The 362,961-nt window shown below is 70.4% G+C and carries 321 protein-coding genes, 1 tRNA gene and 13 pseudogenes; 137 read left to right on the top strand and 198 right to left on the bottom strand.

The annotated features are described in order from the left end of the window. Positions 1–136: 136 nt before the first annotated feature. The gene (locus tag ACIBK6_RS19515; protein ID WP_399052504.1) at positions 137–1,291 is read right to left on the bottom strand and encodes a glycerate kinase; all 1,155 of its coding nucleotides are present in this window, start codon (positions 1,289–1,291) and stop codon (positions 137–139) included. Between the two features lie 142 nt (positions 1,292–1,433). Between ACIBK6_RS19515 and ACIBK6_RS19510 the strand changes: the two genes are divergently transcribed. Together ACIBK6_RS19510 and ACIBK6_RS19505 are read left to right on the top strand one after the other, a co-directional pair. Next, a complete protein-coding gene (locus ACIBK6_RS19510; RefSeq protein ID WP_399052503.1) occupies positions 1,434–3,146 on the top strand; it encodes a BCCT family transporter in 1,713 nt (570 codons plus the stop codon). 64 nt (positions 3,147–3,210) lie between these two features. Then, on the top strand, positions 3,211–3,711 hold the full coding sequence (locus tag ACIBK6_RS19505) for an NUDIX domain-containing protein (RefSeq protein ID WP_399052502.1): 501 nt from the start codon (positions 3,211–3,213) through the stop codon (positions 3,709–3,711). A gap of 292 nt (positions 3,712–4,003) precedes the next feature. On the opposite strand, the gene ACIBK6_RS19500 is transcribed toward ACIBK6_RS19505, so the two are convergent. The 5 genes from ACIBK6_RS19500 to ACIBK6_RS19480 all read right to left on the bottom strand — a co-directional run bounded on the left by ACIBK6_RS19500 (position 4,004) and on the right by ACIBK6_RS19480 (position 8,141). Beyond that, positions 4,004–4,558 carry a hypothetical protein gene (locus tag ACIBK6_RS19500; protein ID WP_399052501.1) on the bottom strand — a complete coding sequence of 185 codons (555 nt, stop codon included), beginning with the start codon at positions 4,556–4,558 and terminating at the stop codon, positions 4,004–4,006. A gap of 127 nt (positions 4,559–4,685) precedes the next feature. After that, on the bottom strand, positions 4,686–5,183 hold the full coding sequence (locus ACIBK6_RS19495; RefSeq protein WP_399052500.1) for a methylated-DNA--[protein]-cysteine S-methyltransferase: 498 nt from the start codon (positions 5,181–5,183) through the stop codon (positions 4,686–4,688). 12 nt (positions 5,184–5,195) lie between these two features. Continuing rightward, a complete protein-coding gene (locus tag ACIBK6_RS19490) occupies positions 5,196–6,665 on the bottom strand; it encodes an AlkA N-terminal domain-containing protein (protein WP_399052515.1) in 1,470 nt (489 codons plus the stop codon). A 247-nt stretch (positions 6,666–6,912) separates the two neighbouring features. After that, positions 6,913–7,443 carry a chloramphenicol phosphotransferase CPT gene (gene cpt / locus ACIBK6_RS19485; protein ID WP_399052514.1) on the bottom strand — a complete coding sequence of 177 codons (531 nt, stop codon included), beginning with the start codon at positions 7,441–7,443 and terminating at the stop codon, positions 6,913–6,915. Between the two features lie 104 nt (positions 7,444–7,547). Next, on the bottom strand, positions 7,548–8,141 hold the full coding sequence (locus ACIBK6_RS19480; RefSeq protein WP_399052499.1) for a hypothetical protein: 594 nt from the start codon (positions 8,139–8,141) through the stop codon (positions 7,548–7,550). Between the two features lie 39 nt (positions 8,142–8,180). Between ACIBK6_RS19480 and ACIBK6_RS19475 the strand changes: the two genes are divergently transcribed. Continuing rightward, positions 8,181–9,224, top strand: coding sequence for an alcohol dehydrogenase catalytic domain-containing protein (locus tag ACIBK6_RS19475; RefSeq protein ID WP_399052498.1), 1,044 nt, complete (start codon positions 8,181–8,183; stop codon positions 9,222–9,224). 39 nt (positions 9,225–9,263) lie between these two features. Here ACIBK6_RS19475 and ACIBK6_RS19470 read toward each other — a convergent pair whose 3' ends face one another. Both ACIBK6_RS19470 and ACIBK6_RS19465 read right to left on the bottom strand, forming a co-directional pair. After that, positions 9,264–9,785 carry an O-acetyl-ADP-ribose deacetylase gene (locus ACIBK6_RS19470; RefSeq protein ID WP_399052497.1) on the bottom strand — a complete coding sequence of 174 codons (522 nt, stop codon included), beginning with the start codon at positions 9,783–9,785 and terminating at the stop codon, positions 9,264–9,266. Further along, on the bottom strand, positions 9,782–11,206 hold the full coding sequence (locus tag ACIBK6_RS19465) for a phytoene desaturase family protein (RefSeq protein ID WP_399052496.1): 1,425 nt from the start codon (positions 11,204–11,206) through the stop codon (positions 9,782–9,784). The genes ACIBK6_RS19470 and ACIBK6_RS19465 overlap by 4 nt, the downstream gene beginning before the upstream one ends. Before the next feature lie 119 nt (positions 11,207–11,325). Between ACIBK6_RS19465 and ACIBK6_RS19460 the strand changes: the two genes are divergently transcribed. Further along, positions 11,326–12,108 (top strand): nucleotidyltransferase domain-containing protein, encoded by a 783-nt coding sequence (locus ACIBK6_RS19460; RefSeq protein ID WP_399052513.1) that lies wholly within the window; start codon positions 11,326–11,328, stop codon positions 12,106–12,108. 105 nt (positions 12,109–12,213) lie between these two features. Here ACIBK6_RS19460 and ACIBK6_RS19455 read toward each other — a convergent pair whose 3' ends face one another. Beyond that, the gene (locus ACIBK6_RS19455; RefSeq protein WP_399052495.1) at positions 12,214–13,041 is read right to left on the bottom strand and encodes an inositol monophosphatase family protein; all 828 of its coding nucleotides are present in this window, start codon (positions 13,039–13,041) and stop codon (positions 12,214–12,216) included. Positions 13,042–13,231: 190 nt separating this feature from the next. Here ACIBK6_RS19455 and ACIBK6_RS19450 point away from each other — a divergent pair, with 190 nt between their 5' ends. Continuing rightward, positions 13,232–14,287, top strand: coding sequence for a biotin/lipoate A/B protein ligase family protein (locus tag ACIBK6_RS19450; protein WP_399052494.1), 1,056 nt, complete (start codon positions 13,232–13,234; stop codon positions 14,285–14,287). Between the two features lie 23 nt (positions 14,288–14,310). Here the strand turns inward: ACIBK6_RS19450 and ACIBK6_RS19445 are convergent, their stop codons facing one another. Both ACIBK6_RS19445 and ACIBK6_RS19440 read right to left on the bottom strand, forming a co-directional pair. Further along, the gene (locus ACIBK6_RS19445; protein WP_399052493.1) at positions 14,311–15,819 is read right to left on the bottom strand and encodes an NCS1 family nucleobase:cation symporter-1; all 1,509 of its coding nucleotides are present in this window, start codon (positions 15,817–15,819) and stop codon (positions 14,311–14,313) included. A 256-nt stretch (positions 15,820–16,075) separates the two neighbouring features. Further along, a complete protein-coding gene (locus ACIBK6_RS19440) occupies positions 16,076–17,047 on the bottom strand; it encodes a glycosyltransferase family 2 protein (RefSeq protein ID WP_399052492.1) in 972 nt (323 codons plus the stop codon). Positions 17,048–17,152: 105 nt separating this feature from the next. Between ACIBK6_RS19440 and ACIBK6_RS19435 the strand changes: the two genes are divergently transcribed. Continuing rightward, entirely contained in the window at positions 17,153–19,147 is a 1,995-nt protein-coding gene (locus ACIBK6_RS19435; protein ID WP_399052491.1) for a GtrA family protein, read from the top strand. A 295-nt stretch (positions 19,148–19,442) separates the two neighbouring features. Next, the gene (galU, locus tag ACIBK6_RS19430) at positions 19,443–20,375 is read left to right on the top strand and encodes a UTP--glucose-1-phosphate uridylyltransferase GalU (protein ID WP_399052490.1); all 933 of its coding nucleotides are present in this window, start codon (positions 19,443–19,445) and stop codon (positions 20,373–20,375) included. A gap of 35 nt (positions 20,376–20,410) precedes the next feature. Here the strand turns inward: galU and ACIBK6_RS19425 are convergent, their stop codons facing one another. The 8 genes from ACIBK6_RS19425 to ACIBK6_RS19390 form a co-directional block, all read right to left on the bottom strand. Further along, positions 20,411–21,433, bottom strand: a complete 1,023-nt coding sequence (locus ACIBK6_RS19425) for a TIGR03842 family LLM class F420-dependent oxidoreductase (RefSeq protein WP_399052489.1) — start codon at positions 21,431–21,433, stop codon at positions 20,411–20,413. A gap of 12 nt (positions 21,434–21,445) precedes the next feature. Continuing rightward, entirely contained in the window at positions 21,446–22,849 is a 1,404-nt protein-coding gene (hydA, locus tag ACIBK6_RS19420) for a dihydropyrimidinase (protein WP_399052488.1), read from the bottom strand. Between the two features lie 77 nt (positions 22,850–22,926). Continuing rightward, positions 22,927–24,210 (bottom strand): aspartate aminotransferase family protein, encoded by a 1,284-nt coding sequence (locus ACIBK6_RS19415; protein WP_399052487.1) that lies wholly within the window; start codon positions 24,208–24,210, stop codon positions 22,927–22,929. Beyond that, positions 24,207–25,049 carry a nitrilase-related carbon-nitrogen hydrolase gene (locus ACIBK6_RS19410; RefSeq protein ID WP_399052486.1) on the bottom strand — a complete coding sequence of 281 codons (843 nt, stop codon included), beginning with the start codon at positions 25,047–25,049 and terminating at the stop codon, positions 24,207–24,209. The genes ACIBK6_RS19415 and ACIBK6_RS19410 overlap by 4 nt, the downstream gene beginning before the upstream one ends. Before the next feature lie 204 nt (positions 25,050–25,253). Further along, complete coding sequence (locus ACIBK6_RS19405; protein WP_399052485.1) at positions 25,254–25,751, bottom strand: HAD family hydrolase; 498 nt, start codon at positions 25,749–25,751, stop codon at positions 25,254–25,256. Between the two features lie 122 nt (positions 25,752–25,873). Beyond that, complete coding sequence (locus ACIBK6_RS19400; RefSeq protein ID WP_399052516.1) at positions 25,874–26,065, bottom strand: hypothetical protein; 192 nt, start codon at positions 26,063–26,065, stop codon at positions 25,874–25,876. A gap of 111 nt (positions 26,066–26,176) precedes the next feature. Then, positions 26,177–26,437 (bottom strand): helix-turn-helix domain-containing protein, encoded by a 261-nt coding sequence (locus tag ACIBK6_RS19395; protein WP_399052484.1) that lies wholly within the window; start codon positions 26,435–26,437, stop codon positions 26,177–26,179. A 166-nt stretch (positions 26,438–26,603) separates the two neighbouring features. Next, complete coding sequence (locus tag ACIBK6_RS19390; RefSeq protein WP_399052512.1) at positions 26,604–27,029, bottom strand: winged helix-turn-helix transcriptional regulator; 426 nt, start codon at positions 27,027–27,029, stop codon at positions 26,604–26,606. Positions 27,030–27,315: 286 nt separating this feature from the next. On the opposite strand from ACIBK6_RS19390, the gene ACIBK6_RS19385 reads away from it, so the two are divergent. Further along, positions 27,316–28,485, top strand: a complete 1,170-nt coding sequence (locus ACIBK6_RS19385; protein WP_399052483.1) for a thiolase family protein — start codon at positions 27,316–27,318, stop codon at positions 28,483–28,485. Positions 28,486–28,567: 82 nt separating this feature from the next. Further along, positions 28,568–29,335, top strand: a complete 768-nt coding sequence (gene map / locus ACIBK6_RS19380) for a type I methionyl aminopeptidase (protein WP_399052482.1) — start codon at positions 28,568–28,570, stop codon at positions 29,333–29,335. Position 29,336: 1 nt separating this feature from the next. Here the strand turns inward: map and ACIBK6_RS19375 are convergent, their stop codons facing one another. The 3 genes from ACIBK6_RS19375 to ggt form a co-directional block, all read right to left on the bottom strand. Further along, positions 29,337–32,264 carry a BTAD domain-containing putative transcriptional regulator gene (locus ACIBK6_RS19375; RefSeq protein WP_399052481.1) on the bottom strand — a complete coding sequence of 976 codons (2,928 nt, stop codon included), beginning with the start codon at positions 32,262–32,264 and terminating at the stop codon, positions 29,337–29,339. Between the two features lie 161 nt (positions 32,265–32,425). Then, positions 32,426–33,130, bottom strand: a complete 705-nt coding sequence (locus ACIBK6_RS19370) for a glycoside hydrolase family 75 protein (RefSeq protein ID WP_399052480.1) — start codon at positions 33,128–33,130, stop codon at positions 32,426–32,428. Between the two features lie 164 nt (positions 33,131–33,294). Beyond that, on the bottom strand, positions 33,295–35,109 hold the full coding sequence (gene ggt, locus ACIBK6_RS19365; protein ID WP_399052479.1) for a gamma-glutamyltransferase: 1,815 nt from the start codon (positions 35,107–35,109) through the stop codon (positions 33,295–33,297). Positions 35,110–35,213: 104 nt separating this feature from the next. Between ggt and ACIBK6_RS19360 the strand changes: the two genes are divergently transcribed. After that, positions 35,214–35,957: a hypothetical protein gene (locus ACIBK6_RS19360; protein WP_399052478.1), complete on the top strand. Its 744-nt coding sequence runs from the start codon at positions 35,214–35,216 to the stop codon at positions 35,955–35,957. On the opposite strand, the gene ACIBK6_RS19355 is transcribed toward ACIBK6_RS19360, so the two are convergent. The 8 genes from ACIBK6_RS19355 to ACIBK6_RS19320 all read right to left on the bottom strand — a co-directional run bounded on the left by ACIBK6_RS19355 (position 35,954) and on the right by ACIBK6_RS19320 (position 44,296). Further along, complete coding sequence (locus tag ACIBK6_RS19355; protein ID WP_399052477.1) at positions 35,954–37,198, bottom strand: cytochrome P450; 1,245 nt, start codon at positions 37,196–37,198, stop codon at positions 35,954–35,956. The two genes, ACIBK6_RS19360 and ACIBK6_RS19355, sit on opposite strands and share 4 nt — an antisense overlap. After that, positions 37,191–37,964 (bottom strand): alpha/beta fold hydrolase, encoded by a 774-nt coding sequence (locus tag ACIBK6_RS19350; protein WP_399052476.1) that lies wholly within the window; start codon positions 37,962–37,964, stop codon positions 37,191–37,193. Before ACIBK6_RS19350 ends, ACIBK6_RS19355 begins: the two co-directional genes overlap by 8 nt. Before the next feature lie 123 nt (positions 37,965–38,087). After that, positions 38,088–38,690, bottom strand: a complete 603-nt coding sequence (locus ACIBK6_RS19345) for a hypothetical protein (protein WP_399052475.1) — start codon at positions 38,688–38,690, stop codon at positions 38,088–38,090. 109 nt (positions 38,691–38,799) lie between these two features. Beyond that, the gene (locus tag ACIBK6_RS19340) at positions 38,800–39,297 is read right to left on the bottom strand and encodes a hypothetical protein (RefSeq protein WP_399052474.1); all 498 of its coding nucleotides are present in this window, start codon (positions 39,295–39,297) and stop codon (positions 38,800–38,802) included. Then, positions 39,294–40,769: an ATP-binding protein gene (locus ACIBK6_RS19335; protein WP_399052473.1), complete on the bottom strand. Its 1,476-nt coding sequence runs from the start codon at positions 40,767–40,769 to the stop codon at positions 39,294–39,296. Before ACIBK6_RS19335 ends, ACIBK6_RS19340 begins: the two co-directional genes overlap by 4 nt. After that, the gene (locus ACIBK6_RS19330) at positions 40,766–41,455 is read right to left on the bottom strand and encodes a response regulator (protein ID WP_399052472.1); all 690 of its coding nucleotides are present in this window, start codon (positions 41,453–41,455) and stop codon (positions 40,766–40,768) included. Before ACIBK6_RS19330 ends, ACIBK6_RS19335 begins: the two co-directional genes overlap by 4 nt. Before the next feature lie 22 nt (positions 41,456–41,477). After that, on the bottom strand, positions 41,478–43,142 hold the full coding sequence (murJ, locus tag ACIBK6_RS19325; RefSeq protein WP_399052471.1) for a murein biosynthesis integral membrane protein MurJ: 1,665 nt from the start codon (positions 43,140–43,142) through the stop codon (positions 41,478–41,480). Further along, positions 43,139–44,296 carry a lipid II:glycine glycyltransferase FemX gene (locus tag ACIBK6_RS19320; protein WP_399052470.1) on the bottom strand — a complete coding sequence of 386 codons (1,158 nt, stop codon included), beginning with the start codon at positions 44,294–44,296 and terminating at the stop codon, positions 43,139–43,141. Before ACIBK6_RS19320 ends, murJ begins: the two co-directional genes overlap by 4 nt. Positions 44,297–44,521: 225 nt before the next feature. Between ACIBK6_RS19320 and ACIBK6_RS19315 the strand changes: the two genes are divergently transcribed. Next, on the top strand, positions 44,522–45,745 hold the full coding sequence (locus ACIBK6_RS19315; RefSeq protein ID WP_399052469.1) for an Ig-like domain-containing protein: 1,224 nt from the start codon (positions 44,522–44,524) through the stop codon (positions 45,743–45,745). 111 nt (positions 45,746–45,856) lie between these two features. After that, positions 45,857–47,497, top strand: a complete 1,641-nt coding sequence (locus tag ACIBK6_RS19310) for a CocE/NonD family hydrolase (RefSeq protein WP_399052468.1) — start codon at positions 45,857–45,859, stop codon at positions 47,495–47,497. Positions 47,498–47,554: 57 nt separating this feature from the next. Here the strand turns inward: ACIBK6_RS19310 and ACIBK6_RS19305 are convergent, their stop codons facing one another. The 12 genes from ACIBK6_RS19305 to ACIBK6_RS19250 form a co-directional block, all read right to left on the bottom strand. Further along, a complete protein-coding gene (locus ACIBK6_RS19305) occupies positions 47,555–48,439 on the bottom strand; it encodes an amino acid ABC transporter permease (RefSeq protein WP_399052467.1) in 885 nt (294 codons plus the stop codon). After that, positions 48,436–49,080 (bottom strand): amino acid ABC transporter permease, encoded by a 645-nt coding sequence (locus ACIBK6_RS19300; protein ID WP_399052466.1) that lies wholly within the window; start codon positions 49,078–49,080, stop codon positions 48,436–48,438. Before ACIBK6_RS19300 ends, ACIBK6_RS19305 begins: the two co-directional genes overlap by 4 nt. Positions 49,081–49,089: 9 nt before the next feature. Beyond that, positions 49,090–49,995 carry a glutamate ABC transporter substrate-binding protein gene (locus tag ACIBK6_RS19295; protein WP_399052465.1) on the bottom strand — a complete coding sequence of 302 codons (906 nt, stop codon included), beginning with the start codon at positions 49,993–49,995 and terminating at the stop codon, positions 49,090–49,092. Between the two features lie 19 nt (positions 49,996–50,014). Continuing rightward, positions 50,015–50,758, bottom strand: coding sequence for an amino acid ABC transporter ATP-binding protein (locus ACIBK6_RS19290; protein ID WP_399052464.1), 744 nt, complete (start codon positions 50,756–50,758; stop codon positions 50,015–50,017). 144 nt (positions 50,759–50,902) lie between these two features. Then, the gene (locus ACIBK6_RS19285; protein WP_399052463.1) at positions 50,903–51,337 is read right to left on the bottom strand and encodes a DUF6278 family protein; all 435 of its coding nucleotides are present in this window, start codon (positions 51,335–51,337) and stop codon (positions 50,903–50,905) included. An 82-nt stretch (positions 51,338–51,419) separates the two neighbouring features. Then, positions 51,420–52,199 (bottom strand): exodeoxyribonuclease III, encoded by a 780-nt coding sequence (locus tag ACIBK6_RS19280; RefSeq protein ID WP_399052462.1) that lies wholly within the window; start codon positions 52,197–52,199, stop codon positions 51,420–51,422. Between the two features lie 30 nt (positions 52,200–52,229). After that, positions 52,230–52,877 carry an MBL fold metallo-hydrolase gene (locus tag ACIBK6_RS19275; protein ID WP_399052461.1) on the bottom strand — a complete coding sequence of 216 codons (648 nt, stop codon included), beginning with the start codon at positions 52,875–52,877 and terminating at the stop codon, positions 52,230–52,232. Positions 52,878–52,913: 36 nt separating this feature from the next. Then, a complete protein-coding gene (locus tag ACIBK6_RS19270) occupies positions 52,914–54,206 on the bottom strand; it encodes an alpha/beta fold hydrolase (protein ID WP_399052460.1) in 1,293 nt (430 codons plus the stop codon). A gap of 20 nt (positions 54,207–54,226) precedes the next feature. Further along, on the bottom strand, positions 54,227–55,408 hold the full coding sequence (locus tag ACIBK6_RS19265; RefSeq protein ID WP_399052459.1) for a tyrosine-type recombinase/integrase: 1,182 nt from the start codon (positions 55,406–55,408) through the stop codon (positions 54,227–54,229). A gap of 792 nt (positions 55,409–56,200) precedes the next feature. Further along, positions 56,201–58,120, bottom strand: coding sequence for a hypothetical protein (locus ACIBK6_RS19260; RefSeq protein ID WP_399052458.1), 1,920 nt, complete (start codon positions 58,118–58,120; stop codon positions 56,201–56,203). Positions 58,121–58,453: 333 nt separating this feature from the next. Then, entirely contained in the window at positions 58,454–59,674 is a 1,221-nt protein-coding gene (locus tag ACIBK6_RS19255; RefSeq protein WP_399052457.1) for a hypothetical protein, read from the bottom strand. Between the two features lie 443 nt (positions 59,675–60,117). Next, complete coding sequence (locus tag ACIBK6_RS19250; protein WP_399052456.1) at positions 60,118–60,780, bottom strand: PQQ-binding-like beta-propeller repeat protein; 663 nt, start codon at positions 60,778–60,780, stop codon at positions 60,118–60,120. A 349-nt stretch (positions 60,781–61,129) separates the two neighbouring features. On the opposite strand from ACIBK6_RS19250, the gene ACIBK6_RS19245 reads away from it, so the two are divergent. After that, entirely contained in the window at positions 61,130–61,537 is a 408-nt protein-coding gene (locus ACIBK6_RS19245; protein WP_399052455.1) for a M48 family metalloprotease, read from the top strand. A 326-nt stretch (positions 61,538–61,863) separates the two neighbouring features. Here ACIBK6_RS19245 and ACIBK6_RS19240 read toward each other — a convergent pair whose 3' ends face one another. Beyond that, positions 61,864–63,003 carry a HoxN/HupN/NixA family nickel/cobalt transporter gene (locus tag ACIBK6_RS19240; protein ID WP_399052454.1) on the bottom strand — a complete coding sequence of 380 codons (1,140 nt, stop codon included), beginning with the start codon at positions 63,001–63,003 and terminating at the stop codon, positions 61,864–61,866. A 215-nt stretch (positions 63,004–63,218) separates the two neighbouring features. Between ACIBK6_RS19240 and ACIBK6_RS19235 the strand changes: the two genes are divergently transcribed. Together ACIBK6_RS19235 and ACIBK6_RS19230 are read left to right on the top strand one after the other, a co-directional pair. Then, on the top strand, positions 63,219–63,974 hold the full coding sequence (locus tag ACIBK6_RS19235; protein ID WP_399052453.1) for a hypothetical protein: 756 nt from the start codon (positions 63,219–63,221) through the stop codon (positions 63,972–63,974). 24 nt (positions 63,975–63,998) lie between these two features. Beyond that, entirely contained in the window at positions 63,999–64,121 is a 123-nt protein-coding gene (locus ACIBK6_RS19230; RefSeq protein ID WP_399052452.1) for a hypothetical protein, read from the top strand. A 61-nt stretch (positions 64,122–64,182) separates the two neighbouring features. On the opposite strand, the gene ACIBK6_RS19225 is transcribed toward ACIBK6_RS19230, so the two are convergent. Further along, positions 64,183–64,776, bottom strand: a complete 594-nt coding sequence (locus ACIBK6_RS19225; RefSeq protein WP_399052451.1) for a sigma-70 family RNA polymerase sigma factor — start codon at positions 64,774–64,776, stop codon at positions 64,183–64,185. Positions 64,777–64,934: 158 nt separating this feature from the next. After that, positions 64,935–65,804, bottom strand: a complete 870-nt coding sequence (locus ACIBK6_RS19220; RefSeq protein WP_399052450.1) for a hypothetical protein — start codon at positions 65,802–65,804, stop codon at positions 64,935–64,937. Between the two features lie 261 nt (positions 65,805–66,065). On the opposite strand from ACIBK6_RS19220, the gene ACIBK6_RS19215 reads away from it, so the two are divergent. Together ACIBK6_RS19215 and ACIBK6_RS19210 are read left to right on the top strand one after the other, a co-directional pair. Continuing rightward, positions 66,066–67,229: an MFS transporter gene (locus ACIBK6_RS19215; protein WP_399052449.1), complete on the top strand. Its 1,164-nt coding sequence runs from the start codon at positions 66,066–66,068 to the stop codon at positions 67,227–67,229. A gap of 40 nt (positions 67,230–67,269) precedes the next feature. Next, positions 67,270–68,280, top strand: coding sequence for a sugar ABC transporter permease (locus ACIBK6_RS19210; RefSeq protein ID WP_399052448.1), 1,011 nt, complete (start codon positions 67,270–67,272; stop codon positions 68,278–68,280). Here the strand turns inward: ACIBK6_RS19210 and ACIBK6_RS19205 are convergent. After that, complete coding sequence (locus ACIBK6_RS19205) at positions 68,277–69,479, bottom strand: acyl-CoA dehydrogenase family protein (RefSeq protein ID WP_399052447.1); 1,203 nt, start codon at positions 69,477–69,479, stop codon at positions 68,277–68,279. The two genes, ACIBK6_RS19210 and ACIBK6_RS19205, sit on opposite strands and share 4 nt — an antisense overlap. Before the next feature lie 122 nt (positions 69,480–69,601). Between ACIBK6_RS19205 and ACIBK6_RS19200 the strand changes: the two genes are divergently transcribed. After that, entirely contained in the window at positions 69,602–71,356 is a 1,755-nt protein-coding gene (locus ACIBK6_RS19200) for a CoA transferase (protein WP_399052446.1), read from the top strand. After that, positions 71,353–73,017: a class I adenylate-forming enzyme family protein gene (locus ACIBK6_RS19195; protein ID WP_399052445.1), complete on the top strand. Its 1,665-nt coding sequence runs from the start codon at positions 71,353–71,355 to the stop codon at positions 73,015–73,017. Before ACIBK6_RS19200 ends, ACIBK6_RS19195 begins: the two co-directional genes overlap by 4 nt. Before the next feature lie 61 nt (positions 73,018–73,078). Here the strand turns inward: ACIBK6_RS19195 and ACIBK6_RS19190 are convergent, their stop codons facing one another. From ACIBK6_RS19190 to ACIBK6_RS19150, 9 genes are all read right to left on the bottom strand, one after another. Continuing rightward, positions 73,079–73,900: a metal ABC transporter solute-binding protein, Zn/Mn family gene (locus ACIBK6_RS19190; protein WP_399052444.1), complete on the bottom strand. Its 822-nt coding sequence runs from the start codon at positions 73,898–73,900 to the stop codon at positions 73,079–73,081. Continuing rightward, the gene (locus ACIBK6_RS19185) at positions 73,858–74,724 is read right to left on the bottom strand and encodes a metal ABC transporter permease (RefSeq protein WP_399052443.1); all 867 of its coding nucleotides are present in this window, start codon (positions 74,722–74,724) and stop codon (positions 73,858–73,860) included. Before ACIBK6_RS19185 ends, ACIBK6_RS19190 begins: the two co-directional genes overlap by 43 nt. 85 nt (positions 74,725–74,809) lie before the next feature. Next, positions 74,810–75,484 (bottom strand): metal ABC transporter ATP-binding protein, encoded by a 675-nt coding sequence (locus ACIBK6_RS19180; RefSeq protein ID WP_399052442.1) that lies wholly within the window; start codon positions 75,482–75,484, stop codon positions 74,810–74,812. A gap of 70 nt (positions 75,485–75,554) precedes the next feature. Then, the gene (locus tag ACIBK6_RS19175; protein ID WP_399052441.1) at positions 75,555–76,196 is read right to left on the bottom strand and encodes a DJ-1/PfpI family protein; all 642 of its coding nucleotides are present in this window, start codon (positions 76,194–76,196) and stop codon (positions 75,555–75,557) included. A gap of 214 nt (positions 76,197–76,410) precedes the next feature. Next, on the bottom strand, positions 76,411–76,923 hold the full coding sequence (locus tag ACIBK6_RS19170; protein WP_399052440.1) for a copper chaperone PCu(A)C: 513 nt from the start codon (positions 76,921–76,923) through the stop codon (positions 76,411–76,413). Further along, the gene (locus ACIBK6_RS19165) at positions 76,920–79,118 is read right to left on the bottom strand and encodes a heavy metal translocating P-type ATPase (protein ID WP_399052511.1); all 2,199 of its coding nucleotides are present in this window, start codon (positions 79,116–79,118) and stop codon (positions 76,920–76,922) included. Before ACIBK6_RS19165 ends, ACIBK6_RS19170 begins: the two co-directional genes overlap by 4 nt. A gap of 86 nt (positions 79,119–79,204) precedes the next feature. Next, on the bottom strand, positions 79,205–79,459 hold the full coding sequence (locus tag ACIBK6_RS19160) for a hypothetical protein (RefSeq protein ID WP_399052439.1): 255 nt from the start codon (positions 79,457–79,459) through the stop codon (positions 79,205–79,207). A 171-nt stretch (positions 79,460–79,630) separates the two neighbouring features. Next, positions 79,631–80,374, bottom strand: a complete 744-nt coding sequence (locus tag ACIBK6_RS19155; protein WP_399052438.1) for a YcnI family protein — start codon at positions 80,372–80,374, stop codon at positions 79,631–79,633. A 35-nt stretch (positions 80,375–80,409) separates the two neighbouring features. Next, positions 80,410–80,991, bottom strand: a complete 582-nt coding sequence (locus tag ACIBK6_RS19150) for a hypothetical protein (protein WP_399052437.1) — start codon at positions 80,989–80,991, stop codon at positions 80,410–80,412. Between the two features lie 180 nt (positions 80,992–81,171). Between ACIBK6_RS19150 and ACIBK6_RS19145 the strand changes: the two genes are divergently transcribed. Then, entirely contained in the window at positions 81,172–81,498 is a 327-nt protein-coding gene (locus ACIBK6_RS19145) for a hypothetical protein (protein WP_399052436.1), read from the top strand. Between the two features lie 8 nt (positions 81,499–81,506). Here the strand turns inward: ACIBK6_RS19145 and ACIBK6_RS19140 are convergent, their stop codons facing one another. Then, on the bottom strand, positions 81,507–82,076 hold the full coding sequence (locus ACIBK6_RS19140) for a hypothetical protein (RefSeq protein ID WP_399052435.1): 570 nt from the start codon (positions 82,074–82,076) through the stop codon (positions 81,507–81,509). A 364-nt stretch (positions 82,077–82,440) separates the two neighbouring features. Here ACIBK6_RS19140 and ACIBK6_RS19135 point away from each other — a divergent pair, with 364 nt between their 5' ends. The 3 genes from ACIBK6_RS19135 to ACIBK6_RS19125 all read left to right on the top strand — a co-directional run bounded on the left by ACIBK6_RS19135 (position 82,441) and on the right by ACIBK6_RS19125 (position 90,030). Then, positions 82,441–84,813: a hypothetical protein gene (locus tag ACIBK6_RS19135; RefSeq protein ID WP_399052434.1), complete on the top strand. Its 2,373-nt coding sequence runs from the start codon at positions 82,441–82,443 to the stop codon at positions 84,811–84,813. Between the two features lie 85 nt (positions 84,814–84,898). Continuing rightward, the gene (locus tag ACIBK6_RS19130) at positions 84,899–87,118 is read left to right on the top strand and encodes an exo-alpha-sialidase (protein WP_399052433.1); all 2,220 of its coding nucleotides are present in this window, start codon (positions 84,899–84,901) and stop codon (positions 87,116–87,118) included. A 239-nt stretch (positions 87,119–87,357) separates the two neighbouring features. Next, positions 87,358–90,030 (top strand): glycosyl hydrolase, encoded by a 2,673-nt coding sequence (locus ACIBK6_RS19125; protein ID WP_399052432.1) that lies wholly within the window; start codon positions 87,358–87,360, stop codon positions 90,028–90,030. Positions 90,031–90,125: 95 nt separating this feature from the next. Here ACIBK6_RS19125 and ACIBK6_RS19120 read toward each other — a convergent pair whose 3' ends face one another. Then, a complete protein-coding gene (locus ACIBK6_RS19120) occupies positions 90,126–90,737 on the bottom strand; it encodes a hypothetical protein (RefSeq protein WP_399052431.1) in 612 nt (203 codons plus the stop codon). A gap of 128 nt (positions 90,738–90,865) precedes the next feature. Further along, the gene (locus tag ACIBK6_RS19115; RefSeq protein ID WP_399052430.1) at positions 90,866–91,003 is read right to left on the bottom strand and encodes a hypothetical protein; all 138 of its coding nucleotides are present in this window, start codon (positions 91,001–91,003) and stop codon (positions 90,866–90,868) included. Positions 91,004–91,441: 438 nt separating this feature from the next. On the opposite strand from ACIBK6_RS19115, the pseudogene ACIBK6_RS19110 reads away from it, so the two are divergent. Then, positions 91,442–91,648 (top strand): annotated as a pseudogene (locus ACIBK6_RS19110) (phosphopyruvate hydratase); the annotation flags it as partial. A 354-nt stretch (positions 91,649–92,002) separates the two neighbouring features. Here ACIBK6_RS19110 and ACIBK6_RS19105 read toward each other — a convergent pair. Then, positions 92,003–92,434 (bottom strand): MFS transporter, encoded by a 432-nt coding sequence (locus tag ACIBK6_RS19105; protein WP_399052429.1) that lies wholly within the window; start codon positions 92,432–92,434, stop codon positions 92,003–92,005. Positions 92,435–92,689: 255 nt separating this feature from the next. Next, a complete protein-coding gene (locus tag ACIBK6_RS19100; RefSeq protein WP_399052428.1) occupies positions 92,690–94,063 on the bottom strand; it encodes an NAD(P)-binding domain-containing protein in 1,374 nt (457 codons plus the stop codon). 107 nt (positions 94,064–94,170) lie between these two features. Between ACIBK6_RS19100 and ACIBK6_RS19095 the strand changes: the two genes are divergently transcribed. The 9 genes from ACIBK6_RS19095 (at position 94,171) to ACIBK6_RS19055 (ending at position 100,967) form a co-directional block, all read left to right on the top strand. Then, entirely contained in the window at positions 94,171–94,536 is a 366-nt protein-coding gene (locus ACIBK6_RS19095) for an ArsR/SmtB family transcription factor (RefSeq protein WP_399052427.1), read from the top strand. Positions 94,537–94,561: 25 nt separating this feature from the next. Further along, the gene (locus tag ACIBK6_RS19090) at positions 94,562–95,077 is read left to right on the top strand and encodes a GNAT family N-acetyltransferase (protein WP_399052426.1); all 516 of its coding nucleotides are present in this window, start codon (positions 94,562–94,564) and stop codon (positions 95,075–95,077) included. Between the two features lie 278 nt (positions 95,078–95,355). Further along, positions 95,356–96,615 carry an MFS transporter gene (locus ACIBK6_RS19085; RefSeq protein WP_399052425.1) on the top strand — a complete coding sequence of 420 codons (1,260 nt, stop codon included), beginning with the start codon at positions 95,356–95,358 and terminating at the stop codon, positions 96,613–96,615. A 264-nt stretch (positions 96,616–96,879) separates the two neighbouring features. Then, positions 96,880–97,260 (top strand): BlaI/MecI/CopY family transcriptional regulator, encoded by a 381-nt coding sequence (locus ACIBK6_RS19080; protein WP_399052424.1) that lies wholly within the window; start codon positions 96,880–96,882, stop codon positions 97,258–97,260. Continuing rightward, positions 97,257–98,237 carry a M56 family metallopeptidase gene (locus tag ACIBK6_RS19075; RefSeq protein WP_399052423.1) on the top strand — a complete coding sequence of 327 codons (981 nt, stop codon included), beginning with the start codon at positions 97,257–97,259 and terminating at the stop codon, positions 98,235–98,237. The genes ACIBK6_RS19080 and ACIBK6_RS19075 overlap by 4 nt, the downstream gene beginning before the upstream one ends. A gap of 64 nt (positions 98,238–98,301) precedes the next feature. After that, positions 98,302–98,742 (top strand): hypothetical protein, encoded by a 441-nt coding sequence (locus tag ACIBK6_RS19070; RefSeq protein ID WP_399052422.1) that lies wholly within the window; start codon positions 98,302–98,304, stop codon positions 98,740–98,742. Between the two features lie 133 nt (positions 98,743–98,875). Continuing rightward, complete coding sequence (locus ACIBK6_RS19065) at positions 98,876–99,523, top strand: DUF3105 domain-containing protein (RefSeq protein WP_399052421.1); 648 nt, start codon at positions 98,876–98,878, stop codon at positions 99,521–99,523. After that, positions 99,520–100,149 carry a DUF305 domain-containing protein gene (locus ACIBK6_RS19060; protein ID WP_399052420.1) on the top strand — a complete coding sequence of 210 codons (630 nt, stop codon included), beginning with the start codon at positions 99,520–99,522 and terminating at the stop codon, positions 100,147–100,149. Before ACIBK6_RS19065 ends, ACIBK6_RS19060 begins: the two co-directional genes overlap by 4 nt. Positions 100,150–100,280: 131 nt before the next feature. Then, complete coding sequence (locus ACIBK6_RS19055; RefSeq protein ID WP_399052419.1) at positions 100,281–100,967, top strand: SCO family protein; 687 nt, start codon at positions 100,281–100,283, stop codon at positions 100,965–100,967. A 58-nt stretch (positions 100,968–101,025) separates the two neighbouring features. Here the strand turns inward: ACIBK6_RS19055 and ACIBK6_RS19050 are convergent, their stop codons facing one another. The 4 genes from ACIBK6_RS19050 to ACIBK6_RS19035 all read right to left on the bottom strand — a co-directional run bounded on the left by ACIBK6_RS19050 (position 101,026) and on the right by ACIBK6_RS19035 (position 103,573). After that, entirely contained in the window at positions 101,026–101,706 is a 681-nt protein-coding gene (locus ACIBK6_RS19050; protein WP_399052418.1) for a class I SAM-dependent methyltransferase, read from the bottom strand. Positions 101,707–101,762: 56 nt separating this feature from the next. Then, on the bottom strand, positions 101,763–102,464 hold the full coding sequence (locus ACIBK6_RS19045) for a cation transporter (RefSeq protein WP_399052417.1): 702 nt from the start codon (positions 102,462–102,464) through the stop codon (positions 101,763–101,765). Beyond that, a complete protein-coding gene (locus ACIBK6_RS19040) occupies positions 102,464–102,799 on the bottom strand; it encodes an ArsR/SmtB family transcription factor (RefSeq protein WP_399052416.1) in 336 nt (111 codons plus the stop codon). Before ACIBK6_RS19040 ends, ACIBK6_RS19045 begins: the two co-directional genes overlap by 1 nt. Before the next feature lie 66 nt (positions 102,800–102,865). Beyond that, complete coding sequence (locus ACIBK6_RS19035) at positions 102,866–103,573, bottom strand: cytochrome c biogenesis CcdA family protein (protein WP_399052415.1); 708 nt, start codon at positions 103,571–103,573, stop codon at positions 102,866–102,868. A gap of 196 nt (positions 103,574–103,769) precedes the next feature. Here ACIBK6_RS19035 and ACIBK6_RS19030 point away from each other — a divergent pair, with 196 nt between their 5' ends. Beyond that, positions 103,770–104,540 (top strand): cytochrome c biogenesis CcdA family protein, encoded by a 771-nt coding sequence (locus ACIBK6_RS19030; protein ID WP_399052414.1) that lies wholly within the window; start codon positions 103,770–103,772, stop codon positions 104,538–104,540. 10 nt (positions 104,541–104,550) lie between these two features. Here ACIBK6_RS19030 and ACIBK6_RS19025 read toward each other — a convergent pair whose 3' ends face one another. Further along, positions 104,551–104,832 (bottom strand): SHOCT domain-containing protein, encoded by a 282-nt coding sequence (locus ACIBK6_RS19025; protein WP_399052413.1) that lies wholly within the window; start codon positions 104,830–104,832, stop codon positions 104,551–104,553. A 5-nt stretch (positions 104,833–104,837) separates the two neighbouring features. After that, positions 104,838–105,652: pseudogene (locus tag ACIBK6_RS19020) on the bottom strand (tRNA-dependent cyclodipeptide synthase). 82 nt (positions 105,653–105,734) lie between these two features. On the opposite strand from ACIBK6_RS19020, the gene ACIBK6_RS19015 reads away from it, so the two are divergent. The 3 genes from ACIBK6_RS19015 (at position 105,735) to ACIBK6_RS19005 (ending at position 107,022) form a co-directional block, all read left to right on the top strand. Continuing rightward, positions 105,735–106,211, top strand: coding sequence for a heavy metal-responsive transcriptional regulator (locus tag ACIBK6_RS19015; RefSeq protein WP_399052412.1), 477 nt, complete (start codon positions 105,735–105,737; stop codon positions 106,209–106,211). Positions 106,212–106,485: 274 nt separating this feature from the next. Then, positions 106,486–106,626 (top strand): hypothetical protein, encoded by a 141-nt coding sequence (locus tag ACIBK6_RS19010; RefSeq protein WP_399052411.1) that lies wholly within the window; start codon positions 106,486–106,488, stop codon positions 106,624–106,626. Positions 106,627–106,641: 15 nt separating this feature from the next. Then, positions 106,642–107,022, top strand: a complete 381-nt coding sequence (locus ACIBK6_RS19005) for a hypothetical protein (RefSeq protein ID WP_399052410.1) — start codon at positions 106,642–106,644, stop codon at positions 107,020–107,022. A gap of 119 nt (positions 107,023–107,141) precedes the next feature. Here the strand turns inward: ACIBK6_RS19005 and ACIBK6_RS19000 are convergent, their stop codons facing one another. Genes ACIBK6_RS19000 through ACIBK6_RS18990 form a run of 3 tightly spaced genes read right to left on the bottom strand, consistent with a single transcriptional unit; the run spans position 107,142 to position 109,611 of the window. Next, the gene (locus ACIBK6_RS19000; protein WP_399052409.1) at positions 107,142–108,206 is read right to left on the bottom strand and encodes an ArsO family NAD(P)H-dependent flavin-containing monooxygenase; all 1,065 of its coding nucleotides are present in this window, start codon (positions 108,204–108,206) and stop codon (positions 107,142–107,144) included. Further along, positions 108,203–109,300, bottom strand: a complete 1,098-nt coding sequence (arsB, locus tag ACIBK6_RS18995) for an ACR3 family arsenite efflux transporter (protein WP_399052408.1) — start codon at positions 109,298–109,300, stop codon at positions 108,203–108,205. Before arsB ends, ACIBK6_RS19000 begins: the two co-directional genes overlap by 4 nt. Continuing rightward, a complete protein-coding gene (locus ACIBK6_RS18990) occupies positions 109,300–109,611 on the bottom strand; it encodes an ArsR/SmtB family transcription factor (RefSeq protein WP_399052407.1) in 312 nt (103 codons plus the stop codon). Before ACIBK6_RS18990 ends, arsB begins: the two co-directional genes overlap by 1 nt. Positions 109,612–109,712: 101 nt before the next feature. Here ACIBK6_RS18990 and ACIBK6_RS18985 point away from each other — a divergent pair, with 101 nt between their 5' ends. From ACIBK6_RS18985 to ACIBK6_RS18970, 4 genes and pseudogenes are all read left to right on the top strand, one after another. Further along, positions 109,713–110,126 carry an arsenate reductase ArsC gene (locus ACIBK6_RS18985; protein ID WP_399052406.1) on the top strand — a complete coding sequence of 138 codons (414 nt, stop codon included), beginning with the start codon at positions 109,713–109,715 and terminating at the stop codon, positions 110,124–110,126. A 5-nt stretch (positions 110,127–110,131) separates the two neighbouring features. Next, positions 110,132–110,224, top strand: a pseudogene (locus tag ACIBK6_RS18980) (FAD-dependent oxidoreductase); the annotation flags it as partial. Positions 110,225–110,226: 2 nt separating this feature from the next. Beyond that, positions 110,227–110,400, top strand: a pseudogene (locus tag ACIBK6_RS18975) (DUF2000 family protein); the annotation flags it as partial. 374 nt (positions 110,401–110,774) lie between these two features. Then, entirely contained in the window at positions 110,775–110,984 is a 210-nt protein-coding gene (locus tag ACIBK6_RS18970) for a hypothetical protein (protein WP_399052405.1), read from the top strand. Positions 110,985–111,364: 380 nt separating this feature from the next. Here ACIBK6_RS18970 and ACIBK6_RS18965 read toward each other — a convergent pair whose 3' ends face one another. The 3 genes and pseudogenes from ACIBK6_RS18965 to ACIBK6_RS18955 all read right to left on the bottom strand — a co-directional run. Continuing rightward, positions 111,365–111,892 carry a GNAT family N-acetyltransferase gene (locus tag ACIBK6_RS18965; protein ID WP_399052404.1) on the bottom strand — a complete coding sequence of 176 codons (528 nt, stop codon included), beginning with the start codon at positions 111,890–111,892 and terminating at the stop codon, positions 111,365–111,367. A 187-nt stretch (positions 111,893–112,079) separates the two neighbouring features. Then, positions 112,080–112,280 carry a hypothetical protein gene (locus ACIBK6_RS18960; protein WP_399052403.1) on the bottom strand — a complete coding sequence of 67 codons (201 nt, stop codon included), beginning with the start codon at positions 112,278–112,280 and terminating at the stop codon, positions 112,080–112,082. A gap of 296 nt (positions 112,281–112,576) precedes the next feature. Next, positions 112,577–112,750 (bottom strand): annotated as a pseudogene (locus ACIBK6_RS18955) (transporter); the annotation flags it as partial. A gap of 164 nt (positions 112,751–112,914) precedes the next feature. On the opposite strand from ACIBK6_RS18955, the pseudogene ACIBK6_RS18950 reads away from it, so the two are divergent. From ACIBK6_RS18950 to ACIBK6_RS18935, 4 genes and pseudogenes are all read left to right on the top strand, one after another. Continuing rightward, a pseudogene (locus ACIBK6_RS18950) lies at positions 112,915–113,330 on the top strand (hypothetical protein); the annotation flags it as partial. Positions 113,331–113,562: 232 nt separating this feature from the next. Beyond that, positions 113,563–114,582 carry an endonuclease domain-containing protein gene (locus tag ACIBK6_RS18945; protein ID WP_399052402.1) on the top strand — a complete coding sequence of 340 codons (1,020 nt, stop codon included), beginning with the start codon at positions 113,563–113,565 and terminating at the stop codon, positions 114,580–114,582. Between the two features lie 65 nt (positions 114,583–114,647). Next, positions 114,648–114,902 carry a hypothetical protein gene (locus ACIBK6_RS18940; protein WP_399052401.1) on the top strand — a complete coding sequence of 85 codons (255 nt, stop codon included), beginning with the start codon at positions 114,648–114,650 and terminating at the stop codon, positions 114,900–114,902. Between the two features lie 594 nt (positions 114,903–115,496). Then, positions 115,497–115,934 carry a VOC family protein gene (locus ACIBK6_RS18935; protein ID WP_399052400.1) on the top strand — a complete coding sequence of 146 codons (438 nt, stop codon included), beginning with the start codon at positions 115,497–115,499 and terminating at the stop codon, positions 115,932–115,934. A 103-nt stretch (positions 115,935–116,037) separates the two neighbouring features. On the opposite strand, the gene ACIBK6_RS18930 is transcribed toward ACIBK6_RS18935, so the two are convergent. Beyond that, positions 116,038–116,442, bottom strand: a complete 405-nt coding sequence (locus ACIBK6_RS18930) for a MerR family transcriptional regulator (RefSeq protein WP_399052399.1) — start codon at positions 116,440–116,442, stop codon at positions 116,038–116,040. A gap of 77 nt (positions 116,443–116,519) precedes the next feature. Between ACIBK6_RS18930 and ACIBK6_RS18925 the strand changes: the two genes are divergently transcribed. Then, positions 116,520–117,482, top strand: a complete 963-nt coding sequence (locus ACIBK6_RS18925) for an LLM class flavin-dependent oxidoreductase (RefSeq protein ID WP_399052398.1) — start codon at positions 116,520–116,522, stop codon at positions 117,480–117,482. Between the two features lie 155 nt (positions 117,483–117,637). Here ACIBK6_RS18925 and ACIBK6_RS18920 read toward each other — a convergent pair whose 3' ends face one another. Then, on the bottom strand, positions 117,638–119,308 hold the full coding sequence (locus tag ACIBK6_RS18920; protein ID WP_399052397.1) for a serine/threonine-protein kinase: 1,671 nt from the start codon (positions 119,306–119,308) through the stop codon (positions 117,638–117,640). Positions 119,309–119,953: 645 nt separating this feature from the next. Between ACIBK6_RS18920 and ACIBK6_RS18915 the strand changes: the two genes are divergently transcribed. Beyond that, positions 119,954–120,229: a trypsin-like serine protease gene (locus tag ACIBK6_RS18915; protein WP_399052396.1), complete on the top strand. Its 276-nt coding sequence runs from the start codon at positions 119,954–119,956 to the stop codon at positions 120,227–120,229. A gap of 294 nt (positions 120,230–120,523) precedes the next feature. Here ACIBK6_RS18915 and ACIBK6_RS18910 read toward each other — a convergent pair whose 3' ends face one another. The 4 genes from ACIBK6_RS18910 to ACIBK6_RS18895 form a co-directional block, all read right to left on the bottom strand. Continuing rightward, positions 120,524–122,515 carry an alkaline phosphatase family protein gene (locus tag ACIBK6_RS18910; RefSeq protein ID WP_399052395.1) on the bottom strand — a complete coding sequence of 664 codons (1,992 nt, stop codon included), beginning with the start codon at positions 122,513–122,515 and terminating at the stop codon, positions 120,524–120,526. A gap of 27 nt (positions 122,516–122,542) precedes the next feature. Continuing rightward, positions 122,543–122,986 carry a hypothetical protein gene (locus ACIBK6_RS18905; protein WP_399052394.1) on the bottom strand — a complete coding sequence of 148 codons (444 nt, stop codon included), beginning with the start codon at positions 122,984–122,986 and terminating at the stop codon, positions 122,543–122,545. A 37-nt stretch (positions 122,987–123,023) separates the two neighbouring features. Continuing rightward, positions 123,024–123,446 (bottom strand): hypothetical protein, encoded by a 423-nt coding sequence (locus ACIBK6_RS18900; RefSeq protein ID WP_399052393.1) that lies wholly within the window; start codon positions 123,444–123,446, stop codon positions 123,024–123,026. Positions 123,447–123,529: 83 nt separating this feature from the next. Further along, complete coding sequence (locus ACIBK6_RS18895; RefSeq protein WP_399052392.1) at positions 123,530–123,988, bottom strand: hypothetical protein; 459 nt, start codon at positions 123,986–123,988, stop codon at positions 123,530–123,532. A 1,331-nt stretch (positions 123,989–125,319) separates the two neighbouring features. On the opposite strand from ACIBK6_RS18895, the gene ACIBK6_RS18890 reads away from it, so the two are divergent. After that, the gene (locus ACIBK6_RS18890; protein ID WP_399052391.1) at positions 125,320–125,874 is read left to right on the top strand and encodes a DUF4344 domain-containing metallopeptidase; all 555 of its coding nucleotides are present in this window, start codon (positions 125,320–125,322) and stop codon (positions 125,872–125,874) included. Between the two features lie 208 nt (positions 125,875–126,082). Here the strand turns inward: ACIBK6_RS18890 and ACIBK6_RS18885 are convergent, their stop codons facing one another. Together ACIBK6_RS18885 and ACIBK6_RS18880 are read right to left on the bottom strand one after the other, a co-directional pair. Beyond that, on the bottom strand, positions 126,083–126,517 hold the full coding sequence (locus ACIBK6_RS18885) for a transposase (protein ID WP_399052390.1): 435 nt from the start codon (positions 126,515–126,517) through the stop codon (positions 126,083–126,085). An 822-nt stretch (positions 126,518–127,339) separates the two neighbouring features. Further along, complete coding sequence (locus ACIBK6_RS18880) at positions 127,340–127,834, bottom strand: hypothetical protein (protein ID WP_399052389.1); 495 nt, start codon at positions 127,832–127,834, stop codon at positions 127,340–127,342. Positions 127,835–128,181: 347 nt separating this feature from the next. Between ACIBK6_RS18880 and ACIBK6_RS18875 the strand changes: the two genes are divergently transcribed. After that, positions 128,182–129,405 (top strand): IS30 family transposase, encoded by a 1,224-nt coding sequence (locus ACIBK6_RS18875; protein WP_399052388.1) that lies wholly within the window; start codon positions 128,182–128,184, stop codon positions 129,403–129,405. A 301-nt stretch (positions 129,406–129,706) separates the two neighbouring features. Here ACIBK6_RS18875 and ACIBK6_RS18870 read toward each other — a convergent pair whose 3' ends face one another. Continuing rightward, entirely contained in the window at positions 129,707–129,922 is a 216-nt protein-coding gene (locus ACIBK6_RS18870; RefSeq protein ID WP_399052387.1) for a DUF6243 family protein, read from the bottom strand. A gap of 97 nt (positions 129,923–130,019) precedes the next feature. After that, the gene (locus ACIBK6_RS18865) at positions 130,020–130,535 is read right to left on the bottom strand and encodes a transposase (RefSeq protein ID WP_399052386.1); all 516 of its coding nucleotides are present in this window, start codon (positions 130,533–130,535) and stop codon (positions 130,020–130,022) included. 9 nt (positions 130,536–130,544) lie between these two features. Here ACIBK6_RS18865 and ACIBK6_RS18860 point away from each other — a divergent pair. After that, positions 130,545–130,674: pseudogene (locus ACIBK6_RS18860) on the top strand (IS5/IS1182 family transposase); the annotation flags it as partial. Between the two features lie 641 nt (positions 130,675–131,315). Here the strand turns inward: ACIBK6_RS18860 and ACIBK6_RS18855 are convergent. The 6 genes and pseudogenes from ACIBK6_RS18855 to ACIBK6_RS18830 form a co-directional block, all read right to left on the bottom strand. Further along, a complete protein-coding gene (locus ACIBK6_RS18855) occupies positions 131,316–131,723 on the bottom strand; it encodes a hypothetical protein (RefSeq protein ID WP_399052385.1) in 408 nt (135 codons plus the stop codon). A 215-nt stretch (positions 131,724–131,938) separates the two neighbouring features. Beyond that, positions 131,939–132,223: a hypothetical protein gene (locus ACIBK6_RS18850; protein ID WP_399052384.1), complete on the bottom strand. Its 285-nt coding sequence runs from the start codon at positions 132,221–132,223 to the stop codon at positions 131,939–131,941. A gap of 471 nt (positions 132,224–132,694) precedes the next feature. Further along, complete coding sequence (locus tag ACIBK6_RS18845) at positions 132,695–133,279, bottom strand: hypothetical protein (RefSeq protein ID WP_399052383.1); 585 nt, start codon at positions 133,277–133,279, stop codon at positions 132,695–132,697. Positions 133,280–133,345: 66 nt separating this feature from the next. After that, positions 133,346–134,422: a NucA/NucB deoxyribonuclease domain-containing protein gene (locus ACIBK6_RS18840; RefSeq protein ID WP_399052382.1), complete on the bottom strand. Its 1,077-nt coding sequence runs from the start codon at positions 134,420–134,422 to the stop codon at positions 133,346–133,348. A 408-nt stretch (positions 134,423–134,830) separates the two neighbouring features. After that, positions 134,831–134,907, bottom strand: a tRNA-Pro gene (locus tag ACIBK6_RS18835). Positions 134,908–135,440: 533 nt separating this feature from the next. After that, positions 135,441–135,805: pseudogene (locus ACIBK6_RS18830) on the bottom strand (hypothetical protein); the annotation flags it as partial. Between ACIBK6_RS18830 and ACIBK6_RS18825 the strand changes: the two are divergent. Beyond that, positions 135,783–135,929, top strand: a pseudogene (locus ACIBK6_RS18825) (hypoxanthine oxidase); the annotation flags it as partial. The pseudogenes ACIBK6_RS18830 and ACIBK6_RS18825 sit on opposite strands and share 23 nt — an antisense overlap. 34 nt (positions 135,930–135,963) lie before the next feature. On the opposite strand, the gene ACIBK6_RS18820 reads toward ACIBK6_RS18825, so the two are convergent. From ACIBK6_RS18820 to ACIBK6_RS18775, 10 genes are all read right to left on the bottom strand, one after another. Next, positions 135,964–136,473 carry a hypothetical protein gene (locus tag ACIBK6_RS18820; protein WP_399052381.1) on the bottom strand — a complete coding sequence of 170 codons (510 nt, stop codon included), beginning with the start codon at positions 136,471–136,473 and terminating at the stop codon, positions 135,964–135,966. Between the two features lie 362 nt (positions 136,474–136,835). Beyond that, a complete protein-coding gene (locus ACIBK6_RS18815) occupies positions 136,836–137,816 on the bottom strand; it encodes a helix-turn-helix domain-containing protein (protein WP_399052380.1) in 981 nt (326 codons plus the stop codon). A 974-nt stretch (positions 137,817–138,790) separates the two neighbouring features. Beyond that, positions 138,791–139,759: a hypothetical protein gene (locus tag ACIBK6_RS18810; protein ID WP_399052379.1), complete on the bottom strand. Its 969-nt coding sequence runs from the start codon at positions 139,757–139,759 to the stop codon at positions 138,791–138,793. Between the two features lie 23 nt (positions 139,760–139,782). Continuing rightward, the gene (locus tag ACIBK6_RS18805; protein ID WP_399052378.1) at positions 139,783–140,298 is read right to left on the bottom strand and encodes a hypothetical protein; all 516 of its coding nucleotides are present in this window, start codon (positions 140,296–140,298) and stop codon (positions 139,783–139,785) included. 151 nt (positions 140,299–140,449) lie between these two features. Further along, the gene (locus tag ACIBK6_RS18800; RefSeq protein ID WP_399052377.1) at positions 140,450–140,956 is read right to left on the bottom strand and encodes a hypothetical protein; all 507 of its coding nucleotides are present in this window, start codon (positions 140,954–140,956) and stop codon (positions 140,450–140,452) included. Between the two features lie 232 nt (positions 140,957–141,188). After that, a complete protein-coding gene (locus ACIBK6_RS18795) occupies positions 141,189–141,710 on the bottom strand; it encodes a hypothetical protein (RefSeq protein WP_399052376.1) in 522 nt (173 codons plus the stop codon). A gap of 77 nt (positions 141,711–141,787) precedes the next feature. After that, entirely contained in the window at positions 141,788–146,140 is a 4,353-nt protein-coding gene (locus ACIBK6_RS18790; protein ID WP_399052375.1) for a hypothetical protein, read from the bottom strand. Between the two features lie 483 nt (positions 146,141–146,623). Then, positions 146,624–146,797 carry a hypothetical protein gene (locus tag ACIBK6_RS18785; protein ID WP_399052374.1) on the bottom strand — a complete coding sequence of 58 codons (174 nt, stop codon included), beginning with the start codon at positions 146,795–146,797 and terminating at the stop codon, positions 146,624–146,626. Positions 146,798–146,839: 42 nt separating this feature from the next. Next, on the bottom strand, positions 146,840–147,310 hold the full coding sequence (locus tag ACIBK6_RS18780) for a hypothetical protein (protein ID WP_399052373.1): 471 nt from the start codon (positions 147,308–147,310) through the stop codon (positions 146,840–146,842). Positions 147,311–147,595: 285 nt separating this feature from the next. After that, the gene (locus ACIBK6_RS18775) at positions 147,596–148,744 is read right to left on the bottom strand and encodes a NucA/NucB deoxyribonuclease domain-containing protein (protein WP_399052372.1); all 1,149 of its coding nucleotides are present in this window, start codon (positions 148,742–148,744) and stop codon (positions 147,596–147,598) included. A gap of 513 nt (positions 148,745–149,257) precedes the next feature. Between ACIBK6_RS18775 and ACIBK6_RS18770 the strand changes: the two genes are divergently transcribed. Next, positions 149,258–149,725, top strand: a complete 468-nt coding sequence (locus ACIBK6_RS18770) for a DnaB-like helicase N-terminal domain-containing protein (protein WP_399052371.1) — start codon at positions 149,258–149,260, stop codon at positions 149,723–149,725. Positions 149,726–149,941: 216 nt separating this feature from the next. Here the strand turns inward: ACIBK6_RS18770 and ACIBK6_RS18765 are convergent, their stop codons facing one another. From ACIBK6_RS18765 to ACIBK6_RS18755, 3 genes and pseudogenes are all read right to left on the bottom strand, one after another. After that, positions 149,942–152,092: a hypothetical protein gene (locus ACIBK6_RS18765; protein WP_399052370.1), complete on the bottom strand. Its 2,151-nt coding sequence runs from the start codon at positions 152,090–152,092 to the stop codon at positions 149,942–149,944. A 131-nt stretch (positions 152,093–152,223) separates the two neighbouring features. Continuing rightward, a pseudogene (locus ACIBK6_RS18760) lies at positions 152,224–152,442 on the bottom strand (transposase); the annotation flags it as partial. A gap of 132 nt (positions 152,443–152,574) precedes the next feature. Next, positions 152,575–152,997 carry a MarR family winged helix-turn-helix transcriptional regulator gene (locus ACIBK6_RS18755; RefSeq protein ID WP_046930253.1) on the bottom strand — a complete coding sequence of 141 codons (423 nt, stop codon included), beginning with the start codon at positions 152,995–152,997 and terminating at the stop codon, positions 152,575–152,577. 162 nt (positions 152,998–153,159) lie between these two features. Between ACIBK6_RS18755 and eno the strand changes: the two genes are divergently transcribed. Then, the gene (eno, locus tag ACIBK6_RS18750; protein ID WP_399052369.1) at positions 153,160–154,467 is read left to right on the top strand and encodes a phosphopyruvate hydratase; all 1,308 of its coding nucleotides are present in this window, start codon (positions 153,160–153,162) and stop codon (positions 154,465–154,467) included. A 195-nt stretch (positions 154,468–154,662) separates the two neighbouring features. Here eno and ACIBK6_RS18745 read toward each other — a convergent pair whose 3' ends face one another. Next, a complete protein-coding gene (locus ACIBK6_RS18745; protein ID WP_399052368.1) occupies positions 154,663–155,415 on the bottom strand; it encodes a response regulator in 753 nt (250 codons plus the stop codon). Then, a complete protein-coding gene (locus ACIBK6_RS18740; protein ID WP_399052367.1) occupies positions 155,412–156,707 on the bottom strand; it encodes a sensor histidine kinase in 1,296 nt (431 codons plus the stop codon). The genes ACIBK6_RS18745 and ACIBK6_RS18740 overlap by 4 nt, the downstream gene beginning before the upstream one ends. A gap of 234 nt (positions 156,708–156,941) precedes the next feature. Between ACIBK6_RS18740 and ACIBK6_RS18735 the strand changes: the two genes are divergently transcribed. Further along, entirely contained in the window at positions 156,942–157,274 is a 333-nt protein-coding gene (locus ACIBK6_RS18735; protein WP_399052366.1) for a DUF4190 domain-containing protein, read from the top strand. Between the two features lie 42 nt (positions 157,275–157,316). Next, entirely contained in the window at positions 157,317–158,846 is a 1,530-nt protein-coding gene (locus ACIBK6_RS18730) for an alpha/beta hydrolase (RefSeq protein WP_399052365.1), read from the top strand. A 20-nt stretch (positions 158,847–158,866) separates the two neighbouring features. Here the strand turns inward: ACIBK6_RS18730 and ACIBK6_RS18725 are convergent, their stop codons facing one another. The 7 genes from ACIBK6_RS18725 to ACIBK6_RS18695 form a co-directional block, all read right to left on the bottom strand. After that, positions 158,867–159,454, bottom strand: coding sequence for a hypothetical protein (locus ACIBK6_RS18725; protein WP_399052364.1), 588 nt, complete (start codon positions 159,452–159,454; stop codon positions 158,867–158,869). Continuing rightward, the gene (locus ACIBK6_RS18720) at positions 159,454–160,614 is read right to left on the bottom strand and encodes an ROK family glucokinase (RefSeq protein ID WP_399052363.1); all 1,161 of its coding nucleotides are present in this window, start codon (positions 160,612–160,614) and stop codon (positions 159,454–159,456) included. The genes ACIBK6_RS18725 and ACIBK6_RS18720 overlap by 1 nt, the downstream gene beginning before the upstream one ends. A gap of 76 nt (positions 160,615–160,690) precedes the next feature. Beyond that, on the bottom strand, positions 160,691–161,542 hold the full coding sequence (locus tag ACIBK6_RS18715) for an ATP-binding cassette domain-containing protein (RefSeq protein WP_399052362.1): 852 nt from the start codon (positions 161,540–161,542) through the stop codon (positions 160,691–160,693). Beyond that, on the bottom strand, positions 161,539–162,585 hold the full coding sequence (locus ACIBK6_RS18710) for an ABC transporter permease (protein WP_399052361.1): 1,047 nt from the start codon (positions 162,583–162,585) through the stop codon (positions 161,539–161,541). Before ACIBK6_RS18710 ends, ACIBK6_RS18715 begins: the two co-directional genes overlap by 4 nt. Beyond that, the gene (locus tag ACIBK6_RS18705; protein ID WP_399052360.1) at positions 162,582–163,565 is read right to left on the bottom strand and encodes a sugar ABC transporter substrate-binding protein; all 984 of its coding nucleotides are present in this window, start codon (positions 163,563–163,565) and stop codon (positions 162,582–162,584) included. The genes ACIBK6_RS18710 and ACIBK6_RS18705 overlap by 4 nt, the downstream gene beginning before the upstream one ends. Positions 163,566–163,693: 128 nt before the next feature. Next, positions 163,694–164,698, bottom strand: coding sequence for a substrate-binding domain-containing protein (locus ACIBK6_RS18700; protein WP_399052359.1), 1,005 nt, complete (start codon positions 164,696–164,698; stop codon positions 163,694–163,696). 134 nt (positions 164,699–164,832) lie between these two features. Then, a complete protein-coding gene (locus ACIBK6_RS18695) occupies positions 164,833–165,552 on the bottom strand; it encodes a GntR family transcriptional regulator (protein WP_399052510.1) in 720 nt (239 codons plus the stop codon). A gap of 155 nt (positions 165,553–165,707) precedes the next feature. On the opposite strand from ACIBK6_RS18695, the gene ACIBK6_RS18690 reads away from it, so the two are divergent. Next, entirely contained in the window at positions 165,708–166,709 is a 1,002-nt protein-coding gene (locus ACIBK6_RS18690) for a Gfo/Idh/MocA family oxidoreductase (protein WP_399052358.1), read from the top strand. A gap of 44 nt (positions 166,710–166,753) precedes the next feature. Here the strand turns inward: ACIBK6_RS18690 and ACIBK6_RS18685 are convergent, their stop codons facing one another. After that, complete coding sequence (locus ACIBK6_RS18685) at positions 166,754–167,956, bottom strand: cytochrome P450 (RefSeq protein WP_399052357.1); 1,203 nt, start codon at positions 167,954–167,956, stop codon at positions 166,754–166,756. A gap of 211 nt (positions 167,957–168,167) precedes the next feature. On the opposite strand from ACIBK6_RS18685, the gene ACIBK6_RS18680 reads away from it, so the two are divergent. Continuing rightward, a complete protein-coding gene (locus tag ACIBK6_RS18680; protein ID WP_399052356.1) occupies positions 168,168–168,938 on the top strand; it encodes a hypothetical protein in 771 nt (256 codons plus the stop codon). A gap of 16 nt (positions 168,939–168,954) precedes the next feature. Here the strand turns inward: ACIBK6_RS18680 and ACIBK6_RS18675 are convergent, their stop codons facing one another. From ACIBK6_RS18675 to ACIBK6_RS18665, 3 genes are all read right to left on the bottom strand, one after another. Then, positions 168,955–170,136, bottom strand: coding sequence for a cytochrome P450 (locus tag ACIBK6_RS18675; RefSeq protein ID WP_399052355.1), 1,182 nt, complete (start codon positions 170,134–170,136; stop codon positions 168,955–168,957). 138 nt (positions 170,137–170,274) lie between these two features. Continuing rightward, positions 170,275–171,192 (bottom strand): DMT family transporter, encoded by a 918-nt coding sequence (locus tag ACIBK6_RS18670; RefSeq protein ID WP_399052509.1) that lies wholly within the window; start codon positions 171,190–171,192, stop codon positions 170,275–170,277. Positions 171,193–171,313: 121 nt separating this feature from the next. Continuing rightward, positions 171,314–171,940: a dihydrofolate reductase family protein gene (locus ACIBK6_RS18665; RefSeq protein WP_399052354.1), complete on the bottom strand. Its 627-nt coding sequence runs from the start codon at positions 171,938–171,940 to the stop codon at positions 171,314–171,316. A gap of 207 nt (positions 171,941–172,147) precedes the next feature. Here ACIBK6_RS18665 and ACIBK6_RS18660 point away from each other — a divergent pair, with 207 nt between their 5' ends. After that, entirely contained in the window at positions 172,148–172,888 is a 741-nt protein-coding gene (locus tag ACIBK6_RS18660; protein ID WP_399052353.1) for an SDR family NAD(P)-dependent oxidoreductase, read from the top strand. A 116-nt stretch (positions 172,889–173,004) separates the two neighbouring features. Here ACIBK6_RS18660 and alc read toward each other — a convergent pair whose 3' ends face one another. Together alc and allB are read right to left on the bottom strand one after the other, a co-directional pair. After that, complete coding sequence (gene alc / locus ACIBK6_RS18655) at positions 173,005–174,117, bottom strand: allantoicase (RefSeq protein ID WP_399052352.1); 1,113 nt, start codon at positions 174,115–174,117, stop codon at positions 173,005–173,007. 4 nt (positions 174,118–174,121) lie between these two features. Next, positions 174,122–175,459: an allantoinase AllB gene (gene allB, locus ACIBK6_RS18650; RefSeq protein WP_399052351.1), complete on the bottom strand. Its 1,338-nt coding sequence runs from the start codon at positions 175,457–175,459 to the stop codon at positions 174,122–174,124. Positions 175,460–175,758: 299 nt separating this feature from the next. Between allB and ACIBK6_RS18645 the strand changes: the two genes are divergently transcribed. Next, positions 175,759–176,562, top strand: coding sequence for an IclR family transcriptional regulator (locus ACIBK6_RS18645; RefSeq protein WP_399052350.1), 804 nt, complete (start codon positions 175,759–175,761; stop codon positions 176,560–176,562). A 66-nt stretch (positions 176,563–176,628) separates the two neighbouring features. Here the strand turns inward: ACIBK6_RS18645 and ACIBK6_RS18640 are convergent, their stop codons facing one another. From ACIBK6_RS18640 to ACIBK6_RS18630, 3 genes are all read right to left on the bottom strand, one after another. Then, on the bottom strand, positions 176,629–178,278 hold the full coding sequence (locus tag ACIBK6_RS18640) for an alkaline phosphatase family protein (RefSeq protein ID WP_399052349.1): 1,650 nt from the start codon (positions 178,276–178,278) through the stop codon (positions 176,629–176,631). Positions 178,279–178,526: 248 nt separating this feature from the next. Then, positions 178,527–179,222, bottom strand: coding sequence for an ABC transporter ATP-binding protein (locus ACIBK6_RS18635; RefSeq protein ID WP_399052348.1), 696 nt, complete (start codon positions 179,220–179,222; stop codon positions 178,527–178,529). Beyond that, on the bottom strand, positions 179,219–180,262 hold the full coding sequence (locus ACIBK6_RS18630) for an ABC transporter permease (RefSeq protein WP_399052347.1): 1,044 nt from the start codon (positions 180,260–180,262) through the stop codon (positions 179,219–179,221). Before ACIBK6_RS18630 ends, ACIBK6_RS18635 begins: the two co-directional genes overlap by 4 nt. 134 nt (positions 180,263–180,396) lie before the next feature. Between ACIBK6_RS18630 and ACIBK6_RS18625 the strand changes: the two genes are divergently transcribed. Continuing rightward, positions 180,397–181,578: a sensor histidine kinase gene (locus ACIBK6_RS18625; protein WP_399052346.1), complete on the top strand. Its 1,182-nt coding sequence runs from the start codon at positions 180,397–180,399 to the stop codon at positions 181,576–181,578. Then, on the top strand, positions 181,575–182,216 hold the full coding sequence (locus ACIBK6_RS18620) for a response regulator (RefSeq protein ID WP_399052345.1): 642 nt from the start codon (positions 181,575–181,577) through the stop codon (positions 182,214–182,216). The genes ACIBK6_RS18625 and ACIBK6_RS18620 overlap by 4 nt, the downstream gene beginning before the upstream one ends. Before the next feature lie 62 nt (positions 182,217–182,278). Here the strand turns inward: ACIBK6_RS18620 and ACIBK6_RS18615 are convergent, their stop codons facing one another. After that, a complete protein-coding gene (locus ACIBK6_RS18615; protein WP_399052344.1) occupies positions 182,279–182,770 on the bottom strand; it encodes a universal stress protein in 492 nt (163 codons plus the stop codon). Beyond that, positions 182,767–182,895: a hypothetical protein gene (locus ACIBK6_RS18610; protein ID WP_399052343.1), complete on the bottom strand. Its 129-nt coding sequence runs from the start codon at positions 182,893–182,895 to the stop codon at positions 182,767–182,769. Before ACIBK6_RS18610 ends, ACIBK6_RS18615 begins: the two co-directional genes overlap by 4 nt. 105 nt (positions 182,896–183,000) lie before the next feature. Here ACIBK6_RS18610 and ACIBK6_RS18605 point away from each other — a divergent pair, with 105 nt between their 5' ends. Continuing rightward, positions 183,001–184,488: a PLP-dependent aminotransferase family protein gene (locus ACIBK6_RS18605; RefSeq protein ID WP_399052342.1), complete on the top strand. Its 1,488-nt coding sequence runs from the start codon at positions 183,001–183,003 to the stop codon at positions 184,486–184,488. 153 nt (positions 184,489–184,641) lie between these two features. On the opposite strand, the gene ACIBK6_RS18600 is transcribed toward ACIBK6_RS18605, so the two are convergent. After that, the gene (locus tag ACIBK6_RS18600) at positions 184,642–184,959 is read right to left on the bottom strand and encodes a DUF5955 family protein (protein WP_399052341.1); all 318 of its coding nucleotides are present in this window, start codon (positions 184,957–184,959) and stop codon (positions 184,642–184,644) included. Positions 184,960–185,123: 164 nt separating this feature from the next. On the opposite strand from ACIBK6_RS18600, the gene ACIBK6_RS18595 reads away from it, so the two are divergent. From ACIBK6_RS18595 to ACIBK6_RS18580, 4 genes are all read left to right on the top strand, one after another. Further along, entirely contained in the window at positions 185,124–185,738 is a 615-nt protein-coding gene (locus tag ACIBK6_RS18595; protein WP_399052340.1) for an NTP transferase domain-containing protein, read from the top strand. Positions 185,739–185,983: 245 nt separating this feature from the next. Beyond that, the gene (aceB, locus tag ACIBK6_RS18590) at positions 185,984–187,603 is read left to right on the top strand and encodes a malate synthase A (protein WP_399052339.1); all 1,620 of its coding nucleotides are present in this window, start codon (positions 185,984–185,986) and stop codon (positions 187,601–187,603) included. 325 nt (positions 187,604–187,928) lie between these two features. Beyond that, the gene (locus ACIBK6_RS18585; RefSeq protein ID WP_399052338.1) at positions 187,929–189,131 is read left to right on the top strand and encodes an FAD-dependent monooxygenase; all 1,203 of its coding nucleotides are present in this window, start codon (positions 187,929–187,931) and stop codon (positions 189,129–189,131) included. A 134-nt stretch (positions 189,132–189,265) separates the two neighbouring features. Then, a complete protein-coding gene (locus tag ACIBK6_RS18580; protein ID WP_399052337.1) occupies positions 189,266–189,874 on the top strand; it encodes a TIGR03086 family metal-binding protein in 609 nt (202 codons plus the stop codon). 70 nt (positions 189,875–189,944) lie between these two features. On the opposite strand, the gene ACIBK6_RS18575 is transcribed toward ACIBK6_RS18580, so the two are convergent. Then, on the bottom strand, positions 189,945–190,805 hold the full coding sequence (locus tag ACIBK6_RS18575) for a pentapeptide repeat-containing protein (RefSeq protein WP_399052336.1): 861 nt from the start codon (positions 190,803–190,805) through the stop codon (positions 189,945–189,947). 109 nt (positions 190,806–190,914) lie between these two features. Further along, a complete protein-coding gene (locus ACIBK6_RS18570) occupies positions 190,915–191,871 on the bottom strand; it encodes a TMEM175 family protein (RefSeq protein WP_399052335.1) in 957 nt (318 codons plus the stop codon). Positions 191,872–192,080: 209 nt separating this feature from the next. Between ACIBK6_RS18570 and ACIBK6_RS18565 the strand changes: the two genes are divergently transcribed. Continuing rightward, positions 192,081–192,947 (top strand): chitosanase, encoded by an 867-nt coding sequence (locus tag ACIBK6_RS18565; protein ID WP_399052334.1) that lies wholly within the window; start codon positions 192,081–192,083, stop codon positions 192,945–192,947. A gap of 86 nt (positions 192,948–193,033) precedes the next feature. Here ACIBK6_RS18565 and ACIBK6_RS18560 read toward each other — a convergent pair whose 3' ends face one another. The 8 genes from ACIBK6_RS18560 to ACIBK6_RS18525 form a co-directional block, all read right to left on the bottom strand. Beyond that, positions 193,034–194,443, bottom strand: coding sequence for a nucleobase:cation symporter-2 family protein (locus tag ACIBK6_RS18560; RefSeq protein ID WP_399052333.1), 1,410 nt, complete (start codon positions 194,441–194,443; stop codon positions 193,034–193,036). A gap of 394 nt (positions 194,444–194,837) precedes the next feature. Beyond that, positions 194,838–196,229 (bottom strand): 8-oxoguanine deaminase, encoded by a 1,392-nt coding sequence (locus ACIBK6_RS18555; RefSeq protein WP_399052332.1) that lies wholly within the window; start codon positions 196,227–196,229, stop codon positions 194,838–194,840. An 82-nt stretch (positions 196,230–196,311) separates the two neighbouring features. Beyond that, positions 196,312–197,712, bottom strand: coding sequence for a nucleobase:cation symporter-2 family protein (locus ACIBK6_RS18550; RefSeq protein ID WP_399052331.1), 1,401 nt, complete (start codon positions 197,710–197,712; stop codon positions 196,312–196,314). Positions 197,713–197,780: 68 nt separating this feature from the next. Next, the gene (gene pucL, locus ACIBK6_RS18545; RefSeq protein WP_399052330.1) at positions 197,781–198,704 is read right to left on the bottom strand and encodes a factor-independent urate hydroxylase; all 924 of its coding nucleotides are present in this window, start codon (positions 198,702–198,704) and stop codon (positions 197,781–197,783) included. Between the two features lie 5 nt (positions 198,705–198,709). Beyond that, complete coding sequence (gene uraH / locus ACIBK6_RS18540; RefSeq protein WP_399052329.1) at positions 198,710–199,117, bottom strand: hydroxyisourate hydrolase; 408 nt, start codon at positions 199,115–199,117, stop codon at positions 198,710–198,712. Beyond that, positions 199,117–199,629: a 2-oxo-4-hydroxy-4-carboxy-5-ureidoimidazoline decarboxylase gene (uraD, locus tag ACIBK6_RS18535; RefSeq protein WP_399052328.1), complete on the bottom strand. Its 513-nt coding sequence runs from the start codon at positions 199,627–199,629 to the stop codon at positions 199,117–199,119. The genes uraH and uraD overlap by 1 nt, the downstream gene beginning before the upstream one ends. Positions 199,630–199,796: 167 nt before the next feature. Next, positions 199,797–200,219, bottom strand: a complete 423-nt coding sequence (locus ACIBK6_RS18530; protein WP_399052327.1) for a helix-turn-helix domain-containing protein — start codon at positions 200,217–200,219, stop codon at positions 199,797–199,799. Next, positions 200,216–200,467, bottom strand: a complete 252-nt coding sequence (locus tag ACIBK6_RS18525; RefSeq protein WP_399052326.1) for a hypothetical protein — start codon at positions 200,465–200,467, stop codon at positions 200,216–200,218. The genes ACIBK6_RS18530 and ACIBK6_RS18525 overlap by 4 nt, the downstream gene beginning before the upstream one ends. A 124-nt stretch (positions 200,468–200,591) precedes the next feature. On the opposite strand from ACIBK6_RS18525, the gene ACIBK6_RS18520 reads away from it, so the two are divergent. The 3 genes from ACIBK6_RS18520 (at position 200,592) to ACIBK6_RS18510 (ending at position 204,028) form a co-directional block, all read left to right on the top strand. Then, the gene (locus ACIBK6_RS18520; RefSeq protein ID WP_399052325.1) at positions 200,592–201,425 is read left to right on the top strand and encodes a TIM barrel protein; all 834 of its coding nucleotides are present in this window, start codon (positions 200,592–200,594) and stop codon (positions 201,423–201,425) included. Positions 201,426–201,477: 52 nt separating this feature from the next. After that, a complete protein-coding gene (locus tag ACIBK6_RS18515) occupies positions 201,478–202,368 on the top strand; it encodes a 2-hydroxy-3-oxopropionate reductase (protein ID WP_399052324.1) in 891 nt (296 codons plus the stop codon). A gap of 202 nt (positions 202,369–202,570) precedes the next feature. Further along, the gene (locus ACIBK6_RS18510; protein WP_399052323.1) at positions 202,571–204,028 is read left to right on the top strand and encodes a catalase; all 1,458 of its coding nucleotides are present in this window, start codon (positions 202,571–202,573) and stop codon (positions 204,026–204,028) included. Between the two features lie 422 nt (positions 204,029–204,450). On the opposite strand, the gene ACIBK6_RS18505 is transcribed toward ACIBK6_RS18510, so the two are convergent. Together ACIBK6_RS18505 and ACIBK6_RS18500 are read right to left on the bottom strand one after the other, a co-directional pair. Then, positions 204,451–204,816 carry a hypothetical protein gene (locus ACIBK6_RS18505; RefSeq protein ID WP_399052322.1) on the bottom strand — a complete coding sequence of 122 codons (366 nt, stop codon included), beginning with the start codon at positions 204,814–204,816 and terminating at the stop codon, positions 204,451–204,453. Positions 204,817–205,253: 437 nt separating this feature from the next. Then, positions 205,254–205,475 carry a hypothetical protein gene (locus ACIBK6_RS18500; RefSeq protein ID WP_329462400.1) on the bottom strand — a complete coding sequence of 74 codons (222 nt, stop codon included), beginning with the start codon at positions 205,473–205,475 and terminating at the stop codon, positions 205,254–205,256. A 163-nt stretch (positions 205,476–205,638) separates the two neighbouring features. On the opposite strand from ACIBK6_RS18500, the gene ACIBK6_RS18495 reads away from it, so the two are divergent. Continuing rightward, the gene (locus ACIBK6_RS18495) at positions 205,639–206,442 is read left to right on the top strand and encodes an ArsR/SmtB family transcription factor (RefSeq protein WP_399052321.1); all 804 of its coding nucleotides are present in this window, start codon (positions 205,639–205,641) and stop codon (positions 206,440–206,442) included. A 67-nt stretch (positions 206,443–206,509) separates the two neighbouring features. On the opposite strand, the gene gcl is transcribed toward ACIBK6_RS18495, so the two are convergent. Further along, the gene (gcl, locus tag ACIBK6_RS18490; RefSeq protein WP_399052508.1) at positions 206,510–208,291 is read right to left on the bottom strand and encodes a glyoxylate carboligase; all 1,782 of its coding nucleotides are present in this window, start codon (positions 208,289–208,291) and stop codon (positions 206,510–206,512) included. A gap of 296 nt (positions 208,292–208,587) precedes the next feature. Between gcl and ACIBK6_RS18485 the strand changes: the two genes are divergently transcribed. After that, complete coding sequence (locus ACIBK6_RS18485; protein ID WP_399052320.1) at positions 208,588–209,283, top strand: hypothetical protein; 696 nt, start codon at positions 208,588–208,590, stop codon at positions 209,281–209,283. Positions 209,284–209,359: 76 nt separating this feature from the next. Here ACIBK6_RS18485 and ACIBK6_RS18480 read toward each other — a convergent pair whose 3' ends face one another. From ACIBK6_RS18480 to ACIBK6_RS18470, 3 genes and pseudogenes are all read right to left on the bottom strand, one after another. Then, positions 209,360–210,967: an AMP-binding protein gene (locus ACIBK6_RS18480; protein WP_399052319.1), complete on the bottom strand. Its 1,608-nt coding sequence runs from the start codon at positions 210,965–210,967 to the stop codon at positions 209,360–209,362. Continuing rightward, positions 210,964–211,311 (bottom strand): annotated as a pseudogene (locus ACIBK6_RS18475) (AMP-dependent synthetase); the annotation flags it as partial. The pseudogene ACIBK6_RS18475 and the gene ACIBK6_RS18480, both read right to left, overlap by 4 nt. Positions 211,312–211,467: 156 nt before the next feature. Next, on the bottom strand, positions 211,468–211,752 hold the full coding sequence (locus tag ACIBK6_RS18470; protein ID WP_399052318.1) for a transposase: 285 nt from the start codon (positions 211,750–211,752) through the stop codon (positions 211,468–211,470). Positions 211,753–211,761: 9 nt separating this feature from the next. Here ACIBK6_RS18470 and ACIBK6_RS18465 point away from each other — a divergent pair, with 9 nt between their 5' ends. The 3 genes from ACIBK6_RS18465 to ACIBK6_RS18455 all read left to right on the top strand — a co-directional run bounded on the left by ACIBK6_RS18465 (position 211,762) and on the right by ACIBK6_RS18455 (position 214,622). Then, positions 211,762–212,169 carry a hypothetical protein gene (locus ACIBK6_RS18465; RefSeq protein ID WP_399052317.1) on the top strand — a complete coding sequence of 136 codons (408 nt, stop codon included), beginning with the start codon at positions 211,762–211,764 and terminating at the stop codon, positions 212,167–212,169. Between the two features lie 366 nt (positions 212,170–212,535). Continuing rightward, positions 212,536–213,468 (top strand): aminoglycoside phosphotransferase family protein, encoded by a 933-nt coding sequence (locus tag ACIBK6_RS18460; RefSeq protein WP_399052316.1) that lies wholly within the window; start codon positions 212,536–212,538, stop codon positions 213,466–213,468. Between the two features lie 143 nt (positions 213,469–213,611). Next, entirely contained in the window at positions 213,612–214,622 is a 1,011-nt protein-coding gene (locus ACIBK6_RS18455; protein ID WP_399052507.1) for an IS701 family transposase, read from the top strand. Between the two features lie 353 nt (positions 214,623–214,975). Here the strand turns inward: ACIBK6_RS18455 and ACIBK6_RS18450 are convergent, their stop codons facing one another. The 12 genes from ACIBK6_RS18450 to ACIBK6_RS18395 form a co-directional block, all read right to left on the bottom strand. Further along, on the bottom strand, positions 214,976–216,277 hold the full coding sequence (locus ACIBK6_RS18450; RefSeq protein WP_399052315.1) for an MFS transporter: 1,302 nt from the start codon (positions 216,275–216,277) through the stop codon (positions 214,976–214,978). Between the two features lie 109 nt (positions 216,278–216,386). After that, positions 216,387–217,535, bottom strand: coding sequence for a hypothetical protein (locus ACIBK6_RS18445; RefSeq protein WP_399052314.1), 1,149 nt, complete (start codon positions 217,533–217,535; stop codon positions 216,387–216,389). 463 nt (positions 217,536–217,998) lie between these two features. Continuing rightward, a complete protein-coding gene (locus tag ACIBK6_RS18440; protein WP_399052313.1) occupies positions 217,999–218,583 on the bottom strand; it encodes a CGNR zinc finger domain-containing protein in 585 nt (194 codons plus the stop codon). Between the two features lie 75 nt (positions 218,584–218,658). Further along, positions 218,659–220,269 carry an AMP-binding protein gene (locus ACIBK6_RS18435; protein WP_399052312.1) on the bottom strand — a complete coding sequence of 537 codons (1,611 nt, stop codon included), beginning with the start codon at positions 220,267–220,269 and terminating at the stop codon, positions 218,659–218,661. Beyond that, a complete protein-coding gene (locus tag ACIBK6_RS18430; RefSeq protein WP_399052311.1) occupies positions 220,266–221,495 on the bottom strand; it encodes a multidrug effflux MFS transporter in 1,230 nt (409 codons plus the stop codon). The genes ACIBK6_RS18435 and ACIBK6_RS18430 overlap by 4 nt, the downstream gene beginning before the upstream one ends. 91 nt (positions 221,496–221,586) lie before the next feature. Continuing rightward, on the bottom strand, positions 221,587–222,228 hold the full coding sequence (locus ACIBK6_RS18425; protein WP_399052310.1) for an NAD(P)-dependent oxidoreductase: 642 nt from the start codon (positions 222,226–222,228) through the stop codon (positions 221,587–221,589). After that, positions 222,225–223,049 carry a class II aldolase/adducin family protein gene (locus tag ACIBK6_RS18420; RefSeq protein WP_399052309.1) on the bottom strand — a complete coding sequence of 275 codons (825 nt, stop codon included), beginning with the start codon at positions 223,047–223,049 and terminating at the stop codon, positions 222,225–222,227. The genes ACIBK6_RS18425 and ACIBK6_RS18420 overlap by 4 nt, the downstream gene beginning before the upstream one ends. A gap of 28 nt (positions 223,050–223,077) precedes the next feature. Further along, positions 223,078–224,604, bottom strand: a complete 1,527-nt coding sequence (locus ACIBK6_RS18415) for an FAD/NAD(P)-binding protein (protein ID WP_399052308.1) — start codon at positions 224,602–224,604, stop codon at positions 223,078–223,080. A 5-nt stretch (positions 224,605–224,609) separates the two neighbouring features. Next, complete coding sequence (locus ACIBK6_RS18410; protein WP_399052307.1) at positions 224,610–225,608, bottom strand: hypothetical protein; 999 nt, start codon at positions 225,606–225,608, stop codon at positions 224,610–224,612. Next, entirely contained in the window at positions 225,605–226,117 is a 513-nt protein-coding gene (locus tag ACIBK6_RS18405) for a flavin reductase family protein (RefSeq protein WP_399052306.1), read from the bottom strand. The genes ACIBK6_RS18410 and ACIBK6_RS18405 overlap by 4 nt, the downstream gene beginning before the upstream one ends. A 95-nt stretch (positions 226,118–226,212) precedes the next feature. Next, on the bottom strand, positions 226,213–227,733 hold the full coding sequence (locus tag ACIBK6_RS18400; protein ID WP_399052305.1) for a 4-hydroxyphenylacetate 3-hydroxylase family protein: 1,521 nt from the start codon (positions 227,731–227,733) through the stop codon (positions 226,213–226,215). A 327-nt stretch (positions 227,734–228,060) separates the two neighbouring features. Beyond that, positions 228,061–228,729, bottom strand: coding sequence for a TetR/AcrR family transcriptional regulator (locus ACIBK6_RS18395; RefSeq protein ID WP_399052304.1), 669 nt, complete (start codon positions 228,727–228,729; stop codon positions 228,061–228,063). Positions 228,730–228,909: 180 nt separating this feature from the next. Between ACIBK6_RS18395 and ACIBK6_RS18390 the strand changes: the two genes are divergently transcribed. Next, positions 228,910–229,494 (top strand): isochorismatase family protein, encoded by a 585-nt coding sequence (locus tag ACIBK6_RS18390; RefSeq protein WP_399052303.1) that lies wholly within the window; start codon positions 228,910–228,912, stop codon positions 229,492–229,494. Positions 229,495–229,607: 113 nt separating this feature from the next. After that, a complete protein-coding gene (locus ACIBK6_RS18385; protein ID WP_399052302.1) occupies positions 229,608–230,213 on the top strand; it encodes a hypothetical protein in 606 nt (201 codons plus the stop codon). On the opposite strand, the gene ACIBK6_RS18380 is transcribed toward ACIBK6_RS18385, so the two are convergent. Beyond that, positions 230,183–230,818, bottom strand: a complete 636-nt coding sequence (locus ACIBK6_RS18380; RefSeq protein ID WP_399052301.1) for a sigma-70 family RNA polymerase sigma factor — start codon at positions 230,816–230,818, stop codon at positions 230,183–230,185. The genes ACIBK6_RS18385 and ACIBK6_RS18380 overlap by 31 nt on opposite strands. A 571-nt stretch (positions 230,819–231,389) precedes the next feature. On the opposite strand from ACIBK6_RS18380, the gene ACIBK6_RS18375 reads away from it, so the two are divergent. Beyond that, complete coding sequence (locus ACIBK6_RS18375) at positions 231,390–232,121, top strand: hypothetical protein (protein ID WP_399052300.1); 732 nt, start codon at positions 231,390–231,392, stop codon at positions 232,119–232,121. Between the two features lie 23 nt (positions 232,122–232,144). Here ACIBK6_RS18375 and ACIBK6_RS18370 read toward each other — a convergent pair whose 3' ends face one another. Then, a complete protein-coding gene (locus ACIBK6_RS18370) occupies positions 232,145–233,032 on the bottom strand; it encodes a polysaccharide deacetylase family protein (protein WP_399052299.1) in 888 nt (295 codons plus the stop codon). Positions 233,033–233,334: 302 nt separating this feature from the next. Here ACIBK6_RS18370 and ACIBK6_RS18365 point away from each other — a divergent pair, with 302 nt between their 5' ends. Continuing rightward, positions 233,335–233,811: a diadenosine tetraphosphate hydrolase gene (locus tag ACIBK6_RS18365; RefSeq protein WP_399052298.1), complete on the top strand. Its 477-nt coding sequence runs from the start codon at positions 233,335–233,337 to the stop codon at positions 233,809–233,811. A gap of 105 nt (positions 233,812–233,916) precedes the next feature. Here the strand turns inward: ACIBK6_RS18365 and ACIBK6_RS18360 are convergent, their stop codons facing one another. Then, positions 233,917–234,054, bottom strand: coding sequence for a hypothetical protein (locus ACIBK6_RS18360; RefSeq protein ID WP_399052297.1), 138 nt, complete (start codon positions 234,052–234,054; stop codon positions 233,917–233,919). Between the two features lie 316 nt (positions 234,055–234,370). On the opposite strand from ACIBK6_RS18360, the gene ACIBK6_RS18355 reads away from it, so the two are divergent. The 3 genes from ACIBK6_RS18355 to ACIBK6_RS18345 all read left to right on the top strand — a co-directional run bounded on the left by ACIBK6_RS18355 (position 234,371) and on the right by ACIBK6_RS18345 (position 236,256). Further along, entirely contained in the window at positions 234,371–235,423 is a 1,053-nt protein-coding gene (locus ACIBK6_RS18355; RefSeq protein WP_399052296.1) for a DUF2599 domain-containing protein, read from the top strand. An 86-nt stretch (positions 235,424–235,509) separates the two neighbouring features. Then, positions 235,510–235,647, top strand: coding sequence for a hypothetical protein (locus tag ACIBK6_RS18350; protein WP_399052295.1), 138 nt, complete (start codon positions 235,510–235,512; stop codon positions 235,645–235,647). Between the two features lie 138 nt (positions 235,648–235,785). After that, entirely contained in the window at positions 235,786–236,256 is a 471-nt protein-coding gene (locus ACIBK6_RS18345) for a cupin domain-containing protein (RefSeq protein ID WP_399052294.1), read from the top strand. Between the two features lie 396 nt (positions 236,257–236,652). Here ACIBK6_RS18345 and ACIBK6_RS18340 read toward each other — a convergent pair whose 3' ends face one another. The 5 genes and pseudogenes from ACIBK6_RS18340 to dmpI all read right to left on the bottom strand — a co-directional run bounded on the left by ACIBK6_RS18340 (position 236,653) and on the right by dmpI (position 242,208). Then, positions 236,653–237,510, bottom strand: coding sequence for a hypothetical protein (locus ACIBK6_RS18340; RefSeq protein WP_399052293.1), 858 nt, complete (start codon positions 237,508–237,510; stop codon positions 236,653–236,655). 164 nt (positions 237,511–237,674) lie between these two features. Further along, on the bottom strand, positions 237,675–239,345 hold the full coding sequence (locus tag ACIBK6_RS18335; RefSeq protein WP_399052292.1) for an SWIM zinc finger domain-containing protein: 1,671 nt from the start codon (positions 239,343–239,345) through the stop codon (positions 237,675–237,677). A 520-nt stretch (positions 239,346–239,865) separates the two neighbouring features. Continuing rightward, positions 239,866–241,407 (bottom strand): AMP-binding protein, encoded by a 1,542-nt coding sequence (locus ACIBK6_RS18330; protein WP_399052291.1) that lies wholly within the window; start codon positions 241,405–241,407, stop codon positions 239,866–239,868. Positions 241,408–241,534: 127 nt separating this feature from the next. Next, positions 241,535–241,829, bottom strand: a pseudogene (locus ACIBK6_RS18325) (AMP-dependent synthetase); the annotation flags it as partial. A 196-nt stretch (positions 241,830–242,025) separates the two neighbouring features. After that, positions 242,026–242,208 carry a 4-oxalocrotonate tautomerase DmpI gene (gene dmpI, locus ACIBK6_RS18320; RefSeq protein ID WP_399052290.1) on the bottom strand — a complete coding sequence of 61 codons (183 nt, stop codon included), beginning with the start codon at positions 242,206–242,208 and terminating at the stop codon, positions 242,026–242,028. 68 nt (positions 242,209–242,276) lie between these two features. On the opposite strand from dmpI, the gene ACIBK6_RS18315 reads away from it, so the two are divergent. Then, a complete protein-coding gene (locus ACIBK6_RS18315) occupies positions 242,277–242,936 on the top strand; it encodes a LysE family translocator (RefSeq protein ID WP_399052289.1) in 660 nt (219 codons plus the stop codon). A gap of 253 nt (positions 242,937–243,189) precedes the next feature. Next, positions 243,190–243,540 carry an SAV_915 family protein gene (locus ACIBK6_RS18310; protein ID WP_399052288.1) on the top strand — a complete coding sequence of 117 codons (351 nt, stop codon included), beginning with the start codon at positions 243,190–243,192 and terminating at the stop codon, positions 243,538–243,540. A gap of 39 nt (positions 243,541–243,579) precedes the next feature. Here ACIBK6_RS18310 and ACIBK6_RS18305 read toward each other — a convergent pair whose 3' ends face one another. Next, complete coding sequence (locus tag ACIBK6_RS18305; RefSeq protein ID WP_399052287.1) at positions 243,580–244,728, bottom strand: winged helix DNA-binding domain-containing protein; 1,149 nt, start codon at positions 244,726–244,728, stop codon at positions 243,580–243,582. A 236-nt stretch (positions 244,729–244,964) separates the two neighbouring features. Here ACIBK6_RS18305 and ACIBK6_RS18300 point away from each other — a divergent pair, with 236 nt between their 5' ends. Both ACIBK6_RS18300 and ACIBK6_RS18295 read left to right on the top strand, forming a co-directional pair. After that, a complete protein-coding gene (locus ACIBK6_RS18300; RefSeq protein WP_399052286.1) occupies positions 244,965–246,137 on the top strand; it encodes a magnesium and cobalt transport protein CorA in 1,173 nt (390 codons plus the stop codon). Positions 246,138–246,516: 379 nt separating this feature from the next. Then, positions 246,517–249,588 (top strand): AfsR/SARP family transcriptional regulator, encoded by a 3,072-nt coding sequence (locus ACIBK6_RS18295; RefSeq protein ID WP_399052285.1) that lies wholly within the window; start codon positions 246,517–246,519, stop codon positions 249,586–249,588. On the opposite strand, the gene ACIBK6_RS18290 is transcribed toward ACIBK6_RS18295, so the two are convergent. The 3 genes from ACIBK6_RS18290 to ACIBK6_RS18280 are packed head-to-tail and all read right to left on the bottom strand — an operon-like array spanning position 249,540 to position 252,362. After that, positions 249,540–250,550: a hypothetical protein gene (locus tag ACIBK6_RS18290; RefSeq protein WP_399052284.1), complete on the bottom strand. Its 1,011-nt coding sequence runs from the start codon at positions 250,548–250,550 to the stop codon at positions 249,540–249,542. The two genes, ACIBK6_RS18295 and ACIBK6_RS18290, sit on opposite strands and share 49 nt — an antisense overlap. 5 nt (positions 250,551–250,555) lie before the next feature. Beyond that, on the bottom strand, positions 250,556–251,323 hold the full coding sequence (locus tag ACIBK6_RS18285) for a TSUP family transporter (RefSeq protein ID WP_399052283.1): 768 nt from the start codon (positions 251,321–251,323) through the stop codon (positions 250,556–250,558). A 49-nt stretch (positions 251,324–251,372) separates the two neighbouring features. Then, complete coding sequence (locus ACIBK6_RS18280; protein ID WP_399052282.1) at positions 251,373–252,362, bottom strand: TauD/TfdA family dioxygenase; 990 nt, start codon at positions 252,360–252,362, stop codon at positions 251,373–251,375. A 279-nt stretch (positions 252,363–252,641) separates the two neighbouring features. Here ACIBK6_RS18280 and ACIBK6_RS18275 point away from each other — a divergent pair, with 279 nt between their 5' ends. From ACIBK6_RS18275 to ACIBK6_RS18235, 9 genes are all read left to right on the top strand, one after another. Beyond that, entirely contained in the window at positions 252,642–253,688 is a 1,047-nt protein-coding gene (locus tag ACIBK6_RS18275) for a LuxR C-terminal-related transcriptional regulator (RefSeq protein ID WP_399052281.1), read from the top strand. 98 nt (positions 253,689–253,786) lie between these two features. Further along, positions 253,787–255,061 (top strand): aminotransferase class I/II-fold pyridoxal phosphate-dependent enzyme, encoded by a 1,275-nt coding sequence (locus tag ACIBK6_RS18270; RefSeq protein WP_399052280.1) that lies wholly within the window; start codon positions 253,787–253,789, stop codon positions 255,059–255,061. Between the two features lie 377 nt (positions 255,062–255,438). Further along, a complete protein-coding gene (locus ACIBK6_RS18265) occupies positions 255,439–256,779 on the top strand; it encodes a KamA family radical SAM protein (RefSeq protein WP_399052279.1) in 1,341 nt (446 codons plus the stop codon). Further along, complete coding sequence (locus ACIBK6_RS18260; protein ID WP_399052278.1) at positions 256,776–257,633, top strand: N-acyl homoserine lactonase family protein; 858 nt, start codon at positions 256,776–256,778, stop codon at positions 257,631–257,633. Before ACIBK6_RS18265 ends, ACIBK6_RS18260 begins: the two co-directional genes overlap by 4 nt. Further along, positions 257,630–259,492 carry an FAD/NAD(P)-binding protein gene (locus ACIBK6_RS18255; protein ID WP_399052277.1) on the top strand — a complete coding sequence of 621 codons (1,863 nt, stop codon included), beginning with the start codon at positions 257,630–257,632 and terminating at the stop codon, positions 259,490–259,492. Before ACIBK6_RS18260 ends, ACIBK6_RS18255 begins: the two co-directional genes overlap by 4 nt. Continuing rightward, entirely contained in the window at positions 259,455–259,931 is a 477-nt protein-coding gene (locus ACIBK6_RS18250) for a cupin domain-containing protein (protein WP_399052276.1), read from the top strand. Before ACIBK6_RS18255 ends, ACIBK6_RS18250 begins: the two co-directional genes overlap by 38 nt. Further along, positions 259,928–261,196: an MFS transporter gene (locus ACIBK6_RS18245; protein ID WP_399052275.1), complete on the top strand. Its 1,269-nt coding sequence runs from the start codon at positions 259,928–259,930 to the stop codon at positions 261,194–261,196. Before ACIBK6_RS18250 ends, ACIBK6_RS18245 begins: the two co-directional genes overlap by 4 nt. Beyond that, entirely contained in the window at positions 261,189–261,599 is a 411-nt protein-coding gene (locus ACIBK6_RS18240; protein ID WP_399052274.1) for a VOC family protein, read from the top strand. Before ACIBK6_RS18245 ends, ACIBK6_RS18240 begins: the two co-directional genes overlap by 8 nt. Before the next feature lie 26 nt (positions 261,600–261,625). After that, positions 261,626–262,348, top strand: coding sequence for a TauD/TfdA family dioxygenase (locus ACIBK6_RS18235; RefSeq protein WP_399052273.1), 723 nt, complete (start codon positions 261,626–261,628; stop codon positions 262,346–262,348). A 146-nt stretch (positions 262,349–262,494) separates the two neighbouring features. On the opposite strand, the gene ACIBK6_RS18230 is transcribed toward ACIBK6_RS18235, so the two are convergent. Beyond that, positions 262,495–263,778, bottom strand: a complete 1,284-nt coding sequence (locus ACIBK6_RS18230) for a methyltransferase domain-containing protein (RefSeq protein ID WP_399052272.1) — start codon at positions 263,776–263,778, stop codon at positions 262,495–262,497. A gap of 310 nt (positions 263,779–264,088) precedes the next feature. Between ACIBK6_RS18230 and ACIBK6_RS18225 the strand changes: the two genes are divergently transcribed. Next, entirely contained in the window at positions 264,089–268,117 is a 4,029-nt protein-coding gene (locus tag ACIBK6_RS18225; RefSeq protein ID WP_399052506.1) for a molybdopterin-dependent oxidoreductase, read from the top strand. Positions 268,118–268,236: 119 nt separating this feature from the next. Here ACIBK6_RS18225 and ACIBK6_RS18220 read toward each other — a convergent pair whose 3' ends face one another. The 11 genes from ACIBK6_RS18220 to ACIBK6_RS18170 form a co-directional block, all read right to left on the bottom strand. Further along, positions 268,237–270,357 (bottom strand): UvrD-helicase domain-containing protein, encoded by a 2,121-nt coding sequence (locus ACIBK6_RS18220; RefSeq protein ID WP_399052271.1) that lies wholly within the window; start codon positions 270,355–270,357, stop codon positions 268,237–268,239. Positions 270,358–270,426: 69 nt separating this feature from the next. Then, positions 270,427–273,579: a BTAD domain-containing putative transcriptional regulator gene (locus ACIBK6_RS18215; protein WP_399052270.1), complete on the bottom strand. Its 3,153-nt coding sequence runs from the start codon at positions 273,577–273,579 to the stop codon at positions 270,427–270,429. Positions 273,580–273,726: 147 nt separating this feature from the next. Beyond that, on the bottom strand, positions 273,727–275,241 hold the full coding sequence (locus tag ACIBK6_RS18210) for a DEAD/DEAH box helicase (protein WP_399052269.1): 1,515 nt from the start codon (positions 275,239–275,241) through the stop codon (positions 273,727–273,729). 387 nt (positions 275,242–275,628) lie between these two features. Next, complete coding sequence (locus ACIBK6_RS18205; protein WP_035796868.1) at positions 275,629–275,832, bottom strand: cold-shock protein; 204 nt, start codon at positions 275,830–275,832, stop codon at positions 275,629–275,631. Between the two features lie 410 nt (positions 275,833–276,242). After that, positions 276,243–277,127: a polysaccharide deacetylase family protein gene (locus ACIBK6_RS18200; protein ID WP_399052268.1), complete on the bottom strand. Its 885-nt coding sequence runs from the start codon at positions 277,125–277,127 to the stop codon at positions 276,243–276,245. Between the two features lie 372 nt (positions 277,128–277,499). Continuing rightward, a complete protein-coding gene (locus ACIBK6_RS18195) occupies positions 277,500–278,732 on the bottom strand; it encodes a GNAT family N-acetyltransferase (protein WP_399052267.1) in 1,233 nt (410 codons plus the stop codon). A 164-nt stretch (positions 278,733–278,896) separates the two neighbouring features. Continuing rightward, entirely contained in the window at positions 278,897–280,048 is a 1,152-nt protein-coding gene (locus ACIBK6_RS18190; protein WP_399052266.1) for an XdhC family protein, read from the bottom strand. A gap of 46 nt (positions 280,049–280,094) precedes the next feature. Next, on the bottom strand, positions 280,095–281,558 hold the full coding sequence (locus ACIBK6_RS18185; RefSeq protein ID WP_399052265.1) for an NCS2 family permease: 1,464 nt from the start codon (positions 281,556–281,558) through the stop codon (positions 280,095–280,097). Positions 281,559–281,886: 328 nt separating this feature from the next. After that, a complete protein-coding gene (locus ACIBK6_RS18180) occupies positions 281,887–284,277 on the bottom strand; it encodes a xanthine dehydrogenase family protein molybdopterin-binding subunit (protein WP_399052264.1) in 2,391 nt (796 codons plus the stop codon). Positions 284,278–284,282: 5 nt separating this feature from the next. Beyond that, positions 284,283–284,888, bottom strand: a complete 606-nt coding sequence (locus ACIBK6_RS18175) for a (2Fe-2S)-binding protein (protein WP_399052263.1) — start codon at positions 284,886–284,888, stop codon at positions 284,283–284,285. 2 nt (positions 284,889–284,890) lie between these two features. Beyond that, complete coding sequence (locus ACIBK6_RS18170; RefSeq protein ID WP_399052262.1) at positions 284,891–285,784, bottom strand: FAD binding domain-containing protein; 894 nt, start codon at positions 285,782–285,784, stop codon at positions 284,891–284,893. A 260-nt stretch (positions 285,785–286,044) separates the two neighbouring features. Between ACIBK6_RS18170 and ACIBK6_RS18165 the strand changes: the two genes are divergently transcribed. After that, complete coding sequence (locus tag ACIBK6_RS18165) at positions 286,045–287,715, top strand: PucR family transcriptional regulator (RefSeq protein WP_399052261.1); 1,671 nt, start codon at positions 286,045–286,047, stop codon at positions 287,713–287,715. A 142-nt stretch (positions 287,716–287,857) separates the two neighbouring features. Beyond that, a complete protein-coding gene (locus ACIBK6_RS18160; protein ID WP_399052260.1) occupies positions 287,858–288,628 on the top strand; it encodes a hypothetical protein in 771 nt (256 codons plus the stop codon). A 74-nt stretch (positions 288,629–288,702) separates the two neighbouring features. Here ACIBK6_RS18160 and ACIBK6_RS18155 read toward each other — a convergent pair whose 3' ends face one another. Further along, positions 288,703–289,461, bottom strand: a complete 759-nt coding sequence (locus tag ACIBK6_RS18155; protein WP_399052259.1) for a GntR family transcriptional regulator — start codon at positions 289,459–289,461, stop codon at positions 288,703–288,705. A 124-nt stretch (positions 289,462–289,585) separates the two neighbouring features. Here ACIBK6_RS18155 and ACIBK6_RS18150 point away from each other — a divergent pair, with 124 nt between their 5' ends. Continuing rightward, positions 289,586–290,434, top strand: a complete 849-nt coding sequence (locus ACIBK6_RS18150) for a (2Fe-2S)-binding protein (RefSeq protein WP_399052258.1) — start codon at positions 289,586–289,588, stop codon at positions 290,432–290,434. Positions 290,435–290,629: 195 nt separating this feature from the next. Further along, positions 290,630–291,691 (top strand): DUF2637 domain-containing protein, encoded by a 1,062-nt coding sequence (locus ACIBK6_RS18145; RefSeq protein ID WP_399052257.1) that lies wholly within the window; start codon positions 290,630–290,632, stop codon positions 291,689–291,691. 30 nt (positions 291,692–291,721) lie between these two features. Here the strand turns inward: ACIBK6_RS18145 and ACIBK6_RS18140 are convergent, their stop codons facing one another. The 4 genes from ACIBK6_RS18140 to ACIBK6_RS18125 form a co-directional block, all read right to left on the bottom strand. Then, on the bottom strand, positions 291,722–292,183 hold the full coding sequence (locus ACIBK6_RS18140) for an ATP-binding protein (RefSeq protein WP_399052256.1): 462 nt from the start codon (positions 292,181–292,183) through the stop codon (positions 291,722–291,724). Between the two features lie 297 nt (positions 292,184–292,480). Then, positions 292,481–294,223, bottom strand: a complete 1,743-nt coding sequence (locus ACIBK6_RS18135) for a pyruvate dehydrogenase (protein ID WP_399052255.1) — start codon at positions 294,221–294,223, stop codon at positions 292,481–292,483. Positions 294,224–294,250: 27 nt separating this feature from the next. Beyond that, positions 294,251–295,555, bottom strand: a complete 1,305-nt coding sequence (locus ACIBK6_RS18130; protein WP_399052254.1) for a protein phosphatase 2C domain-containing protein — start codon at positions 295,553–295,555, stop codon at positions 294,251–294,253. 139 nt (positions 295,556–295,694) lie between these two features. Then, positions 295,695–299,471: a S8 family peptidase gene (locus ACIBK6_RS18125; protein WP_399052253.1), complete on the bottom strand. Its 3,777-nt coding sequence runs from the start codon at positions 299,469–299,471 to the stop codon at positions 295,695–295,697. A 191-nt stretch (positions 299,472–299,662) separates the two neighbouring features. On the opposite strand from ACIBK6_RS18125, the gene ACIBK6_RS18120 reads away from it, so the two are divergent. From ACIBK6_RS18120 to ACIBK6_RS18110, 3 genes are all read left to right on the top strand, one after another. Further along, positions 299,663–300,643 carry a helix-turn-helix domain-containing protein gene (locus ACIBK6_RS18120; RefSeq protein ID WP_399052252.1) on the top strand — a complete coding sequence of 327 codons (981 nt, stop codon included), beginning with the start codon at positions 299,663–299,665 and terminating at the stop codon, positions 300,641–300,643. A 179-nt stretch (positions 300,644–300,822) separates the two neighbouring features. Beyond that, on the top strand, positions 300,823–301,305 hold the full coding sequence (locus ACIBK6_RS18115; RefSeq protein WP_399052251.1) for a DUF456 domain-containing protein: 483 nt from the start codon (positions 300,823–300,825) through the stop codon (positions 301,303–301,305). A gap of 65 nt (positions 301,306–301,370) precedes the next feature. Beyond that, the gene (locus tag ACIBK6_RS18110) at positions 301,371–301,736 is read left to right on the top strand and encodes a PPOX class F420-dependent oxidoreductase (RefSeq protein ID WP_399052250.1); all 366 of its coding nucleotides are present in this window, start codon (positions 301,371–301,373) and stop codon (positions 301,734–301,736) included. Between the two features lie 7 nt (positions 301,737–301,743). Here the strand turns inward: ACIBK6_RS18110 and asnB are convergent, their stop codons facing one another. The 4 genes from asnB to rsgA form a co-directional block, all read right to left on the bottom strand. Then, positions 301,744–303,585: an asparagine synthase (glutamine-hydrolyzing) gene (asnB, locus tag ACIBK6_RS18105; RefSeq protein ID WP_399052249.1), complete on the bottom strand. Its 1,842-nt coding sequence runs from the start codon at positions 303,583–303,585 to the stop codon at positions 301,744–301,746. Between the two features lie 179 nt (positions 303,586–303,764). Next, positions 303,765–304,865 (bottom strand): calcium:proton antiporter, encoded by a 1,101-nt coding sequence (locus ACIBK6_RS18100; RefSeq protein ID WP_399052248.1) that lies wholly within the window; start codon positions 304,863–304,865, stop codon positions 303,765–303,767. 42 nt (positions 304,866–304,907) lie between these two features. Next, entirely contained in the window at positions 304,908–306,284 is a 1,377-nt protein-coding gene (locus ACIBK6_RS18095) for an AlkA N-terminal domain-containing protein (protein ID WP_399052247.1), read from the bottom strand. Positions 306,285–306,444: 160 nt separating this feature from the next. After that, positions 306,445–307,560: a ribosome small subunit-dependent GTPase A gene (gene rsgA, locus ACIBK6_RS18090; RefSeq protein ID WP_399052246.1), complete on the bottom strand. Its 1,116-nt coding sequence runs from the start codon at positions 307,558–307,560 to the stop codon at positions 306,445–306,447. A 672-nt stretch (positions 307,561–308,232) separates the two neighbouring features. On the opposite strand from rsgA, the gene ACIBK6_RS18085 reads away from it, so the two are divergent. Together ACIBK6_RS18085 and ACIBK6_RS18080 are read left to right on the top strand one after the other, a co-directional pair. After that, a complete protein-coding gene (locus tag ACIBK6_RS18085; RefSeq protein WP_399052245.1) occupies positions 308,233–309,981 on the top strand; it encodes an ABC transporter permease in 1,749 nt (582 codons plus the stop codon). Between the two features lie 26 nt (positions 309,982–310,007). Beyond that, on the top strand, positions 310,008–311,381 hold the full coding sequence (locus ACIBK6_RS18080; protein WP_399052244.1) for a nitrate/sulfonate/bicarbonate ABC transporter ATP-binding protein: 1,374 nt from the start codon (positions 310,008–310,010) through the stop codon (positions 311,379–311,381). 24 nt (positions 311,382–311,405) lie between these two features. On the opposite strand, the gene ACIBK6_RS18075 is transcribed toward ACIBK6_RS18080, so the two are convergent. Beyond that, on the bottom strand, positions 311,406–311,804 hold the full coding sequence (locus ACIBK6_RS18075; protein ID WP_399052243.1) for an ArsR/SmtB family transcription factor: 399 nt from the start codon (positions 311,802–311,804) through the stop codon (positions 311,406–311,408). 148 nt (positions 311,805–311,952) lie between these two features. Here ACIBK6_RS18075 and ACIBK6_RS18070 point away from each other — a divergent pair, with 148 nt between their 5' ends. The 7 genes from ACIBK6_RS18070 (at position 311,953) to ACIBK6_RS18040 (ending at position 319,605) form a co-directional block, all read left to right on the top strand. Beyond that, complete coding sequence (locus ACIBK6_RS18070) at positions 311,953–312,426, top strand: NADH-quinone oxidoreductase subunit B family protein (RefSeq protein ID WP_399052242.1); 474 nt, start codon at positions 311,953–311,955, stop codon at positions 312,424–312,426. Then, the gene (locus ACIBK6_RS18065; RefSeq protein ID WP_399052241.1) at positions 312,423–314,336 is read left to right on the top strand and encodes a proton-conducting transporter membrane subunit; all 1,914 of its coding nucleotides are present in this window, start codon (positions 312,423–312,425) and stop codon (positions 314,334–314,336) included. The genes ACIBK6_RS18070 and ACIBK6_RS18065 overlap by 4 nt, the downstream gene beginning before the upstream one ends. Next, positions 314,333–315,286: a respiratory chain complex I subunit 1 family protein gene (locus tag ACIBK6_RS18060; RefSeq protein ID WP_399052240.1), complete on the top strand. Its 954-nt coding sequence runs from the start codon at positions 314,333–314,335 to the stop codon at positions 315,284–315,286. Before ACIBK6_RS18065 ends, ACIBK6_RS18060 begins: the two co-directional genes overlap by 4 nt. A 3-nt stretch (positions 315,287–315,289) precedes the next feature. Further along, a complete protein-coding gene (locus tag ACIBK6_RS18055; protein WP_399052239.1) occupies positions 315,290–315,955 on the top strand; it encodes a hypothetical protein in 666 nt (221 codons plus the stop codon). A 110-nt stretch (positions 315,956–316,065) separates the two neighbouring features. Then, a complete protein-coding gene (locus ACIBK6_RS18050) occupies positions 316,066–317,682 on the top strand; it encodes a proton-conducting transporter membrane subunit (protein ID WP_399052238.1) in 1,617 nt (538 codons plus the stop codon). Continuing rightward, on the top strand, positions 317,679–319,157 hold the full coding sequence (locus ACIBK6_RS18045) for an NADH-quinone oxidoreductase subunit C (protein ID WP_399052237.1): 1,479 nt from the start codon (positions 317,679–317,681) through the stop codon (positions 319,155–319,157). Before ACIBK6_RS18050 ends, ACIBK6_RS18045 begins: the two co-directional genes overlap by 4 nt. Positions 319,158–319,212: 55 nt before the next feature. After that, positions 319,213–319,605 carry a VOC family protein gene (locus tag ACIBK6_RS18040; RefSeq protein ID WP_399052236.1) on the top strand — a complete coding sequence of 131 codons (393 nt, stop codon included), beginning with the start codon at positions 319,213–319,215 and terminating at the stop codon, positions 319,603–319,605. On the opposite strand, the gene ACIBK6_RS18035 is transcribed toward ACIBK6_RS18040, so the two are convergent. Both ACIBK6_RS18035 and ACIBK6_RS18030 read right to left on the bottom strand, forming a co-directional pair. Then, complete coding sequence (locus tag ACIBK6_RS18035) at positions 319,545–320,270, bottom strand: helix-turn-helix domain-containing protein (protein ID WP_399052235.1); 726 nt, start codon at positions 320,268–320,270, stop codon at positions 319,545–319,547. The genes ACIBK6_RS18040 and ACIBK6_RS18035 overlap by 61 nt on opposite strands. A gap of 34 nt (positions 320,271–320,304) precedes the next feature. Next, entirely contained in the window at positions 320,305–321,480 is a 1,176-nt protein-coding gene (locus ACIBK6_RS18030; protein ID WP_399052234.1) for a YihY/virulence factor BrkB family protein, read from the bottom strand. Between the two features lie 17 nt (positions 321,481–321,497). Between ACIBK6_RS18030 and ACIBK6_RS18025 the strand changes: the two genes are divergently transcribed. The 14 genes from ACIBK6_RS18025 (at position 321,498) to ACIBK6_RS17960 (ending at position 334,887) form a co-directional block, all read left to right on the top strand. Then, positions 321,498–323,141: an acyl-CoA dehydrogenase family protein gene (locus ACIBK6_RS18025; protein ID WP_399052233.1), complete on the top strand. Its 1,644-nt coding sequence runs from the start codon at positions 321,498–321,500 to the stop codon at positions 323,139–323,141. Positions 323,142–323,411: 270 nt separating this feature from the next. Further along, positions 323,412–324,704 (top strand): GAF domain-containing protein, encoded by a 1,293-nt coding sequence (locus ACIBK6_RS18020; RefSeq protein ID WP_399052232.1) that lies wholly within the window; start codon positions 323,412–323,414, stop codon positions 324,702–324,704. 43 nt (positions 324,705–324,747) lie between these two features. Then, positions 324,748–325,326, top strand: coding sequence for a GNAT family N-acetyltransferase (locus ACIBK6_RS18015; RefSeq protein ID WP_399052231.1), 579 nt, complete (start codon positions 324,748–324,750; stop codon positions 325,324–325,326). A gap of 92 nt (positions 325,327–325,418) precedes the next feature. Then, a complete protein-coding gene (locus ACIBK6_RS18010; RefSeq protein ID WP_310591794.1) occupies positions 325,419–325,502 on the top strand; it encodes a putative leader peptide in 84 nt (27 codons plus the stop codon). Positions 325,503–325,616: 114 nt separating this feature from the next. Beyond that, complete coding sequence (locus ACIBK6_RS18005; RefSeq protein ID WP_399052230.1) at positions 325,617–327,314, top strand: nitrite/sulfite reductase; 1,698 nt, start codon at positions 325,617–325,619, stop codon at positions 327,312–327,314. Next, positions 327,311–327,490, top strand: a complete 180-nt coding sequence (locus tag ACIBK6_RS18000) for a hypothetical protein (protein WP_393468786.1) — start codon at positions 327,311–327,313, stop codon at positions 327,488–327,490. The genes ACIBK6_RS18005 and ACIBK6_RS18000 overlap by 4 nt, the downstream gene beginning before the upstream one ends. Then, on the top strand, positions 327,487–328,212 hold the full coding sequence (locus ACIBK6_RS17995) for a phosphoadenylyl-sulfate reductase (protein ID WP_399052229.1): 726 nt from the start codon (positions 327,487–327,489) through the stop codon (positions 328,210–328,212). The genes ACIBK6_RS18000 and ACIBK6_RS17995 overlap by 4 nt, the downstream gene beginning before the upstream one ends. Before the next feature lie 29 nt (positions 328,213–328,241). After that, on the top strand, positions 328,242–328,787 hold the full coding sequence (cysC, locus tag ACIBK6_RS17990; protein ID WP_399052505.1) for an adenylyl-sulfate kinase: 546 nt from the start codon (positions 328,242–328,244) through the stop codon (positions 328,785–328,787). Next, positions 328,784–329,719, top strand: coding sequence for a sulfate adenylyltransferase subunit CysD (gene cysD, locus ACIBK6_RS17985; RefSeq protein ID WP_399052228.1), 936 nt, complete (start codon positions 328,784–328,786; stop codon positions 329,717–329,719). Before cysC ends, cysD begins: the two co-directional genes overlap by 4 nt. A 1-nt stretch (position 329,720) precedes the next feature. Next, positions 329,721–331,070 (top strand): sulfate adenylyltransferase subunit 1, encoded by a 1,350-nt coding sequence (locus ACIBK6_RS17980; RefSeq protein WP_399052227.1) that lies wholly within the window; start codon positions 329,721–329,723, stop codon positions 331,068–331,070. Positions 331,071–331,303: 233 nt separating this feature from the next. Then, positions 331,304–332,419, top strand: coding sequence for an aliphatic sulfonate ABC transporter substrate-binding protein (locus ACIBK6_RS17975; RefSeq protein ID WP_399052226.1), 1,116 nt, complete (start codon positions 331,304–331,306; stop codon positions 332,417–332,419). A 46-nt stretch (positions 332,420–332,465) separates the two neighbouring features. Next, positions 332,466–333,260 (top strand): ABC transporter ATP-binding protein, encoded by a 795-nt coding sequence (locus ACIBK6_RS17970; RefSeq protein ID WP_399052225.1) that lies wholly within the window; start codon positions 332,466–332,468, stop codon positions 333,258–333,260. Next, a complete protein-coding gene (locus ACIBK6_RS17965; protein ID WP_399052224.1) occupies positions 333,247–334,137 on the top strand; it encodes an ABC transporter permease in 891 nt (296 codons plus the stop codon). The genes ACIBK6_RS17970 and ACIBK6_RS17965 overlap by 14 nt, the downstream gene beginning before the upstream one ends. Positions 334,138–334,143: 6 nt before the next feature. Then, a complete protein-coding gene (locus ACIBK6_RS17960; RefSeq protein ID WP_399052223.1) occupies positions 334,144–334,887 on the top strand; it encodes a sirohydrochlorin chelatase in 744 nt (247 codons plus the stop codon). A gap of 268 nt (positions 334,888–335,155) precedes the next feature. Here ACIBK6_RS17960 and ACIBK6_RS17955 read toward each other — a convergent pair whose 3' ends face one another. Together ACIBK6_RS17955 and ACIBK6_RS17950 are read right to left on the bottom strand one after the other, a co-directional pair. Continuing rightward, positions 335,156–335,734, bottom strand: coding sequence for a TIGR03086 family metal-binding protein (locus ACIBK6_RS17955; RefSeq protein WP_399052222.1), 579 nt, complete (start codon positions 335,732–335,734; stop codon positions 335,156–335,158). Between the two features lie 70 nt (positions 335,735–335,804). Further along, positions 335,805–336,437 (bottom strand): DsbA family protein, encoded by a 633-nt coding sequence (locus tag ACIBK6_RS17950; protein WP_399052221.1) that lies wholly within the window; start codon positions 336,435–336,437, stop codon positions 335,805–335,807. Positions 336,438–336,582: 145 nt separating this feature from the next. Here ACIBK6_RS17950 and ACIBK6_RS17945 point away from each other — a divergent pair, with 145 nt between their 5' ends. After that, positions 336,583–337,434, top strand: coding sequence for an aldo/keto reductase (locus ACIBK6_RS17945; RefSeq protein WP_399052220.1), 852 nt, complete (start codon positions 336,583–336,585; stop codon positions 337,432–337,434). Positions 337,435–337,585: 151 nt separating this feature from the next. On the opposite strand, the gene ACIBK6_RS17940 is transcribed toward ACIBK6_RS17945, so the two are convergent. Together ACIBK6_RS17940 and ACIBK6_RS17935 are read right to left on the bottom strand one after the other, a co-directional pair. Beyond that, positions 337,586–338,146 (bottom strand): DUF1697 domain-containing protein, encoded by a 561-nt coding sequence (locus ACIBK6_RS17940; protein WP_399052219.1) that lies wholly within the window; start codon positions 338,144–338,146, stop codon positions 337,586–337,588. 77 nt (positions 338,147–338,223) lie between these two features. After that, on the bottom strand, positions 338,224–339,429 hold the full coding sequence (locus ACIBK6_RS17935; protein WP_399052218.1) for a S8 family serine peptidase: 1,206 nt from the start codon (positions 339,427–339,429) through the stop codon (positions 338,224–338,226). A 449-nt stretch (positions 339,430–339,878) separates the two neighbouring features. On the opposite strand from ACIBK6_RS17935, the gene ACIBK6_RS17930 reads away from it, so the two are divergent. Further along, positions 339,879–340,790, top strand: a complete 912-nt coding sequence (locus ACIBK6_RS17930; RefSeq protein ID WP_399052217.1) for a phosphotransferase enzyme family protein — start codon at positions 339,879–339,881, stop codon at positions 340,788–340,790. Between the two features lie 149 nt (positions 340,791–340,939). Here ACIBK6_RS17930 and ACIBK6_RS17925 read toward each other — a convergent pair whose 3' ends face one another. Further along, complete coding sequence (locus ACIBK6_RS17925; protein ID WP_399052216.1) at positions 340,940–341,662, bottom strand: 3'-5' exonuclease; 723 nt, start codon at positions 341,660–341,662, stop codon at positions 340,940–340,942. 109 nt (positions 341,663–341,771) lie between these two features. Further along, positions 341,772–343,007, bottom strand: a complete 1,236-nt coding sequence (locus ACIBK6_RS17920) for an SAV2148 family HEPN domain-containing protein (protein WP_399052215.1) — start codon at positions 343,005–343,007, stop codon at positions 341,772–341,774. A gap of 324 nt (positions 343,008–343,331) precedes the next feature. Between ACIBK6_RS17920 and glgX the strand changes: the two genes are divergently transcribed. After that, complete coding sequence (gene glgX / locus ACIBK6_RS17915; RefSeq protein ID WP_399052214.1) at positions 343,332–345,452, top strand: glycogen debranching protein GlgX; 2,121 nt, start codon at positions 343,332–343,334, stop codon at positions 345,450–345,452. Positions 345,453–345,651: 199 nt separating this feature from the next. Beyond that, positions 345,652–348,003, top strand: coding sequence for a malto-oligosyltrehalose synthase (gene treY, locus ACIBK6_RS17910; RefSeq protein WP_399052213.1), 2,352 nt, complete (start codon positions 345,652–345,654; stop codon positions 348,001–348,003). Here the strand turns inward: treY and ACIBK6_RS17905 are convergent. Next, a complete protein-coding gene (locus ACIBK6_RS17905) occupies positions 347,963–348,997 on the bottom strand; it encodes a cytochrome P450 (protein ID WP_399052212.1) in 1,035 nt (344 codons plus the stop codon). The genes treY and ACIBK6_RS17905 overlap by 41 nt on opposite strands. A gap of 71 nt (positions 348,998–349,068) precedes the next feature. Continuing rightward, a pseudogene (locus ACIBK6_RS17900) lies at positions 349,069–349,773 on the bottom strand (LysR family transcriptional regulator substrate-binding protein); the annotation flags it as partial. Between ACIBK6_RS17900 and ACIBK6_RS17895 the strand changes: the two are divergent. From ACIBK6_RS17895 to ACIBK6_RS17875, 5 genes are all read left to right on the top strand, one after another. Further along, the gene (locus ACIBK6_RS17895) at positions 349,733–351,097 is read left to right on the top strand and encodes an FAD-dependent oxidoreductase (protein ID WP_399052211.1); all 1,365 of its coding nucleotides are present in this window, start codon (positions 349,733–349,735) and stop codon (positions 351,095–351,097) included. The pseudogene ACIBK6_RS17900 and the gene ACIBK6_RS17895 sit on opposite strands and share 41 nt — an antisense overlap. 389 nt (positions 351,098–351,486) lie before the next feature. Next, the gene (locus tag ACIBK6_RS17890; RefSeq protein ID WP_399052210.1) at positions 351,487–353,790 is read left to right on the top strand and encodes a hypothetical protein; all 2,304 of its coding nucleotides are present in this window, start codon (positions 351,487–351,489) and stop codon (positions 353,788–353,790) included. An 82-nt stretch (positions 353,791–353,872) separates the two neighbouring features. After that, positions 353,873–355,225, top strand: coding sequence for a hypothetical protein (locus tag ACIBK6_RS17885; RefSeq protein WP_399052209.1), 1,353 nt, complete (start codon positions 353,873–353,875; stop codon positions 355,223–355,225). Between the two features lie 103 nt (positions 355,226–355,328). Next, entirely contained in the window at positions 355,329–356,450 is a 1,122-nt protein-coding gene (locus ACIBK6_RS17880; protein WP_399052208.1) for a glycosyltransferase, read from the top strand. A gap of 69 nt (positions 356,451–356,519) precedes the next feature. Beyond that, complete coding sequence (locus ACIBK6_RS17875; RefSeq protein ID WP_399052207.1) at positions 356,520–356,780, top strand: hypothetical protein; 261 nt, start codon at positions 356,520–356,522, stop codon at positions 356,778–356,780. A gap of 33 nt (positions 356,781–356,813) precedes the next feature. Here the strand turns inward: ACIBK6_RS17875 and ACIBK6_RS17870 are convergent, their stop codons facing one another. Further along, positions 356,814–357,368 (bottom strand): FHA domain-containing protein, encoded by a 555-nt coding sequence (locus ACIBK6_RS17870; protein WP_399052206.1) that lies wholly within the window; start codon positions 357,366–357,368, stop codon positions 356,814–356,816. A gap of 285 nt (positions 357,369–357,653) precedes the next feature. Between ACIBK6_RS17870 and treZ the strand changes: the two genes are divergently transcribed. Continuing rightward, entirely contained in the window at positions 357,654–359,393 is a 1,740-nt protein-coding gene (gene treZ / locus ACIBK6_RS17865) for a malto-oligosyltrehalose trehalohydrolase (RefSeq protein WP_399052205.1), read from the top strand. 55 nt (positions 359,394–359,448) lie between these two features. On the opposite strand, the gene ACIBK6_RS17860 is transcribed toward treZ, so the two are convergent. From ACIBK6_RS17860 to ACIBK6_RS17850, 3 genes are all read right to left on the bottom strand, one after another. Continuing rightward, on the bottom strand, positions 359,449–360,579 hold the full coding sequence (locus ACIBK6_RS17860; RefSeq protein ID WP_399052204.1) for a M24 family metallopeptidase: 1,131 nt from the start codon (positions 360,577–360,579) through the stop codon (positions 359,449–359,451). Positions 360,580–360,704: 125 nt separating this feature from the next. Continuing rightward, entirely contained in the window at positions 360,705–361,658 is a 954-nt protein-coding gene (locus ACIBK6_RS17855; protein ID WP_399052203.1) for a hypothetical protein, read from the bottom strand. Positions 361,659–361,699: 41 nt separating this feature from the next. Further along, positions 361,700–362,332: a nucleoside/nucleotide kinase family protein gene (locus ACIBK6_RS17850; RefSeq protein ID WP_399052202.1), complete on the bottom strand. Its 633-nt coding sequence runs from the start codon at positions 362,330–362,332 to the stop codon at positions 361,700–361,702. Between the two features lie 124 nt (positions 362,333–362,456). On the opposite strand from ACIBK6_RS17850, the gene ACIBK6_RS17845 reads away from it, so the two are divergent. Further along, positions 362,457–362,849, top strand: a complete 393-nt coding sequence (locus tag ACIBK6_RS17845) for a VOC family protein (protein ID WP_399052200.1) — start codon at positions 362,457–362,459, stop codon at positions 362,847–362,849. The last annotated feature ends 112 nt before the right edge of the window (positions 362,850–362,961 follow it).

The raw sequence follows: 362,961 nt of genomic DNA, 5'->3' as shown, positions 1-362,961 counted from the left end.
ACCCACACCCCATACGACAACGTCGGCCTTCAAGACCACAACCAGGTCCTGAAGGCCGACGTCACGCGAACCCCCGGATTAACCAACAGCATCCGATCACTCACGCCGGGGGCCGTGCCGTTTGTCGTGCGAGGTGCTACCGCAGGAAGTCCTGCGCGATGTTCTGGGCGACGCGCTCCAGGAGCGGGCCCGCGTTGGCGATGCACCGGGCCGGGTCCGGTTCCAGATCGGTCAGCGGGTAGGCGCGGCGGATGCCCGCGTCGCCGAGCTGCTTCGGCTGGAGGGCGAGGCGGCCGCATACCGCGACGACCTCGATGCCGGCCGCGCGCGCCGCGGCGGCGACGCCCGCCGGCGCCTTGCCGTGCAGGGTCTGCTCGTCGAGCGAGCCTTCGCCGGTGATCACCAGGGTGGCCCGGGCCAGCGCGGGCGCGAAGCCGAGCACGTCGAGCATGACCTCGATGCCGGGCCGGAAGGCGGCGTCCAGCGCGACCAGCGCGCCGTAGCCGATGCCGCCTGCCGCGCCGGCGCCCGGGGCGAGCGCCGCCTCGGCGGCCTTCGCACCGAGCGCGCCTTCGAGGACCTTGGCGTAGTGGGCCAGGGCCGCGTCCAGGGTCGCCACGTCCTCGGGCGTGGCACCCTTCTGCGGGCCGTAGACCGCGGGGGCACCCTTCGGGCCGGTCAGCGGGTTGTCGACATCGCTGGCGAGCACGAGCTCCACGCCCTCGAAGCGCGGGTCGAGACCCGAGAAGTCGGCCGTCGCGAGGCCGGCGAGCGCACCGCCGCCGGGACCGACGGGCTCGCCCGAGGCGTCCAGGAAACGGGCACCCAGCGCGGCCAGCATGCCCGCGCCGCCGTCCGTCGTCGCGCTGCCGCCGACGCCGAACACGATGGTCGCCGCGCCCGCGTCGAGCGCGGCGAGCAGCAGCTCCCCGGAGCCGTACGTGGTGGCGGTGAGCGCCGCGAAGACGCCCTCGGGAAGGTGCTGGAGCCCGGAGGCCTCCGCCATCTCGACCACGGCGACACCGTCGCGTACCGCGTAGGCGGCGGTCACCGGGGTGCCGAGCGGCCCGGTGACCCGCGCCTCGCATCGCTCGAATCCGGCCGCCACCGCGGCCGCCACCGTGCCGTCGCCGCCGTCGGCGACCGGCAGGGTCTCCACCCGCAGATCCGGGACGACCCGCCGCAGCCCGGCCGTCACCCGCTCCGCGACCTGTACGGCCGTGAGTGAGCCCTTGAACTTGTCCGCCGCTACGAGTACGCGGGCGGTCTCCAAAACTGCGCCGTCCGTCACCTTGCTATCCCTTGCTTTCGAACAGGCAGTCGCGCCGCTTCAGACCCTATCCGCCCGGCGCACGCCTGCCCATAGCTGACAGGTCCCACGGACGGCGCGCCACCCCACAAAATGCATACATTCCACACCATAGTGGGGCGCCATGAGGAGCGATTCGATCGATCATTCCGCCTCGGGCCCACCGCCGGGCGGCCCCGCCCCGGCATCCGACCCCTCCCCCGACCGCGCCGTCATCGCCATCGGTGTGGTCGCCGTGGCGGCCGTGGTCGCCTGGGCGGCGCTGGGCAAGAGCTCCTTCGACAGCGCCTCATCGACGGCGCTCGCCTGGGTGCTCGACAACTTCGCCTGGCTCTTCGTGGTCGCCGCCGACACCTTCCTCGTGCTGTGCGTGGTCCTCGCGATCAGCCGGTACGGGCGGATCAGGCTGGGCGCCGACGATGCCGAGCCGGAGTTCACCAACCTGGCCTGGATCGCGATGATGTTCAGCGCCGGCATGGGCATCGGCCTGATGTTCTACGGAGTCGGCGAGCCGCTCACCCACTTTCTGACCCCTCCTCCGGGCGGCGCCAGGAGCGGCACGGGCGACGCGGCGCGCACCGCGCTGGAGTACTCGTTCTTCCACTGGACGCTCACCCCCTGGGCGATCTACGGCATCGCGGGGCTGGCGCTGGCCTACGCGGGGTTCCGCAAGGGACGCGGCAACCGGCTCTCCTCGGCGTTCGTGCCGCTCATGGGCGAGCCGCGGGCGGCCGGCTGGCCCGGCAGGTGCATCGACCTGCTCGCGGTCTTCGCGACCGTCTTCGGCACCGCGACCAGCCTGGGCCTGGGCGCCCTCCAGGTCGCCGAGGGCCTCGACATCACCTCGAACGTAACCAATTCGCAGACGACACAACTCGTCATCATCGCCTCGCTCTCGGCGGCCTTCGTGCTCTCCGCGTTCTCGGGTCTGCACAAGGGGGTGAAGTGGCTGTCCACCATCAACATCGTGCTCGCCGCGCTCCTGATGGCCTTCGTCTTCCTGCTCGGCCCCACCGTCTACATCCTCGACACCGTCCCGGCCTCCATCGGCGGCTATCTGCACGATCTGCTCCCCATGGCCAGCCGCACCGGCGCGTTCACCGACCGCGCGTGGCTGGGCGCCTGGACGATCTTCTACTGGGCGTGGTGGCTGTCCTGGGCGCCGTTCGTCGGCACCTTCATCGCCCGGATCTCGCGCGGCCGCACCATCCGCGAGTTCCTCATCGGGGTGCTGCTGGTGCCCAGCGGCGCGACCGTCATCTGGTTCTGCGTCATGGGCGGCACGGCGATCCGGCTCGAATCCACCGGCGCCGCCGACCTCGCGGGCGCGGTGAAGAACGGCGCCGAGGCCTCGCTCTTCGCGATGCTGGACGCGCTGCCCATCGGCACGGTCACCTCGTACATCGCGATGGCCCTGGTGATGACCTACTTCGTCACCAGCGCGGACTCGGCCTCGCTCGTGATGGGCTCGCTCACCAGTCGCGGCTCCCTGCACCCGCCGACGTGGCTGGTGGTGATGTGGGGCGTGCTGATGGCGGCGGTCGCGGCGGTGCTGCTCGTCGCGGGCGGCCTCAAGTCCCTCCAGACGGCGACGATCCTGGTCGCGCTGCCCTTCGTGCTCGTGATGCTGGGCCTGTGCTGGTCGCTGGTGAAGGAGCTGCGCGAGGACCCGGGCGCGGGGCCCTCCCGCCACGGCGCGCTGCACGGGCTCGGTGACGCGGTACGGGCGATGGTCGGCGACGCGATCACCGAGCAGGGTCCCGCCCTGCACCACCGGCTGCGCCGGGCCGCCAAGTCCCGTACGGGCGAGGACGGTTCGGGCACACCGGAGGCCTGACGGGGGCGGGCACAGGCGTTGGCCACGGCTCCGGCGGCCCCCGCGCGCCCCCTAACCTGGCCACGTGACCGACAACATCAGCAACGACTACGCCACCTACATCGCCGGCCTCCCCCGCGTCCTCGCCGGAGCCGCCGCCCTGTTCCGCGACGCCGAGGGCCGGGTACTGCTCGTCGAGCCCAACTACCGCGAAGGATGGGCGCTGCCCGGCGGCACCATCGAGTCCGACACCGAGGAGACCCCGCGCCAGGCGGCCCGCCGCGAGACCTTCGAGGAGATCGGCCTCGACGTGGAGCCGGGCCGACTGCTCGCGGTGGACTGGGCGCACGGCACGGCGCGCCCGCCGATCGTCGGCTACCTCTACGACGGCGGGGTGCTCGACGAGGAGCAGTTCAAGGCGATCCGGCTCCAGGAGGAGGAGCTGCTCTCGTGGCGCCTGGTACCGCGCGAAGAACTCACCGCCCACCTGTCCGGCGCACTGTACGGCCGCGTGCTCGCCGCGCTGGACGTCCTGTTGGAGGGCAGCGGGACGGTGGAGTTGGAGAATGGGCATCGGGTGGGGTGAGCGATCGGCGCACCCGGGGTGCGGGGCCCGGCTTCCATTGCCGGACGGGGCCCCGGCAGCGATTGTGGCTCGCGCCGTCGGTACGGCGGGCCCTGCCGTGGTGGTGGGTGTGCCCGGTTCTGGTCGGGACGGGTTCCGCTGGAAACGCACCCGAGACAGCATCCGGCACCAGGCTGACCCGGCCCTCCAGGCCGCCGCATGCGACAGAGGCGCTGCACACGGCCGTCGACCGAGCCCTCACCCGGCGAACCGCTGCGACGACGCCCACCACAGCCCGAATACTCCAAATCGCTCAGCTGCTGCGGTCGCGCAGGGTGTACCCGCCGTCGACCACCTTCGCGTCGGCGGCGGGTGCCATGCACTTGGTGAGCAGCGGGTCGCCCTTCTTGGTGGCTCCGGAGAGCCCGATCCGGGCCTGGCCCGTCTGCGGAACGTAGAAGCTCACGCCCATGCGGGTGTGCGGGTCCAGCATGGTGAGCCAGGGGTGGCCGGGGCTGGCGCGGACCAGGCGTCCGGTGACGGTGGCGGTGGGGCCGCCGGTGGTGAGGCAGTCGACCTGGAACTCGCCCCAGTAGAGCTTGCCGTCCTGGGCGTGCGAGATGCGGAAGGTGCCCCAGGAACGCTGCGGGATGCTGCCCACGGTGTACGTGGAGTGGGCGTCGACGGAGACCCGTACCTCCTGGTTCGCGACGGGGTAGTCCATGCGTGCGTCGCCCTTGAGCGAGGAGACGGTGGCGGTCTCCGGCCCGGGCGGTGAGGACGGGGCGGGCGCCGCGACGGCGACGGGCGCGGTGACGGCGGCCACGAGGGCGAGGAGGGCAGCGGCGCGCAGAGTTCTGTCCAGCATGTGGGGCTCCGTTCGGCGGGGCGTTGGAAGACCCCTCGATCATCGTCAACGCCCATGCGCCCAGGCATCGTTCGCAGGCAGGGTCCACCTCCGTCGCACGGCGGAGGCGGAGGCCCACCCGCTCCGCCTAGAAGAGCGCGTCCCCCGTCTCCCCCCGCTCGAACGCCAGCAGCCGCTGCTTGCGGTCGAGGCCGCCACCGTAGCCGGTGAGGCTGCCGTTGGCGCCGATGACGCGGTGGCAGGGCACGATGATGCCGACCGGGTTCTTGCCGTTGGCGAGGCCGACCGCGCGGGAGGCGTTCGGGTTGCCGAGGGCCTCGGCGAGCTCGCCGTAGGAGCGGGTCTCGCCGTACGGGATCTGCTGGAGCTGCGCCCAGACGCGCTGCTGGAACGGCGTGCCCTGAAGGTTCAAGTCCAGCTTGAATTCGGTGAGTTCACCGGCGAAGTACGCCTCCAGCTGGCGGACGGCCTCGGGGAAGGGGCCGTCCGGGTCGGGCTCGCCGAAGGTCTCCTCGGGCGGCCGGTGGCGCTGGCCCTCCATGTACAGGTGGCTCAGGACGCCGTCCGTGGCGACCAGGGTGAGCGGGCCGTAGGGGCTGCCGATGACCGTGTGGGTGATGTGCACGACTGAACTTCCTTATGCGGGAAGGTGGTTGATGGCATGGTCTTCCGTCGCCCAGAGGTACTGCACCGCGTAGGCCCGCCAGGGTCGCCAGGCGGTGGCGCGCGCGGTGAGCGCGGCGGGGGTGGACGGCAGTCCGAGGTTCTGGGCCGCCCGGCGCATGCCGAGGTCGGTGGGCAGGAAGGCGTCCGGGTCGCCGAGCGCCCGCATCGCGATCACCTCGACGGTCCAGGGGCCGAAGCCGGGCAGCGCCATGAGCTGGGTCCGCGCGAGGTCCCAGTCACTGTCGAGGCCGAGCTTCAGGGTTCCGTCGGCGAGCTCGGCGACCAGTGTGGTCAGGGTGGTGCGGCGGCTGCGCGGCAGGGCGAGCCGCTCCGGGTCGATCTCCGCGAGTTGGGCGGAGGTCGGGAAGAGGTGGGTGAGCCCGCCCGCCGGGTCGTCGATCGCCCGGCCGTGCGCGACGACGAGCCGGGCCGCGTGGGTGCGGGCGGCGGCCGTCGAGACCTGCTGGCCCAGCACCGCCCGTACGGCGAATTCGGCGGCGTCCACCGTGCGCGGCACACGGCGGCCCGGCGCCTTGTCGACCAGCGGAGCGAGCAGCGGATCGGTGCGCAGCCGGTCGTCCACGGCGACCGGGTCGGCGTCGAGGTCGAGCATCCAGCGGCAGCGGCTGATGGCGATGGTGAGATCGCGCAGATCGGTGAGGTGCAGTACGCACCCGATGTGTTCCGGCTGTGGGGTGAGCTCGGCGATGCCGTGACCGTACGGAAGCGACAGCGTGCGGCGGAAGGAGCCGTCGCGCCACTCCTCGACTCCGGGGACGCCGGTCGCGGCGAGGTGGCCGAAGAGGTTGTCGGGGTTGAGCGGGGCGCGGAAGGGCAGCCGGAGGGTGATCGCGCCGGGCGTCTGGTGGGCGATGCCCCGGGCGGCGCGGGCGCGCAGTTCGGTCGGGGCGAGCGCGAAGACTTCGCGGACGGTGTCGTTGAAGGTGCGGATCGACGAGAACCCGGCGGCGAAGGCGACCTCGGCCATGGGCAGCGGGGTCGTCTCGATGAGGAGCCGTGCGGTCTGGGCCCGCTGCGCCCTGGCCAGGGCGAGGGGGCCGGCGCCGAGTTCGGCGAGCAGTTGGCGTTCGATCTGGCGGGCGCTGTAGCCGAGGCGGGCCGCGAGGCCGGGGACGCCGTCGCGGTCGACCACTCCGTCCCTGATGAGGCGCATGGCCCGGGCGACGGTGTCGGCGCGGGCGTTCCACTCGGGCGAGCCGGGCGTGGTGTCGGGGCGGCACCGCTTGCAGGCCCGGAATCCGGCCTGCTGGCAGGCGGCCGCGCTCGGGTAGAAGGTCATGTTCTCGACCTTCGGCGGCACGACCGGGCAGCTGGGCCGGCAGTAGATGCGGGTGGTCAGGACGGCCGTGAAGAACCAGCCGTCAAAGCGCGCGTCCTTGGACTGGACGGCGCGTACGCAACGCTCGGTGTCGGTGTGCATCGGGGCGGGAGCGGCGGGGTGCATGGGTCAAGCATCGGGCACGGGCCCCCGCCCCGGCTGGCGAGAATCCGACATCGACCTTGCCGGGCCAGGGGCGAAGTGCGGCCCCGAGCAGCCCTGTGGGGCTCGTACGCGCCGAGGACGCGGGCAAACGCCTGGTAGGCCGTGCCATCGATGCCGTCGAACAGCACGAAGCGGATTCCCGTGAGCGGGGGCGCGCTGTGCGCGCGGGCGGCCGGGCCGTAGATCACCTGGCATGTACTGCGATGGCCCGTGCGCACTCCATCGATTCAGCACGCGCGGTGTCCACCTCCAGGTCATACGCCACGCCCTGGTGGACTACATCCGCCTGGGATGCGGCCATCCCGGTCATCCGATCGCCTCGTGCGACCTCACGACCTGCGGCAACCGCACCGTCACACCTGACGCCGACCCACAGCACCCGCAGTTCGCCCAAGGCCTTCTGCCATCGCTGCTGGCAGTCCGCTCCGCCGAGGAAGACCTCATCGAGGATGACCCGGGCGCCCGCACGGGCCATCGAGGCGACCCCCTCGATCCATGCCGCTTCCAGCGTGCGGAACTCCGGCCCGACGATCACCTCTCCGTCCGGAGCGAACTCGATCCCGCCATCCGACGCCCGCATGGACGCCGGCATCGCCTCAACCAGCGTGTCCGTCCCAAGGGCCAGCCACGGATCCGGCAGGACTGCCTGCAGACACCGGACGATCCCGGACTTCCCCGAACTGGAACCACCATTGAGAACGATCACCTGAGTCATCACCGCGCTACGGTAGAGGCACCGCGGCAACGCGCCAACCGGATTTCCGTGAACCTCGCACCGCCTGCCACGACCCGGTTGAACCTTCGTGGTCGGAGCACCGGCTAGGTGCGGGTCCGTCCGGTGGCGGGATGTGTGGTGGCTCGGGGGGGGGCGGTCATGTCGAGGAGGGTCATGGCGTCGTGGTCGGGGGTGCCGGGTTCGGCGACGTAGATGCCCAGGCGGTGGCCGGGGGTGCCTTCGAGTTGCATGCCCTGGAAGGCGAGGGTGATCTCGCCGACCTGGGAGTGGTGGAAGGTCTTCGATTTCTGCGCGTGGCCGGCTCGGGCGACGTCGTAACGGTCCCAGAGTCTGGCGAAGTCGGGGCTTTTCAGGAGGAGTTCGCCGATGAGTCCGGCCAGGTCCGGGGCGTCGGGGTCGGTTCCGGCCAGGGCGCGCAGGCGGGCGACGCAGCCGCGGATCTGGGCGGTCCAGTCGGCGTAGAGGTCGCGCGACTGGGGGTGGAGGAAGAGGTAGCGGGCGAGGTTGCGCTGCCGGACCGGCCAGTTCTCGATGCCGGTGTACAGCGCGAGCGCGCCGGGGTTGGCGGCGAGCAGGTCCAGGGTGCGGCTGGTGACGTAGGCCGGGCTCGGGCGCAGGTTCTCCAGCAGCAGTCTGACCTTGGGGCTCACCGTGCGGCTGGGGGCGGCCGGGGGCACCGGTGCGTGGTGGGCGGCGCGGATCGCGAGGTTGCGCAGGTGGTTCTGCTCGTCCTCGTCCAGCTTGAGGGCGCGGCCGAGGGCCTCGACGACGGCCAGGCTGGGGCGGGTCTCCAGCAGCCCAGCGACGCGGTCATCCGCATCGTGGTCGGCTGCGTGTGCGGCAGCGACCTGTGGCCCTACAAGTCCCAGCCGCTCACCGACAACCCCCGCCACATGGGGCACGAGTTCATCGGCGTGGTCGAGGAGACCGGCGCCGAGGTGAAGAACTTCAAGGCCGGCGACCTGGTCGTGGTCCCGTTCACCTATTCGGACGGTACGTGCGAGAACTGCCGCCGGGGCCTGACGACCTCCTGCCGCCACGGCGGGCCCTGGGGTGTCGGCGGCGTCGACGGCGGCCAGGGCGAGGCCGCCCGCATCCCGTGGGCGGACGGCACCCTGGTCAAGCTCCCGGTCGGCGAGCACTCCGAGCTGCTGCCCGATCTGCTCACCCTCTCCGATGTGCTGTGCACCGACTACCACGCCGCCCGCACCGCCGGGGTGAAGGCCGGAGACAGCGTCACCGTCATCGGCGACGGCGCGGTCGGCCTGTCCGCGGTCATCTCCGCGAAGCTGCTCGGCGCCGAAAGGATCGTCCTGATGGGCCGCCGCACGAAGCCCACCGACCTCGGGCGCGAGTTCGGCGCCACCGACGTGGTCGCCGGACGCGGGGAGGACGGCGTCGCCGCCGTGCGCGAACTGACCGGTGGCTTCGGCACCGACCGGGTGCTGGAGTGCGTCGGTCTCAAGGATGCCCTCGTCCAGGCCGCCGGTGTGGTCCGCGACGGCGGCGTCATCAGCCGCGTCGGCGCCCCGCAGTACCCAGAAGTGCCTTTCGGGTTCCCCGAGTTCCTGCGCAACATCACCCTCACCGGCGGGGTGGCGCCCTCCCGCGCCTACATGGACGAGCTCATGCCGCACATCCTGAATGGCGAGATCCACCCCGGCCGGGTTTTCGACCGCACCGTCTCCCTGGACGACGTCGCCGAGGGCTACCGCCTGATGAACGACCGCGAGGCCCTCAAGGTCCTCGTCCGCCCCTGACAAGGGCACCCCGAGCGCGGCGCCGCCCGCCCTGCACCGTCAGCTCAGTCGCTTGGCGAAGGCCTCGTAGGCCCGCTCGTCGAAGAGGACGAACCTGACCTCTTCAACCGCCGTCTCCGCGCCCCGCACCGTCTCCACCGCGATACGAGCAGCGTCCTCCATCGGCCACCCGTACGCACCGGTGGAGATCGCTGGGAACGCGATCGTCCGCGCACCCAACTCGTCAGCCAGACGGAGGGACTCCCGATAGCAGGAGGCGAGCAGCGACGGGTCGCCGCCGGAAGCCTGCCAGACCGGGCCGACGGTGTGGATCACATGCCGCGCGTGCAGCCGCCCGGCGGTGGTGGCGACCGCCTGGCCGGTCGCCAGGCCTTTGCCGTACTGGGAGGCGCGCAGCCTGCGGCAGTCCTCAAGGATGGCGGGCCCGCCGCGGCGGTGGATCGCGCCGTCCACGCCGCCGCCACCGAGCAGCGAGGAATTGGCCGCGTTGACGATCACGTCCACCGACTGCTCGGTGATGTCGCCGCGCACCAGCACGATGGCCGCCCGGGACGAGCTCATCGCCGATCGGCCTTGCGCAGGCTCCGCCACACGGCCTTCGCCGCGTTGTGGCCGGACATTCCGTGCACACCGGGGCCCGGCCAGGTGGCCGAGGAGCACAGGAACACCGAAGGGTGCCGTGTCGCGTACGGGAATAGGGAGATCTTCGGGCGGAGCAGCAGCTGGATGCCGCGGGCCGCGCCGCAGGCGATGTCGCCGCCGACGTAGTTGGCGTTGCGCGCGGCGAGCTGGGGCGGGCCCGCCGTCGCCCGGGCGAGGACACGGTCGCGGAAGCCGGGGGCGAAGCGCTCGATCTGCCGCTCCATGGCGTCCGTGAGATCGCCCTCCCACCCGTTGGGCACGTGTCCGTACGCCCAGAACACCTGCTTGCCTTCGGGTGCGCGGGACGGGTCGACCAGGCTGGGCTGGGCGGTGATCAGGAAGGGCGTCTCGGGGGCGGTGCCGCCGGAGGCCTGGTTCAGGGCGGTGCCGATGTCGCGGCTGGAGGGGCCGATCTGGACGGTCCCGGCGAGTCTGGCCTCCTTCGCCGTCCACGGAACGGGCCCGTCCAGGGCGTAATCGATCTTGAAGACGGCGGCGCCGTATTTGTAGTGCTCGTACGCCCTGCCCAGGCCCGCGATCCGGGCGAGCGCGGTGGGCGAAGTGTCGAAGACGTAGGCGCGGGCCGGCGGCAGGTCGTCGAGCCGCTTGACCTCGAAGCCGGTGTGGACCACGCCGCCCAGGTCGCGCAGGTATCCGGCGAGGGCGTCGGAGATCGACTGGGAGCCGCCGCGCGGCAGCGGCCAGCCCTTCTCGTGCGCGGCCAGCGCGAAGAGCATGCCGACGCCGCCGGTGGCGAGGCCGCCCAGCGGGGCGATGACATGCGCGACGAGCCCGGCCATCAGGGCGCGCGCCCGGTCGTCCCGGAAGCGGCGCATCAGCCAGGTGTACGGCGGCAGGCCCACGGTCCCGAACCGGGCGAGCCCGATGGGGTCGCGCGGCAGCGCGGTGAGCGGCAGCGACATGAAGTCCCGTGCGAGGACGTCCCACTTGCCGTGGTAGGGGGCGAGCAGACGGCGGTACGTACCGGCGTCGCGCGGCCCGAAGGAGGCCGCGGTCTCGGCGACCGAGCGGGACAGCACGGCGGCCGTCCCGTCGTCGAAGGGGTGCGCCATCGGCAGCTCGGGGTGCAGCCACTCCAGCCCGTACCGGTCGAGCGGCATGTTCCGGAAGGCGGGCGAGCCGATGCCCAGCGGGTGGACCGCGGAGCACGGGTCGTGGCGGAAGCCGGGCAGGGTGAGCTCCTCGGTCCTGGCTCCGCCGCCCACGGTGTCCTTGGCCTCGAAGACCTCAACGCGCAAGCCCCTCCTGGCCAGTTCGACCGCAGCGGTCAGTCCATTGGGCCCCGCCCCCACGACGACGGCATCGATCATCGACGGCACCTCGGACTCCTCACGCCACGTCGGCCAAGACCCCCAGGATATTCCGGTGCACTGACAATCCGGCCCGGGGTAGCGTCCGGCCGGTGAACCCGCCCGCGCACTCCGCCTTCAGCCACCGTATGGCCGCCCTCGCCGAGCGGCTCACCGAGGTGCCCGGGGTGCGGGCCGTCGCCCTGGGCGGCAGCCGCGCCCGAGGCACCCACCGCCCGGACTCCGACTGGGACCTGGGCCTCTATTACCGCGGTGACCTGGACGTTCCCGCGCTGTCCCGGCTGGCCGCCGAGGTCACCGGTGCTCCGGTCGAGGTGGCCGGACCGGGCGGCTGGGGCCCCTGGGTGAACGGCGGCGCCTGGCTGACCCTCGACGGCGTCGCGGTCGACTGGATTCTGCGCGACCTGGACCGCGTCGAACGCGTCTGGACCGATTGTCTGGCAGGCCGGTACGAGGTCGGTGTCCAGCCCGGCCATCCGCTGGGCTTCTGGTCGCCCGCCTATCCGGGGGAGGTCGCCCTCGGACTCGTACTGGCCGATCCACAGGGTGAGTTGACGGATCTTCAGGAACAGACTCGTGTCTACCCGGAGCCGTTGCGCGCGGCGCTGGTCGCGGCGGCCTGGGAGGCGGAGTTCTCGGTGGCGGCCGCCCGGAAGTCCGCCGGTTTCGGCGACGCGCTGCATGTGTCGCTCTGTCTGTCCCGCGCGTTCGGCATTCTTGCCCAGTCGCTGCACGCCCACCACCGGCGCTGGCTGCTCAACGAGAAGGGAGCGCTGGCCTCGGCGGCCGCTCTGGACGCCGCCCCGGCCGGTTTCGCGGAGGGGACGGCGGCAGCGCTGCGTGCGCTGGACGCCGGGGCGGTCGAGCTGGCGGACGACTTGGTGCGGAAGGTGCGGGCAGCGCTCTCCTGACCCGCTTACCCACCGGACACCCCCTGGCCCCGCTCCCGGCCCGGGGCGAGCCGTGGCCCCGCCCCGCTCCCCCATGAGTGAGCCTCGGCTGAGTGAGCCTCGGCCTCACTCCCCCGCGAGCAGCCTCCGTACCAGCTCCGCCGTCGCCGCGTCGCGGGCCGCGGTGAACGGGAGCGCGTTGCCCCCGGTGATCCGGAACGGCTCGCCGGCGATCGTGGTCTGGGCGCCGCCCGCCTCGGTCACCAGGAGCAGCCCCGCCGCGTGGTCCCAGGCGTACTCCCAGGAGAACGCGAGGGCGTCCAGCTCGCCGCGGGCTATCGCCAGGTATTCGAGACCGGCCGATCCGCACGGCCGGGGCAGCACTCCGTCGGCCCGCAGGCCGAGCAAGGCGCGCTTCTGCTCGGGTGTCGTGTAGTCCGGGTGGGACGTGGCGACCTCGATGACCGCGCCGGGTTCGGGTGAACCGGCGTGCAGCGGTTCGCCGTTGAGGGTGGCGCCGCGGCCCCGGACGGCCACGGCCATCTCGTCAAGGGCCGGCGCGTACGTCCAGGAGGCCAGCAGCTCGCCGCGGTGGGCGAGGGCGACCAGGGTGCAGAATCCCGCTTCGCCGTGCACGAACTGGCGGGTGCCGTCCACCGGGTCGACGATCCACACCGGCGCGTCGCCGAGCAGCGCCTCGTACACCGCCGGGTCGGCGTGCACGGCCTCCTCGCCGACGACCACCGAGCCGGGAAGTATCGCGGTGAGCGCGGCGGTCAGATGCTCTTCCGCCAGCCGGTCGGCGACTGTGACGAGGTCGTGCGGGCCGTTCTTCTCGACCACCTCGTGCGAAGCGAGCTGCCGGAAGCGGGGCATGATCTCGACGGCGGCCGCCTTGCGGACCGCCTCTTCGACCGCTGCCGTACCACCTGCGAGAAAGCCTTCGTCGATCATGCGTCCAGCAAAGCACGCGGCACTGACAATCGGCGAGCCTCCCCCGACGAACCGGCCAACACCACGGGACATCGAGGTGAACGGGCCGCACGGGCCGAGAAGCGCCTCCCGGCCCGCGCACCGGTGCCGGGCCGGAATACCGCGGGTCCGATTACCGTTGAGCCCGCTCGGAGCAGATGGAGGCAAAACGGTGCACGGCGAATACAAGGTTCCCGGCGGCAAGCTCGTCGTGGTCGATCTGGGCACCCGCGACGGAGTCCTGCGGGACGTGACGGTCGCGGGCGACTTCTTCCTGGAGCCCGACGAGGCGATCCTGGCGATCAACCGGGCCCTGGAGGGCGCCCCGGCCGACACCGACGCGGCGGGGCTCGCGGCCCGCATCGACGCGGCGCTGCCGCCCGGCACCACCATGTACGGCCTGACCTCGGAGGGCGTCGCGGTCGCCGTGCGCCGGGCGCTGGCCCACGCCACCGACTGGAACGACTACGACTGGCAGCTCATCCACGAGGCCCCGCAGTCCCCCGCGCTCCACATGGCCCTGGACGAGGTCATCACCGCCGAGGTCGCGGCGGGCCGCCGTCCGCCCACCCTGCGCGTATGGGAGTGGGGCGCCCCCGCCGTCGTCATCGGCAGCTTCCAGTCGCTGCGCAACGAGGTCGACCCGGCGGGCGCCGAGCGCCACGGCATCACGGTCGTGCGGCGGATCAGCGGGGGCGGCGCCATGTTCATCGAGCCGGGCAACACGATCACGTACTCGCTGTCCGTGCCCGACGCCCTCGTGCAAGGCCTGTCCTTCGCGGACAGCTACGCCTACCTGGACGACTGGGTGCTCGGCGCGCTCGGCGACATGGGCGTCAAGGCCTGGTACCAGCCGCTGAACGACATCGCGACCGAGGCCGGGAAGATCGCGGGCGCGGCGCAGAAGCGGATGGTGGCGGACGACGGCGCGGTGCTGCACCACGTGACGATGGCGTACGACATCGACGCGGACAAGATGCTCGACGTGCTGCGCATCGGCAAGGAGAAGCTGTCCGACAAGGGCACGAAGAGCGCGAAGAAGCGCGTCGACCCGCTGCGGCGCCAGACCGGTCTGCCGCGCGAGGCCGTCATCGAGCGGATGATCGCCTCCTTCCGTTCCCGGTACGGCCTGTCCGAAGGCAGGGTCACGGCCGAGGAGATGACCCGGGCGCGGGAACTCGCGGCGACGAAGTTCAGCACCGAGGAGTGGACGGCGCGCGTGCCGTAGGCGCGGGCACCGGCCGCCTTCCGCTACCGCTGGCCGGCGCCGCGCGACGCGGAAGTCGTCCGGGCCGACAGCAGGACGTACAGCACCAGCGCAGACCCGAGCCCCACCGCCCAGCCGTAGTCCGCCAGGGGTTTCAGGAACGGGATCAAGCCGTCCGCGGGGAACGGGCCGAGCTTGGCTCCCTTCGCGTCCAGCGTGGAGTACGAGCCGCCCACCGCCAGCACGCCGCCGGCCAGGAAGGCGGCCACCGCCCGCCAGTTCCAGCCGCCGGTGTACCAGTAGCGGCCGCCCGGCCGGTACAGGTCGGCGACATCGAGGACCGTGCGGCGCACCACCCAGTAGTCGGCGATGAGGATCCCGGCGACCGTGCCGAGGAGCCCGCCCACGACGCCGAGCCAGGTGAAGATGTACAGCTCGGGAGTGGAGGTCAGCTTCCACGGGAGGATCACGACACCGATCACGCCCGTAAGGAGCGCGCCCCTGCGGAAGTTGATGAATTTCGGGGCGAGGTTCGCGAGATCGTACGCGGGTGAGACGACGTTCGCCGCCACGTTGACGGAGATGGTGGCGACCAGGACGGTCAGCAGCGCGAAGAGCAGGCCGAAGACGTTGTCGGTCTTGGCCACCAGGTCGACGGGGTTCCAGATCGGCGTCCCGTACACCGCCTGGGAACCGGAGGTGACCAGGACCGAGAGGAGCGCGAACGCCGTCATGGTCGTCGGCAGGCCGAGCGTCTGGCCCCAGACCTGGGCCCGCTGGCCCCTGCCGAAGCGGGTGAAGTCCGGGATGTTCAGCGACAGCGTGGCCCAGAACCCGATCATGCCCATGAGAGAGGGGAAGAACACCGGCCAGAAGCCGGGGCCCCAGCCGTGCTTGGAGGGCTGGTCTAGGAGCGGGCCGAAGCCGCCCGACTTGTGGGCGATCCAGCCGAGCAGGACCAGCGCGCCGACCAGGACGAAGGGCGCCGCCCAGTTCTCGAAGCGGCGCAGGGTGTCCATCCCCCGGTAGATGAGGGCGAGTTCGAGCGCCCAGAAGACGAGGAAGCAGACCCAGAGCGTCCACGGCTCGCCGCCGATGTGCGACACCTCGCTCCAGCCGCCGAAGATCTTGCCGAGCAGGACGAAGATGCCCTGCCCGCCGATCCAGGTCTGGATCCCGAACCAGCAGCAGGCGACGGCGGCGCGGATCATCGCGGGCAGGTTGGCGCCGCGCAGTCCGAACGAGGCGCGGGCGAGCACGGGGAACGGGATGCCGTACTTGGGGCCCGCATGCCCGGTCAGGAGCATCGGGACCAGAACGATCAGATTGGCGAGCGCGATGGTGAAGACCGCCTGCTTCCAGTCCATGCCGAGGGCGACCAGACCGGAAGCGAGCGTCCAGGAGGGGATGTTGTGCGCCATGCCGACCCAGAGGGCGGCGAAGTTGTACGTCGTCCAGCGGCGCTCCCCGGGCGGTACCGGCCGCAGGTCCTCATTGGCGAACCGGCTGTCCGGGCCGTCGGCGGTGGCGGGTATGGCGGTGGGGTCGGTCATGGGCAGGCCATTCGTTCGGGGGCGACGTGGGAGTCGAACGGGCCGTGCGTATAGAGGAGTTGATCGGCTGCGGGTCAGCGTAGGGCGGAGATGATCTGCTGACCATAGGCGTCGCCGACCGCCCCACCGGCGTATGGGCGTCGCCGACCGCCTCGCGGGCGTCGTGCATGGCGCACACCGCGAACCGGCCGACGCCGGGGGCGCGCGCCCCAACCCCCCGCCGCTGTTGTTCCTCTGCGAGCCCCCGGGCCCCTGTTCAGGAACCGCCGGCCGTGTCCTTCAGCAGCTCCGGTACGAAGTCCGTGCCGCGGGACGGCGCCGAGTACGTGAGGTGGGCGAGGCGGGCCTGTTCCTGGCGCATGTGCATGAACGACTCCAGGATGTACCCGACCAGCAGCACCAGCACCGCGATGATCATGATCGCGGCGGCCAGCACGGCGGTGGGGAGGCGCGGCACGGTGCCGGTCTTGATGAACTCGCTGACCAGCGGCAGCCCCAGGGCGAGCGAGACGAGGGTCAGCAGGCCGGCGATGACGGAGTGGAACAGCGAGGGGCGCTGGCGGCGGGCGAGGCCCAGGATGAGCTTCAGGATGCGCCAGCCGTCGCGGTAGGTGCGCAGCTTGCTGACGCTGCCGGCCGGGCGGTCCTTGAAGTCGACCTCCATCTCGGCGGTCGGCAGGCGCAGGCTCAGGGCGTGCACCGTCATCTCGGTCTCGGTCTCGAACTCCCGCGACAGCGCGGGGAAGGACTTGATGTAGCGGCGCGAGAAGACGCGGTAGCCACTGAGCATGTCGCTGACGTCGTTGCCGAACAGCGAGCGCACGGTGCCGGTGAGCATCTTGTTGCCGACCGCGTGGCCGGCCCGGTAGGCGGTGTCGACGATCTCCCGGCGGGCACCGACCACCTGGTCGTAGGGGCCCTCGAAGAGCAGGTCGACCATCTCGCGGGCGCGCGACGCGTCGTAGGTGTCGTCTCCGTCGATGATGAGGAGCGCGTCCGCCTCGATGTCGGCGAAGGCGCGGCGGATCACGTTGCCCTTGCCCTTGCGCGGCTCCTGCCGCACGACCGCGCCAGCCTTCAGGGCCTCGGCGACGGTGTCGTCTGTTGAGGCGTTGTCATACACGTAGATGACGGCCTCGGGGAGTGACGCGCGCAGGTCGCGGACGACCTTGCCGATCGCCGCCTCCTCGTTGTAGCAGGGAACGACACACGCAATCGCCGGATTCATCGGAGGTACCTCATCATGTGCAGCACTGGAGCGGATCTTGGGGGCTTGATGCGCGGATAGTATCGCTATTTGTTCACAACGCCTCCATATGCTTACGTTCTCGCCATGCTGCAATCGACGGCCTGGAGCCGAGGCGTGCCCAAGTGGGTGCGCAAGATCTGGCGGGAGGTCGCGGCGTTCGGTGTCGTCGGCGCTCTCGCGTTCGTGGTGGAGACCGCGAGCTTCAATCTCCTGATCTTCGGCTCGTCCTCCTCCGGCAGCGGAGTGCTGGGCGCAGCGCCCGTACTGGCCTCCGCGGTGGCCACCCTGCTCGCGATGGTGGTGAGTTGGTTCGGCAACCGCTACTGGACCTACCGGGACCGGCGCGGCGCCGCCGACCGGCGTGAGGTCACCTGGTTCGTGGCCATCAACCTGGCGGGCATGGCCGTGACCGCCGTCCCGGTCTTCGTCTCCCACGAACTGCTCGGTCTCGGCTCGCCGCTGAGCGACAACGCGGCCCGGCTGGTCGGCTGGGCGGCGGCGACGGTGCTGCGCTTCGTCGCCTACCGCAACCTTGTGTTCACCCACCCTGGAAAGGACTCCGCTCAAGTGCCCGGAACCGTCGGCCGGTTGACCACGACACTGCGCGGCGCCTGGCGGCGCGGCACGCTCTGGCCTTGGTGCCTGGCGGCCATCGCCGCGTTCTGCGGCTTCGCGGTGGAGACCGTCTTCCACCCCGGATACCTGAGCGCGGACAGCGCCGACCAACTGCAGCAGGCGCTGAGGGACCGGCCGGTGACCGACTGGCACCCGCCGGTGCTGGCACTTCTGTGGCGGATCCTCATCGACACCACCGGCGCCATCTCGGCCATGGCCGCCCTGCAGACCGCCGTGCTGTGGGCGTCGCTGTGGGTCCTCGCCCGGCTGGTGTGGAAGAAGACCGGCAGCCGCGGTTTTTCCCTCGCGGTGCTCGCCGTCGGCCTCGCCCCTCAGATCCTGACCTTCACGGGAGTGGTGTGGAAGGACGTGCACATGGCGTACGCGCTGCTCGCGGCCTTCGCGGTGGCGCTCACCGCGCGTGAGCTGCCTGCCGACCGGACCAGGACCCGCTGGGCCCTGCTGGTGCTGGGGGTGCTGTTCCTCGCCTACGCCGTCCTGGTCCGCAAGAACGGTTTCCCCGCCGTGATCCCCGTCTTCGTCCTGCTGGTCCTCGCGGTCTGGCGCTCCCCGGGCCGCCGCCGCTGGCTCATCGCCACCGGTGTCCTCCTCGCGGTCACCGCCGTCGGCAGCGTCGGTGTGTCCGAGGCCACCAGCCCGGTGGCCACCCGCCAGTACGCGCAGATCCCACTGGACGACCTCACCCACGTGCTCACCCCGGACCAGGTGCGCGCCGCCGCCGAACAGGCCGGAGCGAGCGCGGACTTCCGGGACCGCCTGGTCACCACCACCGTCGAGTGCCAGAAGCGGAACATCCCGGCCGACGTGTACTTCAACTGCTACCCGAGGGACCTGTCGCTCGGCGTCACGGAGCTCGGCCGCAATGCCGACGTTCTCGTCCGGATGTGGACGCAGCAGATGCCCAAGCACTGGCAGGGCTACGTCGAGTACCGGGGCCGGGTCTTCGCCAAGCTGCTCTTCCAGGGCAACCTGGCGTTCTACGACGGCTCCGTGACCAAGCTCGACGCCCTGAAGGACGCGCCGGTCAACGAGCCGCTGAAGTTCACCCTGCAGAGCTATGTGACCGGTTTCGCCCGCGACCTGCCCATGCTCTTCGAGGGCTGGTTCTGGCTGGCGGTCTCCCTGGTGTTCGCACTGCGCCGCCGGTGGGCCGGCCCCTACTCCCGGGAGCTCCGACTGCTCGGGGCCAGTTCGGTCCTGTACATCCTCGCCTACCTGCCCACGGCGCCCCAGTCCAACTTCCGTTACGTGTACTGGCCCGCGCTCGCCGGGACCATCGGGCTGGTACTCGTCGTGGGCGGCTACGTGGCGCGCCGCCGCGCGGCAGCCGGCGGCACCGCCGAGGAGACGGACGCCCGTCCCGCGCTGCCGCCGACCGCATCGCCGGCGTCCCCGCAGGCCGCCCCGGCCGGACCTCATGAGGACGCCACCGTCTCCGGGTGACCGTCCGGCCGGAAGTTCCCCCGCGCTACGAGTGCATCGGCCGGGGATCCCTCCCGCCGGGGCCAGGGCCGCCCCGTCCGGTGGTCGTCACGGTGACCGGGTGGTCGCCAGGGTGACCGTCACGGTGACCGAGCCCGAGGAGGGGCCCCGCCGCCGCAGGTAAGGCCGTATCCCGCCATCCTTGCCGTCGGCGCGCCCCTGTTGATGCCGGTCCGGCTCGCATCTCCGGACCGGCCCACGGTTGCCGCTCGGCGAATGACCGGCCCCCTGTACACGGAAGGAAACGCGCACAGCTATGCCGTCACGCACCCCCCGCCTCCGCGCCGTAACCAAGGCCGTCATCCCGGCGGCCGGCCTCGGCACCCGCTTCCTGCCGGCGACGAAGGCCACGCCCAAGGAGATGCTGCCCATCGTTGACAAGCCGGCCATCCAGTACGTGGTCGAGGAGGCGCGGGCGGCGAACCTCACCGACGTCCTGATGATCACCGGCCGGAACAAGCGTGCTCTGGAAGACCACTTCGACCGCAATTACGAGCTCGAAGAGACCCTCATCCGCAAGGGCGACGACGCCCGCCTGGCCCGGGTGCGGGAGTCCAGCGAACTGGCCAGCCCGCACTACGTGCGCCAGCGGGACCCCAAGGGCCTGGGGCACGCGGTGCTCTGCGCCGAACCCCATGTCGGCGACCAGCCCTTCGCCGTCCTGCTCGGCGACGACCTCATCGACCCGCGCGACCCTCTGCTGTCCCGCATGATCGAGGTGCAGGAGCGGTTCGGCGGCAGCGTCATCGCCCTCATGGAGGTCGATCCGGCGCAGATCCACCTCTACGGCTGCGCCGCCATCGAGGCCACCGCCGACGAGGACGTCGTCCGCGTCACCGGCCTGGTCGAGAAGCCCGAGCCCGGCGAGGCCCCCTCCGCCTACGCGATCATCGGCCGGTACGTGCTCGACCCGGCAGTCTTCGAAGCCATCAAGAAGACCCCGCCCGGCCGCGGCGGCGAGATCCAGCTCACCGACGCCCTGCAGGAGCTGACCCACCGCGAAAACGACGGCGGCCCCGTCCACGGCGTGGTCTTCACCGGCCGCCGCTACGACACCGGCGACCGCGGCGACTACCTGCGCGCCATCGTCCGACTCGCCTGCGAACGCGACGACCTGGGCCCCGACTTCCGCGCCTGGCTACGCGACTTCACCACCGCCGAGCTCAACGGTTCACCGAGCGACATGTGAGGTTGCCCAGGTCGAGTCCCCCGGGACCACCGACGTCAGCCCCGCAGCGCCGGAATCACAGTGCCCCCATAGCCGTCGATGACCCGTTCGCGGGCGTCGTGCATCGCGTAAAGCGCGAACTGGTCGACGCCCAGCGCCTTCAGCCGTTTCAGTTTTTCGATGTGCTGGTCGGCAGTGCCGATGATGCAGAAGCGGTCGACGATGTCGTCGGGGACGAAGGCGGTGTCGGGGTTTCCGGAGCGGCCGTGGTGGGCGTAGTCGTAGCCCTCGCGGGACTTGATGTAGTCGGTCAGTTCAGCGGGGACCGCGCCGGAGGAGTCGCCGTACTTCCCCACCAGGTCGGCCACGTGGTTGCCGACCATGCCGCCGAACCAGCGGCACTGGTCACGTGCGTGGGCGATGGAGGCCGGTGAGTCGTCGTCGGTGAGGTAGGCGGGGGCGGCGACGCAGATCGTCACCTCCGCCGGGTCGCGGCCGGCTGCCGCGGCCGCGTCCCTGACCGCCTTGACCATCCACTCCGTCAGATACGGGTCCGCGAGTTGGAGGATGAAGCCGTCGGCCTCCTCCCCCGTCATCTTCAGGGCCTTGGGGCCGTACGCGGCCATCCAGACCGGGAGGTGCGCGTCGGGTTTGATCCACGGGAAGCGGACCTTCGTGCCACCGCCCAGGTCCGCCTCCTTTCCCGACGCCAGGTCCCGGATGACCTTCATCGCGCCGCTGATCCGGGCCAGCGTGTTGGGGTGGCGGCCCGCCACCCGCATCGCACTGTCGCCGCGCCCGATGCCGCAGACGGTCCGGTTGCCGTACATGTCGTTGAGGGTGGCGAAGGTGGAGGCGGTGACCTCCCAGGTGCGGGTGCTCGGATTGGTGACCATCGGGCCGACGATCAGCCGCTTGGTGTTCGCCAGGATCTGGCTGTAGATGACGAAGGGTTCCTGCCACAGCACGGCCGAGTCGAAGGTCCAGCCGTAGCGGAACCCGTTGCGCTCTGCGCGCTTCATGAGGCTGATGACCTGGGCGGCGGGCGGGTCGGTCTGCAGGACGAGTCCGAAGTCCATGGTGTGGTGCTCCTAGCCGAGGTACTGACTGGTGGCGCGCGGGACATAGCAGCCGTGTCCGGCCCGGCCGGTGAACTGGCGCTCGTGGACGACGAGTTCGCCCCGCGACAGCACCGTCTCCACCCGGCCGGTGACCCGCCTGCCCTCGTACGCCGAGTAGTCCACGTTCATGTGGTGCGTCTCGGCGGAGATGACCTGCTCGGCATGCGGGTCGTAGATGACGACGTCGGCGTCCGCGCCCGGGGCGATCGTGCCCTTCTTGCCGTACAGACCGAACATGCGGGCCGGGCTCGCGCAGGCGATCTCGATCCAGCGGCGGCGGGTGATGTGGCCGTCGATGACCGCCTGGTGGAGGAGGTCCATGCGGTTCTCGACCCCGGGAAGCCCGTTGGGGATCTTGGAGAAGTCGCCGCGGCCCAGCTCCTTCTGTCCGGTGAAGCAGAACGGGCAGTGGTCGGTGGACACCACCTGAAGGTCGTTCGTACGCAGCCCGCGCCAGAGCGCCGCCTGATGTTCCTTGGGGCGCAAGGGAGTTGAGCAGACGTACTTGGCGCCCTCGAAATCGGGCTCGGCGAGGTTGTCGGTGGACAGGAACAGGTACTGCGGGCAGGTCTCGCCGAAGACCGGGAGTCCCTTGTCCCGGGCGGACGCGAGTTCCGCCACGGCCTCCTCCGCCGATACGTGCACGACGTACAGCGGAGCCCCGGCGACCCGGGCCAGCTGGATCGCCCGGTGGGTGGCCTCGGCCTCAAGGAGGGCCTTGCGCACCTCGCCGTGATAGCGCGGGTCGGTCTCGCCGCGGGCCAGCGCCTGCTCGACCAGGACGTCGATGGCGATGCCGTTCTCGGCGTGCATCATGATCAGCCCGCCGTTGGCGGCGGAGCGCTGCATCGCGCGCAGGATCTGCCCGTCGTCGCTGTAGAACACGCCGGGGTACGCCATGAAGAGCTTGAAGGAGGTGATGCCCTCCTCGACCAGCAGGTCCATCTCCTTGAGGGAGGACTCGTTGACGTCGGAGAGGATCATGTGGAAGGCGTAGTCGATGGCGCACTGGCCGTCGGCCTTGGCGTACCAGGCGTCCAGCCCGGCCCGCAGGGACTGGCCCTGCGACTGGACGGCGAAGTCGACAATCGTGGTGGTGCCGCCCCAGGCGGCGGCCCGGGTGCCGGTTTCGAAGGTGTCGGAGGCGAACGTGCCGCCGAAGGGCAGTTCCATGTGGGTGTGGGCGTCGACGCCGCCCGGGATGACGTACTTGTCGGTGGCGTCGAGGGTGCGGTCCGCCGTCCAGCTCTCCGCGGCGGCCGAGCCGTGTGCCGCTATGGCAGCGATCCGGCCGTCCTCGATCAGTACATCGGCGTGCGTCTCGTCGGCGGCGGTGATGACCAGGCCGCCACGGATGAGGGTGCGGGTACTCATGGGTGGAGCTCCCTTTCGTACACGTACAAGTTCACGTACAAGTTCACGTACGAGCTCGCGTACAACGACTGCTTGAACTACACGGTGTGCAGGGCGCGTTCGAGGATGGACGCGCCTTCCTCCGCCTCCGCGACGGTGAGCGTGAGCGGTGGGGCGATGCGCAGCACGCTGGTGTCGTGGCCGCCGCCCTTGCCGATGAGGAGGCCGCCTTCGCGGGCCGCTTCGAGCACCGCGGCCGCGGCTTCGGGGTTGGCCTCGTCGGTGCCGGGCTTGACCAGTTCGATGCCGGCCATCAGGCCGCGGCCGCGCACCTCGCGGACGACGGGGAGCTGGGCGGCGATCGCGCGCAGCCGCTCGATGAGCAGTCCGCCGACGCGGCGGGCGTTGCCCTGGAGGTCGTGTTCGAGGAGGTAGGTGAGGTTGGCGAGGCCGGCGGCCATGGTGACCGGGGAACCGCCGAAGGTCGAAATGGAGTTGCTGTCCAGGCAGTTCATGACGTCGGCGCGGGCGACCACGCCGCCGATGGACATGCCGTTGCCGATGCCCTTGGCAAAGGTGAGGAGGTCCGGCGGTCCGCTCTGCGCGTGCGCCTGCCAGCCCCAGAAGTGGTCGCCGGTGCGGCCCCAGCCGGTCTGCACCTCGTCGGTGATCCACAGGATGCCGTGCCGGTCGAGGACCTCGCGGAACGCGGCGTACAGGCCGTCGGGCGGGGAGGTGAAACCGCCCACGCCCTGGATGGGTTCGGCGATCAGCGCGGCCACGCTGCGGGTGTGGCCGAGCAGGTCTTCGAGGTCGGCGACGCAGGCCTCGATGAACTGGCTGTCGCTGAGGTGGGCGTAGGGGCCGCGGGCGCGGACGCCGCCGTGCACGTACAGCGTCTGGAGCGGTGACAGGCTGGTCGGCGACCAGGCGTGGTTGCCGGTGATGCCCACCGTGCTGAAGGAGCGGCCGTGGTAGCTGTTGCGCATCGCGAGGACCTGGCTGGAGCCCCGGTACGCGGTGGCGAGCAGCAGGGCGGTGTCGTTGGCCTCGGTGCCGGAGGTGGTGAAGAAGACCCGGGCGTCGGGAATTCCCGACAACTGGGCGATGCGCTCGGCCAGTTCGACCATCTGCCGGTTGAGGTAGAGGGTCGAGGTGTGGATGATCCGGCCGGCCTGCTCGGCGACGGCCTTGGTGACCTCGGGCAGGGCGTGCGCGGTCATGGTGGTGAGGATGCCGCCGAAGAAGTCGAGGTACTTGTTGCCGTCGGCGTCCCAGACGTGGCGGCCCTCGCCGTGGGTGATCTCGATGGGCTGCCGGTAGTAGAGCGCGAGCCAGTCGGGCAGGACGGCCTGGTGGCGGTCGTGGAGGTGGCGGGTCACGGCTTCACCAGGCCTTCGTAGGCGTCGGGGCGGCGGTCGCGGTAGAACGCCCACTGCTGGCGCACTTCCTCGATGAGGCCGAAGTCGAGGTCCCTGACGAGGAGTTCCTCCTCCTTGTCGCTGGCGACCTCGCCGACGAACTGGCCGCGCGGGTCCACGAAGTAGCTGGTCCCGTAGAAGTCGTTGTCACCGTACTCCTCGCGGCCGACCCGGTTGATGGCGGCGATGAAGTACTCGTTGGCGACGGCGGAGGCGGGCTGCTCCAACTGCCAGAGGTAGCCGGAGAGTCCGCGCGAGGTGGCGGAGGGGTTGTAGACCAACTGGGCCCCGTTGAGGCCGAGTTGGCGCCAGCCCTCCGGGAAGTGGCGGTCGTAGCAGATGTATACGCCGACCTTGCCGACGGCGGTGTCGAAGACCGGCCAGCCGAGGTTGCCCGGTTTGAAGTAGAACTTCTCCCAGAAGCCCTTGACCTGGGGGATGTGGTGCTTGCGGTACTTGCCGAGGTAGGAGCCGTCGGCGTCGATGACGGCCGCGGTGTTGTAGTAGAAGCCCTCGCCCTCGATCTCGAAGACCGGGACCACGATGACCATGCCGGTCTCGCGGGCGAGTTCCTTCATCCGGGTGACGGTGGGGCCGTCCGGTACCGGTTCGGCCCACCGGTAGTGCTCGGCCTCCTGCACCTGGCAGAAGTAGGGGGCGTTGAAGACCTCCTGGAAACCGATGATCTTCGCACCCTGCCGGGCCGCCTCGCGGGCGTGTTCCTCGTGCTTGGCGATCATGGATTCGGTGTCGCCGGTCCAGGTCGCCTGAACCAGTGCGGCGCGCACGACATTGGCCATGAGCTGCTCCTTCGACGGGTCGTCAGCCAGCCAAATCCACACGCGTAGATCCGCGTGTGGATGAGACCGTAAGGCGCGTCACGCACCGTGGCAAGACCATCGCAGTTACGGCGAGGCTAATTACGGCGCCACAGGTCAGACCGGGACGTGGAGGTCGCGGCGCCGCGCCGTGGGCCCGGGCGGGGTGCGGGCCCAGCCTCCGCGTCAGTGGCGGCGCGGTTCGGGGGCCGGGAGGTGGGCCCAGTTGCCGCGGCGGGCGTGCCGGAGCAGGACCGGGTCGTCGCCGACCACCACCGGGTGTCCGACCTCGGCGAGCAGCGGCAGGTCCGCCGCCTCGTCCGCGTAGGCGTACGAGCGGGCGGCCGGGATGCCGTGCTCGCGCAGCAGGTCGCGGGCCGCATAGCCCTTGCCCTGGCCGCGCATGGGGGCCCGCGGCCGGGAGCAGAGCACGGCGTCGGGGCCGAGGTGCCGGACGACCGGTTCGAGCTCGGCGGCGCTCGCGCCGGAGACCAGCACGACGAGGTGCCCGCACGCAGCATGGCCGTGGAGCGCCGCGAGGACGGGCGGATGCCACAGCCGGCCGAGCGGCTCGGCGACGGCGGCGAGGTCGGACGCGGCGAGCAGCGTCCCCTCCACGTCGAAGAAGGCGGCGGCGGGCCGTCGCGCGCCGTTCTCGGGCCGGATGCGGGGGTTCATGTCCATTGATACGGACCATGCCCACCCGCCCACTCAGCTCAATCCAAAGTCTTCAACGTTCTGTTGAACGTCCGGAAACGCTCGGTCCGCGCGGGGGTTTCCGCCGAACCGTACGCGTCCGGCGGGGCTCAGGGGTTCTGCGCGTGGGTCAGCGTCTCCCAGGCGACGAAGAGGTTGTCGGTACCGGCCGGGCGCTGCTGCTCCGCGAGCTCCTCGGTCGCGGGCAGTTCCATGTGCAGCCGGTTGTGGAGGTGGTTGAGCGCGACCTCGACGTCCGGACCCACGGTCCGTACGATCTTGCCGGCGCGGGGCCGGCGCACCCATCTGGTGGTCCTCCACGAACACGGCGATGCCGATGGCCGCGTCCGTCATCGCCAGCTCCCAATTCCCGTTGCGGGGCTCGTGGGTTCAACCGGCGGTGTGCGGGCGGCTCACGCGGCGACTGCCGGCGGGGGCTCGCAGGCGGTCGCGATCTTGTCCATGGACAGGCCGAGGACCGCGGCCAGTGCCGCCACGGTGAAGAACGCCGGGGTCGGGGCGCGGCCCGTCTCGATTTTGCGGAGGGTCTCGGCGGACAGGCCCGCCGCCGCCGCGATCTGCGTCATGCTGCGGTCGCCCCGCGCCGAGCGGAGCAACCGGCCGAGTCGCTCGCCGCGTTCACGCTCTTCGGGGGTGAGAGGAGTGCGGACCATGTGGCGATTCTAGGGGGTGTCCGGTGCGTCAGGGTGGGACATGACCCACCGGGCACCCCCTTGGGGGTGCCGGGTGGCACGGCCTCGGCCATGAACGGTCGGGCACGCGGGTCCGGCCCGGCACCCGGCACCGCACCCCGCCCGCGCGGGGCCGCCCGGCGTCGCGTCACTCGGGTCCCTGCGCCGACCAGCCCGGCACCTGGAACCGTACGGTCGTGTCGGAGCGGTGCACCTCCTCGCCGCAGCAGCGGCACATCAGCGCCGGGTCGAGATCCGCCCCGCACTTGTGCCGCCACACCGTCGGCGGCACCTCGGCGAGGTGGCGGTCGCCCCAGTCCATCAGCATCAGCAGGACCGGGCGCAGCTCCTGTCCCGCGCGCGTCGCGCGGTACTCGTAGCGAGCCGGGCGTTCGCTGTAGAGGGTGCGCTCCAGGACGCCCGCGTCGACCAGGCCGCGCAGCCGAGTGGTCAGGATGTCGCGCGGGGCGCCGATGTTCCTGGCGATCGCGTCGAAGCGGTGGACGCCGAGGAAGACCTCGCGCAGGACGAGCAGGGAGTACTTCTCGCCGACCACCGCGAGGGTGTCGGCGATCGAGCACGGGCGCGGGTTCTTGCCCCGAGGGCCCCGTGAGGAACGGGAGGATCGGGAAGCCCCCGAGGGCTCCGAGGCCCCCGAGGTGCCGGACAGTTGCCCGGCGGCGCTTCGGGACGGCTTCGCCCCGGCACTCCGCGAGGAGGGGCGTTTCTGCGGCTGGTCGGACGCGGTCATGGCCCCACCGTAATCGAGCCGCACCCAGTCCGTTGGATTTTCCTACCCACAGGGTTACAGTGAGTCCAGTTTTCCAACCTACTCGCGGGTACAGCCGAGGGAGCACATCATGCGTGACGCCGTGATCGTGGCAGCCGTACGTACACCGATCGGCAGGGGGAAGCCGGGCGGGGCCCTCTCCGGGACCCATCCGGTCGAGCTGCTCGCCCACACCCTGCGCGCCCTCGTGGAGCGCAGCGGCATCGACCCGGCGCTCGTCGACGACGTCATCGGCGGCACCGTCGACCAGGTGGGCGAGCAGGCCATGAACACCACCCGGTACGCCTGGCTGTCGGCCGGGTTCCCGGACTCCGTGCCCGCGACGACGGTCGACCGGCAGTGCGGCTCCTCGCAGCAGGCCGTGCACTTCGCCGCGCAGGGCGTGATCTCTGGGGCGTACGACCTGGTCGTGGCGTGCGGCGTCGAGTCGATGAGCCGGGTGCCGATGTGGTCCAACGTGCCCGCCGGGAAGGACCCGTTCGGGCCGGGGGTCGCCGCGCGCTACCCGGAGGGTCTGGTCCCGCAGGGGATCAGTGCCGAACTCATCGCCGCCAAGTGGTCGATCGGGCGGGGCGCGATGGACGAGTTCGCCACGGCCTCGCACCAGAAGGCCGCCCGCGCCTGGGACAGTGGCCTCTTCGACGCCGAGACCGCACCGATCGCGGGCCTCACACGCGACGAGTCGGTACGCCCCGCCACCACCCCCGAGATCCTCGCCGGGCTCAAGCCGTCGTTCGTGGACCCCGGGTTCGGCGAACGCTTCCCGCAGATCGACTGGTCGGTGACGGCGGGCAACAGCAGCCCGACCAATGACGGCGCCTCCGCGGTCCTGATCACCTCCAGCGAGACGGCTGCCCGCCTGGGACTGCGCCCGCTCGCCCGGCTGCACAGCTTCGCGGTGACCGGCTCCGACCCGGTCCTGATGCTGACCGGGGTCATTCCGGCGACCGAGAAGGTGCTGCGCAAGGCGGGGCTCGGCCTCGGCGACATCGATCTCTTCGAGGTCAACGAGGCGTTCGCGAGCGTGGTCCTCGCCTGGCAGCAGGAGACCGGCGCCGACCCGGCGAAGGTGAACGTGCACGGCGGCGCGATCTCCCTCGGCCATCCGCTCGGCGCGAGCGGCACCCGGCTGATGACCACGCTGGTGCACGCCATGCGCGAACGCGGGGCGCGCTACGCACTCCAGACCATGTGCGAGGCGGGCGGCCTCGCCAACGCGACGATCCTGGAGGCCATCTGACGACTTATCAGCAATGATCCCTGCCCCGGGAGTACGAACCCCCCGGCACCGACCCCATTCAAATACCGGTATAGTAATGGGAATGGTAGAGATCAAGAGCGACGTACAGATGGATGCGATGCGCGAGGCCGGCCGTGTGGTCGCGAACGCCCTGGCCGCGGCGCGGGAGGCGGCGGACGTCGGCGTGTGCCTCACCGAACTCGACGCCGCCGCACGGGAGATCCTGGCGAAGGCGGGCGCCGCCTCGCCCTTCCTGGACTACCACCCCGAGTTCGCGCCCGTCCCCTTCCCGGCGACCGCCTGCGTATCCGTCAACGACGCGATCGTGCACGGCATCCCGGACGGCTACCGGCTGCGCGACGGCGACCTGGTCAGCGTCGACTTCGGCGCGGTGCTCGACGGCTGGGTCGGGGACTCGGCGATCAGCTTCACGGTCGGCCGGGCCGAGCCCGCGGACGTACGCCTCATCGAGACGGCGTTCCAGGCGCTGGACGCCGGGATCGCGGCGGCGGTCGTCGGCAACCGCATCGGCGACATCGCGCACGCGATCGGGCAGGTGTGCCGGGGCGCGGGTTACGGCATCCCGGACGGGTTCGGCGGGCACGGCGTGGGCCGGCACATGCACGAGGATCCGGCCGTGCCCAACGAGGGCCGGGCCGGGCGGGGCATGGTGCTGCGGCACGGGATGGTGCTGGCGATCGAGCCGATGCTGATCGCCGACGGGAGTGACGGCTACTACCCGGCATCCGACGGCTGGACCCTGCGCACGCTGAGCGGGGCACGGGCCGCGCATGCCGAGCACACGGTGGCCGTCACCGATGCCGGGCCCCGCATTCTCACCCTGCCCTAGGTCACGTGCCGGTGTTGTACGCGGTCAGCAGTTCCGGCAGGGGGATGCCGAGGCGTACGTGGAGGGTGTGGGCGGCGCGCAGGCAGGCCTCCGCGCGTTCGGTGTGGCCCGCCGCGGACAGCGTCGTGCCCAGGGCGAGCAGCGCACTCGCCCGCAGCGGGTCGTTGCCCAGTCGCCGTGCGCCGGCCAGGCTCCGCTCCAGATGCGCTGCCGCCGGTCCGTAGCGGCCGAGCGCGTGCATGGCCTCGCCCAGACCGTGCTCCACGATCAGCTCCATGTGCTCCGAGCCGATCTCCCGGCAACCATCCAGGGCCTCGGTATAGCTCACCACCGCCTCGGCGGCGCGGCCGAGCCGGACCAGGGTGCGGGCCTGGCCCGCCTGGATGTACACGCGAACCAGCGTCCAGCCGAGGGAGGAGGCGCGGGACAAGGCATCCGTGAGGCAGCCCAGAGCCTCCGGGATGCGGCCCAACTGGCGCAGCGGATGGGCCGCGTTGTAGCGCGCCTCCAGCTCGCCCCAGAGATTTCCGCGGCGGGCGTGGACGGCGGTGCTCTCGCGGAACAGGCCGAGACCGACCTCGTAACCCTCGGGGATCGACGGCCCTGTCGACTCCAATAGGCCGCTCACATTGAGGAGTTGGCCGAGCATCACCTCGTCGCCGGTGGCGCGGCTCAGCTCCAGCGCGCGGTCCACCTGCGCGCGCCCCTCGTCCGGGCGTCCGACCTGCCACAGTCCCCCGCCCAGCATGTAACGGGCGCGAATCTCGGCGTCCGGCTGACCGCGCACGCCAGCGGCGTCGGCGAGTGCGGCGGCGGGGCCGTTCAAGCGCGGCCACAGGAAGTCGAGTTCGCCGAACGGGTCGAGGGCCAGGAGCAGATCGGCCGCGGGTGCCAGCCGCACGCCCGGTCTGCGGGCGGCCTGCCGCAACACCCCGACCAGCGTGTCGAGTTCGTCGCGCACCCACGCCAGCCCGGCTGCGGAGTGGTCGAAGCGGACGGGGGTCGAGCGGGTGGCCGCCATGTCGTCGGCGGTGGTGCAGCCTGGGCGGGACAGGCGGTAGGCGCCGCGGACGGTGGCCAGGCAGAAGTCGACGAGACGATCGAGTGCGGCGTCGACTTCGGACCCCTTCGCCACTCCCGCCGCTCCCGTTTCGTCGGCGTCCGGACTCGCGTCGTCGGCCCGTGCCCGTGCGAACAGGCGCAGCAGGTCGTGGTAGCGGTAGCGTCCCCTGCCCGGTGACTCCAGCAGTCCTACGTCCACGAGCTGCTCAAGAAGGGAATCGGTCTCTCGCTCGTCCCGGTCCAGCAGGGCCGCGGCCATCGGAACCGAGACCACCGGGCCCTCGGCCTGCGAGACCAGGCGGAAGGCCCGGGCGAGCTCCGGTGGCAGCTGGTCGTAGCTGAGCCGGAACGTCGCGTCGACGGCCAGGTCGCCGATCTCCAGCTGGCCGAGCCTGCGCCGCTCGTCGGCGAGCCGGTCCACGAACCCGGCGATCGTCCAGGCGGGGCGGTGGGCCAGCCGGGCACCCACGATGCGTACGGCGAGCGGCAGTTGGCTGCAGGCGGCGACCAGCGCCGCGGCGGACTCCGGCTCGGCGGCGATACGCTCGGGACCGACGAGCCGGGACAGCAGCGCCATCGCGTCGTCGGTGGGCAGGACGTTCAGCTCGACGGCACTGGCCGACGGCAGATGGAGTCTGACCCGGCTCGTCACCAGGGCGGCGCAGCCGGGGGTGGCGGGCAGCAGCGGCGCGAGCTGCCGCACGTCCGCCGCGTTGTCGAGGAGGACCAGGACACGGCGCCCGGCGAGCGCGGAGCGGTAGAGCGCCACCCGTTCGTCGAGACCGTCCGGCACCGAGCAGATGCTCAGGGCGCGCAGGAACCCGGCCAGGACCTCGGCCGGTTCGACGGGGACGGCGGAGGCACCGCCGAGGTCGACGTGGAGCTGGCCGTCCGGGAAGCGGTCGCGCACGCGGTGGCCCGTATGGAGGGCGAGCGCGGTCTTGCCGACTCCGCCGAGACCGGACACCGCGCAGACCACGGTCTGCGGTGACTCGGCGTCGAGCGCGGCCACCAGGCGCTCGGCCACCGTCGTGCGCCCCGTGAAGTCGGCGGGAGCCGCCGGGAGCTGGGCGGGTATCGGATGCCGGTAGCCGGGCGAGGCGCCCGGAGCGGTGCCCGCCGGGAGCGGACCGCTCGCCGTGGCCGCCGGGGACGGGGTGGTGGCCAGAGACGGGTCGGCCCGCAGCACCCGCTGGTGCAGGTCGCGCAGCTCCGCCCCCGGGTCCACTCCGAGTTCGGTGGCGAGCAGGGAGCTGACGTCGGCGTACGAGGCGAGCGCCTCGGCCTGTCGCCCGCAGCGGTAGAGGGCCAGCATCAGCAGTGCCCGCAGGCCCTCGCGCAGCGGGTGCTCGGCAGCCAGCAGGGTCAGCTCCGGGACGCTCTCGGCGTGCGCGCCGAACTCCAGGTCCAGCCGGAGGCGGGCCTCCACGGCGGTGAGCCGCCGCTCGGCGAGCACGATCCGCAGGCTGTCGGCATGCGGCCCCGGAACGCCGGTGAGCGGTTCGCCGCGCCACAAGTCGAGTGCCGTGCCCAGGAGCCGGCGGGCATCCTCGCGGTGACCGTCCCGGGCGGCCCGGTCGGCCTCGGCGAGATACCTGTCGAACTGGTCCAGGTCGCAGGCGTCTTCGCCGGTCAGCAACTGGTAGCCGCCGGGCACGGAGAGCAGGACCGCGGCGGGCGTACGCGGCGGTCGGCCGGGCTCCAGCTTGCGGCGCAGCTGGGAGATCTGGGTCTGCAAGGTGGACTGGACCCGCGCGTGGACGGCGTGGCCCCACACGCCGTCCACGAGGTCGACGGCGGTGACGGCCCTGCCGCGCCGCGCGAGCAGCATCGCCAGGATCGCCTGCTGCTGCGGTGTGAGCGACATGGGTTCCCCCTCGTCGCTCACCACCCTGACCGGCCCAAGCAGCGCATAGCGAAGCTTGTCTCCCTGCATGTCCCCTGTGCTTTCCGTGTCCCCGGCCACGTGTCCCGCGATCCCGGGGCGGCTGAGTAGTCCCGGACATCATAGGGAGCACCGGCAACTCCTTAGTTGTCCGCCAGGAACCGCTGGGCCAGCCCGGCGCCGAGGCGCACCGCCGCGCTGTGGCTTTCGATCGGCTTGACCTGGGAGTTCTTGAACAGGATGTAGGTGACGCCGGAATCGGCGCCGCCCATCTTCGGGTCGGGGTCCATCCCGAGCGCCTTCGCGGTGGCGTACGACGCCTCGCCCACGGTCCCGCTCGGCCCGGTGTCGCCGACGACCGCGTACTCGACCTTGCCGTGGTAGATGACGGCGACCACACCGCCGCCCTTGATGCCGGCCGAGGCGTAGTTCCAGATGGAGCCGGCACTCGGCACCACCACGTACGGCAGCTTCTCCGCGATCAGCGGCTCGCCGTTCGACTGACGGAAGCGGGTGTCGGGCTGGAACCAGGGGTCCGTGTCCTTGTTGCAGGCCGCGGTGATCTGGCCGTCGCAGTCGACGCTGAGGTCGGCCTTCCAGAACACGGCCCCGTTCTTGCCGCACACCGGGACGGTCGCCGCGGTCTGGCTGGCCGTCGTGTACTTGCCCTTGGAAATCTGCGAACAACTCGTGACCTTGGCCAGGAGATCGGCCGCGCTGACCGAGCCCTCCGCGGCCAGGGATGACGCGCTGGAGATGTGCACGCCCCGCGCGGTGGCGGGGAGCGCCGCCATGGCGAGCAGGGCGGCACCGGAGGTGGCGGTGAGGGCGAGCGTTCTGGTACGCACATGGGCACCCTTCTGTCAGGAAAGTTTCCTTACCCGTTCCGCGACAATCTGGCGCCCCCTCATGACCGCGTCAACCAGCGTCAACCCCCGTGTACATCAAGAGGCCCATGGCTCCGGGCCGTTCAGGACGGGGCCATGGGCCTCACCGGCAACTTCAGCCGGGGCTACTGCTTTCCACTCGGATGGACCACCATCGCGGAGCCGCCGCCGCGCCGGACCTTCTCGGCCGCGGCCAGCCAGCGCCCGTCGGCCAGGCGCTGCACTCCGGTCGCCGCGCCGATCTCCGGGTTCGGCGTGAAGGAGTGCCCCAATGCCTCCAACTGGGCCCGCAGGGGGCTGTTGTAGAGGGCGGGTTCGAGCTCGGTCTTCGCCGCGTTGCGCTGGCTGGCGCGCGGCGCGGCGATCGCGTCGACCAGCGGCATACCCCGGTCCAGGTGGTTGATGAGCGTCTGGAGGACGGTGGTGATGATGGTCGCGCCGCCCGGCGAGCCGAGCGCGAGCACCGGCTTGCCGTGCTGGTCGAGGACGATCGTCGGCGAGATGGAAGAGCGCGGCCGCTTGCCCGGTCCCGGCAGGTTCGGGTCGGGGACGGCGGGGCTGGCCGGCGCGAAGGAGAAGTCGGTCAGCTCGTTGTTGAGCAGAAAGCCCCGGCCGGGCACGGTGATGCCGCTGCCGCCGGTCTGCTCGATGGTGAGCGTGTACGCGACGATGTTGCCCCACTTGTCGGCGACCGTCAGATGCGTGGTGTTCTCGCCCTCGTACGTGGTCGGGGCCGCGGCGCCGGACGTTCCGCACGCCGCCGGGTGGCGGGGGTCGCCGGGCGCGAGCGGGCTGGTCAGGACGGCGTTGTCCTTGATCAGGCAGGCCCGCGAGTCCGCGAACCGCTGGGAAAGCAGCCCCTTGGTGGGGACGTCCTCGAAGGCCGGGTCGCCGACCCAGCGGCCCCGGTCCGCGAACGCGATCCGGCTCGCCTCGATGTAGTGGTGGAGGTACTGCACGTCCGAGGCCTTGGAGAGGTCGGTGCGCTCCAGGATGTTGAGCGCCTCGCCGACCGAAGTGCCGCCGGAGGAGGACGGCGCCATGCCGTAGACGTCGAGGCCCCGGTAGTCGACCTCGGTGGGGGCCCGGAACTTCGCCGCGTAGCCGCGCAGGTCCTGCTCGGTCAGGTCGCCGCCGCGCACCTTGCGGGTCGACCTGGGGTCGACGGGCGGCTTGCGGACCGTCCGTACGATGTCCTCGCCGAGGTCGCCCCGGTATATCGCGCCGACGCCCTTGCGGCCCAACTCCTCGTAGGTGCGGGCCAGATCGGGGTTCTTGAGGGTGGAGCCGATCACTGGCAGCTGCCCGTTCGGCAGGAACAGCTTGGCGGTGTCGGGGAAGTCGGCGAACCGGGCCTGGTTGTCCGCGGTCTGCCGGCGGAAGGTGGCGTCGACGGTGAACCCGTCGCGTGCGATCCGCTCCGCGGGCTTCAGGAGCGTACGCAGCGACTTGCTGCCCCAGCTGTGCAGGGCCTTGTCCCAGGTGGCGGGGGTGCCCGGGGTACCGACGCTCAGCCCGCTGGTCACCGCGTCCGCGAAGGGCAGCGGCCGCCCGTTCTCCAGGAAGAGTGACGAGGTGGCCGAACCGGGGGCGGTCTCGCGGCCGTCGACGGTGTGCACGGAGCGGGTCGCCGCGTCGTAGTAGACGAAGTAGCCGCCACCGCCGATGCCCGAGGAGTACGGCTCGGTGACGCCGAGCGCCGCGGCGGTGGCGACAGCCGCGTCCACCGCGTTGCCGCCGTTCTTCAGCACCTCCAGACCGGCGGCCGACGCGTCCGCGTCGACGCTCGACACCACTCCCCCGTAGCCGACCGCCTCCGGCACCTTGACCGGGGTCCGCGCGGGCGGCGCCGCCGTCGTGGGCGGGGCCGCGGCGACCGAGGCCGCCACGGCGGCCGCGACGGCGAGGAGGGACAGACTCCGGGCAGCAGGACGACGCATGCATACCTCCCGTAGGCGAACGTCCGCGCAGCGTAACGCCGTCACAGGGGTCACGTCATGAGCACGTCGAACACGGGGGCGAACTCCCGCTAGCATGCCCGCCCATGAACGACGACGTACGCAACATCGTGCTGGGAGTGGTGGCCGCGGGCATCAGCGCCGCCCTCGGCTGGCTGACCCGGACCTACCTCTGGAAGCGGAAGCTCCACCGCAAACAGGCCTTCTTCGGGCTGCCCGACAACTCCGAGTGCCTGCTGGTCGTGAACCGCGACGCGGGGCACGATGGCGCCGTGCACCGCTTCGACGTGTTCGCGCTCCTGGAACTCTCCTCCCTCATCAAGGACTGCGGGGCGCACGCCCAGATCATTCAGAGCGACCTCGCGCAGCAGGGCTTCGGCGAGCGCACCGAGTTCTGCCTGGGCGGCCCCTATTCGAATCGCCGGACGGCAGCACACCTCGGCTCCCTGCTGCCCGGCGTGAAGATCAACGTGGATACCGACCCGAGCCCCGACCGCGGCTCGTTCCAGATAGGCCCCGAGCGCTACCGCATGGAGCGCGGCGTCGCCGAATACGTGATCCTGGCCCGGATCACGGCGGGTCAGGACGCCCGTCCGGTGTTCCTGTTCTGCGGCCAGCGCGCGATCAACAACCAGGCCGCCACCCGTTATCTCGCGCGCAACGCCGACAAGCTCTCCCGCAAGTACGGCAACCGGTCGTTCTGCCTGCTCCTGAAGGTCGTCAACTCGCAGGCGTACGGGCCCGACGTGGTGGAGCTCGTCGCCGATGTGACCCGGGCCGCCCAGGATCCGGCCCCGGTGATCCGCACCTCGCACCGGGCCACCAGTTAACTCACCTTCAGTGGCAGGGACTTGATGCCGTTGATGAAGTTGGAGACGAGGCGCCGGGGCGGCGCGGCGAGTTCGGTCCCGGGCAGCACGCGCAGCGCCTCCTCGTGCAGCACCCGCAGTTGCAGCCGGGCGAAGTGCGCGCCGAGGCAGACGTGCGGGCCGTCCCCGAAGGAGACGTGCGGGTTCGGGGTGCGGCCGAGGTCCAGGCGGTGCGGGTCGGCGAAGACCCGCTCGTCGCGGTTGGCCGAGGCGTGGAAGACGACGACCTTGTCCCCGGCGGCGATGGGCTGCCCGGCCAGGACGGTGTCCCGCACGGCGGTGCGCCGGAAGCTCAGCACGGGCGGGTGCCAGCGCAGGAGTTCCTCGACAGCGACGCCCGGCGCAACCTGACCGGTCAGCAACACGCGCTGCGCGTCGGGGTGTTCGGCCAGTGCGAGGAAGCCTCCGGGCGCCGCGCTGCGTACGGTGTCGTTGCCCGCCACCGTCAGCAGGAAGAAGAACATCTCCAGCTCGGCGTCGGCGAGCTCCGAGTGGGCGAGCGAGGTCATGATGTCGTCGGCGGGGCGCTCGCGCTTGTACGCCGCGAGTTGCCGGGCGTACCCGAACATCTCCGCCAGCATCGCGGGCGAGCGCGGGTTGACCGGCCGCCCGTCGGCGCCGAGCACCGGTGGCTCGTCCGGGTCCTGGTAGGCGATGACCCGCTCGGTCCACTCCAGGAGCAGTCCCCGGTCGCCCGGCGGCACCCCGAGCAGATCGGTGAGGTTGAGCAGCGCGTAGTCGTCGGTGACGTCGGCCACCAGGTCGAACACCCCGTCCTCGGCGCCGTCGCGGGCCCCGGTCAGCAGGGCGCGGGCCCGCTCCCGCACCACCGCCTCGAAGCGGTCGGTCCGGCCCGGGGTGAAGGCGCGGCTGACGAGGCGACGCAGCCTGCCGTGTTCCGGAGGATCCTGATTCAGCATCATGCGGCGGATGAACGGCAGGTCGGCCGGGTCGGGGTCGCGGATCTGGGTGGCACCGAGCGCCGAGGAGAAGGCGCCGCTCTCCTTCAGGACACGTACGACGTCCGCGTGCCGCGTGACCGCCCAGAAGCCGGGCCCGGCCGGCCAGCCCAGCACCTCGGGCTCGGCCTGCCAGGCGACCGGACGGTGGTCGCGCAGCTCGCGGTAGGCGGCATGCGGGGGCCCGGCCGCGTACAGCCGGGGGTCGAAGACGTCGGGCTCGGTGGGGGCGTCCTCAGACACTGTCCGCCCGCAGGAAGTCCTCGACGGTGCGGATCAGGTCGAGCGGGGCCTCGTCCATGGCGTTGTGCCCGACGAGGGGCAGTTCGGCCAGCTGTCCCGCCGGGTACCAGCGCAGCCAAGTGGCCGTCAGGAAACGGGCGTTGATCGCCGGGTCGAGCGCGCCGCACACCGCGAGCGCGGGCACCGGGGAGCCCTCGGTCTCCTCGTGGAAGTCCTCGCCGGACCAGGAGTCGAGCCAGGCACGGAACGCCTTGGGGTCGCTGCGCTCGACGGAGCGCCGGGTCATCCGGTCCAGCCAGGCGTCGGGCCGGTTGCCGCCGGTGGTGAGGTCGATGATGGCCCGGCGCTTGGCGGGGTCCTCGGCGGCCGCCGTGAACAGCTCGCGGGTCGCCTCGTCCATCGGCATGCCGCTCGCCGGGACCGGCGATATGCCGACCATGCGCCGCACCCGGTTCGGGGCGGCGGCCAGTACGCGCTGGACGACGGCGCCGCCCATCGAGTGCCCGATCAGCGAGAAGCGGTGCCAGTCGAGCCGGTCGGCGAGCGCGAGGAGGTCGGCCGCGCCCTCGCTCGTGGTGAACGCGCCGGGGGCGTCACGGGCCTCGCCGTAGCCGCGCAGGTCCACGAAGGCGTAGGTGAAGACGGCGGGGTCGAGGTCGGGCAGCACGGCCGCGTAGGCGCCGCGGTCGGCGAACCAGCCGTGCACGGCGACGACCCGGTGCGGGCCGTCGCCGTGGAGCGTGTGGGGCAGCGTGAATCCGGCCATGGGGCACTCCGATTCCGGGCAGCGGTCGTCGTACGGGCATACCGCCTCGCGAGGTGGTGCGGTCGGCGCGCGAGACGTACGCGTACACGGTGGCGGTCGCCCCGCCACGAGGCAAGAAGCCGGTCAGAACTCCCAGGGGCTGTCGGCCGGTTCGACCGTGCGATTCTCGACGGCGACGTTTTCAGGCGCGAACTGCCGTACCAGATCGAGCAGTTCGGCCGCGTCGAAGTCGAAGACCTGCTCCTCGAAGCACAGCCCGTGCGCGTCCTTCGCGCGGCCGAGCACCGGCGCGAGGCGGCGGTACATCGACCTCGGGCGGCTGATGTAGGGCAGCGACGGCGAGCGCAGGTCCACGACGAGGAAGCGGCGGACACTGCTGCCGGTGCGCACCGCGACCGCGGACACGGCGGTGACGTCGTCCCAGTCGATGCGTCCGGCGAGCCAGGTCGGCAGCCGCACGGTGAGCGCGTCGGTGTCCGCTTCGAGCCGCAGCGGACGTACCAGGTAGCCCGCGAAGGTGGCCGCGGCCACCAGGACGGCGGCCCCGGAGACGGCCATCACCGGGCCCGCGAAGCCGCCGTTCGGGCCGTCGAAGACGGCGGCGGCCGCGAGGCACCAGAGCACGGCCACCGCGACCGCGGCGAGCGGGATCCAGGTCAGGGTGCGCCGCAGCCGCAGCACGATCGGGGCGGCCACGGGCTCGGTTGCGCCGGCTGAATTCTCCACACGCAGAGCTTGGTCCGTCAGCGGGCCGGACGCCAGAGTGTTACCCCTGGGTTTACTGAATTGAAGTCAACGGGCAGCCTCGCCGAGTCCTCGGTCGGTTCACGCAGGCTCAGTCCGGGCAGGCGATGGGGCTGATCGAGCTCCGGGCGTCGGTGCCGATGATCGTCACCTGGACGCGCCCGCCCCGGGCCGTCGCCCGCAGAACGGTGCAGGCGATCTGCCGCTGGGCCAGCAGCGAGAGGCCGCCGACCTCCTGGCCGAGCACGACCGTCACCATGCCCTCAGCCACACTCATGCTCGCCGGGCCCCGCAACGGGGGCAGTTCGGTGCGCACCCCGGCCGCCGCCTCCGCCTTGCCGGGCCCCGCGAAGAGCAGCGGGAGGGCCGGCCCCACGCCCCGGCCGGACCGCACGACGGGCATCAGCCCGTCCGGGCCCGTGAAGTAGAGCACGGTCGATCCGCCCTCGCTCCCCTCCACGTGCGCGGTCGCGGGACCGCCCACCGCGATGACGTCGGTGGACTGGATGCCGCAGCCGGCCGCGAGGAGGGTCGCGGCCAGCAGTGCCGCCGCGGCCGGCGCACCCGCCGGTCCGGTCCTGGGCCTCACGGCGCCGCCTCCCCCGGCCGGACCGGACCGGCGGCGGCCACCAGGCCGGTCGGCAGCCCGACGGTGAACACGGCGCCGCCGTCCGGCCCGTTCGCCGCCCGCACGGTGCCGCCGTGCAGCCGTACGTTCTCCAGCGTGATCGCGAGACCGAGGCCGCTGCCCGCCGAGCGGGTGCGCGCCGCGTCCGCCTTGAAGAAGCGGTCGAAGATGTGCGGCAGCACGGCCGCCTCGATGCCGGGCCCGCTGTCGGCGACCTCCACGACCAGCGAACCGCCGCCGGACCCGGGGCGCAGCCGTACGGTCACCGGCTCCGAGCCGTGCCGCAGCGCGTTGCCGACGAGGTTCGCGACCACGATGTCGAAGCGCCGGGGATCGATCATCGCCCGTACGCCCTCGGGGAGTTCGGTGGCGACGCGGTCCTCCCAGTGCCGTCGCTGGAGGGTCTTGCGGATGGTCTCGGCGACGTCGACCTCGTCGGGGTTGAGCTCGGCGGCCTTGGCGTCGAAGCGGGAGATCTCCATCAGGTCCTCCACCAGCGTGGCGAGTTTGCCGGTCTCGGCGGAGATCAGACGGACGGCGCGCGCCGTGTCGGGGTCGAGGCCTGCGGCGTCCTCGTCGAGCACCTCGGTCACGGCGAGCATACCGGCCAGCGGGGTGCGCAGCTCGTGCGAGACGTCGGAGGCGAAGCGCCTGGCCCGCGCCTCGGCCTTCTGCAACTCCTCGACCGAGCGCTCCAGTTCCTCCGCCGACTCGTTGAACGTCCAGGCCAGATCGGCGAGTTCGTCGGAGCCCTTCACCTCGATGCGGGTGTCGAGCCGGCCCTTGCCCATGCTGCTGGCGGCCCGCCGCAGGTCGCGCACCGGGCGCAGCACGCTGCGCGCGGCGAGCAGGGCGGGCACCACGGCGACGGCGAGGGCGGGCAGCGCGCCGTTCTTGGCGGCCGACACCATGGCCTTGATGGTGACGCTCTCCGGGCTGAGGTCCATCACGGCGTACAGATAGACCCCGCTCGGCTGGCTGCCGCTGCTGCCGAACATCATCGGCATGCCCATGGTCAGATACGGCCTGCCGTCCTTGGCCACCCGCTGGAACGAGGCGTGCGTGCTGTCGTGGGTCTGCCGCCGCAGCTCGTCGCTGATCACCGTGGAGGTGGGCCGGTCGGTGGAGGAGGCGCGCAGGCTGCCGTACTCGGCGAACACGAACCAGGGGTGCGGCTTGCCCGCCCTGGCGAGCACGAGGCAGGTCTCCTGCAGCGCCTTGGTGGTGGTCGGCAGCACGAAGTACTGGTTGGCGATCTGGTCGCGGAACTGGTCGACGGCCTGGTCCTGGGCCTGTTTGAGGATGGCCGAGCGGGCCGACTGGTAGGTGAGGGCGGCGGTGGTGAGCGCGCTGATCGCGGCCACCAGGAGGAAGGCGGCGATCAGTCGGCTGCGCAGCCCCAGCCGCCGGGTGCGGCGCGCCGGGAACCTCACAGCGGCCCGAAGCGGTAGCCGAAGCCGCGCACGGTCTGGATGTAGCGGGGGCCGCCGTCGGGGCCGCCGGTGTCGCCGAGCTTCTGCCGCAGCCGCCGTACGCAGGCGTCGACCAGCCGGGCGTCACCGTGGTAGCTGTGCTCCCACACCGATTCGAGGAGCTGCTGGCGGCTGAAGACCTGCTCGGGCGAGGCGGCGAGGTGGAGCAGGAGCTTCAGTTCGGAGGGGGCCAGCGGCAGCCGCTCGCCGTTCCTGGCGGCGGTGAGCCCGGCGCGGTCCAGGGCGAGTTCGCCGTGGAACTCCGGTCCTGGGCGGGTGCCGGGGTCGGCGAGCCGGCGCAGTACGGCCCGGATCCGCGCCTCGATGACCTCGGTGCGGGCGGGCTTGACTATGTAGTCGTCGGCGCCCGCTTCGAGGCCGACCACCACGTCGAAGTCGTCGCCGCGCGCGGTGAGCATGATGATCGGCAGCTGGCTGGTCTCACGTATCCGGCGGCAGACCTGGACGCCGTTCATGCCGGGCAGCATCAGGTCGAGCAGCACCAGTTCGGGCTGGAAGGCCTTGAGCGAGGCGAGCCCGGCCTCGCCGGTCTCGGCCGCCCGCACCTCGTGACCGCGTCGGCGCAGCCCGAGCTCGACCCCTTCGCGTACGGAGGGGTCGTCTTCTATGAGGAGCACGCGTGGCATAGGTTTCAGTATCCCAAGGGTCTCAATTGTCCCGGTGCCGGCCTCGGCGCCGGGGGCCGCGCACCCTGTCGAGCACTGCGGTGATGTCGTGGAGTCCGAGCGGCCCGGCGAGCAGCGCGAGGGCGCCGACGAGGACGGCGGCGCCCGCTCCGGCGGCCGCGATGTTGCCGAGGCCGTCGGCCGCTCGGGCGGCGGCGTAGCCGAGCGCCGCCGCGGGCACGCAGCCGAGCAGCAGCCGCAGCTGCGTGAGCAGCGCCGGGGAGCGGAGCAGCGGGCCGCCGCCGAGCCTGCGGTTGAGGGTGTACGCGGTGGCCGCGAGCCCCGCGAACAGCGCCACCGAGTAGGCCCCGGCGATCCCGGTCACCGCCCAGCGCGCGGGCAGCACGAGGTAGGCGACGGCGGTGAGCGCGGCGTTCGCCCCGGCGATGACGAGGTTCAGCAGGAACGGGGTGCGGGTGTCGCCGAGCGCGTAGAAGCCGCGCGACAGGACGTACTGTCCGGACAGCGCGATCAGGCCGGGCGCGAACGCCATCAGCATGCCCGCCATCACCGTGATGTCGGCGGCGCCCGTCCTGCCGTACTCGAAGACCGAGCCGAGGATCCAGGGCGCGAGCGCGAAGAGCGCGCAGGCCGCGGGGACGATCACCGCGGCGCAGGTCCGCAAGGCGTACGAGAGGTCCCTGCGCACCCCCGCGCGGTCGCCGTCGGCCGAGGCCCGGCTCATCCGCGGCATCAGCGCGGTGACCAGGGACACCGTGACGATGCCGTGGGGAACCATCCAGAGCACGTACGCATTGGTGTACGCGGTGTATCCCGCGCCCCCGCCGACGCCCTCCCGCACGGCCTCGGCGCCCGCGGTGGTGGAGAGCCGGGTCACCACCCAGTACGCGAGCTGGTTGGAGACGACGAGCAGCACCGCCCAGCCCGCCGACTTCAGCGGCCGGCCGAGCCCGCTGCCGCGCCAGTCGAACCGGGGCCGCCAGCGGAACCCGGCCGAGCGCAGGGAGGGGATCAGGGCGAGGGCCTGGACGACGATGCCGGCGGTGGTGCCGTAGCCGAGCAGCCGGGTGTCGGCGGCGCCGAGCGTGCCGCCGCCGCCCGAGGCCAGCGCCAGGTAGAGCCCGAACACCCCGATGACGACGAGGTTGTTGAGCACCGGGGTCCACATCATGGCGCCGAACCTGCCGCGCGCGTTGAGGACTTGGCCGAAGAGGGTGAACAGCCCGTAGAAGAAGATCTGCGGCAGGCAGTAGCGCGCCAGCGCGATGGTCAAGTCGGCCTGCGCGCCGGTGTAGTCGGTGTATCCGGCGACGATCCAGGGCGCGGCGAGCACCGCGACGGCGGTGACCACGACCAGCGCGGTGGTGCAGGCGGTCATCAGCCGGTCGGTGTAGGCGGCGCCCCCGTCGGCGTGCTCCTTGGCGGCGCGCACCAGCTCGGGCACGAAGACCGCGTTGAGGGTGCCGCCGATGAGGAGCATGTAGAGGATGTTGGGGACGTTGTTGGCGACCGCGTAGCCGTCGCCGAGCAGCCCGACCCCCAGCGCGGCCGCGACCACCGCGGAGCGTATGAATCCGGTCGCGCGCGAGACGATCGAGCCCGCCGCCATCAGTGCGCTGCTGCGCAGCAGCCCGGCCCCCTTGCCGTCGCTGTGCTGCGCCTCGGCGGCGGTCGCCGTCGCCGTCATCGGCGGGCCAGGTACGCCTGGAAGGCGCGGTACAGCGCGTTGTTGGCGGTGCCGCCCATGGATGTCTCCCACTCCCCCAGCGTCTCGACGACCTGGCCGCCGGTGCCGAGCTTCCAGCGCAGCAGCCCGAAGGGCCGGTCCTGCGGATCAAGAGTGGAGGGTACCCCGCGCATGTCGTACACCTCGGCGCCCAGCGCGTGGGCGTCCTGGATCATCTGCCACTGCAGGGCGTTGCTGGGGCGGACCTCGCGGCGGTGGTCGGCGGAGGCGCCGGTCTGGTACCAGACCCGCTTCCCCACCGTGATCATGGTGTGCGCGGCGAGCAGCTCGCCCTGGTGGACGGCGAGGTAGAGGCGCATCCGGCCGGGTTGTTCGGCGTTGAGGGCCTCGTACTGGCGCTGGTAGTACGCCAGGGAGCGGCCGAGCCGGAAGCCGTCGCGCTCCTCGGTGATCCTGAGCAGCCGGTAGAACTCGGGGAGGTGCTCGGGTCCGCCGGCCAGCACCTGCACGCCGGCCTTGCGGGCGGTGCGCACATTGCGCCGCCACTCCTGGTTGAGCCCCCGCCACAGCTCGTCCGTGGTGCGGCCGGCCAGCGGCAGCCGGAAGACGTAGCGGGGCTGGGCGTCGGCGTCGCCGTCGTCCCCGCCGCAGCGCCGCCAGCCGCGGGCCCGCAGCCGTTCGGCGACCGCCGAGCCGAGCGGGTCCACCTCGGTGGCCAGCACGTCGCCGACCCTGCGGCCCGCTCCGGTGGCCGCTTTCAGGCGGGCGGCGTCCCAGCGCCGGTAGGCGGGCCCGGGGCCGATCCGTACCGCGAAGGCGCCCGCCCGCCGCAGATGGCGCAGCAACGGGCCGAGCCAGCGGTCGATTTCCGGATCCGCCCAGTCGGCCACCGGCCCTTCCGGCAGATAGGCGAAGTATCTCCGGGTGCCCGGGAATTGCCGGTAGAGCACCTGGGCCACACCGGTCAATTCCCCCCTGTCAAGGGACCATCCGACCCTTTCCGCGAACCATTGGTCCTTCACCTCGGCCCACGACGGACATTGCAGAAAGCTCGCGTCGCCGCGGCCCGCGAGAAAGGAGCGGTACTCGGCGGTGCCGAGGCCGCGGACCCCGGCTTCCTGGTCGCGGTCACCGGTCACCAGCAGTGCGGACACGTCTGTGGCCTCCCAACTGCGCCCCGTCGTCGGTTCTTCGGGGGATGCACAGGATGCTCACAGCGGTCCATGACGGGTCCGCTCGGCGCATGTGACGGGACGATGACCATTGCCCTGCGGTCCTCGTCACACAGGGAATTCCGAGTTTTCCGGCGTGTCCCGCAACCTAAAGTCCAGCTGGTGACTCTCACCTACGGAAAAGCATTTGCAACGGAGGTTTTCCAGTTGAGCCGCATACGCCGCACCACCTCGCCCCGCCGTCCGGTCCGCCTCGCCGCCATCGCGGGAACGGCGGTCCTCGCCGCCGCCCTTTCCGCCTGCGGGGGCGGCGGTTCTTCCTCCGGTGACTCGACGGCCGATCTCAAGGCCGCGAAGAAGACCGAGATATCGGTGAACCTGACGGGCAAGCAGGCGAAGGCCGGTGAGCCGGTGAAGGTGACGCTCGCCGACGGCAGGCTCCAGACGGTCACGGTCGCCGACGCCAAGGGCGGCAGGCTCGACGGGAAGATATCCGCCGACGGCAGGACCTGGACCTCGGACCGCACCGCCGCGCCCGGCACCTCGTACACGGTGGAGGCCAAGGACGACAAGGGCGGCAGCGCCAAGGCCGACTTCGCGACGGCGCCGCCCGAGAAGGTCAACAAGGTGAGCATGGTGCCAGGCAAGGACACGACGGTCGGCATCGGGCAGCCGGTCTCGATCGTGTTCGACCATCCGGTGAAGAACAGGGCCGAGGTCGAGAAGCACCTGAAGGTGACGACCTCCGACAACACCGAGGGCTCCTGGGGCTGGATGGAGGACTACTCGGGCAAGGACCGGGTGGACTGGCGGCCCAAGGACTACTGGAAGTCCGGGACCAAGGTGACCCTGGAGGCCGACCTCAACGGCGTGGACTCGGGCACCGCCGGCGGCTGGTTCGTGAAGGACTACAAGACCAACTTCTCCATCGGGAAGAGCCAGCTCGTCAAGGTCGATCTGGACAGCCACCGCCTCAAGCTGTACCGCGACGGCCAGTTGGTGAAGGACACCCCGGTGTCGGCCGGCACCCCCGGCGGCGACAAGGCGTCCTGGCGCGGCAAGACCGTCCTGATGGCGAAGGAGGGGACGATCAACATGAACTCGGAGACGGTCGGCCTCGGCAAGGCGTACGACAAGATGGTCGACTACTCGATGCGGCTCACCTGGTCGGGCATGTACGCGCACGCGGCGCCCTGGAACGACGGGTACTTCGGCTCCGCCAACAAGAGCTCCGGCTGCATCGGCATGAGCGACGCCGACGCCAAGTCCCTCTACGACTCGGTGCAGGTCGGCGACCCGTTCGAGATCACCGGGGCCGACGCCAAGGGCACCCAGGCGCTCAACAACGGCTACGGCGAATGGAACCTCAGCTACGACGCCTGGAAGGCCAAGAGCGCGCTGGCGGGCAACAGCGGCACCACGGGCAACTGACACCCCGTCCAACAATCGTTACCCTCGCGTAACTTACCGACCAGTTACCCCAGGTAAGCCGCCGCGGTTACCGTCGGGTCACTTTGCACCGGCGCACGCGAGGAGCGATTCATGGCCCCCCACCACCTGTCCGGCCGACCGCGCTGGGCCACGGCCGCGGCGGTCACCGCCGCGGCCCTGTTCGCGGGCGCCGCCCTCGGCCTCGCCCCCGCGGCCGCGGCGGCCCCGGCGAGCACGGCGGCCGCCACCGCGAGCGGCCTGACCTTCCACGACATCCCCGGCTCCGGCGGCATCACCCTCAAGGGCAATGTGTTCACGCCCGCCGGAGCCACGGCGGGCGACAGGTACCCCCTGATCGTCTTCCCGACGAGCTGGGGCATGCCGCAGATCGAGTACCTCGCGCAGGCCCAGAAGCTCGCCGACGCGGGCTACGCCGTGGTCAGTTACACCTCGCGGGGCTTCTGGCTCTCGGGCGGCAGCATCGAGGTCGCGGGACCGCCGGACGTCGCGGACGTCTCCTCGGTCATCGACTGGGCGCTGGCCAACACCCCGTCCGACCCGTCGAGGATCGGCATGGGCGGCGTCTCCTATGGCGCGGGCATCAGCCTGCTCGCGGCCGGACACGACAAGCGGATCAAGGCAGTTGTGGCGATGAGCGGCTGGGCGGACCTCATCCAGTCCATCTACAGCGGCCGCACCCAGCACCTCCAGGCCGCGGCGATGCTCGGCGCCGCGGGACAGCTCACCGGCCGCCCCAGCGCCGAACTGAACCAGATCCTCAAGGAGTTCCTCGGCTCCGACCTGGCCAGGGAACAGGACATGATCGACTGGGGCAGGAAGCGCTCTCCCGCGACCTATGTCGACCAGATCAACAAGAACGGCGCTGCCCTCATGCTCGGCAACGCCTGGGGCGACAGCCTCTTCCCGCCCAACCAGTACGCCGATTTCTTCACGAAGCTGACCGGCCCCAAGCGCCTCGAATTCCGCCCCGGCGACCACGCCACCGCCGAGGCGACCGGTCTGCTCGGGCTGCCCAACGACGTGTGGACCGACGCCCACCGCTGGTTCGACCACTACCTCAAGGGCGCCGCCAACGGCATCGACAAGGAGCAGCCGGTCCAGCTCAAGTCCCGTCCCCAAGCTCTCGGCTCCGCTCAAGCGGGGGAGACCCCATCGGACGGCGCCTACGAGGGCTACCCCAGCTGGCAGGCGGTCGGCCCGGCCAAGGAGAGCCTGGCGCTGTCCGGTACGCAGAAGATCTGGGCGAACGTCGACTCTGGCGCCGACGGCGGGATCATCTTCCTGTCCAGCATCCTGGACCAGTTCGCGCAGCTGCCCCCGATGGCGTCGATCCCGCTGCTTCCGCGCTCGTTCGCGGCGGTGTGGCAGTCCGGGACGTACGGCAAGGACCGCAGGATCCGGGGGACTTCGAAGCTGCACACCACGCTCACCTCCACCAAGGAGAGCGGCACCCTCGTCGCATACCTCTACGACGTGGGCCCGCTCGGCCTCGGCAAGCTGGTCAGCAACGCCCCCTTCACCTTCCACGGCAAGACGCCCGGCAAGCCGTTCCCCGTCGACCTGGAGCTGTTCTCCACGTCGTACGACGTTCCGGCCGGCCACCATCTGGCACTGGTGGTGGACACCGTCGACCCGCTCTACATCGAGCACAACCCGCTCGGCGCGCAGCTGACCTTCTCCTCGCCCGCGTCGGACCCGTCGTCTCTGACGGTCCCGCTCCGCGAGAAGTGATCACCGGCTGCTGCCGGGCGGGCCATTGCCCCTGAGCTACTGCACTCCACCAGGGCCTCAAGGGCCTTGGCGGGGCCCTCTCGGCAGCAGCGTCCCTGGTTCGGCCGGTGCGACGTCCACGGCCTCCGTCTTGGGATTGCGCTTCTGTCTCCTGGCCATCCAGGTGGCGAACCAGGAGAGCAGCATGCACATCCCGATGTAGATCGGCGAGATCACCATCACCACGGGGATGAACGGCAAATCGTAGTCGAGATTCGACGCGATGAGCTTCCCCGCATGCAGGAACTCCTCATAGGTGATCAGGTAGCCGAGCGAGGTGTCCTTCAGGGCGACCACCAGCTGACTGATGATGGTCGGCAGCATTGCCCGGATCCCCTGCGGGACCAGCACGTACGTCATGACCTGCGTCTTGCGCATGCCGAGTGAGAATGCCGCCTCCTTCTGGCCGCGTTCCACGGAGTTGACGCCGGTTCTGAAGACCTCGGCGAGCACCGAGCCGTTGTAGAGGGTCAGCCCGGCCACCAGCGCGGGCAGCGGCTGCACCTTCAGCGCCACGAAGATGAAGAAGATCATCACGAGGACGGGCATCGCGCGGAAGAACTCGACGAGCAGGGTCGCGGTCCAGCGCACCGGTCGGTGCTCGGAGAGCCGCCCGGTGGCGAGCACCGCGCCGAGCGCCAGCGAGAACACCGACGCGAACGCGAAGGCCCGCAGGGTGTTGCCGAGCCCGGTGAGCAGCAGGTCCTGGATGCCCTTGTACTCGAACGGAGTCCACTTGGTGGCGGTGAACTGGTTGGTGTCGAAGAGGAGGTAGACGATCCAGCCGAACAGGGCGAGGATCAGGGCGGTCGAGATGATCCCGTAGACGAGGTGGCGCTGCTGGGTCCTGGGCCCGGGGACGTCGTAGAGGGCGGTGGCTTCCGTGGCCAGTTGCTCGGTCATCGGGCGACTCCCCAGCGCAGCTCGAGGATGTTGAAGACGGCGCTGATGAAGAGGGTGATGATCAGGTAGCCGATGGCGATCCAGATGAAGGTCCAGATGATGCTGTAGCCGAGCTCGCTCAACGTCTTGTACGTGCCGAGGAGTTCGGTGACGCTGAACGCCCCGGCGATCGCGGAGTTCTTGGCGAGCGCGATCAGTGTGGAGCCGACCGGCGGGATCACCGACCGGAACGCCTGCGGCAGCACCACCGCGGAGAGGGTCTGGCCGAACGTCATCCCGAGGCTGCGGGCCGCCTCGCCCTGGCCCCTGGGCACGGTGTTGATGCCGGAGCGCAGCGCCTCGCAGATGAACGACGAGGTGTAGCAGCCCAGTGCGATCACCGCGAAGAGCTGGAAGGGCAGCACCAGGCCGAAGCGCGGCAGGCCGAGCAGCACGGCGAAGAACAGCAGGGTCAGCGGGGTGTTGCGCAGCACGGTCACCCACACCGTGCCGAGCACCCGGAACGAGCCGACCGGCGACACCCGGCAGGATGCCATGACGAAGCCGAGCACCAGCGCGAGGGCCGAGGCGTAGACGGTCAGTTCGACGGTGCCGAGGAAGCCCTTGCCGTACAGCGAGAAGTTCTTGGTCAGTACGTCCATGGTGCGGCCTCAGCTCGCCGGGTAGCGGTCGATGGGCGGGGCGGGCGCGGCGGGGCGCCCGGACAGACCGAGCGTCGCGGCGTACGCCTTCTGCCAGTCGCCGTTCTTCTCGTGGACCTCGATGGCGTCGTCGAGCGCGAACCGCAGCGTGTTGTCGCCCTTGGGTACGCCGACGCCGTACGGCTCCTTCGAGAACGGCTTGCCGACGACCTTGAGTTGGTCGGGCACCTTGGCCGCGTAGCCGCTCAGGATGGTGTCGTCGGTGGTGACGGCGGCGACCTGGAAGGTGAGCAGGTTGTCCACGCACACCGAGTAGGTGTCGTAGGCGACCATCTGGACCTTCGGGTAGTCCTTCTGCATCCGCTGGTACGGGGTCGACCCGGCGGCCGAGCAGACCCGCTTGCCGTTGAAGTCCTGGGGCGCGCTGACCTTCTTCTCGTCGGTGCGCACCAGCAGGCCCTGGCCGGCCTGGTAGTACGGGCCCGCGAAGCCGACCAGCTTCTTGCGGTTGGCGTTGATGGTGTAGGTGCCGACGTAGTAGTCGATCTGCCCGTTCTGCAGGGCGGTTTCGCGGTTCGCCGAGGCGATGGTCTTGAACTCGATGGTCGTGGGGTCGAAGCCGAGCGAGGCGGACATCATCTTGGCGATCTCGATGTCGAAGCCGGTGTAGACGCCGGTGGCCGGGTCCTTCTCGCCCAGGTAGGGCTGGTCCTCCTTGGCGCCGACGACCAGGTGGCCGCGGTTCTTCGCCCGCTGCCACACCGAGGAGCCGGGGAGGCCGAAGCCCTGGGCGACCGTGTAGTGCGGCAGCAGCTCGGCCTTCGGGCCCTTCACCAGCGGGCTGCCCGACTTGCCGCAGCCGGCCGCGGCCAGCGCGAGCAGCAGTGCGGCGAGCGCACGTCGTTTGGCCATCATCGTTGCGTACACCCCCCGTTCAGTGCTTGAGGATCTTGGAGAGGAAGTCCTTGGCCCGGTCGCTGTGCGGGTTGGTGAAGAAGTCGTCGGGGGTGCGGTCCTCGATGATCCGTCCGTCTGCCATGAACACGACGCGGTTGGCGGCGGAGCGGGCGAAGCCCATCTCGTGGGTGACGACCACCATGGTCATGCCGTCCCGGGCGAGCTGCTGCATGACTTCGAGCACCTCGTTGATCATTTCCGGGTCGAGCGCCGAGGTGGGCTCGTCGAAGAGCATGACCTTGGGGTCCATGGCCAGGGCGCGGGCGATCGCCACGCGCTGCTGCTGGCCGCCGGAGAGCTGGGCGGGGAGCTTCTCCGCCTGGGAGGCGAGGCCGACCCGGTCGAGGAGTTCGCGGGAGCGCCGGTCGGCGTCCTCCTTCTTGCGGCCCCGGACCTTGATCTGGGCCAGCGACACGTTCGCGAGGACGGTCCGGTGCGCGAAGAGGTTGAACGACTGGAAGACCATGCCCACTTCGGCCCGGAGCGCCGCGAGGCCCTTGCCCTCCTCCGGGAGGGGGCTGCCGTCGATGGCGATCGAGCCCGACTCGATCGTCTCAAGACGGTTCATCGTCCGGCAGAGCGTCGACTTGCCCGAGCCGGACGGGCCGATGACCACCACCACCTCCCCGCGGTCGACGGTGAGGTTGATGCCCTGGAGGACGTGCAACTTCCCGTAGTACTTGTTGACGTCACGCAGCTCGATCAACGGATCGACGGCCATACGCTGTCCTGCCCACTCATCGCTGTGTCGAGGTCAGCGCAAACTATCCAGCCCGGTAGGGCACTTCACTTCGACACGCACGAATAGGGCATAAACCGTATTTTGACCTCAGCGGTCTACGGAGGGATGTTCGAGTGCGGGGGCTCAGGCCTCCGAGGCCTCGGCGTACACCTGGAACAGTTCGGGCGCGCCGGTCGCCGCCCAGGTGAGGCCCGCGTCCACCACGTCGACCTCGCGGCCGGAGGCGAGCCGCACCACGGGCTGACCGCTGGGCCAGACGTCCCAGCTCGCCCCCGGGACGGTGCGCACGATGACGGTGCCCAGATACAGCCCGGCGTCGTTGCCGAGCCAGGGCAGCTCCTCCGGGTCCTCGCGCCAGCGCGGGGTCAGCTGGTCGAGGGCGCCCAACGAGGCCGGGGAGTCGTCGAGTTCGAGCTGGTTCTGCGCGGCCCTGGCGCGCAGCAGCTCGCACTCGGAGAGCAGCTCCGCGACGCCCTCCGGATCTTCCCTGACAGCCCCGTAGACCGCCACTCCGCGGGCCGATGTGTGCCGCTTGCGCCAGTTCTGGAGGAAGTTCATACGCTCCAGGCTGCCATTCGAACGCGAGGTTGCACCACAGCCACGCGGGATCCGGTGCCGCCCGGGACGGCCGGGCCCCGGGTCAGACCTCCAGGTCGACGACAACCGGAGCGTGGTCGGAGGCGCCCTTGCCCTTGCGCTCCTCGCGGTCGACGTAGCTGTCCTTAACGGCCTTGGCGAACGGCTCGTTGCCGTAGACCAGGTCGATGCGCATGCCCCGGTTCTTGGGGAACGCCAGCTGGCGGTAGTCCCAGTAGGTGTACGGACGGTCGTACTTGAGCGGGCGGGGCACCACGTCGGACAGGCCCGCCGCGCGCAGCGCGGCGAGCGCGGCGCGCTCCGCGGGGGTGACGTGCGTCAGCCCCTCGAAGACCTTCGGGTCGTAGACGTCCTCGTCGGTCGGGGCCACGTTGAAGTCGCCGAGCACCGCGAACGGGCGCTGCCCCGCCGCGTCGTCGGCGACGGCTGCCTTCAGGGCCTCGAACCAGCTCAGCTTGTACGCGTAGTGGTCGTGCTCGACCTCGCGCCCGTTCGGCACGTAGACCGACCAGAGGCGGACCCCGCCGCAGGTCGCCGAGATGGCGCGCGGCTCCTCGACGCCCTCGTAGTCCGGGCCGCCGGGCAGTCCGGGCACGACGTCGTCGAGGCCGACCCGGGAGACCAGGGCCACCCCGTTCCACCGGCCGGTGGCGTTGACCGCGGACTCGTAGCCGAGCTCGCGCAGCTCGGCGGCGGGGAAGCCCTCGGCGGTGGTCTTGGTCTCCTGGACGCACAGCACGTCCGTGCCGGTGGCCTCCAGCCAGGCCAGGAGGCGGGGCAGCCGGGCGGTGATCGAGTTGACGTTCCAGGTGGCGATGCGCATGGATCCCAACCTACCGCCCGGCTGTGACAGTCACAGTTCGGTCGAGTCCCCGGGCGCGAGACGTGCGTGGTCGGCGCCGCCGAGGCCGCCGATCTGCGCGTCGTAGATGGGCCGGGCGAGGTCGGTGAGCAGGGCGTCGTGGATGTCGATGGCCCGGCGCGGCTTGACCTCGCGCACGTAGTCGATCACCTCGGAGATCTTGCTCCAGGGTGCCTGCACCGGAAGCATCAGGGTGTCCACCGCGTGGTCCGGGACGGTGAGCGCGTCGCCGGGGTGGAAGACCGAACCGTCCACGAGATAGCCGACGTTGGTGATGCGCGGGATGTCCGGGTGGATCACGGCGTGCAGCTCGCCGTGCACCTGGATGTCGAACCCGGCCGCGCTGAAGGCGTCACCGTGGCCGACCGTGTGGACGCGGCCGGGAAAGGCCGCCGAGATCTTCTCCGCGACGCTGCGCAGGGTCCAGATCTCGGCGGCCGGGTTGGCCTCGAGGCCGGTCCGCAGCCGCTCCTCGTTGAAGTGGTCGAGGTGCTCGTGGGTGACCAGGATCGCGTCGGCGCCCAGCGCGGCGTCCGCCTCGCTGAAGGTGCCGGGGTCGATGACGAGGGTGCGCCCGTCCTTCTCCAGCTGGATGCAGGCATGGGTCTTCTTGGTCAGTTTCAGGCTCATGACCCCCATCCTGCTCCCGGCGGCGCGGACAGGCACAAGATCAGGTCAACCCCGGGGCGTCGTTTCCTCCCGGACGACCGCGCCCGCGACCCGGAACGCGGCGCTGGCCTGCGGGACGCCGCAGTACACGCCGGTCTGGATCAGCACTTCCTTGATCTCGTCCGGGGTGAGCCCGGCGCGCAGCGCGGCCCGGGTGTGGGCCGCGAGGTCGTCCAGGTGACCGCCCGAAGTCAGCGCGGCCAGGGCCACCGCGGCCCGGGTCCGCCGGTCGAGCCCGGCCCGGGACCACACCTCGCCCCAGGCGTAGCGGGTGGTGAGGTCCTGGAAGTCGGTGCCGAACGCGTCGGCACCGGCTGTCTCGGCGTCCACATGGGCATCGCCGAGCACTTCGCGGCGGATCTTCATGCCGAGCTCGTACGGATCCGGGCTCTCGGCGGCGGGTTCGACCGCGGCCGGGGGCGCCTCGGCCGGGACCGGAGGCGAGAGGGGTACCAGGGGCGCCGGTACGGCGGGGAGCGCGGGCATCGCGACGTGCCCCGTACTCGAATCGAGCACCGCCTGCCAGGCCGTCGAGAAGTGACGTACGAGAAGGTCGGTGACGGCGGCCGGCTGCTCGACCGGGGCGAGGTGGGAGGCGCCCGGCACCACGGCGAGGCCGGCGCCGGGAATGCCCGCGACCAGGGTGCGGGCATCACCGGGCCCGGTCACCCGGTCCTCGGCGCCGACCAGGGCGAGCGTGGGGGCGCCGATCCGGCCCAGCTCGGCGCGGATGTCGAAGGCGGCGAGCGCCTCGCAGGCCGCTATGTAGCAGCCGGGGTCGGTGGTGCGGACCATCTGCACGGCCCACTCCACGATCGCGGGCTGGGCGGCGGCGTAGCTGGCGGTGAACCAGTGCTCGGGCGCGGAGCGCGCCATCGGGTCCATGCCGTTGGTACGGACGATCACGCCGCGCTGGCGGAACTCGTCGGCGGTGCCGAACCGGGGCGAGGCGGCCACCAGGGCCAGCGAGGCGACCCGGTGCGGGTGGCGCAGAGCCAGGTCGGCGCCGATGGCCCCGCCGATGGAGCAGCCGGCGTAGCCGAAGCGCTGGACGCCGAGTCCGTCGAGGGTGGCGATCAGGCGGTCCCCGAGTTCGGCGACGGAGTCGGCCGGCTGCGCGGGGGCGCCGCCGTGGCCCGGGAGGTCATAGCGGAAGACCCTCCAGGTGCCGGCCAGCTCGGGTATCTGGCGGTCCCACATGTGCCATGTTGTCCCGAGGGAGGGGCCCAGAATCAGGACTGGGGCGTCTTCCGGCCCGTCAAAGCGGTACTGCAGGGTCTTCGTCGTCGTCTCACTCACCCGACCCACGCTCCCACGTCTCACATTTCTCTCACCACAGGGGTCGGGAGACCGGTCAGACCGCTCCAGGTATCGGCCGCCGAGCGGAGGTCTTCCACGTCCGGCTTCACGTACCAGCGCTTCGTCGTCCTGACGTCGGCGTGCCCCGCCCATCGGGCGAGGAGATGATCAGGGACCCCATGGTTCGCCAGGTAGGTGAAGCAACTCGCGCGGGCATCGTACAAACGCACCCGCCGCAGCGCATTACCGGCCATGACCTTGTACGCCTGCTCGCGCAACTGCCGCACGTCGAGCGGCGCCCCGAACTCGTCCACCAGCACATACCCGCTGGTCTCATATACCCGACCCGCCGCCAGCTTCTCCGCCGCCTGAGCGGCCTTGAAGCCCCTCAGGGCTTCTCTGACGGGATCAGGCAGCGGAAGGCTCCGCTCGCCGGCGAGCGACTTCGCATCCTTCTCCACCACGATCTTGTTCCCCATCAATGTGCGGGTGTTGGCAACGACCAGGGTGGCTTGGTCCAGATCCAGATCGGCCCAACGCATGCCGCACACCTCTGCCGGGCGCAGACCCATCAACGACAGGAGGAAAGGGGCGTACAGCCGGTGGCCCTTCACGGCGAGCACGAAGGCATGGACCTCCGCGACACCCCAGGGTGGCACCTCGGCCTTGGCCTGGCGCTCGGCCTTACGCACCTTCCGGGGGATCGTAATTTCCTGGGCGACATTCACCGCGACCAGGCGCCGTGTCACGGCCCGGTTGAGTGCCTCCTTCAGCCGCGTGAGGGACATCTCCACCGAGGTGACCCCCAGCCCAGGCCCCGCCTTCGTAGCGCGTACGCGGCCCTCCCGAAGCGCCCACAGCATCCACGCCTCGACATCGTCCTCGGTGAGCTCTTGAAGCCGAATGTGTCCAAGCCTGCCCCGGACACGGTCCAGGGTCACCCTGTAGGTGGAGATCGTCGACTCTTCCAGATCCTCCGCTTTCTTCGCGAACCACTGATCGAGCCACTCGTTCACAGTCAGCTTGTGGCGTGGCACCAGCGCCCCTTCGTGACGCCGCACCGTGATACGCGCGTACTCGGCCTCCGCCTCCCTGAGCGTGCCGAAGGTACGGGTCAACTGCTTGCGCTTCCCAGTGGCCGGATGGGTCCCGACGTCGACCACAAATCGGTACCGGACCTGCCCCTTCGCGTTCGGCGGCAACTTCTTGATCGGATTAGACAGGATTACTCACTCTCCTTGGGGGGCGTGGAAACTCCACATCAGCGAAGGCATCGCTGCATTTCAGCGAGCACCGCGGTCATCAGGGGAGCAGGCATCGGTGCTCTCCCCGTCCGGGGCTTGCGGTGCTGTCTGCTTCATCCGCCACGGCTCCGCTGCCAAGCACAGCCGAGTGCGAACACCCTCAATACTCGGTACGATCCCCGGTTTCGGTAACCGGGGATCGTCTGCTATGTATCGCCTCGCAAGGCGAGAGCTCGTCCGTCACGGCTACACAGACCCCCCTCGGGGGCCACCCTGTCGAACCCAGGTCAGGGGCACTCGACGATCGACAACGATCACCGGCGAGCTGGTCGGAAGCGCAGGTCCTCGACACATTCCAGAACACCAACAATGCGGGCGACAGTCCGCGTTGCCGCTCCGCAATACAACGCTCAACCTCACTCACGCGTGTACTTCAGCGCGGTTGCACTGCTACGCGCTCAGCGATCCGACCGTGATCGTCTCGCGACTGGCGACACTTTCGTGAAGCACGGCTATCTCCCTGCTGCGCACCGATGGGGCTGGGCTCCCAACAACAGCAACTTGACGGGGCTGATCGGTGGACTCCTCGCCCATCATGGATGGGTTGGGCCGCCAAACGACGTCGCACGCCAGTAGCGCTCGTACGGCTGGGGTACGGCTGGCGCTCGCGGGGTTGGTGCAGGGTGATCGGCAAATGCGTGCCGGGGTTCGGTGTCAGGTCGCTACGGTCGCCTTGTGGGGTGTCAGTGTTCAGCCTTCGGATGCCATGGCTGCCGTGGCCGCGGCCAGGATGCGGTGCAGGACCGGGACTGGGATGGCCGGGTTGGTGACTGCAGTGCCTGCCGTGCCGCGGTTGTGCAGCAGCCCGGCCAGGACGCGGGCCGGCAGCCGCGGATTGCGTATCGCGGTCCCGCGGACGTGGGCCGCCGGGTCGTTCAGCAGGCGCACTGCGTCGGCCGGTGACAGCCGGGGGTCCTCGGCCGCGCGGCAACGCACCTCGGCTTCAGGGTCGCGGGCCAGGCGCGCGACGTCGGCCGGGGTGGACTCCGGATCGTCCAGGGCCAGGCGGCGCATCCGCCCGCTGGGGTCGTCGGCGTAGCGCAGCAGGCCCGTGCAGGGGAAGTTGGGGTGGCTGCGGGGGCGGTCGGGGTGGCTGAGGCTGCCGTCCCACCAGCGCCAGACCTCCAGCAGCAGGTCGGCCGGCGCGTCGTCGCATGATTCGGCGAGGAACAGGCGGACCACCCGGTCCTCGTCCCGCGCCAGACACTCCACGACGTCCGGTGGGAGATGTTGGGCGCGGGCCACGCTGCGGCGGATGAGCGGATGGGACGACGCGGCCAGGCGGCGCATCGCGTCAGGGTCGCCGTGCAGGTCCGCGACCCAGGACAGGGTGTGCGACGCCAACGTCGGGTCGAAGTCGTAGCGCACTGCGGCTCGTTGCTCCTCGGTGAGGTCGGGGCGGAGCGCCACCGTGGAGCGGATGTCGTCCAGTGGGTCCTGTGCCAGGACGGCGACGGTGTGCGCGCCCAGGCCCGGGTTGGCGGCCAGCGCCCGGCGCACCTCCGCATCGCTGTCCCGGACCAACTCCGCCTCCAACTCGGGCTCGAAGCGGCACCGTTCGAGTGCATGCCGCTGGGCGAGCAGCGCGGCGAAGACCTCGCGGGGCATGGGGGTGCCGGTGTGGTGGGCGAGCAGCGCCGCCGCTCGCACCGCGTTGTCGGTGTCGGCCAGCAGCCGCCCCTGCAGCGGCGCGGTGAGGTCCTCCCACCAGGTGCAGGCTGCCGTCCGTACCCGGGCATCGGCGTCGACCGCGAGGCTGGGGAGGTGGAGTGCGGGGAGCCTCGGGAGTTCGGCGGCCAGGGCGCGGGACGGCCCGGCGAGGAGGTCGTCGTACAGATCCGCGGGAAGGTCGGCGCCCCAGGCGCAGGCATGCTCCGCCCACAGCACACGCCGCCTCGGCGACGGTTCGGCGCGGACCAGGCGTACCCACTGCTCGGACGTGAGCTTGGGCCGAAAGGTATCGGCGGGCCTGGAACGTACCCGCGGATCGGGATGCGCCACGGCGGCGTCGAGGACGGCGGGCCGATCGCAACCGTGCAGGAACCCCTCGTACACATCCAACAGCCGGATCAGCAATTCGTCCGGTGCGGCCGGATTGGACCCGATCCCCTCCGCCCAGTGCAGAGGCCACGCAGGCTGGCTGGGCACCGCCGCCCATACCGCGGCGCGCTCGACCTCCGTCTCGCGCCCGGCCGCGACGGCGGCCGCCTCCAGCCGCTCCGACAGGCGGTCAAGGGCCGTCACCCGAGTCCCGTCCGCACATGGCACCTCCGCCAGCAACACCTGCCCGTCGAGGGAGAGCGCCACGAACCCGGGGTCACCGGTCAGCCCCGGCACACCACCGACGACATGGCGAACCCGGGTCCACCAGGAGTCGTTACCGCCGATCCGATGACCCAGGATGGCCACCAGGAACTCGCCGTCAGCATCGCAAAGGCGGCGCCACCACGCGGCGTCGAGCCCTTCTCGGGTTGCGCTGTCCGGCGCCGCAATCCCCCGTGCGATTCGCCAGGCGGCCTCCGGCGGGAACAGGCTGCCCGGGTGCACATCCTCGACGACCATGAGTCCGGCGCGGACGAGTAGTTCCTGGAGTCCCTTTCGGTGCTGCACCCGTTCATGATCCCCGCCGGCTCGCGGCGGGACAAGGCCCTCAGCCCGCATCGACGCCCATGCCGGGGTCAGCTCGGTCTCGAACACACGCGCCTAATAGGCCAGGCATGACAACATCCGTTGCCGACCTGCCAGTGGAGTCCGGGCAGCGCACGTCTTCACCCTCAACGCCTCGGCCCTCACCACCAACCGCCTGCTGTTGGCCATCCTCGAGCAGCGCCAGCAGACCGACGGCACGGTCGCCCGTCACGGAGGCGCTGCGGTGCCAGGATGCGGCCGCGGGACTCATCGCCTGAGGCCCGAGGTCACCTCCCGCTCCTGGATCTACCGCTCCTAGTTGTCGACAACGTAGACCTTCTCTCCGACCATCAGCGGCGCATCGGCCGGCCCCTTGATGTACGGACCGCGCCAGATCACACGGTGCTCCTGAGCGCTGGGATACCACTGCCGCACCTTGTGCATCCGCACCGGCCAGCGGTGGTGGTACACCCGTGCTCGGGCAGCCTCTGTCTGCTCTCCAGTGCGTGGAGCCGGAACTTGTCGGGCCAGGCGGATCACCCGCACTTCCGGGTCGTAGGGCTCACCGACCTGGCCGATCCCAGCCGAAGACTCGGTGGGGTGAGTGACCATCACCCCCTGCGCGGCCAACCGCCAGAACGCGAACATGTACCGGCAGGCGAAGTCGTCGTAGGTGTCTACGATCTGCTCTCCACCGCCCCACTCACCCACCTCGGGAACCGGTTCAGCCCGCCACTGCGCCACCTCATTCAATGCGCTCTGGAGTCGGCGGTGCTCCGCGGTCAACTCTGCCAACCGCTCCGCGCTCTCATCCGCGAAACATCCATCGCCCCGCATCCCGTACATCCCGTCCGGCACCAATCTCGGCAACGGCGAGCCACTCGCCCGCGCCTGCGCGAGAGCCAGCTGCCACTCGACCGGCTGCACCGGTCCGTCCCGGTCCATGAACGTCGTGACCCGCACCCCGGGATAGGTCGCCGTCGGTTGCACCTGGTGCTGCACGATGAACTGCCAGCCGAACGCCGCAGTATCCGACAACGAGCCCGCCCGGTTCACCGTCACCACCGGCTCCGGCAACACCAGCAACCCCACAGGCATCACGACGTCCTGTTCGCGGCGGAGAGTGCTCACATCAGCCGGCTCCAGCGTCGCCGCCGCAGCCATCACCGCAGCATGTGCCGCCGGCGACACCACCAGGACCTCCGCCTCCCGGAACAGGTCTGCTGCCTGACGCGTCTGCCAATCCGCCGCAGCCTGCGGGCCCGACGGCCACGGCGGCCGCACGCCCTGCTTCCCCAGCAACATCGCACACGCCAGATCCCACGCCGACTCATCACCCCCCGGCAGAACACTGAACAACTCCCCCATCACGTTGTTCAGATTCGCCGCCAGACTCGCCCGCACCCACGGATTCCCCGGCAACGCCAGCAACCCGTCATCCTTCATCCGCTTCGCAGCGCGCGCCGCCCCAGCCGCAGTCCACTGCCCGGCCTTCTCCCGACTCCGCTCCCGCTTGCTTCGGCTCGCCTTCCCCATCGCGTGCCACCTCCCCTTGACGGCACCACCCCTACCCGCAGCCCGAACCAAGGACACGCCGCAATCCAGACAGCGTTCCTGCGGACGGCACCAGCTGGGACCGTGCAGACACCGCCACGATCTCCGTCGCCCTGCGAGGAGCGGAAGAGTGCGGTGCTGCCAGCGGCGACCATCCGGAGCTTCAACTCGCCGGTGAGCAGTCCAGGCTTCGACGCTCCGCCCAAGCCCAGCGGTAGACCTCCCGCGCCACATACCGTTTCAAGCAGCGGGTGATCTTGCGCCGGGTCTTGCCTTCCGTCAACCGTGGCTCGTAGTACGCCTGCGTACACGCATCCCAGCGCAGCCGGGTCAGCGCGAGGCGGTGCAACGCAGCATTCGTCTGTCGCCTTCACCGACTTGCCCGGCAGAGACAGCTCTGCCTGATCGACAAGACAGTGTTCGGATCACCGCCCGACCGAGCACTCCAGGACTCGACCGTCGACGGTCCCCGCGAGCACATGGCCTCGGGCCACCGCGGCCAGGGACAGTGCAACCGTCGGCGTTCCGTCGACCTCAAGGTCCATGCGCCATCGCAGCGAGCCGTCGTCGGCATCCAGTGCCACCAGGGCTCCGGAGTTATCGGCCACGTAGACCGTGTCCTCATCGGTGTCCAGGGCGGTGGCGGGGTGATCGGTGCGGTACTCCCATTGCACAGCGCCGCTCAGGGATCGCCGTATGACATAGGCGCCACCCGGTTGAAGCCCGTAGCTGTCGTGGACTGTGCCGGCGCAGACCAGGGACTGCCCCAACTCGACTGCCGGACCGCCGAAATGATGTTCCTCCGGCACCCAAGAGTGTGGAAAGAGCCGGCGCAGCGTCCCGTCAGCCCCCAGAGCGGTGACCCACTTGTCCCGGTGAGACTTGGCTGGGTCAGTGCCTACCAAGGCGTGGGGGCGGCTCGCGCGCCGGACCGTGAACAGGTGGTTGAACACGTCGAAGGGGCCGACCTCCGCTCCGGGCACCGGGCCGTCGAGATCGAACAGCAGCAGGCGTGCGGGACGCTTCCGGCGATCACCCAGCGGCCTCAGGACCATGCTGTCTGCGCCCGCGACGAGAACCGCGAACACGTCCGGGCTCAGGGTCTACCAGCACCTGCCCGGTATCGATCGCGATCCGCGCGATGCGCGGTGCGGGAGTCTCCCAGCGTCTTCCCGACCAGCTACTGCGGCGTTCGCCATTGACCCACACCGATGCGCCGTCGGGAGACAGGACCAACTGCCGGCCGTCTTCCTCCTCCTCGACCGCCCACTGCCGCCCTGAGGCGGTGCACGACCGACCGCCGTCCCGGGGCGAGGGACGGCCGCAGCCCATGATCCCCCCAAGCGACGGCGCACCCCATGGATTTCCTGCCCGTTGCGTCGTCCCCCCTCAGCCGGACCCGCCTCGCAGGCAAGCCAGTTCAGGTGTGACCCGATCGTGCGGCAGACCCATCCGGCTCCCGACGCCTACGCCCTGCCCGGCCGCCCCGGAACCCCTGGGTCGGTGGTGGTCACCCGTGGCATGCTCCGCGCGCTGCCCGCCGACGAACGGCAGGTACTGCTCGCCCACGAACGCGCCCACCTGACCCACCGCCACCACCACTACACCAGCGCCCTCCAACTGGCCGCCGCCTGCAACCCGCTCCTCGCCCGGCTGCGCGACGAGGCGGCCTTCCAGATGGAACGCTGGGCCGACGAAAGCGTCGCCCACGCGGTCAACAACCGCCCGCTGCCCGCCCGTTCCCTGGCCCGCGCCGCCCTCGCCGCCGCCCACGCCGCCCGCGCTCAAGGATCAAGCGCCGCCCTCGCCTACCTGCGGCACAAGGTCACCGCCCGACGTCGATGACATCGCCATACTCACCGCGGACCATCCCCGGATCACAGCCGAGAAGGTATGACCGGTAGCGCCCTTTACGGCGCGGCGGCCGTCCGCGTCTTCCCTTCGGGACGGCTGTAGCGTGCCCGTGTGCCTGCGTGGACGGCGACCACGGCACCGGACTCTATGGCTCGGACTGCGAGGACGACGGGGCGCCGCACCGATGCCGTCCGTGCTCCCGACGCGCTGAAGGCCGAGCAGTCGGCGCGCCTGCCGGGGCCATCATCTGGCGTCTGGAGGCGCCGGGAACAGACGGAGCCGACCGGGGCCGGCCGGGGGCCAAGAGCAGCCGCGTCTTACTCGGCTTCCTGGCGCGCAGGTGTCAGGCCGGCCGTCCACTTCTCCTCGATGCGGCCCAGCTTCCACACCATCATGGCGACGAGCCACGTCGCGAAGAAGAGGCCGACGATGACGAACCCGATGACGTTGAGGTCGAGCCCGCCGATCCAGTCCCAGAACGCGCCGTGCAGGTCGAGCTTGTCGGCGAGGAGGCCGAGGAGTTCGACGGTGCCGATGATGAGGGCGACGGCCACCGACAGGCCGGTGATGGTGAGGTTGTAGTAGACCTTGCGGACCGGCTTGGAGAAGGCCCAGCCATACGTGAAGTTCATGAACGAGCCGTCGATGGTGTCGAGCAGCGACATCCCGGCGGCGAACAGGACCGGCAGGCACAGGATCGCGTACCAGGGAAGCCCGGACGCAGCGCCCGAGCCCGCGAGCACCAGCAGCGCGATCTCCGTGGCGGTGTCGAAGCCGAGGCCGAAGAGCAGCCCCATCGGATACATCTTCCAGGGCTTGTCGACCGACTTCATCAGTCGGCCGAGCAGCCGGTTCATGAAACCGCGGTTGTTCAGCTGCTCCTCCAGCGCCGCCTCGTCGAAGTCCCCGGCGCGCATCTTGCGGAAGACCTTCCAAATACCCACCAGGATCAGAAGGTTGATGCCCGCGATGAGGTAGAGGAAGACCCCAGACACGGTGGTGCCGATCAGGCCCGTGACGTTGTGCAGCTGCGAGTTGTCGTCGCGGACCGGGTCGGCGAGGGCTTTGACACCGAGGGACAGCAGGAAGGCCAGGCCGAAGACGACCGAGGAGTGGCCGAGCGAGAACCAGAAGCCCACCGACAGCGGACGTCGTCCCTCGTTCATGAGTTTACGGGTGGTGTTGTCGATGGCCGCGATGTGGTCGGCGTCGAAGGCGTGGCGCATGCCGAGCGTGTAGGCGGTGACCCCGATGCCGACACCGAACGACTTCGTCCCGATGCTGTAGTGCTCCGGCGCGACGATCGCCACCAGCGTGAACCAGCCGATGACGTGCAACGCCAGAATGAACGCGCCCATCCCGCCGAGCCGGGCCCATTCCTGGCGCGTCATGGACGCCCGCAGACGGCGCAGCCGGGGTCGGGACACAGGCGGTGCGGACGTGGGAGTGACGGTCATGCTGGTGCTGCTCTCTGCTGTGCGGACGGACGGACTGGATCCAGCCAATTGCACACAGGCCGCAACTGCAACCAGTGGGCAGTAAAGCCGGGTCAAGGGTCGGCCTTGCCGCCAGGCGTCTCACCTGCCCCGGGACCACTGCGGGTGACCACGCACAGTCCACTTACTTATACAGTGTTATTGCGAAGTATGTGCAACAAGAAGGCGTGGTCCGCGTGGACGGTTCACTAATGGTGCTGGGCATCGAGTCCTCGTGCGACGAGACGTGCGCCGGGCTCGTCCGTGGCGGGCGGCGGCACGTGGCCGCTGACCCCCTGGAGCACAGCCCGCTGCCCGACCCGTGCAGGGTCCTGATCGTGTCCGGCGGGCACACCTCGCTGCTTCTCGTACGCGACCTGGCGCGCGACCCGATCGTCCACCTCGGCGATACTTTGGACGACGCGGCCGACGCGTGCCTCGACAACGTCGCCCGTGTCTACAGGCTGCCCCACCCGTACTTCAGGGGCGCCGAGGGGTCGATGGACGCCGCCCAGGGCGTAATGGCACTGCTCGTCCGCCCGGTACCGGGTGAGCTGCTGCTGTCCTTCGCCGCCGGGATACGCCGGGTATACGCGGAGGCGTTCGCGGCACACCCCTGGCAGGAGGACGAGGCGGGGGCCGATCGCTGCCTGGCGCGGCTGGCCCGCGACGTCGTACGCCCCGGGTTCGCCGTGGCGCTCGCTCTCGACCGGGAGACCGTGCTGGGTTTCGCCACCGCCTGGACGACTCCCGACACCTTCCCGTCCGACCGCTGCTATCCGCAGGTCTCGGCGGCTCTCGGCCCGGACCGCACCGCCGACTGGCTGTGCGGCAGCCGCGAAGTCGACGAACTCGCCGTCGCCGGACAGGCACGCGGCATCGGTCTGGGAGCGCAGCGCGGCTGCTCGACACCGTCACCATCGACAGGCCCGACGGCCGGTGCTGGCTGCTGAACTTCCGTCCGCGCCGAGGCCACCATGCGCTTCTACCGCGGCCTCGGATGGACCCAGGCCACCCACCCCGCGCCCGGCGGAGCCGGGATCGCCGCCTTCCTCGGCCCCCGCCATCCGGCCCGTACCGCCGCCACCCCCGCACTCTGAACGCCTGACCGACAAGGACGGCGGCCCGGCCTCAGCCGGGCCGCCGCGCCTCGTCGCTCCGTCAGGCCGCGACACCCGCCAAGGCGGGCCGCTCGGCGTCGCGCAGTCGCTCGATCAGTGCCGCGCGGGCCCGGTTCACCCGGGAACGGACCGTTCCCACCGGGCAGTTGCTCATCTGCGCCGCGTCGGCGTAGGGCAGGCCGAGCAGTTGGGTGAGGACGAAGGCTTCGCGGCGCTCGTCGGGCAGGGCCGCCAGGAGGTCGGCGAGGGCGATGCCGTCGTCGAAGCCGGGCAGGCCCCTGGGTTGGGCGCGTTCGACGGCCGACTGCCAGTCGTCCGTGTCGGAGAGCCGGGGCCGCGCGGCGGCGTACCGGAGGCTGTCGACCACCGTACGGCGGGCGATGGACAGCAACCAGGTGCGGGCCGAGGAGCGGCCCTCGAAACGGTGCAGGCTGCCGAGCGCCCGCAGGAACGTGTCCTGCGTCAGGTCGTCGGCGGCCTGCGGATCGGCGCCGAGGTAGGTGACGTACCGGCGTACGTCACGCTGGAGCGCGCGGATGAAGTGCTCGACGGCTTCGGGGTCGCCGCCACGGGCGGCGAGCGCCCAGGCCGTTATCGACTCGTCGCGCGAGCAAGGCGAGGCAGGAGTGGTCACCTGGGTGTCCTTCTCGGGATTCCGGGATCCGGACCGGCCATTGCGTCGGCGGGTCCGGTGAGGGGGTACGGCCACGCGGAGGAATGCGCGGACGATGCCCGAGGGCGCGCCGGAAGGACTGACTTGTCCGTCACGCGGCCTCGGGAAACCGGCTGTCGTCAGTTGACAGCGGTCCCCAGGGGCGGACCCCGAGAAGTGACGGCGTGTGCGAGGAAGAGCTGGCGCAGGACGTCCGCGGTGCGGCGACGGCGGGAGGGCATGCGCGGCCGGTGGGGCGGCGCTGGGACGACGAGTACGAGCCGGAGCGGAGCGACGAACCAGCCGGCCAGCGCCCGCAGGATGCGGAAGGCGGCGCGCTCACCGTAGGCGAGCCACAGCCCGCTGAGCAGCGCGGCCAGCAAGTGGGCGGCCAGCATGCCCATCGACGACATGCCCGCCATGTCGTGGCCCATGGCGCCCATCGACCCCATGTGGCCCAGGCCCATGTGAGACATGTGGTCCATGGGCGTCGTGGAATTCATGGCTTCCATGCCGCGGGCCATCGAGCCCGCCGACATGTGCGTGGGCGACGTAGACGGCATGGATGACATGGACGACATCGACATGTGGCCCATGCCCGGCGGAGCCGAATGGAGTCGGCTGCCAAGCCCGGCGTCGGTGACCATCCGCACCGCCTCGGCCTCGGGCAGTGGATCGGCGCTCGACGAGCCGCAGAGCAGGTACTGCGCCCACTGCTGGGCGAAGGACGCTCCGCCCGGCAGCGCGGGGCGCACCACGGCCTGGGCCAAGGAGAAGGAGGAGTGCAGGACGACCTGCGCGGCCACGGTCGCCGACACGACCAGGGCAAACCCGCGTTCCCTCCCAGCCAGGCACCACCCTGTGCCTCCGGTGGCAAGGGCTCCAGCGGTCAGGGCCCACCAGGGCACCGAAGTGCCCGACATCAGCGCGTGCCCCATGACCGCGAGCAGCACGCAGACGGCCGCGAACATCGCGGCCCGAATCGCTCGGCAATACCCTCCGGCAGTCATGGCGGGCTCATCTTTGCACCCGCGTCTTGGGCTTCACCCTCGGGTACGCAAATTGAGCGAGGCCCTCCGCCGATCCGCCCGCTGTGATCCAGCGCACATCAACGGGCCGGAACCCGCGGGGCGTTCGGGCCGACTTCTGAGGGAGCTTCGACGGCGGATGCAGTACGACGGGGACGGGACGAGGGGTCAGTGATGGTGGCTGTTGGTGGGGACCCGGGAGGGAGCGAGGACATTGCGGGCCGGGGAGCAGCGACCGGCGCCATGACCGCGTTGCTGACGTCGGCCATGGCGTTCTCCATGCTCCAGCTGTTCCTGCTCGGCGCACTCGGCCCCCGCCTCTCGGACGAACTGCATGTCTCACCCACCGTGCTCGGCCTGACGACGACGGTCGGCTTCGGTGCCGCCGCCGTCCTGTCCCCGCTCGGCGGACGCGTGGTGGACCGGGTGGGCCCGCGCCGCTGCCTCGTCGCCCTCCTGCTCGCGTCCGCCGCGGCACTGGCGCTGATCGGATCGGCTCCGAGTACAGGGTTCCTGCTCGCGGCGGTCGCACTCGGCGGGCTGCCGCAGGCCCTGGCCAACCCCGCCACCAACAAGGCGATCCTCGCCGCCGTCCCACCCGCTCGCCGGGGTTCGGTGACCGGCATGAAGCAGTCGGGGGTGCAGCTGGGCGCCTTCGCGGCGGGCCTGCCGCTCACCGCGCTCGCCGGGGTGGCCGGATGGCGGGGCGCGGTGTGGACGGCAGCCGGGGCCGCGCTCGTCGCGGCGGCCTGGGCGGCCCGCACGCTGCCCGCCGACCCGCCTCCGAAGTCCACGCCCGCCGTGTGGGCACCGAGGGGCACCATCGCCTGGCTGTCGGCGTTTTCACTGCTCCTCGGGTGCGGGATCGCCTCGGTGAACACCTACCTGGCGCTGTACGGTGCGCGGCGGCTCGGGCTCGGGCCGACTGCGGCCGGTGCGCTGGTGGCGGTCCTCGGCATCGCCGGGATCGCGGGCCGGATCGGCTGGTCGAAGACGGCGGGACGGCCCGGCCGCGCCGTGTGGCTGCCGGGCGGACTGGCGGCCGGGGCGGTCGCGGCGGCCCTGTTGCTCTCCGCTTCGCGGTACGCGCACCCGCTGGCCTGGGCCGGGGCGGTGGCCGTGGGCGTGTTCGCGGTGGCCGCCAACGCGGTGTCGATGGTCCTCGTCCTGCAGCGCGCCGAGCCGGGCCGGGCCGGACAGGACTCGGCGCTCGTCTCGGCCGGGTTCTTCACCGGGTTCGCGGTCGGGCCGACGGCCTTCGGGCTGCTGGCGGAGGCCGGACGGTACGGATCGGGCTGGCTCCTGGTGGCCGCCGAGTTCGCCGGGGCCGCTGCCGTCGCCCTGGTGTGGGCGGTCCGCGAGTACCGGCTGGTGCAGGAACGAGACCGGTCGGAGGTACGACGTTGACGGCACTGCCACTCTCGCTCGATCCGCCCGGCGTGCGACCGTGACCCCGCTCCCCCTCGATCCGCCATGCGCCCCGACCTGGGCCGGGCCCGCGCTGGACGCGCTCCTCGATCGGGTCGCCGTCACCCGTACCGAAGTCGGCGACCGCTTCCCGCTGTTCGCCGACCCGGACAGCGGCGCGTGGACGACGACCGGGCGCGGCTCGTGGACCGGCGGGTTCTGGGCCGGGCTGCTGTGGCTGCGCGCCAGGCGCTCGGGAGAGATCGCCGACCTGACGGCCGCGCGAACCTGTACGGACCGGCTCACGCACTGGTCGCAGGCCGACACCGCCGCCCGCGGGCTGATCCTCTGGTACGGCACGGTCTTCGCGGAGCGGGAACAGCGGGACGCGATCCGTGCCGAGGCGGCCCGCGCCTGTCTCGGCTCCTTCGAGCGGGAGTTGGGGATCGTGCCGTGGGGCTCCGCCTTCGGCGGGCCGCGCCTGGTGGCCCGGGTGGACGGGGTACCCGGCATGGTGCCCCTGCTCGCGACCGTGGACCCGGACGCGGCGCGCTCCCACCTCCGTACCCACCTCCGGCTCTGCCTCGGCGACGGGCCGCCGCACTGGTCCTGGCAGCCCACCCCGGGGACCGGCTGGACCGCCCTCGCCGATCCGCCCTCCGGCTGGAGCCGGGGCCCGGCCTGGCTGCTGCTGGCAGCGACCGAGGGCGTACGACATGCCAATGAGCCCGAACTCGCTTGTTTGGTAGGGCAGTTGACGGACCCGCGCCTGATCCCGTTGGCGGACGCGACACGTGTCGACGGACCCGTCGACACCTCCGCGGCGGCGATCACGGCGCTCGCCCTGCTCACCCTCAGCCGGACCGAACGCGCCCTGCCCATCCTTGAACGGCTGGTCAAGGAGCACCTCACGGACACCGGCCGCCTGCTCGACGGCTGTTACGACCTCCACGGCGGAACGGCCGTCCGGCACGAGCTGGTCTGGGGCACCTTCTTCCTGGCGTACGCACTCGCGCTGCTCACCGGCCTGGCCGGGCCCGAGGACATCTAGCCCCGACACTCCGGTCCTGTGCGCAGTACCCGCCGGGCGACGGACGTGATGTGCAGTTCGTCGGGGCCGTCGAGGATGCGGGCCGCGCGGCCGGTGCGAAACAGTGCGGGCAGTGGGGTGTCCGGGCCGAGCCCCTCGGCCCCGTACACCTGGATCGCCGAATCGGCGACCCGCTGGAGCATGCGGGCCGCGGCCACCTTGGCCAGGCCCACCTCCACATGGGCGTCGAGACCCGCATCGAGGCGGGCCACGGCCTCGTGGACGAGCGGGCGGGTGGTGCGCAGGGCCAGCAGCGCCTCGAAGACGTGGAGCTGGACGAGTTGGTGATCGCCGAGCGGGCCTCGGGAGGTGGTGCGGGTGCGGGCCCGCTGCCGCAGGAGCTCGAACGCGCGCTGCGCCTGGCCGAGCCAGCGCAGACAGCGCAGGGTGCGGCCCAGTTGAAGGCGTTCGCCAGCGACCGCGAGGGCGGTGCCGGGCGCGCCGATCATGTGGTCGGCGTCGACCACCACGTCATCGAGCTCGATCTCCCACTGGCCCGCCGCGCCGAGGACGGGCAGTTCCCGTACGAGACGGAAGCCGGGCGAGCTGGTGGGGACGAGGAGGAGGGACAGCCCGGCACGGTCGCCCGGCGCGCCGTCCGTGCGAGCCAAGACGGTGATGAGGTCCGCGTCGGCGGCGCCGCTGGTGAACCACTTGCGGCCGCTCACCCGCCAGGTTCCGTCGTCGCCGGGGCTGGCCCGGGTGGCGGTGAGGAAGGGGTCGCTTCCGGGGACGCCGGGTTCCGTCATGGCATAGCAGGCCCGGAGTTCACCGGCGACCAGTCGCTTGGGGTACTGCTCGCGGACCCTCGGGCTGCCGTGGCGCCACAGCATCCCCACGTCGAGGAGCGGTGCGGACCCCAGGGCCGACGGGCCGTGGTCGCTGGCCCCCTCGGCCTCGGCGATGTGGGCGTAGTGGCGCAGCGGGAGCCCTTGGCCGCCGAGTTCCACGGGCAGCGGCAGCGCCCACAGGCCCGCCTCCTTGGCCGCCTGCTGGAGGGCACGCAGGGCCGCGACGGCATCCGGCCCGCCGCCGTCGAGCACCGCCTCGTGCGGGACCACCCGATCCCGTACGAACGCGGCCACGCGATCCTTCAACTCCCTTATCTCAATGGGCACTTCGGGCTGTCCACACAGTTCCGTCGTCCTACTCTCCGCCATTTTTCTCCACGCTCCCGGGAACCCGTACGAACGGCCGTCCGACTGCCTCTTCCGTGGAACAGGTCGGGGGCGATCGCCTCCGGGTTCCCGCGCGTGAGGAAACGCGTCTGGAAAGGAGAGGCATGGCGACACCAGCCATCCAACGGACGACCGGGCCGCTCGACGGGCTGCGCCTGGAGGCTTCCGGGCCGCCGGGGCCCGCCGATCAGCTCATCGCGGACCATCTGCGGCTTCTCGGCGCCGAGGGTCCGGACCGTGCTGGCAGCGGTCTCGCCCTGACCGGCGCCGGCTTCGCGGCCGTCACCGCGCACACGGCGTGGGGTACCGCGCCCGGTGTCACCGACGAGGCCACCGTGCAGGCCGCCACCGGCGTCATGGCGGTGCACGGCCGTCGCGACGGGGCCCCGCACGGGCTCGCCGTCGACTACGCGGCCACCGCGACCGGCCTGCTCGCCGTCCAGGGGCTGCTCGCCGGGCTGCTCGCGCAGGCCCGGGGCGGGTCGTTCACCACGGTGGACGTCACGGCCGAGCGGGCCGGGCTGCTCGCCGTCTCCCAGTACCTGGCCGCCGACGGAGCGGAGGAAGGCGAAGCAGTCGAACTCGGCCCCGGCGGGCCTCCCTTCACCGCCGCCGACGGCACGCTCTTCGAGCTGGAAACCCTCGACCCCGGCGCGTGGGCGGCGTACTGGCGGGCGCTCGGCGCGCCCGAGGAAGCGATACGCCGGGGCTGGCGGCCGTTCCAGTTCCGGTATGCCACGGCCTGCGCACCCTTTCCGCCCGTACTGCACGACGTGACGCGTGCCAGTTCCTGGGAGCACATCTCGTACGCCGCAGATGTCTCCGGCGCCGAGGTCTGCCCGCTGCGGTCCCTGGCCGAGCGAGCCCGCGAGTACGACGGGGCGGCGCCGTGGAAGCTCACGCCGTACGAGGCCGCGCACTCCTCCAGCGGGCAGGCGCGAAAGGCGCCGCTCGCCGGGCTGACAGTCCTGGAGGCCGGGCGCCGCATCCAGGCCCCGCTCGCCGCGCACCTGCTCGGCCTGCTCGGAGCGGACGTCATCCGCGTCGAGCCGCCGGGCGGCGACCCGCTGCGGGGCATGCCGCCCGCGTGCTCCGGGGTCTCGGCCCGGTGGCTGGCCCTCAACCGGGGGAAAGCGGCCGTTGAGCTGGACATCAAGTCCGCGGGCGACCGGGACCGGCTGCGCGCCATGGCGGCCGAGGCCGATGTGTTCCTGCACAACTGGGCGCCCGGCAAGGCCGACCAACTCGGGCTTGAGCGCAGTCAGTTGGCCGCCATCAATCCCTCGCTCGTCTACGCGTACACGAGCGGCTGGGCCGACCGGCTTCCGGGGGCGCCGATGGGCACCGACTTCATGGTCCAGGCCCGCACGGGTGTCGGCGAGGCGGCGCGGCCCGCCGGAGAACCGCCCGCGCCGTCCCTGATGACCCTTCTCGACGTGCTGGGCGGGCTGCTCGGCGCCGAGGCGGTGCTGGCGGGCCTGTTGCTGCGCGAACGCACCGGACACGGCATGCGGGTGGATTCCTCACTGCTCGGCGCCGCCGATGTCCTCACGGCGCCCGCCCGCGAGCGGATCGCCCGAGGTCTTGATCCGCGCCGCCCGGCCGGGTTCCGCCGCCCTCTGGCGACCCGCGACGGCTGGGTCGCGCCCGCCGACGCCTGCGCCACCGAGGCAAGCACGTACGACCTGCGCGAACTGCCCACGGCGGACGCCTTGGAGCTGCTGCGCGGGCACGGCCTGGCCGCGACCTCCGTCACCACCGATCTCTCCGGCCTGCACCACGACCCGCGCTTCGCCGGCTCGATCAGCCGGGACACCCACGGCGCCCCGGCCGTTCCCGACCCCTGGAGATTCGCATGACCGTCCTCCTGCACGACCTGCTGCCCGCCGAGCTGCGCCGCTCCTGGGCGGTCGACGGCACCTGCCCCGACCTCGACCTCTACAGCCTGTACCGGTCCCACCAGATCGCCGACCCGCACCGCACGTCCGTCATCGACGCCAAGGGCGCACTCTGTTACACCGCCCTTGACCGCAAGGTGCGATGTCTGGCCGCCGGGCTGTCCGGGCTCGGCATACGCCCCGGCGATGTGGTCGGCGTACAGCTTCCCAACGGGCGGCACACGGTGATCGCCGAGCTCGCGTTGGCCGCGCTCGGCGCGATCGCGCTGCCCTTCCCGGTCGGGCGCGGGGATCGCGAGGCCGTCTCGCTGCTCGGCCGGTCCGAGGCCGTCGCGGTCATCGCGGCGGCCGATCACCGCGGCAACCGTCATGCGGCCGACCTGCTCGCCCGTGCCGGGGAACTCCCCCATCTGCGTACGGTGGTCGCCGTCGGGCCCGGGACCGTACCCGAAGGGGCCGTACCCTGGGCCGAGTTGTTGCGGACCGACCCCACGGCGTACGTCCCGGCCCGCCCCGACCCCGATGCCGCCGCGCGGATCCTGGTCTCGTCCGGGTCCGAGGCCGAGCCCAAGATGGTGGCGTACTCGCACAACGCCCTGGCCGGCGGGCGCGGCAACTTCCTCGCGTCGCTGATGAAGGACGGAGAGCCGCCGCGCTGTCTGTTCCTGGTGCCGCTGGGCTCCGCGTTCGGCAGCAACGGCACGGCGGTCGCGCTCGCCCGGCACGGCGGCACGCTCGTGCTGCTCGACCACTTCACGCCCGAGGCCGCCCTGGACGCGATCGTCGCGCACCGGCCGACGCACGTCCTGGGCGTACCGACCATGATCCGGATGATGCTCGACCGGCTCGCCGAGCGCGGACGGTGGGAGTTCACCGCCCCCACGGCGCTGGTCGTCGGCGGCTCGCCGCTGGACGAGGCCACCGCCGAGGAGGCCCGCCGCACGTTCGGCTGCCCCGTGGTGAACCTCTACGGCTCGGCCGACGGCGTCAACTGCCATACGGGTCTGGTGGACGAGCCGGTACGAGGCGAGGGGCCCGGCGTGCTCGCGGGCCGTCCGGACCTGCGGGTCGCGGACATCCGCATCGCCGTTCCCGGCGAGGCCGAGGACAGGATGGAGGAGGCGCCGCGGGGCTCGGTCGGCGAGATCGTCGCCCGTGGCCCGATGACCCCGCTGTGCTACGTCGCCGCGCCCGAGCTCGACGCCCGCTATCGCACGGCCGACGGCTGGGTGCGCACCGGGGACCTCGGGCGGATGGAGGAGGACGGCACCCTGCGGATCGTCGGACGGCTCAAGGACGTGGTGATCCGGGGCGGCGCCAACATCAGCCCCGCCGAGGTGGAGCTCGAACTCGCCACGCATCCGGACGTCCGGGACGTGGTGTGCGTCGGCGTGCCCGATCCGCTGATGGGCGAGCGGTTCGCCGCCTGCGTGGTGCCGCGCGGCGGGAAGCGGCCCGCTCTCGGCGAGCTGTCCGCGCACCTCGACGCACGCGGCTTGGAGCGCCGCAAGCACCCCGAACTCCTACTACTCGTCGAAGAGTTGCCGCTCACTCCGGCAGGAAAGCCCGACCGGAATGCGTTGCGGCAGCGATGCGCGGCGACCAAGCCCTTGGCGGTGTGAGAGATGTGGCGGTGACCGTCTGACGGAGATCGGACGGCCACCGCCACGGTTCACTCCCGGGTCAGGAGCCGGACATCCCCTTCTTCACGACGGCCGCAGCGGCCTTGTAGACGGCCAGCAGGTCGAGATCCTTGTCCGGGTAGTTGACGACCTCGATCTGCTTGGCGCCGGAGTCCGGGAGCACGGTGCCCGTCGTCATGTGGACGTTGTCCAGGACCAGGGCGGGCTTCTTCTTCGACAGCTCGGCCAGCTGCTGCGCCGTCACCGCCTCGGGTCCATACGTTCCGACGACTTCCGCGCCCGCCATCTTCGCCGACCAGGTGGAGAACACCTGGGCTACGACGGCGGGCGCCTTGCCGCCGGGCCACGCGGCCTTCAAGTCCTGCTGAAGCGTGCCGTATTCGGCGTCGAAGGAGGTCTTCCACCGGGCGGCGGCGTCCTGCGTGCCGAAGAGCTTGCCGAGGCTCGCGACCTCCGCCGTCGCCTTGTCGGCGTCGTTGTCGAGGTTCACCTCGACCAGCTTCGCCTTCGATCCGGCCGCCTGCTTGATCTTCGCGGCGTACGGTTCGAACGGCGCGTACAGCACGAAGTCGGCGCCTGCGACGGCCGCGAGGTCGGACGGCTTCGGGTCGTAGTCGGGGGCGTGGTGCACCGACGGCGGGACGATGACCTTGACGTCCCGCGCGCCGGCAGCCTTGGCGAACGCGCCTTCCCAGGTGGTGGTGGCGACCACGACCGGCGCGCTCTTCTGCTTGCCGTCGGACGACGGGGAGGCGCTCTTGGCAGATGTGTCGCTTGAGCCGCAACCGGCCGTGGCCAGTACGAGGGCCGCGCCGAGGGTCAGTGCGAGGAGGGAAGGGATACGGACGCGGGGGTGCGCCATGAGCTGATTCTCCGTTCGGGGACGAGGTGGACGGCGAGGACCAGTGCCCCCGCCGTCAGGACGAGCACGGGGCCGGGCGGCAGGTCGAGCCGGAGCGCGACGAGGAAGCCGGTCGCGTTCACGACGAGGCCGATGCCGACCGCCCAGGCGGTGATGGACGTGAGGGAGGCGCCCAGGCGGCGAGCGGCGAGCGCGGGCAGCAGGGTCAGCGCATCAACGAGCAGGGCGCCGGTGAGCTTGATGGCTCCGGCGACCGCCACGGCGACCAGGACCAGGAGCAGCAGGGTCAGCCGGTCGACCCGTACGCCGGAACTGATGGCGAGTTCCCGGTCGTACAGGAGCAGTCCGAGATCCCGGCGCCGCCACCAGAACAACGCCGGTACGGCGGCAGCCAGGCTGCCGAGCACCCACAGGTCGGGGTTGCCCACGGACAGGATCGAGCCCCACAGCAGGGCGAACGCGCCCGAGGCGTTGACCCCGGAGACCGCCAGGACGAGGAGCGCGGCCGCGATGGCCAGACTCATCAGCAGACCCATCGCGCCCGACAGGCCGTCCGGGGTACGGGCCAGCGGGGCCACCGCGCCGCCCGCGAGCGCGCAGGCGACCAGGGCGCAGAGCATGGGGTCAAGGCCGGTCAGCAGGCCGACGGCGATGCCGAGCAGCGCGACGTGCATCATGGCGAACCGCACCGGCATGATGTCGAGCCCGACGATCACGACACCGACGATGGGCAGGCCGACAGCCGCCAACAGCAGGGCGGCACCGGCCCGTTGGACGGGCAGGAGCTGAAGGAGCTGGCCGAGGTCGGCGGCGGCGAGGTTCACTGGTCCTCACCTGCGCCGCGCCTCTGGCCGGTGGCTACCGGAGCCTGCCACAGCCGGGGTGCCGCCATCTCGGGCACGGCCCGGATCACCGGGAACCACCCGCCCCGGTCCTGGGCCCGGTGGCCGCCGGCGCCTCTCGCAGGCGGCCCGCGGCCATCTCAAGGACGCGGTCGCAGCGGTCGGCGAGCGCCCGGTCGTGCGTCACGACCACGACCGTCACCGGCAAGGAGAGCAACACGTCGGCCGCCTCCTCCTGGCCGGAGAAGTCGAGGGCGGCCGTGGGTTCGTCGGCGAGGACCACCCCCGCCCCGGCGGCGACGCAGCCGACCGCGCGGGCCAGGTACATGCGCTGGAGCTGGCCGCCGGACAACGTGTGGAGCGGCCGGTCCGCGAGCGGGCCGACACCCAGCTTGTGTGCCGCCTCGTCGGCCTCGGCCGCGGATCCGCTGCTCGCGAGCAACTCGCGGGCCAGGAGCGGGAACCTGCCGACGGCGGGCTTCTGCGGCACCCAGGCGCAGGCCCGCCGCCGCCAGGCCCACTCCGCCGCGGTGCGCGTGTCCCGGCCGCCGACCAGGATCCGGCCGCCCGCCTGGCGGTGCAGGCCGAGCACGGCCCGTATCAGCGTGGTCTTGCCCGACCCGTTGGTGCCGGTGATCGCGACCCGTTCGCCCGCCGCGATGTCGAGGTCCACGTCGCACACGGCGTCCACCCGGCCATGACGGCACGCGACCTCGCGCAGCCGTACGTCCAACCCGTCCATCCCACCTCCTTGTTCTCGACAGGAGTCGGACGGAAGGTGCGGGTAGTTCCCACGGGTTCGGGGTGAGGGCTCAGCGGGCGGCGTCGGCGAGCAGTTTCAGAGCCAGCTTCTGGAGTTCCTCCCCGGCCTTCTCCGGGCTGCCGGTGTCGTACGGCGGGTCGGGGTCGTACTCGACGGCGAGCTGCATCGCCTGCACCACCTCTTCGCCGGACAGGCGGGCCGCGAGATGCAGGCCCATGTCGAGTCCCGCGGAGACACCAGCCGCTGTAATGATCTTCCCGGCCTCGACGAAACGGCCCGGCGCATACGTCGCACCGGCGTCCTTGAGGAACGGGCGCGATGCCCAGTACGTGGTGGCCGGCAGGCCCCGCAGCAGCCCGGCGGCGCCCAGGATTAGCGAGCCCGTGCACACGGATGTGGTCCACGCGGCGTGCTGGTGAATGCGCCGAATCCAGTCGTGGACCCCGGTGTCCTTCATCATCGCCACGGTCCCCCGGTTGCCCCCACCGGGAACCAACAGCACGTCGGTGCGCCGCACTTCATGCAAGGCGTGTTCAGCGACGAGGGTCAGCTGCCCGGTGTCGGTGCGGACCGGACCGGACTGTTTGGCCACCATCGTCACGCGCGTTCTCGGCAGCCTGCACAACACCTCATACGGTCCCACCGCATCCAGCGCGGTGAACCCGTCGTAGAGCAGCACGGCGACACTCAACACTCCAGGTTCCGCCGCCCGGGCCTGACCGCCTGCTCCGATAGTGGCCGCAAGCCCGAGCCCTCCCGCCACCGCGGTCCGCAACACCCCTCGACGACTCTGCCCCTGCTTCTTGCCCATCGCTCAACACCCCTCGCTGTCAAGGACATTACGGTCGGCGTCGCTCCTCAGCAGTCGGACTGCGCGGCGCGATGCCTCCCGGCGTGGAAGGGGGTCAGCCGGTGCCGGGGCGGATCACCACGGCCTCGACGGCGACACTTACGCCGCGTTCGAAGTGCAGGACGAACGGCACCCGGTCGCCCGCGCGCCACCGCGCATCCCCTTGCACCATGACGTCCGTACCACCGGGTGCCATGTCCAGGGCCGCACCGGCCGGGAGGGTGACCGAGTCCAGCACGGCCATGGACCCCGCCCGGCCGTCCGCCGTGCGGAGCTCGCGCGCGAGCATGCCGGCGCCCGTCACCGGGGAGGTGACGTTGGTCAACCGGTCTGCGGAACCTCCCGTGTTGGAGATCCGGAAGAAGACGGCCGTCTCACGCGCCTGGCCGGACGGCAGGAAAACGCGCCCGTCCGACACCTCGATGCGGGCCTGGGTTCGGGCAAGACCCGCGCCGGTCCAGGCGGTGAGGCCGCCCAGAGCGACCGCACAGGCCGCCACAGGTACGAGGGCGGCGGCGACACCGTCGGCGAACCGACGGCGCGCGAGCCGCCACGGGCGGGCGGTCATCGCCTGCCGCCCCTCGGGGCCCGCCACGGCTGCCAGGTGCGCAGCCGGAGGCTGTTGCCGACCACGAGGAGCGAGCTGGCCGACATCGCGACGGCAGCCACCATGGGATCGAGCAGGCCAACGGCCGCGAGCGGCAGAGTGACCGCGTTGTAGCCGAAGGCCCAGACGAGATTGACGCGGATGATGGCCAGCGTCCGCCGGGCCAGCAAAACGGCGTCCGCGACGGCTTCGATGCTGCCGCGCACCAGCGTCACATCGGCGGCCCCGATGGCCACGTCCGTACCGCCGCCCATGGCGATGCCGAGGTCGGCGCCGGCCAGCGCGGCGGCATCGTTCACACCATCGCCGATGACCGCCACCCGATGCCCGCGCTCTCTCAACTCCCGTACCAGATCAGCCTTCTGCTCCGGGGAGCATCGGGCCCGTACGTCGGTGATACCGAGGTCGTCCGCGACGGCGCGGGCGGTCGCCTCCCGGTCGCCAGTGGCCAGGACCGGGCGCACCCCGAGCCGCCGGAGCCGGTCGACGGCCCGGTAACTACCGGGCCGCACCAGGTCGCCGGCCTCGATGACAGCCTCGGGTACGCCGTCCACCCGGACCAGGACGGCGGTGTGCGCGGCGGCCTCGGCCTCGGCGAGCGCGACACCCAGCGGTCCGCTCAACTCGGCTGGAGGCGCGCCGACTTCGACCAGTCGGCCGTCCACCCGCCCGGTGACACCCCGCCCGGCCGTGGCTCGGAATTCGGCCACCTCGGGCAAGGGCCGCTCCGGCAGCGCTCGTTGAGCATGCGCGGTGATCGCCCTGCCCAGGGGGTGTTCCGAGCCCTGCTCGACGGCTCCGGCGAGCCGCAGTGCGGCCCCCTTGCCGATGCCGTCCGGCGCCGCGGTGACCCGGGCCACCATCATGTGGCCGGAGGTGAGCGTGCCGGTCTTGTCCAGGACGACGGTGTCGATGTGCCGCAGCGCCTCCAGTGCCCGCGGCCCACTGACCAGGACGCCGAGCTGGGCGCCGCGCCCGGTGGCCGCCATCAAAGCGGTGGGGGTGGCAAGTCCCAGGGCGCAGGGGCAGGCAACGACCAGGACCGCCACGCTCGCGGTGATCGCCGCCTGGGGGTCCGCTCCCGCGCCGAGCCAGAAGCCGAGCACGGTCACGGCGAGCGCGAGGACCGTCGGCACGAAGACCCCGGCGACCGTGTCGGCGAGGCGCTGGGCGCGGGCCTTGCCCGCCTGGGCCTCGGTGACGAGGCGGGTGATCCGCGCGAGCTGGGTATCGGCGCCGACGGCGGTGGCCCGGACGAGCAGCAGCCCACCTGCGTTGACGGCGCCGCCGACCACGGTCGAGCCCGGTCCGACCTCGACCGGCTCGCTCTCGCCGGTCACCAGCGACAGGTCCACGGCGGAGCTACCCTCCACGACCACCCCATCGGTCGCGACCCGCTCCCCCGGCCGCACCACGAAGTCCTGACCAACCGTCAACTGCCTGATGGGGATGAGGCGTTCACGGCCGCCCTCCCGCACTGAGACGTCCTTGGCGGCGCGGTTCGCGAGGGAGCGCAGCGCGGCTCCGGTGCCGTGCCGGGCGCGCGCCTCCAGGAACCGTCCGGTCAGCACGAACAGCGGAACGCCGACGGCGGCCTCCAAGTACAGGTGCGCCGTGCCGTCGTCGGCGGAGGGCACCAGGCTGAACGGCATGCGCATGCCGGGCGTGCCCGCGCCGCCCAGGAAGAGGGCGTACGCCGACCAGCCGAAGGACGCGGCCACGCCGAGGGAGACGAGGGTATCCATGGTCGCGGCGGAATGCCGCAGCCCGCGCAGCGCGCGGACGTGGAAGGGCCATGCTCCCCACACCGCGACCGGCGCGGCGAGCATGAAGCAGAGCCACTGCCAGTTGCGGAACTGTCCTGCGGGCACCATCGACAGCACGAGGACGGGCAGCGCGAGCACCGCGACCACCACGAGCCGGTCCCGCTCCACGTGCGCCCGCACGGCCTCGGGCCGCTCCTCTTCCTGTGCGGGCGGGGCCGGGAGCTCGGCCGTGTATCCCGCCCGTTCGACGGCCGCGACCAGTTCGTCGGCGGCGAGGCCCGGCGGGTGGCTGACCCGCGCCCGCCCGGTGGCCAAGTTCACGGTCGCGCTCACGCCGTCGATCCGACCGAGCCGCTTCTCGACACGCTTCACACAGGCCGCGCAGGTCATGCCGCCGATGATCAGGTCAGTGGCCACGGATTCGCCGGAGGCTTCGGGGGCGCCGAAGGCACCGGATCCGCCGGAGGTTTCGGGGGTCATCGTCCGCCGCCTCCGTGCATGCCGCCCATGTCCCCCATGCCGCCGCCCTCGCGCTGAGGTGCCGGGCCGCCCCCAGAGCCGGTCCCCGTGTGGTGCATGCCGGGTGCGACCGGGCCGACCGCGCCGCCGACTTCGTACGAGACCCAGAGGATCAGCGCGAGGAGGAGCAGGAATCCGCAGAGTGCGGGCGGCGGCGCGAAGCGACGCGACACCGGCATGGCGCCGGGACGAGGCTGTTGTGGTTCTGCCATCACCGTTCTCCCGAAGTGGTGCGGTGGCGGCGGTGCTCCGGCACCGCGCGCCGTTCGAGGAGTCGGCCCGTCGAGGGCGCGGGTTCCGGGCCGCCCAGGTGGCGTGGGTCACACGGGAGCGGTGGTCCGCCCCGTCACCGGTTCTCCGGGACGGGTCGGACCACCGTCGGGTCAGACCTGTGGCGACCGGTGTCCGCGACGGATCGCGATCACGGCGGCGGCCAGGCCCAGCACGCCGACGACGAGTCCCGCGATGCCCAGGCCACGGGCTGTGCCGTCACTGGACGACGCGGCGCCGGCCTTGGGGGCTGCGGGCGAGACGCTCGGGGACGCGGGGGCCGCCCCGCTGTCCCCGGTCGCCGCCTTGGTGAGGCTCAGGACCGGCGCCGGATTCGCCGGTTCGGGCTGGCCCTGCTTGGCCTCGTCGATCCAGCGGACCGTCTTGCCGTCGGAGTAGGTCTGCAGGGTCTTGAACGACAGCTGGTCGGTGTCGGCGGGCAGTTGGCCGAAGGCGACGTTGAAGTCCTGGTACTGGCCGGGATCGATCTTGCCGCCGGTCCAGGTGATCTCCGAGGCGGCCTCGGTGATGGTGCCGTCGTCGGTCTTGACCGGGGTCTTGAGCTTGGCGGTCGTCACCTGGGCCGTCCAGCCCGGCGTCTGAGTGACCAGGACGCCCAGCAGGGGGTGGTCGGTGGGCACAAAGACCTGGATCTTCGTGGTGCTCGCGTTGTCCTCCTCGTTAGGGACGCGGAAGGTCAGGACGCCGTCCGTGGCGCCCTTCGCGTAACTGCCGGGGTGGACGGTGACATGGGCGAAGGCCACGCCGGCGGCGGCCAGGACTCCGGCCGACGCGAGCGCGGCCGCGAGTCCGGTCCGGCGCAGGGCACGCCGAAGAGAGGTGCGTATGGGGATCATGAGCGGAACTCCGAAGGGGAGACGGCGGGTTGGGGTCAGCGCGTGTACGACAGCGCCGACGGCGGCCCCCGACGGGACACGGCGTACCGGAGCAGCACCTGCCTCAGCACCTGCGGGGCCGCCCCCGAGCGTCGTACGGGTCCACGGCGTGCGGGGGCCGGAAGCACATCCGTCCCGGCCCGCCACCAGGCCGCGAGGCCGGGAACGAACGCCACGGCTCTGCGCAGCAGGGACCAGACGGCCGCCTCCCCGCGCCGCAGCCACCAGGACGCGACCAGCGCGGCCGCGGTGTGGGCCGCGACGGCATGGGGCGTCACCGCGTGGGCATGCGTCATCCGCATGCCGTGCATGGCCATCGCGGTGCGGGGCCGGGCGGCCTCGTAGGCGCAGTGCAGGCCCGCCTGCCCGGCGAGGGTCGCGCTCCCGATCCCTGCCAGTGAACGCTCGCGGCCCCCGAGCAGGAAGCCGAGGACGAAGATCCCGAGGAATCCGGCACCGTCCGCCCACAGCGGCGGCAGCTCGCCCATCGCCAGGCCATGCCCCCCGACGGCGAGCAGCACGCACATCGCGGCGAACACCGCCGCGCGCACGCCCCGTACCATCATGGAGACACTCATAGTGGCCGCATCCTCCCATGCGCCACCGGCGGCCGGACCCGTCAGTCGGCGTCCGTCTCCACGACGCCGTTGATCAGACCCTGCCACCACTCGCGTCAGCGATCCCGTGCGGATTCGGCATGGCGGGGAACCGACCACGCGGCTAGCAGCGCGGCCGTGGCCGCCCCTATGCTCAAGCCTGTGGCCGAGGAAGGTGCGGCGCCGGTGCATGTCACCTACCACCCAGGGGATCCCCGCAGTACGGAACTGTCGGTACGGGTCGGGGACGAGATCGTTCTCGCTCTGCACGGGACGGTGGGCTATGCCTGGGCGCCGGTCACCGGGGCCGAGGGGCCGCTGGTCCTCGTCTCCGCCGAGTCCCGCGAGGGCGTGATCCGTGCGACGGTCCGTGCCCGCGGGGAGGGCGAGGCGGAGTTGCGGTCGACGTCGTCGTTCCGGGGTGACCGTTTCGGTCCGCAGACGCTGCTGTGGCGGCTGTCGGTGCGGGTCACGGCTGACGCCCCCTGAGCCCCGTATCAGCGCCCCGTTTCAGTACGCCCGCGCAAGAGGCTGACGTACACGCTCAGTTGCCAGCCGTCGGACGGCGGGCCGTGCGGATCGGGCGTGAAGGTGTCGGCCGAGGTCAGGTCGGCCGTACCGGGGAGGAGCGCGCGGAGTGTCGTCGTCGTGGTGCGGTCGGGGCCGGTATGGCTGTGCACGACGGCGACGACGGCGGGGGCTGAAGTGGCCACGGGTGCCCATTGGTAGGAAGCCCTCGCGGTGAGGGTGACCACGATCTCGGCCCCGGGGCGGACGCAGGCGCTGCGCAGCGGGTTGTCGGCGCCCGGATGGAGCACCTGCAGGGTGCCGCTCAGGCAGCCGTCCCGAGGTGCCGTCGGGGCGGTGGTCCTGCTCGTCGGCGGTGAGGGGCTCGGCGGCGGCGCGGCGGACGTGGCGGTGGGCGGTCCGGGTACCGGGGGCCTGGTTGTGGCCGTCGGGCCACCGGCCGGTGGGGCGGTCGTGACGGTGCCGGACCCGCAGGCGGTCAGGGCCGCCGCGGCAACCGCCAGCGCAAGAGCGACAGTTGGCAGGCCGGGTGATCTCATCACGCCTCCCTCCGCAGCCGGAGGTGAAGGGCACCCCGGGCGGGCGGGGCACCCGGCACGCGGTTGCCGTTACCCCCGACCGTCCCTCCGGCAGCTTCCGACGTCAAGGCAGCGCGTACCGGCGAACCTCCCGGCGCGCGGCCGCGAACCACCTGGCGCGCACCCCCGAGCGTTCGGCTGAGCACCGCCCGCCCCGGCGGTCTCCGTAAATTCTCGGTTTCCCGCCGACGTGTTTCTGCCACCACTCTTGCGTGGTGGCATGTCCAGGACGAAACTCCCGGACTGCGAACACGCGTGCACCTTTGCGTGAACGTCCTTCCCCCACCGTTCCCGGTCCAATTCCGGGTGCCAGAAAGGATGTTCAGTGCCACGCTCCCTATCCGGCAGACGAAGATTCGTCGCCCTCGCCGCCTCGCTGGCCCTGGTCCCGGCCGCCTGGTTCGCCGTACCCGCCGCCCACGCGTCCCCCGCCCCCACCCCTGCTCCGGCGGCCCAGCACTCGGCCGACTCCGGACCGGCCGTCCACCACGACACCTCTCCCCCACTGCGCTCCCTGCACGCCGCCGCGGCCGGCCCGCGCGCCCCGCACAACCAACCCGACCACGAGCAGCGCCTCCCTCACCCGCCCGCCTCCAAGGTCCCGGACCCGGTGGTGCAGCACTCCCCCGGCGGGCAGTCCGCGCCGTCCACCACCAGCAACTTCGAGGGGATCGGCGCCGCCAACTATTCGGTCACCGGGGTGCCGCCGGACCCGAACGCCGCGGTCGGCTCCACCCAGATCCTCGAGGTCGTCAACACCGCCTACGCCGTGTATTCCAAGACCGGCGCGACGATCCTGGGCCCGACGAACACCAACGCACTGTGGTCCGGCTTCGGCGGCTCCTGCCAGTCGGCCAACGACGGGGACGCCACCGTCCGCTGGGACACCCTGGCCAACCAGTGGGTGATCACGCAGTTCGCGAACGTCACCTCGTCCGCCGGACCGTACTACGAGTGCGTGGCCGTCTCCACCAGCGCGGATGCCACCGGCTCGTACAACCGGTACTCCTACCAGTACGCCAACTTCCCGGACTACCCCAAGATCTCGGTGTGGCCGGACGCGTACTACGTCACGTACAACATGTTCACCCCGTCCGGGACCTTCCTGAACGCGGAAGTCTGCGCGATGGACCGGGCGAACATGCTCACCGGGGCGGCCGCCACCCAGCAGTGCTACACCACCTCGTCCTCGTACGGCGGACTGCTCGGCTCCGACCTCGACGGCTCCACCGCACCGCCGTCCGGCGAGCCGGAACTCCTGGTCGGGCTGGGGACGACGAGCACGACACTGGCGTACTTCAAGTTCCACGTCGACTGGAGCACACCCGCCAACTCCAGCTTCACCGGCCCCAATTCGCTGACCGTCGCGGCCTACACGACGGCCTGCGGCGCCTCGGGAACCTGCATCCCGCAGGGCGGCACCAGTCAGCAGCTGGACTCGCTGTCCGACCGGACGATGTACCGCCTGGCCTACCGCAACTTCGGCGACCACGAGTCCCTGGTGGTCAACCACGCCGTGACGGCCGGGAGTTCGGTGGGGGTGCGCTGGTACGAGCTGCGCCTGTCCGGCGGCAACCCGACCGTCTACCAGCAGGGCACCTACGCCCCGGACGCCACCTACCGCTGGATGGGCTCCATCGCCCAGGACAAAGCCGGCAACACCGCACTCGGCTACTCGCAGTCCTCGTCCTCCACACACCCGTCGATCCGGTTCACCGGACGGCTGGCCGCCGACGCACCGGGCACGATGACACAGGCCGAATCCACGATCACCACCGGCGGCGGCTCGCAGACCTCCTATAGCCGCTGGGGCGACTACACCTCGATGGCCGTCGACCCGAGCGACGACTGCACCTTCTGGTACACGGACGAGTACGAACCGGCGAACGGCAGCTTCAACTGGCACACCCGCATCGCCTCCTTCACCCTCCCCAACTGCGGTGTGCCGAGCAATGACTTCGCGCTCTCGCTGAGCCCGACGTCAGCAACTGTGACAGCCGGATCATCGACCACGGCCATGGTCACCACCAGCGTGGCCTCAGGCACCGCCGAGACCATCAACCTCTCCGCGACCGGCCTGCCGTCCGGGGCGACCGCGTCGTTCAGCCCGGCCTCGGTGACCGCCGGCGGCAGCTCAACCATGACGATCACCACCTCGGCCAGCACGCCGTCCGGCAACGCAACGATCACCGTCGCCGGCACCAGCCCGTCCACCACCCACACCGCCCCGTTCGCACTGACGGTCACCGGCGGCACAGGCGGCGGGATCACCAACGGCGGCTTCGAGACCGGCACCCTGTCCGGCTGGACCACCACCGGAACCACCACGCTCGTCAACTCCGGCGTCCACAGCGGAACCTACGCCGCCCGCGTCGGCGGCACATCACCCACCAACGGCAACTCCTCAATCGCGCAGACCTTCACCGCACCGTCCGGCAGCAGCACGGTGTCGTTCTGGTACGACGTGTTCTGCCCGGACACCGTCACCTATGACTGGGCGACCGCCACACTGAAGGACAACACCACCGGCACCACGGCCACCGTTCTGGCCAAGGCCTGCACCAACGGCGCGGGCTGGAAGCAGGCGTCATCGGCGATCACCGCCGGGCACTCCTACACGCTGACGCTGATCAGCAAGGACGACAACTACCCGGGCGACCCCACCTACACCCTCTACGACGACGCCACCACGGCCTGATCCCCAGGGCCCCTCAACGAGCGGGCCGCCGCCGGGTTGTCGACGGCCCGCTCCCCCTCTTCCACTCCGTCCAAGGGATATCTCTATGCCACGAGCATCGTTACGCCGCGGCCTGATCGCCGCGACAAGTGTCACCGCCATCGCCTTCGCGGGTGTCCTGTTCGCCCAGCCCGCCTCCGCCGACGTCACCAACGGCGGCTTCGAGACCGACACCCTGTCCGGCTGGACCACCGCCGGAACGACCGCGGTCGTCAACTCCGGTGCCCACAGCGGCAGTTACGCGGCGCAAGTCGGCGGCACCTCACCGACCAACGGGAACTCCTCGATCGCGCAGACCTTCACCGCACCGGGCGGCTCCCCCTCGCTCAGCTTCTGGTACGACGTGTTCTGCCCGGACACCGTGACGTACGACTGGGCGACCGCGACCCTCAAGGACAACACCACCGGCACCACGACCACGCCACTGGCCAAGACCTGCACCAACAACCAGGGCTGGAAGCAGAAGACCACCGCGCTCACCGCCGGGCACTCCTACACCCTCACCCTGATCAGCAAGGACGACAACTACGCAGGCGACCCCACCTACACCCTCTACGACGACATAGCGGTCTCCGGCACCGTCGCCAATGACTTCTCGATCGCCGACAGCCCGAACTCCGCCACCGTGAACGCGGGCAGCGCCGCCACCTCCACGATCTCCACGGCCGTCGTCTCCGGCACCGCCGAGACCGTGAACCTGTCGGCGAGCGGCCTGCCGTCCGGGGCGAGTGCCGCGTTCAGCCCGGCCTCCGTCACGGCGGGCGGCTCATCCACGCTGACGGTCAGCACCTCCACGAGCACTCCGTCCGGCACGTATCCGATCACCGTCACCGGCACCAGCCCGTCTGCCACCCACTCCGCCACCTTCACCCTGACCGTGAACGGCACCGGACCGACCCTGACCCGGGTCAGCACCGACCCGTTCACCAACAGCACCAGCCAGCACGCCACCGAGCTGGAGCCGGACACCTTCGCCTACGACAACACGATCGTCGCCTCCTCGCAGGTCGGGCGGTTCACTGACGGCGGGGCCTCGGACATCGGCTGGAACACCTCCACCGACGGCGGCACCACCTGGCAGCACGGCATGCTGCCGGGCATCACCACCTATCAAGGCGGGGGCAGTTGGGCCCGGGTCTCCGACCCGGCCGTCGCCTACGACGCCAGGCACGGCACCTGGATGGTCACCGGCCTGGTCATCGACGCCAACGTGAACGGAGCGGGTGTCACCGTCAGCCGCTCCTCCGACGGCCTGACCTGGCAGAACCCGGTCATGGCGGTCGGCAATGACGGCCAGGGTTACGACAAGGAATGGATCGTCTGCGACAACACGTCCACCAGCGCCCACTACGGCAACTGCTACATCGAAGTCGACCTCACCTCCTCCGGCAACCGCGTGATCATGAGTACGTCGACCGACGGCGGCGCCACCTGGTCCACCCCCACCAGCCCGGCCAGCGGCGACTCCGGCCTCGGCGGCCAGCCCCTGGTGCAGCCCAGCGGCAACGTCGTCGTCCCCTTCTCCACCAACGGCAGCTCGGTACGCGCCTTCACGTCCACCGACGGCGGCGCCTCCTGGGGCTCCTCGTCGCTGGTCGCGAACGTCTCCTCGGCCACCGTCTCCGGCGGGCTGCGCAGCGGTGACGGCCTGCCGTCCGCCGAGATCGACGCCTCCGGCAAGATCTACGTCGCCTGGCAGGACTGCCGCTTCCGCTCCGGCTGCCCCTCCAACGACATCGTCTACTCGACCTCCACCAACGGCACCAGTTGGTCGGCCGTGACCCGCGTGCCCATCGACCCGGTCACCTCCGGCGCCGACCACTTCATCCCCGGCATCGGCGTCGACCACGCCACCTCCGGCGCCACCGCCAAGATCGGCGTCTACTACTACTTCTACCCGAGCTCCAACTGCACCGCCTCCACCTGCCAGTTGGAGGTCGGCTTCATCTCCTCGACCGACGGCGGATCGACCTGGAGCACCGCGCAGACCGTCGCCGGACCCATGTCCCTGTCCCAGATCGCCAGCTCCACCCAGGGCAGCATGGTCGGCGACTACATCTCCGCCTCCGTCGTCAACGGCAAGTCCGTTGCCGTCTTCGCCGTCGGCAAGGCCCCCACCAACGGCCAAGCCTTCGACGAGGGCCTCTACACAGTCGGCGGACTCGCCCTGAAGGGCGGACACATCAAGGCCGAGCGAGGCCCGGTGTACGCGCCGGGCACATCGGCGGCCACGCCGGGGCATCGCCCCCTGCCCACCGCACGCTGACAGCACACCCCCTGAAGCACCCGCGGGTACAGCCGGACCATCCGGCTGTACCCGCCCTCTTCGGGGCGATCGCCTGGACCCCCAAGTAGCCGATGCTGACCATGAATTGCCGCCGCAGAGGGCTGGAACGGCAAACTCCACACCATATTTTCCCCGGCCCCTTTCCGGACTGTCACGAACACGCCAAGATCTTCCCCGCGTCGGGTCATACCCCGTGCCCGCCGCAGGGAGGAAAGCGCATGATGCTCCAACGGCATCGGCGGCGGTTCATAACCTGCACCGTCGTGGCCGCCGCGTTCGCACTGGTGAGCACCCAGGCGTTCGCGGCATCAGCAGACATCAGACCCAGGCCCTGGAACGCGCGCCACCAGGCAGACATCGGCCGCCAGCACATCAAGGCCCTGCATTCCGGCAAGTCCGCCTTCGCCGCGTCCGAGAACGGCGGTGGCGGCTCGGACGAGGCGGAGAACTCCGCCGAAGGCACCGCCCAGTACACCGAGGCCCGCACCGCCCCCGGCGTGGTCGCGCCCGGCGCGTACGGGGCGGCCTGGGCCCAGCTCCAGTCGATGAAGCACACCAATGGCGACTGGGACCACGTCACCAAGAAGGCATACAACTCCGACGACCCGCGCTACCGCGACATCAACTCCAACTCCAGCGGCGGCTCCGGGAATGTGACCGGCCGCATCACCGGCATCGCCGCCGACGACCAGGGCTACGTCTACGCGGGCGGCGCCAACGGAGGCGTCTTCCGATCGAAGACCGGCGGCGGCAACTGGCAGCCCATCGCCGACAAGCTGCCCTCCCTGTCAACGGGCGCCCTGACGCTCGACGCCTCGAAGCGCCTCTGGTACGCGACCGGCGAGTCCAACACCGGAGCAACTTCGTACGTGGGAACGGGTGTTTACGTCCTGCCCGACCCGCAGCACGGCCAGTTCCAGCCCGGCGGGCGGGTCGGCGGCGCCGAACTGGAGAGCACCACGATCCACGCCCTCCGGTTCGCCGGAACCACCGTGTGGGCGGCCACCAGCCGGGGCGTGTGGTCGCACTCCACGACCACCCTGTCGGGCCCGTGGAAGCTGGAGTTCGCCCCCAACCCGGACTACCTGCCGGGCGGTTCGAAGGCCGCCGACGAGTCGGCCCCGTACAAGAACATCGCCAACGACATCGCGGTCGACCCCAAGGAGCCGAACAAGGTGCTCCTTGCAGTCGGCTGGCGCGGCGGCGACACCTACAACGGGCTCTACACCAAGCAGGCGGACGGCAGCTGGAAGCCAGCGTCCGGACTCGGCGATCTGCCGACCGACAGCGCGAACGTCGGCAATGTGACGTTCGGCGCGGCGGCCGATGGCTCGCGGCTGTACGCCATCGACCAGTCGCCGGCGCAGATGGCGTCCAACCCGGACAGCGGCCTCAAGGGCGTCTACGTCTCCAAGTCCGGTTCCCCGTTCGGTCCGTGGACGCTGATCGCCGACTACACCAAGCTCAAGGCGTCGGGCTCGGCGCTGCAGGGCGCCGGTTACATGCCGGGCATCCAGTCCTGGTACAACCAGTTCCTCCAGGTCGACCCGAACAATGCCGACCACGTCTACCTGGGCTTGGAAGAGGTCTTCGAGACGAAGAACGGCGGCACGAGCTGGATCACCCCCGGCCCGTACTGGAACTTCCCGTTCCCGTGCTGGAGCGTCGACCCCACCAAGCAGACCGGTGACTGCTCCCCCACCACCCACTCCGACCAGCACGCCGTCGCCATCGGCAGCCTCAAGGGCAAGACGTACGCCTACGTGGGCAACGACGGCGGCATCTACCGCCGCCCGCTGAACGGAGCGGTCGACTCCGGCGGCCACGCCAAGGACTGGCAGTCGCTGAACGACGGCACCATCGACACCCTCCAGTACTACTCGGTGGGCGTCGGCAAGGACCTCACCTACGGCGGCGTCTCGGTCACCGGCGGCCTCCAGGACAACGGGCAGTCCATCCTGCGCGGCCGCGACAAGGTCATGGGATCCAACTTCGGCGGCGACGGCGCCGACACCATCACCGACCCGAACAACGGCTGCAACATCGCCCAGGAATACGTCTACCTGGACATGTGGGTCACCCAGAACTGCGGTGTGAACAACGGCAGTTGGAGCACCGACCCCACCAAGGCCACCGAGTACGAGGTCGCCCCGCCGGACAAGGACCTCGGCGGCGCCGGAGCACGCTTCATCGCACCCATCACCTCCGACACCAAGGACACCAACACCTGGGTCGCAGGCGGCCGGCACGTGTGGGTGCAGCACAAGGGCTTCGCGATCCGCTCGGGCGCGGAGTGGAAGAACGCGTACGACCTCGGTGACGGCCACGTCGCCACCGCCGTCGCCTCCTCCGGCGGCACGGTCTACGTCGGCTGGTGCGGGCCCTGCAACAACCAGGGCTTCACCCGGGGCATCGCGGTCGGCAACGCCGACGGCACCGGCTGGCACCAGCTGAACCTCCCGGTCGACGGCACCATCCCCAACCGCTACATCTCCGCCTTCGACGTCGACCCGGCCAACGCCCAGCACGTCTACGTCGCCGTCAACGGCTTCTCCCGCAAGTGGACCGAAGGTCCAGGTGCCGGGTACGGCCACGTCTTCGAGTCCAAGAACGGCGGGACCGACTGGACGGACATCTCGGCCAACCTGCCCGACGTCCCCGCCAACTCGGTGAAGCTGCTGCCCAATGGCGGCCTCGCCCTCGGCACCGACCTGGCCACCTTCTACCGCCCGGCCGGGACCACCGACTGGCAGGTCCTCGGCACCAACCTGCCCACCACAGCGGTCATGCAGCTCAGGCTCGGCCCGGACAGCAACCTGTACGCCGCCACCCATGGGCGCGGCATCTGGTCCTTCGACGTGCGGCGCCTCAAGGGACGCACGAACGACTGACCGTACGAGCATGACGGATCCCCGTCACGCGACGGCCGGTGCGCGCCCTCCAACCGGGCGTGCACCGGCCGTTCCCTCTTCGAGACGCCTGTACATCAGGGAATTTGATATGCCGCTACATCCAGATGGAGCGTCAGGGCTGCCGCGCCGCGCGTCCCCCAGGTCACGGTGGCCGCCCCCGGCCGGGCTGCCCGGATCGTGACCCGGCCGGTGCCGTCCGGATCCGCCGACTTCGCGGCGATCGTGGCCAGCATCGGACTGCTGGTCCAGGGCCCCGGCCAGGCACCGCCCGGACCGGGCGGCACCACAGCCGTGACGGTGGCGCCCACCCGTACGCACAGCCGCTGAACAGCGGAATCCGGGGAACGCAGGGTGACCGTCACGGCTCCCGCGACGCATTCGGGGTGCGCTGCCGGAGCCGTCGCAGGGGGCGGCGGTGTGGAGTCGGGAGAGGGCTCAGGGGCGGTGGAGGACGGCTTCGCCGGGGCGGACGGCATCGCACCGGACGGCGAGGCCGAGCCGGTGGACGAGCCGGCGCCGGCGGTGCCTGTTGGGGTGACGGCGGCCGCAGAGGGGCTCTGCGGCGGGGCGCCCGCGAGTGGGACGTCGCCGTGCGCGCAGGCGGTTCCCGCCCAGGCCAGGACCACCAGTACGGACAACAGCCCGCCCCGGGCCGGTCGGCGAACCCCTCTCATTCCCTTGAGCATCACAGCCTCCTTTCCACCGGTCTCGGTGCTTCGACGTCCTCGGGCAGCGGATCGGTTCCGGTGACCGCCCCATGCGGCCGGAGCGGTGACGCCACCCACGCCCCTCTGAAGGCCGCCGCCTCCGGATCTCACAGCGGCTCGGCTCTGGCTTCGACGTCTTTGATGTCGCTGGGGCGTCCCGCGCAGGCCCACCGGACGTACAGGGCCCCGACGATGAGCAGGGCGGCGGCCAGGGAGAGCATCGGCCAGCCGCGCAGCAGGTTCACGGCGAGGGTGAAGGCGACCGCAGCCGCGGCGAGGGCGTTGCCCAGGCCAGGGCCGGTTTCTTCTCCGTGCGGGCGAAGCGGCCATGGCCACGAGGCTGACGAAGACGGTGACCGCGTAGAAGAGGACCAGTTCCTGCTCCTGGCCTGCCGAGGCCACGATGATGACGCCTGCGGCGATCAGGTAGGTGGCGACGGACCAGTAGGGGGTGTGGTGTCTGTTCGTACGGCCGAGGCCCGCGGGCAGAACCCCGGACCGCACCGGTCGTGCCGGACAGTGACTTGAGCAGGCCGGGGCCTGCCTTGAAGGAGGAGCTCGCAGGGGCCAACAACAGCAGTGAATTGGCGAGTTGGAAGGCTGTGTGCAGCCAGCCGGGTCCGGCCGCGGCGTATGCGATGTCGGCGATCTGTGTGGAGTCGGCGGCCGGGCTGCCGATGTGCGTCAGCCGGGAAGCGGGCTACGCACAGATGGTCTGGCACCGCTCCGGCGAGACCGAGGACTCCTTCATCGCCGACCTCGCCGTCGGAACGGGCTGCGGCCAGCTCAAGTCCGGCGCCCAGGCCAGGTACGAGCGCGTTGCGAAGTACAACCGGCTGCTTGCCATCGCAGCCGCCCAACCCCCGCTGCCGTACGGACTGCGCCCCTGAACCCGGGTTACGACGCGGCCGTCAGCAGCGGCCCCAGCGCGCCACCGCACAGACGGTCCACCAGCGGGGCGCCGAAGCGCCGAGCCGCGAGCACGGCGGTCGACGCGACAAAGGTGCCGACCACGGCGGCACGGCATCGTGCGGGTAATGGGCCCCCGTACACGCGCGAGGCACCCATCAGCACCGCCGCCAGCGCGACGGCCGCGCCCAGCCGACGGTTGACCAGGACGCAGGACCGTTGGCGGCACCCGCGCCGCGGTTCGGGTGCGGCGGGCCCCACGGCCGCGCGGCAGCCCCAGAGATCACCAACGTCGCCAGCCTACCGTCCGATGCCCAGCTGCTTTCGGGCGTTCTTCATGTACGAGCCTGCCCGCTACCGGGACAAGGGCGAGGTCCATCAGTGGCGCGCCCGGAACCCGATCCCTGTGCCGGCCGAACAGATGCGCGTGCCCACTCCGGTCGAAGGGCTACGACCTGGCGGAGGACCGGGAGCACCGCGAAACCTATGCCTGGCAGGGCGGCGAGGGTGAGGTAGGTGGTGCGCCAGCTCAGGTGCTCGGCGAGGGCTGCGGTGATGGGTGCGGAGACGGTGGAGGCGAGGCCAGCGGCGAGGGTGACAACGGTGCGGACGCGGTCGGGGCCCCACCAGCGGGTCACGGCGGCGAAGGCGGGCGGGTAGAAGGTGGCGGCACCGGCGAGCAGCCAACCCGCCAAGAGAGGAAGGAAGTTGGGTGCGGTCGCGAGGGCGAGGATGGCAATGACCGCGAGCAGGGAGCCGCTGGCCATCACGGCGCGCGGGTCCGGCGGTCGAGGATGCTGCCGACGAGGGCGGAGCTCAGGGCCACCGAAGAGGCGGCGGTTGTGCCGTTGGTGGACCAGCCGGTGTCCTGCGTGATTCGGGAGTTGAGGACGGGAAGGCGTAATAGACCACGGCCCAGCCGGTGGTATGGGTGGCACACAGCGCGGGCAGGACGGCGTGAGGCCGCGACCGGTCCCCTGTTCCGGTCGCGTCCTCGCTCGTGTCGAGGTCTGTCACCTCGGTCAGCAGCCGCCGGAGGACGCCGGCGCGCCGACGCCGATCTGGAGCGCGTTGGGGGCGGCGCAGCAACCGCCGACCGACGCCTCGGCTTCGGGCTCGTCGAAGAGGCCGGCGCCGCCGCACACCCCGGTCTCGGGCAGGGTGAGTTCGACGCGCTCGGCGGCTTCCCGGTCACCGGCGAGGGAGGCGGCGATGGAGCGGACCTGCTCGTAGCCGGTCATGGCGAGGAAGGTGGGGGCGCGGCCGTAGGACTTCATGCCGACCAGGTAGACGCCCTCCTCTGGGTGGGAGAGCTCCTTGACGCCGTGGGGGTAGACGGTGCCGCAGGAGTGGACGTTGGGGTCGATCAGCGGGGCGAGGTCGACGGGGGCCTGAAGGCGCTCGTCCAGTGCGAGGCGGAGTTCGTCGACGAAGGTCAGGTCGGGGCGGAAGCCGGTCAGGCCGATGATCTCGTCCACCGGGTCGAGACGGCGGCTGTCTTCACCGACCAGGACCAGGCCCTTGCTGGTCTGCTCAACTGCACTGGTGCGGAAGCCCGTTACCGCGTCCGCGTGTCCGTTGTCGACGGCGGCCTTGGCGGCCAGGCCGAGCGCACCGCGTGCAGGGAGCTGGTCGGCGGTGCCGCCGCCGAAGGTGGAGCCGCTGATGCCGCGGCGCAGGATCCACACGGCGTGCGTGCCGGGGGCTTCCTTGGCGACGTCGGCCAGAGTGGCGAGGGCGGTGAAGGCGGAGGCGCCGGAGCCGATCACTGCGGTGCGCTTGCCCGCGTAACGGGCGCGTACGGCAGGGTCCTTGAGATCGGGGACGCGGTAGGAGATCCGGTCGGCGGCGGCCTTCTCACCGAGTGCCGGGAGGCCGTCGCCGCCCAGCGGGCTGGGGGTGGACCAGGTGCCGGAGGCGTCGATCACGGCGCGGGCCAGGATGCGCTCCTCGCGGCCGGCCGTCCCGGTGACGTGGACGGTGAAGGGCTGCTCACCGCGATCGGCGTCGACCACGCGGTCGCGACCGGTGCGCGAGACGCCAGTGACGGTGGCTCCGTACCGGACCCGCTCGCCCAGAACGTCGGCAAGCGGCTGGAGGTACTTTTCGGCCCAGTCGCCGCCCGCCGGGTACGCGGATCCGTCGGGCTTGCTCCAGCCGGTGAGCGCCAGGAGCTTCTCGGCGGCGGGGTCGACGACCTCGGCCCAGGTGGAGAAGAGGCGCACGTGCGACCACTCACGCACGGCTGCACCGGCGTGGCGCCCGGCTTCCAGGACCAGGGGCTCAATGCCGCGCCCGACCAGCTGGGCAGCGGCGGCCAGGCCGACCGGGCCCGCGCCGATGATCACGGTCGGCAGGCCGTCGAGGAACGGGTCGGCAGGAAGGTTCTCACTCATCGCATGCTCCAGGTCAGGACGCCGTCGATCTTCTGATTCGACGTTTGTCTATGTTACTGACGAAGGCGAGCTTGCCTGATAGCTTCGATGGATGTCAATATTGACGCATGTCGAATCTGCGTACGGTGGAGCTTCCCGTCCTGAACGAGCCCGTCGCGCCGTGCTGCCCGCCTCTGAACGAGCGCCCGCTGACCGCCGAGGAGGCCGAGCGGACGGCGAAGATGTTCAAGGCCCTCGGCGACCCGATCCGGCTGCGGCTGTTCAGCGCGGTCGCCTCACACGAGGGCGGCGAAGCCTGCGTGTGCGACATCTCCGACGTCGGCGTCTCCCAGCCGACTGTCAGCCACCACCTCAAGAAGCTAAAGGAGGCAGGACTACTCTCCTGCGAACGACGCGGGACATGGGTGTACTACCGGGTCGAGCCGTCCGTGCTCGCCGCGATGGGGCAGCTCCTGACCGCCGCCGCCCGCTGACCCTCTCCGCAGTCAAGGAGCCACCGTGTCCCCGCACGCCACCCCGGCAGCAGCCGTCATCGTGCCCCTCGCACCCGCCCACGCCGACGCCGTCCTGGCGATCTACCAGGCCGGCATCGACGAGGGCAACGCGACGTTCGAGACCGCCGCCCCGACCTGGGAGGCGTTCGACGCGGCGAAGCTGCCCGAGCACCGCTTTGCCGCGCTCGACGCCGACGGGACGGTCCTCGGCTGGGTCGCCGTGAGCCGGGTCTCCGACCGGTGCGCGTACGCCGGGGTCGTCGAGCACTCGGTGTACGTCCACCCCGCCGCCCGAGGCCGCCGCATCGCCTCCGCGCTGCTGAAAGCGCTCATCAACTCCACCGAGGCCGATGGGATCTGGACCATCCAGTCCGGGATCTTCCCCGAGAACACCGCGAGCCTGGCGCTGCACGAGCGGGCCGGGTTCCGGGTGATCGGCACCCGTGAGCGCTTCGGCCGCCACCACGGCCAGTGGCGCGACGTCCTGCTCATCGAACGCCGCAGCTTCTTGATCGACTGATCCAATACGTGCTCTCTTCGGCACGCTGAAGAGCCCTGCCCGCGTCCCGCCCGGCAAGCGCTACTTCAACTGGAGCGTGTCCGACCCCGAGGGACTGCCGCTCGATCACGTCCGGGGGGGTACGGGATGATCTCGCCGTGCACGTACGGGCGTTGCTCGCCGAAGTCGCCTGACCAGAGCGCCCCGCTGTGTTCTCCAGTCGGACGGACCTCGGAGGTAGGAATGAACCTGCCGGACAGGGCTTCCCGGCCTGCGGGCCGCTCCCTCACACTCCGGTGATGACCAACAGCGACGCCCCCGAGACGGCCCCCGCCTCCCCGACGCCGGCCGACGACCAGGAACGGTGGCTGACGCCCGGCGTGGCCGGAATCGGATCTGCCAGCTTCCTCGCCGACGTAGGCCACGAGATCCCCACCGCGCTGCTGCCCTGCCTCCTCACTTCCGCCCTGGGCGCCCCGGCCGCGGCGCTGGGCGCAATCGAGGGATTCTCCCACGCGCTGGCCGGGGCCGCCCGGTTCGGCGGCGGGGTACTGGCGGACGATCCGGCCCGGCGCCGCAAGGTCGCCGTCGGCGGATATGCGACGACCGCGGTCCTGGGTGCCGCGACTGCCGGGGCCACGGCGGTGTGGCAGGTCGGCGTGCTGCGGGCGGCTGCCTGGACGGCGCGCGGTCTGCGGGTACCCGCCCGTAACGCGCTGCTCGCGGACATCGTCCCGGCGAAGGCGTACGGGCGGGCGTACGGCTTCGAGCGGATGATGGACAACCTCGGCGCGATCTTCGGCCCGCTGCTCGCGCTCGGACTGGTCGCCTGGCTGGGCGTCTCCTGGGCGATTGGCCTCTCAGTCATTCCCGGCCTGCTGGCCGCCGCCGCGATCGTCTACGCGATCCGCAAGACACCGAAGCCGAACAGGCGCGACAAGGTGCCCCTGAAGATCCGCATCAGGCCGGTCCTCAAGGGTGATCTCGGCAAACTCATGGGCGCGGTGGCCGCGTTCGAGGCCGGCAACGTCGCCGCGACCCTGCTCATCCTGCGCGCCACCGACCTGCTGGCTCCCGGGCACGGCACGAAGACCGCGACGACGATCGCGCTGGGCCTGTATACCGCCTACAACGTGGCGGCCACGATCGCCTCGGTCCCGGCCGGTCGGCTCTCGGACCGGCTCGGCCCGCGTGGCCCCGTGCTGGTCCTGACGGGCGGGGTCGCCGCGTTCGCCCTCGCCTACGGCCTGTTCACGATCGACTCGGCCGCGATCGTGCTACTGGCTGTCCCGTTCGTGCTGGCCGGGATCGGTATCGGCGCGGTGGAAACCGCCCAGCACTCCGCCGTCGCCGCCCTGGCGCCCAAGGATCTGCGCGGTTCGGCGTTCGGGATGCTCGCCACCGTCCAGTCCCTGGGCAACCTCGCCGCCAGCGGCATCGCCGGCATCCTGTGGAGCACGATCTCACCCCAGGCCGCGTTCTGGTACCTGACGACCTGGATGCTGCTCGCCCTGGCCGGGCTTCTCATCGCTGCCCGGCGCCCTCGCCCGGCAAGGTGAATCCCTTGCCAACTACCGTACGGTGCTAAGGAGTTGGACGATCTCGCGCGAGGCGTACCGGGCCGGGTGCCACACGCCGATGGGGGTGGCGGAGCCATCCCCACCCTGCGGACGCACTGCCAGCCCATCACTAGCCGTAAGTCCCGGAGGCGTCTGCCGACGGCAGATCCCTGCCAGTTCGATGCGGCCTCTACGTCGGCATTCTGGCCGGGTTCCGGCTCAACTACGATGCTGCTTAGGTTTTCATTGATGGAGGGTTGCCCGGTGCGGGGATTCGGTGAGCTGGAGCAGGCAATCATGGACGTGGTCTGGTCCACGGACGCCCCTGCCACCGCTCGCGAGGTGCTGGACCGGCTGAATGAGGAGCGGCCGCAGCCGCTGGCGTACAACACTGTGCAGACGGTGCTGGAGATCCTGCACAAGAAGGAGTGGCTGCGCCGGGCCAAGGACGGGCGGGCATTTAGGTACGCGGCGACCAAGAGTCGTGAGGAGTACGCGGCTTCGCTGATCGACCAGGTGTGGGCGAGTGGCGCGGACCGCACGGCGACGCTGGTTCGGTTGTTCGACGAGCTGGACGCGGACGAGGTGGCCGAGTTGCGGGCCGCGCTCGCCGCGCGTACCGGCAAGGGCGGTGGCCGCTCGTGAGGATCGCGGTTCTGCTGCTGTCGTACGCCGTGGCGGTTGGCACGCTCGCCTCGGTGCTGCTGCCGCGGGCGGGGTGGGTGCCGCGGGCGCCGCGTCTGGGGATCTGGGTCTGGCAGGCGGCGTGCGGCACGGTGGTGGTCTCGGTTGCGCTGGCCGGGCTCGCGGTGGCGGTGCCGACCGTGCCGGTCAGCGGGGGCCTCGCGGACATGCTGCACGCCTGCGTGCTGGCATTGCGGGCGCAGTACGCGGCTCCGGGCGGGGCGGCGCTCGCCGCGTCCGGGGCGGTGCTGGCCGTGAGCCTGCTCGGGCGGCTCGGGTGGAGCCTGGCCGCCGCCCTCACCACGGCCCGCCGCGCGCGCTCGCGGCACGCCGCCGCCCTCCTACTTGTCGGTCGGCACCGCGCTGACCTCGGCGTGACCGTCCTGGACGACGTGCGTCCGGCGGCGTACTGCCTGCCCGGCCACGGTCACCGGATCGTGCTGACGTCGGCCGCCCTGGCCGCCCTGGAACCGGACGCGCTGAAGGCCGTCATCGCCCACGAGCGGGCCCACATCCGCCAGCGCCACCACCTGGTCCTGGGCCTGGCCGAGGCGCTGCACCACGCGTTTCCCCGCTTGCCGCTGTTCGTCACCGCCGAGTTGGAGATGCGGCGCCTGGTGGAGCTGGCCGCCGACGACGAGGCGACCGCCCGCACCGGGGCGCTGACCTTGGCCGGGGCGCTGGTGGAGCTGGCGGGCGCCGGGGCTCCGGCCGCCGCGCTGGCCGCGTCCGGCGGGCAGGTGGCCGGGCGGGTACGCCGTCTGCTCGGCCCGCAGCGGCCGTTGGGCCAGGCCGCTTCCTGGGAGCTCGGGCTGGTGGCGGGCGCCCTGCTCGCGCTGCCGCTGGTGGTGGCCGCCGAGCCCGCCGTAGCGGCGGTCGGCATGAACGCCTGCCCGCTCATGGACGCCCCGCTGCAGGCGGCCGACGCTTCGGCCTGACCGGCCTCGGTGCGGCTCTGGTAAGTTCCCGGCCACAGTCTCCTATACGTCTTAGGTGTCTTCCGTGTCCGGTGTGTGGGTCCGTCGCGCTGCGATGCCGCATGCCCGCCGCCGGTCCGCCCGTCTGCTGGTCGCGGCCCTGGTGGTGCTGGCGACCCTCGTCCTGGCCTGCCCGCGCCCGACCGGCGGCACATCGCCGGTGTCCCGCGTCTCAGCCGCCGCCATGGCGATGCCGATGGACGCCTCAGGCGCCGCCATGGCGCAGCACGGGAACGAGCGCCCCTGCAAGCAGTGTGTCCAGGACACCGACGGCCAGGGCGGCGATCACTGCCACGCCCCGGATCATCACGGCGTCCTCGGCCACACGCCGGCCCCTGGCCAGGACCACGCCGTCACAGCCGGGCGGCCGCGCACCTCACCGGTCCGCTCTCCGCTGCGGCCCTCCCGGGTACCGGGCGGCGCCCGCCCGCCCGACCTCCATCAACTCCAGCTCCTTCGGGTCTAGGCCGTACGCCGGACTCCGCTCCGCCATGCCCCTGCGCCTGGCGGTCGCGGTCCCCCGTGCTCGTACAGCCCTATCCACAGACCACAGCACCGCCGTATGTCCCCGAGTGACGCGGCGGGGAGAAGGACGTCCCATGGGTTCCGCCAACTCGAAGGGCAGCGCGAAGGCCAAGGCCGAGGCGCGCCGGGCCCGCATAGAGGAGCAGCGCCGCGCCGAACGCGCCCGCGAGCGCCGCAACCGCATCCTCACGATCACCGCCGCCACGGCCGTACTCGCCGCGACCGGCATCGGCGGCTGGTACCTGTACGACAAGGCCGAGCAGAAGCAACAGGCCACGGCCGCGCCCGTACCGGGCGAGCAGAGCTGGACCAACCTCGCCCGGAGCCACGTGAACACCCCGGTCAGTTATCCGATGAGCCCGCCCCCCGGCGGGAACCACAATCCGGTGTGGGTCAGCTGCGACGCCAAGGTCTACACGAAAGAAGTCCCGGACGAGAATGCCGTGCACGCGCTGGAGCACGGCGCGGTCTGGGTCACCTACAACGACAAGGCCGCGCAGGGCGATGTGCAGGCGCTGGGCGCGAAGGTGTCGGCCACCCCGTACTCCTTCATGAGCCCCTACAAGGACGAGGATTCGCCGATCACGCTGACCGCCTGGGGGCACCAGGTGAAGGTGGACAAGGCGTCCGATCCGCGGGTCGGGGAGTTCCTGGAGAAGTACGTCCAGGGCAAGCAGACCCCCGAGCCGGGCGCCTCCTGCAGCGGCGGGATGACCCCGTGAGCCGCCCGGGACAGGTGAGCTGGTCGCGGTGGCTGGCCGGGGCGACCACCTTCCTCGCGCTGGTGCTGGGCGCGCTCGCCCTGGTCGCGGTCACCGGCCCGTCCTCGGGCGCGGCCGCACGGCCGGACAAGGCGTCCGCCGACGCCGGGTTCGCGCGCGACATGGCGGTGCACCACCAGCAGGCGGTGGAGCTGTCGTTCATCGTGCGCGACCGCACCAGTGACGAGGACATCCGGCGGCTCGCGTACGACATCATCAACACTCAGGCCAACCAGCGCGGCATACTGCTGGGCCGACTCGCGGCCTGGGACCTGCCGGCGAACTCGCAGGATCCGCCGATGGCCTGGATGGGGCACACCGTCACCCCGCACGACGGCGCCCTGATGCCCGGCATGGCAACCAACACCCAGATGGACGAGCTGCGCCGGGCCCAGGGCAAGGCCGCCGAAGTCCTCTTCCTGGAGCTGCTCACCCAGCACCACCGGGCGGGTATCGGCATGGCGCAGAGCGCCGCCGAGCAGGTCAAGGACCCGGTGATCAAGAACCTCGCCGAAGGCATGGTGCGGGGCCAGGAGGCCGAGGTGCAGCTGATGGCCGACCTGCTCAAGCAGCGCGAGCCCGCGTAGCGGGAGGCGGCTGCGGGACGGCCCGCGGCGGGGCGTAGGCTCCACCTCGTACACCTAAAACACTTAGGTGTACGAGGTGGGCGACCCGTCCGCCCACTGCCCCGCATTTCACACCGCCCGGGACGGCCCTCATGACGCGCGTGCGCAAGACCACCCTGATCGCCGCGGCCCTCACCGCGACCGCGGCCCTGACCCTGACGGCCTGCGGCGGAGGCAGCACCCCCTCGGCCTCGGCGAGCAAGAGCGGCGGCGCCTTCGTCGTCTCGGGCGGCGACGCGAGCAACGGCAAGAGCTGGACGGCGCTGGACACCCCGTTCACCAAGCCGGACCTCACCCTGACCGACACCCACGGCAAGCCGTTCGACCTGCGCAAGCAGACCGCGGGCAGGCCGACGCTGATCTACTTCGGCTACACCCACTGCCCCGACGTGTGCCCGCTGGTCATGAGCAACATCGGCATCGCCTACAAGAAGCTCCCCAAGGCACAGCAGGAGCAGCTGCGGGTCGTGTTCATCACCTCCGACCCCGAGCGCGACACTCCCGAGGCGCTCGGCAAGTGGCTGCCGGGCGCCGGGAACCCGGACTTCATCGGCTTGTCCGGCGACTTCAAGGCCATCCAGGCAGCCGCCCGTAGCGTCGGTATCAGCATCGAGGCACCGGCGAAGGACAAGGAGGGCAAGGTCGTCTCCACCCACGGCAAGACGGTGCTCGGCTTCTCACCGAAGGACGACAAGGCGCATGTCGTCTTCCACGAGGAGACCACCTTCGACGAGTACGGCAAGGAACTCCCCAAGCTGATCAACGGACATAACCCATAAGCCGGTTCGGGAGGAGCAGCCTGGCGTCAGAGCATCGATGCGCGGGCCCTGATGTGCGTCAGGCGGGCAGGATCTGGGTCACGCGCCACAGGCGGCGGGGCAGTTCGCCCTCTTCGAAGGGGTGGATGTCCACGAGGTCCCAGCCGTCGGCGAGCTCCTCAACGAGGCCGCGGGGGAAGAAGTGGACGGCGAAGCCGCCGTGTTCGTGGATGTCGTCGCCGTGGGCGATGCCGGTGCCGTAGTGGGCGTCGCCGGTGTGCGGACGGTGTAGACGAAGCCCCCGTCGGGCCTCAGGACCCGGCGCATCTTGGCGACGGGCGGCACGGTCGTCGGGGATGCGGCACAGCGCCAGGACGCACACCGCGGTGTCGAACGAGGCGTCGGGGAAGGGCAGTTGGGTGGCGGAAGCCTCGATGAGCGTGATCTCCACGCCCAAGTCGTCGGCCCGTCGGCGGGCCCGTTCCAGCATCGCCGGGGACAGGTCGATGCCGGTGAGGTCGGTGCAGTGGGGATAGTGAGGCAGGTTGAGGCCGGTGCCGACGGCGACCTCCAGGACCCCGCCGTCGGCCTGCGCACCGATCCACTGGCGCCCGTCGCGCAGATGAGCCGGTCGAAGTGGCGCATCCAGCCGTCGTAGTGCGGCGCATCGCGTCCCCAGATCCGGCGCGTCCGCGCGTTCTGGCCCCGACTGGACTCCGTGGCCGCCTCCCTTCACGTGCTTGGGTCGTACGGCCAGCATGCCGCGCGGCGGCCCGGCAGGCGAGGGATTCCCTCCCCCCTCCACCAGCACGAACTTCAGCAGCACGAACAGCCGGCCGCACAGCCGTGCAGGTCCGAGTCAGTGCCGTCCGGAGCCGGGACGGACACGGCGCAGCAACTGTCCCCGCGCCACGCCTCGCGCCCCTCCTTCACCGCGACGGCCGCGATGACCAGGGCGGCGATCGGGTCGGCCCAGGACCAGCCGAGCAGCCAGTTGGCCAGCAGGCCCACGAGCAGGACCGCGGACAGGTAGGTGCACAGCAGGGTCTGCTGGGAGTCGGCGACGGCGGAAACGGAACCCAGTTCGCGGCCTGCGTGGCGCTGGACAGCAGACAGGAACGGCATGATCGCGAGGGAGAGGGCAGCGAGCACGATGCCAGGCAGGGAGTGGTCGGCATCGCCGGTGCCGGCCAGTGCGCGAAGGGCATCGACGATGACGTAGGCGGCGAGCGCAAAGAAGGATGCGGCGATGATCCGCAGGGTGGTCTTTTCCCGCGCCTCGCGCAGGGCGTGGTCGCGGGCGGAGAACTGCCAGGCGACCGCCGCGGCGGAGGAGACTTCGATGACGGAGTCCAGGCCGAAGCCGATCAACGCGGTGGAGGAGGCCATCGTCCCGGCGGTGATGGCGACGACGGCCTCGATGACGTTGTAGGTGATGGTCACGGCGACCAGGAAGCGTATGCGCCGGGCGAGCGCCTCGCGCCGGGCCGGGGACGGCCCGCGGGATATCGCGGCCATCAGCAGCATCCCGCCTCGTCGGCCTCGATGCATGTGCGATCACTCTCGACGGCCACCACGGCGGCGCGCAGGTCGTCCAGCGCGTGGCCGAGACGGGCGTCGGCGAGTTCGTAGCGGGTACGGCGCCCGACCGGCACGGCCACCACGAGGCCGCAGTCGCGCAGGCAGGCCAAGTGGTTCGACAGGCGGGTACGGGAGATCCCCAACTGGTCGGCCAGATCGGCCGGATGGGCGGACGCGACGCGCAGCGCGAGCAGGATCCGGCAGCGGATCGGGTCGGCCAGCGCCCGCCCGAAACGGGCCAGGGCGTCAATGTCGGAGCCAAGGGTCAGCACATCGATGACAGTACAGAACTTCCTGAATTCATGATGCCGTGAACTACCAGGGGGTGGTCGGCGCGGTCAGCTCTGCCGGTCGTCGGGGGCGGCCGTGGCTCGCTGCCCGTGTCGCAGGCGCCGGATCTCCGTACGGATCTGTTCCGCCTCCGCGTCCAGCGCCGGGGAGGCGCCGGCGGGTGGGCAGCAGCCCCTACCCCGGTCGGTGGGTCCGCCTCGGCGCATCGGGCGGATGCAGCAGACGTAGGTGAGTGCAGCCGCCGGCGCGGTGAGCAGCAGCGGGAGAACGTAGGCGGTCAGGCCGATGGTCAGCGCCGCCGGGAAGGAGCCGGTCGCCCCGGACAGCACCGCGACCCCGGCAAGCACCGGCGCACAGCAGGCGCTGGCGATCCCGGAGAACGCGCCGAGTCCGTACGCGGCTGGCAGGCCCGAGCCCTGTGGTGAACACCCGGACGGCATGGGCAGATTGGGCTTCCAGCCGTACAGGACGGCAAGCCCGCCGAGCAGCATGAGCGCGCCGCCCGCGAGGTAGACGGCCAGGTGGTAGCGCAGCAGCGCGGCGGAGGCGGCGGCCGCGCCGAGCCCGATCGGCACGATCACCGTGGCCACCCCGGCGCCGAAGGCAAGGGTGGCCGCCACGACACGGCCCCGGGAGCGGAACCCGGTGGCGAAGTAGGCGGGCAGCATCACCGAGATGCAGCACGGCGCGAGCAGCGCCACCACCCCGCCGAGAAACGACGCCAACAAGGTTGTCCCGAAGAGCAGTTCGCTCATGCGCAGGCCCTTTCCGGTGGATCACTGGCGCCGCACCCGGCCAACGGACACGACTCGGCCCGGCTGCCGCGCAACACTCCGCGATCACCTATGCAACTTAGGACCTAAGTTACATAGGAGTTAAAGTGCCTGTCGACCCACCCCCGGAAACGGCCCGCCACGGGCCGTGCACCCACGCCGTCGAAAGGCGCCGCCCTTGTCCGCCGACATCAGCCAAGTGATCGGTTCGGGATCCCTGCTCCTTGCCACCCCGATCGCCCTGGCCGCCGGGGCGATCACCATCGCCTCGCCCTGCTGCCTTCCCCTGGTCCCCGGCTACCTCTCGTACGCCACCGGCATGACCGCCGCCGACGCCCACGCCGCCCACAGCGGCGGACCCACCAGGCGCAGGGCGCTGCTCGGGACGGCCTTGTTCGTGTGCGGTTTCGCCGCGCTGTTCGCCGCGTACGGGGCCTTGTTCGGTTCGCTCAGCAACCTGCTCCTCGCCCGGCAGGAAACACTGACGCGCGCGCTTGGGGTGCTGACCGTCGTGCTGGGCCTGATGTTCATGGGGGTGCTGGACCGGATCCCGGGGCTGTCGCGCACCCTGCGGCCGCGCTTCACCCCGCGCGCCGGGCTGGCGAGTGCCCCGCTGCTGGGGGTGATGTTCGGACTGGGCTGGACCCCCTGCATCGGACCCACCCTGGCCACGGTTCTGTCCCTGTCGATGACCACCGGCTCGGCGGGGCGGGGCGCGTTTCTCTCCTTCGTCTACGCGATGGGCATCGGCATACCGTTCCTGCTCTTCACTCTCGCCCTCGGCAAGTCGCTGCGCGTCTTCGACTTCGCCCGCCGCCACACCCGCGCCGTGATGGCAGTGGGCGGCGGACTGCTGGTCCTCGTCGGCGTGCTGCAGGTCAGCGGCGCCTGGACCTGGCTGATCGGCGAACTGCGCTACTGGATCGGAAGCTATCAACTCCCTTTGTGACGACGGGTGTTCATGGCTTGGCTGGCGGATCGCCGGTCCGCAGTACGTTCAGCCGCCGGTGATACTCGTCCTCGTCGATCTCGCCCCGGGCGTACCGTTCGGCGAGGATCTGCTCCGCCGGGAGCCGTGGCGGTCCGCCGGAAGGCCCCGGCTTGTGGGGATGGTCCGAGCCCCGGCTCAGCGCACGGAAGAGCAGGACCGCGGCGCCGACGAGCAGCGCCCAGAACACCGGCATGCTCAGCGACATGGCGAACCAGCCCCAGCCGCTCATCCCGTGGCCGTACCAGATCATGACGGTCACTTCCTCCGGCCCGCGAGCCCCGGCCCGCCGTGACCGCGTATTGCTTCGGCTCCTCTCTCCACCGTCGCCCCGCCCCGGGACGGGTGCAAGAGACCAGAGACACCCCCTTCCCCTTCCTGCACGACCACGGATTGCTCGACCGCTTCGACCACGGCGAAGCCCTGGCCCGGCGCCGGAACCAGGCTCAGCTCACGCCCGTACAACCGGCGCAGCAAGGACGGCGGACGGTGGTAGCAGAACACCGACGACGTGGCCCCGATGATGGCCGGACTGTCGACGAACAGCGGCAGCTCGGCCAGCAAGTACCGCACAGCACACTCCACCTGGTGCTCATCCGGCACCCGGCCCGGCGCCAGCCTGCCCTCAAGGACCCAGCCGCTCGCTTCCCGGCAGGCGTCGCGGAACCCCGCGTCCTCGCCGTACAGCTCGACACCCCGCTGGTGCAGCCGGCCGAAGGCGGCGTCGCCCTCCAGTCCCCCCACCCGATCACCCGGCTCCGCCCCTCCGGCACACCCCGCGTGTCCAGCGCGGTGCGGATCTTGTTGCGGACGTACTGCCCCTGTCGTCGCGCTTTCCACGCCGCCCGCTCCGGCGCATAGCCCAGTGCCTGAAGGGTGTACGCACTCGGCGCGTCCGGCACGAAGAAGTCGACCTGTTCGAAGTGGCTGTGTGCCCACGCCGCCAGCTCCCCGATGCGTTCCACCGAGAAATGGCTGTTGAACGGGCTGACCCCGACCACCGCATGCTCAGCGCGCTTCAGCGCCTGCGCACAGGACCGGCTCAGCGGCGTCGCCGCGATCCGCGTACTCATGATCAGACGCTAAAACCCTGCCCCCCCGGGGCAAGGTCAAACCCACCACACCCCACCCAGCTGTCCCGTAAGGAATCGCGCCATGCTCACCATCGGCCGCATCGCCGCCCTGACCGGGCTCACCCCCAAGGCCGTACGCCTCTACGAGTCCGGCGGCCTCATCGACCGCCCCCAACGCACCCGGGCTGGCTACCGCATCTACACCGAACAGGCCCTGCCCGTACTGCACTTCATCCGCCAGGCCCAGGCCCTCGGCCTCACTCTGAAGGAGATCAAGCAGATCCTCGACCTCCAGCGCACCGGCACCCAGCCATGCGGCCTGGTCACCACACTCCTGGACGACCACCTGGCGGAACTCGACCGGCGCATCGCCGATCTGGAGTCCCTTCGGCACGCCTTGCGCGCGGCCCGCGACCGGGCGGGTGAGAGCCACGGAGACCTCGACCCCGAGGGCGCGGCTGCCCCGATCTGCCCGATCATCCAAGGACTGCCCAATTCCCTGCCGGATGGCACGAGTCGACCCCGCAGCGGTGCGTCACACCCTGCCCGGCGCCGCTGACAGGATCCGACCGGTTCCGGGGACGGAGTCGGCCCGGGAACCCTGGAGATTATGGTCGGCGAAGGGGGCCTTACTGACGCCCTACGCAACGGCAGAGAGGAAGGCGACCGTGGATGGCAGGCGGAAACGCGGGCCCGGAATGTGCCTCGTCTGACGGGCCCGTTCGCAGGCGGGGCGCCAGGTGCGGAGCTGTTCGGTCGAAGCTCTGGAGGGGCATCATCGGAGAACACAGCCGCCTTTCAGACAGCTGGAGATCGAAAGGACGGTGAGCCCCGTGATGCGTGCACTGCCGGTGGACCGCCAGGCCATCCACGCCGAGCTGGAACGGGTCCGCGCCGATTTCCATCAGCTCCTTGATGCCGCCGGACCGACGGACCTGCGCATGCCCACGCAGGGCACTCACTGGACCAACTAGCAGCTGCCATTCCACATGCTCTTCGGCTACATCCTCATCCGGCCGTTGCTAGTCGTGATGCGGGGCTTCGGTCGGCTTCCCCAGGGCGCCGATCGAGTCTTCGCCCGGCTGCTGGACAGCGCGGCAGGACCGTTCGACGCCGTCAACTACCTGGGGCCGGTCGCCGGCGTCCGGGTCTACGGCCGACGCCGGATGGGGGCGAAGTTCGACCGTGTCATCGCCGGTCTGCACCACCGTCTGGATGCCACGCCAGAGGCGGCATTCGGGCGGGGCATGCACTACCCCGCCCGCTGGGACCCCTTCTTCCGCGACTTCATGACCGTGGCGGACCTCTACCGTTACCCGGCCCAGCACTTGGACCTCCACCGCGGACAGCTCACCCTGCCCGACCGCTGACCTGCGCCCTCTCGCCCCAGGCCGCGTTCTGGTACCTCACCGCCTGGATGATGCTCGCACTGGCCGGGCTGCTCGTCGCCGCACGGCGTCCTCGCCCGGCGGAATGAAGCACTTGCCAACTACCGTACGACGCCCAGCAGTTGGGCGATCTCGCGCGAAGCGTCCCGGGCCGGCCGTCCGACGCCGATGAGGGTGGCGGAGGCGGGGCCGGTCCAGTCTCCGTAGCCGAGGAGGTGCAGGCGGGGTTCCTCGGCCGCTCGTGTGCCGTGGGTGGGGATGTGGCCGCGTGGCCCGCGCAGTCCTAGCGGAGCGAGGTGCGAGAGGGCGGGGCGAAAGCCAGTGCACCAGATGATGGCGTCGGCCTCGGCACGCGTGCCGTCGGCCCACTCGACCCCGTCCGGGGTGAGGCGGGCGAACATGGGCGAGGCTTTCAGCAGCCCGGCATCCCGCGCCGCGCGGACCGGGGGTACGGCGACGATGTCGCCGAGCGAGGCGACACCACCGGTGTCACCGGTACCCGCGTCGAGGGCGCGGCGGCGGGCCGTGGCCGCATCGAACAGGGCCCGTCCGTCGATGTCGTCGGCCAGGAAGCGCGGTTCGCGCTGGGTGACCCAGGTCAGGTCGGTGTGGTGGGCGAGGTCGGCGGCGATCTGCGCGCCGGAGTTACCGCCACCCACCACGACGACCTGTTGTCCCGCGAAGTCGTACGGGCTGCGGTACTCCACGGTGTGCAACTGCCGGCCACGGAAGACCTCCCGGCCTGGCACTGCGGGCAGGAAGGGCCGCCACCAAGTACCGGTCGCGCTGATCGCCGCGCGGGCCCGCCACGCACCCGAGTCGGTTGCCACTCGCAGGAGTTGGCCGTCGCGGTGCACGCCCTGCACGCGGACAGGCCGCCGCACGTCGAGCTCGTACCGCTGCTCGTAGTCGGAGAGGTACGCGACGACGTGCCCGGCGTCCGGGTAGGTCTCCCCCGGCTGTGGTGGCATCAGGCGGCCCGGCAGCGAGGAATAGGCGGCCGGGGAGAACAGGTGGAGCGAGTCCCAGGTGTGCTGCCAGGCCCCGCCCGGCGCTGCCTGGGCGTCGAGGATGACGCACTCGATGCCCAGGTGGCGCAGGTGGTAGCCGGCGGCAAGCCCAGCTTGGCCGCCGCCGACCACCACCACATCGGCGTACGAGGTCATGAACTCAGCTGCGGAGCCGCGAACTTCTTGCGCCAGGCCAGCGACACGTACACCAGCGCCACGAGCACCGGCACCTCGATGAGCGGACCGACCACACCAGAGAGCGCCTGTCCGCTGGTGACGCCGAAGGTGGCGATGGCGACCGCGATGGCCAGCTCGAAGTTGTTGCCCGCCGCGGTGAAGGCGAGGGTGGCGGTGCGGTCGTAGGGCAGACCGATGACCTTGCCGAGCGCGAACGTGCCGAACCACATGATCGCGAAGTACACGAGCAGCGGCAGCGCGATCCGCACCACGTCCAGCGGCTGCGAGGTGATCGTCTTGCCCTGGAGAGCGAAGAGGATGACGATCGTGAACAGCAGCCCGTACAGCGCCCAAGGGCCGATCTTCGGAAGGAAGCCCGTCTCGTACGTCTCGCGGCCGAGCTTCTTCTCGCCGATGCGGCGGGTCAGGAACCCGGCCAGGAGCGGGATGCCGAGGAAGATGACGACGTTGAGGGCGATCTTCCACATGGAGATGTCGAGGTGCTGTCCGTTGCCGAGGCCGAGCCAGTTCGGCAGCAGGTCGAGGTAGAACCAGCCGAGCAGACCGAACGCGAGTACCTGGAAGACCGAGTTGAGGGCGACGAGCACCGCCGCCGCTTCGCGGTCCCCGCAGGCGAGGTCGTTCCAGATGATGACCATGGCGATGCAGCGGGCCAGGCCGACGATGATCAACCCGGTGCGGTACTCGGGGAGATCGGACAGGAAGATCCACGCGAGCGCGAACATGACCGCGGGCCCGATCAGCCAGTTGATGACGAGCGAGGACACCATCAGCTTGCGGTCGCCGGTGACGGCGTCGAGCTTGTCGTAGCGGACCTTGGCCAGGACCGGGTACATCATGATCAGCAGGCCGACGGCGATCGGCAGCGAGATGCCGCCGATCTCCACCTTCGCGAGGGCGTCGTTCAGGCCAGGGATGAGGCGCCCGAGGCCCAAGCCGAGGCCTATCGCGAGGAGGATCCACACGGCGAGGAAGCGGTCCAGGGTCGACAGCTTCGCGACGATCGAGGCATCCGCACTCAGGGGTGCGGTGCCGGGTTCGGTCGCGGTCATCAGCAGGCTCGCTTTCGGTTCGTCTCGACGGTAGTTCGTGCGGTGACGGCCAGGTCACCGAAGGACTCGGCGAGGGCCTCGATGACCTCGGGCTTCAGCTTGTAGTAGGTGAAGCGTCCGCATGGCTCCGTCTCCACGACCCCGGCTTCGCGCAGCACTCTGAGGTGGTTGGAGAGGTTCGTCTGCCTCGCTCCCGTCTCCTCCACGAGGTGGCTGGTGCACAGGGTCTCGTGGGCGAGCAGGGTCACGATCTGGAGCCTGAGCGGGTCGGCGATAACCCGGATCAGGTCAGCGTTGGCTGACGTCATCATGGACTGATACTCTCACATCAGTGGCTGATGATGCCACCGGGTACTGATATCAATCGGCCTGATCCCGCCGTTTGGCGCCCACGAGACAAGAGAGACCTCTGATGTCCGACAAGCCCTCTGTGCTGTTCGTCTGTGTCCACAACGCCGGCCGTTCCCAGATGGCCGCCGCGTGGCTGACCCACCTGGCCGGGGACCGCGTCGAGGTCCGCTCGGCGGGCTCCAACCCGGGCGCTTCGGTGAACCCGGCCGCCGTCGAAGCCATGGCCGAGGTCGGCATCGACATCTCCGCCGAGACCCCCAAGATCCTCACGGTCGACGCCGTGAAGGAGTCGGACGTCTGCATCACCATGGGCTGCGGCGACACCTGCCCGGTCTTCCCCGGCAAGCGATACCTGGACTGGAAGCTGGAAGACCCCGCGGGCCAGGGCGTCGAAGCCGTCCGCCCGATCCGCGACGAGATCAAGGTGCTCGTCGAGGGCCTGATCGCCGAGATCGCCCCGGAGCCCGCGGCATGACCGGGATATCCGGTGTGCGCGACGTCGTCATCATCGGCTCGGGCCCGGCCGGTTACACCGCAGCCCTCTATTCGGCCCGCGCCAACCTCAAGCCCCTGACCGGGCGCTCCCACGCGCCGTCGTCACCTCCGACCTGTTCACGACGGGCAACGACCGCGACAACCGCGCGGCCGTACGCGCCGTGCCCGCAGGGGAGTTGGACCTGGTGGGGCTCGCGGTGTACGGGCCGCGCAACGCGGTGGACAAGGTACTGAAGGGCGCGCGGATGCATCCGTGCATGACTCTGCACCTGAATCTGCACAGCGCATGCGCAACTGCGCCATGGGTGCGTTCTGTTGGTGCGGAGTTGTCCTGTCCGGAGCCGCCATGGCAATAGCTGTCCGCCTTCTGTGCCGCCCTACATGTAGAGAAGCTGCCCTCAATTCGTGTGCATGCACGTACAGATGGGTGGCCGACCGTTTCAACTGCCCTGGCGGGCGAACCGGCCGACTGGATGCCGGGCACGCTCCGTGATTTGATCCTCCGCGCCGCCGGGATCGCGCCAGGCGTCCGGAAACAGATGGCACGCGCCTTCGGTCGCGCCCCCCACCGTCTGTCCCCAGCCTGGCCGGTCCCCCTTGGAACATCCATACGAAGGGCAGTTTCATCATGAACTCCGCTCCCCAGGTTCAGACCCTTGAGATCTCCGACGCCGAGCTCGACACCGTCTCCGGCGGCCTGAGCCCGCAGGCCGGCATCGCCGCCGGTCCCACGGCGATCAGCAGTTCGGACCTGGTGGCTCAGTTTGGCGCAGTCAAGGACGAGGTCCTGGACACTGTCGGCCAGTACCACCAGGTCAGCGTCAACGCCTCCTTCTGATCGCCGGATCGCCTGACCGGCAGCCGGACCGCCGATCGACAACCACAGCAACAAACCCCCTACCTGCGGGTCTCCACCGGTAGGGGGCTTGGGCGTCCAGGGTTGCTTCCTCCTGCCCTGGGTCTTTGTCTCTGATCTCGGTGACCTCCTCTCTTCGGAGGAATCGTCAAGACCTGTGGATCAAGTCAGTTGGGCTGGCCCATGGCCCGCAGTTGATGTGACTCTGCCCGACAGCTGGCCATGAGCACCGCCCGGAGTACTGGTCAGCGCGTCGCAACGATTTGTAGTTGGCCTCTGACGCCGCTAGCTGCGCGGTCTTGGGGGGCCTCCAACGCGCCATGATTTGTCCTCAGCGGGCTCGCCGCCCTGGCCGAGGTTGCTCAGCCCTGGCGACCGACCCGCAGGGTCTTCTCAAGGAGCGTGAACGACTTGGGTGCACCGCCCGGCTGTGGCTTGCCCGCCTTGTGGCCGACGAGCCGGTAGCCGTCGTCCAAGTAGTAGGCGTTCAGGCGCGCGTTGCCGGCCAGGCAGTCCAGACGTATGAACGCCCGCCCCGCCACGGCCACGCGGTGCTCCGCAGCTCGCAGCAGCAGTCGCCCCGTCCCCGGCCGGGCGCTGCTGCGGTCCACCATCAGCCGGTGCACATAGCCGGCCACCGGCGGCTGCGGTCCCCAGGCGTCCTCGTCCGCCCACCACAGTTCCCAGGCCCCGGCCGCGCGGCCGTCGGCCTCGGCGAGCCAGACCTCGCCACTCGCCATGATCCGGCGGAAGTGGTCCTCGTCCAGCTCGCCGGGCTGCCACTGGCCGGCGATGCCCTGGGCGAGCATCCAGCGGGCAGCGTCGTCGCGCAGGCGAACGAGAGTGGCGAGGTCGGAGTCGTCGGCGCGGCGGAAGTGCAGATCGTTCACGTCGCGATCCTCGCACGGGCCCGCACGGGCGCTCGACGCTGTGCCTACCGACCGAACGGGGACACCGACCGCCCACGCTCCTCCCTCCAGCCACAGTCGGGTGATCGTTTGCCAGCTGGGGTGGGCGGCGGAGATGTAGCGCATGGCGCAGTGTCGCTGATGCCGAACAGCCGCATGAGGCAGAGGATCAGGTCGCTGATCCCGGGTCGGAGATGCGGGCTTCGAGGTCGGCGACACGCCGGTCTTGAAAGCGAAGGTTGGAGCGAGCGGCCTTGAGCCGTTCATCGAGGGCTCGGTTGTCGGTGGTCAGCTGCCGGACCCGCTGCTTGAGCATGGTGTTCTCGGTGGTGATCCGCTGGATGGCCTCCTCAATCCACTCGGCCTGCAAGTCCCTGATCTGGCCGAGGAGTTCACCGATGCGGGTCCGCTGGGCGAGGATCTCGGCGCGGGCGCCTTGAGGGCGTCCTCGGCATTGAGCGCGCGCTCGCGCCAGGTCGCCTCGCGCTCGTCGTCCTGGTCGGCGAGCGTCCGGGACCGGAGGTCTCCGGCCTCGGCCATAAAGGAGGCGACGGCGGCTCTAGCTTCGGGATTGTCAGGCGTCCCGGTCCCGGTCGGTAAACGAGCCCGTGACGCCCATGTCACAGGCCCAGACGGACATCACGGGTGGCACTACGCGCGGTCGGCAAACTTGACGATCAACGGCGACCCATTCTCGTCCAGCCCGAGCGAGTCGATCCGGCCCCCGTGAACCGGTCCTGTGCCGTACTCACTCACCAGGAACCGCACCCCGAGCGGCGTCTCCATGTGCACTTCGACGAGGCCCTGCACATCTGCCTCGGCCTCAGCAAGACGCGGCATGACCTCCCTCAGGCCACCTCCAGTGTTGAACAGCTGTCGGCGTACAAGTGAAAGTGCACCGTTGCTGATGCGGTGAGGTTGGTGTCGCGCGAGACCAGGAAAGCGCAGCCGAGTAGTTCATGTGGTCGACAATGAGCGCATGGACGTCCCCGAACTGCTCGAATCAGCTCGCCGAGGCGGCTGAACAGCTCCGGCTTGAGCGGAGCTCGGCCTGGTGCCATTGGCGGTGCTCCGAGATCCGCAACGGCGTGATCCGGGCAGATCTGACACTCCGCCCTGCCGCCGAGGCGCGACGCAAGACGCCAATCTCCGGCGCCGGTGTTCTGCGACCCATGTGGGACATCGGACACCTCTCGCCCACCGGTGGACGTGCGGTCAGCATTGCCTCGCTCTGGGTTGAGAGCATGCCGATTCTGGAGCCCGGTGGGCGAGCCGCGGTTCGCCTCGTTCCCCTCACTCCCTCCCACTGGACGCACCTCCAGCCGGCTGGCAGATCACCATGCATGAGGACCGAACCGTGGCCGGCACCGCAGTCATCCTGGAGGTTCATCGCCCTGTCACCGCCATGCCCGCGGGATGAAGAGACTGGCTCACAGCCGTCCTGCTGGTGCACGTCTCTCCGTACTCGTGCGGAAGCCCCTTGACGTAAGCAGCCGTTGGGGATTCTGGGGGCCGTACGCCGGGTCCGAGGTCGAGCTCGGCTTCCGGGGCACCGGTCCTCTGCCGGTGCCCGGCCCGCGGCTCGGCGCGACGGCAGTCCGTGACAACATTGGTGGGGCCGGGGTCGCGTGGCAGGCCGTTAGCCTGTCGGTATGTCAGAGCGTGTCATCCCCGGTCGCGCGGACGGCCTGATCATCCTGGGTGCCGCGGACGCTCTGTGGGTCGAGTTGACGGCCGACAGTGCGGTGCCGACGGCTTCTGGGGCCTTCACCTGCTCTCCTGCCCATGCCCGGGCGGGATACGTCCTGCTCGGCGGCCATGCGGTGGCGACGGTGCGGGCGAGCGGCGATCAGTGGAGTGTTCCGGAGGCTGAGGTGCGCCGGGCGGCCGCGGAACTGAACGCGGTGAGGATGGACCGGCAGGACGTGGTCCGCATCGGCCCGTTCCGTGGGGCGCCGAAGCAGGAGTACAACGAGGAAACGCCGCTGCGTTGGCGCCAGCGCATCACGCGGGAACTGCAGAAGCCGGGCGGCCCCGAGCGCACAGCACGACGTGAAGACGGCCGGCCGTACCACCTGGCGGGGATCGACTGGCGACAGATACTCGTGGAGCGGACCCGCGAGGGGGCGCAGCGGACGTGGTGGCTGCCGCGCGCTGTGGTCAGGCTGCTGGATTTGGCCGAGCACACCGAAACGCAGTGGGTGCACGCCGCGCGGACCCGCCAGACGGGCGCCGCCGTCACCGAGCCGCCCTCCCACCCCCGGCAGTCCCCAGAAGCCGGCGGGCGGCAGACGACGAGCCCCGAGGGCCCCACCGCCGCACTGCGCCCGTACCACAAAGAGCTGGAAGGCCAGCTGTACTCGGTGCTCAGCAGGAAGCCCGGTACCTCCCGCAGGCTGGCCGGGTGGGCGTGCGCCGTCTGCCGCACCGCGCCCGCTACCGTCCTCGACCACTGCCACGAACACGGCTACGTCCGCGCCCCCGTCTGCCAGTCCTGCAACACACTGGAACGCCCCGACCACCTGTACAGCAACGACATCCGCGTACCGCTACACACGCCTCTTCCACACCGACACCAACAACTGGCTCCGCCACTGGCACCGCTGCCCCGGCTGCCGCGCCCGCACCACCCTGCCCCTGCCCCCACCTCGCCGCATGGACCGCCCACGTAGCCTGCCGACCGCTGCGCCCGACCCACCGCGCCCCGCGCGGGCGCAAGCCCTGCGGTGTCCTGCGTGTGTCCTGGACGGGCAGTCAACAGGCGCCCCGTTCCTGCCTGCTCACGGTCGCCGTCGACTTCTGCCCCTCCGGCGAGCACCGCATCCTGGCACAAGTCCCCTACCGCGATGCCGCCGAGCAGCTTCGTGTCTGGTTGGCCGAGACGGCCCCCGCCGTGGCCGCCGCAGCTGGCCCCGACCGCCTGGACGGCCTCCCCGACCAGCCCCGGCCCGTCATCGCAGACACCAACGGCGAGGGCCTGGCACTGTTCTGAGCGCGCACTGGCAGACCTGCCACCCCAACGTCACCTCGCGGCTGCTGGACCCGACATGGTCACCCCGCACGCCCAGCAAAATGAGCAGCAGAGTTGCCCCGGATCCTGCTGCGCAATGGCAGGACATGGCCGGTGACGCAACAGGAGACGCCCCTTGACGCCCAGGCGCCCGGTCGTGCGAGCCGGATGCCTGTACCCACTCTGATCGGCTAAGGAATGGCGCAGCAGAGTCGTCCGGGCGGCCGTCAAATTCCGGCGACCCGACGCCGGGCCATCAGCGGGTCGCGTCGGCGCTCACCGGCAAAGGCTGTTCCGCCTCGTCCGCAGTCCGTACCCATCCGCCAGCACGACCCTGCATCCGGTATAATCTCAACCAGGCAGGAGCCGAACCCGTATCCTGAGCCGCCCGGGACTACCGGTAACACCCTTGAGCTCCCGCCAAGTATCCTTCAGCGAGCCTGAATCTCCACTTTCGCCGTTTTCACAGACTTCCGATGAGGTCGCAGGCCGGGCCGTGGAGGGCCAAATCGGCTGCACATGTTGGCGAGTTGGGAGGCTTCAGCGACTCGATGGTAGGGCCCTACGATCGAGCGCATGACAATCCAACGGATGGACCACGTGGGCATCGTCGTCGACGACCTCGCTGCCGCAACGGCGTTCTTCGTCGAACTCGGGCTGGTAGTACAACGTGAGGGGGCCGTCGAGGGCCGCTGGGTGGACCGCGTCGTGGGCCTCGAAGGTGTCAGGGCAGACTTCGCCATCGTGCAGACCCCGGACGGCCACGGACGACTTGAGCTGACGAAGTACCACACGCCGACAGGCTCGGGAGGCAACCGGAACCCGTCGGCGAACACACCGGGCATGCGTCATGTCGCATTCGCCGTCGAAGACATTGACACCGTCGTGGCCGGCCTGCGAGGCCGCGGCGGAGAGCTCGTCGGCGAGCTGGAGCGCTACAAGGACAACTACCGGCTCTGCTACGTCCGCGGCCCGGAAGGGATCATCGTCGAGCTGTCGCAGCGGATTGGCTGACATCCGGCCCGCTGCCGACGAAACTTCAATGGGTGCGGCTCTCCTTCAGGGACTGCCGGTGGGCAGTGGCGGAGCGGCGTTGGTGGTGCTTGCATGTGGGGCGTCACTGGTGATCCTTTGCCGGGAGGGCGATCTGGGCGCGGAAGCCTTCGCAGTGTTCGAGTGCATCGTCGTGAGGGCATGAGAGCAGGTCGCGCAGGTAGCTGCGGGCGGTGTCCAGTTGGGTCATCTGGGTTTCGATGGCGGCGATTCGAGTGGTGACGGTGTCGCGCCAGCCGGAAGTGTCCGCGCGCTCGGCAAGGACCGCGACGATCTCGTTGAGGGACATCTGCCCGGTGGTTCGCCACAGCCGGATCAGCGCGATCCGGTAGATCTGATCGGCGTTGTAGTAGCGATGGCCGAAGCGTCGGTGGGGCGTGATGAGTCCGCGGCGCTCCCAGTAGTGCAGCGTCGAGATGGGCAGATCGAAATGGTCGGCAACTCGCCGGATCGAAGCCAGATCGTCCATCGGACCAGTTGAACTCAATCCGGGTTGAGCGGGCAAGGTCGGCCTCACCGAACGTCGCAGGCCGTTGCACTCCCGTAGTGCTGGACCGTGCGGCGGCCCCCACGGGAAGGATCGATATGCCGGTGAATCTTGGTGTCTGTCTTCCGACCTTCGGCGAGTGTGGCGATGAGGGCATGGGGGAGATCCCCGCGTTGGCCCAGCACATCGAGCAGGTCGGCCTTGACATGGTGTGGGCAGGCGACCACCTGTGCGCGCGCACCCCGTTCCTGGAGAGCGTGGTCGCGCTGAGCGCGGCCGCCGCGGTCACCGAGCGCGTGCGGATCGGCTTCGGGGTCATGCTGCTGGCGCTGCGGCAGCAGGCGTGGGCGGCCAAGCAGTTGTCGTCGTTGCAGTACCTGTCCGGCAACCGCGTGGTCCTGGGGGTCGGCGCGGGCGTACACACGGGGGACTGGCCGGTCGGCGGGGTTCCGTTCGCCGGGCGGGGCCGCCGGACGGAGGTGATGCTGCGGGCGTTGCCTGATCTGTTCGCGGGCCGGCCGACGCCATTGCTGACCGTGCCGGGTGAGCCGGTGATCACGCTCGAACCCGCTGTTCCCGCGCCACCGGTGTGGGTGGGCGGCATGTCTGACCGCGCGTTGCGACGCGCCGTGGACCACGGCGTCGGATGGCTTGCCTCGCTGCTCGAACCCGCACAACTGCGCGAGGGGGCTGCCAAACTGGCGGCGATGGCAGCCCAAGCAGGCACGCGGACCCCCGAGGTCGGCACCACGGTGTTCGCCGCACTGAGCAGCGACCCGGAGGAGAGCTGCCGGGGTCACCGGCGCCTGGTTCGCTTCCTGCGCTCGCTGACCGGAGAGCAGGGCCTGTCCGAGCAGCAGGCAAATCGTCTGGTGGTCAGCGGACCTCCTGAGAAGCTGGCCGAGCGACTTGATCAATACCTTCGAGCGGGTGCCCGCACATTCGTCATCAACCTGTCGGGCAGCGACCTGCGCCGCCAGTACGACCTGCTCGCTCGTGCCCGCGAGCTACTGATCGGCTGAGTCCCTGCAGAAGAGCTAGCTACACCCAACTTCAATCGGGTACGGCTCTTTCTGAGTGAGGGGGCGTCGGCAGTCCTTGAGCGGGTGGCGCTGCGCCTCGCATGGCGTTGGCGGCGATGAGGGCGCAGGCACGGTGGCGTCCGGTGAGCCAGTGGTCAGAGTGTCAGGGTGCGCCAGCCCTGGGTGATCTGGTCCCGGACGGCGTTCGCGTCCGGGAGCGGACCTTGGTGTGTGCCCAACAGTTCCACCAGGGCCGCGCCGTCCGCCGGGCGCCCTGCGGGATCGGCGGTCAGTGCCCGCCCGACGGCGGCCGCGAGGGCGGGGTCGAGTGCCTGTACCGCCGCAAGGGCGGCGGCCTCGGGTCCGGTGTCGACGATCCGGCGGATCACCGCGCCCGTACTGGTCGCCTGGAACGGGCTGGTGCCGTGCGCCGCGCACACCACGCAGCACGCCCACGCCCAGATGTCGGCGGCGGGACCGGCTGGCTCGTCGCCGAACTGTTCGGGCGCCATGTACGTCAGCGTCCCCGGGCCGCCGCCGGTGCGGGTGAGCCGGGTGCCGTCCACGATCGCCGCGATGCCGAAGTCGAGCAGCCGGGGCCCGGCGCTGGTCAGCATGATGTTGGCGGGCTTGAGGTCCCGGTGGACCAGACCGAGCCGGTGCACCCCGGACAAAGCAAGTGCCAGCGCGAGCGCCAGGGCCCGCAGCGCCTCGGGCGAGCGGATCGGCCCCTGCTCCCGCAGATGCATGTCGAGCGGCCGTCCGTCCAGCAACTCCATGACCAGATACGGCCGTCCGGCCGCCACCCCTGCGTCGAGCACCCGGGAGGTGTAGGCGCCGGACACCATCGCGAGGACCTCTGCCTCGCGCTCGAAGCGGCGCAACAGCTGGGCGTGGTCGAGGAGTTCGGGATGGATGGTCTTCAGCGCCACCTGCGTCGCCGCCCCCTCGCGCCGGGCGAGGTACACCGTCCCCATCCCGCCGGACCCGATCCGGCCGAGCAGCTGATACCCGGCGATGCTCCGCGGCTCACCCGGATGCAGCTCCTGGCATGAGATCTGCGGCGCGGCTGCGGTGGCCCGGTCGTCCTGCGTCGGTGCGTGGGCAGTGGGTTGTACGGGTGAAAACGACGGCATCGGCGGAACGGGCGGCGCTTGGACAGGTTGCGCGGCGGGTGCCGTCTGCGCGTACGGGGTGGGCGGGCCGTACGCGGGGTGCGGCGCAGGCGTTGTCGGGGCGGTTGCGGACCGGATCCGCCGGCTGGTCACGAGCGCGACAAGCTGGAACAGCAGCGCGGCCTCGACCAGCCCGATGGGTACGAGCAGGCCGAGCACCACGCGCAGCGCGAGCGCGCCGCTCAGCCGGCCGCGGTCCGAAGGCGCTGCCCCCGCCTCACCGGGCGCGCCGGCCCCGACCAGATTGCGCCGGGTCAGGAACCAGAGCAGCAGCCAGACCAGCAGCGTCGGGATCGCGACGACGAGGAACCGGAAGTACGCGGTCCCAGGGTGAAGGCCCATCGTGTCGGCCAGAACGTACGTGTTCCCCAGGCCGATGGACTGGTCCAGCACGTCGAAACCGGAGACGTAATAGCTGTCCAGCGCGACCACCAGGCCGACGCTGCCGACGACGCCGACCACCAGCTCCCCGCCGACGGCCGCCGGGAACCCCTCGGCCGACGCAGTCCCGGCCCTGACCTCCAACGCCCTCTGACGCACGCCCCGTTGGGCCCGGAATAGCACGGGCAGCGATAACAGTCGTGCCACCAGCGCCAGTACGGCCACGACCATGATGCCGGGCGCCAGCACCGTCACTATGTACTCCGCCATGCTTCCCCCGCGCTTCCCCGTTGCAGTCTCGTCGGCCGAGCAAAGGGGAGTATAGGACGGCCCGGATCAAGCGGGGAAACCGGCGGTGCGAGGTCAAGAGATGCTCCTTTGGCACCACGCGTCCCAGCGACCTCAGGGGCATGCATGACTCTTGGCGATCCGTACGCCCTCGACCGCCTTACTCGATGTCCACCACTCGGAAAGAGCCGCACCCACTTCAATCCGCGCGGTGAACCCTGGGTAACCGAGCGCTCCAAGGCCCGGACCAGGTGCGGACCGTGAGACGGCAGCGAGCCCCTCGTGGAGCACAAACGAGCAGGTCAGATGATGCAGGCCCTAGACCCAGAACACTGCTCCGCAGACCCCTGTTGAGGGCGTGAGCCAGGTCGCGGTTGGTCAAGTCGGCTGTGGCAGTGGGGAGATGGGAGAGGCATCGACGGTGCTGTAGCCCGCCTTTGGGAGGGGTCCGCCGATGCTTCCCGCTTCGAACGTCCCGGCTTCGCTGCTCGCCGTGCCGGGCAAGTTAAGGGGCTGCTTCACCACACCGACGTTTGCCACGTTCACTGCGCTGGTCACCGGCCTGATCGCCCAGACCGGCCGCCGGACGGTCACCGGCATGCTCACCGGGGCCGGGCTGGAGCGGCTATGGCCGCACGATCGCGCGCACTCGTTCTTCTCCCGCGCTGCCTGGGATCCGGAGATCCTCGGCATCGTCTGCTCCCACGTGATCGCGCGCCTGCTGCTGCCGCAGGAGACACCGCTGGTCGCAGCCGGGCCGTCTGCAACGGTGACGCGGGCGGCCCCGCCGCCCTCAACGGCCAAATCGTCGGCATCATTTCCGGCCGCGACTGCGGCAAGCCCGGCTCGCCCTCCCTCTTCAGCAGCGTCCCGACCTTCAATTCATGGCTCGAATCTCAGTAATCCAGGTGCTGCCCGGGCTCCCCCGCCGGTCCGACAACTCCTCGCCCACAGGAACCCACGACACGGCGGACTTGGACAGGCCGCCGCCCCGATGCCCGGTGCCGGAGCCACCACCGGGCGGGTACCGGGACGAGCGGTACGCGGTGACGAGCGAACAGGTGGACTGTGAGCTGGAGACAGCCGTGGGCTTGGGGGCGGTCCGCTGAGCTGGACAAATGTGACGCGGGTCCGGAGGGGCTCAGATCGGATGAGGGCGTGGAGCGGGGGTGAGGGTGGGTGCGACGTGGGTGGGTGTCACCCGCTGACGCTCTCGCTGCCGTTCTCCAGGTGGCCCATGAGCCGTCGCTGGAACGTGCCGTCCTCCCCGAGGACGAGCTTCAGGTCGTACCAGCCTTCGGCGACCTCGGTGTTCCAGTCGATCACGGTCTCGGTGCCGGGCTTGAGGTGGTATGGGTCCGCGGTGCCCTGGCCGCCGGTGACGTAGTGGTCGGCGGTCACGTACATCGTGAGTTCCACGTCACCGTTGTTCCGGGCCCTGATGAGGAGTCGGCGTGCCTTCTCGTCGGTCTCCGATGTCACGTCGACGGGTGCGCCTGCTCCCTCCAGCGATCCGGAGAACTCCCGGCGGAAGCCGTTCGGCCCGGTGAGCGTGAATCGGTAGTTCCCCTCCGCATCGTGTACCTGAACGTCGGTGACGCTGTGTCCCTGGACGTCGAAGTGCCGCGGAGTTTCGCGTTCGCGCTTGTACGGATAGAGCGTCAGATGGGCGCTGGCGCTTCCGCTGTTGCTCAGGGAGAGCAGCAGCAAGCGGCGTGATGTGTCGAGCGTGGCATACGCGTCGGGCTGGTAGGGCAGTGCGCGGGCTCGGCGCCGCTCTCCTGGGGCGGGAGGGAGCGGCTGGGTGCGTTCGAAGTCGAAGGCCGAGGTGAGGTCCCCTGCGACCGTGCGCCGCCAGCGGCTGATGCTGGGTTGTGGTACTCCCAACCACTTTTCCAGAAAGCGTACTTGAGAGGTGTGATCGAAGACCTGGGAGCAGACGTAGCCGCCTGCCGTCCAAGGTGACACCACGATCATCGGTACTCGGATGCCGAGTCCCAGTGGTTCGCTTCCCACATATTCATCGGTTTCGGAGGGCGGCGGAACGGGCGGGGGTACGTGGTCGAAGAGGCCGTCGTTCTCGTCGTAGCTGAGGAACAGGACGGTGGAGTCCCATACCTCGGGATCCGCGGCGAGGGCGTCCAGGACCTGGTAGACGATCTTCTGGCCCCGCTTGGGGTACGAGTTTCCGGGGTGTTCCGAGTCGTCGGTGGGCGGCACGAGGTAGGAGACCTGTGGGAGTTGCCGCTGACGGATGTCCGATCGTAACTCCGCAACGAGGCCCGTGGTGGTCGCTGGCCGCGGAGCACAGCGGTACAGCCCGCGGTCGTACAGCCTCCGTTCCCCAGGGGAGAGCTTCTCCACCCCCACCTGGAGCCGGCGGAGCATGGCGTCGCGGTCACTGGAGGACTGCTGCGTCTGCAGGCCCTGGTAGAAGCCGTACAGGCTCTTGTACGTGCTCCAGAGCCCGTCGGACTTCTGGAGAGCGGTACGGAAGATGTTCTTGAAGGCGGCGAAGAACTCCAGATTGTTGTCGTAGAAGTTGTCCCACTCCTGGTACACCTTCCATGTCTTGCCGTTGGCCTCCAGCCACTGCGGGTAGCTCGGCCACTGATATGCCCCGGGTGAGTCTTCGCGATCGTGCGCTGCTGCCCCTGTCACCCGGCTGCCGTCGGGCTCGTAGCCGCCGTAGCCGCTGAACAGGTAATTACGGTTCGATGTCGTCTCGCTCAGGACCGAGCAGTGGTAGGCGTCGCAGATGGTGAAGGCGTCCGCCAGCGCGTGATAGAAGGGCACCCCGTCACGCTCGTAGTAACTCATGGTGTAGGGGCCTTGCTTGGCGTCGATCCACGCGTCGTGCCACCCCTCGTGCCACGCCTGGTGCCCGGTAGCCCAGTCGTGCAGCGTACTCGTGTCCTCACTTCCGTCCGCCGGCAGCGGATGCGGCGACACCCGGTCCCCTTTCGACCGGGGCTGATCGAACACGCTGTATCCGTCGCGCAGGGTGATGGCGTTGCGGTCGTGGAATCCGCGGACGCCCGGGAAGGTTCCGAAGTAGTGGTCGAAGGAGCGGTTCTCCTGCATGAGGAACACCACGTGCTTTACGGCCTGGAGACCGCCCTTCCGCGGAGGGCGCTTCAGCGCTTCGTGCACCGACGGCGGAAGTTGTGTATCACGCGCAGGCTGCATACCTGTCCCCTTTCCTTTCCGTGGGCCCTACCGGGTGCGGTAGATGAGGTGGACGAAGTTGCCCTTCGCGCCCTTGTTGAGATCGGGCTCGACCTTGCGGTATCCGGGAGGCGGGACCATGTCCGCCTCCTTGCCGGATATGACATCGAGAGCAGTGATCGGCCTGCCCCTGTCCGGATCACGCGTGATGGCCGCGAAGAGTCGCTCTCCGACCGTCCCGGAACTGACGTTGACCGGGATCTTCAGGTAGCCGGAAGGTGCTGCTTCGTCTTCTCCCACGAACACGACATCGGTGAGCGGTGGTTCGCCCGCGCGCTTCTCGTAGACGAAGTGGACGTAGTCGCCGCCCGCACCATCGTTCACATCCACATCGATTCTCTTCCAGCCACTCGGCGTGGGAGGAATGACGGTCCCTTTGGGGCGAGATCCCGCGACGACCGTGACGTTGAAGTCGGTGACGTAATCACTCATGTCGCTCCCTGCTGATCAGGTGTGCCACGAACAGTGGTCATCCCTGCCTATAGGTGAGGTACACGTACGCGCCGTGCGCTCCCTGGTTCAGGTCCTGGTCGACCCGCCACCACCCCGGCCCGGGCTGGTCCCAGGAGGCGTCGCCGATCAGGACATCGAGATCGGTGATCGGGGAGGCGAGGGACGGGTCGCGTCCGAAGGCGGTGTAGATGTACGCGCCGCCGGCCCCCTTATTGAGGTCCACCGGTATCCGGGTGTAAGGCGTCGCGATCGCCGCGTCCTTGCCGATCAGGAAGATGATGTCCGTGAGGGCGTCCGTCTTTTCCCCTCGCTTGAGGGCGAAGTAGAGGGCGACGCCACTGGTGCCCTCGTTGAGATTCCTGTCAATCTTGTGCCAGCCAGGGGGAGGAGCTGAGTCCTCACCCTCGAGGACGGTCAGGTCGGTCACGTACGAGGCCATGAGAACCCTCCAGGTCCCGGAATGGGCCGTGCCCGCGGGTTGCCGCCGCGGGCACGGCCCGGCCGTTGCTCACCCGCTCCTGATCAGACGACCAGGTAGATCAGGTACACGTACTTTCCGCCCGCCCCGGCGTTGAGGTCCTTGTCGATCCGCTGCCACGGCTTGGGGGGCTCGTCGCTCTTGACCGTGGTGAGGAGTACGTCGAGCGCCTGGATCGGGGCTCCTTCCGACGGGTCAGAGGTGTACGCGGTGTAGATGTACTCGCCGCCGGCTCCCTTGTTGAGGTCCACGGGAATCGCTTCGTAGTTCCCCGGCACCTCGGAGAGGTTGCCGACGAACTTGATGTTCGTGATCGGCGAGTAGACGGCGTCGGTCTCGTACGCGAAGTACAGGTAATCGCCACCGGCGCCGGCGTTCAGATCCTTGTTGATCTTGGTCCACCCGCGTGGGGGAACCGCATCCTTGCCGTCGAGGACCATGAGCCCAGTGATGGCCACGCAGACCACTTCCTTTCCGGTCGACCCGAGGAACGGGAGGGTCATGACCGTAGGTCTGCGGCATCGAACTGCGTAACCTTCCCATTCGGCCAGCGGACCGCATTGCGTCGTCCTGGCGCAGTGGTGGTGACGTGGTGCTTTCCAGTGGGGATGGCGGGCGGAGGGCGGGTGGCCCGGAGCGTGCCTGGTGCGGGGTACCGGCTGGATCACCGCCACTGGGGGCTTGTGGGGCGGGCGGGGCCGACGGTTGGCCCGAAAGTCCCTAATTGATGGATCTGCATAGCTCTGGCTGAATGGCACACTGACAAGAACCTTTATGGGGATTCTGGGTGATGGGGTCCGTCGCACCGTTCACCCCACCTCACCGCACCACTGACATGTCGACTTGCCGAGAATGCCAACGGTGCATGAGCTCGCCCTCGGACTGCCTCGCCTGCGGGAAGTGCCCAGACCACCCTGCCTGGATCTTGCGCTGTTCGCTGTTCGGCCGAATGCCCTACGCGCTCGCGCGCAGCCTGAGCCACGGGCGACAGCCTGGTCAACGCGATGGCCGCGGTTGAGATGTACCGGCACCAGGACACCTGGCGCTACACATCTGCGTCGCCACCAAACCGTGGACCCGACGACTGCCTCACAGATCCGGAAAGCGTGGAGAGCACGGTGGGCTTGGCTCGTGCTGCGGCAGTACCTGGACGAGATCCGCACACTGGCTCTGCGGCGACCACCTCGTCTCCGAACGCTGTGACGTACTCCCGGACAGTCCACTTGGCCCCTGCACTGCCCTCGGTAATCCGCCCCCGCCCCACCCCACGGCCTCGACATCACCTGCGACAGCTACGAGGTATCCCACCTCATCCTCACCCGCGGCTAGACCAAACACACCCAGGAACTGCCCTGGCGGATCCCGCGAGGCCCGGTTCAACATCCCCGTCGGCCCTCCCTTCACCGCGACCATCGCCCCCGCGAAACCCGGCACCACCGGCCTGATCGCCTGGCGCCTCAACACCCTCGCGCCACAAGAAGTCGAAGGGTGCCCAGACACGTTCGCCTCCTGTCCCAGCCAGCCCGCACAACGCCCCGCTAGCGCACCGTTTGTGACAGCCCGGTCCCCGAATCGTGTGGCGCACAATGCAGGTGTGGGAGCACGGGGCATACGGCATGTAGTCGGAGCGGGTCTGGGCACAATGCTGCTGCTCTCCTGCACCACGACCGGCGGGGAAGCACACAACCCCGACAGCGGCGGCAGCAGCGGATTCACCACCCACTACGAGGAAGCATCGGCTGCCGACCGCGCTCAAGCCTCCTTCCTACGCAGCCGCAAACCGGTGGAGACGGCTGCGTCAGCGCTGAACGCGCCCTAGACCGGCAAGTAAACAATGGTCAGTCGCTCCTGCAACGGCGAGGGATCCGCCTACGACCCGCAGACTCGTCATATCGAGCTCCGCTACGACGACTCGGCCGAAGACCACGATCTCTTCCAGAACGCGGGGCGCCACCCGGCCGGCAACGAAGTTGCCGCCGTCGCCACCGAAACGCTCTACCACGAATCCCGCCACGCCCTCATCGACCTGCTGGACCTGTCCCTCACCAACCGACAGGAAGAGGACGCCGCCGACCAGTTCGCCGCCCTCATGCTGCTGCGCACCGGCCCCACCGGCGAACAACAACTCCGCACCGCCGCCGAAGCGTACGAACTCTCCGCAGCCGCGAACAGCAACTCCGACACCTCAGGCAGAGACGAGCACTCCCCCAACCTGGCCCGCGCAGCCAACCACCTCTGCTACCTCCACTGCTCCGTCCCCACCCGGAACCCCGATCTCGCCACCACAAGCCGCCTCCCCTCTCAACGGGCCACAAGGTGCGCACAGGAATGGACCCAGGTCCGCACCGTCTGGATCGCGCGCCTTCAACCCCTCCTGCGAAAGCAGTGAAACACGCTCAGGTCCCCACATGTGGCAGCGAGGACGCGCGGAGATGTCGGTGGGAACCCGGCGGGCTGGAATGGCGCGCATCTCTTGCAGGCGAGTGGGACAGCCATCAGGGAGGGCAGCTGGAGGGTTGGCATAGTCAGCCTTCGTCTGCACCGAGCGATGTCACCGCGGCTCATCCTGGCTCCAGGGCCAAAATAGCCCTTCCCGATCAACCCGGATTCCGACGCTGGTTTCGGACGAGACGGTAAACCTCCCGGGCCACATACCGCTTCAGGCAGCGAATGACCTCGCGCCGGGTCTTCCCTTCCGCCACACGCCGCTCGTAGTACGCCTGAGTGCGCGGATCCCAGCGCAGCCGGGTCAGCACGATGCGATACAGAGCAGCGTTGGCCTGCCGGTCGCCACCGCGGTTGAGCCGACGATGACATCTGCTTCCCGAGGAATACTCCACAGGACTTGCCCCGCACAATGCGGCAAAGGACGCTTCACTGCGCAAACGGTCAGCATTGTCCCCCATGGTGATCAGCATAACGGCGGCGCTGTGCGGCCCGACCCCCGCCATGGCGAGCAACTCGGGGTAATGCCGCTCGATCAACTCCGCAAGGCGCCGCTCCAGTTCCCGGGCCGACGTGCTGGCCGCCAAATTCGGACGACAGCCCACCGCAGTACGCTCCCGTCTCGGCCGGCTCGGCCTGGAACAGCTATGAGCGACGCGGGACCAGAAGCCGCGATCCGCACTGCGGCAGAACTCGCCCACCACGTCCATTGGATCCACGCGTGGCCCGAGAAACCGACATGGCGCGACCGACTCCGTCGATGGGCATATCCCGAGATCTATCGCTTCGACCCAACCGCCACCCCACCGCAGCCCTGGCTGGACCGGCCTGCCGGAGAGTACGAACGGACAGGCTGGCGTATCCGAGTCGCCTACGTGGGGACGAAGTCGCGTTCGAGGTCGAATACGTGGTGTGACAGCCCTGCGCGATCGGCTGGGTGGAATCACCCGTCTCCTACCCTGGCTACAAGCGGCTCCGACTCGCCTCAGCCGCGCTTCAATCTCTACGCCACCAATACCCCGGACTGGAGTGGCACACGGGCGGCGGGCACTTCCGCGAGTCCGAACCCTTCTGGACCTCCGTCGGCGCGGACGTCCCCGGCGGTTACATCCAGCAGGAAGGTGTCACCACGTGGAGCCAAGGCGAGTGAAACGCACCTAGGAATGCTGGGAGAGCTACCTCCATCGCCCGGGAGGCGCGTACCGATGGTTCGTGCAGGGCGGAGGGTGCCTGTGGTCATCACCCGCGGGCGGCCCGATGCCCGGTCGGGAAGCACGAGGCGGCGAGCAGCGCACGCGCGAGATCTCATCACACCCAACTGGCCGCCTGGCCAGCCCGAATTACGCAGCAAGGTCTCAACCTTGACCAGGGCCATGGGGGCACCTCGGTTCGGTGCGCCGCCGTCAAAGCTACGAGGCAATATCCAACTGGGCGACGTCCGGCGTGCCGAACAGGTCGTCGAAGTGACGGGCTCCCTGGGTGGAGATCAGAAAGTACGGGGCGCCTGATCCCGCAATGCTGTGCGGCCCTTTCCGCCCCGCGACGAGCACATCGTACGGCGACCGCACATCAAGGCCATCAAAGACGTAGTAGACCGGGAGCTGTGTCCAGGCAACCAGCTGCAGATGCGCAACCACCGCAGCCCGTTCGACAGCGTGGCGCCCCGTTTGCCTGCTGGTCATCCCACCCTTGCAGTCGATCAGTACGAGGGCCTTGGCCTTCGCCGCAATGAGATCCGGGAACCACCTAATGGAGCTGCTGGTCTTCCTAAGCGCGCATTGAAGCGCCCGGCTCAGCTGCCCTTGTCCCCAGAAGTCGACTTCCCACCCTCGCCCGGCGAGTTGCTCGGCGACGTACCGCTCATGCGCGTCACCTATTGCTTTCCGCTGCTGAAAGCTCGTCATGGATGCAGTGTGGCCCGCCGAGCAAAGCAGGTAACCCATCGTGGATTGAACCTAGACAGTCCCATTCAGTCTCAGAAGTTCTCACTGTGTACGCGTCAGTCCGTGGACGTCCGGCTACGTCCGCAGACGTTCACCGCAACTTGGCCGAAATTCGGCAGAACAGCCGGACTATCTACCGCTGGTCCCGCCTCAAGGCGTCTCCACCCCTCAGTAGCCGTGACACCCCTGCATGGCTCCAAGGGGACCGTTCCGGACTGCGGCAGCTGCCAACCGCCGCGCGTAGAGCCCTCGCCGGCACCTGCCTTAGATTCTAGTGGTCGTTGCAACACCCCAGCTCAGGGGGTGCGATGGACTTCGAGATCCGTGCGATTCGCAAGGAACAGGGGCCCCGGAAGCTGTACCGGGAACGGGAGGAATACTTCCGGCTCGTGCAGCTGGGATTCGGCAACGTAGAAGCGAGCCGACGCGTCGGTGTCAACCCCCGGACCGGTCGTGAGTGGCGTAACGGCCGGCCTGAGGGCGGCAAGAAGCGGCCCAGGCCGCCCGCGCGTCCCGTGCGGGCGGCTTCTTCGCCGTCCCGGTACCTATCGGAGGCCGACCGCATCCACATCGCCGACCGGGTGCGGGAGAAGGCCACGATTCGGGCGATCGCCGCCGAGTTGGGCCGCAGCCCGTCCACGATCAGCCGGGAGATCCGCCGCAATCGCACTCCCGGTCGCGGCAGCCAGTGGCACTACCGGCCACACGCGGCCCAGGCCAGGGCCGACGCCCGCCGGCCCCGCCCCAAGGCAGGCAAGATCGGCCAGAACACCGAACTGCGGGACTTCATCCAGGAGCACTTGGAGGTGAAGTGGAGTCCGGAACAGATCTGCCAGGCTCTGCGTGCACACTTTCCCGAGCGGCCGGAGATGCACGTGGTCCACGAGACGGTCTACCAGGCCCTCTACGTCCAAGGCCGCGGAGAACTCCGCCGCGAGCTGGCCCGTGCTCTGCGATCGGGACGCACCCGCCGCAAGCCGCACCGTCAGGCCGCCTGCCGCCAGCCACGCTTCTCACACCCCATGGTCATGATCAGCGAACGGCCCGCCGAAGCGGACGACCGGGCCGTGCCCGGCCACTGGGAGGGTGACCTGATCATCGGCAAGGACGGCGCCTCGGCAATCGGCACTCTGGTCGAACGCGCCACCCGCTACGTGATGCTGGTCCACTTGCCCGACGGGCGCAGCGCGGAACACCTGCGCGACGCCCTGGTGGACACCGTGCAGACCCTGCCATCGGACCTCACCCGCTCGTTGACCTGGGACCAGGGCTCCGAGATGGCCGCCCACCACGACTTCAGCGTCGCCACCGACATCCCGGTCTATTTCTGTGACCCGGCCAGTCCCTGGCAACGCGGCTCGAACGAGAACACGAACGGCCTGCTGCGGCAGTATTTCCCCAAGGGCACCGACCTTGCCGCCCACAACCCCGAACACCTGGCAGCCGTCGCCGCCGAACTCAACGGCCGCCCACGCAAAACGCTCGACTGGGAAACCCCAGCCGAGCGCCGGCATAAACTGCTCGCCGCCTGATCAAACCAACCACGTGTTGCAACGATCCCTAGAAACCGCCTGCCCGGCGGGGGGCCTCAGTGACCATCACGTGTCACGACAGCCTCTATGAGCGGGGGTCCTGGCTGTAGCCATCTGCAGCTCGGGTGGCGGCGGTGACGGGGCTGCTGAATCTGCGGCTGCCCCGGGTGGTCGGCTGAGACGCGGGTGATCGGCCGAGAGCTGAGCGGGACCGGCCGCGCCCGGTAGGGCAGCAGGGCTCGGACCGCGCGTCGCGGTCCGAGCCCTGCCCCGTGCGGTGCCGCCCTGCGGCGGCGGTGCGTCAGCTCTGTGCGGTGTCGTCGCCCGTCTGCCCGACGCCCTCAGCTGCGCCTGCCTTCTCACGCATCTTGCGCACCAGCTCCGCCTTCTGGTCGGCGGCACTCTGGCGGTCGAGGTTGCGGTGCGGACCGTTGTTCTGCCGTTCGGCGCGGGACAGCCTCTTGCGCTGGCCGCCGCCCATGCCCACGGGGTTGTTGATGTTCTTGCTCACGGTCACGGGTTCTCCCGGTAATGATGTGAAGTGATCTACGGATTCATCGGTGGGGGACTGGCGCGGCGACGTCGAAGGACGTCAGCAGGGGCCCATCACGCGCTCACTCGTAAATCGGCGTCTGGAAGAACATGACAAAGACTTTACCCGGTTCCGTCGGCCCCGCACACCAACCCTTTCGCCGCCCCAGCGTCGGCCGGGCCTTCGACGAGCGCCCGGGGGCAGCCGTTTCCTTCCAGTCAGCCAACGGACCATGCCCCCTCACATCACGGAGCCCCGCCAGATGGAGGCGAGCCAGCGGGGGTTCTGCATCGCCTGTTCTGTCACAGACGCCCCTATACCGGGGGTCGGTAGAGACCGTCCTGACCAGGTTGAAGACCTCGCGGGCGGCATATCGCTCAAGGCATCGGATGATCTCACGCCGGGTCTTGCCCTCCTGGTTGCGGCGTTCGTAGTACGCCTGGGTGCGCGGGTCGTGGCGCAGTCGGGTGAACACGATGCGGTGCAGAGCGGCATTCGCCTGCCGGTCGCCACCATGGTTGAGCCGCCGCGAGCTCCGACCGCCCGAGTGCTGTGCGGCGGGCCGAGCGGTGCGGCTCCAGAGGTATGCCGTCGACAAGGCGCTCTACACGAAGTCGAGCGCACGATCCAATGCCCTCAAGGATTTCCGGGCCGTGGCCACCCGTTTTGACAAGCGGGCGTACGTTTTCCACGGCACCGTCACCGTTGTTGCGGCGCGCCTGTGGATCCGCTCGTGACCGCTGGTCGGTCGTCGGTGGATGTCGATGCCGACGGAGTTGTGGGCGGTGACGGGTGCGTACTGGTCGTTGCCGTCGAGGGTGGCGTCGTAGCCGCCGGTGAGCAGCTTCACTGCGGGGGCCGGGCGCGGGGGCAGCGGGGAGTTCTTGCACTCGGCGTAGCCGTTGGTGTCCGTGGTGGCGTCACACAGGAACGCCTTCTCGCCTGCCACGGTGAACTTGACGAACAGGCCCGCGACCGGCGTGCCGTCGACCTCGGTGAACTTCGCCTTCAGCCCGTTGGTCTGGCGTGCCAGTCCGTCAAAGGATCCGTAGTAGGCGGTCGCGTTGAGACGCTCGGGAGCACCGTGGTGCCCGTGGTGGTCCAGCGCGGACGCGCCGGTGGCGGTGACGGCACTGCTGAGGGCGAGCACCGCAGCGGTGACCGAAGCGCCACGAGCGAGGGGACGAAGCGCGTCATACCTCTTTCGGTAAGTCCTGCATCCGACGTACCGATCAACGTGTGCACGCGAAGCGGAGGTACGGGCTCCAAGCTCGTTGAGCCGAAAGAATGAGGCGTGGCTGAGACGACCGGGCCGCCGCGCGACCCTGTCGCACCACCGTCATGCGACCCACCGGACAGGCTCTAGGACACGCCACCATCAACGCTCCCTTCGGACTCGTTTTCCGAGGAGGTTCACACGCGCCTGGAGCTCGACGTCGTCATCCACCTCTTGGTCGTACTTGTCCGTGATCCACTTCGGGAGCCGACCGCGCCTACCCACATCCAGGCCCTGAGCCTTGGGCCAGGCGCGCACACGTGCGTTCTTGTGGAGCGGCCACATCGCGAGAACATCCTGCTGCTGTCGATGCCGCCGCTCGACCGCCCGCCACACCGTTGCGGCCTCCAACGCCGCAGCCACCCCCGCCTGATGACGCAGGTGCCCTTCATGGGCGCAGAACTCTGGGAGGGTGACAGGCGACGTGTCACCCTCCCGATAGAGCCCATTCGAGATCGTGCATACCCGCACCGCCGCAGGGTCCGGCTCGGTGAACGGCAGGTGCTGCATACGGGCGGGTCGGCCGGCAGGGCTGTTGCAAAGTCGGCGACGCGGTCGCCTCGGTCCCTTGGGAGCGCATGGTTCGAACGTGGCGTCTGTGCTGGTCATGGTCGCGACGCTCATCATGCACCGATGGACCGTCATATGCACTCGCCTGAGGCCAGAGGCTCAACGCCCTGACCAGCTGCGATGCGCCAGCCACCGGACTTTGCAATAACCCTGGCTTAATCCAGGGCGCTGTTGTTGCAGCCCATGCTCGAACCCAGGTGGGTGCTCTGAGCACCCGGGTTGCCCTCGCCGTTGAGCGCGTTGCCCAGCACGCCGTTGAGGATGCCGACCTGGCCGAGGACGTCGACGTTCAGGTCGTGCGACTTGCAGTTGCTGCTCTGACCGATGCCGAAGCGGTCGCCGCCCTTGTCCCCGTCGTGCGCCTGGGCCGTGCCGGCGGCCAGCATTCCGAGGCTGCCGAGGGCAGCGACCAGGACGGCCGCCTTGCGAAGCGTGTTCATGTGATCTCCAATGGAGTGAAGTGGATGCGATCCGTGGCAGATCGATTCCTTACAGTCACAAAAATTAATATCAAATACTCCCAAACCGCCCGATGACGCGCCGAGAGCCGTGATCTTGTTGTGGAAGCACCCTGAAGTCGTAACGCGTACGAGCGGGCCCTTCGGCGTCACCCAGCGCCCGCACCTGCGGTCGCACCCCGGCAACTGCCCGGCGGGCCAGCCGCTCCTGCACCGCAATGACCGGCCAGGTCGAGGAGTCACGAACTGCTGCAACCTTCAATGATCCGCACCCAGCCGCCAGGCCATCGGCTGCATCGACTTCCGCCGCCAGCAGCAGGCCCCGCAGATACAAGACGCCCTTGGCCCGCTGATCCGAACGCGCCATCGGCGCGAACACCTCTACCGACGCTGTCCCAAAAAAGGGGAGCCTTGCGTCGTTGTGGGTGAGGGGGGTGCGGGAACGGTGGGGCTTCATTCCCTGTGTGCGGGGTGGTCAGGGCCATAGCCGACCTTTTTTTCGTCGTACCAGGCGGGCCGCCTTCCCGTGGGTGGCTCCTCGTCGGGCGCCGTGAGGGTGGCTGCGTACTGGCTCGTGGACTTGTGGAGGACGGGATTCTCCGGCGGGGCCGGCCAGAGTTGGATGAGGTAGGTCTCTGTGGGGTCGTTGTCGTCGCGTACGTCACCGTCGTCGCGGCCTCGGCCGTGGACGAGGAGTCGGTAGGTGCCGGGGCCGGGGAGGTCCAGGACCAGGTGGGCGTCGTCGTCGCCGATGTGCAGGCTGGTCGTGGGCCAGGCGATGCTGATTTCGGCGGCGTCCTGCCAGTCGTCCAGGTGGAGGGGCGGGGGTGCGTCCCACAGTTCGGCGGTGACGTGGATGTCACCTGATTCCTGTTCGGTGGCGATGCCGACGAAGCCGCTGTCAGTGTGGGCGGCGACAAGGCCGTTGCCCGTGAACTCGACGTATTCGTAGCCCATGACCTGCGGGTCGAGGATGTCGAGGGTGTTGGAGTCGAGGGCGACGGCGGTGTTTTCGACGCGGTTGATGAGGGTGGCCATGGGGGCTCCTACGTCGGGAGGGGGACAGCATGTTCGCTGCCCCCCTGGAGTTTTGCGCGGGTGATGCTACGGGCACTGGACGTTGGGCTGCATCGCCTGGGCGGGGGTGCCGGCCGGGATGTTCGTGACGTTGACCCAGAACGGGTCGTTCTCCAGGATGCGGTTGGCGTTGTACCAGCCCTTGCGGGCGCGGCCTTCACCGGTGTTCTGCGTGGCCGGGACCATGTGGCAGGAGAAGTCCTTCGGGTTCACCGAGGCGCCCTGGTGGGTGGACGCGAAGGGATACTCGTCGCAGGACTTACCCGCCGGCCGGGGAATGGAGCTGGGGCAGGCGGTACTCCGGTTCTTGTTGATGAGGGCCTTGTCGAAGGTCCGGGTCAGCGCCGGACCGTGCCCCTTCCAGCCCCAGTGGTTCTTCAGGTTGTGCTGGGCCCAGTCGATGTGCCAGGCGACCTGGTTATACGGTCCGGTGACGGACACGTCGTAGGTGGGGGTGACCTGGGGGTAGACGCAGCCGCCGTCGGCTACGGGGGACATGCGGGGGGTGTTGTCGCAGCGGACGCCCAGTTTCGGTCCGAGGTCGACGCTGACCGGCGTGTAAGGGGCGGCTTCGTAGTTCAGGTGCGGGGCTTGTGCGTCGGTGACGGTGGCCGTGCCGGGTGAGTCGAGGACGAGGTGCCAGGTGCGGGTGATGCGGGGGAAGGTGATCTGAGTGGTGCTGCCGGCGGTGGTGCAGGCGCCGCAGGTTTCGGTCACGGTGGCTTCGCCCAGGAAGGCGGCGAGCACGCTGGAGGAGGCGAGGCGCAGGGTGACGTCGTCGGTGTAGCGGTGGCGGTTGCGGGGGTCGAGCTGGACGTGGGAGGTCCAGCCGAATTCGGCGCTGCCCTGGTATTGGTGTTCGGGCTCGAGGTAAAAGTTGACGATGAGTGTGCCGGACGCGCAGGAGCTGGTGCGGTCCATGGTGATGTGGCCGGTGGTGCAGGTGACGGCCTGGCTGGTGGTGACCTGAGTGGTGGTCAGGGGCGCGATCTGGGCGGTGGCCTGGTGGTGGGGTCTGGGTGTTGCTGACGCAGCCCCGGCGAACGCCGTACTGACCGCGAGGAGTGCGGCCAGGAGGATTCCCCCGCGTTTGAAGTTTTTCACCGAGCATGATCCTTTCGTCGTTTTTGGCATGACCATGCTTCGGGCGTGCGGACCGGAGCGTCAACGACGCATTTGTGTGCGGTGTGTGCGGAAACGCTTGTCAGTCAGGGCAGTTGGTCGTGCCGGTGCCTGTGCGCGGGATGTGGGGCGTTGCGGCTGATGGTGGTCGTGGGATCGTTGCCCGAAACGCTGCTTCCGCGGGGCCTCCGCCTGGCGGCTACATGACTGTCATGCGCCGGGCATGCGGTCACGAAGATGTGAATTGATCGTCCAGTACGGCACCCCATGGTCCGCCCAGGCGCGTGCGCCTTTCGCGGATGGCGACCACGCTGCGACCATCACGCCCCGGAAACATGGAAGGCCGTCCTCTCATTTCTGCGAGAACGGCCTCCGACCTGCGCGAAACGCTGGTCGGGACGACAGGATTTGAACCTGCGACCCCTTGACCCCCAGTCAAGTGCGCTACCAAGCTGCGCCACGTCCCGGTGCCCCTCTGAACTGGGGTTTCCCCGGCCATTCATGCATGAAAGCCATACCGGGGTGAAACCGACGCTTCGTTGAGGCTCTGGGCGGGCCCGGGGACACACTCGGGAACGGCCCGAAGGTCATCGACCGGCTGCACCAGGTAGCCGAACTCCCCGAAATCCAGGGCGCCTTGGCCGGGGCAGTGAGCAGCCGATGTCCCAGAGACGCCCCATGGACCCGGATCCGGCCGATCCCAGCGGACAGCCGAGGCGTTGATGCGCGTGGTGGAGGCGTCGCCGGAACTCGTCGGCGGCAACGTGTCAGTGGTACCGAACAAGCGCGGGTCCGGTGCCCGCGTCTTCATAGAGGTACTACGCCTGGAGGCACGCGGCACGATCCCGACACCGAGGACCAGGAAGTGGCGGTCGAGCGCGCCAATTCCTGGGCTCGCTGCCTGCCGCGCAGCGGTAGCACGCTGCGGTCATGCCTCGTTCGCGCTGCTCGTGGCGGCGTCACAGGCAGCCCCGCCGCAGCCACGCCCATATACCTTGGCTCAGCGGGCCGGGAGCGGGCCCAGCCAGGTTTCCACCCGCTCCCGCAGCAACTGGTACTCCTCCCAGCGCCGCGGCAATCGGCCCGCAGGCCGCTCCACGATCCGCCCCACCCCGATGACCTGTCCGTCGTGGAACTGCTCGCGCGTGAGATCCAGTTCAGCACCCCCGGCCAGGTGGTTCCACCAGTGGAACCCGTGCTGTTCGCCATCCGGACCGCGCACGTCGCCGACCATGAGATCACCACCGAAGATGTCATTGACGACCAGGGCGGTGATGTCGCAATGCCCCCAGGCCGGGTTGCAGGCCGCCAGTCGGCCCGCTCCAAGTCGTCGGGGGAACAGGTGTCTGCGGCGGCCTTCCGGCGCTACCGCCTCCCGCAGTACGCCGACATACCGCGTACCGAGGTCCACTTCATGGAGACGACCGACGCGATCGGTCCGCTCGGAGCCAAGTCGATGAGCGAAAGCCCCTTCAACCCGGTGGGCCCGCCTTCGTGGCCAACTATCGCTGAAGAAGCGACGGTTACCAGCAGCTCGTGAAGTTGATCGAGCGGTTGTTGTTCTTGGCCGAGGTCAGGTTCGCCCCGCTGCCGTGGAAGATCGTCTCGCTGGCGCCCTTGTAACCGGCGGAGTAGTAGACGGTGCCGCAGTATGCCTGGTACCAGTTGAATACGGAGGCCGCGTTGTTGGCTATCGGCTGGAGCGCTCCGTCGCCGGTACCGGGGCAGAACTTGAGCGGCTGCAGCGGCGGCGCACCCATGTCGATGTACTTCAGGTCGTACACCGGGTGACCGACGTTGACCCATGCACCCTGGTTGCCGGAGTGGTAGTAGAACCGGAACCGGAACTGGTCGGTGTGCTCAGCGCACTTCTCTGGTGCCTGCATCGTGTCGCCGCCGTTGGAATCGACGGCGAGGGTCGGGTCTCCCTCCGCGTGGGCGGGGGTGGCGAACGACAGAGCGGCTACGGCTGTGAAGGCGGCCGCGGCCGCGGCGCCCAGACGGCTACGACGCACGGGTGTGGTGGTGAACATGGGTAGCTCTCCTCGGGAAAACGATCTCGCAGGCAACTGCTGGGCGAGGGGGCGACGACGGGGCCCCAGACCCGCAAAACAGTCGCCGCGACCTCCTGATCACTCCGGTTTCGCGGCGACACGATGGACAGTAGGCGCCCAGGGGGACACGGAGGGACGGCGAACGTCCCAGAGTCGTCCTGAGATCCTCCGGGACACCCGACGGGATCAGCAGTGGGCGTCCCACCCGGTCCCCGGCGAAGTCGCCCATCGGCGCGGCCAGTTCCGTACAGAAGAGTTGAGGGCCGGATACTCCCCGCCGGGCTGCCATGCCCGGCGAGGGGCGGCGCCCGGATTCCGTCACCGGGCGACGCGTTCGCGGTCTACGGCTGAACGTTGTCGCTCGGCGAGCACTCCATTTGCTTCTGGCTCGGTATCGCCCCGCAGATCGTCACGGAGTCGGCCGGCGCGTCGACGGTGACGGCGAGCATACGGGTATAGGTGTCCCGGTCCGTCCGGATGGTGGCCTCCTGTTCCAGGCCGGTGCGGTCCCTGATCTTGACGACGTCCCCGACGGCACCGTTCTCGATCCGCCCCCACACCGCATGGCAGGCGGGGCTGTAACGCAGTTCGATGTGCATGCCGCGCAGCCAGGTGTCGTGTGCGGTGCTCGCATCCCACTGGCAGTCCATGGCCTGCGGATCGCGCCGCAGACAGGTGTCTCCGGAACAGCGCGCATCGACCTTCCCAGCCACGGACACCGGCATCCCCTGGCCGGTTCCGGCACCGGACGCCTGGGCGCCGGGAGTGCTGCCGGATTCACCGTGCGAGCCGGCCCCGGTGCCCATGACCAGGACGGTGGCGACCGCACCCATGACCGCACCGGACGCGATGCAGCCCACGGCTGCCAGCCTGCGCCGCCAGGACGGGCGGCCGGCGAGCCGACGCCGGGCGAGCATCGGATGGGCCCGCTCCCGTACGCGGCGCGCGGCCACGTGGGGCTCCGCGGCCGGGGGCACCGGTTCCAGTGCCATCGACGTCTCGGCGGCGGGCTCCGGCGTCCCGGGTTCTGGTGCATACCCCACTTCGGCGCCCGGTTCCTGGGCCGGCAGTTGCGTCTGTCCCACCGGTGCCAGCAGGGCAAGAAGCGGGTGCGGGTCCGCTCCGGCGGCGGCCGCGAACTGCTCGACGGCGACCTTGGAAGGAAGTTGCTTCCCGTTCAGGAACCGCTCCCAGGAGGAGCGGCTGTAGTGGGTCCTGTCGGCCAACTGTCCGTAGCTGAACCCGGACGCCTGCTTGATGCGGCGCATTTCCACGAAGAGCTGTTCCTGCGTGCCCGCAGGTGCATCGGTCTGGTCAGACACGTGCTTCCCCCGTCATCATTCGCGGCGGACGGCAACTCCCCTTGGGCCGTCGCGCGGACCACAGAGTAACCGGACCTTTGAACCGTTTCCGGGCGCCGGCAGCGCCTGGTCAGCAGTGGTCCGGACAGAGGCACTTCGAGCGCACCGGCGAAGTCCCGTTCCACCGCTGTCCGCATCGGAATTCAGCACGACGTCCGGTTGGGGCGGATATGTCACGCACCGTTTCTCGCGAGCCACTTCAGCGATTTCCGTCTGCCGTGCAGTCTTGTTCCACCAGTGAAAGCGATAGGTGGCCACCGCACCGTTCGTACGGAGTTCCTCTCGGCGGTATGTCCCAAATGGCTGGCGTCAGACGGCTGTTCCGGCCGGAGATATTCGCCAGGTCTACCTTTTGCGGGGCGCGGCGGGGGCGCGGCGCCGACGCTCGCGAGGGGGCTGAAGGGGGGTGCGTCGCCGGCAACACTGACGTGGGACGGGAGCCGACAGCGGGCGGCGTCGACTCGGGAGGCGTTCGTTCCGGCACTTCACGACCTTGGGAAGCATCCCAGGGACGTCCCGGGCAGTCCCGCGCGGCGCCCCCGGTACCGGGCAACCCCACCGTGTCGCCGCGAGGGGCAGATCCGCCCCGAATACCCGGAATTGCTGCCGGCCGCCATGGAAGTTCGCCTTCCCGGTAACTCCCGGAGTTCTCTCTCACGAAGGCAGATGAGGCGACCCGCTTCGTCGGTTGCGCACAGGGAAATGAGCGTCCATCTCCCGTCTGGAAAGCCCGATGTCCGGCTGCCCGCCGTAGCGGACTTCCGGCCCTTCGGCCGCCTGGCGTCAGATGCGAATGGCCCACTATTCCTTGTGTCCGACGCAGCAGTTGGTCCAAGGAATACGCGTCCGAGAGTGCTCAGGCGCGCCTTCGCACCGGCGGCAACGCGACGCGGTGTGTGGATCACCACACTCCCGCGCCGCGCGCGTGTCCGTCGTCAGGTGCCGGCCAGCGCCTGGTCGGCCTTCCTGATCACGGTGTCGAGGGCCTCGCGGTCGGCGGCGAGGGGACCGGCGTTGGCCGCGATCTCCCGCTCCTGGATCCGGGCTTCGGCGTCGTGCCACACCTCGGCGACCCGGTGAGTGGTGCGGCACTCGATGTCGGAGAGAGCGGTCTCGATCTCCTGCTTGCCCACGCCCTGCGGCCCGGGCCGGAACCGCGGGTCGTCGTTCGCGTCCATCGGGGCGGCGTAGTCGAAGCCCTTCGCCTTCATACAGCTCGACCACTGCGCGAAGACCGCCTTGACCTTCGGGTCCTGCATCGAGCTCGGGTAGGAGTCGTGGCTGAGGCGCTCGACCAGCGGGGAGACGCCGTGGGTGGTGCTGCCCAGGGTGCGGCGCGCTTGGCCCAGGCAGCCGCCGTCCGGCACCTTCCTGCCCGCGACCATCCCCTGCTTGGCCTCGGGGCCGGCCTTGGCGAGGACCTCGGGCGGCAGCTCGGTGCCGGCCAGCACGACATCGCTGTTCACCGGCCGGGCCGGGCGGCCCTGCTGGGCCCGCATGGCCTTGTCGTACCGGGCCTGCTGAGCGGCGTCGGTCTGGTAGCCGCGCTTGCCGGAAAGCACCGGATCGTGGATTCCGTACCGCCAGTCCATGACGTTCTTCGGGCCGACCGGGGGCAGTTCGGGGTCGGGTTGCCAGTCGACGCCGAATCCCGCCGCGCATCGCTGCACCAGCAGGTTCTCGGCCCGCACCATGGCGTGCTCTTGGTCCGGGGTGGGCTGGTAGCGCAGCAGGGGCAGGGTCCAGGTCGACGGGTCGCTGTCTGTTCGCACGGCGGCGGGCGAGGCCATCGCCGACGGGCCGGCGGTGGGGCGGGCCCGGTCGTGGGCGCAGCCCGCTGTGGTGAGTACGGCCAGGATCAGTACCGCTGCCGCACGGCGGGGCCCGCGGTGGCTCTGTCGCATGAGTGTGTCCTCGACGTCCCGGTCTACCAGCAGGTGGAGAAGTTGACGGAACGGTTGTTGTTCTTGGTGGCGGAGAGGTCGGCCCCGGAGTTGTGCCAGATCGTCTCCTTGGCACCCTTGTACCCGGCGCTGTAGTAGACCGAGCCGCAGTAGCCGTCGTACCAGTTGTGCACCGAGGCCGAGTTGTTCGCGACTGCCTGGCCCGCGCCGTCTCCCTGGTCGCAGAAGGACAGGGGGTGGTTGCCGCCGCCGCTGCCGCCCATGGCGATGGACTTGAGGTCGTAGATGGGGTGGCCGACGTTGACCCACGCACCGGCTTCGCCCGAGTGGTAGAAGAACCGGAACCGGAAGTTGTCCGTGTGGTCGGCACACTTGTCCATCGACATGAGGGTGTCTTCGCCGTTGGAGTCGTACACCGTGGTCGGGTTCCCCTCGGCCGAGGCGGTACCGGCCGGCGCGAGGGACACCGCGGCGAGGGCGCCGGCGAGGGCCGCCGCACGGACCAGGGCCCGGCTCCGGGACACGGAGTGAGTGGTCATGTCTGAGAACTCCTTGAAAGAACTTGAAAGAACTTGGAAGGGCTTGGAAGGGCTTGGGAAAAAGAGAGCTCCGTCGCCCGGGCTGTCCTGCGAAAGGGCTGCGCCGGACCGGAGCGCGGTGTCCACCCACCGCGCTCCGGTCCTGGGCCGACTACCAGCAGCCGTAGAAGTTGATCGAGCGGTTGTTGTTCTTGGTGGAGGTCAGATTGATGCCGGAGTGGCTTGAGACGACCTCTTTGGCGCCCTTGTACCCGGCGCTGTAGAACACCTGGGCGCAGTAGCCGTCGTACCAGTTGTGCGCCGATGCCGCGTTGTTGGCGACTACCTGGCCCGCGCCGTCACCGTTGTCGCAGTAGTGCAGGGTCTGGTTGCCGCCGACGCCGATGTAGATGGACTTGAGGTCGTAGATGGGGTGGCCGACGTTGATCCACGCACCGGCTTCGCCGGCGTGGTAGTAGAACCGGAAGCGGAACTGGTCTGAGTGGTCGGCGCACGCCTCCATCGACTCCGTGGTGTCCGCACCGTTGGAGTTGAGTTCGTAGGTGGGGTTGCCCTCGGCCGCCGCGGTACCGGCCACCGGGAGCGACATCGCGACGAGGGTTCCGGCGAGCGCCGCCGCGTGGACGAGAGCACGGCGCTTGGACACAGTGGCAGTCATGACAGGCATCTCCTTGTGAACATGGGGAACGCGGCTCGCATCGGACCGGGCCCGAAGCGCACCGTGTCGGGCCCGGCAGAAGCGGGCGCCGGCCGCGCCGACCATCATCCGGGAGAAGCGTGCGGCCCGGCCGTCCCAACTGTCCCGGAAAGGTCCCGAGCAGTCCCGGTGGAGCGCCGGGACGGCAGTGATCCGCTGGTCGGCGGACGCCCGATGGGTGCGCCTGAGTGGGTCAGCTGCCCCTTCGCGGGGCGAACAGCGTCAGGGAGCAGATCAGGAAGGCGAGGGCCAGGCACGTCCAGCCGGCCAGATGCGCCAGGATGCCGGCCGCTCCTGCGGCGGAGAAGCCCAGTCCGAAGGCCGCGACCAGGCACAGCGGAAGGGAAACGGTCACCGCTCCGCGTTTTCTGTCCTTCGCGAGGGACCAGGTGCCCCAGAGGCTGAGCAGACCGAGGAGGCCGAAGACGGGGACCAGGACGATCGCGAAGACGAATCCGTAGTAGAGGGAGCCCACGATCAGACAGCCGAACAGGGATGTCGAGACGCACCCGGTGAGCGCCGCATGACGCAGGCGGTTGTGCCGGGACAGGATCCGGCTCCCCAGCCAGCCGGAGAGTACGGCCGGAAAGAGGCCGGTTGTCGAGGCGAGGACCACCTGGCCGGCGGGCAGGCCGGACGGCAGCGTCACAGCAAGGGGAAACAGCAGGGGCACAAGCGCCGGCAGCAGTTCCGCCTGGGTGAATCGTCGCGTCATGGCCTGCATTGTCCTTCGTGGGGGTGGGCGAAAGCCCCGGCAGGGCCCGCGACCGCGGGCCCTGCCGGGGCCGGGTATCAGCCGGCGTGGCTCCCGTCGTCGCAGAACATGGGGATGCCGGGGGTACCACCGGGAAGGCCGGAAGGCATCGCCTTGAGGCTCCAGGGGTTTCCGCCGTTGCCCTTGATCTCGGTGCCGCAGGATCCGTAACCGGTGTGGTGGTCGTCGCCGAGCGGCACGTTGGAGAACGACGCGAAGTCGCCGCGTTGCACGGGCCCACTGGTCGGCTGCCCCGTCTGGTCGACCATGTGGCCGTCCAGGTAGAGATACAGGTTGGGCATGTAGCTCTGGTACACGAGCCCCGTCGCCGGGTTGTCGTCGATGTTCGCCGCGGCCGTGGACTTGACGGTTCCACCCGCGCAGAAGGCCATGCTGACGTTCTGCCAGATCGGGGGCGCCATGTTGAACAGTGAGCCCTCCGGGTTGCCACCGCCGTCGAGCGACGGCTTGCGGAAGAACAGGCTGTAGATGTCGCCGGCCGTGTCCGCGACCTCGGCCGGGATCGACCGCTGGTCGGCCAGGCTCTTCAGCTTGTTCACCCAGGCGCTGATGTTGGCGTCGGTGCTGGGCGCTTCGTCCAGCGGGCGGTAACCGATGCTGCCGCCACTGACGTACTTGGTCGTCACGCACGTGCCGCTGGAGTCGATGCCCGTCGGCTGCTGTCCCGAACGGTAGGCCTGTCCGGGCGTGATGCCGGTCACCAGCGGGTTCGCCACATGAGTCGTCTGACCGGTGACGTTGCCGTCCTTGGCGTCGAACGACAGGTCGGGCAAGGTGACGCCGAGCGAGCCGTAGTCCTTGACCGTCGCCTGGATGAAGTTGCGGGCGAACGGGGCGATCTCGGTGTTGCCGGTGCGGCCCGAGTCCACCATTTCCTCCGTGCCAGGAATGATCTTGCCGTCCGGGCCGACGACGTACGACGTGTCGATGTGCGTCTTGATCTTGTAGGAGCGGTCGTCGTCGAAGGTGTGCTCGTTGATCATGTTCGGCGGCGCGGGAATGGCGAATCCGAGCCAGTCGGCCTCGGAGGGGTGACTGTTCGGGTCGGTCCCGGCCGTGTCGACATCGGCCTGCCAGGACTTCACCGCGGCGGAGACGTTGTCGCCGAGGCAGAGGTCGTTCTGCTCACCGCTCTTGCAGACCTGGAAGTTGGACAGGCCGACCAGCCTTCCGTGGTTGTCGAAGTCCGGACCGCCGGCCGTGCGCGAGTGCGCCCAGTCGTAGATGGTCTGACGCGTCCGCATGGGCGTCTTCATCAGCCAGGGGGTGTTGGTGTCCAGGTTCTGGTTGCTCTCGAAGATGGCCGCCGCGTCGAAGGTGTGGTGCTCGTACGTCCCGTTCACCGGCACGAACGCGAGCGCGTCGTACGCCACGTCCAGGTCGCCGGAGGTGGCGTCGCCGGTGACGTTGCTGAGGGAGACCTTGGCGTTGGAACCCAGCTGGAAGTAACCGACGGTCACCCAGTCGCTGTTGGCCCTGGACTGGTCGACGACCCGCTCGTGGACCTTGCCGTCCTTGGTCGTGACCTCGTAGTGGGCGCTCTTCGTGGTGTGCGAGGGATACGGGACGAACGCCTGGACCTTGTAGACGTGATCGCCGAGGTTGGGCGTCCAAGTTCCGCTGGTCGTCAGGTAGTTGTCCCAGTTGTTGGGCTGACGCGCGTGGGAGAACCAGTAGTGGCCGCCGAAGCCCCCGCCGATCTGGTGGAGGTCCTCCTTGGCCTCGTACCGGCCCTCGTCGTCCTTGCGGAACTCCCAGGCGAAGGAGCCGTTGCTGGACCAGCCGCGGGACCCGCAACGGTTCTGTGGCGCGCCGTCGGGTTCGTCGTCGACGATGACGGTGCCGCTGGGCAGTGCACCCGAGTCGCAGGGGCCGAGCTTCGGATGGGCGTCACCGGGCTCGCCGCGTACCGTCTTGTAGGTGAGGTACTCGTTGCCGCACTCCCCGACCGGCCCGTTGGGGGTCGTCGGCTTGCTGCCGCAGTTCTTCCACGTGGCGTCGTGGTTGAACCAGTGCTGGTTGTAGCAGGCGACGGTGTGGCAGACCGGCGGGTTGAGCGGGTCGCACCCGTTGGTGGTGTCACAGAACGTCGTGATCGGCGGCTTGATCGCGTACGTGCGCTCCGAGACGTTGGTCCACCAGGCCGCGGAGAACCCGTGCGTGTTGCCCTTGTTCATGTTGCCGTTGTCGTCGTACGAGTGCCCGGTGTCGATGGGGAAGGCGCCCCAGCCCATCACCTTCTCCTCGTAGGACCAGTTCTGCGGGTGCGCGGCGTCCGCGTAGTGGTTGTTGTCGAGGAACGCCCCGCGGTCCATCGGGTACTTGGGGTTGGAGGGGTTGTTGGCCCAGCCGAGCCCCCAGGCCGACGGGTTGTCCGGGTTGCTGCCCCGCACGTTGAGGCCCGCGTTGTAGTCCCAGACGGCGGCGAACCAGTTCTCCGGACGGGTCGGGTCGTCGTCGTTCAGCTTGATCTGCGTCCCGGCGGTGTGCAGTTCGTTCCACTTGTCCTGGAGGATCCGCGCCGAGTACGCGATGCCGGTGGCGTAGTCCAGGGCCACGGCGCGCTGCTGGTCCGGGGGCAGGAGCACCTCGTGCTCCTTGGGGTGCCCGGCGATGCGCATGCCGTCGGTGGCCTGGCCGATGCCGTAGCCGCAGTCGGCCTTGTCCCAGTTGATCTTCCAGATGCGCTTCGGGTCGTACCCCGTCGTGCCGGCGTAGATGTTGGTGCCGTAGAAGTTGCCGATCAGCGGGTTGCCGTACTCGCCGGGCTCGGCGTGCGAGCTCGCCTGCCAGAGGTTGGACTCCTGGGTCAGGATGCCCAGCATGACCTGCGCCGGGATCCGGCCGCCGTTGACCAGGGGGTGCGGTGGGAACATGCCCTGCGGCGACCAGGCGGGCAGGCCCGAGTTGTGCCAGTTCGCGGGCCGGTTGATGTGGTCGGGGGTCAGCAGGCCCCGGATGGCCATGTCGGCCGCCCATTCCACCTGGGCGGGAGTGGGCTGGTAGACCTGCGTGTTCACGTCATTGCGCGGCACCGAGCAGTAGCGGTCGTCGTCCACCGGGTTGCTGGAGGGGTCACCCGAGGCCGCAGCTTTGGCCCCGGTCGCCGCGAGCGCCTTCTTGACGGTGCTCCGGCCGCCCGCGATGAACGGGAGCAACGGCGAGGGCTTCGCACCGGTGTCGGCCTGGTCCGGGGTCTGCTGGGTGGCGACCGTGAAGGCCAGCTGCTTCTTGGTGCCGGTGGCCGTCGCCTTGATCTCGACGGACTCGGCCACCTGGGTCCTGGCCCGCTGCAACGGCGAGGCCACCTCGTCCGCGAGGTGCTGGGGGACGGCCTGGACGACGGCCAGCTTGCCGTCCGTCGACAGCTCCGCCGCGGCGGGCGCCTCGGTGACGCGGCGCATCGTCGGGGGCAGGTCGTGCTCGGCCGTGGACCGGCCGGTCACGAAGACCTTGCCCGCGGCGCCCTGGGCCAGACCGACCTGCCCGAGGCTGCCGACGGCCAGCGTCTTGACCGTACGGCCCTGAAGGTGCTGGACGTCGACCTTGCCGTCCTTGGCGGGCTCCAGGAAGGCGACGTTGCCGTCGGCGTCCGGGTGCAGTCGCGTCGCGGTGCCGTGCGTGGTGGCCACCACGTCCGCCTTGCCTGCCGGGCCGACCTTTATCAGGTGCGGGCCGGCGGCGGCTATGACGTCCTTGCCGACCGGGACCGCGGATGTCGCCTGGCCGTCGACCGTCCCCGTGGAGACGATCTTTCCGGTCGCGGCGTCGACAGTCTGGAGCTGGGTCTGCTCGCTCGTGCCGTCGGTGCTCGCCTGCGTGACCACGGCCGTCTCACCCGCACCGCAGCCGGGGTCGAAATAGGCCAGGCTCGCGTTCAGCGGCAGCTTGGTCACCTTCCCCGACTGCAGGTCCACGACCGCCGTGAAGGCACCGCGGTCGAAGAGGTCGTTGCGGTTGGTGAACGCCCGCGGCGCGTAGACCACCACGGCCCGCTTGCCCGAACCGGTCACACAGGCATTGCCGATCCACTGATCGGTTTCGAGACCTGGCTCGGACAGCGTCGCCACGGTCCGCCAGGTGTAGCCCGCATTGGCGTCCGCGACCAGCAGATGGAATCCGGTGGCGTCACCGGCCGTCGTCCATGCACGGTCGGCCGACTTCTTCCAGTCCTTGCCGAGGGCATCGCCCCGCTGCTCGGGCACCACCGTATTGGGCGCGGTCGCACCGGGCGCCGGGGGCTGGGTCCCGGCGGCATCCGCCTGCCCGGCCCAGGCCACGCTGCCCTGCAACAGCCCGGCGACCATGGCCAGGGCTGCCGATGCGAGCACGGGCACCCGCGCTCTGCGGGTGGCTCTGCGAGGTCTCAAGGAGATCTCCGATTTCATAGGTTCACGCGCCGATGCGGCGTGAAGGTGAGTCACGAGGTCGTGAGGGGGACGCAAGGGCGCGCTGCCGTGACGGTCCGTCCGAGGTTGGCGCCGGGCACGGGGCTGACCGTGCACCTCGGGTGCACGACGTCGTCAGGACCCCAGCGGCCGGCCGCCAAGGCGCCGCGTTTCCCAAGAGGTACTTGCGCTGGGGACCTTGACGCCGGCGTTGTGGCGCATCGGCGTGGTTCCTCTCGGGATCGACGGTCACCGCACGCTAACCCTGTGATCAGCGCGATCGGGCGTTCCGAGCGTCCCTTCAGCATCCCTGGGACCGCCGGGACGGCCGAGGACAACCGGTATGCGTCCGCACGGAGTTGGCGACGTAAGTCGAGGGGACGGGTTCGACGCCGGCGACCGGGGGCGCGCAACGGCTCGTGCCCACCGAGGTGGGCAAGGAGGTGTGGTTCCGGTGCCCGTGTGCTAGGTCGGCAGGGCGAGCGCGGCGTGGACTGCGGCGTCGCCGGCAAGTGCGCTGTGTCCGGGACAGGAGCGCACTGGCGGCACGGCCAACTCCACGTCGTTCGGGCGCCGGTGCTCGCGTACGGCGTGCACGTCATAGCGGGTGAAGTCGCCGGCGCCGTCGTGACCCGTCACGCGCAGAAGCCCCACCGGAGCAACCGGCGGGGCTTCGTCATCTCACTTCAGCCGGGTCGCCGGCTGCCTGTCAGCGATCCATGCTTGGATCAGATGCTCCTCGCCGGCACTGGTCACCCGTCGGGACACGCGCAGCCGCCACCAGGTGTCCACCCCGCCGGGGCACTCCAGCTCGTCGAAGGTCGCGCAGTCATCGCCCTCCCCCCGCGAGGAGATCAACATGTGGTCCGGGTTCGCCGGAATCGGATCCGTGCGGGGGCTGGCCAGCAGCGACACCTCCCAAGCGTCATCCCAGCCCTCCAGATCGACCAGAGGAGCGCCGGCGAGCCGCTGCAACACCAAGTGCACCGTGCTCCACTGAGTGTGCGTCCGTATCTCCACTACCCGCGCATCCGGCACCAGGTAGGGGGCCCAGTCATCCGCCGCCCCCAACACGTCCTCGTCGTACGGGCTTCCCCACACGATGTACGCAGGAGCCTCCACCGTCAGGTCGTAGCTCTCCTCGGACACCACAGGTACTCCTACTCCCTCCCTGACAGGGGCACGAGCGTCTCGGTGGGTTCGTGCCTGCTAGGGCCTGTCCGGCGGATCTGGTCGCCCGCGAGGCGCCTCGGCCTTTCGGCGCTGGTGAGCGGGGGCCTGGTGCGTCCAGCTGCAAGGCGGAGGAGGGCGGCGAGGCGATGGGGGTCCCCCCTGTTCGAGCGCAGTCGAGAACTTGGGGGAGTCGGCAACCGACGACAACGCCGCAGATGGGCGTGCCAGGCCCCCGCGTCCCAGACAAGATCCGCCGGACAGGCCCTAGGCCAGGACGTTCACATAGAACGGGTCGCCGGGCAGGATGCGGCTCTGACTGTAGAAGGCCCGCAAGAAACCGCCCTGCTGCCTCTGCTCCTGGACGGACACCCAGGCGATCCCCCGGTTGGGCGGTGCGAAGAACGTGCCGCCCTCCGCGGTGGACGCGAACGGGTACTCGTCGCACGACAGGCCCGGGCTCGGCGGCTTCAGCCCGGCGCACACCGCCTTGTAGTTGTTGGCCCGCTGGGCATCCGTGGTGCGGTGCAGCGGCTTGCCGGAGAACGGCCTGCCGATGTGCACCCCGTTCTTCTGCACTGTTTGGATGTTCTGCCTGATCCCCTTCAGGCCGTACATGCCGGAGGGGACGAACACGGGGCTGGCGTCGTACGCCGCCTGGAACGGCAGGACGCAGCCGGGCACTTTAGTGTGTTGTTTCTGGGTCTTCTTGTCCCAGAACACGTCGTCGCACCGCCACTCCGGCCCGCTGGACGACGCGATGGTCAGCGGGAAGCCGACGGCGTCGGCAAAGTACACGTACTTCGTCGAGTCCCAGACCTCCTGCATCTTGTGGACCTGCGAGGAGTAGTCGATGGCCCCGGTCTCCTGCGAGGTCCCGGACAGCGTGAACGCACCGGCGAGCTGGCCGGTCCTGTGCAAGGTGGTGTTCGGCTTGGCGAAGGCCAGCAGGGACATCGTGATCGGTGTCTTCCGCGCCTCGCCGGACAGATCGGCCTTGGAGACGGTGACCTGTTCGCTCCACGTCAGCGACGTGGTGCTCATCATCGTGAGGTGGGAAATGGTGACCTTCGCCGTACCGACGATCTCCGGGACGCGGTTCACCCACCTGATCAGGTTGATCGTGTCCTGCTCGTCCTGACAGTGCGAGGTGCGGAGCGTCTCGTTGGTCCATTCGAGCCACCACCACGGGTCGCCGCAGCCGGTGGGGTCCGTGTCGGCCGAGAGCGCGTTGGCCTTCGTCGCCCCCTTCGGCATGGCGCCGTGCCATTTCGGCGTGATCTTGCGTACGTGGACGGACAGTTCGGACTTCCCCGGCTGCGCGGCGTGCGCGGAAGCGCCCCCCGCACTGCCCCATATCAACGCGAGCGCCGCAACACCTGCGGCAGCGGCGCGCGCAAACGTGTGTCGTAACACGGTATGCGTTCCCCCTTCTGGCGCGATTCCCCCGAGCACCCCCTGTGTCCGGGTGCCGCGCCAGCACCTCAACTCTAGCTGTGTACACGTCAGTTGGCATGGCTTACCCCAATGTCATTGGCGTGAACGGGTTTCCGATCTTGCGGGCGGTCCGGCCTTTGCAGCTCACGAGCTTGATCAGCCGAAAGAATTGACGGCATCGCCCTCATGGACGTCCTGATCGAATTTCGATGCCTTGCGAAACCGGACGATCCGGGAGCGCAGACGTCGTCGCAGACGTTGGCAGTGACGGCCGCAAGCGCGTTCGACTGAGGGAGGTCCCGGGGAATGGATTGACGGCTTCTCCGGCACACTCGCGGCACGTTCAGTACATGAGCGGTTTCGAGGACCAAGTGCCCGGCGGTCGCACGTGGGTGTAGCTCCTGGAGCTACACCCCGCACGAGGAATGGCTGCAGACACGCGACGCCCTCCCCGCCGATGCCCGGCCGGATCACTGCGGTACGGAGGTGACCGTGCCCCCGACACCCGAGAACTTCGACGTCGACGTCATCGCACCGCGTCACCTGGCCGGCGGCGACGAGGAAGCGGTCGACGAGGAGCGGCTACTGCTCGCGACCGCGACCGCGTACCCCAACGGCATCGAGCAGATGCGGTGGCTGACCCCCGGCGACTTCACGCACCCGCTCTACGCCGGGCTGTGGCGGTGCCTGAACACCCTGCCCCGGCGCGGCACGCCCCTCGACCCCGTGACCGTCCCCGCGGCCTCCTGGACACCGGGGCTGATCCACGAGAGCTGCTGGACCTCCTCGCCGGACCGGTCGGCTCCCCGGAGCACTGGGACGAGCGCGTCCCGCAGCGCTCCTTCCTCACCCACGCCCGCCAACCGGCCCGGTCGCACCAAGTCCGCGAGGACCGCGGGCGTGCCCCGGGCCGCGCCGCCGCGGACCACGGCTCCGCCCACCGCGCGCAGTTCCCGCTGATCCCACCCGCTGGCGGCTGGCCCCCTGCGACTCGACGGCGGCAGAAGAGAGCCACCCTTCGTGCCAACACCCTCCATCACTGCGCACGTCCGCCTCGACATCCACCCCACCCGCTCCAGTGCCGTGACCGCCATCCTGGCCGGTGCCCAGGCCCACGTCGCACACGTGGCTCTGGAGGCCGATGGCTGGACCGCAGTAGCCGAGAACACCCTCGTGCTAGTCGATCAGGAAAATCCCATTTCCCGTGACGGTCATGCCGTCCTTGCCATTGCGGCCGTCGTTGACGCAGGTGAACGCGGTGGCGGTGTTGTTCAGCAGGTCTGTCCGGTTGCTGACCTTGGTCAGGCATGTGCCCAGCGCCAGCTGGCCGAAGGAGTTCGGGTGGACGGCTTCCTGGATGTCTCCCTGGGGCGACCCGTTGAGGGCCGGGTGGTCGGGGAGGTAGGGGACCCAGCGGACCCACTCCGCGGCCTGGGAGGTGAGGGGATTCCTCGAAGAGTTGGCCCGGGTGGCCTGAGCGGAGGCTTTGTTGCACAGTTCATGACCGGCGAACGCGTCGCTGATGTCGAGGAATTTGGCCCGCACCGAATTCGCGGCCGCCTTGATCTCGCGGCTCATACCGCCCACGAGGGTCTGCCGGGCCCAGTCCGTGTCCACGTCGTAGAACGGGCAGCCGCCGTTGCTGTACCTCGTGAAGCGTGACTCGTTGTACCGGTAGGCGGTGCTCGGGGGCAGCGGAGCCGGGTAGGACTGCGCCACCAGGCGGTAGTCGTCGGCCCGGTAGCCGGCTTGTGCCATCGTGGTCTGGATGGCCGCCAGGGCCCGGGCCACCTTGTTTCCGACGTCGTCGAGTCTGCTGTTGATGTCAGCCCAGGCGTCGGCGTTCTTGCAGTAGGCGTAGAACGGCCACTTCATGAACCGTTCTGCGCAGTCCGTGATGATGTCCTTGAACCCCAGGTCGTTGCCGCCGATCGACACGACGATCATCTTGACCTGGTACCTCTTCGCGAGGTCCGCGAGCTGGTCGGTCTGTGCGTCCTCGCCTTTGGCGGTGTAGGGGCGGGTGATCTCGTTCGTGGTGGCACCGGAACAGGCGATGTTGAAGCGCCGCCATGAGGGGACGCCGGGATAGGCGGCGGTGGTGATCGGGGCGACGTCGGAGCGGTCGCACGTGTTGCCGCCGGGGGCGTAGGAGGTGGGGCCGTAGACCATGTCGAGGTCGTGGTCGCAGATCTCCTCGTCCCTGGAGCAGTTGGCAGCCGCGCGGTCTGTTCCCCATACCGAGCCCTGCACCAGGGTCTTGGCGTTGCCCGCCCACCGCCCGGCTTCGCCGGAGACATAGCTGTCGCCCATCGCCACGATGGCGGGATTTCGCGAGGGCACGCACGTTTCCTCCTTGCCCGCCCGCAGGATGCCGTCGATGGGGTCGCAGCGGAACTCGTGCCCGTCCGGGGCGGCGCTGGACCAGAAGCCGACGGGGTAGTGGTCGGAGGCATCGACGTACGTCAGACGGAATCCGGTGTACTGGCCGTCGGTCAGCCCTTTGGCAATCATGTAGTCGAGCTCGCTCCTGGGGGTTGTCACCGAATGGGTGAACTGCCCCGAGCGGACGATCTTGGCTTCCGGCTCGTCGGAGAGAAGCTGTCCGAGCGAGTCGGGCGTGCGGTTGAAGTCGCCCATGGCGGCCCAGTGATCCCCCGCATCCGCTGAAATCTTGCGTACCAGATTGGGGGCGTCGTTCCGCTGGTTGCTACCTGTTCTGACCTGCGCGTGGAGGGAGTAGAACCAGGTCCCGTCCATGAGCCTGATGCCGAGGGCGGGCTTTGCGGCAACGTCCACCCGGCCGCCGGGCACAAGCGGCTGAGGCGGGATGACCTGGACGGCTCGCACGGAATCGTCCGGCTGATTGACGACGATGGCGAGGGCGCGGTTGTTGCGTGTGGGCGTCCTGACCTTGTAGATGACGCAGGGGCGCCAGCTCTGCTGGCCCGGCACGGGCGGTCGGCAGTTCACCCAGCGATAGCGCCGGACGGTGAGGTCGTCCTGCTCCGGCTTGGAGATCTCACGTCCCGGGTTGTTCGGATCGGGGATCTTCGGGTTCTTCACCCGAACCCCGTCCTCCAGCACCGCGTCAGGAGGAATGCCGTCCGGGACCTCCTGGAGGGCGAGGATCTCCACCTGCTTGGCGGCGATATAGACGCCCTGCTGCCAGCGGTCCGAGGCGCCTTGCATATTGAACGTACCGGCCCGGTGGAGCTCCACCTGGGCCCGGGCCACGTTTGGGAACCACACAGCCTGGGCCAGGCTTGCCACCATGGTGAGGACGAGCACGGCGACGGGCACCCTACGGAAGACGGCCACTGCCATGCGTTCCTCTGCCCTCTCCGGGGACCCCTGCGCTCCGACCATGATCGAACCTAATGCGGCTCTGGAGCGGCGGCATCATTTGCGGCGTCAAATGGGGGCAGGGGGACGGAGCGGGGCTGTGCCGGGGGCCCTCAGCCGAGTCCGGGGTTGATCAGTCGGCGGAGGTTGAGGGCGGCGGCCCGGGTGTGCAGCCAGGCGTCGTTCTTCAGGACGCCCTGGTAGCGGAGTCTGCGGCTGTGGAGGGTGAGCCAGGCGATGCCGCGCTCGACCGGCGGGAGCCAGCGGCGGCATTCATCCTGCCAGGCCGGGTCGGCAGCGGCCTGATGGCGGGCAGTTGCCTGGGCATCGTGATGCGGGCGACGAGCCGCAGCCGACGCACTCCTCCAGGTTGTCGGGCTGCCTGCTGGAGCGAAGCCGAGGGCATGGGGGGCGCGTGCTGGGCGGGGCGACGGGGCGACGGGCCAGTGTTGCCTGCCGGGGCACTAGCGTGTGGCGAGCCGCTCCAGCAGGGCGGCGCTGCGTGCCAGCAACGCCCGCTCCTCATCCGTGAGTTCGGCCTCGATGGCCTGCGCGAGCCAGCCGACCCTGCGGCCGCGCTCCGCTTCGAGCGCGGCCCGGCCCGCGTCCGACAGCTCGACCAGCGACTTTCGGCCGTCCGTGGGGTGCGCCCGGCGCGTGATCAGGTTCTGTTCCATGAGCAGCCCCACCGCCCGGGCCATCGACTGGGGGCGTACGCGCTGATCGGCGGCGAGGTCGCTGGTGGTCATGGCGCCGTCGCGGTCGAGCGCACCGAGCACGGCGACCTGGCCCAGCGGGATGCGGTCCTCGTGTTTGACGCGCCGGGTGAGCTTGCCCATCGCGGTGCGCAGTTCGGCGGCGATGGCGGCGGCTTCCGAGGTGGGCATAGGGCACTTTACCCCGTTGGTCAGCAAAGCTGTGCACCTGAGCTGCACAGCAGTGCTGTACAGCAAAACTGAGCAGCATTGCTGTATGGTTTGCCTTGTCGGGCCCAGCGCCAGCGTTGTCGCAGCCGGGGCCACGGCATACGACAACGGGAAGGAACTCCCATGTCCGCAAAGGCAGTTGGAACCGTCGAGGTCCCTGTCGAGACCGTCACCGCCCGCCGGATCATCGACAGCCGGGGCAACCCCACGGTCGAGGTCGACGTCGTCCTGGCGGACGGGTCCCTGGGGCGCGCGGCTGTCCCCTCCGGCGCCTCCACCGGCGCCCGGGAGGCCGTGGAACTACGCGACGGAGACTCCAGGCGCTGGCACGGCAAGGGCGTCGACCGCGCGGTGGCCCACGTCAACGGGGAGATCGCGGCGTCCGTGCGCGGCCGGGACGCGGCGGACCAGGCGGGTCTCGACGCCGCGCTGGTCGCCCTCGACGGCACCGCCACGAAGTCTCGGCTCGGCGCCAACGCGATCCTCGGCGTCTCCCTCGCCGCCGCCAAGGCCGCCGCTGCGGCCCACCGCCAGCCCCTCTACCGCTACCTCGGCGGCGCCGACGCCCGCCTCCTGCCGCTGCCGATGATGAACATCGTCAACGGCGGCGCCCACGCCGACAATCCGCTGGATTTCCAGGAGTTCATGATCGCGCCCGTGGGCGCGGACACCTTCGCCGAAGCCGTCCGCATGGGCAGCGAGGTCTTCCACACCCTGCGCCGCGATCTGCTGGCCGCCGGGCACTCCACGGGCGTCGGCGACGAGGGCGGCTTCGCGCCCGCACTGCGTACCGCCGAGGAGGCGCTCGACTTCGTGATGACCGCCATCGAGCGCACCGGCTACCGCCCAGGCACGGACATCGGCCTGGTCATGGACCCGGCGTCGTCGGAGTTCTTCCGCGACGGGGTGTACGACTACGCGGGCGAGGGGGTGCGCCGCACCCCCTCCGAGCACGCCGACTACCTGGCCAAGCTCATCGACGCCTACCCGGTCGTCTCCATCGAGGACCCGATGGCGGAGAACGACCTGGACGGCTGGCGCGAGCTGACCGCCCGCGTCGGCGACCGCTGTCAGCTCACCGGCGACGACGTGTTCTGCACCAACGAGACGCTGCTGCGCGAGGGCATCCGCACCGGCGTCGGCAACTCGGTCCTGGTCAAGGTCAATCAGATCGGGACCCTGACCGAGGCGCTGGCCGCGGTGGCCACGGCCCACCAGGCGGGCTGGACGGCTGTCATGTCGCACCGCTCGGGCGAGACGGAGGACACCACCATCGCGGATCTGGCGGTGGCGACCGGCTGCGGTCAGATCAAGACCGGCTCGCTCTCCCGCTCCGACCGCACGGCGAAGTACAACCAACTGATCCGGATCGAAGAGGAGTTGGGCGACTCGGCGCGCTTCGCGGGCCGCTCCGCACTGCGTCGGGCGTGAACAGCAGGCAGAGGTAGAGACCACGCGGGCCCCCGATCGTGATTCGGGGGCCCGCTCGCATGCCTGGACGATCCTGATGCCCCGGAGTACTCGGCCATTCGGCGGAAATCCCTGAAAGCGGACCCTTTCAGTCCCGTAACCCGCATGACGACACCCGCCGTGGGCCAGATCCCCACGCGAGGGTGGGGGCCCGCGTCAACCGGCGAACCCCGGGACCACCAGACCGGACTCGTATGCGATCACCACCGCGTGGGTCCGGTTCTGCGCGCCGAGCTTGGTCAGCACGTTCCCGACGTGGGTCTTCACCGTCTCCAGGCTCACCGTGAGCGACCGAGCGATCTCCGGGTTGGACAGGCCGGTGGCCATCGACCGCAGCACCTCCTCCTCCCGCCCCGTCAGCGCGGCCTTCGGCAGTGCCTCGGCGGAGCCCAGCGGGCGGGCGGCGACCATCCGGCGCAGTGCCGCCGGGAAGAGGATCGCCTCTCCCGCCGCCACCACCCGCACCGCCTCCGCGATCTGCCGGACCGGCAGCCGCTTGAGCACGAACCCGCTGGCCCCGGCGCTGAGCGCGGCGGTGACGTAGTCGTCGTTCTCGAAGGTGGTGATCACCACGACCTTCGGCGGTTCGGCCGGCCCGGCCAGGAGTTGCCGGGTGGCCTCGATCCCGTTGCGACGCGGCATCCGCACATCCATCAGCACCACGTCCGGCCGCAGCCGCCGCGCCTGCTCGACCGCCTCGACACCGTCGGCCTCCCCGACCACCTCGATCCCCGGCCGTGCCGCGAGCAACGTGCGCAGACCGCTGCGGGTCACCTCGTCGTCGTCCGCGATGAGGAGCGAGACGGAGGCGCCGGTCGTGACGGCTTCGCTCGTGGCAGGGCTTGTCGTGGCGGAGGCGCTCGCACGAGGACCTGTGGTGACGGAGGCGCTCGCGTCAGAGCCGATCATGTCGCCAACCGTACCGGCAGCCTGACCTGCAGTTTCCAGTGCTGCGGCCCGTGCGGGCCGGACTCGATCTCACCGTGCAGCAGGCGTACGCGCTCGGCAAGGCCGGGCAGTCCGTGCCCGGACGTCGGGAACGCACCCGGGCCCGGGCCCGTACTCGCCCCCGCCCCGGTCCGGTTGACCACACGGAGCTCCAGCCCGTCGGGGGCGGCCGCCACCCGGACCTCGATCGGACCGCCCGCCCCGTGCCGCAACGCGTTCGTCAACCCCTCCTGGAGGATCCGGTACGCCGCCCGGGACAGCGTCCCCTGCACCTGCGCCAAGTCGCCCGACAGTTCCGGCTCCACCACCGCGCCCGCATGCCGCAGCCGGTCGAGGAGCTCAGGCAGGTCGGCCAAGGTCCGGGTCGGTGCTGTCCCCGCCTTCTCCTCGCGCAGCACGCCAAGCACGTAGTCCAGGTCCTCCAGCGCGGCCCGGGCCGACTCCTCGATGCTGCGCAGGGCGGCCCGCGCCGCCACCGGGTCGGCGCAGAGCACCTCGCCCGCCACCGCCGCCTGGATCGTGGTCGCCGTCAGCGTGTGCCCGATCGAGTCGTGCAACTCGTGGGCCAGCCGGTTGCGTTCGGCCAGCCGCAGCTCCCGCTCGGCTGCCAGCGCGAGCCGCTCGGCCGACGACGGCCCCAACAGCCTTGGCGCCAGCCACCGCAGAGCGCTCGTCACCACCGCGCACACAGCCGCCGCGAGCAGCACGCAGCCGAGCGCCACCGCCCAGCTGCCCCAGCCGCCCGCCACCCGCACCGACCAGCCGAACAGACTCAGCCCCGCCTCGGAGCGGAGCCAACCCGCCGGGAGGGTCAGGCCCGCGATGAACAGCACGCCGCTCACCAGCGCCCCCGTCCACCCCAACGCCACGTGCAGCAGCAGCCAGATCGGAGCCCGCCAGCGGCCGGCGCCGGATGGCGCGGCGGGCGTCGGCACATCGGGAGTCGACCCGGTGGCGGGTGAGTTCGCTCGCCGACGAGCGGCCATCGGGTCCGGCAACGGCACCCGCAGCAGTCGGCGGGCGGACACGATCAGCAGCAGCCGCGTACTGCGGGCAAGACCGACCGCGCCGATCAGTGCGGCCCAGACCAGCAGACCCAGAACGACCAGCACTCCGTACGGAGCGGATCGCCACACCAGCGTCGGGAGCATCGCGACCGGCAGCAGCGGAAGGCTCGCCAGCGCGCCGCAATAGGCGAACAGCACACCCGAATACGTGGAGCCGCGCAGCAGCGGCCGGAGTCCCCTGATCATGATCGTCCCAGTATGAACGGGCAGTTCACCGGCGGCCTCCCCCGATCGGGGGAGCAACTTCTCCCGCCTTCACGCGATGCGCACCCGAGACCCCGTTGACCATGATCGTGTCCTGCCCGGTTGACGAGAGGACGGCAGATGAACACGCAAGGGACAGCGCCGAGTCGGACGGAATCGGCTTGGGCCACGGAAGCGGACCCGTATCCCCCGTCACGCCAGGGCCCCGGCCACGGCATGCGGCCTCGGGCCGGCACGAACGGCCCGGCCGTCGCCGCCATGGTGCTGGGGGTCACCGGCTTGATCACCTCGGTCGTCTTCGTCGGCGGCCTGCTCGGCGTCATCGGCCTGGTCCTGGGCATCGTGGCGCTGGTGAAGGCCAGGCGGACCGGCGTCGGCCGGGGCATGTCGATCGCCGGGGCGGTGACGTCGTGCATCGCGATCGCGGTGTCCGTCCTGGTCGCCGCGTTCATGGTCTGGTACGCGAACAACACGCAGAAGTGCTACCAGCCCGACAGCTTCCACCAGTACACGCAGTGCGTCCACCAGCAGCTCACCGGCAACAACTGACCGGCGGTCGGCGACCTCTCCACAGCAAGGACGAGCACCATCGTGCACAACAGACGAACGGCATCTCTAGTGGCCGCAGGCGCCGCGGCGACTCTCATTGCGGCGCTGACGCCCGCAACGGGCTTCGCCTCATCTCAGACCACCGCGACCAATGACCCTCTGCGGACGTACGCGCGGCAGAAGCCCGCTTGGCAGCGCTGCGACGCGAACCACCCCGCCACCTATCAGTGTGCGACTCTCAAGGTGCCGCTGGACTACGGCGATCCCGGCGGCAGGGCGATCGACCTGGCGATATCCCGGCTCAGGGCGAGCAGTACGAAGGAACGGCGCGGCGTTCTGCTGCTCAACCCCGGTGGGCCCGGCGGGCCGGGCCTGGACATGCCCGTCGATCCCGTAGTGACATTCCCCGGGGGCGTGAAGAGGCAGTACGACCTCATCGGCTTCGACCCGAGGGGCGTCGGGCAGAGCTCTCCGGTCGGCTGCGGACTGACCGACGGGGAGCAGGACTTGGAGCGCCCGTACCAGGCCGGGACGTTCGCGAAGGATGTGGACTGGGCACGTACGGTGGCCGACAAGTGCCGGGCCACGGCGGGTGACACCCTGCGGTACCTCACCACCCGCGACACCGCCCACGACATGGACGTCATCCGTGCCGTGCTGGGCGAGAAGAAGATCTCCTACCTGGGGTACTCGTACGGCACCTACCTCGGGGCCGTCTATGCGCAGATGTTCCCCCGGCGAACCGACCGGTTCGTGTTGGACTCCGCGGTCGACCCCGCGCGGTACGGGCGGGGCATGTTCCAGGCGGTGGCGCAGAGGACCGAGCCCGCCTTCACACGATGGAGCCGCTGGACCGCCGAGCGGCACACGGCGTACCAACTGGGTGACACCCCGGCCGAGGTCCGCACGACCTTCTGGGATCTCATCGCCCGGGCCGACCGCGAGCCCATCGGCTTCGGCGGGAAGGCCCTCACCGGTGACGGCATCCGCGCCGGGCGTGCCACGTTCTTCCACGTGCGGGCCGCCGCCGAATGGGTCGCCGGGCTGAAGAGGGCGGCCGAGGGCAAGAAGCCGGCCTCGTCCGGGACGGCCGGGCAGGACCCGGGCCCCGTCCCGCCGGCGTCCGCCCGTGACGTTCCCCCGGACAACAACGCCGCGAGCGCCTGGGCTGTTCTCTGCGCCGACACCCGCGCGTCGTGGCCGCGCGACCCCGGGCAGTACCGCCGCGACGCGGTCCGCGACAAGGCGCGGTATCCGCTGTACGGCGATTTCGCGTCCAACATCACGCCGTGTGCCTTCTGGAAGCAGGGCAGCGAGCCCGCGATCACGGTGGACAACAGGGTCAGCGCGCTGATCCTGCAGAACGAGTGGGACCCCGAAACGCCCCTGGCCGGCGGCCGGGCCATGCACCGGGCCTTGCGCGGCTCCCGGATGATCACTGTCGCCGGAGGGGAGGGCCACGGCGTCTACGGGCTCGGCAACGCCTGTGCGGACACGAGCGCCACGGCCTATCTGACGACGGGCGGGCTCCCGGCCAAGGACCTGACCTGCCGGGCACCGCAGGCTTCCTAGCCCGGCCCCCGGCAAGGAGGTCAGGGTGTTGCCGTGGATACGACGAAAACGACTGGCTTGTCCGGGTCGGTCTCGTCGACGGTGATGTTCTGGGTCGGCAGCGGGTCCTTCTGGGCGTGGGTGGTGCCCGCCCAGTCGTGGCCCGCGGGGAAGGTCCAGCCGACCTTCTGGGCGTCCTCGGCGGCGATCGTCGCGTTGCCCGGCTTGAGTGCCGCCGTGCTGGTGCCGCTGTCCTTCATGAACTCGGCGAGGCCCGCCGCGCTCGTCTTGAACTGGACGTACAGCTTGCTGACCTTCCAGCTGTTCGTCTCGTAATAGGCGACGTAGATCGCGTCCGTCGGGACCGGCACACCGTAGATGCGCCGCTGGGTCTTGGATGGCCAGTCGTGCTGGAGGCCGTGCGCCGAGGCCTGCCCCTCTGCGTCGCGGCCGCTGGTGCGGCTCTGCTCGGCGGAGATCGCCAGATAGCCCGCGGGCACGCCGATGAGCAGCACGATGATCACCGCGGTGATCCAGCGCCGCCGGATCATCTGCTGCCGGGTCTCCGGGGGCTTCTCGTCCGGCGGCGGGGACTGGCGCGGCACTGCGGGGCGGTCGGATGGGGTCATCAGTCGGATTCCTGGGTGGTGCGGGTGGTGCCCGTCCTGCGGACGGCTTCGGCGGCCTTGGCGTACCGCTCGACGCGGCGGCGGTTGGCGCGGCGGAAGCGGCGGGCCACCAGCCGCGCGAGGTCGGCGGCGCCGACCATACCCGCCTCGGGGCCGAGCTGCGCCTTGGCGATCCTCGCCTCGGGGCGGTACCCGCGGCCGGTGAGGTGGCGGCGGAAGGCGTCCCGCGCGGGCCCGATCAGCAGGTCGTCGGCGGCGCTGACGCCCCCGCCGATGACGAAGCAGGACGGGTCGAGCGCGGCGGCCAGGTTGGCGATGCCGACGCCCAGCCACTGCCCGATGTCCTGGAGCAGCTCGACGCACATGGCGTCGCCCTCGCGGGCCAGTTCGGTGATGAGCGGCCCGGTGATCTCGGGGATGTTCCCACCGACGCGCTCGATGATGTTGTACGCCACCGGGGAGTCGGCGGTGGCCAGTTCCCGGGCCTCGCGGACCAGGGCGTTGCCGGAGCTGTACTGCTCCCAGCAGCCCCGGTTGCCGCAGGCGCAGCGGTGTCCGCCGGGCACGACCTGCATGTGGCCGAACTCACCGGCGACCCCGTACTTGCCGCGCTTGACCTGCCCGTCCTCCAGGATCGCGCCGCCGATGCCGGTACCGAGCGTGATCATCACCAGGTGGTCCTCGCCGCGTCCGGCGCCGAAGCGCCATTCCGCCCAGGCGGCCGTGTTGGCGTCGTTGTCGACCATCACGGGGACCGCGAGGCGGGCCTGGAGGGCGTCGCGCAGCGGCTCGTTGCGCCAGGCGAGGTGCGGGGCGAACAGGATGGTGCTGCGGTCGGCGTCGACCCAGCCGGCCGCGCCGATGCCGACGGCGTGCACGTCGTGCCGGTCGGAGAGGTCGAGGACGAGCTCGGTGATGGTGTCCTCGACGACCTTGGGGCTTTTGGACTTGTCCGGGGTCTCCGTGCGGAGCTTCTCCAGGATGTTGCCGTCCGCGTCCACGACACCGGCCATCACCTTCGTCCCGCCGATGTCGATGCCGACGGTGGGGACCCGGGGGGCCGTGAGGTGTGAGCGGCGTTCCCGGGTGCCTACGGTGCGCAGCACGGTGGCCCGGGCGGAACCCCGGTGGGCTAGGGCGAAGTCGCGGTACGTGGTCATCAAGCCCGATTCTGCCACCCCGCCGGAACGCGGACCTCGCGCGGAGGGGCCGCCCCGGTGCCCCGGGGCGGCCGGCTCACTCGCTGTCGGACGGGCCGCCGGGCTCGCCGGGCCCGGTGGCGCGCTGGAGTTCGTGGCTGAGTTCGTCGAGTTCGCTGCCGCCCGCCATCTGGCGGGTGAGTTCGTCCAGGGTGATGCCGGTGCGCAGATGGCTGCCGGTCATCGTGCCGCGCTTGAGGAGTACGAAGCGGTCCCCGACGAGGTAGGCGTGGTGGGGGTTGTGCGTGATCAGGACCACGCCGAGACCGGCGTTCCGGGCGGCCGCCACATATTTGAGGACCACCCCGGACTGCTTCACGCCGAGCGCGGCGGTCGGCTCGTCCAGCACCAGCACCTTCGCGCCGAAGTAGACGGCGCGGGCGATGGCCACGCACTGGCGCTCGCCACCGGACAGCGTGCCGATCGGCTGGTCCACATCCCGCAGGTCGATGCCCATCCGCAGGAGTTCGGCGCGGGTGGTGGCACGCATCTTCTCGACGTCGAGCCGCTTGAAGGGGCCCTTGCCCCTGGTCGGCTCGGAGCCGAGGAAGAAGTTCCGCCACACCGGCATCAGCGGAACCACCGCCAAGTCCTGGTAGACCGTCGCGATACCGCGGTCCAACGCCTCGCGGGGATTGCTCAGCGCGACGTCCTCGCCCTCGATACGGAACGCCCCCGCGTCATGCTGGTGCAGCCCCGCGATGATCTTGATAAGGGTGGACTTCCCGGCCCCGTTGTCCCCAAGTACGCAGGTGATCTCCCCGGCATGGACCTCCAGGGACACCCCTTCCAGGGCGCGGATGTTGCCGTAGTACTTACTGACGTCGTCCAGCTCCACCAGAGCGGTCTTCACGTCGTCGGTCATGTCGTCACTCACGTCGCCGGTCATGCCGTCGCCTCCGCCCGCTTGCGCACCCACGCGTTCAGCAGCGTCGCCAGCAGGAGCATCGCCCCGAGGAAGAACTTGAACCAGTCCGGGTTCCACTCCGCATACACGATGCCCTTGCTCGTCATCCCGAAGATGAACGCCCCCACGGCGGACCCGATCGCCGAACCGTAGCCACCCGTGATCAGACACCCCCCGATCACCGCCGCGATGATGTAGATCAGCTCATTGCCGACCCCCTCACCGGACTGCACCACATCGAACGAGAACAACAGATGCTGCCCCGACACCCACGCAGCGAACGCGACCCCCATATACAGGCCGATCTTCGTCCTGAACACCGGGACACCCACCGCGCGGGCCGCGTCCGCCTCACCGCCCACCGCGAAGATCCAGTTCCCGAACCGGGTCCGCAGCAGCACCCATGTCGCCACCGCCACCAGAGCCAGCCACCACAAGATGGTCACCTTCAGATCCACCGAACCGACCGTCAGCTGGGAGGCGAACAGCTTCTTCGCCGAGTCGAACCCGTCCATGTCCGCGATCGACTTCGTGGACACCGTCCCGCTGACCAGCTTCGTGAAGCCCAGGTTCAGGCCCGTCAGCATCAGGAACGTACCCAGCGTGATGATGAAGCTCGGCAGCTTCGTACGCGTCAGCATGAACCCGTTGAACGCGCCGACGGCCAGGGTGACCAGAAGAGAAACCCCCACTCCCACCCACACGTTCGCCGTCATCTGATAGCTGACCATCGATGAGACGAGAGCAGATGTCGTCACCAGGACACCCGCCGACAGATCGAACTCACCACCGATCATCAGCAGCGCCACCGGCACCGCCATGATCCCGATCGTCGACGCCGCGTACAGCACGGTCGACAGACTGGAGGGCTGAAGGAAGCTGCCGGCCACGACCGAGAAGAACAGGAAGACGGCCCCCGCACCGACCACCGAACCCAGCTCCGGACGGCCCATCACCTTCCGCCACACCGAACGGCGCAACAACCGCTCGTCCTCAGCGATATCCGTCGTATCTGCCGCGGTCATCGCGTCCCCCGCTCCGTGTAGGCCTTCAGCTGGGTGGCCTGGTCCTTCGTGATGATCTGCGGCCCGGTCAGCACCGGAAGCCCGCCGCCGAGCACGTCGCCGTTGTACTTGTACAGCCACAGCAGGTCCACGGCCTCGTACCCCTGGAGGTAGGGCTGCTGATCGACGGCGAAGCCGAGTGTCCCGGCCTCCAGGGCCGTGGCGACCTTGGCGTTCAGGTCGAAGGTGTCGATCTCGGCCGAGCTGCCGGCCGACTGCCTGGCCTTGTACGCCGTGTCCGCGAAGGGCGCGCCCAGCGTGACCACGGAGTCGATGGCCGGGTCGGCCTGGAGCTTGGCCTCGACGGAGGACTGCACGTCCGGCATGTTGGTGCCGGTGACGTAGAGGTTCTGGAGCTCGCCCTTGAACGTCTTCTTGGTCCCCGCGCAGCGCTGCTCGTGTCCGACATTGCCCTGCTCGTGCAGGACGCAGAGCGCCTTCTTCTTGCCGCGTTTGTTGAGCTCCTCGCCGACGGCCTCGCCCGCGATGGTCTCGTCCTGGCCGATGTGCGTGAGCGCGCCGAACTCCTTGGACTTCTCCGAGCCCGAGTTCACGGTGATCACCGGGATGCCGGCCTTCTCGGCCTTGGTGACGACGTCCTTCAGGGCGTCCGGCTTCGCGAGCGTGACGATGATGCCGTCGACCTTCTGGTCGATGGCGGCCTGCACGAACTGCGCCTGCTGCTGCCCCTGGTCGCTGTGCGAGTACAGGAAGTCGATGTTGTCCTTGACGGCGGCCTGCTTGGCGCCGTTCTGGACGATGTCCCAGAAGGTGTCGCCGTCGCCCGAGTGGGTGATCATGGCGATCTTCCAGCGGGGCGTGTTCACCGCGGCCTTCCCTTGGGCCTGCGCGGACTTCCGCGCGTCCTCGGCACGCTTGCCGCCCGTGCTGCTGCACCCCGCCAAGGAGGCTCCGAGCACCGCTGCCAGCACCGCGCCCATGACGCGTACCCCTGTCCCAACCCTTGCCACGACGCCGTGCCCTTCCTGCTGTACCACCGGGTGCCTCCGAGGCTGGTTCAGACCTGCCCCGGCCGCCCAAGTATGGGTCACGCGAGGTCGGCGGGGGATCATCGGGTGCCGCGGGCGGTGTACTTCTCCAGCGCCGGCACGTCCTTCTCGGTGACGATCGCGGGCCCCGTCAGGACCGGCTTCCCGCCCCCGATCACATCGCCGTTGGTCCTGTTCAGCCACAGCTCGTCCACCGCCAAGTACCCCTGGAGATAGGGCTGTTGATCCACCGCGAAGCCGATCTGCTTCGCCTTGAACTGGCTGACCACAGCCGCGTTGAGATCGAACGTGTCGATCTCCGCCGAGCTGCCCGCATCCCCCTTCGCCTTCACCGCGGCCGCCGCCACCGGCGCGCCGAGCGTCACCACCGCGTCGATGTCCTTCGCCGACTGGAGCTTCGCCTCGATCGACGACGTCGACGCCGGCGTGTTCGTACCGTCCACATTCAGGTTCTCGACACTGCCCCCGAAGGTCTTCCGCACCCCCGCACAGCGCTGCTCAAGCGACACATTGCCCTGCTCATGGATGACACAGAGCACCTTCTTCTTCGCCCGGTGGGTCAGCTCCTCACCCACCGCCTCCCCCGCCACACCCTCGTCCTGACCGATATGACCCAACGCGCCCAGCGCCTTCGAGGCATCGGCACCAGAATTGATCGTCACCACCGGTATGCCCGCGCCGACGGCCTTCTTCACGACATCCTTCAGCGCCTCCGGCTTGGCCAGCGTGACCACCAGCCCGTCGACCTTCTGATCGATGGCCGCCTGCACCAACTGCGCCTGCTGCTGCCCCTGATCACTGTGCGAGTACAGGAAGTCCACGTTGTCCTTCGCCGCCGCCTGCTTCGCACCGCTCTGCACGATGTCCCAGAACGTGTCGCCCTCACCGGAATGCGTCACCATCGCGATCTTCAGACGCGGCGTGCTCACCGCCCTGCCACCGCTCGCCGACCCGGAACCCTTGTCCTCCGAGCCCTTACCACCCGAGCTACTGCAACCGCCGACCATGAGTGCCAGTGCGGCGACGGCCACGGCCGCCGTGGTCGCCGTGCGGGGTGTGCGCATGCGTTCCGCCTTCTGTCCCGGCCGCCCGGTTGCGGCACGTGAGTTCTAGCGGCGGTTCGGCCACACGGTCAATACTTTGTCCGAACATTCTTACTCAATGCGTCCTCACCGCCCGGCAGCGGGCGGCGCACCCCTCAAGGGCGTACGAGCAGCTGGAACTCGAAGGAGTACCGCGAGGCCCGGTAGATGTGCGAGCCGAACTCGACCACCCGGCCCGTGTCGTCGAAGGTGGTGCGCTGCATGGTCAGCAGCGGCGCGCCCACGGCCTCGGTGAGCAGCTCGGCCTCCAGTGCGGTGGCCGCCCGCGCGCCCACGGTCTGCCGGGCGCTGTGCAGCGTGATGCCCGCGCCGCGCATCAGCCGGTAGAGCCCCGTGCCCTCCAGGTACTCGGTGTCCAGCGGGAGCAGCCCGGCCGGCAGGTGGTTGCGCAGCCGCGCCATGGGCTCGCCGTGCGCGTACCGCAGCCGCTCCAGCAGGTGTACGTCGCTGCCCTGGGGTACGCCGAGGGCGGCGGCGACCTCGGCGGTGGCCGGCTCGAAGGTGTTGCGCAGCACCGTGGTGGCGGGCTTCTGGCCGGCCGCCTCCAGGTCGTCGTACAGGCTGCTCAGTTCGAGCGGGCGCTTGACCTGGCTGTGCACGACCTGGGTCCCGACGCCACGGCGGCGGACCAGGAGGCCCTTGTCGACCAGCGCCTGGATGGCCTGGCGGACGGTGGGGCGGGACAGGCCGAGCCGGTTGGCCAGGTCGATCTCGTTGCCGAGGAGGCTGCCGGGCGTGAGGGTGCCCTTCTCGATGGCCGCCTCCAACTGCTGCGAGAGCTGGAAGTAGAGCGGGACCGGGCTGGTGCGGTCCACGCTGAGCTGGAGCGGCTTCGGGAAGTCCACCACTGGTCTGGGCTGCTTGGGCACGGAGCGAGCGTAGTGCGCCGGGGATGTTGACGGGAAGTCGTGAAGTTCGATTGTCAGGACAAACGCTTGACATGACGACGGTCCCCGGCCACGGTGTGCCCATGCGAATCGGACTGATCGGGACGGGACGGATCGGCGCCTTCCACGCGGGAGTGCTCGCCCGCCATCCACAGGTCGAGCAGCTGGTGGTCGCGGACGCCGATGCCGCGCGGGCGGCCGAGGTCGCCGCGCTGACCGGCGCGACGGCCGCGGCCACGGTGGCGGAGGCCCTCTCCGGGGTCGACGCGGTGGTGATCGCCTCGGCGACCGCCGCGCACGCCGAGCACATCGCGGCCGCCGCCCGCGCCGGACTGCCCGCCTTCTGCGAGAAACCGGTGGCCCTGGACGTGCCGGGCACCCTCGGAGCGCTGCGCGCGGTCGAGGCGGCGGGCACCGAGCTCCAGCTCGGCTTCATGCGCCGCTTCGACGCGGGCTATGCGCGCGCCCGCGAACTCGTACGCTCGGGACGGCTCGGCCGGCTGCACACCCTGCGGGCCGTCACCTCCGACCCCGCGCCGCCGCCCGCCGCGTATCTGCCGCTCTCCGGCGGGCTCTACCGCGACTGCCTGGTCCACGACTTCGACATCGTGCGCTGGGTCACCGGCCGCGAGGTGACCGAGGTGTACGCGACGGGCTCCGACGCCGGGCCCGCGATGTTCCGCGCGGCCGGCGACATCGACACCGCGGCCGCGATCCTCACCCTGGACGACGGCACCCTGGCGACGGCCACGGCCACCCGCTGCAACGGCGCGGGCTACGACGTACGCCTCGAACTGGCCGGGGAGAGCGACCAGTTCGCGGTCGGCCTGGACGACCGCACCCCGCTCACCTCGACCGAGCCCCAGGGCCCGCCCCGCCCCGACAAGCCGTGGACCGGCTTCCTGGAACGCTTCGCCCCCGCGTACGAGGCCGAACTCGACGCCTTCGTCCGGCTCGTACGAGGTGAGGTGCCGAACCCCTGCGACGGCCGGGACGCCCTGCAGGCACTGCGCATCGCCGAGGCGTGCGAGGTGTCGCGCCGGGAGCGGCGGGTGGTGAGGCTGGCAGAGGTCCCGGCGGGCTGAGAGCCTGTGTCCCAACCCGGGCGGGTTGAGACACAGGCTCTGAGCTACCAGCGCACGGGCAGCGTCTCCGGACCGCGTACCAGCATGCCGCTGCGCCACTGGATGGCCGCCGGGTGGATGTCGAGCGCCAGGTCCGGGCAGCGGTCGAGCAGGGTGCGGACCGCGATCCGGGCTTCGAGGCGGGCCAGCGGGGCGCCCAGGCAGTAGTGGATGCCGTGGCCGAAGGCGACGTGGCCCCGGGCGTCGCGCCGGATGTCGAAGCGGTGCGGGGCCTCGAAGCGCGCCGGGTCGCGGTTGGCGTCGGCCATCGCGACGAGGACCAGCTGGCCGCCGCCGGGGATGACGGTGCCGCCGATCTCGACGGGCTCCTTGGTGAAGCGGTACGTGGGGGTCTCGACCGGGCCGTCGTAGCGCAGCATCTCCTCGACCGCGTTGTCGATGAGCCCGTCGAAGTCCGCGCGCAGGGCGGCCAGTTGCTCGGGGTGGCTGAGGAGCGCGAGCATGCCGTTGGAGATGAGGTTGACCGTGGTCTCGTGGCCCGCGACCAGGAGCAGCCAGGCCATGCCGAGGAGTTCGGCCCCCGAGAGGCGGTCCCCGCCCTCCTCGTCGGCGGCCTGGATCAGCGCGCTGATCAGGTCGTCGCCGGGGTTGCGGCGCTTCTCGGCGAGCAGGTTCGTCAGATACTCGTTGATCGCCTTCGCGGCGGCCAGCCGGTCTTCGAGGACGGGCGCCGAGACGGAGATGTTGGACCACTGGCGGAAGCTGTCCTGGTCCAGGGCGGGCACGCCGATGAGTTCGCAGATCACGGTGATCGGCAGCGGGAACGAGAGCGCCTCGACCAGATCGGCCCTGCGGTCCGGCGCCGCCAGCATGGCGTCGAGGAAGCCGCCCGTCATCTCCTGGATGCGCGGGGCGAGTTGCTCGATCCGGCGGGGTGTGAACTCCCGGGTGACCAGCTTGCGCAGCCGGGTGTGGGCGGGTCCGTCGGAGCTGAGCATGGTGGCGCCGGAGGCGACCTGCTTCACGCCGAGGTCGGGAGAGGCGTTGCGCCACTCCTTGGACAGCCGGTCGTCGGCGAGGGTGGCCCGACCGGCCTCGTACCCGACGACGAGCCAGGCGTCGGAGCCCTCGGGCATCCGGATGCGGTGCACGGGGCCCTGGGCCCGCAGCCCGGCGTAGACCGGGTAGGGGTCACGCGTGAAGTCCTCGCCCAGTGCGACGAGATCGACTATGGCATCGCTGGTCAACTCGGGTCCTTTCAGGACGGTTCGGCGGATACGGCGGACAGTACGGCGACCCGGGCGACCGCGCGCGGCTTTTCCACGCCGTCCACAGCCCCGTACGCGCCCACGGCGATCAGCTCCCCCATGCCGTCCACCCCCCTCCCGTGATCGGGCTCACCCTAACTCTCCAGTAGCTTGAGAGGCTTCTACCCTGGTCGCAGCGAGGGGAGGCAGGGTGCTGAAGCGTTGGTGGTTCATGGCGGCGCTGCGCCCCGCCGTGCCCGCGCAGCGGTCGCGGGAGATGTCGAAGGAGGCGCAGCAGCGGATCCTGGACGAGTGGGCGACGGCCCGCGAGCGGCTCGACCGGCTGGTGTCGGCCCGGGTGACGACGGTCGGCGACGTACTGCGGACGGCCGAACTGCCGCTGGGTGAACCCCTCGTGGCGCCGTCCGGCGCCGACCCCCTCGCCCAGGGTGACTGCACCTGGGCGTTCGATGCCTTCCAGGCGGCGGGCAAGCTGCTCGACGAGGCGGCGGATCTGCCGGATCTCGCGGCCGCGGCGGTCCTCGCCGACCGCGCGCTCGAACGGTTCGCGGCGGTGCACGCGCGGGCGGCCGGACAGCCCGTGCCCAGGCCCGCCCAGCGGTGTTTCTACAACCCGCTGCACACGGCGGCCGAGGACGCCCACTCCCCCGTGCGCAAACAGCACCGCCGGCAAGCCAGGCGGCGTACCGGACCGCGGGAGGCGGCGGCCGACCGGCGGCCGGCCTGCCCGTCCTGCCGCAAGGCGATCCTGGCCGGCCAGACGCCGGACGTGCTGCCCGCGTTGGTGCCGGTGAAGCTGTCCCGGTTGCGGACGGCCCGGGTGCTCGTGCCGTACTACTCGGTGCCCCAGCAGTGGTCGCTGTGGTCGGTCTGCGCGTGCGGGGCGTACGGGGACGAGTGGCCCTCGCTGGTGCTGCGCGGCGAGCACCGCAAGCGGGCGGCGGCCGCGCGCAAGGCGTGAGTCAGGGGCCCCTGGGTCACCAGCGCACCGGCAGATGGCGGACGCCCCGGATGAGCATGCCGGGCAGCCATTCCAACTGGTCTGCCTTCGTTGCCAGTTGGAGGTCGGGGGCGCGTTCGAGGAGGGTGCGGATCGCGATCCGGCCCTCCATGCGGGCGAGCGGGGCGCCGAGGCAGAAGTGGATGCCGTGGCCGAAGGCGAGATGGCCCTGCCCGGCGCGCCGGATGTCGAAGCGGTCCGGGTCGGGGTAGCGGTCCGGGTCGCGGCCGGCCGCGGCGAGGGCGACCAGGACGGGGGCGCCCGCCGGGATGAGGGCGTCGCCGACGAGGACGGGTTCGCGGGCGAAGCGGAAGGTGGCGGTCTCGACGGGGCCTTCGTAACGGAGCATTTCCTCGACGGCTCCGTCGAGGAGGCCGTCGAAGTCGGCGCGCAGGGCGGCCAGTTGCCCGGGGTGGCCGAGCAGGGTCCGTACGCCGTTGGAGATCAGGTTGACGGTCGTCTCGTGGCCCGCGACGAGCAGCAGGAAGGCCATGCCGATGAGCTCGTCCTGCGACAGCTGGTCGCCGTCCTCGTGCCGGGCCCGGATCAGGGCGCTCAGCAGGTCGTCGGCGGGGCGGGTGCAGCGTTTGTCCTCGATGAGCTCGACCAGGTACTCGCCGATCTCGCGCACCGCGGTGTTGTCGTGCACGGTGGGCGCGACCGCTTCGTTGGACAGGACCCGGAAGGCCTCCTGGTCCAGGTCGGGTACGCCGAGGAGTTCGCAGATCACCGTCATCGGCAGCGGGAAGGCGAGCGAGTCGACCAGGTCGGCGGTACGGCCGGGGGCGGCCAGCATGGTGACGACGAGCTGGTCGGTGATCTCCTGCACGCGGGGGCGCAGTGCCTCGATGCGGCGCGGCGTGAACTCCCGCGCCACCAGTTTGCGCAGCCGGGTGTGCTGCGGCGGGTCGGTCTCCAGCATGTTGGCGCTGACGGGCAGTTCGACGTAGTCCGCTTCGGCGATGGCCCGCCAGTCCTTGGAGAGGCGGGGGTCGGCGAGCGCGGCCCGCGCCTCCTCGTGGCCGACGATCAGCCAGACGTCGGCTCCGGCCGGGGTGCGGACCAGATGCGCGGGTCCCGCGGCACGCAGTTTCGCGTAGACCGGGTGCGGATCGGCGTTGAACTCCTCGGCGTGCTCGCTCAGATCGATGACAGGCATGGCCTCGCCCTCTGCTCGGTTCGCTTCAGCCTACGTCGCCGGCGGGCCGGTCGAGCAGAGACCGTGGACGCGGGGGCGGTGTCCCGAAGGCCGACGCGGCGACCGGGCCGCCCTGCGCGGGCTCGGCCCGCGTGGTGGTCAGGCCCCGCTCGCCCGGCGCCCCAGGGCCGTGCCCGACAGGACTAGGACGGCGCCCAACAGGCCCAGTACGCCCAGGCGTTCGCCGCCCAGCGCGATGCCGACCGCCGCCGCCCAGAGCGGTTCGGTGCCGAGGAGGAGGCTGACGCGGGACGGTGAGGTGCGGCGGACCGCCCACATCTGTACGAAGAACGCGAACAGGGTGCAGAAGACCGACAGGAACAGAAGGCCGGTCCACTCCCGGACACCGAAGCCGGCGGCCACCGTCCAGGGCGCGGGCCCCGTGCCGGGGACGGCGGCGAGCACCGCGAACACCGCGACGGCGCCGCCCAGTTGGACGGTAGTCAGGGGCAGCGAGTCGGCGTTCTGGACCGCCTCGACGCGAGCCATGAGCAGGACGTGCGCGGTACGGGCGAGTGCGGCGAGCAGCATCAGGAGGTCGCCCGCCGAGGGTGCGGTGAAGCCGCCGCCCTGGGTCAGCAGGACCACGCCCGCCATCGAGAGCGCCGCCGCGCCGAGGAAGGCGCGCGGCGGCCGGACCCGGGTGACGGCCGCCTCGGCGAGCGGGGTGAAGATCATGGTGAGGCTGATGATGAGCCCGGCGTTGGTCGCCGAGGTGTGCACGACGCCGTACGTCTCCAGGAGGAAGATCCCGCTGAGGACGAGGCCGAGCAGCCCGGCGCCGCGCCACTGGGCGGCGGTCAGCGCCCGCAGCCCGCGCCGTCCGGCCACCGCGAGGACCGGCAGGACGAGCGCGAAGCGCAGCACCAGGACGCCGGTCACGGTCTGGGCGGTGGTGATGTCCTTCGCGGCGAGGTAGCTGGCGCCCCAGAAGACGGCCACCAGGAGGACCGGCAGATCGGTGAGCCAGGCGCGGCGCGGGGCGAGTCCTGCGGAGGGTACGGCGATCGACGACACGGGCCCGGTCTCCAAGTGGCGTGGCAGTGTGGAGACTTCAGCGGCTCGCACGGGGAACGATCACCGTACCCGGAGGGGACCGGGCCGGGAAAGGCCGTTTCACCGCTCGGGCGCGGAGGGGTCACTGGTCCAGTTCGAAGCTCCCGTGCCGGGGCCGGCCTGCCGGGCGGTAGCTGTTGACGGCGACGCCGGTGCTGGTCGTGCGGGAGTCGGCCAGCTCGAAGGAGGTGGGCAGACCGCCTTCGGCGAACAGCCGCCGCCCCTGGCCGAGGACGACGGGGAAGGTCCACAGCCGGTACTCGTCGATGAGCTCGTGCCGCATCAGGAACTGGGCGAGGACGGCGCTGCCGTGCACCTGGAGCTCGCCGCCCGGCCGGTCCTTGAGCGCCCGGATCTCCTTGACCACGCCGTCCTCGTCGCCGCCGATGACGGTGGTGTGCTGCCACTCGGGGTTCTTCAGGGTGTTGGAGACGACGTACTTGGGGAGCCCGTTCAGCCGGCTCGTGACCGGGTCGTCCGGGTCGGTGATGCGCGGCCAGTGCCCGGAGAAGATGTCGTACGTGCGCCGGCCGAGCAGGAACGCGTCCGCGAGGGAGATCCACTCGGCGACGTACTGCCCCAGGTTCTCGTCCGCGAACGGGACCAGCCAGCCGCCGTGCTCGAAGACCCCGCTGCGGTCCTCGGAGGGGCCGCCGGGTGCCTGGACGACACCGTCGAGGGTGAGGAACGAGGTGATGGTGAGCTTCATGGCCTGATCCTTTCGCCGGGTCCGGATCCGGCGTGCTCACGCCACGCCGGTCACCTACTGAGACCCGGCGCTCCCCGCGAACTCATCGCCGCCCTGCGCCTTCTTCCGCCACCCGGGCCTCGGTGTCCGATCCCCGCCAGCGCGAGGGTTCGGTGACGGCTTTGCTTGAACCCGCAACCACTAATGGCCCACGGGGAAGGACCCATCATGAACACGCTCAACGGCAAGAAGGCCCTGGTCACGGGCGGCAGCCGGGGTATCGGGGCGGCGATCGCGCTGCGGCTCGCCCAGGAAGGCGCCGATGTCGCCGTCACGTACGTCCAGGGCGAGGAGGCGGCCCGGGAGGTCGTCGCGAAGATCGAGTCGATGGGGCGGCGCGGGGTCGCGCTGCGCGCGGACCTGGCACGGGCGGACGATGCGGTGTCGTCTGTCGAGCGTGCGGCACAGGCCCTCGGCGGCCTCGACGTCCTCGTCAACAACGCGGGCGTCGGGGTGCTCGGCCCGCTCGGCGACATCTCCGTCACCGATGTCGACCGGGTGCTCGCGGTGAACGTACGCGCCGCCTTCCTCGCCTCCCAGGCCGCGGCGGCCCGTATGCCGCACGGCGGCCGGATCGTCACGATCGGCAGCTGCATGGCCCAGCGGGTGCCCGGGCCCGGCGGCACGCTGTACGCGCTGAGCAAGGCGGCGCTCATCGGGCTCACGAAGGCGCTGGCGCGGGAGCTGGGGGATCGCGGCATCAACGCCACCCTGGTGCACCCGGGCCCCATCGACACCGACATGAACCCGGCGGACGGGCCGTCCGCGGCGGCCCAGAGCGCGATGACGTCGGTCGGGCGGTACGGGGCGGTGGAGGAGGTCGCGTCGATGGTGGCGTTCCTCGCCGGGGCGGAGGCGTCGTATGTGACGGGGACGGAGCTGGCGGTGGACGGGGGGTACGCGGCGTAGCGCCTCCGACGGGGTGGGGAAACAACAACGCGAGGCACCCCGATGCTGTCGGGTCGGGGTGCCTCGCGTCGGCGGGCGGGTGTCGTGCCGCCCTGTCTTGAAGGGAGTCGGGAGGCTCAGCCGCCCAGTTCCTGGTGGCGGGCGGTCAGCCGCGCCGCACCCTCGGCCGTGAGCGAGCCGAAGAGCCGCAGGCGCGAGATGCCGCCGTCGGGGAAGATGTCGATGCGGACGCGCTCGGCAACCGCGGGCGCGTCCAGCACGAAGCGGTGGTTCGTGTCGGGCTGGAGGCGCGTACGGGGCAGCACCTCGGCCCAGTCGCCCGACGCGTCGGAGACCGAAAGCGCCGCCCAGCCCGCCGAGTTGCCCTTGAGGTACGCCGTGTCGATCTCGATCGCGCGGATCTCCGACTGGGCCACCAGCTGATACCGGATCCAGTCGTTGCCCTTGTCGCGGCGGCGCCGGGTCTCCCAGCCGTCGTCCATCTTGCGGGAGCGGCCCGGCTGGATGGTGTTGGTGGCGGGCGAGTAGAAGCGGTCGGAGGCGTCCTCGACCTGGCCGCCGTTCTCCAGGGCCACGAGGTCGAAGGTGCCGAGGACGGCCAGCCACTGCGGGTCGGGGGCCACCTCGCCGTACACCCGCAGGCGCGCCACACCGCCGTCCGGGTGCTGGTTGAGCCGCAGGTGCGTGAAGCGCTGCTCCACGTCCACCGCGAAGCCGTTGGCCGCGTGCCCGCCAACTGCCGTACGGGGTACGAGAGTTACCCACTTCACATCGCCTGCGAGGAGGTCCTCGGGGGACGGGGAGCCCGGCACCGAGGCCGCCTCGACCGACACCGCCTGCGGGTAGTTGCCGCGGAAGTGCGCGGTGTCCACGACGATGCCGCGGATGACACCCGGCGCACCGAGGCGGATGAGGGCCCAGTCGTGGTCCTCGTCGGTGGGGTGCGGCCGGTCGGCGGAGACACCGCGGCGGCGCCGGGTCTCCCAGCCGTCCATGATCTTGCCCTTGTGCCCGAAGTGCTCGGGGTCGAACTCGGCGGCCTCGGGCTTGAGCAGGTTCTCGCGCTCGGCGAAGAACTCGTCGTTCGCGGCGATCACGCCCGCGCCGAGGCGCCGGTCGGCGAGGTCGGCGTACTGGGTGAAGCCGAAGTCCGCGGTGCGGTAGTCGGCGTACGGGTCGCCGCCGCCGTACGGGCTGGCGTCACCGGTGAAGGAAGGCGGGGTGCTCACGGTGTCAGTTGTTCCTTTCGAGCAGGCGGCCGGTGGGCTCGGCGATGACGCCGTCGTGCTGGATGCGCTCGCCGCGCAGCCAGGTCGACTTGACGACACCGTGCAGCGTCTTGCCGGCGTAGGCGGTCACGCGGTTGCGGTGCTGGAGTTCGGCCGGGTCCACGGTGAAGGTCTCGTCGGGGGCGAGCACCGCGAAGTCGGCGTCGCGGCCCGCCTCGATGGCGCCCTTCTGGGTCAGTCCGACGAGGTTCGCGGTCGCCGTCGACATCCAGCGGACCACGTCCTCCAGGGTGTGGCCGCGCTTCTTGGCCTCGGTCCAGATCGCGGGCAGGCTGAGCTGGAGTCCGGAGATGCCGCCCCAGGCCGTCGCGAAGTCGGCGGTCTTCAGGTCGGCGGTGGACGGCGAGTGGTCGGTGACGACGCAGTCGATGGTGCCGTCGGCCAGCGCCGCCCACAGCAGGTCCTGGTTGGCGGCCTCGCGGATGGGCGGGCAGCACTTGAACTCGCTTGCGCCGTCCGGGACTTCCTCGGCCGTCAGCGTGAGGTAGTGCGGGCAGGTCTCGACGGTGAGCTTGACGCCCTCGCGCTTGGCCGCCGCGATCAGCGGCAGCGCGTCCGAGGACGACAGGTGCAGGATGTGGACGCGGGCGCCGATCCGCTTGGCCGCGGCGATCAGGCCCTCGATCGCGGTGTTCTCCGAGACCCGGGGGCGGGAGGCGAGGAAGTCCGCGTAGTGCGGGCCCGGCTGCTGCGGGGCGGCCGCCAGCTCGTGCGGGTCCTCTGCGTGCACGATCAGCAGGCCGCCGAACCCGGCGATCTCGGCCAGCGACCGGTCGAGCTGCTCCTGGTCCAGCTCGGGGAACTCGTCCACGCCGGACGGCGAGAGGAACGCCTTGAAGCCGAAGACCCCGGCCTCGTGCAGGGGCTTGAGGTGCTTGACGTTGTCGGGCAGCGCGCCGCCCCAGAAGCCGGTGTCGATGTGCGCCTTGCTCGCGGCGACCTCCCGCTTGATCCGCAGGTTGTCGACCGTGGTGGTCGGCGGCAGCGAGTTGAGCGGCATGTCCACGAGGGTGGTGATGCCTCCGGCGGCCGCCGCGCGGGTGGCTGTCCAGAAGCCCTCCCACTCGGTGCGGCCGGGGTCGTTCACGTGCACGTGGGTGTCGACGATGCCGGGCAGCAGCACGTCGTCACCGAAGTCCTCCAGGCGTGCGCCGGCCGGGACCTCGGCCTCGTACGGCAGTACGTCCGCGATCTTCCCGGCGGCGACGGCGACCGTCGCCGGGCGCGTCCCCTCGGGGGTGATGACGCGCGTCGAGCGCAGTACCAGGTTGACGTCGGACACCCGAGCCCCTCACTTCCGTACACCGGAATTTCAACGATCTGTTGAAGGAGTCTGCGCGCTCGCCGCCGAGGCCGTCAAGAGTGGCCGGGGAGTGACCGCGGACACGGAGGTGAGTCTTGGAGGTTTCCACAGAATGGAATTAGAATTTCACCAAGCAGAATGTAGGTACCGCCACGGGGTGCGGTGCGTGAACGGACAAACCTGCTCCGAACAGCCAGGACACCCGCCCTGTCCAGGGTAGGACGGACAACCGCCCGATAGGCTGCTCCCTCGCCTGCCAGTACCGAAAGGAACGCGCCGTGCCGACGTCAAGCGCCAGCACCACCGACGCCTCCAAGCCATCCGCCACCGGCGGAGGCGTCCAGTCCCTCGAGCGCGCCTTCGATCTTCTTGAGCGGATGGCCGACGCCGGGGGCGAGGTCGGCCTCAGCGAGCTCTCCGCCAGCAGCGGCCTTCCCCTGCCGACCATTCACCGTCTGATGCGTACGCTCGTGGCCTGCGGCTACGTCCGTCAGCAGGCCAACCGGCGCTATGCGCTCGGCCCCCGGCTGATCCGCCTCGGCGAGTCGGCGGCCCGGCTGCTCGGCACCTGGGCGCGGCCGTATCTGGCCCGGCTCGTGGAGGAGACCGGCGAGACCGCGAACATGGCGCTGCTCGACGGCGACGAGATCGTGTACGTGGCGCAGGTGCCCTCCAAGCACTCCATGCGGATGTTCACCGAGGTCGGCCGCCGGGTCCTTCCGCACTCCACGGGCGTGGGCAAGGCGCTGCTCGCGCACACCCCGCCGGAGGAGGTCCGCGCGCTGCTCGCCCGCACCGGCATGCCGGCCGCGACCGAGAAGACGATCACCACAGCGGACGGTTTCCTCGACGCGCTGGAGCAGGTGCGGCGCGCCGGGTACGCGGTGGACGACAACGAGCAGGAAATAGGGGTCCGCTGCCTCGCGGTGTCGGTCCCCAACTCCCCCACCGCGGCGGCCATTTCGATCTCGGGCCCGGCCGGCCGGGTCACCGAGGCGGCCACCGAGAAGATCGTCCCGATCCTCCAGGGCATCGCCCAGGAGCTCTCGACGGCGCTGGCGAACACGAACGCCCAGGCCTGAGACCAGGTAGCCGAAACCCCCGGCGGTGCTGAACACCGCCGGGGGTCTGGTGTGCCGGGGCCCGGGTCAGCGGACCGGCAGCACCCGGGTGTGCTCGCTGCGTACGGCCTGGAGGTCCTGCGGGTTCAGGCCGAGCAGGGCCAGGATGGTGGGCGCGATCTGCGTGGTGTGGACGCGGTGCGCGTCGCGCACTCCGGCCGGGGTGCCCGCGCCGGAGACGACCAGCGGGACGTTCAGGTCGTCGGCGTTGGCGCCGCCGTGCTCGGCGATCTTCTTGGTGCCGCCGGTGTAGACGACGCCGTTGCGGGCGATGCCGAAGAGGTCGGGGACCCGGGCGTCACCGGTCGGGACCCCGAAGTACCGGGCCGCTTCCCTGCCCGCGTACACCTTGGTCAGACCGCTCGCGGTGAAGGCCTTCGGCTTGGCGTCGATGCCGTTGCCGGTGCCGTTCTGGGCGAGCAGGTACGCCTTCGCGAAGTCGGCGGCGGCCTGCGTGTGGTCGTTCAGCCACAGCATCATGCCGTCGTCGTCCGCGGAGTGCGCGACAAGGTCGCCGGCGCCCGGGTGGGCCTTCTTCCAGGCCGCGTTGAGACCGGCGAGCAGCGGCGCGTCGTCGATGCGGGTCAGCGCGGCCGGGTCGGTCGGCGACTGGCCGTGCTTGGCGGACAGCACGACGGTCGTGCTGCCGTCGAGGTGGCGGGCCTTCAACTCGGCGACCAGCGAGCCGACTTCGGCGTCCACGAAGCCGATGCTCTTCTCGACCAGCGGTCCGGGCACGCCCTTCGCCGCGTAGCCGCCCTTGAGGCCGTCGGACGCGGGCAGCTTCTGCGCGGTCGACACCGACTGGAAGTTCAGGCCGAACACCGCCGGGGTGCCGGTGCGGTGGGCACGGCTGTGGTCGTATCCGTCGATCTCGTTGCGGACGGCCTGGACCTTGTAGTGGTCGTACTGCTGCGTCGCCTTGTTGTCCGTGGTCCAGTCGGCGCCCTTGGCGTAGCCGGTGGCGCTGGAGTTGATCTCGGGCGTGAACAGGTCCTGGATGCCGTTCCCCGAGGGCCCGTTGAGGATGTCGTACGCGGCGTGCTTGTCCGACCAGGCGGTACGCAGCCCGGCCTGGCGGGCCACGTCGAAGACGGTGTTGACGCGCAGGATGGAGTGCGGGGCGACCGGCTTGCAGGTCTTGGGGTCCACGGGCAGCGCGGCCGGGTTGAGGAGCGTCTGCGGGTGGCCGGTCATCGCCAGGATGCTGCCGGGCAGCCCGGTCAGGCCCTGGCCGGCGTCGAGGGCCGCCTTGTTCTTGTCGAGGTCCTCGGTGAGGTCGAGCTCGGCGCCCGGCTTGGCGTGGGTGCAGTCGGTGGTGCCGGCCGGGAGCAGCGTGCGGTCGTAGGAGTCGTCGTAGTAGACCCCGGTGGTGCCCGGGCCGCCGCCGGTGACCTGGGCGGTCATGCCGGGGAAGGAGTCCGAGGGCGTGGTGGTGCTGGCGTGCGTGTACTGCACGCCGCCGTGCGCGAGCCGGGCGAGCGCGGACTGCGGGTGCTGGGCGGTGTAGCGGTCGAGATCTGCCTGGTGCAGTCCGTCCACGGATATGAGCAGGACGTGCTGGGCGGCGGCTCGGTGCTGACGCGCCGGGGTGGCGTCGGCGTGCAGCACGGTCGTTCCGGCGAGCGCGCCGGCCGCGCCGAACGTGGCGGCCAGCCTCAGGAGCGGGCGGTTCACAGGTATCCCCTGACATTGATGGAACCGGGATTGGGGGGTGCGTGCTCATGAGTAGTGGCGGCCCGTGTACCACCGGCGCCTCAGGGGTGAACGTCCGGCGCACGGTCGGTATGGAGCGCCCCATGCGCCGGCCAATGTTGTTCCGGGGCGGATCCGAGAGCCAATGTTTGCTGGGGCGGATCCGCAGGCCAATGGTGTGCTCGGGCGGGTCCGCCGGCGCATGGTGTGCCGTGGCCGATCCGCGGGCTTCAGCGCGCGACCGCCCGCGCCGCGCTCAGGCGGCCGTCGGCCATGGTCACCACGGCGTCCATCCGCTCCAGGTGGGCGCGGTCGTGGGTCACCAGGACGGTGGCCGTGCCGCGTTCGCGGGTGAGCGTGACGAGCAGGTCGAGTATCGCGGCGCCCCGCTCGTGGTCGAGGGCGCTGGTCGGCTCGTCGACCAGGAGCACGGCGGGCTCGTTCATGAGGGCGCGGGCGATGTTGACGCGCTGGCGCTGGCCGCCGGAGAGCTGGTGGGGGCGGCGGTCCGCCTGGGCGGTGAGGCCGACGGCGGCCAGGAGTTCCAGGGCGCGGGCCCGCGCCTCGCGCGGCCTGCGGCCCGCGAGGTGGGCCATCACCTGGAGTTGTTCGGCGGCCGTGAGCGAGGGCAGCAGGTTCGGCTGCTGGAAGACGATGCCGATGCGGTCGCGGCGCAGCGCCGCCTGCTCGGCGGGGCCGAGCGCGCCGGTCTCGGTGCCGGCCACCACGACCCGTCCGCTGTCCGGGGTGACGAGCGTCGCGGCGACGGCGAGCAGGCTGGACTTGCCGGATCCGGAGGGCCCGACGCAGGCCGTCACCGTACCCGCGTCGACGGACACCGAGACCGCGTCGAGGGCGGTGAGGCGGCCTTCGCCGTCGGGGTAGGTCAGGGTGACGGAGTCCAGGACAAGGGACGAGGGGTTCATCGGGCACTCCCGAGCGCGGTCAGCGGGTCGACGGCGGTGATGCGCCGGATGGACAGGGCGGCGCCGGTCACGCCGAGGACGATCAGCACGGCGGCGGGCACCAGGGTGGTCGCGAGGTCGAGCACGAAGGGCACCGCGCCGCCGACCAGCCCCCCGGCCAGCACGGCGAGTCCGGTGCCGGCGAGCGTGCCCGCGGTCAGCATCAGCACGGCCTGGCCGAGCGCGTCCTTGAGGAGGTACGGAGTCGAGGCGCCGAGCGCCTTCAGCACGGCGATGTCACCGCTGCGCTGGATCGTCCACACGGTGAAGAACGCGCCGACGACCAGTGCCGAGATGACGAAGAGGAAGCCGCGCATCAGCTGGAGCGAGCCGTTCTCGGCCTGGTAGGAGGGCAGTGCCGAGAGCGCGTCGGAGAGCGTCAGGCTCTTGGCGGCGAGCTCTTGGTCGGTGGCGGCGAGGTCCGCGCCGCCACCGAGGGTGAGCGCGACGACCGTGGCCGGTGCGTCGTCCGCGAGCGCGGTCCACACCACGGGGGTGTGGCTGTAGGAGTCCGCGCCCGCCACCGCCGCCACGGTCAGCGGCCGGCCGCCCAGCGTGACGGTGTCTCCCGCCTTCGCGTCCAGGTCCCTGGCCGCGCCCCGGGAGAGGACGACGGATCCGGCGCGTACCGCGGAGGGCGCGAGGTGTGATCCGGGCGTGACCGCGAAGGACGACACCGCGGCCGTGCGGTCGCCCGCCGTCGCGTTCAGGGTGGAGATGGCGATCGGCTGGGCGTCCCGCACCCCCGGCGCCTGCCGCCACTTGTGCCAAGTGGCGCTCTGCACAACGGAGTTGGTGAAGGACACCGACTGCCCGGACGGCGGGGCGGCGAAGGCGAGCCGGTCGGCGGGCAGCGCGCTGACGGCCGAGGTGTTGTCCCTGGCCAGCCCGGCGGTGAGCCCGGAAAGCAGTCCCACCAGCAGGGTGATGAGCACCACGACCGTACCCATCAGCGCGAACCGGCCCTTGGCGAACCGGAGGTCTCTCCATGCGACGAACATGGCGCCAAGCCTTCCGGCCGGAGCCCGCCGCCACATCGCGCCCGAGCATGCCCGAGCCGTATCGAAGGATGCATCCGCACATCAACCTTTCGGTTGACCGGGACCGCCCGCCTCGCCCGTACGCTGGAAGGCCTATGAATTCCGCACGCCCCCACACCCCCGTCGCCGCCCTGCTGCGCCTGTGTCTGCACACGCTGCTCGGCGGGCTGCTCGCGCTCGCCGCGGTGCGGGCCGTGAGCGACGGGGCGCCGCACCCGGCGGCCGTCCTGGCGGCGGTGGTCCTGATGGCAGCGGTGTACGCGGCGGGCGTGGCCGTCCCCGCCGTGCGGCCGCAGACCAGCGCGGCCGCGGTGTGGCTGGCGGCGCTCGGCGCGTCCTGGCTCGCGCTGCTCGTCTTCTCCCCCGAGGCGCTCTGGGCCGCCTTCCCGCTCTACTTCCTGCTGCTCCACCTGCTGCCGATGCGCTGGGCGCTGCCGGCCGTCCTGGTCACGGCGGGCGCGGCCATCGCGAGCTTCCTGCTGCACGGGCAGCAGGTCACGCCGGGCACCTTCATAGGGCCGCTGCTCGGGGCTGCGGTCGCGGTGGCGACCGTGCTCGGGTACGACGCGCTGTACCGGGAGAGCGAGCGGCGCCGCGAGCTGATCGACGAGCTGGTCGCGACGCGGGCCGAACTCGCGGACGCCGAGCGCACGGCGGGCACCCTCGCCGAGCGCGAGCGGCTCGCCCGCGAGATCCACGACACGCTCGCCCAGGGCCTCTCCTCGATCCAGCTGCTGCTCCGCGCCGCCGAGCGCGTACTGCCCGCCGACGACCCGGCTCGCGAACACGTCGAGCAGGCCCGCCGCGCCGCCCAGGACAACCTGGCCGAGGCGCGCCGGTTCGTGCGCGCGCTCACGCCTCCCGACCTGGAGCACGGCTCGCTCTCCGGTGCCCTGGAGCGGCTGTGCGCGGCGGCGCCGGGCCCCGCCGTGCAGTTCGGGGTGAGCGGGACCCCGGTCGAGCTGCCGACGCCGTACGAGGTGGCCCTGCTGCGCATCGCGCAGTCGGCACTCGCCAACACCGTGCAGCACGCAGCGGCGGACCGCGCCGAGATCACCCTCAGCTTCATGGACACCTCGGTGGCCCTGGACGTCGTCGACGACGGGCGCGGCTTCGACCCGGCGGACCGGTGGCCGAAGGACACCAGCGGCTTCGGGCTGCCGGCGATGCGCTCGCGCGCCCAGTCGCTCGGCGGCACGCTGAGCGTGGAGTCGGCGCCGGGCCAGGGCACGGCCGTCGCGATCACGCTGCCGCTGCCCGTGGCGGGTGCCCGGTGAGCGCGGCGCCGATCCGGCTGCTGCTCGCCGACGACCATCCCATCGTGCGGGCCGGGCTGCGCGCGGTCCTCGACACCGAGCCCGGCTTCGCGGTGACCGGGGAGGCCGCCACCGCCGAGCGCGCGGTGGAGCTGGCCGCGTCCGGTGCGTACGACGTGGTCCTGATGGACCTCCAGTTCGGGGCCGGGATGCACGGCGCCGAGGCGACCGCCGCGATCACCGCCCGGCCGGGCGCCCCGCGCGTCCTGGTCCTCACGACGTACGACACGGACGCGGACATCCTCGCGGCGGTGGAGGCGGGCGCGGCGGGCTACCTGCTCAAGGACGCGCCGCCCGAGGAGCTGGCGGCGGCGGTCCGCACCGCGGCCTCGGGCCAGTCGGCGCTGGCGCCCGCGGTGGCGCACCGGCTGATGGACCGGATGCGGACGCCCGCGGAGGCGCTGACCCGGCGCGAGCTGGAGGTGCTGCAACTGGTCGGCGACGGGCTCTCCAACCAGCAGATCAGCAAGCAGCTGTTCCTCAGCCAGGCGACCGTCAAGTCCCATCTCGTGCACATCTACGCCAAGTTGGGAGTGGACTCGCGCACCTCGGCGGTGGCGGCCGCGAGCGCGCGCCGCCTGATCCGCCAGCCCGGCTGAGTGCGTCACGCGCGCGGTGGGGGGCCGCGACCGCCCCGGTTCGGCCCGGCCCCCGGCTCTCGTCACCCGTGCAGAGCGAAGTCCTCGGCCCTGGCGTGCCGCAGGGCCCGCGCGGTGTGCTTCGGCGGGCGCGGCGCCGGGACCGTCAGGGCGGCGCACCGCGCGTGCCGGTGCACGTAGTGGCGTACCGGAGCCCGCCGCGCATCCGGACGCGCGCCGATGACCAGCAGGTCCCCCGGCCGGTCGGCCAGTGCGCACAGCACCCGCCCCGCCTTGCCGCGGACGACCAGTTTCCGCACCGCGAGGTCCGACGGCAGCCCGCCGAGGGCCTCCTCGACGGCCCGGTCGAGCGCATCGCGCGCCCTGCCCTCCTGGTACGCCGCCCAGGCGCTGTCCGGGTTGCGCACATACAGCGCCTCGCCCTCCGGGGGCTCCCACGCGATCACGGCCACCAGCACGCGGCCGCTGTCGCGGGCCTCGTCGACCGCCGCCCGCAGCGCCGCCAGGCTGCCCAGCGAGCCACCGACTCCCACCACCACGCGCCCCCCGGTCACTTCGCACGCTCCTTGCGCTGCCGCAGCCCGCGCAGCCAGTGCAGCGAGATCCCGCGCGGCAGCTCCTCGCGGCGCCGCTGCATCTCCCGCTCGAACCGGTCCGTGACCGCCACATCGCGTTCCATGACAACTCACCCTTCTCGACCACTTCATCCAGGCCAATGTGCTGACAGGTCAGAAGTCTGTACGCTGATTGGCCTGGAAGGCATGGCCAATTCACGGAGGTTGGTATGGCAGACATGCGGGTGGTCCGGTCCGTGGACACCGTGAGCAGCACCGCGCGGACGCTCGGCAGCCGTCAGCTCGCCGCGCAGGTCACCGCCATCACCGGCCCGCGCCCCGGCTACCGCCCGCTCGCCCAGGGGGTGCGCACGCTGCTGCTCGACGGCCGGATCCCGCTGCACACGCGGCTGCCCGCCGAGCGCGAGCTCGCCACCGCCCTGGCGGTCAGCCGGGCCACCATCACGGCCGCGTACGACCTGCTGCGTGAGGGCGGCTACGCGCTGAGCCGGCGCGGCGCGGGCACCTGGACCGCGCTTCCCGAGGGCGAGGCACCGGCCAATGTGGCCCGCTACCAGGCCGCCGACGGCGTCATCGATCTGGCGATGGCCTCGCCGGGCGCCCCGGCGGCGGAACTGGCCGCCGCGTTCGAGCTGGCCGGGTCCGAACTGGCCTGCCACGCGGCCACCAACGGCTACCACCCGCTCGGCCTGCCTGAGCTGCGCGCCGCCGTCGCCGAGCGCTACACCCGGCGCGGTCTGCCCACCCTGCCCGAGCAGATCCTGATCACCACCGGAGCCCAGTCCGCGGTGTCGCTCGTGGTCAACCTCCTGGGCAGGCCCGGCGACCGGGCGCTGGTCGAGAGCCCCTCGTACCCCAACGCCCTCGACGCGGTACGCCATGCCGGGCTGCGGATCACCCCCGTACCGGTGACCGAGGACGGCTGGGACATCGAGCTCCTCGAATGCACCCTGCGCCAGACCGCACCCCGGCTCGCCTATCTCATCCCGGACTTCCAGAATCCGACCGGCGCGCTGATGAGCACCGAGCAGCGGACCCGGCTGCTGCGCGCGGCCCGGGCCACCGGCACCTGGCTGCTCATCGACGAGACCATGGCCGAGATGGCGCTGACGGCGCCCGCCCCCGCGCCGTTCGCCGCCCTGGCCCACCAGGGCGAGTCCGAGCAGATCATCACGGTCGGATCACTCAGCAAGACCCACTGGGGCGGGCTGCGCACCGGCTGGGTGCGGGCGGGCTCCCGGCTCATCAACGAACTGGCCGCGCTGCGCATCCACGTGGACCTGGCGCCCTCACTCGTCGACCAGGTGCTCGCCAAGAATCTACTGCCCGGCATGGACGACGTACTGCGCGAGCGGCTGCCGCAGATGCGCGAGCGGCGCGACGCGCTGGCCGCGTCCCTGGCTCGCCAACTGCCGGAATGGCGCTGGCAGTTGCCGGCCGGCGGGCTCTGCCTCTGGGTCGATCTGGGCCGCCCGGTCGCGGGCGCGCTGGCCCAGGCGGCGCCGGCCCACGGTGTGAACATCCAGCCGGGTTCCCGCTTCGCCGCCGACCCCGGCACCCACGAACACCGCCTGCGCATCCCGTTCGTACACGATCCGGAGACGACGGACGAGGCGGTCCGCCGCCTGGCCGCGACCCTCGACGCGGGCCTGCCCGCGTTCACCGGTGAGCAGAACCGGCCGCACTGGGTGGCGTGAACGCGGAGCCCGCGCCCCAGCCCCGTCCGGGGCGGCCGCAGGCACTCAGCCCCGTCCGGGTCGGCCCGCAGGCCCGGCGGGCGGCCGGTCAGTACCAGCCCGGTACTGACGGGGCGGCCGGCCAGTACCAGGCCGGTACCGACGGGCGGCCGGTCAGTACCGGCCCGGTGGCCCGCCGAACAGCTCGACCGCTTTGCGTACGTCCGTCACCGCGCCCGCCAGCGCGCTGACCGAGCCGATCGAGCCCGCGATCAGCAGCAGCGAGCGGCGCAGCCGCGGCACTTCCGGAACCCCGCTGACGGCCATCGCGTCCAGCGCCGCCAGTTCGTCCTCGGCCACGGCCCGGTCGGGAAACTCCGCCGGATGGCCGGCCAGCTCCCGGCGCAGCCGGGCGACGGCCGCCCGCAGCTCGCTCACTCTCGGGTCCTCACCACTGCCGGTCACGGGCCTCTGCTCCACGCCTCGCAACAAAAGTCCTCCCCCACGCACGTCCTTGTGCAGGTGTTCAGAGCCCGTACAGCAAAGGTCAACTGCCGGGATGCGCGGGCCAGTTAACGCCATCGGTGTGTCGTGCGCCACTGCGCGGACGGAATTCGGCAGAAGCATTGGGTATATCTGGGGCCATGACGCAACCGATGACAAATGAGGCGCGTGTGACGGGACTGCTGCTCGCGGCGGGCGGCGGCAGACGGCTCGGCGGCCGCCCCAAGGCCCTGCTCCCGCACCGCGGCCGCCCTCTCGTGGAGCACGCGGTCCGGGTGCTGCGCGAGGGCGGCTGCCGCCACGTGTACGTGGTCCTTGGCGCCGCGGCCGACGAGGTACGGGCCCGGGCCGACCTGTCGGGCTGCGTACTGATCGACAATCCGGACTGGGCCGCGGGCATGGGCTCCTCGCTGCGGGCGGGCCTTGAGGCGCTGGCCAAGTCGGCCGACGGGCCGTCCGGCGGGTCGGACGCCGCTCTCGTCTCCCTGGTCGACCAGCCGGGCATCGGTGCCGAGGCCGTGGCGCGGGTGCTCGCCGCCCACCGTTCGGCCGATGCGCTGGCGGCGGCCTCGTACGGCGGCGAGCGGGGCCATCCGGTGCTGTTCGGAGCGGACCGCTGGGCCGACATCGCGGCGAGCGCGACAGGAGACCGGGGCGCCCGCGCCTATCTGTCGGCCCACGAGGGAGAGATCACGCTGGTCGAGTGCGGGGATGTCGCCGAGCCGTACGACATCGACACGGAGGCGGACCTGGACCGGCTGGAGTAGATCTGGAGTACACGTGGAAACGTGGAGTGAACGGGGTGGCACCCAGCGCCATGGTCTGTCGACCCGGAGAATCTCGATATCAACAAACCATTGAACTTCCACTATGAGGAAACTAGTATCCACTGTTCAGAAGCGCCCGATAGATCAGACGGCGCCCCCAGCCGTATCTCGGAGCCATGGCACTGAGTGCCAGCTTTGGCGACCCGGCGGCCGTCAGGGCACCGCCCGCGAAGGAGTGACAGCTCATGTCCGCACCAGCGCCGTCCCCGCTGGCCATCGTCGATGCCGAGCCCCTGCCCCGGCAGGAAGAGGTACTCACCGACGCGGCCCTCGCCTTCGTGGCCGAGCTGCACCGGAACTTCACGGCCCGCCGTGACGAGCTCCTCACCCGCCGCCAGGAACGCCGCACCGAGATCGCCCGCACCTCCACGCTGGACTTCCGCCCCGAGACCGCCGAGATCCGCGCCGCTGACTGGAAGGTCGCGCCGGCCCCGGCCGCGCTGAACGACCGCCGCGTCGAGATCACCGGCCCGACCGACCGCAAGATGACCATCAACGCCCTGAACTCGGGCGCGAAGGTCTGGCTCGCCGACTTCGAGGACGCCTCGGCCCCCACCTGGGAGAACGTGGTCCTCGGCCAGCTCAACCTGATCGACGCCTATGAGCGCCGCATCGACTTCACGGACCCGAAGTCGGGCAAGTCGTACGCCCTGATGGACGCCGCGGAACTCGCGACCGTCGTGATGCGCCCGCGCGGCTGGCACCTGGAGGAGCGCCACCTCCAGTTCGACGGCCGCCCCGTGCCCGGCGCGCTGGTCGACTTCGGCCTCTACTTCTTCCACAACGCACAGCGCCTGATCGACCTAGGCAAGGGCCCGTACTTCTACCTCCCGAAGACGGAGTCGTACCTGGAGGCGCGCCTCTGGAACGACATCTTCGTCTTCGCGCAGGACTACGTCGGCATCCCGCAGGGCACGGTCCGCGCGACCGTCCTGATCGAGACGATCACGGCCGCGTACGAGATGGAAGAGATCCTGTACGAGCTGAAGGACCACGCGGCCGGGCTGAACGCGGGCCGCTGGGACTACCTCTTCTCCATCGTGAAGAACTTCCGCGACGGCGGCGAGAAGTTCGTCCTGCCGGACCGCAACGCGGTGACGATGACGGCGCCCTTCATGCGCGCGTACACCGAACTCCTGGTCCGAACCTGCCACAAGCGCGGCGCGCACGCGATCGGCGGCATGGCGGCCTTCATCCCCTCGCGCCGGGACGCCGAGGTGAACAAGGTCGCCTTCGAGAAGGTCAAGGCCGACAAGGACCGCGAGGCGGGCGACGGCTTCGACGGCTCCTGGGTCGCCCACCCCGATCTGGTCCCGATCGCGATGGCCTCGTTCGACGCGGTGCTCGGCGACAAGCCGAACCAGAAGGACCGCCTGCGCGAGGACGTGTCCGTCGCCCCCGGCGACCTGATCGCCATCGACTCCCTCGACGCCAGGCCCACTTACGCGGGCCTGGTCTCCGCGGTCCAGGTCGGCACCCGCTACATCGAGGCGTGGCTGCGCGGCCTCGGCGCGGTCGCCATCTTCAACCTGATGGAGGACGCGGCCACCGCCGAGATCTCGCGCTCGCAGATCTGGCAGTGGATCAACGCGGGGGTCGTCTTCGAGAACGGCCAGCAGGCCACGGCCGAGCTCGCCCGCAAGGTGGCGGCCGAGGAACTCGCCGCGATCCGCGCGGAGATCGGCGAGGAGGCCTTCGCGGCCGGCAAGTGGCAGCAGGCCCACGACCTCCTCCTGAAGGTCTCCCTGGACACGGACTACGCGGACTTCCTGACCCTGCCGGCGTACGAGCAACTGGTGGGCTAGCCCCCCGAGTTGCGAGCAACTGGTGGACCGTTCCCCCCAGTTACGCCCTCGCCCCGCCCCCGGTGCCACACTGCATCGGGGGCGGGGCTGTTTCCCCGTCACATAGGATCCACACGTCCCGATCATGGTTGGTGTGCCGGTCCGCGCCCATGGGACTCAATGGACCACGCGGGGCACCATGCCGCATCCCGTGATCGCCCCGCCCGCCACCCTCCGCTCCGCGCGCCCCTGCGCCCGCCGCCCGTTGCTGCGAGAATCCTGCGGGGGCGTTCGTCGGGCTCGTTGCCCGGCACCCCGTCTGACCAGGACTGCGAGGACATTGGGGATGCGTGGAGGGCGAGTTGCCATCGTGGGCGGGAGCGTCGCGGGGTGTGCCGCGGCACTGGCCGCGCACCGCGGTGGTGCCGAGGGGATCACGGTGTACGAGCGGGCCGCCGGGCAGTTGGCCGACCGCGGGGTGGGGCTCGCGATGCACAACGACCGCTATGGCGAACTGGAGGCGGCCGGATACATGGACGCCGGGACGCCATGGATCCAACTCGGCAGGCGCTGCTGGTACGTTCGCGACGGCTCGGCCCCGCTGGGCCGCCTGGCCGGGGTGCTGCCGTTCCCGTTCCGGACGTACAACTGGGGCCCCCTCTGGCGCGAACTGCGGGGCCGGGTACCGGAGTCGGTGGACTTCCGGCCGGGCACGGCGATCGAGAGGCTCCAACTCACTGGCGACGCAGTCGAGTTGAGTACATCCGATGGCCGTGCCGACCGGTTCGACTTCGTCATCGGCGCCGACGGCTACCGCTCGGTGGTCCGCACGGCCGCCTGCCCCGAGGTTCGTCCGCGCTATGCGGGCTACCTCGCCTGGCGCGGTGCCTTCCCCGCCGAGCGGCTCCCGGATCCCGGGCTGTGGCCGGTGGAGGACTGCGTGTACGCCGTCTTCCCTGGCGGCCACGCGGTCATCTACCGCATACCGGACGGCCGGGGCGGTCAGCGCGTCAACTGGGTGCTCTACACGGCGCCGCCGCCCGACCACGGACTGCCCCTCGACTCCCCCACCAGCCTGCCGCCCGGCACCCTCTCCGATGCGCTGCGCGGCGTCGCCATCGAGGTGGCCGACACACAACTCCCGCCGTACTGGGGCCAGTTGATGCACCTGACCGCTCCCGAGGACACCTTCATCCAGCCGATGTACGACTTCACCGCACCGCGGTACGCGGCCGGCCGGCTCGCGCTGGCCGGGGACGCGGCCACGGTGGCCAGGCCGCACACCGGCGGAGGCGCGGTGAAGGCACTCCAGGACGCGACCGCCCTGCAGACCGCGCTGGCTTCGGCGGCGAGCTGGCCCGAGGCGCTGGCCTCGTACGACGCCGTGCGGTCCCCGGTCGGCCGCAGCATGGTCGACCTCGGGCGCCGCCTGGGCCTCGGCCTCGTACAGGAGACCCCCGACTGGCGCACAATGGACCAGCCCGGTCTGGAGCAGTGGTGGCAACAGGCCGACGGATCAGGCGCGTTCGGCGGCCGCAGGCTGACCTGAGCCGCGCACGCGGTGGGGGGAGTGCCGGGCGGATCCGTGAGGGTGAGGGGTACGGGGGCGGACGCGGGGCGTCCGGGTCGCCAGCAGTCCCGCTCGGATCGATGAGTTTTCGGCTCCCGCACCGTCTCCCCTGTATGAGCAACGACACGAACTCCCCCGCACCCCTCCCCGACCTCGGCCCGGCCGCGGCCGAAGTGGCACGTCTGCTGGAAGGCATTCGCGACGATCAGCTGGACGGTCCGACGCCCTGCCCCAAGTACCCGGTACGGGATCTCATCGCCCACGTCTGGGGGCTCAGCGGCGCCTTCCAGGATGCCGCGCGCAAGGACCTCGGGCCCACCACCGACACCCCTCCCGGCAGCGTCCCGCCGCCCGAGCTGCCCGCGGACTGGCGCGGCTCGCTGCCGGAGCGACTGGCCGCCATGGCCGAGGCCTGGCGGGACCCGGCGGCCTGGGACGGCGACACCCAGGCGGGCGGCGTCACCTTCCCCGCGGCGATCATGGGCCGCGTCGCGCTGGACGAGCTGGTCGTCCACGGCTGGGACCTGGCGCGGGCCACCGGGCAGACGTACCGGCCCGCCCCGGCCGACCTGGAGGTTTCCTACGCGCTCCTCGCTCCGGCGAAGGACGACCCGAGCTCTCGCGGCACGGCCTTCGGCCCGGCCGTCGACGTGCCCGAAGGGGCGCCGCTCGTCTGCCGCGTGATCGGGCTGAGCGGGCGTGACCCGGGCTGGAAGCCGTAGGAGCCTGTGTCTCAACCCCGCCCGGGTCTGCCGGGGTTGAGACGCTGGCTCTAGGTAGGCCCGGGGTTCGCTACCAGTGCGCGGGGCGCGTCAGCGACGGGGGGATCTTCGTCGTCGCGTCGCCCTTGGCCGCGTTCAGCTGGGCCTGGGTGAGGAAGAACGCCTCGGTCAGATCGGCGCCGGACAGCCGCGCGTCGCGGAAGTCCGCGCCGATCAGGTCGGCGAGGCGCAGATCCGCGCCGCGCAGGTCCGCGGCGATGAGGAGCGCCCCGCGCAGGTTCGCGCCGCGCAGGTCGGCGCCCTTGAGCTGGGCGCCCATCAGGTCGGCGCCGCGGCGGTCCTTCTTCTTGCCCTTGAAGTCGGCCCTGACCAGCTCGCTCGCCTTCAGGAGCAGCTGGTTGACTCTGCCCCGGTGGGCGGCCACGTCCAGGTCCCGCAGGGCCTCGGGGGCCAGGTCCGTGAACGCCTCGGTCTCCTCAAGCGCGGCGCGCAGCTCGGCGTGGACGGGGCGCGCCTTCGGCAGGTCGAGTGCTTCGGTGACGTACCAGAGGAGCTCGTGGAGCTGGCGCATCACCGGGAAGACCTCGAACATCGTCGCCGCGGTCTCCGGTGCGGTGCGCCAGTCGCGGCCCTCGAAGGTCTGCTGGGATACCTTCTGCCCCGCGCCGAAGCAGTCGTACACCGTGCAGCCCTGGAAGCCGCTCTTGCGCAGGTCCCGGTGGATCCCGCAGCGGAAGTCCTGCTGGAGGTTGGGGCAGGGCTTCCCGGCGGGCTTGTTGATCGCGAAGTCCGCGGACGCCGAGTAGGCGAGGGCGACGCAGCACAGGCCGAAGCAGTCGCCGCAGTCGGAGACGAGGGTGAGGCGGGTCGCGCCCGGGGACGGGGCGGCTGCTCCGGGGTTCTCGGACAACGTGCGGGGCTCCTCTGACATGCGGTGACAGCAGCCTGGCAGTCTATACGCCGGCGCCCCAGTGGCGGGGCGCGGCGATCAGTCGCTGCGGCGGCTCAGGAGCGGGAGCCGGGCGAGCCCGCGGCGCGGATCAGTCGCCCGCAGGCTCCCTCATCGGCACCTTCAGCTGGTTGAAGCCGTAGTACATCGCCAGCACGCCGTGCGCGGCCAGGGTCAGGGGGGCCGAGACGAAGGCGAGGGCCACCGTGCCCGGGTAGGCGAGGGAGCCGATCGCGAAGCGGAGGCGGGTGGCGCGGGCGGCCGCGTTGTCCACCCGGTCGTCGAAGAGGTGCCCGGTGCGGGTCAAGTGCCACCACAGTGCTTGGTAGTTGAGGGCCATCACGACCATCAGGCCGCTGTAGACGGCGGCCGCCACGTGCGAGGCGCCGGGCTCGCGGAGGTACTCCGCCATCAGCGCGGCCGGCCAGGGAATCGCGACCACCGTCATCAGGAGCAGCAGGTTGAGGAACATCAGGGTGCGGTCGATGCGGACGACGTAGCTGAAGAGCGTGTGGTGGTTCACCCACATGATCCCGATGATCAGGAAGCTCACCACATAGGCCGCGTACGAGGGCCACATGTGGCCCAGTTCCCGCCACAGGTGGTCGCCCGCGTTCGGCGGCACCTTGATCTCCAGGATCAGGAGGGTGATCGCGATGGCGAAGACGCCGTCGCTGAACGCCTCCACGCGGCTCGACTCGGAACGGCTGGTTTCGGTCACCCGGGCAATGAACCCCACAACCGCCCCGGCTGCAAGGGCGGTCGTGGGGGCGTGTCGTGCCGTTCGCTCAGGGCATGTGACACCGGCCCTCAGGACGTCGGGAACGTCCCCGTCGCCCAGCGGGTTGATGCGGTCCACGTCGCCGTCGAAGGCGAAGAGCAGCAGGTCGGCCATGGTGAAGGTGCCGGGGCGGTGGGCGGGCAGGCCGGGGCGCCGGCCGGGGTGTCGCAGATGGAGTCGCGGCTGCCCTCGATCCGGGCCGGGCAGCCTCGCCACCACCGGCCTGGTGGTGCGGCCCCGCCCGACCAGGTCCGGCGGCGTGGCCATGCGTCCGGTTGACGGCGGCTCGTGGCGCCGTTCTGTGCGGGAAGACAACTCCCCGTCCTGTACGACGCGTTCGGTACGGGAACGGGTTGACCCGGCGCCCGGCTTCTTCAACTTCCTTGTGCCGCAGGGGTGTACGGCCGCTTCGCGGTAATGGTAGGAAAGTTTCCTAACAGAACACCCGGAGCGACGAACTCCTCTTGGAGGTCCAGGTGCACACCCCCCACCGCACGACCACCGCACGTCGTACCAAGATCGTCGTACGCGCCTTGCTCGGCACCGCACTGCTCGCGGTCCCGGTCACGGCGTATGCCGCCGAGACCCCGGCCGCCGCGACAGCGGACAATGCAACGGTGATCAATGCCGCTGCGACCGGGCTCGACGACCCGGCAAAGAAAGACATAGCCATGCAGCTCGTCTCCAGCGCGGAGAACTCCACGCTGGACTGGAAGGCTCAGTACAAGTACATCGAGGACATCAAGGACGGGCGCGGCTACACCGCCGGGATCATCGGATTCTGTTCCGGTACCGGCGACATGCTCGACCTGGTCAAGCTGTACACGGCCCGCAACCCCGGCAACGTACTCGAGAAGTACCTGCCGGCCCTGGAGAAGGTCAACGGGAGCGACTCGCACAAGGGGCTCGACCCCAACTTCACCAAGGACTGGAAGACGGCCGCCTCCGAGACGGCCTTCAAGCACGCCCAGGACGACGAGCGGGACCGGGTGTACTTCAACCCGGCCGTCGGCCAGGGCAAGTCCGACGGGGTCGGCACGCTCGGGCAGTTCATCTACTACGACGCCATCGTGATGCACGGCGACGGCAGCGACCCGACCACCTTCAGCTCGATCCGCAAGCGCGCCCTCCGCAAGGCCAGTCCCCCCTCCCAGGGCGGCGACGAAACCACCTGGCTGAACGCCTTCCTCGACGCCCGCGTGTGGGCGATGCAGCAGGAGGAGGCGCACAGCGACACCAGCCGCGTCGACACCGAGCAGCGGGTCTTCCTGAAGAAGGGCAACCTGAACCTGGACACCCCGCTCGACTGGAAGGTGTACGGCGACCCGTACCACATCGGCTGACCGCCCCCCACAGGGAAGGCGGGTACGACAGCGAACGGCTGCCGTACCCGCCTTTTTCCGGTTCGAGGACGTGCTTCGCGGCAGGGTCAGTGCAGGGCGACCGCCGGTTCGGCCGGGGTGACGGCCTCCGCTTCCGGCTCGGCCCGCTGCTTGCCGAAGTGGTTGAAGGCGAGGTTCAGGGCGATGGCCACCACGCAGCCGGTGGAGATCCCGGAGTCGAGGACGACAAGGAGCTTGTCGGGGAAGGCGTGGTAGAAGTCCGGCTTGGCGATGGGGATCAGCCCGATGCCCACCGAGGCGGCCACGATCAGCGCGTTCTCGCCCTTCTCCAGGGCGGCGGTCGACAGGGTCTGGATGCCGCTCGCGGCCACCGAGCCGAACAGCACGATGCCCGCGCCGCCGAGCACCGGCAGCGGTACGAGGGAGATCACGGAGGCGGCGACCGGGCTGAGGCCGAGGAGGACCAGGATGCCGCCGCCGGTGGCGACGACGAAGCGGCTGCGCACCTTGGTCATCGCCACCAGGCCGATGTTCTGGGCGAAGGCGCTGGCCATGAAGCCGTTGAAGAGGGTGCTGAGCACCGAGCCGAGGGTGTCGGCGCGCAGTCCGGCCGCGATGGTGTTCTGGTCGGCGGGGCGCTCCACGATCCTGCCGAGCGCCAGCATGTCGGCGGTGGACTCGGTCATGCAGACCAGCATCACGATGCACATCGACACGATCGCCGCGACGTCGAACTGCGGGGCGCCGAAGTGGAAGGGCGTCGGGAAGCCGACGACGTCCGCGTTCTTGATGGCGCCCAGGCTGGTCTTGCCCATCGGGATCGCGATGACCGAGCCGGCCACCAGACCGAGCAGGATCGCGATCTGCTGCATGAAGCCGCGCAGGAGTTTGCGCAGCGCGAGCACGATGAGCAGGGTGATCCCGGCGAGGCCGAGGTTGGAGAGCGAACCGTAGTCGGCGGCCTTGTCGTTGCCGCCGGACGACCAGTTGAAGGCCACCGGGAGCAGCGAGACGCCGATCAGGGTGATCACGGTGCCGGTGACGACCGGCGGGAAGAAGCGGACGAGCCTGCCGAAGTACGGGGCGGCTATGAAGCCGAGCAGTCCGGCGACGATGACCGCGCCGAGGATGACGGGGATCGCGTTGGCGCCGTGTTCCTTGCCGATGGCGATCATCGGGGTGACGCCCGCGAACGAAACTCCGTTCACGAAGGGCAACTTGGCGCCGATCTTCCAGATCCCGAGGGTCTGGAGGAGGGTGGCGAGGCCCGCGGTGAACAGGCTCGCGGCGACCAGGAAGGCGGTCTCCTTGGCGTCGAGCCCCACCGCGGGGCCGACGATCATGGGCGGGGCCACCACACCCGCGTACATCGCGGCCACGTGCTGGAGGCCGCTGGTGACCATTTTCAGCGGGGGGAGCGTTTCATCGACCGGATGCTTCTCGGCGGTCTGGTCGGGGCTGACTGCGGCAGTGCGAAACCTGGGCTGTGCGGCCACGGCGGTTCCTCCGGTCGGTTACGCGTCGGCGGTGGACGCGGGTGTCAGGGAGGTGGTGCGGTGTGGTGCGTTGGGCAGCTGGAACAGGTGGTGCAGGGCAGTGCGAACAGCGCGGCTCACGCTGTTTCGTGCGGGCGCCCCGGGCGGGTGGGTGGTCCCGGGCGGTGCGGGTGACGCTTCCGGTGCGGGTGGTCCCGGAGTTGCGGGGGTGGTGCGGCTGGCACTTCAAGGGATGTCAACTCATGCTAGGCACAAGGGTGTTGGACGGATTCACCGTTCCGGGGGGTGCGTACGTCCTTGTAGTACGCACCCCCCGGTCCAGCTGCCGTGGACCCCGCTCGGGTCCACGGCGACCGGCCGAGGGCCGTCCCCCTCGGCCGGACTCCTGGGGAGGTCAGCCCTGCGCGGCGATCCGGGCGAGGCGCTGGGCCTCTTCGCGGGTCGCCACCGCGATGGCGTCCTCGTCCACCGTGGTGAGGCGGCTGTTCTCGACGATCTGCTGACCGTTCACGAACGAGGCGGTGACCGGGGCCGCCGCGCCGAAGACGAGCGCGGTCACCGGGTCGGCGATGGAGGCGTGGGCGAGCGTGTCCAGCTTCCACAGCACGAAGTCGGCGAGCTTGCCGGCTTCGAGCGAGCCGATCTGGTCGGCGCGGCCGAGCACCTGGGCGCCGCCGTAGGTACCGAGGCGCAGCGCCTGGCGGGCGTTGAGCGCGCGCTCGCGGTGCTGGGCGTTGAGGCGGTTGATGAGCAGCGCGTTGCGCAGCTCGGTGTGGAGCTCGCCCGACTCGTTGGACGCCGTACCGTCGACGCCGAGGCCGACTGGGACGCCGGCCGCCAGCATGTCCGGGACGCGGGCGATGCCTGCGGCCAGGCGCGCGTTGGAGGACGGGCAGTGGGCGACGCCGGTGCCGGTGCGGGCGAAGGCGGCGATGTCGGAGTCGTTCATGTGGACGCAGTGGGCCATCCACACGTCGTTGCCGAGCCAGCCGGTCGATTCGAAGTAGTCGGTGGGGCCCATGCCGAACAGTTCCTTGCAGAACTGCTCCTCCTCCACGGTCTCCGAGCCGTGGGTGTGCAGCCGTACGCCCCTGCGGCGGGCCAGCTCGGCGCCCTGCTTCATGAGTTCGGTGGAGACCGAAAACGGGGAGCAGGGCGCGACGGCGACCTGGATCATCGAGTCGAAGGAGGCGTCGTGGAACCGGTCGATGGTCTCCTCGGTCCCGGCGAGCGCGCCTTCGAGGGTCTCGACGGCGAAGTCCGGCGGCAGGCCGCCGTCCTTGACGCTGCGGTCCATGGAGCCGCGGGCCAGCGTGAAGCGCACGCCCATCTCGGAGGCCGCGCCGATGATCGCGCCGGACAGGTCGCCCGCGTTCCGCGGGTAGACGTAGTGGTGGTCCATCGCGGTGGTGACACCGCCGCGGGCCATCATCGCCAGCGAGCCCTGGGCCGCGACGCGCCCCATCTGCTCGTCGATGCGCGCCCATGTCGGGTAGAGCGTGACCAGCCAGTTGAAGAGGTTGTGGTCGGTGGCCAGACCGCGGGTGATCCACTGGTAGAAGTGGTGGTGCGTGTTGATCAGGCCGGGGGTGACCAGGTGGCCGGTGCCGTCGATGCGGCGGACCACGTTCTCCAGTCCCTTCGGAGCCTGGCCGGCCCCGACGGACTCGATCTTGTTGTCGGCGACCACGAGGTAGCCGGAGGCGTACTCGGTGTCGTTCGCGTCCACGGTGGCGATCGCACAGTTCTCGATGACGATGCGCTGGGGGGCTGCCGAAGGTGCCATGGTGCTTCCTTCTTTGCTCAGTGGCGGCTGTGATGGGGGGACCCCTTGCTCCTGAGGAGCTTGGGGCGGGCACGGCAGGACCCTACGAGGATTTGAGTGCCGGGGCGGCGACGCTGCTCCGGGTGCCGAGATGGTGGAAGAAAAGATTGAGCAGGACCGCGGCGAGCGCTCCCGCACTGATGCCGGACCCGAGCACGGTCTGCGCCCAGGCGGGGAATCCGGCGTAGAAGGTGGGCGCGGCGAGCGGGACGATGCCCGCCCCGAGCGCCACGGCCACCAGGATGATGTTGGAGCTGTCGTCGAGCCCGGCCTCGGAGAGGGTACGGATCCCGCTGACCGCGATCGAGCCGAACAGGACGATTCCGGCGCCGCCGAGGACGGGCATCGGCACCATCGAGACGACCGCGCCGAGCACCGGGAAGGCCCCGAGCACGAGCAGCGCCGCGCCGGCGACGGCGACAACGTACCTGCTGCGTACGCGAGTCAGCGAGACCACGCCGACGTTCTGCGCGAACGCGCTGGTCGGGAAGCCGCCGAAGACGGGGCCGAGCAGGGTCGCGATGCCGTCGGTGCGCAGGCCGCGGGTGATGGTGCGCCCGTCGGTGCGGCGCTCGCAGATCTCGCCGAGGGCCAGCATTCCGGCGCTGGACTCGGTCATCAGGACCAGCATCACGATGCACAGGGACAGGACGGCCGCGGGCTGGAACTCGGGGGCGCCGAAGGAGAACGGCGTGGGCAGCGCCGCGACGGGCGCGGACCTCAGGGCGGAGAAGTCGGCCATCTCGAACGGGATCGCCGCGAGCGTACCGATCAACAGGCCGAGCAGCAGGGCGACTTGACGGAGGAATCCGCGTGCGAAGCGCTGGAAGAGCAGGATCACGACGAGCGTGAAGGCGGCCAGCGCCAGGTGCTTCATGGACCCGAAGTCGGCGGCGTTCTTGTCGCCGCCCTGGGCCCAGGTCACCGGCACGGGCATGAGGGTGACGCCGATGAGCGTGATCACGACACCGGTCACCAGCGGCGGGAAGAAACGCAGCAGCCGGCCGAAGAAGGGCCCGACGAGGAGACAGAAGACTCCGGCGACCATCACCGCGCCGTAGATCGCGGGGAGTTGGTGGCCCTTGGCGCTGGTTTCGGCGATCGCGAGCATGGGCGCGATGCCGGCCGAGGAGGCGGCGTTGACGAACGGGAGCCGGTTTCCGGCGAAGTTCGCGATGCCGAGGGTCTGCAGGACGGTGGCGAGCCCGGCGATCAGCAGACTGGCCGCGATCAGGCGGGTCTGTCCCGCGGTGTCCAGACCGACGGCCTGGCCGATGATGAGCGGAGGGGTGACGACGCCCGCGTACATGGCGGCGATGTGCTGGAGCGCGGCGGGGACGAGCCGCGCGGCAGGAAGCTTTTCGTCCACCGGGTGCACGGCACCTTCAGGTGGGGTGGAACACGGGCCGTCGGCTGCTGCCGGCCCGATTGTGGGCTGTGCCATGGGGGATCCCTCCGGTCTGGCCGACCCCCGCCCTACTGCGGGCGGGCGGGGGCGGGCTCAGTGCCGCGTCAGAGGTTGGTCATGTCGACCGGGATCTGCGGTTCGACGCCGTCGCGCAGGACGGTCGCCTCGATGAGACCGTACGGACGGTCCGCCGCGAAGTAGACCTCGTTGTCGTTCTTGAGCCCGAACGGTTCGAGGTCCACCAGGAAGTGGTGCTTGTTCGGCAGCGAGAAACGAACCTCGTCGATCTCGGACCGGTTGTTGATGATGCGCGAACCCATCTGGTACAGGGTCTGCTGGAGCGAGAGCGAGTACGTCTCGGCGAAGGCCTGGAGCATGTGCTTGCGCACCTGCTCGTAGGACTTCTCCCAGTTGGGCGCCTTCTGCTCGTCGTCGGTCCAGTTGAACCGCCAGCGGGCCGAGACCTGGGTCGCCAGGATGCGGTCGTAGGCCTCCTGGAGCGTCGTGTACTTGTCCTTGACGTAGCCCCAGAACTCGGAGTTCGTCGAGTTCATCACGACGAGGTCCTTGAGGCCCGAGATGACCTCCCAGTTCTCACCGTCGTAGGTGATCTGGGTGACCCGGGTCTCCTGGCCCTTGCGGACGAAGGAGTGCTTGACCTCGTCCGAGCCGATGAACTTCGAGTTGGCGTCGGAGGTCTCGATGCGCTCCCACGAGTACTCCTCGATGCGGATGCGCGCGACCTTGATCGGCTCCTGCGAGGTCACGAAGTGCCGGGCGAGGTGGATGCCGAACTGCTCGGCGGACTCGATGCCGTACTCCTTGGCGAACGCGTACACCGTGTTCTTGGTGGTGTCGGTCGGCAGGACGTTGGCGTTCGAGCCGGAGTAGTGGACGTCCTCCATGTCGCCGGACAGGGCGACGGAGACGTTGAGGTCCTTGATGTGGTGGGTGTCGCCGTCCCGCGTGATCTTGACGACGCGGTTCTCTGCTTTGCCGTACTGGTTCTGGCCGAGAATCGTGGGCATGTCTGCTAGCTCCCTCGGTAAACGGAGTAGCCGAACGGGTTGAGCAGCAGCGGTACGTGATAGTGCTCGCCCGGCTTGACGGCGAACGTGATCGCCACCTCCGGGAAGAACGCACCGCTGTCCCTTACGCGGGGGGCGTCCTGCTGCGCCTCGGCTTGCTTCTTGGAACTGTGCTGGTTTTTAACGAAATACGTCTCGACCTCGAAGTCGAGTCGTACGTGGGTGGTGCCTTCCGGCAGGGCCGGCAGGTCCTTGCAGCGCCCGTCCGCGTCGGTCGCGGAGCCGCCGAGCGCCACCCACTCGGCCGCGGAGCCCGAGCGGGCCGCGAGCGAGATGGCGACGCCCTCGGCGGGGCGTCCGATGCTGGTGTCCAGGATGTGGGTGGACACCGAGGCGGTGGTCGCGCTGCTCATCAGTCCTTGTCCTCTTCTACGAGACGGGTCAGCCGGATTCGGTTGATCTTCCCGAGTTCGGTGCGCACGATCTCGCGCTCCGCCTCGGCGGTGTTGCCGATCCGGGTCTTCACCGCATCGCGCATCTGCTCACCGGTGGCGCCGGTAGCGCAGATCAGAAAGACATGGCCGAACTTCTCCTGGTACGCCAGGTTCAGTTCGAGCAGCTCGGCCTTGAGAGCCTCGGAGGCCCCGGCCATCCCGCGCTGTTCTCGGGCGGACGTGGGGTCACCGGGCTTCGGGCGGCCGATCGGCGGGTGCCCGGCCATCGCCTCTTCCAGGTCCTTCACGGTCAGCTCGGCCAGAGCGGCGTCGCTGGCGGCGAAGAGGTCCTCTGCGGTGGCGTACGGGCGCTGGGCGAGCAGCTTGCTCCCCCACGCCGAACTGGCGCACACCTCGTGGAGCGCGGCGAGCGCCGCACTGTCCTGGGAGGTGTTGAACCGGGCGAGGCCCGGTGTCGGAGTCGAAGTCACGGCGGCCTCCGTGGCCTTGGTGCTGAACGGGCTGCGGATAGCTAACGCCCTCCGAAACATCCCGTCAACACTTTGTTGAAAACTTGGGGTTACAAAAACCGCCGCCCGGTGTCCGGACGGCGGTTCGTTGCGCGAAGGATGCCGAAGCGGGCACCGAGGGTGCTCGCTCAGTCGCCCTTGGGGGCGTTTTCCCTGTTCAGATCCCTGTTCAGATAGTTGTACACGGTGAAGCGGCTGACCCCGAGGGCCGAGGCGACCGTCTCCACGCCGTGTCGCACCGAGAAGGCGCCGCGCGCCTCCAGGGTCCGTACGGCCGACTGCTTGGCCTTGCGGTCCAGGGCCGCGAGCGGCATGCCGTGCCGGCGCTCCATGGCGGCCAGGATGTGGTCCAGGGAGTCGGAGAGCTGCGGCAGCCGCACGGCCACCACGTCCTCGCCCTCCCAGGCGAGCACCACGTCGTCGGGCTTGGCGTGCCCGGGCGGCAATATCTCGGCGCCCATGGCGTCGACCAGCGGCTTGACGGCCTGGATCAGGGGGTGGTCCGCGGGCTCGGCCGGCTGCGCGAGGGGGTGGTCCGCCGAATCGCTCACTTCTCGCCCTCCCCGATCACGTTGACCTGGAGCGAGACGCGGGTCGCGCCCGCCGCCAGGGCCTTGCGCAGCAGCGCGTCCACCGCGGTCAGCACCTCGTCGGCGCCGCCTTCCGCGGTGTTGCCGAACGGACCGACGTCCACCGCGTCCAGCTGGGCCGCCTGGATGACATCGCGGGCGACCACGGCATGCGGGGGCGCCTCGTCGAGGTCGAAGGGCTCGGTCGTGAACTCCACTCTCAATCGCACGCGCTCAACCTACTGCGCGGCCGACGAAATCCGGGAGGCCCTCTTGACAAGCCCGCCACTCCCCCTGCAACCTTCCATCAAGCAGAAAACAACTTCCGCAATACGGAAGGAGCGCACACCCCTCATGGGATACACGGACCAGCGCTTCGATGTGAACCTCTCGATCCTCTTCACGGAACTCCCGCTCCTGGAGCGCCCCGCGGCCGCCGCCGCGGCGGGCTTCACGGCGGTCGAGCTGTGGTGGCCCTGGATCGAGACCCCCACCCCCGAGCAGGCCGAGCTCGACGCCCTCAAAAAGGCGCTCGACGACGCCGGCACCCAGCTGGTGGGCCTCAACTTCTACGCCGGCGCCCTGCCCGGCCCGGACCGCGGTGCCCTTTCGGTACCCGGCGAGGAGTCGGACCGCTTCCGCGCCAACATCGAGGTGGCGGCCGACTTCGCCGCCTCGGTCGGCTGCACGGCGCTCAACGCGCTGTACGGCAACCGCGTCGAGGGCGCCGACCCGCAGGTGCAGGACTCGCTCGCCCTGGAGAACCTCGTACTGGCGGCCCGTGCGGCCGACCGCGTCGGGGCCGTCCTCCTGGTCGAGACCCTGAACAAGCCCGAGTCGCCGCTCTACCCGCTGGTGAGCGCCCCCGCCGCGATCGAGGTCATCGACAAGGTCAACGCCGCGACCGGACTCGGCAACGCCAAGTTCCTCCTCGACATCTACCACCTGTCGATGAACGGTGAGAACGTCCCCGAGGTCATCGAGGCGTACGCCGACAAGACCGGCCACGTGCAGATCGCCGACAACCCGGGCCGCGGCGCGCCGGGCACCGGCTCGCTGCCGCTGGAGGAGCTGCTCGACCAGCTCAAGAAGGCGGGCTACAACGGCTGGGTCGGCCTGGAGTACAAGGCCGCCGACGCCGCCGCCTCCTTCGAGTGGCTCCCCGCCGAGGCCCGCGCGGCCCGCTGAGCGGCTCCTCAACTTCTTGACGTACCAAAGCTTTTAGGAAGGCAGCACCCTCATGAGCAACCTCCCCAAGATCGCATGGGTCGGCCTCGGCATCATGGGCTCCCCCATGTCCGAGAACCTGATCAAGGCCGGCTACTCGGTCACCGGCTTCACCCTGGAGCAGGACAAGCTGGACCGCCTCACGGCCGCCGGCGGCACCGCCGCCCCCTCGATCGCCGAGGCGGTCAAGGACGCGGACGTGATCATCACCATGGTTCCGGCGTCCCCGCAGGTGGAGGCCATCGCGTACGGTGAGGCCGGCATCCTGGCCAACGCCAGGCAGGGCGCCCTGATCGTCGACATGTCGTCGATCACCCCGCAGACCTCGGTCGGCCTCGCCAAGAACGCCGCCGAGAAGGGCATCCGCGTCCTGGACGCCCCCGTCTCCGGCGGCGAGGCCGGTGCCATCGAGGCCGTCCTGTCGATCATGGTGGGTGGCGAGCAGACCGACTTCGACGCGGCGCTGCCGATCCTCGAAGCCCTCGGCAAGACCATCGTGCTCTGCGGCCCGCACGGCTCCGGCCAGACGGTGAAGGCCGCCAACCAGCTCATCGTCGCGGTCAACATCCAGGCCTGCGCCGAGGCCGTCGTCTTCCTGGAGAAGTCCGGCGTGAACCTTAACGCCGCCCTGGACGTCCTCAACGGCGGTCTGGCCGGCTCGACCGTGCTGACCCGCAAGAAGGACAACTTCCTGAACCGGGACTTCAAGCCCGGCTTCCGGATCGACCTGCACCACAAGGACATGGGCATCGTCACCGACGCCGCCCGCAATGTCGGCGCGGCCCTTCCGGTCGGCGCGGTCGTCGCCCAGCTGGTCGCCTCGCTGCGCGCCCAGGGCGACGGCGGCTTGGACCACTCGGCCCTGCTGCGTGCCGTCGAGCGCCTCTCGGGCTCGCAGGTCTGACCCGCGGAAACACCCCCTTCGGGGGCCACTGATTTCCGGTCGGCGGCGGCGCTGACACCTGTCCTGTCGCGCCCAGGCGCCGCCGCCGTCCGGAAGCTCACACTTCATTTTCAACAAACTGTTGACGTTCCGTTCCGGGCGTATTTACGCTCCAGGAACCGCGGAACAGGTCAGCGGTGCAGCTCCAGTACGGAAGGTCACGATGTCGAAGCGCGTGCTTACGACCGAGTCCGGCGCCCCCGTCGCCGACAACCAGAACTCCGCCACCGCCGGCGTCGGTGGCCCCATCCTGCTCCAGGACCAGCAGCTCCTGGAGAAGCTCGCCCGCTTCAACCGTGAGCGCATCCCGGAGCGCGTGGTGCACGCCCGCGGCTCCGGCGCGTACGGCTACTTCGAGGTGACCGACGACGTCACCGGCTTCACGAAGGCCGACTTCCTCGGCGAGGTGGGCAAGCGCACGGAGACGTTCATCCGCTTCTCCACCGTCGCCGACTCGCTCGGCGGCGCGGACGCGGTCCGCGACCCGCGCGGCTTCGCGCTGAAGTTCTACACCGAAGAGGGCAACTACGACCTCGTCGGCAACAACACCCCGGTGTTCTTCATCAAGGACCCGATCAAGTTCCCCGACTTCATCCACTCCCAGAAGCGCGACCCGTTCACGGGCAAGCAGGAGCCGGACAACGTCTGGGACTTCTGGGCGCACGCCCCCGAGGCCACCCACCAGATCACCTGGCTCATGGGCGACCGCGGCATCCCGGCCTCGTACCGCCACATGAACGGCTACGGTTCGCACACCTACCAGTGGACGAACGCGCAGGGCGAGGCCTTCTTCGTCAAGTACCACTTCAAGACGAACCAGGGCATCCGCTCGCTCTCCGCCGAGCAGGCCGCCGAGCAGGTCGGCAAGGACGCCAACAGCCACCAGACGGACCTGCTGCAGGCCATCGAGCGCGGTGTGAACCCGTCCTGGACGCTGTACGTCCAGATCATGCCGGCCGCCGAGGCCGCGGACTACCGCTTCAACCCGTTCGACCTCACCAAGGTGTGGCCGCACAGCGACTACCCGCTGCAGCGGGTGGGCCGCCTGGTCCTGGACCGCAACCCGGACAACGTGTTCCAGGAGGTCGAGCAGTCGGCCTTCTCGCCGAACAACTTCGTGCCCGGCATCGGTCCGTCCCCGGACAAGATGCTCCAGGGCCGCCTGTTCGCCTACGCGGACGCGCACCGCTACCGCCTGGGCGTCAACCACACCCAGCTCGCGGTCAACGCCCCGAAGGCGGCGGTCGCGGACAACTACGGCCGCGACGGCCTGATGGCGACCCGCAACGGCCGCCGCACCGACAAGAACTACGAGCCCAACTCGTACTCCGGCCCGTCGCAGACCGACGCCGCCCTGTCGGCCCCGCTGGCGATCCACGGCTGGACCGGCACCCACGCCGCCCCGGCCCACGTCAAGGACGACGACTTCTTCCAGGCGGGCGAGCTCTACCGCCTGATGTCACAGGAGGAGAAGTCCCGCCTCGTGGCGAACATCGCCGGCGGCCTCTCGCAGGTCTCCCGCGACGACGTCATCGAGAAGAACCTGGCCCACTTCCACGCCGCCGACGCCGACTACGGCAAGCGCGTCGAGGAGGCCGTCCGCGCCCTGCGCGAGGACTAGTAGCCGGTTCAACACCGAGACCGTGCAAGGGAATTGACGGGAGGTCAAATTCCTTGCACCGTCCGGTCCGCCGACCCGGATGAGGGGTGGTCGGCGGATCCGGGCAACCTGAGGATCGCGGCGGTTCGGCGATGCCAGTGCGGTGGTCAAGGCGTGTGCGCCACTCTTCCTGACCTGAGGGAAGGGTGCTCGGCGCGCACCCCAATCGCCGCCGCCGCGATCCCGGTTCACCTCCCCCACGAACTCCGCCCGGCGGCGCGAACGTCCTGTCGCGCCAGCCTCGTTCCGCCGGGCGGTCCCAACTCCCCAGCCAGGCCGCTGGGTTCGGTTTACGGTCCCGAACCGAGCGTCCGCCGATCAAGGCCCCACCTGCTGATTCAGGTGGGGCCTTGATCTTTCTCCGCTCCCGACCACGGCGGGGGTCATGCCCGCTGTGCCTTGATGTGGTCGAGGACCTCGGTGAACTCCTTCGTCGGGGAGAAGTCGATGTACTCGCAGTCTTCGAGTGCTTCCGGAGCGTGCCCGGGTGCCCAGTAGAAGGCCTGGCCGGCCTCGTAGATGTCCTCCCCGTGCGGGGTGCGCATCTTCAGGCGGCCCTTGAGCAGGTATCCCCAGTGCGGGCACTGGCACAGATCGCCCGGCAGGCCCCTGAGGGCGGGGGCCATGTCCGTGCCCTTGGGGAGCCTCGCGAACACGACCGACAGGTCTCCACCGAGTTCCCGCGTGCGCAGCTCCACCCCGCCGCCCTCGATCGCGACGGGGGTTTCGTTCCGCGTCGTCGCCGTCATGGTTCCTCCTCGTCGAGTCCGCCGCCGGCCCCGAGGACACACTTCCCCTTCCAGTACCAGCTTGGGCCTGGCGGCCGCCGTACGCGATGCGGGAGGGGGCCGGGAGCGTCAGGGCCCCACCCGTCGGTCCGGGTGGGCCTTGATCCTTCAGCGGGGCCGTTCTGGTCGAATCGGTGCCGCGAGGGCACGTCGACGGAGGGGAGGACGCGGCTGCGGCTCGCGAGGTCCTCGGCGTGGCGGGTGAGGGTGGAGCGGGGTGCGCCGAAGCCGGGCGAGAGCAGTGGAGCGTGGCCGTGAGCTCGCGGTGCCGGTCCGGCGGCCGGCCCGAGGTTCACCCGGACGGGCAGTCCCCACGGCGCCGCGGGGTGGGGCGGACACGCCCCCGGTCCGGGCCGCGCGTGCGGTCCGGACCGGGGTTCACCTCGGGGCGAGGGTGTTTAGAGCTTGTCCATGCGGGTGTACGGGCTGACAATACGGGCCTGTCGGGAGCCGAAGTCGACGAGCATCGCCACGCCGTCCTCGACCCCGATGATGGTGCCCAGGCCGAACTGGTCGTGTGTGACCCGGTCTCCCAGGAGGAAGTGCTTGGCCGCCGGGGCGTCCGGGGCTTTGAAGGGGCTGGTGGGCAGGTGGCGCCGGGGCGCGGATGGCTTCGTCATCGTCATCCCAGTATGCGCCGTCGTACGGCCGGAAGGGCAGGCCCGACGGGTGACGATGGGGAATCGATCCGGTATCCAGGCGGATCAGCCCCGGTAGAGGTGCAAAAATCGTCATGAATTGACACGCAACCCCCAGGTTCCCAGTCTGGAGTCGGAGGTAGGCGTGGACGACGTTTTCAGGGCTCTGGCCGATGCCAGCCGGCGGCGCCTGCTCGACCGGCTGCGGGAGCGGAACGGGCAGACCCTGCGGGAACTGTGCGAGGGTCTCGCCCTGTCTCGGCAGGCGGTGAGCAAGCATCTCGCGGTGCTCGAAGCGGCCCGCCTGGTCAGCTCGGTGCGGCGCGGCCGGGAGAAGTACCACTACCTCGATCCGGTGCCGATCCAGGAGCTGTCCGACCGCTGGATCGGCAAGTACGAGCACGGCCGGCCGGACAGGCCCGGCCGGCTGGAGCGGAGCCTGGAGGAGCAACCTGCCATGGACAAGCCCGAGTTCGGCTACGTGATCTACATCCAGACCACCCCCGAGCGGCTCTACGAGGCCCTGACCGACGCCGAGTTCGCCCAGCGGTACTTCGGCGGCTGGGGTCCGCGTTCCGACTGGCGGGCGGGCTCGCCGGTGCTGTGGAAGATGGGCCCGGACGGTGCGTACGAGGATCTCGGCCAGACCGTGATCGAGGCACTGCCCGGCAGGCGGCTCGCGTACACCTGGCACCGTCTTCTTCCGATGCACCGTCAACTCTTCGATACGGACGCCGAGTTCAAGGCCGCGCAGGCGGAACACTCCCGCGTCGCGTTCGACATCGGACCGGCCGATCCGGCCTCCCTCGGTGTGAAGCTGACGGTCACTCATGACGGCTTCGACAGTCCGGACAGCGAGATGCTGAAGGGGGTCAGCGAGGGCTGGGTGATGATTCTGTCCTCGCTCAAGACGCTGCTGGAACGCGAGGAGGCCACCGGCGCCCGGTAGGCCGCGCAAAAGCGTCCGGCCTCCGCTTCCCAGTGCGGGGGAACGGAGGCCGGACCGTACGGGTGGCTCAGGAAGCCGTGATGGGGCGGATCGCCGTCGGGGCGTGGCCCGGCTCGGTGGCGAGCTCCTCGAACTCGGTGATGTCGCTGATGTCGGCCGTCTTGCTCATCGCGATGTTGGTGACCCGCTCCAGGATCGCCTCGACCACGACCGGGACCCGGAACTCGGCGGCCAGCTTCTTGGCCTCCTCGAACGCGGGCAGCAGCTGGTCCGGCTCGGTGACCCGGATCGCCTTGCAGCCGAGGCCCTCGACGACCTTGACGTGGTCGACGCCGTAGACGCCCAGCTCCGGGGAGTTGATGTTCTCGAACTCCAGGTTGACCTGGAAGTTGATGTCCAGGCCGATCTGCGCCTGACGGATCAGGCCCAGGTAGGCGTTGTTCACGAGAACGTGGACGTACGGGATCTTGTGCTGCGCGCCGACCGCCAGCTCCTCCAGCATGAACTGGAAGTCGTAGTCGCCGGACAGGGCGACGACGGGCGTCTCCGGGTCGGCGGTCGCGGCACCCAGCGCGGCCGGGATGGTCCAGCCGAGCGGGCCCGCCTGGCCGCAGTTGATCCAGTGGCGCGGCTTGTAGACGTGCAGCATCTGCGCGCCGGCGATCTGGGAGAGGCCGATGGTGGTGACGTAGCGCGTTTCCGGGCCGAAGGCCTTGTTCATCTCCTCGTAGACCCGCTGCGGCTTCATCGGCACGTTGTCGAAGTGCGTGCGGCGCTGCAGCGTGGACTTGCGCTCCAGGTGGGAGGCGACCCACGCGGAGCGGTCGGGGAGCTTGCCCGCGGCCTTCAGCTCCTTGGCGACCTCCACGAACAGCTCCAGGGCGGCCTTCGCGTCGGAGGCGATGCCGTAGTCCGGGGCGAAGATCTTGCCGATCTGGGTGGGCTCGATGTCGACGTGGACGAACTTGCGGTCCTTGGTGTAGACGTCGAGCTTGTAGCCGGTGTGGCGGTTGGCCCAGCGGTTGCCGATGCCGAGGACGAAATCCGACTCCAGGAACGTCGCGTTGCCGTAGCGGTGCGAGGTCTGCAGACCGACCATGCCCGCGTTCAGCTCGTGGTCGTCCGCGATGGTGCCCCAGCCCATGAGGGTCGGGATGACCGGGGTGTTGGTGATCTCGGCGAACTCGACCAGGAGGTCGGAGGCGTCCGCGTTGATGATGCCGCCGCCGGCGACGATCAGCGGGCGCTCGGACTCCAGGAGGAAGGAGATGGCCTTCTCGATCTGGGCCCGGGTCGCGATCGGCCGGTAGACCGGCAGCGGCTCGTAGGTGTCCGGGTCGAAGTCGATCTCGGTGAGCTGGACGTCGATCGGCAGGTCGATGAGGACCGGGCCGGGACGGCCGGAGCGCATGAGGTGGAAGGCCTGCTGGAAGACGCCGGGGACCTGTGCGGCCTCCAGGACGGTCGTCGCGGCCTTGGTGACGGGCTTGGCGATCGAGGCGATGTCGACCGCCTGGAAGTCCTCCTTGTGGATCACCGCGACCGGGGCCTGGCCGGTGATGCAGAGGATCGGGATCGAGTCGCCGATCGCGGAGTACAGACCCGTGATCATGTCGGTGCCCGCGGGGCCCGACGTGCCGATGCAGACACCGATGTTGCCCGGGTTGGAGCGCGTGTATCCCTCCGCCATGTGGGAGGCGCCTTCGACGTGGCGGGCGAGCGTGTGGCCGATGCCACCGCCCTCCTTGAGCGCCCGGTAGAAGGGGTTGATCGCCGCGCCCGGCACACCGAAGGCATGGCTGACGCCTTCGCGCTTGAGGATCTCAACTGCCGCTCGGGCAGCGGTCATACGAGGCATGGAGTGCTCCTGCTTCGGCCTGGCGGAGTCGGGCTCTGTCGCGCCACCTGGTCGCGCCCCTTGGAGCCTGATTCCGTAATGCGGAAGTTTCATTCTGCTATGTGGAAGCAATGTAGGACGGGTTCGCTGGCGCGTCAAGGGACGGCCGGGGATGCGCGAATCGGCCACGCCGCGGTCCCGGTTGGTGGACCATGGACGGCGGAGCCTCCGGGGCATGCCGCAGGGGGCTCTCATCCGGCGTGCAGCGGAGCCCCGTACGGGCCGCGTCGTCATGGAGGTGGGGGCGGATGACCAGTGAGGGCGTACCGGTGCGCTGCCCGACCTGCCGACGCGACCACGTCTACGTTCCGCCGGCCTATCCGTGTGCCTGCGGAGCCCCGCTCGCGCCGCCCATCCAGCCCGGCGCCGCGCCGTCCCCGATCACCCACCGCACCTGGACGGACGCCTGGGTCACGGTCCGGTGCCGGGCCTGCGGGCGGCAGAGCCAGTGGCCGCAGCCCGAGCTCGGCTGCTCCTGCGGGGCGGTCCTGCGAGTCCCGGTGCGCCCGGTGACGGCACCGCCCGCACCCGGGCCGGCCCCGCTGCCCTCGGCGCCGCGGCCCCGCACCGCGTTCCGGCCGCTCACGATCCGTACCGCACGGGACGCGGTGACCGCGGCCGCGCTCTATCTGAACTGGCTGGGCTTCAGCGGCATACACCAGGCCGAGCCGCGCCCGGCCTCCGGCATCGATCTGCGCGGGCCCGGGCTCGTCGCCCAGGTGGACCCGACGACCCGGCCGGCCTTGCTGCGCGCGGTCGAGTGCCTGTGGCTGCACGGCATGACCGGCTCCGCGCGCAGCGTCCACTTCTCGCTCGCCGGATACGCGAAAGACGCAAGGGAGCGCGCGGACGAGCTGCGCGTCCCGCTGTTCGTGCTGGATCTGACGGGCACGCCCCAGCCGGTGAACGACGCGGCCCGGGAGCTGGTCTCGACGGGCCCCTGAGCCCGGCCGGGGCCGCGCAAACCCCTAGGCCCTCCCGCAGCTCCGCTGAGCGCGGCCGGGGCGCATCCTGCGAGGGTCAGGCCCCGTACCCCTCCCGCAGCTCCACCTTGCGCACCTTGCCGCTGACCGTCATGGGGAAGGCCTGGAGGATCCGCAGCCGGCGGGGGATCTTGTAGTGGGCCAGCTGCTCGCGGCAGTACGCGGCCACCTCGTCGAGGGTGGGCGGATCGGCCGGGTCGCGGGGGATGACGCAGGCCAGGATCTCCTCGCCGTACTTCTCGTCGGGGACCCCGACCACCTGGACGTCCGCGATCTTGGGGTGTCCGTACAAGAACTCCTCGATCTCGCGCGGGTACACGTTCTCGCCGCCCCGGATGATCATGTCCTTGATGCGGCCGACGATCTCGACGTAGCCGTCCTCGCGCATCACCGCGAGGTCGCCCGTATGCATCCAGCGCCCCGCGTCGATCACCTCGGCGGTCCGCTCCGGCTCGTCCCAGTAGCCGAGCATCACGCTGTAGCCGCGGGTGCGCAGCTCGCCCGCCTCGCCGCGCGGGACGGTGACACCGCTGACGGGGTCGACGACCTTCACCTCGACGTGCGGCATGACCCGGCCGACGGTGCCGGTGCGCCGCTCCAGGTCGTCGTCCGTGCGGGTCTGCGTGGAGACCGGGGAGGTCTCGGTCATGCCGTAGCAGATGGACACCTGCGCCATGTGCATCTCGGCGACCACCCGCTTCATCACCTCCACGGGGCACGGCGAGCCCGCCATGATCCCGGTGCGCAGCGAGGAGAGGTCGTACGCGGCGAAGCCGGGAAGGTTCAGCTCCGCGATGAACATCGTCGGCACGCCGTACAGCGAGGTGCAGCGCTCCTGCTCGACGGCCCGCAGGGTGGCCTGCGGGTCGAAGGACGGCGCCGGGATCACCATGCAGGCGCCGTGCGAGGTGGCGGCCAGATTGCCCATCACCATGCCGAAGCAGTGGTAGAAGGGCACCGGGATGCAGATCCGGTCGGCTTCCGTGTAGGAGATCGACTCCCCTACGAAATAGCCGTTGTTGAGGACGTTGTGATGGGAGAGCGTGGCCCCCTTCGGGAAGCCCGTCGTGCCCGAGGTGTACTGGATGTTGACCGGGTCGTCGCAGGACAGTTCCGCCTCGCGCGCCGCAAGTCGCCTACGCAGCCAGGGAGTTCCGGTCGCCATCAGGGCGTCCCAGCTGGGGTCGCCGACGAAGACGGTCTGCCGCAGCGCCGGGCAGTCGGCCCGCACCTGCTCCACCATCGCCCGGTAGTCGCTCGACTTGTGGGACAGCGAGGCGAAGAGCACCGAGACCCCGGACTGGCGCAGCACATACGCCAACTCGTGCACCCGGTATGCCGGGTTGATGTTCACCAGGACCGCGCCGATCCGAGCGGTCGCGTACTGGACCAGGATCCACTCGGGGCAGTTCACCGCCCAGATGCCGACCCGGTCGCCCTTCGCGACCCCGCTCGCGAGCAGCGCGCACGCCAACTGCTGGACATCCACGCCGAATTGGGCGTACGTCCAGCGGCGCCCCGACGCGACGTCGACCAGGGCCTCGCGCCCGCCGTGCGCCTCGACCGTCCGGTCCAGGTTGGCGCCGATCGTGTCGCCGAGCAGAGCGGTGCCGCTCACACCATGGGCGTACGACAGGGTCGTCATCGCAGCTCGCCCTCCACGTACTCGGCCGCCGAACCCGCCGCCGTCGCCTCCTTCAGCTCGACCCGGCGGATCTTGCCGGAGACCGTCTTGGGCAGTTCGCCGAACTCGATGACGCGGACGCGCTTGTAGGGGGCGAGGACGGCCCGCGAGTGCGCGAAGAGCAGCTTCGCCGTGTCGGGGCCCGGCTCCCAGCCCTCGGCGAGCACGATGTACGCCTTGGGGACGGCGAGCCGCAGCGGGTCGGGCGCCGGGACGACCGCGGCCTCGGCGACCGCCTCGTGTTCAAGGAGGGTGCTCTCCAGCTCGAAGGGGGAGATCTTGCAGTCGGAGGCCTTGAACGGATCGCCCGTTTCGGGGGACTTGTCTCCGCGAAGGAACAGCCGGGGATCGACCCGCCCTTGAACGTCAAGCGGCGGTAGCACGACGCCTCCCTCGGCGACGGACTCCCCCGGCAAATCCGCCAGCGCTTCCATGAGTTGCCCCCAGAATCCCGTGGTCAGTCAACGCTGCCACGAACTGGCAAGGCTCCCGCGCGGGAGCGTCGGGTCGCCCCACGCACACCCGGTGCTCGCTTTCCGCAGCATGGCGCCCAGCATGGCTCGGCTGTCCTTGGGGCGTCTACCCTTGCGTGCCGCGAAGATCGGCTCAACCCGAGCCCAGGCCTCGTCCGTCAAGGCGGGAACGCACCGCTCCCGCTCACGGAACCACCCGCTGATTCCGTCGTCGCACCGGGTCTTCCGTGGGATCTCGCCCAGGATGGTGACCTGGATGTCCAGGAGCTCCATCGCTTCCGCTTGCTGGACCCCGATCCGCCTCAACGACACCCTGCTGCCCCTGTTTCCGCCAACGGCTACTGCGGCGCCCACAAGGCGGGATACTTCGAGGCTCACTACCCCATGCCCAACGCCTATCGGACTCAGAACATCGTCGTCGGTGCGAGCAACGCCGAGACCGAACACATCAACTTGTCACAGCCGTGCGGCGCCATGCTGAGTACGAATTGTGTGATGCCGGCGGACAGCTACAACAACAAACTGTCGGAAGATTTCGCCCATTGCCTGGCGAAATCTCCCTCCATTCAGGAGATGCGCAAGTCTCTGAAGGTCTCCGTCCTCATCTTCACAGCCCCTAGTGAACAAGTGATTCCCGACATGCTCTACCCGCCTGATGTGGTGTCTGGAGGCTCCATCAAGACCAAATGATGGCCTGCCGGGCCGAACTGTCCGCCTCAGTTCTGCGGCAGCCGGGCCGAGACGTCTACGGGCCAGGAGTTCATGGTTGCGGCCGAGTTGGCAGATAGCGGTGGCCGTTGACAGGCCGGTCCGGTCCCAGTCGGCCCGGTGACGATCAACGGTCAGAGATCTGGTGCCGATTGAGGCGGATGAGGCGCCGTCCGTTGGTGAACACATTGTGGATGGCAGGGGTGGCCACGACTACAAACCGGAGTGGTAGGAACGCCTAATGCTCCAGCTGTAGATCGCGATCTTCATTGTGCGCGGTCTGCCGGGCGGCGGCAGTGGCCGGCTTGGGCTTGGTGGCTGCGTCGGGCTGGCGCGTAGGGTGCCGGGATGATCGCGATGCCAGAGGAGTTCGCACAGAGCACTGTCGACCGCGAGGGGGAGGCTGGGGCGGCGTGGCTTGCCGAGGTGCCCGGGATCGTGGAGGAGTTGCTGGGGCGTTGGGGGTGCGTGCCGGATGGCGGGGTCATGCACGGGGGCGTTGGCGTCATCGTTCCGGTACGGCGGCGGGCTGAGGAGAGCGCCGTGCTGAAGGTGTCGTTTCCGCATCCCGGCAACATCCATGAGCCGGATGCGTTCGCGGCGTGGGGCGGGCGCGGCGCCGTCCTGCTGCATGAGCGCGACGACGAGCGGTTCGCGATGCTGCTGGAGCGGGTTCAGCCGTCGACTTTGGCGGAGGTCGAGGACGGCGACGAGGTGGTGACGGTCGCCGGGCGGCTCAATCGCCGCCTGGCCATCCCCGCACCGCCCGGCCTGCCCCGGCTGCGTGAGCAAGCCGATGCCTGGGAGCAGCAACTGCGCAAGGACGCTGAGGAGCTGACGCATACGCTGCCACGTCAGGTGCTGGATGCCGCCGTGGCGACCGTTCGTGAACTGGGCCGGGCTGAGCCGGACACCCTTATCCATGGCGACCTCCATGCCCGGAACATCCTGCGTGCCGGCCGCGAGCCGTGGCTGGCTGTCGACCCCAAGGGGTACGTGGGAGATCCCGCCTACGACGGCGGCACACTGCTGAAGTCCCGCGCGCTGACGCTCCTCGAAGCGGATGACCTGCGCAAGGCTGTCCACCGCGTCGTGGACGTCTTCGCCGGGGCCGCGGAACTCGACCGTGAACGCGTCCAGCGGTGGGCCCAGTTCCATGCCGTCCAGGCTGCGTTCTGGGGCCGCCGCCACGGGTTTCGTATCGCCCGCAGCGGACCACGGCTGGACTGGCTCACCGAATTCGCCGACCACCTGGCGGAGTTGCTCACCGAACGCTCGTAGAGCGTGATGGTGCTGGCCGAGGCTGGTGGGTGGACGAGCGCGGCCACCGTTGATCATCGTGAGCTGTGTGGACTGACGATGAGATGGTGGCCGCAGGTCACAGCATAGATCCCGCCCGGTGGCGGGAGGCGTTCGCGGCGGCCATGGGCCGCATCGCGGGCCGGTTCGCCCGATACGAACCCCGCCTGCGAGCCGGGCGGCTGGTGCAGGGCCTGCTGTCGGACCTGCCCCGCAAGAACTGCTGGACGATCGCGGAGTGGGTTGGGGAGGCCAGCCCGCACGGTATGCAGCATCTGTTGTGCCGGGCCGCCTGGGATACCGAGGCCGTCCGCGACGACGTGCGCGAATACGTCGTCGAACACCTCCACGACGAAGCCGCGGTGCTCGTCGTCGACGAGACCGGCGACGTGAAGAAGGGCATCCAGACCGTCGGGGTCCAGCGCCAGTACACCGGCACAGCCGGACGGATCGAGAACGCCCAGGTCGCCGTCTATCTCGTCTACGGCGGCAACCCGAGACTGCGCGCGGCGCTGGAGGAGCGCGGCATCGGCTATGTCCTTGCCGTGGCCTGCTCGGCCGAAACAGCCACGGGTGCAGGGAGGTTCCGCGCCGATGCCCTGGTGAAGAAGGTGCCGAAGCGGGCCCGGCAGAAGCTCTCGGCCGGACGCGGTGCGAAGGGACAACGGTTCTACGACTGGGCCGTCGTCGACCTCGTCGCCCCGACGCCGGGCAGCCACCAGCTCCTGGTACGCCGCAGCCGCACCACCGGCGAACTCGCCTACTACCGCTGCCACTCCACCGAGCCAGTCCCGCTGACTGTGCTGGTCAAGACCGCTGGCTCGAGGTGGCGTGTGGAAGAGACCTTCCAGGCCGAGAAAGGGCTGGCGGGACTCGACGAGCACCAGGTCCGCCGCTACCGCTCTTGGACCCGCTGGGTCACCCCCGCGATGCTCGCCCACGCCTTCCTCGCGGTAGTCCGCGCCGACGAACACGCCCGCGGCCCCGCCCCGGACGGCCTGGTCCCGCTGTCCTGCAACGAGATCCAGCGCCTGTTCATCACGATCGTCCAGCCTCGCCACGACATGGCCTACCGGCTCGGCTGGTCGCACTGGCGGCGGCTCCATCAGCAGCGACCCCTCATCAGCCATTACTGACGACAAGCCGCATCCCAGACATGAAGATCGCGATCTACAGCTGGAGTACCAGGCGTAAATCAAGTGGGGAATTACTCCTAGCCCTTGGGGGGTGCCGAACCCCCGGAATCGGGGGCAGTAGCCCGAATGGGTACCGAAATCTGCGTGGTAGTAACTACTTCCAACAAATGTGTCCCCCCTGTGCGCGCTGTTTCCGGACCCCCATAGTTGCCCCCACGCCGCTTTCGCCGTTACTCGACATTCCAACTGGCGTAACTGCCATATAGAGGAACACGGAGGCCTGGAAACACGGTTTTGGCGGCGTGGGAGTAACTACGAGGAGGCCCTGGAGCACGCGAAACGGGTCCTCGGGATCAAGGCGCCACCCGACGGGAACCATGCCGTGATCGCCGCGACCCCGGTCCGGCAATGTCTGGTTCACGAACTGCTGCCGGGCCTTCCGGGCGCCATCGGCGGTGGCGGCCGGGCTGGCGGGGGGTGACGAAGTGAGGGCGGGCTGCATACAGACCGGCGAGCAGTTCGGGGACGGCCAGGAGAAGGAGGACGGTCAAGGAGGTGGACCACCCGCCGGTGAGGGTGTGCAGGGAGCCGATGGCGAAAGGTCCGATTCCGGCGAGGAGGTAGGCACCGGTCTGGGCCAGGCTGGAGAGTTTCGCAGCGGTCGCGGCATCGGGAGCGCGCAGGGCGAGGACGGTCATGGCCAGGGGGAAGGATCCGCCGGTAGCGATGCCGAGGACGAGGATCCATACCCAGCCTGCGGCGGGGATCAGGAGGATGCCGGTCAGGCCGATGACTTTCGCGGCGACCATCGCGGCGACGAGGGGACCCTGGTGGTCCATGCGGGCGGCGGCCAGGGGCAGGGCGAGACCGAGGGGGATACCGAGGGTGAGCATGGCGGAGACCATCGTCCCAGCGGTGGCGGCGCTGTAGCCGTCGGCGGTCATGATCGCGGGGAGCCAGGTGACGAGAGTGTAGAAGGCCAGGCAGATCAGGCCGAGGAAGACGACCACGGCCCATGCGGTGCGTGAGCCGGTCAGGGATCCACTCTGCCGGGGGCGGGCGGGGGTGAAGCGCCGGCTGGGAGGCGCGGCGAAAAATCCGTAGGACCACAGCAGGATGCCGACGAGGGCGGGTGCGCCCCACAGCATGAGGGTGCCCTGCCATCCGGCGGCCATGGTGAGGGGGACGGCGGTTCCTGCGGCGATGGCGCCGGAGAGAGCCATCACCATCATGATCAGGCCGTTCATCATCCCGAGCCGGTCGGGGTAGTGCTGTTTGACGGCGGTGATGACGAGGACGTTGCCGAGCGCGATTCCGGCGCCCGCGAGGACGGTCCCGCCGTACAGGCACACCGGCATGGCGGCGGCTCGCAGGACACAGCCGGTGCCGATGGCGGCGAGGGCGCAGGTGATGGCGCCGGTCTCCCCCAGGCGTCGGGTGAGGAAGGGGGCGAGGGGGGAGAACAGGCCCAGGCACAGCACGGGGAGGGTGGTCAGGATGCTGATGCCGGTGGGGGTGAGGTGTAAGGCGTGGGTGAGATCGGACAGCACGGGCGGTACGGCGGTGATCGCCGCGCGGAGGTTGATGGCGAGAAGGATCAGGCCTGCGGTGAGCCACACCCGTGTGAAGCGGGGTGCGGCGGTGGTGGTGTTCAACTTCTTCTTCCCCGTGGAAAAGGCGACGGCCCCCTGCCCCATCCGGGGAGTGGGATGGTGAAGGGGGCCGCCGGGTCTCGCGGAGCCGCCTGGGTGCGGCCGGTTTGGGTCAGGCTGCGGCGATGGCCTGCTTGGCCTTCGTCTTGGTGTGGAACGGGCACGCGTTCAGGGCGGCGGTGTTCGCGGTGGCGCTGGTGTCGCCGAGGAGGGTGAGGATCTCCTGGGAGAGCAGGTCGGGCTTGCCCTTGAGGGCGTCGGCCAGCTGCTGGTCCCTGGAGAACACCATTTCGGCGGCGATGTTGTCCATGACGATCCGGGCGAGGTTGTCGAGGGCGACGTGGACCGCGTTGGGGATGTACGGCGCCTCACAGGCGAGGTCGATCAGGTGGCTGTCGACCATGTCCTTGTCCATCAGGTGCTTGATGATGATGGAATTCTGGTTCAGCTCGGACGTCGTCCACATCGACAGGACGACCACGTACAGCTCGTGCCAGGCGTTGGCACCGACCTTGTCCTTCCAGCGGCCGAACAGATCCTTCACGGCCTCGATCTGGACCTTGGCGGCCCAGTACATGTTCGTCTTGATGTCGTCGGCGATCTGCCCGGTGAACTTCTGGAAGCCGGGCATGTCGAAGGTGCGGCGGCGGGTGGCATCGCTGATGAACGACAGACCTGCGTCGAGGATGTGGGCGCAGGAGACCTTGAGGTCGGTGGGAAGGTCGGCCTGTTCCAGGGTGCGCCGTGCGGTGTCCAGGTCGGTGGCGAACGTCTGGAGCGGGGTGATCCAGTCCGTGTTCGAGGGTCCGGCGTAGGCGACCAGTTGCAGATCGCGGGCGTCCATGTTGGCCTGCCCGGCCGGGACGGTGGGGTCCAGGGACGGTGCGATGACGGAGAAGATGCCGAGCGGGACGTGGGCGATGGACTTCGCCAGCTGGAATATCTGCGAGATCGGCTCTTCGATGAACTGCTGGCCCTGGTGGACGAGCGTGTAGTGGCCGCCCTGCATGCCGTTCTCCACGACGATGACGGGGCCGAGCTGCTGGAGGACGTTGGCCCGCAGCTTGTCGTAGTTGGCGCGCATGTCGGTGTCGACCTGGAGGATGTTGTTCCTCGCGGTCGTCGTGTCGGCACTCGCGCCGCTGTTCCCGGCAGGAGTGGCCGCATCGGCAGCCGTGGCGTGCGCGCTGGCGGCGTTGGTGAGGAGCGTGGCCGCTGCGGCGGTGCCGGCGGCGGCGATGAAGTTTCTGCGCGTGCTCATGTCCCGTTTCCCCCTATGAGTGTGGATGCGGTTCGGGTACTGCCGGTGCGGGAGGGACCGCAGGCCCCTGCGCGGAGCGGACGATCGCCGGAAGGGCGACGGCAACGCTGCGTGTGACCGCGCAGGAGGCAGATGGCCTGCGGGTGCCTTTTTCCACGTCCTGGAAGTGGCGTTCCGTACTGCGGCGGTACTAGGGACCTTAGTGGCCTGAAGTGACCGCCCGCAGCTCGAAAACAGCAGGCTGTCCGATGAGTGCGCATTTGTCCGGTAAATCTCCACAAGTGGAGCGGTGGTTACCGTCACTCGGAATTAACCTTCCGCTAAGTGGAAGAATTATTGGAACTTTTCGGGCAAAAAGAAGCCCTCCCCGGCCAGCGTGGCGGGGAGGGCTTCGAACGCTCTGTGTACTTCCTGTGAAGCCTGGGGGCGTCGGTGGCCGGTATCAACCGAGGCGGACGGGCACTCACTCCACGGCGGACACGACGCGCAGGGCGGCGGTCTTCGTGCGTTCGTAATGGCGGCGGGCGCGGTCGCGGTTGCCGCAGGCGTCGTTGGAGCACCAGCGGCGGCGGCCGTTGCGGAGAGCGGCGTGGAAGAACAGGCCGCAGTCGCCGTCGCAGACGCGGACGCGTTCGGGGTCGTCGGTGATGAGGGTGAGGTAGTCGTCTGCGGCGAGGTAGCCGACGAGATGAGCGGGGTCATCGATGTCGAGGTGTTCCCGCAGGCCCGCGCGGGTGAGTTCGCGGCGGGGGTGTCCGTGGACGAGGAGGGCGTTGAAGGCGGTGAGGTTGTCGTCGTCGTGGGGGTCACGGTGGACGCGGGCGAGGATGTCGCGGGCGCGGCGTATGTGGGTGAAGGCGAAGGCGTCGGCCAGGCGGTAGACGTCGGAGTAGGCCTTGAGCTGGGGAGAGGTGACGAGCCAGCGGGTGAGGGCGGCGCGGGTGTCGATGAGGTCGTGGTGGCCGTGCCTGTCGCGGTAGCGGGTATTGAGCAGGTCCAGACTGATGGGTTCCCCGGACAGCACGCGGGGGTCCTGATAAAGGGGCATGGCAGGCTCCTTCGGTGAGGGGGTGGGAGGGCCGCGCGATGGCCGGGGAACGAAACGCGCAGCCCTCCCGGCTTTTTAGGAGGTGATGCTCCAGGTGACCTGGGGGGAGGCTTCGAAGCGTTCCCTCAGGGGCCGGCGGCGCAGTTTTCCGATGCCGGTCTTGGGGACATCGTCCTTCCCCACGGGCAGCAGGTGGGCGCCGGTGATGGCGAACCGCTCCTTGAGGAGGATCTCCAGGTCCTGGCGGTGGCCGTCGGTGAACAGGCCGGTGCGGGGGTGGAAGAAGACCGCGAGCCCGTCGCCGTCGGGGGTCGTGACCTCGGTGGCGACCGTGTAGGTGGGCGCCACGAAGTCGAGGGTTTCCACGGCGGCCTCGATCTCGTGGCCGTGGTAGGTGGTGTTGTCGACGGTGATCTGGTCGTCCGCGCGGCCGGTGACGGTGAGGATGCCGCCCTGGACGAAACCGAGATCGCCAGTCTTGAACCACCCGTCCGGGGTGAAGGACTGCCGGTTCTGGTCCGGGTTTTCGTGGTAGCCGGCCGTGACGGTGGCCCCGGAAACCTGCACATGGCCGGTGGTGCCTTCGCCGACGGTGTTTCCCGCGTCATCGGTGACGCGGATGCGTGTGCCGGGCTGGGGGCGCCCCACGGGCACGTAGGGGGCCGTGCGGGCCACGGCGCTGTACCGGCAGTCGGTGACGCCGGAGGACGTCTCGGACATACCCCATCCCGGGTACATGACGTCGGTGGGAAGGCCGTGCGGCGCCAGCAGCGCCAGGAAACGGTCAATGACCTCGGCGTGCAGAGGTTCCCCGCCGTTCATGATGTAGGTCAGCTGGGACAGGTCCCAGGGCTGGCCCGTGAGGTGGGCCGCTTCGTCGGCGACGAGGGCGAAGGCGTAGTTGGGTGCCCAGGTGCAGGTGATGCGGTGGGTGTGGCATACCTCCAGCCACCTGAGGGGGGCGTCGAGGATCCACTGCTGGGGGGCGTGGACCTGGTAGGCGCCCAGGACGGTGTCGCGGGTGTGGAACATGACCAGGCCGCCGACGTGGGTGAGCGGCATCCAGTTGAAGGTCCGCTGGCGCTGGTCGAGGTGGTTGGCGTGGGCGGTCGCCCGGGTGCGCGCCAGGATGTTGGCGTGGGTGAGGCGTACCGCCTTCGGCGTGCCGGTGGACCCGGAGGTCAGCAGCAGCAGCGCGAGATCACCGGGCTGCGCCGGGTGGTAGTCGGTGGCGGGGGCGTGGTGGGAGAGGTAGTCGAAGGTTCCCGCGCTGTACTGGGTGAGCCCGTGGGGGACGGTACGGCCGGTGCCGGTGACGAGGCGGGGATGTCCGTAGGCGTTCCACACCTGCCGCAGGGCCTCGTCCGCGCCGGATACCGGCAGCGGGAGGGGGACGAAGCCGCCGAGGATGCACGCCCAGTAGGAGACAAGCAGCTCTTCGGGGTCGTCAATGTCGAGGAGGATGATCTCCCCGGCCCGGCTGCGTGTTCTCCGCAGTCCCGCAAGGACACGCTGGGCGCGCTGAAGGAGCTGGGCGTAGGTGAGGGCGGTGTGGGTGCCGTTGTCGCGGAGGAGAACGATTTTCTGCTGTCCGTGCAGGGACGCGGTGCGCAGGAGGGCGCCGGTGAGGGTGGCGGTGCGGCCGATGAGTGCGGGGCCGCCGTCGAGGTAGGCGGGGCTGCTCATCGCACCGCCTCGGCGGGGACGGGTTCGAGGCGGGAGACGGCGCCTCCGGGCCGGGCGATGACGGTGAAGGAGAACACCGCGAGCACGCCGAGGGCGGCGGCCGTGATGCCCATGGGCAGCGCGGACGTCTTCCCGGCGAGTCCGACCAGCGGGACCATGGCGGCGCCGATGATGTGCATCAGGAATCCGATCAGGGCAGCTGCCGCGCCGGCGATCTCGCCGTGGTTGTCCATCGCCAGGGCCATGGAGTTGGGCAGGACCAGGCCGACGGAGGTGACGATCACGAACAGGGCCACCAGCAGCGGGGCGAGCGGGGCGTGCGTGAGGGCGCAGGCCAGGGTGCCCAGGCCGCCGAGAGCGGAACCGGTGACGCCGATACCCAGGAGGCGGCGGGGGCTCGTCTTGTGCACGATGCGTCCGCCGACCTGGGCGGCGATGACCAGGCCGAGGGCGTTGACGCCGAAGACGTAGGAGAAGCCCTGCGGGGACATGCCGTGGATTTCCTGGAGGACGAACGGAGATCCGGCGATGTAGGCGAACATCGCGGCGAACGCGAAGCCGCAGGCGAGCATGTAGCCGACGTACAGGCGGTCACCGAGCAGGGTACGGAAGGCGCCCTGGGTGGCGTTGTCCTTCGCCCTCTGGCGGGCGGCGGCCTCGTGGGTCTCGGGCAGCGCGGTCAGGCAGGCCAGCCAGATCGCGGCACCGGCGGCTGCCAGGCCGAGGAAAATACCGCGCCAGTCGGTTGCGCGCAGGATCTGGCCGCCGGCGACGGGGGCGAGGATGGGGGCGAGGCCGGTCACCAGCATCAGGGTGGAGAACAGGCGTGCGGCGGCTGCGCCTTCGTGGCGGTCGCGGACGATCGCGGAGGCGATGACGATGCCGGTCGCTCCGCCGATTCCCTGGAGCAGACGCAGCGCGACGAGGACCCAGATATTGGGGGCGTAGGAGCAGGCGAGTCCGGCGAGGGTGAACAGCATCAGTCCGGCCATGAGGGGGCCGCGCCGTCCGAGACGGTCGGAGACGGGTCCGGCGATCATCTGCCCGGAACCGAGGCCGACCAGGCACGCGGTCAGGGACAGCTGGGTCGCGGACGCAGAGGCGTTCAGGTCGTCGGCGATCTGCGGCAGCGACGGCAGGTAGGTGTCGTTGGCGAGCGGGCCGAGCGCGGTCAGGGCGCCCAGCAGGAGCGCGAAGCGGGCGGTGCCGCCGGTCTTCGTCGTCATCGTGGTTTTCTCCAGCGAAAAGGGGGAGCCCCCGGCCGGGCCGGTGCGCCAGGCGCGGCCGGGAGCGGTGTGAGGGGGGCGGGGTGAGGCCCTAGTAGGCGAGGCTGATACGGGCGCGCAGGGCCTTGGGGCTCTCCACCTCGTCGGCGAAACCGATCGCGAAGTCGGGGATGGAGATCTTGGAGTCGCCGTTCGCGTCGGTCAGCAGCTGGTCGCCGCCCCGGCGGTAGCGGCCGGTGCGCTCACCGGGCTCGATCAGCTTGGGCGGGGAGACGAACGTCCAGTCCAGATCGAACACCTGCCGGTACAGCTCCAGTGCTTCGCCCTGGGCGGTGGCGTTGGCCTTCCACATGGCGGGGAAGTGGGGGGAGTCGAGAACCTTCACCCCGGGCGCGGTCAGCAGGCTCCCGGCGCCGCCGAGGACGACCAGGCGCCTGACGGTGGTCTGCCGCAGGCCGCTGATGAGGGCCTTGGTGGCGCCCACGATGATGTCGTGGTCGTCGTCGGTTCCGTCGTGGCGGGGGCCGATCGCGGACACCACCGCGTCGTGTCCTTCGGCGAGGGCGGCCACGGCGGAGGCGGTGCGTACGTCTGCGGCCTTGGCGGTGTAGGTGCCGGTGGTGGTGGTGTTCCCCGACCGGGTGACGCCGGTGACGTGGTGGCCGCGGGTGACCAGCTCGTGGGTGATGGTCGAACCGATCTGACCGGAGGCGCCGAACAGCAGGATTTTCATGAGGTTTTCCCTAGGTTTTCGTTGAGGAAATCGGGCTGGTCGTGGGTGATCTCGTCCCAGAGCAGCTCGAAACTGAACCGGGCCAGCTGGGCGTCGCCGAATCCGGCGGCGGCCGATTCGGCCTGCTCGGGGGTGAACGTCTGCGGCTGTCCGGCGGCCTGCGCAAGAAGCTGTACCTTCGCGCAGGAGTCGTAGGTGAAGAACCAGTGCACGGCTTCTTCGAGGCTGCCCCCGACGGTGATCAGGCCGTGGTGGCGCAGCAGGATCGCCCGGTCGTCCCCCAGCGCGGCAGCGATGGCGTTGCCCTGCTCGACGGTGACGGAGGGGCCCTCGTAGTCCTGGTAGAGGGACTGGCGGCCGTAGAACGCGGCGGATTCCTGGTCGATCGGCTCCAGCAGCCTGCCGAGCGCGCCCAGCGCGCGGGAGTGGGTGGTGTGGGCGTGGGCGGCGGCGTGGATGTGCGGGTGCTGGGTGTGGATCGCGGAGTGGATGACGAACGCCGACGGGTTCACCGTGCCGGTGCCTGCGACCACAGTGCCGCTGGTGTCGACGCAGATGAGGTCTTTGACCTGCACCCGGTTGAAGGACACGCCGAACGGGTTCACCCAGAAACGGTCCGGATACTTGGGATCCCGGACGGAAATATGTCCGGATATTCCCTCACCGAAGCCGTCGCGGCCGAACAGCCGCAACGCGGCGGCCAGGCGCTGCTTGACGTGACGGCGGTGCTCGGTGACCGTCGCGAACTGGCGGTCGGCGGGGATGGGAAGCCCCGTCGCGGTATCCGCAAGAAAAGCAGGGCGTGCATCTGTGCTGGTCACAGCGGGTGTACTCCTCGTGTTGTCCGGTTCAGGCACTCAACAGCTCGGGCGTCTGGAGCACGGCCTGGTGGTGGGCGCCGATCGCCTCGGTGATGTCCCGCGCCCGGTCGACCAGGGACGGGATCCCCCAGGTGAACAGCAGCGCTCCGGCCGCGAGATCACCGAGCGCGTACAGACGCGGATCCGGCTGTGCGGCGACCGTCAGGCGGCTCGTGGCCCGCTCGATCATCAGGCCGCCGTAGGGGTTGGCGACCGCGTTGCGGGACCGCAGCAGGGAGGTGACCAGGCGCTGGGCGCCGTGGGGGATGCGCTGGCGGGAGGCACTGATGGTGTTGACGATCCTGTCGGCGTGGAATGCCCCAGTGCGGGTGGTGAGGGTGAAGCTGTTTGTGCCCTCCGGCTGGACGTGACGCAGTCCGCAGCGGATGTCGAGCTGTCCCCGGTCGGCGAGATCCAGCAGCAGGGCGGCCGAGGCGGGCGGCATCGGGCAGCACAGCGACATCAGCGTCCGGGTGTGGGTGTGCAGCAGCTGCGTCTTGTCCGTGTCCCGCAGCAGCGGCCACAGGTCCGGGCCGACGTCGGGGATCGCGCGTTGCAGGATCCGCAGACCCAGATCCGGGGAGTCGACCAGGCTGAGCTGACGGCGCAGCCGGGCGACGGGATTCTCCGCGAAAATCGACGCGATCTCCCGGGTCACCGTCTGCGGGTCGCTGCCGGCGTCGGCGAGTTCCTTGCGGAAAATGTCCAACAGGTCAGCCAGCCTGAACTCGCCGCCCTGTGCGGCGAGGGCCTGCATACGCGGCTGGGTGGCGTGCCGCACCTGGAAATCGGCCGGTTCCTGGCGTACGGCCGGGAGCACACCGTGGCGGGAGACCAGGGTGATACCGCCCTGGTGGCCCATCGCGGCCAGGTACCTGACGGTGTCGACCGCTGTGAGCCCGGAGCCGAGGACGGCGACGTGATCGTCCATGCCGATCGCATGGAGCCGGTCGACCGCCGGATACGGGTCCGGGATGTAGCCGTCCGCACCGTCCAGGCTGTACACGTCCTGCGGCGCCCCGCGCCCCACGGCGAGGACCGCGTAGTCGAAAACACGGGCACGGCCGTCCTTCGTCTGGAGCATCACCCGCTGGGCGCAGCGGGACGCGGAGGTGATGGGGGCGCCGATCAGATCGACCCGCCACCCCCTGCGCCGCAGGATTCCCATAGCCGCGTACGCGGTCTGCTCCAGGTACTCCCCGTACACCGTGCGCGGGGCGAAAGTGGCCCCGGAGTAGGGGTCGGCCGCAGTGGGCTGCCCGGTGACCCTGTCCCGGCCGGCGAGCCAATACGCGAAATGACCGGGGTCACCGGCACGCACCGACATGTCGGCGGGGACCATGTTGATGGTGAGGGTGTCGGCGTCGACCTGGTAGGGGCGCCCCCGCCACAGGTGCGGCGAGGGTTCGAACACGGTCAGGGTGCCGCCCGTGTGGCCGGTGTGGGCGAGCGCGTCGAGGAAACACACAGCTGCCGCGCCGCCTCCGACGACGGCGACGGAAAATCCCCCGCTCAAAGGATTCAACCCTTCTGGGCCTGATAGAAGTCGGTCAGGGAGACGGTGAAGTCGTGGCGGCCCTTCTCGTAGCGGATGCAGTACTGGCGGGGGTAGGAGCCGTCCTGCTGCCAGGCGGCGGGCTGATTGATCGGGTAGCAGCCGGAGGTGTTGGTACCGTCCGCGAGGCCCTCGAACCACGCATTGGTGATCATCGGCTCCTGGAAGAGGAGATCGCCGTCCCAGCCGCCATACATGAAGGTGTGGGTGAACGGCTGGCCGTGCCACTCCGGGGAGTCATCGGTGTCCATGAGGTGGTTGCCCATGGCGCCCTCGGCGGCTTCCTTGTGGTCCATGTACCCGGCCGGCATGTACTGCGGGTCGATGGGCTTGGTGGCGGTGGCGTAGTCGTCGCAGTTGATGACCAGCCCGCACGGGCCCATCCGGATGCCGTCGCGCACGGCCTTGGGCTTCAGGTAGAAGTGGAAATCGAAGTGCGGCACGTCGTAGATGCCGGGCAGGCCGTGGCCCTTGGGGTTGTAGTTGACCAGCACCCACTTCGTGGACAGACCCGCCGGAGCCTGATCCGGGAGCGCCAGGGGGTGCTCGTAGCCGCCGACGCACTCGGTGTTCTGGTCGATGACGCCGTCACCGTTGACGTCGTAGCAGTGGTGGCGGTCGTTCATGTCGGTGGGGAGCCCGGCGAGGGCGTCGCGGGTGAAGGTGACCCCGACCGCGTAGGGGGTGCCGTCGGCGTTGGTCTGGGTGTAGGAGCGCAGGGTGCCGTTGCCCAGATCCTGCGCGGGACCGAACGCGGCACAGGGACCCTCGTAGGAACGGGTGTGCTCCTTCAGACGTGCGGCGGCCTGGGGTGCGACGGTGGTGGCGTTGCCGCCGTCGGCCGAGTCGGTCACGCACATGACGGTGGTGGCACTGCCGGTGGTCGCGTGCGCGGCCGGGATGGTGGAGGCAGTGGTGGCGGCGAGGACAGCGGCGGTGGCGAGGATGCGGGTACGGCGGATCATGAGGCGGCGCTTTCGGTGTCGAGGCGGTGAAATCCACCACCGAGGAAAATCAGCGGAGTCGTGTCCGGCTCGGCTGCGGTGCCCAGAGCGACGGCTTCGCCGATGACCTGGACGTGGTCGCCGACGGTGTAGTGGTCGTAGTAGCGGCACTCCAGCCAGCCGGCCGCATCGAACAAAAGCGCCCCCGTTCCCGCACCGGGATGCGTGCGGACCTCGCGCAGCATGCGGTCACGCTCGGGGCGCCGCCCCGCGAAGGTGCGCGCGGTGTCTTCGGCGTCGGCGCCGAGGATGGAGACGGTGAAGACCCCCGAGAGAAGAACGTCGGCGAGGAACTCTGAGTCTTCGCGAAGACTCAGAGCGACCAAGGCCGGGTCGAGGGAGAGGGAGGCGAGGGAATTGACGGTGATGGCGTTGTGACGGCGCTCTCCGGCACCCGTGGGGCGCCAGGTCGCGGCGATACACACGCCGGTGGCGAAATACCGCATGACACTGCGCAGATCTTCACTCACAGGAGAAACCTCCAGGGCAGAGGAAGAGGAGCAGCCGGGCCCCGTACGGGGGAGGACGCGGCCCGGCTGCGTTCAAGGGGGCTCGTCAGGAGCCGTCAACGGGCCCAGCGGCCCCGGGTGAAGCCGTCCAGGTCGTAGTCGCCCATCGCCTTGTCGACCTCGGCGCCATACGCATCGAGCAGGCCCATCGCACCAGCCGCGTTGGCGGTGTCGAGGCGGACCTGGTCCGGGCCGCCCGCGTAGTTCAGCTCGTACAGCTCGTGGCGCCCGCCGAACTCGCTGCCGATCGCGTCCCACGCCAGCTTGAACAGCTTGATCCGCTCCTCGGCGCTGGCGGCCGTTCCCCGGTAGAACTTGTCCAGCAGCGGGCGCAGTTCCGGATTCTGCAAGTCCTTGTTGCTGGAGGCGGTCACCAGCATCGAGCCGGCCAGGTGCTCCTCGAAGAACCGGTGGACGCGGTCCCACGACAGCGGGGCCAGAACGCGGTGGCTGGCGGCGTACTCCAGACGCGGCAGGACCGTACCGGCCGGGCCCTGTTCGGGGTCCATGGCCATCGCGGTCGTCATCGCCCACGTCAGGTGACGCCACGCGAGGAGCTCCCCGAGAGCGGCCCTGACGCCCCGGAAATCCTGGGTGCCGTTCATGCGGGTGCCCTTGTCGAGGATGCCCGCCATGAACTCCAGCTTGACCGCCATGCGGATGGCGCCCTGGAAGAAACCGCGCGAGAGCAGCCCGGAGCGCGGGAAATACTCCTGGATCTTGTCGGTGTCCCGGTAGATCAGGACGTTCTCCCACGGGATGAACGCGTTGTCGAAGACCAGGACCGTGTCGTTCTCGTCGAACCGGGAGGACAGCGGGTTGTCGAACGGGCTCGTGGCTTTGCGCTCGTAGGAGGAGCGGCAGATCACCTTCAGGCCCGGCGTGTTCATGGGCGCGATGAACGCGAGCGCCATGTCCTCGGCCTTGCCCTTTTGCAGGTTGCCCAGGTGGATCTGCCCGACGAACGCCGCGTTGGTCAGGGCGGAGCCGGTCGCCATCATCTTGGCGCCCTCCACCACGATGCCGTCGTCGCGCTCCTCGGTGACCGTGATGAACACATCCGCGATCTCGTGGGAGGGCTTGTTGCGGTCCACCGGCGGGTTCACGATCGCGTGCGAGATCGCCATGCCCTGCTTCACGTAGCGCTCGTACCAGGCGCGGGCGTTCGCGTCGTAGGGGGCGTAGAAATCCTGTGTGGAGACCAGGCCGGCCATGAAGGACGCCTTGTAGTCCGGCGTGCGGTTCATGAAGCCGTAGGACAGCCGCGCCCAGTGCTCGATCGCGTCCCGGGCCTTCAGCAGTTCCTCCGCCGAGTGCGCGGGGGTGAAGAACCGGTGGACACGGTGGCCGGTATACCGGTCGACCGTGGTCATCAGGTCCTTCGTCTCCGGCGCGTGGAGGGCGTCGTAGAGGTGGGCGGAGGACTTCGCGGCGTTCGCGAAGGCCGGGTGGGTGGTGACGTCCTTGACGATGTCTCCGTCCAGGAACACCTGGCGGCCATCGCGCAGGCTCTCCAGGAACGAGTCCCCCGTCATCAGCTCGTTGGGGGCGTCGGCGGCTGCGGAAGCAGCGGTCATAGTCGGTCCCTTCCGTACAAAACGGCATGCGGAAGAAAAGGGCGTTTTCCGGCAGGCCGGAAGGGACAAGAAGCTGTCGGCATCCCCCGTGACGCACTTCTCCCGCATGGGTGCGGTCGACCTCGAAGGCGGCTCGAACCTCCCTCGGGTGTTCACGAAGCTAACACACTTTGTAAGCAGCGGTAACAGGAATAGGGCGCACCGCATCCGGGAATCCGCGCGACCGAATAAGGGAAAAATCCGGATGACCCGGGCATCCTGGAGCTTCCTCCGGCAACAAAAAAGCCCCGTCCCGCACGGACAGGGCCCCACACACACCGACAAAAATCATCCCCCGAGCGACCGCGCCACCGCCGCGACCACCTCGTCCTCCACCGCGACCGTCCCCGTCAGCGTTCCCGCAAGAGCCCGCGCCAGCACGGCCGCCTGTCCCAGCCGGCAATCCTCCTCGGTTTCTCCCGTCACCCGGCCGATCACCGCATCCCGCACCACGTGCGACACCTGCTCATCACCAAAAAGATCCGGAAACGTCAGCATCATCAGGCACACCCCCACATTCGACGCGAGCACCGCCTGACCAGCCACCTCCACCGTCATCCGCAACCGCCCCACCGCCGCACACCGTTCCAGCGCCGCCAGCAGCAACGCCTTCGCCTCCTTCACCGCCTGCGGCTTCGGCTCCCCCACCGGCGTGAACATCAAGCGGTACAAATGAGGATTCTTCAGCGCGAATACCGTGTGGCTGTCCCACGCCGTACGCAGATCCGCCACAGGATCCGCCGTCCGGGGATTACGCCGCTTGCCCGCCAGGAACCTCTCGAACCCCTCGTCGGCCGTCGCCGCCAGCAGTCCCTGCTTCCCCCCGAACTGCCGGGAAATCTCCGGAGCCCCCACCTGGGCCTTCGCGCAGATCGCACGCGTGGAGATCTCCTCCGCGCTCTGCGACCGGAGCAACTCGTGCGTAGCGGACAAAATACGCTCTCTCGTAGTACTCATGCATAGAATGCTAACAGTTCACGCACACCCCGCTAACAGCTGTGACCTGCGAAAAATCAGCCAACCCTATGGCCGGAACCCGCCACACCTGTAAAGCGCGCTTACGTCATGTGTTAGCGTCGTCAACACCGCGAGGTCCCCATCAGCGAGGACCCGCACACTCCTACCGAAGAGGACCCCATGGCCACGACCACCCTGCGCCAGCTCAACAGCTTCGACGAGACCCCCGCCTCCCTCGCCGACGCCACCGTCATCCTCATCGACTTCCAGAACACCTACACCGGCGGAACCATGGAGCTGGACGGCTACGCCGCCGCCGTCGCCGAGGGCAAGAAGCTCCTCGAAGCCGCCCGCGCCGCCGGAGCCACCGTCATCCACGTCCAGGACAAGGGCTACGACGTCGACTCCGAGGGCGGCAAGATCATCGCCGACGTCGCCCCCATCGACGGCGAACTCTCCGTCATCAAGTCCGTACCGAACGCGTACCACAACACCAACCTCGCCGAGCTGGTCGACAAGGCCGGCAAGAAGGACGTCATCCTCGCCGGGTTCATGACCAACATGTGCGTCCTGTTCACCGCCCAGGGCGCCTTCCTCAACGGCCACCGCCCCACCGTCGTCGCCCAGGCCTGCGCCACCCGCGCCCTGCCCACGACGGCCGCCGGCCAGCACCACATCGACGCCCAGCAGATCCACGACGGCGCCTTGGCGACGGTCACCGAGCTGTACGGCGTCGTCGTCCCCACGGTCGGCGATCTCGCGTAACACCCGCATCACCGCAGACCAGGGCGCCCGGACACCTCCTCCGGGCGCCCTTTCGTCTTGGCGTCCGCATTTTCGTTGAAAAATCTGGTGCCCTCGGGGGCCAGCGTCACATCATGGCTCCATGGCCACCCTCCCGAAAGCGCCGTGCCCGGCATGTTCCGAGCCGCACGCGCTCCTGCCCACCCGCAAGGCCGGGTACGGCAGCGTCGCGGACCATAGGACGCAGCCGCTATGACCTGGCCCTGGTCAGCACCGACCTGCAGGGCAGCCCGACCGCGCTGATCATCCGGTACGCCTGGCGCTGGTCCATCGAGGTCACCTTCGCCGAGGCCCGCGACCTGCTCGGCGTCGGCCAGGCCCGCAACCGCACCGAAAACGCCGTGCGCCGCACCGTCCCGTTCGGCCTGTACTGCTACAGCATCACCGTCATCTGGTACACCCTGCACGGCCACCACCCGTCCGACGCCGCCGACCGGCGCCAGAACGCCCCCTGGTATGCCACCAAGACCGAGCCGTCCTTCTCCGACATGGCCGCCAAACTCCGCCGCGTCATCATCGCCGCCCGATTTCTGCCCACCAGCCCAGGTCAGCCCACTGACGCCGAAATCCGCGCCGTCCAACAAGCCTGGGCCTCAGTCAGCGACGGCCTGGCGACCTGGCCCTGCCAGAACGTCAAAAGCCGAGAGGTTCAAAGATCCCTATCATTGCGGCCGTGGTAGTCGACGGTGCGGACGTCCAGGCCCATGAACCTGGCGATCTGGGAGGTTTTGTAGCCGAGCAGGTGGCGCAGCACGATCACGTTGAACTGGCGGACCGGGAGCTCGGCGATCGCCTCGTACAGACCGTTGGCGCTGTCGGTGAGCTCCAGTTCGTTGCGGACCGCGCGCAGGTTCTGGGCGATGGGCCCGTTGATGACGAAGGCGGGCTGCGTTCCTCCTCCTGGAGCCGTCCGTAGACGTGGCGGTGCAGGACGGCCAGCGTGAGCCATTCCAGTTCGCTTTCCTGCAGGAGTTCGTCCCAGCCGGCCAGGATCTCCAGGGAACACCTGGTGGACCACGTCCTCGGCGGCCCGCCGGGCGCCGAGGTGGATCTCGGCGTAGGCGTGGAAGAACTCCTGGTGGCCGAGGTAGAAGCCCTCGAAGTCCAGCGGCAGGTCGAGTGGTGCGAGTACTGGTACGTCGTGGCCTGTGCTCTGCGGCGTGACGTCGCCCAGGACGCCCTCGTCGCTCACGTGGGCCTCCGGTGTGTGCTCATGGTGTACGTCCTCTTCGTTGAGGTCGGCGGCCAACAGGCCCGTACTGAGAGCCAGTTGGGCTCTGGGCACCACAATGTCGAGATCCGGGGCCGATCACTCATCACCCGCAGCAAAGAAACGAACCCAGTGATCACATGCGGGGACACTGCGTCACTTCGAAGCCCGCACACCAGTCCAGTAGGCCGCCCCGAACAGGCAACACAAGGCAACCGCCACCCCCTGACCCACCAGACTCACTCCGCGAAGTGCCCTACGTCACACAAGAGTTACGCAGGAGCGAACACCATCCGCACCGCACCGGTCGCCCGCCCGCCTCCCCCACTCCCCCTTGCTCACGCGATCGAGTGACACCCCTTCGGCGCTCCCGGCGGCCCGGCTTCCTGCGGAGCGCTTGGGCGGCCGGTTTCCGGAGTGTCCGGTTCATGTCACCGAACGGCCACGGCGACTGTGACACCGACGGGAGCAACCTCGGCCCGCCGCACCCCGTGTACACAGGTGTGCGGTGGTGCTTGTACGTCCCACGGACCTGGGGGTCGGGCCGTCACCGCTGATCAGCGCAGTGAAACACGGAATCCCGTTGAGCTCGGCGAGGCAGCGAAGCCTGCTCGGCACAGCGGGACAGGGAAACGGGGAGTTCAGCATGGTGGTCCGTCGGCACATGATTCCGCTCGCTCTCGTCGCCGCCACGGCGTCGCTGGCCCTGACCGCCTGCGGCGGCGGCTCGGACGGAGGATCCGCCACACCGTCCGGTACGAGTTCGACTACGCCGAGCGCCACCGGCACGGCCGCACCGGGCTCGGGCGGGGCGAACGGCGGTGCCAAGGGCGCCCCGTCGTCCGGGGCCAAGCCCGGCTCATCCACGGGCACACCGACGGGCAGCAGGGACGCCTCCAGCGACTCCTACGCCTACAAGCACCTGTGCGCCGCCAGCCAACTCACCGTCATTGCAAAGGAGTTGGAATCGAACCCGGACCAGTACGTCATCGCCGTCACCAACCGGGGCCAAGCCGCCTGCGGCATTTCCTCGTACTACCCGCTCGTCGCCCTCGGCCCCAAGAACGCCGTCGACCGGTCCAAGAGCATCCACCCCCTCGTCCCCAGCGGCCTCGGCGGCGCCCCGGCCGTTCCCGTGTACGCGGGGCACACCGTCTACGCCGTCCTCGACACCGACCCCGGCGGCGCGAAGGGCGGCAACGGCGGCATCGACGAGATCAGCGTCCTCGCGGACGAGCGGTTCCCGAACGCCGAGACCCACAGTTTCCCGATGGACGAAGGAGCCACCGTCACCCGGCACCCGAAGCTGGGCCTGTACCGCGACACCGTCCGCGACGCGGTCACCAGCATGCGCTCGGCGGACATCAACAGCAACTGACCGCCCCGCTACAGGCCAGTGGTTCAGGCATTGACCGCATCCGACAGGCGCACGAACCGATAGCCCCTGTCGAGGAGTTGCGGCACGGCGGCGCGCATTCCCTTCGCGGTGCCGCCGTGTGGATGGTTCATGTGGCCGATGACGACCGAGCCCGGGCGCACGGCCCGCATGGCCTGCTCCACCTGCGCGGGTGTGAAGGTCGCGCCGCCGTCACCGTTGACGTCGAAGCTCGCGAAACGCTCCCCGAGATCGGTGACGATCTTGGCGGCGACGTCGTCGCAGTAGGCCGTCCCGGAGCGGAAGAAGCGCGGCGGGTGACCCAGCAGTCCGGTGAGCTTGGCACGGTTGCCGGACACCTCGTCGTAGACCTCACCCGCGTTCCGGGTGCCGGGTATCTGGTAGGCGGAGCGGCCGGAGACGGAGAGCGGGAGGTGCCGGGTGCCGTGGTTGGCTATCTCGAAGAGCGGGTCGGCGGCGAGCTGCTTGAAGACCGACGGATTCTCGTCGATCCAGCGGGAGTTGAGGAACAGGGTCGCGGGGACCTTGCGCTCGCGCAGGAAGTCGATGAGCGCGCTGTCGTAGTCGCTGCCGCCCTTGCCGCCGCAGGCGTCGAAGGTCAGCGCGGCCGTCTTCCCGTCGCCCGGCAGCCGGGACAGCGCCCCGGGCACCGTCAGCCCCCAACTGGTCGGGGCCTGTTTCCCGTACCGGGCGACGATCTCGGCCCGCGACGGAGCACCGGCGGCCGGCGCGGAGGCCCCGGGCGAAGGCGTCGCCGACGCGGACGGCGCGGCAGGAGCGGCGGGGATGGACTTCGCCTCCCCCGAGGGCCGGGCGGAGCCCCCTCCCGAACACCCGGCGAGCAGCCCACCCGCCACAACCGCCAGCACCGTCCGCCGACTACTCACACCCATCGCGCCGCGTCCTCCGATCCAGGGCAGCGCCCCTCGCCGCACGCGGGTCAGCCTAAGCGATCTTGAGTAATGGGACTGTGGCTGGTGTCATCGCAGCGGTTCGCTGGCTGAGGGCCCGGTCGACGGCCGTGTGGAGTGCCTCTGCGGTGGTGTAGGCGCGGACGGCAGGAGCCGGGCAATCGGCGCGTAGTCCAGTCGACGTTCAGAACCTGAATTGGAAGCACTCTGCACGTAAAGAACCTGTGCTTGAAGTCGCAGTCCGGGTGTCCCTCATGGTTGGAGGCCCGTCATAGGTTGCTCCCATGACTGATGACTGGCAGAGGGACCGGATCGGAAGTGCCCTGCGCGGGGAGAACCCCACGGTGTTGCGCCGCTTGCGGGCGGGGTTCGCGGCGATCGGCGATGTCCAGTTCCTGCCTGGCTACTCGGTGCTGCTCGCGGACGATCCGCAGGTGCAGCGGCTCTCCGACCTGCCGAAGGCGAAGAGGCTGTCCTTCTTGTCGGACATGGACGTGCTCGGCGAGGCGGTCGAGCGTGCCTGTCGACGACTCGACCCGGCCTTCCGCAGGGTGAACTTGGAGATCCTCGGCAATACCGACGGGTTCCTCCACGCGCATGTATGGCCGCGGTTCGACTGGGAGCCGGCGGAGTTGGTCCACATGCCGGTCTGGCTGTACTCCCGCGAGCACTGGCAGGACGAGCGTCATGCCTTGTCTGCTCGGCATGACACGCTGCGGAAGACGATCGGTGAGGAACTGGATCTGCTGGCCTCCCCCTGAGCTGGGCCGTTCAGGCCGCTTGCAGAACTGGTGCCGGGCGGGGAACGGCAGGTGCTCACCCGGCACCCCTGAACTGCCGCCCAACACCCGTGCCGCCTCGGTCCGTCAGCTGGGCCGAAGCTCGGACACCGACAGCCCGGTCGCGGTCCGCCCGGCTCCGGCGATCCGGGCGCCCGCCGGCCTCGCGGACAGGGCCACGCTCAGCCGGTGGCGTTCATCGCCCAGCTCCCGGATGCCGCGCATCAGGTGCCTCGCTCGTGCCCCCGTGGGACCGTTCGGTGATCGAGGAGCGCATTGCGGGGTGAACTCCCGCCCAGGGCCGTGCGGTTCGGGTTTCGCCGGCCGCACGTGGGCGGGCCCAGAGGGAACGGCGAACCGAGTCCGCTCACGCTGCGGCGTACTGGTGTGCCTGCCACCTTCGCCATTCGATCTCTGGCGAGCCGCCGTCGACCATCGCCTCGGCAATGGTCGAGGTCGACTGTGACGACGACACGGTGACCCGAACTCTGGCTCTTTCTCCCGCAGCCCGCACCATCTACGTCCGTAGATACTGCCGGTCATGAACAGGACAACAGCTCCACGGCTCCTCGCCACACTCGCCGCATGTGCGGCCAGCGCCTCCCTGCTGGTGGGCGTCCAGGCCACCCCCGCGTCCGCAGAAACCTTCTGCGGTACCCACTCGGTCGATGGCGCCATCTGGACCGAGTACACCCAGACACCCGGTGTGCAGCAGTCCCTCGGCTGTCCCACCAGCGATGAACTCGGCCTTCCCGACGGGGTCGGCCGCCGTCAGGTCTTCGACAACGGCTCGATCTACTGGAGCCCGAACACCGGCGCGCACGCCGTGTGGGGCCTGATCGGCCAGGAGTGGGGTCAGCACGGCTGGGAGGGCGGCTACATGGGCTACCCGCTCACCGACGAGCTGAAGAACCCCGACGGGACCGGCGTTCGCCAGCAGTTCCAGAACGCCACGGTCTACTGGTCCCCCAACACCGGAGCGCACGCGGTACACGGCAACATCGGATGGTGGTGGGGACAGTACGGGTACGAAGGAGGGCCGTACGGCTACCCCACGAGCGACGAGTACAACGCCGGACACGTCGGCGGCAACGTCGATGACAACAACGGCATACGCCAGGACTTCCAGTCCGGCAAGTACCTCTTGTGGAGCGGTGGTCAGAACGACGCCTTCGAGGCCTGCCAGACTGCGTGTATCGGCTACGGCGGCATCACCAACACGAAGTGGGTGAACAAGACCGAGGTCTACATCAATTGGACCAACACCCGCCTCACGTCCGTCCACGTCACCCCGACCGCCGCCGCGTTCAAGACCGTCACAGGCAGCGATGACGCCGCCAGTGACCTGAATGACGACTGGAGGCAGGTGTGGTCCAACACGCGCATGTTCCCCGGCGCCACGCAGACCGAGGAGAACTCGACCTTCCAACAGCTGCTGTGCCACGCGGAGTTCTCGTACCCCAATCCCAGCGGTGGCCACTTCGGCGGTCCGACGTGGGACCTGGAAACCTGGCGCCCTCAACTCACCGGGGACAGTGACACGATCCTCAAGAAGATGCTCGCCTCCAAGTGCAACTGGGACACGGACTCGTAGCACCTGCCTCCCCAAGCCCCTCGTCAGCCTCCGGGCCGGCGGAAGGCTTCTTGTATTTTCGGACCGGAAATCCCAGGATCGCGTGCGTGCTGCCGTTCCTCTGCTGCCACGAACCCGCTCGCCTCACCGCCGAGGACATCGCCCGGTACTCCGAAGATCCGTGGGCGGCGTACGAGGTGGCGGAAGGTGCCGCCTGCGAGCTGAGCCGGCCTCGGGACTGGTAACGGGGTGGGGAGGAATTGAGTTCGGGGCGTGGTGGCCGGACGGTTCGGCTGGCGGTCGATCAGCAGGTGGTGGTGTCTCGGGCGAGGACCCCTCGACGTCTATGCGGCGGCTGCGGCCGTGCGCGAGGATGTGTGCCCATGGCGGACACTGCTGATACTCCGGATACCTCCACGTCGGACCCTTCCGAACTGGTCACCCTTCTCGGCCTGCAACCACACGTCGAGGGCGGCTGGTTCCGCGAGACCTGGAAGACCTCGGGCGGGACGGTCCCCGACGGATACGACGGACCGCGAGCCTTCGCGACCGGGATCTATTTCCTGCTCCACCCCGGCGAGCTCTCCCGCTGGCACCGCGTCCGCTCGGACGAACTCTGGCTCTGGCACCGAGGTGGCCCGCTGCGGATGCGGCTGGGCGGGCACGGTGACGCGCCGGACGAAGCCGGGGCGGTCGAGGTGATTGTGGGGAACGGGATCGAGCACGGGGAGCGGCCGCAGTTCCTCGTCCCGGGCGGCGTCTGGCAGAGCGCCGAACCCGCGGGTGACGAGCCGGTCCTGGTGACGTGCGTCGTCGCACCGGGCTTCGACTTCCAGGACTTCGAGATGCCGTAGTGCCTCAGCGGAAGCCTCCGCCCGCGCAGGTCTCCGCCCTCGCGGGCCGACACGCGAGGGCGGAGAGAACGCTCCGGACCGCCCACAAGGTCCCTCGCGCGGCAGAGCGTCCTTACAGCAGGATCTCCAGGGTGGCGATACCGGCCTGTTTGTCCACGCCGGACTTGAGGCAGGTGGTCGGGTCCAGAGTGGCTAGCACCACCACGCGGGTGGCGGCCCTGACTTTCCCGAAACCGTTCGAGACCGAACCCCGGCTGGGCAGCCATCAGCAATCCAGCGGAGCACGTCCTTTTGCCGCTCGTTGGATGGTTCCTTCGCCATCACTGGCTCCTGTTCGCGTGATGCGGACGACGATCCGCTCGGCAGAATTCCGATCCTGGCCCATGCCTGGCTCACTCAGGCGGCGTCATCCTGCGGAACACCTCGACAGGAATCTCGAACTGCGCCTCGATCTTCGCGGCGTCCTTGCCTCTGTCGGCTTCCCGGAGCATGCCGACGGCCCTGCTCAACGATCCTGCCGAGCCTCAGGACCTCGGCACGCAGGATGTGGAGTTCGGCGAAGGCCTCGGCGGCTTCCGCGCCGCACCACTGCCGTACGAGATCGCGTGCGGGTCTGCACTCGCTGTCGACCTCGGCGCAGATCTCAGGGCTGAAGTGATGCCCCTCCCGTTTGCCCCGGCCCGGACTGTACGAACCGTAGATCGCTTCTCGCTGCGCCTGCCGCTCCTGTTGTTCCACGTCTTTCATGCCACGCTCTGCATACAGGACCGCGCCTTTGCGGGCACACGCCAGCGCTACGGGCATGGGCGCCTCCGCGCTCCCGTCGTCACGCAGCACCGTCAGCGAGTCGCGGGTGAAGAACTCCGTGCTCTCCTCCAGCGCCTCGGCGAACGCTGCCAGGTCATGTACGTACAAGACCCCCTCGTCGTGCCGCGAGTAGCCGACGCTCGCCAGTTCCTCCCAAGGGCAGGCGGCGAAGGCGATATCCACCGCATGACGCTCGGGGGCATCGCGCGCAGGCGTAGCGGCTCGCAGGGCCTTCCAGCGGCGTCCTTCCGCCAGCCATTGGTCAGCCTGCTCCCATGGGACGCGCAACTGCGAGCGCGGCACCCAGTCTTCGCGGTCCTCGTCCTCGTCCGCAGTGAAGCGGATCTTGACACGCGGCGGGCTCTTGGTGCCAAGACGAAGCACTTCTACGCGAGCTACCGGGTCGTGCGCCCGCGCCCGGTGCGCCCAGAACTCTCCTGCCTCCATCACCACTCCTCCCCTGCCGGTCCGTCTGCGAAGGGTGTACGCCCCCCTCCGCCGGGACGTTCGCGGCCGCCACTCCCTCCGCATCGCTCATACCGCGACTGTGGCATCTCGCAATCACTCCCGTTCCCCGGCCCACGCCCGATCGCCCGATGCCTGGTCTACCTTCACAGGCCGTGCTGGTCGAGGAGCCGCATCAGATTGCGCTTGCGCTTCTGGTCGGCGCGCAGGGCTGTGAGGTACGCGGTGAACTCGTCCGGGGTACCCAGGCGTCGATGGCAGTCGCGGATGCTCAGCAGCAGGCCGGTCAGCTGCTCGTAGACACGATTGCTGGTCTGGTTCCTGAGGGGTTCGGCCAGGCGCTGATACACGCCGAGCGCGTCGGCCGGGCGGGTGGCGCGTGCACGGTCGGCGAGGGTGAGCCACTGCCGGTCGTGGGCACCGGTCTCGGTGGCGGCTCGCCAGGCGGCATCGACTTCCTCGTCGTCGAGCAGGGCGTCGATCAGGACCGGACCGCCGTACCAGCCTTGTTGGCGCTGCTCCGCGTCGGCGCGCAGCAGCGCCAGGGCCACTACGCGCTCGGTCTGCCAGCATCCGGTCGCCATCGCCACCGTGCGCAACTGCTGGTACGCGGCCAGGGAGCGGAGGGCGGCGAAGTGGGCGCGGCGCAGGGCGACGGCATCCGGAAGCCGGCCGACGGCCTCGTAGCGGGCACAAAGGTAGTCGATCAGGCTGCTGTCGACGGCAACGCTCCTGGTCTCCTCAATGCCTCGTTCCGCCCAGCGCAGGGACTCGTCGCAACGGCCCACAGTGTCCAGTTCACGGGCGATGGCCAGGTGGGTGCTGCCGTCCGGGGCGAGGTCGGCCGCATACACGGCGACCACCGCGTCCATGTCACCGCCCGCCCTGGCCAGCCGCTCCATCAAGTACTTCTCCGCCCAGCCGGTGCGGTTGCCGCACGAGGCCTCGGCCGCCAACCGCCGTACGATGGCGAGCCCTTGGGCACCCAGGACGTCCTCGTAGTCGAGGGGGTCGATGTCGGTCAGCTCGTCCAAGTCGCCGAGCGCATGTCCGACCAACCAGCGAGCGAGCTCCTCCGGGTCAGGGCGGGCCGCGCGACACGCGTCGAGATGGGCTTCGGCGAGAGCGGTGCCGACTTGGCCGAGATGCCCGTCGGAGTCGTCGATCGCACCCTGCGCCTGACTCAGCAGGCGCATCGCCTCCCGAGACAGGGAGATCGCGTCGGAGGCGCGGCCGGAGGCGGTCAGCGCGGCGATCGCGGACACCACTTGGGCGGCCTGTTCACCGTAGGCATGCGCATCGGCGTACTCGACGTATCCGTACTGTGCGAAGGGGCCGATGTCGAGGAGTTCCACGATGCGGCCGCGGACCTCGGCGAGGTCTCCCCGGGCGCTCGCGGCCCGCAGCTCCAGGCGGTGCCGCAATTGCCGGTCCTCGGTGACCTGTTCCCGTACGAGTACGAGCAGTTCGTCCCTGGAGAGCTCGGCCAGCCACGCGTCCAGGTCCTGGGCGCGGGTACGGGCCCGAATGCGCTGCCGCGGCAGGCTCTCCGGCCCGGCCAGCGCGCGCAGGCCGGCCGCCACCAGGTGCTTGCAGAAGTTACCTTCCAGGCCGTACGGGCAGTCGCATGCCCCGCTGAGCCCTTCAGGCCCGTCGAGCGACAGCTCCACCTCGTATGCGCCCGTCCCGTGGACGGTGGCGGTGATCCAGCCGTCGCCGACCTCCAGAGCGGTCACCGCGTCCAGGTATCCCGAGCCTCGTTCGAAGGAGCGGGGACCGGCCAGTGCCCGTAGATCGGCCTCGGTGAATCCGCCCATGGTGTTCCGCCTTCTCGCCCTGCCCCGTCGCCATCGGCCCGACAGCCGTCAGGCTACGCCCGTCGCCCCCTCGCCCAGCGGGGCTTTCGGGACCTGCCCGAGTCAGCGGCGCCCACGCCGGTGCCGCAATGGATCGATCATGCCCTGCCCCCGCCATGGCGGGGGCGTCGACGGCGAAGCATGTGGCAGGCCGCCTGGTCCCCCGGCGCTGTCACGGCGGGGGCCGACAAGCATTCCACATCGGTGCCGATGCCGACCTGAACCTTCGCCGAAAAGCGGTAGTTGCGGCTCGCGACACCGACTGTCCGGTCACGGACCGAGCCTCTGGACCACCCGGCAGACAACGGCCGGGAGACGCCGAACAGCGGCGCAGACCGTCGCACCGTCAATCTCGTGCGGTAGCGGCACGTCTACCCGCAACACCCGTTCGGCCAGCGGGAGCCTTCGTCCGGACCAGGCGGACGGGGCCGGAGCGCCTTCGCCTTCCCGGAACCCACTTGGTGCGGGTCCAGCGGCGCTGTCAGTTGACCTCGCGGTCCAGTCCCGCCCAGTACGGCTCACGCAGCTTGAACTTCTGGATCTTGCCGGTGGCGGTGCGCGGGATGGCGTCGCGGAATTCGACACTGGTCGGCGCCTTGTAGCCGGCCATCCGCTCCTTGCAGTACGCGATGATGTCCGCCTCCTCGGCCGTCGCCCCCTCGGCCAGGACCACCAGCGCTTTGATCGTCTCGCCCCACTTCTCGTCGGGCACGCCGATCACGGCGACCTCGGCGACCGCCGGGTGGCTGAAGATCGTGTCCTCCACCTCGATCGACGACACGTTCTCCCCACCGGTGATGATCACGTCCTTCTTCCGGTCGGAGATCGTCAGATACCCGTCCGCCGCGTCGATGGTGCCGCCGTCACCGGTGTGGAACCAGCCGTCCTCCAACGCCGCCGCCGTCTCCTCCGGCTTGTCCCAATACCCCTCCAGCACGACGTTCGAGCGGGCGAGAACCTCACCGGAGGCGGCCACCTCCAACTTGACGCCGAGCGCCGGGAGTCCCGCCCGCGACAGCCTGCGAGCCCGCTCCTCGGCCGGCAGGCCCGCATCCGCGGGCCGGGTCCGGTTGAAGGTGAGCAGCGGGGAGGTCTCGGTCAGGCCGTAGATCTGGGTGAACTCCCAGCCCAGCTCCTCCCCCATCCGCTGGATCGTCTTCGTCGGCGGCGGCGCCCCCGCGCAGACGACCCGGACGCGGTCGCGGCCCGGGATCTCACCCTGCCAACCCGCCGCCGCATCAAGGACCGCGTTCCACACCGCGGGCGCCCCGCACATCAGCGTCACCCCGTGCGCCTCCACCCGGCGAAGGATCTCCGCGCCGTCGACCTTGCGCAGCACCACCTGCTTGACCCCGAGCCCGGCCATCACGTACGGCATGCCCCAGCCGTTGCAGTGGAACATCGGCAGCGTGTGCATGTACACATCGCGCTCCCACACCCGGGTGTGCAGCCCGAAGGTCAAGCCGTTGACCCAGATATTGCGGTGCGTCAGCTGGACGCCCTTGGGGCGGGCGGTGGTCCCCGAGGTGTAGTTGATCGTCGCGGTGGCATCCTCGTCCGGCCTGGACCACGGACGCGGCTCGACCCCGAACCGCATCAGCTCCGTCTCGGTCTGCTCACCCAGCACGAACCGGTGGCGCACCTTCACACCCGACAGCGCCTCGTCCAGCTCCGGGTCCACGAGCAGCACCGATGCCCCGCTCTGCCGCACCAGGTACGCGATCTCCTCCGGCTTGAGGCGGAAGTTGACCGGCACACAGATCCGGCCGCTCATCGGCACCGCGAACAACAGCTCCAGCATCCGCGTCGAGTTGTGGCTCACCACCGCCACCCGCTCGCCCTCGCCCACCCCCAGCGCGTCAAACCCCGCCTGCCACGCCCGGACCCGCTCACCCAGTCGCCCGTACGTCAACTCAGGCACCGGCGCACCGGGTTGGTCCGGCTCGTCGACCACCCCCGGACTGGAGGAAAACCCCAGCTCCGCCCGGTCAAGGAAGTCCGCGATGGTCATCGGAATCCGCATGCACTCACTCCCGCATCCACAACAAAGACCTGACATCCCGAGCACTACCCGGTAACGGCCCACAGTCGTGCGTCAACGATCAACTGTCCAGCCGCAATCGAAAACGAATGGCAGTTGATTTTGGTGTCTTCAAGACGTCGTCGGCGCGCCCGATGTACGTGATGTAGCCCTCGGCGTCGCGCGAGCCGATGTCGCCCGTGCGGTAGTAGCCGCCGACCATCAACTCGGCGGTGCGCTCGGGGGCGCCGTGGTAGCCGGTCATCAGGCCCACCGGGTCGGTGGACAGGTCGAGCGCGATCGCCCTCGGTGCCGCCGGGCTTGCCGGTCAGCGGGTCGAGCAGTACCACGCGGAAGCCGGGGCAGGGCCGCCCCATCGAGCCCTCCTTGAGCAACTGCCCCGGGGGCCGTGCTCTCCGTACCGCTGACGGCACTTGCGGCCTGCGGTCGCGGCCGATACCGGGTCCGCCGTCTGCCGGGAGCGCTCCCGGCGGACGGCGGACCCTCGCCCGTCCGACCCTCGCCCGTCCGACCCCCGTACGGACGGAGCCCCGCGGCAGGGGTGAGTCGGCGGGCATCCAGGGTTTCGTGCCACCGGCGCCAACTCACCTGCGCCCAGGGTTACTTGTCGGCGGTCAGCACACCCGCCGCGCCCCAGCTGTCCTTGGGGACCTCGTGGATCCACACCTGGACGCTCTCGGCCGGAACCTTGTACGCGTCGACGAACGCGTCCGTCACCCGCTTGACCGGTTCGCGCTTGACCTCGACATCACGGGGACCCCGCTGCATGGTGACGATGGGCATGACCGGCTCCGCTGCGGCGCGGCCGTGGCCCTGGGCGCACGGCGCACGGGTGGGGTTGAATGTCGGCCATGGTGTCGACCGACCGCTTCCTCGCCTTCGCGGCGATGTCCCTGCTGGTGATCGTGATCCCCGGGCCGAGCGTGCTGTTCGTGATCGGCCGGGCCCTCGCGCACGGGCGCAGAACCGCCCTCGCGACGGTCCTCGGCAACGTCGTGGGCTCGTACGGGCTGGTGTGCGCGGTGGCGCTGGGCATCGGTGCGCTGGTGGAGCGTTCGGCGACCGTGTTCATGGCGGTGAAACTGGCGGGCGCCGCGTATCTCGTCCTGCTCGGGGTGCAGGCGTACCGGCACCGCAAGGACATGCTGCTGGGGGCGGCCGCCCTCGGCGAGGCCGCGGCTGCGGTCCGCCCGGCCCACGGCGATCTGCGGACCGTCGCGGACGGCATCCTGGTGGGCGTCACCAACCCCAAGGGCATCGTCTTCTTCGCGGCGGTACTGCCGCAGTTCGTGGACCACTCGGCCGGGCACCTGCCCGCCCAGATGCTGCTGCTCGGCCTGGTTCCCATCGCCATCGGCCTGGTCACGGACACCCTGTGGGGCCTGGGCGCGTCGGCGGCCCGCGGCTGGTTCGCGCGCTCCGAGCGGCGCCTCTCGCTGATCGGCGGCGCGGGCGGCTTCGCGATGATCGGGCTCGGCGTGACGGTGGCGGCGACGGGGCGGGCGGACTAAACGGTGTCCGGTGGGTCGGGGGTCGCCCGGCCCCGGGGCGGGCCACCCGGTGGGGTGAACGCGGCGCACCGGCCCGGGCCACCCGGCCGGCCGACCCGCCCGTGCCCACCTGCGCCAAGCGCACGTCAAAATCGGGCGCGCCGGGGTCAACGCCGCGTCATGGCGTGACACCACGCCCCCGGTGCGGGCATAGCTTCAGGACGTACGGGCGCATGACGCGTACGGCATCCGAACTCCCGCACCGGAGGACACCATGCTCAGCCTCACCATCGAGGACGCCGACCCCGAAGAACGCCGCCCGGCAGGGCCGCTGTACGTGCCGGTTCGGCTCGGCTCTGCCGGAGGACACCAACTGCGCTTCCTGCGCGACGAGTTCGGCGTGCGCACCGCCGTCGGATTCACCAGCCCGGACCGGCTGAACGCCGTCCTGGGCGGCGACCAAGCCTGGATCCGGCTCGCCGAACCCGCCCTTCGAGCGCTCTCGGCCCCGCTCGGGGTGACCCGCGTGACGGTCGATCCCCTGCTCTCCCCACCGCCCCCGCCCCGGCGGCACGCCCATGCCGCATCCGCATGCGCCCGCCGGGACCACGCCCTGAGCTACTAGCCGCCCCCGGGGTGTCCGGCGCTCAGGCCCCGGCACCCCCTAGCCCGCGAACTCCCCGAACCGCACGTCGTACGAGGTGGCCGACGTCATGTCGGCGAGCAGTCGCGCGCCCTCCTCGGCCACCTCGGCGCGCCGCGCCCTGCCGAGCTCGCCGAACGGCTGGACGGTGAGCACGGCGGCCCCGCCCTTCGGCTCTTCGATGCGCCAGATCCCGGCGAGGAAGCCGTCGAGGAGCAGCGTGCGGTGCGCCTGGTTGCCGTCCGAGTTGCGGCCGCGGTACTCGGCCGGGATCACTCGGGTGCGGTCGGCGTGCGACAGCAGCAGGTTGTCGAACTCGGGGAGGAAGCGCGGCGGCGCCGGGACGTTCTCGTCCGGCCGGGCCGCGTCGGGCAGGTCGAAAAGCTCCACACCGTTCTCGTCCTGGAAGACGGCGAGCTCGGGCCGCAGGCGTTCGAAGGCCGCGCCGAGCCGGGTGAGCCCCGACCAGGTCTGCATGTCCTTGACAGAGGCCGGCCCGAAGGCACCCAGGTAGCGCAGTACGGTCTCGTCGGGCGCTGGAGCGGGCCCGGGCGAGCGGCCGAGCCAGTGCTCGACGGTGGTGAGCGCCACCTGCCCGCTGCGGCCCCACAGCCCGCGCGGGGTGACCTGCACCAGCGGGAGCACACAGCGGGCGGCCACGGACAGCGCGAACGGATCGGCGTCCGGCCACTCGGCCAGGAGCACCTCGCGCAGTTCCTTCATGGTGTACGGCCGCTCTTCGACCAGGGTGCGCGCGATGGCGGCAAGGCGGTCCCGGTCGACACCGGCCAGCCCCGCACGGAAGTTGTTCAGCTCCCGGTCGCGTGCGGACTGCACCAGCGGGCGCAGGGTGAGGGCGTCGTCCGCCGTGTGCGTGTGGATGGTGGACCGCATGGTGACGATCCGCACCACTTCACGCGTCTCCATCAGCTCCGAGAGCGCTTGTGGCCGGAACCCGGCGAGGCGCGACCAGAGTGCGAAGTACGGCGGCTTCACGTTCTGCGCCTGGAGGCCGAGGAGGTGCGCGACGGCTTCCTTGGGCGAGAGCGCGGCGCTGCGCCGCAGCAGAAGCTGACGGTCGAGCGTGGCGCGGTTCAGAGCGCGGGTCGAGAGCACGGGGTGTGCGTGTCTGGTGCGCCGCGGGCTGGTGGTACCGGTGTTCGAGGCCATGGCCGCACGGTACCGACCCTTGCGGACAGGTACTGGCCGGTTGGGAAGCGGGGGTGCGCTGCGGGGTGCGGTACGGGGATACCGCCGCCCCCTCCCCCGGCCGGGCCCACATGGTGATCACCGAGCCCATGCCATTTGAGGCGTATATCCTGCTCCGAAGGCATACACGGCATACACGGCATACGAGCGCGGGTTCGGCCGCCCGGCGGGCCGGTTGCAGAGCGGGAGGTGAGGCCGTGTCCGAGCGACGGGCCCGCCCCGCGCGGTCGCCGAAGAAGCACTCCTGGCGCAGACAGCCCACCGCCGACGCCCCCGCTCCGCCCGCGCCCCCGGCCACCGACCGGATGCCGGACGCCCCCGACGACGTACCGGCGAGGATCGGACCGACTGGCAGCGTCGTGCACGCCGCGCTGTACCGGGACGGCCGGCGGCTCGCCTCGCCCGGCTCCCTCGCCGAGACGTTCCGGCAGCTGCGCGACACCCCCGACGGCATGGCCTGGATCGGCCTGCAACGCCCGACTGGGGCCGAACTCCTCTCCCTGGCCGACGAGTTCGACCTCCACGAACTGGCCGTGGAGGACGCGCTCGAAGCGCATCAGCGCCCGAAGCTGGAGCGCTACGGCGACACCCTGTTCGTCGTGCTGCGCGCGGCCCGCTACCTCGACGCCCTCGAGGAGGTCGACTTCGGCGAACTCCACGTCTTCGTCGGCCCGGACTTCCTCATCACGGTCCGCCACGGCGCCGCCCCCGACCTCTCCGCGGTCCGCCGCCGCATGGAACAGGACCCCGAACTGCTCGCCCTGGGCCCGGAGGCGGTGCTGTACGCCATTCTCGACGCGGTGGTGGACGGGTACGCCCCCGTCGTGGCCGGCGTCCAGAACGACATCGACGAAATCGAGACGGAGGTCTTCCGCGGCGACCCCGAGGTCTCCCGCCGCATCTACGAACTCGCCCGCGAAATGGTCGAGTTCCAACGCGCCACCCGCCCACTGGTCGGCATGCTGCACGGCCTGATGGCGGGTTTCGCGAAGTACGGCACCGACGAGGAACTCCAGCGCTATCTGCGCGACGTAGCCGACCACGTCACACACACCAGCGAACGCGTGGACGGCTTCCGCCAGGCCCTCACCGACATCCTCACGGTCAACGCGACCCTGGTGACGCAACAACAGAACGCGGAGATGCGGGCGTTGGCGGAGGCGGGGTTCGAACAGAACGAGGAGATCAAGAAGATCTCGTCGTGGGCGGCCATCCTCTTCGCCCCGACCCTGGTCGGCACGATCTACGGCATGAACTTCGACCGCATGCCGGAGCTGGGCTGGACCTTCGGGTACCCGTTCGCGATCGGGCTGATGGCGGTGGTGTGCGTGAGTCTGTACTTCGTGTTCAAGCGGCGGGACTGGCTGTAGGGGCGAGCACGGAAGCCTTGGCCGCCCGCCAGACCGGATGCCCCCTCCGGGCCACCCCCCGCCGGATTCACCGACGCCACTGCACCGCCGGGCACGGCCCTGCTGATTTGCCGGCGCACACGGAGCCGAGAGGTGGCAGAGCCTGCCAATCCGGTAGTGATGTGTCTTTTCCGCGAAAGACTCGCATATCGGATTTAATAAACGGATTCGCACGCGTCAAATTTTGCATTAAATAAAGTTCCATTAAATTCCATTGACCCCGAACCACATCATGGACATGCCATGTGAGGATGATCACGATCAAGTGGACTCCCGCAGGTGGCCTGATATACATGTATGGGTCAGGTGTAGTATTTGGCGCAACGGGGGAGAGCGGCCGATGGTGGCCACAGAAAAACAAGTTGACAAGCTGGAAATTCGCATTCTCGGGCCATTGGAAATTTCCCGGGAAGGGCGCCTTCTGCCTATCAGGGCTCCGCGCCTGCAGGCGGCTTTGGGAGCTCTCCTGCTGAGGGTCGGCGAAGTCGTGACACTGGATCACCTGGTGGCGAGCATCTGGGGTGAGGACACTCCTTCAGATCCTGCGAACCAGGTCGCGACCTGCATATCAATGATCCGCCGGAGGCTGCGGGATTTCGGCGTGCAGCACAACGCACTCGTCACACAACCTCCTGGATACCGCTTCGTGGCGGACGGGGTAAAAGTTGACACCATCACAGCACTGCAGCTGCGCTCGGCGGCGCAGGAGCGGATTTCCGAGGGGGACCTGGAGGGCGCACTCCCGATCCTCAAAGAGGCCCTGTCGCTGTGGCGGGGGCCCGTGCTTTCCGGCATCAGTCGACCGGAATGGGCCGCGGAGGTGCATCGCTGGGAGGAGGAGTACGTATCGCTCCGGAGTGTTTGTTCCGACGTTCAACTCCAATTGGGGCGTTACGAGGAGCTGACCTCTGAACTTTCTGCGTTTACCCAGAAGTTTCCGCTGCTTGAACAGCCTCGTGGTGTGCTCATGACGGCACTGGCCCGGTCGGGCCGACAGGCAGACGCATTGCAGCTCTATCGGAATACTTCCGCCTATTTGCGGGACGAACTCGGGGTAACGCCGGGGAAGCAGCTGCGGCAGCTGCATGAACAGATACTGAAGGGAACCCTTCCGTCTTCCGCCACGGACTCGCCACCTGAGCCTCCCGTCGCGCGGGCGCCTCAGGAACTGCCTGCCGCAGTGCCTGGCCAAGGGACGGCGGGCACATCGCCCACCATCACGGCAGGCCCCTGCCTGCTTCCCGGAGATCTGGCAGAGTTCACGGGCCGTCAGGAGGAAGTCCAACGGCTCCAGGCGGCCCTTGCGCCTACCGAGGGTTCGGTCCCTCTGGTACTGCTGGTGGGCCCCGGCGGGACCGGCAAGACCGCCCTCGCGGTCCATACCGCGCATCGGCTGCGCCCGGCCTTCAGCGACGGGCAGCTGTACATGAACCTGCGGGGGATGAGCGGCCAACCCGTAGCGCCCGAGGAAGCGCTCGCCCGCTTTCTTCGCGAACTGGGTCTGCCGGGCCCGCTCCCCGAGACACTCGACGAGCGGGCCGAGTCCTACCGCCGCCTCCTCGCCGACCGGCGCATGCTCATCGTGCTGGACGACGCCGCGGACGCCCGGCAGGTCCTCCCGCTCCTGCCCGGTACGGCAAGCTGCGCCGTGCTCGTCACCAGCCGGACGCGGCTGACGACCATCCCCACGACACGTGTCCTCGAACTCGAGGTGTTCGAACGACAGCAGGCCCTCACCCTGCTCGCCCTGCTCGTGGGGCGTGACCGGGTCAGCGCGGAACCAGAAGTCGCCGAGCAACTCGTGGCCTACTGCGGGCACTTGCCCCTTGCCGTGCGCATTCTGGGTGCCAAACTCGCCTCCAAGCCGCACTGGACGCTGCGCAAGGCAGCCGCGCGACTGGCTGATGAGCGGCGTCGGCTCGACGAACTGGCCCACGAAGACCTTGAGGTGAGAGCCAGTCTCGAACTGTCCCACCAAGGCATCAGCCCGGCGGCCCGTCAGCTGTTCCGGCGGCTGGCGCTGGTGGCGGCGTCGGACTTCGGTGACTGGGTCTGCGCCCCGCTGGCGGATCTGCCCCTCGCCGACGCGGAGGACCTGCTGGAGGAACTCCTCGACGCACGGCTGCTCGACGTGGTCAGCCCGGACGACGCCGGCGAACCCCGCTACCGGATGCACGACCTGGTCCGTCTCTACGCGCTGGAACAGGTACATGATCTGGAACCGCAGGAGCAGCGCGTCGCAGCTCTCGTCCGGCTCGGCATGACCACCCTCGCACTGGCCGACCGGGCCCATCGCACCGTATGCGGCGGGGACTTCACCGTCGTACACAATCTCGCGCAGCCGCCGTCGGTTCCCGCCGACATTCTCGACAGGGTGGGCAGGGATTCCCTTGCCTGGTACGAGGCCGATCGCCTCACCATATCCGCGCTGTGCCGGCAACTGGCCGAGCAGGACCAGGACGAACTCGCCTGGGACCTGGCGGCGACCTGCCGCTGCCAGTTCAGCCTTCGCTTCCATTTCGACGAGTGGCGGGAGACACACGAGGTCGCGCTGCGCGCCGCGCGTCTGCACGGCAATGAGCGCGGCGCGGCGGCCATGCTGCTCGGCCTCGGCGATCTCCATCTCACGAAGCGCAATTACGCGCAGGCCGTTCCCCTGCTTGAGGAGTCGCAGGAGCTGTTCCGCAAGGTGAACGACGAGTACGGATACGCGCTCGCGCTGCGCAAGGCGGCCTGCGCCGACCGTATCCAGGGCCGGTTCGAGAAGGCGCTGAGCAGGTGGCAGGAGTGCCTGCCCATCCTGCGGGCCGCAGCCGACATCGAGGCGCAGGCCCAGGTACTGCGCTGGAGCGGTCAGACGCTGTTGGAGATCGGGCGGCGGCAAGCGGCCGCGGATCTGCTGCACGAGGCCAGACGGATCGTGGACGGATTCCAGGGGCGCAGTGCGGCACAGGTGCGGCTCAGCCTGGGTGAGCACCAACTGGCCCTCGGCGAGCCGGATCTGGCTGAACAGGAATTCGCGTGGGGTCTTGAGGCAGCGGCGCACAACGGCGACCTGAGTGGACACTGCTACGCACTGTGGGGCCTGGGGTGGTGCGACATGCTCCGGGGGCGGCACGCCGAGGGCGAGGAGCGCTTTCAACAGGCGTTAGAACTGGCACGGGGGATTCACGACCCCTTGCTGGAGTCGGACGTGCTCATCGGCTTGGCGGCCGCACGCCAGGGCATGGGAAATCCGGGCGACGCCGTCGCCCTGCTGGAAGAAGGAGCCGGTCTGTGCCGCCAGATGAACGCACCGGCTCGCCTGGACCGGTTCCGCAACGCCCTGGCAAGCGTCTCCCGCGGTGTTCCCTGGTATCAGTCCTACTTCGCCGACCCGGATGACGCCGCGTCCGCGGGAAGTTCGATCTGATACGTCATGCCGCCGTCGTTGAGTGTCAGGAGGACGGGGATGTCCGGCCGCCGGGAGACGCGGAGTGTCCTCTCGTCACTCCAGCCCCTGAGCCGGAATTCCCCGTCGCCCAGGTGCTCCAGGGCACAGTAGGGACGGCCTGCCAGCGAGAGAACGGGCGTCCCTTCCCGGAGCCATATCTCGGCGGGGACGAGCATCGGATGTCTGCCGGGCCTTGTCCGTGTCCGGTGTGAATCGGCGTGCAGGAGGTGCCCGGGTCGCTCCCAGTTGGCGAACGACTCGGGCACCTGGAATGTTCGGCAGCGGCTCTCGGGGTCCGGCAGCGGAGCAGCGGGGCGCAGGCGCAGGGTCCCCGGGCCCGCCAGGATCTCCTGCAGCGGGTCGGGGAAGAGCGCACCGAACTCGGCGGTGTGCGCGAGGTCGACGATCAGGTGCACCAGCTCGGAGGTGTCCTGGTTGACCACGGCGTACTCACGCCAGGCCGCGGCGAACCACAGCGTGCCGGGGGGGTAGTGATGCAGCTCGTCGAAGAAGATGACTCGTGCCCGCGGGCCTCCCGCGACGGCTATGTGTACTCGGCACAGCCCCCACGGCGGCCCCATCTTGGCCGCCCGCAGAGTCACGTCCTTGCCACCGGGTCCCGCCGCCCACAGCCGCGCCGCACGGACCGGGGCGGGGAGGCCGTCAAGTATCTCGCGGAAATAGGGCAGTTGCCGAAGCCACCGGGTGTCCTGGAACCCCACCAGGCTGGGACCGCCGCAGTCGGTCCGGTACGGGTCACCGGCAACGCTGCGCAGTGGCAGCACCCGGCGGCCGCTCGCCGCTGAGAAGGCGTTTCCCGGGCGGGCGCAGAAGAGTGCCAGTTCCGCCCGCATGCGCTCGGCGTCGTAGGTGTCACTCAGTTCGACGGTGTTGGGCAGCGTCGTTCGATGAGTTCCCCTGGTGGGGGCTTCAGGGCTCACGGCCATCACCCGAACTGGTCGATGCCGAGCTTCACGACCATTGCGGTCACGGCTATGAGCAGGACGACCCGCACGAACCCGGATCCACGTCTGAGGGCGGTACGCGCTCCCAGGGTGGCCCCCACTATGTTGCACACCGCCATGCTCGCGCCAAGCATCCACATCACCTGCCCCTGAGCGGCGAAGACACAGAGCGCGCCGAAGTTCGTGCCCACGTTCACCACCTTGGCAAGGGCTGAACTCTGCACGAATTCAAGGGAGAGCAGGCTGGTGAAGGTGAGGATCAGGAAGGTTCCGGTGCCGGGCCCGAAGACTCCGTCGTAGAAGCCGATGCCGCAGCCCGCCACCGCGATGACGAGCAGGCGGCGACGCCGGGTGACGCTGTCCGCCCCCGCCGTCGCGCCGAACCCCGGACGCAGAGTGACGAATGCCGCAACGGCGATGAGGAGCGCCATGACGATGGGCCTGAACCAGGTCGTGGGCAGTTGCGAGGCGGACAGCGCCCCGAACCCGGCGGCCGGCACCGCCAGGAGCGCCGCCGGCACCGCCACCGACCGGTCGAGTTTTGTGCGCCGCGCATACGTGACCGCCGCCACCGTCGTTCCGGTGATGGCAGTCAACTTGTTCGTCCCCAGCGCCACCGCCGGGGACAGGTTGGGGAAGGACAGCAGCAGAGTGGGGATCAGCAGCAGACCGCCGCCCCCCACCACCGCGTCGACCCACCCAGCAGCGCCGGCGACGGCCATGAGCCCCGCCACATCGATGACGTCCAAAGGTTCTTCCTCATGCTGTAGCGGTTGGTTGTGCCGGGGCTCCGGGTGGTCAGAAGATCCCGTTGATGTCCGCGAGCCGGGGGATCACGCGCCCGCTCGGCATCATCAGCTCCGTCCAGCGCGGCACCGCACGCAGCGAGTAGCAACGGCGCAGCCACCGGTCCGAGCCGTCGTAGCGGGGAGTGAAGGAGGAACGCCCGTGCGCCGCAATGTGGTTGTCGATGAGGACCAGGTCTCCCGGAGCGAGCACGACGTCACGGCAGACCGACTCCAGAGCTTCCGACAGCGCCCGCAACGCCTCGGTCCCCTCCGCGTCCGGCGCTGTGGTGTTGTGCGAGTTGAACCGCATGAAGAGATCCGGGCTCTGTCCGAACAGCACCGGATGCGGCCCGGCCGTGGGCCGGGGCCCCGCGATGTTGCGGGCGAAGGAGGTCGGATAGGCGCTGCTGAACCGTGCGGACCGCAGCACCTCCTGCTGGCCTGCCGTCAGGAGAGCTGCTGCCTCCCGCACGGAAGCCACGCGCGTGGCGCCCACCCCTTCGTGGTCCTGGCGCAGGCAGAGCAGCCCCAGGAAGTCCGGCCGCAGGGGATGGTGCACGTTCTCGGTGTGGAAGTCGAACGCGACGGACCCGCTGTTCTCAATGCGCTTCTCCTCTCCCGCGACCGGGTGCACGTCGTGCAGCAGCGCGCCGTTCTTCTCGTCCGCGTACCCGATGAGGGAGCCCACGAGGTCTGCCACCAGTCGCAGCGTGCCCGAGGTGGGGTGCTGGTCGAGTGCCCGGGAGCCGTGCTCGGTGGGAGTGGGCGGCAGCTCGCCGAGCGTCAGGCCGCGCAGCCGGACGAAGCCCGAGCGGGAGGTGCCATCGGCAAAGGAGAGAAGCCCGTCGCGCACCGCCGCCGGCATGTCCAGGAGCAGTTCCGCCAGTTCGGGCGTGCCGGTGCCCGGCTGAGCGGCAGCCCGCGCGGAGAGCTCCCATATCTTCTCAGCGTCGCCTGACGAAACGTGAATTTCGGTCTGCGACAGCGTTGCCGTACCCATTTATTGTGCTCCCCCAAAACGTATAGAGACGATTCTCCGCCTAGCCATGAGGAAGCTACCGGGCGGCGGTGTCACATCGATGTCAGCCCGCCCTCAACACCCTGTCAAACCAAACAAGTTGACACTCGGGCGGTCTCGTTCCTAGATTTGGAGATCCCTTTCCCAGCCGGAATCGCCACCGCGTAGCCTTGCCGAGGACTGGGGGCCGTGATGAGCTCATTCGCTTGTCCGTGCTCGATCTTCTCGTTTTGGACGACGTGAGATCAGGAAGGAGACGACGTGGAAACGGCCGCGCGGGACATGGACCAAGAACTCGACCGATTCGACAACGATCACGAGGCGACAGGCCAGTTGATGGCCGAATTGTTCGCGCATGCGACGGCGCGCGAGAGTATCTCCCGAGACGAACTCGCCCAGCTCTCCGATGATCGGCCCGAGGAAGTGGACCGGGCCATCGAACGCCTGCTGCGGCTCGGAGTGCTGCGCACCAAGACCGGACAACCGGGCCGGCTCGTCCCCGTCGCACCGGCCACCGCCCACGCCCAGCTGCTGATGCCGGCCATCAGGGAACTGCGCGACCGGCAGGCGATGATCAACGACGCGAGCGCACAGCTCGCGCATCTGCTCCCTGTCTACGAGTCCAGCGTCATGCGCCGTACGGGGCAGCAACTGGTGCATCACCTCGAAGACGTGGACGCCGTCCGTTCGGCGCTGTCCGAACTCTCGGCCCGCGCCACCAGAGAAATCCTCACCTCGCAGCCCGGCGGCTCGCGCCCCGAAGCCGTCCTGAAAGAGGCGACGGACCGCACCGTGCACGTCCTGAAGCGCGGTGTACGCATGCGCACGCTCTACCAGTACGCGGCGCAGTTCCACCAGCCCACCGTCGACCACGCCACGCTGTTCGTAGCGCACGGCGCCGAAGTCCGGCTCGTCACCGACGCGTTCATGCGGCTCATCGTCTTCGACCGCGAAGTCGCCCTCATCGAACTGCTCGACAACGCCCAGGGCGCCGTGCTCGTCCGCGACCCGAACATCATCCACTTCCTGGTCCGCGCCTTCGAGCGGGCCTGGGACAGAGCCCTGGCATTCCCCCTCGCCCATGACCGGGACCAAGTACTGCGCAGCTCCGAGGAGATGAAGACGGCGATCGTGAAACTGCTCGTCGAGGGCTATGACGACAAGGTCGTCGCCAAGCGCCTCGGCATCTCGCTGCGGACCTTCCAGCGCCACCTCGCCGAGGTGCTGCGCCGTATCGGAGCCAACAACCGGATCCATGCCGGGTACTTACTGCGTGATCTCGGCATGTTTCACGAGAAGTACGCCTAGCGGCAAACCCGGTGGACCGACTGCTGCCCCATGGCTGGACCGTGGGCGGGCGCCAGGCAGAGCGCCCGCCCGCAACACTGCTCACCTCAAAGGACATCATGACGACGACCTCCCACCCCGAAGCCCTGCGCTCACGTCTTGACGAGGCCCGCCGCGACTACACGGCCCTCCAGAACCAGGGGCTCTCGCTGGACCTGACTCGGGGCAAGCCCTCACCGGCGCAGCTGGATTCCGCCGGGCTCCTCCCGCTGCGCGACGACCAGTACCGGGCTGCCGACGGAACCGACTGCCGCAACTACGGCCCTCCGAACGAAGGGCTGCGGGAGCTGCGCGACATCTTCGCCCCGGTCCTTGACGTGCCCGCCGAGCAGCTGCTCGCGGTCGGCAACTCCAGCCTGGAGCTCATGCACGACTGCCTCGTCCACGCGCTGCTCTCCAAACTGCCGGGGGCTGAACACCGGTGGGTCGATCAGCAGGTCGCATTCCTCGCCCCGGTCCCCGGCTACGACCGGCACTTCGCCGTGTGTGAGCGGTTCGGCATCGACATGATCCCCGTGCCCTTGACCGCCACCGGCCCGGACATGGACGTCGTCGAAGACCTGGTGCGTTCCGACCCGAGAATCAAGGGAATCTGGTGCGTGCCCAAGTACAGCAACCCGGACGGCGTCTGCTACGACGAGGAGACCGTGCGCCGTCTCGCCGCCATGGAGACGGCAGCCCCTGATTTCCGGATCTTCTGGGACAACGCCTACGCCGTCCACCACCTCACCGACGACGAGGTGGCGGTCGCCGACATCCTCGCCGCGTGCAGCGAGGCGGATCATCCTGACCGAGCGTTCGTGTTCGGGTCCACCTCGAAGATCACCTTGGCGGGATCGGGGGTGGCATTCTTCGGCTCTTCACCTGCGAATGTCGCCTGGTGGCGCGCCAACGCCGGCAAGCGGACGATTGGGCCCGACAAGCTCAACCAGCTCCGCCACGCCCACTTCCTGCGCGACGTCGACGGCCTGCGCGCCCACATGCGTACGCATCGCGAGATCCTGGGCCCCAAGTTCGACACCGTTCTGCGCATCTTCGCCGAGCAGTTGGAAGGAAGCGGACTCGCCACCTGGTCCAAGCCCAAGGGCGGCTACTTCATCGCCCTGAGTGTGCTGGAGGGGTGCGCCCGGGAGGTCGTGCGTCTCGCGAACGAAGCCGGCATCGCCCTCACTCCCGCAGGGGCCACGCATCCATACGGCACTGACCCGCAGGACAGTGTCATCCGGATCGGCCCCACCTACCCCGAGGTGGGAGAGCTTGAGCAAATCGCTCATGGGGTGACCGTGTGCGTCAGATTGGCGGGCTACGAGAGGCTGGCCGCCCAGCAGCACTGAGACGTCACCGATATTTGGACCTGAAATGCAACAAGGCCGGGCTATGCCCGGCCTTGTTGCATTTCGCGTTAAGGGCGGCGGTGCGGTCAATGTGACCTTGTCCCATTTTGCGGCGTGGCGGTTATGCGTCAGTCGCAGCAGCGAGCATTTCTTGCCGCGACACGCTCATTGATTTGGGGCAGGATCGTTATTGCGCCAGTCGGCGTGACTCAAAGACTTCGCTCATTCGGTGAGGACTGGATTCACATATGCGCAAGGCCGTCACGCGAATCAACGCCGCAGCACTCTTCGCTTCTGGACACGATCTCGGCTGGGGTGAATGAAAAGACCCGCACACCCCCACCCGGCAATTCGACCGTGAACAGGAAGCAGCAGACATGAACCAGGCCGCGGCAAAATTTACCCCCTACAACAGTAAAACGATTCAACGCGCCCCTCAATGGGAGCGAATACCCGAGGAACTGCGCGAAGGTGTCACCGTCGTATCCCAGGTCCTCCCGTTCCGCACCAACCAGTACGTGCTCGACGAACTCATCGACTGGGAGAACATCCCCGACGACCCGATCTTCCGGCTGAACTTCCCGCACCGCACGATGCTCGATGACCGTGACTACGTCGCGATGCGCGATGTGGTGGCGACCGGTGACAAGCGACAGATCGCGCTCTACGCGGGCAAACTGCGCGAGCAGATGAACCCGCACCCGGCCGGTCAGCAGACACACAACGTGCCGGAGCTGGACGGCGAGGAAGTGCAGGGAATCCAGCATAAGTACGCCGAAACCGTGCTGTTCTTCCCCAAGGCCGGCCAGACATGCCACGCCTACTGCACCTTCTGCTTCCGCTGGCCCCAGTTCGTCGGCGACGACGAGCTGGCGTTCGCGGCCAAGGACGCCCAGGGCCTGACCGCCTACCTCGCCCGGCACCGTGAGGTCACCGACGTCCTGATCACCGGCGGCGACCCGCTGATCATGCGGACGAACACCCTCGCCCGCTACATCGAACCGCTCCTGGCACCGGAGTTCGAGCACATCCAGAACATCCGCATCGGCACGAAGTCGGTCGCCTACTGGCCTCAGCGGTTCGTCACCGATCAGGACGCCGACGAACTGCTCCGTCTGTTCGAGCGGGTCATCGCCGCCGGCAAGCATCTGGCGATCATGGGGCACTACAACCACCCCGCGGAGATCCGCCCCGACATCGCGCAGACCGCCCTGAAGCGGATCATCGCGACGGGCGCGAACGTGCGCCTCCAGTCCCCCGTGCTCAAGCACATCAACGACGACCCGGCAGCCTGGCGCGAGCTGTGGACGACCGGGGTACGCCTGGGCGCGATCCCGTACTACATGTTCGTCGAGCGCGACACCGGTGCCCGCGCCTACTTCGAACTCCCCCTCGTCAGGGCGTACGAGGTGTTCCGCGAGGCGTACAAGTCGGTCTCCGGTCTGGCCCGCACGGTGCGCGGCCCTTCCATGAGCGCGTTCCCCGGCAAGGTCCTCATCGACGGAACCCCCACGATCCGCGGCGAGAAGGTATTCGCGCTCCAGTTCCTTCAGGGCCGCGACCCGGACTGGACGCGCCGCCCCTTCTACGCCAAGTACGACCCGCACGCGACCTGGTTCGACCAGCTCACCCCCGCATTCGGCGACCAGGAGTTCTTCTTCGAGAACGCACTGCCGCTCCCGGCCCGCCCGGCTCGTGAACTGGCGGTGATCTCATGACCGCCTCGACCACGCCGCCGACGTACGAGGTACTGGCGTTCCGGTTCGGCAGGCAGACGGGCCGGCTCGCACGGGAGAACTTCCTCTTCGCCGACGACCCGTGCGCCACCGACGCTCCGGCCGCGTTCGACTTCTACATCTGGGTGGTCCGCAACGCCGATCGCGTGATCGTGGTGGACACCGGATTCAGGGCCGAGACCGGCGCGGCGCGAGGGCGTGAACAGCTCCACCACCCCATCGAGGCACTCGCCGATCTCGGCATCTCCCCGGCCCAGGTGTCGGACTTGGTGGTCACGCACATGCACTGGGACCACACCGGTCATCTCGACGCCTTCCCCGGTGCCCGCGTCCACCTGCAAGAAGCCGAGCTCGCCTTCTGCGCCGGCCGGGCCATGCGGCACGCCGCGCCCCGCCGTCCCTTCGAAGCGGACGATGTGGGCACAGCGATCCGCCTGCTCTTCGAGGAACGCCTCCAGTTGCACCAGGGCCCGGCGGAGATCGCGCCGGGGATCGAGGTGCATCCGGCCACCGGGCACACACCCGGACTTCAGGTCGTACGCGTCCACACGCAGCGCGGGTGGGTGGTCCTGGCCAGCGACTCCTCCCACCTGTGGGCCAATATCCGCCGACGCGCGCCCTTCCCGATCCTCGACCACCTCGCATCGATGGTGGACACCTACGAGACGGTCGAATCCCTGGCGGACGGTGCGGACCACATCATCCCCGGCCACGACCCGCAGGTCGGCACGCGGTTCCCCGCGCTGGAGAGCGCACCGCGCTGGGTTCGGCTGCACGAGCCGCCCATCGCCGCCTACGTCGAGCCGGGCGAGGAACTGACCGGGGGGACCCCATGAGAAAGCTCCGGATCACGATCGTCGGTATGGGGCCGCGCGGCTTGGGCATCCTGCAGCACATCGCCCAGGGGGCCCGCCAACTCGCCGCCGGCGTCGAACTGGAGGTACACCTGGTCGATCCCCGCGAAAGCGGGCAGGGGGTGCACTCCAGCCGGCAGCCCGACCACCTGCTCACGAACACCCTCGCCAGCCAGCTCACCATGTTCACCGGCGAGAGTGGCCCCTCGTTCACCGAATGGGCCGACCAGGCCGGCTACCGCCGCTTCGACCGTGCCTACTACCGAACCGGCGAGGCCTGCGGGGAACCGATCGGCGAGCACGACTACCTGCCGCGCAACATGCTCGGCGAATATCTCTCCTTCGTGTTCGACCGCACCGTCGCCCAACTGCCCCCACACATAAGGGTCGTTCACCACCGCAGTCGCGCCCTCGACGTGGAAGAACGTCAAGGAACGTACGTGGTGCGCACCGAAGAGGGGCACGAGGTCGCCTCCGACTTCGTGTTCCTCGCGACCGGACACTGCGGACGCACCCCGACCGACGACGACGTGACGTTCGCGAACTTCGTCGCCGACCATCAGGCTCGCAACGACCGTCTCGCGTACGTGACGGACCCGTATCCGGTCGATGTGCTGCAGCACATCGCGCCGGGAAGCACGGTGGCGATCCAGGGGTTCGGACTCACCGCGCACGACGCCATCGCCGCACTCACCGTCGGCCGCGGCGGCCGCTTCGAGGGCGACGGCCAGGAGATGCGGTACCTGCCGTCCGGGCGGGAGCCCAGCATCCTGCTGTTCTCCCGGCAGTGCCTGCCCGCTGCCGCGCGCGGGATCAACCAGAAGGGCATCGCCGGCGACTACAAGCCGCGGTTCTTCACCCTCGACGCGGTACGCGACCTCCGCAGGCAAGCCGAGCAGACCCGGGGCATCCCGCAAATCGACTTCGAGACCGAGCTCGTACCGCTGCTGCTGCGGGAGCTGGGCTACGTCTATCGCACCACCTCGGAGCAGCGGCACATCGAGCCCGACGAGTACGAGTTCGGGGCACCGGACCAGGCCGCGATCGCGGGCATCATCGATCCGCTCCTCGGCAAGGCCTTCGGGGATCTGAACGAATTCCGTGAGTTCTTCGTCGAGTTCGTCACCGACGATCTCCACCACGCCGAGCGGGGCAATGTGTCGAGCCCCGTGAAGGCGGCGACGGACGCGATCCGCGACGTACGGGCCGGCCTGCGCGAAGCCGTCGACTTCGGCGGACTGACCCCCGCATCGCACCGGGTGTTCAACAACCGCTGGGTGCCGCTGATGAATCGCGTCTCCTTCGGGCCGCCGCGCCGCCGGAACTACGAACTCCTCGCCCTCATGAAGGCCCAGGTGGCCGATCTGGCCGGCGGACCGGGCTGTCGCGTCACCCCCGACCAGGAGGCGGCCCGGTTCGCCATCGAAACCCAGTTCACGGGCACCCGCGCAGTGCGGCACGCCGACGTCCTCGTCACCGCCCGTCTCGACCTCTTCCACCCCGAGACAGACAGCTCACCGCTCACCGCGCGTCTCCTGGCCCGGGGCCTGATCCGGCCCTATGCGAACGGCACCTACCAGCCGGGAGGCCTCGACATCACTCCCGCCGGGCGGGTGATCGGCAAGACGGGCGAGCCCCTCGCGGGTGTATGGGCGCTCGGATACCCCGTTGAAGGCCCCCGCTACTACACGTACTACCTGCCCCGGGCCGGACAGCCGTCCCGGTTCACAGCCGAGGCGAAGGCCGCCGTCGCCGACATGTGGCAGCTCATCGACACGACCGTCATCGAGGAAGGGGACGCCCATGTCCGTCCAGAGCGGCAGCCGGTTTCCATACCCTGATTTCAAGAAGCGCTACGACACACCCCGGCAGGAACCGGTGCTGTGGCGCTGGGCGGAGCTCTCGCAGGAGCTCGGCGGCGTCGAGCATCCCGAGCGCGGCACACTCGCCCTCGCCCTGCCGGACGGCAGCGCCGAAGTCCTGCGGGATGTCGCCGTCGCCTACCAGGTCGTCCCCGCCGGCGAGCGCACCAGCCCGCACACGCACACCTGGTACCACCTCTTCGTCGTGCAGGCCGGCACCGGCACCGTGACGTTCCACGACCGGAGCGAGACAACCGAACTCCACATCGGTGACATCCTGCTCGTGCCCGCCGGGTCGCCGCACCACTTCGACAACCCCACCGGCCAGGATCTCGTCCTGCTGAACCTGATGAACATCCCCCTCCTCGCCCACTTGGGGAACCTTCGGGTCGATCAAGGCCAGGAGACCCCTTCGTGACAACGCAAGAGGCCGCCGCTGCGGCGCCCGCCGAACCCGCGGCCCGGGTGGGGAGTTCGTACAAGTGGGCCGTGCTCGCCGTCGCGGTCACCGCGCTGACCACCGGCTCGATCGTCTACTCGGGCGTCAGTGTCCTGATGCCGTTCTGGAAGCGCGAGTACCACCTGTCCGCTGCGACTGCCGCGCTCGCGGCCACCGCGATCCAGGCGGGTCCGATCACTTCGATGCTGCTCATGGGACGGGCCATCGACCGCTACGGGGAACGCTGGGTCGTCTCCCTGACGATGATCGCGATGGGCGTCACCGCGTTCATCGCCGCGGCCGTCGGTCCCAGCTACCCGGTCCTTCTGTTGTTCATCCTGGTCATGGGTGCTTTCTACGGGAGCATCCTGCCGGGCGGGCAGCGTGCCATCACCCGATGGTTCGAGCCCAGCCTGCAGGGGATGGCCACCGGCATCAGGCAAAGTGGCCTGCCGATCGGCGCGACCATTGCCGGCGCCGTCCTGCCCACCCTCGCCCTGCACCACGGCTGGAAGGCCGCCGCCGTGGTCCAGGGCACGGCCGGCGTCCTCGGCGGCATCGTCTTCGCCGTCTTCTACCGAAGAGCCGGGGACACCGCGAGTGCGCGGAAGACCAGCGTGAACCTGGGCGCGCTCATCGCCGGCCTGGTCAAGGACCGGGTGGTGCGGTCGCTGCTCTTCAGCGGTCTGGCTCTGGCCGCTTTCCAATACGTGTTCTCGGCCCAGATCCTCATCTTCCTCACCGACCACCTGCACATTCCGATCGTGACCGCCGGGTTCATGTACTCGGTGGCGCAGGCCGCCGGTATCGGCGGCCGGATCGGACTCGCCTGGATCAGCGACCACTTCTGGCCCGGCAGGCGCATGCGCTCACTGAAGTGGGTCCTCGCGTTCTCCGCACTGCCGGTGGCCGCGCTCACCATGCTCACACCCGGCTCGCCCCGCGTCCTCAGCTATGGGCTGTGCGTGCTGCTCGGACTGCTCTCCGTCGGCTGGTACCCGCTCTACCTCGTACAGATCGCGGACATCGCCGCGAACCAAGCGGTGGCCTCCACGATCAGCTTCGCGATCACCCTGAACCAGATCATCGCCGCCGCGATGCCCCCGCTGTTCGGTCTGCTCGTCGGAACCACCGGCTACACCGCCAGCTGGCTGCTGCTGGTGGCTGTCCTCCTGGTGACCGCTGTCCAACTGCACCGCACGCAGCCGACCGCCCCCCGTCTCGCAAAGGAAACCAGTGCTTAAGAACATCGATCACATCGGCGTCGTCGTCGACGACCTCTTCCGCGCCAAGAAGTTCCTCGAAAGCCTCGGCCTGACGCTCGAACTCGAACGCGAGGTTCCCGAGCGGCACGTGAAGGCCGCCTTCTACCGGTGCGGCGACGGAGCCCGGATCGAACTCATCGAGCCCACCACCGAAGAGGCCCGCGAACGCCGCCTCGGCGCCGGAAACAAAGCCCGCATGGAACACATCGCCGTCGAGATCAACGACGACATCGAGACGGCCATGAACGCGATACGCGGCCTTGGCGTCGACTTCGTCTCCGCTCATCCCGTGGCCATCGACGGCAACCTCAACGCCTTTACCCAGCCGAACACTTCGGAGGGGATCCAGTTCCAGCTCGTCCAGCGCGGCGCCGCCACCTGACCGGCCCCACCCGACAGGAGAACGCCTTGACAACCTCACACAACCAGCACCATAAGGATTTGGTGGAGCAGGGATACACCCTCATCGACGACATCCACACAGATGAGGAAGCTGCCGAAGCCCTGCGCCCCTACGGCGAGTTGATACCCCAGTACGACGGGCAGCTCCGCTACCAGGTAAAGGCCGCACCCGGCTTTGAGCACCGCCGCTACTCCAAGTCCACCAACACCATCCTGGTGCACACCGAGGCACCCGGCTGGACGCCGCCGCCGCGGTACCTGGCCCTGCACTGCCGAGTACAGGCCACGTGCGGCGCCGGACAGACCGAACTGGCCGACGCCCGCGCGTTCCTCTCCAGCCTGGACGAAGTCCATGCCGAGGCCGCGCGCAAACAGGACATCGAATGGGTCGGCCACAACACGGGCGGAACGGGCACCGGCGGAGTACGGGCTCCGGTGGCGGAGGCAGGCGCCGACGAGCGCGAGATCATCCGCTTCAGCTACAACCTGCTCACCGCAGGCCACTACGACCCGCCGCTGGATGCCGCCCCCGACCCGGCGACGCTGCCCCTCGGCAGGCTCGGCCTCGACCTGGCCGAGCAGGCGGTGGAGTTCTTCCGCGAACACAAGACGTCCGTTCTCATCCCGGAGAACTCCATCCTCGTCTGGGACAACCAACGCATGCTGCACGCCCGCTCCGAGTACCGGGACGTCCGCCGCCACCTCACCCGGTACTGGCTGAAGGCCTAGGACCTGTCCGGCGGATCTTGTCTGGGACGCGCGGCCCTAGCAGTCCATCGCGATGTCCGCGCAGGTCGGCGCGTGGAATCCCCGCCCGAGCAAACGGGCGGGGATTCCGCTGTGCAGTTGATGCACCCGGCCCCGGTGACGGGTCGTCAGGGGGCCAGCACAGCCAGGGCAAGGAAGTGGCCCTCGGCGTCCTCGTACTCCGTCAATTGCCAGCCCGCAGTGCGGAGTTCCGGTTCCAGGTTGGGGCGGGCCAGTGGGTCGGCCGGGCTCACGGGGCGGCCGTGGCGGGCGGCGCGCTCCGCGCGGCCCGAGGGGTGGAAGATGGCCAGAGTGGCGTCGGCGGCTGCCACCCGGGCCCATTCCCGCAGGGCCGCACCGGGGTTCGGCAGGTGGTCCAACAGCCCTGCGCTGAAGATTCCGTGGGCCGCGCGGGAGGGCAGCGGCAGGCGGTGGCAATCAGCGAGGAGCAGGTGGGCGGGTCCGGTGCGTCCGGTGCGGGTGGCCGCGTTCAGCATCGCCTGTGTGACGTCGATGCCCAGGACCGAGCCGTTGTCGTGCACTTCGGCCCGTAGTGCCGGGAGGGCGCGTCCGGTACCACAGCCGAGGTCGAGGGCCGTTTGTCCGGGCTTCAGGCCCATGCGGGCAACGGCTGCCGCGTATGCCGGGGCCTGATGGGCGAACCGGTCCTCCCACGCGTCCGCCCTCGGCGTGAAGAAGGCGCGGGTGGCGGTGCGGCCGGAGCGCGCGGCCACCAGGGTGGCGAACCGGCCGAGCACGCGATCACGGTGGGGAGCCAGTGCCGCCAGGCTCCCCGGTGTGTCGAGCCGGAGACCGGGCGCGCTTGCCGCCTCCTCGGGGAACGCCGTCGTGAAGGCGTCGACGGCGGCGCTTTCGACCTCCAGGTGGAATTGCAGGCCCCACGCACTGCCGTTCACCCGGAACGCCTGGACGGGGTAGCGGTCGCACGACGCGAGCAGCACCGCCCGGTCCGGGAGGTCCATGGTGTCGCCGTGCCAGTGCAGCACCGTGAGCTGTTCTGGCAGATCAGTGAACAAAGGGTCCGCGTCCGCCGATGCGGAGAGGCTGATCCCGCCCCATCCGATCTGTGCTCCCGATCCCGGCCTGGCCACCCCGCCCGCCGCCACCGCCAGCAACTGGGCACCGAGACACACCCCGAGCACCGGCACGTCCGCGGCCAACGCGGCCCGCAGCAGCGCGAGTTCCGCATCTCGGGTGGGGAACCCGTTGTCGCTGTACGCCGACCTCGGCCCGCCCATCACCACGAGCGCATCCACCCCGATGAGGCTGGTCGGTACCGGATCGCCCGCCCACACGCGGCACAGTCGCGGGCGCAGCCCTGCCGATTCCAGCGCCGCGGCGATCGCGTAAGGGCCCTCGCCGGGTTCGTGCTGCACGACTACGACGCTCATCGATCCATCCTTCGTTCGCACGCTCCGCAGCTGCGCCCCGGATGGCGTGAATGCATGGCACATGCGAGAGCTACGGAGGTTTTTCCTGGCACCTGGGCGATTCTGCTCGATCTCACAGTGCTGGTCCAGCGCATGTGTGATGGGCGTTACCGCCCGTGATGGGGCGAGGTCACATCGGCGTAACGGCCGGTTCGTACCGTCGGAGGCACGCTTCGGTCAACAGAGAGGCCCTTCGGTGCCCCCACAGGATGTGTCGACGGCTGTCTCCCAGGTGCGGACGGTCTGCTCGTACTGCGGGGTGGGCTGCGGCATGGTGCTCGACATCGCCTCAGGACCGGAGGGCCGCCGTACGGTCCTCAAGGCATCGGGGGACAAGGCGCACCCGGCGAACTTCGGCCGGCTGTGCACCAAGGGCGCCACGACGGCCGACCTGCTCGCCGCCCCCGGCCGGCTGACCACCGCGCTGATGCGTCCCGAGCGCGGCGCCGAGCCCGTAGCGGCACCCATGGACGAGGCGATCAGCGGCACGGCACGACGGCTGCGGGCGATCGTCGATGAGCACGGGCCGGACGCTGTCGCCTTCTACGTGTCCGGGCAGCTGAGCCTGGAGGCGCAGTACCTGGCGAACAAACTAGCCAAGGGCTTTGTGCGGACCAACCAGATCGAGTCCAACTCACGGCTGTGCATGGCGAGTGCGGGCAGCGGTTACAAGCTCTCCCTGGGTGCCGACGGCCCGCCCGGGTCGTACCAGGACTTCGAGAGGGCGGACGTCTTCCTCGTCATCGGCTCCAACATGGCCGACTGCCACCCGATCCTGTTCCTGCGTCTGATGGAACGGGTGAAGGCGGGCGCCAGGCTGATCGTCGTGGACCCACGGCGCACCGCCACCGCCGACAAGGCCGACCTCTTCCTCCAGATCAGGCCCGGCACCGACCTGGCCCTCCTCAACGGCCTGCTGCACCTCCTTCACGAGAACGGGCAGACGGACGCCGCGTTCATCGCGGAGCGCACCGAGGGCTGGGAGGCGATGCCGGAGTTCCTCGCGGACTACCCGCCCCGCACCGTCGCGGAGATCACCGGCATTCCGGAGGCGGACATCCGCCGGGCGGCGCAGTGGATCGGCGCGGCGGCGGAGTGGATGAGCTGCTGGACCATGGGGCTCAACCAGTCCACGCACGGCACGTGGAACACCAACGCACTGATCAATCTGCATCTGGCCACCGGTGCGATCTGCCGCCCCGGCAGCGGCCCGTTCTCGCTCACCGGCCAGCCCAACGCCATGGGCGGGCGAGAGATGGGCTATATGGGCCCCGGTCTGCCCGGACAGCGATCCGTGCTGGTCGCCGAGGACCGCGCCTTCGTCGAAGAGCTCTGGGGCCTGGCGCCCGGCACCATACGCGAGGACGGGTCCGGCACGGGAACCATCGACATGTTCCGGCGGATGGCGGACGGTGACATCAAAGCCTGCTGGATCATCTGCACCAACCCGGTGGCCTCCGTCGCCAACCGCCGGACCGTCATCGAAGCCCTGGAAAGGGCCGAACTCGTCATCACCCAGGACGTGTTCGCCGACACCGAGACCAACGCCTATGCCGACATCGTGCTGCCCGGCGCACTGTGGAGCGAGAGCGAGGGCGTACTGGTCAACAGCGAACGCAACCTCACTCTCGCCCGGCCGGCGGTGGACCCGCCCGGTGCGGCACTCGCGGACTGGCGGATCATCGCGCGGATCGCCTGCGAGATGGGCTACGCCGATGCCTTCGCCTACGGCAGTGCCGAGGAGATCTTCGAGGAGATCAAGGGCGCCGCGAATCCGAAGACCGGCTACGCCCTGCGGGGTGTGACGTACGAGCGGCTGCGCACCACGTCCGTTCAGTGGCCCGCACCGTCGCTCGACGGCCCCGATCGCAACCCGATCCGCTACCTGGCAAAGGACGGCGGTCCGGTGTTCCCGACAACGAGCGGACGGGCCGTCTTCTTCGCCCGTCCGCACGTTCCGGCCGCGGAAATGCCGGATGACGACTACCCGTTCGTTCTCAACACCGGCCGTTTGCAGCATCAATGGCACACCCTCACCAAAACCGGGAAGGTCGCCAAGCTCAACAAGCTCAATCCAGCCCCGTTCGTCGAAGTGCACCCCGAGGACGCGGGCCGGCTCGGCATCGGCGAGGGCGACTCGGTCGAGGTCGCGTCCCGGCGCGGCCGGGCCGTGCTGCCGGCCGTGGTGACGGACCGGGTGCGGCCGGGATGCTGCTTCGCGCCGTTCCACTGGAACGACCTGTTCGGCGAGTACCTGAGCGTCAACGCGGTGACCAGCGACGCGGTGGACCCGATCTCCTTCCAGCCCGAGTTCAAGATGTGTGCGGTGACACTGACGAAGGTCGCCGCCGCGGTCGAGGTCTCCCCGGCGCCCGTCGCCGCCCCCGCCGCGGAGCCGGTCGCGGCCGTGGCGGCCACGAACCGGTCCGGTGCCGCAGCCGTGTTCGGTCTGGAGAACACGCCGCCGCCCGTGCTCGCCGAGCACGAACGCCAGTACCTGGTCGGATTCCTCGCCGGGCTGCCGTCGGGCACGCCCGGTGTTCCGGTGCTCCCGGCCGGTGCGCCGTTCAGCGCGGAGCACGCGCGATGGGTGAACGGCGTCCTCGCCGGTATGTACTCGCGTGCCGCGCAGCCGGCGCAGGAACCGACGGAGCGGGCCCCCTCCCCCGGCCGTGACGTGGTCGTGCTGTGGGCCTCGCAGACCGGGAACGCCGAGGAGTTCGCGACGGCCGCCGCCGACCGGCTCACCGAGACCGGGCACCGGGCCCGGATCATCGGCATGGACGAGGCGGACCCGCGTGCCCTCCCGCCCGCGGCCGACCTCCTGCTGATCACCAGCACCTTCGGCGACGGTGACGCGCCCGACAACGGGTCCGGGTTCTGGGCGGCCCTGACCGCTGCCGACATCCCGCCGCTGGACGGCAGGCGGTACGCGGTGCTGGCTTTCGGCGACTCCTCGTACGACGACTTCTGCGGGCACGGCCGACGCCTGGACCAGCGTCTGGACGAGCTCGGGGCCGTACGTCTGGCGCCGCGCACCGACTGCGAACCCGACTACGAGAGCTCCGCGCGGACTTGGCTGGATCAGGTCCTCGTCGGCCTCACCACGCAGCCGCTGACATCCCCGTCATCAGCCGATGCCCTTCCCGCCGCCCCCGCCGCCGCGCCCGTCCGCACCGCCAAGCCGGCCCCCGCCACGGCCCGGCTGGTGGGAAACCGGCTCCTCAGCCGCCCCGGCGCGGGCAAGGAGGTCCGCCGGTTCACCTTCGACACCCGGGACGCCGTCTCGCCCCTCGGCTACGAGACCGGTGACGCCCTCGGCGTACATCCGGTCAACAGCCCCGATCTGGTGGCCGAATGGCTGGCCGTCACCGGTCTCGACGCCACCTCCGAGGTCGAGGTCGCCGGCCTCGGCGAGCTCCGGCTGGCCGACGCCCTGCACCGGCACCTGGACATCACCCGGCTCACTCCGGCCCTGCTGGGCTTCGTCACCGAGCGCACCGGCGACCGAGCCCTGAAGAAGATGCTGCGCCCCGACAACAAGGGCGAACTCGCCCGCTGGTCCTGGGGCCGTCAAGCCGTCGACGTCCTCGCCGAGTATCCCGTCCGTGCCACCGGGCAGGAGTGGGCCGGCATCCTCAAACGACTGCAGCCCCGGCTGTATTCGATATCGTCCAGCCCGCTCACCGACCCCCACCAGGTGTCCCTGACCGTTTCCGTCGTCCGGTACGAGAACCTGCACGGCCGCCCCCGCAACGGAGTGTGTTCGCCCTTCCTCGCGGATGCCGCCCCCGGTGCCCCGGTGCCGGTCTTCGTGCAGCGCGCCCCGCACTTCCGGCCGCCCGCCGGCCCCGGCACGCCGATGGTGATGGTCGGCCCGGGGACCGGAGTGGCTCCGTTCATGGGCTTCCTGGAGGAACGCCGCGTACAACGCCACCGCGGCCCCAACTGGCTCTTCTTCGGCGAACAGCACCGGGCCACCGACTTCTACTACGAGGACGAGCTGGCAGACTTCCTCGCCGACGGCACCCTGACCCGCCTGGACACCGCCTTCTCGCGCGACCAGCGCGCCAAGGTCTATGTGCAGGACCGCATGCGCGAGCACGGCGCCAAACTGTGGTCCTGGCTCCAGGACGGCGCCCGCTTCTACGTCTGCGGCGATGCCGCCCGGATGGCCAGGGACGTCGACCAGGCGCTGCGCGACATCGCCGTCGCACACGGAGGTCTGGACCCCGACGGCGCGGCTCTGTACGTCAAGCAACTCGCCGCCGACAAGCGGTACGTACGCGACGTCTACTGATCGGTGTGGATGACGCGACGGCTTCCCCGCCGGGTCCCTCCTCGCCGCCGTCTGATCCGGCAGCACCAGGAGGGCCTCGCACCCGGACCGGGTGCGAGGCCATTTTGCGTAGCGCCCTACTACCGCGCCACGCTGCCCAGCCACAGCACGTCACGCGCCCGGGTCATCGCCACGAACAGCTGGCTGCGCAGCAGCTCTTCGCGCTCCTGTGCCGTTTCGGGCCCCTCCGCGGCGCCGGGGCCGCCGGCTAACGCCCCGTTCGGCAGGGCGGCGTCGTGCTGGGGCAGGTATACGTGCTTGAACTCCAGGCCCTTGGCCCTGCGGTAGGTGCCCAGCTTGACCGCGTCGACGGCGCGGCCGTCGTAGTGCTCCAGCAGGCATGTCGGGATCCCTGCCCGGGTGAACAGCCCTCGGTAGTGGCCGATGGCCCGCATGGACGGGCACAGCACGGCGGCGTCGGCTCGCGCGCCGTCCGGCAGGGCGCGCAAGGCGTCCAGGAGCGCCTGGTCATGGGCGTCCACGGTCGGCGCCGTGACCCGGACCACCTGCCCGTCGTGGTACGTGAGGTCGACGTCACGGCGGCCGGGCGTGCGCAGGCCGTCGATGTCTTCGAAGGCGTCGTCGGCCACGACCGTCAACGCGGCGTCCAGGATCTGTTTGCTGTTGCGGTAGTTGGTGCGCAGCACCTGTCCACGGTCGCCGCGAATGTCGACACCCGCGTCGGAGAGGCGGAACCCGCCCGGGTACACGGCCTGCTGGCCGTCGCCGACCAGGAGCAGGCCGTTGGGGGCGTCACCGACGAGGGCGTGCAGGAGACGCACTCCGACGAGGGTCAGGTCCTGGACCTCGTCCACGACGACGGCCGCGTACCGGGACCGGTCCGTGTGCCGTGCCGCTTCTGCCAGGGCGAGCGAGAGAACGTCGTTGAAGTCGTGCACACCGCGCTCGATGCGCAGCGACTCGTACGCCTCGTACAACGCCCACACCGCCTGCCGGTGCGGCCCGCGCAGGTTCGTCCTGCGACGACGCCTGCGCACCAGCGCGTACTCCTCGAAGGCGTCGATGCCCCGGCCCTTGATGACGTAGTCGATCTCGTCGCGCCAGTAGTTCGGCGCCGGATCGATCTCGGTCAGCCGGCTGTCCCGCCCGACGTGCTTCCAGGCCAGGCTGAAGGCGGTCTCGGCCTTGTCTCCGTGCAGCCGCACCGGGACGCCGCGCTCCTGCAGGAATTCCTGCGCCCAGGAGTGCAGGCTGCGGAAATCCACCCGGTCCGCGACCGCCGGGGCCATGGTCTTGAGGAAAGTGCCCTGCACCCGGGGCAGGTTGTTGGCGTAGGTGACGTACAGGATCCGGCCGCCGGTGCGCCTGGCGAGGTGGGCCGCGCGGTGCAGCGCGACCACCGTCTTGCCCGTGCCCGCCGGGCCGCTGATGCGCGCGGGACCCGACCAGTTGCGGCGCACCAGCGCGACCTGATCGGGGTGGAGGAAGGTCATCCACTGCTCGATCGGGGCCCGTAACGCCTCCGCCAGGGCCGCGTCCCGCAGACCTTCCAGGTCGAACAGCCCGTCGGACACGGCCTGTTGAGGCTGCTCCGGCGTCGGCACCGGCTGTGTGACCGCCGATCCCTCGTAGTCGGGGAAGACGCGTTCCAGATGGTCGGCGATCGCACGGACCGACTCCGTACGCAGTCTGCGGCGCTCCGACAGCAGCGTGGGACCGACCTCGTGCTCCCCCAGGAGCCGGATCCGGCCGAGGCCTGCGTCGATCCGTTGCCCCGCGAACACCATGAGCGGCTGGACCGCCACCGGGGACAGACCCAGGGAAGCGACCGCACCTTCGGCGGCTTTCGTGACCGCGAGGAGCTTTGCCGCGTGCTCGTCCCGCGGCTCGCCTCCAGCACGGAGCTTGCCGTCCGAGACCTCTGGGGCAGACCGCCAGTTCTTGACGTCGATGACGAAGACACCGCCGGGACCCACCAGCAGCATGTCCACATTGGCGGCGCGGGTCCCGGGCCAGCGGCGATCCACGAGCAGCCGCCACCCTCGCTCCGTGAGCACCAACAGCTGGGCGGCTACCAGCCGTTCACCCTCGCTCGCCGCTTCCCACTGCCGCGCCTGCCGACGAGCGGCCTGCCACTGCTCCCGCAGCAACCGCTCCTGCCGTCGCGCTTCCTGCGCCCGTCGCGACGCCGACTCGCCTGCCCCCATGCCCAGCCCCCTCGTACGCGGAGTGGTGATCATAGAACGGTCCGCGACCGGAACGGCAGGGTGCACAACGGCTGCTCGGGTACGTGAGGGTCCTCTCCACGTTCAGGAAGCGAGCGTGGCCTCGGCCAGCTGGGACCAACTGGTCCGGGTCCCCTCCCGAGCGGCCTCGGCGAACCGCGCGTCGCCGAGGCGGCGGCGCGCGGCCTGCTCGATCCGGGCCGCGTCCGGGTGGGAGCGGTCCGGCAGCCCGCGCACGCCCGCGCTCGCCGCGAGCAGCCGCGCGGCCTGCTCGCACTCGCCCCGGCGCAGTGCCAGGTCCGCGACCCCGACGAGCACCTGCGCGATCACCGGAGCGTGTCCCGCCTCGGACGCCGCCGCGCAGGCCGCCGCGCGGTGCGCCCGGGCCTCGCCGAGGTCGTCGGCAAGGTAACCGAGCAGGTCGTGCGTCATCGCGCGGACGTTGGCCCGCTCCGCTTCGTCGCCCAATACGGCCATCGCGACGCCGAGTTGCTCGTGCGCCTCCTCCGCGTTGCCGCCCCACCGCGCGAGTTCCGCCTTCGAGAGGGCCAGCTCGGCCAGCGCGTCCGGCCAGGTGACCCGCTCCGCGCACCGCTGCGCCTCGGCGATGGCGGCCGCGCTCGCGTCCTGGTCGCCAAGGAGCCAGTACAACCGCGCCTGCGACGACCGCATGCGGATGACGTCCTCGGTGGCACCGACCTCGGTGACGACCGCGATCGCCTGCTCGTAGTACTCGCACGCGTCGGCGAACTCGCCGCGCACGGCCATCCGGTCCGCCAGCTCCGTCAGGGCGAACGAGATCTCGAATCGCTCGCCGATCGTCCGGAACTCGGCGAGCGCCAGCTCCAGGTTCGCGTCCGCGTCCCGCCCGCCCCGGCCGAGCACGATCCGCATCTTGCCGAGGTGCAGCCGGGCCAGTGCCCGGGCCCAGGGGTCCTCGTCGTCCAGCAGTGTCTCGAACGCGGGCAAGGACGCCTCCGGCCCTTGCAGCATGCGTTCCAGCGGGGCTACGAACCCCATCAGCGGGTGATGGCGCAGGCCGCGCCGGCTGAAGTGGTACGCCTTGTGGATCCACTCCGCGGCCCGGTACTGGTCGCCCCGCCCGGAGCTCACGAACATCACGACCAGCGCGTACACCGTGGCCCGGACCTCGTCGGTCACCTCTCCGGGCGTCCTGGTGGCCGCGCTGATCAGCTCGAAGCCCTCGGTCCTGCGCCCGCCGAGCCACCAGTACCAGCCCGCGCCCGCCGCGAGCCGCATCGCTGCCTGCGCCTCGCCCGCCGCGAGTGCGCCGCGCATCGCCGCACCGATGTTGTCGTGCTCGGCATCGAGCGTGGCGAGCCACTCCAGTTGCTCAGCGCGGCGAAGATGCGGCTCCGCGGTCTCGGTGAGTTCGGTGAAGTGGGCGAGTTGCGCATGGCGCGCCCGGTCCGATTCCCCCGCCTCCGCGAGCCGGTGCCCGGCGTACTCCTTGATCGTGCCGATCATCCGGTAGCGCGGTGCGGTGCTGCCCGCCGTGAGCAGCAGCGACTTCTCGGCCAGCGAGGTGAGCAATTCGAGCACCTGCTCCTGCTCGACCCCGGCGCCGACACAGACCCGCTCGGCGGCGTCCAGGCTCGCCCCGCCCGAGAACACCGAGAGCCTGCGCAACACCATCCGTTCGGCGTCGGTGAGCAGGTCCCAGCTCCAGTCGACCACCGCGCGCAGCGTCTTGTGCCGCGGCAACGCGGTGCGGCTGCCGCTGGTCAGCAGGCGGAACCGGTCGTCGAGGCGGTGGGCGAGCTGATCGATGGACATCGTGCGCAGCCTGGCCGCGGCCAGTTCGATCGCCAGCGGCATCCCGTCAAGGGCCCGGCAGACGCGCGCCATCGTCGCCAGCGTGCGGGCGTCGGCCGCGAGATCCTTGCACACCGCGCCCGCGCGGTCCCGCAGCAGCCGGACGGCCGGCGAGGTCTCGATCTCGGCGTGGCTGGCGTATGCGTCCGGCAGGGCCAGCGGCTCGACCGGCCACAGCGCCTCACCGGTGATGCCGAGCGGTTCCCTGCTCGTCGCCAGGATCCGCAGCCGCCGGCACTCCCCGAGCACCCGGTGGGCGAACACCGCCGCCGACTCGATCAGGTGCTCGCAGTTGTCCAGGATGAGCAGCGCCTCCCGCTCGCGGATCGCGGCGATGAGCCGGTCGGTCGGTTCCGCGTTCGGGGCCCCGCCGAGCAGCGCGTCCCGCAGACCGAGACCGGCGAGCGTCGCCTGCGCCACGTCGGCCACGTCGCTGTCCGCGCCGATGGCCGCGAGCTCCACCAGCCAGGCCCCGTCCGGCAGTTCGCCGAGCAACGTGCGCGCGCTCTCCGTGGCCAGCCTGGTCTTGCCCGAGCCGCCCGGCCCGATCAGGGTGGTGAGCCGGTGTCCGGCCATGAGCTCGCGGACCGCGGCGACGTCCGCGTCCTTGCCGACGTAAGTGGTCAGCTCGGCCCGCAGGTTGGTCTTCCGGGTCCCCTCCCGCCGCCCCAACTCGCCGCGCAGCAGCGCGACATGAACTGCGGCCAGCTCCGGCGAGGGGTCGACGCCCAGCGCGTCGGCCAGGGCCTCCCTCGCGCGCTGGTACACCAGCAGCGCCTCACTGTCGCGACCGGCCGCGGCGAGGGCGCGCATCAGCGCGGCGACGAGCCGCTCCCGCACCGGGTGCGCGGCCACCAGGTCGGTCAGCTCCGTGATCAGCTCCGCACCGCGCCCGAGGGCGACCTCCGCGTCGACCCGCTCCTCCGTAGCGGTCAGGCGCAGCCCCTCTAACCGGCCGACCGCGGCGTCGAACGCGGCGCTGTCCTGGAGACCGACGTCCTGCATGGCCCCGCCGCGCCACAGCTCGATGGCCTCGCGCAGCAGCCGCACCCCCCGGGATGCGTCCTCGGTACGGGCCCGGCCCTCGACGACGAGGCGTTCGAACCGCACGGCGTCGACGTCGTCGGGCGCCACCGTCAACCGGTAGCCGTCCGTCCGCCCCTCGATCACCCCGTCCGGCAGTGCCTTCCGCAGTCGGGACACCAGGCGCTGCAAGGCGTTCGTCGCATCGACGGGCGGGTGCTCACCCCACATCCAGTCGACGAGCGACGCCTTCGGAACCGCGTGACCCGGCCTGAGCGCGAGAGCGATCAACAGCCCGCGCAGCCGAGCGCCCGGCACCTGGGCCAAGCCGCCGTCGTCCCCGCGAACCTCCAACGGCCCCAGCATCCCGATCTGCACCCGCTGATTTTGCCACGGGCGTTCGGCCGGGGTCAGCGCGTGAACGGGGCTGCGGTTTACGTCAGTTGAGTCCGAGGACTGCCGGGGCGGGCGGCGGTGGCTCTCGACAGCCACATGTTCATCGCCGGCCGCACCGGCACTCCTGGGTCAGGCGGCGCGGCGGACCCGGGCGGCCTTGCGGGCCTCGGCGAGCTCGCGGGACTCGCCTGCGCGGCGCGAGGTACGGCCCGACTGGCCTCGGGCCGTGCCGCGGCCGAGGAAGGGGGCCTGGCCGCGCTGGGGGCGGTCCGCCGGGGGCGCGGAGGGGCCGATGGGGATGCCGGAGGGGGCCTTGGCGCCGGTGATGCGGCTCAGTTCCGCCTCGCCCGAGCGGACCTGGGTGATGGTCGGGGTGATCCCGGCGGCCATCATCAGGCGGCTCATCTCGCGGCGCTGGTTGGGCAGGACCAGGGTGACGACGCTGCCGGACTCACCGGCGCGGGCGGTGCGGCCGCCGCGGTGCAGGTAGTCCTTGTGGTCGGTCGGCGGGTCCACGTTCACCACGAGGTCGAGGTTGTCGACGTGGATACCGCGCGCCGCGACGTTCGTGGCCACCAGGACCGAGACGGCGCCGGTCTTGAACTGGGCGAGGGTGCGGGTGCGCTGCGGCTGGGACTTCCCGCCGTGCAGCGCGGCGGCGCGCACACCGCTCTGGAGCAGGTGCTTGGTGAGCTGGTCGACGGCGTGCTTGGTGTCCAGGAACATGATCACCCGGCCGTCGCGGGCCGCGATCTCGGTGGTCGTGGCGTACTTGTCGGCGCTCTGCACGTGCAGCACGTGGTGTTCCATCGTGGTGACCGCACCGGCCGAGGGGTCGACGGAGTGGACCACCGGGTCGTGCAGGTAGCGCCGGACCAGGAGGTCGACATTGCGGTCCAGGGTGGCCGAGAACAGCATCCGCTGGCCGTCCGGGCGCACCTGGTCGAGCAGCTCGGTGACCTGCGGCATGAAGCCCATGTCGGCCATCTGGTCGGCCTCGTCGAGGACGGTGATGGCGACCCGGTCCAGGCGGCAGTCGCGGCGCTCGATGAGGTCCTTGAGACGGCCCGGCGTGGCGACGACGACCTCGGCTCCGGAGCGCAGCGCGCCGGCCTGGCGGCCGATCGACATGCCGCCGACGACGGTGGCCATCCGCAGCTTCAGCGCCCGGGCGTACGGGGTGAGGGCGTCGGTGACCTGCTGGGCCAGCTCGCGGGTGGGGACCAGGATCAGGGCGAGGGGCTGCTTGGAGTCGGCGCGCCGTCCGGCGGTGCGGGCGAGCAGCGCGAGGCCGAAGGCGAGGGTCTTGCCGGAGCCGGTACGGCCGCGGCCCAGGACGTCCCGGCCCGCGAGGGAGTTCGGCAGGGTGGCCGCCTGGATGGGGAACGGCTCGTTCATGCCGAGGCCGGCGAGCAGTTCGAGCACCTCGGCGGGCAGGGCGAGCCCGCCGAAGCCCGCGACCGGCGGCAGCGCGGGGGTGATGGTGACGGGCAGGGCGAACTCGCCCTGCGGTGCGGCGGGCCTGCGGGCGCCGCCGGAGCGGCCGGGGCCCTGCGGGCGGAAGCGGGCCCCGCGGTCGGCGCCGGTGGAGCCGCCCTTGCGGGAGCCGGAGTAGCGGTCGTTCGTGCGAGCTGAACGGTTCAAGGAGAACCTTCCTCGATATGGCACGTATCGAGGGACTCCCGGCAGAATTGTGCGGCCGGGACATCGCAAGAACGAGCCGAAAACAGAAGTCGAATTCCGATCCGGCCGTACCAGGGCGCGGAAATTCCCCGCCCGGTGTCGGAATGCCGGGCAGCCGCCGCCCCGGAAGGCGGACGGGCCGGATCAGGACAGCGGGCTGAGCCGCGCCCGGCCTGAGCCGTGGGCGGTTCGTCCGCTGGGTGGCGGGACGCGCGGGGCGGTGCCCGGTGTCCCGCGGGCCGTGAAAAACCGCCGTCATGGTGGACGGCGGGCCCGGTGAAACAGCAACGAGCTGGGGCCCGCACCGCAAGGTGCGAGCCCCAGCCGCGTTCAGAAAACGCCTCAGCGTCAGGCAGGCGTGATGTTCTCGGCCTGCGGGCCCTTCTGGCCCTGCGTGACGTCGAAGTTCACCTTCTGGCCTTCCTGAAGCTCACGGAAGCCCTGGGTGGCGATGTTCGAGTAGTGGGCGAACACGTCCGGGCCGCCACCCTCCTGCTCAATGAAGCCGAAGCCCTTTTCCGCGTTGAACCACTTCACGGTGCCAGTAGCCATGTCATATCTCCTTCGGGGCAATGCCCGGGGGTCCGCACTGTGCTGACCCCGTTGTTACTGTGATGATGCCCCGTCCGGAAAAAGCACCGGAAATACAAAAGCGCCCGGCGGCATAAAACCGTCAAGGCACTTGAAGTCTTTGGGAACCACAACTGCAACTGGGAGCAACCCTAGCACGGATCCGCCGGACTGGCACGGCAAATAGTACTATTTCGCGCTCCTTGCCAGAAAGCCTTGCCGTACAGTGCGCAAATTTCTGTGGTCGCGGCGGCAAATATTCCCTCCGGCGACACCCGGTGGCCCCTCAACAGGGCGTCGGTACCGGCCAGTTGCCGCCGTGACCACGGTCCGGTCACCGGAGCGACGCCGGGCATCACCGCGCTCCGCGGGCGGTGATGCCCCGGGCGGCGTCAGACCTTCGGGAAGCTGAACACGTACCCCTGCTGCGCCAGCCAGGGAAGCAGTTCCTTCAGGGCCGCGACCGTCTGGGCGCGGGCCCCGCCGCCGTCGTGGAAGAGCACGATCGGGCCGTTCTTGAGTTCCTGCTTCACCGTCTGAACGATCTGCGCGGTGCCGGGCTGCTTCCAGTCCTTGGTGTCGACGTTCCAGCCGAGGGGCCGCATCCCGTGGGTGGCGGCGATGTGGCGGTTCTCGGGGGTGAAGGCACCGCCGGGGGCGCGGAAGTACTGGACCTTCGCGCCGCCGGCCGCGTCCTCGATCATCTTCTGGGCGTCGAGGACCTGCGCGCTCTGGTAGGCGACGGGCTTCTTGTTCATCTGCTCGTCGTGGCTGACCGTGTGGTCGCAGAGCCGGTGGCCATCCGCGACGACCTGCTTGACCAGGTCGGGGCTGGCCTGGGCCTGCGGGCCGATCATGCAGAAGGTGGCCTTGACGCCGTACTGCTTGAGGACGGCGAGGATCTTCGGCGTCCAGACCGGGCTCGGCCCGTCGTCGATGGTGATCGAGACGGACTTGCCGCCGCTCTCCGTGGCGTGGTCTATCGACTCGGCTATTCCGGCGCCGGGGGGTACCGCGGGCCCGGTGGAACCCGCGGAGCCGTCCGTTCCGTCCGGTGCGCTGTCGTCGCCGCCCGGCTGGCCGCTCGCGCCGCGGGACCCCGCGGGCTTGTCTTCGGACTTGCCGGTGGCCTTCGAGGACTGGGCGAGGGCCGGGCCGGGGCCGTCGGACGAGGTGTCGTGGCCGAGGACCACGGCGGCGGCCACGCCGCCGGTCAGTACAGCGGCCGTCGCTGCGGCCATCACGATGCGGCGTGTGTGGGCAGTCAGACGCGCCATGGTTTCCCCATCCCCTCGGTACGTGCCGGTACGGCAGCGGAGCCTCACCGGTCCGCCACGATCGCACGATCGCGCTCGAATCCCGAAATGCGAATTCCCCGGCCGGGTATGGCCGGAAAATACCCGGTTCCGGCAACCTCCTTGATACGTACGGAAGTTGACGCGACCTCAGTGGTGCGAGGGGCTCGGTTCGGCTGCCGCGCGCCGGGACTTTGGTCCCTGACGCGCAGGCAAAGACCCCGCCAAGGGGGTTCCCGGTTCCCGCTCCGAGCAGGCGATTTGCCGCAGGACCATCGGCCCGGGCCGGGACGAACCGGGACGAGACGCTCGTCACTCCGGCGGGGGAAAAGCCCCCTCCCCCGCCCCGGCCGGTCAGAACTCGTCGACGGTGTGCGGGAGTTCCGGGGTGTGCAGCGCCGCGTCGAGGGCCGCCGCCGCGCCCGGGGTGTGCTCGGTGACCAGACCCGCGAAGACGAGCCGACGGACCTCGGTGCCGCCGAGGTAGCAGGCGGCCAGGTCGCGCACGTCGAGGCTGAGGTCGGGTACGGCCGTCGTCGGCTCGTACGTGCACGCGTGCGGGGATGCCGCGAGGCGGAAGCGGCCCGCGTTGGCCGGAATGCGGTCGTCGCGGACCTCCAGGACGAGGAAGGCCTCGGCCGCCCAGGAGCGTGCGGTGAGCGCGGCGCGCACGTCCACGAGGCGGATCCACAGCGCCGGGAACCCGGCCACGGCCTTCACCTGGTCGCGGTCGGCGGCGAAGAGCAGCAGCGGGTCGTCCGGCGCGATGCCCCGGGCGCGGACGGTGCCGGTGAGGTCGATGCCCGCGAGGTAGTTCCACAGCGCGGCCTCACCCGCCGCGGTGTCGGCCTCCAGCTCGGCGACCTGGACGGTGCCGGGCTTGGCCGGGTCGTCCTCGCGCCGGGTGCGGTAGACGGCGTACCCGGCGAGCGGTTCGTCGACGGCGCCGAGGCCGACGATGCGGGGCGGGCCGAGTTCCTCGTCGTCCTCGTCGGTCTCGGGCAACCACTCGCCGCGCCAGCGTGCGGTGTCGCGCGCGATCCGGCCGGCCCGGCGGGTGCGGGTCGCCTCGTAGTAGGGGCCGAGTTCGACGGGTGCCTCGTCGGGGTCGATCAGGCGCAGGGGGCGCTGGTCCACGTCGATGCGCAGGGCGAGCGGGCGGGTCGAGTCGATCTCGACGGAGGTTCCGTGGGTGCCCGCGCCGAAACCGAAGCGGCCGTAGATGGCGGCCTCGGAGGCCCAGAGCGCGACGACGGGCCTGCCGTGCTCGGCGCAGCGCCGGAACAGTTCGGCGATCATGCCGGAGAGCACGCCGCGGCGGCGGTGGGTGGGGGCGACGGAGACGAACGTCAGCCCCGGGCAAGGGAGTTCACCGCCCGGAATGGACAGCGTGAAACGGTGGGCGACGAGGAATCCGACGAGCGCGTCACCGTCGTACGCCCCGACCCGGTCGCAGCGCAGCACCATCGCGCGCTGGTACTCGCGCTTCTCCTTCTCGTCCGGCCGGTCGTGGAAGACCAGCCACCAGAGCTCCAGGGCGCGGTCGACGTCGGACTCGGGCACGCCACGGAACTGGAGCTCGTTCATGCGGCGACCCTAACCCGGCCGAAACGGGAGTTCACTCGCATATCGGCCGGGCCGGGGAGCCCTCGGGACCGGTCGGCGGCGCCCGCGCGGGGCGCCCGGTGCGGTACGCCCGCACGGAGCTCGTCGAACAGCCGGCGTGCGGCGGCTGACCGGGGGCGTACCCCCTACGCCACCGAACCTATGCGTCCCACCGGCGCGTCCGAGCCGTCGTGGTGGATCGGGGTGTGGGCGCCGGTCAGGGAGCCTCCGCTGCCGCCGCGGCGGTTGGCGACGATCTCCGCCGCGATCGACAGGGCGGTCTCCTCGGGCGTACGGGCGCCGAGGTCGAGGCCTATCGGGGAGCGCAGGCGGGCCAGTTCGAGCTCGGTGACACCGACGTCGCGCAGCCGCTTGTTGCGGTCCAGGTGGGTGCGGCGGGAGCCCATCGCGCCGATGTAGGCGACCGGCAGTTTCAGCGCGGCCTCCAGGAGCGGGATGTCGAACTTGGCGTCGTGGGTGAGGACGCACAGGACCGTACGGGAGTCGGTCTGGGTGCGCTCCAGGTACTTGTGCGGCCACTCCACGACGATCTCGTCCGCGTCGGGGAAGCGGGTCCGCGTCGCGAAGACGGGCCGGGCGTCGCACACGGTGACGTGGTAGTTCAGGAACTTGCCGACCCTGACCAGGGCGGAAGCGAAGTCGATGGCGCCGAAGACGATCATCCGGGGGGCCGGAACGCTCGATTCGACCAAGACGGTCAGCGGCTCGCCGCACAGCCGGCCGTCGGCGCCGAGGGAGATCGTGCCGGTGCGGCCCGCGTCCAGCATGGCGGCGGCCTCGTCGGCGACCGCGCGGTCCAGCTCGGGGTGTCCGCCGAGCGCACCCTCGTACCGGCCGTCGGGGCGGATGAGCAGGGCGCGGCCCATGAGTTCGGCCGGGCCGTCGGTGATCCGGGCGACGGCGGCGGCCTCGCCCTGTGAGGCGGCGGCCAGGGCGGCCGCGAACACCGCGCGGGCGGGCGAGTCGGCGGTGACCGGGGTGACGAGTATGTCGATGACGCCGCCGCAGGTCAGACCGACCGCGAAGGCGTCCTCGTCGCTGTAGCCGAAGCGCTCCAGGACGGTTTCGCCGTCGTCGAGCGCCTGCTGGCACAGATCGTAGACAGCGCCCTCCACACATCCGCCGGAGACCGATCCGATGGCCGTGCCGTCGCTGTCGACGGCGAGCGCGGCACCCGGTTGCCGGGGCGCGCTGCCGCCGACCGCCACCACGGTGGCCACGGCGAACTCGCGTCCCTGCTCGACCCACCGGTTGAGCTCTTCGGCGATGTCCAGCATGTTCGGTCTCCTTACGGATGTGTGGAGGGCGTCGGCGGCACGGCCGCTACTTGACGCCGAGCCAGCTCTCGATGGGATGGAGGGCGAAGTAGATCGTGAAGATGGCCGTCAGGGCCCACATGAACCCGCCGATCTCGCGCCACTTGCCCTGTGCTGCCTTGATCACGGTGTAGGCGACGACGCCCGCGCCGACACCGGCGGTGATGTTGTACGTGAACGGCATCAGCGCCACGGTGAGGAACACCGGGATGGAGACCGAACGGTCGCTCCAGTCCACGTGCTTGGCGGCGCTCATCATCATCGAGCCGATGACGACCAGGGCCGCGGAGGCGACCTGGGCCGGGACCAGCTGGGTGACCGGGGTGAAGAAGAGGCAGGCCGCGAAGAAGAGGCCGGTGACGACCGAGGAGAGGCCGGTACGGGCACCCTCACCGGCGCCGGAGGCGGACTCGATGAACACGGTCTGGCCGGAGGCGCCCGCGACGCCGCCGATCGCGCCGCCCGCACCGTCGATGAACAGCGCCTTGGACAGGCCCGGCATGCGGCCCTGGTCGTCGGCGAGCTTGGCCTCCTGGCCGACGCCGATGATGGTGGCCATCGCATCGAAGAAGCCGGCGAGCACCAGGGTGAAGACGATCATGCCGACACCGATGGCGCCGATGGAGCCCCAGCCGCCGAACTCGACGTGGCCGAAGAGGCCGAAGTCGGGCGTGGAGACCGCGCTGCCGCTGAGTCCGGGGGCGGAGCCGCCCCAGTCCGCGTCGGTCAGGCCGGCGGCCTTGGTGACCGCGAAGGCCAGCACGCTGCCGGAGACGATGCCGATCAGGATCGCGCCGGGGACCTTGCGGGCCTGCAGGGCGAAGATCAGCAGCAGGGTGACGGCGAAGAAGAAGACGGGCCAGCCGACGAGCTGACCGGTGGCGCCGAGGGTGACCGGCGGTCCGTGGTCGGGGCCCCGGCCGACGAATCCGGCCTTCACCAGGCCGAGCAGGGCGACGAACATGCCGATGCCCATGGTGATGGCGTGCTTGAGCGCCAGCGGGATGGCGTTCATGATCATCTCGCGCAGGCCGGTGACGACGAGCAGCATGATGACGACGCCGTACATGACACACATGCCCATGGCCTGCGGCCAGGTCATGTTGGGGACCACCTGGGTGGTCAGGGCCGCGGAGACGTTGAGTCCGGCGGCGAGTGCGAGCGGAACCTTGCCGATGAAGCCCATCAGCAGTGTGCTGACCGCGGCCGCGACTGCGGTGGCGGTCACCAGGCCCGCGTGGCCCAGCGTGTGCTTGTCGACGTCGGGCGTCGACAGGATCAGGGGGTTGAGCAGGAGGATGTAACACATCGCCATGAAGGTGGTGATGCCGCCGCGCACTTCCTGCGCGAGCGTGGACCCTCGATCGGATATGTGAAAGTACCGGTCGAGCCAAGACCTGCCGGCGGCGGGACGAGAGCCGGAGCCCGCGTCCTCTGCGGTGGTCTTGGGCTCCACAGACTGCTGGGTCATGGTGCCTACTCCCAAGGTTCACAGGGGCACCCGCATAAGACTTGAGTTCTCAGTCAGACAAGCTGCGGGATTTGGGATGGTGCGTGGGCTGCACGACCCGGGGGACGGCCCGAGACGAACGGTGTCTGCTTGCTGCGGGGGTACCGGCATCGGTACCGCAGTGCAGATTGCTACCGGTGTTGCTGGTGTTGCTCAGGTAAGACATGTGGTGCTCGTACTGCTGTGAAGCGGGTCCGCGAGCGGTGCGGCTGCTTGTTTGCTCCGGGCGGTGCGGGCGACGGAAGTGTGACGTTCCTGGGAGGCACACACCGCCCGGAGGGTTCGGGGATCAGGCTCCGGTGCCCGTGAGGTGCTCGGGGCGGACCGGCGTCCTGTTCAGCTCCAGACCCGTCGCGTTCCGGATCGCCGCGAGGACGGCCGGAGTCGAGGAGAGGGTCGGGGCCTCGCCGATGCCGCGCAGGCCGTACGGCGCGTGCTCATCGGCCAGTTCGAGTACGTCGACGGGGATCGTCGGCGTGTCGAGGATGGTGGGGATCAGGTAGTCCGTGAAGGAGGGGTTGCGCACCTTCGCGGTCTTCGGGTCCACGATGATCTCCTCCATGACCGCCACGCCCAGGCCCTGGGTGGTGCCACCCTGGATCTGGCCGACGACGGACAGCGGGTTGAGCGCCTTGCCGACGTCCTGGGCGACCGAAAGCTCGACGACCTTGACGAGGCCGAGCTCGGTGTCCACCTCGACCACCGCGCGGTGCGCGGCGAACGAGTACTGGACGTGGCCGTTGCCCTGGCCGGTGTGCAGGTCGAAGGCCTCGGTGGGCCGGTGGCGCCACTCCAGCTCCAGCTCCACGGCCTCGTCCTCCAGGACGTCGACCAGGTCCGCGAGGACCTCGCCGCCGTCGGTGACGACCTTGCCGTTCTCCAGGAGGAGTTCGGCGGTGGCCCAGGCCGGGTGGTACGAGCCGAACTTGCGGCGGCCGATCTCCAGGACGGCCTCGCGGACGTTCTCGCAGGTGTGCTTGACCGCACCGCCGGTGACGTACGTCTGACGGGACGCGGACGTCGAACCGGCCGAGCCGACCTGGGTGTCGGCCGGGTGGATGGTCACCTGTGTGACACCGAGCTCGGTGCGGGCGATCTGCGCGTGGACGGTGACGCCGCCCTGGCCGACCTCCGCCATCGCGGTGTGCACGGTCGCGACCGGCTCGCCGTTGATGACCTCCATGCGCACCTTGGCGGTGGAGTAGTCGTCGAAGCCCTCGGAGAAGCCGACGTTCTTGATGCCGACCGCGTAGCCGACACCGCGTACGACGCCCTCGCCGTGCGTGGTGTTGGACAGACCGCCGGGCAGCGCGCGCACATCGGCCTGCTCGCCGGCGGTCAGCCACTGCTGCTCGGGCGGCAGCGGGCGGGCCTTGATGCGGCGGAGCAGCTCGGCGACCGGGGCGGGCGAGTCGACCGGCTGGCCGGTCGGCAGGAGCGTGCCCTGCTCCATGGCGTTCAGCTGGCGGAACTCGACCGGGTCGATGCCCAGCTTCGCGGCCAGCTTGTCCATCTGGGCTTCGTAGGCGAAGCACGCCTGCACCGCGCCGAAGCCGCGCATGGCGCCGCAGGGCGGGTTGTTGGTGTAGAGGGCGATCGCCTCGATGTCGACGTCGTCGATGACGTACGGGCCGACGCTCAGGGACGAGGCGTTGCCGACGACCGCCGGGGAGGCCGACGCGTAGGCGCCACCGTCCAGGACGATCTTGCACTTCATGTGCGTGAGCTTGCCGTCCTTGGTGGCGCCGTGCTCGTAGTAGAGCTTCGCCGGGTGCCGGTGGACGTGTCCGAAGAAGGACTCGAACCGGTTGTAGACGATCTTGACCGGCTTGCCGGTGCGCAGTGCGAGCAGGCAGGCGTGGATCTGCATCGAGATGTCCTCGCGGCCGCCGAAGGCACCGCCGACGCCGGAGAGCGTCATGCGCACCTTCTCCTCGGGCAGGCCGAGGACGGGGGCGATCTGCTTGAGGTCCGAGTGCAGCCACTGGGTGGCGACGTACAGCTCGACGCCGCCGTCCTCGGACGGCACGGCGAGGCCGGACTCGGGGCCGAGGAAGGCCTGGTCCTGCATGCCGAAGGTGTACTCCCCCTCGACGATCACGTCGGCCCGCTTGCGGGCCTCCGCCACGTTGCCGCGGACGATCGGCTGGCGGTGCACGATGTTCGGGTGCGGGACGTGGCCGATGTGGTGGTCGTCGCGGCCCTCGTGGACCAGGACCGCGTCGGGGGCGGTCGCGGACGCCTCGTCCGTGATGACCGGCAGCTCGACGTACTCGATCTTGATCTTGGCGGCGGCGCGGCGCGCGGTCTCCGGGTGGTCGGCGGCCACCAGGGCCACCGGCTCGCCGTGGTGGCGGACCTTGCCGTGGGCGAGAACCGGCGTGTCCTGGATCTCCAGGCCGTAGTTCTTCACCTCGGTGGGCAGGTCGTCGTAGGTCAGCACGGCGTAGACGCCGGGCATCGCGACGGCCTCGGAGATGTCGATCGACTTGATCTCGGCGTGCGCGACGGTGGACCGGAGCGTCTGGCCCCAGAGCATGTCCTCGTGCCACATGTCCGAGGAGTACGCGAACTCGCCGGTGACCTTGAGGGTGCCGTCCGGGCGCAGCGTCGACTCGCCGATGCCGCCCTTGGTCTTCGAACCCTGGGTGATGTTGGTGGGAGTACCAGTGGTGGCCATGATCGTCAGACCGCCTCTTCCTGACGGGCGGCCGCGAGGCGGACCGCGTCGAGGATCTTCTCGTAACCGGTGCAGCGGCAGAGGTTGCCGGAGAGCGCCTCACGGATGTCCTGGTCGGACGGCTCGGCGTTCCGCTCCAGGAGCTCGTCGGCGGCGACCAGGAGGCCCGGGGTGCAGAAGCCGCACTGCACGGCGCCGGCGTCGATGAACGCCTGCTGGATCGGCGAGAGGGCCAGCGGGTCGCTGCCCGCCCCTCCAGTCTGTCCGTCGGCGGGCTTGGCCTGCCAGCGCTGGGCGGCGTCGATGGACGTACCGCAGGCGCCGGAGGCGCAGCCGCCGCCGGGGTGGCTGTCCTCGCGGTGCTTGGCGTAGTCGGCCAGGCCCTCGACAGTGACGACCTCGCGGCCCTCGACCTGACCGGCCGCGACCAGGCAGGAACACACCGGAACGCCGTCGAGGCGGACCGTGCAGGAACCGCACTCGCCCTGCTCACAGGCGTTCTTCGAACCCGGAAGACCCATGCGCTCGCGCAGCACGTAGAGAAGGCTCTCGCCCTCCCAGACGTCGTCGGCTTCCTGCTTGCGGCCATTGACCGTGAAATTCACGCGCATGGTTATGCAGCTCCTTCAAGGGTGTTGCCGGTGCCGCGGTACTGCTCCCAGGTCCAGCCGAGCGTGCGGCGGGCCATGATGCCGACTGCGTGCCGGCGGTACTTCGCGGTACCTCGTACGTCGTCGATCGGGTTGCAGGCGCCGGAGGCGAGCTCCGCGAACTGCTTGGCGATCGAGGGGGTGATGATCTTGCCGCTCTCCCAGAACCCGCCCTCTTCGAGCGCGGCGTTCAGGAACTCCTCGGCCGCCTTGGCCCGAACGGGGGTCGGAGCGGCGGAGCCGATGCCGGTCCGGACCGTACGGGTCTCGGGGTGCAGGGCGATGCCGAAGGCGCAGACCGCGATGACCATCGCGTTGCGGGTGCCGACCTTGGAGTACTGCTGGGGGCCGTCCGCCTTCTTGATGTGCACGGACTTGATCAGCTCGTCGGGCTGCATCGCGTTGCGCTTGACGCCCGTGTAGAACGCGTCGATCGGGATGAGCCGGACGCCGCGGGCCTGCGACTCGACCTCGACCTCGCAGTCGGCCGCGAGCAGCGCCGGGTGCGCGTCGCCGGCCGGCGAAGCGGTGCCGAGGTTGCCGCCGACGCCGCCGCGGTTGCGGATCTGCGGGGAGGCGACGGTGTGCGAGGCCAGCGCCAGGCCGGGGAGCTCGGCGCGCAGGTTCTCCATGATCTGGGTGTACGGGACGGAGGCGCCCAGGATGACGTTCTCCTCGCCGATCTCCCACTCGCTGAGCAGCCCGATGCGATTCAGGTCCAGGAGGTACTCGGGCCGGCGGTGGTCGAAGTTGATCTCGACCATCACATCGGTGCCACCCGCAATGGGCACAGCGGTGGGGTGCGCTGCCTTGGCGGCGAGCGCCTCCTCCCAGCTGGCGGGGCGAAGGAAGTCCATGAGTGGCTCTCTTCTTCTCAAATTCGGGGTCGTTCGTGCGGGTCCCGGGGACGGCAGGCCCTCGACATCTCGGTCGTTCACATGCTGTTAACGCGTTGTGAAATCAGTACACAAGCCGGGCTGCCGCGGGTGCAGTCACTGAAACCATGAAGGAGTTGGCTGGTCTCCGCTCACGTCTTGTAGATTCGTATGAAAGGCGGTGCTCCGTTACCTCACCGCTTTCCAACGGCAACATCAAGACAGATCGGCGGCGACACGCGATGCGGCTGCGCGCACTTCTGGAGACCGAGGCGCTGGGGCTGCGGCTGCTCGGCGGCGAGGACGAGCTGGACCGCACGGTACGTGGGGTGATGACCACGGACCTGCGGGATCCCAGCCGCTATCTCGCGGGCGGCGAGCTCGTTCTGACCGGCCTAGCCTGGCGGCGGGACGCCGAAGATTCCGAGCCATTCGTACGCATCCTCGCGGGTGCCGGCGTGGCGGGCCTGGCGGCCGGCGAGGCCGAGCTCGGCGCGATCCCGGACGATCTCGTCATGGCTTGTTCTCGTCACCGGCTCCCGCTGTTCGCGGTGAACGAGTCGGTCGCGTTCGCAACCATCACCGAGCACGTGGTGCGCCAGGTCTCGGGCGAGCGGGCGGGCGACCTCGCCGCGGTCGTGGACCGCCACCGCAGGCTCATGACCTCCGGCCCGGCGGGCGGCGGCCCCGAGGTGGTCCTCGACCTGCTCGGCTCCGACCTCGACCTCCGGGCCTGGGTGCTCTCCCCCACCGGCCGCCAGATCGCGGGCGCGGGCGACCCGCTGGCCCCGGAGACCGGCGCCCTGCTCGCCACCGAGCACCTGGGCGCGACCCGCACCGGACGCCGGGGCCCGCACCGGGCCACCGTCGACGGCGTGACCTACTCGCTGTTCCCGATCCGCAACAACGCGCGCGGCGCCGCGCCCGCCGCCCGCGATGTGCGCGAGACGGTGCTTTCGGACTGGCTCCTCGCCGTGGAGGCGGACGCGAGCGACTGGCCCGCGGCCCGGCTCGACCTCCTCCAGGGCGTCACCCAGCTGATCGCGGTGGAGCGCGACCGGCGCGACGCGGCCCGCGCGGTGCGCCGCAGACTGGCCCAGGAGGTCCTGGAGCTGGTGCAGACCGGCGCCCCGCCCGCCGAGATCGCGGCCCGCCTGCGGGTCGCGGCCCCGGTGCTGCTGCCCGGCCTCGGCACGGCGCCGCACTGGCAGGTCGTGGTGGCCCGGGTGGACTGGGAGCGTGACGGCGGTGCGGAGATCGCGGCCGGACCGGTCGCCCAGTCGCTCCTGGAGGAGATCCTGGTCGACCCGGCGGTGATCGGCTCGGAGTCCTCGGACCGGATCGCGGTGGCCCACGCGGGCGACGAGGCGATCGCCCTGGTCCCGCTGTCCTCGGCCGCCGCCGAGAGCCCGCAAGGCGGGCTGCACGCCGACGCGCTGCTGAACGCCGTGCGCGCGCCGCTCGCGGCGGGCCTCGCCGACGACGGCCGGCTGACACTGGGTGTCAGCGCCGCGGTGCACTCCGCCGAGGGGCTGCGCGGCGCCCTGGAGGAGGCCCGGCACGCCCGCCGGGTCGCCGCCGCCCGCCCCGGCCGGGTGTGCGCGGCCGGCCACCACGAGCTGGCCTCGCACGTCCTGCTGCTGCCCTTCGTGCCGGACGACGTGCGCCGCGCCTTCACGGCCCGCCTCCTCGACCCGCTGCGCGACTACGACCGCCGCCACCGGGCGGAGCTCATTCCGACCCTGGAGGCCTTCCTGGACTGCGACGGATCGTGGACGCGGTGTGCCACCCGGCTGCACCTCCATGTCAACACGCTGCGCTACCGGGTGGGCAGGATCGAGCAGTTGACGGCTCGTGACCTGTCCCGGCTCGAGGACAAGCTGGACTTCTTCCTCGCGCTTCGGATGAGCTGACAGCCGGGCCGAGCCGGGCCCGGAGGATTGTGAACTGATTCACGCACCCCCCTTGGCCCGGCGCGCCATTCCGTGCTGAGATGCGGAATCGACTCAACAGCTCAATGGCGCGCTCGGGGAGGGCAACGTGGCGCATACCGCCATGTCTGGTTCCGGAACGACTGCAGATGACGGGGATCCGCTCCAGACCGCGGTATGGCGGCTGCGCTCGCGCGGCTGCTGGACGGATGCCGCCGCCCTGCTCGAACCGCACGCGGCCGCACCGGCCGGCGCGCTCCAGCGCACCGCCCTGCTGACCGAGCGCTGTGTGTACACCGAGTCCGGCTGGGCGGAGGCCGACGAGGCGCTGCGCGCCGCCGAGGCGGTCGCCCAGAGCGACGAGGAGCGCGGCGCCGCCGCCTCCGAGCGCGGCTATCTCGCGTACGCCTCAACGCTGTTCGGGGTACGGGACCGGGCGGACGAGGCACGCTCGGCGCTCGGCCGGGCCGCCGCGCTGACCGCCCCCACCGGGCGCGGCCGGGCGCTGCTGGACTTCCGGCGCGGGCTGCTGGCCGAGAACGTGGCGGACGCGCCCCAGGCGGCCCGCGCCGCCTACCGCCGCGCCCACGAGGGCGCCACCGCGCACGGCGACCCGCTGCTGCTCTCCTTCACCTGGCGCCATCTGGCCGGACTCGCCCTGCGCGACGGGGAGTTGACGGAGGCCCGGCACGGATTCTCGGAGTCCCTGCGCATCCGCGAGGAGCTCGGCTACCTCATCGGCACGGCGCCCGCCCTGGCCGCGCTGGCCGACAGCGAGGACGAGCCGGTCGCGAGCCGGCTGCGCACGGAGGCGGCCCGGCTCGTCCGCCTCCTCAAGGTCCCGACGTGGCTGGCGGCCCGGTTGGACGCGGCGCCGCCCGCCGCATCGGTGTGACGGGGTCTTAGATTGCTGAACAGGTCTTTCCCGTAAGGGAGTTGGCCTGACCGCCGGGGATCAGCGGTGGGGGCTCAGAGCGCCGACCCCGTGAAGTGTTCCCGTACCAGCGACTGGACGACCGGGAGGTCGCGGGCGCACAGCGCGTCGAGCAGGGCCAGGTGCTCCGCCGCGTCGGCGATCAGGTCGGCGCGCCGGGCGACCGGAGCCGCGGTCAGCGGCCACTGCGAGCGCCGGTGCAGATCGTCGGCGACCTGGACGAGCTGCTCGTTGCCCGACAGGGCGAGGACCGCCCGGTGGAAGGCCCGGTCGCACTCGGCGTAGCCGGCCCGGTCGCCGGTCGCCGCGGCCTCGGTGGTGGCCTCGGCGAGCGGCCGCAGTTCGGTCCAGCGGCCCGCCGGCACGGTACGGGCCAGCCGCAGCATCACCGGGACCTCGATCATGGCCCGCACCTCGGCGAGCTCCGCCAGTTCGCGCGGGCTGCGTGCGGTGACCCTGAATCCGCGGTTCGGTACGACCTCGACGGCGCCCTCGATGCTGAGCTGCTGCATCGCCTCGCGCACGGGCGTCGCGGAGACCCCGAACCGCTCGGCCAGCACCGGCGCCGAATACACCTCGCCCGGCACCAGTTCACCGTCGACCAGGGCGGTGCGCAGCGCGGCCAGGACCTGGCCGCGCACCGAGTGGCGGTGGACGGTGCGGGGCGGCGGCGGCTCGCTGTGGGTGTGCTCGCCGCGGACGTCCCCGAGCGGGGCGGCGCCCCTGGCCTGTTCCGGCACACGGGATGCCCCGAACGCAGGCACCACCGCCTCGCACGCTCTGCCCTGGTCCACCCCTGCCTCCTACGGCTCCGTCCGCCCCACACAGACCATAGGCGGACAAAGCGCGAGTTCAAACATCGGCAACGTCCGCTAAGGTAAGCCTTACCTGCCAACGATCGTGATTCGGTGGTCCCGCATGACCGTCTCCGCCTTGCTGCCCAGCCCCGCACCGAGCCCCGTCCAGGGCTCCTACGCCCGTCTCGCCGAGGTGGTCCCCGCGCTGCGGATCACGGAGCTGGCACCGGCGGAGCAGGCGCCCGCGGGCCCGGGCTGGGTCGGCGCGGCGGAGCTCGCGGCCGGCGGCCCGGCCCTCGACGCCTTTCTGGCCTGGGACGACGCGCAGGTCCTGCGGGACTACGGCCACCAGGCACGCCCCGACGTCATCGCCTCCTTCGGCTTCCACCGCTACGCCTGGCCCGCCTGCCTCCTCGTGACGGCGCCGTGGTTCCTGCGGCGGCGGGTGCCGCGGCTGCCGGTCGCCGATGTGGCGTTCCAGCGGGCGCGCGGCCACCTGACCGTCCGGGTGCGGGAGTTCGCGTGCCTGCCGGACGATCCGGCGGCCGGACTGCCCGGCGCCCGGGTCGTACCGGACGAGGAGGCGCTGCGCGGCGAGGTGCGGGCCGCGGTGGCCGAGCACCTCGGGCCGGTGCTCGACGGTTTCGGGCCGCGGATGCGGCGCGGCAACAGGGCACTGTGGGGCATGGCGACGGACGAGATCGTCGAGGGGCTCTGGTACGTCGGCGCCCTGCTCGGCGAGGAGCCGCGGGCGATGGCCGAACTCGACGCGCTGCTGCCCGGCACCGCGAAGCCCTACGTGGGCAGGCCCGGTTTCCGCGAGCTGGCCGGGCCCGACGGGCGGCCGCTGGCGACCCGGGACCGGGCGAGCTGCTGCCTCTTCTACACCGTGCGCCCCGCGGACACCTGCGTCACCTGTCCGCGTACCTGCGACGCCGACCGCGTGATGAAGCTCAGCACCGCATCCTGAATCCATGCCACCCGTCCGGGTGAGCGCCAGTCGAACCCAACTCGCGCTCCGGGCACGGCAGTTCGAGCGAATGCCCCCTATCCGACTGCCCTCGGCCTCCGTTGACGGCCTGTTACCCCGAAACCCCCCTGCCGTCCCGTACGACTGGAGCAGTATGGCCGCCGATACGCCCTAAGCGATTTCAAGGGACACGGCATGCGACTGACCGACATATCGCTGGACTGGCTGCTTCCGGGCGGCGTGATGATCGTGGGGGTCGTCGTGGCTTTGGTGGTACTCGCGCGCGGCAAGCGCGCCGGTGACAATGCCTCCGGCGACGACTCCTGGGAACGAAGTGAGGAGCGCCGCAGAAGGAAAGAGGCGGTGTACGGCACCGCTTCCTATGTGCTCCTGTTCTGCTGTGCGGCGGTGGCCGCCGCACTCTCCTTCCACGGCCTGGTCGGCTTCGGCCGGCAGAACCTCGATCTGACGGACGGCTGGCAGTACCTGGTCCCGTTCGGCCTCGACGGTGCGGCCATGTTCTGCTCCGTACTCGCGGTGCGCGAGGCCAGCCATGGTGACGCGGCGCTCGGCTCGCGCCTGTTGGTGTGGACATTCGCGGGCGCCGCGGCCTGGTTCAACTGGGTGCACGCGCCGCGCGGCATGGCCCACGCGGGTGCTCCGCAGTTCTTCGCCGGGATGTCGCTGTCGGCGGCGGTGCTCTTCGACCGCGCGCTGAAGCAGACCCGCCGCGCGGCCCTGCGCGAACAGGGCCTGGTGCCCAGGCCGCTGCCGCAGATTCGGATCGTACGGTGGCTGCGGGCGCCCCGGGAGACCTTCGGCGCCTGGTCGCTGATGCTCCTGGAGGGCGTGCGCACGCTGGACGAGGCGGTCGACGAGGTGCGCGAGGACCGGCGGGCCAAGGAGGAGAACAAGCTCCGCAGGCGCGACCAGGAGAAGCTGGAGCGGGCCCACTTCAAGGCGCTGAGCCGGCAGAACCGCGCCTGGGGGCGCGGTCGGGCCGGCGGCCGCCGGGTCGACGTCCAGGCGATCGGCTCCGGGAGCGGCTCCGCGCAGCCCAAAGCTGTCGCGGAGCCGGCCATAGCCGAGCCAGGACAACTGCCCCTGAGAAACCGGCTCTCCCTTCAGGCCGTCGGGTTCCCTGAGTCCTCGGCGGCAAGGACCGTGGACCTGACCGCCGAGGACGACACCCAGGCGCTGCCCCGGCTCGACTCCCTGGAGCGCAAACTGAAGGACCTTGAGCAGCAGTTCGGATAGCGCCGCGGGTATGGGGCATGTTCGCGGGGGCTAGGGCATCGTTCCCTTCCCCAGTTCGAACCAGACGACCTTCCCCATGCCGTGCTCGTGCACGCCCCAGGCGTCGGCGAGTGCCTGGACGAGCAGCAGGCCCCTGCCATGCGTACCGTCGTCGGCGGACGGTGCGTGCGGCGTGGGCAGCGCGGTCACGAAGTCCCGCACCTCCACGCGCAGCCCGGCTTCCCCGACGGTGGCCGTCACCACCGCTCCGTGATCGGTGTGGATGAGCGCGTTGGTCACCAGTTCGCTGGTGAGCAGCTCCGCCACGTCCACCGCCCCCGAATGCCGCGACGGCCTAAGAAGTTCCCGTAGCTCGCGACGGATTTCGTGTACCGCGCTCAGATCCGCGTGCCCCACTCTCCTGCGCAGCAGACGCTGGTCCGTCTGCGGCGCATCAGGTGTCCGGACGGGCCCGCTCCCCGCGGGGCCGAGTCCTGCCTGATGCCCTGTCATAACCCCCACCTGCACGTTGTGACGACCTTCCTCACTCGAACATGCACACGGGATGCATGCCCCGACCCGGCGCCGTCACGCATGGTGATTCCTCACCGGCCGGAAGGGAAACCCCTTGGGGGGACCTGAGGAGTCGTTTGTGGGTCACGACCGCGGCGCCGCACTCCCCCGCGTACTGCGTGCCGTACGACGATCTCGACCGGTTGCGGAAGACGGCACTACTGCATCAGTTCCAGGAGATCCTGCCCGGTTCGTCCATCGTCTGGGTGCACCGCGAGGCGCGGGTGACGTACGCGCCTAAGGGCGCGGCACGTTGCGGAGGTTGGAGCGGGCCATCTGGAGCATGCGGCCCACTCCACCGTCCAGGACGATCTTGCTGGCGGACAGGGCGAAGCCGGACACCATCTCGGCGCTGATCTTCGGCGGGATGGAGAGCGCGTTGGGGTCGGTGACCACGTCGACCAGGGCCGGGCCCTTGTGCTTGAAGGCGTCCTTCAGGGCGCCCGCCAGCTGCTTGGGCTTCTCGACGCGGACCCCGTACGCCCCCGCCGCCCGCGCGATCGCCGCGAAGTCGGGGTTGCGGTTGGCCGTTCCGTACGAGGGAAGACCGGCGACCAGCATCTCCAACTCGACCATTCCCAGCGAGGAGTTGTTGAAGAGCACGATCTTCACGGGCAGCTCGTACTGGACCAAGGTGAGGAAGTCACCCATCAGCATGGTGAATCCGCCGTCGCCGGACATCGAGACCACCTGGCGCCCGCGGTCGATGAACTGGGCGCCGATGGCCTGCGGCAGGGCGTTCGCCATCGAGCCGTGGCTGAACGAACCGATGATCCGGCGCTTCCCGTTGGGTGAGATGTAGCGGGCCGCCCAGACGTTGCACATCCCGGTGTCGACGGTGAACACGGCGTCGTCGTCGGCGAGTTCGTCCAGTACGGAGGCGACGTACTCGGGGTGGATCGGGATGTGCTTGTCCACCTTGCGGGTGTACGCCTTGACCACGCCCTCCAGCGCGTCCGCGTGCTTCTTCAGCATCTTGTCCAGGAACCGTCGGTCCGTCTTGGCCTGGACGCGCGGCGTCAGACAGCGCAGGGTCTCCTTCACATCGCCCCACACCGCGAGGTCCAGCTTCGAGCGGCGGCCGAGGTGTTCGGGGCGTACGTCGACCTGGACGATGTTGACGTCGTCGGGCAGGAAGGCGTTGTAGGGGAAGTCGGTGCCGAGCAGGATCAGCAGATCGCACTCGTGGGTCGCCTCGTAGGCCGCGCCGTACCCGAGCAGTCCGCTCATGCCGACGTCGTACGGGTTGTCGTACTGGATCCACTCCTTTCCGCGCAGCGCGTGCCCGACGGGCGACTTGATCCGCTCGGCGAACTCCATCACCTCGGCGTGCGCCCCGGCGGTGCCGCTGCCGCAGAACAGGGTGACCCGGTCCGCCGCGTCGATGAGCGCGACGAACTTGTCGATCTCGCTGTCGCCGGGCCGCACCGAGGGCAGCGACGTCACCAGGGCGTGGTCGATCGCCTTGTCGGGGGCCGGCTCGGAGGCGATGTCGCCGGGCAGCGACAGGACGCTCACACCGCTCCGGCCGATGGCGTGCTGGATCGCGGTCTGCAGCACGCGGGGCATCTGCCGGGGGCTGGAGATCAGCTCGCTGTAGTGGGAGCACTCGCGGAACAGCTGGTCGGGGTGGGTCTCCTGGAAGTATCCGAGGCCGATCTCGGAAGACGGGATGTGGGAGGCGAGGGCGAGGACGGGGGCCATCGAGCGGTGGGCGTCGTACAGGCCGTTGATGAGGTGGAGGTTGCCCGGCCCGCACGAGCCGGCGCACGCTGCCAGCTTCCCGGTGAGCTGGGCCTCCGCGCCGGCCGCGAACGCCGCGACCTCCTCGTGCCTGACCTGGATCCAGTCGATGGCGGAGTTGCGGCGGATGGCGTCGACCACGGGGTTGAGACTGTCGCCGACGACTCCGTACAGCCGCTTGACGCCCGCGCGCGTGAGGATGTCCACGAACTGCTCTGCAACATTCTGCTTGGCCATGGGTCCATCAACCCATGGCCCCTGCGGTTACGCCTCCCAGACCGCGACAGCCGTACGGTCGTCGGCGTACCCCTTCACCCTGAGCTGTACGTCGGCGAGGAAGCCGGCGAGGCCCGGCGGCTCGGGGCGGGCCCAGCGCTCGGCCAGCTCCTTGGCGAGGGCGGGCTCGCCGAGCAGGGGTTCGGCGAGGCCGCCGCTGCACAGCAGGAGGGTGTCACCCGGGCGGGCCACCGAGGCCCGGAAGCGGAACGGTTCGCCTGGGGGCGGGGGCGGGTCGATATAGGGGCGTACGGGCTCGACGGTGCCCAGGTCCATGGTCAGGCGGTCGCCCTGCGGGGTCTCGGCGGGCGCCGAGCCGAAGCCGACCACCGGCTCCCCGGCGATGGCCCCGGGCTCGGGCACGGCGGGCTCTATGTTCTGCCAGACGCCGCCGCGCAGCCGGAACAGGCCGCCGTGGCCGACGCCGAAGAAGACCCGGGTGCGGCAGGCGGGGTCGGCGGAGAGCAGCAGGCAGCGCAGGTTCGCGGTGTACTCCTCGGGCTGCGCGCCGAGCTCGGCGGCGCGGGCCCGCAGCATTCCGTAGCTGCGGTCGGTGAGCCGGTGCAGCCCCGACTTGAGGTCGCTCCTCCGGCCCGCCCTGATGTCCTCGGCGAGCCGGAGGTGGCTGCGGCCGATGGCCCCGCCGATCCATCGGCAGGCGTCGGCGGTGGCGAGGTGCGCGGCGTCGGTGGCCCGCGCGCCGCTGGCCACGGCGACCAGGACCAGGGCGTTCTCGCCGTTGCCGAACCGGGCGGTGAGCAGCGCGTCGCGGCGCGGTTCGCCCCGGTAGCGGGCGGAGTCGCCCCGGGAGGACGCGGCTCGCAGCACGTATGCGCCGTAGCGGGCGCCGTCGAGGACGGTGTCGGCGACGAGGTCGTCGAGGGTGTTGGGGAGGGCGCCGGGCAGGGCGGTGGGTTCGGCGTCGTAGGTGGGCGGGCCGTCACCCACATGGCCGGTGCGGGGGCGCGGGAGCGGGGTGAAGCCGGCGGGGTTCTCCGGTTCTGCGGGGACGGGCGGGGCGGTGAGCGGGGTTCCGGCGTCCGGGGTCCAACCCGGGGGGAGCGCTGGGGCCGTTGGTGGGGGTGGGGCGTCTGGGACTGATTCCCACCAGGCCGTGGGGGTGCGCGGCGCACCGTTCTCCGCCGTGCTCGAACTCACCGTGTGCGACGCCGAGTTGAAGCGGTCGTCGAGGCTGTCGCCCGAACCGTCGGGCCCAGCATCCCGTGCCGACTCGTCGTACAGCCGGCTCCACCAGTCGCCGTCGGAAGGCGGCCTCTCCCCCTGCTGGCTCATGCCCTTATTGTCCACCTCCGGGGCCGTACGAAAACGGGGCATCGGGAAAATGTCGTCAACGGACAAGTGCCGCAACGGAATTGCGAAAGCCCGCCGGGCGGCCCCACCCCCCACGGGAGGGACACCCACCGGACACCCCCTAGCGCACGAAGTACGCGTTCACCACGGTCTGGGTGACCGAATTGCCGTTGGCGTCGGTCAGTTCGGTCTTCAGGGTCACGCTCTTCGCGGCGGCGCCCGCGTGGTTCACGGTCGCCGTCCACCGGCCGCCCTGCTGCGCGGTCCTCGCCTCGGTCCAGGTGGTACCGCCGTCGTAGGAGTACGACAGCTTGGCCGAGACCAGTGCGGCCGGGGTGTAGCCCGCGTGTCCGGTGGCGGCGAGGCCGATCCGCTGGGCGTCGGCCGCCGGGACCGTCTTGTGGCCGTCGTCGGGCACGTCGTACTGCGGGAAGAGCAGCGCGATGCCCTGCGAGTACGCGTTCTCGTCGAGGTGTGAGCGGAACCTCCAACTGGTGACCACCTCGCTGGAGCGCTTCCACACCGAACTCGACGGGCCGATCTTCTGGTTGTCGCTGACGAGTTCGTACGCCGCGTCGTCGGCGGGCACGGTGAACACCCCGGACGGCCAGCCGCTGCTGTCGTAGTCCTGGCCGTTGCGGCGCAGGAGCAGCGAGCCGATGTCGCCGAACGAGCCAGGCTGCGCGCTGTGTTCGGTGTCGCCCCACATCGCGGGGGCGAAGCCGAGCTGGTTGCCCTGGCGTTCGGCGGCGAGCAGCGGCTTCCCGGTGGCGTCGCGCCCGGAGTTCGGGCCGACCACACCGTCGTACCAGCTCTCCTTGGTCTCCTTGCCCGGCTGGTAGGCCCTGGCCGGGGACAGCATGAACTCGCCGAAGGGGAAGCTGGACGAGACGTAGTGGTCCCAGGTCGTGCCGCCCGCCGTGTAGTACTCGGTGCGCGTGGACGGGACGGACACCAGGTCTACGCCAAAGACGCCGATCGGCCCGCCGCTGTTGGTGCGGTAGGCGGCCGTGCCGTCGATGAAGTCGGCCGGCACGCCCATCGAGTGGTACGTGGAGAGGTTGCGGCCGAGCTGGCCGTCGTGCACCCGGTAGGCGCGGTCGGAGCCGAAGCCGCCGTTCTCCTGGAAGCCCAGGTTGTAGACGTAGCCGCTCTTCGCGGTGGCCTTCCAGCGCAGGGTCACCGGGCCGCCCGCCAGCCTGTCGGCGAGCGCCTTGGCCTCGGCGGCCTCGACGGCGAGGGTCGGCAGCGGTCCGCCCGCGAAGCCGTACGCCGGCAGCCAGCGCCCGGCCGACGGGCGGTGCACGACGAGCGCCTTGGCGCCGGCGGCCTGGGCGTCCTTGCCCAGGGTGCCGATCGACGCGGCATCGTCCGGCACCGCGACGAACGCGATCTTCCCGCTCACCCCGGCCGCCTTGAGCTCGGCAGGGCTGCCCCGGCCCGCGTCCACGAGCGGCGCCTCGCCGGTGCCGTCGAGGTTGTCGGAGCCGACGCTCGCGGTGAGCGGGTGCAGTTCGGGCCCCCCGACGGCCGTCAGCTTCTCGAACTGCGGGGCGTACGACCGCCAGTAGCTGCCGAACTCGAAGCTGCCGGTACGGGCGTTGCCCTGGACGTCCGCGAAGTAGTCCTTGATCAGGCGGGATCCGGAGACCGAGCCCGCGTGCAGCCACCGACCGCCCCAGGAGCGGGCGAAGTCGAGGGTCGTGGTGCGGGCCTCGCTCGGCTTGTCGGTCCGCACCGAGAGGCGGTGCGCCGTGCGGGCGTCCAGGACGAGGGCCGTGTCCTTCTTCAGATCGAGCTGCGGGCGGCCGAGGTAGCTGACCGAGCCGGTGCCGGTGCCGGTCGCGTCGCCGGGGTCGGCGGAGGCGACGAAGGAGGACACGAAGTAGGCGCCGGGGCGCAGCCGGTACACCTGGTCGGCCGCTCCCGCGTTGAAGCGGCGCTCGCCGGTCGCGGTGTCGGTGCCGATGACGTCGAGCGAGGAGGCCCCGGCGGCGGGCTTGCCCGCGCGGTCGATGAGTTTGACGCGCAGGGTGACCGTCTCCGGCTCCACGTACAGCGAGAACGGGGTGGAGACGGCGACGCCGTTCGCCGTGGCGAGCACCCGGCCGGTGACGTCCCCGTACTGGACGGCCTTGAGGTGTGCGGTCGGGTCGACGGCGAGCGGCACCTTGACGGTGGCACCGGCCGGGACGGTGACGGATCGCGAACTCGGCTTCGCCACACCGGAGTTGACGGCTGAGCCGTCGTTTCCGGTGACGCCCGCGACCTTGAGGTCCAGCTTCACGGGCTTGTCGCTGACGTTGGTGTACGGCACGTCGACGGTGGTCCGGTCGCTCTTGTCCTGCGGCCAGTTGAAGGTTCCGGCCTGCACGGCGGGCGCGCCGAGGACGGTCTCGTCGATGGCGGCCTTGACGTCGAGGCGCCCGCCGCCGGTCTCGCGCACGTCACCCGGTATGCCGCTGTTCGCGGACGAGACGAGCGCGGCCTTGACCTGCTGGGCGGTCCAGTCGGGGTGGCGCTGCTTGACGATGGCGGCGGCGCCCGCGACGTGCGGCGTGGCCATCGACGTACCGGACATGGACTGGTACGCGTAGACGCCGCGGCCGCCCGCGTTGGCGGCCGAGATGCCGACGCCGGGGGCGGTGATCTCCGGCTTCAGGGTGTGGGTGAAGGGGGCCGGGCCGCGGCTGGAGAACGGGGCCGTGGTGTCGTCGCGGTCGACGGCGCCGACGGTCAGGACGGCGGGCGCGCAGCCGGGCGAGGAGACGGTGTTGAGGCTCGGGCCCGAGTTGCCGGCCGCGACGACGAACAGGGTGTGCGTGGACTGGGTGGCGAGCTGCTGTGCGGCGGTGCTCATCGGGTCGGTGCAGTCGGTCGGGACCGGGCTGCCGAGCGACATCGAGACGACGTCGGCCTTGTTGTCGACGGCCCACTGCATCCCGGCGATGATCCACGAACTGTCGCCGGAGCCCGAGTCGCCCAGGACCTTGCCGACCAGGAGGTCGGCGCCGGGCGCGATGCCCTTCTTCCTGCCGCCGCTGGCCGCGCCCGAGCCGCCGACCGTGGAGGTGGTGTGGGTGCCGTGGCCCTGGCGGTCCTCGGTGTCGGGCGAGTCGGTGAAGTTCTTGGCGGCGGCGATCCGGCCCTTGAGGTCGGGGTGCTCGGCGTCGACGCCGGTGTCGAGGACGGCGACCTTGGTGCCCTTGCCGTCGTATCCGGCGGCCCAGGCGAGGCCGGCGCGGATCTGCTTGGCGGACCGGTCCAGGGAGGCGGTCACCTTCCGGTCGAGCCACAGCTTCTTGAGCCCGGCGGCCGACCTCGTACGGGAGTTGGTGACGTCGGCCCACAGTTGACGGGTCCGCGCCTTGTCGGCGGTCAGGGCGACGCCGTTGACGGCTGGGAGGTTCAGCCCGGCCTTCGCGCCGGGCGGAACGGTCCGAGCCGACCTGGCCGCCGCGGTGTCGTACACGGCGATGAGCGGAATCGTCTTGGTGTGCGCGTCGTCGTAGCCCTGGCGGATGAGCCCGGAGACGTTGAACAGCTCGTCGTCGACCCTCCCGGCGGCGAGCGCCCCCGCCGCGCCCTCGGGATAGACGTACATCTCCTTGCCGGACTGCCTGGTCTGCACGAGCGGTACGGATCCGTCCTCGCGCGGCAGCGCGGTGACGCCGGTGGGTGTGCCGGAACCGTCCCTGCTCACCACCACCTTGTCGCCGGTGACGAGGGTGACCGTGACGGGTGTTCCCGTGCGACCGGCGTCGCTGCCGACGAGCGGTCTCCTGGCGGTGGCCGCGGTGACGTCGTGTCGTGGCGCTGCCACGGACGGCGCGACCGCGGTGACGGCGAGGGCGGCGGCGGCCGCCGCCCCCAGAGCCGTACGCGATATCGGGCGCATCGCTCTCCCCAGATGAATCCGGAACAAAGGACTCCACACCCAAAGAGCGCAAATGCCCTATTTCCGGAGGCTGTTGGTGCTGCGGTGGGTCGACATTGGCAGAGGGACGGGAGATACGGGGATGATGTTGTGAGGCGGGTTTGCGCCGGGGCGGTTTCCCGCCATCGCGTTGGTGAGGGAGGCGGTCCGGGGTGCTGGGAGCGATAGGTCTCGACGAGACGCAGGAGTCGGCGTACCGCGCCCTGGTCGCGGTCGGCGCGGCCGAGGTGACGGACCTCGCGCACCGGCTCGCGCTGCCCGAGAGCGAGACCGAGCGCGCGCTGCGGCGCCTGGAGCGCCACGGCCTGGCCGCCCAGTCGTCGGCCCGCACCGGGCGGTGGGTCGCGGCCCCGCCCGGGGTCGCCCTTGGCGCGCTGCTCACTCAGCAGCGCCACGAGCTGGAGCAGGCGGAGCTGGCGGCGGCGCTGCTCGCCGAGGAGTTCCGGGCCGAGGCCGCCGAGCCGGCCGTGCACGACCTGGTCGAGGTGGTGACCGGTGCGAGCGCGGTCTCGCACCGCTTCCACCAGTTGCAGCTGGGCGCGGCCGACGAGGTGTGCGCCCTGGTCACCGGCAGGCCGGTCGCGGTGACCGGAATGGACAACGAGTCCGAGGAGCGGGCCTCGGTCCGCGGGGTGAGCTACCGGGTGGTGATCGAGCGCGAGGTGCTCTCACTGCCCGCCGGAATCGTCGAACTGTCCGCCGCGCTCAGCCGGGACGAGCAGGTGCGGACGGTGGACCGGGTGCCGACCAAACTCGTGGTCGCGGACCGCAGTCTCGCGATGGTGCCGCTGACCGGCCGGGACGCCGAGCCGGCCGCTCTGGTGGTGCACGCGAGCGGGCTGCTCGAATCCCTGATGGGCCTGTTCGAGGCGGTGTGGAAGGACGCGCTGCCGCTGCGGCTCGGCGGCGGCGGCCGGGGCATTGTCGAGGAGGGCGTGGGCCCGGACGCGACCGATCTGGAGATCCTGTCGCTGCTGCTCGCCGGAATGACCGACGCCAGCGTCGCCAAGCAGCTCGAACTGGGGCTGCGGACCGTGCAGCGCCGGGTCAAGGGCCTGATGGAGCTGACGGGCGTCACCACCCGGCTCCAGCTCGGCTGGCACGCGTACGAGCGCGGCTGGGTGGCCCGCTGAGCGCTCCGCGGGAAGTAGCGTTTTCGGCTGCGGGCCATCCGTGGCTGGTCGCGCAGTTCCCCGCGCCCCTTCAGGGCGCGGTACCGCACCGGACTTCCGCAAGACCGCTTAGCAGGTCCCGCACCGGGCGGCACCGGCCCGGAACTGCGGGAATGGGCCGTTTACCGCACCCTGGACAGATGGGCGTGTGGCAGCTGCTCGGGGTCGCCGCGGTGATGCTGATGGGCCTGTGCGGCGTGCTGGTCCCCGGCGTCCCGGGACCGGCGATCGTGTGGGCCGCCGTCGCGTGGTGGGCGCTGGACGACACCACGGGCGTCGCCTGGGGCGTGCTGGCGGGAGCCACCGGCGTACTCCTGCTGAGCCAGGCCCTCAAGGCGCTGCTGCCGCCGCGCCGCTTCAAGGGGACCGGGGTGCCCAGAAGGTCGGTGCTGACCGCCGGGGCCGCCGCGGTCGCCGGGTTCTTCCTGCTGCCGGTGGCGGGCGGGATCGCCGGGTTCGTCGGCGGCCTCTACGGCGCGGAGCGGTTCCGGCTCGGCAGCCACGGGGACGGCTGGGCCTCGGCCCGCACCGTGCTGCGCGCGGGCGGCTACTCGGTGATGGTGGAGCTCTTCGCCTGCCTCCTGGTGGTCGGGGCGTGGGTGGGCGCGGTGATCTGGGGCTGAGACCGCGCGTCCCTGGGTCCGCCGCACCGATGACGGCGCGGCGGCAGGCGTGTGAGGCTGCCCCCATGACCGAATTCAGCGAGGCCGAGCGCGCCTACCTCAAGAGCCAGCGGCTCGGCCGGCTGGCCACCGTGGACGCGAAGGGCCAGCCGCAGGCCAACCCCGTCGGGTTCTTCCCGCAGGACGACGGGACGATCCTCATCGGCGGCTACGCCCTCGGCACCACGAAGAAGTGGCGCAACCTCCAGGGCAACCCGAAGGCCGCCCTGGTGGTCGACGACGTGGTGAGCGTGCGGCCGTGGAAGGTGCGCGGCGTCGAGATCCGCGGCACGGCCGAACTCCTCACCGGGCCCCACGAGTTGGGCCCGCACTTCAGCGAGGAGCTGATCCGCATCCACCCGCACAAGATCCACAGCTGGGGCCTGGACTAGCGCCCTCCTACGCCAGCTTCACCTCCGGCTTGTACAGGTCGAGCCAGATCGCCAGGTCCAGCGTGCGCTCCAGGCCGCGGCGCGAGGCCTGGTGGATCTGCGGGGCGCTCACCTCGGCGGCCTGGCGCAGGCCGTCGCGGTCGATGATGTCGAAGACCGGGTGGGAGGGCTGGGCCAGCAGGTCCTTGGCGTGGCCCTGGAGGGCGACCGCGTACTTCGGGTCCTGCGTGGACGGGTAGGGGCTCTTCACCCGGTCGTACACGGACTGCGGGATGACGTCCTTGGCCGCCTCCCGCAGCAGGCTCTTCTCGCGGCCGTCGAAGGACTTCACCGACCACGGCGCGTTGTATACGTACTCGACGAGCCGGTGGTCGCAGAACGGCACCCGCACTTCGAGCCCGACGGCCATGCTCGCGCGGTCCTTGCGGTCGAGCAGGACGCGGACGAAGCGGGTCAGGTGGAGGTGGCAGATCTTCCGCATCCGGTACTCGAAGTCGCTCTCGCCGTCCAGGCGTTGGATGCCGGCGACGGCGGTGTCGTAGGAGTCCTTGACGTAGGCGGGGACGTTCAGCACGGCCGCGAGGTCGGGGCGCAGCAGTCCGGAGTCGTCGCCGAACTGCTCGGCGAACTTGACGAGCCAGGGGAAGGTGTCGGCGTTGCGCGCCTCCTCATCGAAGAACTGCTTGTAACCGCCGAAGACCTCGTCGGCGGACTCCCCGGACAGCGCGACCGTGGAGTGTTCGCGGATCGCCTTGAACAGGAGGTACAGCGAGGCGTCCATGTCACCGAGGCCCATGGGGATGTCCCGGGCCCGGATGACCTTGGCCCGCACCTCGGGGTCGGCGAGCGACTGGGCGTCCAGGACGATGTCCTGGTGGACGGTGCCGGAGCCGCGCGCCACGTCGTGGACGAACGGGGTGTCCGGGGTGGCGCGCAGTTCGTCGGCCACGAAGTTGTCGGTCTGGCCCACGAAGTCCACGGCGAAGCTGCGGACCTGTTCGCCGGCCTCGCCGAGCTGGCGGGCGGCGAGCGCGGTGAGGGTCGAGGAGTCGAGGCCGCCGGAGAGCAGCATGCAGCGCGGCACGTCGGCGACGAGCTGGCGCCGGACGATGTCGTCGAGCAGTTCGCGGACGTGCTCGATGCTGGTTTCCCGGTCGTCGGGGTGGGGGCGGGTTTCGAGGGCCCAGTAGGTGTGGGTGCGCAGGCCGCCCCGGTCGAGGGTGACGACGGTGCCGGGCTCGACCTCCTTCATGCCGTCCCACACCGCATGGCCGGGCGTCTTGACGAAGGTGAACAGTTCGCGCAGGCCGTCGAGCGAGACCGCGCGGCGGGCCAGCGGATTGGCGAGGATCGCCTTGGGTTCGGAGCCGAACAGGACGCCGTCTGCGGTCTCGTAGTAGTAGAAGGGCTTGATGCCCATCCGGTCGCGGATCATGACGAGGCGCTGGCTGCGCTCGTCCCAGATCGCGAAGGCGTACATGCCGTTGAGGCGTTCGGCGACGGCCTCGCCCCATTCGAGGTAGCCGTGCAGGACGACCTCGGTGTCGGAGTCGGTGGTGAACCGGTGGCCCCGGGCGGCCAGTTCGGCCCGGAGCTCGGTGAAGTTGTAGGCCTCGCCCGAGTAGACGAGGGCGACGGTCTGGCCGCCCGCCTCGACGGTCATGGGCTGGCGGCCGCCCGGAAGGTCGATGATCGCGAGCCTTCGGTGGCCGAGGGCGGCCGGGCCGTTCGCCCAGACACCCCGGTCGTCGGGGCCCCGGCAGTCCATCGTCTCGGTCATCGCGTCCAGGGTGTCCCGCTCGGCGCGCAGTTCACGGTCGAAGGAGATCCAGCCGGTTATGCCACACATGGTTCCTCCTGCTTGGCCCCTCCGGCCGGAGGGGGGACGAGCCGCCGGCCGAATCGGTTGTATCCAGCATCTATATTTCGATCGTGTGACTCCAAGGGGCGGTCCGTCAACACGGCCGTAACGCGGGTGACTTGAAAGCACCGCCTAGTCGGCCGGAACGTATGCCGTTGGGACACCTCCTAAGGACTGACCGCGAGGACGATGTACGCGGCGAACAGCGAGAGGTGCACGCCGCCCTGCATCAGGGTGGCGCGGCCCGGCACGACGGTCAGGATGCCGACCGCGACAGTCAGCGCGAGCAGCACCATGTGGCTCGCGCCGAGGCCGAGCACCAGCGGCCCGGACAGCCAGACGGACGCGAGGGCGACCGCCGGAATCGTCAGGCCGATGCTGGCCATGGCGGAGCCGAGCGCCAGGTTGAGGCTGGTCTGCAAGCGGTCGCGGCGGGCGGCCCGTACCGCGGCGATGGTCTCGGGCAGCAGCACGAGCAGCGCGATCACCACACCCACGACCGAGGCGGGCAGACCGGCCGCGGCCACCCCGCTCTCGATGGTCGGCGAGACCCCCTTGGCGAGGCCCACCACCGCGACGAGCGCCACCCCGAGCAGGGCGACGCTGGTCCAGGCGGTGCGCGCGGAGGGCGGGTTGGCGTGCGCGTCGTCCCGCATCACCTCGCCCTGCTGGGTCACCGGCAGGAAGTAGTCGCGGTGGCGCACGGTCTGGGTGGCGACGAAGAGCCCGTACAGGAACACCGAGGCGATCGCGGCGAAGATCAGCTGCGCGGGTGAGAACTCGGGTCCTGGCTTGCTGGTGGTGAAGGTCGGCAGGGCGAGGCTGAGGCCGGCGAGCGTGGTGACCGTGCCGAAGGCGGTGACGGTGCCCTCGGCGTTGAAGACGGCCACTCTGCGGCGCAGGGCGCCGACCAGGAGGCACACCCCGACGATGCCGTTGCAGGTGATCATCACGGCGGCGAAGACGGTGTCGCGGGCGAGCGAGGCGTTCTTGTCGCCGCCGTCCGACATCAGGGTGACGATCAGCGCGACCTCGATGACCGTCACGGCGACCGCGAGCACCAGGGAGCCGAACGGCTCGCCCACCCGGTGTGCGACCACCTCCGCGTGGTGCACGGCCGCGAGCACCGCACCGGCCAGGAAGCAGGCGACCAGCGTGACGAGCACGGCGGGCAGCGAACGCCCCCAGGTCAGCCCGAGCAGCACCACGGCGAGCAGCGGTACCAGCGCCGACCAGCGGTCCAGGGGCAGGCGCGCGAGACGGATCATGCCTTCGACGTTCCCAGAAGCGGCCCGCCCCCGCCCGTCGGACTACTTCTCCCCGGCAGCCTCGACGAGCCGGTGCCGGTGGGCGTACGAGCGCCAGGGCCGCCAGGCGTCCTCGCCCGCTGCCCCCCGCCCCACGTCGGGGTCGCCGAGCGCCCGCGTCCGGATCACCGCGACGGTGCCCTCGTCCATGCCGGGCAGCGTGCGCAGGATCCGTGCGGCCTCGTCGCGGTCGGCGCCCGCGTCGAGGCGCAGGGTGCCGTCGGCGAGCGCGGTCGCCAGGGCGGCGAGGTGCGGGTCGGGGTGCGCGGCGAGCAGCGCGGGCTCCGGGAACAGGTGGGTGAGCGTGCCGCAGGGCAGGTCGAGCCGCTTCCCGTACGTCTCGACAAGGGCCGCCGCCCGGTCCCTTCCGGCCAGCGCCCGCACCGCGCACTCGTCCGGATCCGCTGCGCCCGGCGAGCGCAGCCCCGGGATGCGCGCGACCAGCGGGGCCAGCCGCGGGTCGGCGCCGAGCCGCTCGTCGACGGCGTACGGGTCGGCGTCCAGGTCGAACAGGCGCCGCAGCCGCTGCACCGCGGTGGTGAGGTCGCGCAGATCGGTGAGGTGGATCCGGGCGTCCAGCCAGCCCTGGCGGGGCGCGGGGTGCGCGGGGGCCGCCTCGTCCACGGCGACGATGCCGCTGCCGTGGGGCAGCCGCAGGGTGCGGCGGTAGGTGCGGGCGCCCGGCTCGCCGACGACCTCCTCGACGTGCTCGACCGCCTCGCCCGCCAGGAGGTCGAAGGTCTCCTTCGTCGCGTACGCGCCCCGGTAGGCGAGCCGGAGCGGAACCCCGGCCGTCGCCGCGCCGCCGGACTTCGCGGCCCGGGTGCCCGCCTCCGCGCGCAGGGCGCTGGGGGTGCGGGCGTAGATCTGCCGGACGGTGTCGTTGAACTGCCGCACGCTGGCGAACCCGGAGGCGAAGGCGATCTCGGTGACCGGGAGCGCGGTGGTCTGGAGCAGCACCCGGGCCGCGTGGGCGCGCTGGGCCCTGGCCAGCGCGACCGGGCCCGCGCCCACCTCGGCGGTGAGCTGGCGCTGCACCTGCCGGGTGCTGTAGCCGAGCCGGGTCGCGAGGCCCGGCACCCCCTCCCGGTCCACCACACCGTCCCCGATCATGCGCATGGCCCGGCCCACGACGTCGGCCCGCGCGTTCCACTCGGCGGAACCGGGCACGGCGTCCGGGCGGCAGCGCCGGCAGGCCCGGAAGCCGTTGCCCTGGGCGGCGGCCGCGCTGGGGAAGAACCGGACGTTCTTGCGCCGCGGGGTGACGGCGGGGCAGCTGGGCCGACAGTAGATACCGGTCGTCGCCACGGCGAAGAAGAACTCCCCGTCAAACCGGGCGTCCCTGCTGCTGACCGCTTCGTACTGAGCGTCCTGATCCATCACGCGTTCCAGTGTGCGACGCGGCCTCCCACCTGGCTGGCGGTTTTCGGACGGCGAGCCAAAATCAAGCCGCTCATGGGGGTCCCCCCTGGCCCTTAAGGCCTTGGGGAAGATTGAGGAGCGGGGGGTCTGGGGGCAGCGCCCCCAGGCACCCCGGGGGTCAGCGCAGCCCCCCTCGCTTCAGTGCCGCATTCGCCCGCCCCTCCGCACCCTTCGCCTTCCAGTCCCGCCGGATCTCCGCCCGAAGCCGCGCATCCGTCTTGGCCACGATGCGCTGGTTCTCACGCATCAGCTTCCGGTAGCTCTCCAGGCGCCGCTCCGCGAGCGAGCCGTCCTCGATCGCGCCGAGCACCGCGCACCCCGGCTCAGCCTCGTGCGCGCAGTCGTGGAAGCGGCACTCCGCGGCCAGTTCCGCGATCTCGGCGAAGACCTGGCCGACGCCGGACTCCGCGTCGTAGAGGCCGACCCCGCGCAGGCCGGGCGTGTCGATGAGGACACCCCCGCCGGGCAGCACCAGCAGGTTGCGGGTGGTGGTGGTGTGGCGGCCCTTGCCGTCGACTTCGCGGGCGGCCTGGACCGCCATCACCTCCTCGCCGAGCAGCGCGTTGGCGAGCGTGGACTTGCCCGCGCCGGACTGCCCGAGCAGCACGCTCGTACCGCCTGCGACGACGGCCGCGAGGGCCTCGACACCCTCGCCGGTCGCCGAGCTGACCGGCAGCACCCGCACGCCGGGCGCGCTGGTTTCCACGTCCTGGACGAGGTAGGAGAGGCCGGTCGGGTCGGGGACCAGGTCCGCCTTGGTGAGGACGACGAGCGGCTGGGCGCCCGACTCCCAGGCCAGGGCCAGGAAGCGTTCGATGCGGCCGAGGTCGAGCTCGACCGCGAGCGACACCGCGATGATCGCGTGGTCGACGTTGGCCGCGAGGATCTGCCCCTCGGACCGGTTGGAGGAGGTGCTGCGAACGAACGCGGTCCTGCGCGGCAGGTACGTACGGACGAAGCGGGGGTCGCCGCCCGGTTCGACGGCGGCCCAGTCGCCGGTGCAGATGACCCGCATCGGGTCGTGCGGGGTGACGAACGCGGTGTCGGCGCGGAGCGTACCGGTGGCGGTCACCACGTCGCACTGGCCGCGGTCGACCCGTACGACCCGGCCGGGCACCAGGCCCTGCTCGGCGTACGGGGCGAACTCCGCGGCCCAGCCGTCGTCCCAGCCGTATGCGGCGAGCGGGCGCGACGGTGCGGAGGTGTTGAACGGAGGGAGGAACGAGGAAGACAAGGGGAACCCTTCACCAGGGTGGCCCCGGCACCACGCGCACGGGCGTGGCGGAAGAGTCGGTCAGCCGGAGACCACGGGGATGCGATTGATGAACTTCTGGATGCGGGCAACGCCCATCGCAGTGACAGCCATCGGTCACACCTCCCCTTGGTGGTTCTTCGCTCGGCACCGACAGCACTCCGCGGCCGGTGAACGACGCCACGATAAAGTCCCGCCCCCGGCCGTGCCACCCATTTATTTCGCGCTGCTCCTGAAGCCGCTCCGGAACCCGCTCCGGAAGCGGATCCTGAACCGGCCGTCGCGAGGCCCCCGTTCGCCGTCCGGCGCGCCCCGACGAGGGCACCGACCGACCCGCGCCCTTTATTTGCGCATTAGCGCAAGAAGGGGCAGACTGCACGAGTCGCTGGAAACCGCAGTACCGAAAGGGGGCAGCCATGGACGCCGATCCTCCCAGTCCGCGCCGCCCCGCCGGCAGACTCTGACACCTCCCGTCACCTCCCGCCCCCTCGACCGGGGCGGGCGGCGGTGCTGCCGCGGTGCGACCGGATACTCCGGGCCCCGGCCCTCTCTCGCCCTCTTTCCTTTCTCACCACATCAGGCTCCGCGCCCCCGGGGTGCGCGGTCGCGCCCCGGGGGCTGCTGTGCCCACAGTGTGGTCGGAGGTTTCTTGTGATGTCGCTCAGGACGAGCGGTCCCGCGCCGCGCATCCCCTCCCGGTTCGCGGGCCGCCTGGCCCGGCTGAGCTGGGTCGACGCGGTGGTGGCCGCAGCCGTGCTCGTGCTCTTCTACGTCGTGCTCCAGGTCGGGCACGGAACCACGGTCCGGTTCTCCACCGATCAGTCGATCAAGGTGGACACCGATCCCACCCAGTTGCCGTACGATGCCGCGCGCTCGCTGCTGCGCATGTTCATCGCGCTGGCCGCCTCGATCGTCTTCACCTTCGTCTACGCGCTGGCCGCCGCCAAGAGCAGGCGGCTGGAACGCATTCTGATCCCGGCGCTCGACATCCTCCAGTCGGTGCCGGTGCTCGGCTTCCTCACGGTCGCCGTCACCGGGTTCATCGCCCTGTTCCCCGGGTCCATGCTGGGCCTCGAATGCGCCTCCATCTTCGCGATCTTCACCTCGCAGGCGTGGAACATGACGTTCGGCTTCTACTACTCGCTCACCTCGCTGCCGCGCGAACTGGACGAGCTGTCACGGTCGTTCAGGTTCACCCGGTGGATGCGGTTCTGGAAGGTCGAGCTGCCGTCCGGGATGATCAGCCTGGTCTGGAACGGTATGCTGAGCTTCGGCGGAGGCTGGTTCTTCCTCGTCGCCTCCGAGGCGATCAGCGTCAAGAACAAGGACTACGCGCTGCCCGGTGTCGGCTCGTACGCGGGCGCCGCCATCACCGACGGCGACCTCGGCAAGATCGGCTGGGCCATCCTCACCATGGGCGTCATGGTCATCGGCGTGAACTTCCTCTTCTGGCGGCCGCTGACCGCCTGGGCCGAGAAGTTCAAGAACGAGCAGTCCGAGGCGAGCGAGATCCAGCGCTCGGTGGTCCTGGACTTCCTGCGCCGCTCCAACTGGCCGCAGCTGCTCGGCAAGGTGTTCCGCCCGGCGGGACGGGCACTGAGCCGCGCGGCCCGGGTCTTCGGCGTCGACGACCGGCCGCTCAGCGTCGATCCCACCCGCAAGCGCACCGGCGACATCACCTTCAGCGCGGTCGCGGGCGCCGTCATCCTGTGGGGCCTGTTCGACCTCGGCCGCTACCTCCACGACGAGACCGGCCTCGGGGTCTTCGGTGAACCCCTGCTCCTCGGTCTGGCCACCCTCGCCCGGGTCCTCGTCCTGGTGGCCGCGGCCACCGTGATCTGGGTGCCGATCGGCGTGAAGATCGGCTTCTCACCGCGGCTGACCCGGATCGCCCAGCCGGTCGTCCAGGTACTCGCGAGCTTCCCCGCCAACTTCCTCTTCCCGCTGGCCGTCTGGTTCTTCCTCAAGACGGGCCTGTCCATCAACATCGGCGGCATCCTGCTGATGGCGCTCGGCGCCCAGTGGTACATCCTGTTCAACACCATCGCGGGCGCCATGTCGATCCCGAGCGACCTGCGCGAAGCCATGGACGACCTGGGCGTACGCGGCTGGCAGCGCTGGAAGCGGCTGATCCTGCCCGGCATCTTCCCCTCGTACGTCACCGGCGGCATCACCGCGTCGGGCGGCGCCTGGAACGCCTCGATCGTCGCGGAAGTGGTCACCTTCGGCGGCACCACGCTGACCGCCACCGGCCTCGGCGCCTACATCGCGAAGGCCACCGCCGCGGGCGACTTCCCGCATCTGATCGCGGGCGTGGCGGTGATGAGCCTGTACGTCGTCGGCCTCAACCGCCTGCTGTGGCGCCGCCTGTACCGGCTCGCCGACACCCGCTTCGCCCTCTGACACCCCGAGCTTTTCTGGAGCCCCTCATGGTTCTGAACACCCTTCGCACCCTGCGCAACGCTCGGCACACGCTGGCCGAGAACGCGCCCCGCCCCGCCGACGGCGAGATCCTGCTCGAAACGGTCGGCCTGACCAAGGCGTACGCGGGCGCCGACGGCGAGCTGCCCGTCCTCGGCGGCATCGACCTCCAGGTGCGGGCCGGGGAGGTCGTCGCGCTGCTCGGCAAGTCCGGCTCGGGCAAGTCGACGCTGCTGCGCTGCCTGGCCGGGCTCGTCCCGCCGAGCTCCGGCACCGTGTCCTACCGGGGCGCCCCGCTGACCGGCGCCAACCCGGGCACCGCCATGGTGTTCCAGACCTTCGCGCTGCTGCCCTGGCTCACCGTCCAGCAGAACGTCGAACTGGGCCTGGAGGCGCGGGGCGTAGCCGCCGACGAGCGGGCCGGGGCGGCCGGTCAGGCCATCGACCTGATCGGTCTGGACGGCTTCGAGTCGGCGTACCCCAAGGAGCTCTCGGGCGGCATGCGCCAGCGCGTCGGCTTCGCGCGGGCGCTGGTCGTCGAGCCGGACGTACTGATGATGGACGAGCCGTTCTCCGCGCTCGACGTGCTGACCGCGGAGAACCTGCGCGGCGAGCTGATGGAGCTGTGGGAGTCGGGCCAGTTCCCGACCCGGGCGATCGTCCTGGTGACCCACAACATCGAGGAGGCGGTGCTGATGGCGGACCGGATCGTGGTGCTCGGCTCGCGCCCCTACGGCACGATCCGCGAGACCTTCGAGGTCGGTCTGGACCGGCCGCGGGACCGCAACTCGCCCGCCTTCGAGGAGCTCATCGACCGGGTCTACCGCACAATGACGGGCCGCGCGAAGGAGACCCGGATCCCGGGCCGCGCCGAGGGCGTCGAACTCGACCGGCGCACCCCCGCCAACACCCCGCTGCCCGGCGCCAGCGTCGACGGCCTGTCCGGTCTGGCCGAGATGGTCGCGCACCGGGGCGGCCGCTGCGACCTCGCCGATCTGGCGGACGACCTCGGTCTGGAGATCGACGACGTACTGCCGCTGGTCGACGCGCTGGAACTGCTCGGTTTCGCGGCCGTCAGCGGCGACGACCTGGTCCTGACCGACCGGGGCAGCACGTTCGCCGGCGCCGACGTCCAGCGCTCCAAGCAGATCTTCGCGGAGGCGGGCATGGACGCCCCGCTGGTCCGCCTGATCACCACCAGCCTCCGCCAGAGCCCCGACGGCACCCTGCGCGCGGGCTTCTTCCGCGACGTCCTGGCCCACCACTACACGAGCGAACAGGTCACCGGCCAGCTGGAGACGGCCACGGACTGGGGCCGCTACGCGGAGCTGTACGGCTATGACGCGGAGCCGCAGGAGTACCGCCTGGACGCCGACCAGTGAAAAACAACCCGGCAGGGCGAGGCGCTACTCGGTGACGGGGCGCGGGGCTCTCGCCCGGCGGGTCGCGCGGGCCGGAGCCGGGGCCTGGGCGGGGGCGGCCGCGGCCACGCCCTCCGGTGACACCGCGAGCGCCACCACCGACGCCTCCTCCAGGAGCCCCCGGACACCCGGCCCGGAGGCCCGGTAGAAGATCCGGGTGCCCTCCCGGCGGGAGGTGACGAGCCCGGCCGAGCGCAGCTTGGACAGGTGCTGGGACGTCGCGGCGACATGCGCGCCGATGAGCTCCGCGAGCGCGGTCACCGGCAGCTCCGCCCCGCTGAGCGCCCACAGCAGGCGGTACCGCGAAGGATCGGCCACCGCCTTCAGTACGGTGACCGCCCGGTCGGCCCGCTCCGCGTCCCAGCTCTCCATTTGCGCTCCCATGCAAATATCGTAACGGAGCCCGGTCGGACCGGCTGAGGCAAGCTCCGCCCCACCGCACGGCCAACCGCTCCCCTCCGGGCGGCCAAACCTTGTCAAAGCCCGTCTTCTCCTCGTAACCGGAATCCCGCCGCATCCGGTTGTGCCGGGCATGAGTCTGCTGCGCAAGATCCGTGGGACCGGGCGGGTGGCGGAGGAAGCGCCGCCCCGTCCGAGTCCCGGCGACTTCCCCGCGCTCGCCGGATCGGCGCAGGTCCGCTGCGTGGACGCCGGGTCGTGCAACGGCTGTGAGATCGAGATCGCCTCGGCCTTCGGGCCGGTGTACGACGCCGAGCGGTACGGCGCCCGTCTCGTCGCCTCGCCCCGGCATGCCGATGTCGCCCTGGTGACGGGGCCGGTGACGCGGAACATGAAGACGCCGCTGCGCCGCGCGGTGGCCGCGATGGCCGAGCCCAGGGTCGTCGTGGCGGTCGGCGACTGCGCGCTCAACTGCGGTGAGTTCGCCGGGGGTTACGGAGTCGAGGGCGCCGTCGCCGACGTGGTGGACGTCGACCTCACGGTGCCCGGCTGCCCGCCCCGCCCGGAGCAGATCGTGGCGGCCCTGCGCACGGTGACGGGCCGGTGAGCGCGGCGAGCGGCGCCGTGACCGCCGGGGTCGGCGCCGCCGGTCTGGCCGCGGGAGTGGCCGCGCTCGGCGGCGGGCGGTGGACCGCCGAGGCGCCCTGGCTGCTGCCGCTCGGCGGCGTGCGCCTCGAAGTGGACGCGCTCTCCGGCCTGTTCATGACCGTCGCGGGCGCGGTGGTGCTCGCGGTCGCGGTGTACGCGGCGGGCCACGGGGGCGCCTCGCGAACCGCCCGCTGGGTCCTGCCGGGGTTCTGCGCCGTCCTGATGCTGGTCCCCGCCGCCGGTTCCGTCTCGACGTTCCTGCTCCTGTGGGAGCTGATGGCGATCGGCTCGCTGGTCCTGGTGCTGGGCGAGCACCGCAGGCGGCGCGCGGTGCGCGATGCCGGGGTCTGGTACGCGGTGCTGACCCAGCTCGGCTTCGTCCTGCTGCTCGCCGGGCTGGCACTGTTCGCCGCGCTGGCCGGCGGCGAGACCTTCCCCCAGCTGCGCGCCGCCGCCGCGTCGCTGGGTCCCGTCTGGCGCGGCACGGTGTTCGGGCTGCTCGCCGCCGCGTTCGCCTCGAAGGCCGGGATCGCCCCACTGCACGCCTGGCTGCCCCGCGCCTACACCGAATCGCCGGGCCCGGTGTCGGCGCTGATGAGCGCGACGATGGTCAACCTCGGGGTGTACGGGATCATTCGTTTCGGGCTTGACATCCTCGGCGGGGGCTCGTCCTGGTGGTGGCTGGTGCTGATGGGGGCGGGCGCGGTGTCCGCCGGGTACGGCATCCTCCAGGCCGCGATGGCCTGCGACCTCAAGCGGCTGCTCGCCTACTCCTCCACCGAGAACATGGGCCTGGTGCTCATCGGGGTCGGCGCGAGCGGCCTGTTCGCCGCCGACGGCGACCGGCGGCTGGCCGGGTTCGCCCTCGCGGCGGCGCTGCTCCACCTCGTCAACCACGCTGCGTTCAAGGGCCTGTTGTTCTGCGCGGCCGGTTCGGTGGTCCGCGCGACGGGCGTACGCGATCTGGACCTGCTGGGCGGACTGCGCGCCCGGATGCCGGTGACGGCCGGGTTCTTCGCGCTCGGCGCGCTCGGCGCGGTGGCGCTGCCGCCGGGCAACGGCTTCGCCGGGGAGTGGCTGCTGCTCCAGTCGCTGATCCACGGGCTCGCGGTCCGGGGCGTGGCGACAGCGGTGGTGCTGCCGCTCGCGGTCGCGGTGATCGCGCTGAGCGCGGGGCTCTCGGCGGCCGTCTTCGTGAAGGCGCTCGGCGTCGGCTTCTTCGCCAGGCCGCGCGGCGAGGCGGCGGCCGGCGCGCAGGAGAGCCCGCCCGCGATGCTCGCCGGAATGGGCCTGCTCGCCGTCGCCTGCACCGGACTCGCCCTGTTTCCCGGGGTGTTGGGCCCCGCGCTCGACCGGGTCGTGGGGGTCGCGGGCGCCGAGCCACCGGCCGGCGGCGCCGGGGTGCGGCTGCGGACCGTCTCGGGCGCGCTCGCCCCGCTGTGGATCGCCCTCGCGCTGGCCCTCGCCGTGCTTGGCACGGCAGCCCTCGTACGCCTGGTGGCGCGGCGGCCCCGGCGCACCGGGGCCAAGCTGTGGGACTGCGGGGGCGGTGCCCCGACGCCGCGCATGACGTACACCGCGACGTCGTTCGCGGAGCCGCTGCAACGCGTCTTCCATCAGGTGCTCGCGCCCGAGCAGCACGTCAGCGTCACGCCCGTACGGGAATTCGCCTATCTGGAGGAACGGGTGCGGTTCCGGCACCGGGTGCCCGACCGGATCGAGCACCGGCTCTACCGGCCGGTGCTCGCGGGCCTGGCCGCCGTCGGACAGTACGCGCGGCGGTTCGCCACCGGGTCGATCCACCTCTACCTCGGCTACGGCTTCTTCGGTCTGGTCTCGCTGCTCCTTGTCCTGGCGGTGGGGTGGTGAGCGTGATCGGGGCGGCGGCGGTGGCCGTGCAGGTGGCGGCCGTGGCGGCCGGTGCGCCGCTGCTCACCGGCGTGATGCGGCAGGTGCGGGCGAAGCTGGAGGGGCGGGCCGGGGCAGGGATCGGCCAGCCCTGGCGGGATCTGCGCAAGCTGCTGCGCAAGGAGGCGGTGACCTCGCTCGGCACGGGTCCGGCGTTCCGTGCGGCGCCCGTCCTGCTGGTGGCGACGACCGCGGTGGTCGCGGCGCTGGTGCCGCTGGCGTCGACCGCCATGGTGGTGAGCGGGAGTTCGGACCTGATCGTGGTGGTGGCGCTGCTCGCGCTCGGCACGGTGGCGCTCGCACTCGCCGGGCTCGACAGCGGGACCGCGTTCGGCGGGATGGGCGCCTCCCGCGAGATGACGATCGTGGCACTGGTCGAGCCGACCATCCTGGTCTCGGTGTTCGCCCTGTCGCTGCCGGCCGGTTCGACCAACCTTCCGGCGATCGTGTCGGGAGCGCTCCGGGACCCGGACCGGCTGGTCTCCCCCGCCGGGCTGCTCGCGACGGCCGCGCTCGCGGTCGCCGTGCTCGCCGAGACGGGCCGCCTCCCGGTCGACAACCCCTCCACCCACCTCGAACTGACCATGGTGCACGAGGCGATGGTGCTGGAGTACGCGGGCCCGGACCTGGCGCTTGTCGAACTCGGCGCCCAGATGCGGCTCACCGTCCTGCTCGGCCTGCTGGTCTCGCTGTTCGCCCCCTGGGGCATCGCGACGACGGCCTCCGCGGGCGCGCTCGTCGTCGGCCTCGCGGTGTGCGCGGGCAAGGTGGCGCTGCTCGGGGCGGTGCTCGCGGCGGCGGAGGTGTTCTGGGCGAAGCTGCGGCTGTTCCGGGTGCCCGAACTCCTCGCCGGTTCCTTCCTGTTGTCGCTGCTCGCGGTGACGGCTTCGTACTTTCTGAGCGGGGCGTGAGCGGTGCTGAGCGACGGTCTGTTCACCAAGCTGCTCGACCTGGCCTGCGGGGCGTTCCTGCTCGCGGCCGTGGTGATGCTGTGGCGGCGTGAACTCGCCGCGGAGGTACGGGTGTTCGCGCTGCAAGGGGTGGCCCTCGCGGGGGTCGCCGCGCTCATCGGGCTGCACGAGACGCGCTGGGACCTGGTCGCGGTGGCCGTCGGCATCGGGCTGCTGCGGGCCGGGGCGCTGCCCGTTCTGCTGCGCCGGGCGCTCGCGGGCAGCGGCGACCCCGAGGAGACGCAGCCGCTGGTCAACGGGGCGGGCTCGCTCCTGACGGCCGCCGCGCTGACCCTGCTCGCGTACGTGGTGGCCCGGCCGCTGGTGGCGCTGCACCCGAACCCGGTCACCCGGGCCCTGCCGGTGGGCCTCGCGGTGGTCCTGATCGGCTTCTTCGTCCTTGCCACCCGGCGGCACGCGGCGGCCCAGGTCATCGGGTTCCTGCTGCTCGACAACGGGATCACGGCGATCGCGTTCCTCGCGGCGTCCGGGGTGCCGCTGATCGTCGAACTCGGGGTGTCCTTCGATCTGTTGCTGGCGGTGCTGGTGCTGCACATTCTCACGACGCGGATGCGGGAGGTCTTCGGGTCGGCGGCGCACATCGACGACTTGCAGGAGCTGCACGACTGAAGCGGACCGGTTCGCCTCCACAACCCCGCGCCGAGCAGGCGCCCCGCATGCCCGGGGGCTCTGCCCCCAGACCCCCGCTCCTCAAACGCCGGAGAGGCTGATCTTCGCTCATGCTGACCACGCTGTTGCTCACCGCCCCCGTTGCGACTCCGCTCGGCGTCAGTGCAGGGCATGCTCTACGGGCCCGGCGGGCCGACGCTCGGGTGCGGATTCCGGCTGCCCGCAAGGCGCCGGTCGCGGTGTCCGTGAAGGTGGGAGCGGGTGGTCCGGAGGCCGCCGCGCCAGTGGCCGCATCCGAACCTGAACCCTCCCCACCCACCCCCCGCCCCCGCGGCTGGCTCGGGCTCGTGTCGCCCGGCGCGATCCTCGGGTGCGGGGGCGCACTGGCCGCCCAAGTCCCGTACACCGGGCCCGCGTCGGCGTTCGGTGAGGTGGTGCGGGCGGATGCGCTGACCGTGTGGATGCTGCTCGTCGTGGGGGCCGTCGCGGCTCTCGCCGTGGCCTCCGGGCCCTCGTACCTCGCCGGGGAGCGGGCCGCCGGGCGGGCCGCCGACCGGACCGTGCACCGCTACCACCTCCTGGTGCACGCCTTCCTCGCCGCGATGTGCCTGGCCGTACTCGCCGGAAATCTGGGCGTGCTGTGGGTGGCGGTGGAGGCGACCACCGTCGTGACCGCCTTCCTCGTCGGCCACCGCCGCACCCGCACCTCCGTCGAGGCCGCCTGGAAGTACGTCGTGATCTGCTCGGCGGGGATCGCGCTCGCCTTCCTCGGCACGGTGCTCATCTACTACGCCGCCCGCCGGGCCGGCATCCCGGAGGCGGGCGCGCTCGACTGGCGGGTGCTCGTCGCCCATGCGGGCAGCCTCGATCCGGACGTCACCCGGCTCGGCATCGCCCTGGTCGTGCTCGGCTACGGCGCCAAGGCCGGGCTCGTACCGCTGCACGCCTGGCTGCCGGACGCGCACAGCCAGGCGCCGTCGCCGGTCTCGGCGCTGATGTCCGGGGTGCTGCTCGCCGTCTCGTTCTGCGCGGTGCTGCGGTACAAGGTGATCGGGGACCTGGTGCTCGGCCCCGGATTCGCGCGCGGTCTGCTCGCCGCGATCGCGCTGCTCACCCTCGCGCTGGCGGCCGGGCTGCTGCTCGCCCAGCGCGACTACAAACGCATGCTGGCCTATTCGAGCATGGAACACATGGGGCTCATCGCGCTCGGCGCCTCGTTCGGCGGGCCGCTCGCCCTGTCGGCGGTGCTGCTGCACATCGCCGGACACGGCCTCGCCAAGACGGTGGCGTTCTGTGCGTCGGGTCAGCTGCTCCAGCTGCGGGGCACCTCGCGGATCGGCCGGATCCGGGGTCTGATCGCGCTGTCGCCCGGTCTGGGCACGGCGCTCGCGGTGGCCGTCGTGGCGCTGCTCGGACTGCCGCCGTTCGCGCTGTTCGCCTCCGAACTCGCCCTGGTGCGCGCCGGGTTCACCGCCCACATGGGGTGGCCGGTGGCCATCGCCCTGCTCCTGGCTCTGGTCGCCTACGCGGCGCTGGCCGCCCGGACCGCCAAGATGGTGCTCGGCCCGGCCCCGGCGGACCTCGCCGCGCCGGTGCGGATCGGTCCGGCCCGCGGGCTGCCGCTCGGCGCCGGGCTGCTGTGCTGTGCCGCACTCGGCCTGTCCGTACAACCGCTGCTGCCGCTGCTCACGGCGGCCGCCGAGATCGCCGGAAGGGCCGCCCGATGAACCGTACGACCGAGGAGACCGGAGTCCACGAACTCCCGTCACGGGTAGGCAAGTTGCTCGATTCCGGGCGGCGGCTCGCGCTGGTGGCAGCGCATCACGACGAGGGCGCCGTGCGCGTGGTGTACCTGTTCGTCTCGGGGCCGCCGGACACCCGTACCGAACTCCACGTACGCCTGGATCCGGACCGCCCCTCGGTGCCCTCGCTCGCCCAACTCTCCTTCCCCGCCGGGCGGTTCGAGCGGGAGATGCGGGATCTGCACGGTGTCGTGCCGCGCGATCACCCGCTCCCCCACCGTCTGGTGCGCCACTTCCACTGGCCGCGCGGCTGGTACCCGATGCGGCCCGACGCCGGGGCGGCGCCCCCGTTCGGGGCGCAGGAGGGGCCCTATCCGTTCCTCGCGGTCGAGGGCGACGGGGTGTACGAGATTCCGGTGGGGCCGGTGCACGCGGGCCTCATCGAGCCGGGGCACTTCCGGTTCTCGGTGGTCGGCGAGACCATCATCCGGCTCAAGGCGCGGCTGTGGTTCGTGCACAAGGGCATCGAGAAGCTCTTCGAGGGGCGCACCCCGGACGGCGGTATGCGGCTCGCCGAACGCGTCAGCGGGGACACCGCCGTCGGGCACGGGCTCGCCTACTGCCTCGCGGTCGAGGAGGCGTACGGCGTCGAGGTGCCGCAGGAGGCGGGCCGGGCCCGGGCCCTGCTGCTTGAACTGGAGCGGCTGCACAACCACGTCACCGACCTCGGCGCGCTCTGCAACGACGTGGGCCACTCCGTCCTCAACTCCCATGCGCTGCGCGTCCGCGAGCAGTTGCTCCGGCTCGCCGAGACCACGACCGGGCACCGGCTGCTGCGCGGCGGGGTCGTCCCTGGCGGCGCCCGGCTCGCCGCGGTGCCGGATCCGGCGGTGTTCGCCCAACTCGCCGCGGACGTAAGGGAGATCACCGGTCTCGCGCTCGGCCACGCGACGGTGCGGGACCGGTTCGCCGGCACCGCCGCACTCGGTGCGGACGCGGCGCGCGATCTGGGCTGCCTGGGTTACGTCGCGCGGGCGAGCGGGCTCGACGCGGATGCGCGGTTCGGCCACCCCTTCACCGCGGAGGGCTGCCCCGAGGAGCCCGTCACGCAGTCGTCCGGCGATGTGCTGGCCCGCTTCCTGGTGCGGGCGCGGGAGGCGCAGGCCTCGCTCGACCTGGCGGGGCGGCTCGCGGCGGGGCTGCAGCCCGGCGATCTGACCGTGCCGCTGCCGCGCCGCCCGGCGGGCACCGCGGGAACGGGGATCGTGGAGGGCTGGCGCGGGGCGATCACCACACGCGTCGAGGTCACGCCGGACGGCACGCTGTCCCGGGTGAAGCCGGTGGACCCGTCGTTCTTCAACTGGCCCGCGCTGCCGGTCGCGCTGGCGGACACGATCGTCCCGGACTTCCCGCTGGCAAACAAGAGCTTCAACCTGTCGTACGCGGGCAACGACCTGTGACCGCGTGTCCGTTTCGTACAAGACCGGCGGGCGGCCCGCTGCCTACGGTGGGGCCATGACTCCACGACTCGACGCCATCGGCCTGGTAGTGGCCGACATGGCCGCCTCGCTCGCCTTCTACCGCCGCCTCGGCCTGGACGTTCCGGCCGACGCGGACACCCAGCCGCATGTGGAGTGCACGCTCCCCGGCGGCACCCGGGTCCTGTGGGACACCGAGGACACCCTCCGCTCCTTCGACCCCGGCTGGACGCGCCCCGAGGGCGGCGGCCGTACCGGATTCGCCTTCGTCTGCGCGTCGCCCGCCGAGGTCGACGCGACGTACGAGGCGCTGGTGGCGGCCGGTTACCGGGGCCACCTCAAGCCGTGGGACGCGTTCTGGGGCCAGCGCTACGCCACCGTCCTCGACCCGGACGACGTGGAGGTGTCGCTGTTCGCGGCGCTCGCGTAGTCGGTCAGCGTCATTCCGGCGAGGGACCGCATCTCCCGGGAGAGGTGCGCCTGATCGGTGCAGCCGGCGGCGAGCGCGGCCTCGGCGTACGGCATGCCCCGCCGGACGAGGCCGAGGGCGCGCTGGAGCCGCAGGATCCGGGCCAGCGTCTTGGGTCCGTAGCCGAAGGCGTCGAGGGAGCGCCGGTGCAGCCGGCGGGTGCCGAGCCCGGCCTCGGCGGCGGTGGCGGTGACGCTCCATCCGGCGGCCAGCCGGTCCGCCACCGCCCGCATCAGCGGGTCGGGGGCCGGGGCCTTCGCCAGCGCCACGGCTTCGAGGGCGGCCACCGGATCGGCGGTCGCACCGATGCGCTCGGCGAGCCTGCGCACCTCGGCGCCGGCCCAGATCCCGTCGAGCGCCACCCGCGTATCGCGCAGTTCGTGCGCCGGGACGCCGAAGACGGCGGGCCCGTCGCCGGGCGCGAACCGGATCCCGGCGTAGCGCGTGCCGGGCGGCGCGTCGGGAACGTACCCGTGGGTGTCCGGCCCGGCCACCAGCAGCCGTCCCCCGGACCAGAGCAGATCCATGCAGCCGTCCGGCAGGACGGGCCGAACCGCACCGGACCCGTCCCCGGTGCTGGTCCAGAGCACCGCGCCGGGCAGACGGGAGGGCCGCTCTCGGTACATGTCTTCGAGGGTAGTGCGGGGCCGGACCAGCGGGTCAGTCGCGGTCGGGCGGGGACTTCTCCTCGGGCTTCTTCGGGGTGTGCAGCCGCGACTTCACGTCGTCCGGGGGCAGGAACTTCGACCAGCGCTCGGGGAACTCGGACGGCATCCCCGGATCGTCCGCGTCCTCGGGGTCGTCGTCGTCGGGGTCGTCGTCGGGGTCGAAGAGCGTCTGCTGGCCGGGCTGGGCGCGGGCGACGATCTCGGCGGCCTGCGCGGTGCGCACCCGGTCGCTGGCCGCGCGGGCGGCGGCCGTGGCGACGGACGGCCAGACCCGGTCGATGGCGGCGTTGACGGCCGCCCCGACCAGCACCGCGAACGCGGAGATGCCGATCCACAGGAGCACCGCGATGGGGGCGGCGAGCGAGCCGTAGATGGTCGGGCCCTCCACCGTGCTGGTCAGGTAGATCCGCAGCAGGAACGAGCCGAGCACCCACATGGCGAGGGCCACCAGGGCGCCGGGCACGTCCTCGATCCACGGTGAGCGGACCGGCACCGAGACATGGAAGAGCGTGGTGAGGAAGGCGATGGACAGCAGGATCATCGTGGGCCAGTACAGGAAGCTGATCACGTCGGTGCCCCAGGGCACCAGCTCCACCACCCGGTTCGGGCCGACCGCCGCGAGCGGCAGCACGACCGCGCCGATCAGCAGCGCGACGATGTACAGGAGCAGCGAGAGCATCCGGGTCTTCACGATGCCGCGGTGCCCGTCGAGCCCGTACATCACGGTGATGGTGTCGATGAAGACGTTCACCGCCCGCGAGCCCGACCACAGGGCGATCGCGAAGCCGATCGAGACGATGTCGGGGCGCTTGCCCTTGGTGACGTCCTCCAGGAGCGGCCGGGCGAACTCGTGCACACCCCGGTCGGAGAGGACCGTGCCGGCCGCGTTGAGGATGTTCTGCTCGATGCTGGCGACGGTGTGGGTGCTGGTCCAGCCGTCCACGTAGCCGAGCAGCGCGATGACGCTGAGCAGCAGCGGGGGCAGCGAGAGCAGCGTGAAGAACGCGGCCTCGGCGGCCAGGCCCAGGATCCGGTACTCGACGCACGAGTTGATGGTGTCCTTGAGGAGCAGCCAGCCCAATTTCCGCTTGGAGACGTTGCGGTAGAGGACGCGGGCCCGATGAAGGCGGCCGGATGTCCGCTCGGGTGTTTCATTTGCTGGCTGCACGTCCTTACCGTATCGGCATGGCAGCCACCACCCACACAGTGACCAACCAGGCTCCGCCCCTGGTGGGATACGACGTCTTCACCGCCGACCGGGCCCTCGCGGAGGCGGTCGAGCGGCACACAGCGCCGGACCTTCTCGACGGCGTACGAGAGGAACTCGCGGCGCTCGGGCGCACCGCGGGATCGGCCCAGGCCCAGGAGTGGGGTGCGCAGGCCAACGAGAACCCGCCGAAGCTGCGCACCCACGACCGGTACGGCAACCGGATCGACGAGGTCGACTTCCACCCCAGCTGGCACCGGCTGCTCGGGCACGCCGTGTCGGCCGGGCTCACCGACGCCTGGGGGCGGCCCGCCGGGCATGTGCGGCGCGCGGCCGGGTTCCTGGTGTGGACCCAGGCGGAGGGCGGGCACGGATGTCCGATTTCGATGACGCACGCGGCCGTGCCCGCGCTGCGCACCGACCCGGTACTCGCCGCCGAGTGGGAGCCGAGGCTCACCTCGCACGTGTACGAGGAGGGGCTGCGGCCGGCGTCCGAGAAGGCCGGGGTGCTCTTCGGCATGGGCATGACGGAGAAGCAGGGCGGCAGTGACGTACGGGCGAACACCACGTCGGCCGTACCGCTCTCGGCCGACGGCGAATACGTGCTGACCGGCCACAAGTGGTTCTGCTCGGCGCCGATGAGCGACGGGTTCCTGGTGCTCGCGCAGGCTCCCGGCGGGCTGACCTGCTTCCTGGTGCCGCGCGTGCTCGCGGACGGGACGCGCAACGCCTTCGCGATCCAGCGGCTGAAGGACAAGCTGGGCAACCGGTCCAACGCGTCGAGCGAGGTCGAGTTCGACGGGACGTGGGCGCGCCGGGTCGGCGAGGAGGGGCGCGGGGTGCGCACCATCATCGAGATGGTGGCGGCGACCCGGCTCGACTGCGTGATCGGCTCGGCGGCCATCATGCGCCAGGCCGTGGCGCAGGCGGTCCACCACGCCTCGTACCGGAGTGCCTTCGGCGGGCTGCTCGTCGAGAAGCCGCTGATGCGGAACGTACTGGCCGATCTGGCCCTGGAGTCGGAGGCCGCGACGACGCTGGCGCTGCGGCTCGCGGCGGCCTACGACGCGGATACCGAAGAGGAGCGGGCGTTCCTGCGCCTGGCGGTGCCGGCCGCCAAGTACTGGGTCACCAAGCGGTGTACGCCGGTGGCGGGCGAGGCGCTCGAATGCCTCGGCGGCAACGGGTACGTCGAGGAGTCCGGGATGCCGCGGCTGCTGCGGGAGGCCCCGCTGAACTCGATCTGGGAGGGCTCGGGCAACGTCCAGGCCCTCGATGTGCTGCGGGCGCTCCAGCGCGAGCCGCAGGCGCTCAACGCGTTCCTCCAGGAGGTCGGCAAGGCGCGCGGCGCGGACCACCGCCTGGACGGGGCGATCAAGGACCTGCTGACCGAACTCGCCGATCTGGACGGCATCGAGGCGCGGGCGCGGCGCCTGGTGGAGCGCATGGCACTGGTGCTCCAGGGTTCGCTGCTGGTTCGCTGGGCACCGCCCGAGGTCGCGGACGCGTTCTGCGCCTCGCGGCTCGGCGGTGACTGGGGGGCGGCGTTCGGGACGCTGCCGCACTCGCTCGATCTGGCGTCGGTGGTGGAGCGGGCCCGCGCCGAGGTGTCAAGCGGCTGAAAACCAGTACTTCTCAGGTCCGTCGGGGGTGGTGCTGCGCCGACACGGCACCACCCCCGCGCTCTCATGCGTCCGACGAAGGAGCATGACGACCGGACATCCGGTGCACCCTCACCTTCGTACACACGCACGGCGGTTCGCGAGAGTTGCAAAGGGTTGCAGACTTGTGCGGCATATCGGCGCGCACGAACCGGCGGGCGGGCACGATGAATTCAGGACACTCGGGTCCGCTCCCTCCGGGGGCGCCGGTGCCGACCGCGGGAGGACCCTGTGCAGACCACCATGCTCGATGCCGCCCGGCTGGCCTCGATGGACGCCGCGGAGGGCACCCGGCTCCTGAAGGGCATGCGCGCGGCCGCGCTGGAGGGCAGGCGGTCAAGGGTCGTACCGCGTACGGAGATCGAGGAGTCCTGGCGGCGGATGCTGAGCCGCGGCCTCGACCCCGACCGGGGCCATCACGCCGGGCTGCTGCCGCTCGGCGAGGTCGAACGGCGCAGACGCCAGTCGCCGTTGACGGAGGTCCTGCCGATCCTGCGGGACGCCCTGGTGGCGGTGGCGGACGCGGCCCAGCACATCATGGTCGTCTCGGACGCCGAGGGGCGGCTGCTGTGGCGCGAGGGGCACGCCTCGGTCCTGAAGCGGGCCGACGCGCTCGGCTTCGAGGTGGGCGCCGACTGGAGCGAGGCGGTCGTCGGCACCAACGGCGTGGGCACCCCCCTGGTCACCGGCCGTCCGATGCAGGTGTTCTCCGCCGAGCACTTCGTCGCCGCCCACCACGCCTGGACCTGCGCGGGCGCGCCCGTCGTGGACCCGCGGGACGGGCAGCTGCTCGGCGTGGTCGACATCAGCGGGCCGCTCAGCACCATGCACCCGGCCACGCTGTCCTTCGTGACCTCGGTGACCCGGCTCGCCGAGGCCGAGCTGCGCAACCGGCACTCGGCCGCGCTGGACCGGCTGCGCTCGGTGGCCGCCCCGGTGCTCAGCCGGATCGGCGGGCGTGCGCTGGCCGTCGACCGCGACGGCTGGGTGGCCGCGGTCACGGGCATGCCGCCGGTGGACCGGCTCGCGCTGCCGAAGTCGTTCCGGCTCGGCCGCAGCTGGCTTCCGCCGCTCGGCATGTGCTCGGTGGAGCCGCTGCCCGGCGGGCGGCTCGTCCAGGTCTCGGACGAGGGCGCCGCAGCCGGCGGCGCGACGGCCCGGCGGGTCGTCCTGGACCTCAGCCGGTCCCGGCGCTGCTCGGTGACGGTGTCGGGCGAGGCGGGCAGCTGGACGCAGGAGCTCAGCCCGCGCCACGCGGAGCTGCTCTTCGTCCTGGCCCTCAACCGGGAGGGCCGCAGCGCCGCGCAGCTGGCGCAGGACATCTTCGAGGACCCGACGCGCACGGTGACCGTACGGGCCGAGATGTCCCGGCTGCGCCGCCACCTCGCGGAGGTGCTCGCCCACCGCCCCTACCGCTTCACCGAGGACGTCCGGGTGGAGGTGGTCCGGCCCGACCGTCCGGCGGACCTGCTCCCCCACTCCTCGTCCCCGGCGGTCCGACTTGCCCAGGGCCGACACCCCTGACCTGCGTTGGCCGCCGCCGAGGCACCGTGATTGCCTGGCGCCCATGAGTATCACCGTGACCACCTGGTCCCTTGAGCAGACCTCGCCCGACGATCTCCGCCCGGCCGCCGAGCCGTCCGGTGACATCACGGTCATGCGCGCCGAGGTCCCCTCACCGGAGTTCAGCCGCTTCCTCTACACGGCGGTCGGCGGCGACATCCGGTGGATCGACCGGCTGGGCATGACGTACGCCGAGTGGGAGCGGGCGCTGGCGAAGCCCGGCACGGAGACCTGGGTCGCCTACGACCGGGGCACGCCGACGGGCTATGTCGAGCTGGAGGCGCAGCCCGGGGGCTCGGTCGAGATCGTCTACTTCGGTCTGATCCCGGCCTTCCGTGGCCGGCGGATCGGCGGCCACCTCCTCTCGTACGGGATCCGGCGGGCTTGGGACCTGGCCGGGCGCTGGCCCGGACTGCCCGCCACCGAGCGGGTCTGGCTGCACACCTGCTCACTGGACGGGGAGCACGCCATGGACAACTATCTGCACCGCGGCTTCAAGCTCTTCGAGACCAAGGAGGAACAGGCCGAGGAGGTCGCGGCACCCGGTCCCTGGCCGGGGGCGTACGGAGCCGCCGCACAGTGACCCGGGACACATCGTCCCACCATGCGGGACATCTATGTCCACATTTTGGATAGTGGTGGACTGGGCCGAAAGTCCCGTGACACGCTTCCGTCATGTCTGGAACTGGAATTGCCTTGGTGAGTCGGCGGCACGTCGACCTCGGCCGCATGTCCAGCGCCATCTGTCCGGCACGCTGACGCCTCCAGCAACGCCGCGATACATCCCTCTTTATCCTGACTGCGCACCGCCGCGCCCGAAGCGCGAGTGTGCAGGTCAGAGCCGCCCTCCTGCAGTCCCGAAGGACGTATGCCATGGCCGCCACCCCAGAGAACCCTGCCGCCACGACGCCCCGCCGCAAGCCGGGGCGCCACCGTGGTGAAGGCCAGTGGGCCGTTGGCCATTTCACGCCCCTCAACGGGAACGAGCAGTTCAAGAAGGACGACGACGGTCTCAATGTGCGGACACGCATTGAGACGATCTACTCCCGGCGCGGCTTCGACTCGATCGACCCCAACGACCTGCGCGGCCGGATGCGCTGGTGGGGGCTGTACACCCAGCGCAGGCAGGGCATCGACGGCGGCAAGACCGCGATCCTGGAGCCGGAGGAGCTGGACGACGAGTACTTCATGCTCCGGGTCCGCATCGACGGCGGGCGGCTGACCACCGAGCAACTGCGGGTGATCGGCGAGATCTCGCAGGAGTTCGCGCGCGGCACCGCCGACATCACCGACCGGCAGAACATCCAGTACCACTGGATCCGCATCGAGGACGTCCCGGAGATCTGGAACCGCCTCGAAGCGGTCGGCCTGTCCACGACCGAGGCCTGCGGCGACACGCCCCGCGTCATCCTCGGCTCGCCCGTCGCGGGCATCGCCGAGGACGAGATCATCGACGGCACCCCGGCCGTGGACGAGATCCACCGGCGGTTCATCGGCAACCCGGCCTTCTCCAACCTGCCCCGCAAGTTCAAGAGCGCGATCTCCGGCTCCCCGCAGCTGGACGTCGCGCACGAGATCAACGACATCGCCTTCGTCGGCGTCGTCCACCCCGAGCACGGACCCGGCTTCGACCTGTGGGTGGGCGGCGGCCTGTCCACCAACCCCAAGCTCGGTGTGCGGCTCGGCGCCTGGGTGCCGCTCGACGAGGTGCCGGACGTCTTCGAGGGCGTCATCTCGATCTTCCGCGACTACGGCTACCGGCGGCTACGCACCCGCGCCCGGCTGAAGTTCCTGGTCGCGGACTGGGGCCCGGAGAAGTTCCGCCAGGTGCTCCAGGACGAGTACCTCAAGCGCGAGCTCATCGACGGGCCCGCGCCCGAGCAGCCCAAGGGCGTCTGGCGCGACCACCTCGGTGTGCACCGGCAGAACGACGGCCGCTGCTACGTCGGCTTCGCCCCCCGGGTGGGCCGCGTGGACGGCACGACGCTGAGCAAGATCGCCGAGCTCGCCGAGACGCACGGCTCCGGCCGGCTGCGTACCACCGCCGAGCAGAAGATGATCGTGCTCGACGTCGAGGAGGCGCAGGTCGAATCGCTCGTCTCCGGCCTGGAGGCGCTCGACCTCAAGGTCAACGCCTCGCCGTTCCGGCGCGGCACGATGGCCTGCACCGGCATCGAGTTCTGCAAGCTGGCCATCGTCGAGACCAAGGCGCGCGGCGCAGCCCTCATCGACGAACTGGAGCGCCGCATCCCGGAGTTCGACGAGCCGATCACCATCAACATCAACGGCTGCCCCAACGCCTGCGCCCGCATCCAGGTCGCGGACATCGGCCTCAAGGGCCAGCTGATGCTCGACGCGGACGGGAACCAGGTCGAGGGCTTCCAGGTGCACCTGGGCGGCGCGCTCGGTCTGGAGGCCGGGTTCGGCCGCAAGGTCCGCGGCCTGAAGGTCACTTCGACCGAGCTGCCCGACTACATCGAGCGGGTCCTCGGGCGCTTCCAGGCGGAGCGCGCCGCGGGCGAGCGGTTCGCCACCTGGGCGTCCCGCGCCTCCGAGGAGGCGCTGTCATGAGTGAGCGTGCGGCCCCCTTCCACTGCCCGTACTGCGGGGACGAGGACCTGCGTCCGAATGAAACCGGACACGGCGCCTGGGAATGCGCGGCGTGCAACCGGGCCTTCCAGTTGAAGTTCCTCGGGCTGCTCGCCCGGGGAGTTCAGCGCAACGACGGTGGAGGGGAAGAGATATGACGGCCACTCAGACAGGTACTCAGACCGGCGCTCAGACCGCCGAGGACCTCAAGGCACTCGCCGAGCAGGCGGGCCGCGACCTCGAAGACGCCACGCCCCTGGAGATCCTCCAGTGGGCCGCCGCCACCTTCGGCAAGCGGTTCTGCGTCACCTCCTCCATGGAGGACGCGGTCGTCGCGCACCTCGCCTCGCGCGCGATGCCCGGCGCGGACGTGGTGTTCCTCGACACCGGCTACCACTTCCCCGAGACCATCGGCACCCGGGACGCGGTCGCCGAGGTGATGGACGTCAACGTCATCACCCTGACCCCGCGCCAGACGGTGGCCGAGCAGGACGCCGAGCACGGCCCGAAGCTGCACGACCGCGACCCCGACCTGTGCTGCGCGCTGCGCAAGGTCAAGCCCCTTGAGCAGGGCCTGAGTTCATACGCCGCCTGGGCGACCGGGCTGCGCCGCGACGAGTCCCCGACGCGGGCGAACACGCCGGTGGTCGGCTGGGACGAGAAGCGGCAGAAGGTCAAGGTGTCGCCGATCGCCCGCTGGACGCAGGACGACGTCGACGCCTACATCGCCGAGCACGGCGTGATCACCAACCTGCTCCTCATGGACGGCTACCCCTCGATCGGCTGCGCCCCCTGCACCCGCCGGGTCGCCGAGGGCGAGGACGCGCGGGCCGGACGCTGGGCCGGACGCAACAAGACCGAGTGTGGACTGCACGGATGACGACCCGTCAGAACAACCAGGAGACTTCGATGAGCGTGACGGAGGCGGGAGCCACCATCTGGCTGACCGGTCTGCCGAGCGCCGGCAAGACCACCATCGCGTACGAACTCGCGGGCCGGCTGCGCGCGGACGGGCACCGGGTGGAGGTGCTCGACGGCGACGAGATCCGCGAGTTCCTCTCGGCGGGCCTCGGCTTCAGCCGCGAGGACCGGCACACCAACGTCCAGCGGATCGGCTTCGTCGCCGGACTGCTCGCGGCCAACGGTGTGAAGGCGCTGGTCCCGGTGATCGCCCCGTACGCCGACAGCCGCGAGGCCGTCCGCAAGCGCCACCAGGCCGAGGGCACCGCCTATCTGGAGGTGCACGTCGCGACGCCGGTGGAGGTCTGCTCGGTACGCGATGTGAAGGGTCTGTACGCCAAGCAGGCGGCGGGCGAGATCAGCGGTCTGACCGGGGTCGACGACCCGTACGAGGCGCCCGAGGCGCCGGATCTGCGGATCGAGTCGCACCAGCAGACCGTTCAGGAGTCCGCGGCCGCGCTGCGCGCGCTGCTCACCGAGAGGGGCCTGGCATGACGACGGCGGCAACCGTGGGCGAGGGCACCGACACCCCTTACGCGCTCAGCCACCTGGACGCTCTGGAGTCCGAGGCGGTGCACATCTTCCGCGAGGTGGCGGGCGAGTTCGAGCGGCCGGTGATCCTGTTCTCCGGCGGCAAGGACTCCATCGTCATGCTGCACCTGGCTCTGAAGGCCTTCGCCCCGGCCGCCGTCCCCTTCTCGCTGCTGCACGTCGACACCGGGCACAACTTCCCCGAGGTCCTCGCCTACCGCGACCGCGTGGTGGCCGAGCACGGGCTGCGACTGCACGTCGCCTCGGTGCAGGAGTACATCGACGCCGGGAAGCTGCGCGAGCGCCCGGACGGGACCCGCAACCCGCTCCAGACGGTGCCGCTGACCGAGGCGATCCAGCAGCACCGTTTCGACGCGGTGTTCGGCGGCGGCCGGCGCGACGAGGAGAAGGCCCGCGCCAAGGAGCGGGTGTTCTCGCTGCGGGACGAGTTCTCGCAGTGGGACCCGCGCCGCCAGCGCCCCGAGCTGTGGCAGCTGTACAACGGCCGGCACGCGCCCGGCGAGCACGTCCGCGTGTTCCCGCTGTCCAACTGGACCGAGCTGGACGTGTGGCAGTACATCGCCCGCGAGGACATCGACCTGCCGCAGATCTACTTCGCCCACGAGCGCGAGGTGTTCAAGCGGTCCGGGATGTGGCTGACCGCGGGCGAGTGGGGCGGCCCGAAGGCCGAGGAGACGGTCGAGACCCGCCTGGTGCGCTACCGCACCGTCGGCGACATGTCCTGCACCGGCGCCGTCGACTCCGACGCGACGACGCTGGACGCCGTCATCACCGAGATCGCCGCGTCCCGGCTGACCGAGCGGGGCGCCACCCGCGCCGACGACAAGATGTCCGAGGCCGCGATGGAAGACCGCAAGCGCGAGGGGTACTTCTAACATGAGCACAACCGCCGAGAACGCTGCGCAGTTGGCCGATCTGTCGGCGACCACGCTCCTTCGCTTCGCGACCGCCGGGTCCGTCGACGACGGCAAGTCCACCCTGGTGGGCCGGCTCCTGCACGACTCCAAGTCGGTCCTCACCGACCAGCTGGAGGCCGTCGAGGCCGCATCGCTCAAGCGCGGTCAGGAGGCGCCCGACCTCGCGCTGCTGACCGACGGCCTGCGGGCCGAGCGCGAGCAGGGCATCACCATCGACGTCGCCTACCGCTACTTCGCGACCCCGCGGCGCCGGTTCATCCTGGCCGACACCCCCGGGCACGTGCAGTACACCCGCAACATGGTGACCGGCGCCTCCACCGCCGACCTCGCCGTGGTCCTGGTCGACGCCCGCAACGGCGTCATCGAGCAGACCCGCCGGCACGCCGCGGTCGCCGCCCTGCTGCGCGTTCCGCACGTGGTCCTCGCCGTCAACAAGATGGACCTGGTGGCGTACGAGGAGCAGGCCTTCGCGGCGATCGCCGAGGAATTCACCGCGTACGCCAGCGAGTTGGGCGTACCGGAGATCACTGCGATCCCGATCTCCGCGCTCGCCGGTGACAACGTCGTGGAGCCCAGCGCCAACATGGACTGGTACGGCGGACCCACCGTCCTTGAGCACCTGGAGACGGTCCCGGTCAGCCACGACCTCACCGGCTGCCACGCCCGGCTGCCCGTGCAGTACGTGATCCGCCCGCAGACCCCCGAACACCCCGACTACCGCGGCTACGCCGGTCAGATCGCGGCCGGTACGTTCCGCGTCGGCGAGCCCGTGACCGTGCTCCCCTCGGGGCGTACCAGCAAGGTCTCGGGGATCGACCTGCTCGGCGAGTCCGTCGACATCGCCTGGACGCCCCAGTCCGTCACCCTCCTCCTGGAGGACGACATCGACATCTCGCGTGGCGACCTGATCGTGCCGAGCGGGGACGCGCCGGCCACCACCCAGGACGTCGAGGCGACCGTCTGCCATGTGGCCGACCAGCCCCTGACGGTGGGTCAGCGGGTGCTGCTCAAGCACACCACCCGCACGGTCAAGGCGATCGTCAAGGAGATCCCGTCGCGGCTGACCCTGGACGACCTCTCCCAGCACCCGGAGCCGGGGCAGCTGGTCGCCAACGACATCGGCCGGGTGAAGGTGCGCACCGCCGAGCCGCTCGCGCTCGACTCGTACGCCGACTCCCGCCGCACCGGGTCCTTCCTGCTGATCGACCCGGCCGACGGCACCACCCTCGCGGCGGGCATGGCGGGCGAGTCCTTCGCCACCCACAAGGTCCTCAACACCGTCGCCGACGAAGAGGGCTGGGACTTCTGATGAACCAGGACGTCTACTCGACCTTCGCGAAAGAGGGCGGCCGCGTCGGCAGCGGCGCCCTCGGCAGCGGCCAGGGCGGAGTCGCCCGATGTGCGCGATGACGTACGCGCACCGCTCGCGCGCCAGAGTGCACCACCCTCCCCCACGCCGAAGACCCGCCGACTTCCCGGCCGCGTCCTAGAGTTGATACTCCACCGGACGTAAGCACCGGGCCTCCGAGAGGACACCCTCCCGTGCCTGCCAGCTCCAGTTTGAGGCGCAGCCTCGTCGCCGCCACCGCCCTCCCCCTCCTGTTCGGGGCGCTCGCCGCCTGCGGTTACGGCTCCCAGGCGAGCAAGGCCGACGCCGGGAAGGCCGCGCCCGCCGCGGACGGCGCGAAGAAGCTCTCCGCCGACACCGTGAAGATCGGCTACTTCCCCAATCTGACCCACGCCACCGCGCTGATCGGGGTGCAGGAGGGCCTGTTCCAGAAGGAGCTGGGCGGCACCGCCGTCAAGACGGCCACCTTCAACGCGGGACCCTCCGAGATCGAGGCCCTCAACGCGGGCTCGATCGACATCGGCTGGATCGGCCCCTCGCCGGCGATCAACGGCTACACCAAGTCCAAGGGCCAGAGCCTGCGCATCATCGGCGGCTCCGCGTCCGGCGGGGTGAAGCTGGTGGTCGACCCGGAGAAGATCAAGTCCGTGGACGAGCTCAAGGGCAAGAACATCGCGACCCCGCAGCTCGGCAACACCCAGGACGTGGCGTTCCTCAACTGGCTCTCGGACAAGGGCTGGAAGGTGGACGCGCAGAGCGGCAAGGGCGACGTCAACGTGGTCCGCACCGACAACAAGATCACCCCGGACGCCTTCAAGTCCGGGTCTGTCGACGGCGCCTGGGTGCCCGAGCCGACCGCGTCCAAGCTGGTCTCCGAGGGCGGCAAGGTGCTCCTGGACGAGTCCGACCTGTGGCCGGACCACCAGTTCGTGATCACCAACATCATCGTGTCGCAGAAGTTCCTCAAGGCACACCCCGATGTCGTGGAGGCGGTCCTGCGCGGCTCGGTGAAGACCAACGAGTGGATCGCGACCCACCCCGACCAGGCGAAGGCCTCGGCCAACGCCGCGCTCAAGACGCTCTCCGGCAAGGAACTGCCGGCGAACATCATCGACCCGGCCTGGAAGTCCATCCAGACCCTGGACGACCCGCTGGCCGCCTCCCTCCAGGCGCAGGCCGACCACGCGGTGAAGGCCGGACTCCTGAAGAAGCCCGACCTGTCGGGCATCTACGACCTGGACCCGCTCAACAAGGTCCTCAAGTCCCTGGGCCGGCCCGAGGTCGGCGACGCCGGTCTCGGCGTCAACTAGCCCCCGTCCCAAGCCGGTTCAGCAGGATTCCCAGGAGGTGACGACCATGGCCACTGCCCTCGCCAAGGCCGCGGACCGCACGGCGGCCGAGCACGAGTACGCCGCCCGGATCGGGCATGTCTCGAAGTCCTTCGGCGGTCGCGGCGGACCGCAGCTCGTCCTGGACGACATCACGCTCGATGTCGCGCCGGGCGAGTTCGTCACCCTCCTGGGCGCCTCCGGCTGCGGAAAGTCGACGCTCCTGAACCTGGTGGCGGGCCTGGACGCGCCGACCGCGGGCACCATCGAGACGCCCGGCGGGCGGCCCGCCCTGATGTTCCAGGAGCACGCCCTGTTCCCGTGGCTGACCGCGGGCAAGAACATCGAACTCGCCCTGCGGCTGCGCGGCGTCCCCAAGACCGAGCGGCGCAGCCGGGCCGAGGAGCTCCTCGAACTGGTCCGCCTGCACGGCGCGTACGGCAAGCGGGTGCACGAGCTGTCCGGCGGCATGCGCCAGCGGGTCGCGATGGCGCGGGCCATCGCCCAGGACTCCCAGCTCCTGCTGATGGACGAGCCGTTCGCGGCGCTCGACGCGATCACCCGCGACGTGCTGCACGATGAGCTGACCCGCATCTGGCGCGAGACGAAGCTGTCAGTGCTGTTCGTGACGCACAACGTGCGCGAGGCGGTCCGGCTCGCCCAGCGCGTGGTGCTGCTCTCCTCGCGGCCCGGCCGGGTGGCGCACGAGTGGACCGTGGACATCGAGCACCCGCGTCGCATCGAGGACGCCGACGTGGCGGAGCTCTCCGTCGAGATCACTGAACAACTGCGTGGGGAGATCCGCCGACATGGCCAGCACTGAGACGACTCCGGTCAAGGAACCCCACGATCTGGGCAGCCTCGAAGCGGGCCTCGACGCGCTCGAAACCGTCCAGTCCCACCGCACTCCGGTGCGCGAGGTGCTGGTCAAGAAGGTCCTGCCGCCGCTGACCGCGGTCGCCCTCGTCCTGGTGGTCTGGCAGGTCCTGGTCTCGGCGAAGGTCACCGACTCGTACAAGCTGCCCGCGCCGTCCGCGGTGTGGTCGAGCCTGACCGACATGTGGCTCCAGGGCACCCTGTTCGACATCGTGTGGACCAGCGTGTCGCGCGGTCTGCTCGGCTTCCTGCTGGCCCTGGCCATCGGCACGCCGCTCGGCCTGCTCGTCGCCCGGGTCAGGTTCGTGCGGGCCGCGATCGGCCCGATCCTGTCCGGCCTCCAGTCGCTGCCGTCGGTGGCCTGGGTCCCCCCGGCCGTGCTGTGGCTCGGCCTGAACGACTCGATGATGTACGCGGTGATCCTGCTCGGCGCGGTCCCCTCGATCGCCAACGGCCTGGTCTCCGGCGTCGACCAGGTGCCGCCGCTGTATCTGCGGGCGGGCCGCACACTGGGCGCGACCGGGGTGCGGGGCGCCTGGCACATCCTGATGCCGGCCGCGCTGCCTGGCTATCTGGCGGGCCTGAAGCAGGGCTGGGCGTTCTCCTGGCGCTCGCTGATGGCCGCCGAGATCATCGCCTCCTCGCCCGATCTGGGCCTGGGACTGGGCCAGTTGCTGGAGAACGGCCGCAACAACTCCGACATGCCCGGCATCTTCCTCGCGATCATCCTGATCCTGGTCGTGGGCATCGCCATCGACCTGCTGATCTTCAGCCCGCTGGAGCGCCGTGTGCTGCGCGGCCGCGGGCTGCTCGTGAGGGGCTGAGCCGCCGTGCACCGCCCGGTCCTGCTCGTCATAGCCCACGGCAGCCGCGATGCGCGGCACGCGGCGACCGTCCACGCCCTGGTGCGCCGGGTGCGGTCGATGAGGCCCGGGCTGCGCGTGGAGACGGGCTTCCTGGACTTCAACGCGCCGTCCGTCCCGCAGGTCCTGGACCGCCTCGCCCTGGAAGGCGTACGGGACGTGGTGGTGCTTCCCCTCCTCCTGACCCGCGCCTTCCACGCGAAGGCCGACATCCCGGCCGTACTGAGCCAGGCCCCGGCGCTGCTGAACATCAGACTCGCCGACGTCCTCGGCCCGTCCCCGCTGCTCCTCGACACCTTGGAGCGGCGGCTGTACGAGGCGGGCCTCGGGCCCGCCGACAAGCGCTCGACCGGGGTCGTACTGGCCTCGGCGGGCTCCACAGACCCGGAGGCGATCGCAGTGATCGCTGAAATCGCGCGGGAGCTGCGGCACACCGGTTGGTGCGCCGTGCGACCTGCGTTCGCCTCCGCGGCCCTGCCTCGTACCGAGGATGCGGTACGGGAGCTTCGGGCCCTGGGCGTTCGGCGGGTCGCCGTCGCCCCGTACGTCATCGCGCCCGGCTTCCTGCCCGACCGGATCGCCCGGGGTGCGGCGGACGCCGACGTTCTGGCCGAAGTACTGGGCTCCGCACCGGAGTTGGCCCGCCTGCTCCTCCTCCGGTACGAAGAGGCCAGGGTGCGGGCCTCCCGGGCCCCCGCACTCACTGCCTGAATGCAGGCCGCGCCCCGGTGGCCCTGGGGGGTCCGGGACGGAGCCCAGAAGGGGGTGCAGGGGATCCGGGAGAGCCCAGAAGGGGGTGCAGGGGGCGAAGCCCCCGCTGGGGTCCCGGGGCGGCGCCCCGGGAAAACCCTCTTCCCACCCCCGCCCCCGGGGGGTTTAGGGAAGGGGCGGGGTGGGGGTCCGTCGGGGCGCGTGCGCGGTGTACCCGGTCAGCGGTGAACCGCCGTCCACATAACCCGGGTTGAAGGTCATGTAAGCGTCACGCGGTCCAGTGCGGGTCGCGGCCCGAGACGGCCAGGGCCCGCTCCACCGTGGTGGCACCGGCCGGCAGTTCGACGGCGTCGGCGAAGCCCTGGTACTGGCGGTAGATTTCCGCGTTCCCCTCGACCACCCGCAGCACGAAGGCGGCGGACTCCTCCGAGATCCGCAGCTCCTGCCCGGTGGCACGCGCCACGTCCCAGCTGTGCATCACCAGTTCCTCGACGAGCATCGAAGCGATCTCCGCGGCGGCCATCGCGGACCCGCCCAGATCGATCTCGCCCTCCCACGTGGCCGGGTCGGCCCAGGCGGCCACGGCCCGGTCGAGCTGGGCGGCGTACTGCCGCGCCCAGTCGGGGTCGGCGGTGAAGTCGCGCGCGGTCAGCTCGTCCGGGAGCGGCTTGCGCAGGGCGCGGTGCTCCAGGCCGTGGGAGGTGTAGAGCACCCAGTGGTTGACCAGGCCCCGCACGTCCCAGTCCGAGCACGGAGTGGGTCCGGTGAGCTGTCCGGGAGTGACGCCGCGCGCGATGCGGGCGGCCTCTGCTGCACATTCGGTCATGGCACGGTGTTCGTTCTTCATGGGACCAGCATCCCGCGGCGCCCCTCCCCCGGTATTGAAAAAACGCGACAGCGGCCACCGTCGAGGGCCCTCAGTCGAAGCGGAGGGAGCCCGTCCGGGTCCGCTTGAGCTCGAAGAAGTCGGGGTACCCGGCGATGGTGCGCACGCTGTCGAAGAGCCGGGCGGCCTCCTCGCCGCGCGGGATGGCGGAGAGCACCGGACCGAAGTAGACGGTGCCGTCGAAGTGCATGGTCGGCGTGCCGACGTAGCCGTCCGCGGCCGGGTCCTTGCCCGCGTCATGGCTGCGGCGCACGGCGTCGTCGTACGCGGTGTCGTGCGCGGCGGCGGCGAGCGAGGCGGGGAGCCCGAGCTCCGCGAGGGACTGGGCGATCACCTCGTCGAAGTCCTGGTTCTTGTCCTCGTGGATGCGTGTGCCCAGCGCGGTGTACAGCTCGCGCAGCACGGCGTCACCGTGCGCCTCGGCCGCCGCGACGGCGACCCGGACGGGCCCGATCGACTTGTCGACCAACTCCCGGTACCAGTCGGGCAGTTCATTGCCGACGTTGTGGAGGTAGAGGCTCATCGCCCGGAACCGGAGGTCGATGTCGCGGTGCCGCTCGACCTCCAGCATCCAGCGGGAGGTGATCCAGGCGAAGGGGCAGGCGGGGTCGAAGTAGAAGTCGACGGTGGTGCGCTGCGCGGGCCCAGTGGTTGTGTTCGTCATACGCAGACCGTATCCGGCAAATGGCCCTCCCCTGTAGGCCACTTGATGCTATGCATGCTGGGCCACTTCAGGGTCCGGCCGTGCTCGCGCACGACAGCCTCGGCCGGGCGTCGGACGACGCGCGGCGGTTGGATACGGTCCCGGCATGATCTCTCAGACTTTTTCGCTCGGCGCGGAACGGCCCGTGCGGCGACTGGGCTTCGGCACCGCGCAGCTCACCGGCCCCGGCTACTGGGGTCCGCGCGGCGACCGGGCGGACGCGGTGGCCGTGCTGCGGCGGGCGGTCGAGCGGGGTGTCACGCTGATCGACACCGCCGACAACTACGGCCCGGAGCTGGCCGAGGAACTCATCGCGGAGGCCCTCCACCCCTACCCCGCCGATCTGGTCGTCGCGACCAAGGGCGGTGTCGTGCGGACCAGCGACAGCGCCTGGCACATCGCGGGACGGCCCGAGCAGTTGCGGGCGATGTGCGAGGCGAGCCTGCGCCGGCTCCGGGTGGAGACCATCGACCTGTATCAGTTGCACCGGCTCGACCCGGAGGTGCCGATGGCCGAACAGCTCGGCGCCCTCGATGAGTTGAGGCGGGCGGGCAAGATCCGGCACATCGGTCTGGACACCGTCTCCGCGGACCAGCTGGCGCAGGCGCTCTCGCTGACCTGCATCGCCTCGGTGCAGAACCGCTTCAACCTCCTGGACCGGGGATCGGAGGCGGTGCTGAAGCTGTGTGAGGGGCGCGGCCTGGCGTTTCTGCCCTGGTTCCCGCTGGCCAACGGTGCCCTCACGGGCGATGCGGCCGCCGCCCTCGCCCAGATCGCCGAGCGGCACGGTGCGAGCCGGGGACAGATCTCCCTGGCCTGGCTGCTGCACCGCTCCCCCGCCCTGTGCCCGACACCCGGAACCGCATCGCCCGCGCATCTGGACGAGAACCTCGACGCGGCCCGGATCCGGCTGTCGGCGGGCGAGTTGAGCGAGCTGGAGGCTCTTCAGCCGTCCTGAGCAAGCTCGCCGGCCGGCTCCGCCGTGAATGCCGAACTCGACGTACTCGGGGTGCAGCAAGGAGCCCAACAGTTCGGCGGACGAGCGGACTTTGGGGTCGAGGAGGCGCGGCTCGCCCTCGATGGCCGCCTCCACGGCGGGCCGGTCGGCCTCAGGTACCGGCCGCGTCCGTCAGCTGCGCCAGCGCCTTGACCGTGTTCCAGTTGCGGGAGGTCGCCTCGACCCCCTTGAGCAGGGTGGGCCGGAACAGGGCGGGGCCGAGCTTCGACGTGCCGAGACCCTCGGGTGTGTACAGATAGAGCACCTGGTCCCCGAGCCGGAACTCCTCGGGGAGGTAGTCGGCCGGGTCGATCGAGGCGAAGCGCTCGGCGGTGACCGGCGGCCCCGAGAAGAAGGTGGCGTGCAGTTGTCTGCCCTCCAGCTCGTCGGCCGGGAAGGGGCAGGCGTCGATGACCGCCCGCAGATAGGGGCCGCTGCGCACCATGCAGGCGACCCGGAAGCCGAAGTGCTCCTCGATGGCGGCTTCCAACTCCGCGGCCAGCGCGTCCGGGTCGTCGGATGTGCTGCTGAAGACGGCGTTGCCGCTGTTGAGGTACGTCTTCACCGCGCCGTGGCCCAGCTCGCCCAGGACTTTCCGCAGCTCGGGCATGGGAACTTTTTTGTTCCCGCCCACATTGATGCCGCGCAGCAGAGCGGCGTACGTCGTCGTCATGCGCACACCCTAGGACGGCCCCCGCGCCCCGTGGGGGACGGGCACGGGGGCCGCCGTTCAGCGCTGCCGACGGATGCCTACTCGACGATCTTCAGCAGCTTGTTCGGGGTGCCCGGGCTCGCGTTGGAGATCTTGTCGGGCGTGGCTCCCTTGGTGAGGGCGTCCGACACCTGCGCCGGGGTGGCGTCCTTGTGCCCGGCCAGATAGATGGCCGCGGCGCCGACGACGTGCGGGGTCGCCATGGACGTACCGGAAATGGTGTTGGTGGCGGTGTCGCTGGTGTTCCAGTCGGAGGTGATGTCCGAGCCGGGAGCGTACAGGTCCACCACCGAACCGAAGTTGGAGAAGCTGGACTGCTGGTCGTCCTTGGTGGAGGAGGCCACCGTGATGGCCTCCTTGACGCGGGCCGGCGAGCTGTTGCCCGCGTCGGCGGACTCGTTGCCGGCCGCCACGCCGAAGGTGACGCCGGAGGCGATCGCCTTCTGGACGGCCTCGTCCAGCGCCGGGTCGGCGGTGCCGCCGAGGCTCATGTTGGCGACGGAGGGGCCCTGGTGGTTCTTGGTGACCCAGTCGATGCCGGCGACGACCTGCTCGGTGCTGCCCGAGCCGTTGTTGTCGAGGACCCGCACGGCGACGATCTTGGCCTTCTTGGCCACGCCGTGGGCGGTGCCGGCGATGGTGCCCGCGACATGCGTGCCGTGGCCGTTGCCGTCGTCGGCCTTGTCGTTGTTGTCGACCGCGTTGAAGCCGTAGGAGGCGCGACCGCCGAAGTCCTGGTGGGAGATGCGGACACCGGTGTCGATCACATACGCGGTGACGCCTTCCCCGGCGCTGTCCGGGTAGGTGTACTTGCCGTCGCCCGCGGTCTCGGTCTGGTCGATCCGGTCGAGGCCCCAGGACGGCGGGTTCGACTGGGTCGCGCTGATGTGGAACTTCTTGTTCTGTACGACCTTGCCGACGGCCGGGTCGGCGGCGAGGCGCTTGGCCTGGGTCTGTGAAAGCCCGCTCGCGGAGAAGCCGTTGAGGGTGGAGGAGTAGTCGCGCTGGAGCTTGCCGCCGTACTCCTCGGCGAGCTTGCGCTTGGCGTCGGCGGAGGCCGACTTGTCGAGCAGGACGATGTAGCTTCCGTCGACCGCGCCCTGGGCGTTCAGTCCGTAGACCGGCCCTTCGGCGGGGGCCGCTCCGGCGAACGGGGAGTTCAGTACGGTCACTCCGGCCGCCGCGACGACGGCGGTTATGGCTGCGGTGAGCTTGATCCGGCTCGCACGCTTGTGAGTTGCCATGAAGAGGGGTCTCCTCGTCACTATATGTGGGGGGTTGGCCTACCGGAAGGAAACTTTCCGGGGCTGGTTCGAAACCCTTGCCGATTGACGCGCGCAGATCAAGGCCTTCATACAGCTGTGACTTAGCCAACAAGGTTTCGTAATAAGAAACCGGCCGTCAGGGGGCAACTCGGGCTCCGTGGAGGGCTGGTGAACACTCTGTGTGAACCCGCCGAGCATCCCTTCCGCCCCAACTCCCTTTATGCGTAAGGGGCTTCAGTGCGCCGTGCGCGGCCGCAGCGCTGGTGGCGGGCGCGCACCGGATTCCCGTCGCTGGGGAGACCCGGCTCTCGTCGCGCGGGGAGACTCGGGAAGACGCGGGGAGACGACGCGCGGCGGAGTCTGCAGCGATCAGAAACCGTCCTGAATGCGAGACTTGGCCGGTAGGCAGCGATCACCGGGAGACAACGATGGACGAGGCACGGGCCCGCGCACTGCTGGCCGCGACAGCACTGGCCGGCCCCGGCCGACCGACCGGGCTCGCGGACGCCGAGCTGCTGGCCCTGGGCGAGAACGCGGTTTTCGCGCTGCCCGGCGCCGGACCCACCCCGGCCGACGGCCTGGTCGTCAAGGTCGGCCGCGATGCCACGCACCACCCGGAGCTGCTGGAGCGCGCCGAGCGCGAAGTGGCCGTCGCGACCTGGCTCGCCGAGGCCGGGGTGCCCGCGGTGCGGGCCGCCGAACCGGAGCCGAGGCTGGTGGACGGGCACCCGGTGACGGTGTGGCACCGGCTGCCCGCCGCCGTGCGCCCGGCCGGACCGGCCGACCTCGCCGAGTTGCTGCGCCGCGTCCACGCCCTGCCGGCGCCCGGCTTCGAGCTGCCCCGCCGTGAACTCCTCTCCGGCGTCGAGCGCTGGCTACAGCTGGCCGGTGCGGCGATCGACCCGGCCGATGCCGCATATCTGCGCGCCCGCCGCGACGGCTTCGCAGCCGCGGCCGCGGCACTGACTCCTCATCTGCCGCCGGGTCCCACCCATGGCGACGCCCTCCCCCGCAATGTGTACATCGGCCCCGAAGGGCCAGTCCTGGTCGATCTGGAGACCTTCTCCTTCGACTTCCGTGAACACGACCTGGTCGTCATGGCCCTGTCCCGCGACCGGTACGGCCTGCCCGCCGAGCAGTACGACGCGTTCGTCACCGCCTACGGCTGGGACGTCCGCGCCTGGGACGGCTGCGCGGTGCTGCGCGGCGCCCGCGAGACGGCCAGCTGTGCCTGGGTCGCCCAGCACGCCCCGACCAATCCGAAGGCGCTCGAAGAGTTCCGCCGCCGCGTGGCCTCCCTGCGGGACGGCGACCCCGAGGTGCGCTGGTACCCCTTCTGACCCCCGGGGCGGACGGGCCTGCCCTCGGGCAGACGGACCCATGCCCTCCATCGGACAGGCCTCAACCGAAGGCCGGCCCTCAGCCGAAGTCCACTCCTCAGCCGCAGGCCGGTTCAACTGCGAGCCGGCCCTCAACCGCAGGCCGGTCCTCAGCCGCGCGCCGGGGCCAGTTCGCGCAGCGGCCAGGAGCCGTCGATCACGGCGTCGGCGGTGCCCTTCTTCCGCAGGAACTGCTGGAAGTCGGCCGCCCACTCGGCATACCACTGGATCTGGCGGTCGTGCAGCTCCGCCGGGCCGAGGCGCGCCACCCGCGGGTGGCGCTCGGCTATCGCCACCGCCACCCGGGCCGCGGCCAGCGCGTCGGCCCCCGCGTCGTGCGCCGCCTCCAGAACCACTCCGTACTCGGCGCACACCGCTTCGAGAGTGCGCTTGCCGCTGCGGTAGCGGTCGACGGAGCGGTCGATCGTGTACGGATCGATGACCGGCCCCGGTGCCGCGCCGTCCAACCGGTCGCTGAGCGAAGGCAGTTCGTACCGCTGCAGTTCGGCGGCGAGCAGCGTCAGGTCGAAGGCCGCGTTGTAGGCGACCACGGGCACGCCCCGGCGCCAGTGACCGGTGAGGCAATCGGCGATCTCGTCGGCCACCGCGGGCGCGGGCCGGCCTTCCGCCGCCGCCCGTTCCGTGCTGATGCCGTGGACCGCGGAGGCCTGGGCCGGGATCCGTATGCCCGGATCCGCCAGCCAGTCGCGCCGCCCCACCACATCGGCGCCCCGCACGGTGACGATCGCGGCCGACACGATGCGCGCTTCGAGCGGCTCGGTGCCGGTCGTCTCCAGGTCGAAGCCGACCAGCGGCTCCAGGTGCCAGCTCATGCTGCTGCCCCTCCTTCGTGGTGCTTTCCCCCAGTTGACGACCACCCTCGCACGCGCCACTGACAATCGGCCGGGCGGCGGGAATTCACCGCAGGAAAACCCGCCCACATCAGGACACTGGGCGCGAATCCACCCAGACCGACTCGAATTCCTCGCGATAGGTCTCGAACAGCCCGTGCTCCACATCCTGGCCGGGCCGCACCACGTCCCGCCGGCCGCCCCCGCGCAGCACGAGCACCGGCGCCTCCATGCCCCTGGCCCGGCGCAGATACGACTGGACGACCGCGACTCCGTCCGCGCCGTCGCCGTCCACCAGGTAGGCGGTGAAGCGCGGGGTCTCGTCGAAGACCTGGATCTCGAAGGCCCCAGGATCGTGCAGCCGGGCCCGAACCCGGCGCATGTGCAGGATGTTCATCTCCACCGAGCGGCTCAACTCGCCCTTTTTCAGGCCGAGTTCCCGTTCGCGGCGTTTGACAGCGCTGCTCGCCGGATTGAGGAAGAGCAGCCGGATCCGGCAGCCGGATTCAGCGAGCCGCACCAGGCGCCGCCCCGAGTAGTTCTGCACCAGGAGGTTGAGGCCGATGCCTATCGCGTCGAGGCGGCGGGCGCCGCCGAAGAGGTCTTCGGCGGGCAGCTGGCGCTGGAGCCGCACCCGGTCGGAGTGGACGGAGACGACATCGGCGTACCGGTCGCCGACCAGGTCCTCCACCGCGTCGATGGGCAGCCGGTGCGCGGCCGGGGCGCCGCTGGCGCCCCCGAGGACGTCCAGGAGCCGCGCCGAGGCCCGCTCAGCCTGGGCGAGCACCGCCTCGTTCAGCGCCCGATTGCGGGAGACGACGTTGCGCGCCACCTCCAGCTCGTCCAGGGCGAGTTCGACGTCGCGCCGGTCGTCGACGTACGGCTCGAAGCAGGGCCAGTGCTGCACCATCAGCTCGCGCAGCTGCGGGAGGGTGAGGAAGCTGAGCACATTGTCATCGGCGGGGTCGAGCAGATAGCCCTTGCGGCGCGAGACCTCGCGCACCGCGACGGCCCGCTGCACCCACTCCTGACCGGCCGGCCCGGCCGCGGCGACCACCCAGTCGTCACCGTGGACCGGCTCGTAGATCGGGCGGAGCACGGCGGCCACCACGGCACGCAGCCGCTGCTCCACCAGGTTCAGCCAGATGTAGGCGCGCCCGGCCCGCTGCGCGCGGGTACGCACCTCGCTCCAGGCGTCCGCGCCCCAGTCCAGCTCCGCCCCGATCTCCATCGGACGCGCGAGGGAGACCGCTCCGGGCGGGATGTCGCCGGCCTCCCCCTCATGACCCGCGTCACCAGGGGGCAGCTCAAGACCTCCCGAGCTCACCCACGCACCGCCTTCCGCCCCCCGGCAAACCCCTGCGAGTCCCACGCGCCCCGCACGCCCTCCAACGATCAAGGAAGGGTACTCCGGGAGCAGGAGGCGATGCAGCCGGATGGCGAGTCGAGTTTGCCAACTGGCTTGAGGATACGGGCTGTTCCACTGGGCACTATCTGCCGGAGTGAGCGGATTCATAGCCCTTGGCCGCTCCGGCCGGGTCCGGGTCACCCGTTGGCGCACCCGCACGTCCTGGGTGACGGTCGCCTTTTCGGGGAGGATCTGGACCGAGAGCCCCTCAGTACCCCGAGCGGAAGTGGAAGAGTCTTGCCCATGCAGGTGTGGCCGGGACAGGCTTACCCACTCGGCGCCACGTACGACGGCGCCGGGACCAATTTCGCGGTCTTCTCCGAGGCCGCCCGTCGGATCGAGTTGTGTCTGCTGCACGACGACGGCTCGGAGACGGCCGTCGAGCTGCGCGAGTCCGACGCCTTCGTACGCCATGCCTACCTGCCCGGCGTCCTGCCGGGCCAGCGGTACGGCTTTAGGGTGCACGGACCGTACGAGCCGCAGAAGGGGCATCGCTGCAACTCGGCGAAGCTGCTGCTCGACCCGTACGCGCGCGCCATGAGCGGCCAGGTGGAGTGGAACGAGGCGGTCTACGGCTACCACTTCGGGCGCCCCGACAGCCGCAACGACCTGGATTCGGCGCCGCACACCATGACCTCGGTGGTGGTCAATCCCTTCTTCGACTGGGGCGACGACCGGCTGCCCCGCACCGACTACCACCACACGGTGTTCTACGAGGCTCATGTCAAGGGTCTGACGATGCTGCATCCGGAGCTTCCCCCGGAGCAGCGCGGGACCTATGCGGCGCTCGCCCATCCGGCCGTGATCGAGCACCTCACCCAACTGGGCGTCACCGCACTGGAGTTGATGCCGGTGCACCAGTTCGTCCACGACCACCGGCTCGCGGACTCCGGATTGTCGAACTACTGGGGCTACAACACGATCGGCTTCTTCGCCCCGCACAACGCCTACGCATCATGGGGCGACCGCGGCCAGCAGGTGCTGGAGTTCAAACAGGCCGTGCGGGCGCTGCACGAGGCGGGCATCGAGGTGATCCTCGACGTCGTCTACAACCACACGGCGGAGGGCAGCCACCTCGGGCCGACCCTCTCCTTCCGCGGCCTGGACAACACGCAGTACTACAGGCTCGCCGACGACCTCCGTTACTACGAGGACACCACCGGCACCGGCAACAGCCTCCTGATGCGCTCCCCGCACGTGCTCCAGCTGATCATGGATTCGCTGCGGTACTGGGTGACCGAGATGCATGTGGACGGCTTCCGCTTCGACCTCGCGGCGACGCTGGCCCGCCAGTTCCACGACGTGGACCGGCTGTCGTCCTTCTTCGACCTGGTCCAGCAGGATCCGGTGGTCAGCCAGGTGAAGCTGATCGCCGAGCCCTGGGACGTGGGCGAGGGCGGCTACCAGGTGGGCAACTTCCCGCCGCTGTGGACAGAGTGGAACGGCAAGTACCGCGACACCGTACGGGACTTGTGGCGCGGCCAGCCCCGGACGCTCGCCGAATTCGCCGGCCGGCTCACCGGATCCTCCGACCTGTACCAGGACGACGGGCGCCGACCGCTCGCCTCCATCAACTTCCACACCTGCCACGACGGCTTCACCCTGAACGACCTCGTCTCGTACAACGACAAGCACAACGAGGCCAACGGCGAGGGCAACCGGGACGGCGAGAGCCACAACCGGTCCTGGAACTGCGGGACGGAGGGCGCCACCGAAGACCCCGAGGTGCGCGAGCTCCGCGCCCGCCAGATGCGGAACTTCATCGCCACCCTGATGCTGTCGCAGGGCGTGCCGATGCTCAGCCACGGCGACGAGTTCGCCCGCTCCCAGGGCGGCAACAACAACGCGTACTGCCAGGACAACGAGCTGTCCTGGGTGCACTGGCCGGACCCCGGCGACGATCCGGAGGGCACGCTGCTCGCCTTCACCCGGGCCATGGTGTGGCTGCGCCGGGACCATCCGGTCTTCCGGCGCCGGCGCTTCTTCCACGGCCGTCCGGTCCAGGGCACCCACGACGAGCTGTCGGACATCGCCTGGTTCACCCCTGAGGGTGAAGAAATGGCCGACCGGGACTGGCAGTCGGCGAGCGCGAAGGCGCTGTCGGTCTTCCTCAACGGCAACGCGATCTCCGAGCCGGGCCCGCGCGGCGAGCGGATCGGCGACGACTCGTTCCTGCTGATGTTCAACGCCAGCGCGGAGGCCATCGACTTCGTGGTGCCGGTCAACCACGGCCGGCAGTGGCAGGTGGTGGTGGACACCGCGCGGCCGGAGGGCGTGCCGCCGGGCCAGGGCCCGAAGGCGGCGGCCGGCGAGCGGCTCCCGCTGATCGGCCGGAGCCTGACCGTGCTGCGCCGGCCCGCCTGAGCGCTCTACGGGAAGTGGCGTTCGTCGGCTGGACAGCGAGCGGGCCGAGGAGGAGATCACCGGCTGTACGGTGCCGTGCGGGCGGGCACCCTTCGGCGGGCCGCCGGGATCCGGCCACCAGGCGAAGCCAACGCGCCCGACCGGGGCATCCGCTCCGGCCTGAGGCACAGAAGCCGCTCAACGGGGTACCTACGTTCGCATGACCCCGCCCACCGCGACGTACCGGCTCCAGCTCCAGCCCGCGTTCCCGTTCGCCGCCGCCGCCGAGGCGGTGCCGTACCTGGCCGGGCTCGGCGTCTCGCACCTCCATCTGTCGCCGGTCCTGGCGGCCGTGCCCGGCTCGACGCACGGGTACGACGTCACCGATCACTCGACGGTGCGCGAGGAGCTGGGCGGTGAGCCCGGGCTGCGCGGACTCGCCGCGCGGGCCAAGGAGTTCGGTCTCCAACTGATCCTCGACATCGTGCCGAACCACATGTCGGCGTCCCCGCGCCACAACCGGCAGCTGCGGGACGTGCTGCGGGCGGGCCCCTCCTCGCCGTACGCCCGGTGGTTCGACATCGACTGGGCGGCGGGCGACGGGCGGCTGCTGCTGCCGGTGCTCGCCGGGCCGCTGGGCGCGGAGCTGGACCGCCTGAGGGTGGCGGGGGACGTACTGCGCTACGGCGAGGAGCGCTTGCCGCTGCGGGAGGGCACGGCCGGTCTGCCGCTGCCCGAGCTGCTCGATGCGCAGTGGTACCGGCTCGGCTGGTGGCGGCTGGCCAGGACCGAACTCAACTACCGCCGCTTCTTCACCATTTCGGAGCTGATCGGCGTCCGGGTGGAGGAGGAAGAGGTCTTCGCGGCGACCCACGCCAAGATCCTCGAACTGGTCCGGGACGGTGTGGTGGACGGGCTGCGGGTCGACCATCCGGACGGCCTCGCGGACCCGGAGGCGTATCTGCGTCGTCTGAAGGAAGCGACGGGCGGCCGCTGGACGGTCGTGGAGAAGATCCTCACCGGCGACGAGCGGCTGCCCGCGGGGTGGCCGGTCGCAGGGACGACCGGCTATGACGCGCTGCGGCACATCGACGGCCTGTTCGTCGATCCGGTGGGAGTGCGTCAACTCAGCGCGCACTACCGGGAGTTCACCGGGCTGGAGGAGGATCTGGGGGGCGACTGGCAGCCGACGGTGCGCCGGGCCGCGTACCGGGTGTTCGACCATGAGCTGGCGGCCGAGACCGGGCACCTGGTGCGCCTCGCCCAGCGGATCTGTGCGGCGGGCGGTCCCGGGCTGCGCGACCATGCCCCCTGGGCGCTGCGGCTCGCCCTGCGGGAGTTGCTGGTCCGGATCCCGGTCTACCGTCCCTACCGGGCCGGGGCGGAGCCGGCGCTGCCCGGCTCGGCCGCCCTGGAGGCGAAGGCCGCCTTCGCGGTCGCCGAGGAGGCGGCCGCGGTGGATGTGGTACGGGATCTGGCGCTCGGGCGGCTCGGCGACGGTCCGGGGCGGGCCGCGTTCCGGGCGCGCTTCGCGCAGACGTCGTCGGCGCTGCACGCCAAGTCCGTCGAGGACACGGCCTTCTACCGCCATGCCCCGCTGCTCTCGGTCAACGAGGTGGGCGGGGATCCGGGGCGGCCTTCGGTGGAACCCGCCGAGTTCCACGCGTTCTGTGCCCGCCTCGCCCGCGACTGGCCAGCCACCGGGACCGTCCTTTCCACGCACGACACCAAGCGCAGCGCTCAGGTGCGGGCCCGCATCGCGGTGCTGTCCGAGTGCCCGCAGCGGTGGGCGGCGCTGCTCGACCGGGTCGCGGGGGCGCGGGCGCCCGATCGGATGCTGGCCTGGACGGCCTGGCAGACGTCGGTCGGGCTCGGCGGTCTGCCGGAGCCGGAGCGGCTCACGGCGGCGCTGCTCAAAGCGGTGCGCGAGGCCGGCCTGCGCACCGCGTGGACGGAGCAGGACCCGGCGTACGAGCAGGCGGTGGCCGCTTTCGTGGCGTCGGGTCCCGGCGGCGAACCGGCTTCGGCGGTACGCGAGTTCGCCGAGGAGACCCGGGCGGCCGTGCGGGCCAACAGTCTGGGGGCGGCGCTACTGCAGCTGACCATGCCGGGGGTGCCCGACCTCTACCAGGGGACGGAGGAGGAGTACACGGCGCTCGTGGACCCGGACAACCGGCGCGTCGTCCGGTTCGACCGGGCCGCCCTGGCCGCCCCCGGCGAGCAGCTCCGGGTGACCATGGCGGCCCTGCGACTGCGTCGTGAACTCCCGTACGTCTTCGGCGAGTCGGGGAGCTGTGCGGCGCTGGCCGCGCGCGGGCCCCGGGCCGGTCACTGCGTGGCGTTCTGCCGCTCGGGCGAGGTGGTCACGGCGGTGACCCGGCTCTCGCTGCGGCTGGCGGAGGCGGGCGGCTGGGCGGGGACGGAACTGCCTCTCCCGGACGGCCACTGGGCCGATGTCCTCACCCCCGGGCGGGAGTTCACCGGCGCGGTGCCCCTGGACGAACTCCTCTCCGGGCTCCCGGTGGCGCTGCTCAGCAGGGTCGTACGAGAAGGAGGCGGGGGGCCCGGGTGAGCAGTCCGCTCTCGACCGCCTCGAAGGCGTCGGCGGGGCGCAGCCCGGGCATGGCGGTGAGCAGGGCGTCGACCGCGCATTCCGCCTGGAGTTCGGCGACCCGGGCGGCCGGGCAGTCGGCGGGCCCGAAGGCGAGCCCGCCGGGGTTGGTGCGGTGCAGGTCGAAGGTGTCGGGGTGGGCGAACCGGTCGGGGTCCCGGCTCGCGGCCCCGACCAGCAGGGCGACGGCGGCCCCGGCCGGGACAGTGCCGCCGGATATCGCAAGGTCGCGGACGGCTCGGCGCAGCACCACATGGACGGGCGGATTGCGCCGCAGCGATTCGTCCCAGGCCTGCCCGATCAGCGCCGGAACCGCCTTCACCAGCTCCAACTGCTCTGGGTTCTCCAGGAGGTTGGCCATCAGCGAGGCGAGGGCCTGGCCGGTGAGTGCGGCCTGGTCGGCGCAGCGCGCGGCGAGCAGGGCGACTCCGGTGCCGCCCCGGCGCCGGCCCGCGTCGGTGGCGCAGGGAGCCGCCGCCCGGCTGCGGTCCGGGCCGCCGCAGGGGCGGCCCATCACGGCTCCGTACGAGAGTCCGGTCGCGGCGGCGATCGTGCCGGTCGGGAGCCACCGGCAGAACTCCTCGACCAGGTCGGCCTCCTGGCGTCCCGCGAGGCGGCGGGCGAGCACGTACGCGGTGCGTGCGCACACCTCCCGCAGCAGGGCGAAGGCGCTCTCGGGCGCGGAGTACTCCTGGGCGCAGTGCACCGTCCCCGGCCCGCAGCACGTTCCTCGGCGGGGGCCGACGAGGGCGGGGTCGCCGAGCGCCGGGACGACATCGGCGTACCGGCTGACCAGCCAGGCCCCGAGCCGGTCGTCCCACAGCAGGGGGTGTTCCTCGCGCAGGGTCCGGTAGAAGGCGTACGGGTCGCGGCGGGCGGCGGTCCCGAGCAGTGAATGCGCCTGCGGCGCGGGGGCGGCGGCCGGTCCCGCCTCGGGCGGCTCGACGGTGGTCATGGCGCGCCTCCCCGGTCGGCGCCCGGCGGGGCGCGGTGGTGCCGGGTCTTCGACGGGCCCGGTGGCTGCTCTCAGCGGACCACCTCCGCGGCGCTGTCGCGATCGGCGTTCGGCCGTACGGGTGAAAGACCACCACTGCCGTACGGCGCTGACCTGCGCAGCAGCTCGGCGAAGGCAGCGGCGGCGCCGGTCAGCTCGACCCGCGAGAACACCGTCAGGGGACGCCGCCACGCCGGGTCGACCGAGAGCAGCACGCAGTCCTCGCCGATTCCGCCGCGTACGGCATGGGTCGGTACGGCCACGACGCCGACCCCGGCGGCCGCCATCCGTACGGCCGTCGAGGTGTGCTCGGTGCGCACGGCGGTCCGGGGCGTGAAGCCGGCCCGCCCGCAGACCAGGTCGAGGAAGGGGCGCCCTTCGACAACAGGCTCCATCGCGCACCGCACCCAGGTGTGCTCCGCGAGCTCTTCGAGCCGGACCGAGGAGCGGCCCGCCAGCGGATCGTCGAAGGCGACGACGAGCCCGATCTCCTCCTCACCGAAGGGGACGACGGGACCCTCCCAGTGCGGCGGGGGCGGGCCGACGGCGAGGTCGGCGGCGCCACGTTCGACCGACTCCTCCAACGCCTCGGTGCCGGCATACTCGTGGAGCAGCAGTTTCACTCCGGGGTGGCTGCGCCGCCAGCGGGCGAAGACCTCGGGCAGCACCCCGACGGCCACCGCGTGCACGGCGGCGATGTGCAGTTCGCCGCCCTCGGCACCGGCCGCCGCCCTCGGCCTGAAGGTCGTTCTGGCCGAGCGCGACAAGGTCGGCGGTACGTGCCTGCACCGCGGCTGCATCCCCAGCAAGGCGATGCTGCACGCCGCCGAGCTGGTGGACGGGATCGCCGAGGCCCGCGAACGGTGGGGCGTCAAGGCGAGCCTGGATTCGATCGACTGGCAGGCGCTGGTGGCCACCCGCGACGACATCGTCTCCCGCAACCACAAGGGCGTCGAGGGGCATCTGTCGCATGCCGACGTCGAAGTGCTGTGCGGCAGCGCCCGGTTGACGGGCCCCAAGACCGTATGGATCGAGGGGTACGGGAACTTTTCCGCGCGGCGCGGCATTGTGCTCGCCACCGGCTCGCGGCCTCGTATGCTGCCCGGTCTCGAAGCGGACGGCAGACACGTGGTCACCAGTGACGACGCGCTGTTCGCCCCCGGCCTTCCGCGCTCGGTGCTGGTCCTGGGAGGAGGCGCGATCGGTGTCGAGTACGCCTCGTTGCACCGGTCGATGGGCGCCGAGGTCACCCTGGTCGAAGCCGCCGACCGTCTGGTGCCGCTCGAAGACGCCGACGTCAGCCGCCACTTGACCCGGGGGCTCAAGAAGCGCGGCATCGATGTACAGACCGGCGCCCGCTTCCTGGACGCGGCGTTGCTGGGCAACGGCGTGCGCGCCTCGGTGCGCACCTCCCGCGGCGAGGTCCGCACCGTCGAGACCGAGCGGCTCCTGGTCGCGGTGGGCCGCACCCCGGTCACCGACGGGCTCGACCTGGCCGCGGCCGGGCTCGCCGCGGACGAGCGGGGCTTCCTTGCCCCGGCCGACTGGTCCCGGCTCGAAACCCCTGTTCCTGGCATCCATGTGGTGGGCGATCTGCTGCCGCCGCCCTCACTCGGTCTGGCCCACGCCTCATTCGCGGAAGGCCTGTTGGTGGCCGAGACGCTGGCCGGGGTGGCCTCCCCGCCCGTCGACTACACGGCGGTGCCCCGGGTCACGTACTCCTCTCCGCAGACCGCGTCGGTGGGCCTGACCGAGGCCGAGGCCCGCAATCGCGGTCACGATGTCGTCGTCAACACGATGCCGCTGACGGCCGTCGCCAAGGGAATGGTGCACGGCCAGGGCGGCGTGGTGAAGGTGGTCGCTGAGCGCGCCGGGCAGGTGCTCGGGGTCCATCTCGTCGGCCCGAACGTCTCCGAGATGATCGCCGAGAGCCAGCTGATCGTCGGCTGGGACGCCGAGCCCTCCGACGTGGCCGGTCACATCCACCCCCACCCCACCCTCTCGGAAGCCGTCGGCGAAACCTTCCTCACGCTCGCCGGACGCGGCCTGCACCAGCAGTGAGGCCCACGGGCGGCGCCGCATTCCGGTCAGCGGGCTGCGCACACACTGGTTGGCGCTCGGCTTTCCCTGGCAGATTCCGACACATCGGGCAGCCATCTCGGCCGGGGCGGATGCGTCGGCCGCCCACCGCAGCAGTCTGGACCTTTGGGCGGTTTTGGGCTGCGCCTTGGCCACGAACTGATGCCGTATGGGAGGCCAGGGGTCCGGTTGGCGCTTCCTTCTGCGGCGCAAGAACGCCGTTCGCGCCTTGGGTGGACCGTCCGGAATTAGCGTGAAGTTCCCGGAAGGTAGCGCCTAGCGTGTGCCGTACTCCGGATTACCCACCGCATCCTCATCGGCGCGGCACGCCCGCGTCCGATGTGCCATGCCCGCAGACGGGAGAAGCACTGATGGCAGGCGAATCGAGTACCGGAACCGGACCACAGCCCATCGGCCTGCCCAACGGCGCCATTGCCACGGTCGCGGGCACCGGCGCCGCCGGATATCTCTCCGACGGCGGCCCCGCGCCACTGACCAGGCTTAACCTCCCCCTGGGCCTCGCTGTCGACAAGCAGGGCAATCTCTACATCGCCGACCGCCACAACCACCGGATCCGCAAGGTGACCCCCGACGGGATCATCACCACCATCGCGGGCACCGGCCAGGCGGGTTACGTATCCGACGGTGGGCCCGCCGTCGCGACCAGGCTCAACGAACCCATCGACGTGGCTGTCGACGACGCCGGCAACGTCTACATCGCCGACGGCGTCAACCACCGGATCCGCAAGGTGACCCCCGCCGGGATCATCACCACGGTCGCCGGCAACGGAGAAGCGGGATACGTCTCCGACGGCGGCCCGGCCATCGCCACCCGGCTCAACCACCCCCACGGCATCGCAGTGGACCGTGAGGGAAACCTGTACTTCAGCGAGTGGTCCAACCATCGGGTCCGCAAGGTGTCTCCCGCCGGCATCATCACCACCGTCGCGGGCAACGGAGAAGCGGGATATGTCTCCGACGGCGGACCGGCCATCGCCACCCGGCTTCAGAACCCGTCCGGGGTGGCCGTGGATCCCGACGGGAACCTGTACATCGCCGATTGCCTCAACCACCGGGTCCGCAAGGTGACCCGCAACGGCATCATCACCACCGTCGCGGGCAACGGCACCGCCGGCTACGTCTCCGACGGGGGACCCGCCGCCGCCACCGGCCTCCACCACCCACACGACGTGGCACTGGACGCCGCGGGCAACCTGTACATCGCCGACAGCGCCAACAACCGCGTGCGCAGGGTATCCACCAACGGCGTCATCACCACCGTCGCGGGCAACGGGATCGCGGGCTACGTCGACGACGGCGGCCCGGCCGTCTCCACCCGGCTCTACAGCCCGTGCGGCGTGGCACTGGACGCCGCGGGAAATCTGTACATCGGGGATTACCAGAACCACCGGGTCCGCGGAGTGACGGCCGTTGCCGACATGACGCCGCCGCTGCCGCCCGCCGCCGATCTGTACGCCGAGAGTGTCTCTCCGTACGCGGTCCAGCGCGGCCAGGAGTTCGACCTCGGTGCCCGGGTCAAGAACCGCGGGCCCAACCAGGTCGACGGGCGGTTCGTCACCGTGGTGCTCAGCCTCGCCGACGGCCTGGTGGGCGGGCCGGGCACCAACGACCGGCGGCTCAGCCGCACCTTCACCGGTCAGCAGCTGCTGACCAACCAGGGCTCCCTGGACGGCGTCTTCCGCGTCAGCGCCCCCGACGACACGCCTCCGGGCATCTACCACTCCACGCTGGAGATCCAGTACAGCGGCGAGATCAACCTCAAGGACAACGTCGAGCGCCTGCCCGTGACGATCGTCGTCCCCGCACCGATCGGTGACGAGACCGCCCTCACCGTCATCCAGGACACGATCCCCACCGCCGCCCCCGGCCAACGGACCGTCTTCACCATGAAGTTCACCTCCGGCACCGGCCAGCCGGTCAACCCGGGGGTCATCGACCAGCGCTTCACCGCGCCAGACGGCTTCACCTTCAGCGGTCAGCCCACGTACGCGTACTACGAAACCATCCACGGCGTCGTCTCCGGCAACCTCGACCACCGCATCGAGGACTCCGGACGGACCCTGGTCATCGAGGCGAGCCCGCACCTCAACACCACCACCAGCGACACCGGTTCGCTCATCTACACCATTCCGGTGCAGGCCCGGACGGACGCCGTGCCCGGCCGATACGACAACGGCTCGGCGAGCATCGGACGCCTCGCCCCGGTCCAGGTCTCCGGCACGATCACCGGCCTCGTATCGGACCTCACCGCGCGGGTGACGCAGACCAGGCAGGACCAAGCGGAGGTACAGCCCGGACAGAAGTGGGTGTACCCGGCGGTCCTGCAGATCACGAACACCAGCCGACGCGCGATCGACACCGAGCAGATCGTACTGACCGCGCCGGAAGGCATGCGGTTCACCGAGGACCGGCTGGTGCTGTGGCACGAGGACACCGGCCAGGAGGTCGTCAACGCCGCCGAGCGGTCGGCCGACGGCCGCCGGCTCACCTGCCGCCAGGCCCGACTGGACATCGCCCCCGGCAAGTGGGTCCTGGCCTACCCGGAGATGGAGGTCGACTCCTTCGCCACTCCTGGCACGGTCCGCGTGAGCCTCCAGGTGGGCAACCCGGTCTTCGCCTCGGGCCAAGCCCTGATCGTCATCCAGACGCCGTAGCGGAAGCGCAGGGGCCACCCATGGAGGTGGCTCCTGCGCCGCATCGCCAACCCACTCTCGGCAGGAAGCAGAGACAGCACGCATGAGCACTCCCGCAACACCCCAGGACAGCGCGCCGCTCGACCCCGAAGGCACCGGCATCCGGACCCTGGGCTATGCCAACCGGTTCGCCACCTGGGACAGCGAGTTCCGCTACGACGGCCGCATCCGGGTCCCGATGGGGGTGAAGATCAAGGAGGTCAAGTACTCGTACACCGGCAACGGGCAGGCGGACATCACCGCCACCGAGGTGAAGCGCGGCAGGGGCGGCATCGACCAGGAGTACGAGGTCATCGACCTCACGTTCCTCGATGACGCCGACCTGATCACCTTCACCCTGCGCGGCGATCTGAACGTCGACGCCGACCCCCGCCCCGCGTACAGCCGCACGTACCCGATCCGGGTCGACGTCACCCTCGACAATGGGGACGTCCGCACGGCGAACCCGGAGGTCGAGGTGCTCGCCGGCGCCTGGCAGAAGAGCGACCCGGAGAAGGTCGGCCGGCCCTTCGTCCGGCTGCCCTACGACAACAACTGGGGCGGTACACCGAACAGCCAGGCCGGATTCGGCCTCGTCACGGACAACGGGCGCGTCCCCGGGGACAAGTTCATCATCGACCTGGTCAACCTGCGCCAGGGCCAGCAGGACGTGCCGAGCAACAACAGCGACCACGTCTACTACCAGCTCGTCCACGAGGACGGCACGCCCTCGCACTACACACCAACTCCTCAGCTGCAGAAGGCCGATGGGCACGCGGACAGCGGAACCGGCCGCAAGGTGACCCTGCCCGCCATCGACCTCCGTCAGCTGGGCGACAAGACCGGCTACTACCGCTTCCTGGTCTGGCCGCAGTCCGTCAACCCCGACGGAACGCCGAGCAGCCTGCGCTGGGACGAAGCCAAGCCGGAAGACGCCTTCCAACTCGGCAGCGTCTACTACCGGTACACGGCACCACGCAGCATCGACACCGGAGCGCGGGCCACCATCAAGACGCAGACACTGACGGCGACCGCGGGTCAGGACCGCTGGATCTACCCGGCCTTCGTCATCCGCAACACCGGCCAGCGCCCCATCGGAACGGTCAAGGCGGTCTTCACCGCCCCCGAGGGCCTGCGGTTCACCGAGGACCAGCTCGCGTTCACCCGCTGGGACGACGAGAGCCACGAGGTGGTCGCCCTGGGCGTGCTGTCGGCCGACCACCGCACCCTGACCTGCCCGGCCATCCCGCTCAACCTGGTGCCGAGCGGGCCCGGCAGGGACGCCTGGGTGTCGGTCTACCCGGCGATGGAGGTCGAGGCGACGGCACCGGCCGGACGAGCCCAAGTCGGCATCCAGCTGGGCGAACCGGTCTTCGCCACCGCCCAGGACACCATCGAGATCCGCCCCAGGGGCTGATCCGGGCAACGGGGTGCCGCACGCACGGTGCGGCACCCCATCTTCTCCCGCTTACTACTCCTTCTCCCGCGTACCCGGACAACACAGCTGCAGGAGCACCTCCATGCGATGGCCACGCTTCGGACGCACGGTCCCACGTGTCCGTGCCCGCGTCTCCCAGGACAGGACGGCCGCGGCCCCCCACATCCTCGCGCTGATACCCGCCCACGACGAGGCCGAGCGCATCGCCGCCGCCATCGCGGCGCTGTACCGCCAGGAACACCCACCGCACCGGGTCGTGGTCGTGGCCGACAACTGCACCGACCAGACCGTGGAGATCGCCCGGGCCAACGGGGCCGCCGTCATCGAATCGCTGGACAACCGGCACAAGAAGGCCGGTGCCCTCAACCAGGCCCTCGGCCGGCTCCTGACCGACCTCGACGACACCGACCTGGTCCTCGTCCAGGACGCCGACACCATGCTCCAGCCGTCCTTCCTTACCAGTGCCATCGCCGCCATGGACCGCACCGTCGGAGCCGTCGGCGGCATCTTCTACGGCGAGAAGGGCGGCGGCCTGCTCGGAGCGCTCCAGCGCATCGAATTCCACCGCTACGCCCGCGAGATAGCCCGACGTGACTTCCGGGCCGACGTCCTCACCGGCACCGCGACCCTCTTTCGGGCCCGGACCCTGCGCGAGGTGCGACAAGCCCGCCTCGCCGGACTCATCGGCGGCGGCACCTCCTACTACTCCCTCGCTTCGCTCACCGAGGACGACGAGATCACCAAAGCCGTCCGCACCCTCGGCTACCGCACCGTCTCCCCACCCGGCTGCGGCGTGGTCACCGAGGTCATGACCAGCTTGCCCACGCTCTGGCACCAGCGCCTGCGCTGGCAGCGCGGCGCCCTGGAAAACCTGCGCGACTACGGCTGGACGAAGGTCACCGCCCCGTACATCCTCCGGCAGACGTTCATGGGCCTGTCCGTTCTCTTCCTGGCCCTCTACCTCGTCTTCACCGGATGGATGCTCGCCCGGGGAAGGCCGGAGTTCACGCCCTTCTGGATCGCCGTCGGCCTCGTCTTCGTCGCGGAGAAGGTGGTCACCGCACACGGCGCCGGCTGGAAGTCCCAACTCCTTGCCGGCACACTCGCCGTCGAGCTAGCCTACGACATGTTCCAGCACGCCGTCTACCTCCGCTCCCTGTGGGACATGGCCCGCCGCAGGGAAGAGCACTGGCGCGCCACCTGAGCCTGGCCGCGGCTCACCGTTCATCGTTCGGCACCGTCATCGAGGGGCAGAGATCGCGTGTACGGAGGATTGCCACCAGCCGGAGCGCTGGGCGTCGGCGGGGCGTCGGCACTCTCGGCGAAGGGCCTCGCGCGGCCCGGATCCGGCTTTCAGGCGCTGGCCACCGTGGTCGCGGCGACGACACTCGTGATGGCAGGGGCCTCCCTCTGCAAGCTCCTGCCACCCCGGCGCCGGGTCGTCCAGGCGCTCAGCGCCGCGCAGCCACCCCGACGGGAGCTCCGCAGCTCACGCATACCACAGGCCGACTCGGCCTGGGTCGCGGTGCCCTGACCCGGACTCATGCCGTATAGCACCCGGGGCTGATCAGTCGGTGGCGAGCCGGAAGGCCATCCGGCCGAAGCTCACCTGGTCGCCGTCGGCCACGAACACGGCTCCGGTCACGCGGCGCCCGTTGACGCAGGTCCCGTTGGTGGAGCCGAGGTCGCGCAGCAGCCACTTGCCGGACTGGAAGGCGAGTTCGGCGTGGACGCGTGAGACGGTGTCGTGGCTCAGCCGGAGCCCGTTGGCCGGGTCGCGGCCGATCCTCAGTGGATACGGGCCCGGCACGGGGAAGAGCAGTTTGGGCAGCCGCTCCGACTGCCAGGCCCGGCGCAGCGAGACCGAGAACCCGGACACCTTGCCGACCGCGCCGAACACGGCCTTCGACCAGCGGTTGCGGCGCTCCAAGTCGGCGGTCAGCGCGACCAGTTCGTCCGCCCCGCGGGCAGCGAGGGCCAGCTCCATGCGGCGCAGGAAGGTGTCGTGCGACAGCTTGCCCTGGGCGGCGCCCTCCCGCAGCACGTCCAGCACCCGGTCGCGCTCCGCGTCGGAGAGCCGGGCGGGTGCCGCGGAGGTGTGGAATTCGAAGGAGGACGTCACAGCGTCGATTGTCCTTCCAGAAGGCCCAAAGTGTCCAGCAGACCGACGCCCTCCCAAGGAGGCGCACTTTCACCACCCGTCCCCTCGCTGACCTGCGACGCAGCCACATCGGATGGCGAAATCCCCGGACCGGGCCCGCCCCGCCCGCTATCAGTGTCGGCCGACTTCTCAAACCTCGGCTTCGGGCGCGTGATCGACATGGTCGGGAAGTAGTCCCGAATTACGGGCATCTCCCCCTCCTCTGCCGCACCATGGTCGCAACCGGCAACGACAGGGGGACACGCAGTGCTGTTCGAAGTGTGGGCGCCGTACGCCGACCGGGCCGCCCTTCTTCTGGAAGACGCCACCCATCCCATGAGCCGCCATCCCGTCCGGGCGGGCTGGTGGCGGGCCGAGGCCGACGGGCATCCCGGCGACCGCTACGGGTACGTCCTGGACGACGGACCGGCGCTGCCCGACCCGCGGTCGCGACGCCAGCCCGACGGACCCGACGGCCTCAGCGCCGTCGTCGTCCACGAAACCTTCGACTGGCGGCATCCCTGGGCGGGCCGCCCCCTGCCGCGCGCCGTGCTGTACGAGCTGCACATCGGCACGTTCACCCCCGAGGGCACCCTGGACGCGGCCGTCCAACACCTGGCGCGGCTGGCCGAGTTGGGGATCACCCACATCGAGCTGATGCCGGTGTGCCCGTTCCCGGGACGGCACGGCTGGGGGTACGAGGGCGTCTCGCTCTGGGCGGTGCACGAGCCGTACGGCGGCCCCGAGGCGCTGAAACGGTTTGTCGACTCCGCGCACTCCCATGGTCTCGGCGTGGTCCTGGACGTCGTGCACAACCATCTGGGCCCGTCCGGCAACCATCTGCCGTCGTTCGGCCCATACTTCACGGACACCCATCACACGCCCTGGGGCGCGGCCGTCAACCTGGACGCGCCCGGCTCCAACGAGGTCCGCGAGTACCTCCTGGAGAGCGCGCTGGCCTGGCTGCGCGACTACCGCCTCGACGGACTGCGCCTGGACGCGGTGCACGCGCTGGCCGACAGCCGTGCGTACACCTTCCTCGAAGAGCTCTCCACCGCCGTGGACGTGCTGGCCGTCGAGACCGGCCGGCCGCTCTTCCTCATCGCCGAGTCCGACGCCTGCGATCCGCGTACGACCACCCCGCGCGGCGAGGGCGGCCTGGGCCTGCACGCGCAGTGGAACGACGACTTCCACCACGCGCTGCACACGGCGCTCACCGGCGAATCCCAGGGCTACTACGCCGACTTCGCGCGCGCCCCGCTGTCCGCGCTCGCCAAGACCCTCACCCGCGTGTTCTTCCACGACGGTACGTATTCGAGCTTCCGCGGCCGTACGCACGGGCGGCCGGTCGACCGCGGCCACACCCCCGCACACCGCTTCCTGGGGTACGCGCAGACCCACGACCAGATCGGCAACCGGGCCCAGGGCGACCGCCTCTCGGCCACCTTGTCGCCCGGTCTACTGGCCTGCGCGGCGGCTCTGACGCTGACGAGCCCGTACCCGCCGATGCTCTTCATGGGCGAGGAGTGGGGCGCCCGCACGCCCTGGCAGTTCTTCACCGACCACCCCGATCCCGAGCTCGCCCGGGCCGTACGGGACGGCAGGCGGCGGGAGTTCGCGGCGCACGGCTGGGCCGCCGAGGACATCCCGGACCCGCAGGACCCGACGACCCGGCAGCGCTCGTGCCTGGACTGGACGGAGCCGGCGGGGCAGCCGCACGCGAGGCTGCTCGCCTGGTACCGCGAGCTGATCGCCCTGCGCCGGAACCGGCCGGACCTCACCGACCCCGACCTCGCGGCCGTCAAGGTGGCGTACGACGAGGAGGCGCGCTGGCTGACCTACCGGCGGGGCGATCTGCGGGTCGCGGTCAACCTCGCCAAGGAGCCGGTCAGGATCAGGCTCGGGGACGGCGGCCGGGTCCTCGCGGCCTGGGAGCCGGTCGGGGCGCCGGGCGCGGACGGCCTGCTGCTGATGCCTCCGGAGTCGTGCGCGGTCCTCGGCCCCTGAGGACCGCGCGGCTCAACACCCGTACCACTGACGAGGATTACTCGACTGAAGGGGATTACTCGACGATCGCCATGGCGTGGTCGGTGTTGTTCAAACGCCGGCCACCGTCATCCGTAACGGTGACGATGTCCTCGATGCGGACGCCGAACCGGCCGGGCAGATAGATGCCCGGCTCGATGGAGAAGCACATGCCGGGCACCAGCGGCCGCGCCTCGCCCTCGATCATGTACGGCGGCTCGTGGGTGGTCACGCCGATGCCGTGGCCGGTGCGGTGGATGAAGTACTCGCCGTATCCGGCGTCTTCGATGACCGCGCGGGCCACGCGGTCGATGTCCTGGCAGGCGACACCGGGCTTGACCGCCTCGAAACCCGCCTGCTGGGCGGCGCGCACCGTGTCGTGAACGCGCTGCTCGTCGGCGCTGGGCTCGCCGACATGCACGGTACGGGTCGTGTCGGAGCCGTAGCCGTGCTTGAGGCCGCCGAAGTCGAGCACGACCATGTCGCCGCGCTCGATGGTGCGGTCGCCCGCCTCGTGGTGCGGGTTGGCGCCGTTGGGCCCGGAGCCGACGACGGTGAAGTCGACCTGCGAATGGCCGTACTTCATCAGGAGGGCAGCGAGATCGGCGGCGATCTCTGTCTCCTTCCGGCCCGCGAAACGTACCTTCACGATCTCTCCGTACGCCTCGTCCGCCGCCGCACCCGCGGCCTCCAGGCGGCTCAGTTCGTGCTCGTCCTTGACGGCCCGCAGCATCGGCAGGGCCTCGGTCAGCGAGACATAGGACGTGCCGGGGAGTTCCTTCTGGAATCCGAGCAGATGCATCGCCCAGGCGTTGTCGCTGACGCCGAAGCTGCCGTCGACGTCGAGCAGCGGGGCCGTCACCGCGTAGGGATCCTTGCCGTCGGTCCAGTCCCGCAGGGTCAGCGCGGCGGCCCCGGCGGCGTGCGCCGCGTCGGGCGCCTCCAGGGTGGGCACGACGAGGACCGGGTCCTGGCCGGCCGTGAGCACCAGGACGGTGAGCCGCTCGGTGATCGCGGTCGGCTGGTAGCCGGTGAGGTACACGAGGTCGGGTCCGGGCGCGACGATCACACCGGCCAGACCGGCGTCGGCGGCGGACTCGGCGGCGCGGGCCATCCTGGTGCGATAGTCATCGGCGGTGAAGGGCGCGGGGGCAGGTGTCGTGGACATGGCCCCATCCTGCCCGGGCGCCCGTTTGAGCGCGAGTGCGAATCGAGTGCGAGTGCGCCGGTGGCAGTGGCAGTGGCAGTGGCGGCAAGCGTCGCAGTCCCGCCGGGGGACGGTGAGCGCACGCGTCACAGTCCGTCCGTCTCCTCCCCCACCAGTCGTTCGAGCAGCTCGCCGAAATCCTCCCCGACGACGATGCGCAGCCCCTCGCCGTCCCGGTCACTGAGCTGGGTGAGCGTGCCGCCACGCCACCAGTAGACGTACGGGCTGATCGAGCCCGGAGTGTCCTCGAAGCCGGAGGCGGCGAAGGACGCCATGGCGTTGAGGGCGAGGACCATGCCGGAGTCGCGGATGACATGGAACGCGAGCTGGTGGCGGAAAGGCATCGCTACGAGCGCGCCCTCCGGAGGCAGCTCACGGCCGGTGACCTGACGGACGACGGCGTCCAGGGCGAGCACGCGGCTCGCCGTGTAGAAGGAGTCGCCGACCACGAGGTCGAAGCGCATCCCGTCGTCGCCCTTCACCGTCTCGTGGCCCTCGACGGGCAGCTCCCGCAGATTGCGCAGAGCCCGTTCGCGCAGGTCGGGGACCTTACCGAGGGGTTCGAGGGCCTCGTCCGTCAGCATCATGACGCTCTCGGGGAGATCGAGCGCGAGGATCTCGTACAGTCCGGGCGCGACACTGCGCGCGTATCCGAAGCTCTGCGGGTCGAGGCCGTCGCGGCTGATCACCCGCGGGTAGAGCTGGGCGCGAATCTGATCGGGCGACAGGGTTTCAAGTGCGGAAGGCGCGTCCATGGTGCGCAGCACCATCCCGACGTGCTTACGGATCAGTTCCGGCCACATGCGCGGACCGCGCGGATCGTTGTGGCAGACGGCGGCGAGGTTGCTCAGGCCGAACTGGCGGCCGGCGCTGTCTTTCACCAGGTCCGCGTAGACGGTGACCTCCAGACCCAGCTCGGCGAACGCCTCTCTGACCTGAGCACGGAACCGGGTGCCCTCGCCGTCCGAGAAGAAGCCGAACTCGGGGTCCCGCGGAACGTCGCTCGCGTCCCGCCTCGGCCCTCGCCGGAATATCCCCACGTCTGCTGCCTTCCCGTCGCACCGTCGCCGGAGCTGCGAGCCTACCCAGTGAGCGCCCCGGTGATGACAAGATCCGCCCGCTCCCGGCCAGCCGCCACGAGACGCGCGTTGACCTCGTCGGACTCGCGGACCCACCGCTCGGCGTACGGCTGGGACTTCCCGTGCCGCACATGCCGCTCCACCAGCCCGCGCGCCCGCCGCGCGTCGTCGGCGTGCAGGTACCAGATCTCGTCGACGAGGTCCCTGACCTGCGCCCAAGCCCCTTCGTCGTGGAGCAGGTAATTGCCCTCGGTCACGACGAGCGGCACGTCCGGCGCCACGGGGATACTCCCGGCCAGCGCCTCCTCCGACGACCGGTCGAATTCCGGCGCGTATACGACCGCGCCCGGCTCGGGCGAGCGCAACCGGGCGAGCAGGGCGACGTATCCGGCGGCATCGAAAGTGTCGGGCGCGCCTTTGCGTTCGGTACGTCCCAGGCGGCGCAACTCCGCGTTGGCGAGATGAAACCCGTCCATGGGCACGAACACGGCCTGCCCGTCGAGCCGCTGCACCAACTCCCCTGCCAGCGTGGACTTTCCGGCCCCGGGCGGGCCCGCGATACCGAGGATGCGGCGGCGACCGGGCACTATGAGGCGGCGGGCACGAGCGGCGAGCCGGGACAGGTCTGGATCCATGGCCGCATTGTTCCACCGGATCTTTCAGGTCCCTTCGGGCCTCTTCAGGCTTCTTCGGACTTCTTCGGACTTCTTGAGGGACAGCGCCTCTTCAGGGTCGAGTGATACGTATAACCTTGGCCACATGCCGCACATCGCACTGATCACTCTCGTCGTACGCGATTACGACGAGGCCATCGATTTCTACACCCGCGCCCTCGGTTTCGAACTGGCCGAGGACACCGACCGCGGGGACGGTTCGCGCTGGGTGGTGGTCCGCCCGCCCGGCTCGGTGAACGGGGCGGTCGCGCTGCTCCTGGCCCGGGCCAAGGATGATGCCCAACGAGCGAGCGTGGGCGCACAGACCGGCGGCCGCGTCGGATTCTTCCTGCACACCGAGGACTTCGCGCGCGACCACTCCCGGATGCTGGCGGCCGGAGTCCGATTCCTGGAGGAACCGCGGCACGAGCCGTACGGCTCGGTCGCGGTGTTCGAGGATCTGTACGGAAATCGCTGGGATCTGCTTGAGCCGGCGTGATCTGCTTGATCCGCCCTTAAACGCAGAAAAGCCCCGCACCGTGGTCCCGAAGGACCTTGGTGCGGGGCTTTCCCCAAAATTTGTTCGGCGGCGTCCTACTCTCCCACAGGGT

The sequence above is a fragment of the Streptomyces sp. NPDC050485 genome, assembly GCF_044458185.1.
GTDB lineage: Bacteria > Actinomycetota > Actinomycetes > Streptomycetales > Streptomycetaceae > Streptomyces.
Note: the sequence above shows the minus strand (reverse complement) of the source record. Positions and strands in the feature narration are given on the sequence as shown.

What these genes read in the sequence shown, in the direction of transcription:
- ACIBK6_RS19510 (WP_399052503.1), top strand. Translation starts at nt 1,434, where the DNA reads ATGAGGAGCGATTCGATCGATCATTCCGCCTCGGGCCCACCGCCGGGC.
- ACIBK6_RS19500 (WP_399052501.1), bottom strand. Translation starts at nt 4,558, where the DNA reads ATGCTGGACAGAACTCTGCGCGCCGCTGCCCTCCTCGCCCTCGTGGCC.
- ACIBK6_RS19490 (WP_399052515.1), bottom strand. Translation starts at nt 6,665, where the DNA reads ATGCACACCGACACCGAGCGTTGCGTACGCGCCGTCCAGTCCAAGGAC.
- cpt (WP_399052514.1), bottom strand. Translation starts at nt 7,443, where the DNA reads ATGACTCAGGTGATCGTTCTCAATGGTGGTTCCAGTTCGGGGAAGTCC.
- ACIBK6_RS19470 (WP_399052497.1), bottom strand. Translation starts at nt 9,785, where the DNA reads ATGAGCTCGTCCCGGGCGGCCATCGTGCTGGTGCGCGGCGACATCACC.
- ACIBK6_RS19460 (WP_399052513.1), top strand. Translation starts at nt 11,326, where the DNA reads ATGGCCGCCCTCGCCGAGCGGCTCACCGAGGTGCCCGGGGTGCGGGCC.
- ACIBK6_RS19455 (WP_399052495.1), bottom strand. Translation starts at nt 13,041, where the DNA reads ATGATCGACGAAGGCTTTCTCGCAGGTGGTACGGCAGCGGTCGAAGAG.
- ACIBK6_RS19445 (WP_399052493.1), bottom strand. Translation starts at nt 15,819, where the DNA reads ATGACCGACCCCACCGCCATACCCGCCACCGCCGACGGCCCGGACAGC.
- ACIBK6_RS19440 (WP_399052492.1), bottom strand. Translation starts at nt 17,047, where the DNA reads ATGAATCCGGCGATTGCGTGTGTCGTTCCCTGCTACAACGAGGAGGCG.
- ACIBK6_RS19435 (WP_399052491.1), top strand. Translation starts at nt 17,153, where the DNA reads ATGCTGCAATCGACGGCCTGGAGCCGAGGCGTGCCCAAGTGGGTGCGC.
- galU (WP_399052490.1), top strand. Translation starts at nt 19,443, where the DNA reads ATGCCGTCACGCACCCCCCGCCTCCGCGCCGTAACCAAGGCCGTCATC.
- ACIBK6_RS19425 (WP_399052489.1), bottom strand. Translation starts at nt 21,433, where the DNA reads ATGGACTTCGGACTCGTCCTGCAGACCGACCCGCCCGCCGCCCAGGTC.
- hydA (WP_399052488.1), bottom strand. Translation starts at nt 22,849, where the DNA reads ATGAGTACCCGCACCCTCATCCGTGGCGGCCTGGTCATCACCGCCGCC.
- ACIBK6_RS19410 (WP_399052486.1), bottom strand. Translation starts at nt 25,049, where the DNA reads ATGGCCAATGTCGTGCGCGCCGCACTGGTTCAGGCGACCTGGACCGGC.
- ACIBK6_RS19405 (WP_399052485.1), bottom strand. Translation starts at nt 25,751, where the DNA reads ATGGACATGAACCCCCGCATCCGGCCCGAGAACGGCGCGCGACGGCCC.
- ACIBK6_RS19395 (WP_399052484.1), bottom strand. Translation starts at nt 26,437, where the DNA reads ATGGTCCGCACTCCTCTCACCCCCGAAGAGCGTGAACGCGGCGAGCGA.
- ACIBK6_RS19385 (WP_399052483.1), top strand. Translation starts at nt 27,316, where the DNA reads ATGCGTGACGCCGTGATCGTGGCAGCCGTACGTACACCGATCGGCAGG.
- map (WP_399052482.1), top strand. Translation starts at nt 28,568, where the DNA reads ATGGTAGAGATCAAGAGCGACGTACAGATGGATGCGATGCGCGAGGCC.
- ACIBK6_RS19375 (WP_399052481.1), bottom strand. Translation starts at nt 32,264, where the DNA reads ATGTCGCTCACACCGCAGCAGCAGGCGATCCTGGCGATGCTGCTCGCG.
- ggt (WP_399052479.1), bottom strand. Translation starts at nt 35,109, where the DNA reads ATGCGTCGTCCTGCTGCCCGGAGTCTGTCCCTCCTCGCCGTCGCGGCC.
- ACIBK6_RS19360 (WP_399052478.1), top strand. Translation starts at nt 35,214, where the DNA reads ATGAACGACGACGTACGCAACATCGTGCTGGGAGTGGTGGCCGCGGGC.
- ACIBK6_RS19350 (WP_399052476.1), bottom strand. Translation starts at nt 37,964, where the DNA reads ATGGCCGGATTCACGCTGCCCCACACGCTCCACGGCGACGGCCCGCAC.
- ACIBK6_RS19330 (WP_399052472.1), bottom strand. Translation starts at nt 41,455, where the DNA reads ATGCCACGCGTGCTCCTCATAGAAGACGACCCCTCCGTACGCGAAGGG.
- murJ (WP_399052471.1), bottom strand. Translation starts at nt 43,142, where the DNA reads ATGACGGCGACGGCGACCGCCGCCGAGGCGCAGCACAGCGACGGCAAG.
- ACIBK6_RS19310 (WP_399052468.1), top strand. Translation starts at nt 45,857, where the DNA reads ATGGCCCCCCACCACCTGTCCGGCCGACCGCGCTGGGCCACGGCCGCG.
- ACIBK6_RS19305 (WP_399052467.1), bottom strand. Translation starts at nt 48,439, where the DNA reads ATGACCGAGCAACTGGCCACGGAAGCCACCGCCCTCTACGACGTCCCC.
- ACIBK6_RS19300 (WP_399052466.1), bottom strand. Translation starts at nt 49,080, where the DNA reads ATGGACGTACTGACCAAGAACTTCTCGCTGTACGGCAAGGGCTTCCTC.
- ACIBK6_RS19295 (WP_399052465.1), bottom strand. Translation starts at nt 49,995, where the DNA reads ATGATGGCCAAACGACGTGCGCTCGCCGCACTGCTGCTCGCGCTGGCC.
- ACIBK6_RS19290 (WP_399052464.1), bottom strand. Translation starts at nt 50,758, where the DNA reads ATGGCCGTCGATCCGTTGATCGAGCTGCGTGACGTCAACAAGTACTAC.
- ACIBK6_RS19285 (WP_399052463.1), bottom strand. Translation starts at nt 51,337, where the DNA reads ATGAACTTCCTCCAGAACTGGCGCAAGCGGCACACATCGGCCCGCGGA.
- ACIBK6_RS19280 (WP_399052462.1), bottom strand. Translation starts at nt 52,199, where the DNA reads ATGCGCATCGCCACCTGGAACGTCAACTCGATCACCGCCCGGCTGCCC.
- ACIBK6_RS19275 (WP_399052461.1), bottom strand. Translation starts at nt 52,877, where the DNA reads ATGGGGGTCATGAGCCTGAAACTGACCAAGAAGACCCATGCCTGCATC.
- ACIBK6_RS19255 (WP_399052457.1), bottom strand. Translation starts at nt 59,674, where the DNA reads ATGGGGAAGGCGAGCCGAAGCAAGCGGGAGCGGAGTCGGGAGAAGGCC.
- ACIBK6_RS19240 (WP_399052454.1), bottom strand. Translation starts at nt 63,003, where the DNA reads ATGACCGTCACTCCCACGTCCGCACCGCCTGTGTCCCGACCCCGGCTG.
- ACIBK6_RS19230 (WP_399052452.1), top strand. Translation starts at nt 63,999, where the DNA reads ATGCGCTTCTACCGCGGCCTCGGATGGACCCAGGCCACCCACCCCGCG.
- ACIBK6_RS19220 (WP_399052450.1), bottom strand. Translation starts at nt 65,804, where the DNA reads ATGACTGCCGGAGGGTATTGCCGAGCGATTCGGGCCGCGATGTTCGCG.
- ACIBK6_RS19215 (WP_399052449.1), top strand. Translation starts at nt 66,066, where the DNA reads ATGACCGCGTTGCTGACGTCGGCCATGGCGTTCTCCATGCTCCAGCTG.
- ACIBK6_RS19205 (WP_399052447.1), bottom strand. Translation starts at nt 69,479, where the DNA reads ATGGCGGAGAGTAGGACGACGGAACTGTGTGGACAGCCCGAAGTGCCC.
- ACIBK6_RS19200 (WP_399052446.1), top strand. Translation starts at nt 69,602, where the DNA reads ATGGCGACACCAGCCATCCAACGGACGACCGGGCCGCTCGACGGGCTG.
- ACIBK6_RS19195 (WP_399052445.1), top strand. Translation starts at nt 71,353, where the DNA reads ATGACCGTCCTCCTGCACGACCTGCTGCCCGCCGAGCTGCGCCGCTCC.
- ACIBK6_RS19190 (WP_399052444.1), bottom strand. Translation starts at nt 73,900, where the DNA reads ATGGCGCACCCCCGCGTCCGTATCCCTTCCCTCCTCGCACTGACCCTC.
- ACIBK6_RS19180 (WP_399052442.1), bottom strand. Translation starts at nt 75,484, where the DNA reads ATGGACGGGTTGGACGTACGGCTGCGCGAGGTCGCGTGCCGTCATGGC.
- ACIBK6_RS19170 (WP_399052440.1), bottom strand. Translation starts at nt 76,923, where the DNA reads ATGACCGCCCGCCCGTGGCGGCTCGCGCGCCGTCGGTTCGCCGACGGT.
- ACIBK6_RS19165 (WP_399052511.1), bottom strand. Translation starts at nt 79,118, where the DNA reads ATGACCTGCGCGGCCTGTGTGAAGCGTGTCGAGAAGCGGCTCGGTCGG.
- ACIBK6_RS19160 (WP_399052439.1), bottom strand. Translation starts at nt 79,459, where the DNA reads ATGGCAGAACCACAACAGCCTCGTCCCGGCGCCATGCCGGTGTCGCGT.
- ACIBK6_RS19155 (WP_399052438.1), bottom strand. Translation starts at nt 80,374, where the DNA reads ATGATCCCCATACGCACCTCTCTTCGGCGTGCCCTGCGCCGGACCGGA.
- ACIBK6_RS19150 (WP_399052437.1), bottom strand. Translation starts at nt 80,991, where the DNA reads ATGAGTGTCTCCATGATGGTACGGGGCGTGCGCGCGGCGGTGTTCGCC.
- ACIBK6_RS19140 (WP_399052435.1), bottom strand. Translation starts at nt 82,076, where the DNA reads ATGAGATCACCCGGCCTGCCAACTGTCGCTCTTGCGCTGGCGGTTGCC.
- ACIBK6_RS19130 (WP_399052433.1), top strand. Translation starts at nt 84,899, where the DNA reads ATGCCACGAGCATCGTTACGCCGCGGCCTGATCGCCGCGACAAGTGTC.
- ACIBK6_RS19125 (WP_399052432.1), top strand. Translation starts at nt 87,358, where the DNA reads ATGATGCTCCAACGGCATCGGCGGCGGTTCATAACCTGCACCGTCGTG.
- ACIBK6_RS19120 (WP_399052431.1), bottom strand. Translation starts at nt 90,737, where the DNA reads ATGCTCAAGGGAATGAGAGGGGTTCGCCGACCGGCCCGGGGCGGGCTG.
- ACIBK6_RS19105 (WP_399052429.1), bottom strand. Translation starts at nt 92,434, where the DNA reads ATGGCCAGCGGCTCCCTGCTCGCGGTCATTGCCATCCTCGCCCTCGCG.
- ACIBK6_RS19100 (WP_399052428.1), bottom strand. Translation starts at nt 94,063, where the DNA reads ATGAGTGAGAACCTTCCTGCCGACCCGTTCCTCGACGGCCTGCCGACC.
- ACIBK6_RS19095 (WP_399052427.1), top strand. Translation starts at nt 94,171, where the DNA reads ATGTCGAATCTGCGTACGGTGGAGCTTCCCGTCCTGAACGAGCCCGTC.
- ACIBK6_RS19085 (WP_399052425.1), top strand. Translation starts at nt 95,356, where the DNA reads ATGACCAACAGCGACGCCCCCGAGACGGCCCCCGCCTCCCCGACGCCG.
- ACIBK6_RS19065 (WP_399052421.1), top strand. Translation starts at nt 98,876, where the DNA reads ATGGGTTCCGCCAACTCGAAGGGCAGCGCGAAGGCCAAGGCCGAGGCG.
- ACIBK6_RS19055 (WP_399052419.1), top strand. Translation starts at nt 100,281, where the DNA reads ATGACGCGCGTGCGCAAGACCACCCTGATCGCCGCGGCCCTCACCGCG.
- ACIBK6_RS19050 (WP_399052418.1), bottom strand. Translation starts at nt 101,706, where the DNA reads ATGCTGGCCGTACGACCCAAGCACGTGAAGGGAGGCGGCCACGGAGTC.
- ACIBK6_RS19045 (WP_399052417.1), bottom strand. Translation starts at nt 102,464, where the DNA reads ATGGCCGCGATATCCCGCGGGCCGTCCCCGGCCCGGCGCGAGGCGCTC.
- ACIBK6_RS19035 (WP_399052415.1), bottom strand. Translation starts at nt 103,573, where the DNA reads ATGAGCGAACTGCTCTTCGGGACAACCTTGTTGGCGTCGTTTCTCGGC.
- ACIBK6_RS19025 (WP_399052413.1), bottom strand. Translation starts at nt 104,832, where the DNA reads ATGATCTGGTACGGCCACGGGATGAGCGGCTGGGGCTGGTTCGCCATG.
- ACIBK6_RS19015 (WP_399052412.1), top strand. Translation starts at nt 105,735, where the DNA reads ATGCTCACCATCGGCCGCATCGCCGCCCTGACCGGGCTCACCCCCAAG.
- ACIBK6_RS19005 (WP_399052410.1), top strand. Translation starts at nt 106,642, where the DNA reads ATGCTCTTCGGCTACATCCTCATCCGGCCGTTGCTAGTCGTGATGCGG.
- ACIBK6_RS19000 (WP_399052409.1), bottom strand. Translation starts at nt 108,206, where the DNA reads ATGACCTCGTACGCCGATGTGGTGGTGGTCGGCGGCGGCCAAGCTGGG.
- arsB (WP_399052408.1), bottom strand. Translation starts at nt 109,300, where the DNA reads ATGACCGCGACCGAACCCGGCACCGCACCCCTGAGTGCGGATGCCTCG.
- ACIBK6_RS18990 (WP_399052407.1), bottom strand. Translation starts at nt 109,611, where the DNA reads ATGATGACGTCAGCCAACGCTGACCTGATCCGGGTTATCGCCGACCCG.
- ACIBK6_RS18985 (WP_399052406.1), top strand. Translation starts at nt 109,713, where the DNA reads ATGTCCGACAAGCCCTCTGTGCTGTTCGTCTGTGTCCACAACGCCGGC.
- ACIBK6_RS18970 (WP_399052405.1), top strand. Translation starts at nt 110,775, where the DNA reads ATGAACTCCGCTCCCCAGGTTCAGACCCTTGAGATCTCCGACGCCGAG.
- ACIBK6_RS18945 (WP_399052402.1), top strand. Translation starts at nt 113,563, where the DNA reads ATGTCAGAGCGTGTCATCCCCGGTCGCGCGGACGGCCTGATCATCCTG.
- ACIBK6_RS18935 (WP_399052400.1), top strand. Translation starts at nt 115,497, where the DNA reads ATGACAATCCAACGGATGGACCACGTGGGCATCGTCGTCGACGACCTC.
- ACIBK6_RS18930 (WP_399052399.1), bottom strand. Translation starts at nt 116,442, where the DNA reads ATGGACGATCTGGCTTCGATCCGGCGAGTTGCCGACCATTTCGATCTG.
- ACIBK6_RS18920 (WP_399052397.1), bottom strand. Translation starts at nt 119,308, where the DNA reads ATGGCGGAGTACATAGTGACGGTGCTGGCGCCCGGCATCATGGTCGTG.
- ACIBK6_RS18915 (WP_399052396.1), top strand. Translation starts at nt 119,954, where the DNA reads ATGGCCGCACGATCGCGCGCACTCGTTCTTCTCCCGCGCTGCCTGGGA.
- ACIBK6_RS18910 (WP_399052395.1), bottom strand. Translation starts at nt 122,515, where the DNA reads ATGCAGCCTGCGCGTGATACACAACTTCCGCCGTCGGTGCACGAAGCG.
- ACIBK6_RS18905 (WP_399052394.1), bottom strand. Translation starts at nt 122,986, where the DNA reads ATGAGTGATTACGTCACCGACTTCAACGTCACGGTCGTCGCGGGATCT.
- ACIBK6_RS18900 (WP_399052393.1), bottom strand. Translation starts at nt 123,446, where the DNA reads ATGGCCTCGTACGTGACCGACCTGACCGTCCTCGAGGGTGAGGACTCA.
- ACIBK6_RS18895 (WP_399052392.1), bottom strand. Translation starts at nt 123,988, where the DNA reads ATGACCCTCCCGTTCCTCGGGTCGACCGGAAAGGAAGTGGTCTGCGTG.
- ACIBK6_RS18890 (WP_399052391.1), top strand. Translation starts at nt 125,320, where the DNA reads ATGGTCAGTCGCTCCTGCAACGGCGAGGGATCCGCCTACGACCCGCAG.
- ACIBK6_RS18880 (WP_399052389.1), bottom strand. Translation starts at nt 127,834, where the DNA reads ATGACGAGCTTTCAGCAGCGGAAAGCAATAGGTGACGCGCATGAGCGG.
- ACIBK6_RS18875 (WP_399052388.1), top strand. Translation starts at nt 128,182, where the DNA reads ATGGACTTCGAGATCCGTGCGATTCGCAAGGAACAGGGGCCCCGGAAG.
- ACIBK6_RS18855 (WP_399052385.1), bottom strand. Translation starts at nt 131,723, where the DNA reads ATGCAGCACCTGCCGTTCACCGAGCCGGACCCTGCGGCGGTGCGGGTA.
- ACIBK6_RS18850 (WP_399052384.1), bottom strand. Translation starts at nt 132,223, where the DNA reads ATGAACACGCTTCGCAAGGCGGCCGTCCTGGTCGCTGCCCTCGGCAGC.
- ACIBK6_RS18845 (WP_399052383.1), bottom strand. Translation starts at nt 133,279, where the DNA reads ATGGCCACCCTCATCAACCGCGTCGAAAACACCGCCGTCGCCCTCGAC.
- ACIBK6_RS18820 (WP_399052381.1), bottom strand. Translation starts at nt 136,473, where the DNA reads ATGTTCACCACCACACCCGTGCGTCGTAGCCGTCTGGGCGCCGCGGCC.
- ACIBK6_RS18810 (WP_399052379.1), bottom strand. Translation starts at nt 139,759, where the DNA reads ATGCGACAGAGCCACCGCGGGCCCCGCCGTGCGGCAGCGGTACTGATC.
- ACIBK6_RS18805 (WP_399052378.1), bottom strand. Translation starts at nt 140,298, where the DNA reads ATGACCACTCACTCCGTGTCCCGGAGCCGGGCCCTGGTCCGTGCGGCG.
- ACIBK6_RS18800 (WP_399052377.1), bottom strand. Translation starts at nt 140,956, where the DNA reads ATGACTGCCACTGTGTCCAAGCGCCGTGCTCTCGTCCACGCGGCGGCG.
- ACIBK6_RS18795 (WP_399052376.1), bottom strand. Translation starts at nt 141,710, where the DNA reads ATGACGCGACGATTCACCCAGGCGGAACTGCTGCCGGCGCTTGTGCCC.
- ACIBK6_RS18765 (WP_399052370.1), bottom strand. Translation starts at nt 152,092, where the DNA reads ATGGCAGTGGCCGTCTTCCGTAGGGTGCCCGTCGCCGTGCTCGTCCTC.
- ACIBK6_RS18755 (WP_046930253.1), bottom strand. Translation starts at nt 152,997, where the DNA reads ATGCCCACCTCGGAAGCCGCCGCCATCGCCGCCGAACTGCGCACCGCG.
- eno (WP_399052369.1), top strand. Translation starts at nt 153,160, where the DNA reads ATGTCCGCAAAGGCAGTTGGAACCGTCGAGGTCCCTGTCGAGACCGTC.
- ACIBK6_RS18745 (WP_399052368.1), bottom strand. Translation starts at nt 155,415, where the DNA reads ATGATCGGCTCTGACGCGAGCGCCTCCGTCACCACAGGTCCTCGTGCG.
- ACIBK6_RS18740 (WP_399052367.1), bottom strand. Translation starts at nt 156,707, where the DNA reads ATGATCAGGGGACTCCGGCCGCTGCTGCGCGGCTCCACGTATTCGGGT.
- ACIBK6_RS18735 (WP_399052366.1), top strand. Translation starts at nt 156,942, where the DNA reads ATGCGGCCTCGGGCCGGCACGAACGGCCCGGCCGTCGCCGCCATGGTG.
- ACIBK6_RS18725 (WP_399052364.1), bottom strand. Translation starts at nt 159,454, where the DNA reads ATGACCCCATCCGACCGCCCCGCAGTGCCGCGCCAGTCCCCGCCGCCG.
- ACIBK6_RS18720 (WP_399052363.1), bottom strand. Translation starts at nt 160,614, where the DNA reads ATGACCACGTACCGCGACTTCGCCCTAGCCCACCGGGGTTCCGCCCGG.
- ACIBK6_RS18715 (WP_399052362.1), bottom strand. Translation starts at nt 161,542, where the DNA reads ATGACCGGCGACGTGAGTGACGACATGACCGACGACGTGAAGACCGCT.
- ACIBK6_RS18710 (WP_399052361.1), bottom strand. Translation starts at nt 162,585, where the DNA reads ATGACCGCGGCAGATACGACGGATATCGCTGAGGACGAGCGGTTGTTG.
- ACIBK6_RS18705 (WP_399052360.1), bottom strand. Translation starts at nt 163,565, where the DNA reads ATGGGCGCGGTGCTGGCAGCGGTGCTCGGAGCCTCCTTGGCGGGGTGC.
- ACIBK6_RS18700 (WP_399052359.1), bottom strand. Translation starts at nt 164,698, where the DNA reads ATGCGCACACCCCGCACGGCGACCACGGCGGCCGTGGCCGTCGCCGCA.
- ACIBK6_RS18690 (WP_399052358.1), top strand. Translation starts at nt 165,708, where the DNA reads ATGCGAATCGGACTGATCGGGACGGGACGGATCGGCGCCTTCCACGCG.
- ACIBK6_RS18675 (WP_399052355.1), bottom strand. Translation starts at nt 170,136, where the DNA reads ATGCCTGTCATCGATCTGAGCGAGCACGCCGAGGAGTTCAACGCCGAT.
- ACIBK6_RS18665 (WP_399052354.1), bottom strand. Translation starts at nt 171,940, where the DNA reads ATGAAGCTCACCATCACCTCGTTCCTCACCCTCGACGGTGTCGTCCAG.
- ACIBK6_RS18660 (WP_399052353.1), top strand. Translation starts at nt 172,148, where the DNA reads ATGAACACGCTCAACGGCAAGAAGGCCCTGGTCACGGGCGGCAGCCGG.
- ACIBK6_RS18635 (WP_399052348.1), bottom strand. Translation starts at nt 179,222, where the DNA reads ATGAACCCCTCGTCCCTTGTCCTGGACTCCGTCACCCTGACCTACCCC.
- ACIBK6_RS18630 (WP_399052347.1), bottom strand. Translation starts at nt 180,262, where the DNA reads ATGTTCGTCGCATGGAGAGACCTCCGGTTCGCCAAGGGCCGGTTCGCG.
- ACIBK6_RS18625 (WP_399052346.1), top strand. Translation starts at nt 180,397, where the DNA reads ATGAATTCCGCACGCCCCCACACCCCCGTCGCCGCCCTGCTGCGCCTG.
- ACIBK6_RS18610 (WP_399052343.1), bottom strand. Translation starts at nt 182,895, where the DNA reads ATGGAACGCGATGTGGCGGTCACGGACCGGTTCGAGCGGGAGATGCAG.
- ACIBK6_RS18605 (WP_399052342.1), top strand. Translation starts at nt 183,001, where the DNA reads ATGGCAGACATGCGGGTGGTCCGGTCCGTGGACACCGTGAGCAGCACC.
- ACIBK6_RS18595 (WP_399052340.1), top strand. Translation starts at nt 185,124, where the DNA reads ATGACAAATGAGGCGCGTGTGACGGGACTGCTGCTCGCGGCGGGCGGC.
- aceB (WP_399052339.1), top strand. Translation starts at nt 185,984, where the DNA reads ATGTCCGCACCAGCGCCGTCCCCGCTGGCCATCGTCGATGCCGAGCCC.
- ACIBK6_RS18585 (WP_399052338.1), top strand. Translation starts at nt 187,929, where the DNA reads ATGCGTGGAGGGCGAGTTGCCATCGTGGGCGGGAGCGTCGCGGGGTGT.
- ACIBK6_RS18580 (WP_399052337.1), top strand. Translation starts at nt 189,266, where the DNA reads ATGAGCAACGACACGAACTCCCCCGCACCCCTCCCCGACCTCGGCCCG.
- ACIBK6_RS18575 (WP_399052336.1), bottom strand. Translation starts at nt 190,805, where the DNA reads ATGTCAGAGGAGCCCCGCACGTTGTCCGAGAACCCCGGAGCAGCCGCC.
- ACIBK6_RS18570 (WP_399052335.1), bottom strand. Translation starts at nt 191,871, where the DNA reads ATGGCCACGCCGCCGGACCTGGTCGGGCGGGGCCGCACCACCAGGCCG.
- ACIBK6_RS18555 (WP_399052332.1), bottom strand. Translation starts at nt 196,229, where the DNA reads ATGGCACCTTCGGCAGCCCCCCAGCGCATCGTCATCGAGAACTGTGCG.
- ACIBK6_RS18550 (WP_399052331.1), bottom strand. Translation starts at nt 197,712, where the DNA reads ATGGCACAGCCCACAATCGGGCCGGCAGCAGCCGACGGCCCGTGTTCC.
- pucL (WP_399052330.1), bottom strand. Translation starts at nt 198,704, where the DNA reads ATGCCCACGATTCTCGGCCAGAACCAGTACGGCAAAGCAGAGAACCGC.
- uraH (WP_399052329.1), bottom strand. Translation starts at nt 199,117, where the DNA reads ATGAGCAGCGCGACCACCGCCTCGGTGTCCACCCACATCCTGGACACC.
- ACIBK6_RS18520 (WP_399052325.1), top strand. Translation starts at nt 200,592, where the DNA reads ATGGGATACACGGACCAGCGCTTCGATGTGAACCTCTCGATCCTCTTC.
- ACIBK6_RS18515 (WP_399052324.1), top strand. Translation starts at nt 201,478, where the DNA reads ATGAGCAACCTCCCCAAGATCGCATGGGTCGGCCTCGGCATCATGGGC.
- ACIBK6_RS18510 (WP_399052323.1), top strand. Translation starts at nt 202,571, where the DNA reads ATGTCGAAGCGCGTGCTTACGACCGAGTCCGGCGCCCCCGTCGCCGAC.
- ACIBK6_RS18505 (WP_399052322.1), bottom strand. Translation starts at nt 204,816, where the DNA reads ATGACGGCGACGACGCGGAACGAAACCCCCGTCGCGATCGAGGGCGGC.
- ACIBK6_RS18500 (WP_329462400.1), bottom strand. Translation starts at nt 205,475, where the DNA reads ATGACGAAGCCATCCGCGCCCCGGCGCCACCTGCCCACCAGCCCCTTC.
- gcl (WP_399052508.1), bottom strand. Translation starts at nt 208,291, where the DNA reads ATGACCGCTGCCCGAGCGGCAGTTGAGATCCTCAAGCGCGAAGGCGTC.
- ACIBK6_RS18485 (WP_399052320.1), top strand. Translation starts at nt 208,588, where the DNA reads ATGACCAGTGAGGGCGTACCGGTGCGCTGCCCGACCTGCCGACGCGAC.
- ACIBK6_RS18480 (WP_399052319.1), bottom strand. Translation starts at nt 210,967, where the DNA reads ATGACGACCCTGTCGTACGCCCATGGTGTGAGCGGCACCGCTCTGCTC.
- ACIBK6_RS18470 (WP_399052318.1), bottom strand. Translation starts at nt 211,752, where the DNA reads ATGGAGCTCCTGGACATCCAGGTCACCATCCTGGGCGAGATCCCACGG.
- ACIBK6_RS18460 (WP_399052316.1), top strand. Translation starts at nt 212,536, where the DNA reads ATGATCGCGATGCCAGAGGAGTTCGCACAGAGCACTGTCGACCGCGAG.
- ACIBK6_RS18455 (WP_399052507.1), top strand. Translation starts at nt 213,612, where the DNA reads ATGGGCCGCATCGCGGGCCGGTTCGCCCGATACGAACCCCGCCTGCGA.
- ACIBK6_RS18445 (WP_399052314.1), bottom strand. Translation starts at nt 217,535, where the DNA reads ATGAGCACGCGCAGAAACTTCATCGCCGCCGCCGGCACCGCCGCAGCG.
- ACIBK6_RS18440 (WP_399052313.1), bottom strand. Translation starts at nt 218,583, where the DNA reads ATGCCCCTTTATCAGGACCCCCGCGTGCTGTCCGGGGAACCCATCAGT.
- ACIBK6_RS18435 (WP_399052312.1), bottom strand. Translation starts at nt 220,269, where the DNA reads ATGAGCAGCCCCGCCTACCTCGACGGCGGCCCCGCACTCATCGGCCGC.
- ACIBK6_RS18430 (WP_399052311.1), bottom strand. Translation starts at nt 221,495, where the DNA reads ATGACGACGAAGACCGGCGGCACCGCCCGCTTCGCGCTCCTGCTGGGC.
- ACIBK6_RS18425 (WP_399052310.1), bottom strand. Translation starts at nt 222,228, where the DNA reads ATGAAAATCCTGCTGTTCGGCGCCTCCGGTCAGATCGGTTCGACCATC.
- ACIBK6_RS18410 (WP_399052307.1), bottom strand. Translation starts at nt 225,608, where the DNA reads ATGATCCGCCGTACCCGCATCCTCGCCACCGCCGCTGTCCTCGCCGCC.
- ACIBK6_RS18400 (WP_399052305.1), bottom strand. Translation starts at nt 227,733, where the DNA reads ATGACCGCTGCTTCCGCAGCCGCCGACGCCCCCAACGAGCTGATGACG.
- ACIBK6_RS18395 (WP_399052304.1), bottom strand. Translation starts at nt 228,729, where the DNA reads ATGAGTACTACGAGAGAGCGTATTTTGTCCGCTACGCACGAGTTGCTC.
- ACIBK6_RS18390 (WP_399052303.1), top strand. Translation starts at nt 228,910, where the DNA reads ATGGCCACGACCACCCTGCGCCAGCTCAACAGCTTCGACGAGACCCCC.
- ACIBK6_RS18385 (WP_399052302.1), top strand. Translation starts at nt 229,608, where the DNA reads ATGGCTCCATGGCCACCCTCCCGAAAGCGCCGTGCCCGGCATGTTCCG.
- ACIBK6_RS18375 (WP_399052300.1), top strand. Translation starts at nt 231,390, where the DNA reads ATGGTGGTCCGTCGGCACATGATTCCGCTCGCTCTCGTCGCCGCCACG.
- ACIBK6_RS18370 (WP_399052299.1), bottom strand. Translation starts at nt 233,032, where the DNA reads ATGGGTGTGAGTAGTCGGCGGACGGTGCTGGCGGTTGTGGCGGGTGGG.
- ACIBK6_RS18365 (WP_399052298.1), top strand. Translation starts at nt 233,335, where the DNA reads ATGACTGATGACTGGCAGAGGGACCGGATCGGAAGTGCCCTGCGCGGG.
- ACIBK6_RS18360 (WP_399052297.1), bottom strand. Translation starts at nt 234,054, where the DNA reads ATGCGCGGCATCCGGGAGCTGGGCGATGAACGCCACCGGCTGAGCGTG.
- ACIBK6_RS18355 (WP_399052296.1), top strand. Translation starts at nt 234,371, where the DNA reads ATGAACAGGACAACAGCTCCACGGCTCCTCGCCACACTCGCCGCATGT.
- ACIBK6_RS18345 (WP_399052294.1), top strand. Translation starts at nt 235,786, where the DNA reads ATGGCGGACACTGCTGATACTCCGGATACCTCCACGTCGGACCCTTCC.
- ACIBK6_RS18340 (WP_399052293.1), bottom strand. Translation starts at nt 237,510, where the DNA reads ATGGAGGCAGGAGAGTTCTGGGCGCACCGGGCGCGGGCGCACGACCCG.
- ACIBK6_RS18335 (WP_399052292.1), bottom strand. Translation starts at nt 239,345, where the DNA reads ATGGGCGGATTCACCGAGGCCGATCTACGGGCACTGGCCGGTCCCCGC.
- ACIBK6_RS18330 (WP_399052291.1), bottom strand. Translation starts at nt 241,407, where the DNA reads ATGCGGATTCCGATGACCATCGCGGACTTCCTTGACCGGGCGGAGCTG.
- dmpI (WP_399052290.1), bottom strand. Translation starts at nt 242,208, where the DNA reads ATGCCCATCGTCACCATGCAGCGGGGTCCCCGTGATGTCGAGGTCAAG.
- ACIBK6_RS18315 (WP_399052289.1), top strand. Translation starts at nt 242,277, where the DNA reads ATGGTGTCGACCGACCGCTTCCTCGCCTTCGCGGCGATGTCCCTGCTG.
- ACIBK6_RS18310 (WP_399052288.1), top strand. Translation starts at nt 243,190, where the DNA reads ATGCTCAGCCTCACCATCGAGGACGCCGACCCCGAAGAACGCCGCCCG.
- ACIBK6_RS18305 (WP_399052287.1), bottom strand. Translation starts at nt 244,728, where the DNA reads ATGGCCTCGAACACCGGTACCACCAGCCCGCGGCGCACCAGACACGCA.
- ACIBK6_RS18295 (WP_399052285.1), top strand. Translation starts at nt 246,517, where the DNA reads ATGGTGGCCACAGAAAAACAAGTTGACAAGCTGGAAATTCGCATTCTC.
- ACIBK6_RS18280 (WP_399052282.1), bottom strand. Translation starts at nt 252,362, where the DNA reads ATGGGTACGGCAACGCTGTCGCAGACCGAAATTCACGTTTCGTCAGGC.
- ACIBK6_RS18270 (WP_399052280.1), top strand. Translation starts at nt 253,787, where the DNA reads ATGACGACGACCTCCCACCCCGAAGCCCTGCGCTCACGTCTTGACGAG.
- ACIBK6_RS18265 (WP_399052279.1), top strand. Translation starts at nt 255,439, where the DNA reads ATGAACCAGGCCGCGGCAAAATTTACCCCCTACAACAGTAAAACGATT.
- ACIBK6_RS18260 (WP_399052278.1), top strand. Translation starts at nt 256,776, where the DNA reads ATGACCGCCTCGACCACGCCGCCGACGTACGAGGTACTGGCGTTCCGG.
- ACIBK6_RS18255 (WP_399052277.1), top strand. Translation starts at nt 257,630, where the DNA reads ATGAGAAAGCTCCGGATCACGATCGTCGGTATGGGGCCGCGCGGCTTG.
- ACIBK6_RS18250 (WP_399052276.1), top strand. Translation starts at nt 259,455, where the DNA reads ATGTCCGTCCAGAGCGGCAGCCGGTTTCCATACCCTGATTTCAAGAAG.
- ACIBK6_RS18230 (WP_399052272.1), bottom strand. Translation starts at nt 263,778, where the DNA reads ATGAGCGTCGTAGTCGTGCAGCACGAACCCGGCGAGGGCCCTTACGCG.
- ACIBK6_RS18225 (WP_399052506.1), top strand. Translation starts at nt 264,089, where the DNA reads ATGGTGCTCGACATCGCCTCAGGACCGGAGGGCCGCCGTACGGTCCTC.
- ACIBK6_RS18220 (WP_399052271.1), bottom strand. Translation starts at nt 270,357, where the DNA reads ATGATCACCACTCCGCGTACGAGGGGGCTGGGCATGGGGGCAGGCGAG.
- ACIBK6_RS18205 (WP_035796868.1), bottom strand. Translation starts at nt 275,832, where the DNA reads ATGGCTACTGGCACCGTGAAGTGGTTCAACGCGGAAAAGGGCTTCGGC.
- ACIBK6_RS18200 (WP_399052268.1), bottom strand. Translation starts at nt 277,127, where the DNA reads ATGGCGCGTCTGACTGCCCACACACGCCGCATCGTGATGGCCGCAGCG.
- ACIBK6_RS18195 (WP_399052267.1), bottom strand. Translation starts at nt 278,732, where the DNA reads ATGAACGAGCTCCAGTTCCGTGGCGTGCCCGAGTCCGACGTCGACCGC.
- ACIBK6_RS18190 (WP_399052266.1), bottom strand. Translation starts at nt 280,048, where the DNA reads ATGCTGGACATCGCCGAAGAGCTCAACCGGTGGGTCGAGCAGGGACGC.
- ACIBK6_RS18185 (WP_399052265.1), bottom strand. Translation starts at nt 281,558, where the DNA reads ATGACCCAGCAGTCTGTGGAGCCCAAGACCACCGCAGAGGACGCGGGC.
- ACIBK6_RS18180 (WP_399052264.1), bottom strand. Translation starts at nt 284,277, where the DNA reads ATGGCCACCACTGGTACTCCCACCAACATCACCCAGGGTTCGAAGACC.
- ACIBK6_RS18175 (WP_399052263.1), bottom strand. Translation starts at nt 284,888, where the DNA reads ATGCGCGTGAATTTCACGGTCAATGGCCGCAAGCAGGAAGCCGACGAC.
- ACIBK6_RS18170 (WP_399052262.1), bottom strand. Translation starts at nt 285,784, where the DNA reads ATGGACTTCCTTCGCCCCGCCAGCTGGGAGGAGGCGCTCGCCGCCAAG.
- ACIBK6_RS18165 (WP_399052261.1), top strand. Translation starts at nt 286,045, where the DNA reads ATGCGGCTGCGCGCACTTCTGGAGACCGAGGCGCTGGGGCTGCGGCTG.
- ACIBK6_RS18160 (WP_399052260.1), top strand. Translation starts at nt 287,858, where the DNA reads ATGTCTGGTTCCGGAACGACTGCAGATGACGGGGATCCGCTCCAGACC.
- ACIBK6_RS18150 (WP_399052258.1), top strand. Translation starts at nt 289,586, where the DNA reads ATGACCGTCTCCGCCTTGCTGCCCAGCCCCGCACCGAGCCCCGTCCAG.
- ACIBK6_RS18145 (WP_399052257.1), top strand. Translation starts at nt 290,630, where the DNA reads ATGCGACTGACCGACATATCGCTGGACTGGCTGCTTCCGGGCGGCGTG.
- ACIBK6_RS18140 (WP_399052256.1), bottom strand. Translation starts at nt 292,183, where the DNA reads ATGACAGGGCATCAGGCAGGACTCGGCCCCGCGGGGAGCGGGCCCGTC.
- ACIBK6_RS18135 (WP_399052255.1), bottom strand. Translation starts at nt 294,223, where the DNA reads ATGGCCAAGCAGAATGTTGCAGAGCAGTTCGTGGACATCCTCACGCGC.
- ACIBK6_RS18130 (WP_399052254.1), bottom strand. Translation starts at nt 295,555, where the DNA reads ATGAGCCAGCAGGGGGAGAGGCCGCCTTCCGACGGCGACTGGTGGAGC.
- ACIBK6_RS18125 (WP_399052253.1), bottom strand. Translation starts at nt 299,471, where the DNA reads ATGCGCCCGATATCGCGTACGGCTCTGGGGGCGGCGGCCGCCGCCGCC.
- ACIBK6_RS18115 (WP_399052251.1), top strand. Translation starts at nt 300,823, where the DNA reads ATGGGCGTGTGGCAGCTGCTCGGGGTCGCCGCGGTGATGCTGATGGGC.
- ACIBK6_RS18110 (WP_399052250.1), top strand. Translation starts at nt 301,371, where the DNA reads ATGACCGAATTCAGCGAGGCCGAGCGCGCCTACCTCAAGAGCCAGCGG.
- asnB (WP_399052249.1), bottom strand. Translation starts at nt 303,585, where the DNA reads ATGTGTGGCATAACCGGCTGGATCTCCTTCGACCGTGAACTGCGCGCC.
- ACIBK6_RS18100 (WP_399052248.1), bottom strand. Translation starts at nt 304,865, where the DNA reads ATGATCCGTCTCGCGCGCCTGCCCCTGGACCGCTGGTCGGCGCTGGTA.
- ACIBK6_RS18095 (WP_399052247.1), bottom strand. Translation starts at nt 306,284, where the DNA reads ATGGATCAGGACGCTCAGTACGAAGCGGTCAGCAGCAGGGACGCCCGG.
- ACIBK6_RS18085 (WP_399052245.1), top strand. Translation starts at nt 308,233, where the DNA reads ATGTCGCTCAGGACGAGCGGTCCCGCGCCGCGCATCCCCTCCCGGTTC.
- ACIBK6_RS18080 (WP_399052244.1), top strand. Translation starts at nt 310,008, where the DNA reads ATGGTTCTGAACACCCTTCGCACCCTGCGCAACGCTCGGCACACGCTG.
- ACIBK6_RS18075 (WP_399052243.1), bottom strand. Translation starts at nt 311,804, where the DNA reads ATGGGAGCGCAAATGGAGAGCTGGGACGCGGAGCGGGCCGACCGGGCG.
- ACIBK6_RS18070 (WP_399052242.1), top strand. Translation starts at nt 311,953, where the DNA reads ATGAGTCTGCTGCGCAAGATCCGTGGGACCGGGCGGGTGGCGGAGGAA.
- ACIBK6_RS18050 (WP_399052238.1), top strand. Translation starts at nt 316,066, where the DNA reads ATGCTGACCACGCTGTTGCTCACCGCCCCCGTTGCGACTCCGCTCGGC.
- ACIBK6_RS18045 (WP_399052237.1), top strand. Translation starts at nt 317,679, where the DNA reads ATGAACCGTACGACCGAGGAGACCGGAGTCCACGAACTCCCGTCACGG.
- ACIBK6_RS18040 (WP_399052236.1), top strand. Translation starts at nt 319,213, where the DNA reads ATGACTCCACGACTCGACGCCATCGGCCTGGTAGTGGCCGACATGGCC.
- ACIBK6_RS18035 (WP_399052235.1), bottom strand. Translation starts at nt 320,270, where the DNA reads ATGTACCGAGAGCGGCCCTCCCGTCTGCCCGGCGCGGTGCTCTGGACC.
- ACIBK6_RS18025 (WP_399052233.1), top strand. Translation starts at nt 321,498, where the DNA reads ATGGCAGCCACCACCCACACAGTGACCAACCAGGCTCCGCCCCTGGTG.
- ACIBK6_RS18015 (WP_399052231.1), top strand. Translation starts at nt 324,748, where the DNA reads ATGAGTATCACCGTGACCACCTGGTCCCTTGAGCAGACCTCGCCCGAC.
- ACIBK6_RS18010 (WP_310591794.1), top strand. Translation starts at nt 325,419, where the DNA reads ATGTCTGGAACTGGAATTGCCTTGGTGAGTCGGCGGCACGTCGACCTC.
- ACIBK6_RS18005 (WP_399052230.1), top strand. Translation starts at nt 325,617, where the DNA reads ATGGCCGCCACCCCAGAGAACCCTGCCGCCACGACGCCCCGCCGCAAG.
- ACIBK6_RS18000 (WP_393468786.1), top strand. Translation starts at nt 327,311, where the DNA reads ATGAGTGAGCGTGCGGCCCCCTTCCACTGCCCGTACTGCGGGGACGAG.
- ACIBK6_RS17995 (WP_399052229.1), top strand. Translation starts at nt 327,487, where the DNA reads ATGACGGCCACTCAGACAGGTACTCAGACCGGCGCTCAGACCGCCGAG.
- cysC (WP_399052505.1), top strand. Translation starts at nt 328,242, where the DNA reads ATGAGCGTGACGGAGGCGGGAGCCACCATCTGGCTGACCGGTCTGCCG.
- cysD (WP_399052228.1), top strand. Translation starts at nt 328,784, where the DNA reads ATGACGACGGCGGCAACCGTGGGCGAGGGCACCGACACCCCTTACGCG.
- ACIBK6_RS17980 (WP_399052227.1), top strand. Translation starts at nt 329,721, where the DNA reads ATGAGCACAACCGCCGAGAACGCTGCGCAGTTGGCCGATCTGTCGGCG.
- ACIBK6_RS17970 (WP_399052225.1), top strand. Translation starts at nt 332,466, where the DNA reads ATGGCCACTGCCCTCGCCAAGGCCGCGGACCGCACGGCGGCCGAGCAC.
- ACIBK6_RS17965 (WP_399052224.1), top strand. Translation starts at nt 333,247, where the DNA reads ATGGCCAGCACTGAGACGACTCCGGTCAAGGAACCCCACGATCTGGGC.
- ACIBK6_RS17955 (WP_399052222.1), bottom strand. Translation starts at nt 335,734, where the DNA reads ATGAAGAACGAACACCGTGCCATGACCGAATGTGCAGCAGAGGCCGCC.
- ACIBK6_RS17950 (WP_399052221.1), bottom strand. Translation starts at nt 336,437, where the DNA reads ATGACGAACACAACCACTGGGCCCGCGCAGCGCACCACCGTCGACTTC.
- ACIBK6_RS17945 (WP_399052220.1), top strand. Translation starts at nt 336,583, where the DNA reads ATGATCTCTCAGACTTTTTCGCTCGGCGCGGAACGGCCCGTGCGGCGA.
- ACIBK6_RS17940 (WP_399052219.1), bottom strand. Translation starts at nt 338,146, where the DNA reads ATGACGACGACGTACGCCGCTCTGCTGCGCGGCATCAATGTGGGCGGG.
- ACIBK6_RS17935 (WP_399052218.1), bottom strand. Translation starts at nt 339,429, where the DNA reads ATGGCAACTCACAAGCGTGCGAGCCGGATCAAGCTCACCGCAGCCATA.
- ACIBK6_RS17930 (WP_399052217.1), top strand. Translation starts at nt 339,879, where the DNA reads ATGGACGAGGCACGGGCCCGCGCACTGCTGGCCGCGACAGCACTGGCC.
- ACIBK6_RS17925 (WP_399052216.1), bottom strand. Translation starts at nt 341,662, where the DNA reads ATGAGCTGGCACCTGGAGCCGCTGGTCGGCTTCGACCTGGAGACGACC.
- glgX (WP_399052214.1), top strand. Translation starts at nt 343,332, where the DNA reads ATGCAGGTGTGGCCGGGACAGGCTTACCCACTCGGCGCCACGTACGAC.
- treY (WP_399052213.1), top strand. Translation starts at nt 345,652, where the DNA reads ATGACCCCGCCCACCGCGACGTACCGGCTCCAGCTCCAGCCCGCGTTC.
- ACIBK6_RS17905 (WP_399052212.1), bottom strand. Translation starts at nt 348,997, where the DNA reads ATGACCACCGTCGAGCCGCCCGAGGCGGGACCGGCCGCCGCCCCCGCG.
- ACIBK6_RS17895 (WP_399052211.1), top strand. Translation starts at nt 349,733, where the DNA reads ATGTGCAGTTCGCCGCCCTCGGCACCGGCCGCCGCCCTCGGCCTGAAG.
- ACIBK6_RS17890 (WP_399052210.1), top strand. Translation starts at nt 351,487, where the DNA reads ATGGCAGGCGAATCGAGTACCGGAACCGGACCACAGCCCATCGGCCTG.
- ACIBK6_RS17885 (WP_399052209.1), top strand. Translation starts at nt 353,873, where the DNA reads ATGAGCACTCCCGCAACACCCCAGGACAGCGCGCCGCTCGACCCCGAA.
- ACIBK6_RS17880 (WP_399052208.1), top strand. Translation starts at nt 355,329, where the DNA reads ATGCGATGGCCACGCTTCGGACGCACGGTCCCACGTGTCCGTGCCCGC.
- ACIBK6_RS17860 (WP_399052204.1), bottom strand. Translation starts at nt 360,579, where the DNA reads ATGTCCACGACACCTGCCCCCGCGCCCTTCACCGCCGATGACTATCGC.
- ACIBK6_RS17850 (WP_399052202.1), bottom strand. Translation starts at nt 362,332, where the DNA reads ATGGATCCAGACCTGTCCCGGCTCGCCGCTCGTGCCCGCCGCCTCATA.
- ACIBK6_RS17845 (WP_399052200.1), top strand. Translation starts at nt 362,457, where the DNA reads ATGCCGCACATCGCACTGATCACTCTCGTCGTACGCGATTACGACGAG.